The organism is Achromobacter sp. HNDS-1, from assembly GCF_040084795.1.
GTDB lineage: Bacteria > Pseudomonadota > Gammaproteobacteria > Burkholderiales > Burkholderiaceae_B > Achromobacter > Achromobacter ruhlandii.
Map to the genome: position 1 here is coordinate 2,033,285 of NZ_CP157584.1, position 451,748 is coordinate 2,485,032.

Genomic DNA, 451,748 nt, shown 5'->3' on the forward strand with positions numbered 1-451,748 from the left:
TGTCCGGCGCTGACCTCGCCGCCGTAGGTGCCAGCCAGATCGCGCACGATATCCAGCCCCAGGCCCGAACCCGGGCGCTGCTCGTCCATGCGCACGCCGCGCTCGAAGATGCGTTCGCGCTCGTCCTCGGAAATGCCCGGGCCGTCGTCGTCGATCACGATGCGCAGGCGGTCGGGCGCGTCTGCCTGGGCGCCGATCCGCACGCGCCGCGCGGCCCATTTACAGGCGTTGTCGAGCAGGTTGCCAACCATCTCCTGCAGGTCCTGCTCCTCGCCACGGAACTCAAGCCGGTCGGAGAATTCGTCCATCTCCAGCGCCAGCCCGCGCGCCGCGTACAGGCGCTGCATGACGCGCAACAGCGCCTGCAGCGGCGCCCGCAGCGGCGTGCGTCCGCCCGCCGTGCCGGAAGCGGCCGCGGCCCGCGCGCGCGCCAGATGGTGGTCGATCTGGCGCTGCGCCATGGCGACCTGTTCCCGCACCAGCCGGGCGAACGCGCCCTCTTCGCGCGCCGCCGCGTTGCCCAGGATGGTCAGCGGCGTCTTGACCGCGTGCGCCAGGTTGCCGGCCTGGGTGCGCGCCCGTTGCACGATATCGGCGTTGACCGCCAGGACGCGGTTGAAATCGTCGACCAGCGGCTGGATCTCGCTGGGAAAACGGCCCTCGATCCGCACGCTGTTGCGGCCCTGCTGCGCGGCGAGCTGGCGCCGCAGCCGTCCCAGCGGCCGCAGCCCCACCGCCACCTGCACCACCGCCGCCACCACCATTCCGGCCGCGAGCGCGCCGAGCGACCACAGCAGCATGTGGTCGAAGCGTTCGATCGGTTCGGCCAGCACCGCGCGGTCGGCGGCCACCACCAGGCGCAGCGAACCGGCGTCGCTGTCCTCGGGCTTGAGCAGGCGCGTCAGCGCGCTCAGGCGGTGATTCTCGGGCCCGGCGATGTCGTAAAGACCGTCGGCGTCGTCTACCGCGGGCAGCGTCAACACCTGGTCCCACAGCGAGCGCGAGCGCGCCACGCCGGCGGCCACCACGCGGCCGCTGTCATCGAGGCGGTCGATCTGCCAATACAGGCCCGACAGCGGCTGCTCCAGGCGCGGGTCGCTCAGCGGCGAGGCCACCGTCGGGCGGCCGTCCGGCGCCACGCTGACCGCCGCCGTCAGCTGGTTCATGTGCAGCGCCAGTTCGGTCCGCAGTTGTTCGGTGATGTGCTGGCGGAACAGGTTGCCCAGCCCCCATCCGGCCAGCACGACGATCGCCGCGATCCAGGCGAGCGTGCCGGCCAGCATGCGCCAGCGCAGCGACCCCGGCGCGCGCGGCGACGTCATGAGGGACAGGCGAGCCGGTAGCCGAGCCCGCGCACGGTCTCGATGGTGTCGGCCGGCAGCTTCTTGCGCAGGCGGCCGATGAACACGTCGATGGTGTTGGAATCGCGATCGTGATCCTGCGCGTAGATGTGTTCGATCAGTTCGCCGCGCGAGACCACCTCGCCGGCGCGCTGCATCAGCACCGCCAGCACCTTGAATTCATGGCTGGTGAGGTTCAGCGGCAGGCCATCGACCGTGGCGCGGGCCAGCCGCGTGTCGAGCATCAGCGGGCCGCAGCGCCATTGCGCGCTGGCGTGGTGGCTGTGGCGGCGCAACAGCGCCCGCACGCGCGCCAGCAGTTCTTCCATGTGGAAAGGCTTGGTCAGGTAGTCGTCGGCGCCGGCGTCGATGCCGGCGACCTTTTCGTGCCAGTTGGAACGCGCCGTCAGGATCAGCACCGGCATGCCGCGCCCGGCCGCGCGCCACTGCTTGAGCACCGTCAGGCCGTCCATCACCGGCAGCCCCAGGTCCAGCACCACCACGTCGTAGGTCTCGACCTCGCCCATGTAGTGGGCGGAGCCGCCGTCGGCCGCCGTGTCGACGGTGTAGCCGCCGTGGCGCAGCGCCTCGGCCAGTTGCGACGCCAGGGTCGGTTCGTCTTCGACGACAAGTATGCGCATCAGTGTCGGTTCCGGAATTGGATGTCGCGCCCCTTCATGCCCAGCACGGCGCCGTCGCGCGCATCGATCTTCAGCTTGACCAGATTGCCGCCGGGCTGCAGCAGGCGGATCTCGTACAGGAAGAGGCCGTCATCCTCTTCGAATTCCACCTTGACCACCTGGCCGGGATAGTCGCGTTCGACGATATCGAGCACGGACCGCAACGGCAGCACCTTGCCGGCCTGCAAGGCCTGGCGCGCCTGTTCGTGGTCGCTTTCGTCGGCGCGGCCGGCGCCGGGCCCGACGGCCAGCGCCAGGGCCAGCGCAAGGCCGGTCAGCCAGATTCCGATACGAAGGCGTGCGGTCATGGGGATTCCGTCGGGCGGTCGCGTCCAGGGTAACCCGGCGCGCGGGGGAAAAACAGGGGAATGCAAGCGTCTCATTTATAGCGTGTCGAACATGAACGGCGGGTGAATGACGGCTTCAGAACGGGTTCATGCGCCCCCCCGAATAATGACGTCATGGCCGATCCACGGCCCCACTTCGACCCTCAGGAGAAAACCGCATGAACCCGATCCGCAAAACCCTGACCGCCCTGGCCATCGGCGCCGCCACCCTCACCGGCGCCGCCGCGCTGGCGCAGACCGCGCCGCAACCTGCCCCGGCCGCGCCGGCGCCCGCCGCGACCGCCCAGGCCGCGCCCGCCGCGCAGATCCTGACCGTGCGCCAGATCTACGACGTGCTGACCGCCGCCGGCTATCGCAACATCACCGAGATCGAACTGGAGCATCACCGCGGCTACGACGTCAAGGCCGACAACCCGCAAGGCCAGCGCGTGAAGCTGCGCGTCGATGCGCAGACCGGCGCGGTGCTGCGCAGCCGCATCAAGGACTGAGGCAAATGCCATGAAAACCCGTACCGCCCTGGGACTGTTCCTGCTCGCGCTGACCGGCGCCTGGGCCGTCGACGCCCTCCTGCTGCAACCGGCGGCCTCGGCCGCCTGGCCCTGGGTGCTGCGCCAGCAGGCGCTGTACCTGACAGGTGTCTGGTCCATCGGCCTGATGTCGCTGATCATGCTGCTGGCCTTGCGTCCAGCCTGGCTGGAGGGGCCGCTGGGCGGCATGGACAAAGTCTACCGGCTGCACAAATGGGCCGGCATCCTGGCCATCGGCGCCGGCGCCGCGCATTGGCTGGTCAAGCTGGCCAGCACGCCGCTGAAGGCGCTGGTCGGCGCCGAGGGCCGGCCGGCGCGCGACGCGGTGCTGGCCATGCTGGCGGATTCGCGCGGATTGGCCAAGGACCTGGGCGAATGGACGATCTACGCGCTGCTGGCCATGCTGGTCATCACGCTGTGGCGCCGCTTTCCGTACCATGCCTGGCGCATCATCCACCGCGCCATGCCGCTGGCCTACCTGATACTGGTGTTCCATACCCTGGCGTTGGCGCCGGCCTATTACTGGACCGGGCCGACCGGCGTGCTGCTGCTGCCGTTGATGGCCGGCGGCGCCTGGGCCGCCGTGCTGTCGCTGGCCGGCCGCATCGGCCAGGGCCGGCGCGCCGCCGGCCGCGTGACGGCGCTGGCGCAACGCCCGGGGGGCATTCTCGAAGTCACCTGTGAACTCGATGCGCGCTGGCCCGGCCACGCCGCCGGCCAGTTCGCCTTCGTCACCTTCGACCGGCGCGAGGGCGCGCATCCGTTCACCATCGCCAGCGCGCCGCACCCCGGGCGCCGCGACGTGACGTTCGAGATCAAGGCGCTGGGCGATTACACCAGCCGGCTGGCCGCGACGTTGCGCGAAGGCGCGCCCGTCACGGTGGAAGGCCCTTACGGCCGCTTCGCGCGCCCCGCCGCCGGCCCGCAGGTGTGGGTGGCGGGCGGCATCGGCGTCACGCCCTTCCTGGCTTGGCTGGAGGCGGCCCGCGAGGAGCCTGGCCGCATGCCGCCCGTCTGGCTGCACTACTGCGTGCGCGATGGCCAGGCCGACCCGTTCGTTGAGGTGCTGCGGCAACGCTGCGCCGCGCTGGACAACGTCACGCTCCAGGTGCACAGCGCCGCCGCCGGCCAGCGACTGGATGCCGCCGCGCTGGCGCAGGGCGAAGTGGCCGCCGGCCGTGTCGCCAATGTCTGGTACTGCGGGCCCGCCGGGCTGGCGACCGCGCTGCGCAAGGGCCTGCGCCGGCTGGGACGCGGCGACGTCCGCTGGCACCAGGAAGCGTTCGACATGCGCTGACCCGCCACCACGGCGCCGGCGCCTGCTCCGGGACGGATGCGCGGACGGCGCGGCGCGAAAGTCCGCGCCGCGCCGTCGTATGATGGAAGCCTGCCAATCCGCGCCGGGAGCCGCGCCATGCGAATTCGATATCTGTTGCCGGCGCTCGTCGCGGTCGCCAGCCTGGTGGCCGCCTGCGGCGAAGTCGCGCGCCTGCCGGTCGAGGCCGGCATGGGGCCGCGGCCCGAACTGCCCGCGCCCAATACCACCCTCATTCCCACCGTCAACACGGCCAAGGCGGTAGGCTGGAGCGAGACCGGCCTGCCGACCCCGGCCAGCGGCCTGGCGGTCACCGCCTACGCGCGCGGCCTGGACCACCCGCGCTGGCTGTACGTGCTGCCCAACGGCGACGTGCTGGTGGCCGAGACCAATGCGCCGCCCAAGCCGCCAGAAGCCTCCGGCGGCATCAAGGACTGGGCCGCCGGCATCGTCATGAAGCGCGCCGGCGCGCGCACGCCCAGCGCCAACCGCATCACCCTGCTGCGCGGCCTGACGCCCGATGGCGCGGCGCAGACGCGCAGCGTATTCCTTGAAGGCCTGAATTCGCCCTTCGGCATGGCGCTCGTCGGCGACCAGCTGTATATCGCCAATGCCGATGCGGTGCTGCGGTTTCCGTACCAGACCGGCCAGACCCGCATCGACGCGCCCGGCGTCAAGGTGACCGACCTGCCCTCGGGCCGCAACCATCACTGGACCAAGAACCTGATCGCCAGCGCCGACGGCGCCAAGCTCTATGCGACGGTTGGCTCGAATAGCAACGTGGCGGAGAACGGCATGGCGGAAGAGGAGGGCCGCGCCGCCATCTGGGAAATCGACGTCGCCAGCGGCGCCAAACGGCTCTACGCCAGCGGCCTGCGCAATCCGGTGGGCATGGCCTGGGGGCCGGACGGCACCACGCTGTGGACTGCCGTGAACGAACGCGACGAACTGGGCAGCGACCTGGTGCCCGACTACATGACCTCGGTGCGCGACGGCGGCTTCTATGGCTGGCCGTACAGCTACTTCGGCCAGCACGTCGACACCCGGGTCAAGCCGCCGCGCCCCGACCTGGTGGCGCAGGCGATCGTGCCCGACTACGCGCTGGGGCCGCACACCGCCTCGCTGGGGCTGGCCTGGTCCGGCGGCGCCAGGTTGCCGGCGCCGTTCATCCACGGCATGTTCGTGGGCCAGCACGGCTCGTGGAACCGCGACCCGCGCAGCGGCTACAAAGTCATCTTCGTGCCGTTCACCGGCACGCGCGCGGACGGCCAGGCGCAAGACGTGCTGACGGGATTCCTGGACGACGCGGGCCAGGCGCGCGGCCGGCCCGTGGGCGTGGCGCTGGACCGCCAGGGCGCGCTGCTGGTGGCCGATGATGTCGGCAATGCGATCTGGCGCGTCAGCGCCGCGGACGCCGCCCGCTGAACCGCGGCATCGTGGGAAAACGCGGAAAAACGGCGCAAGCGAGTCCATGCCACGCAATTCGGTAACGCCCGCTTGCGTTGCGTCAAACCCCTTGCGGGCCCGCCCGCGCCACGAGGAGTAGACTGGGGCGAGAATAGCGCAACGGCCGCGCGGCTCGCGTCCCGCGAAGCGCGCGGCTCCACTTCCCTCGATCCCTGGAGGCATGAACATGCTGTTGAAGAATCTCTGCGCCGCGACCATCCTGGCCCTGGCCTCGGCCCCCGTGCTGGCGGCCGAATGCTCGGTCGATATCGCCGGCACCGATCAGATGCAGTTCGACAAGAAGGAAATCACGGTCAGCAAGAGCTGCAAGCAGTTCACCGTGAACCTCAAGCACCCGGGCACGCTGGCCAAGAACGTCATGGGCCACAACTGGGTGCTGACCAAGCAGGCCGACATGCAGGGCGCCGTCAACGACGGCATGGCCGCCGGCCTGGACAACAACTACGTCAAGAAGGACGACGCCCGCGTCATCGCCCACACCAAGGTGATCGGCGGCGGCGAGACCGATTCGGTCACCTTCGACGTCAGCAAGCTGGCCGCCGGCCAGGACTACGCCTACTTCTGCTCGTTCCCCGGCCACTTCGCGCTGATGAAGGGCGTGCTCAAGCTGGTCGACTGATCGCCCCTGCCGGCCTCGCGGGATCTTCGCGGGGCCGCCGCGCCCGCCCCTACAATGGCCGTTTTCCGACACCCTGGGGAACGACGCATGAGCACGGATAAAGTGGCAATCATCACCGCCGGCGGCAGCGGCATGGGCGCGGCGGCGGCGCGCAAACTGGCGGCCGACGGCTACCGCGTGGCGATCCTGTCCTCGTCCGGCAAGGGCGAGGCGCTGGCCGCCGAACTGGGCGGCCTGGGCGTGACCGGTTCGAACCGCTCGCCCGAGGACCTGGCGCGGCTGGTGGACGCGACCCTGCAGAAGTGGGGCCGCGTCGACGCCGTGGTCAACAGCGCCGGCCACGGTCCCAAGGGCCCGCTGCTGGAAATCAGCGACGACGACTGGCACCTGGGCATGGAGTTCTACCTGCTCAACGTGGTGCGCATCGCGCGCCTGGTGGCGCCGGTCATGAAGCAGCAGAAAACCGGCGCCATCGTCAACATCTCGACCTACGCCACCTTCGAGCCGGAGGCGCTGTTCCCCACGTCCGGCGTGTTCCGCGCCGGCCTGGCCGCATTCACCAAGGTGTTCGCGGACGAATACGCCGAACACAACGTGCGCATGAACAATGTGCTGCCCGGCTTCATCGACAGCCTGCCGGAAAAGGAAGACCGGCGCGCGCGCATCCCGATGGGCCGCTACGGCACCGCCGAGGAAGTGGCCGACCTGATCGCCTTCCTGGCCTCCGACGCTTCCTCGTACATCACCGGGCAGAACATCCGCATCGACGGCGGCATCACCCGTTCGGTGTAATCCGCGTGGCCTGACCGGCCCCCGCGCGGGCCGGCGCGCCGCTCGCGCGCGCCTCGTGCAAAAGTATTAGTCTCTCGTCCGAATGGCGGTCTTGAAGCCCCCCTGGCGCTTCGCTACCGTAGGCTTTCGCATTCGACCCCGGGGCTGCCTGCATGTCCGCGTCGCCGTCCGGAGCGGCGCCGCCCGCTTCCGCTGAAACCCGCCCGCCCACGCCCGGCCAGGCCTCGCGCTTTTTGGCGCAGGCCACCTTCGGCCCGACGCCGGCGCTGATCGACGCGGTGGTGCGCGACGGCTACGCCGGATGGCTCGACGCGCAGCTGGCGCTGGCGCCCTCGCAAAGCCATTTCGACTGGCTGCTGCAGCAAGGCAAGGACACCGAGGCCTACAAGGGCAACGGCATCAACGCGCCGCTGGAATCGACGCTGTGGCGCAAGTTCATCAGCGCGGAAGATCAAGTGCGCACCCGGGTGGCGTTCGCGCTGTCGGAGATCTTCGTGGTCGGGGTGGCGTCGATCACCGCCAACTGGCCGCTGTTCGGCGCCGCCGGCTTCATGGACCTGCTGGCCGAGCATGCCTTGGGCAACTACCGGGACCTGCTCACCGCCGTCACCCGCAACCTGTCGATGGGCTGCATGCTGACCTATCGCGGCAACCGCAAGGAAGATCCGCGCACCGGCCGCCATCCCGACGAGAACTATGCGCGCGAGGTGATGCAGCTGTTCAGCATCGGCCTGATCGAACTGAACCGCGACGGCACGCCGCGGCTGGTGAACGGCGCCCCCGTGGAGACCTACGACAATGCCGACGTGCAAGGCCTGGCCAAGGTCTTCACCGGCTGGGACCTGGACGGGCCGGAGACCGACGTGCAGTTCCACCGCCGGCCGATGGCGCTCAATCCGGCGCTGCATTCGCTAGCGGAAAAGCGCTTCCTGGGCGCGGTGATTCCGCCCGGCACCGACGGCCATCTGTCGCTCAAGCGCGCGATGGAAGTGATCAGCGCGCATCCCAACGTAGGGCCGTTCATCGGCACGCAGCTGATCCAGCGGCTGGTCACCAGCAATCCGAGTCCGGCCTATGTCGGGCGCGTGGCGGCCGTGTTCGACGACGACGGCCACGGCGCGCGCGGCAACCTCAAGGCGGTGGTGCGCGCCATCCTGCTGGACGACGAGGCCCGCCATCCCGATCTTTCGTCGCCCGACTGGGGCAAGGTGCGCGAGCCCATCCTGCGCTTTTCCGGCTGGGCGCGGGCGTTCGGCGCCACCTCCACCAACGGCGCCTGGGCCATGCCCGACACCACCGACAACACCATCCGGCTGGCGCAGAGCCCGATGCGCTCGGCCAGCGTGTTCAACTTCTTCCGGCCGCGCTATACGCCGCCCGTCACCGAACTGGCGCGGCGCGGCCTGGTGGCGCCGGAACTGCAGATCACCGATGAAACCAGCATCGCCGGCTACCTGAACTTCGTGGCCATCTACGTCGATCGCGGCTGGGAAGACCTGCAGACGCCGTACACCGCCGAGATCGCGCTGGCCGCCGACGCCGACGCGCTGGTGGCGCGCATCGTGCTGCTGCTGGCGGGCGACGCCTTCAGCGAGGCCACGGCGCAGGCCATCGCGCAGGCGGTCGACACCTTGCCGCGCGAACGGCCGCGCGACCGCGTGCGCGCCGCCATCACGCTGGTGGCGGCCAGCCCCGAATACCTGGTGCAGAAATGAAAGCCGATCGCCGCGATTTCCTGCTGCGCGCCTGCGCCCTGGGCGCCACGCACGCGGCGGCGCCGCTGGCACTGAACCTGGTGGCGCTGGGCGCGGCGGCGGCGCAATCCGCGCCGCCCGGCGACTACAAGGCGCTGGTGTGCGTGTTCCTGTACGGCGGCAACGATCCGTTCAACACGTTGGTGCCGTTCGACCCGGGCGCTTATCGCGCCTACGCCGCGGCGCGCACCGACATCGCCTTGCCGCGCGAGGCGCTGCAGGCCACGGCGCTGCGCGGCGCAACGCCCGCCACCGGCGGCGCGCAGTTCGCGCTGGCCCCATCGCTGGCGCCGCTGGCGCCGCTGTTCGAGCGCGGCGAGATGGCGGCGGTGCTGAACGTCGGCCCGCTGGTGGTGCCCACCAGCAAGGCGGACTATATCGGCGCGCGCGTGCCGCTACCGCCCAAGCTGTTCTCGCACAATGACCAGCAGTCGTACTGGCAGGCGCTGGCGCCGGAAGGCGCTTCCTCCGGCTGGGCCGGGCGGCTGACGGACCTGTACGCCGACATCAACGCGCAGCGCAGCTTCACCGGCATCACCGCCGGCGGCAGCACCGTGCTGCTGGCGGGCCGCCACGTCGCGGGTTACCGGGTCGGCGTGAACGGCTCGACCCGCATCGAACTGCTGACGCGCGACATGTATGGCTCCAGCGCCTGCACCGCGCTGTTGCGCCAGCTGATCACGCAACCGCGCGAGCACCTGATGGAACGGGAAATGTCGCGCATCGCGGCGCAGTCGATCGACGCCGACACGCGGCTGCGGACGGCATTGTCTGGCGTGGCCGTGCCGGGCGATTTCGCCTCGCCGCTGGCGCAGCAGTTGAAGATCGTGGCCCGCATCATCGCGGCGCGCCAGACCCTCGGGGCGCGGCGCCAGGTGTTCTTCGTGTCGCAAAACGGCTACGACAACCACACCGGCCTGAACGATACCCACCCCGCCTTGCTCAAGGAGCTGGGCCAGGCGCTGGCCGCCTTCCAGACGGCGCTGGCGGGCCTGGGCGTGGCGCGCCAGGTCACCACCTTCACCGCTTCGGAATTCGGCCGGACGCTGGGATCGAACGGCAACGGCTCGGACCACGGCTGGGGCGCGCATCATTTCGTGCTGGGCGGCGCCGTCAACGGCGGACGCTACCACGGCACCCATCCGGAAATCGCGCCGGACGGACCCGGGTTCGTGGACAACGGCCGGCTGCTGCCGACGCTGGCGGTGGAGCAGCTGGGCGCGGCGCTGGGCGGCTGGTTCGGCGCCAGCCCGGACGACCTGCGGCTGGTGTTTCCGAACCTGCGCCACTTCGACGCCGCGCCCTTGGCGCTATTTACAGCGCCGCGTGAATCGTCGACGCCAGCTTCTTCCACTTGACGGCTTCTTCGCGCACGAACGCCGCCAGCTCGGCCGGTGTGCTGATGCGCACCTCGGCGCCCTGGTCGTCGATCTTGGCGGCCACGGCCGGATCGTTGAGCGCGCCATTGAGCGCGGTGTTCAACTTGGCGACCACCTGCGGATCGGCGTTGGCGGGCGCGAACACGGCGTACCACTGCGCCACGTCCACGCCCGGCACGCCAAGCTCGGCTAGCGTCGGCATGTCGGGCAGCACCTTGGCGCGGCGCGTGCCGGCCACGCCCAGCGCGCGGATCTTGCCCGACTTCAGGTGCGGATAGGCGCTGAACAGGCTGGGAAACATCACCTGGGTAACGCCGGCCAACGTGTCCGTCATGGCGGGGGCCGAGCCCTTGTAGGGAATCTCCAGCATGGCCGCGCCGGTGGCGCGGTTGAACAGCTCGCCCGCCACCGCCGGCGCCGTGCCCGGGCCGGCCGAGGCGTAGCTCAGGCCGTCGGGGTGGGCCTGGCCATACTTGAGCAAGCCCGGCACGTCCTGCACGCCGATGCTGCTGGACACCACCATGAGCGTGGGCGAGTCGGCCACCATGCCGATGGCGGTGAAGTCGCGCACCGGGTCGTAGTTGAGCTTCTGCAGCGCGGGGTTGATGCCGTGCGTGCCGATGTAGCCCAGCATCAGGGTGTAGCCGTCGGCCGGCTGGCGCGCCACGTAATCGGCGGCGATGGCGCCCTGCGCGCCGGGCTTGTTGACCACGATGACGGTCTGGCCCAGCAGTTCGCCCATCTTCTGCCCGATCACGCGGGCCAGGGTGTCATTGCCGCCGCCGGCGGCGGTGGGCACCACCATGGTGATGGCGCGTTCGGGGAATTCGGCGTGAACGGCCGGGCTGGCCAGGGCCAGGCAGAGCGCGGCGGCACCCAGCGTGCCGCGAGTGGGGAAAACCATGTCATGTCTCCTGATGGTTCTGTTGGCGGTCTCTGCGGACCGCTGCGTCTCGAGTCTTTTTTATGCCGCCACCGGCTGGCGCGAGGCCAGCCGGGCGCGGGCGTCCTGCTCCTGCCGAGCCGCGCCGTAGCGCCCCGGCACGTACAGCAGGCCCTTCATGATCTTGCGCGCGGTGCGCACCAGGCCGGCGGCCTGTACCTCGCCGCTGGCGTCATCCAGCTTCACGTCGATGTCCATGCCTCCCGACGGGTGTTCGATGCGCACGCCGCGGTAGCCCGGCCGTGGCGCCGGGCCGCCGCAATCATGCGCCACCGTGCCAGGCATGAGGAAGGCGGCCGCCACGCCCACCGCGCCGGTGGCGGCGTGGGCGCGATGGCAGGCATGCGGCGTGAAGTAGCGCGAGCGCAGCGACAGGGCGGCGGCATCGCTGCCCGGCGCCAGCAGCACCGGCTTGGGGATGACGCTGTCCGACACGTCGCCCAGGCCCATGCGGGCGCCGGCTTCGCGGCGAATGCGTTCCAGGCGCGTCAGCAGCGCGGTGTTGGCGTCCAGCTCGGCGGGCGATTCGTCGCCACGCAGGCCGAAGTCGGCGGCGCGCAGCAACACCATCGGCATGGCGGCGTCGATCAGCGTGGCGGCCACGCCGTCCACCTTCTCCTGACGCTGTCCCGTCGGGAACAGGCGGCCGGTGACCGCCCCCCAGGCGTCGAGGAAATTCAGGCGCACGGGCGCGGCGGCGCCCGGCACGCCGTCGATGCGCGCCTCGCCTTCATAGGTCAGGCGGCCGCCCGGCGTCTGCACCACGGCCTCGATCACGGCGCCCGTGTTGACGTTGTGCACCCGCACCGAGGTTTCGCCGTCGGCCGCGGCGATCAGGCCCTCGTCGATGGCGAAGGGCGCGGCGCCCGACAGCATGTTGCCGCAGTTGGGACGGGTGTCGACGCTGGCGCGGTCCACCGAGACCTGTGCGAACAGATAGTCGATATCGCAGTCGGGCCGGGTCGAGCGCGACACGATCGCGACCTTGCTGGTCAGCGAATTGCCGCCGCCCAGGCCGTCGACCTGCAGCGCGTGGGGCGAACCCATGGCCTGCAACAGCAGCCGGTCGCGGTCGGCGGGATCGGCCGGCAGCCAGTCGCCAAGAAAAAAGGGGCCGCGGGAGGTGCCGCCACGCATCAGTACGCAAGGGATGATCGTTTCCATGCCGTGCATTCTGCGACGACGCGGCTATTATTTGAATTGCAACTTACGGATGGATTAATGCATGGCACGCATCAATTTCGATTTACAGGAATTGCAGGCTTTCGTGGCCGTGGCCGAGCGCGCCAGTTTTCGCGCCGCCGCCGAAGACCTGAACCTGTCGCAGCCCGCGCTCAGCCGCCGCATCGACAAGCTGGAGGACCTGCTGGGCGCGCGCCTGCTGGAACGCACCACGCGCCGCGTGGCGCTGACGCACGTCGGCCGCATCTTCCTGGAACGGGCGCGCGGCGCCATCGACGAACTGGAACGCGCGGTGCTCAGCATCGGCGACCTGGCGGCGCAGCGCGGCGGGCTGGTGACCGTGGCCTGCGTGCCGTCGGTGGCCTACTACTTCCTGCCCGCCATCATCCATGACTACGCCCAGCGCTTTCCTCGGATACGGGTCCGCATCATCGACGAGACCGCCCACACCGTGCTCAACAGCGTGGTGACCGGTCGCGCCGACTTCGGCATCAGTTTTTTCGGCACCCAGGAGCCCGACGTGGATTTCAAGGCGGTGCTGCGCGAGGACTTCGTGCTGGCGGTGCGGCGGGACCATCCGCTGGCCGCGCGCCGCAGCGTGTCGTGGGAAGAACTGTCGCAGGAACGCTTCATGACCGTGGCCAAGGAAAGCGGCAACCGCCTGCTGATCGACGACGCGCTGGCCAAGAGCGGCAAGCGCACCGTCAGCGCCTTCGAGGTCAGCCACGTCATGACGCTGCTGGGGCTGGTTGAGGCGGGCCTGGGCGTGGCGGCGGTGCCGCAGTTGGCGATGCCCCCGGCCGGCCACGCCACCCTGGCGGGCGTCAAGCTCGAACATCCCCGCGTCACCCGCAGCCTGGGCCTGATCTCGCGCCGGGGCCGCCCCCTGGCGCCGGCGGCGCAACAGCTCTATAACCTTATCCACCAGGCCGGCAAAAGCGCCAAGCGTGGCCCCTCCAAGCAACCCTGAAGCCGCACCATGAGCCCCCATTCCCTGGCGCTGCAAGCCGCCACCGAAGACGACCTGCCATTCCTGCTGTCGCTGCGCAAGGCGACCATGACCGAACACCTGGCGCGCGCCGGCGCGCCGCAGGACGACGCGCATCACCTGGCGCGCATCCGCTACCACTTCGACGACGCCCAGATCGTCTGGCTGCACGGCCGCCCGGCCGGCCTGTTCAAGACCTTCCGCGATCCGGCCGGCTGGCGCGTCGTGCAGATCCAGATCGACCCGGCCTTCCAGGGCCAGGGGCTGGGCCGGCGCCTGCTGGCGGGCCTGCTGCGGCAGGCGGACGACGAAGGCGCCCCGGTCACCCTGTCCGTCCTGAAGGGCAACCCCGCCCGCCGGCTCTACGAGTCGCTGGGCTTCATTCCCGTGGAGGAAACCGCCCTGGAAATAGAAATGCGCTACGAACCCGCCCCGCCCGCCGGCGGCCACGCCTGACAGCGGCCGCCGCGAAGGGCCCGCGCGAGGCTCGGTTGGATCGTCATCCCCGGCCCTCCCCATTTTTTTGTCCGGTGGCGGAATATTCCGGTTCCGTCCGGCGTCTGTAGAGGGCAGTCCCCCCACTTTCCCATCTACGAGGCACGACATGCGTACTCAAATCGCCGCAGCCCTGGTTCTCTCCTCCGCCGCCCTGTTCTCGGCCGGCGCCCACGCCCAGGCCGTCAAGGCCCAGGACGGCGTCCTGGTCAACAGCGCCGGCATGACCCTCTACACCTTCGACAAGGACGCCGGCGGCAAGAGCGCCTGCAACGACCAGTGCGCCAAGATCTGGCCCCCGGTCACCGCCGCCGCCGACGCCAAGGCCTCGGGCGACCTGAGCATCATCACCCGCGACGACGGCTCCAAGCAGTGGGCCTACAAGGGCAAGCCGGTCTACCTGTACGCCAAGGACGCCAAGCCGGGCGACAAGACCGGCGACAACTTCAAGGACGTCTGGCACGCCGCCAAACCCTGACCGCGCTTTCGCCGCCCATCCACGCCCGACCATGCGCGCCGACGACGAAGCCGCGATCCTGGCCTGCATCCCCAGCCTGCGGCGCTACGCGCGCGGGCTGACGGGCGACCCGCACCGGGCCGATGACCTGGTGCAGGACACGCTCGAACGCGCCTGGAGCCGCTACTCGCGCTGGCAGCGCCGCGGCGAACTGAGGGCGTGGATGTTCGGCATCATGCATAACCATTTCATCGACGGCGTGCGCGCCAGCCACCGGCAGGCCGAGGAGGCCCGCGCGGGCGACCTGCCCGACCTGCCGGTGCGCGCCACGCAGACCGACCACCTGGAGGTGCGCGACCTGGACCGCTGCCTGCAAGGCCTGCCGGCCGAGCAGCGCGAAGTATTGCTGCTGGTGTGCGTGGAAGACCTGTCGTACCAGGAAACCGCGCAGGTGCTGGGCGTGCCGCCGGGCACGGTCATGTCGCGCCTGTCGCGCGCCCGCGAACGGCTGGGCGCCCTGATGCAAGGCCAGGAACCCGCCAGCCGGCTCCATCGCGTGAAATGACATGAACGACAAACGCCTCCACGCCGTCCCGACCGCCGGCAACCCGATCACCGAAGCCGACCTGCACGCCTACGCCGACGGCCAGTTGCCGCCCGGCCGCCACGCCGAGGTCGACGCCTTCCTCGCCGCCCACCCGCAGGACCTAGCCCGCGTCCAGGCCTGGCAAGCCCAGCGCCACGCCCTGCACGCCCTGCTGGACCCGGTGCTGGACGAACCCCTGCCCCTGCGCCTGCCGCTCTCGCCCCCCGCGCGCCGCCTGCCGTGGCGCGCCGTGGCCGCCGGCATCGCCATCGCCGCCATCAGCGCCAGCACCGCCTGGCTGGCGCGCGGCGCCCTGGACGCCCGCCACCTGCAAACCGTATTGGCCACCGCCACGCCCGACCGCGCCGCCGGCGGCTACGCCCAGCGCGCCGCCATCGCCCACGCCGTCTACGCCCCCGACATGGGCCGCCCCGTCGAAGTCAGCGGCGACAACGAAAAGGCCCTGGTCACCTGGCTCACCAAGCGCCTCGGCGCCCCCGTGCGCGCCCCCTCCCTGACCCACGCCGGCTACGACCTCGTCGGCGGCCGCCTGCTGCCCGGCGGCAGCGGCCCCGTCGCCCTCTTCATGTACGGCGCCCCCGACGGCCAACGCCTGACCCTCTACGTCACCCGCGAAGCCGCCGGCGGCCAGACCGCCTTCCAATTCACCCAGGAAGGCCCCGTCCGCGTCTTCTACTGGGTCGAAGGCCAATTCGGCTACGCCCTCTCCGGCGCCGTCAGCCGCGACGAACTGCAGCGCGTCTCCGAAGAAGTCTACAAACAACTGCAAGGCTGACCCGGGCGCGGGCGCGCCCGGCGAGTGCCAATCTGCCCGCGGGCTTCAACAAAGCCCCTGCTCAGACACCCTCGTTCGAGAATCAGTTGCCCTCCCACAAGCGCGCCGCAAAGCGCGCCCCCCATCGCCGCCACTTCGCGCAGCGACCACACCCCCGACGCCCCACCCGATGTATGCCAAAAACGGCTGCCCGCGCAGCCGTTTTTGGCGGGCCCCGCAAACTCCTCCGCCCCCCAAACAACGCTGAGCAGAACACCAAGCAAGCCATTCTCCCCGCCATCCGCCGCATGGAGATGCACGAGCGGCGGGGGGAGGGTGCCGGGCGGGTGCGGGGCGTGTAGATGCGCCCGAGGGAATCCGAAGGAGTCGCCGAAGGCGAGGACGAGGATGACGAAGGGGTAGTCCGGAGCGAACGCTCCGGACCGCAATCGTAGCCCCGCGCCCGCCCGGCACCCTCCCCCCGCCGCGCCTTAAGAACCCTCCCGAGCCACATGCAACATATGCAGCGTAATCTTCCTCACCTCAGCCTTGCTCATCTCAATATGCCCCCGCAACATCCTCCCCGCCGCCTCCCCCCGCCGAGCCAGCACCGCCCGCAAAATCGCCCCATGCTCCTCATACGTCGCATCCACCCGGAACTCCTTGGTGAAATCCAGCCGCCGCACGATCCGGATCTTCTCCGTCACCTCCCGGTGGATCAGCGCCATCTCCGCATTCCCGGCAGCCGCCACCAGTGAGCAGTGAAAGGCCTCGTCCAGCTCCGCCACCATCCGCCCATCCAGGATCCGCTGTGCCGGCGGCACCAGCCACACATCCGTCAACGCCCCCAGCAGGCCGCTATCGTCCATGTGCTCGCGCGCGCACAACCGCTCGACCGCCGCCAGCTCCAGCACCACGCGCACGTCGTACAGCGCCTCGAAGCGCTCGAAATCGAACGGCCGCACCTGCCAGCCGCTGCGCGGACTGGGCAGCACGAAGCCCTCGCGCTCCAGCCGCGCCAGTCCCAGCCGCACCGGCGTGCGGCTCACCCCCAGCCGCAACGCCAGCTCCGCCTCAGTAAAGCGATCGCCCGGCAGCAGCCGGAAGTCGAACAGCTCGTCCTTGATGCGCTGGTAGACCTGGTCCGCCAGCGACCCAGCCAGCACCGGCGCCTGCCGCAGCGCCGGGCTGATGCTGACGGGGTCGCGCATGCCGCTCAGGTCACGGGGCACGTCGCGTCCTCGGCCAGCACCAGCAGCGCGTCGCCGGCATTCACCGGCTTGCCCGGCACGCAGCGGATGGCCGTGACCGTGCCCGACACCGGCGCGATCACCGAGAGTTCCATCTTCATGGCCTCGACCACCACCAGCGTGTCGCCCGCCGCCACGCTCTGGCCCACCTGCACCGGAATCTTCCAGATGTTGCCGCACATGTCGGCGCTGACCAGCCGTTCGCCTTCGCGCAGCGGGGTCTGCGTCTCGGGCGCGGCCTCGGCCGGCGCCACCGCCACGTCCTCGTGCTTCCACAGCGCCACCTCGGCGTCGAACGCCGTCTTCTGGCGCGCCTGGAACGCGCCGATGCTGTCGGCCTGCTCGGCCAGGAAGCGCTGGTGCGCGGCGAAGTCGAACACCTCCTCCTCGATCCGCACCGTGGCGCGGCCCTCGCGGAAGTCCTCGCGCAGCGTATCGAGTTCGGCCTCGCTCACCGGATAAAAACGCACCTGGTCGAAAAAGCGCAGCAGCCACGGCTTGCCGTCCTGGAACACCGGGTTCTTCAGGAACTTGTTCCAGATCGGCAGCGTGCGGCCCACCAGCTGGTAGCCGCCGGGCGAATCCATGCCGTAGATGCACATGTAGACGCCGCCGATGCCCACCGTGCCCTCGGCCGTGAAGGTGCGCGCCGGGTTGTACTTGGACGTCAGCAGCCGATGGCGCGGATCGATCGGCACCGCGCACGGCGCGCCCAGGTAGACGTCGCCCAGGCCCATGATGAGGTAGCTGGCGTCGAACACGATGCGACGCACGTCCTCGCGACTGGCCAGGCCGTTGATGCGCTGGATGAAGTCGACATTGTTCGGCAGCCACGGCGCGCTGGCGCGCACGGTTTCCTGGTAGCGCTGCACCGCGCCCAGCGTGGCCGAATCCTCGAACGCCATCGGCAGGTAGACCACGCGGGTCGGCACCTTCAGCGTCGCCACGTCGGCCAACTGTGTTTCGATCTCCAGCAGCCGCGCGATCAGCGCCTGCTGCAGGATCACGCGGCTGTCGTAGCGGATCTGCAGCGAGCGCACGCCCGGCGACAGCTCGCGCACGCCATCGATCGGCCGCGCCGCCAGCGCCTCCATCAGCAGGTGGATGCGCATGCGCAGCGCCAGGTCGAGCACGTTGTCGCCATACTCCAGCAGCAGGTAGCCGTCGCCCGCCTGGCGGTACGACACCGACGGCCGGCTGCCCGTCGCCGGCAGCGCCGCGATGATGGTCTCCGAGGCCGTGGCGGGCAGCGCCGAGGGCGTGGTGGCCTGCGGCGCCACGGCGCGCAACTGCTCCACGCTGCGGTCCTGCGCGGCCTCGCGCGCCACCGCCTCGGCGTAGTCGATGCGCACGAAGCGGATGCGGTCGCCCGGCTTGACCTGCCCCACCTTCCACAGTTCGGCGCGCGCGATCGTCACCGGGCAGACGAAACCGCCCAGGCTGGGACCGTCGCGCGTCAGGATCACCGGGCTGTCGCCGGTGAAGTTGATGCTGCCGATGGCGTATTCGCAGTCATGGATGTTGGACGGATGCAGGCCGGCCTCGCCGCCGTTCTCGCGCGCCCAGGTGGGCTTGGGGCCGGTCAGGCGCACCCCCAGGCGGTTGGAGTTGTAGTGCACCTCCCAATCGGCGGCGAAGAAGGCCTCGATGGCCTCGGGGCGGAAGAAGTCCGGCGCGCCATGCGGGCCGTACAGCACGCCGATCTCCCAGGTGTTGCCATAGGCGGGAATCAGTTCGGCCGGCGCGGCCTGCGGCGCGCTCACGGGCGCCTGGGCGCTCGCGGCCGGCAGCTCGGGACGCACCAGCGGCAGCATGTCGCCGACCCGCAGCGTGCGGCCGGCGTGGCCGCCGAACTGGCCCAGCGCGAAGGTCGAGCGGCTGCCCAGGTAGACCGGCACGTCCAGCCCGTTGCGCACCGCCAGGTAAGTGCGGCAGCCGGACAGCGCGCGACCCGTGGCCAGCACCTGGCCCGCGCGCACCGTGACCGGCTGCCACATCGGCACCGGCGCGCCATCGAGCGTGGCGGCGCATTCGGCGCCGGTGAGCGCGACGATGGCGTCGCCATGAAAGCGCAGCGTCGGCCCGACCAGCGTGGCCTCGATGCCGGCGGCGTCGGGCGCGTTGCCGACGATGCGGTTGGCCAGGCGGAAAGCGTAGTCGTCCATCGGCCCCGACGGCGGCACGCCGATGTCCCAATAGCCGGTGCGGCCCGGGTAATCCTGCACGCTGGTGTAGGTGCCGGCTTCCAGCACCTCGATGGCCGCGGGCCGGTAGGTGAAGCCTTCCAGGAAGCGCGTCGACAGCTGGCCGGCGCGGAAGCGCGCGTCGGCCACGATCTGGCGCAGGTAGTCCAGGTTGGTGGCGATGCCGTGCAGGCGGGTGTGCGCCAGCGCGTCGGCCAGCTTGTCGAGCGCGGCCTCGCGGGTGTCGGCGTGCACGATGAGCTTGGCCAGCATCGGGTCGTAGAACGGCGGCACCTCGGTGCCCGTCGCGACCCAGCCGTCCAGGCGCACGCCTTCAGGAAAATGCACCTCCGTCAGCACGCCGGGCGACGGCTGGAACTGGCGCAGCGGGTCTTCGGCGTACAGCCGCACCTCGATCGACGCGCCTTGCGGCGCGCGCGACATCGCGGCCAGGTCGAGCGGCTCGCCCGCCGCCACGCGCAGCATGCATTCGATCAGGTCCAGCCCGGTCACCGCCTCGGTCACCGGGTGCTCCACCTGCAGGCGGGTGTTGACCTCCAGGAAATAGAAGCTGTCGCGCGCCGGATCGTAGATGAATTCGACCGTGCCGGCCGAGCGGTAGGCCACTGACTCGCCCAGCTTGACCGCCGCCGCCAGCAGCGCCGCGCGGGTCGCGGCCGGCAGGTGCGGCGCGGGAGTTTCCTCGATCACCTTCTGGTTGCGCCGCTGCACCGAGCAATCGCGCTCGCCCAGCGCCAGCACGCGGCCCGCGCCGTCGCCGAAGATCTGCACCTCGACGTGGCGGGCGTTGTCCACATAACGCTCGATGAAGGCGCCGCCGTCGCGGAAGAAGTGCTCGCCCATGCGCTGCACGCTGTCGAACGCCACCGTCAGTTCGGCCTCGTTGTCGCACCGCGACAGGCCGATGCCGCCGCCGCCCGCGGTGCTCTTGAGCATCACCGGATAGCCGATGCGCTCGGCCTGCGTCAGCGCCTCGCCCAGGCTGGCCAGCAGGCCCGTGCCCGGGGTCATCGGCACGCCGGCTTCGGCCGCCAGTTCACGCGAGCGGTGCTTCAGGCCGAACTCGCGGATCTGCAGCGGCGTGGGGCCGACGAAGGCAATGCCCGCGGCCTCGCAGGCTTCCGCGAACTCGGCGCTCTCCGACAGGAAGCCGTAGCCGGGGTAGATGGCCTGTGCGCCGTGCTCGCGCGCGGCCGCCAGCAGCAGGTCGGTGCGCAGATAGCTGTCGACGGCCTTCTCGCCGCCCAGGGCCACGGCCACGTCGGCCTCGCGCACATGGGCCGCATTGCGGTCGGGATCGGAATACACGGCAACGCTGCGGATGCCCAGGCGTTTCAGGGTACGGATGGCGCGGACGGCGATTTCGCCACGGTTGGCGATGAGGACGGTATCGAACACGGTTCGGCTCCCAGGGGCGATTGGCATTAGCGGGGGGTGGCGTTCAGGCTGGCGAGGTAGGCGCGCCAGCCGCCGAAGGCGGTGATGTCGCGCGCGCCCTCCAGGCCGCGCGGCTCGCAGATGAAGCCCTTGACCTGGCGGCCGTCATGCAGCGTCAGCGTGCCGATGCCCAGCGGCGCGGGGATCTCGGCCACGAAGGCGCCGAACGCCGCCAGCGGGATGTCCCACAGCTCCACCTCGATCGGCGCGCCGCTGTCGGACTTCACCAACCCCGGCTTGGGCGGCGTGGTGTTGGCCAGCGCATAGAGCCGGTAGTCGGCGGCGGTGCGGGTCTTTTCCACCAGCACCGCGCGGCGCGAGGTCAGTTGGTGGTTCAGGGGCATGCCGGTCAGGTGCGCGCCCACCACGGCCACGCGCAGCAGTTCCGGGTCGGCGGCGGGCGGCCCCATCGGCGGCAACGGCTGGCCCGTGGCGCCCAGCGGCAGGCCGCGCAACGCCTGCCATTGGCGGCCGAAGCGCGCCAGCGCGCGGTCCTGCCAGGCCATGCCGATCAGCGTGATGCCGGCCGGCAGGCCGTCGCCGCGCATGCCCGCCGGCAGCGCGAGCGCGGACAGGTCTGCCAGGTTGGCGAAGTTGGTGTAGATGCCCAACTGCGAATTGAGACGCACCGGGTCGGCCTGCAACTGCGCGATGGTGTAGATCGACGGCGAGGTCGGCACCACCAGCGCGTCGAAGCCTTGCAGCGACTGGTGGATGCGGCGCGTCAGCTCGGCGCGGCGGTACTCGGCCTTGAAGGCGTCGAGCGCGTCGTAGTTGGCCGCGCCTTCGACGATGCCGCGCACCACCGGATGGATGGCCTCGGGCTTGTCGCGCCACAGCGACTCGACGGCGGCGAAACGCTCGGCCACCCAGGGCCCTTGATACAGCAGCGCCGCCAGCTCGGCGAAAGGCGAGAAATCAATCGGCTCGATCACCGCGCCCGCGGCCTTGAGCGCCTGCACCGCCGCCTCAAACGCGGCGCCGGCCTGCGCGTCGCCGAAGAACTCCAGGCGATCCGGCACGGCCAGCCGCGGCGTGGCGGGCCAGGGCGCGGCGGCGCCGGCCGGCTGCGCGCGCGAATACGGATCGCGCTCGTCATAGCCCCCGGCGATGCCGGCCACGCGTTCGGCATCGTCCACCGTCAGCGCGAAGATCGACACGCAGTCCTGCGTGCGGCAGGCCGGCACCACGCCGGCGGTGCTGAGCCAGCCCTTGGTCGGCTTCAGGCCGACGATATTGTTGAAGCCCGCCGGCACGCGGCCCGAGCCCGCGGTGTCGGTGCCCAGCGAAAACGCCACCAGCCCGCGCGCCACCACCGAGGCGGAGCCGGAACTGGAGCCGCCACTGATGTATTCGGGGTTGAAGCTGTTGGCCACCGCGCCATGCGGCGAGCGGGTGCCGACCAGGCCCGTGGCGAACTGGTCGAGGTTGGTCTTGCCGATCAGGATGGCGCCGGCCGCGCGCAGGCGCCGCACGACGGTGGCGTCTTCGTCCGGCGTGTAGGCGAACTCGGGGCAGGCCGCCGTGGTCGGCCAGCCGGCCGCGTCGATGTTGTCCTTGATGGCGAACGGCACGCCGTACAGCGGCAGGCGGGCGCGGTCGCCGCCGGCGGCGGCCAGCAGCAGGCGCAGGTCGTCGAGCTGGCGCGCCAGCACCGGCGCGCTGACCCGCGAGATCCACGCGTTATCGGCGGCGGCGTCCGGCGCGGGCAACAGGGACGGCAACAACGTATCCGGGGTCACCCCGTCGTTTTCATAGGCCGACAGCCATTGCGCGATCGTCCAACCGATGGGGCCCTGCTGCGTTGCTACGGCATTCATGCTGGAATCCTCTCTTGTATACAAGTACGGATTCCCAAGCAATACGCGTGCCATGTCGGCCGCGCCCCGCGCCGCCACTGCGCGCGCCGGGTGGCGGCGCCACGCCGGGCGCCTCACGCGCTTGGCCGCCGCACCCGGAGCGGGCAAGGTCCGCACCGATTTTGTGCACGCGGCACCAGATTGAACCGTGCCGTCGTCGTCCCGCCGCCACCGCCGGCATGCCCCTTTCCCTATCGCTCCATACAGCGCATCGCGCCCCCGATGCGCCTGGCACGCCTTTTGCTTTTGAGTCCTGGTCACGCCCTTGCTTCGGCAGGGCCGCGCGCAGAGGTAGTTGGATGCAGTCCCAGGCTTTGAGACCGTTATCGCCGGCGCCGCCGGCTTCTTCCCATCCAGGAGTCACCATGAAACGCAGACTAGCCCTCAAGCAATTGACCGCCGCCAGCCTATTGGCCATGTCCGGCTGGATGCCGCAACTGTTCGCCGCCGAAGACACCATCAAGGTCGGCATCCTGCATTCGCTGTCGGGCACCATGGCCATCTCGGAGACGTCGCTCAAGGACGTGGCCCTGATGACCATCGACGAGATCAACGCCAACGGCGGCGTGATGGGCAAGAAGCTCGAAGCGGTGGTGGTCGACCCGGCCTCGAACTGGCCGCTGTTCGCCGAGAAGTCGCGCCAGCTGCTGTCGCAGGACAAGGTGGCGGTGGTGTTCGGCTGCTGGACCTCGGTGTCGCGCAAGTCGGTGCTGCCGGTGTTCAAGGAACTGAACGGCCTGCTGTTCTACCCGGTGCAATACGAAGGCGAGGAACTGGAGAAGAACGTGTTCTACACCGGCGCCGCGCCCAACCAGCAGGCGATTCCGGCCGTGGAATACCTGATGAGCGAAGACGGCGGCGGCGCCAAGCGCTTCGTGCTGCTGGGCACCGACTATGTGTACCCGCGCACCACCAACAAGATCCTGCGCGCCTTCCTGCACTCCAAGGGCGTCAAGGACAGCGACATCGACGAGGTCTACACCCCGTTCGGCCATTCCGACTACCAGACCATCGTCGCTAACATCAAGAAGTTCGCCGCCGGCGGCAAGACCGCCGTCATCTCCACCATCAACGGCGACTCCAACGTGCCGTTCTACAAGGAACTGGGCAACGCCGGCCTGAAGGCCACCGACGTGCCGGTGGTGGCGTTCTCGGTGGGCGAGGAAGAACTGCGCGGCGTCGACACCAAGCCGCTGGTGGGCCACCTGGCCGCCTGGAACTACTTCGAGTCGATCAAGAACCCGGTCAACGAGGAATTCATCAAGAAGTGGAAGGCCTACGCCAAGGCCAAGAACCTGCCCAACGCCAACACCGTGGTCACCAACGACCCGATGGAAGCCACCTACATCGGCATCCACATGTGGAAGCAGGCGGTCGAACAGGCCAAGACCACCGACGTCGACAAGGTGATCGCGGCCATGGGCGGCCAGAAGTTCAATTCGCCGAGCGGCTTCTCGATCGAGATGGACAAGACCAACCACCACCTGCACAAGCCGGTCTACATCGGCGAGATCAAGGCGGACGGCCAGTTCAACGTGGTCTGGAAGAGCAAGGGCCCGATCCGCGCGCAACCGTGGAGCCCGTACATCCCAGGCAACGAAAGCAAGCAAGGCCTTTAAACCGGAACCGGAAGCGCAGCCATGCTGAATGCGGTCATCGCGAAATTCCTGCGTCACCTCCTGCTTGCATGGCTGCTGGCCGCGCCGGCGCTGGCCGCCCACGCGGCCGCGCCGGGCGTGGACCCGGCGCTGCTGGCGCCGCTGGCGGGCGACGATACCGACGCCCGGCTGCAGGCCATCGCCGCCCTGGGCCAGCAGCCCGGCCCGGGCGCGGCCGCCGTGTTGCAGGCGCTGGGCAATGACCAGCTGTATGCGCTGCCGGACGGCCGCGTGCTGATCGGCGACGGCAAGGGCCAGGCCACCGATCCGGCCACCGGCGCTTCCCTGGCGCTGCCGCCCGAGGCCGCCGCCATCGGCATCAACAACCGCTTGCGGCGCGCGATCGAAGCGGCGCTGGCCGGTTCGCGCCTGTTCTCCGACAACCCGCAGGAACGGCTGGCCGCCGCCCGCCGCCTGCAACAGACCGGCGATCCCGCCCGCCTGCCGCTGCTGGAGAAGGCGCTGGCCGCCGAAAAAGACCCGGCCGTGCGCACCGCGCTGGAAATCGCGCAGGCCAATCTCGAACTCAAGAGCGCCGACCCCGCGGTGCGGCGCCACGCGGTCGATCTGCTCGGCCGCACCGACAACGCCGCTTTCCGGCCGACGCTGGCGGCGCTGACGCAACAGCAGGACGGCGTCTACGCCGAACCGGACGCCGGCGTGCGCGAGGCGGCCGCCAACGCGCTCAAGCGCATCGACCGCCACCTGGCCACCATCGAGTGGGCGGGCAACCTGTTCTACGGTCTCAGCCTGGGCAGCGTGCTGCTGCTGGCGGCGCTGGGGCTGGCCATCACCTTCGGCCTGATGGGCGTCATCAACATGGCGCACGGCGAGCTGCTGATGATCGGCGCCTACGTCACCTACCTGGTGCAGACGGCGTTCCGCGCCTGGCTGCCGGGCTGGCTCGACTGGTACGTGGCGGCGGCGCTGCCGCTGGCCTTCGTGGTCACCGCGCTGGTCGGCATGGCGCTGGAGCGCACCGTGATCCGCTGGCTCTACGGCCGGCCGCTGGAAACGCTGCTGGCCACCTGGGGCATCAGCCTGATGCTGATGCAGGGCGTGCGCACGCTGTTCGGCGCGCAGAACGTGGAAGTGGGCAACCCCAGCTGGATGTCCGGCGGCTTCACCGTGCTGGGCGGCCTGGTGCTGACCTACAACCGGCTGGTCATCATCGGCTTCGCATTGTTCGTGGTGTTCCTGGTGTGGGCGCTGCTGAACCACACGCGGCTGGGCCTGTTCGTGCGCGCCATTACCCAGAACCGGCGCATGGCCGATTGCGTCGGCGTGCCCACCGGCCGCGTCGACATGCTGGCGTTCGGGCTGGGCTCTGGCATCGCCGGGCTGGCCGGCGTGGCGCTGTCGCAGCTGGGCAACGTGGGCCCGGACCTGGGCCGCGGCTACATCGTCGATTCCTTCATGGTGGTGGTGCTGGGCGGCGTCGGCCAACTGGCCGGCACCGTCATCGCCGCGCTCGGCCTGGGCGGCGTCAACAAATTCCTGGAGCCTTACGCGGGAGCGGTCATGGCCAAGATCACCATCCTGGTGCTCATCGTGCTTTTCGTGCAGAAGCGGCCGCAAGGCCTGTTCGCCCCGCGCGGCCGGAGCGTCGAATGAAGCAGACCGCGCTGACCGATTTCAACCTGCTGGCGCGCCGGCCCCTGTTCAATGGCCGCGCCTGGGCCGCGCTGGGCGCGGGCGTGCTGCTGCTGGCGCTGGTGCCGCTGCTGAACCTGGCGTTTCCCGCCGGCCATCCGCTGCACATCTCGGCCTACGCCGTGGCGCTGCTGGGCAAGTTCATGTGCTACGCCCTGGCGGCGCTGGCGCTGGACCTGGTGTGGGGCTACGCCGGCATCCTGTCGCTGGGTCATGGCCTGTTCTTCGCGCTGGGAGGCTACGCCCACGGCATGTACCTGATGCGCGCCATCGGCCAGGACGGCGTCTACCAGAGCCGCCTGCCCGACTTCATGGTGTTCCTGGACTGGAAGGATTACCCCTGGTACTGGGCCTTCACCGACCACTTCGCCTATGCCATGCTGCTGGTGGTGCTGGTGCCGGGCGTGCTGGCCTTCGTGTTCGGCTACTTCGCCTTCCGCTCGCGCATCAAGGGCGTGTATTTCTCCATCATCACGCAGGCGCTGACCTTCGCCGCCATGCTGCTGTTCTTCCGCAACGACACCGGCTTTGGCGGCAACAACGGCTTCACTGACTTCAAGCGCATCCTGGGCTTCGACATCACCGCGCCCGGCACCCGCGCCGCGCTGTACTGGATCACGCTGGCCGCGCTGGCCGGCGCGCTGGTGCTGGCGCGCGCCGTCACGCAGTCCAAGCTGGGCCGGGTGCTGACGGCGGTGCGCGACGCCGAGAGCCGGCTGCGCTTCATCGGCTACGACCCGCTCGGCTTCAAGCTGTTCGTGTGGACGCTGTCGGCGGTGCTGTGCGGCATCGCCGGGGCGCTGTACGTGCCGCAGGTCGGCATCATCAACCCCAGCGAAATGTCCACCGAGAACTCCATCGAGATGGTGATCTGGGTCGCCACCGGCGGCCGCGGCACGCTGATCGGCCCCATCATCGGCGCCGGCGCCGTGAACGGCCTGAAGACCTGGTTCACCAGCGTGCTGCCCGAATTCTGGCTGTACGCGCTGGGCCTGATCTTCGTGCTGGTGACCCTCTTCCTGCCCACCGGCATCGTCGGCCTGGCCCGGCGCCTGGCCGCCCGTTACCAGGAGCGACGCGCATGACCAGCACCCATATCGAAAGCGCCATGCTCGATGGCGGCCCCAGCGGCGACGCCGGCTACGGCCGCGTCAGCCCCAAGGGCCTGGACACCAGCCACGGCGCCATCCTGTACCTGGAAGGCATCACCGTCAGCTTCGACGGCTTCAAGGCGCTCAACGACCTGACGCTGGACATCGGCGTGGGCGAACTGCGCTGCATCATCGGCCCCAACGGCGCCGGCAAGACCACCATGATGGACGTCATCACCGGCAAGACGCGGCCCACCGCCGGCACCGCGTTCTTCGGCCAGAGCATCGACCTGACCACGCTGAGCGAGGCGCAGATCGCGCACGCCGGCATCGGCCGCAAGTTCCAGCGCCCCACCGTGTTCGAGCAGCACACGGTGTTCGAGAACCTGGAGCTGGCGATGAAGACCGACAAGCGCGTGCGGCCCACGCTGTTCGCGCGCCTGACCGGCGAGCAGGCCGACCGCATCGGCGAGACGCTCGACCTGATCCGGCTGCGGCCCGAGGCCTTCCGCCCCGCCGGCCTGCTATCGCACGGCCAGAAGCAATGGCTGGAGATCGGCATGCTGCTGATGCAGGAACCGCAGTTGCTGCTGCTGGACGAGCCGGTGGCCGGCATGACCGACGCCGAGACCGAGCGCACCGGCGAACTGCTCAACGAACTGCGCGGCCGCCATTCGCTGATGGTGGTCGAGCACGACATGGATTTCGTCAACCAGATCGCCGGCGACGGCAAGGTGACCGTGCTGCACGAGGGCTCGGTGCTGGCCGAGGGGCCGATGGCCAAGGTGCAGGCCGACCCGCGCGTGATCGAAGTCTACCTGGGGCGCTGACATGCTGAACGTGAACACCATCGACCAGTACTACGGCGGCAGCCATACCCTGCGCGGCGTGTCGCTGGCCGTGAACCAGGGCGAATGCCTGGCGCTGCTGGGCCGCAATGGCGTCGGCAAGACCACCCTGCTCAAGTGCGTGATGGGCGTGCTGCCGGTGGCGCGCGGCGCCATCGGTTTCGACGGCGCCGACGTCACCCGCCTGGCGCCGCACCAGCGCGCCGCGCGCGGCATGGCCTACGTGCCGCAGGGCCGCGACATCTTCGCCCGGCTCACGGTGGAAGAGAACATCCTGATGGGCATGGCGACCAAGCCGGCGGCGCGCGCGCGCCGCATCAAGGAGGAAGTGTTCGAGCTGTTCCCGGTGCTCAAGAGCATGCTGGCGCGGCGCGGCGGCGACCTGTCCGGCGGCCAGCAGCAACAGCTTGCGATCGCCCGCGCGCTGGTGGCCGAGCCCAAGCTGATCATCCTGGATGAGCCGACCGAGGGCATCCAGCCCTCGATCATCAAGGACATCGGCCGCGTCATCCACATGCTGCGCCAGCGCGGCGACATCGCCATCCTGCTGTGCGAGCAGTACTTCGATTTCGCCCGCGAGCTGGCCGACCGCTTCGTGGTGCTGTCGCGCGGCGAGGTGGTGGCCAGCGGCGACCGCGCCGCCATCGACGGCGAGGACGTGCGGCGCCATCTTTCCGTCTGAAAGGGCTTGGATATAATGCGCCGTCATGCACCTCGCCCACTTCCTGAACCGCGGCTACGCCTGGATCGCGCTGATCGCGATCCTGTGGGCGTCGCTGGTTCCGTCGCTGGCGCATGGCAATCACCTGCCCAATGCCAGCCGCCAGGTCAGCGTGGACTACTGCGCCCCCGAGGGCCGCTCGTCCCTGACCATCGAGGTGCAGGGCGATGACCCGGCCGGCGACCACGCCGCCCATCATGGCGACAGCAACCACTGCCCGTTCTGCCGCAACCCCCAGGCCGACCTCGGCCTCCCTCCCGCTCCCCTGACCGTGCTGCCGGCGCCCGCCAGCGGCGGCGTCACCTACCCGGCGCTGTTCTACCGCGCCGCGCACCCGCTCCACGCCTGGCACGCGGCCCAGCCGCGCGCCCCGCCCGCGGCCTGAGCGCGCGCACGCCGTTCCCCGAGGACGGCCGCCGCGCCGCCCGCGCCCGAGCCCGCGCCGCCCGTTTCCGGCGGCGACGCCCTGGAGACCCCGCGCCCGCGCCTTTTGCCGCCACTGAGCGCGGCGCCCGCGCGAGCGCGCATGCCGGCCCCCGCCGGCCTGGATCATGAAAAAACACTATGCAGCATCCCTGCTGGCCGGCGCCTGCGCGGCCAACCCGGCCTTCGCGCTGACCGCCGAACCCGCCATCGAGACCCTGCCCGCCACCCTGGTCGAAGGCGAGCGCGCCGACGACGCGCCCAACGGCCCGATCAACCTGGAACGCATCGACGGCACCGGCAGCCGCCTCGGCCTGCGCATCAAGGACACGCCGGCCTCCGTCACCGTCATCTCGCGCCAGCAGATCGAGGCGCGCGGCGCGCTCAACACCCAGGACATCGCGCGCGGCATCCCGGGCGTGAACAACGCCGCGCCCCCCGGCATGGCCGGCGCCGTCAGCTACCGCGGTTTCAGCGGCGGCCAGGTGTCGCAGCTGTTCAACGGCATATCGGTGCAGTACGACTCGGTGGCCGCGCGGCCGATCGACAGCTGGATCTACGACCGGGTCGAGGCCATCGGCGGCCCGTCGACCTTCCTGTTCGGCGCTGGCGCGGTCGGCGGCGCCATCAATTACGTCACCAAGCTGGCCGAGCGCGACACGTTCTATGAGGGCCAGCTGCGCCTGGGATCGTTCGACACGCGCCAGGCATCGGTCGGCATCAACCAGCAGCTGGCCGGCTCGCCCGGCGGACGCGGCCATTACCTGCGCATCGACGCCAACACCACCGCCAGCCACGGCTGGGTCGACGGCGAGCGCTCGAATGCCGCCCAGGTGGCGGCCTCGCTGCTGTCCGACCTGGGCGACGACATCACGCAGACCTGGGCCTTCGAGTACCAGCGCGAACGCGTCGACCGCCCCTACTGGGGCACGCCGCTGACGGTGGGCGCGAACGGCAAGGTGAGCGGCGAAGGCCACATCCGCGGCGGCACGCGTTTCAAGAACTACAACGTCGAGGACGGCCTCTACGAGCAGTCGGTGCTGTGGGCCCGTTCGCTGACGGAATGGCGCGCGGCGCCGGGCGTCACGTTCAAGAACACGCTGTACTACTACCGCGCCGAACGCGACTTCCGCAACCTGGAGACCTACCGCTACAACGCCGCCAACAGCCGCGTGCTGCGCTCGGGCGCGCTGCTGCAGCGCCACGAACAGAGCCTGGTCGGCAACCGCGTCGAAGGCCTGGTCGAATCGACGCTGGCCGGCCTGCCCACCAGTTGGTCGTTCGGCGCCGACCTGAGCGTGAACAAGCAGACCCGCTATCCCACCAGCCTGCCGGCCACGGTGGACGCGGTCGATCCGTACGATTTCCAGCCGGGCTATTTCTACGACATCCCCGGCATGACGCGCGGCCACAACCCGGACCGCGACAACCGCATCCGCACCCTCGCCTTCACGCTGGAAAACCGCACGGAAGTGCTGCCCGGCGTGGCCATCGTGTCGGCCCTGCGCAAGGACTTCATCGACCTGGACCTGACCAACCGCCGCGCGGTCACGGCCAGCGCGCCGGCCTCGGCCTCGCGCAGCTATTCGCCCACCACCGGCCGGCTGGCGCTGAACTGGGCCGTCACGCCGCAGGCCTCGCTCTACGCGCAATACGCCACGGCCGCCGATCCCCCGTCCGGCATCATGGCCACCGCCTCGTTCGCCGACGTGCTCAACAACGACAAGCTGACCACCGGCACGCAGAAGGAAGTGGGCGGCAAGTTCGAGTTCTGGGACGGCCGCGGCTCGGCCACCATCGCGGCCTACGAGATCACGCGCAAGCACATCTCGGCGCCCGACGCCAACAACCCGGCGGTCAGCATCCCGGTGGGCCAGCAGTCGGCGCGCGGGCTGGAACTGGCCGGCGGACTGCGCCTGACGCGCACCCTGTCGCTGCAGGCTAACGTCGCCTTCGTCGACCCCAAGTACGACGACTTCTCGGAAACGGTCGGCGGCGTGCGCGTCTCGCGCAACGGCAATGTGCCGACCAACACGCCGCGGCGCGTGGCCAACGCCTGGATCGACTATGCCTTCCTGCCGGACTGGAACGCCAGCCTGGCCGCGCGCTACGTCGGCCGCGCCTACGCCGATGCCGCCAACACCGTCTGGGCGCCGTCGTACACCGTGTTCGACGCGGCGCTGTCGCACCGCATCGACCGCCACTTCACCGTCACCGGCAGGGTCCGCAACCTGACCGACAAGGTGTACGCCGCCAACGTCACCGGCACGCCGATGTTCTACCTGGGCGCGCCGCGCTCGTTCGAGCTGACGCTCCAGGCGCGGTTCTGAGGACAGCCATGGACGCCATCCCCTCCCCCCGCCGCCGGCCCGCGTCCGTGCCGTGGTCCACCCGCGCCAAGCGCTGGCTGTACCTGACGCACCGCTGGGCCGGCATCGTGCTGTGCCTGTTCTTCGCCATGTGGTTCATCTCGGGCGTGGTGATGATGTACGTGGGCTACCCCAAGCTCACGCCGCAGGAACGCATGACGCACCTGGCGCCGCTCGACCCGGCCCGCGTCGCCGCCACGCCGGCCCAGGCGCTGGCCGCCGCCGGCGCCAGCGACATGGCGGGCCTGAGCCTGGCCGCGCTGCGCGGCGGCGCGCCGGTCTACCTGGTGCCGATGGGCCGCGGCCGCGCGCCCAAGGTGGTGGATGCCGCCAGCGGCGCGCTGCTGCCGCGCGCCGACGCCGCGGTCGCCACCGCCAGCGCCGCGGCCTGGTTCGACGGCCAGTACGCCGCGCGCTACCAGGGCGTGGTGGAGGAGGACGTCTACACCCACTCCGGCGCGCTCGACATCCACCGGCCGCTGCATCGCATCGACCTGGACGACCCCGCGCGCACCCGGCTGTACGTCTCGTCCGCCACCGGCGAAGTGGTGCTGGACGCCACCCGCCGCGAACGGCTATGGAACTACGTCGGCGCCTGGATTCACTGGCTGTACCCGTTTCGCGGCAATGTCTTCGATCCGTGGTGGCACGACATCGTGGTCTGGCTGTCGGTGGCCGGCGTGGCCGTGGCGCTGACCGGCACGGTGGTCGGCATCCTGCGCTGGCGCTTCTCGCGCCCCTACGCCAGCGGCAGCCGCTCGCCGTATCGCGAGAACATGATGCGCTGGCACCACCTGGCCGGCCTGATGTTCGCCGGCATCACGCTCACCTGGATCTTCAGCGGGCTGATGTCGATGAACCCGTGGAAGGTGTTCAGCAGCGGCGCGGCGCCATTGGCGCAGCAGGCCTACGCCGGCGGCGCCTACGACGCGGCCGCGCCGCAGGCGCCGCCCGCCGCGCTGATCGCCGCCCTGCCCGCCGCGCCGCGCGAACTGCGCTGGACCCGCGTAGACGGCCGCGACCTGGTACAAGCCCGTAGCAACCCGGGCGCGCCGCGGCTGCTCGCGGCCGCCGACGCGCAGCCCGTCACGCTCGACCCCGTGGCCCTGCGCGCGGCCGCCGCGCGCCTGGTGCCCGGCGCCACGCTGACGGACCTGCAGGTGCTGGACCGCTACGACTTCTACTACTACGGCCGCGACGAGCACGCCATGCTCGGCCATATCGAGAAGCCGCTGCCGGTGTGGCGCCTGGTGTTCGACGACCCGCAGGCCAGCTGGGTCTACCTGGACCCGCGCACCGGCCAGGTGCTGAGCCGGCAGGACCGCGGCAACCGCGCCAGCCGCTGGCTGTTCGCCTTCCTGCACAGTTGGGACTGGACCGGCCTGCTGGCGCGGCGGCCGCTGTGGGACATCCTGCTGGTGTTCCTCAGCCTGGGCGGCGTGGCCCTGAGCCTGACCGGCGTGGTGATCGGCTGGCGCCGGCTGGGCCGCAAGCTGCGCGCCTGAAACCGCGCGGCGGCGAGGACCGGGCGGGAATGCACTATGCTCCTGCCTTGTCCCCGCACCATCGCAAGGAAAGCGCCATGTCCGACGTCACCATCTACCACAACCCCAAGTGCGGCACCTCGCGCAACACGCTGGCCATGATCCGCAATGCCGGCATCGAGCCGACCGTGGTGCTGTACCTGGAAACGCCGCCCTCGCGCGCCGACCTGAAGGCGCTGTTCAAGCGCGCCGGCATCACCGTGCGCGACGCGCTGCGCGAAAAAGGCACGCCCTACGCCGAACTCGGCCTGGATGACACCTCCCTGAGCGACGACGCCCTGCTGGACGCCATCGAGGCCCACCCGATCCTGCTGAACCGCCCCTTCGTCAGCACCCCGCTGGGCGCGCGCCTGTGCCGCCCGTCCGAACTGGTGCTGGACATCCTGCCCGCGCCGCAGCAAGGCGCCTTCACCAAGGAAGACGGCGAAGCGGTGATCGACGCGCAGGGCAAGCGCATCGCCAAGTGAGGCCGCCGGGCGGAGGAAATCGCATCCAGAAGTAAATCCCTGGATTCCGCCGCATTTTGCAAGGGATTTGACGGCAAACCTGTCTACCATCGCGCCTGACCAAATCATTTCAGTCAGATGACGATTCATGGAATTCCTGGAACCCCTCAATCAGTCCCTTTTTCTTTTGATCAACGCCGATCCCGCCAGCCCCGGCTGGCGCATCCAGGCCGGCCTGATCGTCGCCAACCGACTGATCCAATTGCTGCCCATCACCCTCGCCGCGCTCTGGTTGTGGGGCGGACAGGCGCAGCGCGAGCTGGCGCTCAAGGCGCTGGCCGGCATCGGCGCGGCGCTGTTCATCAGCTACCTGTGCGGCGCGCTGTGGCCCCATCCGCGGCCGTTCACCCTTGGCCTGGGCCACGCCTTCTTCGCGCATAAGGCCACCGCGTCGTTCCCGAGCAACCACACCATCATCATCGCGACACTGGCGTTCACGCTGATATTCGACCGGCGCTGGGCCGGCTGGGGCTATGCCACGATGCTGCTGGCTGCCGTGGTCGGCCTGTCGCGGGTCTACCTGGGCGTGCACTTCCCCCTGGACATCGCCGGCGGCCTGCTGCTGGCGCCGGTGGCGGCCGGGCTGGTCATGCCGGTCTGGCGCCGCGTCGGCGCGCCGCTGACCCTGCTGCTGCAGGCCCTGTACCGCAAGCTGCTGGCCCTGCCCATCGCGCGCGGCTGGATCCGCGCCTGAGCGTTTCTCACGCGGCGCGCGCAACCGGCGCGCCCCTGGCCGCCCGCCAGCGGCCTTCGTGATCCAGCAGCCAGCGCTTGCGATGCAGGCCGCCGCCGTAGCCGGTCAGCGACGCATCGGCGCCGATGACCCGGTGGCACGGCACCACGATCCCCACCGGGTTGGCCCCATTGGCCATGCCAACGGCGCGCACCGCCGAAGCCCGGCCAATGCGCCCGGCCAGCACGCCATAGCTGATCGTATCGCCCGGCTCGATATCCCGCAGCGCCCGCCACACCTGACGCTGGAAATCGGTGCCGCCCAGGGCCACTTCCAGCCTGTCGATCGCCTCGACCTCGCCGTCGAAATAGGCCTGCAACCGGCGGCTCGCGGCCGAGACCCGCGTGGCGTCCTCGATCCGCACGGCGTCCTTGCCGTACTGGCGCCGCAGCAAGGCATGCATGCGGGGCTCGTAATCCTGCCAATCGACCGCGCGCAGACACTCCCGCGCATCGGTCAGCACGAGCATCTGCCCGATGGGCGTGGCAACGCGTTCCAGGGTGAAGGTTTGAATCGGCATGACGGGCTCCGGATACGGTAGGAATGCACCCAATATAGGCCGGCCGCCGACCTCGCGCTGGCGGATTCCGGACATGGCAGTGAGCGTGACAACAGTGTCCGAAAACCGCTAGATCACGTCCGCGTCCGGCGTTAGCATGGCCTCATGAACCTCGACCACGACGCCTGCTACAGCGCCATCCGCGTGCGCGACGCCCGTTACGACGGCCGCTTCTTCACCGCGGTCAAGACCACGCGCATCTACTGCCGCCCGGTCTGCCCGGCGCGCACGCCGCTGTCGCGCAATGTCGTCTTCTACCCCACGGCAGCGGCCGCGCAGGAAGCGGGCTTCCACCCCTGCCTGCGCTGCCGCCCGGAAACCGCGCCCGCCGCCGGTCGCGCCCGCGATTTGCCCGACAGCGTCGCGCGCGCGCTCGGCCTGATCGAACTCGGCGCGCTCGACGAAGCCGGCGTCGACGCCCTGGCCGCGCGCCTGGGCGTGGGCGAACGCCAGTTGCGGCGGCAGTTCCGCCAGCACCTGGGCGCGTCGCCCGTGGCCGTGGCGCAGACCCGGCGCGTGCTGCTGGCCAAGCAACTGATCCACGAAACCCGCCTGCCCATGGCCGAGATCGCATTCGCGGCCGGCTTCGGCAGCATCCGCCGCTTCAACGAGAGCTTCCTGGCCCTGTTCGGCCGCGCGCCGGGCGAACTGCGCCGCTCCGGCAAGCCCGTCATCTCGGCCGGCCCGCAGGGCGAAATCAAACTGCTGCTGCGCTACCGCCCGCCCTACGACTGGACTGCCATGCTCGACTTCCTGCGCGTGCGCGCCATCCCCGGCATCGAACGGGTCACGGCCGACAGCTACACGCGCACCATCGAGCTGGACGGCGCCCAGGGCACCGTGCGGGTCGAACCCGGCACGGGCAACGCACTGCAGGCCACCGTCCGTTTTCCCCAACTGCATGCCCTGCCCACCATCATCGCCAGGCTGCGCCGCGTTTTCGACCTGGCCAGCGACCCCGCCGCGCTCGCGGCCCAGCTTGCCCACGATCCCGTCATGGCCGCCCTCACCGCCGCCCGCCCGGGCCTGCGCGTGCCCGGCGCCTGGGACGGCTTCGAACTGGCGCTGCGCGCCGTCCTCGGCCAGCAGATCACCGTCGGCGCCGCCATCAAACTCGCCGGCAAGCTCGTCGCCGCCCACGGGCAACCCCTGGAGCAACCCGACGGCGACCTGACCCATCTGTTCCCCACCCCGGCCGCCGTCGCCCCCGTCGACCTCGCCCCGCTCGGCATGCCCCGCAGCCGCGCCGCCACCTTGTCCGCCGTCGCCGCCGCCGCCCTGGCTGACCCGCGGCTGTTCGACACCAGCAACAGCCTCGACACCGCCGTCGCCCGCCTGCGCGAAATCCGCGGCGTCGGCGAATGGACCGCCCAATACATCGCCCTGCGCCAACTGCGCGAACCCGACGCCTTTCCCGCCTCCGACATCGGCCTGATCCGCGCCCTGGAAAAACTCGAATCCCGCGAATACACCCCCGCCCAACTCCTCGCCCGCGCCGAAGCCTGGCGCCCCTGGCGCGCCTACGCGGCCCAGCATCTGTGGGCGGAATACTGAAGAGATTGAAGAGGAATAACGGGCCGCGCCGCCATGCAAGCGCGAGTCACCCCAATGGGCCAGCCCAACAAGACCAAAACCCAGCATCTCCGGAAAAGCCTCTAGCCCCCCCGCGAGCGCGCCGCGCACACCGTCTCGACGCAGCACGCCGCGTATGCAAAAAAAGGCCGCGCAGGGCGGCCTTTTTTCTGCGGGCAACGCAAACCTCCCCGCACCCCCACTGACCTGACAGCGCCGCAAACCTCGACGCCGGTAGCCCGTTGCGCGGGGCGCCTGGGGGGTGGGCAACCTCGATGCGCCCGACGGAAACCGAAGGAGTCGCCGCAGGCGAGGACGAGGTTGAGGAAGGGGGGGGCCGCCTAGGCAAGTCCGGAGCGAACGCTCCGGACCGCAATCGCGGGCGCCCACCCCCCAGGCGCCCCGCGCAACGGGCGGCCTACGAACGCGCCCGCCGCATCAAACCAGTCAGTCCCGAAAATTCTCAAACTGCAACGGCAAATCCACATCCGTCTTCTTCAACAACGCAATCGCCGTCTGCAGATCATCCCGCTTCTTCCCGCTGATCCGCAGCTTGTCGCCGTTGATCTGGCTCTCGACCTTGAGCTTGGCGTTCTTGATCGCCGCGATCAGCTTCTTGGCCACCGGCTGCTCGATCCCCTGCTTCACCGTGATCTTCTGCCGCGCCCCGCCCAGATTCTCCAGCGGATCCGCCACATCCAGGCAGCGCACGTCGATCCCGCGCGCCGACAGCCGGCCGCGCAGGATGTCCAGCATCTGCTTGAGCTGGAACGCGCTCGACGCCACCTGCGTCACCACGAAACCATCCAGTTCGAATTTCGCATCCGTGCCCTTGAAATCGAAACGGGTGGCGAGCTCACGGTTGGCCTGGTCGATGGCGTTGGTGAGTTCGTGTTTGTCGACTTCGGAAACGACGTCGAAAGTAGGCATGACACTAAGTCCTGTCGGTAGATGAGGAAAAGGCGGCCGCGGCCGCCGCGATGCCCCATTTTAGCGGGGCTGGCGCCCATCAAGCCATCAGCACCAGCAACCGGTCCGCCTGCAACGGATGCGGCATCACCTGCGCCTGGATGCCGTACGCCAGGAACAGGTTGGCCGGCGTCAGCACCTCGGCCGGCGTGCCCTGCGCCACCGCCTGGCCGCCGCTCAGCAGCAGCAGGCGGTCGCACCAGCGCGCCGCCAGGTTCATGTCGTGCATGATCACCAGCACGCCCGTGTTGCCCTCGTGCGCCAGCTGCGCCGCCCGCCGCATCAGGTCGGCCTGGTGCTTGGGATCGAGGCTGGCGGTCGGTTCGTCCAGCAGCAGGTAGCGGGCTTCGCCCTGGGCGCGCGCCGCGCGGCATTGCACCAGCACGCGGGCGAACTGCACCCGCTGCTGCTCGCCGCCCGACAGCTGCGGATAGCGGCGTCCATCCAGGTGGCTGACGTCGGCCCATTCCAGCGCCTGCCGCGCCAGTTCGTCGACCTCGGCCGGCGACAGTTCCGGAAACGGATAGGCGCCCATTGCCACCACTTCGCGCACGCCCAGGTCGAAGGTCAGCCCGGGCTTTTGCGGCAGCACCGCGCGCTTGCGCGCCTGCTCGCGCGGCGGCATCCCGCCCAGCGCCCGCCCATCCAGCGTCAGGCTGCCGCCATCCGCGCCCAGCTCGGCCGACAGCGCGCCCAGCAGGGTCGATTTGCCGGCGCCATTGCTGCCCAGCAGGCCCACCACTTCGCCGGGATGGATCGCCAGCGACACGCGGTCCAGGATGCGCTTGCCGTCGCGCGCCAGGCTCAGGTTCTCGGCGGCCAGCATCAACCGTGCCTCCGGCCGCGCGCCAGCAACCACAGGAAGAAGGGGCCGCCCACCAGCCCGGTCACCAGGCCGATCGGCAGTTCGGCCGGCACCACCACGACGCGCGCCAGCCAGTCCGCCAGCGTCATCACCAGCCCGCCGCCCAGCAGGCAGGCGGGCAGCAGCAGGCGATGGTTGGCGCCCAGCGTCATGCGCACCAGGTGCGGCACCACCAGCCCGACGAACACGATGGTGCCGCTGGCGGCCACCAGCGGCCCGACGATCAGGGTGCAGGCCAGCACCAGCCGCGCCCGCGCCTGCTTGAGCGAATAACCCAGGTGCTGGGCCTCGCGCTCGCCCAGCAGCAGCGCGTTCATCACGCGCCACTGACGCGTCAGCCAGAGCGACAGCAGCAGTACCCACGGCCCCAGGAAGGCCAGCAGCTTCCAGCTGGCGCCGGCCAGGCTGCCCATGTTCCAGAAAGTCAGGTCGCGCAGTTGCGCGTCGGACGCCATGAAGGTGAACAGCCCGATCAGGCTGAAGGCGATGGCGGTGATCGCCACGCCCGCCAACAGCAGCCCCGCCACGCCCGGCACGCGCCGTCCCACCAGATAGGCCGACAGGGTCGCGACCAGGCTGCCGATGAAGGCGCCCGGCGCGGTGTACCAGAAGCCGCCCGGCGTCATCACGATGGCGCTGACCGCGCCCAGCGAAGCGCCAGCGGAAATGCCGATCAGCCCCGGTTCGGCCAGCGGATTGCGGAACAGCGCCTGCAGCGCCGCCCCCGAGATCGCCAGGCCCGCGCCCATCACCACCGCCAGCAGCACCCGCGGCAGGCGGATGTCGATCAGCACGTTGCGCCACAGCGCCTGCTCCGGCGTGGGCGTGCCCCACAACAGCGCCGGCAGCTCGCGCAACGGAATCGAGACCGCGCCGCTGGCGCTGGCCGCCAGCACCGCCGCCACCACCGCCACAGCCAGCAACACCAGCGCCAGCGGCGGGCTAGCGCGCCATGGCATGCGCGGCCTCCTGCTTGAGCTGGATCAGCGCCTGCGGCAAGCGCGGCCCCAGCCCCAGGATCAGCAGGTCGTCCATGACGATGATGCGCCGCTTCGCCGCGGCCTGTGTCACCGCGATGCCGGGCAGGCGCGCAAAGCCATCGAGGCCGCCGCTGGCCTGCAGCGATTCGCGCGTGATGATGATCAGGTCGGGCGCCAGCGCGCCGATGGCCTCGGGCGACAGCGGCTTGTAGCCCTGCTGGCCGTCCAGCACGTTGGCCAGCCCGGCCAGGTGCATGACTTCGGCCGCCGCGGTGCCGCGCCCCGCGCCTTGCGGCGCGCCGTTGCGGTTGATCAGCAGCAGCGCCCGCGCGCGCGTGGCCGGCATGGCCTCGGCCTTGGCCAGCTCGCGCGTCACGTCCCGCACCATCTGCTCGCCGGCCGGCGCCACGTCCAGCGCGCCGGCCACGGCGCGGATGCGCGCCTTGAGCGAATCGACCGACGGCGCGTCCGGCACGCTCACCAGCCGCACCCCGACTTCGCCCAGGCGCTTGAGCGCCTCGGGCGGCCCGGCCTGCTCCGAGGCCAGCACCAGGTCGGGCTTGAGCGCAAGCACGCCTTCGACCGGCACCGCGCGGTAATAGCCAACGCGCGGCAACCGGGTCGCGGCCTCCGGGTACAGGCTGGACTGGTCGTCGCCGACCAGCCGGCCGCCCTGCCCCAGGCCGTAAACGATCTCGGTCACGCTGCCGCCCAGCGTCACCACGCGTTCAGGCGGCGCCGCCTGCGCGCCCGCCACCAGCATCCAAGCCGCCACCGCCAGCCATTTCTTCATTGCATCATCCTCAAGCGGCCAACGGCACGCGGCACAGGCCCGACATCAATTCACGCCACCCCGCCAGCTCCGGCTTGCCCGGCTTGCGCTCGCCGAAGAACTGCGCGATCAGATCGCCGCTGGACGAATACAGTTCCAGCGACGTCACCCAGCCATCGCTGGTGGGTTTGTTCACCACCCAGGCCGACGCGATGGCGGTGGTGTCCAGGTGCAGGTTGAAGGTCGGATCCAGCACGTTGAACCACGGGCCGGTGCGGCGCAACTGCCGAACCGGGCCGGTGTGGATCTGGATCATGCCGCGGTTGCCCACGAAGCACATGATCGACAGGCCGCTGGCCGCCGCCGACTCCAGCATGCGCTCGACCGACTCCGCCGGCACCGTCTGCGCCAGGTCTTCGCCGGCCGCGGCCAGCGCCGCCAGCCGCGACACCTTGAACTTGCGCAGCAGCGGAAAGAACTCGTGCGTGTCCTGCATGCCCAGCCAGGCCTGGCGCCACCGGGCGCTGTCCTCGACGCTCGGCGCGTCGGCCGCGGGCGCATAGGGCGCGGTCTCGGGCCAGCGCGAAGCGCCGGCGAACCTGGCCACCAGCGCGTCATACGCGGCGACGTCGGTGGCTTCGGTGCGGTAGACCTTGTGCACCGCCACGCCCGCGCCGTCGAAGAACTGCAGGCTGTGGCGGCCGTCCTGCTCGACCGCCCAGGCCGACTTCCAGCACGAGAAGAATACGCGCAGGTCGATGTCCGGCCCCAGCACCAGGCCGACCGGTCCGTCGGCCTGGATGTCCAGGTAGGCGCCGTGGCGCTCATGCACGCACCAGTCATTGCGCGTCAGGGCCATCACCGGGCCCAACGTGCCCAGTTCGCGGAAGATCTCCTGCGGCTGGCCGTGCAGTTCGGTGGCCTTGACGCCGCCACAGCCGGCCGCGACCCATTCGGCCTCGGACACGCCGAGTTCCTGGGCTAGGTTGCGGGCGCGCAGGCCGGGCCTGGACGCCGCCAGCGCGTCGTTGCGGGCGCGCAGCTCGGCGGCGCGGGTCGCGAAATCAGGATGCTTCACTTCTTGGTTCATTGCGGTCTCTCCGGCCGGAATGGAAAATCAGGACTGCCGCCGCTGTCGCGCAGCGGCGGCAGCGCGGGTCAGTATTGATAAGTCAGCGAGACGCGCAGGCTGCGCCCCGGCTCCGTGTACCAGTCCACCGGCCGCGGCAGGGCCGTGGCGCCGGCGGTCGGCACGTTGATCGCTTCCCAGTACTTCTTGTCGAACAGGTTGAACACGCCAGCCTGCACCTGCAGCCCCTTGACCGCCGTCGGCCGCCAGTAGCCCATGAGGTCCACCACGCCGTAGCCGGGCGCCTGGAAGTCGCGGTTGGGCGTCGAGGCGCCGGCCTCCGGGTATTCGACCTTGTTGCGGCGCAGGGCGGTCGTCAGCAGCGCGTCCACGCCCCACACGTCGCGGCCATAGCCCACGCCCAGCACCGCCTTCAGCGGCGCCACCGAGTTCAGGTACTGGCCGGTGCCTTCGTCCTTGCCCACGGCCCACGCCAGCGAACCCCACGTGCGCCAGCCCGGCGAGAACTTCCAGTGCGCGCTGGCCTCGGCGCCGTAGATGCGCACCTTGGCGCGGTTGACGTTGCCGGTGATGCCCAACGGGTACTGCCCGGCCCAGCCCGGCTGCCATTGCGGCGAGTTGGCATCCAGCGGCACGTTGCTGTCGATGAAATTCTGGTAGCGGTTGTCGAAGAACGATACCGCGCCGCCGAGCGAATCGGAACCCAGCTTGGCGCCCAGTTCCCAGCCCTTGCTGGTTTCCGGCTTCAGGTAGGGATTGCCGACCCGCAGGTAGGTGCCGGGGCCGCCGTAGTTGGTGTAGAGCTGCGTCGCGCTGGGCGCCTTGAAACCATAGGCGTACTGCGCGTACAGACTCAGTTCGTCGGCCGCCTTCCAGGTGGTCAGCAGCTTGGGCGAGAAGCGCCCGCCGCTGTTCTCGGGCGGCAACACGCCGCCGTTGCGGTTGCTGGCGTAGCTTTCGGTGGACCTGGGCTTCTGCTCGTAGTGGTCGTAGCGCAGCGCCGGCATGACGGTGTAGCGGCCATCGCCGAAGCTGAATTCGTCTGACATCCACAGCGCCCACTGGCTGCCCTTGGACAGCGGCACGTCGGCCTGGTTGGTGTGCAGCATGTCGCAGGTGCGCGGGCCGAACGGCGCCGGCGTGCCGGCCCGCACGGTGGGGCAGTTGTCGTAACCGCTGGAGTTCTGCTCGGTCTTGTTGCCATACCACTCGCCGCCCACGGTCCACAACTGCGACACCATGTTGCCCGCCAGCCGCTTGGTCAGTTCGCCATTGGCGCCGAACATGGTCTGGCGGATGGAGTTGTTGCGGCCGTAGGCGTCACTGGGGAAGCCATAGCTGAACGGATCGCCGGGAATGATGTTGGCGCGCGCATCGCGGCTGCGCTCGCCATCCAGCGCGCTGTCGAGCTGCATGCGCTGCCAATACACCACCGCCGTGGCGCTGTCGATCCAGCCCCCCTCGCCCGGCGCCTTGTAGGCATAATCGAACGACACCCGCTCGCGCTCGGTTTCCTTTCTGGTGGCGTTCTCGCCGATCAGGTAGCTGGTGCCGGGGCCCTGCTCGAACATGCTGTCCTGGGTGGCCTTGCGCTTGAAGTATTCGCCGGTCAGGCCAAAGCGATGGCCACCCTCCACGCGCTGTTGCAGCTTGAGCAGGAAACTGCGCTGGTCATAGTCTTCGGGCGTCGGTTCGCTGCGGCGCGGGCCGTAGCCGCCGACGTCGCCGCGATTGTCCAGCGCATGGCCGTTGCGCACGCCCGCCTGCACCAGCCAGAAGGTATTGCGGTGGATCTGCCCGGCCAGCGCGGCGTTGGCGCCCCAGCTGCTGTCGGCGGTGTCGTAGTCGGTCTTGGCCAGCGCGCCGAAGGTCTTGCCGTCGCTCAGCAGGTCCGAGGGATCGAGCGTGTACAGGTCGGCCATGCCGGAGATGGCGCCCGACCCACCCGCGCTGGCGTCGACGCCGCGCACGATGTCCAGGCGTGACAGGGAATTGAAGTCCACCGCCTCCAGCCCGCCCTTGACGCCGCGCGCGCCGTCATCGAGCCACGGCAGGCGGATGCCATCCACCCGCGTCAGCACGCGATCCTGGTCAAGCCCGCGAATGTTGATGCTGTTGTTCTGGCGGTTGAAGTTCACGCCCGGTTCCAGGCGCTTGCCCAGGTCGCTCCAACCGCGCACCTGCGCGTCGTCCAGGCGCTTGCGGTCGCTGCGGGTCTCCCACGCCGGCGTGACCGCCGCGCCCTCGCCCTCGACCGTGACCGGTGTCAGCTGCGTCACGCCGCGGGACGGCAACGCCTGCAGCACGAACACGCCCGGGCTGCGCTCGCGCGCGGCCAGGCCGCTGCCGGCCAGCAGGCGGGCGAAGCCGTCAGCCACGGCGTAATCCCCGTTCAGGCCGGCGCCACGCCGCTGGCCCACCAGCGCCGCGTCGAACAGCACCGTGACGCCGGCGTTGTCGGCGAAGCGCGACAGGTTCTCCGCCAGCGGGCCGGCCGGAATGCGGTAGGTGCGCGCCTGCTCGGTCGGCGCGATCTGCGCCAGCGCGGCGGCGGCCGGCCACAGCGCAACGGCTGGGGCAGCCAGCGCGGTGGCGATGCGCAGCGCCAGGGCCAGGCGGGTCAGTCGGCATGGAACCTCTCGGTTGAGTGAATAGCCGCGCGCGCGGCTGGCGGGGAAATGAGCCATGGTCGTCCTTTCGATCCAACGGGTATCGGCATTCGTCTGCCTCTACTGACCATGACCCGGGAAAAATGCGAACCGGACAACTCCCTCTCGGTTTTTTTGTAACGGCGACGATTCAAGCCTGGCCGACGCGCGGCAGGATCGTCACCCAATACGCGCTGCGATAGCGCACCTGCACCGGCAGCGTGGACGGCAGGGCCGCCAGCACCGCGTCGGTGTCATGCAATTGGAATGCGCCGGAAATCCGCAGCCCGGCCACGGCCGGATCGCAACGCAGCACGCCCGGCCGATAACGGCTCAATTCGGCCGCGAACGCATCCAGGCGCCAGGCGCTGGCGTGCAGCACGCCACGCATCCAGTCGGTGGCGTGCGGATCGGCCGGTTCGGGCCGCGGCACCTCATCGGCGCGCAGCCAGGCCTGCTCGCCCGCCGCCAGCGCCACCCAGGCGCCGGCGCGGCCCAGCATGACGCGGCCCTCCTGGACGCTGACGCGGCACGCCGCGCCCGCGTCCTGCACGCAGAATCGCGCCGCCCGCGCCTGGACATCGCCCAGCCGCGTGCGGACCACGAACGGCCGGGGATGGGGGTCGGCCTCGGCCACCGCGTGGACCGCGATCTCGCCGGCTCGCAGGCGCACCAGCCGCAGGTCGCCGTCGTACAGCACGTCGACGGCGCTGGCCGTGTTCAGGCGCAGGGACGACCCATCGCCCAGCGCCACCTGGCGCTGCTCGCCGGCCGCGCTGCGGTAGTCGGCGCTCCATTCGAACGGACTGGCGCGCCAGGCGGCCCAGCCCGCCGGGCCGGCCACGACCAACGCCGCCAGCGTCTTGACGGCCGCGCGCCGGCCGGCCGATTCGGGCCGGTTCAGCGCCGCCATGCCCAGCGCCGCCGGGACCAGCCCGAGGCGCTGATTGACCCGCTGCGCGCGCTGCCAGGCGTTCTCGTGTTCGGCCTTGCTGGCGCGCCATTGGGCGCAGGCGCGGACGTCGGCGTCGGTGGCCCGCTCGGAGCTCAGGCGCATCAACCAGCGCGCCGCTTCGCGCGCGACCTTGCGGTCGACGGCGGGCAGCGCCGCGGCCGCCCACGACAGGCTCACATCACCGCCAGGATGCATTGTTCGTATCCCTTGGCAATGTAGCGATGCACCGAGCGCGTCGACACATTCAACCGCGCGGCGATCTCGGTGTGGCTGAGGCCTTCGATCTGCGCCATCAGGAACGCCTGCCGCGCCGGCCGCGCCAGGCCGGCCAGCATCTCGTCGATTTCCTGCAATGTTTCGAGGATGAGCAGGCGTTGCTCGGGCGACGGCGCCTGCGCCTCGGGCAAGGCGGCCAGCGCCTCCAGGTAGGCGAGTTCAAGCGAACGGCGCCGATGGTGGTTCAGCAGCAGGCGCTTGGCGATGGTGGTCAGGTAGGCGCGCGGTTCGCGCAGCGCGTCGAGTTCCTGGCGATGGCGCAGCACGCGCAGGAAGGTGTCCTGGGCCAGATCGGCGGCGTCGCAGGAATTGCCCAGCTTGCCCCGCAACCAGTTGTGCAGCCATCCGTGGTGCGCGCGGTAAAGCAGATGGACGGCGTCGCCGGAGGCTAGCGCAAGGTTGGACACAGTGGGCTCCCGAACTTTCTTGATCACAAATAAAAATCAATCTCATTCTAAATGGAAACCCCTGATGCGCGTCAAGACGCCCGCCGGCACCCCTGCGGGATATATGATGGGGACAGATTCGGCCGGGATCTCCCCGGCGGCCACCGCCCACAGCCAGCCCTTGCCGTCGACATTGCGACGACGCGGGCCATTCCCGAAGCCCGACACCATGCTCTACAGCGCGCTCAAACTCATCCACCTGCTGGCCGTGATCCTGTGGGTCGGCGGCATGCTGTTCGCCCACTGTTTCCTGCGGCCGGCGGCCGCACGACTTGAGCCGCCGCAACGGCTGCGCCTGATGGACGCGGTGCTCGGCCCCTTCCTGAACGCGGTGGGGGCCGCCATCGTGCTGATCCTGGCGACCGGCGCGCTCATGATCGGCCAGGAGGCGGCCCAGGCCGCGCGCAGCGGCGGCGCCTTCTTCATGCCGCGCGCCTGGACCGTGATGGCCGCGGGCGGGCTGGTGATGACGGCCATCTATGGCTACATCCGCGCCGCGCTCTATCCGCGCCTGCGCGCGGCGGTGGCCGCGTCGGAATGGCCGCGCGGCGGCCAGGCCATGGCGGGCATCCGCCGCTGGGTCGGCGTCAACCTGGCGCTGGGGCTGCTGATCGTGGCGGCCGTCTTCCTGCTATAGCCGGGCGCAGCTATCGGCCCGGCTTGGCCGCCTATCGGATTTCTTTGGACTGGTGCAATACGCCGTACATCCGGCGTGGCCACACTGGACCGGACTCTCGCGGGTCTTGAACATACAAGGAAAATCCATGATCAAACGCGTCTTGCCCCTGGCCGCCCTGGGCCTGTCCCTGGCCACCCTCTCGGCCGCCTTCGCCGCTCCCATCGACAACAGCGCGCTGGAGCAGCCCGCCTTCCGTGAACACAAGACCACCTATGGCGTGGTGTACCGCCTGCCCAAGGAAGTGAACGCCGTGCTGGACGCCAAGGTCAACGGCACGCTCAAGCAGGACCTGCTGGCGCTGGGCCTGAAGACCGAGGCCGCAACGCCCAATATCCCGCACGTGACCGTGGTCCACATCCACAGCGCCGACAGCGCCACGCCGCAGCGCATGCTGCGCGCGCTGCCCAAGCCGCCGGCGCCGCTGCAGGTGACGCTCAAGGACTTCTATCCGACCGAAGCCGCCAAGGGCGCGGGCCACCCGTGGTGGCTGGACCTGGGCGTGGTCAAGAGCGGCGCGGGCTTCGAGGCCATGATGGCCTACAACACCGTGACCACCGCCGCCCTGGCGCCGCTGCGCGACGGCCCGCTGCCGCGCGTGACCGGCCCGGTCTACGCCAAGATGGCCGACGCCGGCCGCGAGCTGGTCAAGACCATGGGCGTAAGCGGCGTCAACGTGATGAAGGACGGCAAGGAAGTGCGCGCCCACAACCCGCACACCACGCTGGTCTACAGCATGACGCCGTACGACGCGCGCCTGGCCGACGCCATGAAGCAGGAGTCCGCCAAGTTCAACGCCGCGCTGCCCGACGGCATCCAGGCCACCTTCAAGGACGTGTCCATCGTCGAGATCGGCTTTGCCGGCAACGTGCTGCGCGAGATCTACCGCGTCAGCCTGGAAGACGGCTCGGCCATCGACGTGGCCACCGGCAAGCCGGTCGCCCGCTAAGCCGGGACGTCGGCGGCCAGGCGCTCGCGCAGCACGTCGCGCACCTGGCCGCGCAGCCACGCCTGCAACGGCGAGGCGTGCTGGCGGCGCGCCCACACCATCGCCAGTTCCATGCGCCGCAGGCGCGCTGGCATCTCCAGCATCGCCAGCGGGAAATGGCGGCAGTGCGCCCGCGCCACGCTGGCCGGCATGGTGGTGGCGTAGTCGGTCTCCACCAGCACATAGGGCGCCACGCCGAAGCCCGACAGATAGGCCGAGAATGCCATGCGGCCGGCGCCCGGCTTGAGCAGCCGGTCGAAGGTCGTCTCGCGGCCGTACATCTGCTCGAACGCGAACCACTTGATGGCGCCCAGGTCGGCCAGCGTCAGGGCGCCGCGCCTGGCCCAGGGATGCCGCGCCGACAGCACGCAGACGCGGCGGTCGGTGTGCAGCGCATCGCGGTGAAAGCGCGCCGGCACCTTGCCGAACAGGCCGATGGCGATATGCAGCCGTTCGGCCTCCAGGTCGTCGGGCGCGAAATCGCCGTGCAGCGACTGGAAGCGCAGCGTCACGCCGGGCGCGGCGCGGTGCAGCCGCTCGATCAGCGGCGCGGCCAGCAGGATTTCGCTGTGCGCGCCGGTGCCGATGTTGACCACGCCTTCGGCGCGCGCCGGATCGAAGGCCTCGGGCGGGCGCAGCGCGGCCTCGATCTGCGCCAGCGCGTCATGCACCGACGCGTGCAGCTCCAGCGCCCGCTCGGTCGGAACGAAACGTCCCTTCACCACCACCAGCAGCGGGTCCTCCAGCCGCAGGCGCAGGCGCGCCAGGTCGCGGCTGATGGCCGGCTGGGTCTTGTGCAGCAGGCGCGAGCTGGCGGTGGCACTGCGCGTGCGCATCAGCACGTCGAAGGTCAGCAGCAGGTTCATGTCGAGCCTGCGCAGCGAGGGCAAGGAGTGGGGGTCGCTCATGGCGCCATGCTATGCCGTAACTGAATGACTGAAAAGAACCATACCGGATTCGATATGGTGGTCTTGCGCCGCCGGCATTGGGCAGGCGCGGCCGGCTTGGCTACAGTCCGCCACGGACCGGGCGTTTCGACCCGGCCGCCCGCTACGGAGACAACCATGGGCCCCACCCGCCACCTTCCCGCGCCCCGGCGCATCCGCCCCGTGCTGGCCCGCTGGGCCGGCCGCGCCCTGCTGGCGCTGGCCGCCTGCCTGCCGCTGGCGGCCCATGCCACCGATTTCCCCAGCCGCCCGATCACGCTGGTAGTGCCCTTCCCCGCCGGCGGCACGCCCGACATCCTGGCGCGCCTGCTCAGCGACAACCTTTCCAAGCGCCTCGGCCAGCCGCTGATCGTCGAGAACCGCGCCGGCGCCGGCGGCAACATCGGCGCGCAGGCGGTGGCGCGCGCCGCGCCCGACGGCCAGACGCTGCTGATGTGCGCGTTCGGTTGCACCGTGGCGCCGTCGCTCTACCAGCCGGCGCCCTACGACATCGTCAAGGACTTCGCGCCCGTCGCCATGATCGGCACGGTGCCGAGCGTGCTGGTGATCAATCCCAAAGTGCCGGCCGACACGCTGCCGGCGCTGCTGGCGTATGCCCGCGCCAACCCCGGCAAGCTCAATTCGGCCTCCTCCGGCATCGGCGGCTCGGCCCACCTGGCGACCGAGCTGCTCAAGCAGCGCGCCGGCATCGACCTGGCCCACATCCCGTACAAGGGCGCCGGCCAGGTGGCGGCCGACCTGCTCGGCGGCCAGGTCGACATGTACTTCGACAACCTGCCGGCCTCGCTGGCCAACATCCGCGCCGGCAAGCTGCGCGCCCTGGCCGTGGCCAGCGCCGCGCGCGCCCCGGCGATTCCGGACGTGCCGACCTTCGCCGAGGCCGGCGTGCCCGACTTCCTGATCACGCCCTGGTTCGGCGTGATGGCGCCGGCCGGCACCCCGGCCCCGGTGCTGAACACGCTGCACGACGCCTTCGCCCAGGCGCTGCAGGCGCCCGAGGTGGCGGCCAAGATGCGCGAATTGGGCGTCGAGACCGCCGCCGGCTCGCGCGCCGACCTGGGCCGCTTCGTCACCACCGAAACGGCCAAGTGGAAACAGGTCATCGAGACCAACCACATCAAGGCCGAATGATGGCCGCGCCCCTGGACGACGGCGCGGCGCTGGCGCCGATCCGCCTGCGCGACATGGGCGCCTTCCATGTCGGCGGCCGCGACCTGGCGCTCAGCGGCCTGCCGCGACGCGAGCTGATCATGGCCGAAGGCGGCCAGCCGGTGGCGCTGGATCCCAACGGCACCTACCGCGTCGAACAGATGTATGCGCAGTACTTCCTGTCGGAGCCGGCCAGCGGCCGGCCGCCGCTGGCGTTCTGGCATGGCGGCGGCATGACCGGCGCGGCCTGGGAGACCACGCCGGACGGCCGCCAGGGCTGGCTGCACTATTTCCTGCGGCGCGGCTGGGACGCCTACCTGTGTGACGCGGTGGAACGCGGCCGCGCCGGCGCCGCGCCGCACGTCTGGCCCGACGCGCCGGTGGTGCAGGCGCGCGAGGACTGCTACACGCGCTTTCGCATCGGCCGCCCGGGCACCCGGCCCGGCCCCGGCAGCGCCTACCCGGACACGCAATTCCCGCTGGAGGCGTTCGACGAGCTGGCCGCGCAGATGGTGCCGCGCTGGGTCCACACCGATGCCGCCATCCTGCGCGCCTACCAGGCCTTCCTGGAGCGGATCGGCGCGGCCATCGTGGTCTGCCATTCGCAGGCCGGCGTGTTCGGCATCCGCGCCGCCCACGCTCTGCCCGAGCGGGTGCGCGCGCTGGTGGCGCTGGAGCCGGCCAGCATCCCGGACCTCGGGCCCGGTGCCCGCTACGACACTCCCACGCTGGTCGTGATGGGCGACCACATGGACACCGATCCGCGCTGGCCGCGGATGCGCGCACGGGTGCGGGAATTCGCGGCGCGCCATGCCAGCGTCACGGTGCTGTCGTTGCCCGACCTGGGCATCCGCGGCAACTCGCACATGCTGATGATGGACCGCAACAGCCTGGAGTTGGCCGGGCGGGTGCACGACTGGCTGGCGGCGCTGCCGGGTTGAGGACGGCCGGATCAAGAACGGCGGGCCGCGGCTTCCCGCTGCTGCCATTCCATGGCAGCATTACGCCGTCCCGCCCTCCCCCGCTCCCATGTCCCGCACCGAACGCCTCCTGGACCTGCTGCAGACCCTGCGCTGCCACCGCCTGCCCGTCAGCGGCCACCGCCTGGCCGCCGACCTGGGCGTCAGCCTGCGCACGCTGTACCGCGACATCGCCACGCTGCAGGCGCAGGGCGCCGAGATCGAGGGCGAGCCTGGCATCGGCTACGTGCTGCGGCCCGGCTTCATGCTGCCGCCGCTGATGTTCAGCACCGAGGAGATCGAGGCCCTGGTGCTGGGCACCCGCTGGGTGGCCGGCCGTTCCGATCCGCGCCTGGGCCAGGCCGCCGCCAACGCGCTGGCCAAGATCAGCGCGGTGCTGCCGCGCGAACTGCGCGACGAACTGGACGCCATTCCGCTGCTGGTCGGCCCCAGCAGCTGGGCGGTGGTCGACCGGGTCGACCTGTCGCTGATCCGCCAGGCCATTCGCGGCGAGCAGAAGATCGCCATCACCTATCGCGACGACAAGGGCGCCGATTCCGAACGCGTCATCTGGCCGTTCGCCCTGGGATTTTTCGACAGCGTGCGCATCGTCATGGCCTGGTGCGAACTGCGCCAGGATTTCCGCCATTTCCGCACCGACCGCATCGCCACGCTCGAAGCCGGGCAACGCTATCCACGCCGCCGCCAGGCCTTGCTCAAGGAGTGGCGCGCCATCAATACGGCCAAGGGCGACCCCTGCTGATCCCTGGCGTGCGCCGCGCGCCGGCGGGTGCGACATCGGCATGAAGACTGCTGACAAAATCTGACAGCATGGCTCTCTAAGATGAGCGCTCATTCAACCAGGAGCGCATCATGTCCGCCAAGAACTTCGTCATTTTCTACGTCGACAAGCCCGAGGCCAGCGCGGCGTTCTACAGCGCGCTGCTGAACCGCCCGCCCGTCGAAAGCTCGCCCACCTTCGCCCTGTTCGCGCTCGACTCCGGCCTGATGCTGGGCCTGTGGTCGCGCCACACCGTGGAACCGGCCGCCGCCGGCCGCGGCGGCTGCACCGAACTGGCCTTCACCGTGCCCGACGCCGACGCGCTCAACCAGCGCCACCTCGACTGGAGCCTCCGGGGCCTGCCGATCCTGCAGGCCCCCACCAACATGGACTTCGGCCGCACCTTCGTCGCGCTCGACCCCGACGGCCACCGCCTGCGGGTGTTCGCCCCGGCGCCAGAACCCGCCCCCGCCGCCGTCGAAGACGAACTGATCACGATCCCAGCATTCCCAGGAGCCTGAACCACAGGTAGTCCAGCGGCACCAGCGCCACGAAGGACACCAGCGCGGTCAGCAGGCTCAACGCCAGGCCGCTGCGCGCCGGCACCTGGCCCATGCCCATCGCCACCACGATGGGCGAGGCCTGGTACGGCATGATGACGGTGGCGTAGCCGGCCACCTGCGCCATCAGCACCGTCATCAGCGAGAAGCCCGAGGCCTGCGCCAGCGTCTCGGCCAGCGGCGTATACAGGGCCGGCACGCCGTTGGCCGTGACCACGAAGTTCAGCGCCGCCGACAGTCCCACCAGCGAAAAGAAGCTCTGCATCGGCGCCTCGGGCGACAACGGCAGCCAGTCCAGCAGGGCGCGGCCGATGATGCCGCCCAGGCCGCTGTCGGCCACCATCGCCGCCAGTCCCAGAATGCCCGCCACGTAGATCGCGGTGCGGAAATTCACTTCCTTGCCGAACTGCTCGCCGCTGACGAAACCCACCTTGGGCAACAGACACACACAGGCCGACGCCAGCCCGATCCAGGCCGGCGACACGCCGTGCCATCCGTCCGTCACCCAGCCCAGCAACGTCAATCCCAGCAGCACGGCCAGGCGCTTTTCCGCCGCCGACAGGGGCTGGGCGGCGGGCGCCGGCGGCGCCGCCTCGGGGGTGTCGCGGAACAGCCAGGCAATACAGGCCACCAGCACCGCGCCTTTCAGGATGCCCAGCACCGGCGCATGCAGCCACAGATACGGCAGATAACCCAGCTGCAGGCCATAGCTCGATTCGATGCTGCCGGCCATCACCAGATTCGGCACGTTGGCCGGCAGGATGGAGGTGGACAGCTGGAAGGTGCCGAAGCCCACCGCCAGCGCCAGCCCAATGCGTCCACGACGGCCCGCCACCAGCCCGATCTGGTCGGCATAGGCGAGCACGATCGGCATCAGCAGCGCGATGCGGCCCATGTTCGACGGCATCACGAAGGCCAGCAGGTAGGTCAGCGCCACCACGCCGGCCACCACCTTCGGATACGAACCCGACAGGCGCCGCGACAGCGCGCCCGCCATGCGGTCGGCCAGGCCGGTGTACTTCAGCGCCAGCCCCAGCACATAGCCGCTCAGCACCAGCCAGAACGCCGCCGACGAAAACCCGGAGAACACCACCTCGCGCGGCGCGGCCGCGAAGATCATGGCCGCGCTGAAGAACAGCAGCGCCGTCAGGTACTCAGGCAGCCGCGAAAAGGCCCACAACGCGATCGTGATCGCGGTGATCAGCGCGGGTAGAATCGGAAAACCGGAGGCGACAAGATGCATGAAAAAACCACCACAAGAACACGGATCGGCGCAGTGTACGGACCCTGTCCCGCGCTGAAAATGCGCGATTCGCAGAGGCTGCCTGCGCGCCTCGCGTAGGCTCGCCGCCATGCGTTTCGACCTGACCGACCTGGCGCTGTTCCTGCACGTGGTGCAGGCCGGCAGCATCACCCACGGCGCCGCCCGCGCCAACCTGGCGTTGGCCGCCGCCAGCGCCCGCATCCGCAACCTCGAAGCCTCGCTCGGCGCGCCGCTGCTGGAGCGCCGCCGCCAGGGCGTCATTCCCACCCCGGCCGGCCTGAAGCTGGCCGCCCATGCCCGCGTCATGCTGGCCCAGGCCGACCGCCTGCGCGACGACCTGGCCGATTTCTCCGGCGAATTCGGCGGCTCGGTGCGCCTGCTGTCCAATACCAACGCGCTGACCGCCTTCCTGCCCGAAGCGCTCAGCGGCTTCCTGGCGGCGCATCCGCGCATCAACGTCGAATTGCAGGAAATGCTGAGCGACGAGATCGTCGAGTGCATCGCCGACGGCTCGGCCGATATCGGCATCGTCGCCGGCACGGTCGACACCGGCGCCCTGCAGACCCACGCCTACCGCGCCGACCGCTTCGTGCTGATCGTGCCGGCCGGCCACGCGCTGGCGGACCGGGCCGAGGTCGCGTTCCGCGACGTGCTGGACGAGGACTTCGTCGGGCTCGACCGCAGCAGCGCGCTGCAACGCTTCCTGGCGCGGCAGGCGCTGGTGGTCGGCAAGCCCATCAAGCTGCGGGTGCAGTTGCGCAGCTTCGACGCCATGTGCCGGCTGGTCGAGGCCGGCGTGGGCGTGGGCATCGTGCCCGAAACCACGGCCAACAGCATGCGCCAGCTGCTCAGGGTGACGCCGGTGGCGCTGTCCGACGCCTGGGCCGCGCGCGAGCTGCTGCTGTGCGTGCCTTCGCGCGATACCCTCAGCGCCCGCGCCCGCCGCCTGCTCGACCATCTACTGGCGGACGCGGCGGCGGTCACGCCGCCGCGTACAGATCCGTCATGAACTGCGTGGCCTTGATGCCGGTGCCGGTCAGCAGTACCACCGTGCGCTCGGCATCGCGGATGGCGCCGCGCGCCCGCAGCCTGTCCAGCGCCGCCGCGGCGCTGGCGCTGGTGGGCTCGGCATAGAGCCCCATCGCCGCCAGCTTGCGCACCGCGGCGATGATCTCCGCCTCCGGCACGGCCACCGTCTGGCCGCCGCTGGCGCGGATCGCCTGCAGCACTTCGCGCAGGCGCACCGGCTGCCTGATCGCGGTGCCCTCGGCCACGGTCGGCAGCACGTCGCGCGCCACCGGCGTGTCGACGCCGGCCTGGAAGCTGGCGTCCAGCGGCGAGCAGTTCAGCGGCTGGGCCACGAACAGGCGCGGCAGGCGCTTGATCTGCCCGGCCGCCAGCAGCTCGGCAAAGCCAATGGCGCAGCCCAGCACGTTGCTGCCCGCGCCCGCCGGAATCACCACGTTGTCCGGCGCCTGGAAACCGAAGTCCTCCCACATCTCGTAGGCGATGGACTTGGTGCCCTGCAGGAAAAACGGCTGCCAATTGTGGCTGGCATAGAAGATCCGCGCGGCGGCCTCGATCGCGGCGGTTTCGGCGTTCTCGCGCGGCCCCTGCACCAGTTGCACGTTGGCGCCGAACGCGCGGATCTGCGCCACCTTGGCGCTGGACGTGTAGGCCGGCGCGAAGATCGTGACGCCCATGCCCGCCGCCGCGCCGTACGCCGCGATGGCGGCGCCGCCATTGCCCGAACTGTCCTCGGCGATGGCGCCGATGCCGATCTGGCGCAGCCACGACAGCATCACCGCGGCGCCACGGTCCTTGAAGCTGCAGGTGGGGTTGAACCATTCCAGCTTGAAATGCGGCCGCAGCCAGCCCCAGGCGCGCTCCACCATCGGCGTGCAACCCTCGCCCATCGATACCGGGCGCGTCACGGCGCCGGGCAGCGCGGCCCGGTAGCGCCACAGCGAGCGTTCGCGGCGGTCGATGTCGTCGGGCGAGATGCCCGGCAGCGGCGAGATCATCAGCGGCGTGCGCGCATCGGAACACCAGCGGGCCTCGTCCAGCGCATGGCGCGCGCCGGTGAGGGGGTCGAAATAGTGGGGGTCGTGCATGGCGGTCAACCTGGCGAAGAGTCGGGAAGGGCCGCAGTCTAGGTCCGCCCAGGCGGTCCTCGTTGCAATATCATGTTGCGATAATTGCAATGGAGAATCGCCATGGAACGTGGCGCCCTATGGGAATACCAGGTGTTCTGCGCCGTCGCGGAACGCCAGAGCTTCGTGCTGGCGGCGCGCGCGCTGGGCGCCTCGCCCAGCGCCGTCACGCGCGCGGTGCAGGCCCTGGAGCGCCAGGTCGGCGCGCAGCTGCTGTTGCGCAGCAAGAGCAGCGTGGCGCTGACGCCGCAAGGCGAAAGCTACTTCGAATACGCGCGCGAGCTGCTGCGCCTGGAAAGCCAGGCGCGCGAGGCCTTGCACGACGCCCAGCAAGGCGACCAGGGCCGCCTGCGCTTCTCCGCGCCCGACCTGCTGGGCGTGACCCTGCTGCCGGCCGTGCTGCGCCGCTACGCGGCCCAGCATCCGGGCGTCACGGTGGACATCCACTACACCGACAAGGCAATCGACCCGATCGCCGAGGGCCTGGATTTCGCCATCCGCGGCGGCTTCCCGGCGTCCAGCGACCTGCTGGGCGCGCGCCTGTGGCCCTACGAGCGGCTGTTGTGCGCCAGCCCGGACTACGTGGCGTGCATGGGCCTGCCGCGCGAACCCGAGGAACTGGCGCGGCACCGGCTCATCATGCATACCGGTCCGCGCGTATTGAAGGATTGGCACCTGCGGCGCGACAAGCGCATCGTGCGCATGCACGCCGAGCCGGCGGTGCGGGTCAGCACCAGCAGCGGCCTGATGGCGCTGGCGTTGCAGGGCGTGGGCATCGCGCGGCTGGCCGACTGGGCGGCCGCGCCGGAAATCGCCCGCGGCACGCTGGTGCGGGTCTGCCCCGGCTACACCGCTACCTCGGCGCGCGGCGTGGCCCCGCAGATGCATGCGGTGTATGGATCGCGCTCGTTGCCGGCGCGCGCCCGCGCCATGCTGGCGGCGATCCGCCAGGGCGCGGGCGCCGGCTGAAACGCGGCCCGCCCTATCGGAAGCACGCCGTCGGGCCACGGCGTGGTGACCGCTGTCGGCCATCCGCCTGCCACCACGCCACGCGCATCCGATGGGCGCGGCCGCTAGGACCGCTGCTGCCGCGCCTGCAACACCACCGCCTCGGCGGACTTGCGGAACAGCAGCAGATACAGCGCCGCCAGCACCAGCAGGAACGGCACGCCGAACACCAGCGTCATCTTGAACACGCCGGTGAAGTAGGTCGTGACCAGGATCGCCAGCATGGCGCCCGCGCCCAGCAACGTCAGCAGCGGAAAGCCCGGCATGCGGAACGACAGCGCCGCGCCGCCCTCGCGCGCCCAGCGGCGGCGGAAGAAGTAGTGCGTGACGAAGATCATCATCCACGTGAACAGCGCGCCGAACATCGAGATCGCCATCATCAGCGTGAACGAGGTCTCCGGATACAGCACGTTCAGCACGGTGGCGATGGCGATGCCGCTGGTCGACAGCAGCAGCGCGTTCAGCGGCGTGCCGCTGCGCGTCAGCCTGCCCAGCGCCGCCGGCGCATGGCCGGCGCGCGACAGGCTGAACATCATGCGGGTGGTGATGTACAGCTGGCTGTTCATGGCCGACAACGCCGCCACCAGCACGATGAAATTGATGACGCCGGCCGCGTACGGCACCTTCACCGCCTCCATCACCGTCACGAACGGGCTGCCGCCCTTGCCGGCCTGGTCCCACGGCACGATGGCCAGGATCAACGCCAGCGTCAGCAGGTAGAACACCACCAGCCGCACGATGGTGGCGCGGAACGCCTTCTTCACCGCGCGCTCGGGGTCCTCGGCCTCGCCCGCCGCCACCGCGATCATCTCCACGCTCAGGTAGCTGAAGATCGAGATGACCACCGCGATCCACATGCCCCACGCGCCGTTGGGGAAGAAGCCGCCGTGCGCCGTGTACTGTGCCGCGCCGTATTGCGGACTGCCCCAGACCACGTAGGCGCCCAGGATGATGAACGCCACGATGGCGCTGATCTTGATGGTCGAGAACCAGTACTCGATGGTGCCGAACGCCTTCACGCTCATGGCGTTGATGAAGATCAGCGCCGCCGAGAACAGGCAGACCCATTGCCAGCCGGGCACCGACGGGAACCAGAACTTCATGTACTCGGCCACCGCGGTGACCTCGGTGCCCACCGCCAGCACCACGCACGACCAGTATGCGTAGCGCACCAGGAAGCCGGCCAGCGGGCCGATGTAGTGCTCGGCGTAGGCGCCGAACGAGCCCGAGGTGGAATGCGCCACCGTCATCTCGGCCAGGCAGCCCATCAGCAGCAGCGTGATCAGCCCGCCGATGGCGTAGCTGATGATGACGCTGGGGCCGGCGAAACCGATCGCGAACTTGCTGCCCAGGAACAGGCCGGTGCCGATGGCCCCGCCGATCGCGATCATGCTCATCTGGCCGGACGTCAGGCGGCGCTTGAGCCCCTGCTCGCGTTCGGCGATCCTGCCGAATCCTTGTTGTTGTGTCATTGTCTCCTCCGGTACTGCGCTCTCTTGCTGGATGTCGCTCGGGCCGGTGCGCCGGCCGTTCAGGTCACGGCCGAACGCTGCTTGAACTCGGGCTTGTCCCAGGCCTTGCTGTCGAGCACGTCTTTCAGGATCTCGACCGCGTCCCAGACGTCGGCGTAGCCGAAGTACAGCGGCGTCAGGCCGAAGCGCAGCACCTCGGGCTCGCGGTAGTCGCCGATCAGGCCGCGCGCGATCAGCGCCTGCATGACCTCGTAGCCGTTCGGGTGGCGCAGGCTCACGTGGCTGCCGCGCTGGGCATGGTCGCGCGGCGTCACCAGCGTCAGCGGATGGCCGGCGCAGCGTTCCTCGACCAGGGCGATGAACAGGTCGCCCAGCGCCAGCGACTTCCTGCGCACCTCGGCCATGTCGGCCTCGCGCGCCACGTCCAGGCCGCATTCGACCATGGCCAGCGACACGATCGGCTGGGTGCCGCACAGGTAGCGGCGGATGCCGCCGGCCGGCTCGTAGGCGACCGTCATGTCGAACGGACGCTGGTGACCCCACCAGCCCGACAGCGGCTGCCAGAAATCGGGAATGTGGCGCGGCGCCACCCAGATGAAGGCCGGCGAGCCCGGGCCGCCGTTCAGGTATTTATAGGTGCAGCCCACGGCGTAGTCGGCGTCGGCGCCATTCAGGTCCACCGGCACCGCGCCGGCGGCGTGCGCCAGGTCCCAGATGACCAGCGCGCCGCGCTCGTGCGCCTGGCGCGTGACCGCGGCCATGTCGTGCATCTGCCCGCTGCGGTAGTTGACGTGCGACAGCAGCACCACCGCCACGTCCTCGTCCAGCGCCCGGTCCAGCGGCAGCTCGTCGTCGATCAGGCGCATCTCGTAGCCCTGCTGCAGCAGGTCGATCATGCCCTGGATCATGTACAGGTCGGTGGGAAAGTTGTCGCGTTCGGACAGGATCACGCGGCGCTTGGGCTGGCGCTTCTGCTGGATGCGCAGGCTGGCCGCCAGGGCCTTGAAGATGTTCAGCGAGGTGGTGTCGGTGATGACCAGTTCGCCCGCTTTCGCGCCGAGCAGGCCGGCCAGCTTGTCGCCCAGCCGCGACGGCAGTTCGAACCAGCCGGCGGTGTTCCAGCTGCGGATCAGGCCGGTGCCCCATTCCTGGGTGATGACCTCGGCGGCGCGCGCGGCGGCGGCGCGCGGCATCACGCCCAGCGAGTTGCCATCCATATAGAGCACGCCGGGCGGCAGGTCGAAACGCGCCTTCAGCGGCGCAAGGGGGTCCTGCCGGTCGGCGGCGACGCAGGCTTCGCGGGTGTTCATTCACAGCTCCTTCGGGCAATATGCTGGCTACATACTATCAGCGCGACCAAGCCGAATACTTGCAAAACGAGGCGTGGCTTACCCTAGGATTTTGCATTAAATTGCGCTGTAGACCATTTTTTCGAATTGGATTGCACCATGCAATTGGACGCCATCGACCACCGCATTCTCTACCGCCTGCAGGAGAACAGCCAGCTCAGCAACCAGGATTTGGCCGAGCAGGTGGCCCTGTCGCCCTCGGCCTGCCTGCGGCGGGTGCGGGCGCTGGAGGAAGGCGGCTTCGTGCGCGGCTACCGCGCCGTGCTCGACGCCGAGCGGCTGGGGTTCGAGCTGGAAGCCATCGTGCACGTGTCCCTGGATCAGTCGCGGCCCGGCTGGCACGAGGAATTCCTGGCCGGCATCGCCCTGTATGACGAGATCACCGAGGCCAGCATCGTCACCGGCGCCTCCAACTACATCCTGACGGTGCGCACCCGCAACCTGGCGGCCTTCTCGCAGTTCGTGGAAGACAAGCTCAGCAAGATCGCGGGCGTGCGCGACCTGTGTTCGCATATCGTCATGCGGAAAGTGAAGAACCGCGGCGGCATGCTGCCGCTGGCGGCGTGGCGCTGACGGCCCCGCGTCAGGCGTGGCGCAGGAAGCCGAACACCGTGACGAAGTGGCAGGCCGATCCGCCCATGACGAACAGATGCCAGATGCCGTGGGCATGGCGCCAGCGCTTGTCGTTGGCGTAGAACACCGTGCCCACCGTGTAGAGCGCGGCCCCGGCCAGCAGCCAGGCCAGCCCGGCGCCCGACAGCGCGCCGGCGATGGGCGCCGCGCACATCACGCCCAGCCAGCCCATCGCCAGATAGAGCGGCAAGGCTGGCGCGGCCCCGCGCGCCCACCACAGTTCGCGGCCGATGCCGTACAGCGCCAGCAGCCAGATCGCCACCGCCATGGCGGCGCCCCAGCCCAGTTCGGGCGGCACGAACGCCAGCGGCGTGTAGGTGCCGGCGATCAGCAGGTAGATGGCGCAGTGGTCGGCCTTGGCCCACAGCGCCTTGCGGCGTCCGCGCGAGCAGTGATACAGCACCGAGGAGGCATAGACGGCGATCATGGATGCCGCGAACACGGCGCAGGCCACGGTCTGGCGCCACTCGACTTTCAATTCAGCGGCCCGCGCGATCAGGGCCCCGGATGCAGCCACCGCCAAGGCCAGGCCGGCCAGGTGCGTGGCTCCGTTGAAGCGCTCTCCTTCGTACATGCCATCCCTCCCGCGCAGGCGGTGCGCCGACGCTTTCCATCATGCCGGCGCGATATGACAGCTTGGGGTCAGCACGAACACGGGGTGGCAGCAAATGGCGTTCCTGCCCGCAGGCGCGCCATTACCCGGAAGAAAGCGCCGCTCAGGCGATGAAATCCACCGCCGCCGGATAGCCTTCCAGCGCACGCGCCGCCAGGATGGCGCGCTGCACCGCGATCGCCATCGCCTCGGCCGCCATCACGCCCAGCAGCATCATGTTGGCGGGCTTGTTGGAGACGCCCGTGCCCAGCGCGAACACGGTGTCGCCGTCGAGCATGGTGTGGATCGGGTTGATGGTGCGGGCCAGGCCGTCGTGCGCGGTCTGCGCCATCTTCTGCGCCTGCGCCTTGGTCAGCTTGACGTCGGTCGCCACCAGGCCGATGGTGGTGGCCGCGCCCTCGCGCATCGAGGTCGGCAGGTCGCCGGCCAGGATCGCCGCGCGCGTGTCCAGCAGCATCTTGCCGTCGGCGGTGCGGGCGCCGGCCAGCACGTGGCCGGTGGCCGGATCGACCACATCGCCCACCGCGTTGACCGCGACGATCGCGCCCACCGTGACGCCCGCCACGGTCAGCGAGGCGCTGCCCAGGCCGCCCTTCATGGCGCGCTTGGCGCCGTACAGCTTGCCGACCGTCGCCCCGGCGCCGGCGCCGACGTTGCCCTCCTGCGGCGGCTTGGCGCTGGCCGCCTTGCAGGCCTGGTAGCCGGCCGCGGCATCGGGCCGGATCGAGGCGTCGCCCACGCCCAGGTCGAACAGGATGGCGGCCGGCACGATCGGCACGTGCGCCACGCCCACGTCGAAGCCGATCTTGCGTTCTTCCAGGTAGCGCATGACGCCGGTGGCCGCCTCCAGGCCGAAGGCGCTGCCGCCGGCCAGCATCACCGCATGCACTTTTTCCACCATGTTGACGGGATTGAGCAGGTCCGTCTCGCGCGTGCCCGGCGCCGCGCCGCGCACGTCCACGCCGCCGGTGGCGCCCGCTTCGGCGATGATGACCGTGCAGCCGGTCGGCCGCCGCGTGTCGGTGTAGTGCCCGACCTTGAGGCCGGCCACGTCGGTGATGCTGCCGCCGCCGGGCACCCGGCGCAGGCCGTTGGCGCCGTGCGCCGGCATGACACTTGCGGACGCCGCGACACCCGCCGCCGCCATCATGAAAGCCCGCCTGTTCCACTGTTGTTGCACGCCTGTCTCCATCTGGATACCGCCTGGATGAACCCCGGGCCGGGCGGCCCGGGGCGCGAATACCGCATATGACTTGCCGCTATATTTTTACTATTCCTTATGCTTTGTGGAAAAATAGACGCGTTGTTAGAGTGCGGCTACACCGGAAGGCGGCGCGATCCGCGCGGGCCTTTCGCAGTGATCCCTCATCCGTGGAGCATTGCCATGAAACTCTTGCGCTCGTTGTTCATCGCCGGCCTGGTCCAGGTCGCCGCCCTGTCCACCGCCCACGCCCAGTCGGGGCTGGACCAGATCAAGTCCGCCGGCGTGTTCAAGATCGGCACCGAAGGCACCTACGCTCCCTTCACCTTCCACGACGCCTCCGGCCAGCTTACCGGTTTTGACGTCGACATTGGGCGCGCCATTGCCCAGCGCCTGGGCGTCAAGGCCGAATTCGTCGAAGGCAAGTGGGACGGCCTGATCGCCGGGCTCGACGCCAAGCGCTACGACGCCGTCATCAACCAGGTCGGCATCACCGACGCGCGCCGCGCCAAGTACGACTTCTCCGATCCCTACATCTCGTCGGCCGCGGTGCTGATCGTGCGCGACGACAACACCACCATCAAGTCGTTCGCCGACCTGAAGGGCAAAAAGTCCGCCAACACGCTCACCAGCAACTTCGGCAAGCTGGCGCAGAGCCATGGCGCGGAAGTGGTCGCGGTGCAGGGCTTCAACGAAGCCATCGACCTGCTGACCTCGGGCCGCGTCGAGGCCACCGTCAACGACAACCTGTCGTTCCTGGACTTCAAGAAGCAGAAGCCCAACGCCAAGGTCAAGATCGCCGCCACCGACAAGGCCGCCGAATTCAGCAACTCCGGCGTGCTGCTGCGCAAGAACAATCCCGAACTGGTGGCCGCCATCAACAAGGCGCTGGCCGATATCAAGGCCGACGGCACCTACAAGACCATCTCGGTCAAGTACTTCGGCACGGACCTGTCGGCGCAGCAATAAGCGGCCCGCTCCATGACGCTCCCCGCCTGGCTGCACAACGTCCTGCCCGACTGGGTTCTGTCCCAGGTCGACACCCTGGCGGTGCCGGCCTGGGTGCAGTTGATGGCCGACTCGTTCTGGCCCTTGCTGCACGCCGGGCTGGTGTTCACCGTCCCGCTGACTTTGATGTCGTTCGCCCTGGGGCTGGCGCTGGCCTTCGTGGTGGCGCTGATCCGGCTGTTCGGGCCGGCGCCGCTGGTGGCGGTGGTGCGCTTCTACGTCTGGCTGATCCGCGGCACGCCGCTGCTGGTGCAGCTGTTCGTGATCTTCTACGGCCTGCCCAGCGTCGGCGTGGTGCTCGACCCGCTGCCGGCCGCGCTGATCGGCTTCACCCTGAACGTCGGCGCCTACAACTCCGAAGTGATCCGCGGCGCCATCGAGTCGATCTCCAAGGGCCAGTGGGAAGCGGCCTATTCGCTGAGCATGACGCGCGCCCAGGCGCTGCGCCGCACCGTGCTGCCGCAAGCCGCGCGGGTGGCCGTGCCGCCGCTGTCGAACTCCTTCATCGCGCTGGTCAAGGACACCTCGCTGGCCGCCGTGCTGACGGTGCCCGAGATCTTCCAGGCGGCCCAGCGCATCGCCGCCGTCACCTACGAACCGCTGATCCTGTACACCGAGGCCGCGCTGATCTACCTGGTGTTCAGCTCGGTGCTGTCCGCCGCCCAGGTGCGCCTGGAACGGCGCTTCGGCCAGCACGCGGTGTTTTCCGAGAAAAACCGATGATCCGCCTGGAAAAGATCGAAAAGTCCTTTGGCGGCAACCTGGTGCTCAAGCAGGTCGACGTGGCCATCGCCGAAGGCAGCGTCACCGCCCTGATCGGCCCGTCCGGCAGCGGCAAGAGCACCCTGCTGCGCTGCGTCAACCTGCTGGAAGTGCCCGACCGCGGCACGCTTGAGATCGGCCCCGAGCGGATCGAGTTCGAGCCCGGCGAAAAGCTTTCGCGCGACCAGGTGCAGCGGGTGCGCATGCAGACCGGCATGGTGTTCCAGAACTTCCAGCTGTTTCCGCACCAGACCGTCATCGGCAACGTGATGGAGGGATTGGTGACGGTGCAGAAATGGCCGGCCGACCGCGCCCGCGCCCGCGCCGAGGAGCTGCTGCGCAAGGTCAACATGCTGGACAAGGCCGAGGCCTGGCCGGCCAATCTGTCGGGCGGCCAGCAGCAGCGCGTGGCGATCGCCCGCGCCCTGGCGCCCGCTCCCCGCGTGCTGCTGTGCGACGAGCCGACCTCGGCGCTCGACCCCGGCCTGGCGGCCGAGGTGGTGGACGTGCTGCGCCAGCTGGCCGCCGAAGGTATGACCATGCTCATGGCCACGCACGACCTGCGCCTGGCCGCCAGCGTCTCGCGTGAAGCGGTGTTCCTGCTCGATGGCAACGTGGTCGAAGCCGGCGCCTCGCGCGACCTCTTCACCCGCCCGCGCGACCCGCGCACCGCGACATTCATCTCGACGCTGACGCAGGACGCCGGCCAGATCGGCTGAGGCGGCGCCCGGCGAAGCCCTGGCAGTCCTCCCATGGAGGCGCCAAGCCCCCATCGAGCACGCCCGCCCTTTACAACACCGCCACAAAAAAAAGCCGCCCGGCCGCCCAGCCGCCCGAAGCCCGGGCAGCCCCCTCGGAGACGCCAAGCCCGATCGCGCGTGCCCGCCCCCTTACAACACCGCCACAAAAAAATAGCCGCCCGGCCGCCGGAAGCCCGGGCAGCCCCCTCGGAGGCGCCAAGCCCGCTCGCGCGTGCCCGCCCCTTTACAACACCGCCACAAAAAAATAGCCGCCCGGCCGCCCGAAGGCCGGGCAGCCCCCTCGGGGGGCAGCAAGCGCGCAAAGCGCGCGCCGCGTGGGGGCTCCCCTACTTCCCGGGCAACGACCCGGCCGGGTCGACCGCCTGGCCGTCGTAGCGCAATTCGAAGTACAGTCCCACCTGCTTGCTGTCGCTATTGCCCATTTCGGCGATTTTCTGCCCCTGGCTCACGCGCTGGCCTTCCTTGACCAGCAGCTTGCTGTTGTGGGCATAGATGCTGAGGAAGCTGGCGTTATGCTTGACGATCACCAGATGCCCATAGCCGCGCAGGCCGCTGCCGGAATAGGCAACGGTGCCCGCCGCCGCCGCCACCACCGGCGTGCCTGTGGCATTGGAAATGACGATGCCGTTCGACCCCGAACCGTCGTAGCCGCGGGTCACCTTGCCCTGCGCCGGCCACACCAGGGAAATCGCCCCCGGCGGCGCGGTGCGGCGCTTGCCCATGCTGGCGGCGGGCGCGCGCGAGCCGCCCGAGGCCTTGGGCCGCGAGGTGGCAGGCGCGGAAGTGCTGGCCTGGCCGGCTGGCGGCGCCACCCGCAACATCTGGCCCACCTCGATCGCATTGGTGTTCGACAGGTTGTTCCAGCGCGCCAGGTTGGATACGCTGGTGCCTTGCTTGCGCGCGATCTGCGTCAGCGTGTCGCCCGACTGCACCCGGTAATAGCCGGGCTGGACCTTGGTCGTGCCGCACGCCGCCAGCAACGCCAGCAACGCGGCCAGCAGCGCCAGCCGGACCGACCGGATGACGCCACGGGCAGGCAGGCGAGCCCGGGCGAACCCGGCAACGGCAATGGAATCGGGGGCTGGCAGGGTCTGGGCGGGCAAGGAGAGCACTGAATCCTGGAACGGAGTGAGACACGACTGCGTCCAAGGGTACCAAGATTTTCGAACGGCGGTATGCCTGCCGGCAACTTTCGCGGACGCTGCCGGGCCGTGTTGTATAACCCCGCGGATCGCCGCGAGCCGCGCTCGCCATGGATTACCGCGTCTGCAAGGAACGATATGGGAACACCCCAAGCGCCCCGAAGAAACCTGTACTGCCTGCTGTGGGCCATCCCCTACCTGCTGTGCGGCGTCTTCTCGCGCCTGCTCAACGATCCGGTCAGCCACGCCGTGTTCGTCTGGCTGCCGCCCGGCGTGGCGGTGGGCGCCTACCTGCTGACCCAGCGCCGCAACTGGCCGCTGCTGCTGGCCGCCTTCTTCTGCGCGCAACTGGTGCTGACCAGCTTCACGCGCGGCCAGCCCGCCACCGCCCTGGTGTTCGCCATCACCGCCAGCGTGTCCAGCCTGCTGGCGGCCTGGACGGTGCAGCGCCTGGCGCCGCGCGAGGGCGGACTCGGCCTGGTCGCGGCGCTGCTGGCCGGCGCGGTGGCGGGCGCCGGCCTGTCGGCGCTGCTGGGCGGCGGCTGGCTATGGCTGACCCAGGAAGCGCATGCCTGGGTACGGTTGCGCACCTGGGTCGCGGCCTACCTGGCCGGCATCCTGATCGTGGCGCCGGCCCTGACGGTATGGGCCCATTTCCGCCCGCGCCGCTCGGGCGGCCCGCGCAAGCGCGACCTGGTGCTGGGGGTCATCGCCTACGCCGCGCTGATCGTGTCGACCTTCATGACTTTCGACGGCGACATGATCAAGAACCTGCCGTACGTCGTCACCTTCGAACTGACCTATCTGCCGCTGGTGTTCGCGGTGCTGACCGCGCTGGTATGGGGCGCGCCGGGCGGCACCCTGGCCGTCATCACGCTGGCCCTGATGGCGCTGTACCAGAGCGCGCAGGGCGAAGGGCCGTTCGTCGAAGCCAACGACCATTGGCACGTGCTGCTGGCCACCCAGGTCTACCTGGTGGTCACCGCGCTGCTGATCCTGCTGGTCAATACGCTGCGCGCCGCCCGCGCGCAGGAACTCGAAAACGCCGAGCAGTGGCGCGGCCGCTTCGACCTGGCGCTGGCCGGCAGCCACCAGCTGATGTACCGCTACAACCCGTTCGACGGATCGCTCGAACTGGCCGGCGACCTGCAAGGCGCCCTGGGCGTGCAGGCAAGTGCCATCGCCAGCCTGGACGCCCTGCTGGCCCTGGCCCACCCGGACGACCGCGCGCGCCTGACGCTGCACTGGGCCGCGCGCCGCGCTGGCGCCCAAGACCGCACGCCGCTGCTGTTCCGTGTCGCGCACGCCGGCGGCGGCTGGCGCGTGATCAGCGACCGCGGTTCGCCGCTGGAGGATTTCGACGGCAGCGTCGCCGTCGTCGCCGGCATGTGGCGCCTGGGCGAAATCGAGCAGGCAGATGTCCACTAGCACCGGCGCCCTGCTCATCCACGGCTTGGGCGGGACCCAGTACGACCTGGGATCGCTGCACAAGATCCTCAAGCGCGCCGGCATCGAGACGCACACGCTGACGCTGCCCGGCCACGGCACCACGCCCGAGGACCTGCTGCCGGTGCGCGCCGAGGACTGGATCGATGCCGTCACCGCCAAGTACCGTGAAGTGGCCGCACGCCACGACACGCTGCATGTGGTCGGCATGTGCCTGGGCGCGCTGCTGGCGGTGGAGTTGTGCAAGCGCGTCGAGCACCGCAAGGGCAAGCTGGTGAGCCTGGCCGCGCCCGTCTTCATCGACGGCTGGAGCACGCCCTGGTATCGCGGCCTGCGCAACCTGGTCTATCGCATCCCCGGCCTGGCCGCGCGCATGCGGGTCGAGGAGGAAGAGCCCTACGGCATCAAGAACGAACTGGTCCGTTCGATCGTCAAGGCCAAGTTCGAGCGCGGCGAGAATTTCCACTACCGCTGGGTGCCGCTGGCCTGCATCCGCGAGGTGGACCGCCTGCGCCGCTTCGTGCAGCGCGGGCTCAGCGCCATCACCTGCCCCAGCCTGATCATCCACGCGCACGAGGACGAACTGACCTCGGTGCGCTCGGCCCATTTCCTGAACGACGCCATTGCCGACAGCCGCCTGGTGCTGCTGGACAACAGCTACCACATGATCTGCGTGGACAACGACCGCGACCGGGTCGCCGCCGACATCCTGCGGTTCATGGACAAGTCTCCCGACACCACCCGTCCGGGCCGCGCCGCCGCGATGAGCGGCGACGAAATCGAGCGCATCCTCGGCCACTACCGCGAGGCGCTGCTGTCGGGCCAGTACGAGGCGCTGTTCCCATTGTTCTCCGAAGACGTGGTCTGGCAGGAAGACGGCGACAACCCCCTGAGCGGCACCTACCAGGGCCGGGGCGGCCTGATCGACCTGTTCTCGCGCGTGATGGACTATTCGCGCAATACCTTCACGGTCGACAGCGTCGGCCAGCCGGCGCTGGCTGGCCGTGCCATCGCCGTGCCGCTGACCTTCCAGGTGCGCGACGGCGCCACGATTCACCGCGGCGCCTCCACCCATACGCTGCGCCTGCGCAACAACAGCATCGTCAAGGTCACCTCGCAGGCCGCCGACCCGGCCGCCGAAGACGCGCTGTGGCGGCGGCTGGCCGTGGCCAGCGGCCTGGAGCCCGAAGGCGACGCCATGGATCCGGCCACGCTGGCCATCCCTGCCGCGGAACTGGAGGACGCGTTCGAGGCGGCGGTGATCGAACTGCGGGCCTTGCCGCAGGCGCCCTCCACCAGCGTCGCCATCCGCCTGCACGCCTACGAGCGGCAGGCGCGGCAGGGCGACGCCCCCGCCCAGCCCCCCGCCGCGGCCACGGTGCGCGAGCAGATCGAATACACCACCTGGCGCCTGCTGGCCGGCCTGCCGGCTGACCAGGCCCGGCGCCGCTACATCGCCCTGATCCGGCGCCTGGACCCCGACACCTGAACCGCGCTGGCCACAGGGCCTACAATCGCCCCATGTCCGCCTTGATCCGACCTCCACGCCCCCGTGACGCCGTGCGCGTCCGCGGCGTGCTGTGGCTGGCGTTCCTGGCGCTGCTGCTGCGCGCGGTGGTGCCGGCGGGCTACATGCCCGACACGCGCGCGCTGCACGATGGCCGCATCGAGGTCACTTTCTGCTCGGCCGCCGGCGACCTGTCCACGCTGCGGCTGGCGCTCTCGCCCGCCGGCAAGGGCGACGCGGGTGCCGGCGCCCACTCCAATGCCGATACCGGCGCGCAATGTCCGTTCGGCCTGCTGGCGCACGTCACGCCCGCGCCCGCCTCGCCCACCACACCGCTGGCGCTGGCCAGCGGCCGGCCCGCCCCGGCCGCGCCGGCCCCGCTCGCGCTGCCCGTGCAACCGGCCCAAGGGCCGCCGCTGGGCTCGCGCGCCCCGCCTCGCCTGGCCTGACTCCGCCTTCACGCGCGGCCCCGCCGCGCCCACGCGAACGTCAAGCCACGAGGTTTTCATGCATTCCCTTCCCCCGCGCGCGCCCCTGGGCGCGCCGTCGGCGCCCAACCGTGACCGGCGCCGGCTGCTGTCGGCCCTGGCCTTGCTGCCCCTGGCCGGCTGCGGGCCCGACGCCCCCAAGATCAACGGCATGGATCTGTCCAGCATGCCCACCGGCGACTTCCAGCTACAAGACACCGAAGGCCGGCAACGCCAGCTGGCCGACTATCGCGGCAAGACCGTGATGCTGTTCTTCGGCTTCACCCAATGCCCGGACGTCTGCCCCACCGCGCTGACCCGCGCGCTGGAGATCAAGAACCTGCTGGGCGCCGACGCCGCCAAGCTGCAGGTGCTGTTCATCACCGTGGACCCGGAGCGCGACACGCCCGAGATCCTGCAGGCCTACATGCAGGCCTTCGACCCGGCGTTCGTCGGCCTGCGCGGCGACGCCGAGCAGACCCGCGCCGCCGCCCAATCGTTCAAGGTGTTCTACCAGAAGGTGCCGACCGGCTCGTCCTACACCATGGACCACACCGCCCTGACCTACGTCATCGACGCCGAAGGCAAGCTGCGCGTGGCCCTGCGCCACCAGCAAAGCGCCGAGGAATGCGCGGCCGACCTGCGCACCGTGCTGTGACCCCACGCCAAGACAAAAGGAATTTCCGATGAAAACGACTCGCTTCAAATCCCTCGCCGCCGCCTTCGCCCTGGGCGCCCTGGCGCTTGCCGGCGCGCCCGCCGTGGCCCAGGACGCCTCGCTCAAGGTGGAAGACGCCTGGGTCCGCGCCACCGTGCCCAGCCAACACGCCACCGGCGTCTTCATGCGCCTGACCTCGCCGACCGCCGCCCGCCTGGTTGGCGTCGAATCGGACGCCGCCAGGCACGTCGAGGTGCACGAGATGGCGATGCAGGACAACGTCATGAAGATGCGCCAGGTGTCCGCCATCGACCTGCCCGCCGGCAAGCCGGTGGAACTCAAGCCGGGCGGCTACCACGTCATGCTGATCGACCTGGCCCGGCAGATCTCCGCGGGCGACCCGGTGGCGCTGACGCTGCTGGTGCAGGACGCCGATGGCAAGCAACGGCGCGTGCCGGTGAAGGCCGAGGCCCGCCCGCTGTCGGCGGCGGCCGCGCCGGCCGGAGAACACAAGCACTGAAGCCTTGCGGTGAAATACAGGGGCCACATCCCCGCAAGCAGATTGACACCTGTATTTCAAGCTTGAAATGGCTGTTTGCAAGACGACCCACGTTTCCTGCAACGCCTTGGCCCGCGCCCGGTCGAATTGAAAAAGCCGGGAGCGCGGCCGCGCCACGCTCCGGCGCGCATCGCCCGCATCCCAGGAAATCGCCCCCAAGCCGCAGCGGGGACGACGGCGCGGCCTGCCTTCAGGCCGTTTGCTTTGATTGCCAGGAGCGTTTCATGAAGACATTGACAGCCACCTTGTTGCTCTGCGCCGGCCTGACCGCCGCCGCAACCGTGCAAGCCCAGCAGGCCCAGGCCCCGGCCGCCCAGTACAAGCGCGATCTGTACGGCGACTGGCGTGTCAGCTACCCCGCCCCGACGGCCAAGACCGCCGATCAGGTCGCGGCGGAACTGGCGCGGTCCAAGGCCGATGGCCAATACACCTTCGGCCAGGAAGACTACCCGCCCGCCATCGCCGCCACCGGCCCGGGGGAAAGCCGCGCCCAGGTCGAACAGGAACTCCAGACCGCCGAAATGCAAGGGCAGATGGCGTCCGACCAGGAAAGCTATCCGCCGATGCCCATGGCCCACAGCGGCAGGTCCGACATTCAATAATAAGGGACATACCGCAACCTGCGGTCCGTCCTGATTCCTCATACAATGCCAACACACATCCGCCGCCGGCGGCCTCGCGGGGCCCGGCGGCAGCGCGGCGCCCCACGCCGCCCCGGATGCCAGCGTTCCGCGCAGCCGGGCGCCTGATCCGCCGGCGATAGACCGGCAACCCTGTGTCTGGATATGCCCGGTAGTTCCGCCTTTTCCTTCCTGCGTACCCTCTGCAGCCTGCGCTGGCTCGCCATCGCGGGCCAGGCCGCCACCATCCTGGTGGCCAGCGCCGTGCTCGGCCTGGCCCTGCCGCTGGAGCCGCTGTGGATCGGCGTGGGCGTGCTGATCGGCTTCAACGTCTACGCCAGCCTGCGGCTGCGCCACAGCCGCGACCTGTCCCACGCCACCGCTTTCGGCCACTTGCTGGTGGACATGGCGGTGCTGGCCTGGATGGTGGGCTGGAGCGGCGGCCTGAGCAATCCGTTCGGCATGATGTTCCTGATCCTCACCGCCCTGGCGGCGCTGGCGCTGCCGCGCAACTGGGCGCTGGCGGCGGCGCTGGCGGGCATCTCCGGTTATTTCGCCGCCGCCATCTTCGGCCAGCCGCTGCGCGGCGACCTCAACACCCACACCCTGCTGCTATGGGGCCTGGCCGCCAACTTCCTGATTTCCGTGGTGGTGGTGCTGGTGTTCACCACCCGCCTGGCGGCCGACCTGCGGGCGCGCGAGCGCGAACTGGCGCGGCTGCGCGAGCGCTTCACCCGCAACGAGGGCATCGTCGCCCTGGCCACCCACGCCGCCGCCATGGCGCACGAACTGAACACCCCGCTGGCCACCATGACCCTGCTGGCCGACGAGATCGCCGCCGAGGTCAAGGAGCCCGACCTCAAGCAGGACGTCGCCACGCTCAGCCAGCTGCTGGCCCTGTGCCGGGAACGGATTCGCAATCTGGCGGTCCCAACCGCCGTGGACCTGGTGCGCGTGGTGGGGCAATGGCGCCTGATCCGGCCGACCATCGACCTGCGCCGGTCGGGCACGCTGCCCGCCAGCCTGCGGGTCGATCCGGCCATCGCCCACCTGCTGCAGGCCCTGCTGAACAACGCGGCCGATGCCGGCGAAGCCGCCAACGAGCCGCGCGTGGACCTGCACCTGGAATACGGTTATGGCGCCCTGCGCGGCGAAGTGCGCGACTATGGCGGCGGCTTCGACCCCGACCACACGCTGCTGCCGGCCACCAGCCTGTTCAACAGTGGCAAGCCGGGCGGCCTGGGCGTCGGCCTGGCCCTGTCGCACGCCACCGTCGAGCAGCTGGGCGGCGAAATGACCATGACCGCGGCCGATGGCGGCGGCACCCGCATCCGTTTTTATTTGCCTCTCGGCACTCCCGGGACCTGATATGTTGAATCCCACCGATCTTGGCCTGCTGATCGACGACGACGAGCTCTACGTGCGCACCCTGCAGCGCAGCCTGTCGCGCCGCGGCCTCGAAACCCGAACCGCCACCGGCATCGCCGAGGCGCTGCGCGTGGCCGAAGAGATCCGCCCCGCCTTCGCGCTGGTCGACCTGCGCCTGGGCGAGGATTCGGGCCTCACCCTGATCCGTCCCCTTCGAGCCCTGCGCGCCGACATGCGCATCCTGCTGGTCACCGGCTACGCCAGCGTGGCCACCGCGGTCGAGGCCATCAAGCGCGGCGCCGACGACTACCTGCCCAAGCCCGCCACCGCGCCGATGATCCTGCGCACCCTGGGCCTGGTGAAGCCGGAAACCGTTACCATCGAAAGCACCATGACGCCGTTGCACCGCCTAGAATGGGAACACATTCACCAGGCCCTGCACGAGACCGGCGGCAACGTCTCGGCCGCCGCCCGCCTGCTGGGCATGCACCGGCGCTCCCTGCAGCGCAAATTGGCCAAGAAACCGGGGCCGGAACGCGAGGTGCTGGTCGACTGATTGGCGCGGATACGACACATCGCAACAATCCTGCTTTGTGCGGATGCGACATATCGTCGCACCCCCACCTTCCCCGCGGAGCCCTCTCCCGCCTGGGAAAACCCTTAACCAGGGGCCTTGGGGGCAAAAGCCGGCTGGGCAATGCGACCATTCGTCGCACGCTTGACCCAGGTCAAACCGATAGGATGGACGTTGCTGCCTAGCAGCATTCCAGTCTGCTGCTCCGCAGCATTTCCCACCTTCCATCCAAGGCTGTACGTGAAACACCCCCTCCTTGCGACCCTTACGCGCATTTTTGGCGTCGGCGCGGTCATGCTGCTTGGCGGCTGCAACATGGAAATCCTCTCCCCCAAGGGAGACATTGGCGCTCAGGAAAAGACCCTGCTGTTCACGGCAACCGGTCTGATGCTCCTGGTGGTGATCCCGGTCATCATCATGATCCTGACGTTTGCCTGGAAATACCGCGCATCCAATACCAAAGCCGACTACCAGCCCAAGTGGGCCCACTCCACGGCGATCGAAGTCGTGGTCTGGACCGTGCCATGTATCATCGTGGCGATCCTCGCCGTGATCACCTGGCGCTCCACGCACGCGCTCGATCCCTACAAGCCGCTCGTCTCCGAGCACAAGCCGGTCACCATCGAGGTGGTGTCGCTGGATTGGAAGTGGCTGTTCATCTACCCCGAGTACGACATCGCCACGGTCAACGAGATCGCCTTCCCGGTCGACGTCCCGGTCAATTTCCGGATCACCTCGGCCTCGGTCATGAACTCGTTCTTCATCCCCCAGCTGGGCAGCCAGATCTACTCGATGGCCAGCATGGAGACCAAGCTGCACCTGAACGCGCGCGAACCCGGCACCTACGCCGGCATCTCGGCCAACTACAGCGGCGCCGGCTTCTCCGGCATGCGCTTCAAGGCCATCGCCACGTCGCAGGAAGGTTTCGACAACTGGGTCAAGGAAGCCAAGGCTTCCGGCACCGCGCTGACCCCGGCGGTGTACCAGGAACTGACCAAGCGCAGCGAACACAACCCGGTCGCCAAGTACGCCTCGGTGCCGCCGTCCATGTTCGACTACATCCTGGGCAGCACCATGTCCAAGATGGCCGGCGTCGACGACGCCACGTGCACCCCCACGTCGAATAATCTTGTCGCAGGATTGACTCAATAATGCTCGGGAAACTCACCCTCGAGGCCATTCCGTACCATGAACCCATCGTCATGGTCACGCTGGCCGCCGTGTGCCTGGGAGGCCTAGCGGTCTTCGGCGCCATCACCTACTTCCGCAAGTGGAAGTACCTCTGGACGGAATGGCTCACCTCCGTCGACCACAAGCGCATCGGCGTGATGTACATCATCGTCGCGCTGATCATGCTGCTGCGCGGCTTCGCCGACGCCATCATGATGCGCACCCAGTTGGCCGTCGCCTCGGCCGACTCCGCCGGCTTCCTGCCGCCGCACCACTACGACCAGATCTTCACCGCCCACGGCGTCATCATGATTTTCTTCATGGCGATGCCCTTCATCACCGGGCTGATGAACATCGTGGTGCCGCTGCAGATCGGCGCCCGCGACGTGGCCTACCCGTTCCTGAACTCGCTGAGCTTCTGGCTGTTCGGCGCCGGCGTCGCGCTGATGATGATCTCGCTGTTCGTCGGTGAATTCGCCGCGACCGGCTGGCTCGCCTATCCGCCGCTGTCCGGGCTCGACTACAGCCCAAGTGTCGGGGTGGATTACTACATCTGGGCGCTGCAGATCTCCGGGCTGGGAACAACACTCAGCGGCATCAACTTCATCGTCACCATCCTGCGCATGCGCGCGCCGGGCATGACCCTGATGAAGATGCCGATCTTCACCTGGACCTCGCTGGTCACCAACGTCCTGATCGTGGCCGCCTTCCCGGTGCTGGCCGCCACGCTGGCGCTGCTGACGATGGACCGCTACCTGGGCACGCACTTCTTCACGAACGACATGGGCGGCAACGTCATGATGTACGTGAACCTGATCTGGATCTGGGGCCACCCCGAGGTCTACATCCTGGTGCTGCCGGCCTTCGGCGTGTACTCCGAAGTGGTCGCCACGTTCGCCCGCAAGACCCTGTTCGGCTACAAGTCCATGGTCTACGCCACGGCCGCCATCGGCGTGCTGTCGTTCCTGGTCTGGCTGCACCACTTCTTCACCATGGGCGCGGGGGCCAACGTCAACGCGTTCTTCGGCATCGCCACGATGATCATCTCGATCCCGACGGGCGCGAAGATCTTCAACTGGCTGTTCACCATCTACCGCGGCCGCCTGCGCATCACCACGCCGGTGCTGTGGACGCTGGGCTTCATGCTGGTGTTCGTCATCGGTGGCATGACCGGCGTGATGCTGGCCATCCCCGGCGTGTCGTTCGTGCTGCACAACAGCCTGTTCCTGATCGCCCACTTCCACAACACCATCATCGGTGGCGTGGTGTTCGGTTGTATCGCCGGCATGACCTACTGGTTCCCCAAGGCTTTCGGCTTCAAGCTGAACGAACGCCTGGGCCGCTACTCGTTCTACTGCTGGTTCGTCGGCTTCTTCCTGGCCTTCATGCCCCTGTACATCCTGGGCTTCAAGGGTATGACGCGTCGCCTGAACCACTACGACAACCCCGAATGGCAGCCGTACCTGCTGGTCGCCCTGGCCGGCGCCGCGCTGATCATGCTGGGCATCTGGTTCCTGCTGCAGCAAGTGTTCGTGTCCGTGCGCCAGCGCAAGCAGAACCAGGACATCACCGGCGATCCCTGGGATGGCCGCACCCTGGAATGGTCGATCTCGTCGCCCGCGCCTTTCTACAACTTCGCCCACGTTCCTCACGTCGATGAACTGGACCAGTTCTGGGAAGACAAGCAGAACGGCAAGGCCTACAAGCGCCCGGCCAAGTACGAAGACATCCACATGCCGAAGAACACCGCCGCCGGCGTCTTCATCGGCGCGTTCGGCCTGGTCATGTGCTTTGCCCTGATCTGGCACATCTGGTGGCTGTCGATCGTCGGTTTCGTCGGCATGATCGGTTCGTTCATCGTCCGCGCCTATGACCGCGACGTCGACTACTGGGTCCCGGCCGCGGAAGTCGAACGCATCGAAAACGCCCACTTTGAAAAAATGCAGAAGGCCGCCTGAGCCATGATTCAAGCCGTAGCCACTCACCCCCACGCGGGTCACGACGATCACGCGCACCATGACGATGGATCCAAGACCGTTTTCGGTTTCTGGGTCTACCTCATGAGCGACTTGCTGATCTTTTCGGTGCTGTTCGCGACGTTCGCGGTGCTGGCAAACGCCACCGCGGGCGGCCCCACCGGCAAGGAACTGTTCGACCTGAAGTTCGTCCTGGTCGAAACCCTGCTGCTGCTGTTCTCGAGCTTCACCTTCGGCATGGCCAACCTGAACGTCCACGCCAACAACAAGAGCCGCGCAATCGGCTGGTTGATGGTCACGTTCCTGTTCGGCGCGGGCTTCATCGCGATGGAAGTCTATGAATTCCATCACCTGATCACCGAAGGCGCGGGCCCCGGCCGCAGCGCCTACCTGTCGGCGTTCTTCACGCTGATCGGCACGCACGGCCTGCACGTGACGTTCGGCCTGATCTGGATCGTCGTCATGATCGACATGATCCGCCGCCATGGCCTGGACTCGATCAACAAGCGTCGTCTGGCGTGCCTGAGCCTGTTCTGGCACTTCCTGGACATCGTCTGGATCTGCGTCTTCACCTTCGTCTATCTTCTGGGAGCCCTCTGATGTCGCACTCCGCTGCGGCCGCACACGGCCACGACGATCACGCCGCCGACCACGGCAGCCTGAAGTCCTACATCATCGGTTTCGTGCTCTCGCTCCTGCTCACCTTCGGCTCGTTCGGCCTGGTGATGAGCGGCGCGCTGTCCCACACCATCACCATCATCGGCGTGGTGGCGCTCTGCGTGCTCCAGCTGCTGGTGCAGCTGGTGTACTTCCTGCACATGGGCGCTTCGAAATCGGCCCGCGACAACCTGGCCACGTTCGTCTTCACCGTGATGATCATCGCCATCATCGTCGGGGGTTCGGCCTGGGTGCTGTACAACATGAACGTCAACATGGGCCACGCCATGTAAGACCCGTCATCCAATGACGACACACAGGCGCCGCGAGGCGCCTGTTTTTTTGGAAGGCCGTCACGCTATCGGGACGGCTTTTTTTGCGCCCTGCCGTGGCCGCGGCCTGACGAAGCGCGGCGCTGCTTTCTTTGGCATACTCGCGCCATCGCAGAATCGCCCCCCGGGAATCCGCATGCAAGCCATCGCCGCCGCCATCACGGCCATCGTCTTCGTGGTGCTCGGACTGTGGCACGCCTACTGGGCAGCCGGCGGGCGGCTGGCGCACCGGGCGGCGCTGCCGATCCAGGATGGCCAACCGCTGTTCCGGCCGTCGCCACTGGGCACGCTGGCCGTGGCCGCGGCGCTGATCGGCTGCGCCTGGATCACGGCCGCCAATGGCGGCCTGGTGACCGCGCCGCCCCTGCGCTGGCTGCCGTGGCTGGGCATGGCCGTGGCGCTGGGCCTGCTGGCGCGCGCCATCGGCGATTTTCGCTACGTCGGTTTCTTCAAGCGCAAGGGCGAAGACCCTTTCGCCCGCCTGGATACCCGCTTCTATTCGCCGCTGTGCCTGCTGTTGGCGGCGGGCGTGGCAGTGGCGAGCTGGCCCGGGCTGGCCTGACGCCGCCCGGACGCATCCCACTTTCCGCGCACGGCCGCGCCCTTGATCCCGGCAGGTTTGACGCGGCGCAGACGCCTCTCCTCCCCATTCGTTATATATTTCGGCTCATAACGAATTTTTCACCTTAGCACCGCGAGCCGCCCATGGATGCCATCCTGATCGCCGCCCCCACCTCCCGGGATATCGATGCCCTGGCCTGTGCGCTGTTGGCGCATGCGTCGCCCGATCAGCCCGATGCGCGCTTTTTCGCCACGGTGATCGGCAAGAGCCTGGCGCACGGCGACCTGGCCCGCACCGGCCTGGCTCCCGCCGAATTGGCCGGGGTGCTCGCCAGCCTGTTTCCCGACGCGCAGGCGGGCTCAAGCGCGACGCTTGCCGCCCTGCGGGCGCAATTGCTCGCCTACGGGGCGCGCGGCCTGGCCAGCCCGCGGCCGGATTTCACGCGCCTGCTGCGCGTGCTGCTCGACGCCTGCAGCGGACCGGCCGCGACCACGGCCTGGGTCACCAGCGTGCTGGCGCACGCCTGCCTGCGCCCGGACCACCTGTGGCGCGACCTGGGGCTGGGCGGCCGCGAGGACATCACCGCGCTGCTGACCCGCCACTACCCCGGCCTGGTGGCGCGCAATACGCAAAACCTGCGGTGGAAGAAATTCCTGGCCTATGCCGCGTTTGAGCATGCCGACCTGCCCGTGGCCGCCGCGCCCGGCTGCGCGGACTGCGAGGATCATGGGCGCTGCTATGACACGGGCACCACGTCCTGAGCCGAACCTCGCCGCGTCAGGCAATCTTCGCGCGCGACCGATCAGAACCAGGTCACCTTGACCAGCACCTGGGTGCTGAACTTGCCGGTTTTCAAATCGGCGGTGGTTCGCTCCAGGTGCGCGGTATACGTCTGCGTCTGCGACAACGTGGCGCCATGCAGGAGCCCCCCTAGATTGCCGTTGTAGCGGGAGGGGAATGTGCCGTGGTCATCGGCAGGAAGCGCGCCAAGCGTAACCGTCTGATTGGCCTGATTGGTGATGGTCAGCTTCAGGCCGTTTTCCTGGCCGTCGGCATTCTTCAGATAGATCGTCTGATCCAGAAGATCGGTACGCTCACCGCTTTGTGGCAAGAACGCCACCGCCGTGCGTAGATACAACTCGTCCAGGGGGTTGCTGGTGGACGGCGGGCAGGTCAACCCCTCCAGTCCCGGGCAGGCGGGACTATTCATGCGGGTCGTCACATTGAACGGCTTGGCCTGCGGCAACTTGCCGTTGTAGTTGACCGTGGTCAGGACGGTGTCGAAGGTGACCGTGTTGTCGACGTTGACCGCGCCTACGCAAGAGGGGATGAACTGGAAGCGCGAGGCAGTGGAATTGAGAAAGATGCCCGGATCGCCCCCGGCGGTTTCGTCAGCGATCAATTTGAACGCGAACGAGGGCGGCAGGAATACGCGCAAGGGGCGGGTCACGGATTTTTCGGCATACAGGAGCAGGAAGATGCGCCCAAGGCGCTCCCCTGAGTCGCCCTCATAGGGGGTATCGACGCTGAAATAAGGCGCATAGGTTGGCACCGCGGGATCCGGACTCCACTGCCCCTTTTCGATATTGTCATAGACGATCGTCAGCCTCAACGACGCATTTCGCAAGGCCTGCAGGACCGGGCCGAAATCGCCCAGGATCGAGATGGCCGCCCGCCTCGTTAAATTGGGACTGTTGGTGCAACGGTACCTGAATTCATAGGGACTGCTGATGTAAATGGGAAAGCCTGGAATGAACTGGTGATCGAGCGCGAAACTGATCGAGGGCGGCAGGCTGAACGTTACGATGCCGCCGCCATCGAGCAACCTGCATCCACGCCCCGTAGCTTGCGTGTGACCTGCCCCAGGCAGGAGTAGAAAGGCGGTGAGTACGCCTACAAGCCAGGCGGATCCGCCTATTTTTTGCCGCCACGATGAATGCTCCCGGCTGATCCAAAAGAAACGGTTCTATCGAGCAACGCCCGATAGTTGCCCCGGCAAACCGTCCGACATTTTTGACATTGAGCGCGTGTCGCGACGTCTGACGACGAATTCCAGCCTCAATGGCGATAGATCACCCCAACTCCCAGCCCCACGGCCCGCCCGGGCGCCGGCTCGTAGTAGCGGCCATTGCTCTCGTTGACGATGACCGACCCGGCATAGCGCCGGTCGAACAGGTTGTCGATCCGCGCGTAGGCGCTCAATGCCCACGGCCCCACCTGCTTCACGTAGCCCGTGGACAGCGCCGCCACCACATAGCCCGGCGCGGCCGCGTCGTTGGCGTCGTCGGCATACAGGCGGCTCAGGTAGCGGGCCTCGATGCCGGCCTGCCAGCCCTGCGGCGGCGTCCAGGCCAGCGAGGCATAGGCCGACTGCCCGGCAATGCCGGGAATCCGGTTGCCGGCGCGGATGGCGCCGCCGCCATCGTCGCGATAGCGGGCATCGAGCCAGGTGTAGGCCAGTTGCGCCCGCCAGTGGCCGGCAAAGCGGTTGGACCAGCCCAGTTCCACGCCGTCGCGGCGCGTGCGTCCGGCGTTGCGGAAGGTGGCGCGGCCGCCCGTGCTGCCGGCCGCGACGATTTCATCATCGGTGGACACGCGGAACACGGCCGCGGTCAGTTGGCCGCCCGCCAGATCGGTCTTGGCGCCGGCCTCGACGTGGGTGCCGAGCGCTGGCGCCAGCGCGAAATTCAGGCCCGGCTGGCCGCCGGGCCGGTACGACAGCTCATTGAGCGTCGGGGTCTCGAAGCCGCGCCCATACGAGGCGTACAGCGAGGTCCGCGGATCGGCCTGGTAGCGCACCGCGGCCACCGGCAGCGCGCGGCGATAGCGCGCGCTGCCGCTGTCATCGCCATTGCCCGGCGCGAGGTAATGATCGCGCGAGCGGAACGCCACCGTGCTGTAGCGCACGCCGGCATCCAGCGTCCAGCGCGGCGCCGCGCGCCAGGACGCCTGCAGGTAGGGATCGGCGTTATAGACGGTGTTGGTTTCGTCGCGCCGCAATACCCCCCGCACGCCAAGCTGGCGGCTGTCGCCGTCGCCCACGTAGTTCTGGTAGCCCTGGCGGTTCTCGCGCAGGGTGTCATACGAGAAGCCGCCGACCAGCGTCAAGGGCCGCGCCGCCGGCCCCAGTTCCGAGGTCCAGCGCAGGTCGGCCCCGCCATAGCGGCGGCGCAGGTCGATCACCCCGCCCGCCTGCGTCGGCGCCGCCTGCGCCGCGGGCGGGATGGCCTGGAACTGCGTGGTGTCGCGCTGGCCGTAGTACAGCATCAGGCGCAGCGTGTTGGCGCCGTCGACGTGGCGTTCGTAGACCAGCCCGCCCTGGGTCTGGCGCACGGTCTTGCGGGTGTCGTACTGGGCCGCCAGCTCGGCGCTACGCGGCGCGTCCTGGAACTGCGCGTACGTCAGGCCGAGCGGATCCTGGGCCGTCAGGTCGACGCTGTTGGCCACGATCGTCAGGCGGCTGGCGTCGTCCAGTTGCACGCCCAGCTTGGCGTTGCCCAGGTTCTTGCGCGCGGCGCTGTGGTCGCGGTAGCCGTCGGTGGTCATGCGCGACAGGTCGAGCACGTAGTCCATGTCGCCGGACGTGCCGGAGGCCTTGGCGCCATAGCGCCAGGTGCGATCGCCGCCGGCCCAGGCCGAGACGCCGATTTCGGGCGGCACGGCGCCGTCTTCGGTGTAGGCCAGGATCACCCCGCCCGAAGAATTTCCGTACAGCGCCGAGAACGGTCCGCGCAGCACCTCCACCCGGTCGAGCGAGCCGATGTCGATGTTCGAGGTCTGGCCCTGCCCGTCCGGCATGGTTGCCGGGATGCCGTCCACGTACAGGCGCACCCCGCGCACGCCGAAGGTGGAACGCGCGCCAAAGCCGCGGCTGGATATCTGCAGGTCCTGCGCGTAGTTCTGGCGGTTCTGGATCTGCAGGCCCGGCACGCCCGCCAGGCCTTCGGACAAGTTGATGCCCGGCTGGCCGCGCCGCATCGCCGCGCCCTCCACGATGTCGACCGAAGCCGGGGTTTCCAGCGGCGGCGTGCCGATCCGCGTGCCGGATACCGCAACCGGCGCCAGCTGCTGCGGCGTCTGCGATTGGGCGAGCGCCGTCACGGCAGGCGCCATGCCGAGCAGGCCATGCAGGAAGGAGCTGGCCAGGCCGCCGGGCCGGCGTCGTTGCTTCGCCAATCGAAAACCTCGCGCAATGAGCAAGCCCCGAGCCTCGCACAGGATGTGGACAATGTCGATACAGCCGGGGCGCGGCGGGCCGGCGCGGGGAATGGGTTCTAATAGCGCCATGGAAAATCCGCAAGACATCGAACGCCGGCTGCTGGACCTGGAAGTCAAGGCCAGTTTCGCAGACGACCTGCTGGAACAGCTGAACCAGATCATCGTGCGCCAGCAGCAGCAGATCGACCGCCTGCAACGCGAAGTGGCCGACCTGCGCCAGCAGGCGCCCGAGGGCGCGGCGCCGTTCCGCAGCCTGCGCGACGAACTGCCGCCGCACTACTGACCCCGGCCGCTCCAGGGCGCCCGGTCGCTCCCGTCTGCCCCCCACCACCCGCCACAGCTGGCCCGGCCTGCCCGGATCGCCTGCCGCCTGTTGCCGGCTGCGTGGCATCGCCACGACGGCCGTGCCATTTCCTCTGCTCCACGCCGCTCCCCAGCAAGGCGCTGCGCCGGCTATCGCTGCCATTAATGGCGATTAATTGCTCGAAATTACTTATTCCTTCCATTTATGGAAAAATCTTTTACAGATATACGGGTTTATCCCTAGTGATATCCGGCGCACTATGGAGCCATCGGGAAACAACAACGAACCACGACGGATGGGCCGCCGGATTCGCTCCCAGGCTTCTGAAATCGGAGATTCACCATGAAAAAGACCCTTGCCTCTGCCCTGCTGCTGTCCCTGGCCGCCCTGAGCGCCGGCGCCTACGCCGGACAGAACATCGAACCGAACAACGTGCCTTTCCAAGGCGTTTACGGCACCCCGTATGAAGGCCCGAGCCGCGCCCAGGTACAAGCCGAGCTGGCCGCCGCCAAGGCCGCCGGCCAGGTCTCGAATGTCGAGCCCAACGACATGCCGTTCCAGGGTGTGTATGGCGCCCCCCAATCCGGCGTGACGCGCGCGCAAGTGCAGGCCGAACTGGCCACCGCCAAGGCCGCCGGCCAGGTCTCGAACGTCGAACCCAACGACCTGCCGTTCTCGGGCGCCTACCACCGCGTCAACTGAGCACGGCCTGACGATTTACCCCTCCCCTTGTTGTACCTTGGCCGCCCCTGCCGGGCGGCTTTTTTTGCGTCCGCGCAAGCCGACCGGCGCGGGGCGGAAACGGTCCGAGACAAGACGCGGGCGCTTCGCGTACCATCGCATCTAGCCATCAATAGGTTGCCCACGCAGCCTTGACAACAACGAGGGAGCCCGCAATGAAAACCATCCGTCTCATCGCTTTCGCACTCGCCGCCGGCGTCACGTCCGGACCGGTCCTGGCGGCGCCCGCCGTCATGCTGAACAATGCCCTCATCACCCAGATTTCCAAGGCGGACAAGCCGGCCTTCCACCAAGCGGTGGCCGAAGCGCTGAACAACGCCGCCGACGGCCAGAGCGTCAACTGGTCCAGCACGCCCAAGCGCAAGGCCGCGCCGATCACGGCCAAGATCACGCCGCTGCAGACCAGCACGTCGGGCGACCGTACCTGCCGCCTGCTGGAAGGCGATTTCGCGCGCACCAGCACCACCGAAACCTGGAAGTTCTGGTTCTGCAAGCAACCCGACGGCACCTGGAAGGCCAGCGCCAACTAAGTCCGGGGCCGGCTTTGCCGGCGCCAAGAGCCCTTTCATCGCGCAGCGCCTTCGGCTGGGGCGGCCCATCCAGGGGCCCCGTCATCCCGACGCGGTCCGCCAATAAAAAAACGCCCGCGTCATCATGCGATGACGCGGGCGTTTTACCTTGCGGCCGGGCGCGAGCGCGTGGCGATCAGCCTTCGACGCGGTTGGCGTCCAGCACCGTCAGGGCCGTCATGTTGATGATGCGGCGCACGGTCGAGCTGGAGGTCAGGATGTGCACCGGCGCGTTGGCGCCCAGCAGGATCGGGCCGACCGCCACGTTGCCGCCGGCCGCCGTCTTGAGCAGGTTGTAGGCGATGTTGCCGGCGTCCACGTTCGGGCACACCAGCAGGTTGGCCTCGCCCTTGAGCGTCGAGGACGGCAGGATCCGCAGGCGCAGGGCTTCATCCAGCGCGCAGTCGCCATGCATCTCGCCGTCGATCTCCAGTTCCGGCGCGGCTTCGCGCACCAGTTCCAGCGCGCGGCGCATCTTGGCGCCCGAGGCCGAGCTGCCCGAACCGAAATTCGAGCGCGACAGCAGCGCCACCTTGGGCGCCAGGAACATGCGGCCCACTTCGCGGGCGGCGGCGATGGTGAACTCGGCGATCTGCTCGGCCGTCGGCTCATCGTTGACGTGCGTGTCCACCAGCACCACCGTGCGCTCGTTGAGCAGCAGGATGTTCATGGCGGCGTAGACGTTGGCGCCCGGGCGGCGACCGATCACTTCGTCGATGAAGCGCAGGTGATCGTGATAGGCGCCGACCGTGCCGCAGACCATGCCGTCGGCATCGCCCAGGTGCACCATCATCGCGCCGATCAGGGTCAGGCGGCGGCGCATTTCCACGCGCGCCATTTCCTTGGTGATGCCGCGGCGGCACATCAGTTCCCAGTAGGTGGTCCAGTACTGGTGGAAGCGCTCGTCGTATTCCGGGTTGGTGACTTCGACATCCTCGCCCAGGCGCAGGCGCAGGCCGAACTTCTCGATGCGCGACAGCAGCACGGCGGGACGGCCCACCAGGATCGGGCGCGCCACGCCTTCGTCGACGATGACCTGCACCGCGCGCAGCACGCGTTCGTCCTCGCCCTCGGTGAAGACGATGCGCGACTTGCCGCCGTTGCGCACGATACGCTTGGCCGCCGAGAACAGCGGCTTCATGAACGCGCCGGAGTGGTAGACGAACTGCTGCAGCTGCTCTTCGTAGGCTTCCAGGTCGGCCAGCGGGCGCGTGGCCACGCCGCCTTCCATGGCGGCCTTGGCCACCGCCGGGGCGATGCGCACGATCAGGCGCGGATCGAACGGCTTGGGAATCAGGTACTCGGGGCCGAACGAAATGTCGTAGGTGCCGTAGGCGGCGGCCACCACTTCGTTCTGCTCTTCCTCGGCCAGTTCGGCGATGGCGTAGACCGCCGCCTTTTCCATTTCACGCGTGATGGTGGTGGCGCCCACATCCAGCGCGCCGCGGAAGATGTACGGGAAGCACAGCACGTTGTTGACCTGGTTCGGGTAGTCCGAACGGCCGGTTGCCATGACGACGTCGTCGCGCACGCCGTGCGCCACTTCCGGCAGGATTTCCGGGGTGGGGTTGGCCAGCGCCAGGATCAGCGGGCGCGGGCCCATCTTGGCCACCATCTCGGGCTTGAGCACGCCGCCGGCCGACAGGCCCAGGAACACGTCCGCGCCCTCGATCACTTCGGCCAGCTTGCGGGCGTCGGTCTTCTGCGTGAAGCGTGCCTTGTCCGGATCCATCAGCACGGTGCGGCCCTCGTACACCACGCCCTCGATGTCGGTGACCCAGATGTTTTCCAGCGGCAGGCCCAGGTCCACCATCAGGTCCAGACAAGCCAGCGCGGCGGCGCCGGCGCCGGACGTGACGACCTTGACCTTGTCGATCTGCTTGCCCACGACCTTCAGGCCGTTGATGAAGGCGGCGGAAACGGTGATGGCGGTGCCGTGCTGGTCGTCATGGAAGACGGGGATCTTCATGCGCTCGCGCAGCTTGCGCTCGACCGTGAAGCACTCGGGCGCCTTGATGTCTTCGAGGTTGATGCCGCCGAAGGTCGGCTCCAGGCCGGCGATGATCTCGACCAGCTTGTCCGGATCGGTTTCGTTGATCTCGATGTCGAATACGTCCAGGCCGGCGAACTTCTTGAACAGCACCGCCTTGCCTTCCATCACCGGCTTGGAGGCCAGCGCGCCGATGTTGCCCAGGCCCAGCACCGCGGTGCCGTTGGAGATCACGCCCACCAGATTGCCGCGGCCGGTGTAGCGGAACACATTGGCCGGATCCGTCACGATTTCTTCGCAGGCCGCCGCCACGCCGGGCGAGTACGCCAGGGCCAGGTCACGCTGGTTGGTGAGCGGCTTGGACGCCACGACGGAGATCTTTCCCGGGGTGGGAAACTCGTGGTAATCCAGAGCGGCCTGGCGGTCTGCTTGCGAATTCATGGGGCGGCGCCTCCTAGTCTTGAACAGGAAAAATTCTAGGGCGGCAGGCATAAGGTGTTCATTCGGATTTAATATTGTCACATCACCTTTTTCTTATGCCTTGTCTATGACACCGTTTTCGCCGGACGAGGTGCTCCGGAAACTGACCTCGCGGCTCAAGATGCGGCATCTGATGCTGCTGCTGCAGATCGAGCAGCACGGCTCCCTGACCCGGGTGGCCGAGCACATGGCCACCAGCCAGCCAGCCGTGACCAATGCGCTGGCCGAACTGGAAAGCATGTTCGACGTGCCGCTGTTCGAACGCTCCGTGCGCGGCATGACCCCCACCCCCCTGGGCGCCGTGGTGCTGGCGCGGGCCCGCGCGCTGGTGCACGACCTGGGCCACCTGGTGCAGGAAATGGAGGCCGTGGCCGCCGGCCAGGCCGCCCACCTGCACATCGGCGTGATCCCGTTCGTCTCGGGCCAATTGCTGTCGGCCGCCATCGCCCGCACCATGCCCCAAGGACGCGGCATCACCGCCACCATCCATGAGGGCCAGGGGCCGGCCCTGCTGCGCCAGTTGCGCGACCACACGCTGGACGTGGTGGTGGGCTGGGCCACGCCGTCGGTGGACCTGGGCCAGATCGACTTCGAAGTGCTGTATCACCAGCCGCCGCGCCTGATCGCCAGCCGCCGCCTGGCGGCGCGGCTGGGCCGCGCGCGGCTGGAGTGGAACATGCTGGCCGACCTGGACTGGATCCTGGGCACGCCGGACAGCCCGATCCGCGAGCAGGTGGCCGACATCTTCCTGCGCGCCGGCCTGGCGCCGCCGACGCCCTCGGTGCAGAGCGATTCATCCAAACTGATCGGCGAGATGATCGTGGCCAGCGACCGCGCCGTGTCGATCCTGCCGGCCGACATCGCCGACGAGCTGGTGCGTATCGCCGGCGCGGCGATCGTGCCGTATTCTTTCGACTGGACCTTGCCGCCGATTTCGCTGTTCACCCGCGCCGACGGCTTGCGGCGCAATGTCGACGCCCTGTTCGCGGCGGCCTTGCGCGACGTATTCAGCCGCCACGGCCGGGCCTGAGGCCGCCCGCGCCCGTTTCGGCACACCACGGAGCCCGCCCATGCGCGCCAACCCGTTCGTCATGCATCGCAGCGCCCTGCCCGGGGTGCAGGCGGTGGCCGCGCGCAGCGCGCGGACGTTTGCGCGTCACACGCACGAACAGTTCGGCATCGGCGTGATGCGCCAGGGCGGGCAACTGTCGCACAGCGGCCGCGGCCAGGTCGAGGCGGGGCCGGGCCAGGTGATCACCGTCAATCCCGGCGAAGTGCATGACGGCGCCCCGGTCGGCGGCGAGCGCGCCTGGCAGATGCTGTACCTGGATGCGGCGGTGGTGGCCGACAGTGCCGAGGCGCTGCCGGGCGGCGCCAGCTTCGAGTTCGAACATCCGGTGATGGACGCGCCCGTGCTGGCGGCCGACCTGCTGTCGCTGTACGCGCTGGCGATTGCCGGCGGCGAACCGCTGGCGCGCGACACGCTGTTGCTGCGGGTATTGGCGCGCGCCCGCCGCCAGGCGGCGCCCCCGCCTCGGCCCGGCGTGCCCGCCGGCATCCGCCACGCGCTCGGCCTGATCGACGACGCGCCCGCCGCCGCGCTGTCGCTGGCCGATCTGGCCGGGGCCAGCGGCCTGAGCCGTTTCCAGGTGCTGCGCGCCTTCAGCCGCGCCACCGGCATGACGCCGCATGCGTACCAGATGCAGCGCCGCCTGCTGCTGGCGCGCCGCCTGCTGCGCCAGGGCATGGCGCTGGCCGACGCCGCCGCGGCCGCCGGCTTTGCCGACCAGAGCCACATGACGCGGCTGTTCTCGCGCGCCTATGGCGTGTCGCCCGGCCGCTACGCCCAGGCCGCCACGCGCTGACGGCACGATCGGCTGATCCGCCGCAATTTCGTTCAAGACGCCGGGCGCCGCCCGCGCCTACGCTGCGGCCTTGTCCTGATTCCGGCCGTTTTCCATGAACCGAACCCAAGGGTATGCCTGCCTGGCCGCCGCCATGGCGCTGGTGGGCAGCACCGTCGTCGCCAGCAAGATCATCGCGGCGGGGCTGCCGCCCTTTACCGCCACCGCGCTGCGTTTCGCGCTGGCGCTACCCTGCTTCGCGCTGCTGGGGTGGCTGACCGGCACGCGCTTGCCGCGCCTGGACGGTCGCGACTGGCTGCTGCTGGCGGCGCAGGCCATCGCCGGCAGCGTGGGCTACACCACGCTGCTGATCGCCGGACTTGGGCGGACCTCGGCGGTGGATGGCGGCGTGATCCTGGGCACCCTGCCGCTGGTGTCGGCCGCCATCGCCATCGCGCTGCTGGGCGAGCGGCCGGGCAAGGCCACGCTGCTGGCCATCGCCACGGCGGCGGCGGGCGTATGGCTGATGACGCCCGGCCCCGCGGCGCCGGGCGCCGGCTCGTGGATCGGCAATGCGCTGGTGCTGGGCGCGGTGGTGTGCGAGGGATTGTTCATCCTGCTGCAGAAGCGGCTGCGCGTGCCGCTGCCGCCCCTGGCGCTATCGACGGCGATGTGCGCGCTGGGCCTGGCCGTGTGCCTGCCGGCCAGCCTGATGGAGGCGCCGTGGACGCTGGCGCTTTCCACCGAGGCGCTGCTGGCGGTAGCCTATTACGCGCTGGTGCCGACCGTGGCCGGCTTCGTGCTGTGGTACGCCGGCGCGCAGCGTGTTGCCGGCACGGAAGCCGCCCTGTTCACCGCCATCGCGCCGGTCTCGGCCGTGCTGCTGGCGGCCCTGCTGCTGGATGAATCGCTGTCGCGCCACCAACTGGCGGGCATGGCCTGCGTGCTGGGCGCCGTCCTGATCCTGGGCCGGACCCGCAAACCGGCCTCCATTACGAGGTAAGCCATGCTGTTTCGTCACGCGAGCGCCATCTGGCGCGATTATCCCCAGCTGGCCGTCGGGGCCCTGCATGTGCGCGGTATTCATCGGCAGGCGCGGGTCGACGCCCAGGCCGAGCCGTTCCTGCGGCAGGCGCGCCTGCGCCTGGACAACGCCAGCGAATCCGACCTGCCGGAGATCCAGGCCTGGCGCCGCGCGTTCGCCAGCATGGGCGTCAAGCCCACGCAATACCGCTGCGCTTCGGAGGCCCTGCTGCGTCGTTTGCGCAAGGAGGGGGCGATGCCGCCGCTGCATCCGCTGGTCGAACTGTGCAATGCGGCCTCCATGGCCTACGCGATTCCCGTCGCGGCGCTGGACGCGCAGCGCCTGGGATCGGCGCTGGAAGTGCGCCACGCCGACGGCACCGAGCGCTATCTCACGTTCGGCGGCGATACCGAGCATCCCGAGCCGGGGGAAGTCATCTATGCCGATCCCGAGGGCCGCGCGCACGCGCGCCGCTGGACCAATCGCCAGAGCGGCCTGTCGGCGGTGCACGACGGCACGCGCGAGGTGCTGATCGTGGCCGAGGCCTTGCATGCCGACGCCGCGCGCGACATCGCGCGGCTGACCGAGGCGCTGCGCGCGGCCCTGGCCGAAGTGTGGCAGGCCCCGGCGCGGCACGCGCTGCTGACGGCGCGGGCGCCGGACTTCGAGGTGGCCAGGGATTGAGCCCAGGGCGTCGCGGGCGGAACGCGGACGCCCCCGGGGCGCCGGCGCTCAACCGCGGCTGAACGCCAGCGCGAAATCGTCGGAGAAGATATCCGCCAGCGACTGCCGCAAGGCGGCGGCGCGCTCGGCGCCATAGGCCGCCTCGAAGCGGCGCTGTGCGTCTTTCCACAGGCGCTTGGACTCGGCCAGCTTGGCGCGGCCGGCATCGGTCAGGGCCACGCGGCGGCTGCGGCCATCGCGCTCATCGCGCGCCATGCGCACGTAGCCGTCGCGCTCGAGCGGCTTGAGGTTGTGCGCCAGGGCGGAACGGTCCAGCACCATGGCGCGCGCCAGGTCGGTCATGGACGGCGTGCCGGCGCGCGCGATGTGCACCAGGATCGAATGCTGCGACACCTTCAGCCCGCAGGGCGCGAGCACGGTGTCGTAGAGCTGCGAGACGCGCCGGGTGGCCTTGCGCAAGGCAGCGCCGTTGCAGATCAGCGGGTCCGGGGGGATGGCGGAGGAATCGGCGTCGGACATGATGGGTTCAGGGAGCACGGCAAGTTCATAACGCTACTGCCGCGCCAGAGCGGAGTCTAGCGCATTCTTGACATTTATTGGCATATGCACGTAAATTTTCCGCACCCTTCCCTCTGGCTTCCCCGACCATGTCAGCCACCCGCGCCGCCGCCACGCCCCGCCCCGCCAACGCGCGCCTGCAGGCGATGCTGCACGCGCCGATCGCGCCCACGCTGGCGCGGCTGGCGTGGCCCAATATCCTGATGATGCTGGCGCAGTCCGCCACCGGCCTGATCGAAACCTGGTTCCTGGCGCGCCTGGGCACGCCGGTGCTGGCCGGGGTGGCGCTGGTGGTGCCGGTGCTGATGCTGATGCAGAACATGTCACAGGGCGCGATGGGCGGCGGCATCTCGGCGGCGGTGGCGCGCGCGCTGGGCGCGGGACGGCAGCAGGAGGCCGACCAGCTGGTGCTGCACGCGGTGGTCCTGAACGCCGCGCTGGGCCTGGCGTTCTGCGTGCTGCTGCTGGCCTGCGGTCCACGGCTGTATCGCGCCCTGGGCGCCGACGGCGCGACGCTGGACGCGGCGCTGGCCTATTCCAATGTCATCTTCGGCGGCATCGTGCTGATGTGGCTGATGAACGCCTTCGCCAGCGTCATCCGCGGCACCGGCAACATGCTGGTGCCGGGCGCGGTGATCTGCGGCGGCGCGCTATTGCTGGTGCCGCTGTCGCCCTGCCTGATCTTCGGCTGGGGCCCGTTCCCGGCGCTGGGCGTGGCGGGCGGCGGCTGGGCGCTGGTCTGTTACTACGCGGCAGGCACGCTGCTGCTGGGCGGCTATTGCCTGAGCGGACGCAATGCCGCGCGCCTGACCCGCAGCCGTCTGCACCTGAGCCTGATGCGCAGCATCCTGCGGGTCGGCGCGCTGGCCACGCTCAATCCCTTGCTGACCAACGGCCTGGTGGCGTTGACGGTGGCGCTGGTGGGCGCCTACGCCGGCACCGCCGCGGTGGCCGGCTACGGCATCGCGGTGCGGCTGGAATACCTGATGATCCCGCTGGCGTTCGGGCTCGGCGCGCCGATGGTGGCGATGGTCGGCGCCAACATCGGCGCCGGCCAGCCCGAACGGGCGCTGCGCATCGCGCTGACCGGCGGCGCCATGGCGTTCGCGCTGGCCGAGGTCATCGGCCTGGCGGCCGCGCTGTTTCCCGAAGCCTGGCTGCGCCTGTTCGGCGCCGAGGATCACATGCTGGAAGCGGGCGCCGCCTATCTGCGCATCGTCGGGCCGGTGTACGGCTTTTTCGCGCTGGGCTTCTCGATGTACTTCGCCTCGCAGGGCGCGGGGCGCTTGAAATGGCCGCTGTGGGCCGGCGTCCTGCGCCTGGCCACCGCCATCGGCGCGGGCGGCGCGGTGCTGCGCCTGACCGGTTCGCTGGCCTGGTTCTTCGCGGTCGCCGCGCTGGCCATGGTCCTGTACGGCCTGGTGATCCTGGCCGCCGTGGCGTCGGGGTCCTGGTTCGAACGCGGCCACTTGCGCGAGTCGCGCCTGGCGGGGCGTTGAGCCGCGCCAGCTAGCCCCTGTCCTTACCGGGAACGGGCTCGGCCCGCCCTCGGGCGCGGGGCGCATCGCGCAACGCGTAGGCCACCAGTTGCTGGGCATAGGCCGGCAGCTCGCCGCGCACGCACAGCACCAGGTCGCGCACCGCCCAGTCATCCACCAGCGCCACCCGCCGCACGCCGGCGGCGCGGCCATGGCGCACGGCGGCGACCCGCGGCATGATGGCGATGCCCACCCCCTGTCCCACCAGGCGGCAGACCGCGTCGAAGCTGCGCAGGCGCACGCGGTACGACAGCACCTTGCCACTGCGGCGCGCATGATGCGCGATGTGCTCCTGCAGTGCGCTGCCTTCCACCAGGCCGACGAATTCCTCGTCCGCCACGTCGGCCAGCAGCGCGGTCTGGCGCCCCGCCAGGGGATGGTCCGGCGGCACCACCAGCGCCAGCGGATCATGGCGAAAACGCCGCACGTGCAGGCCATGCAGGTCGGTCGAATCGGCCAGCACGCCGATGTCGCAGGTGCCGGCGCGCAGGGCATCGGCGATTTCGTAGCTGAGACGTTCTTCGAGGTCGACCGACACGCGCGGGTGATCCTTGAGGAAGTCGCCCAGCACCGCCGGCAGGTATTCGCTTAGCGCGGTGGTGTTGCACAGCACGCGCACGTGGCCCCTGAGCCCCTGGCCGTAATGATCCAGTTCGCCGCGCATGCGGTCCATCTGCGCCAGGACCAGGCGCGCGTGATGCGCCAGCGTGCGGCCCGCCGGCGTGGCCTGCACGCCCCGGTGTTCGCGCAGCAGCAGCGGCACGCCCAGCGTTTCCTCCATGCCGCGGATGCGCTCGCTGGCCGACGCCAGCGTCATGTGCGTACGCCGCGCGCCGGCGGTGATGGAGCCGGTCTCCTGCACATTGAGGAAAAGCCGCAGATCGGTCAGGTCGAAGCGCATGACGAAAAGCGTAGCACGCCAGCCTCAGGCTGCTCCATAGGCCGCCTATGCCAGATCCCGATAGGGACAGGCGCCGCCCCGGGCGCAGAATGCCCGCATCCACCCATCGAAAGCGGGGTATTCCCATGAAAAATTCCCTTGGCGGCCGCCGGGCCGCGGCCTGGTGCGCGGCGTTAGTGGCGGCGCTGGCGCTGCATTCCTCAGGCCTTGCCGAAGCCAACGGCGTCCTGTCGGCCTACGCCACGCCGGTACAGCAATACGCGCTGGCGCTGGAGGCCCAGACCCAGGGCGATTATCCCGCCATGCTGGCCTGGCTGCGGGCGGCGGCGCGCGCAGGCCATGCGCCGGCGCAACGCATGCTCGGCATCGCGCTGCTCGGCGGCCCGGCCCTGTATGGGGCCGGCCAGTCCGCCGATCTTTGCGAAGGCCGCCTGTGGTTGCTGCGCGCGGCCGCCCAGGGCGCGGGCGACGACGTCGCCTATGCCCTGTTCGGCCGGCCACGCGACGCGCTCACCGCGCACTGCGAGGCCGCATGAGCGCCAACGACCTGCTGGGCGCGGGCACGCCCGCGCTGCTGGCCGCGACCGCCGCGGTCTTCGTGCTGGCGGGCGTGGTGAAGGGCGTGGTGGGGTTGGGCCTGCCCACCATTTCCATGGCCATGCTGGCCTTGGTCATGGCGCCGGCGCAGGCCGCCGCGCTGCTGATCGTGCCGTCGCTCATCACCAATCTGTGGCAGGCGCGGCCATGGCCGACGCTGATGCGGGTGTTGCGCCGCATCGCCACGCTGCAGGCGGGCGTGTGCGTGGGCACCCTGGCCGGCGCGGCGTGGTTCGGCGCGCCCGCCGGCCATTGGGCCAGTGTCTGCCTGGGCATCGCGCTGGTGGCCTATGCGGGCTGGGGCCTGTTCGGCATGCCGCCGGCGGTGCCGGCGCGCCACGAGGGCGCGCTGGGCGCGTTGATGGGCATGGCGACCGGCCTCATCACCGCGGCGACGGGGGTTTTCGTGATTCCCGCCGTGCCATACCTGCAGGCCCTGAACCTCGGCAAGGACGGCCTGATCCAGGCGATGGGCATCTCGTTCACGGTGTCCAACGTGGCCCTGGCGGCGGGGCTATGGCTGAACGGCAGCTATTCCCCGGGCGCGGCCGGCGCCTCGGCGCTGATGCTGCCGCCGGCGCTGGCCGGGATGGCACTGGGGCAATGGTTGCGCGGCCGGCTGTCGGCGCGCGCGTTCAAGCAATGCTTCATGGTCAGCCTGGCGCTGCTGGGCGCCTACCAGGTGGCGCAAGGCCTGGCCGGGTAGGCGCCCGCGCGGGGTCAGGCCGCCAGGCGCCGTTCGTCGACGAAGCCGATCGACACCGACATCTCGCGCCAGCGCGCCAGTTCCTGCTGCACCGACTGGATCTTGGCGCGCGCCTGGTCGAAGGCGTCGCGGCCCAGGAACAGATGCAGCGGCGCGTATTGCGCGTCCGCCGCCTGGATCAGCGCGCGCGCCGCCTTGGCCGGGTCTCCGGACGCGGCGTGGCCCGCGCCCGCCTCGGGGCGCGCGCCGTCCGCCGGCGCGCGCATCGCGCCGGGATAGACCAGCGACACGCGCACGCCATGCGGCGCGGCCTCCAGGGCCAAGGTTTCGCTCAGCCCGCTGACCGCGAACTTGGCGCCGCTGTAGGCGCCCCAGCCGGCGCTGCCGCCATCGAAACCCAGGATCGACGAGATGTTGAACACGTGGCCGGCGCGCTGCGCGCGCAGGCGCGGCATCACCGCGCGCACCACATTCAGCACGCCGAAGACGTTGATGTCGAAGCTGTCGCGCAGCTCGGCGTCCGACAGCGTTTCCAGCGCGCCCGCCAGGCCATGCCCGGCGTTGTTGACGACCACGTCGATGCGACCGAACGCCGCCACGGTGGTGTCGATCGCGCGGCGCACGCTGCCTTCGTCGGCCAGATTCACTTCCAGGGGCAGGAAGCGGCCTTCGAGCTTGGCGCCCACCGCGTCCAGCAATGCATCGACATCGCGCGACGTGGCCGCGACCTTGTGACCCTGGTCGAGCAGCATCCTGACCAGCGCCAGGCCCAGGCCGCCGGCGGCGCCTGTCACAAACCAGATTTTTTCGGTGCTCATGCGATCTCCCTCTGCTTGCGGCGGCCGGCAACACGCCGGCGGCCCGCTGGCGCCCACGGATTCACGCGGAACACATCGACCCCAAGCGTGAGAGGGATATTAAGCATCGCGCATCGACGCGCACAGGCTCGTTCTTGCGTGAAACCTGCCTATTTCTACGGGTTTGCCGTTGTCCGAAGGCCGGGGGGGACGGGGGCAGCCGCGGCGCCCCGCCCCGGGGCGGCCTGCGGCGGGATCAGCCCAGCGCGCTGCGGTAGTGCTCGCTGTCGAAGCTCGGCGCGCTGCCGGCGGGCTCGGCATCCGCCACCGGTTGCGTGACCGGCGCGGCGGCGTCGACGCCGAAGAGAGAGAGTTCGGCGGTGACCAATGCAAGGAGAAGATTCGCCATGATGATTCCTTTGAGTCGAATGCCCAGACCGGCGGCGGCTGCGTCGGTCTTATATAAGACATGGGGCTCATATTGCGGGGCACGGCGGCGGGCGTCCATTTGGTTTACTCAATCAAGGCGATTGAGGCAACGCAAGGCCTTGGCTCAACGCGCGAAACGGCGTCGCTGGCCCGTCTGCCGCACCGTCGCCACCAGCGCCCGCACGGCGGCTTCGGCCGAGCGCGCGAAGGCATAGAAGCGCGCATTCGGCAGCGCCGGCAAGCCGTCCTCGCGCGACAGCGCCCGCAGCCCCGGGCGCAGCTGGCTGCGCGCCACCGGCGCCACCGCGAACCCCGCCTGCGCGGCCGCCAGGCAGCCGGCCATGCTGCCGCTTTCGAACGCTGGCGACCACGCGCGCCGCGCCTTGCCCAGCGCCGTAATGGCGGCTTCGCGGTAGACGCAGGGCTCGGGAAACACCGCCAGCGGCACGCGCTCGCCCGGCATCCAGGCCTTGTCTTCGCCCCAGGCCCACACCAGCTCTTCTTCCCAAAGCAGTTCGCCTTCATCCCGCACCAGCGAGCACTGCTTGCCGAACACCACGTCGAGCTTGCCGCGCGCCTGCTGGCGCAGCAGGTCCCCCGTCACACCCACTTTCAGCTCGATGGACGCTCCCGGGTGCGCGCGATGGAATGCCTGCAACACCTCGGCCAGCCAGGCGCCGGCGAAGTCTTCCGATGCGCCGACGCGCAAACGTCCCTTCAGGCCTGCCCCGCTCAGGCGGGCGCGGGCCTCGCGTTCGAGTTCGACGATATTGCGCGCATAGGCGTAGAGCGTCTCGCCGGCGGCGGTCAGTTCGAAGCTGCGCGTGGTGCGTTCGAGCAGGACGACGCCAGCGACCGATTCGAGGCGCTTGATGTGGCCGCTGACCGCGGACGGCGTCAGCGCCAGCGCGTCCGCCGCCAGCGCGAAACCGCCGTGGTCCACGACTTCGAGAAAGGTGCGCAGCAGGGTCAGGTCCAGCACGGCGCCAGCGGGGGACGCGGGGGTATCCATGGGGTCGGCCTCAATACACGATTCTTTGATAATAAACGCACATTATTCACTAATCATGATTTCTCGCGCCGCTATCGTGGGCCTTCCGCTATCGGCAGGACAAGCCACCATGACCCCTTACCGCACGATCCGCACCCCCAGGCTGGAAATCGCCTATCTCGAATGGAATCCCGGCGCCGCCCGCAGCGCCGTGCTGCTGCATGGCTGGCCCGACAGCCCGGCCGGCTGGCGCCCGGTGGCGCAGCGGCTGGCCGCCGAAGGCTATCGCGTGTTGTGTCCGGCGCTGCGCGGCTTCGGCCCGACCCGTTTTCTGGACCGGGCCACGCCACGCAGCGGCGAACTGGCGGCGCTGGGCCGCGACCTGCTGGATTTCATCGATGCCCTCGGCCTCGAACAACCGCTGCTGGCGGGCCATGACTGGGGCGCGCGCGCCGCCGCCAACGCCTGCGGCCTGGCCACCGGCGCGGCCGCGCAACTGGTGCTGCTGTCGATCGGCTACGGCACCAACGATCCCGCGCAGGTTCTGCCGCTGCCGCAGGCGCGCAACTACTGGTACCACTGGTTCATGGCCACGCCGCGCGGCGCCGCTGCCGTGCGCGAGGATGCGCGCGGCTTCACCCGCTATCTGTGGGACACCTGGTCGCCGGCCGGCTGGTATACCGAGGAGGAATTCGCCGAGGCCGCGCAGGCCTTCGACAACCCCGACTGGGCCGCCGTGGTGTTGCATTCCTATCGCCACCGCTGGGGCTTCGAGCCGGGCGATCCCGCGTACGCGCAGGATGGCGCGCGGCTGACGCCGGCGCCAAGGCTGGCGGTGCCGACCCTGGTGCTGCACGGCGGCGCCGACACCTGCAACCAGCCCGCCACATCCGAAGGCAAGTCGCACTATTTCAGCGGCGGCTACGAACGCCGGGTGCTCGATGGCGTGGGCCATTTCCCGCAGCGCGAGGCGCCGCAGGCGGTGGCCGCAGCCATCCTGAATTTCGTCGCCAATCCACCGGCGCGAGGCTGACACGGCCCGACGCCGCCGGGCAGGAAAACGGGGAATGGCGGATAATCCGGCTATTTCCCGCCTTTCGGGCGGCGGTTTCCCGCCGGCGCCGGCGCGGGGCAGCATTCGGAGTCAGCTATGTATCGCGGCATTGAGGCGATCGAACAATTCATGATGTCCATCGGCCTGGCCTGGCAGCCCGGCCGCACCGAAAGCGCCGAACTGCGCGCCAGCTACCGCATCGGCAACACCCGGCCGCTGGGCATCGACCGCACGCTGGTGGAATTCCACTGCGACGCCAAGCGGCCCAAGGTATGGGTGCCGGAGTTCTCGCGCACCAGCTTTCACCAGTGGTTCGAAGTGCCGTTCCAGGAATTCGAATTCACGCCGGGCGGTTCGATGCTGAAGATCAAAGCCGCCGCGCGCGGCAATGCCCCGCCCTACAGCGTGGGCCTCAAGCCGCTGGCCTGAGCGGCCCTTTGCGCCCGGCGCCCGCCGGGCGTTCTACAGCGGTTTGTACATGATGGTGGTGCCGTCCAGCCGCGACGGATCGCGCGCATCGCGGGCGAATCCCGGGATCACGCCCACCGTGTGATACCCCAGCGAGGTGTACAGCGGCTCGGCGTTGTCGCCAGTGCGCGTGTCCAGCGTGATCAGGCTGCGGCCGGCCTCGACGGCGGCGGCCTCCGCCGCCTGCATCAGCGCGCGGGCGATGCCGCGGCGGCGGAAATCCGGATGCACCAGCAACTTGCGGATCTCGGCGCGGTGCGGTTGATTGGGCGGCGTATCGCAGTCCAGCTGCACCGAGCCGGCCACGCGCCCCGCCTCCATCGCCACCAGCAGCACCAATCCACCGCTTTCGAGCGGCGGCAGCACCTTGTCAAGCCAGAATGCCCGCGCCGCCTCGGGGCCGAAGGGCAGCACGAAACTGACGCTGGCGCCATCCTGCACGCAGGCATGCAGCAGTTCGCCCAGGCCGGGCAGCAACGCGTGGGCTTCATCCGCGGTAACGCGGTTCAATGCAAGGGTATCGGTGGACATGATGGACTCAGACGATGAACAACAGGTAACGGGCGCCGCTGTGCGGCGGGGTGTCGAAGGCGCTGGCGCCGTAGAGCTGGTAGCGCAGGCAGTCGCCGGGCGCGAGGGTGTGGGATTGGCCGTCGACGCGGATCGACAGTTCGCCTTCCAGCATGACCAGGTGGTGTTCCAGGCCGGCCCGCGGTGACTGCGGATAGTCGATGTGGGTGGCGGGAGGCAACTCGCAGGCCAGGACCTCGCCGGCCAGCTTCTGCGACGGCGGCGATACCGAGCGGCGCCGGAAGCCGGTGGCGCCATCGACCCACAGCGCCTGCGCCGCGCTCGGCACCAACGGGTTGAAGTCGTCTTCGACCATGCGCATCAGGCGCGACATGGTCATGCCATAGGCGCCGCAGAGTTTTCCCAGCGCGCTGGCGGTGGGACTGACCTCGGCGTTTTCCAGGCGCGACAAGGTGGCGCGGCTGACGCCGGCACGGCCGGCCAGTTCATCCAGCGACCAGCCGCGCTCGAGGCGCAGGGTCTTGAGGCGGCCGGCCAGGCGCTGGTCCAGGTCGGCATCGGGAGCGGTTGCGTTTTCCATATTCGGGAATTTATCCCATATCTGAAACTTCATCAATGGCGGGCTTGCCCCGCGTCCGGCGCCGCCTCCCGGGCACGGCGACAATTCGGCACAATACGGCGTATGCACACAGCCCGATTCGTCTCCATGACCGTCCTCTGCCTGGGCATCCTGACGGGCTGCAGCCTGCCGCCCCTGGAATCACGCAGCGCCTCGCAGGCGCTGGCGCCCGACGCCGCCCGCGACACCGCGCTGGGCCGCGCCATCGCGCCGCTGGCCGCGCAACACCCGGGTAAATCCGGCATCCATCCGCTGGCCGACGCCCACGACGCCTTCGCCGCGCGCATGATGCTGGCGCGCGCCGCGCAGCGCAGCCTGGACGTGCAGTACTACATCTGGCACGACGACCTGACCGGCACGCTGCTGCTGGAAGCGCTGCACGCGGCCGCCGATCGTGGCGTGCGGGTGCGGCTGCTGCTGGACGACAACGGCACCGCCGGGCTGGACAAGGTGCTCGCGGCGCTGGATGCGCACCCGAACATCGAGGTGCGCCTGTACAACCCATTCGTGGTGCGCTGGCCCAAGTTCATCGGCTACCTGACCGACTTCCGCCGCCTGAACCGGCGCATGCACAACAAGTCGTTCACCGCCGACAACCAGGCCACCATCGTCGGCGGGCGCAATATCGGCGACGAATACTTCGGCGCCACCGACGGCGTGCTGTTCACCGACCTCGACGTGCTGGCCGTGGGCGACGCGGTGCAGGACGTGTCGAACGACTTCGACCGCTATTGGGCCAGCGAATCGGCCTATCCGGTGGACCGGCTGCTCAAGCCGGCCGGCCCCGACGAACTGGCGGCGCTGGCGCGCACGGCCACCACGCTGGAACGCTCGCCCGAGGCCGCCGCCTACGCCGAGGCCATGCGCCAGCTGCCCTTCATCCAGCAGTTGCTGCGCGGCGAGCTGGCGCTGGAATGGGCGCCGACCCGCATGGTCAGCGACGATCCGCGCAAGACCCTTGGCACCGCCCCGCCCGAAGCCATGCTGTCGCACCAGCTGCAAGACATCATCGGCACGCCCACCACCGACGTCGAACTGGTCTCGCCCTACTTCGTGCCCACCGCCAGCGGCACCGAGGCCTTCGCGGCCATGGCGCAACGCGGGGTCAAGGTGCGGGTGCTGACCAACGCGCTGGAGGCCACCGACGTGGCCGTGGTGCATTCCGGCTACGCCTCGCGCCGCCGCGACCTGCTGGCCGCCGGCGTCGAGCTGTTCGAGATGAAGCGGCAGCCGGGCGAGGTCGAGCGCAACAAGAGCCTGGGACCGTTCGGCAGCTCGGGATCGAGCCTGCATGCCAAGACCTTCGCGGTGGACGGACGCAGCGTGTTCGTCGGTTCGTTCAATTTCGATCCGCGTTCGGCGCGCCTGAATACCGAACTGGGCTTTGTCATCGACAGCCCGACGCTGGCGCGCCACATCGCCAAGGCCTTCGACGAGGACATTGCGCGCACCGCCTACCGCGTCTGCCTGGACGACAAGGGCGCGCTGTACTGGCTGGAGCAGCGCGATGGCCAGAGCATCCGCCACGACACCGAACCGGGCACCACCGCCTGGCAGCGCTTTTCGGTCTGGTTCGTGTCGCTGCTGCCAATCGAATCGCTGCTGTAGCGTGACCGCAAGCAACGGAGTTCGCGCCGGACAGGGACGGCGGTAGACTGGATGTCCGCCGACTTCCGTTGCCCCGCCGTTCCCATGAGCAAGCTCGACACCCTGGACTGGACCCGCATCGCCGCCGACCTGGACGCGCGCGGCCACGCCGTGGCCGCCGGCCTGCTCACGCCCGCGCAGTGCCAGGCGCTGGCGGCCGGCTACGCGGACGAGCATCGCTACCGCAGCCGCATCGTCATGAGCCGCCATGGCTTCGGCCGCGGCGAATACAAATACTTCGCCTATCCGCTGCCGCGCCTGCTGCACAACCTGCGCACCGCGCTGTACCCGCGGCTGGCGCCGATCGCCAACCGCTGGAACCGGCAGATGGGCATCGCGGTCGAGTATCCGGCCGGGCACGCCGCCTTCCTGGCGCGCTGCCACCAGGCCGGCCAGCGCCGGCCGACGCCGCTGATCCTGCAATACGGGCCCGGCGACTACAACTGCCTGCACCAGGACCTGTACGGCGAGCACGTCTTCCCGTTGCAGGTGGCGGTGCTGCTGTCGCGTCCGGGCGAGGACTTCACCGGCGGCGAATTCGTCATGACCGAAACCGATAGCGCCGGCCAGCGGGCCGAGGTGTTGCCGCTGAGCCAGGGCGACGCGCTGATCTTCACCGTCAACCAACGCCCGGTGGCCGGCGCGCGCGGCTGGCGCCGCGTGGCCATGCGCCACGGCGTCAGCGCGCTGCGCGACGGGCGGCGCCACACGCTTGGCGTGATCTTCCACGACGCGGCCTGACATGGGAACCAGCCTGAACCTGTTCGACGATGAAGAGATCGCGCAGACCGGCCGCGAAAGCATCGGCGCGCAATCGGTGGTGCTGCGCGGCTATGCGCTGCCGGCGGCACAGGCGCTGCTGGCCGGGGTCGACACGGTGCGCCGGCAGGCGCCGTTTCGCCACATGGTCACGCCCGGCGGCCTGCCGATGTCGGTGGCGCTGACCAACTGCGGCCGCCATGGCTGGACCAGCGATGAACAGGGGTATCGCTACACGCGCGAGGATCCGCTATCCGGCTTGCCATGGCCGGACATGCCCGAGGCCTTCGATACTCTGGCGCGCGCGGCCGCGCGCGAGGCGGGCTTTCCCGGCTTCGCGCCGGACGCCTGCCTGGTCAACCGCTACCAGCCCGGTTCACGGCTGTCGCTGCACCAGGACAAGGACGAGCGCGACTACGGCGCGCCCATCGTCTCGGTGTCGCTCGGCATGCCGGCGGTGTTCCTGTTCGGCGGCCACGCGCGCGGCGACCGGGCCGTGCACGTGCCACTGTTCCATGGCGATGTGGTGGTGTGGGGCGGCGTCGATCGGCTGCGCTATCACGGCGTGCTACCGCTCAAGGACCGCCCCCATCCCACGCTGGGCAGCGTGCGGATCAACTTCACCATCCGCCAGGCCGGCTGAAACGGCGCGCCGCGCCAGCCGCTCTCCGATCCGGCCCTCATCCAGGCCGGCCAGGCGCAAGGCGCGGCCATGCGGGTTCACCAGAACTGGCGGCGGCCAGCGCGCCGGCCTACTATCAGGCACCTTTTCCGCCCTTGGGAATTCCATGCGCCTGAGCCTCGCCCTTGCCCTGCTGTGCCCGTTGCTCGGCCCGCCCGCCGGCGCCGCCGAACCGCCGGCCCGCACCGAGAATTCGCTGGGCATGCCATTCGTCATGGTGCCGGCCGGCAGCTTTCTCATGGGCAGCGACGAACCGCCCGAGGCGCTGGCGCGCGACTATCCCCAATACCCGCGCGAGCGCTTCACGCAATTGTTCGACGAGGCGCCGGTGCACACCGTGCGCATCACCCGGCCCTTCCTGCTGATGCCCACCGAAGTCACCGTGGGCCAGTTCCGCCGCTTCCTGGAGGCCTCGGGCTACGTGCCGGAATCCGAGGCCGACGGCACGGGCGGCTACGGCTACAACGCCGCCTATGATCCCGAGGCGTCCGAACGCGGCGACGCCTTCGAAGGCCGCGACCGCCGCTACTCCTGGCGCAACCCCGGCTTTGCCCAGGACGACACGCATCCGGTGGTCAATGTCAGCTGGAACGACGCCACCGCCATGGCGCGCTGGCTGAGCCAGCGCGAAGGCCAGGTCTACCGGCTGCCGACCGAAGCCGAATGGGAATACGCCGCCCGGGCCGGCGGCCAGGGCCGCTACCAGCACGGCGACGACCCGGCCGCCCTGCCGGACGTGGCCAACACCTTCGACGCGGACGCGGCGCCGCTCTGGCCAAAATGGCGGACCTACGCGGCGGCGCGCAGCGACGGCCACCGCTTCACCGCCCCCGTCGCCAGCCACGCGCCCAACGCCTTCGGCCTGTACGACATGCATGGCAACGCCTGGGAATGGGTGGCCGATTGGTACGGCGAGGACTACTACGCGCACTCGCCCCAGGACGACCCGCAGGGCCCGGCCAGCGGCAACGTGCGGGTGCGCCGCGGCGGCTCGTGGCATACCTGGGCGCTGTACACGCGTTCGGCGTACCGCAACTGGAATACCCCCGAAACACGCTATCCACTGGTCGGATTCCGCCTGCTGCGCGAAGTCGCGCCATGAAGACCGGTTAGCATAGCCGCAAGCCTAACTTTCAAAAGAGTTCCGACATGCATTCGCTGGGCCGCCTCGTCCTGCTGGTCAACGATTACGACACCGCCATCGCCTTCTACCAGGACAAGCTGGGCATGCAGGTGTTCGTCGACATGGCCGTGGGCCCGCAGCGCTATGTGCATCTGCGGCTGCCGGAACAGCCGTCGGTGGGCGTGTGGCTGCTGCAGGCGCAGACCCAGGCCCAGCGCGACCGCGTCGGCGACCAGACCGGCGGCCAGCCGGTGGGCGTGTTCTACACCGACGACGTGGCGCGCGACCATGCACGCTTCGCCGCGCGCGGCGTGCGCTTCACCCGGGAGCCGGTGGACGACACCGCCGCCATCTATGCGCACTTCATCGACCTGTACGGCAATGAGTTCGTGCTGGTGCAGCTGAAATAGCCATGGCCGCTCGTCCCGCCTCCCGCGACTGGATCGTGCGCCAAGCGCCGGCGGACCGGTTCGAGCGCATCGAAGCCTACTTCGGCGGCCTCGGCTACGGGCTGCACCGGCATGACACCTACGCCATCGGCTGCACGCTGGCCGGCGTGCAGAGCTTTCACTACCGCCGCGACCTGCGGCACAGCCTGCCGGGCGGCGTGCTGGTGCTGCACCCCGACGAGGCGCACGATGGCCAGGCCGGCACCGACGCCGGCTTCCACTACCGCATGGCCTATGTGCAGCCGGCGCTCATCCAGCGCATCCTGGGCGGCCGTCCGCTGCCCTTCGTGCGCGACGGCGTCTCCAACGATGCGCGGCTGCGCGCGGCCTGCGTCGCGCTGTTGCAAGCCCCCGACGCCACCGATCCGCTGCGCGAGGACGACGCGCTATACGACCTGACGCTGGCGCTGTGCGCCGCCGCGGGCCAGGCCCCCGCCCGGTCGCGGCCCGACTATGCCGCCGGCGAGCGGGCGCGCCAGTACATCCACGACGCGCGCGGCCAGGCGGTGTCGCTGGACGACCTGGAGCGCGCCGCCGGCATCGACCGCTGGCGCCTTTCGCGCGACTTCCGCGCGCTGTACGGCACCAGCCCGTACCGCTACGCCTTGCTGCGCCGCCTTGACCTGGCGCGGCGCCTGATTGCCGCGGGCGAGCCGCTGGCGCAGGCCGCGCTGGCCGCCAGCTTCACCGACCAGAGCCACCTGACGCGCCGCCACGCCGAGGCCTTCGGCATGACGCCCGCGCACTGGCGCGGCACCCTGCGCCGCTGATGCGCGGCGTTTCGCACAAACGTACAAGACCGCGCGCACGCCGGCCCCTAAGCTGCGGTTTTCATTGCCGCACAAGGAAGCCGCCATGCCCGCCATCACCGCCATCAACCTGGCCCACAAGCTGTCGCTGATCCAGGAACCCTGGATGCCCAAGGTCATCGCCGAGATGAACGACTACCAGTTCAAGCTGGTCAAGCTGCACGGCGAATTCGTGTGGCACGCCCATGCCGATACCGACGAGACCTTTATCGTGCTGGCGGGCCAACTGCGCATCGACCTGCGCGACGGCCATATCGACCTGGGACCGGGAGAAATGGCCGTCATCCCCAAAGGCGTGGAGCACAAGCCGTGTGCGCCGCAAACGGTGCAGGCCATGCTGATCGAGCCGCGCGGCGTGCGCAACACCGGCGACCAGGGCGGCGAGCGCAGCGCCCCCAACGACGTCTGGATCTGACGGCGGCTCAGGGCCGGTCGCTTTCGATCAGCCGTTTGTCGTCCTTGGCCGCGATGCGCGCCTCGACCCGCCGCAGCACCGCCAGCACGAACAGCGCCATCAGCGTGCTGGCCACGGCGGTGGCCTCGCGCCCCATGCCGGCGGCCACGCCAATGGCGGCGGTCATCCAGATGCTGGCCGAGGTGGTCAGGCCACGGATCTCGCGCTCGTCGCTGAGCTTGATGATGGCGCCCGCGCCCAGGAAACCGATGCCGGCGATCACGCCCTGCAGCACCCGGCTCAGGTCGCCGACCTGCATGCCGTTCTGCAGCGGCACCAGCACGAAGATCGCGGCGCCCAGCGCCACCAGCATATGGGTGCGCAGGCCGGCGGCCTTGCCGCTGCGCTCGCGTTCATAGCCGAGCAGGCCGCCCAGCAATACCGCCATGCCCAGGCGCAGCACGATGCGGGTGGCCTCGCCGACATCGGGGATGTCGGCGAATTCACTGCGCAAGGTGGTCCAGACTTCCAGCCAGATATCCGCCATCGTTGTCTCCCGCGGCAGGTGGATGCAGCCAGCATAGCAGGGCCGCGCTGGCGCGGCGGCGCCCATCTGGTTTACAACGTCAGGCAGGTCCGCATCGAGACGGACACGACGAGGAGCGACGGATGGATTTGCAGCTGGATGGCAAGCGCGTACTGATCACGGGCGCGTCCAAGGGAATCGGCCTGGCCTGCGCCATGGCCTTTGCGCGGGAAGGCGCCGAACCGATCCTGGCGGCGCGCGACGACGCGGCGCTGCGGGCCGCCGCGCAGGCGATCCAGGCGCAGACCGGGCGCGCGGCGAGCACCCTGGCGGTCGACCTGGCGCAGCCCGGCGCGGCGGCGCGGGTGCTGCAACAGACCGGGGCGATCGACATCCTGGTCAACAACGCCGGCGCGGTGCCCGGCGGCGCCCTGGACCAGGTGCAGGACGAACGCTGGCGCGCCGGCTGGGACCTGAAAGTGCATGGCTACATCGACCTGGCGCGCCACTACTATCCGCTGATGCGCGCGGCGGGCGCCGGCGTCATCGCCAACATCATCGGCATGGCCGGCTCGGCGCCGCGCGCCGACTACATCTGCGGCGCCGCCGCCAATGCCTCATTGATCGCCTTCACCCGCGCCCTGGGCGGCGACGGGCCGCGCCACGGCGTGCGCGTGTTCGGCGTGAACCCGTCACGCACCCGCACCGACCGGGTGCTGACCCTGGCCAGGCAGCGCGCGCAGGCCCGCTGGGGCGATGCATCGCGCTGGCAGGAAACCCTGAACGACCTGCCCTTCGGCCGCCTGATGGAGCCCGAGGAAGTCGCCGACATGGTGGTGTTCGGCGCGTCGCCGCGGGCGGGCTATCTCAGTGGCACGGTGATCGACCTGGACGGCGGCGAGCAATACGCCGGCCGTTGACGCGTCCGGCGCCTCAGCGCGCCGCGGCCCAGCCGGCCAGCAGGCCCGGCAATTGCGCCATGTCGGTGAACACGTGGGCCACGCCGACCTCGCGCAGCGCCTCGGCGCTGCTGTGGCCGTTGGCGCTCGGGCTGTAGCCGAACACCGTGGCGCCCGCCGCCACGCCGGCGGTGGCGCCGGTGACGGTATCCTCGACCACGGCGCAGCGCCGCGGATCCACGCCCAGCGCGCTGGCGGCGGCCAGATAGACGTCGGGATGCGGCTTGCTGCGCGGCATTTCGTGGCCGCTGAAGACCCGTTCACCGAAGCACTCGGCGATGCCGACCTTGGCCAGTTGCAGCTCGACCTTGCGGCGGTCGGCGCCCGACGCCACCGCGATGCGGCCCGACAGCGTCTGGTGCAGGCTGCGCACCGCGTCCGGCGCGCCGGGAATTTCGCGCAGCTCGCGATCGAGCGCGCCATTGCGGCGTTCGCGGAACTGCGCGAACCATTCGGGCGCCAGCGCCACGCCGGTGCGCGCCTGGATCAGGGGCAGCTCGTCGCGCACCGCCTTGCCGGTGAAGATGCGCGTGGCCTCTTCGAAGGTGATGGCCCAGCCCAGTTCGTTCAGCATCTCGGTCAGGACGCGGGCGGTGATCGGCTCGGAATCGACCAGGACGCCGTCACAGTCGAACAACACGGCGTCAAAGGGAAAATCAGTCATTGCGGATGGCGGAAAGGAGGGATCGGGGAAGCCCTAGAGCATACTGCACCGCGCCAACCCGCCCGCGCGGCGGAGCGCAAGCAACGGAGTGTGCGCGGCCGCGCGGTTCGCTATGCTGTATCGCGGCCAGGCCTCCCCTGAGCCGCCCTCCGTTCATTGCACAGCCTTCCATGACGCCACCGACCTCCCCCGCGAAATCCACACCGCCGACAGTCCGCGCGACAACCGCCGCCGTCGATGATGTTCCCGCCCTGTACGCGCGCGCCGCCCGGCACCTGGCGGCGCTGGATGCCGACTGGGCTGGCCATGTGGCCGCCATCGGCCCGTGCCGCCACGCCTCGCGGCCGGCGCGCGATCCGTACGAGGCGCTGGTGCGCGCCATCGCCTACCAGCAGCTGCACGCGCGCGCCGGCGACGCCATTCTCGGCCGCCTGCTGGCGCTGTATCCCGGGCAGGCCTTTCCCGCGCCGCGCGCGCTGCTGGACACCGATCCCGACGCCCAGCGCGCCTGCGGCTTTTCGGCGTCCAAGCTGGCCACCATCCGCGGCATCGCGCAGGCCGCCCTGGACGGCCTGATCCCCTCGCGCGAGGAAGCGCTGGCCATGCGCGACGAAGACCTGATCGAACGGCTGGTGACGCTGCGCGGCGTAGGCCGCTGGACCGTGGAAATGTTGCTGATCTACACGCTGGAGCGCATGGACATCCTGCCAGTGGACGACTTCGGCGTGCGCGAGGGCTACCGGCGCCTGAAGCGGCTGGACCAGGCCCCGTCGCCGGCGCGGATGCGCGCCATCGGCGAGGCTTTCCGCCCGTACCGCACGATCGCCGCCTGGTATCTGTGGCGCATGCCCGCCGCCTCGGCCCCGGCGGCGCCATGACCGCGGCCGACCTCCTGCCGCTGGACCGCTACGACTGGGCCCGCATTCTCGAACAGCTCGATACCGAGGGCTGGGCGCCGCTGCCCGCGCTGTTCAGCCCCGCCCAGGCCAGTGCGCTGGCGGGCGCCTTCGACGATCCTCACGCCGTCCCGGGCGGCGCGGAGGGCGGCGCCTGCCGGTCACTGCCCCCGCCGCTGCCGCATGGCCTGGACACCCTGCAGGACGCCCTGCAGGCACGGCTGGCGCCCCTGGCGCGGAACTGGGCGCGGCGGTTGGGACACGCCGCCCCCGCTGCCACGGCGGCGGGCCCGGCCAGCCTGAGCAGGCTGGGCCGGGACGATTGCCAGCCCCTGCGCCACGCGCCGGACGAGGCAGGGTTCCCGTTCTATCTGGTTGCGTTGCTGTCCGCCCCTGGAGGCGACTTCAGCGGCGGCGAATTCGTCATGACCGAGCAGCGGCCCCGCCAGCAATCGCGCCCGATGGTCCTGCCGCTGACACGCGGCGACGCCGCCCTGATCGCGGCCCTGCACCGGCCCGTGCGGGGCGCCAACGGCGACTACCGCGCCACGCTGCGCCACGCCATCAGCCGGGTGCGCGGCGGTGTACGCGTGGGGCTGTCGCTGCCGCTGTCCGGTCCGTCCTGACGGCCCGGACAGCCGGCCGCCCCCCGCAGCGCGGCGCATGCGGCCGAAAGTTATATTGCATTTTAACAATGCAATATGCAAAACTAGCCGCTATGGACACCCCCGACGACACCCCGCCCCGCCGCACCGGCTTCACGCTGGACGGCGTCGCCTACACCCACATCGACATGGCCGGCCAGTACGGCGCGGACTTCCAGCGCCTGCCGGTGGTGCTGCGGCTGCTGCTGGAAAACGCCTTGCGCAACATGCGCGGCGCCGAGCGGGACGACGCCGTGGCGGCGCTGTTCGCGTGGCTGGCGCATGGCACCAGCGAAGCGGAGATCGCCTTCCAGCCAGGCCGCGTGCTGATGCACGACACCACCAGCACGCCCGCGCTGGTGGATATCGCCGCCATGCGCGACGCGCTGGACGAGGCCGGCATGGACCCGCGCGCGCTGAACCCGGTGCTGCCGGTGGACGTGTCGGTGGATCATTCGCTGGCGGTGCAGGCCTATGCGCGGCCGGATGCGGCCGCCAGCAACCTGGCGCTGGAATTGCGCCGCAACGCCGAGCGCTACCGTTTCCTGCGCTGGGCCTCGAAAGCGCTGTCCAACGTGCGCATCCATCCGCCCGGCACCGGCATCATGCACACCCTCAACCTGGAACAGTTGGCGACCGTGGTGTGCGAACACGACGGCGCGCTGCATCCGGACATGATGATCGGCACCGACAGCCATACGCCGATGATCAACGGCATCGGCGTGCTGGGCTGGGGCGTGGGCGGGCTGGAGGCGCAGACGGTGATGTTCGGCATGCCCACCCTGCTGCGCATTCCCGACGTGATCGGCGTGCGCCTGAGCGGCGCGCTGGCGGCCGGCGTCACCGCGACCGACCTGGCGCTGACCGTGACCCAGCGCCTGCGCGCCATCGGCGTGTCGGGCGAGTTCGTGGAATTCTTCGGTCCCGGCGTCGCCACCCTGTCGGCCGGCAGCCGCTGCGTGGTGGCCAACATGGCGCCGGAGTACGGCGCCACCACCGGCTATTTTCCCATCGACGCGGCCACGCTCGATTACCTGCGCCAGACCGGTCGCGATCCGGCCCACGTGGCGCGGGTGGCCGCCTATGCCGCCAGCGCCGGCCTGGCGCTGGATCCGGCGGCCACGCCGCGCTACACGCGCGTGGTCGAGATCGCGCTGGACCAGGTGGGCACGCGGGTGGCCGGGCCCACCCGGCCGCAGGACCTGCATCCCTATGAACAGACCCGCGCCCTCCTGGCGGGCCTCGGGTTCGCGCCGCGGGCGGCTTCGCCGCTGCCGCGCCATGCCATCGCCATCGCCGCCATCACCAGCTGTACCAACACCTCCGATCCGCGCCTGCTGGTCGCGGCCGGGCTGCTGGCGCGCAAGGCGCGCCGCGCCGGGCTCAAGGCGCCCGCCTGGGTCAAGACCTCGCTCGGCCCCGGCTCGCCCGCCGCCGCCGACTACCTGGCCCGCGCCGGCCTGCTCGCCGACCTGGAGGCGGTGGGCTTCGGCATCGTCGGCTATGGCTGCACCACCTGTATCGGCAATTCCGGCCCCTTGCCCCCGATGGTGCGCGACGCCATGGCGGCCGGCGCCGTCCGGCCGGTGGCGGTGCTGTCCGGCAACCGCAATTTCACCGGCCGCATCCACCCCGACCTGGACCTGGGCTTCCTGATGTCGCCGCCGCTGGTCATCGCCTTCGCGCTGGCCGGCGACGCCGAGCGCGACCTGGCGCGCGAACCGGTGCAGGTCGGAGCCGACGGCCGCCCCGTGTTCCTGCGCGACCTCTGGCCAGACGACGGCGAGATCGACGCGGCGCTGGCGCGCGGCCTGCGCGCCGACGACTTCCAGCGGGCCTTCCAGGCGGCCAGCGCCAATCCGGGCTGGCAGGCCTTGCAGTCGCCCGCCACGCCGCGCTTTCCGTGGGATCCGGCCTCGACCGCGCTGCGCCGCCCGCCGTTCGCGGCGGCCGATCCGGCGAGCCAATTGGGCCGCTATGCCGCGCATCCGCTGCTGGTGTTGGGCGACGACGTCACCACCGACCACCTTTCACCCGCCAGCGCCATTCCGCCCGACAGCCTGATCGCCGACTTCCTGGTGGCGCAAGGCGACGACCGCGATGACCTGAACGTGTTCGCGTCGCGGCGCGGCAATTGGCAGGTGATGATGCGGGCCGCCTTCTACAGCAAGAGCCTGGCCAACCTGCTGTGCCCGGATGCCCCGGTCGGCCACACCGTGCATGCGCCCAGCGGCGCCATCGAACCGATCTGGGAAGCCGCCGAGCGCTACCGCCGCGACGGCGACGCGGTGGTGCTGCTGGCCGGCGAACGCTTCGGCACCGGCTCCTCGCGCGACTGGGCCGCCAAGGGCCAGCGGCTGCTGGGCATCCGCGCGGTGCTGGCAGTCAGCTTCGAGCGCATCCACCGCTCGAACCTGATCGGCATGGGCATCCTGCCGCTGCGCCTGCCGGCGGGCGTCACGCCGCACCGCCTGGCGATTCAGCCGGGCGACCGCTTCGAGGTCGATTGTCCGCCGCAGCGCCTGGCGCCGCGCCAGCCGGTCGCGGTGCGGCTGTTGCGCGCCGACGGCCGCGAGCAGGCCCTGCAGGCCACCGCCGCGGTCGAAACCCAACTGGAGCTGCATCTGCTGCGGATGGGCGGCGTGATTCCGGCTATCCTCGCGGATACGCTTGGCGCCGCGACCTCGGCGCCGTCCGAGACGGCCCCGCCGGGCTGAGTCCCACTTTGCATTCCCCATGAGCGCGCAGACCCACACCGCCAGCAAGATCCTGGAGCTGATCCGGCAGGACCGCCTGACCGGCGGCGCGCACCTGAGCGCGCAGAAACTGGCCGACCGCCTGCGCCTGTCGCGCTCGCCGGTCAATGACGCGCTTGGCCTGCTGGAGCGGCACGGCATCGTGGCGCGCAAGCCCAACCGCGGCTACTTCCTGCAGCTGGACCACGAGGTCCTGGCGCGCACCTGCGCGGACCTGGCCCCGCCCGCCGCCGACGACGTCGTCACGCAAAGCTATTTCCGGCTGGCCGACGAACTGCTGCGCGGCGCGCTGCCGATGCAGTGCAGCGAAGCGCTGCTGCGCGCCCGCTACGCCCTGACGCAGGCGCAGACCCAGGCGCTGCTGGCGCGCGTGGCGCAAGAAGGCTGGGCGCAGCGGCGCCCCGGCTACGGCTGGGAATTCTCGTCGATGATGACCACGCCCGACAGCCTGCTGCAGTCGTATCGCCTGCGCCTGGCGCTGGAACCGGCCGCGCTGCTCGAACCCACCTACCGCATCGACAAGGCCGTGCTGGCGCGCTGCCGCGCCGCCGAACGCCACCTGCTCGACGGCGGCATCGACAGCGACAGCGCCGACCAGTTGCACGAACGCGGCGTGCGCTTCCACGAGTCGCTGGTGGAGGCCTCGGGCAACCCGTTCTTCATCGACACCATCAAGCGCGTCAACCGCGTGCGGCGGCTGCTGTCGTACCGCTCGATGCAGGACCGCAGCCGCTATCGCCAGCATTGCGAGCAGCACCTGGAAATCCTCGACCTGCTGGAGCGCGAGCGCAACGAAGAGGCCTCGCAGGCGCTGGCCCGGCACCTGCGCAGCACGCTCGACAACCTGGCGCGCATCCGCGGCATCCTCACAACCTAGGCCGCCGGCGGATCAAGCCGCTACGCGCGGGCCGCCTGGCGGCCCGCCGCGGGCCCCTCAGAAGTCCATCGACGCCGACAGCATCAGCGTGCGCGGCACGCCTTGCGAGATGGTGCCGTAGGACGCCACGCCCGACCAATAGGCGCGGTTGAACACGTTGACGACATTGGCGCGCAGGGTCACTTCCTTGCCGTCGATGCGCGTGACGTAGCGCGCGCCCAGGTCGAACGTGGTCCACGAGGGCACCGACTGCGTGTTGGCCTGATTGACGTATTCCTTGCCGGTGTGGATCACGCCGCCGGTCAGGGTCAGCCCGGCGACCCAGGGCGTATCCCATTCCGCGCCCAGGTTGGCGGTGAAGCGCGGCACGCCCACGGGCTGGTTGCCGCGCGTGGCGGGGTTGCTGGTGCGCGTCAGCTCGGCGTCCAGGAAGGTCACGCCGCCCAGCAGGCGCAGGCCGCGCAGCGGCTCGCCCGACAGGTTCAGTTCCACGCCGCGGTTGCGTTGCTCGCTGTCCGCCGCATACACGCCCCCCGTCAGCTGGCCGCTGGGCTTGGTGATCTCGAAGGCGCTCAGGGTCAGCATGGCGCTGTCGAAATCGACCTTCACGCCCACTTCCTTTTGCTTGGACTTGTACGGCTTGAACACCTGGCCGGCGTTGGTGGCGGTGGCCGGCGCCACGTCGCCCTTGCTCAGGCCCTCGATGTAGTTGCCGTAGAACGAGACGTTCCGCCACGGCTTGAGCACCAGGCCGGCCAGCGGCGTGATCGCGCTTTCGTCGTAGCTGAGGGTGCGCGCGCCCGTGACGCCATTGAAGTTGCGTGACTCGACCCGCTGCTGGCGCGCGCCCAGCGTCAACTGGACCCGCTCGTCCAGCACGCTCAGCGTGTCGGCCAGCGCGAAGCCGCTCAGGTCCGAAGACGACACCTTGGGCACGCTGGCGGGCGCGGCGATGTCCTGCCGGGGCCGCGTCACCGGGTGATAGATGTTGGACGACAGCGCCGTGCCGTTCACGCTGGCCTGGGCGTTGCGGTCGCTGTACAGCGTGCCCATGAAGGTGATGGCATGGCGCACCGGGCCGGTGTCCAGCTTGGCGCGCAGGCCGGCGTTGTAGGTGCTGCGATCGACCTGGAACTTGAAATGGTTGGGGGTCACCCGCGTATCGCCGGCGGCGTTGACGAGGGTCGGCGTCTGGTCGGACAGGCGGTTGATGGTGGTGCTCGAGCCGCCCGCGTCGGCGAACACCGTCAGGCGGTCGCTGATGTCGTACTCGACGCGCAGCAGCGCGGATTCGCCTTCGGACTTCCACCAGCTCCACGGCTGCGTCGCATTGCGGCGGCCGTCCGGCGCGTCCGGCACGCGCAGGCCCGCCGCCACCAGGAACGGACGCGTGGGCGCGTCGATCTTCTCGTTCTGGATCAGCAGGTCGAGCGAGGCGCGCAGCTTCTCGCCCTGGTAGTCCAGCGACAGCGCGCCGATGTCGGTGCGCGAATGCAGGTTGTCCAGCGGCGTGTCGCCCTGGCGGTGCAGGCCGTTGACGCGCACGCCCCAGGCGCCGTCGTCACCGAAGCGCCGGCTCAGGTCGACACGGCCGCCGAACTGCGACGCCCCCGCGTAATCGGCCGACACCCGCGTCAGGTCCTGCGGCAGCGAGCGCTTGGGCACCATGTTGATGACGCCGCCCACCCCGCTGTTGGGCGACATGCCGTACAGCAGCGCCGCCGGCCCCTTCAGCACCTCGACCCGCTCGATGTAGTCGGTGAACACGTGGTAGTTCGGCGCCACGCCATAGACGCCGTCGAAGGCGATCTCGCCCAGGTTGCCTTCGCCTATCGGAAAGCCGCGGATGTAGAACGAGTCGGTCACGCCGCCGATCTGGCCGGTGAAGCGCACCGAGGAATCGACGTTCAGCGCGTCGGCCAGCGTCACCGCCTGGCGGTTGGCCAGCAGGTCCGAGGTGTAGTTGGCGACGCTGAACGGCGTATCCATCACATCGCGGTTGCCCAGCAGGCCGAGCCGGCCGCCGCGCGCCACCTGGCCGCCCATGTACGCGACCGGCAGCGCCGAAGGATGCGCGTCCGCGCCCGTCACCACGACGCTCGGCAGCAGCGTGGTCTCGCCCTGCGGCGGCAGCTTGCGCAGCGAATAGGCACCGCCGCCCTGCTCCGCCAGCGCGTAGCCGGAGCCCGACAGCAGCCGCGCGAAGCCCTCGCGCACCGTGTAGACGCCGTTCAGGCCGTCACTGTGCTGGCCCGCCAGCAGGGCCGGATCGAAGGACAGCGGCACGCCGGCGGCGGCGGCGAAGCGGGCCAGCGTGTCGCCCAGCGGGCCGGCGGGAATCGCATAGGGCTTGCCGCTCGCCGCGCTGACGGCATCGGCGGCGCGCGCCGGCTGCGAGGCCGCCGACGCCAGCGCCAGCGCCACGCCCAGGCCAAGGGCGCGCACCGCGGCCCGCGTGGACGACGATGAGGTCCGCGCGCGGCGGACGGACAGGGAACGGGAGTAACGGCTTGCCATGAGGGATCCTTCGTGGGCGGGGCATCGCGGTCGCGCCGCGACGATTCACCCGGTACACCGGACGAAGGCCGAAAAAGTGTCAGGGACTCGGCGATTAATTTGTAACGGCCGCGCCCTCAGCGCGCCGCCACGGTGACCCAGTACGGCGTCATGCGCTGGATCCGCACCGGCAGCGTCTTCTCCAGCAGGCGCAGGCCGGCGTCGATGTCGTTCAGGGGAAAGGCGCCCGACACGCGCAACTCGGCCACCGCCGGATCGCAACGCAGGAAACCGCGGCGGTAGCGCGCCAGTTCCGCCACCAGGTCGGCCAGGCGCCAGTTGCGCGCGGCCAGCATGCCGTCCTCCCAGGACGCCAGCGCGGCGTCGGCGGCCGACTCGGGGCCGATCCGCTGCGCGTCGAACACGGTCTGCTGTCCCGCCTGCAACACGCGCTGCGCGTCGCTGGCGGCCGGCCGGATCGCCACCGCGCCGTCGAACACCGCGACGCGGATGCCGTCGCGCTCGTCCCGCACCATGAAGCGCGTGCCCAGCGCCTGCACCGAGCCCTGCGCGGTGCGCACGATGAACGGCCGATGGACCGGCGCCGGGTCCTTGCCGGTGGTCAGCAGGATCTCGCCCGCGCGCAGCCAGATCACGCGCTGCTCGGCGGTGTACTGGATATCGACGGCGGTGGCGGTGTTCAGCAGCAGGCGGGTGCCGTCCGCCAGTTGCATGCGGCGCTGCTCGCCGGTGGCGGTGCGCGCATCGGCGCTCCATTCGTGCCACGGCAATGCGCGCCAGGCCAGCCAGGCCGCCGGCCCCAGCAGCAGCAGGCCCGCCACGCTGCGCAGCGCCTGGCGCCGGCCGGGCCGCTCCAGCTGCCGCAGCGTGCGCGCGCCCAGATCGGGCGGCACCTGTCCGAAGCTGCGCAGCATGTCTTCCACCCGGGCCCAGGCGGCGGCATGCGCCGCGCTGCGGCCGCGCCAGCGCTCGAAGGCGGCGCGGTCCGCGGCCGACAGGGTCTCCGACTGGAAGCGCACCAGCCAGCCGGCGGCCTCTTCCAGGACCGCCGTATCCGGGGTGGCGCTCACGCGGCGCCCCCCTGGTAGGCGATGAGGCAGGCCGTCAGCGCTTTTTGCATGTGGCGCTTGACCGTGGCCAGCGACACGCGCTGCGCGCGGGCGATATCGGCATAGGTCATGCCGTCGAATTGCGAGGCCAGGAAGATGGCGCGGGTCTTGGCGGGCAGCGTGCGCAAGGTGGCGTCGATGGCGTACAGCGTTTCCAGGATCAGCGCCCGCACTTCCGGCGACGGCACCTCGCGCGGCGGCAGCTGCGCGGCCGCGCATTGGTAGGCGTCTTCCAGCGCGCGGCGGCGCCAGTGGTCCACCACCAGGCCCTTGGCGATATGGGTGAGCAATGCGCGCGGCTCGTCGCCGCCGCCGGCGCGCACCCGCGCCGCCATCAGGCGCACGAAAGTGTCGTGCGCCAGGTCGGCGGCATCGAACGAGTTGCCGAGCTTCTTGCGCAGCCAGACGGACAGCCAGCCGTGATGCTCTTGGTAGATCCGCGTAACGGCGTCGGTGGGCAGGGATTCGGTCGAGGACACGGCGCGGCTCGCGGTGGAATCTAAATGGGAATTATTAATATTTTATCCCATTCCGGATTCCCGATTCCCCGCTCGCCACGGAGACGCGAATGCCGCGCAGGCACGGCATTCACCCCCGAAACCGCTAGAACGTCGCCTTGAGGTTGAGGAACACATTGCGCGGTTCGCCGTAATACACCTGATTGGCCACGCCGCCCAGGTAGTACTTCTTGTCAAACAGGTTGTTCACGTTCAATTGCGCCGACAGGCGGGAATTGAAGTCGTAGCGCGCCATCAGGTTGAACAGCGCGTAGGCCTTCTGCTTGGCGGTGACGCTGCCTTCGTCCAGCTCCACGTTGGTGTAGGTGCTGATCTGCCAATTGACGCCGCCACCCAGGGTCAGCTTGCTCCACGCGCCCGGCAGGCGATAGGTCGTGAACAGCATCGCCGTGGCGCGCGGGCGTTCGGTGTTGACCGACACGCCATGCACGTCGCGGCTGGTGTAGTACGTGCCGCCCAGCGTGGTGTTCCAGCCCGGCGCCATCTGGCCGGTCACTTCCATCTCGATGCCGCGCGTGGTCACGCCGTCGGCGGTCTTGTAGGCGCTGTCGGTCGATCCCGGCACGATGTAGCCGGCGTCCGGCACGCCCGTCTTGCTTTCCTTGACCTTGAACAGCGCCAGCGATGCGTTGAGCCTGCCGTCCAGGTACTCGCCCTTGACGCCCACTTCGTAGTTCTGCCCTTCCACCGGATCCAGGTAATTGCCGTTGCGGTCGCGATAGTCCTGGGGCTGGAAGATGTCGGTGTAGCTGACGTAGGCCGAGTAGGTGCTGTTGATGTCGTACACCAGGCCGGCGTAGGGAATCAGGCGCGAGTCCTTCTGGTCGCGCGTCGGGGAGCGCGATTGCCAGGTCGCGTAGCGGCCGCCGGTGATGAGGGTCAAGCTGTCGTTCAGCGACCAGCGCGCCGCGGCATAGGCGCCGCGCTGATGCGTCACGGTGTCGCGCAGCGTCGAGGTGGTCCAGTCGGGCTGCGGATACTTGCCATCCCAATCGTAGAACGAGCCCGTGTCCGGCATGGCGCCGGCGCGGCCATAGCTGTAGAAATCCTCGCTGTAACGGCTGCGCATCGCGCCCAGCACCAGCTCATGGCGACGCCCCAGCAACTGGAACGGCCCCTTGACCTGCAGGTTCAGCGCGGTCTGCTGCGCGTAGGAATTCCAGTAGCCGGGCAGCGCGCCCAGGCCGGCGCCGGTTTCCCGGTCGGGCTGGCCGTACAGATACAGCAGCTTGGCGTCGTACTTGCTCTTGCGCAACGACCAGTCGGCCTTCGCCTCCCAGTCGTTGTCGAACCGGTGCGTGAGCGAGGCAAACGTGGTGCGCTGCGTGGTGTGCCAATAGGTCCAGTCCGCCGCGGTGGTCTTGGAGCGGCGCCAGTCTGTGGGCGTGCCGTCGCTGAACACCACCGGCAGGCTGCCCCAGGTGGTGCCGCGCGGCCGTTTGTCCTGCGAGTCCATGCCGACGCTGAGCGTGGTCGACGGCGTCAGGTCGGCATCGATCACGCCGTAGAACACCTTCTTGTCGGCGTGATACAGATCGATGTAGGAGTCCTTTTTCTGGTACAGCGCCACCATGCGCGCGCGCACCGTGCCCGCCTGGTTCAGCGGCGTGCTCAGGTCGAGCGAACTGCGGAACTGGTTCCACGAGCCGGCGCCGACGTTGACGGAACCGGTGAATTCGCGGCTGTTGGCATGCTTGCGCACCAGGTTGATCGAGGCCGACGGATTGCCCGCGCCGGTCATCAGGCCGGTGGCGCCGCGCACCACCTCGATGCGGTCGTAGATGATGGAATCATTGTCCGACTCGCCATACATCGACAGGCCGATCGTGGTGGGAACGCCATCGTATTGCAGGCTGTCGATGTAGAAGCCGCGCGACCAGAAGTCGGTGCGGTCGCTGTCCTCGGCCACCACCTGCACGCCCACCACGTTGCCCATCACCTCGTCCAGCGAACGCAGGTTCTGGTCCTCGATGCGCTGGCGCGTCACCACCGTGACGGACTGCGGCGTTTCGCGCAGCGACAGCGCCAGCGCGGTGGCCGCCGACGTGGCCGGCGTGGTGTAGGAACCCGATCCCTCTGTCACCGCGGGATCGCCGGTGCCCAGCACCTTCACGGGCGACAGGCTGGCCACCTCCTCGCCCTCGCGCGTCAGCACGATGCTGTCGCCCTGCCAGCGATACGACACGCCGGTCCCCTGCAACACGCGGGCCAGCGATTGCTCCGGACTGCCGCTCATGCGCAGGCCCGGCGAGCGCAGACCAGCCACCAGCTCGGGCGCGTAGAACACACGCTGACGAGTCTGCGCGGCCCATTGCAACAACGCGTCGCCCAGCGGCATCGGAGCGATGTCGACGGCGACCGCGGGCGTCTGTGGCTGGGCCTGGGCCGCGCCGCAGGCGCCGGTCGCCATGGCCAGCGACAGCGTCAGGGAGGAAAGGGTAAAGCGGGGCGTGGCGCACGGGCGGCGCCTGGAAGGAGCATTCACGATCAGCAGCGGTTTCGGTTCGACAGGAAAGTCCCTTCGGGGGGACGCGGCGCGACGCGCCTTCCTGGGTAGAACGATGCCGCCGCGAAAAAACCTGAATGCCGGGCCCGATTATTTTGTAACGGCGCAAGCGTCTAGCGCGCCGAGATGTCGATGGCGCCGTCCGCCGCCGGCGCCAGCTTCACCGGCGCCACCGCCGGCAGCGCTTCCAGCAGGGCCTCGGGGCGATCCAGGCTGAACGAGGCCGAGACGCGCAAGCGCCCGGTCTTGCTATCGGCCAGGCGCAACGGCGTAGCCAGGTAGCGGTTCATTTCGCTAACCACCTCGGCCAGCGGCGCATTCTTGAACACCACCCGGCCCGACTGCCAGGCCAATGCCGTATCGACATCGGCGGGCGCCGGCACGCCGATGGCGCCGCTGCCGGGCACGCGGATGCCGTGTCCGTCGCGCAGCACCGCCAGGCCGAGATTCCACCAATGGCCGCCGGTGACTTCCACCGTGCCGGATCGCACCAGCACGGTCACCACGTCCTCGTCGCGCCGCACGTCGAACACGGTGCCGGTCACACGCACGTCGCCGCTGCCGGCGCGCACGATGAAGGGACGTTCGGCCTCCGGGCTGACGCTGAAGAGGATTTCGCCGCCTTGCAGCTCGATCTCGCGGCGGCCCGCGTAAAACTTGACCTCGGCCAGCGTATTGCCGTTGATGTCGAGCACGGAGCCATCGGGCAGCGTGACCTGCTTGCGCTCGCCCCGATCGGCGCCCACCACCATGGTGTAGGTAGGCGCCTCGCCCGGCAGGCTCCACCAGGTGACCAGCGCCACCAACGCCAGCGCCGCGCAGGCGAAGGCCATGCGCAGGGGCGCCGTGATGCGGCGGCGGGAGGGACGGGCCGGCACCGCGCCGCCCAGCAGATCGCGCACCCGTTCGCGCGGCAGTTGCCCGGCGACCTGCCCCAGTTGCTGCATGCGGTCGAACTCGCGCGCCGCGTCCGGCTGCTCGCGGCGCCAGCGCGCAAACGCGCGCCGCTCGCGCCGCGTCATGTCGCCCGAATGCCAGCGGGCAAACCACCAGGCGGCGGTGGCGGGCTGGCGCGGATCGTCGGCATCGCGGGAAAAGGACTCGGTCATCGTCGGCTGTCGCCCGCGTCGTGGCGCGGAACTGGAGTGAAGGAAGACTGCGTCACGGATTGTGTTCGCGCAGGCGTTCCCGCACGTGTTCGATCGCTCGCATGACGTAGCGTTCAATCATATTCTTGGACAGGCCCATGTAGGTGGCCACCTCGGCCTGGGTCCAGCCCTCGATGCGGTTCAGCACGAAGGCCTGGCGGCACTTGGAGGGCAGCTCGGCCAGCACCCGGGCCAGGTCATCGGCCAGGCGCGCCGCGCGCACCGGCGCTTCGGGGTCGGCCTGCACGGGTTCGTCGTGCTCGCCCAGCTCATCCAGCGGCACATGCTGCTCGCGCCGCTGGCGCCGCCAGCGGTCGATCAGCCGATGGCCGGCAACCTGGAACAGATAGCCGCGCGCCTTGGCCGCCACGCTGCCGTCGGCCCGGAGCAGGTGTTCGATCGCATCGTGCGCGGCATCCTCGGCGTCATGCCGGTTGCCCGAACGGCGGCTCCAGGCGCCGATCAGCTCGTCATAGCAGGCAAGCCATCCGGGGCGGGGCGAAGCGGGGCGGGACATGGAGCGATCCGGTGGCGTAGGGTGGCGACGCTGCGGATTTTACAAACAATTCTCATTACCGCAAGCCCGCCGGGCCGGCCCGCCCGTGTCCGCGCCTCAATAATCCATCGGCACGTGGCTCTGCGCCGCGCGCAACTCCTGGATGTGCCGCTCGGCCTCTTCGCGCTCGACCGCCGGCGGCAACGCGCGCCAGCTCACCATGTTGCCGGGCGCCTTGGCCGGCATCCAGCCCAGTACGCTGTACAGCGTGATCGCGGTGCCGCCCGTATCGAACCGCGTTTCGTAGTAACCCTGCCGTTCCGGCGTCGTGTCGCCGGACACCCATTCCAACTGCGACATCCTGTCTCCCTCTTGATCCAGCCTGTATTGAAGCCGCGGGCCCGCGAGGTCCGCGTTCGATCGTATAGCGTTGCCTGTCTCCTGATAAGCGCACGATGCGCCCGCTTTTCAATTCTTGACAGAGGGGAAACCCCAGGATTTTTCCGAAACGCGATTGCTAAATCGGGAACTCAGGCGCTAGGATGCAGCAAAGGATTCTTACAAACCGGGGCGGGCGACACGGCCGCGCCCCGGCAGACCCCTCTCGGTAACGGGCTTTTTAGGGCAGACCGGTATGCCGACATCCCGCTTCATGCGCTATCCGAAAGATCGGCTGGCGGCACTGGCCAGCGCCAACGCGCTACGGGCCATCCGCGAAGGCCTGCTCTGGACGATGCCATGCCTGCTGGTGGCCGCGCTGTTCCTGGTGCTGTCGGTGCTGGCCCGCCAGTTGGGGATGCCGGCGCCGGTGGCCGAGATCCTGGCCGCCGTGCATACCCGGCTCAACGCCGTCATGCCGATCCTGGTCAGCACCTCGGTCGGCTACATGATGTCGATCCGCTATCGCGTGCCCAACCTGCCGGCGGCATTCCTGTGCCTGTCGTATGTCGTGATCGCCGAGGGACTGCTGGCGCCCTACCCGCACGCCGCCGCCACCCTTATCCTGTGCATCGCCATCCTGCTGCCGCTGGGCAGCGTGCCCCTGCTGGCCTGGCTGCACCGGCGCCACTGGACCCGGCTGGCGCCGGACGGCCTGATCGGCGAGAACGTGCGCGGCACCCTCAACATGGTGATACCGGGGGTGCTGACGGCGGGCGTGGTGGCGCTGGCGGTCAGCGCCCTGCTGCGGATTCCGGGCGTGGCGCAGTTCGACATCCCGCTGGACCTGGCCTCGCTCGAAAGCCCCTTTACCACCGGGCCGGTGACGGCGGCGTTGAACTCCATCTTCTGGTTCTTCGGCATCCATGGCTACCATGCGATGTCACCGGTCATCGATGTGCTGGACCAGGCCACGGCGCTGAACGCAGCCAGCGCCGCCGCCGGCTACGAGGGCATGTATGCCCTGAACGGCACGCTGCTGGGCGCCTTCGTCTTCATCGGCGGGGCCGGCGCGACGCTATCGCTGGTGGCCGCCATCCTGTTGTTCTCGCGCAGCGAGTCGCTGCGTCTGCTGGCCCTGGCCAGCATTCCGGTGTCGCTGCTGAACGTCAACGAGATCCTGCTGTTCGGCCTGCCGCTGATCCTCAATCCGCGCCTGCTGCTGCCGTTCATCCTGGCGCCGGTCTGCAATGTGCTGATCGCGCTGGCCGCGGTGCAGGCCGGCTGGATGGCGCCGGCCAGCGTCACCCTGCCGCTGACCTCGCCGGTGCTGCTCAACGCCTATCTCGGCGCCGGCGGCCACGTCGGCGGCGTGGTGCTGCAGGTGTTCCTGATCGCGCTCGGCACCTGCATCTACGCGCCGTTCGTGGTGGCGCTGGAGCGCCAGCGCAAGGCGGACGCCACCGTCTACTTCAAGTCGCTAGACACCACCTTCCCGCGATTGCAGGAAGAATCGCTGCTGTTCGCGCACGACCCGGTGGTGTCCACCTATGCCAACCGCGCGCGCCGCAGCGCCGAGATTTCGCGCATCCGCGCCATCAGCGAATACGACTTCTATCTCGAATACCAGCCGCAGGTGTCGCTGCGCAGCGGCCGCTGCACCGGCTGCGAGGCGCTGCTGCGCGCCACCGGCCCGGAAGGCACGCAACAGGCGCCGCTGGAATTCCTGCGCTGGCTGGCGCAGGCCGACCTGATGCGCGAAGTGGATCTGTGGGTCGCCAAGCAGGCCGTGCTGCAATGCCATGCGTGGCGCAAGGCCGGATTCACCCTGCCGCTGACCGTCAATGTGACCAGCGGCACGCTGACCTCGGAGTCGTACCTGGACAAGCTCGTCAAGGTGCTGGAGCAGGCCCGCGGCCAGGTGTCGGTAGAACTGACCGAGGACGCGCTGGTGGAAGACGCCCAGGCCCTGCACACCGCCTTCGACCGGCTGCACGCGATCGGCTGCAAGGTCTACATCGACGACTTCGGCACCGGCTATTCGGCGTTGAGCTACCTGCACCAGTTCGAGATCGACGCGGTCAAGATCGACCGCAGCTTCGTGCTGGCGCAGGCCAGCGAGCGCGGGGCGCAGGTCATGAGCGGTCTGCTGCGCTTTTGCGAGGCGCTGGACCTGCGGATCATCGTGGAGGGGGTGGAAACGCCGGCGCAACTGGCGGCGCTGGAATCAAGCGCCGAGATCATCGTGCAGGGATGGGTCTACAGCAAGGCGCTGTCCGGCGACGCCATGATGGCGTTCGCGCGGAGCCGGCAGCCGGCCCCCGCGCAACGCGACAACGCCGCGGCTATTTGATGCCGATGAACGGCAGCGCCGCGCCCGGCACCTGGGTCGACGGCAGCACGCCGTCCCATTTCTCGACCGCGTTCAGGCTGACCAGATTGGTGTTGGCGGCCAGCGCCTCGGCCTTGGCGCGGATCGACGCGGCCTCGGCTTCGCCGCGCATGCGGATGCCGTCGGCCTCGGCGGTGAACTGCTGGCGGCGCGCGTCGGCTTCCGCCTTGGCCTTGACCACCTGGATCTCGGCGTTGATCATCGCCGTTTCCTTCTGCTGGCGGGTGGTCTCGATCTGCACCTGCGCCAGCATGCGCTGTTCGATCGAGTGCTCGTAGGCCTGCGAGAAACCGACTTCCTCGATCTGCACGCCCACCACCTGCACCGGCGCGCCTTCCATGGTCTTGAGCACGGCGTTGTTCACGTCCAGGCCCAGCTTCTGGCGTTCCTGGATGGCGCGCACCGCGGTGTACTGGCCGAACACGTTCTTGACCGCGTCGGGCGTCTTGCGTTCGAGCACGCGCATCTGCAGGTTGCTGATGGTGCCGTACTCGGAATACAGCTCGGCCACGTGCTCGGGCGGCACGCGGTAGGTGACCGACACGCGCAGCGTGGCCGGTTGCTGGTCATAGCTGTAGGCTTCGAGCTTCTCGAACACGAAAGTGTGGTCGCGCACCGATACCGTCATCACGTTGTCGATGAAGGGCGTCTTGAAATCCAGGCCCGGCTCGGACACGCGCACCAGCTTGCCGTTGCGCAGCACCACGCCGCGTTCGCCCTGGTCCACCTGGAACCACGAACCGAACGCCAGGCACAGGATCAGCACGAACAGCACGCCCGTGATGATGGCCACCTTGAGGCTGCGCGGTTTGACGGACTTGACGATCTGGAGGTCGGTCGGCTTCACTTTCAGTCCCTTTCTGATTTGTTGCGTTTACGATCCGAGAGCACGGCGGCGATGCCGCGCGCAAGTAAATAGGCGACCACGGCCGCCCCCACCAAGATCAGGAAATATCGCATCTGGCATTCCCCCCCGGAATAGAAGCGAGCGATTCTAGCCCGAGTCAGCGGCGTGAAAGGTTACGGTTGTTGCAATAGGAAAAACCGCTTGCCAATGGAGATGGTGCGCGTTCCAGCATTGCGGTACGCTGCATGGGCCTTAACTCCGGGTGCCCATCATGCGCCGCTCGATCGCCATTTTCGTGACCGCCTTGGCCTGTACCACCCTCCTCGCCCCCGCCTGGTCGGCGCCGCCTGAAAACCGCGGCAAGCCCGATCACGCCGGCAACGGCAACGGCAATGGCAACAACAAGGGCAATGGCAACAGCGGCGGCAAGAACAAGGGCAACGGCAAGGATGCCGACACCAACGTCAGCGTCACCCTGAGCACCGCGGGCATCAGCATCTCGACCGCGCGCGGCTACGCGGTGCAGGCTGGCGCCACCGGCTATGGCTCCCTGCCGCCCGGCATCCGCAAGAACCTGGCGCGCGGCAAACCGCTGCCCCCGGGCATCGCCAAGAAGATGGTGCCCGGCCCGATGTTGGCCCGGCTGCCGGTGCATCCCGGTTACGAGTGGCGCGTGGCCGGCAATGACCTCATCCTGATCGCCATCGCCACCGGCATCGTCGCCGACGTGCTGGCGGGCGTGTTCGACTGAAGCGTATCGACTGGCCGCCTGGCTAGTCGTAGTAGGCCAGGCCCAGCCGCGCCAGGTCGTCCGGATAGTCGAAGTAGGCTTCGTCCAGCGCATGCAGGCGCGCCTGCTCGGCCTCGGTCATGGCGCCGTAGATATCGTTCAGTTCGATCACTTCGGGCGCGGCCTCGAAACGATCGACCAGGCCGCGCATGTCCGCCAGGATGGCGCGCGTGCGCGCCGCGCCGATCTTGCCCAGCGCCAGCAGCGCCAGCTGGCAGGTCGGATCGCCCCAGTTGCACAGGAACTGCATGAAACCGCCGTTGTTGATGTCGGCTTCCATGCGCCACAGCGCAACCAGCTCCTGCTCACGCTGCGGCAGGCTTTCCAGCTTCCACTCCACCGCCCGCAGCGCCGCCAGCGCGCCCTCGTAATGCGCGTCCCACAACAGGTCGCGCACGTTCAGCATGCCCGCGGCCGAAGGCGCCAGCAGCGCGGGCCACACCACGCCATGGTCGTCGTCCACCAGTTGCCACTGTTCGCGCTCGGCCGGGCTGGCCTTTTCCAGCCGGATATGCCGCCGGATCGGCTCGCGCAACGTGCGGCCGTCGGCCAGCGTCAGCAGGATGTGGGTCTCGGTCAGCGCGAGATGGCGGATGCGGTAGTCGGCGGACATGCGATGTCTCGAAGCGTAAGCGAAAGGAGGCGGGACGCGCTGAAAGATAGCGGATCGCGCCACGGCCGTCGAGCCGCGGGGCGCCCGTTTATCGTTCCTAGCATCAGGCCGCACACTGTTACGCCCGCGCATGGCCTATCTGCTACCGTAAAGCCTGCCACGGGCCCGGCCCGCGCGCCGTGTCCGCCATGTCTTCACAGGGAGATCGACAATGCCGCGCCCCTCCGCGTCCACGCCCCTGATCGGCGTGATTCCGCCCTATGTCCTGGACCGTCTGGCGCAGCACGCCGATGCGCGTGTCAGCATGCCGGCCGTCAAGACACTCATCATCGACCAGCAGCAGCGCGGATTGCGTGAAATGGCGGCGCGGCCGTCGCGGGCCCAGGTGGCGGCGCCGCGCGCGTCGGCTGCCGTCGGCACGCCGCAACGCGCGGTGCACGACGCGGCCAACACCACCGCCCTGCCCGGCAAGCTGGTGCGCGCCGAAGGCGCGAAGGCCAGCGGCGACGCGGCGGTGGATGAAGCCTACGATCACCTGGGCGCCACCTACAAGCTGTTCCACGATGTCTATCAGCGCGACTCGATCGATGGCGCGGGCCTGCCCCTGGTGGGCAGCGTGCATTACGGCGAAGACTACGACAACGCCTTCTGGAATGGCTCGCAGATGGTGTTCGGCGACGGCGATGGCGAAGTGTTCAACCGCTTCACCGTGGCGGTCGACATCATCGGCCATGAACTGACGCACGGCGTCATCGACAGCGAAGCGGCGCTGGCCTACCAGGGCCAGTCGGGCGCGCTCAACGAATCGCTCTGCGACGTGTTCGGCGCGCTGGTCAAGCAATACGCCCTGGGCCAGGACGCGCGCGAAGCCGACTGGCTGGTGGGCCAGGGCCTGTTCCTGCCGAAAGTGCAGGCGCGCGCCCTGCGTTCAATGGCCGAGCCCGGCAGCGCCTACGACGACCCGGTGCTGGGCAAGGATCCGCAGCCGGCGCACATGAGCGGCTACGTCGATACGCCGCACGACAATGGCGGCGTGCACATCAACTCCGGCATTCCGAACCGCGCCTTCTATCTGGCCGCGACCGCCCTGAAGGGGCCGGCCTGGGAAGTGGCCGGCCGCATCTGGTACGACACGCTGCGCGACAAGCGGCTGCGCCACGATGCCGACTTTGCCGCGTTCGCGCGCCTGACGCTGGACGTGGCCCGTGGCGCGCACGGCGAGGCCGCGCACAAGGCCGTCGCCGGCGCCTGGGCGGCGGTGGGCGTCCAGCCATGATCGACCTGCCTCCGCTCGAACTCGCGTTGCGCGTCAGCCTGACGCGCGAAGGCGGCCTGGCCTACCTGCCCGGGCTGGCGCGCACCCGCAGCATCGACCTGACCTCCTGCCCGTCCGACTTGCGGCAGGAGGTCGGCGAGGCATTGCGGCGCACCGCACCGCTGGCCTCGCCGGATTGCGCCGCCCAGGGTGGCGACCAGCGCTACTTCCATGTGGAACTGGCATTCCGCGATCCGGCCAGCGGCGATACGGCCAGCCTCGCCTTCGACGTGCCGGAAGCGCAGGCGCCCGACATCCTGGTGCGCCTGTGGCGCGCCCAGGCCGGCGGCTAGAAAGCGCCGCTTGCGGCGTGCGCCGGCGTCACTGCGCCGTGCGTCGCGGCGCCTGGGCCGGATGCGCGCGGAACGCGCCGATCTGGATCGCGCGGCCCGCCAGCAGGCCGCAGCCCGCCATCGCCAGGCACAATGCGGCGCACAGCCCGAGCGCCGCCGACCAGCCCCCCAGCCGGTCGTGCAGGGCGCCAACCAGCGCCGGTCCGCTGGCCGCGAACAGGTAGCCGACGCACTGCGCCATGCCCGACAGCGCCGCCGCCTGCTGCGCATGGCTGGCGCGCAGGCCCACGAACATCAGGCCCAGGATGATGCCGCCGCCCGTACCCAGGCCGAGCAACACGATCCACAGCGTGGCCCAGCCCGGCGCCACGATCAAGCCGACGAACGCCACCAGCGAGGACAGCGCCGAGCAGAACGCGGCCGCGCGCTGGTCCTTCATGCGCCGCACCACCGGCGCCAGGAACAGCGCCGGCCCGGCCGACATCAGCTGCAGCAATCCGTGCAAAGAGCCGGCGCGCTCGGCCGAGTAGCCCGCATCGCGCAGGATCGCCGGCAGCCAGCTCACGCCCACGTAGAACACGAAGGAATTGATGCCCAGGTAAAGCGTCACCTGCCAGGCCAGCGCGGAATGCCACAGCCGGCCGCCATGCGGCGCGTGCGCGGTGGACGCGGCTGGCGGCGTATGGTTGGCCAGTTGCGGCAGCCACAGCAGCACCCCGGCCACGGGAATCACCAGCAGGCACAACGCCGAAAAGCGCCAGCTGCCGCCCGCCAGGCTGGCCAGCGGCACCGCCAGGGCCGACGCGGCGCCGGCCGCGATGCTCATGGTCAACACATAAGCCGAGGTCAGGCCCGCCACGCGCTGCGGGAAGTCGCGCTTGAGCAGACTGGGCAGCAGCACGTTGCCGACGGCGATGCCCGAGCCGATGACCGCCGTGCCGGCATACAGCGCCCAGGCCTGGCCCTGGCTGCGCAGCACGATGCCGCCGCCGATCAGCAGCAGCGCGGCGAACAGCGTGCGCTCCAGGCCATGGCGACGCGCCATGCCGGCCGACACCAGCGAAACGATGGCGAACGCCAGCAGCGGCAACGTGATCAGCATGCCGGCGGCGGTATTCGACAGGCCGAGCTGTTCACGGATCAGGCCGACCAGCGGCGGCATGCCCGTGACCGGCGCGCGCAGCGCCATGGCGATGAAGAGGATGCCCACGATCAGCAGAACGGGGCGTTGGGAAGCGGGGGAGGAAGCGGAAGGAATCATGCCGTCAGCTTAGGCAAAGCCGTCTCTGCTGAATTTCGAGATAATGACAAGATATCCCTAAATTCAGCCAAGGCAGCGCCGCGCCATGTATCCGCCGCACGCCCACAGCCCCTATTTCGATCCCGATACGCCCACGCAATGGACCTACGCCATGCGCGTGGAGGCGGCCCGCAACGAACACGAATCGCCCACCCATCGCCACCGCATGGGCCAGTTGGTGCTGTCGCTGCAGGGCGGGGTGACCAGCTTCGTGCCGCAGGGCCTGTGGATGGTGCCGCCGCGCTGCGGCGTGTGGATCCCCGGCGGCGTGCCGCACAGCAACCGCGTCACCGACAACGGCCGGGTCTGCTTCCTGTTCGTGCCGGCGGACACGCCCGGCTTGCCGACGCAATGCTGCACGCTGGCGATCACGCCGCTGGTGCGGGAAATGGTGGCGCACCTGGCCGACCTGGCGCCGGCCGACACCGCCCTGCCCGCCAACCGCCGCCTGGCCGCCGTGCTGATCGAGCAGTTGACGCGGATGCCGACCGAGCAGTTGCACCTGCCGCTGTCCGACCATCCGCGCCTGCGCGAGATTGCCGCGTCGCTGCGGGCCAATCCCGCCGACCGCAGCACCGCGGCCGAATGGGGCCGGCGCCTGGCCATGAGCGAACGCACGCTGGCGCGCCTGGTGCGCCAGGAGGTCGGCATGAGCTTCGGCCGCTGGCGCCAGCAGATGCATATCGTCATGGCGCTGCAGCGGTTGTCGTCGGGCGTGTCGGTGCAGCGCACCGCCGAAGACCTGGGCTACGAGTCGGTCAGCGCCTTCATCACCATGTTCCGCAAGACGCTGGGGCAGACGCCGGCGCGCTACTTCGCCGACAAGGCCTAGGGCCACGGTTGCCCTGGAAAGACGCGGCGCCACGCGGCGGCGCGGCGGACCGGGCGCGCCGCTTCAGTCCTTGGGACCCGCCACCAGGAACAGCCGCGGGAACGGCAGCAGCACGGTGCCATCGGCCAACGCGGGATAGGCGCGCGCAATCTCGTCCCGATAGCGCGCCAGGAACGCCGCCTGTTCATCAGCGTCCAGCTTGTTCAGATAGGGCCGCAGCGCCGTGCCCTTGAACCATTCCACCACCGCCTGCGCGCCGGCCAGCGGGTGCATGTAGGTCGTGCGCCACACGTCCAGGCGGCCGCAATGCGGCTTGAGCAGCTCGTAGTACCAGGCGGCGCTGTGGCGCGGCGGGTGCTTGACGCCGCCGATCCTGGCGGCCCAGGGGCCGTCGGCGGCGACCTGGCGCGCCAGCTTGTGGGCCGGCTCTTCCAGGTTGTCCGGCGTCTGCACCGCCAGGCTGCCGCCCGGCGCCAGCTTGCCCACCAGGCGCGGATACAGGGTCGCATGGTCGGGCACCCACTGCAGCGCGGCGTTGGCCAGGATCACGTCGTACTGGCGCGGCGGATTCCAGGTTTCGATGTCGGCCAGTTCGAACGCGATTGACGGCAGGCGCTTGCGCGCCGCCTGCACCATGTCGTCGGAGCTGTCCATGCCGGTCACGTTGGCCTGCGGGTAGCGGGCGGCCAGCACCTCGGTGGAGTTGCCGGGGCCGCAGCCCAGATCCACCGCGTGGCCGACCTGTTCGTTCGGCAGAGCGGCAACCAGGTCGCGCACCGGGCGGGTGCGTTCGTTTTCAAAGGCGGAATACTGTTTGGCGGACCAGGTCATAGCGGCTCCTTGCGTGGGTCTGGGTACGTTTCGCACTCTACGCCGCGTTATTCCATATGACAAATATATATAGGGCTACATATTCATATTTACAGGATATGTCGACACCCTGTCAGAATGCGGCTATTCCCCCCATCCGGAACCTGATGAATGCCCCCGCAGCTGGTCCTGTTGCCCGGCATGGACGGCACCGGCGATCTGTTTGATCCGCTGCTGTCCGCGCTGCCCCCCGCGCCACCGCCCGTGGTGCTGCGCTATCCCGCACGCGAGCCGCTCGGTTACCCCGCGCTCGAACAGCGCGTGCGCCAGGCCCTGCCCGCGCAGGCGCCCTTCGTGCTGCTGGCCGAATCCTTCTCGGGACCGCTGGGCGCCGCCATCGCCGCCGCGCCGCCGCCAAACCTGCGCGGCCTGATCCTGTGCGCCTCGTTCGTGCGCGCGCCGCATCCCCGGCTTGGCCTGGCGCGGCCGCTGGCCAACTGGCTGCCGGTCACGCTGCTGCCGCGCGCGGTCCTGCATCACCTGTTGCTGGGCGCCCATGGCACGCCGGCGCTGCGCGCCGCGCTGGACCGGGCCGTCGCGCAGGTGGCGCCCGCCGTCATGCGGGCCCGCCTCCAGGCGGTGATGGCCGCCGACCAACGCGCGGCATTTGCCGGCGTGCGCCTGCCGCTGCTGTACCTGCGGGCGCGCCACGACCGCGTGGTGCCGCCCGCCGCCGCCGCGCTGGTCAGGCAATTGGCGCCGCAGACCCTCCTGGTCGACATCGACGCGCCGCACTGCCTGTTGCAGTCCGCGCCCGAGGCCGCCGCCGCGGCCATCATCGGCTTCATGCGCACGCTTGATCCGGCCCCCGCCGCCGACGTGTGAGCAAGGCCCCCCACGCCGCGCCTTCGGCTTGCTGCCCCCCGAGGGGGCTTTTTCATCTTGAGGCGGCTCGGCGATGAAAAAGGGCCCGCCATGGGCGGGCCCCTCACACGCGCCGTACGCGCTTACTCCGTCTTCAGCTCGGGTTGCGACGCCCCCGAGCGGGTCTTCCACAGCGAGAACAGCACGCCGCCGCCGATCAGGCCGAAGGTCACCGACAGCGACACCACGGCGGGAATCTTGCCGATGAAGCCGACCAGGAAGATCTTCGTGCCGATGAACACCAGTACCAGCGACAGCGCGTACTTCAGGTAGTGGAAGCGATGGATCATCGCCGCCAGCGCGAAGTACAGCGCGCGCAGGCCCAGGATCGCGAAGATGTTGCTGGTGTACACGATGAACGGGTCGGTGGTGATGGCGAAGATCGCCGGCACCGAGTCCACCGCGAACAACAGGTCCACGAACTCGATCAATACCAGGGCCAGGAACAGCGGCGTGGCCCAGCGCACCGTCTTGCCGGTGGCCGCATCCGGCTCGCGCACCCAGAAGGCGTTGCCGCGCAGGCCATCGGTCACGCGCATGCGGCGCTTGAGGAACTTCAGGATCGGGTTGGTGGCGATGTCCGGCTCCTGGTCGGCGATCATCCACATCTTGATGCCGGTGAACACCAGGAACGCGCCGAACAGATACATCAACCAGCCGAAGTTGCTGACCAGCGCGGCGCCCAGGCCGATCATGATGGCGCGCAGCACGATCACTCCCAGGATGCCCCAGAACAGCACGCGGTGCTGGAACTGGCGCGGGATGGCGAAGAAACTGAAGATCAGCGCGATCACGAACACATTGTCCAGCGACAGCGATTTCTCGATCAGGAAGCCCGTGTAGTAGGCCATGCCGCTGGCCGGGCCCATCTGCCACCAGACCCAGCCGCCGAACAGCAACGCGGCCGAGATGTAACCCGCCGACAACAGCAGGCTTTCGCGCACGCCGATCTCGCGGTCTTCCTTGTGCAGCACGCCCAGGTCGAAGACCAGCAGGGAGATGACGATGCCGATGAACAGCAGCCAGCTCCAGGCCGGCGTGCCGGCGAAGTCGGCTTGTAGAAATGAGAGCAAGGCTTCCATGATGTTCCCGCTTGTGTGTGAAGGCCCTCATGATCCGGATCCCGGGCCGATGGAGAAATCAGCCTGAAAGTGAGTTATGGTTCGAAAAAACCGAAGTGAACATCGCCATGCTCAATTACCGCCACCTGTATTACTTCTGGATGGTCGCCAAGGAAGGCGGCTTCTCGCGCGCCGCCGAGCGCCTCGACATGGCCATCCAGACCATCAGCGCCCAGGTGCGCGAACTGGAAAAGAACCTGGGCCACCAACTGCTACGCCCGGCGGGCCGCGGCGTGGCCCTGACCGACGCCGGCCAGGCCGCTTTCGCCCGCGCCGAGGAGATCTTCCAGATCGGCCAGGAACTGCCGCAGGAAGTCCGCGCCGCCGCCACCAAGCCGGTGATCCGCCTGTCGGTGGGCCTGTCGGACGGCATCTCCAAGCTGGCCGCGCACGCGCTGCTGGGGCCGGTGCTGGACACCCCGGACCTGCGCCTGACCTGCCACGAGGGCGAGGTCGAGGAACTGCTGGGCGAACTGGCGCGCCACCACCTGGACCTGGTGCTGGCCGGCCAGGGCGCGCCCGCCAACCCCAACCTGCGCCTGACCAGCGATCGGCTGGTGTCCTCGCCGGTCGATTGGTACGGCCCGGCGCGGCTGGTGCGCAAGGCCGACACGCAGGACTTCCCCCGCTGCCTGGAGCGCCTGCCGGTGTTGCTGCCGACCGGCCATTCGGTGCTGCGCCAGACGCTGGACCGGTGGTTCAATGAACAGGACCTGCGGCCCAACGTGGTCGGCGAGTTCGAGGACAGCGCGTTGATGTCGGTGTTCGCCGCGCGCGGCCTGGGCGTGTTCCCGCTCAGCCGCCTGGGCGGTGACGACGTCGGCCTGCTGCGCGGCCTGCGGCCGCTGGCGCGCTGCGACAGCGTGCACGAGGAAATCCACGGCATCCGCAACCGGCGCGGGCAGCACCACCCGCTGGTGCAGCAGATACTGGCGCATGCCAAGACTTCGGTTTTTTCTTAATGATTGTCACAAAGACGCTGGTTTTTCAGAATCCGTTTCCGCTCTATCGTGGCGTTTCTTTCCTGAATCACCGGAGTACCGCAACAATGAAGAAAATCATCTGGATCGCTTTCGCCGTACTGGCCGCGTTATGGACGGGCCTGGTAGCGCTGACGCTGCAGCTGGCGGACTGGGTGCTGGCGACCATCGCCTCGACCCAGGTGCCGGGCGCCGCCGCGATCGGCTCGGCGCAGTGGCAGGCGCCCGCGTGGGCGGCCCCCTGGGTCGACGCCGGCCTGATCCAGTCGCTGCAGTCGGGGCTGGTGTGGCTGGTGGACCTGCTGAACCAGGTCCTGCCCGCGGCCGGCAGCCTGGGCACCTGGATCGCGGTGCTGGGCTGGCTGTTCTGGGGCTTCATCATGGCCGCCCTGCTGATCCTGGCGCTGATCCTGCACTGGCTGGCCGGCAAGCGCCCGCAGGGCGACGACCCCGGCCGCCAAGTGGTGTAATAAGGCAGGCAACGCGGCGTCCCGGCGCGCTGCCTCCTGACAGGAGCGTACCGTGCCGTCCCGACTATTCCGCGCCGCCATCCTGCCCGCCGCCGTCCTGGCGGCGGCGTCCGCGCAAGCAAGCACACCGCCCTATGGCGTCGAGGTGTGCACGCTGACCGGCACGTCCGGGCAGTACAGCGTGCGGGTCCGCAACACCGGCTCGGCGCCGCTGGCGCGCGCCGAGGTCACCGGCGTGCGGCTGGATGCGGGCGGCCAGGCGCGCGACAACATCACGGTCAGCCTCGGCGCCATCCCGCCCGGCCGCTACGAAACGGCGATCCTGGCCCGCCATGGCGAATCGGCGGCGCTCGTCAGCATCGCCACCTACCAATCCGTCAATGGCGCCGAGACCCGGCAAGAGGAGTTGTTCGCCGGCAAGGTCGCGCACGTCTCGCCTGGCTCGGCGCTGCAATACACGCTCGCGCCGCTGGCGGTGCGCGGTTGGACGGTGGCCTATGGCGGCCCCAACGCGCCCACTCTGGCTCCCGGCAGCGCCGTGCTGCTGGCCTACCCCGCACGCAGCGGCAAGAAGCTGGACACCCGGCCTGAAGCGGGCCGCGCGCCGGCCATGGTCACCCCGCTCAAGCCCTGCCCGGTGCCGCGCGGGCACTGAACGGCGCCCGCCGCGATAGCCCCCCCGCCGGGCGGCGACCGCCGGCAAGGGCGCGGGCATCCGCGCGGCGCCATGGCGTCATGAGGTGGACGATGCGCCGGCGTGGCGGGGGCACAGCCCCCTTAAGTGCCGTGCAGCAGGTCGCGCTCGTTCAGCAGCGCATAGACGATCTCGGGCCGGTTGTCGAAGCCGCGGCGGATGGCGGCGGGAATCGAGGTGCGCGTCTTGCGGCACAGGCCGGGCTGGTCGTCGAGCTGGATGGCGATGCCGCGCGAGGTGCGCACCTCGTTGTCGCTGGGAACGATGCGCACCACGATGCCCAACTGCGCCTGCATGCGGCCCTGCATGGCGCGCAGGTCTTCCAGGCTGGCGATGTTCTCCAGCCGCGCCACCAGGCGCTTTTCCTCTTCCTTGGTGAGCCGCAGGATGCGCACGTCCGCCGCCGGATCGGCCAGCAGCCGTTCGCGGTCGCACATACAGGCGCCCGGCGGGCATTCTTGTCGGATGGGGAACGGAAGGTTCATGGCACGCGCATCGCAAGCTATCCGATGATTCTACCCAGGAACTTCCGGCCGCCGCGACCTTCTGCCCGGCCCGCGCGCGGCGCCGCCGCTCGGGCATAATGCGCCGAGAAGAAATCCGGGAGGCGCTTCCTTGAAAATGTTCCTGCTCGCGGCGGTGCTGGCCGGCTTCAGCGCCGGCGCGCTGGCCCGTGACCATGCCTACGACATCAAGCCGGGCCTGCGGGCGGTGGTGAACATCGACGGCGCCGCGGAGCAACGCGTCAGCGCGCGCGTCGGCAAGGGCGCCCCGCAAGCGCTTGCCCGCCTGGACGACGAGACGGTCGACGTGTTCGAGACGCCCGACATCGACCACGACGGCTATCGCGACCTGGTCATCGGGCAAAGCGGCGGCGCGGGCCAGGTCCATGCCCGGCTGTTCCTGTACCGTCCCCAGGAGCGCCGGTTCCAGGAAATCGTCCACCCGGCGCCCGACGCCAGCCCGTGCCACCGCTTCGTCAATCCGGTATTCGACGCCAGGCGGGCGGCGTTCACGACGGGCTGCCGCTATGGCGCCGATCGCAACGGCACCGAAGACTACGCGCTGCGCGCCGACGGCACGGCGCGGCCGCTGCGGTGGACCGCCCAGGCCCTGTTCGACCTGGAGGACACGGCCTTCGACCTGACCTACGGCTTCCATGAAGACGGCACGGTGGCGGACATCGCGATCGACGGCGACGGCTGGCCGCTGGACGGCAACGGCACGGTGCCCTTCGACCGGCTCGACCTGTACGACGCGCCCGACGTGCAGGCGCTGTCGGCGCGGGCCGCCAAGGCGGGCGACCGGCTCGACATCATCGCGCTGCGGCCGCACTGGCTGCAGGTCCGCCTCGCCGGCGCGGACGCGGATGCGCCGGCCAAGTGGGTCCGCTACGCCGACCTGCTGATCGACAAGCACCGCTATGCGCCGCCGCAACGCCCGCCCGCCAGCGGCCTGGCGCTGTCGGTGTTCGGCCACCTCGGCACCACGCTGTACGAAGCCGCCGGACGCTTCACGCTGCACGTGAGCAATCTCGGCCCCGGTTCGGTGCGCCTGCAATCGCCGCGCGTCTGGCTGCTGTTCATCGACTCACAGGACCGCCGCACGCTGCAACCCCTGTACCAGCGTCCCCCGGTGACGCTGGCGGCGCCCGCCGAAAAGGACGCCGCCGCGCCGCCCCGGCCCGCGTACGGCGACAGCGCGGCGCGGCCCGCCCCGCCCGCGACGGCGCCCCATGTCGCCCAATGGGCCGACGACCCGGTGCTGTGGCGCCAGGATGACCGTGGCGACTTCGGCTACCGCGTCAGCGCCGGCAACGGCCAATACGTGCCGTTCTTCCCCGACCTGGCGCCGGGCCGCTACCGCCTGGTGGTGGTGCTGACCGACCCAGCCGCCGCGACCGGGCCGGTCTACTCGAACGCCGTCGAGGTCGACCTGCCCTTCCCCAAACGGCAATGATCCCGGTCCCGCGCCGCCGCCCGCAGGCATGACCGCCCCCGCCTCCCATTGGCGCCGCCGCGCCCGCGCCATCGGCGCGGGCCTGTGCGCGGCCGTCCTGCTGGCCGCCTGCGCCCTGATCGCCGCCGGCTTGCTGGCGGACGGTCCCGAGGCCGACGTCGCGGTGGTGTTGGGCAACACCGTGGCGCCCGATGGCCGCCCGTCGCCGCGCCTGGCCGCCCGGCTCGACCGCGCCTACGATTGCTACGCCGCCGCGCGCTGCCGCGTGCTGTTCGTCAGCGGCGGCGTCGATCCGTCCGGCCACGACGAAGCGGCGGTGATGCGCGACTATCTGATCGCGCGCGGCGTACCGGCCGGCCAGGTGGTGGCCGACAGTCTCGGCAACGACACCTGGGCCACCGCCACCCACGCCAGCGCCTATATGCGCGAACATGGCTACGCCAGCGCCATGGCCATCACGCAGTACTTCCATGTGCCGCGCACCATGCTGGCGCTCAAGCGCCATGGCGTGCAACAGGTCGGCGGCGCCTCGCCCCGCTACGCCGAGGCGCGCGACCTGTATTCGATCCTGCGCGAGCTGCCGGCCATCGCCTGGTACGCGCTGCGGCCGCTATAGTTTCCCTTCCTCTTTTTCCACAGACGCTACCGTGCATATCTTCCACAATCCCGTCCACGGCAAACACGATGGCCGCCAGGAAATGTTCCGCGGCAAGCTGGTGCCCTGTCACGAGACCCCGGCCCGGCTCGAATACGTGCTGGACGCCCTGCGCCAGCGCGGCATCGGCACGCTGCGGGCGCCGGCCGCGCCCGACCTGGACCTGATCCGCCGCGTGCACAGCGCGCGCTACGTCGACTTCCTGCAACGCGCCTGGGCCGACTGGATCGCGCTGGACCCGGCCAACGCCGAGCTCGACATCCTGCCGTCGGTATGGCCGGTGCGCGGCTTCCGCCACGACATCGCGCCCAGCAACTTCGCCGCGCGCGTCGGCCTGTTCTCGTTCGACAGCGGCAGCCCGCTGACGTCGGGCACCTGGGAAGCCGCGGCCGCCGGCGCGGCCTGCGCCATCGACGCCGCGCGCGCGGTCGCGGGCGGTCACGGTCCGCGCGCCGCCATGGCGCTGACGCGCCCGCCCGGCCATCACGCCGGCGCCGACTTCTTCGGCGGCTACTGCTTCCTGAACAACGCCGCCCTGGCGGCGCAGGCGCTGCGCGAGGCCGGCGCCGAGCGCGTCGCGGTGCTGGACATCGACTACCACCACGGCAACGGCACGCAGAGCATCTTCTACGAGCGCGGCGACGTGCTGACCGTGTCGGTGCATGGCGACCCGACCACCGAATATCCCTTCTTCCTGGGCTATGCCGACGAACCCGGCCAGGGCGCCGGCCTGGGCGCCAACCTGAACCTGCCGCTGGCGGCGGGCACCGACTTTGCCGTCTGGACCGAGGCGCTGGAACAGGGCCTGGCCGCCATCGGCCGCTTCAAGCCGGACGCGCTGGTGATCGCGCTGGGCGTGGACACCTACGAAGGCGATCCGATCTCGAAATTCAAGCTGCGCAGCGCCGACTATCTGCAGGTGGGCGCGCGACTGGCCCGGCTGGGCCTGCCAACGGTGTTCACCATGGAAGGCGGCTACGCGGTGGCCGAGGTCGGCACCAACGTCGCCAATGTGCTGGAAGGCTACGCCGGCTGAGTGGACGCGGCCAGATGGCAGGGTCGCCGGCCTTGACCGGCGCGACGCGGGCGGACAGCCCGGACCAGCGGTTCCGCGCCACGCCTGCCGCGCCCTCGGGCGCGGCGGTCTTTTCCAGGATCAGGCGCCGCGCGGCCCGCGCCGCCACCACAGCGCCTCGCACAGCCACAGCAAGGGCCTGGCGAGCAACAGTCCGACCAGCAAGGTCGGCAGCCACGGCGCGGCCGCGGGCGGCGTGCCGCCTTGCAGCCAGGCCGGGCTGTAGAGCAGGAAACCGGAGACGAAGCCGCGCGACCAGATATCGCGAAAGCCCGCGCCACGGCCCAGCGCCGCGGCCAGCATGCATACGATGACGAAGAACGCGTCGCCCGCGGCGCGATACCAGCCCGGAATGACCTGCGGATCCAGCGGCCGATACATGGCGATGGCGATCAGCAACGCGCCCAGCACCAGGGCACGCGCCCAATTGAACGAAGTCCCCGTGTCGCTGCCGCGTACTGGCGTCCTCTTCCCATCAGTCACGCGTTTCCAGCGCCTTGTTGATGCGCAGCGCCAGCAGCGTGCAGGCGGTGCCCGACAGCAGGTAGATGCTGACCGCCACCAGGCCGAAGCGTGCCGACAACCCCAACGCCACCAGCGGCGCGAAGGCCGCGCCGACCAGCCAGGCCATGTCGGTGGTCAATGCGGCGCCGGTATAGCGAAAGCGCTTGGTGAAGTTGGCCGTGACGGTGCCCGACGCCTGCCCGTACGACAGCCCCAGCAGCGCGAAGCCGATCAGGATGAACGCGTCCTGCGCCTTGGGGCTGCCGCCCAGCAGCCACGGCGTGAACAGCGCGAACACGCCGATCAGCGCGGCCAGCAGGCCCAGCGTGGTGCGCCGGCCGATGCGGTCGGCGATCCAGCCCGAGGCGATGGTGCCCAGGATGCCCACGCCCGCGCCGATGATCTGCACGATCAGCACATCGGAGATCTGCTGCGTGGCGCTGACCGCGATCCACGACAGCGGGAACACCGTCACCAGGTGGAACAGCGCATAACTGGCCAGCGCCGCGAACGCGCCCAGGAACAGGTTGTAACCCTGCTCGCGCACCATCTGCGTGATGCTGATGGGTTCCAGTTCGCCTTCTTCGAGCAGTTGCGTGTATTCCTCGGTCAGCACCAGCCGCAGCCGCGCGAACAGCGCCACCACGTTGATGGCGAAGGCGACGAAGAACGGATAGCGCCAGCCCCAGTCGAGAAAGTCGGCCTCGGTCAGCGTCAGGTGCAGGAACAGGAACAGCGCGCTGGCGATCATGAAGCCGATGGGCGCGCCCAGTTGGCCCAGCATCGCGTACCAGCCGCGGCGCTGGGGCGGCGCGTTCAGGGCCAGCAAGGACGGCAGCCCATCCCAGGAGCCGCCGAAGGCCAGCCCCTGCAGGCAGCGGAACACCGCCAGCAGCACGATGGCATGCGAGCCGATGACGTTGTAGCCCGGCAGGAAAGCCATGCCGACCGTGGCGGTGCCCAGCAGGAACAGCGCGATGGTGAGCTTGGTGCCGCGCCCCCAGCGCCGCTGGATCGCCATCGACACCGCAGTGCCGATGGGACGCGCGATGAACGCGAACGAGAAGATGACAAAGGCCCACAGCGTGCCTTCGAGCTGCGGTTCGAACGGGAAAAACACCCGTGGAAACACCAGCACGCAGGCGATGCCGAAGACGAAGAAGTCGAAGTATTCGGAGGCGCGTCCGATAACGACCCCCACGGCGATTTCGCCCGGCGCCACCTTGGCGTGGCTGGCCGCGCCCCCTGTCGCGCCCGGACCGGGCAAGGGGGAGGCATGACCGGGATACTGCGTGGTGGTCGCCATGTGAGTGCTCGCTGAAAGGAGGTTTTGAAAAACGCCTTGTCTACGCTTTTTGCAACACACTCGTACACACATGCGCCAAGGCCCCGTGGACCGCGGCGCGATCTCGCCCGGCCCTGCCCCGCACGCCTTTCCGTGCATACTTTTGCTCTTTTTACCCTAGATTTTTCGCGGCTTCCAGCGTAGTGTTGCGTTTAACTCCCACGGTTACGTTTCGGGGTATGGCCATGCCGTCTTTCCCAAGGCTCCGCGGATTGTTGCTGTTAGCCGCCCTGCCGTTGCTCTCCGGATGCAATGCGGTATTGCTCTCGCCATCAGGCGACATCGCGGTGCAGCAGCGCAACCTGATCATCATCTCCACCGGCCTGATGCTGCTGATCATCGTGCCGGTGATCTTCCTGACTTTCCTGTTCGCGTGGCGCTATCGCGCCAGCAACCGCGACGCGCACTACGACCCCGACTGGAACCACTCCACCATGCTGGAGCTGCTGATCTGGGCGGCGCCGCTGCTGATCATCATCGCGCTCGGCGCGCTCACCTGGGTCAGCACCCACCAGCTCGATCCCTACCGTCCGCTGGCGCGCCTGTCCGAAGGCCGCGAGGTGCCGGCCGGCACCAAGCCGCTGGTGGTCGAAGTGGTCGCGCTGGACTGGAAGTGGCTGTTTCTCTACCCCGAACAGGGCGTGGCCGCGGTCAATGAAATGGCCGCGCCGGTCGACCGCCCGATCGAGTTCAAGATCACCTCGTCCACGGTGATGAACTCCTTCTTCATCCCGGCGCTGGCCGGTCAGATCTACGCCATGCCGGGCATGCAGACCACGCTGCACGCGGTCATCAACCATCCCGGCGAATACGAGGGCCTGTCGGCCAACTACAGCGGCGCGGGCTTTTCCGGCATGCGCTTCCGCTTCCACGGCCTGGACCAGCAGGGCTTCGACAAGTGGATCGCCGACGCCCGCGCCTCCGGCGCCGCGCTTGGCCGCGACACCTACCTGAAACTGGAGCAGCCCAGCGAACGCAACCCGGTGCAGCGCTACGCCAGCGTCGCGCCCGGCCTGTTCGACGCCATCGTCAACCGCTGCGTGGAACCGAACCGCATGTGCATGAAGGACGCCATGGCGATCGACGCCGGCGGCGGCATGGGCATTCCCGGCGCGCGCAACATCGCCAGCCTGGACGAGGCCACGCGCGAGCGCCTGGGCCTGGCCGATACGCCGCCGCGCAAGTATGTCGGCGCCATGTGCACCTCGGCGGCGGAGTTGGCGCTGTAGCCCACACGGCCGCGCCGGCGCAGCGTCGCATCGCGTGAAATCAAGGTCTTCCCCCTGGAAACCGAGCCCTGGAAACCGAGATGACTGATCAACCAGACCTCACCAAGCTGATCTTCGGTCGCCTGACCTGGGACGCCATCCCCTTCCACGAGCCGATCCTGCTGGCCACCTTCGCCATGGTGGCGATCGGCGGCATCGTGGTGCTGGGCGGCATCACCTACTACCGCAAGTGGGGCTACCTGTGGCGCGAGTGGTTCACCAGCATCGACCACAAGAAGATCGGCATCATGTACATGATCCTGGGCCTGGTGATGCTGCTGCGCGGCTTCGCCGACGCCATCATGATGCGGCTGCAGCAGGCCGTGGCTTTCGGCGATTCCACCGGCTACCTGCCGCCGCACCACTACGACCAGATCTTCACGGCACACGGCGTCATCATGATCTTCTTCGTGGCCATGCCGCTGGTCACGGGGTTGATGAACTACGTGGTGCCGCTGCAGATCGGCGCGCGCGACGTGGCCTTTCCGTTCCTCAACAACTTCAGCTTCTGGATGACCACCGGCGGCGTGGTGCTGGTGATGATGTCGCTGTTCGTGGGCGAGTTCGCCCGCACCGGCTGGCTGGCGTATCCGCCTTTGTCGGGCATCGCGCAGAGTCCGGACGTGGGGGTCGACTACTACATATGGGCCTTGCAGATCGCGGGGGTCGGCACATTGCTGTCCGGGGTGAACCTGCTGGTCACCATCGTCAAGATGCGCGCGCCCGGCATGTCGCTGATGCGCATGCCGATCTTCACCTGGACCGCGCTGTGCACCAACGTGCTGATCGTGGCGGCGTTCCCGGTGCTGACGGCGGTGCTGGCGCTGCTGTCGATGGACCGCTACGTCGGCACCAACTTCTTCACGGCCGACTTTGGCGGCAACGCCATGATGTACGTGAACCTGATCTGGATCTGGGGCCACCCCGAGGTCTACATTTTGATCCTGCCGGCCTTCGGCATCTTCTCGGAGGTGGTCGCCACCTTCTGCCGCAAGCGCCTGTTCGGCTACGCATCGATGGTGTACGCCACGGTCGTGATCACGGTGCTGTCGTATCTGGTTTGGCTGCACCACTTCTTCACCATGGGATCCGGGGCCAGCGTGAACTCATTCTTCGGGATCACCACCATGATCATCTCGATCCCGACCGGCGCCAAGATCTTCAACTGGCTGTTCACCATGTACCGCGGCCGCATCCGCTTCGAGGTGCCGATGCTGTGGACGCTGGGCTTCATGGTCACCTTCGTGATCGGCGGCATGACGGGCGTGCTGCTGGCGGTGCCGCCGGCCGACTTCGCGCTGCACAACAGCCTGTTCCTGATCGCCCACTTCCACAACGTCATCATCGGCGGCGTGCTGTTCGGGCTGATGGCCGGCATTACCTACTGGTTCCCCAAGGCCTTCGGCTACAAGCTCGATCCGTTCTGGGGCAAGTGCTCGTTCTGGTTCTGGCTGGTGGGCTTCTACTTCGCCTTCATGCCGCTGTACGTGCTGGGCCTGATGGGCGTGACGCGCCGCGTCAACCATTTCGAGGACATGTCGCTGCAGATCTGGTTCCAGGTGGCCGCGTTCGGCGCCTTCCTGATCGCCATCGGCATCGCCTGCTTCCTGATCCAGCTGGTGGTGAGCTACCGCCGCCGCGAATCGCTGCGCGACTTCACTGGCGACCCGTGGGACGGCCGCACGCTGGAATGGTCCACCTCCTCGCCGCCGCCCAATTACAACTTCGCCTTCACGCCGCGCGTGCATGACCAGGATGCCTGGTGGCAGATGAAGCAGCACGGCTACCAGCGCCCGCAGGCCGGCTTCATCCCCATCCACATGCCCAAGAACACCTGGGCCGGCATCGTGCTGGCGGCCATCAGCGTGGTGATGGGCTTCGCGCTGATCTGGCACATGTGGCCGCTGGCGGTGCTGTCGTTCGCCGCGCTGATCGTCGTGTCCATCGTCCATACCTTCAACTACAAGCGCGAGTACTACGTGCCGGCCGACGAGGTCGTGCGCACGGAGGACGCCCGCACCCACCTGTTGGCGAAACATGTCTGATACCCTGGCTCCCACCCTGCACGGCGGCGCCGCGCCGCCCGCCGAGCCCGTGTTCCACGTGGCCGGCGAACACCACCCGAAGAACGGCACGCTGCTGGGCTTCTGGGTGTACCTGATGAGCGACTGCCTCATCTTCGCCTGCCTGTTCGCCACCTACGGCGTGCTGGGGCGCAACTACGCCGCCGGCCCGTCCGGCGCCGACCTGTTCGACCTGCCGCTGGTGGCGGTCAATACCTCGCTGCTGCTGCTGTCGTCCATCACCTACGGCTTCGCCATGCTGGAGATGCGGCGCAACCGGGTCGGCGCCACGCAGGGCTGGCTGGCGGTCACCGGCCTGCTGGGGCTGGGCTTCCTGTCGCTGGAACTGTATGAGTTCGCGCACCTGATTCACATCGGCGCCGGGCCGCAGCGCAGCGCCTTCCTGTCGTCGTTCTTCACCCTGGTGGGCACGCACGGGCTGCACGTCACGTTCGGCATCGTCTGGCTGGTGACGATGATGGTGCAGGTGCGCATGCACGGCCTGATCCCCGAGAACCGCCGCCGGCTGATGTGCCTGTCGATGTTCTGGCACTTCCTGGACCTGATCTGGGTCGGCGTGTTCACCTTTGTCTACCTGATGGGAGTGCTGCCATGAACGCCCATGCCGACCACGCCGGCCACGGCCACGATCACGGCCATCACGACGATGACGACGGCGCCGCCCATGGCACCCTGAAAAGCTACGTCACCGGCTTCATCCTGGCGGCCATCCTGACCGCGATCCCGTTCTGGCTGGTGATGGACCGGGTGTTCGAAAGCTCGCGCACTACGGCGCTGATCATCCTGGCGTTCGCGGCGGTGCAGATCGTGGTGCACATCATCTATTTCCTGCACATGGATGCCAAGTCCGAAAGCGGCTGGAACATGTTGGCGTTAATATTCACGCTGGTGCTGGTCGTGATCACGCTCAGCGGATCCATCTGGATCATGTACCACTTGAACTCCAACATGATGCCCATGTCGATCCACGACATGCGGAATATGCCCTGACGTGATGGCGGCAACAAAAGACTCTACGCATTCCGGCGACACCCCCCGCAATCCCCGCAGCGCAACCACCCTGGCCGTCCTGGGCGTGGTTGCGGTCGCGCTGTTCGCGGGCCTGTGCGCCCTTGGCACCTGGCAGGTGCATCGCCTGGCCTGGAAGCAGAACCTGATCGCACAGGTGGAGCAGCGGGCGCACGCGCCCTCCACGCCCGCCCCCGCGCGCGCCGACTGGCCGGCCCTGACCTCCGACAACGCCGAATACCGCCGCGTGTCGGCCAGCGGCGCCTACCAGTACGACAAGCAGACGCTGGTGCAGGCCGCCACCGAATTGGGCAGCGGCTACTGGGTCATGACGCCGCTGCGACTGGCCGATGGCGGCGGCACGGTGCTGGTCAACCGCGGCTTCGTGCTGCCCGAGTGGCGCAAGCGCCAGGCGGCCGGCGGCCAGGCCGAGGCCGACGCCGGCCCGGTCAAGGTCGACGGCCTGCTGCGCATGGGCGAGCCGGGCAACGGCTTCCTGCGCAACAACGATCCGGCCGCCAACCTCTGGTATTCGCGCGACCTGCCCGCCATCGCCCAGGCGCGCGGGCTGGGCGAGATGGCGCCCTACTTCATCGACGCCGACGCCGCCCCCGGCGCCGGCCGCGATCCGACGCAGGCGCCGGTCGGCGGCCTGACGACCCTGACCTTCCCCAACAACCACCTGGTCTACGCCATCACCTGGTACGCCCTGGCCGCGATGATCATCGTCGGCGCCGGCATCGTGGTGCGCGAAGAACGGCGGCTGCGCGCGCGCCGCTGACGCCCCCCCCCGGTCCGTCACTCGCCCGGATCGCCTTCCCCCTTCCTCCCGGACTTCCCGGCTCGCCCTGACCAGGCGCCGGCGAGGTCCCGCGCCTCGTTCCAGCAGCCGCGCGCGCCACCGTGGCGAACCTGTCTCAGATCCGTCCTAGAAGAAAGCAGGATAGCCAGTCATTCACCGAACTTACCGGAGAATGGCCCGGTGCAATCGACACGGGCAACCGGAACCCGTCGGACTCCCGGCTCACGGGTCCGTTCTTCCGCCCTTTACCTCTCTAGGAGTTCTTCCGATGAAAAAGACGCTGCTCGCAGCCGCCATCCTGACCACTTTCGCCGGCGTCGCCCAGGCGGAAACCTCGGTCACGCTCTACGGCGTGATCGACACCGGCATCGGCTACAACAAGGTGTCCGGCGACTTCCCCTCCCGGGACGAGACCGGCAGCATCACCATGCAAGACGTGACCGGCAGCCGGCTCGGCATGATCAACGGCGTCCAGGCCGGCTCGCGCTGGGGCCTGCGTGGCAGCGAAGACCTGGGCGACGGCCTGCGCGCCATGTTCACGGTCGAGAGCGGCTTCGACTCGGGTAACGGCCAGTCGCAGCAGAACCGCCTGTTCAACCGCCAGGCCACCATCGGCCTGGCCAACGACAGCTGGGGCTCGCTCGAATTCGGCCGTCAGACCACCGTCGGCGGCACCTTCCTGGCGGAAATCGACCCCTTCTACACCAGCTTCACCCAGGCCAACATCGGCACGAGCTTCAGCGCGGCCAACACCATGCGCTGGGACAACATGATCATGTACCGCAGCCCCTGGACCGACGGCTTCCAGTTCGCGCTGGGCTACTCCTTCAATGTCGACGCCACCGACGGCAACCAGAGCGGCTTCCGCACCAGCGACAACGCCCGCGGCATCACGGCCGGCCTGCGCTACGTCACCGGCCCCTTGAACGTGTCGCTGACCTACGACCAGATCAACAGCTCGAATCAGGCCCGTGTACTCGACGCCGATGGCGAGCAACTGATCATCGGGGGCAGGCCGGTCGAATTCGACCACGACACCACGCCGCGACAATACACCGTGGCGGCCTCGTACGACCTGGAAGTCGTGAAGCTGGCCGCCGCCTACGGCCGCACCACCGACGGCTGGTTCGTCAGCCAGGACCTGCCGAACGTCAAGCTGGGCAGCTACCACTACGCCAGCGGCTTCAAGGCCAATTCCTACATGCTGGGCGCCACCATTCCCCTGGGCGGCGCCAGCAACCTGTTCGGCTCGTGGCAGCACGTTTCGCCGTCCAACGCCCTGCTGAGCGGCGACGATGCCAACATGAACGTCTGGAGCGTGGGCTACACCTACGACCTGTCCAAGCGCACCAGCGTCTACGCCTATGGCTCGTACGGCAAGAACTATGCGTTCATCGACGGCCTGAAGAGCACCGCGGGCGGCGTAGGGGTGCGTCACTTGTTCTAAGCCGCGACCGGGCCGCGTCGACACACTCGGCGCACGGCCTTCGAAGCGCCGCCGGGGCATCCCCCCGGCGGCGCTTTTTGCATGTCAACCGCCGCCGGATCGAGCTGGCCAAGCCGTGTCAGAGACCCGCGCCGCGACTTCCGGAAAGCCATCCAGCGCCGCCCACCGATCACCCAAAATAGCCAGAAATCCCCGCCTTTTGTCAGAAAATAGGACTTTTTGACCTACAATGCGTCTCGGGAACCGCAATCGGCATCATGCCTGACTGCTGTTCCCTTTGTTTTTTTTCCCACCTCACTACAGGAGTTCTACGGATGAAAAAGACGCTGCTCGCAGCCGCAATGTTGACCACTTTTGCAGGCGTCGCTCAGGCAGAAACGTCAGTCACTCTCTATGGTGTCATCGACACCGGCATTGGCTACAACAAGATCAAGGGCAATGGCTATGACGGCAGCAAGCTCGGCATGATCAACGGCATCCAGGCCGGCTCCCGCTGGGGCCTGCGCGGATCCGAAGACCTGGGCGATGGCCTGCGCGCCGTGTTCACGCTGGAAAGCGGTTTCGATTCGGGCAACGGCACCCGCGGCCAGAGCGGTCGCCTGTTTGGTCGCCAGGCCACCCTCGGGCTGGCCAACGACGCCTGGGGCACGATCGAATTCGGCCGCCAGGCCACGGTCGGCTCGAACTACCTGGCCGACATCGACCCCTTCTACACCAGCTATACCCAATCGAACCTGGGCCTGGGTTTCAGCGCGGCCAACACCATGCGCTGGGACAACATGGTGATGTACCGCAGCCCCTCGATGAGCGGCTTCCAGTTCGCCGCGGGTTACTCCTTCAACGTCGACGATACCAACAGCGACGAAACCCGTTTCCGCACCGCCGACAACTCGCGCGGCATCACCGCCGGCCTGCGCTACGTGGAAGGCCCGGTCAATGTCACGTTGACCTACGACCAGCTCAATGGCTCGAACCGCGCGTCGATCGACCATGACGCCACGCCGCGCCAGTACGCCGTGGGCGTGTCGTACGACCTCGAAGTGGTGAAGCTGGCCGCCGCCTACGGCCGCACCACCGATGGCTGGTTTGTCGGCCAGGACCTGCCGGCCGGCACGCCGTTCAGCGACGAGTTCGGCACCAACCGCTACGTCGACGGCTTCAAGGCCAACGCCTACATGCTGGGCGCGACGATGCCCGTGGGCGGCGCCAGCAGCCTGTTCGCATCGTGGCAGCACGTGTCGCCGTCCAACGACCGCCTGACCGGCGGCGACGCCAACATGAACGTGTGGAGCGTGGGCTACACCTACGACCTGTCCAAGCGCACCAATCTGTACGCCTACGGTTCGTACGGCAAGGACTACGCGTTCATCGACGGCCTCAAGAGCACCGCGGCCGGCGTCGGCATCCGCCACGTGTTCTAAGGCAGGGAATCGCGCCGGCGCCGCCGGCGCCCTGGCGGCTCGCCGTAGGCGCGCCGGTACATGGCGATGAAGGCGCTGTCGCTGGCATAGCCCACGGCATGCGCCACCTCGGTCACAGAAGCGCCTTCGGCCAGCCGGGCCCGCGCCGTCAACAGGCGGCATTGCGCGCGCCAGCGGGTGAAGGGCAGGCCGGTTTCCGCCAGGAACATCCGCGCCAGCGTGCGGCCGCTGGCCCCCACCCGCCGGCCCCAATCGTCGATCGACAGCGGGCAGGCCGGATTCTCCAGCAATTCACGCGCAATGGGCGCCAGCCGCCGGTCGCGCGGCATGGGCAGATGCAGGGGCGCCGTCGGCGCCGCCGCCAGTTCATCGAGCAGCGCGCCCACCAAGCGCGCGCGCGGCGCGTCGAGGGCGCGATCCGACGGCCAGTGCGTGATGCGCACGATCATCTCGCGCAGCAGCGGATTGACGTCAAGGATGCGGGGCTCGCGCGGCAGGTCGGGATAGACGGAGACGTCGAAATACAGGCTGCGATAGGCAAACGTTCCGTGCATGGCGGTGCGATGCACGCAACCGGCCGGCAGCCAGGCCGCCTGCAGCGGCGCCAACTGCCCGACCCGGTCGGCCAGGTACAGCGTGACACCGCCTTCCACCTGGTACAGCAGCTGGGTGCGCCGATGCGCGTGCCAGTCCGACGCGTGCTCGCGCGTGTCGATCGCCATGCCCACGACGGGGCAAGCGACGGTATCCGGATCCTCGACGGCGGTGGGGGAATAGACAGGCATGTCCGATTGGCGATGTTTTGTGGCGCAATGACGTGATTTTGCGCGTCGCGGCGCGCCTACGCTAGCGTCTTTTCTGCGTGACGGCGACACCATGTCTTCCCCTTCCTTCTCATCATCGGCCCCCGGCGCCCTGCCGCCGGCGTGGCTCGTCATCGCGCTGCTGGCGCTGCCGCAGATCGCCGAAACCATCCTCGCCCCCGCCCTGCCCGACCTGGCGCGCCACTGGCGACTGGACGCCGCGGCCACGCAACCGGTCATGGGCATCTTCTTTGTCGGCTTCGCCGCCGGGGTGCTGCTGTGGGGCCATGTGGCCGACGTCCGGGGCCGGCGACCGGCGATGCTGGCGGGCCTGGCCCTGGGACTGGCGGGCACCCTGTGCGCGTTGGCCGCGCCGGCCTATCCCTGGTTGCTGGCCGGCCGTTTCCTGCAGGCGCTGGGACTGGCGGCCTGCTCGGTGGTGACGCAGACCGTGCTGCGCGATTGCCTGGACGGCGCGCGGCTGACCCGCTACTTCGTCACGCTGGGCGCGGTGCTGGCGTGGTCGCCCGCCGTCGGGCCGCTGGCGGGCCAGTTGCTGGCCGACCGGCAGGGCTATCCCGGCGTGTTGGCGGCGATCGCGGCGGCGGTGGCGGCGCTGCTGGGGTCGGTCGCCTGGCGCTGGGGCGAAACCCGGCCGGCCGTGACCGCTCCCGCGCCCCTGGCACGGCTGGCGCGCCAGATGCTGGCCGATGGCGCATTGCGTCTGGCGGTGCTGCGGGTGGCGGGATTGAACCTGCTGGTGTTTTCGTTTTATGCCGCCGGACCATTCATGACGGGCGCCCTGCCCGGCCTGGGCTTCGGCTGGGTGGGCCTGGGCGTGGCGCTGGCCGGCAGCCTGGGCGCGGCCTGCAATCGTCGGCTGCCCGCCACGGCGGACGCGGCGATGCGGGTGCGTTACGGCCTGCGTTGCGTCGCGCTGGGCGCGGCGGGGCAGGCGTTGGCCGTGGCCTGGCGGCCGGAACCCGGCTGGTGGTGGGCGGTCGCGGCCCTGCCGGTGTTCGTCGGCTATGGGCTGGCGATCCCCAATCTGCTGGGGCCGGCGCTGCGCCGCTATGGCCACTGCCTGGGCCGCGCCGGCGCCCTGTTCGGCCTGGGCTACTACAGCCTGCTGGGCCTGGGCCTGGCGGCCACATCGTGGCTGCCTTTCGACACGCCGCGACCGTTGAGCGCGGCCTGGCTGGCCGTGGCGCTGTCCCTGTTGGCCGCGCGTGAGCGCGGCTAGGGGCAACGCCGTGCCGCGCCGCAAGGATGCGCGAAAAGCGCGGTTTCGCGCGGGGGGCTGACGCGCCTCATGCGGACCGGCGGCGTCCGCACCGCCAGCCCCTGCGCGCATTCGTCGGCGGGCCGCCTCCCCGGGCGGCGTCATGCTGCCTGCGCCCAGGCGGCTCGCCCGCTGCGGGGCAGGTCCCCGCCATGTCCGTCGCGTGACGGTGCAATGAACGAGAAACACGATGCTGTCATCATTGGATACTTCCCGAATCCAGCCCCCCGCACTCATGACCCGCACGCCTTGCCCCGACCTGCCCCGACCGTTGACCACGCGCTGGCGCCCCGCCCTGAGGATCCTGGCCCTGGCCGCGCTGCCGCTGCTGCTGGCCGCCTGCAACGGCGGCGGCGATGACGACGACGCTCCCGGCGCCAGCCCTGTCACCAGCCCCGTGACCGAAACCCCGGCGCCGCCGGTCGACACGCGCAACCAGGCCTACCTCGCGGCGAAATCCGGCGACGTGCTCAAGGTGCGCATCGAAGAACTGCGTCCGACCCAGGCGGCGATCGGCTACGACCAGATCTACTACAAGCTGGGCCGCTGGCAAGGCGACTTCAACCGCCCGACCTGGGCCGCCGACCCGGTCAAGCAGCTGGACTACCTGAACCGCACGGTCGGCAAGAAGTTCAGCGACTACTGCGAAGACATGGGCGCCACCACGTCCCAGCCCTTTACCACCATCGCGCAGTTGCAGGCCGCGCGCCTGGACCAGCCCGCCACGTTCGGCTGCACCGCCGCCATGGGCGCCGACCCCGCCAGCCTGAAGACCGTGGTGGTCGGCTGGGATGGCAATCTGTACCTGACCGACGGCCATCACACCTTCTCGTCGTTGCGCGAGATCGCCGACGGCGGCCCCAAGCTGCCGGTGTGGGTCAAGGTCGACGCCAACTACAGCACCGTCGGCACCGCCGCCGCGTTCTGGCAGCGCATGGTCGATGAACGCAAGGCCTGGCTGCGCGATGGCCAGAACCAGCCCATCACGGTGGACCAACTGCCGACGCGCCTGGGCATCGCCAATGCGCAGGAAGCCGGCGGCATGCAGGAAGACCGCTACCGCTCGCTGGTGTACTTCACCCGCGACATCGCCTACAGCAACGGCAACCTGCCCGAGTTCGCTGAATTCCTGTGGGGCGACTGGCTGCGCCGCCAGGTGGCCGGCGGCCAGCTGGCGGGCCTGGATCAATACGCCATGGCGGCCCCGGCCACGCCGGCGCAGATCCTGACGGTGAGCACGTTGAGTTCGGCGCTGGCGCCCACCGGCGCCAACGACGGCTATGCCGCCGCGGTGCGCAACGCCGCATTGAAGATGAGTGCGCTGGCCGACACCGACATCGTGTTCCAGGACCGCACGGCCGCCAGCCTGGGCCGCATTGCGTTGGTGGCGGGCGCGCCCAGCGGTTCGCCCACCAAGACGGCGCGCGACACACTGGAAGAACTGCCGCGCAATGACGTCAAGTCCGATGGCAGCCCGCGCGGCGCCGGCAAGCTGTGGTTCGCGGTCAACTACCGCGCCTGCGGCAAGCCTGCCGCGGGCACCTGCTGGGGCTGGTAAGCGCGCCGCGCGCGGGCCGGCTTCAGCGGTCGATCTGCATGGCCGGCCGGGCCTGCACCTTGCCCAGCCAGGCCTGCACCTTGGGGTGCGCCGCCGCCGGCGCCCCCAGCATCGTGCTGTAGCCGATCACCGACCCCACCACCAGATCGGCCAGTGAATATTCGGCGCCCAGCATCCAGGGCTGGCGCGCCAGATGTCCGTCCAGCACCGCCAGCAGCGAATCCAGATCGGCCAGCGCCCGTTCGGCCTGGCCCGGGTCGCGCTGGCCGGCCTCGCCATGGCCCACATGGAACAGGCGCCACAGCACCGCGCCATACGACACATAGGCCCAGGCGCACCAGGACATGGCGGCCAAGCGCTGCGGCGTGCCGGCCGCCGGCCACAGGCCGCGTTCGACGCCCCATTGCTCGCCCAGCCACAGCTGGATCGCCAGGCCCTCGAACAAGGGCGCGCCGTCCACGGTCAGGGTCGGCACCTTGCCATTCGGATTGATCGCCAGGAATTCGGGCCGGCGCTGCTCGCCGGCGCGGATGTCCACCTTCACGCGTTCGTGCGGGACTTGCAGTTCCTCCAGGGCGGCGGCGATCGGGGAGGCGCTGGACTGGGGGTGCCAATAGAAGACGATAGACATGGAACAGACTCCGTTCGAGGGATTCCCGCCGCGGCCCCATGGCCGCTGGCGACGGGATGAACTGTAGAATCCATTGCGGACAGTTTCCGCCCTCGATGGGTTTTATCGTCGACGCCATGCTTACCTCCAGCAACCGCCTCCTGCGCCTGCTTGCGCTGCTGCAAACCCGCCGCCACTGGGCGGGCGGCGAACTGGCGCAGGCGCTCGAAGTCCACCCCCGCACCCTGCGGCGCGACATCGACCGGCTGCGCGAGCTGGGCTACCCGATCCAGGCCAGCAGCGGCGTGGCGGGCGGCTATGCGTTTCGCGCCGGGCATGCGCTGCCGCCCCTGCTGCTGGACGACGACGAAGCCTTGACGGTGGCGATCACCCTGCGCACCGCCGCCACCGGCACGGTCGCCGGCATCGAGGAAGCCGCGCTGCGGGCGCTGGTCAAGCTGGAACAGGTGATGCCCGCCCGCTTGCGCCACAAGATGGATGCGCTGCGCTCGGCGCTGGTGCCGCTGGCGCGCCACACGCCGCTGGTGGATGCCGGCCTGCTGGCCGCGCTGGCCGCCGCCTGCCGCGACCAGTTGCGCGTGTGCTTCGACTACACCGACGGCCGCGGCCAGGCCAGCACGCGCCAGGTCGAACCGCAGGGACTGGCGCACACGGGCTGGCGCTGGTACCTGGTGGCCTGGGACCCGGCGCGCGACGACTGGCGCACGTTCCGGCTCGACCGCATCGCCGGCGCGGTGACACCGGGCGCGCACTTTCGTCCCCGGCCGCCGCCCGATGGCGGCGACCTGCGCGGCTATGTGGCGCGCTCCGTGGGCCACGCGCCCAACGCCGAGGACGCCCGCGTCGTCCTGCACGCGCCGCGCGCGGCCATGGCGGCGCGCATTCCGCCGTGGGCCGGCGAACTGGAAGCGCTGGACGAGGACCGCTGCCTGTTGCGCTGCGCCGGGCAGTCGCCGGACGCGCTGGCGTATTGGCTGATGACGCTGGACGTGGAATTCGATGTGCTGGCGCCGACCGCGCTGGCGCAGCGCCTGCGGCAGGCGGGCGAACGGGTGGCACGCATGCTGGAACGCCATGCCGCGCGCGAATCCGACCCGGCCGCGCACGCCGGACGGCGGCCCCCGGCGCCTTGATGCGCAAGGCGCTCCCGGCCGAGCGCCGCGAGGTCAGACGGCGCGGCCGTCCCGCTCGGCCTGTTTGGCCTGTTCGGCTTCGGCCAGCTGGCGCAGGGCCAGCGCCACCTTGTCGGCGATCTTGAGCTTGTCCGCCGCCGACATGGCGTCGTAGTCCTTCTTGGAGATGCCGAGCGAGGCCAGCGCGGCGTAGAACATCTTGTCCTGCAAGGACATGGACGCGTAGTCCAGGAATTCCTGCTCGGACTCGGATGCGCCGGACGGCGCGGCGCCGGCCAGGCCGCCGGCCAGGGCCGAGGCGCCGCGCTGGCGCGCGTCGGCGAAGGCGGCGCGGAACGCGCCGGGGTCCGCCCCGGCGGCGGACTGGCGGGTGGCGGACGACCGGGTGGCGGACGAGGGATCGATGGCAATCATGAATGGCCTTTGCATGCAGGGTCTCGATTGTCCGCAAGTTACTGCAATCGCGGCCGGGCGAAGCCCGGGACAGGCGCCTGATCGCCGCGCTTATCAGCCGATTGCACCCGATGCGCGCCGGCCCGGCTTCAAGTATCTTGTGTCACCCTTACCTATTCCGGAGCATGCGCCGCCATGAGTCTCGACCCGACCCTCGACACCCCCAGATCCCCCGCCCCGCCCACGCCCCCGGCCGATGTCTTCCTGCAGTTCCTGGTGAACCTGGTGAACAACGGCGGACAGCTGGAAAGCATTGGCGTGACGCTGCAGATGGGTGGCATGCTGGTGTCCGGCTCGATCGTGTCGGGCGCGGAGTATTTCGACCGCTTCGCCGCGGCCTTCGCCGATTCGCTGTCCGACATGGAGCCGCCGGCGCGGCAAGCGGTGCGTACGTCGCTGGCCGAGCTGGGCGATGTGTTCCGCCTGCCGCAACCGGCCGAGCCGCTGCCCAACTACATCCACCTGGCCGACGCGCTGTTCTTCACCGCCGACGGCACCCCGATCGCGGGCCAACCCACGCTGTGGCGCGGACGCAGCAGCGCGGTGGATGGCTTCATCCTGGGGCGCCTGCAGGCCGGGTGAAACGGCTAGTTCCCGGGCGGCGGGCGGTCGGTCCAGCCAGGCCGCGCGATACAGGCGTTGAAGCTGCGCCAGGCATCGCCGTCGGCGCGCAGCCAGACCTCCAGGCATTGCGCGCTGAGCGGCGCGGACAATGCCGTGCCACGGAACAGCAGGCCGTCCTGGCGACGCAGCCAGACGAAGTCGTGCATGTCGTCGATGGCGTCCACCACCAGCGTCAGCCTGGCGCTGGCGGCGCACCCCATCAGGCAGAGAAAGCGGCGCTGCAGGGCGCGGTCGCTGCCCAGCCCACGCGGAATCCGCACCGTCAGCCCTTCGACGCGCAGGCTGCCGCCGGGCACGAACTTGCCGCCGCAACTGGCCGGCAACAGACGCGTGCGCAGGCTGGCGCGGAATTCGGTGTAGCCGGCCAGCGCGGTGGCGTGGGGCGACAGGCGCCGGATCAGGGGCAGGTCGAACACCAGCCGCTGGCCGGACAGGCGCGGCGCCGTGAGCGCGTCGGGCGCGCCGAAGCACAGGAAATCGCGTATCAGGCCGATATCCAGGTCGGCGCACAGACGCCGCGCCAGGTCGGTGTCGTCAGGCGCGGCCAGGGCGTGCTCGAAGGAAAAGTCGATGGGAATGGAAAACTGCGCGGCGAAGGCGGCGGTGGCCCGCAAGCGGGCGCGCTGGGACAACAGGCCCGGCCCGCCGCCGCGCGCCGGCATCAGGCTGCCGGCCACCGCGTATTCATGCACCCGGCCCTGCGCCGTGAACACCGGCTGGAACCGCAGGAACAGGGATTCCTCGCGCGGGGGCCACGGGGAAACGGCGTCACCCATGGTGAAGCCGGGCCACAGGCGCCGGCCAGACGCGGCGTGTGGAGGAAGACATCATGGAACCTCGTGTGGGCGCGGGAGCGCCGCAATGCCGGGCGCGGCCTGGCGCGCCGCGAGACGGAAGCGGATACGACGAGGATGGTGCCAAACGGCGCCAGACGATTGAACAAGAAAATTCTCAATCCGCCCGCTCGCTCGGACGAATCCGGCAAAAACCCCGGCGAGAACCCGCGGACTCCGTGGGTCCACGTTAGCGTCCCTGTTTTTGAGATTCTTCTTATGGCCGGGGCCGGCCGTGGACCATACGATTTCGTCTTACGCCCGGCCTCGCAACATTCTGGTTCAATGTCCGGATCCTGGTGCAGAATAATCCGTATGCCCAACCGGCCCACCTGACTGCACCCCGCATGCAAAGACTCCGCATCGTCATCGCCGACGACCACCCGCTGGTGCTGATGGCCATGACCGACCTGCTGCACAAAGACCTGAGCTTCGACGTCGTCGCCACGCTGGGTACGCCGACCGCGCTGGTCGAGCAACTGGCGCGCGATCAGCCCCACGTCGTCATCACCGACTATTCGATGCCGGGCGACGAGATCTACGGCGATGGCATCCGCCTGATCAAGTACCTGATCCGGCACTACGCCGACACCCGCATCGTGGTGCTGACCATGGTGTCCAACCCCATGATCATCTCGGCGCTGTACGACGCCGGCGTCGACGCGGTGGTGTTCAAGCACGACAACCTGGGCGAGATCGTCACTGCCCTGCATGCGCTGCAACTGGGCCGCAAGTATTACCCGCCGGGCTTCCAGCGCGACGGCACGCTGGCGGCCCGCAGCAAGTTCATCGGCGAGCGCATCAACAGCCTGTCGCCCAAGGAATTCGAGGTGCTGCGGCACTTCATCCGCGGCGAATCGATGATGCAGGTGGCCGACAGCCTCAAGCGCAGCGTCAAGACCGTCAGCGGCCAGAAGATCTCGGCCATGCGCAAGCTGAACGTGCAGACCGACCAGGAACTGGTCACCTTCTGCGTTGAAAGCGGCATGTTCCAGTAGAGTCTCGATCAAGCTGATCGAGCAGATGGGCAGGACGCCGCAATCCACGGACGTGGCCAGCGGCCAGGCGGTGGGCCGCCGGAGGGCTGGCCGCGCCGCCGCGCTCCCGTTACACTGCCGCCGTCAGGCCGGTCATCGGTACCGGTCCGCGACCAGGGAACCGCCATGCTCGAGACAGACAGCATCCAAGCGCGCAGGTCCTCCGGACAGAAGGCCCGGGAACTCGTCAAGCGTTCGTCGCACGCGGCGGTCGGCAATGTCGACCGCGATCCGGTCAGGCTGCTGCGCAGCAACAGCCTGGGCCGCGTCAAGGCCCTGATTCCCCTGCGCTACGGTCGCATGGCGGCTTCGCCCTTCACCTTCTTTCGCGGCGCCGCCATCCTGCAGGCGCACGATCTGGCCGGCACGCCTCATACCGGCATTTCGATTCCGCTGTGCGGCGACGCCCATCTGCTCAACTTCGGCGGGTTCGCCACGCCCGAGCGCCAGTTGCTGTTCGACCTGAACGATTTCGACGAAACCGCCCCGGGCCCCTGGGAATGGGACATCAAACGCCTGACGGCCAGCCTGGCCGTGGCGGCGACGCACATGGGCTACGGTCGCGGCGACAGCGCCGACATCGTCATGGCGGCGGCCACCGAGTACCAGTCGCGGATGAACGAGTACGCGCAGAACAGCACCCTGGACATCTGGTATGACGGTCTCACGTTCGAACGCATGCTGCAGGATGCCGAGACGCCCGAAGGCCGCCGGCTGATCGCCAAGGCGATGGAAAAGGCCGCCGGCCGCACCAACGAGAGCATGCTGCGCAAGATGGCGTATCAGGACGGCGGTCTGTGGCGCATCCGCGACGCTCCGCCGGCGATGTTCCATCCATCGGGCCCCGTCACCCTGCTGGGCAAGGACGAACACTGGCCCGACACCGCCACCTGGAAAAAGAAGATGGCCAAGTGCTTCGGCGGCTATCTCGATAGCCTGACGCCGGACCGGCGCGAGCTGCTCAAGCATTTCTCGGTGCAGGATGTGGTGTTCAAGGTGGTGGGCGTGGGCAGCGTCGGCACCGTGTGCCTGGTGGCGCTGCTGGTCGATAGCTGGGGCAATCCCCTGTTCCTGCAGGCCAAGGAGGCGCGCGAGTCCGTGATCGCGCGGTACGCCCGCGACAAGGCGCCGCCGCATGGCGGCTTCCGCGTGGTGACAGGGCAACGATTGCTGCAGGCGGCCAGCGACATCTTCCTGGGCTGGTCGACCGGCCCGCGCGGCAAGCACTATTACTTCCGCCAGTTGCGCGACATGAAGGTATCGGCGGATATCGAGAGCTTCAACCAGAAGATCCTGAAGGGATACGGCCGCATGTGCGGCCGGGCGCTGGCGCGCGCCCATGCCAAGGCCAGCGGGCATGCGGTGGAGCTGGCCGCCTACATGGGGCGCGCGGACGCCTTTCCGGAGGCGCTGCTGACCTACGCCCACGCCTACGCGCGGCAGAACGAAAAGGACTACCGCCAGTTCCTCGACGCGTGCCGCGCGGGCAGGCTGCCCATGCGCACCGACGAGGACATTGCGGCGGACTTCCGCGTCTGACCGCCCCCGTCCGTCAGGCGTCGGCCACGCCCATGGCCGGATCGCTGACCGTGTGCGCGCCGGTCTCGACGCGACCGGCGAAGCGGCGGTGGAACGTCGGGTCGCTGGAGCAAGTGACAGCGAAGTCGTACCACTGGCCGCTGGCCGCCAGGTTCCAATTGCGCGTGGCCTTGCCCCCGCCCGCGACCTCCAGCGCCAACGGCGCGTCCTGCCGGTAGGCCTGCGGCGTCACGGTGAAGGTGCAGGCGTTGGCGCCGGTGTTGAGGAACTCGGCGTAGACCTCGCCATTGGCAATGTCGTAGCAGACCCGGATCTCGGGCAGCGAACCGCTGTCGGCGATGCGGTGGATGTCGCCCTTGAAATGGCGGTGATAGCCGTTCGGGCCCAGCACCCAAAGGTCGTACCTGCCCAGGTTGTCCAGCAGCGCGTTCCAGGTGTCGGACAGCGTCTTGCCGGCCTCGACCGCGTAGCGGCGCGGCAGCCGGTCCAGGTGATAGCGGTCATAGACGTGGAACACCGCGCCCTGCGTGCCCGTGTTGGCGAACACCAGTTCCACCGTGCCGGCCGCGGCGCAGCGCGCGCTGGTGTGCAGTTCGTAGGGCAGCGCGCGCGACGGGCGCGTGCCGCTGGCCTGCAGCGGCAGCTGCATGTCGGTGGGCAGCGGCATCTGCGGCAGGGCTTCCTGCGCGCTGCGCAACTGATCGGCGGCCGCGCGCGTGGCGCGCCCGGCCAGCGTCGGCAGCGCCTCGGCGTTGGGCGTCTTGAAGTTGAAGGCGCTGGTCAGGTCGCCGCAGACCGCGCGGCGGAAGGGGCTGATGTTGGGCTCGGCCACGCCGAAGCGCGCCTCCAGGAAACGCAGCACCGAGGTGTGGTCGAACACCTGCGAGTTGACCCAGCCGCCTCGGCTCCAGGGCGAGATCACGAACATCGGCACGCGCGGGCCGGGGCCGTAGACGCGGCCGTCCTTGGTCGCCGGCTGGGTCGTGCTGCCGGCGGGCGAGGCGTGCGTGAAGTACTCGAACGCCATGTCGGCATCGGCCAGCGTGGTCTTGCCGGCGGGGTTGCCGCCGGCATCGCGCGACGGCGCGGACGGCGACGGCACGTGGTCGAAGTAGCCATCGTTCTCGTCGAAATTCACCAGCAGCACCGTCTTGCTCCAGACCTCGGGCACGGCGGTCAGCGCATCCAGCACTTCCTGCAGGAACCAGGCGCCCTGCACGGGACTGGACGGGCCCGGGTGTTCGCAATAGATGGACGGCGCGTTCATCCAGCTTACCTGTGGCAAGCGGCCTTCGCGGATGTCGCGCTTGAAGGCGTCCAGGTAGTTCTCGGGCGCGGCGCCCGGCAGCGTGTTGGCCACGCCCTTGTAGAGCGGGTTGGCGGCGTTGTCGGTGGCCGGATCGTAGGCCTTGTACGGCAGCGCCTGGCCGGTGTTGGCATAAGGCACGCCGGGCTCGCCGCCGCTGGACACCGGATAGCCGGAATTCACGTTGGCCTGGCGGAACGCGCGGAACGCGCCCAGCATGTTGTCGCCCCATTCATCGGGCATGTTCTGGTACGAGATCCAGCTGACGCCGGCCCGTTCCAGCCGCTCGGCATAGGTCGTCCAGGTGTAGCCCTTGTTGACGTTGGCCGGCAGGCCGTCGATCCAGTCCCATTCGTTGTTGACGAAGGCGGTGTTGGTGGGCACGGCGCCGTTGGTGCCGGTCAGGTGGAACGAGCGGTTGGCGTCGGTGCCGGTGTGCATCGAACAATGGTAGGCGTCGCACAGGGTGAAGGCGTTGGCGAGCGCGAACTGGAACGGGATCTCGCTTTCCTTGAAGTAGCCCATGGAGATATCGTTCTTGTGCGTGGGCCATTGCGCCATGCGGCCGCCGTCCCAGGCCTTCTGGCTGTCGTCCCAGCTGTGCGGCGTGCCGGCGGCGCGCTGCGCGTTGTGGCTGCTGCCGTCGATATGGAACGGCGTCAGCACGGCGCCGTTGGCGCGCTGCTGCTGCCAGACCCTGCGGCCGTTGGCCAGCGGAATGGGGAAGCGATCGCCGAAACCGCGCACGCCCTTGAGCGTGCCAAAGTAATGATCGAACGAGCGGTTCTCCTGCATCAGGATGATCACATGCTCGACATCCTTGATGGTGCCGGTGGCGTTGTTGGCGGGAATGGCGAGGGCGCGGCGGATGCTGGGCGGAAATGCGGCGAGCGCGGCGGCGGCAAAGCCCGCGCCGGCGGCGGTCTGGAGAAAGTTGCGGCGGGAGGTCATCGGGTGGACTCGGATTCGTGGAGGTCGGCGCAACCGCCGCTCATGGCGCGCAACGCAATTGCGGCGCGGGCTTGGGTTGTTCGGTGGTCGGCGGCGGGGCGGGATCATCCGGGGAATCGTCGTCGCCGCCACAGGCGACGAGCGTGGCGGCGGCGAACAGGACCGCGGCAAGGGTTCTTGCGAGACACGTGGAGGGCATGGGGGAGGTTCTTTGGAAAGAGGAGGACCAACCTTGCCGCGAAGCATCGGCAAGACCCCAGCGAGTCTAGGAATGCGAAGTGACAGCGCCGTGAAAGCGGACGCGTCGAAGCGGGCCGCGGCGCGTGCGCGCGGCCTCAGTGTGTGTCCAGATGCGTCAGCGCGAGGTCAGCGCGCCGGGCGGCTGAAGCGCTGTTCGACCACCACGCCGCCCCATTGCGTGCCCTCGGCTTCCTGGGTCAGCACGAAGCCGGCCGACTCATACAGGTGGCGCGCGGCGTCCAGGCCCTTGAAGGTCCACAGATACGTTTCGTCAATGTCGAGCGCGTCGACGAAGGCCATGGCGCGCGCCAGCAGGGCCCGCCCCACGCCCATGCCGCGCAGCGATTCATCGACAATGAACCAGCGCAGATGCGCCGTGCGCGCCGCGAGGTCACTGTCGATGGCGATGGAGGCCAGCGTGCGGTTGCCGTCGGTGTAGCGCCACAGGTTCTTGCCGGGCGCGGGCAGGCTCTCCGCGAAGGCCGCCAGCCCCGTCGCCACCAGGCGCTCGAACACCACGCCGAAGCCGGCGGCCTGGGCGTAGTAGCGCGCGTGCAGGCCGGCCACGTCGCCGATACAGCCGGGCGCGTAGCCTTCCTGGATCTGCGACTCGATCGCGTCGCTGGCCTGCGCGGCGCGGGTGTTGGGGTTTTCGCGCGACAAGGCGTCGGCATACAAGGACAGGTAGCGCACCAGGATTTCCTGGTCGGGCGGGGCCAGCTGCCGCAGCGCGCGCGAGACCTGCTCGGTGGCGAACTGGTCGATGCGGTTGCGCAGGTCCAGGCCGGCGGGCGTGAGCGACAGGCGCGAGGCGCGCGCGTCGCCGCTGTCGCTCTCGCGCGCCACCAGGCCGGCGGCTTCGAGCTTGGCGACCTGGCGGCTGGTATTGGACTTGTCCAGCCGCAGCACCAGGGCCAGGTCGCGCGCCTGGATACCAGGCTGCAGGCCGATCTCGATGATCGCGTGCACGGCCGACGGCGCCAGGTCGCTGCCGGCCAGGGACGGCCGCATGAAACCCAGTTCGCGCACCAGCTTGCGCGAGAATTCCCGCAGGTCGCGGATGGTCTGTTCCCGGGAACGGGTGGGAAAATCGATAAGATCCATGATGACGCGTCCTGAAGTTGCGGGTCGCAACCAATTTACTTGCGAATCGCAACCAAAACAAGCCCCCGGCCCATGAAAATTCAATTGCTGTCCGATCTGCACCTGGAATCCGATCCCGGCTTCGTCGCCCACCCCATCCCGGGCGCGGACCTGCTGGTGCTGGCCGGCGACATCGGCTCGTACCAGCCGCGCTCCAGGCTGACGACGGACGACTTCGGCCTGGGCCGCTATTCGCCGCGCCATGGCTGGCCGACGCCCGTGGTCTACGTGCCGGGCAATCATGAATACGACAACCTGGATTTCGACGAGACCCACGACCGGCTGCGCACGCTGTGCGAGGCGTTGGGGATCCATTGGCTCGAGCGCGAGACCCTGGTGCTCGACGGCGTGCGCCTGGTGGGCACCACGCTATGGACCGATTTCGACGCGCTGGCCGCGCCGGGCGACACCTTGACGCAGGTGCTGGCAAAGCGCGGCAAGGCGTTCCGGGCCGCCGATTTCTATCTGGAGAAAGCACAGATGCGGCGCCATGGCGCGCCGTTCATGGCCGAACAGATGCGCGAGCAGGGACTGCTCTGCCAGGCCTGGCTGGAACAGGCGCTGCGCACGCCGTTCGCCGGGCCGACCGTGGCCATCACGCACTTCGCGCCGAGCCTGGCCAGCGCCGATCCGCGCTATGGCGTCACGCCGGGCACCGCCGGCTTCTGCAACGCGCTGGACACCCTGCTGCCGCTGGCCGCCCTCTGGATGCACGGCCACCTGCACTGTCCGCTGGACTATGTGAAGGACGGTTGCCGCGTGGTCGCCAATCCGCTGGGCTACGCCAGGAAGGGCGAACAGGAAGGCTTCCTGCCCGACGCCTTGTGGCAGGTGCCAAACGCCTAGCCGGCCGCGGCGTCATCGGGAAGGCCGGCGCCGTCCAGCTCGGCCAGCACCTGCCGGGCCACGTCGTCGAGCGAGCGCCGCCGGTCCATCGCAACGCGCTGCAACTGATCGTGCGCGGCCTGCTCGCTCAGGCCATGGCGGCTGACCAGCAGCCACTTGGCGCGCTCGACCCGGCGCCGCTCTTCCAGCGCGCCGCGCGCCAGCGCCAGCGCGTCGTCGGACTGCCGCAGACGCTGGGCCTGCTCGCGCATCAGGTCGAGGATGGAGCGTTCCATGGCCTCGCCCACGCCATCCTGCGGCGGCACGTCGAGAATGCGGCCTTGCAGCTGGAACAGCATCGCCGGCGTGTCGTCGCCGGCGCGGTCGGCGAAACGGCTCAGCAGCAGCCGGTGGTTGTCCAGCTCGGCGCGCGTCTCGACGATGCGGCGGTGGCATTGCAGGGTGAGGGCCTCGGCCAGCAGGCTCTCGACTGCGCGCATCGCGTCGATGCGTTCGGTGCACAGGCCGAACCACAGTTCGGCCAGGCCAGCGTCGACGCGTTCGGCTGCGGAAGTCCGCAGCGCCATGTCGCGCATGCGCAGCGCCGGGCCCGCGCCCTGCTCCACCCGCTCCCAGACGGCCAGCGCGTCCGCGCCGGCGTATTGCGCGAAGGTGTCGAAGCAGCGCTTCTGCAGGTCCGCCAGTTCCAACAGGCGAGCCTTTTGCGCCTCGGTGAAGTAGCCGGCGGTGTAGCCCATGACGCCATAGGCGCGCTCCTGGCCGCACAGTTCCTTGCCCTGCATGAAATTCAGCAACGCCACCAGCAGCCGCGTGACGCCGGCGTCCAGCGACGAATCGGCGGCTTCGAACACCAGCGCGAACAGGCTGGCGATGAGCCGCGTGAAGACCGCGCCGGCCTCTTCGGCCGCCACGCGGCGGTCGCGGATGGCGCGGCGCGTGCGCGGCAGTTCGTCCAGCCGGTACAGGGCGTGCGCGATGCAGTTGAGCATGCGCGCCTTGCCGGCGCTGCGGGTGGCGTCGGGTTCCAGCCGGTCGAGGAAGCGGCGCACTTCTTCCTCGACCGCGCTGGCGTCGGAACTGAGGCCCGCCAGCGTCTGGCGCAGCGCGTCCTGGCCGCCGCACAGGTACAGGTTGGACGAACCGCGCTCCTTCTGCAGCACGTGCACCAGCTTGCTGACCAGGGTGGCCAGCTCGCAGGTGCTGGCCAGCGCCTCCAGCCCGTGCAGCTCGCTGCGGCGGGCGGCCAGGAGGAAGCGCAGGGTCGAGGGCATGGCGTGCCGCGGCATGGCGGTCGCCCTCAAGCCATGGCGGGCGGTTGGACTTCCACCGCGTCGCCATTGAAACGCACGGGCCAGGCCCGCAGCGATTGATCGGGATATTCGACACAGGCGCCGTCGCGCAGACGGAAGTGCTGCTTGTAGAGCGGCGAGGCCACCACCAGTTCGCCGGCCAGGTGGCCGATGATGCCGCGGCCGATGACGTTGGCGCCGGATTTCGGGTCGCGGTTGTCGAGGGCGTAGAGCGTTTCGCCGGCAACGGCGGGCAGATAGAACAGGGCTACCTGGCGGCCGTCCACCAGCGCCACCACGCCGGAATCGGCGACCAGATCGCGGCGGGTGCAGGCGGGGCGCCACGACGCGGCGTCGGGCGCGGCGTCACGTGCGGTCTCCGGGCGCAGGGCAATCACGGCATTCGAACGCATCAGGCAAGCTCCTCGGCGATGGGAATCACGCGCGCGGCCGGCGCGGGGCGCGGCTGGCCGCGCTCCTGCACGAAGCGGATGTCCGGGTCCGCCGCGGCGCTGTTGACGAAGGTGCGGAAACGCTTGAGCTTTTCCGGGTCGGACAGGGCATTGGCCCATTCGCATTCGTAGCGGTCCACCACCAACTGCATCTGCGCCTCCAGTTCGGCGCCCAGCCCCAGGCTGTCGTCGATGACCACGGCCTTCAGGTAATCCAGGCCGCCTTCCAGCGACTCGCGCCAGACCGAGGTGCGCTGCAGCTTGTCGGCCGTGCGGATGTAGAACATCAGCAGGCGGTCGATGTAGCGGATCAGCGTGGCGTCGTCCAGGTCCTGGGCGAATAGTTCGGCGTGGCGCGGCCGCATGCCGCCGTTGCCGCACACGTACAGGTTCCAGCCGTTCTCGGTGGCGATGACACCGATGTCCTTGCTTTGCGCCTCGGCGCATTCGCGGGTGCAGCCCGAGACCGCGAACTTGAGCTTGTGCGGCGCGCGCAGGCCCTTATAGCGGTCTTCGATGCGCAGCGCCATGGCGACGCTGTCCTGCACGCCGTAGCGGCACCAGGTGCTGCCGACGCAGGACTTCACGGTGCGGGTGGACTTGCCGTAGGCGTGGCCGGTCTCGAAGCCGGCGGCGATCAGTTCGGCCCAGATGTCGGGCAGCTCGTGCAACTGCGCGCCGAACAGGTCGATGCGCTGGCCGCCGGTGATCTTGGTGTAGAGCTTGTATTTCTTGGCCACCGCGCCGATCGCGATCAGGCCGTCGGGCGTGACCTCGCCGCCCGGAATGCGCGGCACCACCGAATAGGTGCCGTTCTTCTGCATGTTGGCCATGAAGGTGTCGTTGGTGTCCTGCAGCGGCACCAGGTGAGGATCCTGGATCGGGCGATTCCAGCACGAGGCCAGGATCGACGCCACGGTGGGCTTGCACAGGTCGCAGCCGACGTGACCGCGGCCATGGCGCGCCAGCAGTTCCTCGAACGATTCGATGCCCTGCACCCGCACGATCGCGTAGAGCTCCTGGCGGGTGTAGGCGAAGTGCTCGCACAGGCTCTTGTCCACGGCGACGCCGCGGCTCGCCAGTTCGTGTTCCACCACCTGCTTGAGCAGGGCCGCGCAGCCGCCGCAGCCGGTGGCGGCCTTGGTGCAGGCCTTGACGCCGGCGACGTCGGCGCAGCCGCCGTCCAGCGCGTCACAGATGGCGGCCTTGCTGACGTTGTGGCACGAACAGATGGTGGCGGTGGCCGGCAGCGCGGCCGCGCCCAGCATGGGCGCGGCCTGCCCGGCGGGCAGGATCAGGCTGGCCGGGTCGGCCGGCGGCGCGATGCCGTTCTGCGCGTATTGCAGCAGGGTGTCGTAGTAGCTGTTGTCGCCCACCAGCACCGCGCCCAATACGCGCTTGCCGTCGGCCGACACCACCAGGCGGCGGTACGAGGCGCCGGCCTCGTCGATGTAGCGATAGCTGCGCGCGCCCGGCGTGGCGCCGTGGGCATCGCCGATCGAGCCGACGTCCACGCCCAGCAGCTTGAGCTTGGTCGACATATCGGCGCCGGCGAACGGCGCGCTGTCGTCGTCACAGAGGTCGGCGGCGGCGACGCGCGCCATCTGGTAGCCGGGCGCCACCAGGCCGAAGATGGCGCCGTCGAACGCGGCGCATTCGCCGATGGCGTAGATCGACGCATCGCTGCTGCGGCAATAGCCGTCGACGGCAATGCCGCCGCGTTCGGCCACGGTCAGTCCCGCCTGGCGCGCCAGGCCGTCGCGCGGCCGGATGCCGGCCGAGAACACAATCAGGTCGGTTTCCAGCGGCGCGCCTTCGGCGAACCGCATGCGGTAGCGGTATTGCGTGCCCTCCTTGATTTCCTGCGTAGCGCGCGACAGGTGCACGCCCACGCCCAGCGCCTCGATGCGCGCCTTGAGCGCGGCGCCGCCGGCCTCGTCCAGCTGCACCGGCATCAGGCGCGGCGCGAACTCGACCACGTGCGCTTCCAGCCCAAGCGACTTGAGCGCGTTGGCGGCCTCCAGGCCCAGCAGGCCGCCGCCGACCACCACGCCGCGCCGGGCGCCATCGGCCGCCGCGCGGATCTGGTCCAGGTCATCGAGCGTGCGGTACACCAGGCGCGAGGCCCCGTCGGCGCCGGCGATCGGCGGCACGAAGGGATAGGAGCCGGTGGCCAGCACCAGCTTGTCGTAGCCATGGCTGCCCTCGGCCGTCACCACCTGCCGCGCGTGGCGATCGATGCGCAGCACCGGCGTGCCCAGCCGCAGCGACAGGCCCGGCCGTTCATAGAACGCGGCGTCGCTCATGGCCATCGATTCGGCGTCGCGCCCGCCGATGTATTCGGACAGGTGCACGCGATCGTAGGCGCGCCGGGTCTCTTCGCCGAACACCAGGATGCGGTAACGCGCCAGCGCGCCGCGCTCGATCAGTTGCTCGACGCAGTGATGGCCGACCATGCCGTTGCCGATGACGATCAGGGTCTGCATGGGGGTCGTTGAGGTCGCTGTGCTCATGGGGCTATCCAGGCTGGGCCGTTCGGGTTTCAAAAGACAAACGGCGCCCGGGACTGGTGGGTCCGGGCGCCGTTGCCTGCAATGCTCGCGTTGTCTGGCCGGACACGGGCCCGGTATGGCAAACAAAGCAATAAGCATGCCATCGCGCTGGCGCCCGCGCGGCGGCGCGCCGGCGCGTCCACCGCGCACCCAAACGGTTCGGCGGCGCACCAACGCGGTGCGGCCGCGCACCACCGCGCGCGCCGCCGGTCCGCGTGCGGCGCGGTCCGCCGGCGGCGGCCGACTGGCATGGAACTTGCATCGACAGCGTATCGACCCGGCCACGCCGGGAACTCACCAGGGCAATGGCGCCCTGCCCGCCCGGCCACTGGCCGCGCAGGCAGGGCGCCTTCTTTTTTGGAGCCGAGCATGAACGGCAACGCGCGCACCGTGGACACCGTCTGCCCCTACTGTGGCGTGGGCTGCGGCATGACCCTGCATGTGGAGCGCGAGCAGGTGGTGAAGATCACCGGCAACCGCGAGCATCCCAGCAACTTCGGCCGCCTCTGCACCAAGGGTTCCTCGGCCCACCTCGCCCTGCGCCAGTCCGGCCGGCTGGAACACGCCTATGCGCGCGACCGGCGCGGCCAGGACCTGGCGCCAAGGCCGATGGCGGACGCCCTGCGCGAGACCGCCCGCCGGCTGCGCGCCGTCATCGATGCGCACGGGCCGGACGCGGTGTCGCTGTACGTGTCCGGACAGATGTCGATCGAGGCCCAGTACCTGGCCAACAAGCTCGCCAAGGGCTTCATCGGCACCAACAACATCGAGTCGAATTCGCGCCTGTGCATGGCCAGCGCCGGCAGCGGCTACAAGCTGTCGCTGGGCGCCGACGCCCCGCCGGGCTCGTATCAGGACATCGACCGCGCCGACCTGTTCCTGGTGATCGGCGCCAACATGGCCGACTGCCATCCGATCCTGTACCTGCGCATGATGGACCGGGTCAAGGCCGGCGCCCGCCTGATCGTGGTCGATCCGCGCCGCACCACCACCGCCGAGAAGGCGCACCTGCACCTGGCGATCAAGCCGGGCACCGACCTGGCGCTGCTCAACGGCCTGCTGCATCTGCTGCATGAGGCCGGCAAGACCGACGCGGCCTTCATCGCCGCGCACACCGACGGCTGGGAGGCGATGCCGGACTTCCTGCGCGACTACGCGCCCGAGCGGGTCGAGGCGCTGACCGGCATCGCCGCCGCGCAACTGCGCCAGGCCGCCGACTGGATCGGCGCGGCGCCGGAATGGATGAGCTGCTGGACCATGGGGTTGAACCAGAGCACCCATGGCACCTGGAACACCAACGCGCTGTGCAATCTGCACCTGGCCACCGGCCGCATCTGCCGGCCGGGCAGCGGGCCGTTCTCGCTGACCGGCCAGCCCAATGCCATGGGCGGGCGCGAGATGGGCTACATGGGTCCCGGCCTGCCGGGCCAGCGCAGCGTGCTGTCGGCCGCCGACCGCGCCTTTGTCGAGGCGCGCTGGGGCGTGCCGGCCGGCACGCTGCATGCGCGACTGGGGCAAGGCACCATCGACCTGTTCCAGCGCATGGCGGCGGGCGAGATCAAGGCCTGCTGGATCATCTGCACCAATCCGGTGGCCAGCGTCGCCAACCGCGCCAACGTGCAGGCCGGGCTGCGCGCCGCGGAACTGGTGATCGCGCAGGACGCCTACCTGGACACCGAGACCAATCGCCATGCCGACATCCTCCTGCCCGGCGCGCTGTGGGCCGAGGCCGACGGCGTGATGATCAATTCCGAGCGCACCTTGACGCTGATGCCGCGCGCCGTGCCGCCGCCCGGCGACGCCTTGCCCGACTGGCGCATCATCGCCGCCGTGGCCGGCGAGATGGGCTACGGCCACGCGTTCCAGTACACCAGCGCGGCCGAGGTGTTCGACGAGATAGCCGGCTTTTCCAACCCCGCCACCGGCTACGACCTGCGCGGCGCCAGCCATGCGCGATTGCGCGAAACGCCGCTGCAATGGCCCTGTGCGCGCGCCGACGGTCCGGACCGCAATCCGATCCGCTATCTCAACGACGGCGTCAGCCAGCCGTGGCGCGAAGAGGAGAATGGCGCGCGGCCGCGCCTGGCGTTCGCCACCGCCAACGGCCGCGCGCAATTCCACGCGCGGCCGCATGTCGATCCGGCCGAGCTGCCCGACGCCGACTATCCCATGGTGCTCAACACCGGACGCCTGCAGCACCAATGGCATACGCTGACCAAGACCGGCAAGGTGCCGATGCTGAACAAGCTCAATCCCGCGCCGTTCGTGGAGATCCATCCCGACGACGCGACTGCGCTCGACATCGCCACCGGCGACAGCGTCGAGATCCGTTCGCGGCGTGGCCGCGCGGTGCTGCCCGCCGTCGTCACCGACCGTGTCCGGCCCGGCAACTGCTTCGCCCCCATGCACTGGAACGACGTGTATGGCGAGGCGTTGTGCATCAACGCGGTCACCAGCGACGCCATCGATCCATTGTCGCAGCAGCCTGAACTGAAGTTCTGCGCGGTGGCGCTGTGCCGCGTTTCAGCGCCTGCCGACAGGACGACGGCCGCCGAACCACCCGCCGTGTCGGCAGGCCGCGCCGCGCCGGCCGAGGCCATGGCCGCGCCGCTGGGGCTGGCCGCCGGCACCGGCGAAGCCGCCATCCGCATCATCGGACCGCGCCCGCGCGTGACGCTGCTGTGGGCCTCGCAGACCGGCAATGCCGAATCACTGGTGGAACGCAGCGCCACCGCGCTGGCCGCGACCGGTTTCGCGCTGCGCACCGCCTGCATGGCGGACTATGCGCTCGACGACCTGGCGCGCACCCCGTACCTGCTGCTGATCACCAGCACCTTCGGCGACGGAGACGCGCCGGACAATGGCCAGGAGCTGTGGCGCGCGCTGTCGGCCGCCGACGCGCCGCAACTGGCGTCGCTGCGCCACGCGGTGCTGGCCCTGGGCGACAGCAACTACGAGGCCTTTTGCGGCCACGGTCGCCGGCTCGACCGGCGGCTGGCGCAATTGGGCGCGCGGCCCTTGCTGGCGCGGGTCGATTGCGACACCGACTTTGAGGCGCCGGCCCAGGCCTGGCTGGAGAGCGCCATCGCCGCCATCCACGCCGCCGAGGCCGAACGGCAAGGACATCCAGCGGGCGGCCTGATGCCGGATGACATCGCCGGGGCGCTGGCGGCCGGGGCCTCGCCGGCGCGGGCGCCGCGCCTGGCGTCCGCCATTGTGCCGACCATCGCGCCGCCGACGCCTGCCGGCTCGCCGCCCGGCATGCGTCCCGCGCCGCCCTCCCGTAAGCGCCCGGCCCGCGCGCGCCTGGTCGGCAACCAGCGTCTGAACGCCCACGGCGACAAGGACACTCGCGCGCTGGCGCTGGACACGTCGGACTCGGGGCTGGCCTACGAGGCCGGCGACGCGCTGGGCGTGTGGCCGGTGAACTGTCCCGCGCTGGTGGAGGAGCTGCTGGCGCAGGCGGGCCTGTCCGGCGACGCCGTGGCCAGCGTGCCGGGCGTCGGTGACATGCCGCTGGCCCAAGCGCTATCCGCGCATTACGAAATCGCGCGCCCCGCCCCCGCCACGCTGGCGCTGATCGCCGAACACACCCGCGACCCGGGCCTGCGGCAATTGCTGGCCGAGGAGCGCCGGACCGACCTGCGCCAATGGTTGTGGGGCAAGCAGCTGGTCGACGTGCTGCACGCGTTTCCGGCTGCGCTGCCGGCGCAGGCGTGGCTGGGCGCGCTCAAGCGCCTGCAGCCGCGCCTGTACTCCATCGCCTCCAGCCCCAAGGCGCATCCCGGCGAGGTCCGCCTGACGGTGTCCGCCGTGCGCTACGACAACGGCCGGCGCCAGCGCAAGGGCGTCTCGTCGACCTTCCTGGCCGACCGCGCGGGTGACGCCGACGTGCCGGTCTTCGTGCAGGAGGCCAGCCACTTCCGGCCGCCACGGCAGGGGGACACGCCGATGATCATGGTCGGCCCCGGCACCGGCGTGGCGCCGTTCCGCGCCTTCCTGCAGGAGCGGCGGGCGCGCGGCGATGGCGGCCGCAACTGGCTGTTCTTCGGCGAGCGGCACGCGGCCAGCGATTTCTACTATCGCGACGAATTGCAGGCGCTGCGCGATGATGGCCTGCTGACACGGCTGGACCTGGCGTTCTCGCGCGACCAGGCGGCCAAGGTCTACGTGCAGGACCGCATGCGCGAGCACGGCGCGCAGCTCTGGGCGTGGCTGCAGGAGGGCGCGCATTTCTATGTCTGCGGCGATGCCGAACGCATGGCCAAGGACGTGGACGCCATGCTCCGGCAGGTGGTGGCGGAACATGGCGGCCTGGACGCCGACGCGGCGGCAGCCTATGTGGCGCGGATGACGGCCGACAAGCGCTACCTGCGTGACGTGTATTGAGAGACAGGGGCCGGGCCGTCCGGTTGGGCGGCCCGGGCCGCGCCTGCGCGCAGGCGCGGCGGGCGGGGATCAGGGCGCCGGGTTGGGATGGCGCACGTGGATCTGGTCGATGGCCTGCAGCAGCTCGGACGACAGTTCGACGTCGACGCTGTCGATGTTCTCCTTCAATTGCTGCAGGTTGGTGGCGCCGATCAGGTTGCTGGTGACGAAGGGGCGCTGATTGACCCAGGCCAGCGCCAGGTGCGTCGGCGAGATGCCGTGCTGGCGCGCCAGTTCGACGTACGCGCGGGTGGCGGCCTCGGCCTGCGGATTGCTGTAGCGCGTGAAGCGCGTATACAGCGTCAGGCGCGCATTGGCGGGACGGGCGCCGTCCAGGTACTTGCCGCAGAGCATGCCCATGGCCAGCGGCGAATAGGCCAGCAGGCCCACGCCTTCGTGGTGGCTGAATTCGGACAGGCCGATCTCGTAGACGCGGTTGAGCAGGCTGTAGGCATTCTGGATCGAGGCGATGCGCGGCAGGCCGAGATTGTCGGAGGCCTTCAGGAATTGCGACACGCCCCACGGCGTTTCGTTGGAAACGCCCACATGGCGCACCTTGCCGGCGCGCACGAAGTCCTGCAGCACCGACAGGGTTTCCTCGATCGGCACGGTGTGGTCGTCCTTGACCCACGGATACGACAGCTGGCCGAAGGTGGCGGTGGTGCGGTCGGGCCAATGCAGCTGGTACAGGTCCAGGTAGTCCGTCTGCAAACGCTTGAGGCTGGCGTCCAGCGCTTCGGTCAGGTTCTTGCGGTCCAGGAAGGTCTTGCCATCGCGGATGTGGCCGGGACGCTTGGGATCGCGCACCGGACCGGCCACCTTGCTGGCCAGCACGATGTCCTGGCGGCGCTTGCCGCGCGCCAGCCAGGTGCCGATGTAGGTTTCGGTCAGGCCCTGGGTTTCCGGCTTGGGCGGCACCGGGTACATTTCGGCCACGTCGACCAGGTTGACGCCGCGCTCCAGCGCGTAGTCGAGCTGCTGGTGGGCCTCGGCCTCGGTGTTCTGCTCGCCCCAGGTCATGGTGCCCAGGCCGATGAGGCTGACGTCCAGGTCGGTACGGCCGAGTTTGCGGTATTTCAAGTTCTGCTCCGTGCGGAATCTCTGAAGGGAGCGATTACCTTACCGCAACTCGGTTGGCGTTTTGCTGACGAAGCGGCGCGGTTGGCCCAGCCCGTGGACGCCGCCCCCGTCAGCCGACGGCGGCGCGCTTCAGTCCCAGGCGGCGGCCAGGCCTTCCGGGCTGACTTCGCGGCCGTTGCGTTCCAGCGCGGCGATCCGCGCCATGTCGGCGTCGGTCAGGCGCAGGTCGCGGGCCAGCAGGTTGCTCGCCAGGTTCTCGCGCCTGGTGGACGACGGGATCACGGCGAAGCCGCGCTGCAGCGCCCAGGCCAGCGCCACCTGCGCCGGCGTGGCGTTGTGACGCTGCGCGATCTGGCCGATCACCGGGTCCTTGAGCACCTTGCCGTAGGCCAGCGTCATGTACGACGTGACGTGGATACCCTGCTGATTCAGGAAGTCCACCAGCTTGCGGTTCTGCAGATACGGGCTGAGCTCGATCTGGTTGGTGGCGATGGCGTCCTTGCCGACGGCGGCGATGGCTTCGCGGGTCTCGGCGATGGGGAAGTTGGAGATGCCGATCTGGCGCGTCAGGCCCTGTTCGCGGGCGTCCATCAGCCCGGCCATCATCTCGGCGATGGCCACGCCGTTGCCGGGCGCGGGCCAGTGGATCAGCGTCAGGTCGACGTAGTCGGTGCGCAGCTTGGCCAGGCTGTCCTTCAGGCTGGGCACCAGCTTGGCGCGGCCATAGTTCGGCACCCAGATCTTGGTGGTCAGGAACAGGTCGGCGCGGGCGATGCCGCTGGCCTCGATGGCCTGGCCGACCTCGGCTTCGTTTTCATAGATCTGGGCGGTGTCGACGGCGCGGTAGCCGACGTCCAGCGCGTTGCGCACGGAATCGATGACGACCTGGCCCTGCAGGCGGAAGGTGCCGACGCCAAAAGACGGAATGCTCATGTAAAACTCCCGGGTAGGTGTTGGAATGCACCCAGTGTGCCCGCGCGATCCTTGCGGAATAAGCCCTGTATCGGCGAAAGACTTTTGATATAACGTCAAATATGAAAACGACCCTCGACGAAATGCAGGTCTTCATCGCCATCGTGGACTGCGGTTCCATCACCGCCGCCGCCGATGCGCTGCAGCAGACCATTTCCGCCACCAGCCGCACCATGACGCGGCTGGAGGAAAAGCTGCAGACCACGCTGATGCGCCGCACCACCCGGCGGCTGGAACTGACCGAGGAAGGCAGCGCCTACCTGGAGCAGGCCCGCAAGATCATCGCCGCGGTCGAAGAGACCGAGGAACAGATGCGCGCGCGCCGCAACCAGCCGGCCGGGCGGCTGCGGGTCGACGCCGCCTCGCCCTTCATGCTGCACGTCATCGTTCCGCTGGTGCCGGGCTACCGCAAGCGCTATCCCAAGGTCGAGCTGGAACTGAACAGCAACGAGGGCAACATCGACCTGCTGGAACGCCGCACCGACCTGGCGCTGCGCATCGGCAGCCTGAAGGATTCTTCGCTGCACGCGGTGCCGATCGGCCGCAGCCGCGTGCGCGTGCTGGCCAGCCCCGGCTACCTGGCGGCGCACGGCGCCCCCAAGCGGGTGGCCGATCTGCGCGAGCACACCCTGCTCGGCTTCTCGCAACTGGAATCGCTGAACGAATGGCCGCTGGAGGACGCCGACGGCCAACCGCTGCACATCCAACCGTCGATCCGCTCGTTCAGCGGCGAAACGCTGCGGCAACTGGCGCTGAACGACGCCGGCATCGTCTGCCTGTCGGACTTCATGACGCGCGCCGACCGCCAGTCCGGCGCCTTGCGCCAGCTGTTCCCGCGCCAGACGCTGGACGTGCGCCAGCCGGTCAACGCGGTGTACTACCGCAACACCGCGATCTCCTCGCGCATCAAGTCCTTCATCGACTACCTGGTGGAATCGCTGGGGCCGCGCGGCTTCGACGAGTGAGCGCCGCCCGCGCCGGGCTCGCGGCGGCGGCTCCGGCATAATGGCTGCCTGAACCGCAACCTCACGCATTACCCATGAAAAGCAGCTCCCCAGGCGGACTCGTCTACTCCACCGACGGCGGCCGGATGTGTCCGCAATGCCGCCGCCCGCTCGCCGATTGCCAGTGCAAGGCGGCGGCCCGGCCCGTGCCGGCGCCCGGCGGCGTGCGCGTCTCGCGCGAAACCAAGGGCCGCGGCGGCAAGGCCGTGACCGTGGTCAAGGGCCTGCCGCTGGACGACGACGCCCTGGCGGCGCTGGGCAAACAGCTGCGCACCGCCTGCGGCTCGGGCGGCACCGTCAAGGACGGCGTCATCGAGGTGCAGGGCGATCACTGCGACCGCATCCTGGCCGCGCTCGACAAACTCGGCCATCGCGCCAAGCGCGCCGGAGGTTGACCCTCATGATCCTGGACCCCGCCATCGTCGATAGCTGGCACGCCCACGTCTACTTCAACGCCGACAGCCGCGACGCGGCCTGGGCGCTGCGCGAACAGGCGCTGGACGCCTTCGGCGACAGCATCCAGATGGGCCGCTTCCACGAGCGCCCGGTCGGCCCGCACCCGCAATGGAGCTACCAGCTCGCCTTCGCGCCAGCCGCGTTGCCGCGCGTGCTCACCTGGCTGACGCTCAACCATGGCGCGCTGGACGTGTTCCTACATCCGAACACCGGCGAGTCGCTGCGCGACCACCGCGACTGCGCGGTGTGGATCGGCCACAGCCACACGCTGAACCTGGCGGCGCTCGGCGGCTGAACGCCGCGAACCGGCCATGCCCGGCGCGGATCAGGCGATGGCCGCGTCGCCCTCGCCCAGCGGCGCCCGCAGGTACCGCCCCGGCGTCATGCCGAAGGCGCGCTTGAACATGGCGATGAAATTGCCGGGCGTGGCATAGCCCAGCGCGTCGGCCACCTGCGCCACCGGCTGGCCGGCGCTCAGGCGCTCCAGCGCATGGATCAGGCGCAGTTGCTGGCGCCACTGCGCGAAGCCCAATCCCGTTTCCTCGCGGAACAGTCGCTGCGCGGTGCGCGGCGCCAGCCCGGCCTGCGCGGCCAGAACTTCCAGCGGCCGATTGTCGGCCGGGTTTTCCGCCAGGACTTGCGCCAGTCGGGCCAGCCGGCGGTCGCGCGGCCACGGCAGGTGCAGCCGCTCGCGCGGCGCCGCCTCGATCTCGTCGAGCAGCACGGCCGCGAAGCGCGCGCGCGCCGGGTCCAGCGCCAACTTGTCCGGCCAATCGGCCGCGCGCAGCACCATGGCGCGCAACACCCCGTCCACCCCCAGCACGCAGGGCGCCGCCGGCAACGCCGCGGCGGCCTGCGGATGCACCAGCGCCACCCAGCCGCTGGCCGCCCCGGCCACGCTGACCCGATGCCGCAGCCCTGGCGGGATCCAGCCCGCGCGCTGCGGCGGCAGCAGCCACGAGCCGGCCTCGGTGCGCACCCGCATCGCGCCGCTGTCCACCCCGAACAACTGCCCGCGGGCATGGGCATGCCAATCGTATTCGCGCGAGCCCAGGCGGAACTCGCTGCCGGGCGCGTCGGCGCCATGGAACACGCACACGGCCGGGCCGTCGAGCAATTCGCTGTAGTCGGGCGCGGGGGCTGCGGTCTGGCGGGTTCGCATCATTTGTTGGCGCGGCGGCATTACCGTCGCGGGCGCGCTTGCGCGCAAGCTGTGGAGGTGCCGGCAACGCCGGCTTGCTTCGAGGACATTATGCAGAATCTCCACGTTTCCATCATCGGCGCCGGCCTGGGCGGCCTGTGCCTGGCGCAGGGGCTGGCGCGCGCCGGCATCGACTTCGACGTCTACGAGCGCGACGCGCGCACCGACAGCCGGGTGCAGGGCTACCGCCTGCGCATCGACGCCACCGGCCAGGCGGCGCTGGCGCACTGCCTGCCGCCGGACCTGTATGCCCTGTTCCAGCAAAGCTGCTCGACCCACGACCACCCCGGCGCGATGCTCGACGCGCAACTGCGGCCGCTGCCGCAACGCGCCTCGGCCACCTGGCGCCTGGACGACGCCGACACCCCGCCCGACCGCTCGGCGCACCGGCAGACGCTGCGCGAGATCCTGCTGGCCGGCCTGGAAGGGCGCGTGCATTTCGGCCACGGCTGCGCGGGCATGGATGACAGCGGCCCGCGCCTGGAAGGCATCCGCGCGCGGCCCGGCACGCTGGTGGTGGCCGCCGACGGCGTGCACTCGGCGCTGCGGCGCCAGCACCTGCCGCTAGCCGTGCCCGAGGATAGCGGCACGGTGACGATCTTCGGCATGGCGCCGGCCGGCAGCCTCGCGTCCGGTGGCCTGCCGCCGGCCCTGCGCGATGGCGCCGGCGTGGTGTTCGGCGCCGGCTACGCGCTGGTGCTGGACGCCATGAAACTGGCGGCGCTGCCGGCGCTGGCGCGGCGCCTCGCGCCGGCTTGCACGCTGACGGCGGTGCCCGGCTACCAGTACTGGGCCATCATCGGCGAGCGCCGCGCGGTGCTGGGCGCGGACGACGCCGCGATCAGCGCGAGCCAGCGGGACGACACCGCGACGGGCGCGCGCTGGCAGCAGGCCGCGCAGCGCCTGCTGGCGCCGGTGCATCCCGCGCTGGCCGCCATGGCGGCCGCCAGCGATCCGCGCGGCATCGCGCTCAAGACCGTCTACCAGGCGCCGCCCCTGCCGCGATGGACGCAAGCCGGGCTGACGTTCCTGGGCGACGCGGTGCATGCGATGAGTCCGGCGGGTGGCCTGGGCGCCAACACCGCCCTGGCCGATGCGCAATCGCTGGCGACGCGGCTGACGCAGGTGTGCAAAGGCCTGCCGCTGGGGCAGGCCTTGCAAGACTATGAAGTGGATCTGCGCGCTCGCGGCGACCGGGCCGTCCAGCAATCGGCCGAGGCCGCCGCCCGCGTCACCGGCAGGGGCTAGGGCCTGCTCGCGCGAGAAGCAACGCCGCGCAGGCCCGCAACCCCGCCGCCTCAGGGCTCGGCCGGCGCCTGTTCCAGCGCGGGCGCCTTGCGCGCCTTGCGCAGGAACGACACCAGTTGCCACACCACGGCCGCGCCGATCAGCGCCAGCAGCGTGCCGCTGATGGGCCGCGTCAGGAAGATGCTGAACTCGCCCCGGCTGAGCAGCATGGCGCGGCGGAAGTTCTCTTCCAGCATCGGGCCGAGGATGAAGCCCAGCATCAGCGGCGCGGCTTCCATGCCCAGGCGCAGGAACAGGTAGCCGATCAGGCCGAAGATCGCCGTGATGTAGATGTCGTCCAGGTTGTTGTTGATGCTGAACGTGCCGATGCAGCAGAAGAACAGGATCGCCGGGAACAGCACCGTGTACGGAATCTTGAACACCGACAGCCAGTAGCGCACCAGCGGCACGTTCAGGATCAGCAGGAAGCAGTTGCCCACCCACATGCTGGCCACCAGGCCCCAGAACAGGTCGGGGTGGGTGCCGATCATGTTGGGGCCGGGCTGGATGCCCTTGACGATGAAGGCGGCCAGCATCAGCGCCATGACGGCGTTCTCGGGGATCCCGATGGCCATCAGCGGGATGAAGCTGGTGCGCGCCGCCGCTTCGTCGGCCGCCGCCTGGCCCGCCACGCCTTCGATGGCGCCGCTGCCGATCTCGTGGCGGTACTTGCTGAAGCGCTTGTCGGCCGCGTAGGCGGCGAACTGCGCGATGGTCGGGCCGCCGCCGGGCAGGATGCCCAGCACCGAACCGACCACGCTGCCGCGCAGCGCGCTGGGCAGGATGCGCTTGAACTCGGGCCACGTCGGGATCAGCTTGATCTTGCCGTTGAACGGCGTCAGCGTGTTGCGGTTATCCAGGTTCTTGACGATCTCGGCGATGCCGAAGCAGCCCAGCGCGATGCTGATCAGGCCCACGCCGTCCTGCAGGAAGGCCAGGTCCATGGTGTAGCGCGCCACGCCGCTGTTGACGTCGGTGCCGATCACGCCCAGCAGAATGCCGATCATCGCCATCGCCAGGCCATTGAGCAGGCTGCCGCTGCTGACGAAGCTGACGCAGAAAAAGCCCAGCAGCATCAGCGCGCAGTAGTCGGCCGGGCCAAACAGCAGACCGACTTCGCCCAGCGCCGGCGCCATGGTCGACAGCACCACGATCGCCACGGTGCCGCCGATGAAGCTCGACACGCCCGCGGTGAACAAGGCCAGGCCGGTCTTGCCCTTCAGGTTCATCTGATACCCGTCGATGCAGGCGACGATACTGCTCGCATGCGGGATCTTCATCGTGATCGCGCTGACGCTATCGCCGTACTGCGCGCCGTAGTAGATGCCGGCCAGCATGATCAACGCGCCGCCGGTGGGAATGGAATAGGTCAGCGGCAGCAGCAGGCTGATGGTCGACAGCGGGCCCAGGCCCGGCAGCAGGCCGACCAGCGTGCCGACCACGCAGCCGATGGCGCAGTACATCAGGTTCTGCAGCGTCAGCGCGTGCTCGAAACCGAACGCGAGGTTGTTGAACATCTCCATCATGGCGTCTCTCCCCTCAGAACAGCGGCAGGTTCAGGCCGAGCAGGTTGCGGAAGGCGAACGCCACCGCGATCAGGCCCAGCGAGATCTTGACGTTGCGCACCAGCGAATACGAGGTGCCCGCCAAGGTGGAGCAGAACACCAGGAAGACGATGCCGACGATCATGTTGATCAGGCCGGACACCACCGCGAAGCCGCACAGGCTCAGCATGATGATGGCGATGTTCTTGATGCTGTAGCTCAGCGGCACGGGCGGCACGAAGCGCGAACGCACCACCGAGATCACCCCGATCACGCCCAGCAGCGAGCTGACCATGAGCGGGAACAGGCCAGGCCCCGACCGGCTGAAAGTCCCCAATTGATACTTCAATGCCGCCAGCCCGAACAACAGGGCGAAGGCGATCATGAAGAGCCCCGCAACGAAGTTTCTATTGCTTAAGTACATACGACGCGCCCTCCCAGGCAATGCGCTTTCTCGCTTGTTTTTCTCCAGCCGATCCTTGCAATCGGCCTGGCTTTCCCGCCTGTCTTGCCGCTGAAAATTTCGGTGCTGCGGACGGGTCGGCAGATAGTAGAGAGCGACACTTCCAATCCGCTTTCGCTTTTTGTGGCGAAACGCGTCAAACACTTATCGCTTTCCCGTAGTGCTCGCGGCTTTCAGCTGACTGTTTCCTGAATTGATGTCAAACTGAAAGCGGCCGGCGGCAACACCCCGGGTTATCGCCAATCTCGGCACGGCGCGAAGGGCGAAAAAAAACCGACGCGGCACGAGGCGGGCGTCGGCATGGCGGCCGGCAGGCGCCGCGACATACGCGGCGTGGCGCGGCGGCATCCGGCGGCAGGCGCCGCCGGAAAGCGCAGGGCCTGCTCAGGCGGGCAGCGCGGCCATTCGGGGCGCGGCGGCTTGCGAGTCCTCCCGCAGTTTGAACAGGGCCACGGTGCCGGCCAGCGCGCCGGCCTGGTCGCTCAGCATGGCCGAGGCCGCGGCCGACTGCTCCACCAGCGCCGCGTTCTGCTGCGTGGCCTGGTCCATCTCGGACACGCTGCGGTCGATCTGGCTGATGCCCACGCTCTGCTCGGCCATGGCGCCGTGGATCTCACTGACAAGTTTCTGAACGCGCGACACGCCTTCGACGATCTCGTTCATGGTCGAGCCGGCGGCCTGCACCCGCTCGGTGCCGCTCTTGACGTTCTGCACCGAGGCCTGGATCAGCGCGCGGATTTCCTGCGCCGAGGCGGCGCTGCGCTGCGCCAGCGTGCGCACCTCGCCCGCCACCACGGCAAAGCCGCGGCCCTGCTCGCCGGCGCGCGCGGCTTCCACCGCCGCGTTCAGCGCCAGGATGTTGGTCTGGAAGGCAATACCGTCGATCACGCTGATGATCTCGGTGATGCGCTCGGACGATTGCGCGATCGCGCCCATGGTGGTGACGGCATCGGTCACCACCTGGCCGCCGCGCTCGGCCGCCAGGCTGGCCTCGGTCGCCAGGCGGGTGGCGTGCTCGGCGGCCTCTTCGGTCTGGCGCACGCTGGAGGTCAGCTCGGTCAGCGCCGACGACGTTTCCTGCAACGAGCCGGCCGACACTTCGGTGCGCTGCGACAGGTCGCGGTTGCCCATCTCGATCTCGCGCGTGGCCGAGGTCATGGAATGCACGCCGCTGCGCACATCCAGCATCACGTGGCTGATCTTGTCGACAAACGCATTGAACGACGACGAGATCTGCGCCACTTCGTCATGGCCCACCACCGCCAGCCGGTGCGTCATGTCGCCGTTGCCGGAGCCGATGGTGTCCATCGCGTCGCGCACCGCCGACAGACGCTTGAAGGCGCGCGAGGTCACCACGCTGGCCAGCAGCACCGCCACCAGCGTCAGCACCACCAGCGAGACCAGCGTGGCGTTGAACACCTGCGACAGGCCGGCGGTGGCCTCGGCCTCGTCCAGCGCGATCACCAGGAACCAGTCGGTGCCGGGGATGCGGCGGGCCTTGAGCAGCTTGGGAACGCCGCCCAGGCTCAGCGCCATCGGCGCGGCGCCGTCGCGCGCCATTTCGGCCAGCGCGGCCGGCGTGAGGCCGGCGGCCACGTCGGTCGAGGGTTTGAGCGCCAGCTTGTCATCGACGTGCGAGATCACCTGGCCGTCGCTGGCCAGCACGAACGCGGTGCTGGCGGGCGTGGGGCGGATGGCCTTGATGACGTCCTTGATGCCGTCCAGCGCCACCGCGCCGCTGATGGCGCCGGTGGTCTGGCCGTTGCGCACGATCGGCGCGGTGAACGCCACGTACGGCTTGCCGGTGCCCGAATCGCCATAGGGCTTGGTGACGGTCAGCTTGCCGGCGGCCACGGCGCTCTTGTACCAGGGGCGCGCCGTGGGGTCGTAGTCGGGCGGCGTCTGCGCGGTCGAAAAGTAACTCTTGTCGCTCCAGCCGATGCTGGTGATGGGAAAGCCGTTGGTCTCGCCCATGAGCCGGGTCAGGCCGCGCGGGTCGCCCTTCTCGACCACGGCGGCGGTGGCGGACACGGCCTGGGCCTTGTCCGCCGACCAGCGGTCGATGGCGCTGGCGTTGCCGGCGGCGATGGCGTCCAGGTCCGCGGAGATGGTGGCCATCATGTTGTCGCGCACGATGTGATAGATCGCGATGCCCGAAAGCGCCAGGGCGCCGATGACGGTGAAACAGGTGATCAACAGGATCCTGTTGCGCAACGAGGTGATTTTCATGCTTGTCTTCTTACTGCAACTGCCCGGGCCGGAGGGCACGGGTATCCAGGTACGCGATAAGCTCCGCGCCACCCAGGCTTACGGCAATGCCGCTAGGGACTTTAGGCCGGGCGACCGGCCCGGACACGCGCCCGCGCAAGACAGGCGTTGCCGCCATCCTGGCAAGGCATAATCGGGGTTGGGCCGGGCCGCGGCCCGGGCATGCGACGACGCGCCTGGACGCGCGGGAGCGGCATCGCCACAGTGATACGCAGGGAGCTTTCGTTGGACCCGATACTCGCCGAACTTTCGGCGTCGCTGCAGGCCGCCAAATCGGTCGAACAGTTGACGCGCCCCCTCCTGGACATGCTCGGGGCCGTGACCGGCCTGGAGTCCACCTACCTCACGTCGATCGACCTGGACGCCGCCCTGCAGCACGTGCGTTACGCGCGCAATGCCGGCACGCTGCAAATCGCCGAAGGCCTGTCGGTGCCGTGGGCGGACACCCTGTGCAAGCGCGCGCTGGCGGAGGGCCGCATGGCCACCAGCGACGTCGGCGCCTGCTGGCCCGACTCCGACGCGGCCCGCCAGCTCGGCATCCAGACCTACGTCAGCGCGCCGATCCGCACCGACGACGGCCTCTTGCTGGGCACCCTGTGCGGCGCCAGCGCCAGCCAGCGCGCGATCGCGCCCCAGGCCGAATCGATCCTGCGGCTGTTCTCCAGCGTGATCGCCAACTTCATCGAACGCGAACAACTTGTCGCGCAGTTGCGCGATGCCAACGCCAAGTTGATGGCCTTCGCCCTGACCGATCCGCTGACCGGCCTGCCCAACCGCCGCGCCTTGTACGAGGAACTGGACCGCCTGCGCGGCCGCGCCCTGCGCGAAGGCGGCAGCGTGCTGGTGGGCATGGTCGACCTGGACGGCTTCAAGGGCATCAACGATACCCATGGCCATCAGCAGGGCGATGTCTTCCTGCGGGAAATCGCGCGGCGCCTGGCGATGGCGCTGCGCGCCTCCGACATGGTGGGCCGACTGGGCGGGGACGAGTTCGTGCTGATCGGGCCCGGCCCCGCGCTGGCGCGCGGCGACGCGGCGCCGGGGCACGAGGCCGAACGCGGCGACGCCGAAGAGGCCGCCCGGTCGCTGGAGGACCGCGCCACCGCCGCCACCGTGGGCCGCTTCCAGCTCGGCGAGGCGGCCCTGGCGTATGAGGGCGCCAGCGTCGGCGTGGTGGCGCTGGACCCGCGCGGCCTGACGGCCGAGGAAGCGGTGCGCCTGGCCGACGCCCGCATGTACGAGGTCAAGCGCGCCCGCAAGGGGTCCCGCACCATCCACTGAGAGGGGCGGCGGCGCGCGCAAGCACTGCCCGGTCAGGGCTTGCACAACACATAAGCGTTTGCTAATGTGTTGCCATGATCGAAAACGACATCTTCAAGGCCCTGGCCGACCCCACCCGCCGCGCGCTGTTCGACAAGCTGGCGGCGGGCGCCATGAACGCCAGCGCGCTGCGCGAAGGCCTGGACATCAGCCAGCCGGCGGTTTCGCAGCACCTGGCGGTGCTGCGCCAGGCGCGGCTGGTGCGCGAGGAACGCCAGGGACGCTTCGTCAACTATCAGGTCGACCCGGACGGGCTGGCGCTGCTCGCCGGGTGGCTGTCCAAGTACCGCGCCTGGTGGCCGGCGCGCGTCGACGCCCTGAAGACACTGCTCAAGGACATGGACCAATGACCCCGACGGCCCCCGCCCCGCAGGACACCGCGCTGGTGCTCGATTACGACCTGGATGCGCCGCCCGAGAAAGTCTGGCGCGCGATCAGCGTTCCCGCCCTGCGCGAGCAATGGCTGCCGGACGGCGCGCTGGCCGACCCCGAGCCGCTGGCCGCCACCCCGGGCGTCGAAATCCGCTACCGCATGCGCGAGACGCTGCCGCCCTGCCTGGAAAGCGTGGTCACGTTCCAGCTCAGCCCCAACGCCGACGGCGGCACCCGCCTGACCATCGTCCACACGCCCGATGACGCGCGGCTGGCGCAACCGCTGCCGCGGGCGGCCAACGATTCCTGGTCCGGCTTCAAGCTCGCCGCCTGACCCCCGGTCCCTCTTTCACGCAAGACAGGAGTTCGCCCATGAGCGAAACGATGCAGCTCGTCCCGATGGTGGTGGAACAGTCCGGCCGCGGCGAACGTTCTTTCGACATCTATTCGCGGCTGCTGCGCGAACGCATCATCTTCCTGAGCGGCGAGGTCAACGACGCCGTGTCGGCCCTGGTGTGCGCGCAGCTGCTGTTCCTGGAAGCCGAGAACCCCGGCAAGCCGATCCACCTGTACATCAATTCGCCCGGCGGCGTCATCACCAGCGGCCTGGCCATGTACGACACCATGCAGTTCATCAAGTCGCCGGTGCATACGCTGTGCATGGGCACGGCGCGTTCGATGGGCTCGTTCCTGCTGATGGCGGGCGAACCCGGCAAGCGCGCCGCGCTGGCCAACGCCAGCCTGCACGTGCACCAGCCGCTGGGCGGCTTCCAGGGGCAGGCCTCGGACATGCTGATCCATGCCGAGGAAATGCAGCGCACCAAGCAACGCATCATCCGCCTGTACGCCGAACACTGCGGCCGCAGCTACGAGGACGTCGAGCGCAGCCTGGACCGTGACCGCTACATGAGCGCCGAGGAAGCGGTCGAATGGGGCTTGATCGACCACGTCATGGATGCGCGCTCGGCCGGCTTCTGAGGCGGCCATGCGCGGCCCGCGCCGTCGCGCCATCGGCGTGACGGCCGCGCACTAGGCCTCGGCCAGCGCGCGCTGGTGGCGCGCCCGCAGCACGCCGTTGGCCAGCGCCCCCAGCGCCAGCAGCACCGCGGTGCCCAGGAATACCGCCGGCATGCCGAAATGGCCGCCGATGAAGCCGCCCAGCAGCGGCCCGGCCACCTGGCCGGCATACTGCGCCGAGATCGACATGCCCAGCACGTTGCCGCCCACGCCGTCGGGCACATTGTGGCGAATCACGCTGGTCACGCATGGCAGCAGCCCGCCCAGCGCCAGTCCCATCAGGAAGCGCAGCGCCACCAGTTGCCAGCCGGCGGTGACGAAGGCCTGCGGCACCAGCAGCAGCGCGGCCACCGCCAGCGCGCCGATGATCACCGTCCAGTGGCCGACCCGGTCGGCCAGCCGGCCCAATCGCGACGCCGACAGGATGGCGCCCAGCGCCGCCGCCGACATCACCACGCCCGACACCAGGGTGACACGGGCCGGGTCGTCCACCAGCTGACCCACGTAGACCGTGATGATCGGTTCGATCGACATGGTGGCGAACATCAGCAGCATGCCGGTCGCCAGCATCGCGGCCACCGGCCGCTTGTCGGGAATCTGCGCCCAGCCGCCGCGCCGCTTGCCATCCGATCGGGCGGGCTTGGCCGGACGCGGCATCTCCTTGATCAGGAACACGGTGGCCAGGAAGGCCAGGAAGATCACGCCGCCGGCCAGCAGGAAGGTGGCGCGGATGCCGATCAGCGGCGGCAGCCCGCCCCCGATCAGCGGGCCCACCAGGTTGCCCGCCATGATGCCGGCCGACAGCACGCCCAGCGCCCAACCCGAACGCGCCTTGGGCGCCTGCATCGCCACCAGGATGGTCGAGCCCGAGGCATAGCCGCCGGCCAGGCCCACCAGCAAGCGCAGCAGCACCAGCTGCCACACGTTCTGCACCATGCCGGTCAGCGACATGCAGATCGCCATGCCGAACGAAGCGCGCACCAGCATCAGCTTGCGCCCGTAGCGGTCGCCCAGCCGGCCCCACAGCGGCGCCACCAGCGCCGCGGCGAAGAAGGTGGCGCCATAGGCCACGCCGGACCATTGCACGATGGCGGCATGGCCCTGCACGCCCAGCTCTTCCACATACAGCGGCAGGAACGGCAGCAGCAGCGTCATTGCCACGATGGTGCTGAACGAACCGGCGAAACAGACGGCCAGATTGCGCCGCCAGTGGATGTTCTCGGCGGGCGCGGCCGCGTCGGCGGGTTCCGGGGATGTGGGCGATGTCATGGCAGCGGGCCTTGTGGCGTTCGGGCGTGAATGGTGAAAGCGCGATTGTTGCCAGCCTCGCCGCGCGCAGCAAGGCCAGCCGCGATACCGGTATTGCCGCTACCCCCCACCGGGCGCGGCTATCGCGCGGCGCCGCGCAGCCAGGCCTTGGGGGTGGCGCCGCGATGCGCCTTGAAGGCCTTGATGAAATGGCTGAGGCTGGAAAAGCCGATGCTGTAGGCGGTTTCGGTAACCGAGCAGCCGCGCCGCAACAGGCCGGCGGCGGCCTCCATCCGCGCTTGCAGCAGGCAGCCGTGCACTGATTGCCCGTAGAGCGACATGAAGCCGGCCTGCAGCCGCTTTTCGCTCAGGCCCACGGCGTGCGCCAGCTGCCGCACGCCGCGGCAATCGGCGTATTCGTGCTGGATGCGGCGGTGGGCCTCGGCCAGCCGCTTGCGGTCGGCCGGCGGCGGCAAGTCGGCCGCGGCGCGGCCGGCCAGGTGCGCCAGGGTCAGGGCCAGGGCCTCCTGGGCCTTGCCTTGCAGATACAGCGCGGCGATCTCGCCACGGTCCTGGTTCCAGGCCAGGATCTCGCCGGCCACGCGCGCCAGTCCCGGCCACAGCGGCAGCGTCGCCAACTGCGCGTCACGCGCCGGCACGCTGCCGTCGGCCGCGAACGCGGCGGGCGGCACCTGCCGCCAGGTGCGCCGCCACAGGGCGCGCACGGTGTCGCTGAAAAAACGGATGTCGACGGCGCGGATATTGTGGCGGCCCTTGAATTCGTCCCATCCCGGCACCGGCTCGGCCGTGCCGTGCAGGATGACGCTGCCCGGCTGGATGCGCAGAGCCGCGCCGCCCTCGAAGCCCACCCCGAACTGCCCTTCCAGCACGATCGCCACGCCGACGCTGGATTCGGCGGCGCCGCTGGCGGCCCAGTCGGACTCGGGTCGGCCGTCGAGGCAGCCGATCGAGATGCCGCCCGGCAGCTCGTGCTGGGTGCGGATCCTGAGCCAATCCGGCGGCAGCAGGCGCAGCAGGTCCTGCGCCGTAAGGGGTGCGCGGCGGTCCGGGGCAGGACGGGGCTGAGAGGCCATTTTGTTCCAATTCCGCAATTTCCGGCGCGGATTCGCTAGCGCGGCCGCCGCCTGGCCTGGATGATAACAATTTTCATCCGCATCAAATTTTCCATGCCGCCTTTGCCAGACACCGCCCGCCGCCCGAACGAGGCCGCCGCCCTGTTCGTCTTCAACACCTTGTGCCTGACCGCAATCATGGCCTTCATGCCCGTGATCGGCCCGGTGGTGCGCGGCCTGCGGCTGGCCGAATGGCATGGCGGCCTGGTGGTCACCGTGGCCGGCGTGCTGTGGATGCTGATGGCGCGCTACTGGGGCGGCCGCAGCGACCGCATCGGCCGCCGCGGCGTGCTGCTGCGCGCCGCCGCCGGCTACATCGCCAGTTACCTGCTGCTGGCCATCGGCCTGGACCTGATGCTGCGCGAGCCGCCGCCGGTCTGGCTGGCGCTGCTGGCGCTGATGGCGTTGCGCGCCCTGATCGGCGCCTTCTACGCCGCCATGCCCACCGTCAGCGCGGCTCGCATCGCCGACATCACCGCGCCGGAGCAACGCGGCGCCATGATGGCCAAGCTGGGCGCGGCCAACGGCCTGGGCATGGTGCTGGGGCCGGCCATCGGCGGCCTGCTGGTCAAGGACAGCCTGACGCTGCCGCTGTACATCGCCGCCGCGCTGCCGCTGCTGGGCACGCTGTGGCTGGCCGCGAAGCTGCCGTCCGACGCCGCGCACGAGCCGCGCGCCACGCCGCCGCTCAAGCTGAGCGACCGCCGGCTGCGCCTGCCGCTGGCCGCGATGCTGCTGGCCATGAGCGCGGTCATCACCGCGCAGATGATCGTCGGCTTCTACGCCATGGACGCGCTGCGCCAGGCGCCCGGCCCGGCCGCGCGAACGGCGGGCTGGGCCATGACCACCGTCGGCGTCATGCTGATCCTGGTGCAGGTGGAGCTGGCCAAGGCGCGCCGGATGAACGCGGCGCGCTGCCTGGCGGGCGGCGCGCTGCTGTCGGGCATCGGCTTCCTGCTGGTGCCGGCGCTGGGCGGCACCGCGGGGCTGGTGGCGTGCTACGCCGTCATGGCGGCCGGCATGGGCCTGGTGTTCCCCTCGATCCAGACCTTGGCGGCCAATGCCGTGACCGCCGACGAGCAAGGCATCGCCGCCGGCTCGGTGATCGCGGTGCAGGGCATGGCGATGGTGGTGGCGCCGCTGGTATGCACGCTGCTGTATGGCGTGCGCCCCTGGATGCCTTATGTGGTGGCCGCCAGCCTGTTGCTGCTGGTGGCGCTGGCCGCGACGCTCAAGCCGCGCGTGGCCGCGCCATGACGCCACGGCCCCCCGCGGCGGGGGGCCTGGTCAATGGGTTCGCATCATTCGGTAATGTGGATGTTGGCCTGGTCGATGATGACCTGGTAGCGCTTCATCTCGGCGTCGATGAACCTGGCGAAGGCCGCCGAGTTCTTGACCGACGGTTCAAAGCCCAGGCCATTGAGCTGGTCGACGATCCTGGGGTTGGCCATCACCTTGGCCGAGGCCGCCTCCAGCTTGCGCAGTACCGGCTCCGGCAGCTTGGCCGGCCCCCACACGCCATACCAGGAATAGAACTCGAAGTTCTTCTGGCCCTGCTCCTTCATGGTGGCAAGATCGGGCAGCAGCGGACTGCGCGCGGCGCCGGTCACGGCCAGCGCCTTGAGCTTGCCAGCCCGCACCATCGGCAGCGACGACAGCATCGGATCGATCAGGCCCTGCACCTGGCCGCCGACCAGATCGGACAGCGCCGGACCGCCGCCGCGATAGAGGACGATGGGGATCTGGTCCAGGCCGTTGTCATGCAGGAACGAGGCCGCGGCCAGGTGCCCGGCCGAGCCGAAGCCGGAAGTGGCGAAGGAGTACTTCTGCGGTTCGGCCTTGAGCAGTTTGACCAGGTCGCCCACGTTCTCGGCCGGCACCTTGGGATAGACGCTGAAGATCAGCGCGCCCTGCGCCAGCTCGCTGATCGGCGTGAAATCCTTGACCGAATCAAACTTGATGGTCTTCTTGTACAGCAGCGGATTGATGGCGTGGATGGACGCGTTCAGGTACAGCGTGTAGCCGTCCGGCGCGGCCCGCGCGACGTAGGCCGCCCCGATCATGCCCGAGGCGCCGGCGCGGTTTTCCACCACGATCGACTGGCCCAGCTCCTTGCCCAGCTGTTCGGCATACAGGCGCGCCACGCCGTCGACGGAGCCGCCGGGCGGGTGCGGCACCACCAGGGTGATCGGGCGCTGCGGATAGTTGTCGTCGGCCAGCGCGGCGGCGCCTGACACGACGCCCACCGCCAGCAGGGCGGCGCTGAGCAGCCGCTTGAGCGGCGCGGGGCGGGACGGGGAACGGAACATGATGGGTCTCTCTAGGCGATGGCGCGTCCATTCCGGACGCGCAGGGGCCGACCACGCCACCGGCCGCGACGCTCGCGGCCGCCATGTCGTGGATCGTCAATATGCATCCGGCGGCTATTGCCGCCGGAACAGGGGAATCAGGCCGCCTTGAGCTGGGCGGAACTGAAGCCGTACTTGGCGTCCAGCCCCAGCTCGCGCACGATGCGCAGGCCCTTGGCCAGTGCGTCGCCCTCCAGGCCGCGCAGCGGTCGGCGCAGGTCTCCGACCGGCAGGCCCACCGCCTTCATCAGCGACTTGATGGCGACCGGGTTGATGGCCGAGTACGAGTAGTGCAGCATCGGCAGCAGGCCCAGGTAGCCTTCGCGGAAGCTGACCGACACGTCCGGCGTGTCCCACGGGCGCGAGATGTCGGCCATCTCCGCGGGCGCGATGTTGCCGGTCATGTTGGCGGTGCCGTGGCCGCCCAGGCTCATGGTGGGGACGACCAGGCCCAGGTTGGGCGAGTCGCAGCACATCACCGACACGTCGGGACGGCCGCGCAGCACCTGCGCCACCTGGCCGACGCGGGTGGTCGATTCCTTGTGCACCACGTAGTTGGGGTGCTTGAAGATGCGCAGCAGCTGGTCCCAGTGCAGGTCGCTCTTGACCCGCGGCGGGTTGTTGTAGATGCCCAGGGGCAGGTCGGTGGCGTCGGCCACTTCAAGGAAATAGGCTTCGGTGTCGGCCTCGGACGCGCAGATGTAGGCGGGCGCGGCCAGGATCGCGCCGTCAGCGCCATTGGCGTGCGCGAACTTCAGGTAGTCGATGGTGGAGTCGGTGTTGTTGCCGGTGCAGCCGTAGAACAGCTTCATCTTGCCGGTCTTCATCTTGGCCGTCTCGACGATCACCTGGCGCCGCTCTTCGGGCGACAGCATCGAGACCTCACCCGTGGAGCCCATGATCAGCACGGCGGCGGTGCCGTTGTCTTCCTGGAACTTCAACAGACTGCGGAAGGCGCTGAAATCGACGCTGCCGTCGCGATTGAACGGCGTGACGATGGCGACGAAGGACCCCTGGATTTTCATTTTGCTCATGACCTGCTCCACATGCGGATGGACTGCTCAATCAAATAAGGCCAGGCTGGCGCGCGATGGTTGGCGCCCGCGCCTGGCCATTCCCCTTGCTGCTTTTGCAGTATAGGAAGAGCGGCCCCGAAAATTTTTCTATTTTCCACACTTTCGAGGGGCCCGAAAGACAAAGAATTTCTAAGGCAATGCGTTTAAGTTATGAGGATTTCCATGACAATACGCTTTTCACGGCGCCGCCCGCATGTCCGAAGCGATCTCCCGTTATCCGTCCCTGTCCCACTGGGGCGCGTACACCGCGCTGGTGCGCGACGGCCGTGTCGTGGGCTGCGAGCCGTTCGTCCATGACCAGGCCCCGTCCCCGCTTATCCATGCGATGCCCGACATGGTGCATTCGCCGCTGCGCATCGCCCGCCCCGCCGTGCGCGCCAGCTGGCTCAAGCATCGCGGCGCGCCCGAGCTGCGCGGCGTGGACGGTTACGTGGAGGTCGACTGGGACACCGCGCTGGGGCTGGTGCACGATGAACTACAACGGGTGCGCGCCCGGCATGGGCCGACCGCTATCTTCGGCGGCTCGTATGGCTGGTCTTCCGCCGGCCGCCTGCACCACGCCCGCACGCTGACACACCGCTTCCTGTACGCCGGCGGCGGCTGCGTCGACCAGTCGGGCAACTACAGCTGGGGCGCGGCGCAATTCCTGCTGCCGCACATCATCGGCACCTATGCCCCCGTGACCGGCCGCATCACGGACTGGAACAGCGTGGTCGGGCACACCCGGCTGCTGATCGCCTTTGGCGGCATCCCGCTGCGCAACACCCAGATCGCCTCGGGCGGCGCGGGCGACCACAGCGCCCCCGGCTGGCTGGCGCGGGCGCGCCAGGCCGGCATGCGCACCGTCGTGGTCAGCCCCACGCGCGGCGACGCGCCGGTGGCGCTGGCGGCCGAATGGATCCCCATCCGTCCCAACACCGACGCCGCGATGATGCTGGGCATGGCCCACACCCTGCTGGCCGAGGGCCGCCACGACCGCGACTTCCTGGCGCGCTGCTGCAATGGCTTCGAGCAGTACGCCGACTACCTGCTGGGCCGCGCCGACGGCCAACCCAAGGACGCTGCCTGGGCCGCGCGCATCTGCGGCGTGCCGGCCGATACCATCCGCGCGCTGGCGCGGGACGCGGCCGGCACCCGCACGCTACTGTCGTGTTCGTGGTCGCTGCAACGCGGCCATCGCGGCGAACAGCCTTACTGGGGCAGCGTGGCGCTGGCCGCCCTGCTGGGCCAGATCGGCCTGCCCGGCGGCGGCTTCGCCTTCGGCCATGGTTCGATGAACGGGGCCGGCAATCCGCGTCCCGACCTGCCCGCGCCGGAGATGCGCGCCGGCCGCAATCCGGCTGGCGCCTCGATCCCGGTGGCACGCCTGACCGACATGCTGCTGCGGCCGGGCGAGCCCTACGAGTTCAACGGCAGGACCGGCATCTATCCGGACATCCGCCTGGTCTACTGGGCCGGCGGCAATCCGTTCCATCACCACCAGGACCTGAACCGGCTGATGCGGGCCTGGGCCCGGCCCGAGACCATCATCGTGCACGAGCCCTGGTGGACGCCGACCGCGCGCCGCGCCGACATCGTGCTGCCCGCCACCACCACGCTGGAACGCAACGACATCGGCGGCTCGTCGCGCGACCGTTACCTGCTGGCGATGCGGCAGGCGCTGGCGCCGGTGGGCCACAGCCGCAACGACTTCGACATCTACCGCGAGCTGGCCGCGCGCGGCGGCTTCGAGCACGCCTTCACCGAAGGCCGCGACGAAATGACCTGGATCCGCCACATCTACGAACAGATGCGGCCGGCCTGGGAAGCGGCGCAACTGACGCTGCCGGCCTTCGACGAATTCTGGGAACGCGGCCACGTCGCGCTGCCGCCGCCGGCGCGCGACTTCGTGCTGTTCGAGCAGTTCCGTGAAAACCCCGCCGCGCATCCGCTCAAGACCCGCTCCGGCCGGCTCGAACTGCACAGCGCGGCCATCGCCGAATTCGGCTACGACGACTGTCCGCCGCATCCGGCCTGGCTGCCGCCGGTGGAATGGCTGGGCGCCGAGCGCGCCGCGCGCTGGCCGCTGCACCTGGTCACCTGCCAGCCCGCCGACCGGCTGCACTCGCAGCTCGACCCGGCGCCGGCCACCCGCGCCAACAAGGTCGCCGGGCGCGAGGCGGTGCTGCTGCATCCCGACGACGCCGCCGAGCGCGGCATCGCGCAGGGGGATGTGGTGCGCCTTTTCAATGATCGCGGCGCCTGCCTCGGCGGCGCGCAACTCAGCGCCGACCTGCTGCGCGGCGTGGTGGTGATGCCGACCGGCGCCTGGTTCGATCCGCAGGACGACGCGCTGGAGCGTCATGGCAACCCCAACGTGCTGACGGTGGACGTGGGCACGTCGCGGCTGGCGCAGGGCCCGAGCGCGCTATCGGCGCTGGTGCAGGTGGAACGCTGGCACGGTGAGGCGCCCGCGATGCGGGCCTTCGAGCCGCCAGCGCTGCAACCGGAGACCTCGGGCGCGCCACGCTGACGGCGCAATCGCGCTCCCATTGCCGCGCGACCGCACCGGCCTGGCGCCCGATTGCCGGCGTGTGCGAGGCGCCTTGTCGTGTGAACAGGCCCTAGGCCGCCCGCAGGAACGCCAGCACCGCGTCGTTCTGCCCGCGGATGAAATGGCGTTCGCGCGGCAACAGCGTCACCTGCGCGCGCGGCGCCAGGCGGCGCAACCGTTCGCAGGTCTCTTGCGAATCGAGCATCACATCGCGCCCGCCCACCGCCACGAACAGCGGCTGCGCCAGCTGACGCAGCGCCTCGTCGCCGAAAACCGGAATGGCGCCGAAGCGCGAGCGGAAGCCGCGGTCGATGGCGTGCATCAACGCGAACTGGGCACGGTCGGCGGGCGCCGGATCGGCCGGCAGCGGCCCGATGATGCGGCGACGCACCAGCGCGCGGCCGGCGGGCCCCAGCAGCAACAATGGCAGGACCCACGGCAGGATGTTCTTCTGGCGGCCGATGCCGGACGGGCACAACAGCGCCAGCCGCTCGACCCGCGCCGGCCGCCGCACGGCGAAGTCCAGCGCCAGCCACGCGCCCAGCGAAATGCCGAAGCACGCCGCGCGCGCCACGCCCAGGCCGTCGAGCACGGCCTCCAGCCAGGCCGCGTGCGCATCGCTCGCCAGCGGCAGCCGCGCCGGCGCGCTCGGGCCGGCCTCGCCGATCAGGTCGATTGCGTAAATGCGGAAATGCGGCGCCCAGGCCGCGGCCTGCCGCTGCCAACTGGCGGCCGTGCTCTGCGCGCCATGCAGCAGCACCAGCGGCGGCGCGTCCTCGCGGCCGCACACCAGCACATGGGTGTCGCCAGCCGGCGTCGGCACCATCACCCGCCGCACATCGGCCGGCCAATGGGCCAGCGCGGCGGCATAGGCCTGGCGCACGGCTTCGGCGTGGCGCTCGGACTTGAAGACCGGGCTCATGCCGGCGCGTCGCCGCGATGACGCAGATGGATCAGCGGATAGGCCCGTCCCTGGCCATCGCGCTCGGAACGCCCGGTGCGCTCGAAGCCCAGCCGTTCATAGAAGCCGATCGCCTGCGCGTTCTGCTCGTTGACGTCGGTGCTCAGGCCGGGATGGCGCCGCAGCGCGTCCTCGACCAGCGCGCGCCCGACGCCCGTGCCGCGCGCTGCGGGGTCGACGAACAGCGCTTCCATGTGGCCGCCGTCGAGCAGCATGAACGCCAGCGCGCGGTCGTTCGCATCCACGGCCAGATCGAGCGTGGCGGCGGGCAGGAAGCCCACCACCTCGGCCTCGATGTCATGGCGGTCCTGCGGCGACAGGAAGTCGTGGGTGGCATCGACGGCGCGGCGCCAGATGTCGACGACGCGTTCGCCGTCCGCGGGGGTGGAGGTTCTCAGGGTAATCATGGGTGCTACGGAAAAAAAAGAAGAAAGGTTGGCGGCTGTCAGCCCGCGTCGGTGCGCCGTTCGATGGCGCGGATCACCGCCACCATGTCGGACGCGCCCAGGCCCTGGGCCTCGGTCTCGCCGTACAGCGCATGGCTGGCGTCCAGCAGCGGCGAAGCGATGCCGGCGCCGCGCGCGGCCTCGGCCACCAGCCGGCTGTTCTTGAGCACGTCGGTGATCGCCGCCTGTACGGAAAAGTCCTGCGTCACCAGCTTGCCCAGCTTGACGCGCGACACGTCGCTGGCCATCGGTCCGGCGTTCAGCACCTCGGCGAACAGGGCCAGGTCAATGCCGTGACGCTCGGCGAAATGCACCGACTCGGTCAGGCCCGTGACCATGGTGATCAGGAACAGATTGACCGACAGCTTCATGACCAGCGCGGACGGCACCGCGCCACAGACGAAACTGTCGCGGCACAGCGGCCGCACCAGTTCGCGCACGGCGGCGACGTCGTCGTCGTGGCCGGCCAGCATCACCACCAGTTGCCCGGCTTCGGCCGGCTTGCGCGAGCCCGACACCGGCGCCTCGACGTAGCGCCCGCCGGCCGCCTCGATGTCCGCGCCCAGTTGGCGCGAAAAGTCGGCAGATGTGGTGCCCATATTGACGATCACGTGGTCGCGCACGCGCGCGGCGAAGTCGTCCGTGCCGCGCGCCAGCACCGTGTCGATGGCCGCGTCGTTGGCGAGCATCAGGATGACGGTGCGGCATTGCGCGTAGACCTGGCCGGCACTGTCGGCCACGCGCGCGCCCGCGGCGCGCAGCGCGTCGTAGCCGCCGGGGGAACGGCTCCAGACCACCAGCGGCGTGCCGGCCCGGGCCAGATTGAGCGCCATCGGCGTGCCCATGACGCCCAGGCCGATGAATCCGATATCCATATGAGTCTCCGATATACGTTCAGGGGCGAGTCAGCGTCGCCTTGATTTCCGCTCCGATGATAAGACATGCCCGGCACGCCCGCCTCTGCCTCGCCCCGCCGCGCTCAACCGCGCCGATGTTTTTTGCAGCGTTTTACACAATTGGAGACGCTCCGCCGGGGATTTCGGGCCACAATGCGCCGGCATCCGTCCGCCGTCTCACCAGGAACCCCGATGAACAAAGCCCTAGCCCTGCTGCTCTGCGCTGCCCTGCCCACCCTGGCCACCGCCGCCCAGCCCGATGTCGAGGCACTGAAGCTCGATCCGCGCAACAAGCTGTACTGCAACGAACAGGCCGACTGGTGCGTCGGCATCAAGGTCGATGGCAGCTTCGAGGAAAACGGCCCGTTCGCCACCAGCCGCACGCTGCGCGCCGACTACCGCATCTGGGACCTGCCCGACATCCCGAACTTCTCGCGCTTCACGGTCTGGCCGCACCTGATCCGGCTGAGCGAGGAACGCGCCCTGGTGGGCGTGATCGGTCCCAACGAGCCCGACTACAAGGAGGAAATCCAGTTCCCCGGCGGCAGCTTCTCGCGCCGCGACCTGTACCTGTTCGTGGTCGACCTGGGAGACAAGTCGTCGAGCCTGGTGCAATTGTTGCCGTACAGCGCCAAGGCCGGCATCCGCGCCTGCGCCAACGAGGCGGACGAGAAACGCCGCGAAGGCAACTGCATGGACTATTACCGCTATGACGCCACGGTGAAGGCCCTGCCCAGCCAGCAGCCGTACCCGGACCTGCAGGTCACCACCCAGGCCACGCGCAGCCCGGCCGACGCCAGCCGCTACGCCGATTCGAGCAAGCGGCCCGCGCCGACGGCCGCGCAACTGCAACCGCAGGCCGACAAGCAGTGCAGCTACACGGTGACCTACAAGTGGAAGGCAGACGGCTCGGTCTACCAGCCGGCCACGCCGGTGCCGGACTGCGCCGAGTTCCTGGAACCGCGGCCCGAGAAGAAATAAGGCGCGGGCCTTGGCCACCCTGGCCGCGCCCGCCCCGCCGCACCGGCGGGACGCGGCGGACCGCTGGGGTCGTCAGTCGGCGTAGCCCGGATTGCGCCGGTCCAGCCGGCGCAGCAGCCCCGGCCAGGCCAGCGCGGCCTTGTGGGCGCGGTCGGCCGGGGATTCCACCGCAGCGCGGGCCAGCACCTCGGGCGGGATGAAGGTCAGTTCTCCGCCGCCGGCCTGCGCCCGCACCTGCACCATGCAGGCCGCTTCCAGCCGGTGCATGGCCTGGAACGCTTCGGCCATGCTCTGCCCCACCGTCAACAGGCCATGGTTGCGCAGGATCAGGTAGTTGTTGCTGCCCAGGTCGCGCACCAGCCGCGGCTGCTCTTCGGGATTGAGCGCCAGGCCCTCGTAGTCGTGATAGCCGAGCGAACGCAGCACGATGAACGCGAACTGCGACAGCGGCAGCAGGCCTTCCTTCTGCGCCGACACCGCCACGCCGTTGATGGAGTGCGTGTGCAGCACGCACATGGCGTCCTTGCGGGCCGCATGGATACAGCTGTGGATGGTGAAGCCGGCCGGATTGATGTCGTATTCCGAGTCCATCACCTTGCGTCCGTGCAGGTCGATCTTGACCAGGCTGGAGGCCGTGATCTCGTCGAACATCATGCCGTAGGGGTTGATGAGGAAATGCTCGGTGCCCGGCACCTTGGCGGTGATGTGCGTGAAGATCAGGTCGTCCCAGCCGAACAGCGCCACCAGCCGGTACAACGCCGCCAGGTCTTTGCGCACCTGCCATTCCGTGGCGCTGACGCGCTCGCGCACACCGCCGCCCACTTTGCCTGCCGTATCCATCTCGTCTCCCTTGCCTGATGTTCTCCCGTCACCGGCGCGGCGCGGGAGCTTGTTGCACAATGTGTTCGGTAATGTATTCGGTTTACGCGCCCGCGGCGGCGCCGGCCAGGCAAGCGTCCGCACTGTGCAACAGGGGCGCGCGGCGGTCCTGAATGTCGCGCCCGGCTCCCGCGGGGCGGTCCGGGCGCGACGTGCCTGGCCGGGGGCCGCTAAGTGCCCGTCAAGCGCCCGAGCGGGCTGCGCGGGCCGCGCGGCGAGCGGCTGTCAGTCCGCGTCGGTCCACTGGCCGCTGTCCGGCCGCACGCATTGGCGCGCGTCGCCACGGCGCACCTGTTCCGCGTCCAGCCGCGCCGCGCCGGCGGCATCGACGTCGAAGTCGATGCCCAGCGCGCCCGCCACGCGGGCGTCCTCGATCGGCAGTTCCCATGTCAGGAATACCTGCGACAGATCGCGGCCGTCCGCGAAGTCGGCGGCGTCGAAAACGCTGGCGCCGCGCGGCACCACGCCATGCGGCTGGCAGGTATCGAACAACACGGCGGTGCCGCGCGTCAGGGCGATGCGCCGGCCGGTCTGGGCGAAAACCAGATCCAGGCCCTTGTCCTCGCTCAGGAACAGGTTGCAGAAGGCGGCGCCGCCGTACTGGTTGCCGTCATGATGGTAGCGGGCGCCGCGGCAAGCCATCAGGGCGATGTCGCCCGTGTCCAGCGCATCGCCCAGGCCGAGCGCCGCGGTCCAGTCGCGCATGGCCCGCACGCAGGCGCCATAGTCGGGCCAGCGCACGATGGCGCGCGCCAACGGCATCTGCTCGACATCGCCCGGCTCCAGTTGCAGGCGGGTATCGATCTCGCGCGTCCAGTCGGCCAGCAGGCGCGCGGGCGGCGCGGGCAGGGCCAGGGTGGCGGTCGGCGTGGCGACGCCGACGCCGCGGCTGCGCAAGGCATCGCCGCTGGCGAAATACGAGATGAGGGGAACGCGGGACATGCCGCTATTAAAGCCCAAAGCCGCCGCGCGACGCCGCCGGAACCCGGCCCGCCCGCCAGACCGGCCGCCCCGCCCGGCAGGGGCCGGATTCAGCCGCCGACCGCGCCGGCCCAGAGCCGCTGTATCCAGGAGCGGCGCGGCGCTCGCGGCCGGTTGCCGGTGTAGTCCTTCTGCGAGGCCTTGACCACCTCGCCGAACGGCATGCTGCCGCGGTAGTCGTCGGGCCTGTGGCCAGCGGCCAGCGCTTCCTGGTAGTAGCGGTCGAACAGTTCGGCCAGGTCGGTGCGCGCATGCGCCACCACCTCGCCGTCGAACCAGTGGCGCCTGCCTTCGTCGCGCAGGCGCGGCATGGCGTAGCGGTGCGAGAACTGCGTGCCCATGTCGGAATAATGCAGGATGCCGATCTCGTCGGGCGCCAGGCCTTCGCCGTCGATGCTGTTGTAGCGCGCGTCCAGGTGCCGCACCAATTGCGGCCGCGCGGCGAAATAGTGCTTCATTTCGCGGTTGGCGTGACGCTTGGCGCGCAACGCATCAAGCGCCGGCAGGTGGTCGCGGGCGCGGGCGCAATCCCACAGCGCCACGCACGACCGCCAGCCATCGCCGTCGCGGCGGCCGGCGACGATGGCCTCGCCTTCGAAGGGCAGGTCCCAGATCTCGGCCAGGTCGCACAGCACCAGCATGTCGGCGTCCATGTACAGGGCGCGGCCCTCGAAGCCGGCGGCGGCCGGCACCGCCCAGCGGAAGGCGGAGAACGGCGTCGACCATTTCTCGGTACGCCAGCCGCGACCGCGTTCGGGATCGCAATACCAGGGGCTGGCCGGGTCGCGCGACAGACGCATCCAGGTGATCTCGACCGGCCGCGAGGCATGCTTGCGGGCGCTGTAGTCCAGCACCATCATCTGTTCGAGGTCGCAATCGTTCGGGTCGCAGCCCACGAAAATCCTGATGGCGTCGCGCATCTGTGTCGTCATCCCTGGCAATGGGGTCGGGGCCTCGGGCCGCCCAACCTGAATAATTGCTGAATTGTAATCGGACTTTACCCCGGGCGCGATGCTTTCCGCATCGGGCCGCTCGGCTCGCGGCCGGCCCGCCCGCGCAGGGACGCGCAGGCCGCCGGCCGCCAGGACACGCCGGACGCGCGGGGCGCCGGCCCGTTGCTACCAGTAGATGTCCTGGTTGTAGTACTTGTGCAGCTCACGCGCCCAGGTCTCGTCGGCCATGCTCGGCCAGTTGTCCTTGTCGAACCCCGGCGCGTTCTTGAGCGTCTCCTTGTCGACGTTGAGCACGAAGCACTTGCGGTCCGTATCCAGCGTCAGCGCCGCCCAGGGAATGGCGAACAGCTTTTCGCCCATTCCCAGCACGCCGCCGCGCGCCAGCACCGCATAGGCCACGCGGCCGCGCGGCACGTCGATCATGATGGCCTTGATGTCCCCCAGGCTCTCGCCGGCGCCGTTGTAGACATCGTTGCCTTCCAGCGTATTGGCGGCCATGACCTCCGGGCCGGGGCCCAGTGCCTTGGACTTCGGACCGCCGACGATATTCGCTTGCTGTTCCATCGCGTTTCTCCTGCGGGACTGTTCCCGCTGTCTGTCGTTGAAGGATGAATCGTTGTGAATGACGAGTGAGGCCGCCCTCAGCGGCGCCGGGCTTCCGACATCAGGCACGCGCCCGCCAGCGCGCCCACCAGCACGGCGCCGGCGATGCTCTTCCAGGCGTTCTCGTGCACATACCCGTCGGTGGCCGCCGAGACTTCCCGGGCGCGCCGCCACGCGTGCTTCTCCCAACCGCGCGCCTCGGCGCGCGCGGCATCGAGTTGCTGCTTGAGGCGATCGCGCGCCGCTTCGATCTCCGCGCCACCGTAGCTGGCCGTGCTGCGCAGCAGGTTCTCGGTTCCCGAAATCAGGTCCCGCAACGTGCCGTTGCCGTTCTGTGTAGCCATGACACCTCCTTGAAAAAAACGTCCGCGCCAGCCGCGCTGCGAGCCCGGACCCAGTCCTTTCAGCAAGCCGCGTGCCACGGCCCCTGTCAGCCTGCCCACCACTGTTTGATGGTGGCGCGCAACGCGGCGCTGCCCGCGGCGCCGGTCTCCTTGCGCAAGGCCGCCATGTAGGCGCCGAATTGCTTCATCGACACGTGCGGCGGCAGCGGCGGCATTTCCGGGTCGGTTACCACTTCCAGCACCGCCGGCCGTCCGGCCGACAGGGCCCGGTCCCAGGCCGGTCCCACCTCGTCGGGCGAGGTCACGCGGATACCCTCCAGGCCCAGCAGGCGGGCGTAGTCCGCGTAAGAGAATTGCGGCAGCCACTGCGAGTCGGCAAAGCGCGGATCGCCGCCCATCACGCGCTGCTCCCATGTCACCAGGTTCAGGTCGCCGTTGTTCAACACCAGCACCACCAGGGTTGGATCGCTCCAGTCCTTCCAGCGGTGCGCGATGGTGATGAGTTCGTTGATGCCCAGCATCTGCATCGCGCCGTCGCCCACCAGCGCGATCACCGGACGCGCCGGATACGCAAGCTTGGCGGCCACCGCGTAAGGCACGCCGCAGCCCATGCTGGCAAGCCCCCCGGATACCGAGGCCATCATGCCTTCGTCCAGCTGAACGTCGCGCGCATACCAGTTGGCGGCCGAACCCGAGTCGCAGGTGACGATGCTGTGCGGCGGCAGGCGGCTGGACAGCTCCAGGAACGGGCGCTGCGGGTTGACCGGCGTGGCATCGACCAGGGCGCGGGCCCGCACCGTTTCGCGCCAGCGCCGCACTGACTTCTCGATCTGTTCGCGCCACGGGTTTTCCGCCTTCGGTTCAAGCAGGGGCAGCAACGCGTCGAGCGTCAGCCTGGCATCGCCCACCAGCCCGACCTCCACCGGATAGCGCAGGCTCAACTGGCGGCCGTCCACGTCGATCTGCACGGCGCGGGCCTGGCCTTCCCTGGGCAGGAATTCCGCGTACGGAAAGGACGTGCCCACCATCAACAAGGTGTCGCAATCGTTCATCATTTCCCAGCTTGGCTGGGTGCCCAGCAGCCCAATGGCGCCCGTGACGTAGGGCAGCGCGTCCGGCAGCACCGCCTTGCCCAGCAGCGCCTTGGCCACGCCGGCCCCCAGGCGCTCGGCCACCGCGCGCACTTCGTTGCCGGCGGACAGGGCGCCCGCGCCCACCAGCATCGCCACCCGCTCGCCGCGATTGAGGATGTCGGCGGCATTGGCCAGCGCGGCGACGGGCGGCACCGCCGCGTGCGAGGTGACGCCGATGCCGGTGCGCACGGTGCCGTGTTCGCGCGGCGGCACCGGCACCGCCTCCAGGTCCTGCACATCGTTCGGCACGATCAGGCAGGTGACGCTGCGCCGCTCCATGGCGATGCGCATGGCGCGGTCGACCATGTGGCGCGCCTGCACCGGCGAAGTCACCATGTGCACGAACTCATGCGCCACGTCCTTGAACAGATTCACCAGGTCCACTTCCTGCTGGTAGTCGCCGCCCAGCGCGCTGCGCGCCTGCTGGCCGACGATGGCCACCACCGGCTGGTGATCCAGCTTGGCGTCGTACAGCCCGTTGAGCAGGTGGATGGCGCCCGGGCCGGAGGTCGCCAGGCACACGCCCACCTGCCCGGTGAACTTTGCATGCGCGCAGGCCATGAAGGCGGCGCCTTCCTCGTGCCGCGTCTGCACGAATTCCAACGTGTCGTTGCGCCCGAAAGCGCCAATCAATCCATTGATGCCGTCGCCGGGATAGCCGAACACGCGTTGCACGCCCCATTGGCCGAGACGGTCCAGCATGAAGTCGGATACGGTTTGCATGGCGTTGCTCCTTCTGTCTGCACAGGTGGATTACGCCGTGCGCAACTGGCGTGCCCGGGCGGCCCGCCCGGCGCATGCCGCGCAGCCGCAGGCGGCATTTACAACGGGCGGCAACAACGACACGGGCGCCTTGCGGCGCCCGAAGTTCGAGGGACAGGAGCAATGGCCTGACCGCGTTGCGCGGGTCCGGCGACTGCAACGCATGCTCGGCGAAAGCGCCGCCACCGGACTCGTGGCGTTCCACCGCCTCGTACCAGGCGTATGGGCGGAACGTCTTCCTAACGGAAGCCGTGATGCGCTACCGCGGGTTCACTCATCAGCGCAATGAGCGCGATGGCGCGCCGCCGGAGCCGCGCCCCGGCTCAACCGCGCAAAGCCGCCTCGATTCCGGCCACGTCGATCTTGCCCATCCGCATCATGGCTTCGAAGGCGCGCCTGGCGGCGGCGCGGTCCGGCGCCACCAGCGCCTCGGTCAGCACGCGCGGCGTGATCTGCCAGGACAGGCCCCATTTGTCCTGGCACCAGCCACAGACATTTTCCGAGCCGCCGTTGCCGACGATCGCATTCCACAAGCGGTCGGTCTCGGCCTGGTCGTCGGTGGCGATCTGGAACGAGAAGGCCTGGTTGTGCTGGATGCCGGGGCCGCCGTTCAGGCCGAGACAGGGAATCCCGGCCACCGTGAATTCCACGGTCAGCACATCGCCTTCGCGCCCCGACGGATAGTCGGCGGGCGCATGCATCACGCGGCCCACGGTGCTCTCGGGAAAGGTCTGTGCGTAGAACCGCGCCGCGTCCAGCGCGTCACGGTCGTACCAGAGGCAAATCGTATTCTTGCTGATCATCATCGGTCTCCTGCGATGAGAAGCGAAACGCGAAACGAAGCAGGCAACGCGCGAACCCTATACGGCTATAGCGCTCGCCAGGTCCGCGCCCTGCTCAATGAAGAATGCTGCCCGGTCGAGCATAACGCCGGCCCCGGCGCACAGTCGTTACGAAGCGTTGGCGCATCTCAAGCGCCCCAACGGCGGCGATCCTCCCCCCGGGGTGACAGACCTTCGCCGCTCTGCGCATAATCCGGGGCATCCCGTCCTCCCCAGGAGTTCACCGGCATGTCTTCCCCCTCGCTGGCCCGACGCGGTGGACTGGAGCGTCTACGCCAGCCGCGCCGGCGAGCCCGGCGCGACCGTGTTGCAGCGCGACGCCGACGGCCGGCTGTGCCGCATCGACCACTACCGGCCGGTGCGTGGACGCCAGGTCGAGGATGGCGGCTACCGGCTCGCCTATGATGCCCAGGGCCGGCTGATGGCCTACGCCGAATTCACGTCGGCGCGCAGTGGCAAGAGCGCGCTGCAGCAGGCTTGCGTCAGCCGCGACGGCCAAGGCCGCGTCACGGCCGTGTTCCGCGCGGGTGCAGCGCTTGAACGCCGATGGCACGACCCGCGCGGTCTACCGCTCGCGTCCCGATCCCGACCGGGACGGCGCGATGATCGCGTAGGCCATGCCGACCGACACCGTCTAGGGCGATGGCCTGCCGTCGTGGGATTCCAAGGTACAGACCGTGCTGCTCAAAGGGCTCAGCAATGCCCAGGGCCGGGTCGTGCTGGACGCGGGGCAGATTGCGCCGTTCCACCGGGCACTGCGCGAGACGCCGGGGCGGGTATTCCTGTATGTGCACGACATGACCCGCTTCCTACCCGTCACGGCGCAGGATGCCAAGGCCTGGGGCCGCTGCGTCGATCCGGCCCTGCGCGACGCCGGCGCCTGCGACTGAGCGCGCGGGCCGTCTCGTTCAGGGACTGGCCTGCGTCTCGACCGTCAGGTGCGACAGGCCGGCGATATGCGCCAGCTTGGCCTTGTAGAACGCGCTGTCGCGCGGATGGCGCGTGACCAGCGACACGATGGCCGCGTAGTGGCCCGGCCCCACCTGCCACACATGCAGGTCGGCAATCTCGCCGTCGCCGGCATCCAGGGCCTGTTCGATGTCGCGCCGCATTTTCCCGCTCTGCGGCGTGGCGTCGAGCAGCACGGTGCCCGAGTCGCGGATCAGGCCCCACGACCAGCGCGCGATGACCAGCGCGCCGACCACGCCCATCGCCGGATCGGCCCATAGCCAGCCGTAGCTGCGGCCTAGCAGCAAGGCCGCGATGGCGAGCACCGAGGTCAGGGCATCGGCCAGCACATGGATGTAGGCGGAACGCAGGTTGTTGTCACGAACGCGCGCGGGGTGGCCATGACCGGCGGCTGGCGCGTGGCCGTGGTTGTGGTTGTGGTCGTGGTTGTGGTCGTGGTTGTGGTCGTGGTTGTGGCTGTGGTCGTGGTTATGGCCGTGGTCGTGGCCATGATGGCCTCGATCATGGGCGCCACGGACAAGACGGCCATGATCATGGTCATGCCCGTGCCCCGCGTGACCATGCCCATGGCCGCCATGGCCGTGCGCATGGCCATGGTCATCCTTCAGCAGCCAGGCCGATACCAGGTTGACCAGCAGCCCGGCGACCGCGATGGCGATGGCCTGGTCGAAACGAATGGGCACCGGATCGACCAGCCGCGCCAGGCTTTCCCAGCCGATGATCAGGGCGATCAGCGCCAGCACGATGGCGCTGGCGAATCCGGCCAGTTCGCCCAGCTTGCCGGTGCCGAACGTGAAGCGCGGATTGCGGGCCTGACGGCGCGCATAACCGTAGGCGAGCGCGGTGATCAGCATCGCGCCGGCGTGCGTCGACATGTGCCAGCCGTCGGCCACCAGCGCCATCGATCCGTAGATATTGCCGGCAACGATCTCGATGGCCATCATGCTGGCGGTCAGGGCAATGACCCACCACACCCGACGCTCGTTGCGCCGGTGGTCCTGGCCCAGAAAGACATGATCGTGGGATGGGGAATGATTCATGGGGTTGCTCCTGCTGCCCGCCAGGCCCGTGACCGACGGCCCGGCGCCGGCGGGCCGTTATTTCATGTAGGCCCGGATGACATCCATCATTTCCCGCGCCGCCTGGACCCGCTCGGATTCGGACGGCGCGTGCACCACGTGCTCGTCCAGATGCCCCTGCATCACCTCGGCGGTCAGGCCGCTGAGCGCGCCGCGCGCGGAAGCCAGTTGGCGCAATACCTCGCCGCAGGGCGTCTCGGCCTCCAGCGCGCGTTCCAGCCCATCGAGCTGGCCGCGGATGCGGCGCACGCGGGCGATGAGTTTTTCTTTCTGGCGGATGGTGTGGGCCATGGCGGATGAATGCCTGAATATAGTCTAGGGGACTATATTATAAATACCGCGACGCAAAAGGAATGCCCCTGCCACCGCCCCCGAAAAGCGGACGAAGGCAAGCCGTCCCGGCCCGAAAGCCCACGGATACCCCGGCGCCGCGTGGCGAGACGGCCGGCAGTGGAATGGTGCTTCTATCCGATTCAGGCTGAAATGACCCGATTCGGGTAGAAATAACAATAACAATCATTATCATCAATGAATTCGCGGCACGCCCCGCCGGTTTGCCGCGTACGCCCCGCGCCGCCATCTCGCGGCACGTCCGGCATCCGCCTGCTCACCCGTCCGGAGAATCTTCCCCGTGCCATCGCGCCGCGCCTGGGCCTTGCTGGCCAGCCTCTACAGCACCCAGTTCCTGGGGCTGATGTTCTTCGTCATCGCCATGGTGGCCATCCTGCGCGACGGCGGGGCCAGCCTGGACACCCTCGGCCTGGTCTACCTGATGGGCATGGCCTGGCCGCTCAAGGCGTTGTACGCGCCGTGGATCGACCGCCACGCCACCGGCCTGCGCGGCCACTACCGCGGCTGGCTGCTGGTGACACAAGCCGGGCTGGTGCTGTGCCTGGCCCTGATCGGCATGCTCGACCTGCGGACCGACTTCACGGCGATCTACCTGCTGTGCTGGGCCACCGCCTTGTTCTCGGGCGCCCAGGACGTGGCGCTCGACGGCCTGGCCTGCCGGCTGCTGACCCGTCCGGCCGATCGCGGCTTCGGCAACGGCCTGCAGATCGCCGGCGGCCTGATCGGCAACCTGGTCGGCGGCGGCATGATGCTGATGCTGTATCCAAGGCTGGGCTGGCGCGGCTGCTGCCTGTTGCTGGCCGCGCTCACGGCGGTGTCGTGGATCCAGCTGCTGGGTTACCGAGAACCACAGTGGCCGCGCAGCGCCGGGCCCGCCAGCCATGCGCGCCTGCTGGCCTTCTGGCGCGGCCCGCAACGCAAGCGCTGGCTGCTGTTGCTGGTGCTCTATCCGGCCTCCGCGTCGCTGGGGTATGCCGTCATCATGCCCTCGCTGATCGACACCGGCTGGTCGCTCGCCGACATCGGGCTGGTCCTCAACGTAGTCGGCGCCAGCGCCGGCCTGCTCGTGGCGCTGGCCTACGGCCGCCTGCTCAAGCGCTGGTCGCGGCGCGGCGCCACCCTGTCGGCGGCGCTGTTGCAGGTGGCGGGCATCGCCGGGCTGGCGCTGCCCGCCATGGCCTGGGGGTCGCATGCCACGGCGGGCGTGGCGGTGGTGCTGTACTACATGCTGTACACCCCGGCCGCCACGGTGCTGTGCACGCTGATCATGGATCAGGCGTCGCCGCAAAGCCCCGCCACCGACTACACCCTGCAGATGAGCGTGAGCCATTTCTTCGCGATGCTGCTGACCTCGGCCGGCACCATGCTGGCCGGCCGCATCGGCTATGGCGGCGTGGTCGGCGCGGCGATCGCGCTGGCGGTGCTCGGCCTGCTCGCCGCCATGCGCTGGGTTCCCCGGGAGGCGGCATGAACCAGCCCTGGGAAATCATGCGGCCGGTGCGCGGCCGGATCCGCCTGGCCATGGGCCTGGCGGTGGCCGGCGTGCTGTGCAGCCTGGCGAGCCTGGGCTGCCTGGCCCTGGCCATGCGCGACCTGCTGCGGGCGTCCGCCGCCTACCCCTGGCCCGCGTTCCTGGGCGCGCTGGCCTGCACCCTGCTGGCCTGCTTCCTGCGGCTGCAGGCCTTCAACCAGTCGCACTATGCCGCCTTCCGCCTGGAAGTGATCCTGCGCAACGACCTGGTCCGGCACTTGTCCCGGCTGTCGTTCGGCGAATTGCAGGCGCTGGGCAGCGGTCCGCTGGCCAAGGTGGTGCAGAACGACGTGCAGGCGCTGCACGTATTCGTGGCCGACAGCACACCGCTGTTCGCCCGCGCCTACGCCATGCCGGTATTCAGCGCGGCGCTGCTGTTCGCGCTGGACTGGCGCATGGCGCTGGCCGCCGTGGGCGTGCTGGCGGTGGGCGCGGGCGGGCTGTCGCTGGCGATGCGCGGGCGCGAAGTCATGACGCGGCGCTACCATCAAGCGCGCGAGCAGGTCAGCGCCGCGGTGATCGAGTACGTGCAGGCGATGCCTGTGGTGCGCACCTTCGATACCGGCCAGACCACCTTCGGCCGCTACCATCGCGCCCTGGAACGCTACCTGGTCGTGCTGACCGATTGGTATCGCGGCGCCAGCTTCAGCTCACGCTTCGCGATCGCCGTGCTGGGCCCGCTGCCGACGCTGGCGGCGCTGCTGTGGCTGGGCGCCTGGTGGACGGCGCAGGGCCAGCTCGATTTTCCCGTCTGGCTGGCCTTGCTGCTGTTCGGCATGGGCATGGCTGAGGCCATGTTCCCGATGATGTCGCTGGCGCACATGATCGACCAGGCCAAGCTGAGCGTGGCGCGCATCCAGCAGGTGCTGGCGATCGCGCCGCTGCCGCCAGCGCGCGCGCCGGAGCGTCGTCCTGCCGACGCCAGCGTGCGCTTCGAGGATGTGCGCTTCGGCTATGGCGGCGCCCCCGCGCTGGACGGCCTGAGCTTCACCGCGCGCGCCGGCCAGTTGACGGCGCTGGTGGGCCGCTCCGGCGCCGGCAAGAGCACCGTGGCGCGGCTGATCGCGCGCTTCTGGGACATCGACGCCGGGCGCCTGCTGGTGGGCGGCGTCGACGTGCGCGACCTGGAACGCGAGACCCTGTTCGAGCACGTCGCCTTCGTGTTCCAGGACAACTTCCTGTTCTCCGGCAGCGTGGCCGAGAACATCGCCATGGGCCGTCCCGACGCCAGCCCGGCCGAGATCGAGGCCGCCGCCCGGGCCGCGCAGGCGCACGACTTCATCCTGGCGCTGCCCGACGGCTACGCCACCGTGCTGCGCGAGGGCGGCAAGGACCTGTCCGGCGGCCAGCGCCAGCGCCTGACGATCGCCCGCGCCGTGCTGATGGACCGCCCGATCCTGGTGCTGGACGAAGCCACCTCCGCCACCGATCCCGAGAACGAACGCGCGGTCGGCGCCGCGCTGGCCGCGCTGATGCGCGGCCGCACCGTCATCATGGTCGCGCACCGGCTCTCCAGCATCCGCCACGCCGACCAGATCCTGGTGCTGGACCGAGGCCGGCTGGCCGAATGCGGCACGCACGACACCCTGGACGCGGCTGGCGGCCTCTATGCCCAGCTGTGGCACAACCATCAACGCGCCCGTCGCTGGACCCTGGGCGACCAAGCCTCATGACAACACCTCCCGCTCCCTGGCGCGACACCTATCGACGCCTTCTCCGCAGCGCCGGCAGCCAGGCCGGCCGCCTGCGCGCCAGCCTGTGCCTGCTGCTGCTGGCCGCCGTGTGCCAGGGCCTGTCGCTGGCCTGCATCGTGCCCCTGTTCGTCCACCTGACCCGCGGCGATCCCTGGCGCGCCGCGCTGGCCTGGCTGGCGGCCTTCACCCTGCTGGCGGCGGCCGCCATCGTCCTGCGCTGGCGGGCGCAGGGCTTCGACTATCGCGGCCACATGGCGCGCGCCACGCACGAGTTGCGCGTGCTGCTGGGCGAGCAGCTACGGCGCATGCCGCTGGAGGCGCTGCAGGCCCACCGCACCGGCGGCATCGCCGCCAAGCTGCTGGGCGGCGTCGACGAACAGATGAACTACGCGCTGACGGTGATCAACCTGATCCTGGGCGCCATCGTCACGCCGGCCGCGGCCGCCGTGGCGCTGCTGGCCTGGGACTGGCGGCTGGGCGTGGCGCTGATGCTGGTGTTCCCCGCCATCGTGCCGCTCTACCGCTGGCGCCGGCCGGCCCTGGACCGAGGCCACGCCGCCACGGGGCGCGCCAACGAGACCCTGAACGCCGAACTGCTCGAATACATGCAAGGGCTGCCCGTGTGCCTGGCGACGGGCCGCGCCGGCGCCGCCAACGAACGCCTGCGCGCCGGCTTCGAGCAGCTCGAACAATTGCAGCGCGAACACCACCGGCGCGGAGCCAAGCCATCGCTGATGGTGGCCGCCATCGTCGAATCCGGCATGCTGGCGATCCTGGGCTGCGGCATGCTCTGGGTCACCCAGGGCAGCCTGGCGCCCGCGGCGCTGGGCGCGGTGCTGGTGCTGGTGGCGCGCTTTGCCGAACCGCTGGCGACCTTTGTGAACTTCACCACGGTCCTGGCGCTGATCGAAGCCGCGCTGGCCCGCATCGAGGAGCTGCGCGCGGTGGCGCCGCTGCCGCAATGGCCCTCGCAGGGCGGCCTGGCCGGGCCGGCCGACATCCGCATCGAAAACCTGGAGTTCCGCTACGCCGGCGGCACTGCCGCGGCGCTGTGCGACATCGACCTGGACCTGCCGGCGCGCGGCCTGACCGCGCTGGTGGGGCCGTCCGGTTCCGGCAAGACCACGCTGACGCGCCTGCTGATGCGCCACGCCGACCCGCAGCGCGGCGCGATCCGGATCGGCGGCGTGGATATCCGCAGCCTGCCGCCCGCGGACCTGAACCGCCTGATCTCGACCGTGTTCCAGGACGTGCACCTGTTCGACGACAGCGTCATCGGCAACATCGGCATGGCGCGGCCCGAGGCCGGCGAGGCCGAGGTGCGGGCGGCGGCGCGCGCCGCCCATTGCCTGGACTTCATCGAGCGCCTGCCGCAAGGCTGGGAGACCCGCCTGGGCGAGGCGGGCGGCAAGCTGTCGGGCGGAGAGCGCCAGCGCCTGTCGATCGCGCGCGCCATCCTCAAGGACGCGCCGATCGTGATCCTGGACGAACCCACCGCCGCGCTCGACACCGAAAGCGAACTGGCGGTGCAGGCGGCCATCGACACGCTGGTGGCGGAACGCAGCGTCATCGTCATCGCCCATCGCCTGTCGACCATCGTCGCGGCCGATCGCATCCTGGTGTTCGAGGACGGCCGCATCACGCAGCGGGGCACGCACGCCGAACTGCTGGCGCAGCCGGGACGCTATCGGCGGATGTGGCAGGCGCAGCAGGGGTAGCGCGGGCCGCCCCCTTCGCGATTCCTCGCCCGGCGCCCTCACCGCGCGCGCGCGCCGACCTCGATCGCGACGCCTTCCACGCAGGCGACGACGCGCCCGTCAGCGCGATCGGCCGGATGGCCGCCGGTGAAGTCCGAAAACGCTGGCAGGATCGTGAGACCGGGGCGCAGCCAGAACGCCGGCCAGCTGCGCGGCACGCCGCGCACGGATGTCTTCGGATGCATGTGGCCGGCGATGACGTGCCGGCCGTCTGGGTCCGCCCGCGGGACATGGCTGAACAGGAACGGGCCGTCAATGTGCGTCTCGCCCAACTGCCGCACGCCGAACGCCGGGCCATCCAGGGCGCGGTCATGATTGCCCGCCAGCACCGCGACATCCAGCGCGGCATGGTCCCGCCGCCACGCCATCCAGGTATCGCGCCACCCCGCCTGCCCGGCGGGCCCGTGCAACAGGTCGCCCACGATCCACAGCTCGCGGGCGGCGGTGCGCGCGATCACATCCGCCAGGCGGTCCAGGTCGCCGCGCGTGGCGCCGCTGGGCACCGCGATGCCCGCGCGCCGGAACACATGGCTCTTGCCCAGGTGCAGGTCGGCGATGACCAGGCGCGAACGCGCCGGCCAGAACAGGGCACGGGTTCCCAACAGCCACAGGGGCTCGCCGCCCAGCAACGCCTGCAACGCGCCGTCAGGCAAGGCGCTCATAGCGCTTCTCCAGTTGCTGCGCGGCGCGCCTGACGCGCGCCTGCCAGGTCTCGGTGCTGAGTTGCCCGCGCATGCTTTCGGTCCACAGCGGGAACGACAGGGGCGTCAGCGCGCGCGGTTCGCACAGCGCCAGTTCGCGCCGCTGGCAGTCGTGCAACGCCGCCAGCAGGCGGGGCGCCTCCAGCTGCAATTCGAACACTTCGCGCTCGGCTTGCGCCAGCAGCAGGTGGTCCGGATCGTAGCGGCGCAGCACATCGTAGAGCAGCCCGCTGGAGGCCTGCACCTGCCGCAGCGAGCGCGCCGCCTGGCCGGGCAATGAGGGCGTCAACAGGCCCGCCACGCGCGCGATCTCGCGGAACTGGCGGCGCGCCATTTCGCCCAGGTTGACGCCGTCGCGCAGGTCTTCGGCCATGTGTTCGGGGCTGAGCAACTGGCGCAGCAGCGCCGCGTCCAGCGCGGCCGGCTCGGCCAGCGTCAGCATCAACCCGTAGTCGTTGACCGTATAGGAAATCGTGTTGGCCTGCCGCCGGCCCCAGCGCAGCGCGATCATTGCCGCGATGCCTTCGTGCACGGCGCGGCCGGCGAACGGAAACAGGAACAGGTGCATGCCGCGCCGTGTGCCGATGCGTTCTGCCACCAGCCGCCCCCGGTCCGGCAGCGCGCTGGCCTGCGCCTGGATCCGCAGCAGCGGCGCGACGGCGCGCATCTCCGGATGCGTGCCGGGATGCGAATACAGGCTTTCCACTTCGCTGGCCAGCTGCGTCGACAGGGGCATGCGCCCGCCCTGCCAGGTGGCGACCGGGCCATCGCCGCCCTTGGCGCGGCGCACATAGGCCACCATGCCTTCCAGCCGCACCAGTTCCAGCGTGCGGCCGGCGAACTGGAAGCGGTCGCCACGCCGCAGGCGCGCCAGGAAGCCCTCTTCCACCGAGCCCAGGCTGCCCCCGCGCAGGTATTTGACGGCCACGGCGCCGTCGGCGGTGATGGTGCCGATGGACAAACGATGGCGGAACGCGACGCGCCGGTCGTGCACGCGATAGCGGCCGTCGTCGTCGCGCACCACGCGTTGATAGTCCGGATACTTGGCCAGCGCGCGGCCGCCCTGCACGATGAAGTCCAGCACCGCCTGCCAGGTGGCGCGATCGAGCGCGGCATAGGCATGCGTGCCGCGCACTTCCTGGTACAGCGTGTCGGCGTCGAAGCCGCCGCCCAGCGCCAGCGTGACGGCATGCTGGGCCAGCACGTCCAGGCTGCCGACCGGCGGCGGCCGGGATTCGATCTCGCCGCGCGCGATGGCCTGCCGGGCGGCGGCGTACTCGATCAGTTCGAGCGCCTGCGCCGGCACGCACACCACGTTGCCGGACTCGCCCGGCCGGTGCCGGGCGCGGCCGGCGCGTTGCAGCAGGCGCGCCACGCCCTTGGGGCTGCCGATCTGCAACACCTGGTCCACCGCCGGGAAATCCACGCCCAGGTCCAGGCTGGAAGTGGCCACCACGCAGCGCATCGTGCCGTCGCGCAGGCCCTGCTCCACCGCCGCGCGCAGCTTGGGATCGAGCGAGCCGTGATGCAGCGCCAGGGTGCCCGGGGCCTCGGGCCAGATCGATTCCAGCGCGCGGTGCCAGAGCTCGGCCTGCGCGCGGGTGTTGGTGAACAGCAGGGTCGCGCGCACGTCGAACAGGCGCTTGAAGACCCGTTCCAGCTGCGACAGCCCCAGGTGCCCCGCCCACGGCAGGGCGCGGCTGCGTTCGGGCAACAGGGTCGATATCTGTATCTTGCGCGGCCGCGCGCCCGCCACCAGCGCGCTGTCGGGCGCATGCGGCAGCAGCACGGCGCGGGCCTGGTCCAGGTTGCCCAGCGTGGCCGACAGGCCCCAGGTGCGGGCGCCCGGCGACAGGCAGCGCAGGCGCGCCAGGCACAACTGCAGCAGCACGCCGCGCTTGTTGCCCAGCAGCTCGTGCCATTCGTCCACCACGATGCCGCGCAGGGCGCGAAAGCGCTGCGACGCATCGGCGTAGGACAGCAGCAGCGCCAGGGACTCGGGCGTGATGACCAGCACGTCCGCCTTGCCCTGCCGCGCCAGCCGCTTGTCGCGCGCGCTGGCATCGCCGGTGCGCAGCGCCACCGTCCAGGCCAGGCCCAGGTCGGCCGCCGTCTGCGCCAGGGCGCGCGTGGTGTCGGCGGCCAGCGCCCGCAGCGGCGTCACCCACAGCACGCGCGGCCCCTCGCCCGCCGCCGCGCGCGCCGGCGCCGGATCGGCCAGCGCCTCCAGCAGCGGGCCGCCGAATGCGGCCAGCGTCTTGCCGCTGCCGGTGGGCGTATGCAGCAGGCCGGATTCGCCGGCCAGATAGCGCCGCCAGGTTTCGCGCTGGAACGCGGCCGGTTTCCAGCCGCGCGCCGCGAACCAGGCCAGCAAGGGGCCGTCCCGCCGCGCGCCGCTCATCGCGCCAGGGCCTTCAGGGTATCGAGCCGATCGGCCTGGTCGGCGCGCTTGTCATGGCGCCAGCGCAGGATGCGCGGAAAGCGCACCGCCACGCCGGACTTGTGCCGTTTGGACAGGTTGACGCCCTCGAAGCCCAGCTCGAACACCTGCACCGGGTCGACCGAGCGCACCGGGCCGAAGCGCTCGCGCGTGTGTGCGCGCAGCCAGCGGTCCAGTTCCAGGATCTCCTTGTCGTCCAGGCCCGAGTAGGCCTTGGCGATGGGCACCAGCGCGTCGCCATCCCATACGCCGAAGGTGTAATCGGTGTAGAGCGTGCTGCGGCGGCCGTGGCCGGACTGCGCATACAGCAGCACCGCGTCGATGGTGAGCGGATCGATCTTCCACTTCCACCAGTCGCCGCGCCGCCGGCCGCTCTGGTAGGGCGCGCCGCGGCGCTTGAGCATGAAGCCCTCCACGCCGCGCTCGCGCGATTGCGCGCGCAGCACGTGGGCCTCGTCCCAGCTTGCCGGCGCCACCAGCGGCGACAGGCCCAGGCGCGGGTCGGCGCGCTCGCGCAGCAGCGCTTCCAGCCGCGCGCGGCGCGCGGCCTGCGGCTCGTCGCGCAGATCGGCGCCATCCAGCTCCAGCAGATCGTAGGCGAGCAAGCGCACCGGCGCCTCGGCCAGCCACTTGGGTCCGGGCTTGAGCCGCTGGATGCGTGTCTGCAGGGCCGAGAACGGCATGGGATCGACGCTGTCTTCCTGCCAGGCCAGCAGTTCGCCGTCGACGACGCAGTCCACCGCCAAGGCGGCCGCGGCCGCTTCGACTTCCGGAAAGCGGCCGTCCAGGCGCTCTTCGCCGCGCGACCACAGCGCCACCTCGCCGCGCCGCCGGATCAGTTGCGCGCGGATGCCGTCCCACTTCCACTCCAGCAGCCAGTCGTCGATCGGCCCCAGCAGCGCCGGGTCGCCCTCCAGCGGCGAGGCCAGGAAAAAGGGATAGGGCTGCTGGCGGTCGCCGGGCAGTTCGTCGGCGCTGAGCAGGTCGCGCAGGAACGCGGGGCTGGGCGACCATGCGCCCAGCATGCGCTGCGCGATGCGGGCGATAGGCACGCCCGACAACTCCGCCAGCGCCTGCTGCACCATGCGTTGCGACACGCCGACGCGCAGCGCGCCGGTCAGCAGCTTGTTGAAGACCAGGCGCTCGATGTAGGGCAGCCCCAGCCAGGCCGCGACGATGACTTCGCGGCGCTCGGCCTCGTCGCGGTTGGCGACCGGCACCAGGATCTCCTCGATCCAATCGGCCAGGCCGCGCTCGGGCGCGGCGGTGCGCGGGTCGGGCACCAGCAGCGCCAGCGTCTCGGCCAGGTCGCCGACCTGGTCGTAGCAGGCGTCCACCAGCCAGGGCGCGGTCTCGGACGCGGTCGCGGCCCAGGCGCGCAACTCGCCGACGGCGGCGATCTTGCGGCGCGCGCTGGTGATCTTGCCGCCCGCCAGCAGATACAAGGCCCAGGCCGCGTCGCGCGGCGGCGCATCGCGGAAGTACGCCACCAGCGCCGCGCGCTTGTCCAAGGTGGCGGTGCTGCGGTCCAGTTCCTGATACAACGCCGCGAATCGCTTCATGCCTGGATCCGTTCCCCTGTCGCTACGAAAATGGCGCGGCGCGCCGTGCTAGTCGTCTTCGCCATATTGCGTGGCCAGCGTCTCGGCGGCGATGCCGGATTCATTCAACGTGCGCACCAGCGCGTCGGTGTCGCCATGCGTGGCGATGACGCGGCGCGCGCCCGTCTGGCGGATCGTGCGCAGCAGGTCGGGCCAGTCGGCGTGGTCCGACACCACGAAGCCCCGGTCCATGTTGCGCCGGCGCCGGTTGCCGCGCAGCCGCATCCATCCGGACGCGAAGCCGTGCTGCGCCTTGCGGAAGCGCCGCAGCCACGCGCTGCCGGCCGCCGACGGCGGCGCCAGCACCAGCTCGCCAGCAAATCCCGTGCCCGCGGCCGCCGGCGCGCCGTCCGCCTCGATGACCAGGCGCGTGTCGGGCAGCGCGATGCCGGCCTCGCGGTAGACGTCCACACCCGCGGCAATCGCGCCATGCAGGTAGACGGGCCGGTCGACGAACGGCATCAGCTCGGCCAGCACCCGCTGCGCCTTGCCCAGCGCATAGCAGTAGAGAATGGCCGCCTCGCCGCGCGCGGCGCAATGGTCGCGCCACTGGACGATGTCGCGCGCCACTTCCGCGGTGTCCGGCCAGCGATAGATCGGCAGGCCGAAGGTGGCTTCGGTGATGAAGGTGTCGCACGGCACCACCTCGAACGGCGCGCAGGTGGGGTCGGGCTGCCGCTTGTAGTCGCCCGACACCACCCACACCTGGCCGTCGACCTCGATGCGCACTTGCGCGGAGCCCAGCACGTGGCCCGCGGAATGCAGCGAAACGCGAGCCCGGCCCAGCGTGAACGGCTCGCCATAGGCGTGGACGCGGTAGTCCTGCTCGCGCAAGCGCCATTGCAGGATGGGCAGGCCCTCGGCGCTGGTGTGGTAGCAACCCATGCCGGCGCGGGCGTGGTCGCCATGGCCATGCGTGAGGACGGCCACGTCCACGGGGCGCCAGGGGTCGATGTAGAAGCCGCCGGCGGCGCAATACAGACCTTCCGGACGCAATTGGACGATGTCGGCCATGGACTCTCCCGATCTGACAGGCGCGGCTTGCGCGGGCGCGCAAACCACGCGTCGGTGCTTCCGTTATACCCGAACGCGGCGACGCGCTTTTCAATTATTCAATAATCGTTGTACTATTGAACAATGAAAGAAGATCAAGTCGTTTCCGCCCTTGGCGCCCTGGCCCACCCCCAACGGCTGCGCACCTTCCGCGCGTTGGTCGTGGCCGGCCTTCCGGGCCTCACGCCCAGCGTCCTTGCCGACCAGCTCGGCATCGCCCGCAACGCGCTGTCGTTCCACCTCAAGGAGTTGGCGCACGCGGGCCTGGTGACGGTCGAACCGCAAGGCCGCAACCTGATCTACCGCGCCGACTTCACGCGCATGAACGGCCTGCTCGGCTATCTGACCGAACACTGCTGCCAGGGCGCGCCGTGCGAAGTCGCCCCGGGCGCTTGCGTCACCTGCTGACCGGATCAACGTCATGTCTACACCGCCCGCCGCCCTTCGCGCTCCCGCCGGCCTGAATGTTTTCGAACGCTACCTCACCTTCTGGGTATTCCTGTGCATCGTGCTGGGCGTGGCGCTCGGCCAGTTGCTGCCCGGCCTGTTCCACGCCATCGGCCAGTTGGAGGTCGCCCGGGTCAACCTGCCGGTGGGCCTGCTGATCTGGGTCATGATCATTCCCATGCTGCTCAAGGTGGATTTCGCCGCCATGGGCGAGGTGGGCCGGCACTGGCGCGGCATCGGCGTGACGCTGTTCATCAACTGGGCGGTCAAGCCGTTCTCCATGGCCTTGCTGGGCTGGCTGTTCATCCGCCACGTCTTCGCCGCCTGGCTGCCGGCCGACCAGCTCGACAGCTATATCGCCGGCCTGATCCTGCTGGCCGCGGCGCCCTGCACCGCCATGGTGTTCGTGTGGAGCCGGCTGACCGGCGGCGACCCCGTGTTCACGCTGTCGCAGGTGGCGCTCAACGACGCCATCATGGTGTTCGCCTTTGCCCCGCTGGTGGGACTGCTGCTGGGCCTGTCGTCCATCACGGTGCCGTGGGACACGCTGCTGGTGTCGGTCGGCCTGTACATCGTCATTCCGGTGATCCTGGCGCAGCTCTGGCGGCGCGCGCTGCTGCGGCGCGGCCAGGCGGCGTTCGAGGCGGCGCTGGCGCGCATCGGGCCGTTCTCGATGGCCGCGCTGCTGCTGACGCTGGTGCTGCTGTTCGCCTTCCAGGGCCAGGCCATCCTGCGCCAGCCGCTGGTGATCGCCATGCTGGCGGTGCCGATCCTGATCCAGGTGCTGTTCAACTCCGGGCTGGCGTACTGGCTCAACCGCCGCGTGGGCGAGCGCCACAGCATCGCCTGCCCGTCGGCATTGATCGGCGCGTCCAATTTCTTCGAACTCGCCGTGGCGGCCGCCATCAGCCTGTTCGGCTTCCAGTCCGGCGCGGCGCTGGCCACCGTGGTGGGGGTGCTGATCGAGGTGCCGGTGATGCTGCTGGTGGTGCGCATCGTCAACCGCAGCCGCGGCTGGTACGACGCCGGCCAGGCGCGCGGTTGAGCCCGCCAGCATCCGCCCCCCCTCCGGCCCCGCCAACACCGTCATCACGTGCAATCCATGAATCCCATCACCCTCTATCACAACCCTGCCTGCGGCACATCGCGCAATGTTCTGGCCCTGATCCGCAACAGCGGGGAAACGCCCACAATCATCGAGTACCTGAAAACGCCTCCCGACCGCGCCACGCTGGAGGCCTTGATCGGCGCCATGGGCATCGCGGCGCGCGACCTCCTGCGGCAGAAGGGCACGCCCTACGACGAACTGGGCCTGGCGGATCCCGCGTGGAGCGACGCGCAATTGATCGATTTCATGCTCGCCCATCCCATCCTCATCAACCGCCCCATCGTCGTCACGCCGCTGGGCACGCGCCTGTGCCGGCCGTCCGAGACCGTGCTCGACATCCTGCCCCGACCGCAACGCGGCCCCTTCAACAAGGAAGACGGCGAGCCGGTCATCGACGCGGAGGGCCGCCGTGTCTGACACCGCCGATCTCCTGCCCAACCTCGATGCCGCGCGGTTCGAACGGCCCGACACGACGGCGCTGTTCGCGCCTGCCCGCGCCGGTCACGCGCCGCGCTTCCTGTTGCTGTACGGCTCGCTGCGCGAACGCGCCTATAGCCGGCTGGCGGCGGAGGAAGCCGCGCGCCTGCTGCGCGCCCTGGGCGGCGACACCCGGATGTTCGACCCGACGGGGCTGCCGCTGGTCGACGCGCCCGGCAGCCAGGACCACCCCAAGGTGCGTGAGCTGCATGCGCTGGTGCAATGGGCCGAAGGCATGGTCTGGAGCTCGCCGGAACGCCACGGCGCCATGACCGGCCTGATGAAGACGCAGATCGACTGGATCCCGCTGTCGGTGGGCGCGGTGCGCCCGACCCAGGGCAAGACGCTCGCCGTCATGCAGGTATCCGGCGGCTCGCAGTCCTTCAACGCGGTCAACCAGATGCGCATCCTGGGCCGCTGGATGCGCATGCTGACCATTCCCAACCAGTCGTCGGTGGCCAAGGCCTACCAGGAATTCGACGAAGCCGGCCGCATGAGGCCGTCGCCGTACTACGACCGCATTGTCGACGTGGTCGAGGAACTGATGAAGTTCACCCTGCTCACGCGCGACGTGGCGCCGTACCTGACGGATCGCTACAGCGAACGCAAGGAAAGCGCGCAGGCGCTGGCGGCGCGGATGAAGCAGGCGGCGATCTGACGCGCGGGCAAGCCGGGGGTCCCCGGCGCTCGAGCGCGAGGCCTGGCCACGGCATATGCTGAGCGCCGCCCCCCCAGGCCTGCTGGAAGACATGCCGCCGGCGGGCGACTACTGAAGAGCGGCCACGAACGCGTCAGCGCGGCCCGAACAGCTTGTCCAGTTCGCCGGCTTGCGGCAGGCCGTTGTATTTCTTCAGGGCGCCGGTTTCGTCGCGCGCGACGATGCCGGGCGTGCCGCGAAAACCGAGCGACACCATCAATGCCTGGTTGTCGTCGAGCTTCCTGGCGATGCCGTCGGGCACGCTCTTGGCCGGCGTGATGCCGCCCTGGTTGAACTTGTGCTCGTTCTCCAGCAGCGCGGCGGAGGAATCGGCGGCGCCCAGGATGGCCGCGGCCTTGGCCGGGCTGTCCTGGCGGATGACGCCCACCATCACGTGCCGCAACTGCACCTTGCCGGCATCGACCCACGGCCGCGCGGCCTCCCAGAACTTGTGGCAATAGGGGCAGTTGGCGTCGCTGAAGGTGTAGATGATGCGCGGCGCATCCTTCTTGCCGTCAAGCACCCACGTCGATTTCTCGAGCTGGGCCCAGGCCTGGTCGCCCATCGGCTTGCTGACCAGGGCCTCGAGCTTGGCATCGTCCAGCGGCTTGCCCTGGGCATCCAGTCGCGCGCCGACGATGGCGTTGCCGTCGGGGGTGACATAGATCGCCACGGGCTGGTCGCCGGCCACGCCAGCGAAGGCGCGCAGGCCGCCGTCGATCTTGAACTCCTGCACCACGCGCAGGCCGCGCGCCTCCAGCGCCTTGAGCACGGCGGGCCGATCCTGGGCGGCCTGGGTGCCGGCGGCGGCCAGCAGGGCGGCCAGGGCGAAAACGATGCGGCGGGGCGCAAGTGAACGAATCATGGGTACTCCTGGGCTTTTCCGAACAGTGCCAAAGGCGTCAATGATACCGGCGGCGCTGTCATCCACGCGTACAGGGCTACGGGAGCAACCCGGCTTGCCGCAGGCGCCAGCGCGGGATCTCGTATTCGTACGAAGCGGTCGCCAGGGTGTCGTGCCGTTCGAACCAGGGCGCGACATGGCGCTCGATGTCCGCCGGCAGGGTGGCCAGCCATTCCGCCAGGTCGGCGGGAGAACTCAGGTCGATCACGGCCCCGCTGCCCAGCGTGGCCTCGTCGACCAATCCCTGGCCCGGCACCAGGCAGGCGCGGCGATACAACCGTCCCTTGTGCCAGACCTCGGGGGGCACGTAGACCGGCCATTCGCGTTCGCACGGAACCGACGCGTAGATCCCCAGCGACACCAGCTGACGATTTTCGAACGACGCCCGGTAGCGCAGCAGCTCCACGCCCTGCTCGACGCCGTCGGCCAGCGCCCGCCACAGGCAGCGCTTGCGGCGCGTCTTCCAGCCCGCGAAGGCCGCTTGCGCGCGCAAGGTCTGCATGAATTCCCGCTCGATCGGTTCGAAATCTATCGGCACGCCAAATTCCCCGGTTCCGGTGACGCCGCCTATTCCACCCCGTCATGCCAGTGTCGAGGCGGCAATTCATGACAAGTGAAACAGAATGAGCGCGCGGCGTGAAGCCTGCCGCCACGCTGGCCCGCGCGGGCACGACGGCGCGCCAGGCGGCAAGGGGCTGGGGCACTCAAACGGCCGGCGGGCGGCCAGCTAAAATCCCGCCTGCGGTCGACTCGGCCCCGCCGTTTCGACGTACTCCCCTTGCCCTGTCGCGCCGTGCGCGAGGGCTGCCGCCAGACTTAGAACGAGACATGAAAAATACATTGATGGCCACGCACCTGCGACTGGTCGGCATGGCGGCCCTGTGGGGCGCGTCATGGTCCTGGGGCAAGGTCGTGGCCCAATCGATGGCGCCGCTGGCCGCGGCCAGCCTTAGGTTCCTGTTCGCCAGCGTGGCGCTGGTGCTGTGGATGCACCGCGCCTCGGCGCTGCGCGGCCTGAAGTCGTTGACGCGCCACCAATGGCTCGGCCTGGCCGCCGCCGCGCTGGCCGGCGTGTTCGGCTACTCCAGTTTCTTCATGCTGAGCCTGCAGCTGGTGCCGGCCGGCAAGGCCGCGATCGTGGTGACGCTGAACCCCGGCGCGACCCTGCTGCTGGCGGCGATCCTGTTCCGCGAACATCTCAATGCCGCGATCCTGGCTGGCATGATCCTGTCCGCCATCGGCGCCTATATCGCCATCGGCGGCGGCGGCCCGCAGGCCGCCACCGGCGCCGGCGTGGGCCTGGGCGAACTGCTGCTGCTCGGCTGCGTGGCGTGCTGGGTGGCCTACACCCTGGTCGGGCGGCTGGTGCTCAAGGGCGTGGACGCCCTGACCACCACCACGGTCACCACCGTGATCGGGGCGCTGATGCTGTTGCTGACCAGCCTGATGGTGGAAGGCGTGCCCGCCTGGGAAAAGCTGGGACAGGCGCCCGCCAGCGCCTGGGGCAGCCTGCTGGCGTTGGCGTTCGGCGCAACCGCGATTGCCTATGCCTGGTACTTCGAGGGCGTGAAGGCGCTGGGTGCCGGCGCGGCCTCCGGCTACATCACGCTGGTGCCCGTCTTCGGCGTGCTGTTCTCCAGCCTCTGGCTGGGCGAGGCCACCCCGGCGAACCTGTTCATCGGCGCGGCCCTCGCGATCTCGGGCATGGCGCTCATGCATGTCGGCCGGCGCCGGGCCGAGGCGCGCGGCCGCTGACCACCCTGACGGAGCCCCATGCCCACGCCATACCGACGCTTCCTCGACCATCTCGCCGCGCGCGGCTGGACGGTGACGGCGCCCACCGCCGCCACGGCGCCGCCGGCGTTCGCCGGCGCCTATGCGCCTTTCTCGGCCATGTTCGATGCGCTGTCCAACGCCGCCGGCACGCGCTGGTTCTTGAGCGCGAGGGACTACGCCGGCGACGCCGGCGACGACTTCCCCTGGGACGCCTTGCGCCAGATCAGCCTGGACGCGGCGCTGGACGCGGTCGAACGCCAAGCGGTCCAGGCTTTCTGGACACGCCATGCGCCCATTTACCTGAGCGTCGACGGCGACTACGAATTCCTGGCCATCGACCGCGAGAGCGGACGGATCGTGCATGGCGTCGAGCCGGAATTCGAGGACACCACCCCTGTGGCGGCGAGCCTGGACGCGCTGTTCCTGGACATGATGGCCGGTGGCGCGACGGCGGCGCTACTGGGGCCACCGGCCGACCCGGGCGCGGCGCCGGCCGGCGTCGAGGAGATCGCGCTGCGGCCCTGCACGCACGACGCCGTGGCGGCGCGGGAGGGCTGGCTCGATTGCGCGCAGGCGGACGGCGGCCGGCTCAGGCTGGTGCTGCCGACCGAGGATGCGCGCGAGGCGGCGACATTGCTGGCGCGCGCCCGCGTCATCGCCCAATCGCTGGCCGCGCGCCGCGATGCGGCGCTGCGCTTTCTGTGGCAGGCCGGCCGCCAGGCCGGTGATCCCGAACAGGCGCCCGCCGCCTTCATGGAAGGCTTCGCGCCGTCCGATCTGGTGGTCGCGCCCGATGGCGGCTACGTACTGCACCTGGCGCCGCGCGACGCGACCTGGTTCATGGCGGGCTATTGGCCGTCGGTGCGCTTCACCGACGGCGACGCGCCAGCCGGCTGGACCTGCGAGGCCTAAAGCGGCCCGGCCCGGGCAGCATCACCGGTCGCAGCGCTGGGGCACCTTGCGCGGGCTTTCCGTGTAGCCCAGTGCCGTCACCCTGCGCAGCAGATCGGCATAGACCGCGTCGTCCAGGCACGGCACCCGCGCCATGATCCAGACGTAATCGCGCTTGGAACGGCCGATGATGGTGGTCTGGTAGCCCTCGTCCAGGTACGCGATGACGTATTCGGCCTTGATGGGCCAGATGAACTGCATGCCCCACACCGCGTTGCCGGTGCCGGGCCGCACGGTCGCCACCGGGTGCATGGTGTCGACGGGCGCATCGAAGCTGCCATCCCGATAGCGAAAGTCGGTCTGCACCCGGCCGTCGGGCAGCAGCCGGTAGCTCTCCACCGCGTCATAGGCATTGCGCTCGGGCCAGCTGGGAATGTGCGCGATGACATACCAGTCGCCCATGAAGCGGTCCAGGTCGACCGCGGCAACCGGCGGCATGGGCGCAGGCGCCGCGCAACCGGCCAGGATCGCGGTGATGCCCGCGCAGAATGATCGCCACATCGCGCTTCTCCTCAAGGCCGCTCGAAGCGGTAGTGCGCCACGCCCCATTGCTGGCCGTCTTCATAGCCGAAGAGTTCGGCGCACGCCATCCAGAACATGCGCCAGCGCTGGTGCCACAGGCCGGCCAGGGGCGCGCCGTAGGCCTGCGCCAGCACTGCCCGCGCCTGCCCGCTGCGGGCGTCCTGGTTGGCAAGCCAGTGGTTGGCGGTGCGGGCGTAATGCGTACCGTCAAGGAACCAGCGCTCCTGCAGCCGCAGGTCATGCTGGAAATGCAACAGGGTATGGGCCGACGGCATGATGCCGCCGGTGAAGAAATGCCGGCCCATCCAGTTGTCCGCCCCTTCGGTCTCGAACGGATAGGCGCGCTCGCGGTGCGCGAAGATGTGCACGAACAGCTTGCCGCCGGGCCGCAGCCACCCAGCGATGCGCGCCAGCAGGTCCTGGTAGTTGCGCATGTGCTCGAACATCTCCACGGAGACGCAGCGGTCGTAGGCGGCCGCGGGCAACGACAGGACGTTGACGTCGCTGGTGACCACGCGCACGTGCGACCAGCCGCGCTCGCGGCAGCGCGCCTCGATGTGCTGGCGCTGGGTGGCGGAGTTCGACACCGCGGTAATGCGCGCGTTGGGAAATTGTTCGGCCATCCATAGCGTCAATGACCCCCAGCCGCAACCCAGCTCCAGGATGTCCTGGCCATCGGCGAGCTCGGCGCGCTCGCCATACAGGCGCAGCATGGCGGCTTCGGCCTGGTCGAGGGTTTCGCCGCCGGTCGGGTAATAGCAGCTCGAATATTTCATGCGGGCGCCCAGGCAAAGCTGGAAGAACGCGGTCGGCAATTCGTAATGCTGGGCGTTGGCCGCATCGGTATGGATGGCAACCGCGCTGGCGCGCAGCGCCGCGATGAGCTGGCGATCGCGTTCGGTCCAGGCCTCGATGCCGCCGGCATATTCCTGCGCCAGGCGCTGAGCGCACAGGCGCCGCATGCCCAGGCGCAGCAGCGCGTCGGGCAGCAGGCCGCGCTCGGCCAGGCCGAGCAGGCCCGGCGCGGGACGGTCGGTGGCCAACGGGGTGTCGTGCAAAGTAGCGGTTGTCATGGCGAGCCTCGTCAGGATTTCGGAAACCACGGGAAGAAGGCGCTGGTGCGGCGTTGATAATCGCGGTAGTCATCTCCGCGCGTGCGCAGCGCCTGTTGCTCAGTGAATGGAATGCCGCTGATCCAGCGCAGGAACACATACATCAGCAGCGGCCCCAGCCAGGCTAGCCACGCCAGCGGCGAGCCCCATGCCAGCGCCACGTAGCCGAACCAGTGGCACCATTCGAAGAAGTAGTTGGGATGGCGCGAAAAACGCCACAAGCCCTGGCGGCAGGTCTTGCCACGGCGCGATGGATCGTCGCGGAAGCGATCCAGCTGCCGGTCGGCGATCACCTCCCCCGTCAGCGCCGCCAGCCAGATCAGCAGCCCCAGGGCGACCGGCGCGCCTTGCGCCGGGCTGGCCCCCACCGCCAGGAACGGCAGGCAGAACAGCATGACCAGGCCCGCCTGGAACATGAACAGGCCGAAGAATTTGCCCTGGTGGCCATGCCAGTGCTCGCGCAGGGCGCGATAGCGGCCGTCCTCGCCCGCGCGCACACGGCGCCACAGGTGCCACGCCAGCCGCAGCGACCAGACGCCGGCCATCAGCGCCAGGGCCAGCCGGGCAGCCAGACTGCCCGAGCCGGTGGCGGCGATCAGCCAGGCCGCCGCGCCCATGCCCAGCGACCACACCACGTCGACGATGCCGGCGTTGGCGCGGCGGCGCTGCCAGCGCCAGGCCAGCGCCATGGCGATGACCATGGCGACCGCGATGCAGGACCATTGTTGCCAGGCCGTCATGGCGCCTCCCGGGTCCAGCGCCGCGCGCCCGCCGTCAGCGCGGGCAATGCCAGCGCCCAGCCCGCCGCCAGGGCAACGGTGGCGCGCCAGGCCGGCGCTTCGAATTGCACCGGCTGCCAGCCGCGGGCGGCGCCCCAATAGGCCAGCGGCCCGCCCACCGCGCCGAACACGCAGGCCAGCCATGGCCGTGGCCGCAGGTAGGCCAGCGAGTGATTCAGTGTCAGCGCGAACGCGGCCCACAACGCCAGGATCCAGAGCGGCGCGGGCCACGCGTCGGCGGCATAGCGCGCCCAGCCCAGCGCGGACAGCGAGCCATCCAGCGCCACGCCGCACAACACGGCGCCGCCGGCCAGCCGCAGGTCGGCGCGCGCCGTCGCCGACGCCGCCAACTGCGCCGCGATGAACAACGTGGCGGCAACCACGCCCGGCCAGGCCAGGCCTTGGCCGGCGCCGATCACCGCGCTGAACCACACGATCTGGTAGCCGATCAGGTTGGCCCAGAAGCGCATCATGCGCCCTCCCGCACCCAGCGGGCGCCCGTGGCGCGCGCCTGGGGATGCGTCAACAGCAGGTGCGCGACGCCGATGGATCGTTCGCGAAAGCCGCCTTCGCAATACGCCAGATAGAACTCCCACAGACGGCAGAAACGCGCGTCGAAGCCTTGCGCCCGCGCCTCGGGCAGCCGCGCCAGGAAGCGCTCGCGCCAGGCCTGCAGCGTGCGCGCGTACGACAGGCCGAAGTCCTCCAGATGCACCAGCGCCAGGTCGCAGGCGCGCGTCTTGGCGCGCAGCATCGCCTCGATGGACGGGATGAAGCTGCCCGGAAAGATATGGCGCTTGATGAAATCCACCGAGGCCAGCGCCTGCCGGTAGCGGTGGTCTTCGATGGTGATGGCCTGGATCAGCGCGCGGCCGCCCGGTTCGAGCAGGCTGGCGACCTTGGCGAAATAGGTTTCCAGGAAGTTGGCGCCGACCGCCTCGATCATCTCGACCGACACCAGTTTGTCGTATTGGCCCTGCAGGTCGCGGTAGTCCCGCAGCACGACGCTGACGCGGTCCTGCAACCCGGCGGCGCGCACCCGCTCGATCGCCAGGTCATGCTGCTCGCGCGACAACGTCGCGGTGGTGACATGACAACCGTAGTGGCGCGCGGCGTGGATGGCGAAGCCGCCCCAGCCGCTGCCGATCTCCACCACGCGGTCCGCCGGCCGCAACTCCAGTTTGCGGCAGATCGTTTCCAGCTTGCGGTGGGACGCCGCTTCCAGCGTGTCGTCGCCATCGGCCCACAGCGCCGAGGAATACATCAGGTCGTCGGACAGGAACAGCGCGAAGAACGGGTTGCCCAGGTCGTAGTGGGCGGCGATGTTGCGCCGGCTACCCGCGCGCGTATTGCGATTGCCGGCATGCCAGCGCCGCAGCGCCCAGCCGGCCAACCGCGCCAGCCCCGACTCCATGGCGTCCAGCGTGTCGCGGTTGCGCACCAGCAGGCGCACCAGCCCGACCAGGTCATCGCAGCGCCACAGGCCGTCGCCATAGGCCTCGCCCGCGCCGACGCTGCCTTGCGCGGCCACCAGCCGGTAGAAGCCCAGGTCGCTGACGGTCAGGCGCACGCATGGCTCGCCGCGGCCCAGGGTAACGCTGCCCAGGCTGTCTTCGATCAACAACTGGCCGTGGTCCAGCGCCCCCAGGCTGGCGAACAGGCGCTGGCGCAGCAGGCGGTCGAGCGATCCGGCGCGGCGGCTGGCCGCGATCGAGGCGTGTTCCGAGGGCGTCATGGGTTTCATCGGGGTTCTCCGTTGGGGGTGCGGGGATGGTCGTAGACGGGATTGCGCTTGAGCCACAGGCGCAGCGCCTGCCAATGAATGGCGCCGATGACCTGCAGCGTCATCAGCGGATAGCGCCACAGCAGGCGCGCCAGCGCCGCGCCGTCGAGCTCGCGGCGCCGCAGATCCAGGCGCGCGTCGAACTGCGCCACGCCCTGGCGGCTGACGCGCATGTGCACGCGCAGGTCGTCGGCGGGCGCGGTCAAGCGCCAGTCATAGGCGCAGTCCATCGGCATGAAGGGCGATACGTGAAAGCGTTTGTCGAAGCGCCAGGCCAGCGCATCGCCCTCGCGTTCGGCGCTGGCGACCGGCAGCACCACGCAATGGCGCTGCTTCCACGGGGTATTGGTAATCTCCGCCACGATCGCGGCCAGCGTGCTGCCGTCGGCGTCGTAGCAGTAATAGAAGCTCACCGGGTTGAAGACGTAGCCGGCGTAGCGCGGGTGCGCCAGCAGGCGGATGGGTCCGGCCGGCACATCGCCCAGGTGGGCCCGCAGGCGCTGCCGCACCGCCTGCGCCAGCGGCAGTCCGCCGTCGGCATCCAGATAGTCGGCACGGCGCCACTGCGCCAGGTTGGGCCGCTCCACCGACCACAGCCAACGGTCCTGGAACACCCGGTCGATCTCGTCCAGGTCCAGGTAGAGCTGCGCCATGCGATAGCCGAAGCCATGCGCATGCGGGTGATGGCGCCGATGCGTCACCCGGCCCTCGTAGACGGCGCTCTGCAGGTTCATGCCGCCTCCCGCGCCCAGACCCGCGGCCGTCCCAGCATGGCGCGCACCACGTCCAATGCGCTGGCCACGCCGTCCTCATGAAAGCCCCAGCCCCAGTAGGCGCCCACGTACCAGGTGCGCCGCCGGCCCGAGATCTCGGCGCGGCGCGCCTGCGCGGCCACCGCTTCGTGGGTGTACACGGGGTGGTGGTAGCGCATGCGCGCCAGCACCTGCGCCGGGTCGATGGCATCGCCGCGGTTCAGTGTCACGATAAAGGGCCGGGGCGATGCGATCCCCTGCAGCAGATTCATGCAGTAGCTGACCGAACAGGGCGCCTGGGGATCGGCCGGCACGTAGGCGTTCCACGCGGCCCAGGCCTTGCGCTGGCGCGGCAACAGGCGAGCGTCGGTATGCAGCACCACGTCGTTGTCCTGGTAGGCGATGGCGCCGAGCACCTGGCGTTCCTGCGGCGTCGCATCGGCCAGCAGCGCCAGCGCCTGGTCGCTGTGGCAGGCGAAGATCACTTCGTCATGGTGTTCCTGGCCGTCGCGCGTGATCACCTGCACGCCGGCCGGCTGGCGCCTGACGGCGCGCACGGCACAGTTCAGCCGCTCGCGCACCGTCCAGCGCTGGCGCATGGCGTCGATATAGCGGCGCGATCCGCCCTGCACCACGCGCCACTGCGGCCGGCCGCTGATCCGCAGCATCTGGTGGTTGGCCATGAACTGCACCAGGTAGCGCGCCGGGAATTCCAGGATGCGCGAGGCCGGCGACGACCACAGCGCCGAGGCCATCGGAATCAGGTGGTCGCTGCGGAAAGCCTCGCCGTAGCGGTTTTGCGCCAGGTATTCGCCGAGCGCGGGGCCCGGCTCCGGCGCGCGCAACAGCGCGGGCGATTCCCGGTAGAAGCGCATGATGTCGCGCACCATGCCCAGAAAGCGCGGCGACAACAGGTTGCGCCGCTGGCAGAACAGCGCGTCCAGCGAGGTGGCGTTGTAGGCCAGCCCGTCGGCCTGCTTGTGCACCGAGAAACTCATGGTGGTGGGCTGCGAGGCCACGCCCAGTTCGTCCAGCAACGCCGTGAAATGGGGGTAGTTGAGCGGGTTGTGAACAATGAAACCGCTGTCCACGGCATAGGACCGGCCGTCCTGTTCGACCGTGTGCGTGTGGGTGTGCCCGCCCAGGTAGTCGTTGGCCTCGTACAGCGTGACGTCATGGTCGCGGCCCAGCTTCCAGGCGCAGACCAGCCCCGCGATGCCCGAACCGATGATGGCGATGCGCATGTTCACTCCTTGGCGGCGGCCAGCGCCCAGGCCGGCACGGGCTTGAGGTCCCAGATGAGGCCGGCGGCGGCCAGCAGGCGCAGGCCGTACCAGGTGATGTCGATCTCATGGGCGCGAAAGCCCTGCCGCGCCGACCCCGGATAGAAATGATGGTTGTTGTGCCAGCCCTCGCCGAACGTCAGCAGCGCCAGCCAGGCGTTATTGCGGCTGTCGTCGGCGGTGTCGTAGCGCCGATTGCCGTAGCGGTGCGCCAGCGAGTTGATGGTGACGGTGGCGTGAAACAGCGCCACCGTCGAAATGAAAAAGCCCCAGACCAGCATCTGCGGTCCGTTCGTGCCCAGGCCGGGCGCGACGCGCTCCAGCAGTGCGCCCAGTCCGTAGCAGCCCAAGGCCAGCGCCAGCGGCACCGCCGCGTCGAAGCGGTCGAGCCAGCGCAGTTCGGCGTAGCCGCGCAGGTCCGGCACGCGCGCCAGGTCGGTGGCGAAGGCGCGGCGCGTCAGGAACCAGCCCATGTGGCTCCACCAGAAGCCGTGGCGGCGCGGCGAATGCAGATCCTGCTCATCGTCGGCATGGCGGTGATGGTGGCGATGATGGGCCGCCCACCACAGCGGTCCGCGCTGCGCGCACGATGCGCCCAGCACGGCGAACAGGCACTGCATGGCGCGCGAGGTGCGGAAGGCGCGGTGCGAGAAGTAACGGTGGTAGAAGCCGGTCAGGGCGAACATGCGCACGGCGTACAACGCCCCCGCCAGCGCCAGCGCCACCGGCGACACGCCGGTCCACAGCGCGCCCAGGCAGCCGGCGTGCAACAGGGCGAAAGGCAAGGCGCGGGTCCAATCGATGCGATCGGGGTCGCCGCCGGGCGCATCCTGCGCCTGTGTGTCGACCCAGCGTCGTATCGAAGCGGTCCAGCCGGTAAGAACGGAACGCATCATGGTGTCCTGTTTGAAACGTGTCGAGATATACGGGCACGGCGAGGCGCCGGATGCATAAGTGAAAACCCTTACTCGCAACGCGACACCAGCGGCGTGGCCGCCGCCGCGTCCAGGTCGCGCGCCGAGGGCGGCGGCCGGATGGCATCGGCCGGGAATTCGATGCGCACGGTCTGCGTGCCGCCGTTGCCGTCGCGCAGGTTGCTGGGCCCCTCGAACCGCAGCAGGCGCTGGCTGGCACTGTCGTAGGTCACGCGCAAGGTGGGCGCGGCAAAGCCGTACCAGGCGTCCAGCCGCAGGCGGAAACTGCGCTCGCCCTGGCCGGCGGCGTCGCGCGCCTGCACCGCCAATGGCAACCAGTCCAGCCGGCTGGGCACCAGGAAGCGCGGCGAAGCTTCCGGCGGCTGCCAATGGGCGCGCAGCCAGGCGTCGAAACCGGCATCGACCACGGGGTCGTCCACTTCCGGCAGCTTGCGGCTCTGCATCTCGGCGCCGGCGCGCGGCTGAACGTAAACGGTGCGTCCCCCCTGGCGGGTGTCCACCCCTTCGCGGTAACCGTCGCGCTGGTCATACAGGGCGAAATCCGGCGCCGGGTCGTCGATCCCGCCGCGCACCCATTTGCGCGCGAACGCCGCGCCGCCCGGGCAGCGGTACAGCACCAGGCGCTCCTGCCGGGCGCCTTCGCGCACCACCCAGTGTTCTTCGCGATAGCGCTCGGCGCCGTCGCGGCTGTCATAGGCGTAGCCAAGGTAGTGCTGGTTGGCGGACCAGGCGCACAGGGGCGCCAGCAGCACAAGCGCAAGCAGCGGTCGCATGGTCATTCTCCTTGGCCGCCGGGACAGGGCCGGGCCACGAACTCGCCCAGGTCGTCGAGCACCGGCGCGCGCCAGCGCAGCGGCCGCGACAGCGCGCCCACCAGCAGCTTGTGGCCCAGGTCGGGGTACTGCACCAGCCGCGCGCACGCGCCCGCCTCCCGCAAGGCCTGCGCCAGGCCGACACTGTTGCGGCGCGGGTCGACCGTGGTGTCGGCGGCGCCGGTCAGCAGCAGACCGGGCGGCGCGTGCAGGCTGGCGTGATGAATGGGTTGGGAGTCGGCCGGCGTGGCGGGATAGCCGAACACCGGGCGCACGTCGCGCGCCACGATGGGCAGGAAGTCATAGGGGCCGGCCAGGCCGATCCAGCCGGCCAGGGTCGCCGGGCTGGAGCCGGCGCCGCCCAGCCAGCGGCCGTCCAGCGCCAGCATGGCCGCGATGTAGCCGCCGGCGCTGTGGCCGGCAACGAAGACCCGCGCCGGATCGCCGCCATAGGCGTCGATATGCTGCTGTGTCCAGGCCACCGCCATGGCGGCATCGCGCAGGAAGTCCGGGTAGCCGGCTTCGGGGTAGAGCCGGTAGTCGGCGACGACGGCCACGATGCCGCGCGCCGCCAGCGCGTCGCCCACGAACCGGTAGTCGGCGCGGTCGCCGCTGCGCCAGCTGCCCCCGTAGAAAAACACCACCACCGGCGCGCGTGTCACGGCGGGCGGCCGGTAGATGTCCAGCCGCTGACGCGGCAACGGGCCATAGGCAACGCCCGCCGTGACGCGGCTGGCGTCGTCGGGCACCGCGCCGTTCAGCAGCGTCAAGGGCGAACAGGCGGCCAGCAGGCCCAGGGCCAGCGTGGCCAGGGCCATGATGGCAAGCAGGCCTCGCGGGCCGGCGGCGATCCAGGAAGACATGGGGCACTCCGCAACGGAATACCCCCCTATACGCGGCCCGGCCCGCTTTGGATGCGGATCAGATCTTGAGCACGTCGCCGCTCATGATGACCGGCCCGGTGGGCTTGCCCGAAGGCGACCCGCCCGGCGGTTCCAGCGTGATGGCCAGGGTCTGCACCCCCTCCAGGCCCTGGGCGCGCGGCAGTGCCGTCAAGCCCTCGGGCGCCACCAGGCCGACCGACTGCGGCGCCTGTCCCGGCGGGATCACCCAGAGTTCCAGCGCCTTGCCGCCGGCGCGCGACGCCAGGTCCTGCAAGGCCTGGACGTGCAGGCCGCCGCGCTCGTCGGCGCGCACCACCAGCATCGCCTGGGCTTCCGGACTTTGCAGCACCGCCATCAACTGGGTGCGCGCGGCGCGGTCGACCTGCATGGGATAGACCACCACCCCGGCCACCAGCACCGCCGCGAGCGCGCCGCTGAGCACGCGCCAGAAGGCCAGCCCTTGCCAGCCGCGAGCGCCGCCGGGCTTGAGCCGCGATTCGATGGCGCGCCAGACGCGGCGCGGCGGCACCCGGGCGGGCAGCGACCACAGCAAGGGATAGATATCGTCTTCCCATTCGCGCACCTGGCGGCGCAGGTTGGCATCGGCGGCCATCAGGCCCTCGAAACGGCGGCGCGCGCCGCCGCGCATGGCGCCGGCCACGTAGTCCGCGGCAAGCCGCGCGCGCAGCTCGGGATCGCTGTAGTTCATGACAGGCACCTCTTGAGCCGGTCCATGCCGCGCCGCACCCAGCTCTTGATCGTGCCCAGCGGCGCCTGCAGGCGGCGGGCGATCTCGCTGTGGCTGAGGTCATCGAAGAAGGACAGGGCGATGGCGGTGCGTTGCGGCCCGTCGAGCTGTTTCAGGCAGTCGGCCAGGCGCTGTCCGTCCTGGTCGCGCTGCAACCGTTCGAACGGCCCGGGCGCGTCGTCGGCCCAGGCAAGTGTCAAGGCACCATCGGCATCGGGGCGCTCCAGGTCAGGCTTGCGCAACAGGTCGATGCAGCGGTTGCGCACGATGCGCGTCATCCAGGTCATGACTTGGCTCTGCTCCGAAGAATAGCGGGCGGCATTGCGCCAGATATTGATGAAGCTGTCCTGGAGGACTTCCTCCGCCCAGTCGCTTCGCCGCAATATACGTACGGCAAGCGCAAACAGATGCGGCGAGGTCTGTCGATAGAGTTCGGCCAGCGCGGATTCCTGGCCGCGGGCACAATCCTGTATCAAAGCCTGCAGACGAAGCGGGTCGGGCATGGCGGCTATCCGAGGTCACTGGCTATGCGATCGCGCGACGGGAAACGGCGCTCGGGGACGGATGTCTTGGAGCGCATGATACAGGCAAGTCCGCAGGCATGGTGCGGCCGGCGCGCCATCGCCGGCATGCCGCGAACCGCCAGCGCGCCCCCAGGCGCGCGCGGCCAGCCGGTCAGCGCAACGGCGTCGCTCGGCCCAGGCCCGCCTACGCGGCCAGGGCCGGCGCCGGATGCAGGCTGCGGATGGCGTGCAGCACGTCCTGCGGCTCGGCCGGCTTGCGCAGCAGCGTGGCGCGGCCGGCGCAGGCCGCTTCGAGTTCGGATTCGGGCCGACCGCTCAGCACCAGCACGGGGGTGTCGCTCAGGTAGGCGTTCTCGCGCATGGCGGTGAGCAGCGCGCCGCCGTCCATGCCGGGCATGGAAAAGTCGGTAATGACCACGTCAGGCCGCAGCTCCAGCATCTGCCGCAGCGCGGTCAGTCCGTCCGTGTGCGTCGCGACCTCGTAGCCTTCGCCGCTCAGGAACTCGCTCATCAGGGCGACCAGCGTGGGCTGGTCGTCGACCAAAAGGATTTTCGTCATGGTTGTTCAGGCCGGGGCCTTGGCGCAAGCCGAGGCGCGGGCGAATAGGCAAAGCGGGGGGAAGGCGCATGCTAGGACATGCCGGCCCTACAGAGGGGAAGCATTTGTATCCGTACGCAACAATTGGACAGACCCCTGTATAGTCGTCGTTCCTTTCGCACCCGAATACACCGTTCCCATGCCGCATTCGCCGCAACGCGCCGCCCGCCACGCCCTGCCCCGCACCTTGATGCTCGGCTTCGTGACGGCCGCCCTGGCCACGCTGGTCATCGCTTTTGTCAACGTGCGCTCGGCCGACACCCGCACCCAGGCGGTCAAGGCCATGGACCGCGCCACCGAGACGCTGCGCCAGCTCAGCCTGTTCAACTCGGCGCTCAAGGATGCCGAGATCGGCCAGCGCGGCTACCTGCTGACCGGGGATCCCACCTACCTGCAGCCCTATCTGCGCTCGGTCCCCCTCATCGAGCAGCGCCTGGCCGTGATCCAGGAGGCCGCCGCCGCCGACCCGGCCCAGCGCCGCATCGTCAACGACATCGCCGGAATCACCCAGCAAAAGCTGGCCGAACTGCGCGAAACCGTCGACATGCGCAAGGCCGGCGACGCCGCCGGCGCGTTGGCCGTGGTGCGCACCGATGCCGGCAAGGACGCGATGGACCGGCTGCGCGACCTGGTCGCCGACCTGTACACGCGGCAACTGTCGCTGGTCGAGGATCAACGCGAAACCTGGGCCTCGGCCTCGGCCACCTCCACCTATTACTCGTGGGGCGGTTCGCTGTTGCTGCTGGCGCTGATCCTGGCCTCGGCCGCGGTGACCATCCGCGAATACCGCGCCAAGGCGCGCCAGGCCTGGGTCACGGCCGGCCTGTCGGGCCTGGGCATGCGCCTGCGCGGCGATCACCGGCTGGACGAGATCGGCAAACGCGCCCTGGAGTACCTGGCCGAATACCTGCATGCCAGCGTGGGCGCCGGTTACGTGGTCAAGGGCGGCGACGACCTGGAACTCTTTGGCGGCTACGCCCTGCCCGCCGAGCGCCTGACGCAGAAGATCGCGAGCGCGCAAGGACTGGTGGGACAGGCCGCCAGCTCGCGCAAGCTGCTGCACCTGCGTGACGTGCCCCCCGGGCATTTCGAGGTCTCGTCGGCCACCGGGCGTTCCAATCCGGCCGAACTGGTGCTGGCGCCCGCCATGCAGAACGACCGGGTGTATGCGGTGATCGAGCTGGGCTTCAACCACCCGGTGGGCGAGAGCGAGCGCAGCCTGCTCGAAGGCGCCTCCGAGATGCTGGCCTCGGCGATCCGCGCCGGCCTGGACCGCACCCGCCTGGAATCGCTGCTGGCCGAAACCCAGCGCCAGTCGGAAGAACTGCAGACCCAGCAGGAAGAACTGCGGGTCAGCAATGAGGAACTGGAACAGCAAAGCCGTATCCTGCAGGAATCGCAGGCGCGCATGGAAGTGCAGCAGACCGAGCTCAAGCAGGCCAATGTCAGCCTCGAACAGCAGACCGAGCAGCTGCTGCGGGTGCAGGGCGCGCTGACCGACAAGGCGCGCCTGCTGACGCAGGCCAGCCAGTACAAGAGCGAGTTCCTGGCCAACATGAGCCACGAACTGCGCACGCCGCTCAACTCCACGCTGATCCTGGCCAAGCTGCTGTCGGACAACAAGCCCGGCAACCTGAGCCCGGAGCAGGTCAAGTACGCGCAGACCATCCACGCGGCGGGCAGCGATCTGCTGGCGCTGATCAACGACATTCTCGACCTGGCCAAGATCGAGGCGGGCCAGGCCACGGTGGAGGTCGAAGAGGTCGCCATCGCCCCGGCGCTGCAACGGCTGCTGGATCCGCTGCGGCCGATCGCGCAGGAAAAGCGCCTGGCGCTGGAACTGGACATCGCCGCCGACGTGCCGGCGTCGCTGCATACCGACCCGCAGCGTCTGGGCCAGGTGCTCAAGAACCTGCTGTCGAACGCGCTCAAATTCACCGACCAGGGCACGGTCGGGCTCAAGGTCGCGCGCGCGCCGCGCAACATGCTGTCGTTCGCCGTGCACGACACCGGGATTGGCGTGGCGGCCGACCAGCAGGAACTGATTTTCGAGGCTTTCCGCCAGGCAGACGGCAGCACCCATCGCAAGCATGGCGGCACCGGCCTGGGACTGTCGATCTCGCGCGACCTGGCCAAACTGCTGGGCGGCACCCTGTCGCTGGTCAGCACGCCGGGCCAGGGCAGCGTGTTCACGCTGCTGCTGCCGCTGCGCCTGGAAGCCGCGCCGGCCGCGCGCGAGACCGTCATCCCGAACATGGCCGCCCCCGCGCCGGCCGTGCCCGCGACGCCGCCGGCCATCGCCGCCGCGGCCATCGAACCCGAACCGGCGTTCCATCACGAGGCCGGCCAGGACGGCGCCCGCACCATCCTCGTCATCGAAGACGACGAGCGCTTTGCCTCGATCCTGGGCGACCTGGCGCGCGAGATGGGGTTTGCCTGCATGGCGGCGCACACCGCCACCGACGGGCTCGCCCTCGCCACCCGGCGGCGTCCCGACGCCATCGTGCTGGACATCAACCTGCCCGACTTCTCCGGGCTGGGCGTGCTGGACCAGCTCAAGCGCAACCCGCACACCCGCCACATCCCGGTGCACATCGTGTCCGTGGCCGACTACGCGCAGGAAGCCATGGGCCGCGGCGCGGTCGGCTACGCGCTCAAGCCGGTCAAGCGCGAGGAACTGGTCCATGCGTTGCAGCGCCTGGAGGCCAAGTTCACGCAGAACGTGCGGCGCGTGCTGGTGGTCGAGGACGACGAACGCCAGCGCGACAGCGTGCGCGAACTGCTGGCGCGCGATGACGTCGAGATCGTGCCCGCCGCCACCGCCAGCGCCGCGCTGGACCTGCTGCGCACCACCACCTTCGACTGCGTCGTGATGGACCTGAACCTGCCCGACATCAGCGGCCACGAACTGCTGCGCGAGATGGCCGAGCAGGACAGCGTGTCGTTCCCGCCCGTGATCGTGTACACAGGCCGGGCCCTGTCGCGCGACGAGGAACAGCGGCTGCGCCGCTTCTCCAAGTCCATCATCATCAAGGACGCGCGCTCGCCCGAGCGCCTGCTCGACGAAGTGACGCTGTTCCTGCACCAGGTCGAGGCCGACCTGCCGCCGCAGCAGCGCCAGATGCTGGAGCTGGCGCGCAGCCGCGACACCGCGCTGGAAGGCCGCACGGTGCTGGTGGTCGAGGACGACGTGCGCAACGTGTTCGCGCTGTCCAGCATCCTGGAGCCGACCGGCCTGCGGGTGGAAATCGCGCGCAACGGCCGCGAGGCGCTGGAGGCCCTGGACCGCGCCGGCAGCGATGGCCAGCGCGCCATCGACCTGGTGCTGATGGACATCATGATGCCCGAGATGGACGGCTATACCGCCATGCGCGAGATCCGCGCCCGGCCCGAATGGCGCCGCCTGCCCATCATCGCGCTGACCGCCAAGGCCATGAAGGACGACCAGGATAAATGCCTGGCCGCCGGCGCCAACGACTACATCGCCAAGCCGCTGGATGTCGAGCGCCTGCTGTCGCTGGTGCGCGTCTGGATGCGCAAGTGACGAGCCGCCGCCCGCCCCCTTCCAAGACCATGAACACGCCGCCGCCCGCCAAGGTGCCCACCGAGGACATCGAGCAGCGCCTGCTGCTCGACGCGATCTACCACCACTATCACTACGACTTCCGCGCCTACGCCCAGGCCTCGCTCAAGCGGCGCCTGCAAAGCGCCCTGTCCCACTTCGGCTGCAAGACGCTGTCCCAGCTGCAGGACCGCGTGCTGCACGAACCGCCAGTGTTCACGGAGCTGCTGCAATTCCTCACGGTGCAGGTCAGCGACATGTTCCGCGACCCCAGCTATTTCCTGGCGCTGCGCAACGAAGTGGTGCCGATCCTGCGCACCTATCCTTCGATCAAGGTGTGGGTGGCCGGGTGCAGCACGGGCGAGGAAGTCTATTCGCTCGCCATCCTGCTGCACGAGGAAGGCCTGCTGGATCGCGCGCTGATCTACGCGACCGACATCAATCCGCACGCCTTGCGCACCGCCGAACAGGGCGTGTACGACCTGGAGCGCGCCGCCACCTTTACCCGCAACCACGCGCAGGCCGGCGGCCGCAGCTCGCTGTCCGACTACTACACCGCGCGCTACGGCCGCGTCGTGTTCGACAAGGCGCTACGCGAACACATGGTGTTCTCGGATCACAGCCTGGCCACGGACAGCGTCTTCGCCGAAGTGCACCTGGTATCGTGCCGCAACGTGCTTATCTATTTCGAGCGCGAACTCCAGAACCGGGCGCTGCGCCTGTTCCACGACGCCCTGGTGCATCGCGGCTTCATGGGCCTGGGATCGCGGGAATCGGTGCGCTTTTCGGCCCAGGCAGACGGCTTCGACGATTTCGTGCTCGAAGACCGCATCTACCGCAAGAAGGCCGGTCTATGAGCCGTCGTTCGCCGGCCCCGCGCGAAGACGCAACGGCCTCGGCCGCCTGGGACGCCATCGTGATCGGCGGTTCGTCGGGCGCCATCGATGTCCTGAACCTGCTGCTGCCGGCGCTGCCGGCCGGCCTGCGGGCGGCCGTGATCGTCCTGCTGCACCTGCCGCGCGACCGCCGCAGCCTGCTGGCCGACATTTTCCGCGACCGCTGCGCCCTGCCGGTGCTGGAGGCCGAGGACCAGATGCCGATACAGCCGGGGCACCTGTACTTCGCCCCGCCCGACTACCACCTGCTGGTCGATCGCGGGCCGCGCCTGGCCCTGTCGATCGGGCCGCCGGTGCATTTCTCGCGGCCATCGATCGACGTCTTGTTCCAGTCCGCCGCGGACTGCTATCGCGAGCGCCTGCTGGGCGTGCTGCTGTCCGGCGCCAATGAGGACGGCGCCGACGGCCTGGCGGCGATCCGGGCCGCGGGCGGCCACGCGCTGGTCCAGGCGCCCGAGACCGCCGCCATGCGCGCCATGCCCGACGCCGCCCTGTCCCGGGTCCCATCATCGCAAGTCCTGCCTCCGGAAGCCATCGCCGCCCTGCTGGCGCGCCTGCCCTGACACCTCCTTCCCCGACACCATGCTACTGACACCTGCCAAATCATCGGACGACCGTATCAAGTGCCTGCTGGTCGATGACGTGCCCGAAAACCTGATCGCCCTGGAAGCGCTGCTGGCCAGCGAGCGTGTCCAGGTGCTCACCGCCCAGTCCGGCCCGCAGGCGCTGGAACTGCTGCTGAATCATCCGGACGTGGCGCTGGCGCTGCTCGACGTGCAGATGCCGGACATGAACGGCTTCGAACTGGCCGAGCTGATCCGCGGCAGCGAACGCACCCGCCACATCCCCCTGATCTTCATCACCGCCGGCTCGCGCGAGCAGAACTGGCAGTTCCGCGGCTACGAGAGCGGCGCGGTGGACTTCCTGTACAAGCCGGTCGACCCCTACATGCTGCGCAGCAAGGCCAACGTCTTTTTCGAGCTGCACGAACGCCGCCACGCGCTGGCGCGCGAACTGGAGGCGCGCACCGAGGCGCTGCGGGTCAACGACATGTTCATGGCCGTGCTCGGCCACGACCTGCGCACGCCGCTGCAGGCCGTCATCATGGGCGCGTCGCTGCTGCAACGCCAGAGCGAGGATGCGCGCGTGGTCAGCCTGGCGCAGCGCATCCTGCAAAGCGGCGAACGCATGAACCACCTGATCGCGGATCTGCTCGACGTCACGCGCATCCGCCAGGCCGGCGGCCTGGCGCTGGCGCCGACCCGCCTGGACATGGCAACGCTGGTAGACCGCACGCTGGACGAGATCCGCACCGGCGCCGGCGACCGCCGCATCGATACCGAATGCCATGGCGATACGGCTGGCGATTGGGACGGGGAGCGTATCGCGCAGGTGCTCGCCAATCTGCTGGGCAATGCCCTGCACCATGGCAGCCCCGAGGCGCCGGTGCGCGTCGAAGTCGATGGCGCGACGCCCGGCCAGGTCACCGTCACGGTCAGCAACGGCGGCACCATTCCTCCGGAACTGCTGCCGCAGCTGTTCAATCCGTTCCGCAGCGGCGCCCGTCCCGCCAGCGGCCACCGCGGCCTGGGCCTGGGCCTGTTCATCGCGCAGCAGATCGTGCTGGCGCATGGCGGCCGCATCGCCGCCGAATCGCGCGATGCCATCACGCGCTTTCGCGTGACGCTGCCGCGCCAGGTGCCGCCGGCCGCCGGCTGAGCGCGGCGCGTTCGTTCTGTCGCACCTGTAACCGTCGGCGATACCGGACGGCTGCTAAGATCGGCGCACGCAAAAGTTGGGGCGCCGCGCGCAAGCGCCGGCGCCGCATTCCGCCGAATGACAAGACTTCCATTTGCCTTTCTGGCCGGTCCTTTCTGGACGGCCGTGTTCCTTGGCCTGCAAGCGCGCCTGTTCTGGCGCGACGCGCCCGGCCTCGCCGGCCCCGGCGAACCGCCGGACTGGGTGCTCATGGCCACGTTGCTGGGCCTGCTGGCCGGCGCCATCGCCATGGCCGTGCTGGGCCTGCCGGCGCACCGCCTGCTGCGGCGTCGCCGCCGCACCGCGCTGGCGCCTTACGTGCTGGCCTTCACCGCCATCGGCCTGGTGGGCTGGTGCGCCGCGCTCCTCATCGCCTCCGCGTTCGGTCCCGCCGACCTGCGCCTCGCCTTGTACATGCTGGCCGACACCGTGGTGTCACGCCCGGCGGTCCCCCTGGCAGCCGCCGCGCTGGGCGCCCTGATCGGCGCCAGCTTCTGGGCCATCGCCCGACCCGACAGGACTGCCCCGCTCCCCGAATCATCCACTCCCCGACCTGGAGGCTCCGCATGATCCGCCACCGCCCGCTCGCCCTGACCGCCGCCGCCTTCGCGCTGTGCGCCGCATCCACCAGCTACGCACAGTCCGACCGCGAGGTCGTCGACACCACGGTGGCGCGCAGCGCCAACGTGTGCCCCGGGCACAGCAAGGAGCGCACCACGCCGACCGTCAAGCTGGTGCCCGTGGGCGCCCTGCGCGTGCTGCTGGACAAGGGTTTCGTGATGTGCCCCGACCGCCGCCTGGACGCCGACGCGCCCGTGGCCTGGTACGGCCAGTGGGGCGTGTACGCCTGGAATCCCGAGGTCGATGGCGCCGGCAAGCTGGCGGCCGCGCAGATCGACAAGATGACGCGCAGCGAGGACTTCCCGACCGACACCCGAGTATGGAGCCTCGCGGGCGAAGCGCTGAAGAACCGCACGGTGCCCGCGTTCGAACCGCGTCCCGGCGCGGCGGTGCGCGTGAAAGTCCAGTAACCCCCGTGGCCGCGCAAGGTGCCACGATGCGACGCGCCTTGGGCGCCCTGTTGCTGGCCGGCGCGGCCGTGCTGGCGTCCCCCGCCAGTGCCCTGTCGCGCCTGGAAATCGAGGCCACGCTCGCGGCCGCCATGACCCAGGTCGCGGACCAGTACGTCGATCCGGTCGGTTCACGCATGCTGGCGGTGCACGGCCTGCGCGCGCTGGCGGTCCTGCCCGGCGCCGACGCGCCCGCGCGCCGGGCCGCCATCGAGCAGGCCGTCCAGGCCGAACATCAGGCCGAAGGCCTTGCCCCGCAAACGCGCATCCTGGCCGATGAAATCCTGCGCTTTGGCGACGGCGCGGCGCGCGAGGCGGCGCTGTACGCGGCCCTGCGCGGCATGATGGCCAGCCTGGACCCCTATAGCCGCGTCGCCAGCCGTGCCGAACTGGCGCCCCCGCCCGCCTCGGTCGGCCTGGAACTCTCTCTGCGAAATGGCGCCCTGACCGTGGTGCGGCCCTTGCCCGGCGGCCCCGGCGAACGCGCCGGCATCCAGGCCGGCGACATCGTCGTCAGCGTCGACGGCCAGCCCACCGCGGGCCTGCCGCTCCCCGAGGCCGTCGCCTTGCTGCGCGGCGCGACCGGCACCCGGCCGGCGCTCGCGCTGCGTCGGCCCGGCACGGCCGGCACGATCATGGCGCAGCCCGTGCGCGGGCCGGTGCAGGCGCCGCCCACGGTGCAGTGGGAACGGGATGGCGCGGTCGCGCTGATCCGGGTGTCCGGCTTCGACAGCAGGACCGGCGCCCAGTTGCGGGAATCGCTCGACGCCGCCGCCCGCGCCGGCGCCCCGCTGGCGGGCCTGGTGCTGGATTTGCGCGGCAATGCCGGCGGACTGCTCGACGTGGCCGAACAGGTCGCCGGCATGGCGCTGCCCGAAGGCGCTACGATCGGCGGCCTGCGTGGCCGCACCCCGGCCAATGCCCACCCCCTGCGCGCCCGCGACGCCCTGCTGCCGCATGATGTGGCGGTGGTGGTGCTGGTCGATCACCGCACCGGCGCCGGCGCGGAGATCGTGGCCGCCGCCCTGCAGGACCACGGCCGCGCCCTGTTGATCGGCGCGCAGACCGCTGGCGCCGGCACGATCCAGACGGTACTGCCCCTGCCCGCCGAACAGGGCGCGCTGGTGGTGACCACCGCCCGCGTATACCGCGCCAATGGCGCGCGGCTGGATGCGGCCGGCGTGACGCCGGACATGCTGCTGGACGAAGCCACGCGGCGGATCACCGTGCGCGCCGATCTCGCGGCCGACTTCAACAGCGCCTTGGCGCAGCGCGTGCGCACGGCCGTGGCCAGGGCGCCCGCCGGCGCCGACACGGCCCGGCTGGCGGCGCTGACCGCGCTGGCGGACGCCGGCCGCGACTGATCCTGCCATCCGCGTCACCCGCGGCGCGTGCGCGCACGCGTGGCGGGATCCGTGGCAAGCGCATCATCGGTGGCGTTGCGCGGCGCGGTCGCCGCCGCCACCGGCGCCACCATGGCCTGCGCGGCGCTGGCGGCCACGACCAGCGCGGGCGGCAGCAGCGCAGGCTGGCCAGCCGCGATGCGATACGGCTGCAACGGCAACAGCGCAGGGATCGTGCCCAGGTCATTGGCCGCCCCGGCGCGCGCCTGCAATACCGTCTGCTCATCCCGAAGCGCCTGGTTGACCGCCGCGCCGCGCGCCTGCAGGCGCGCCTGTTCCTCGTGGAAAGCGCGGATCGCGTTGCGCACGCAGTGCGCGGTGTATTGGTCGCGCAGCGGATCGACGGACGCGCCGGCGCCTGCCCGTGCCAACCCGGTCACCCCGGGCGGCGTTGTCGCCCGCGGGCGCTCGGCTTGCGGGCGCGTGAACGATGGCGCCGGCGCGCCCCGCCCCGCCTGCATCTGGACGCGCAGGCGCTCGGCGCGGTAGGGATCGCGCACATCGCCCATCCGCGCCGCGTCAAGCGCATCGAGGCCGCAGTGGCTCATGACTGTACCCGGGCCACGCCGGCCGGCACATGACGGCGCCGCGCGCGGATCCACAACTGCTGCGCGGCCGCGCCCAGCACGAACAACGCCAGCCAGGTCGCCAGCGCGCCCCGCACCAGCGGCGACTGCGGACTCTCGGCGAACGGATGCGACGCCGGCAACCGCGTCAACGTTTCCGCGATGCCCGGGATCCACATGAGGAAGAAACTGAACGAAAGGCCCAGTTGGGCCAGATGCTGGCGAGCGCGGGGCAGCCACGGCATCCGCGCCACCAGCAGCGCCCCCGACACCGCCAGCAGCGCCAGGATGCCGAGCGCGTGCCCGGCATTGAAGCCGCCGGTGCTGGACAGCCCGAAGGACGTCAGCACGGCCACCAGCAAGCCGCCCAGATAGACCTTGCCGGCGGGCGTGGCGCTGTCGATGCCGCGGTAGCGGACGAAGCTGTACAGCCCGGTGAAGGCGGGCACCAGGCTGATGAGGGTGTGCGCCGCGCCCAGGGCGGAAATGGGATGTGGCATGAGGGGAACTCCTTGAAAGAGGGGCAAACAGACGGTGGGAAAAAGACGGCAGGTATGCGTCACGCTAAACAACCAACTAGTTGGTTGGTTTTGATGACAAAAAAAGCGCACCCGCCGGGGTGCGCCGCAAAACGGTCAGGCTGGCGCCGTCAGCCTGGCAATGGCCGCGCGCGCAATCGCGGCGAACGTGTCGGGATCGCCGAACGCCCGCGCCGTCAGCATCGCGCCGTGTACGGTGGACATGAAGGCTTGCGCCTCGGCCTGGGCGCCGCCGCGCAACTGGAACTGCCCGGTCGCGGCGCCATGTTCCAGCACCAGCGCCAGCCACGTGCTCAGTTCGCTGAAATAGGCCCGCACCGCGTCGGCGACCGCCTGCGGCAACAGGGGCAATTCGGCGGCCAGCATGGCGCAGATGCAAATGGGCGCGCTGCCGTCGCGGATACAGCCGGCCCAGTAGTCGGTATAGGCGGTCAGCCGCGCCAGCGGATCCTTGACGCGCTGGTCGAGCGCCGCCAGGCCGTCGCGGGCCTGCGCGCGATGCTGCGCCACCACGGTCAGCACCAGGTCGACCTTGGCCGGGAAATGGTGGTGGATGCTGGCCTTGCCGATGCGCACGCGCTCGGACACATCGGCATAGCTGAAGCCGTGATAGCCGCCGGCGGCAAGCAGCTGCTTGGTCTGCGCGACGATTTCCAGCGCCCTTGGGGACAGTTCCAGGTTTATCGGTATGGACATGATGATCAGCGAAAACGACGGATGCGGCCGGGCGCGGACAGTTTCGAGAAAACCAATCTACTAGTTGGTTGATTTTCTGTCAATCGACGATTTCCTCCCGCCCGCGATGCGCCCCGGGCACCTGCCCTGCCGGCCGCTCGCGCCCGGAATCGGGGTCAGCCCGTCCGCGACGCGACTTGCTAAGATGCCCGCAACCGGCAATTTCATATCCCTGCCTTCCGGAGCCACGCCTCTTGACGCGGATACTCACGACCCTGCTCTCCCTTGCCGCGCGGGCGCTGTTCTTCGCCTGCCTGGCCTCCCCCGCCCTCGCCGCGCCGCCCACGCTGGCGCAGTGCAACGGCATCAAGGACCTGGCCTTCGTTGCCCACCTGGACGACGACCTGCTGTTCATGAACCCGGACATCGCCTCCAACATCGCGGCCGGCGGCTGCGTGCGCGTGGTCTATCTGACGGCCAGCGACGCCGGTGAAGGCGACACTTACATGCTGGGCCGCGAGCGCGGTGTGCGCGCCGCCTACGCCTACATGGCGCGCCAGCCCGATCTCTGGAAAGAAAGCGCCGGCCGCGTCGGCCAGCGGCAGATCGCGCGCTTCACCCTGAGCGGCAATCCGCGCGTGCAACTGTGGCACCTGCGCCTGAAGGACCCGTGGCTGGGCAAGGGCTGGGGCAGCCTCACGCCGCTGAGCCGCACCGAATCCGAACCGGGGCAAATGGTGGACACGCTCGGCCCCTACCCCGAGGTCTACTCGCGCGAGCAACTGGTCGACACCCTGGCCGAACTGATCCGCCAGTATCAACCGACCACGGTGCGCCACCTGGACGACACCATCACGGTGCCTTACACGCAGTTGTGCTGGCGCTGCGCCGGACACGGGCATCCCGACCATATCGCCAGCGCGCGGCTGGTGCGCGCGGCCATGCTGCGCGCGCCCGGCAACTATGCCGAGACCGGCTACATCGACTACCCCAGCCAGGAACGCGCCAGCAACCTCGCCGAAAACGAAATCGCCACCAAATCGGAGATCTTCCAGCACTATGCCTGGAACGACTACCACTATTGCGCCGGCCCCACGGGCTGCAAGGAACCCGCCGGGCCGGCCGCCGCGTGGGTGCAGCGCGCCTACTACGTGTCGCGGCAGGACATGCCGCCGCAGATCTATCCGGATGGACGCGACGGCCTGGTGGTGTTCGCCGCCGGCGAAACCAATGCCGCCGTCAACCGCTGGGATTCGGGTCAGCGCCGCTGGCAGAGCCTGGGCGGGCGCACCAGCGGCCCGCTGGTCACGTTCGGCCACGCCGACGGCACCGCCGGCCTGATGGCGCGCGATCCCCTGGGCGGGGTGTGGGCCAACAAGCAGCGCCACGATGGCACCTGGCAGGGGTGGCAGGCACTGGCCGGCATCCGCGTCACGCAGATCCCGGCCGTGGCGCCACGCGGCGAGGCCGCCGCCGTGGCACTGGGCTACGACGGCCTGCTGCACTGGATCGCGCCTTCAGGCATCGACGGCAGCTGGAGCACCTGGCAAAGCCTGCCGCCGCTGGACGGCGCCACCGGCGCGCCCGCAGTCGTGCGTGGCAACGATGGCCGCTACATCGTGTTCGCATCGGCGGGCGGCGGCCAGCTGTTCTACACCCGCCAACGGCCCGCCGCCAAAGGCCAGCGCCCCGACTGGCAGCCCTGGCGCCGCATCCCCGCGCCCCAAGCGGCCGGCGGACTGGCCGCGATCCGCAACCATGAACACCGGGTCGAACTCTATTTCCGCCAACGCGCCAACAATCACCTGACCCGCCTGGAAGAAGCTGGCGACACCACGGACATGGACATGGACTGGAGCGCGCCCGCCGACCTGGGCGTGCCCTATATCGGCCGCCCCGCCATCGACGCCGATGCCCAGGGCAACGTGGTCCTGGCGATCCTGGAACGCGCCGATGGCCCGCTCTGGCTGGTCGAACGCGGCAAGCCGACGCGGCTGGAGGCCGAGGCCGCGTCACCGCCGGCGCTCCATCTCATCAATGGCACGTTGTATGTGGTGGCGCGCATGGCGGGCGGCCCCCAGCGTTACCAGGTGCTCTCGCGCCGCGATGGCCAGTGGGCCGCCAGCCTGACGCTGGACGGCATGCCGGCCACCGGCGGCGGCCCCTTCGCCAACCTGGCCGCGCGGCCCGCGGACCTGCCCAAGCTGGGCGCCAACGACAGCCACAACGCCGTGGTCATACGGCCATCCCCCTCCGAGCCGGGCACCTTGACGCAGGAACCCATGCCCACGCAGGCCTCGCGCGCCGCCACCCCGACCCATACGCAATGACAACCCCGACATCCAACATGCTCCGTTCCCTGTCCGCCCTGGCCGCCCCCCTGGCGCTGGCCGCCTTGCTCGCCCCCGGCGCCGCGCACGCCGCCCGTGACGCCTGCCCGCAGGCCGAGGCGATCGTGCGCGCGGCCTATCCCCAGGCGCCCGCCGCCGACAAGGAAGGCAACCTCCGTCTTGGCCGCGACAACATCGTCATCCGCATCGCCGACGCCGATTACGGCGAGCCTTTCGCCGTGATCTGCAAGACGTGGCCGGCCCACCCCGACCTGCTGCTGGCGGCGATTCCACTGGTGCAGGACACGCCCAACCAGGACGACGGCCACACGGGCGACCTGCGCATCCTGGTGCTGGACCGCGCCACCCTGAAGACGCGCCATGACATCCTGCTGCCCGGGGTGATGTCGGACGACGCCATACGCATCACCAACGTATCCTTCGACACCGCCCGTTATGACCTTGCCCCGGGCCGCCGCGCCTTCGGCCTGCGGATCTCCCACGTCGGCGCCTCGCGCGCCAATCCCTTCGACGAAACCAGCCTGCGCCTGTTCGATATCGGCCCCAAGGGGCTGGCGATGGTGCTGGACGGCCTGATCGCCAGCCGCTCGACCGGTGAATGGGACACCAACTGCGCCGGCAGATTCAACAGCCGCGTGGTCACCCTGTCCGTGGGCGACACGGCCACCCACGGCTACCGCGACCTGATCACGAGCGAGTCGTACGAGTCGAGCCGCGCGGCCTTGCAGAAAGGCGACTGCCAGGAAAAGGTCGTCGACAAGGGCAAGATCCCGCGCACGCTGAAGTTCGACGGCCAGCGCTATCAGATCCCGGAGAAGTTGCGGTCGCTGGACCGGGACAACGCGGGGTAGCCTGGCGCCGACGCTCGCGCGCAATCAGCGTTTGGGCCTCGGATACTCCAACTGCAATGCCACGAAATCGGCTGTCGCCTGGCCGTAGCGATCCTGCAGCAGATCCAGCATGCGGGCGAGCGCCGCGCGCGGCTCCCCCTCGGCCGCGGGCTTTTCCGCGAGCCACGGCAATGACGCCTCGCCGGCATCCGCCCCGTCGTCTGGCAGATAGACCAGGCCGCTCGCCAATGTGACCGGCCCCGCATCGCCGGTTCTTCCAACGATCGAGGTCCGGTAGCTGCGGGCGAACGCATCGGCGGCAAGCGCCAGATACAGATCATCGGCGCCGGGCGCCAGCCGCGCCACCAGAGTTTCATGGCGCCAGAACGCCACCGCATTGGCCGCCGCGGTGTATAGATGCCGCGGCCCGAGACGGAACCCCTCTCCGGAGTGCGGCCCGCCCCACTCGCCCTCCCCCAACTCCCGCGCCAGCGATTGCGCCCGCGACCGGCCCGCCAGCGCCTGCACCAGCGCCAGCGACACCGGAATCGAGGCGCTGACACCCGTGGTGGTCACGACATTCCCGTCGGCCACGTAGCGCCGATCCTGACGCCATCGCACGCCGGGAAAGCCGTCGGCAAGGGCGCCGCGGGAATACCAATGCGATACCGCCTCGCGGCCCTCCAGCAAGCCGGCCCGGGCCAGCACCCAGACCCCATCGCAGATTCCGATGACCACCGCGCCCTTGCGGGCCTGGCCCGCCACCCACACCAGCAATCGTGGATCGTCGTCATCGTGCACGGCCGGCACGATGACGTAGTCGGCGCCATCGGGATAGCGCTGGTCGAAAGCGGCGATATCGGCGTCGGGGCGCGCCCGCAATGCCGGGAAAAAGCGCACGGGTCCCGGCTCCAGCCCCAACGCCCACACATCGGCGCCGCCGGCGCGCTTCAATACGGCGTACGGCACCACGAAATCCGCCAACTCGGTGTTCGCGTTGTGCGCGATCACGGCAACCACCGGCCTGCGCGACGGATCCGCGGACAGGCGCGGGCCTGGCAGCGCCTGCCCCGCTTGCGGGCTGGACAGGGCAGCCGGCACACCGCCGGGATCGCGCCACACAAGCGTCGCAATGACGACCGGCACGCACGCCAGTGCGCACCACAAAACCGAACGACGCCCCTTGCCCGACATCGGTGTACCCCTGCATTCGACGAGGCCCGGCCTCAACCCGGCGAGACTAAGACATCCGCAAGGCTGGCAGCAATGACAAGATTCCGCCGTTTTCTGCCACTGGCCGTTACCATGGCGGCTGTTCCTCCCCTCCCGTCCCTCATGTCGCTCCCGCTCCCGCCAGCCGACAGGTCGCGCCTGATCGCGATCCTCGCCTTCCCCACCGCGCAGCATCTGGACATTGCGGGTCCCGCCGATGTCTTCGCGATGGCCAGCGCGCTGGGCGTGGATACCCCCTACCGCGTCGTCGTCCTGTCCGGCGCCGGCGGCCCCATCACGCTGTCGAACGGGTTGACCTTGCACACGGAAGCCGCCGCCAGCGTCGCCCCCGCCAGCGTCGACACGCTGATCATCGCGGGCGGCGAACGGGACGGGTTGATGCATGCCGGAGCGGATCAAGCGTTGCGAGCCTGGCTGGACCAGGCGTGCCCGCGTGTGCGCAGGCTGGCCTCGGTATGCACGGGCGCATTCCTGCTGGCCCACTGGGGCATGCTGGCCGGTCGGCGCGTGGCGACCCACTGGAGTTCCGCGCAGTTGCTGGCGGGGCATTTCACCGACCTGGATGTGGATCCCGACGCGTTGTATGTCCAGGACGGCAGGCTCTGGACCTCGGGCGGCGTGACCGCCGGCATCGACATGTGCCTGGCGATGGTCGAGCAGGATGCGGGCCGCTGGCTGGCCTCTCGCGTGGCGCGCCAATTGAACCTGGCGTTGCGGCGGCCCGGCAACCAGGCGCAGTATTCGCTTATTCTGGAGGGGCAGGCCGGCGCCTATGGCGAACTGGTCGATTGGCTGCGCCGCCACATGGCCGAGGCCATCAGCGTCGAACGCATGGCCCAGGCGGCGGGCCAGGCGCCCCGCACCTTCCATCGTGGATTCACACGCGCGACCGGGTTCACGCCGCGCGCCTTCCTGGAAGCGTTGCGGCTGGAAACGGTACGCGCGGGCCTGGATGCCAACCAGTCGCTCAAGGCATTGGCAAGGACCACCGGATTCCGTTCCGAGGGGCAACTGTCCAAGGCCTTCCAGCGGCGCTTCGGTCTCACGCCCTCTCAGTATCGCGGCCGCGCTCAGGCGACTTGAGCCTGCGCATGCCGCCCACCGCGGCGGAGCGTCTGGCGCGCCGCGGGCTCACGGACAGCATCTACCGCGGCCCCGCCTGCCTGAGCGTTTCCTGCACGTCTTCGAGTTTCTGTCGAAGCTCCAGCAACTCCGCCTCGACCAATCTGAACAACCCCGAGGCCACCTCCGCGTGCAGCGCGAACGCGGCTTTCACGCCGTCGAGATCATTCGCGGTGTCCATCAGCCTGGCTACGGTGACCAGACTCTGATTCAAGGCCGCCAATCTGACTGTCATGGGTGAGTGCTCCCATCGGATTTGATTGGAAATCCATCCCGCGGCGGATTCCGCCCCCTCAGCTACCCTGATGCCCGCCAGACCGTCGCGGCCATCGGACCGCCGGCACGCCGTTCAGCGCGGGCCGGGCGAACAGGTAACCCTGGAAACGCTCCACCCCCGCCGCCTGCAGCCAACGCCACTCTTGTACCCGTTCCACGCCCTCGGCGACGGGCGTGATTCCCAACGCCGCGCACACTTCGACAATCGCGCGCACAATCGCTTGCCGCGGGCCATCCGAATGGATGTTCTGAATGATCTTGCGATCGATCTTGAGCTTGTCCGGCTGAAAATCCGCCAGCAACGACAGGCCGGCGAAGCCCGCGCCAAAATCGTCAATGGCCACGCCAATGCCGGCGCGCCGCAACCGCTCGATGGCCGCGCCGAAGTCGCCCTGGTTCACGATGGCCTCCTCCTCGGTGATCTCCACGATCACCTGCCGGGGCGACAAGCCGCACCCCGCGATCTGCTCGACCAGGAAGTCCACCGCGGACGGATCGGCAACCAACGACATGGGCAACAGATTCACCGACAGCTTGATGTCGTCCAGATGCAGGCGGCTTGCCAGGCGAAACGCGGACGCCTTGGACTCCAGGTCGATCCGGTAGCGCTGGTCTGGCGGCACGGACGAGAACAGCTCCTGCGGCGATCCGCCGGACGGACCACGAATCAGGAATTCGAACGAACTGATCACCCGCCGCATCGGCTCGACGATCGGCTGCAGGGCGAACTGGTAGGCTTGTTCCGCGCCCAAGCCAGGCTCGGGCAAGGCGGCGTCCGCCTCGAATCGCCAGCCCGCCCCATCGTCGCCATCAGCGATGAGGCGGGTTTCCCGCGTGAGCGCGTACCAGGTCAGAATCCTGGCGACCCGGTCGTCGCTGGCAGCCAGCCTGGCCTGTTTTTTCATCTTGTCGAGGATGAGCGAGGGCACCCGCGCCGCCTCGAACTCACGCAGGTCGATCATTGCCATCTGATCGCCCTCGAAACGGCGAAACGGTCCCTGGTCGCGCAGGAGCCGCACAACGCTCCCATGCCGCGGGTCGCGTTGGATCGTGTCGAACAGCGCCTCCACCGCCTGCGGCGGCCCTTCCAGCAACTGGACAAAGTGACTGCCGTCGAAAAGCAGGATGCCGGTGACGTTCAACGACGCGTTGCGCACCCTGGCCTTCCGTATGAGAAGGTCGAAATCGTCAGCGCGCATGGCGCTACAGAGCCGGCTGCGGTATATCAAGGTGGATAACATGACGACGCCTTTGTCACCGGTGCCTGCATGGTCAATGGCAAGAGTTTACGTCGGCGGCCCGCCGAGCGTCACCGGTTCGCACGCCGCCGCGCGCCGTCCGGTGGGTTGCGACCAGCGCCAACGAGAGCGTGGCGACGCCGCTCAGCGCGATGAAGGCCGCGCCGTACCCATGGTGTTGCGCCACCCAGCCGCCCAGGGCCGGGCTGAGCGCCGCGCCCACGCCCTGGATGGCCATGACCGCCCCCAACCCCGCATTGACATGCCCGCTTCCGCGCAGGATCGATGCCACCAGCCCCGGCAGCGCCACGCCCATCAGGCCGGCGGCGACGCCATCCATCATCTGCACCGGCACCAGCGCGCAAGCGGCGGGCAAGGCCGCGGCCAGCAGTCCGCGCAGCGGCAGCACACAGCACGCCAACGCGAGCAGCCGCCAATAGCCATACTGCCGGGCGTGGCGTCCGGCCAGCAGCGCCACCGGAATCATGACCAGTTGCGCGACGATGATCGTCAGCGCCGTATAGGCGCTGGGATCGGCCTGGCCGCGCGCAACGGCGGACTGCCCCAGCAGAGGCAGCATGGCCGCATTGCCAAGGTGGAACAGCATCATGATCAATGCCACCCGGCGCAGCGCTTTCGAGCGCGACAGCACTTGCCAGATGCCAGGCGCCGGTTGCGGGCCCACCGGGGCCGAGGCCGCGGGCTCGGCCCCGCGAGCGACATCATGGTCGATCGCCGACGGTCGGATGCGCCCCAGGCAGACGAACGCCCCGCATGGCACCACCACCATCAACACGAAGACCGCCGAAAGGCCCCAGCGGTAGCCGGCCAGGCCCGCCAGCGCCGCGGCCGCGACGTTGCCCGCGTGGTTCCAGGCCTCGTTCAGCCCAAGCTGGCGCGGCAGGCCGCGCGGACCAACCAGCCCCAGCGTCAGGCCCATGATGGCCGGCGCGAACAGGGCGCCAATAATGGCCGCGAGGATCTGCGTGGCGGCCGCCACGCTGGCCACCGGCAGGGCCCACAGCGCCAGGTTGCAGGCGATCAGGGCCAGGGTGGCGCCGGCCAGCAGGCCGCGCTTGCGGCGCGAGGCATCCACCCACGCGCCCATCGGCGTGGTGGCCAGCATGCCCGCCAGGCCGGCGGCCGTCATCAGGTAGCCGATGGCGTCGGCGTGCCAGCCATGGCCCAACAGGAACACGCCCAGGAAGGGGCCCAGCCCGTCGCGCACGTCGGCCAGGAAGAAGTTGACACCCGCCAGCCAGCGCTGCGAGTCGGTGTCCGTTTGCGCGGTCGTCATGATCGTTTCCTAGGGCAAGGGGCCCTTGAAGACGAAGAACGCGCCCAATCCGATGCAGCCAAAACCGACCAGGTGATTGAGCGTCAAACGCTCGCCCAGGTAGAAGACCGAGAACACGGCGAACACCGTCAAGGTGATGACCTCTTGCATGGTCTTGAGTTCGGCGGCGCTGTAGACGGCATGGCCGATGCGGTTTGCCGGCACCGCGAAGCAATATTCGGCGAAGGCGATCAGCCAGCTGGCCAGGACAACGACATACAACGGACGTTCGCCGAACTTGAGGTGTCCATACCAGGCGAAGGTCATGAAGACATTGGAGACCAGCAGCAGGGCGACGGGCAGGAGCTTGGGAGACATCTTCGAAAATCCCGGGGGAATGAGGGGCAGGCCGCCGCGCGGCGGCCCGGTCAGGAAGAACGCGGCAGCGCTCAGGGCGTGCGGTCATACAGCGGCTGCAGCGCCGACAGGCTGGTCCCTACGCTGATCGCTTCCAGCGACGTGCCCAGGGCGTTGCGCGTTCCCAGGCCGTCGGCGGCGAACGGCGCGCCGGGCAGTACCGACAGTCGCAGGCTCTCCGGCGGGAAGCGGACGATGCTGCCGTCGGTCAGGATGACGCCGTTGGCCTCGCCGCGCGGGCCGGTCAGCACGGCATCGACCTGGCCTTCCACCCGTTGCGGCCGCAGCGCCTGGGCGCGCAGGTGCGGCGGCAGCGGCCGTCCCGCGTCCGGCGGCGGCGGTTGGTCGTAGACGGTCTGGCCGCTGGTGGCATTGACGATGGCGTCGGCCTTGACGCTGCCGCGCGACTGCGGGCGGCCGATGACGCGGACGGCGTCGCCAGGCTTGATCGCCGCGCTGAGCGCCTGGGACAGATGCGGCGGAAACCGCACCACGGTGCCGTCGGCCAGCCGCAGGCCGTCGACCTCGCCGTAGGGATTGATCAGCAGACGCTGGACCTGGCCCTGCGCCACGACCGGGGCGGCGGCGCCGGGCGCGGGCGGCGGCATCGCGGCAACCGGCGGCGGGGGCACCGCGCCGGCAGGGGTCGGGGGCTCCGCGGCGGCGGGCGGCGGCACGGCGCGGGCCGCGCCCGCGGCCAGGGCAAGCGCGATGGCAAGCACGGAAGACGTGTATCGGGACATGATGGACTCCTTGAGCCGTCGGTGAACACATCAGGCTTGGACGCAAACCGTGTGCCAACCAGGAGTTCCCGAAAAAACAAGGGCTTGCGCGGTCCGGCGGCGCACCGGTGTCCGATCCGGCGACACGCGGGCGTCACCGGATCGGACACCTCATTGCAGACCGTGCTCGGCCAGCTTGCGATACAGCTGTTGGCGCGACAGCCCAAGGCGGCGGGCGGCCTCGGCGCGGTTGCCGGCCGTGGCCGCCAACGCGCGACGGATCATGGCGCGTTCCAGCGCGGCCACCGCCTCGGCCAGCGGTCCGTCCAGCGTAATCCCGCCTCCGGCCGCGTGGGCGGCGTCGGTGGACCGCAGACCGACGTGCCCCGGCTCGATGGTCATGCCATGGCAAAGCACCGCCGCGCGCTCCATGGCATTGCGCAGCTCGCGCACGTTGCCGGGCCAGTCGTGCGCCAGCAACTGCTGCGCGGCCGCAGGGGAAAGGCGCTTGGGCGCGCCGCCGCCGATGCGCCGCAGGAAATGCTCGGCCAGCAGCACCACATCGCCCAACCGCTCGCGCAGGGGCGGCAATACGATCGGCACCACCTGCAGGCGATACCACAGGTCTTCGCGGAACCTGCCCGCCGCCACCGCCGCCGGCAGGTCGCGATGCGTCGCCGCGACGATACGCACGTTCACCGGCACCACGCGGCCGGCGCCCACCGGCGTGATTTCCCGTTCCTGCAGCGCGCGCAGGATCTTGGCCTGCGTCGCCAGCGGCATATCGCCGATCTCGTCCAGGAACAGGGTTCCGCCCTCGGCCTCGCGCCAGCGCCCGGCGCGGTCGCTGGTGGCGCCGGTAAACGCGCCCTTGACGTGGCCGAACAGTTCACTTTCCATCAACTCGGCGGGAATCGCGGCGCAATTGACCGCGACGAAGGGCCGCGCCGCGCGCGCGCTGCTGCGATGCAGGGCGCGGGCCACCAGTTCCTTGCCGGTGCCGGTTTCGCCCAGGATCAACACCGTGGCATCGCCGCGCGCCGCCATGCCGATGCGCTTGAAGACATCGCGCATGGCCTCGCTGGCGCTGACCAGTTCGAAATCGTCGACCGGCCCGGCGTCGGGACTGGCGGCGGCGTCGCCCCCCGCCATGACGCTGCTCAGCGCCCGCTCCAGCGTCTCCACCAGGGCGGCGCGCGCCACCGGCTTGGTCAGATGATCGAAGGCCCCCAGGCGCATGGCGTCGATGGTGTTGCCGCCGCTCGCATAGGCGGTCAGCATGATGCACGGAACGGCGGACACTTCGGCCGCCTTGCGCAGGAACACCAGGCCATCGTCGCCCGGCATGCGCAGATCGACGATGGCCAGGTCCACCGGCTCGGTGCGCAGGCGGTTCAGGCCCGCGCTGGTCGAGGCGGCCTGCAACACGGCATGGCCCAGGTCCTGCAGCGTTTCCGTCAGGCTGTCACGAAATGCCGCGTCGTCGTCGACGATCAGGATGCGGGCCATGGCAGCTCCATTTCGATGCGGGCGCCGCGCGCGGTGGGCGCCAGCCTGACCTGCCCGGCGTGCGCCTGGATGATTTCCCGCACCAGGGCGAGCCCCAGTCCGGACCCGCCTGTGCGCGCTGTCGCGAACGGTTCGAACAGGGTGTCGCGCAATCCGTCCGGCACGCCGGCGCCATCGTCAGCGACCCATAGCAGCAAGGCGCCACGGGGGCCACGGGCCGCGCCCAGTTCCACCGCGCCGCCATTGCCGGTATGCGCCAGCGCGTTCAATAGCAGGTTGTCGAACACCCGCGCCATCTGTGCCGGATCGAACCATGCACGCGCACCCGCCATGTCGGGCGCGGTCACCGTCAGCCGGACTCCCGCCTTTTGCGCGGCGGCCGCGTGCGCCTGCACCCGTTCCTCCAGGAAAGCGGGCAGATCGAGCGATTGGCGCTCGACGCGGAATGGCTGCGTCAGGGCCAGCAGGCTCGACACCAGGGATTCGAGCCGCTCGGTCTGCGCCAGGACGGCCTCCAGGGCGCCGGCCACCCGCGCCTGGCGCACGGGCTCGGGCGCGGCCAGCGCGTTCTCGACTTTCATGCGCATGGTGCCCAGGGGGTTGCGGATTTCATGGGCCAGGCCCGCGGACATGCGCCCCAGGGTCGCCAGCCGTTCGGCCTGTTGCAGCTGCCGCTGCATGTCTTCCGATTGCCGGCGCCAACGGGTGAAAGTGCGGCCAAGCCAGAGGCCGGAAACCACCACCATGGCCAGCAGCAGGCTGATCGCCAGGATCAGCGCATTGATCACGTCGCCGCCGATGAGCGGCACGCGCGTCAGGGTCCAGGCCGCGAGCGGGCGGTTCCCGATCTCGGCGGGACACGCGGCGAATACCACGGCTTCGCGCAGGCCCGGCCGCATGTCGGTGACCAGCCCGGCCCCGTCCAGGGCGCGCTGGGCGGTGGCGCCAATGCGCTCCAGCTCCGCGCTGGGCGGGTCGCGCTTGATGCCGGTGCCGTCATAGGTGGGAAAGGCATAGGCCACCACGCCCGCGCCCGGCTGCCAGAACCCGCCTTCCATGCCGACGCGATCGCGCAAGACAAGATCGAGAATCGCCTGGGCGCCGGGCAGTTCGGCGGCTGGCGGGCCGGGCGGGGCGACCCGGGGCAGGCGCGCCGCCCCGGCGCGCAAGGCCTCGCAACTGACCGCCGCCAGGTCACGCGCGCGGGCCACCTGGGCCCCGGCGCCTTGCCGGCTGAGCGCGACCAGCAGCCCGGCCAGCACCAGCGCGACGATGGCGATCCAGAACCAGAGGATCGCCAGGTCTCGACGAATCGATTTCTGCGGTGACAGGATCGCGCTCCTTCGCGGGTACACGCCGGCAGAATACCCGATCGCGCCGCGCGATCGATAGTGTTAAAACCGGATGCTCACCGTAGCGTCGGAGACACCGCATGTTCGATCACATTGGCTTTGGCGTCAGCGACATCGACCTCAGCCGCGAGTTCTTTCTCAAGGCGCTCGCGCCCCTGGGCGTGAGCCTGGCCATGCAAGGCCCGGCCAGTATCGGCCTGGGCCGGCAGGGGAAACCTTCGCTGTGGCTCTATCCACAGGCCCGTGTCGCCGGGCCCTTGCACATCGCCATCGCGGCGGACACCCACGCCCAAGTGGACGCGTTCCACGCCGCCGCGCTCGCCGCCGGCGGCAAGGACAATGGCCCGCCCGGCCTGCGCCCCCACTACCATCCCCACTACTACGCCGCATTCGTCATCGGCCCCGATGGCCACAACGTGGAAGCGGTGTGCCATCGGCCGCAGGCGTAGTGGCCTGTCCCGCGCGGCGGCGGCCCCGCCCTGGCGGCACGGCTGCATCACCCGTTCCGGGCGGGCCCCAAGGACGCATCGGCCGTCCGCGTCAGGCCCAGCGATTGCCTCAGGCCGCGGTTCAACGGCGTGGAATACGCCCGCGACACCAGCGCGCCCAGCAGGCACGCGCCAACGACACTGGCCAGCAGCAAACCGAGCCTGGCGTCGCCCACGTATTGCGCGGGCGGCAGCCAGGTGCGCAACAGGCCCAGCACCAGCAGGTGCAGCAGGTAGATCTCGTAGCAGTCGCGGCCGCAGCGTCCGAGCAGGCGCCGCGCCAGGCCGGGTGAAGACGGGACGGTGGCGGGCCGGCCAAGCAGCAGCAGCGCCGCGCCCAGCGCCATTGCACTGACGCCCAGCACATTGCTCTGGCTGATCGGCCATGCCAGGTAAAGCGCGGCCATGCCAAGGCCCGCAAGCCTGCGCACGCCGGGCCGCCGTGCCGCCGGCCACGCCTGGCGCCTCGCCAGCACCGCGGCGCAGCAGCCGATGGCGATCGCGTCGAAACAGGCGAGATAGCCGTACAGCCAGGCCTCGCCATCGCCCTGGTTCGCCAGCCGGTAGAGCGGCCCCGCAACGATCAGCAGCGCGGCCAGCGCCCGCAGCCAGGCGCCACGGAGCAGCACGCAGGCCAGCGGAAACAGCAGGTAGAAGGCCATCTCGACCGACAGGGACCACATCACGCCCAGGGCATAGTTGATCCATCCCTCGCGGATGACCAGCACGTTCATCCAGGCGCCCAGCGCGGCGGCGTTGGCGGTCCAGAGCGACACCCCGCTGCCCGCGCGGTTGCCGAACAGCGGCAGGCCGGCCAGCGCCAGCGCGTCGACGGCCGCCAGTGTCAGCGCCAGCGTGGGCAGGATACGCGCCAGGCGCAGCAGCCAGAAAGGCGCCGGCCGGATGGCGTCCAGACGGCCCCAGCGCTCGAGCGCGTTGCGGGTGATCAGGAACCCCGAAATGACGAAGAAGATCGTCACGCCGTAGTTGCCATTGCGCGCGATGGCCTGCAGCAGCGGCCAGCCCAGCGCGCTGGCCAACGCCGTATCGCGCAGCGGGTAGGCGATGTTGAAATGATGCAGCAACACCAGCAGGATCGACAATCCGCGCAGCATGTCGATGCCGTCGTCGCGCGGCGGGGCGTTCATGGCCGGCGCGGGTCTATTTGCGGGGCGCCGCGACCATGGCGGCCCAGTCGCGCATCAGGCCGTCGCGGGCGCGCAGGCCGGCATTGGGCTGGGTCGCCCCCTCGTCCTGCAGCAGGCGGGCAAACACCAGTTGGCGGTCGTCCTTGCGCGCCCAGCCGACGAACCAGCCATAGGCGTTGGCCGGCGTGTAGACGCCGTGGCTGCCGGGCGAGCCGGTTCCGGTCTTGCCGTACAGGCGCCAGCCGTCGGCTTCGCCGACCTCGAACAGGTTCTCGGCCAGGTCATAGGCGGCCGCCTTGACGGGCAGTTGCCGGTTGACGAACTTGCGCAGGAAGTCCACCTGCTCAAACGGCGAAATGCGCAGCGAGGAGATGATCCACGCGCCATCGGTGCCGTTGTGCTTGCCGGGTTCACCCGAGACGTCCGCGTTGCCATAACCGAACGCGGAGGTGTAGCGCTGGAAGCGCTCCTGCCCCAGCGCCCTGGCGGTCAACTGCGAGTACCAGACCACCGAATACTTGATCCAGCGAGCCGGATCGGTGGGCTGGCGCCAGGCCTCGCCGCCCCAGTCGGGATAAGCGGGCTGGTAGTTCCAGACGGGCTGGTGCGGGCCCTGCAGGATGCCGGCATCCGCGCCCATCAGGGCGATGGGCAGCTTGAAGGTCGAGGCGGGGGTGTAGCGCTGCGTGCAGTCCTGCCGCGTGCCCTGCTGGAACAGGATGCGGCCGTCGGCGGCGTCGGCCACCAGGGTGCACAGGACGTCCGCCCGGGCGGGCAGGGTCAGGGCGGACGCAAAGAGGACTGCGCCCAGGGCGCGCGAAACGAGTCGAATTGTCATGGTCGATAGAACCGGATGGGGAAGAACGGGAAAGACTCAGGCATGGTCGGGACGGCCATCGAGCAGGACCAGCGTCAGGTCGCGATCCTCGACATGGATGCGCATGGCCAGGCAGCGGCCGGCCGCGGCCGAGTTGCCCGTCTTCGACAGGCGCACGTCCCAGCCTTGCGTCCCGACCAGGGGATTGGTGTTGCGAAAGCGCTGCCTGGTGCCGGCCGCATCGACCGTCTCGGCCAGCGTGGTGGTGTCGCGCACGATGCGCGGATACGCGGCGGCGGCGCTGACGATCCGGCCAATGTCCACGGCGCTGGCGCGATTGCCGTCCGACAGGCCGGTCGGCTCCTCCAGCGTGGTGTGCTCCAGGCGCAGCGCGGCGCTCTTGCGCCGCAGGGCCTGGGCGAATGCCGCTTCGCCGCCGGGATAGGCGCGGGCCAGGGCGTGCGCGGCGCGGTTGTCCGATGCCATCAACGCCAGCTTGAGCAGGGTGTCCAACGTGACGCTGGCGCCCACCGGCAGCGGCGAAGCGGCGCCAGCGGCGGTGGCGCGCGCATCGCGCTCATCGATGCGCACGGTGCGTGACAGGTCAGGCGCGGCATCCAGCACCACCATGGCGGTCATCAGCTTGGTCAGCGACGCGATCGGCACGGCGTCGTTCTCGGCGCGGCCCAGCAGCGTCGCGCCCGACCGGGTGTCCAGCACCAGCACATGAGAGGCGCCGCTGGCCTCGACCAGGGCACGGATCCCCGGCAGGCGCGCCATCAGGCGTTGCGCTTCCTGCGCCGACAGGGGCTGCGCCGGCCCCGCCGTCAGCGCCGACCAGGCGCCAAAGCCGGCCACCGCGCACGACATCGCCAGCACGGGCACGGCCACCGCGCGGCGGGCGGCGAGCGTGTCGGGACGCGCCAGGCGGCGGATGCGGTCGAGCAGGTCGCCGTCCCGCGCGGCGGGCGCCACCGGAGCCGGCGGCGCGGCGGCGGCGACACGCTCCAGGGCGTGCAACGCGCGCGCCAGCGGCATGGGGCCGCCGATCACGTCCGCGGCGATCTGGTCGGCGATGCGTTCGCGCTCGATCCTCATGCGGCGCGACAGCCACCAGATGGACGGATGAAAGAACAGCAGCACCTCGGCGGCGTGCTGCAGCAGGTTGAACAGGTAATCGTGGCGCCGCACGTGCGCCAGTTCATGCGCCAGGAGCGCCGCCAGCAGGTCCGCCGGCATGCCGGTGACGAGCGAGGCCGGCACCAGGATCACCGGCTTGAACCAGCCGGCGGTGACTGGCGTGGACAGGGTGCGCGCCAGGCGCAGGCCGACGGCGCGCGACAGCCGCAGGTGGCGGGCCATGTCCGCCACGCGCGCCTGCCAGGCGGGATCGTGCCACGGTTCGCTGGCGCGCAACGCGCGGCGCAGCCAGCCCAGCCCCAGCAACACCCGCAGCGCCGCGAGCGCGCTGCCGGCCAACCAGGCCAGCGCCAGCCACAGCGGCCAGGCCGTGGCGGCCGCCGCCGCTGGCGACACGGCCGCGGCGGGCAGGCCGCGCCAGGCGAACACCACCCCGGTCACCGCGATGGCCACGCCAGCGGCCAACGCCGCGCCCAGCAGCGCATAGCGCAGCCGGGCATCCTCGGGGCGCGTCAATGCCAGCAACGCCAGCGTGGCGGCGTGCAGGCACAGGATTTTCCAGGCCACCGCCGGCAGGCTGCCGCCGAGGGTCCAGGCCGTGGCGAGCAGGAAGTCGGTCACAGCTTGTCGTCGCGCAGCAGGGCTTCGATTTCAGCGCGTTCCTTCTTGCTGACGCGGCCTTCGCGCAGGGCGGCCAGCACCAGTGCCTTGCCGGACCCGGCGAAGGCCTTGCCTATCAGATCCCTGACCAGCCCGCCCTGCGTTGCCTTCTGGCTCTGGGCCGCGGCATAGACGTGCGAGCGCTGGCTTTCATCGCGCGTCAGCAGGCCCTTGCCGTGCATGATCTGCATCAGCCGCAGCACGTTGGCGTAGGTGAGGCTGTCGCGCCCGGCGGCCATGGCGGCGTGGACCTGCTTGACGGTGGCGGGGCCGGTTTCCCAGAGCGCCTGCAGCACGTCGAGTTCGGCGCTGGTCGGCTTGGCGATGGCGGAGGTGCGGGAAATCATGAAGCAAAGGGGTTGGCAAACGTTGAAACTAGAATAAACTTTCTAGAAAATTTTGTCTACTTACATCGAATCCAATACCCGCACGCGCGGGCCAGGGGCGGGGTCCAATCGGAAAGCCAGCGGGCCGAATCGATTTACTATTCCCGTTGCGGATTCCCGCCGCGCCGTGCGAATGGCGCCCTGCCCACCCTACGACTGCCTGCCCATGACCATGACGCCCCCACGGAAAGAACACCGCCCGTCCACGCGGCGCATCCTCGCGGAGGTCGCCCTCCTCGGCCATGATCAACGTTACGGGCGGATGGTGGCGCTCGGTCGTGAGTCCATCGCGGATGCGCAGCTTGCCGAAGACCTGAAGTCGCTGGCGCAATCGGAGATCCACTACGAGCGGCTGCTGGCGCTGATGTCGGCCAGCGGCTCGCGCGCGACGGCTCTGATCGTCACGCTGCTCGCCGACCCCTCGCCCATGCTGGTGTTGCGTGCCGCCCGACTGGCGGCGCGTGTGGTGCCAGACGAGATCCTGGTCCGCCTGATGCCCGACATGACAAAGCCGTGCCGCCGGGAGCTCGCCCGCCAGCTCTGGCGAGCCGGACGCGGGCAGGTCAACGATGCCGTCTATCCGACACTCGAAGGCGCGGCGCGCCGCCATCTGCTGCCTTGGACGACGGATGCATTCATCGGCGCCAGCCTGGATGCCGAACAGGTCGCATTGCTGGAGGCGCCGCAGTGGGCGGCGCTGGCACAGCGCCTGCCGGGGCTCGTGCGCGACAGGCTGGCGCACGAACTGGAGCAGTCCGGCAATCCCTCCTATGCATTGCGCGTTGCCATCAGGGCGGCGCTCTATCGCATGCTGCGCAGCGACCGGGCGGCCGGGCTGAGCCTGTTGCGCGTGGCGGTCGCCCGCGTTCCCGTCCAGGATTTGCCGCTGGCGCGCTATGCCTCTTTCTTCCCGGCGCAGATCGCCGCCATCGTCGAGGACCTGGGCGGCAGACAGCGCGTTCCCTTCACCCTGCAGACCCTGCGGCGCCTGGAGGCGTCCGCGCTCTGCAAACTGTTGTCGGTTGACGCGCTCCCCGACCTGCACGCGGTCTTCCAGCAACTGCATGCAAACCAGCGGGACGCGCTCTATCGCCAGGGCGGCGAAGCCTGGCGCGAGGACAGCGGGGCCTTGCCGTTCGAGTTCGTGCGGGAGCTATCCAGCGCTGCCCGGCAGGCCGAAGCGCGCCGCGCGTTCTCGTCGCCACGCCTCGCCGCCGAGCCGCTGGTCCGGCTGCCGTACCTGTCCTGCCTGCCATTCCAGGAAGCGCTGGCCCTGGCCCAGCCGTTCCTGTCGCAGCCCGATGGCGAGCTGCGCGCGCAGGCCGTTGCGGCGGTGGCAGGGACAGGACGATACGAGGCATCGAGCCTGGCCGCCATTCTGGATTTCTGCCGGGCCCGCGAGAACGAACAGGACCCTGTGCGACTTGCCATGCTGACGGCCCTGGCGGCACTGCCGCCTTCGCGCTGGGAAGCCGGGCACCTGCCCGGGTTCACCGCGCTCATCGATGCCGCATTGCGCGCCCGCGACTGCTCGCACCAGACCATGCTGGCGGCCATGCAATGGTTGATGTCCATCATCACCCCCCACACCGCATTTGTCGTGGCCGCGCTGCCCGGCCTTGTCGAGCGCATGGGCGGCATGGGCAACCTGCGCCAGGGGCACTGGGAATCCCGCATGAGCGATGGCGAACTGCGCCGGATCGCCCCGCACCTGATGGGGCTGCTCGAGACCTGGATCCGGCGCGATCGCGCCCAGGTGGCGCTGCAACTCGTCTTTGGCTTCGGATGCCGGGCGAAGGCCGTGGACCTGTTTGTCGACATGATCTCCGACCTGGCCCGCGACAAACGCGGCCATGTGGCGCGTTCCGGGCTGGACGCGCTGGTGCGGCTCGGACTGCGCAAGCGCGCGGCGGAATTGATTCCCCAACTGCTGGGGGCCGATCCGAGCTGGATCCAGGTGTCCGCGGTCTCCTCGCATCTGCATCGTCGCAGGCAAGACCTGCTGACGCCGTTTCTGACCGCCCGCGTCTACAAGGGGCGGTTTCCCAGCGGCAAGGCGGCATTTCTCCCCGCCTACGAAGACGGATTCTTCCGGTGGACGGCGGCCCAGCAGCAATGCTATGCCGCCGAACTGCTCGATATCCTCACCAGCACGCAGCGCAACGCCTGGGAACTCTACGGCTGCGTCCAGCGCTATGCGGCCATGCCATCCATCGACCTGGCGCCGCTGGTCGACCTGGCGCGCCTCGACACGCCCGACCAGGCGCTGCGTGACAAGGCGCTGGAAGCGCTCGGACGCGCCGATGCCGGACGCGGGGTGCCGGCGCTGATACAGGCACTGGATGACGGCCGGGCCCGGGTCGCCATCTATGCCTTGCGGCGATCCTTGATGAACCTGCGCCCCGCGCAGGTGCTGGAACTGCTGGACCGCGCGCCGCGAAGCAAGATCACCGTCGCCAAGGAGATCGTCCGCCTTGCCGGCGACCTGAGGACGGATGGCGCCTTCGCATTTCTCGCCCGGATCGAAGCCGAGCCCAAGCTGCATCAGGACGTGGCGATCGCCTTGGCGCGAGCGTACTGGAACTTCCTCGACCGTCCCGAGGTCTGGCCCAGATTGCACGCCGCCGCGCGCAGCGGGCCGCCGGCCCTGGCGCGCGCAACCATCCGCATTCCGCCGACGGGCCTTTCTCCAGATGGCCAGCGCGCCCTGAGCCAGCATCTCGCCTTGCTGCTCGGGCATTCCGACGCCCAGATCCGCAAGGAAACGCTGGAACGACTGATCGCGATGCCTCCAGGGCAAGGCGCACCCGCGTTGTACCAGGCGCTGGCCGCGCGGCTCGGAGATGTCGATGTGTCGCTGGTCGAACTCGCGGCAGGCGCGCTGCTGGGCATTTATGCGGGAAGCCTGCCGCGCGAACTGGCGGACAGTTTCGCGGACCTGACGCGGGCGCATGCATTGGCCGCGGTTGTCGCCGCGTACCAGCAGCAACGGCAGCGTGGCCAGCTGGAACTGGCCGCGTCGGCGGACATGCTGGCCGCGGCCCTGCTGGCCAGGCGCTGGCATCCGGGACTGGCGCTACGACTGGCGTTCTCGGTGTTGCGTCCAGAGGCGGCGCTGGCGCTCGCGCGGCAATCCGCGGCCTCGGATTTACTGCATCCCGGCGTCGTTGGCGACATCCTGGATGCGCTCGCGGATACGGTGGCTGGCGCGCGCCTGGATCAGCTCACCCAGGTCGAAGCGTGGTTGGGCGCCGAAGGCAATGCCGGCATGCGGCGCATCGGCCTGGGCTTGCTGTGCGCAATGTCGGCCCGGACCGGATGGACGCCAGAAATGCGCCAGCGGCTGGATTTGTATCGGCACGACAAGGATGGCTGGGTTTCCGACGCCGCCGACCTGGTCACGTATCCGGATACGTTTTCCCCGCGCGCCGGCGGATGACGCGCATGCCGGGCGGGCGGCATGCCGGCAACCGGATCCGCCCGCGCCCCGCTGCCCGCTATCCCGGCAGCTTGCCGAGTTTTCCCTTGGCGCGTTCGGCCAGCCGCAGCGCCATGTCCTGCTGACGCCGCATCAGGTCGGCGATCTGCTCGGCATAAAGATCGATGAGATCGCCGCCCAGCGGCTCCGGATCGGCCCAGTCGTCGATCGCCACGACGGCCCCCGCCTGGTCCACGCCCCATATCCGGCTGCCGTCGCCCACGATCTTCAGCACCGGCAGGATGCCAGGCAGACCGGCCTCGGCAAGCTGGCGCTGCTGCGCCGAAATGCTGGCCCATTCGGGCAACTCCGGCGCATCGATGCCCAACAGCACCACGCCGCGCCAGAAGGTCCAGGCGGGGCCGACGTCGAACTCCTTGGCGCGCGGCCAGACTTCCTCGCGCGCCATCACGCACAGGCCATTGGTGCGCTGGCAGAAGGCCGTGAACGCCGCCGGCAGCGGGAACCCGACAGCCGCCTCCAGGCTCGCGATCGCGGCCGCGTCGGGCGCGGGCGCGGCCACCACCTCGAAATACGCGGTGTCCACGGGGTCCAGGATCTCCCAGATGCGTTGGTGGAACTGTTCGGCGGTCATGGTCATGCAAGCTTCCTGAATCAAAAGACAAGTCCCGGCCCGCCGCCAGGACGGAAGGCCGGAACGACGCAACACTATAGCCGCGAGCCCGCCCGCATGGTCCGTGGCTCCGGTTCGACGATCGATGGCGGTTGGCTGCGCGGAGCGGTTCACGGCGGGTCGTTCAGAACATCCTCAAATATCGGCGACATCGCGCAGCCGCACACCAGAGAAGCTGGCCGCGCGCAATGCGTCAAACATCGCGCGGTCACAGATGGGAGGCGCTCCCAGGCGATCCTGGCGGAAGATATGGGCGCCTCCCACAACCTCGGGTTTGAACACCAAACTGGCGCCGCCGACGAGGCTATAACGCTTCTCGTCCTCGCCGGTCTGATAATTGTGGTCGAGCTTGATCCTCACGCGAGAAGAGGCTTCATCCAGGGCATCGAGTCTGCGCAGCACATTGCCCAGGTAGTACCGAGGACCGGGGCTGCCGTCGACAAGGCTGAAGTCGCATGCCACAAACGCAAACGCCTCGGCGTCCAACTGCTCAAACAACCACTTCAACGGCTCCGACACAATCCATATGCCAGCGAGTTCTTCCAGATCGCGGGGCATTGCGCCCTTTTGCGGAACATGGACCAGGTGGGGACGCGCCGGATACTGATCTGGCATTCCATTCGGGCGCGAGATGACGTTCATCCCCGGATCGATCAGCGTCTCTTCGTTGGCGATTTCCAAGCCGGGAACCCTGCCGTCTTCCAGGAAGCCGGCGTCGATCAGGAAAAACTTGCCCTTATGCGATGCGGCTTCGGCTGAAAGTGCAATGGCGGTCGGTTCGGTCACGGCGGCTTCCATCATGGATGCGGGGAGGCGGAATAGAACAGCGGTTCAACCGATGCTAGCCGGATTTGAGCGCAGCCAAAAGGCCCGCACCGCGCAAAGCCCTTGGTTGAGCGCCAGGATGGCGTCTACACGGTGAGAGCCGGACGTTTACCATCAACCGCCATAGCCTCGGGTCCTCCATCCTGCCGCTCAAGGTCACTTCCATCGGGTCTCCCCTCTTATGGTAAAGGCTTGCAAACGCTGATGTCCGGGCGGCGTGGCTGCGGTATAAACAAGGCCCTGTCGATTACACACAGAGGAACGACTTGTCGAACGCACGCGGAGCGCTTTCATTCTTCAACGCAACGGCTGGCGCCATCCGGCGCCATGGCCGCGCGATGCTGGCGGCCGCGCCGTGGTCGCTGGCGGTGTTCCTATTGTCGCTGCCGTTCGCCATTCTGGCCGCGTCGCTGTACTGGCTTAAGGGCGGCCTGTTCCTGCTGTTCGCGCTGGTCAACCTGATTGCATTCTCGCGCATGACGTACGCCTGGCACCGGGTCATCGCGCGCGCGGACGATACGCGGATCGATGCCCCCGGCAGTACGGCGCAAGCCTGGCACCTGGTGATGCTGGGCCTGCTGGCGGTGGTCGTGACGACGCTGGCGCGCGCCACGGGCGACCTGCCCTACGTGTTGTTCGCGCTGATGAACGGCCCGGATTCGGGCCTGTTCTTCGCGGCGCTGGTGCCCGTGGCGCTGGTGCTCTGGCTGCCGATCCTGTACGGGTTGGCGCTGCTGGCGCCCGCCCTGCCGCGCGCCGCCGTGACCGGCGCAACCGGCTTGCGTGGCGTGCGCGCCGCCATGCCCTACCCGCGCTGGCCGCTGATGCTGGCCCTGGGCATCCTGGTGAGCGCGGGCGGCCTGGCCCACAGCGCGCTGTACGAGTACCTGGGCTACGCCGTGGACGGCGGGCCGTATTGGATCGTGGCCTATCTGACGCTCTTCATCGTGATGACGTTCGTCGTCGGCGCCATGGTCTCGGTGGCCTACCGGGACGGCGCGCCGGCGCGTCCCGCGTCCGACAGCGACAGCGACAGCGACAGCGACAGCGACAGCGACAGCGACAGCGACAGCGACAGCATCAAGGATGCAGCGACAGCCCCTTGACCGCCTTGTCCACCGCCTTTTTCGGACCGCGCAGGGCGATGCCGACCAGGTCCAGGTCGTCGGCCGGCTGGGCGCGGAACACCGCGCGGTTGGCCTCGTCGTGGCCGGTGGCGAACATGGCATGGACGAACGGCGCCAGCGTCAGCTCGCGGTCGCGCGCGATCCGGTGCGCCACCTGCTGGCCGACGCGGTCCCCTCGAACACCAGGATAAGAAGAAGTGATGGGGAGGCTGGCTGGGTGGGGTAAACGTCCGGCTCTCACCGCCCAAAGCCCTTGCCTGAGCGCCAAGATCTTCAAGAATTCGCAGCGGCGTTGCTTGTAGGCCGACCGCCGCTAGCGTGTTCTCGACCTGGTGCAGCAACCATCCTTCTGGCATCGACACTTGAAACGCGGGGAACAGTTCCCTGCTGCGCCATGACCGCTGGCTTGTAGGCATTCGCAGGGAGAACGGAAAGCTCATTATTCACGAGATCACTGTAGCAATTTACGTCCCACCGGGCCTTGGTGGGGGCCCCTCCTGAGTTGGCCGTAGCTGAGCTGGTCCGCAGCGTAGCAATCGCATGCCGCCTGCTCCAGGCCTGGCCTATTCAGGATCTCGATGTTTCCGCGGTGATACGCGATCAGCTTGCGGTGCTGCAAGGCCGAGGCCGCCACCGTCACGCCGACCCGCCGCACACCCAGCATATAGGCCAGGTATTCATGAGTGAGGTGAAAGCTGTCCGAGTGCGCGCGGTCTTGCGTCATCAGCAGCCAGCGCGCTAGCCTGCCCTCGAGCACATGGGAATGCATGCAGGCCGCGGTCTGGGCGAGCTGCTGCAGGATGACCACGGTATAACGGCTGATCAGGCCGCGCAGCGCGGCACTGGCGTCCAGTTCCCGCCGGAACAGATCCGCTTTCATGCGCAAGGCGGACCCTGCTCCCTGCACGACTGCGCGCAGTTGCGAGGTATCGGCGCCCAATGGGACGTCAACGCTCCACATCCCTTCATTGCCGACCAGGCCCACCTCCAGGGAAGCGCCGCGCTTCTGCGGCAGAATCAGGGAGATATAGCCCCCACCGGGGAAGTAGACGTCGTCGATGCGATCGCCGGGCTGAAGCAGGCATTGCCCGAAGACCAGGTCGACAGACTCGAAGCGATCCAGCAAACGAGGCCGTTCCCGGTTGGGCAACGCGTCGAGCAGGCGGTTGGGAACATCGGCGATCGTGGGGTGCGGCAAGTTCTGCTCCAGGTTCCATCTCAGGCGCGGACCGGGCCGCCAGTTTGACTCAACAGGCGCTGATATTCCTGCCGCACGACCATATAGCATTCGCAGACACGTGCCTCCAGCCCGACGCGGTCCACCACGGTGATATGGCCGCGGCGATACCGGATCAGACCGGCCTCCTGCAGGTGGCCGGCAGCCTCGGTGACTCCTTCGCGCCGCACGCCCAGCATGTTGGCGATCAGTTCCTGCGTCATGACGAGTTCGTCGGATTGCAGTCGGTCCAGGCTGAGCAGCAGCCAGCGGCAAAGCTGCTGGTCCAGCGAATGATGTCGGTTGCACACCGCTGTCTGGGCCATTTGCGTGAGCAGCGCCTGCGTGTATCGAAGCAGCAGGTGCTGCATGGCCCCACCCCGGTCGAACTCGTCTTTCAGCGCCTGACCCTTCAACTGATAGGCTGACCCCGCGCTTTGGACGATCGCGCGGCTTGGCGTGGTTTCTCCACCCATGAACAAGGAAATGCCAACGATGCCTTCGTTGCCGACCACGGCGATTTCGGTGGAGGCGCCATCTTCCATGACGCATAGCAGCGAGACAATGCAATCGATCGGGAAGCAGACATGCCGCATTCGGCCGCCCGGTTCGTACAAGGCTTTTCCCAACGGCAGGGAAACGCGCTCCAGCAGCGGAAACAATCGCTCCGTCTCCTGCGGGGGCAGCGCCGCCAATAGATAATTCCGGGTGGGATCGTGTAAATCAGGCATGATGAGTCCCTCCAACAAGCCCAGTTGCAACGGCCCGATCCAGGGCCGCAATCCGAAAATCCTCCGGCACACTTTGCCCACTCGGCAGGGGCAATCGCCACGCGTTATGTACGGTGGCGAACGGAGTCTTTCCCAGAGTAACGCACTATTGGTCGCTAGCCCCGCTAAGCGGGCGCTACTTGATCTGCATGCTGTTTTTCACGCTCGTCACGCCGCCGACGCCCCTGGCCATTTCGACCGCGCGGTTAGCGTCGGCCTGCGAGGTCACGAATCCGCTGAGCTGAACCACCCCTTTGAAGGCCTCGACATTGATCTCCGCCACCTTGAGGCCGGGTTCATTGAGAATCGCGGCCTTGACCTTGGTCGTGATGACGCTGTCGTCCACATATTCGCCCGTTCCCGCCGTCTTGGAGGTCGAAGCGCCCCCCGCCACTGGAAAGCGCGATGAACACCGCGCATGCATATTTTTTGAATGATTTCATGAGTGATAGATCCTTCCCTACTACGTGAACCTGGCCCGGTCGGGTCAGGATTCTTCCCTGCGATGACCCTGTCACGCTATGGGAAGCCCAGACTCAAGTCCGTTCGCTGGCGTGCATAGCGCCAGAGGCCTTGGCATCCAGGTATTTCTGCATCAGCGCGCGCGTGGAACTGTCCAGCCCTTGCGCGCCCCCCTCCCCGGCCCCGAGCGCTTGCGCGATATGAGCGGCCAGCGTCTTGCCCAGCTCCACGCCCCATTGATCGAAGGAATCGATGTCCCAGATCACACCCTGGGTGAACGCGCTGTGCTCATAGATCGCGACGAGCGCGCCCAATGTCCGGGGCGTCAGCTTTGCGGCCAGCAGCGTGTTGCTGGGGCGATTCCCCTGCACCTCCCGGTGCCCTTCTGGCTCCTGCGTATCGCCAGGCCCGCCCCCCTCGTCCCGGAGGCGTCCGAACGCCAGCGCCTGGGCCTGGGCGTACATGTTCGCCAGCAGTTCTTCATGGCCGCCCGCCGATGATGGCAGCGGCGACAGAAATCCGATGAAGTCGCAGGGCACGATCTGCGTGCCCTGGTGCAGCAACTGATGGAACGAATGCTGGCCATTGGTTCCGCAGCCCCCCCAGTAAACCGGGCTGGTTTGGGTGGCGACCGGGGCCCCGTCCTGGGCCACAGACTTGCCGTTGCTTTCCATCATCAATTGCTGCACATATGAGGGGAACCGTCGCAAATAGTGGTCATAAGGCAGAATCGCAACGGATCGCGACTCAAGAAAGTTGTTGTTCCATATCGCCATCAAACCGAGCAGAACGGGAAGATTCTGTTCCATCGGCGCAGACAGGAAATGCACGTCCATATCATGGAAGCCCGCTAACATCTCGCGGAAAGCGGCGGGCCCGATGGCGGTCAGCAGGGCCAGGCCCATGGCGGAACACAACGAATAGCGGCCGTTGACCCACTCCCAGACGTCGAAAACATGCTCCGGCGCGAAGCCGGCCTTGATGGCGGCGTCGCGATTGCCCGTAACAGCCACGAAATGCGCCCGCAGCGCGCCTTCGTCCTGGATGTCTTCCAGGCACCAGGCGCGCGCAGCGGCCGCGTTTCGCAAGGTTTCGGGCGTGTGGAAGGTTTTTGAGCAGACGATGAACAACGTTTCGCGTGGGTCCAGGTCGCGCGTGGCCTGAAAGAAGTCCGCCCCGTCCACGTTGGACACGAAGCGGAATTGCATGTCTGGCCGTGCATAGTGCTGCAACGCCGCCCAAGCCATGCCCGCACCGATCGCAGAGCCGCCTATTCCCAGGTTCACGACATTCCTGATCTTTTTCCCGGTTCCGCCAAGCCAGGATCCGCTGCGCACCTTGCCGGCGAAGTGTTCCATGCGGCGCAGCACCCGCTGGACGTCGGGCACGACGTCCCTGCCCTCCACTCGGACGCTGGAACCGGCAGGCATGCGCAGTGCGACATGCAGAGCCGCACGCCCTTCGCTGACGTTGACCGGATCGCCATTGAACATGGCGTCAATCCGCGCCGGCAGACGGCACGCGCGGGCCAGGCGCAGCAACAGCTCGACAGTCCTCGGGGTGATCCGGTTCTTGGAATAGTCCAGATACCAGCCCGGAGCCTCCACGCTGAAGCGCGGCCCCCTATCCGGGTCAAGCTGGAACAGATCGCGCAGATGCTGCGGCCGCACCTCTTCCACGTGCCCGGCCAGCGTTTGCCAAGCTGGGGGCAGCGACACGTTGCGCAAACCACCCGTTGCTTGTCTGTCCATTGCTATCATCTCCATGCCGCCCGACGAGAACTTCCCGAATTCCGGGCCTTTGGCCGGTTATGCCACAGGCGATGAAGGGCGTCCGTGCGGTAGCGTACAGAGCCTGCGGCCATGCTCGGTCAATCTATGGTCATGAAACCCATTGATTGGCCCTCGCTCGAAGCCGCGCCCGAGTGGATAGACCTGTTTACCCGAAGCAAGGCCACGCTGCACTCCGCCGAAAGCGAGCCGCCGTTGCGCGCGGAGTTGTTCAGCGCCCTGCAGATGGAGCAGCACGGCCAGGCCTTGGCGCACGCGCATCTGGTGGGCACATCGCGCCCGCCGGACACTTTGCTGCCGCGGTTGACTGAAAGCCAGACGTTGCTGGCCCAGGCCTGCGCGCTGCTGATGGAGTCCATGCGGCAGAACCGCCAGATCACGCCGGCCGACGAATGGCTGCTGGACAATTTCTACCTGATCGAAGAGCAGATCCGGCTGGCCAAGCGGCACTTGCCCAAAGGCTACAGCCGCAGTCTGCCAAAACTGGACACGGGCCCCTCCAAGGGGCTGCCGCGGGTTTACGACATTGCGCTGGAGATGATTTCCCATAGCGACGCGCGGATCGATGCCGCGGGGATCCAGGCATTCGTGGCCGCCTATCAATTGGTTGCGCCGCTGCAACTGGGGGAATTGTGGGCGGTTCCCATCATGATGCGCCTGGCCCTGATCGAGAACCTGCGCCGCGTCGCCATCCGCCTGGCGTACGCGAACATGAACCGCGGGCTGGCGGACACCTGGGCCGACACCATGCGCAAATCGGCCGAGGAGGATCCCACCGGCCTGATCCTTGTCATCGCCAACATGGCGCGGTCGAATCCCCCCATAGACGGTTCGTTCGTCGCGGAACTGGCCAGGCGGCTCCAAGGGCACGGCCCGGCGCTGGCGCTGCCCCTGACGTGGTTCGAACAGCGGCTTGCCCAGTCCAACCTGACCATTGAACAAATGGTCGTTGCCGAGAACCAGCAGCAGGCCGCCGACCAGGTGTCGATCAGCAACAGCATCGGCAGCCTGCGCACTTTGTCGACGACGAACTGGAATGATTTCGTGGAAGCCGTCAGCATCGTGGACCGGACCCTGTGCCAGGATCCCGCCGGCGTCTACCGCGGCATGGACTTTCCCACCCGAGACCACTACCGCCATCGGGTAGAACGGATGGCGCGCAATTCCGACCATGCCGAAACCGAAATCGCCGCCATGGCGATCAACCTGGCCGCTGCGGCGGCGGCCGACCCGGACCCTGGCGCCGATCCGCGGCGCGGGCACGTGGGCTTCTACCTGATCGACCAGGGCCAGGACGAGCTGGCGAAACAGGCCAAGGCCAAATCCAGCTTGGCGGAAAGGTTGGCCCGCATTTCCCCCCGCGCCGCGCTACGCCTGTATGCGGGCGCCATCATCCTGCTGACGGGCGCGGTCAGCGCGCTGCTGCTGGCGATGGCCCATGGAGCGGGAGCCGGCCTCTGGGCCATGGCGGGTTTCGCCTTGCTGTCCGTTCTGGCCGCCAGCCATCTCGCCGTGGCGACCGTCAACTGGTCCTTGACATGGCTGGTGCGCCCCCAGCGCCTGCCGCGCATGGATTACGCCAAGCGCATCCCCGACGATGCCCGCTGCCTGGTCGCCGTCCCAACGATGCTGATCGACCTGGATGACGCGGACACGCTCGCCGAAGCGCTGGAGATCCGCTTCTTGGCGAATCCCGGGGACAACCTAAGCTTCTGCCTGCTGACGGATTTCGCGGACGCCGCGTCGGAGCATCTGCCGTCCGACGCCCTGCTGCTGGAGCGCGCCAAGGCGCAGGTCCAGGCCCTGAACAAGAAGTATCGGAGGCTGGGACGCAGCCCGTTCTACCTTTGCCACCGCCCCCGCCGCTGGAACGAACAGGAACGCGTCTGGATGGCCTACGAAAGAAAAAGAGGAAAGCTGGCCGATCTGAACGGCCTGCTCCGCGGCCAGGGCACGGACGCGTTTTCCTGCGTGGTGGGCGACTTGGCGGCGCTCGCCGGCATCAGGTACGTCATCACGCTGGACACCGACACCGACTTGCCTCGGGAAACCGCCTGGAAGCTGGTCGGCGCGATGGCCCATCCGCTCAATCAGGCGCAGTTCGACCCGGCGACGCGCCGGGTAACCCGCGGCTACGGCATCCTGCAGCCCAGGGTGGCGGTGAGCCTGACCGACCTGACGGCGTCGCCGTATGCACGCCTCAATGGCGGCGATCCGGGCATCGATCCCTATACCAACACGGTCTCGGACGTTTACCAGGACATCTTCAAGGAGGGGTCCTTCATCGGCAAGGGTATCTACGACGTGGACGCCTTCGAAGCGGCATTGAAGGAGTGCTTCCCGGACAACCGGGTCCTGAGCCACGACCTGCTGGAAGGTTGCTACGCCCGCTCGGGCCTGCTAAGCGACGTCCAGCTATTCGAAGGGCAGCCCGCCCGCTACGCCGCGGACGTCAGCCGCCGGCACCGTTGGATACGGGGAGACTGGCAGTTGCTGGGCTGGCTGTTCGGCCGCGCGCCGGCGGCCCCGGGCGCGGAACGCGGACCGCCCCTGCCTGCGCTGGCGCGCGCGAAGATCCTGGACAATCTACGCCGCAGCCTGGTCCCGGCCAGTCTTGTGCTTTTGCTGGCGCTGGGCTGGATGCTGTTGCCGGCCCCGTACCTGTGGACGGTCGCCTGCGTGCTTATCCTGTTCCTGCCCGCCCTGTTCGCCTCCGCCTTGAGCGGGGTGAGGAAAGAAGAAGACGTCGTGCTGTCGCGGCATCTGGTCGGCTGGATGGCGCCCACGCTGCGGCAGTTCACGCAGGCGGCGTTTTCCTTGACCAGTCTGGCTCACGAAGCCTTGTACAGCCTGGACGCGGTCATCAGGACGCTGTACCGGCTGACGATCTCGCGCCGGCGGCTGCTGGAATGGAAGCCGTCAAGCATCACCAACCGGGACGGCGGGACGCGTTCCGGGCCGTTCCTGCTTTCCGTCCGGGGCTCGCCCGTGCTCGCCGCCGCCATCGGCACAGGCGTGATGCTGCTGAACCCATCGGCCTGGGTGGCCGCCTTGCCGGTTCTGGCACTTTGGGTGGCGATGCCTGCCATCGCCTGGCGCTTGAGCCGCCCGCCGGTGCTTGCCCGGATCGACTTGTCCCTCGACCAGAACCAGTTCCTGAGAGTGCTGGCGCGCAAGACCTGGTCATTCTTCGACGGCCACGGCGGCGCGGAAGACAACTGGCTAATACCCGACAACATCCAGGACCAGCCATCCCCGGCCATCGCCCACCGCACCTCGCCCACCAACCTGGGGCTGGCGCTGCTGGCCAACCTGGCCGCCTACGACTTCGGGTACCTGCAGGCGGGCCGCCTGCTGGAAAAGACGCAGGCGTCGCTGGGCACCATGGCGACGCTGGAGCGCTATCTGGGTCACTTCTACAACTGGTACGACACCGTCACGCTGAAGCCGCTGGCCCCGCTCTACATTTCGACCGTGGACAGCGGCAACCTTGCCGGCCACCTGCTCACGTTGCGCCCCGGCCTGCTGGAACTGGCGCAGGCGTCCATCCTGCATCCTCGGACATTCGAGGGTTGCGCCGACGCATTCGCGGTCTTGCGGGAAAGCGTCCCGGCCGACGATTCGCCCGAACTGGAGGCGCTGGCCGACGCACTGGCGTCCGCCACCCTGGCAGACCCCGCGAACTTGGGGCAAGTCAGGCAGCATCTCGACCGGCTATGCCGGCTGGCCGCCGACCTGACCGCACGCTACGCGGCGCCGGACTTCGCGCAGGCGCTGTGGCACGGCGAGGCATTGCTGCGCCAATGCGAGGCCGCGCGCGACGAGCTGGCTCTGCTGGCGCCCTGGCGAGGCTCGCCCCCAGGCGTCGCATGGCGGGACATGCCCGAATTGAACGCCATGCCGACCCTGCAGCAGGTCGCGGGCCAGGCCACGGGATTGCTGCCCGCCTTGCGCGAGCGGCTGTCGCTGCCGGAGGCATCCTCCGACGAGCGGGCCTGGCTGCTGGAGACCGAGCTTGCCGTGGTCGTGGCGGGCGAGCGGGCCCGCGAACGCCTAGCCTTGATTGCCCTGCTGGCCGACACGCTGGCCGAGATGGCGGTGGCCAATTACGGGTTCCTGTACGACAAGGGCAGCCGCCTGCTGGCCATCGGCTACAACTTGACCGAGCGCAGGCGCGACGAGGGCCTGTACGACCTGCTGGCCTCCGAGGCCCGCCTTTGCAGCTTCGTGGCTATCGCGCAAGGCCAGCTCCCGCAGGAAACGTGGTTTGCCCTGGGCAGGCAGCTCAGCGGCGCCGCGGGCGGCACGGTGCTGCTGTCGTGGAGCGGCTCGATGTTCGAATACCTGATGCCGCGGCTCGTCATGCCGTCCTACGCGCATACTCTGCTGGAGCAGACCTGCAAGTCGGCCGTGCGCGCCCAGATCGAGTATGGCGACAAGCTCGGCATTCCCTGGGGCATGTCCGAAAGCGCGTACAACCTGTTCGACATCGGCATGAATTACCAGTACCGGGCGTTCGGCGTGCCGGGCCTCGGTCTGAAGCGGGGGCTGGCCGATGACGTGGTGGTGGCTCCGTACGCGTCCATTCTGGCGCTGATGGTGTCGCCCGACGAGGCGTGCAGGAACCTGCAGCGCCTGGCCAAGGAGAACCTGCTGGGCCGCTACGGATTCTACGAGGCCATCGACTACACGCCGCGCCGCCTGCCGCCGGGCAAGACCGGCGCCATCATTTATGCCTACATGGCGCATCACCAGGGAATGGGGTTCCTATCGATCGCAAGCGTACTGCTGGGACGCACGATGCAGGCGCGCTTTGAAGCCGATCCGTCCTTCCAGGCCACCCTGCTCCTGCTGCAGGAGCGGATCCCGCGCGCCGCGGCGGCCTACACCAAGGCCGTGGAACTGTCGGTCATCCGCAGCACCGCGTCGGGACAGCCAGAGGCGTCGGTGCGCGTGTTGGATACCGCTGACAGCGCCATTCCCGAGGTGCAGCTCCTGTCCAACGGACGCTATCACGTCATGGTCACCAACAGCGGCGCGGGCTCGAGCCGTTGGAGAGACCTGGCCGTGACCCGCTGGCGCGAAGACGGTACCTGCGACAACTGGGGCACGTTCTGCTACCTGAAGGACAAGGACAGCGGCGCCATCTGGTCCACGTCGCACCAGCCTACCCTGACGCGGCCGGACCACTACGAAGTCATCTTCTCCGAGGGACGGGCCGAATTCCGCCGCACCGACTATCAGATCGACACGCACACCGAAATCGTCGTGTCGCCGGAAGACGATATCGAGCTGCGGCGCTGCCACCTGACGAACCGGAGCCTCGAACGGCGGACCATAGAAATCACCTGCTATGCCGAGGTCGTCATCGCGCCGCCCATGGCGGATGAACTGCATCCGGCGTTCAGCAATCTCTTTGTGCAGACCGAGATCGTTCCGTCCGAACGCGCCATCCTGTGCTCGCGCCGGGGCCGCAGCCCAGCGGACAATCCGCCGTGGATGTTCCAGCTTCTGGCGATCCATGGCGGCAATCCCGGCACGACGTCCTATGAAACCGACCGGTCTATCTTCCTGGGCCGAGGCCGCTCGGCAGCTGATCCCCAGGCGCTGGAGGGCGACGCGCCGTTGACGAACAGCCAGGGTTCGGTGCTGGACCCGGTCTCCGCGATTCGCTGCGAGATCACCCTGGAGGCGGAGGAATCCGCGGTCATCGATCTGGTGCAGGGCGTCGGTGACAGCCGCAGCGCCTGCATGAACCTGATCAGCAAATACCGGGATCGCCACCTGGCCGACCGGGCCCTGGAACTGGCGTGGACGCACGCGCAGGTAATCGTGCGCCAATTGAACGCCACCGAGGCGGACGCCCAGCTCTATGCGCGGCTTGCCAACGCCATCGTCTACCAGAACCCGGCCATGCGCGCGGAGGCGGCGACGCTGCTGAAGAATCGCCGCGGACAATCGGGTCTGTGGGGATACGCCATCTCGGGCGACCTGCCCATCGTGCTGCTCCGGATCAAGGATCCGGCAAACTTCGAGCTGGTTCGCCAACTGGTCCAGGCGCATGCCTACTGGCGGCAGAAGGGCGTGGCGGTGGATCTGGTGATCTGGAACGAGGACACGGGCAGCTACCGCCAGGCGCTTCAGGACCGCATGATGGGCCTGATCTCCGCGGGCGTGGAGGCGCACATCATCGACCGCCCGGGCGGTATCTTCGTGCGACCCGGCGACCAGATATCGGAAGAGGACCGCACGCTGCTGCTGGCGGTTTCGCGCATATCGCTCAGCGACGCGCTGGGTACGCTGGCGAACCAGGTGAACCGCCTGGGCCTGCCGGAGATCCGCACTCCGCCCCTGGTGATCTCGACGCCGCCCCTGCCGCCTGCCGCGCAAGCGGCCGCCGCGCAGGAGCCGTCCGCGCTACTGCATCACAACGGGCTGGGCGGTTTCACGCCCGACGGAGAGGAATACGTGATCACCACAAGCCGGCGCCAGCGCACGCCGGCGCCCTGGGTGAACGTCATCGCCAATGCCGGCTTCGGCACGGTCGTGTCCGAGAGCGGACAGGCCTATAGCTGGAGTGACAACGCCCACGAGTATCGGCTCACTCCCTGGCACAACGACGCGGTTAGCGACGCCTGCGGCGAAGCCTTCTACCTGCGCGACGAGATCAGCGGCCACTGCTGGTCCCCCGCGCCCTATCCGGCGGGCGGCGAGTCCGCCTACGTCACGCGCCACGGCTTTGGCTACACCGTGTTCGAACACTTGGAGAACGGCATCGAATCCGAACTGTGCGTCCATGTCGCCCAGGATGCGCCGGTGAAGTTCTACGCGTTGACGCTGCGCAACCGGTCGGGGCGGCGCCGTCGCCTGTCGGCAACCGGCTACGTGGAATGGGTGCTAGGCGACCTGCGCGCCAAGACCTCCATGCACATCACGACCGAGATCGATCCCGACACCGGCGCACTGCTGGCACGCAACAGCTTCAATACGGATTTTTCCAGGCACATCGCGTGGTTCGACGCCAGCAGCGCAAGCCGGACCATGACCGGCGACCGCAAGGAGTTCATCGGCAGAAACGGCACCCTGCGCCACCCGCAAGCGTTGCGCCGCAGCCGGCTTTCGGGCAGGACGGGCGCGGGACTTGATCCCTGCGCGGCCATCCAAGTCCCCGCCACGCTGGAGGACGGTCAGGACGTGCGAATCCTGTTCCACCTCGGCGCGTCGGCGCAGGGAATCGAACAAGTCAGGCAACTGGTGCGCCAATACAGCGAGCAGGGCGCGGCCGGCAGCGAACTCCAGGCGGTCAGGCAGTATTGGCGAGACACGCTGGGTGTCGTGCGCATCGACACCCCGGACGCGGCCGTGAATACGCTGGCCAATGGCTGGCTGCTCTACCAGACGTTGGCCTGCCGGCTGTGGGCACGCAGCGGCCACTACCAGTCGGGTGGTGCCTACGGCTTTCGCGATCAACTGCAGGACGTCATGGCGCTGGTGCTCGCCCGCCCCGCCCTGGCACGCGAGCACCTGCTGCGCTGCGCGGCCCAGCAGTTCGTGCAGGGGGACGTGCAGCATTGGTGGCACCCGCCCACGAACCGCGGCGTGCGTACGCGCTGCTCGGACGACTACCTGTGGCTGCCGTTCGCCACCTGCCACTATGTGAAGGTGACGGGGGACACAGGCGTGCTGGCGGAAGAAGCGGGCTTCATTGAGGGCCGCCTGCTTAACCCCGGCGAGTCTTCCAACTACGACCACCCCATTGCGTCCAGGGAGTCCGCAAGCCTGTACGCGCACTGCGCCCTTGCCTTGTCGCATGCCTTGAGCGCCCGCGGCGCGCATGGCTTGCCGCTGATCGGCTCCTGCGACTGGAACGACGGCATGGACAAAGTCGGCGAAGCCGGACGCGGCGAAAGCGTCTGGCTCGGCTTCTTCCTTTACGACACGCTGACGCGGTTCGCGCCAGTGGCCCGTGCGCAGGAAGACCTGGCGTTTGCCGCGCACTGCGCATCGGAAGCCGCCCGGCTGCGCCTGTGTCTTGAAGCGTCCGGCTGGGACGGCGGGTGGTACAGGCGAGCCTATTTCGATGACGGCAGCCCCTTGGGGACTGCCGAGAATCCGGAATGCCAGATCGACGCCATCTCGCAAAGCTGGGCCGTGCTGTCGGGCGCCGCCCTGGAAGACCGCGCCCGCCTGGCCATGCAGGCCGTGGACGACCGGCTGATCGACAACGAGCGCGGACTGATACGGCTGCTGGATCCGCCTTTTGATTCCTCCGCCCTGAATCCCGGCTACATCCGAGGCTATGTGCCTGGCGTGCGCGAGAACGGCGGCCAGTACACCCACGCCGCCATCTGGACCGCCATGGCATTCTGCGGCCTTGGCGACGATGCGCGCATCGGTGACCTGCTGACGATGCTAAACCCCATCAGCCATTCCGACTCCCCAGCAAAAGCCGCCGTCTACAAGGTGGAGCCCTATGTCATGGCCGCGGATATTTACACCACGCCCGGGCAGCGAGGCCGTGGCGGCTGGACCTGGTACACCGGCTCATCGGGCCTGATGTACCGCCTGGTCCTGGAATCGGTGCTGGGGATGCGCCGGCGCGGCGCATCCATGAGCTTTCACCCCTGCCTGCCCGCAGACTGGAACACCTTCAAGCTGCACTACCGGCACGGGGCTACGATGTACTCCGTGACCGCCCTGCGCGGACAGTCCGAGAATGGCGCGGGGTACGTGACGCTTGATGGCGTGCTGCAGAAATCGGGTGAAATCCCCTTGCTGGACGATGGAAGGGATCGCGAGGTCATGATCGTGTTACAGGCGTGATCTCTGCGCCGTTGGACCGTAGCGATGGTGCCTAGAAAACAGTGAAAGGTGGGACAACAAGGGACCTTCCTGAAGATGCCCGCCAACGATTACTAAACACCGAAATGGCTCAGGCGTCCTTCGACAAGGCCGTGCTGAAAGAACATATAGCCAAGCTGACGGGCGAGGCTAAGTCAAGGAAGGAACACCATGAAACATGACCTTAGCGATTCGGATATCGAACGTTGGCTTAACGAAGGCGGCGTTCACTTTCCCATAACGACGGAAGTATTGGACCCAGGCGTGCTGGATGAAGCGGAAAGACGAGTAATTGCTTGCTTGGGAGCCGCCGTTATTAGCACCTGGAGCCTTTTCCCCACGGAGACGAGGCGAACGATCCTGCAAGCCGCAATCAAATCATCGACGTATGACGCAACGATGTTGAAACAGAACGTGGCAGGCTTTCTGCGAGGCCGGCAAGGACCGCTCCGGTGAATGGCACTTAGCGGTCAGGCACTTGGGGAGGTCCGCTCCATTTCCGGCATTTCGCGCGCGCGCAACGACGGGCCGCTTAGGGCTCCAATCCCGCCACCGGCAACGCGAACAGCACGATCGCCGGATTCGCCACGACAAACCCCGTGCAAGCCAGGAAGATCACAGGCGACAGGGCGCACGCCATGTCCGCGCTACCGTGCGAGTCTTGCATACCCACCTGCTTCGCACCGACACGTCAAATCGTTATCCACGCCGAAAGAGGCGACGACACGCGTATCGTTTGATCAGGCGCCAACGTGGGTGAATCAAATCTCAAGTTCAATGAACTTCGACAGTGGCACATAAAAAGGGACGCACCACCTCACCTTAGGACGCCTCGTCCCGTCAGATGTAACAGCCCCTCCTCCCCCCTTGAACCCCACCACATCATCCCTATAATTAGCACTCGACTCCGGTGAGTGCTAACAATCCTCCCGGGCCCAACCGATCATTCACTTTCTTCTCTAGTAACAGGAGTTCCTCATGGCCTTGCGTCCCCTGGGCGATCGCGTGATCGTCAAACGCCTCGAAAACGAGCGCAAGACTGCGTCGGGCATCGTCATCCCCGACAGCGCCGCTGAAAAGCCCGACCAGGGTGAAGTCGTGGCCGTCGGCCCCGGCAAGAAGACCGAAGACGGCAAGATCCTGCCGGTCGACCTGAAGGCTGGCGACAAGGTTCTGTTCGGCAAGTACGCCGGCCAGTCGGTCAAGGTTGACGGCGAAGAGCTGCTCGTCATCCGCGAGGACGAAATCCTCGCCGTGGTCCAGTAAACCCTGCCTCAAAACGAATTTTCGAAGGAAGCTAACAAATGGCTGCCAAGCAAGTACTGTTCGGTGACGACGCCCGCGTGCGCATCGTCCGTGGCGTGAATGTCCTCGCCAACGCCGTCAAGACCACCCTGGGCCCCAAGGGTCGCAACGTCGTGCTGGAGCGCTCGTTCGGCGCCCCGACCGTGACCAAGGACGGCGTCTCCGTCGCCAAGGAAATCGAACTGAAGGACAAGTTCGAGAACATCGGCGCCCAGCTGGTCAAGGACGTCGCCTCCAAGACCTCCGACAACGCCGGTGACGGCACCACCACCGCCACCGTGCTGGCCCAGGCCATCGTTCAGGAAGGCCTGAAGTACGTTGCCGCCGGTTTCAACCCGATCGACCTGAAGCGCGGCATCGACAAGGCTGTCGCCGCCGCCGTCGCCGAACTGAAGAAGCAATCCAAGCCGGTCACGACCAGCAAGGAAATCGCCCAGGTCGGCTCGATCTCGGCCAACAGCGACTCCTCGATCGGCCAGATCATCGCTGACGCGATGGACAAGGTCGGCAAGGAAGGCGTCATCACCGTCGAAGACGGCAAGTCGCTGGAAAACGAGCTGGACGTCGTCGAAGGCATGCAATTCGACCGCGGCTACCTGTCGCCCTACTTCATCAACAGCCCGGAAAAGCAAGTCGCCGCGCTGGAAGACCCGTTCGTCCTGATCTTCGACAAGAAGATCAGCAACATCCGTGACCTGCTGCCGGTGCTGGAACAAGTCGCCAAGTCGAGCCGTCCGCTGCTGATCATCGCCGAAGACGTCGAGGGCGAAGCCCTGGCGACCCTGGTGGTCAACAACATCCGTGGCATCCTGAAGACCACCGCCGTCAAGGCGCCTGGCTTCGGCGACCGCCGCAAGGCCATGCTGGAAGACATCGCCATCCTGACGGGCGGCACGGTGATCTCCGAAGAAACCGGCATGTCGCTGGAAAAGGCCACCCTGGCTGAGCTGGGTCAAGCCAAGCGCATCGAAGTGGGCAAGGAAAACACCACGATCATCGACGGCGCTGGCGACAGCAAGTCGATCGAAGCGCGCGTCAAGCAGATCCGCATCCAGATCGAAGAAGCCACGTCCGACTACGACCGTGAAAAGCTGCAGGAACGCGTGGCCAAGCTGGCCGGCGGCGTTGCCGTGATTCGCGTTGGCGCTGCCACCGAAGTCGAAATGAAGGAAAAGAAGGCTCGCGTCGAAGACGCCCTGCACGCCACGCGCGCTGCGGTGGAAGAAGGCGTTGTGGCCGGCGGCGGCGTGGCCCTGCTGCGCGCCAAGCAAGCCATCACCGACCTGAAGGGCGACACGCCTGACCAGAACGCCGGCATCAAGCTGATCCTGCGCGCTGTCGAAGAGCCGCTGCGCACCATCGTCACCAACGCCGGCGAAGAAGCCAGCGTGGTGGTCAACACCGTGCTGCAAGGCAAGGGCAACTACGGCTACAACGCCGCGACCGGCGAGTACACCGACCTGGTCGAGCAAGGCGTGCTGGATCCCACCAAGGTGACCCGCACCGCCCTGCAAAACGCCGCCTCCGTCGCCAGCCTGCTGCTGACCGCCGAAGCCGCCGTTGTGGAACTGGCCGAAGACAAGCCCGCTGCCCCGGCCATGCCCGGCGGCATGGGCGGCATGGGCGGCATGGACTTCTAAGTCCCGCCTCCCTTGCATGGCCTCCCCGGCTTCGGCCGGGGAATGCAGTACCCCGAAAGACCCCCGGACCTTCGCCCCGGGGGTTTTTCTTTTGTGGGCCCTACAATGAAGGTTCCCCCAGCCAGAGCCCAGACCCATGCGCCTTCCCCAAAGCCTGCGTGCCCTGCGTCCGTCCGAGATCGGCGGCCTGTTGATGGATTCCGCCAACCAATGGTCCACCCACCGCGCCTCCAGCAAGGGCGCGGCGCTGGCGCTGTACATGGTGTTCTCGCTGGCGCCGATGCTGATCCTGGTGATCGCGGTGGCCGGCGCCTTCTTCGGCGAGGACGCGGTGCGGTCCGAGCTGTTCGCGTCGCTGCGCGACCTGACCGGCGAGCGCGGCGCCGAAGTGATCCAGACGGTGCTGGCCAGCGCCCATGAATCCGGCGGCGGCTGGATCGCGGCGCTGATTTCAATCTTCGTGCTGATCTTCAGCGCCACCACGGCCTTCGCCGAGCTCAAGGCCAGCCTGGACGAGTTGTGGGAAGTGTCCGGCAACCAGAAGGGCGGCATCCAGGGCATGGTGCGCAGCCGGATGCTGTCGTTCGGCCTGGTGCTGGTGCTGGCGCTGTTCCTGTTGGTCTCGCTGACCGTGAACGCGGCCCTGGGCGCCGCGCGCAAGTACTACGGCGACCTGTGGACCGCCTCGGCCTTCGCCACGGCGGCCGACTGGGCGTCGAGCCTGTTTTCGTTTTCGGTGGTGGTGGCGCTGTTCGCGGTGATCTTCAAACTGTTGCCGAGCGCGCGGATCTCCTGGCGCGACGTGATTCCCGGCGCCATCGTCACGGCGGCGCTGTTCCTGGTGGGCAAGTGGGGGATCGGCGTATACCTGAGCCGGGGCGCGGCGGTGTCGGCCTACGGCGCGGCCGGCTCGCTGATCGCGCTGCTGCTGTGGATCTATTACTCGGCGCAGATCTTCTTCTTCGGCGCAGTGTTCACGCGGCAGTTCGCGCTGCGGTTCGGGCGCGAGGCTCGGCCCAAGACGCCCGCGGCCTCCAAGGCTTCGGATGCGGATCCAGCGTCCGCCGTGCCGACATCGTCGGCGTCCGTGCCGGCATCGGCGCCGCCGGCATCACCGCCGTCGGACACGCCCTGAACCAGGCGCCGCGTCCGTCACTCGCTGCGCTGGGCGCGAGCCTTTCCCGCTCCTTTTCCTTCACGGCGCCTCGGGCGATTCCAGCCCCGTCATCAGGCGCAGGCAGCGCAGGAACACGGGCCGCAGTTCCTCAGGGATCGGCGCCAGCACCTGCGCCTCCACCTGCGCATCACGCGGCAGCACCCGCGCCAGCAGCGCCATGCCCTCGTCCGTGATCTCCAGCGCATAGGCGCGGCCGTCCTCGGCAGAGCGCGTGCGCCGCACGTACCCCTTGGCGCTCATGCGGGCGATCATTTCGGCGAAGGAATTGCGGTCTAGCGCGATCAGCTCGGCGACCCGGTTCTGGGTCGCGCCCGGATTCTGGTAGACCGTGATCAGCAGGGCCTTCTGGCGCGGCGTCAGGTCCTCGTCGGGAAACGCCTGCGCGAACAGCGCCTCGGCCCGGAAATGGGCGCGGCGCAGCAGGTGCGAGGCCACGTGGGTCAGGTCGAATTCGCGCAAGGCGCGGGGCGGGGCCGGACGTGAGGTCGAACGGGAAACGGTCATCGGGCGTTCCATGGAGAGGGCCTGGCGATTGTAGGCCGGGGCAGGCGTTGCCCCGCGGGTCCCGCGTGGCGGCCAGCCCGCGCCGCGGCAGGCCCCTGCCCACCCACGCCGGCCCTCCTGGGGCAAAACCCTGCATTGACTTCGCGCCGGGCGCTGCCTAATATCCTCATAATAGTACGTATACGTACATTATCGCCAGTCTCCCTCTCGGCCCTTCCCGGAATCCCGATCATGACGATCCGCCAGCTGCGCAACTACATCGACGGCCGCTTCGAAGACGGCGCGTCCACCTTCGACAAACACAGCCCGGTGGATGGCGCGCTGATCGCCCTGGCGCACGAAGCCAGCCGCGAGCAGGTCGATCGCGCCGTCGCCGCCGCCCACCGCGCACTGCCCGCCTGGGCCGCGCTGCCGGTGGCGCAGCGCACCGACCACCTGCTGGCGCTGGCCGACGGCATCAGCCGCCGCTTCGACGATTTCCTGCAGGCCGAGATCGGCGACACCGGCAAGCCGGTCTCCTGGGCCAGCCAGATCGACATTCCGCGCGGCGCCGCCAATTTCCGAACCTTCGCCGAGCTGGCGCGCACGCTGGACATGGAAAGCTACATGACCGACACGCCCGACGGCCGCCAGGCGCTGAACTACGCCTACCGCAAGCCGCTGGGCGTGGTCGGCGTGATCTCGCCGTGGAACCTGCCGCTGCTGCTGCTGACCTGGAAGGTGGCGCCGGCGCTGGCGTTCGGCAACACCGTCATCATGAAGCCGTCGGAGGTCACGCCCTCCACCGCCACGCTGCTGGCCGAGGTCGCGCGCGATACGGGGCTTCCGCCCGGCGTGCTGAACCTGACGCATGGCTTCGGGCCGGGCTCGGCGGGCGAGTTCATCACCACGCATCCGGACATCGACGGCATCACCTTCACCGGCGAATCGGCCACCGGCGCGGCCATCATGCGCGCCGTGGCGCCGGGCGTGAAGCCGGTGTCGTTCGAGCTGGGCGGCAAGAACGCGGCGCTGGTGTTCGCCGACGCCGACTTCGAGGCGGCGGTCGACGGCACCGCGCGCTCGGTGTTCGCCAACTGCGGCCAGGTCTGCCTGTGCACCGAACGCGTGTACGTGCAGCGCCCGATCTACGAACGCTTCGTCGCCGCGCTGGCCGAGCGCGCGCGGGCGCTGCGCATCGGCTGGCCCAACGACGCGGACACCGGCATGGGGCCGCTGGTGTCGCGCGAACACCGGGAAAAGGTGCTGTCGTATTTCGCCCTGGCGCGCGAGGAAGGCGCGACGGTCGTCACCGGCGGCGGCATCCCGGTGTTCGGCGATGCGCGCGACGCCGGCGCCTACGTGCAGCCGACCGTCTGGACCGGCCTGCCCGAGAGCGCGCGCTGCATCAAGGAAGAAGTGTTCGGCCCGGTCTGCCACGTGGCGCCGTTCGACACCGAGGAAGAGGCCATCCGCCTGGCCAACGACACCCGCTACGGCCTGGCCGCCGCCGTCTGGACACGGGACCTGACCCGCGGCCACCGCGTCGCGCAGGCCATGAAGGTGGGGCTGGCCTGGGTCAACTGCTGGTTCCTGCGCGACCTGCGCACGCCGTTCGGCGGCAGCGGCCTGTCCGGCATCGGCCGCGAGGGCGGCCGCCATTCGCTGCATTTCTATACCGAGCCCACTAACGTCTGCATCAAGCTGTGAGCCACAGCGCCTTCAAGGACTCCGCCATGACCTCATCTTCCACCCGCGCCACCGTCGTCGCCGGCAAGGCCACGCCGCGCGGCAAGTATCCCCACATCAAGCGCGCCGGCGACTTCCTGTTCGTCTCCGGCACCAGCTCGCGCCTGCCCGACAACCGCATCGCCGGCGCCGAGGTTGACGCCATGGGCACCACCACGCTCGACATCCGCGCGCAGACGCGCGCGGTGATCGAGAACATCCGCGACATCCTGGCCAGCGCCGGCGCGGGCCTGGCGGACGTGGTCGAGATCAGTACTTTCCTGGTCAACATGAACGACTTCGGTGGCTACAATCAGGTCTACGGCGAGTTCTTCGACGCCGATGGACCGGCACGCACCACCGTGGCGGTGCATCAGTTGCCGCACCCGCAATTGCTGATTGAGATCAAGGCGGTGGCCTACAAGCCGCAGGCGCGCTGAGCGGCGCGCGCGGCCATGGCGTCCGACCGCCTTGCGGCTTTGCCTTCGAAACAGGATCGCCGCCCCGCCGGGACGGCCGCGCGCATGTCGAACTTCCGCATCACGCCCAACGCGCTCAGCCACAAACTCAAGCTGCACCAGCTGCAGATCTTCGAGCGCGTGCTGGCGCGCCGCTCGCTGTCGCGCGCCGCCAGCGACATGCACCTGACCCAGCCCACCGTCACCAAGGCCATCCACGACCTGGAGGCCTTCTTCGGCGCGACGCTGTTCGAGCGCTCCAACCGTGGCGTCACGCCGACCGAGCTGGCGCTGGTGCTGGGCCGCCGCGTGCACGCCATGATGGCCGAGATCCGCTATATGGCCGACGACATCGACGCGGTGCTGGGCGGCGCCAGCGGCCACGTGGTGGTGGGCACGCTGATCGCGGCCTCGGCCAAGCTGCTGCCCGAGGCCATCGCGCGGCTGATGACGGAGCACCCCGGCATCCAGGTCACCGTGCGCGAGGGCCCATCGGCGCAGTTGCTGCCGGCGCTGGCCACCGGCGACGTCGACATCGTGGTGGGCCGCCTGCCGGGCGCCGACATGGCGTCGATCTCGGGCGTCGCCGTCGACCACCACAAGCTCTACCGCGAGGATCTGTGCCTGGTGGCCGGCGCGCGCCATCCGCTGGCGGGCGCGGCGCGCGTGACGCTGGCCGAGCTGGCCGACCACATCTGGATCCTGCCCGCGCCCACCTCGCCGCTGCGCGCCTCGATCGAGCGCAGCTTCTTCGATGCCGGCGTGCGGCTGCCCACGCGCCACGTCGAATCGCTGTCGCTGCTGACCAATATCGGCATCCTGATGCACAGCGACGCGCTGGCGCTGATGCCGTATGACGCCGCGGCCCAGTTCCTGGCCATGGGCGTGCTGACGCGCCTGCCCACCGATGCCTTCGGCGCGTTCGGCGACGTGGGCTATTCGATCCGCGCCGACCGGCCGTTGACGCCGGCCTGCCTGCGGCTGGTCGAGTACCTGAAGCAGATCGCGGCGCAGCGCCCCGCCAGCGCCTGAGCGCCGGCCACCGCATCCGGGATATCCCGTTCAGGGAAACCCCGCGATAGATACCCCGCATATCCAACCGCGCAATTTCTATTGTGCCGCGGCCCCTTCCCCCGCCTAGACTTGCCTTCAGCGAAGTCCGCAAGCGCCTCCCGGAGACCGTCATGCCCGCCTATGGCCCGCCCCTGAATTTCCAGCGTTGGATCCAGGACCATGCCCACCTGCTGCAACCGCCGGTGGGCAACCAGCAGATCTGGCAGGACGCCGATTTCATCGTCACCGTGGTCGGCGGCCCCAACCTGCGCACCGACTACCACGACGATCCGCTGGAAGAGTTCTTCTACCAGGTGCGCGGCAACGCCTGGCTGTCGCTGTGGATCGACGGCAAGCCCGAGCGCGTCGACCTGAAGGAAGGCGACATCTTCCTGTTGCCGCCGCATGTGCGCCATTCGCCGCAACGCCCCGAGACCGGCAGCGCCTGTCTGGTGATCGAGCGCCAGCGGCCGCAGGGACTGCTGGACGGCTTCGAATGGTATTGCCCGCATTGCGGCCACCTGGTGCACCGCGTCGAGGTGCAGCTCAAAAGCATCGTGACCGACCTGCCGCCGCTGTTCCAGGCCTTCTATGCCAGCGAGGAAAAGCGCACCTGCCCCGGCTGCGGCGCGATCCACCCCGGCAAGGCGCAGGCCCCCGCCGCGCAGCCGTCGCCCGCCTGACGCCCCCAACCTGTCATCCCCCCCCCCTTTATGACCCTGAAAATCGATATGCACGCGCACTTCTTCCCGCCCATCACGCGGCAGGAAGCGGCGGCGCTGGACCCGGTGGACGCGCCCTGGCTGCGGCGCGACGGCGACGGCTCGACCGGCCAGATCATGGCCGGCGACCGCCCCTTCCGCCCGGTCGACGCCACGTTGTGGGACCCGGCCCTGCGCATTGCACAGATGGACCGCCACGGCGTCGACCTGCAGATCCTGTGCGCCACGCCGGTGATGTTCGGCTACGCCTATCCCGCGCAGGCCGCGGCCGACTGGGCCGCGCGCATGAACGACCTGGCGCTGGAGCACTGCGCCTTCGCGCCAGGCCGCCTCAAGGCGCTGGCGCAGGTGCCGCTGCAGGACCTGGACCTGGCCTGCCGCGAGGCCTCGCGCGCCCGCGCCGCCGGCCACCTGGGCGTGCAGATCGGCAACCACGTCGGCCCGCGCGACCTGGACGACGACACGCTGGTGCAGTTCCTGGTGCATTGCGCCAACGAAGGCATCCCGGTGCTGGTGCACCCCTGGGACATGATGACCGACGGCCGCATGAAGCGCTGGATGCTGCCGTGGCTGGTCGCCATGCCCGCCGAAACCCAGCTGGGCATCCTGTCGCTGATCCTGTCCGGCGCGTTCGAGCGCATTCCGCGCAGCCTGAAGCTGTGCTTCGCCCACGGCGGCGGCAGCTTCGCCTTCCTGCTGGGGCGCGTGGACAACGCCTGGCGCCACCGCGACATCGTGCGCCAGGACTGTCCGCAGCCGCCCTCGTCGTACACCGACCGCTTCTACGTCGACAGCGCCGTGTTCGATCCGCGCTCGCTGCGGCTGTTGATCGACGTGATGGGCGAGGACCGCGTGCTGCTCGGTTCCGACTATCCGTATCCGCTGGGCGAGCAGGAGGTCGGCCGGCTGGTGTCGAATTCCGACCTGCTGCCCGCGGTGCGGCACAAGATCCTGTCGGCCAATACGCAGACGTTCTTCGGGCTGGATCGCTGAGCCGCCCGCCAACCATGACCGTGAGACACGGCAACGCAAGGGGATTCACCATGAAACGCATCCATCTGCTGGCCGCCGCCGCGGCCGTCGCCCTGGCGCCCGGCGCCGCCTGGGCCGATGTGAAGATCGGCCTGTTGACCACCCTGACCGGCCCCGGCTCGGTGCTGGGGCAGGACCAGCTCGACGGCTTCATGCTGGCCGTCGAACAGGGCGGCGGCAAGCTCGGCGGCGTGCCGGTGCAGGTCATCAAGGAAGACGACCAGTTCAAGCCCGAGGTCGGCGTGCAGGCCGCGCGCAAGCTGGTGCAGAGCGACAAGGTGCCGATCATCACCGGCGTGGTGTATTCCAACGTGATGCTGGCGGTAGCGCGGCCGGTCACCGGCGCCAGCGTGTTCCTGGTGGGCTCGAACGCCGGCCCCACCAACCTGGCCGGCAAGGACTGTTCGCCGTTCTTCTTCTCGACCTCGTGGAACAACACCCAGCGCCACGAAGGCAGCGGCGAGATGGCCAACCAGATGGGCTTCAAGAAGGTCTACCTGCTGGCGCCCAACTATCAGGCCGGCAAGGACGCCATGGCCGGCTTCAAGCGCTTCTTCAAGGGCGAGGTGGTCAACGAGGTCTTCACCCAGGTCAACCAGCCCGACTACTCGGTCGAGCTGGCCGCGCTGGCCGACGCCAGGCCCGATGCCGCCTATGTGTTCTTTCCCGGCGGCATGGGCGTGAACTTCATCAAGCAGTACCGCCAGGCCGGCCTGTTCGACAAGATCCCGCTGCTATCGGTCGACACCATCGACGGCGCCACCCTGCCCGCGCTGCAGAAGGACGCGCTCGGCGCGGTCACCAACGTGCCGTACTCGCCCGACCTGGACAACGCCGCCAACAAGGCCTTCGCCGCCGCCTTCCGCCAGAAGTACGGCCGCGAACCGTCCAGCTACGCGGCCCAGTCGTGGGACGCGGCGCAGCTGATCGGCTCGGCGCTCAAGCGCACCGGCGGCAAGACCGACGACAAGGAAGCCTTGCGCAAGGCGCTGGAGGCGGCCGATTTCCAGTCGGTGCGCGGCGAATTCCGCTACCAGCCGAACCACTTCCCGGCGGCCGGCTTCTTCCGCGCCGACGTGGCGGCGGGCGCGGACGGCAAGGTCGGCTTCGTCAACAAGGGCCCGATCTTCGCCGACCTGTCCAAGGTCTCGGACCAGTACGCCGCCCAGTGCGCCATGAAATGACGCCGGCCTGCCGGGCAAGAACGAGGTAAGGCGCCATGTCCGCGACATTGCTGCTGGTGCAGGCCCTGAACGGCCTGCAGCTGGGTATCCTGCTTTTCCTGCTGGCCGCCGGCCTGACGCTGGTGTTCGGCATCATGAACTTCATCAACCTGGCGCACGGCTCGCTGTACATGATGGGCGCCTTCATCGCGGCCACCGTGTTCCGCCACAGCGGCTCGTTCCTGCTGGCCGCGGCCGCCGTGGTGGCGGGCATGGCGCTGCTGGGCCTGTTGCTGGACCGCATCGCGCTGGCGCGGCTGTATCCGCGCGAGCACCTGGACCAGGTGCTCGCCACCTTCGGTTTCATCCTGTTCTTCAACGAGCTGACCCGCATCATCTGGGGCCCGGCGCCGATCAGCATGGGCCTGCCGTCGTGGCTGTCGGGCACCATCGATCTGCTCGGCGTCACCTACCCGCTGTACCGCTTTCTCATCATCGTGGCGGGGCTGGCGGTGGCGGCGGGCTGCTACGCGCTGATCCACCGCACGCGGCTGGGCATGCTGATCCGCGCCGGCTCCACCGACCGCATGATGGTGGGCGCGCTGGGCGTGAACATCGCGCGCCTGAACACCCTGCTGTTCGTGCTGGGCGCGGTGCTGGCCGGCGTGGCCGGGCTGATGGCCGGGCCGATCCTGTCGGCGCAGACCGGCATGGGCGAACCGATCCTGATCCTGACGCTGGTGGTGATCGTCATCGGCGGCATCGGCTCGGTGCGCGGCGCCTTCCTGGCGGCGCTGATGGTGGGGCTGGTCGACACGCTCGGCCGCGCGCTGCTGCCGGCCTTGCTGCGCGCCGCGCTGCCGCCGGCCGCCGCCAACGCGGCCGGCCCGGCGATCGCCTCGATGCTGATCTACATCGTCATGGCGCTGGTGCTGGCGCTGCGGCCGCAGGGCCTGTTTCCCGTGCGGCACGGCTAGCGCCCAAGGAGGCCCCGACATGCTTCGACTCTCTCCCCGCGCGCTCGCCGCCGGCGCGCTGTTGCTGCTCCTGGCGCTGGTGCCGCTGTATGCGCAATGGCAGGGCGAACCGTTCCTGCTGGCGCTGTTCGGCCGGGTGCTGGTGTACGGTATCGCCGCGCTGGCGCTGAACCTGCTGCTGGGCTACGGCGGCATGGTCAGCTTCGGCCACGCGCTGTACCTGGGCCTGGGCGCCTACGCGGTCGGCGTGCTGAACCACTACGGCATCGAGAACGGCTGGCTGCACCTGCTGGCCGCGCTGGGCGCCTGCGCCGTGGTCGGCCTGGTGAGCGGCTACGTGGTGATGCGCACGTCCGGCATCGCCTTCATCATGATCACGCTGGCGTTCGCGCAGATGTTCTATTTCCTGGCCACGGGGCTGGAGGGCTTCGGCGGCGATGACGGCATGTCGCTGTTCGCCGGCAGCGACTTCGGCCTGTTCCGGCTGGATACGCCGCTGGCGCTGTACTACACCGCGTTCGGCGTGCTGCTGCTGGCGCTGGCCGCGCTGCACCGGCTGGTGCACGCGCCGTTCGGCATGGTCCTGCGCGGCTGCCAGGCCAACGAGCGGCGCATGCGCGCGCTGGGCTTCGCGACGCTGCGCTATCGCCTGGCGGCCTACGTGCTGTCGGCCATGGTGTGCGGCGTGGCCGGCGTGCTGCTGGCCAACCTGACGCTGTATGTGTCGCCCTCGTACCTGGCCTGGACCACCTCCGGCGAGCTGATCGTGATGGTGGCGCTGGGCGGGCTGGGCACGGTTGTCGGCCCGGTTGCCGGGGCCCTGGCCTTCCTGTTGCTGGAGGAAGGCCTGAAGCTGCTGACCGACCATTGGATGCTGGTGATGGGCCTGCTGATCGTGGGCGTGGTGCTGGTGTCGCGCCGCGGCCTGTATGGCGGTCTGTCGGACAAGCCGTTGCGCCTGCGCGCCGCGCGCGCCCTGCCCCACCCCACCGGAGAACCGCGATGAGCGCGCTGCGCGTCGAACACCTGGTCAAGCGCTACGGCGGCCTGACCGTCACCGACGACCTGTCGCTGGACATCCGGCCGGGCGAACTGCATGCCGTGATCGGCCCCAACGGCGCCGGCAAGACCACGCTGATCGGCCAGTTGAGCGGCGAGCTGCGGCCCGACGGCGGCCGCGTGCTGCTCGATGGCGAGGACGTGACGCGCCTGCCGGTCGAGCGGCGCGTGCGCCGCGGGCTGGCGCGTTCGTACCAGATCACCTCGGTGTTCAAGCCGTTCACCGCGCTGGAGAACGTGGCCATGGCGGTGCAGGCGCGGCGCGGCCACGGCTTCCGCTTCTGGCGGCCGCTGCTGGCCACGCCGGCGCTGCGCGAGCCGGCGCGGGAGGCGCTGGCGCTGGCCGGCCTGGACGCGCGCGCCGACACCCCCGCCGCCGCGCTGGCGCATGGCGAGCTGCGGCAACTGGAGCTGGCCATGGTGCTGGCCTGCCAGCCGAGCCTGCTGCTGCTGGACGAACCCATGGCCGGCATGAGCCAGCACGAATCCGAGGCCATGACACGGCTGCTGCAACGGCTGCGCGGGCAATACACCATCCTGCTGGTGGAGCACGACATGCAGGCGGTGTTCGCGCTGTCCGACCGCATCACGGTGCTGGTGTATGGCCGCGCGCTGGCCTGCGGCGACGCCGACCAGATCCGCAACGATCCGCAGGTGCGCGAATGCTATCTGGGCAGCGAACGCGGCCACGCCGGCCGCCGCGCGCAGGGAGCGCCGGCATGAGCGCGCTGCTGTCGCTGCGCGGCGTGACCGCGCATTACGGCGCCAGCCAGGCGCTGTTCGGCATCGACCTGGATATCGGCCCGGGCGAGTTCGTGACGCTGCTGGGCCGCAACGGCATGGGCAAGTCGACCACGGTCAAGGCCATCATGGGCCTGAACCGCGCCAGCCGCGGCGCCATCACCTTCGACGGCGGCGACATCATCGCCCTGCCGGCCTATAAGGTGGCGCAGTGCGGCATCGGCCTGGTGCCCGAGGGCCGGCACGTGTTCCCGAACCTGTCGGTGCGCGAGAATCTGGTGGCCACCGCGCACAACCGCCAGGGGTTGGCGCAGCCCTGGACCCTGGAACGCGTCTACGCGCTGTTCCCGCGCCTGGCCGAGCGCGCGCGCCACCTGGGCAGCCACCTGTCGGGCGGCGAGCAGCAGATGCTGGCCATCGGCCGCGCGCTGCTGACCAACCCGCGCCTGCTGATCCTGGACGAAGCCACCGAAGGGTTGGCGCCGGTGGTGCGCGAGGAAATCTGGCAGGCGCTGGAAAGCCTCAAGCGCACCGGACTGGCAGTGCTGTGCATCGACAAGAACCTGGAGCCCCTGCTGGCCACCGCCGACCGCCACGCCATCATCGAAAAGGGCCGGGTGGCCTGGAGCGGCACCTCGCAGGCCTTCATCGACGACGAAGCGCGCCTGCTGCACTACCTGGGCGTGTAGGGGCAGCGTCGTGGCCGGCGCGGGCTCACATACCCAGGCCGGCCGCTTCCCGTGAAGGCGGCGCGGCCGCGGCGGCCGTCGCTTCAGCGGCCTCCGCCACGCCCTCGCTGTCGGCCGGAACAATAGGCTCAGGGTCACGCGCCACGGCTTGCAGCGCATGCAGGACGCCATGTTCGCGCAGGGTCTCCAACTGCGCCGCCAGCGCCGCGACGAACACCGGTTTCTCGCCCAGGTCGCCGAACACGGGGCGATAGCCGGCCAGCACCAGGGCGCGGCGATGGGCCGCCTGCTTGGGCGCCGCCGCCCGCGCCGCCACATCGGCACGCGCCAACAGTCTGGCCAGGGGCGCGGCCAGCGGATCCTCGATCGGATAGCGCGCGCCGTTTTCGTCTTCGCCCCGCAGATAGTGCAGCCAAGCCGCCACCGCCAGCGCCAGGCGACGAATATCGTCGCCGCCGCGCAGGCGGTCGCGGATGGTGGCCAGCAGGCGCGGGGGCAGCTTGTACGAACTGTCCGTCGCCACCTGCCACGTCGGATGCGGCAGCGCCGCGTTGTCGACGCGCGCCAGGAAGCGCTGGCGGTAGCCTTCCAGGCCGGCATCCGGAATGCCCTTGAGCGTGGGCGCGATCTCGTGGCGCATCAGGTCGTCCACGAAGCCGCGCAACGCCGGCACCGCGGCCGCCTCATGCATGGTGGCCGCGCCCAGCAACGTCCCCAGGCAGGCCAGCGCCGAATGCGGGCCGTTGACCATGCGCAGCTTCAGCCGCTCATAGGGCGCGGCGTTGGCCACGAAGGTCACGCCCGCGGCTTCCCAGGCGGGGCGTCCGGCCGCGAACTTGTCTTCGATGACCCAGTTCAGGTAGGGCTCGGCCACCACCGGCCAGGCGTCTTCCACGCCCAGGCGCTGCGTGATGCGCGCGCGGTCTTCGTCGCGGGTGGCCGGCACGGTGCGGTCGACCATGGAATTGGGAAAGGTGCAGTGCGCGTCGATCCAGCCGGTCAACCCCACGTCCAGCCGCAGCGCAAAGGCCAGCACCAGGCTGCGCAGCGTGTCGCCATTGGCCTGCAGGTTGTCGCAGGACAGCAGTGTCAAGGGCGGCAGGCCGCGCTCGCGGCGCAGCGCCAGGCCATGCACCAGCATGCCAATGGCGCTGCGCGGGCGCACCGGGTTCTCCAGATCGTGCAGGATGTCCGGGTCGTCCCAGCGCAGATGGCCAGTGGCCGGTTCGTGGCAGTAGCCCTTCTCGGTGATGGTCAGGCTGACGATGCGCGTCTGCGGATAGGCGATGCGCTCGAGCACCGCTTGCGGATCCTCCTGGGCCACCATCACGCGTAGCACCGACCCGACCACGCGCAGGGCTTCCCGCGCGCCGCCTGCCTCGTCGCCGTCGCGCAGCGACAGGGTGTAGAGGCCATCCTGGGGCGTCAGCGCATCGCGCGTGGCCGGACTGCGCAGCGACACCCCCAGGATGCCCCAGGTCAGATCCTGGCTGGCGGCCATGGCCAGGTCGGTGGCCAACGCCTGGTGCGCGCGATGGAAGGCGCCCAGCCCCAGATGCACGATACCCGGCGTCAATCGGCCGCGGTCATAGGCGGGTTTCTCCACGTCTGCGGGCAGGCGCGACAAGGACTCCGTATTCAAGCGTTCGAGCATGGATTGCTGTGTCTCAGAGCGCCGTGATGCATCCGCCCCGAGACGGGCGCAGAGGCGCGTTGGTAGGGAATTGCACACGGCGGGCGTGGGCGAAAGCCAACGCCGCGAAGCCGCGCGCCGCCAGGGTATCGCATGGCCGCGGCGAAGGCAAAAAGTAACTTAGTATTACCGGCAGAACCTGGCGCATGCTTGACCTGCCTCATGTCGCATCACGCCGGCAATCCATATCTGTTAAAAAGCCGCCACACCCGGCCTTATTACGCTTCCCATGTCGACCAATCCGCACCACTCGCCCTACAAAAGCACCGGCGGCCTGCGCCGCATCCTGAACGCGCTGCGCTATTCGCTGCAGGGCCTGCAGGCCGCCATCAAGTATGAGGCCGCCTTCCGCCAGGAACTGGCGCTGGCCGTGCTGCTGATCCCGGCCGCGTTCTTCCTGGGGCGCACCACGGTCGAGGTGTTTTTCCTGATCGGCACCGTGGTGCTGGTGCTGGCGGTGGAACTGCTGAATTCGGCGGTCGAGGCGCTGGCCGACGCGCTGTCGGTCGACACCCATCCGCTGCTGGGCCGGGCCAAAGACCTGGGCAGCGCCGCCGTCATGCTGCTGCTGCTGTTCACCGTGGCGGTCTGGGTGGGCGTGGCGGTCAGTCGCTTCGTGATGCACTGAATCCCGGCGCGAGGCTTGCCCGTCCAGGGGCCCGCGCCTCTATACTGGGAGCCATGATGCCCAATTCGACGCCAGCCACCTCGGAACGTATCGTCATCGTCGGCGGGGGTGCCGGCGGCCTTGAACTGGCCGCCAAGCTCGGCCGCATCCACGGCCGCCAGCACGTCACCCTGGTCGACAGCCGGCCGTTCCACATCTGGAAGCCGTCGCTGCATGAAGCGGCGGCGGGCACGTTGGACATCCACCAGGAAGGCCTGTCCTACCTGATGCTGGCCCACCTGAACGGGTTTTCCTTCGCGCAGGGCCAACTGGTCGGCGTCGACCGCGAGCGCCGCCAAGTCACCGTGGACGCCGTGGCCGACGCGCAAGGCCAGGAAGTCCTGCCGCGCCGCGAACTGGCCTACGACACGCTGGTGCTGGCGCTGGGCAGCACCTCCAACTTCTTCAATACCCCGGGCGCGGCCGAGCACGCCGTCACGCTCGACACCACCGAAAACGCCGAGCAGTTCCGCCTGACCATGCTCAAGGCCATGGCGCTGGTCGACCAGGCCAAGGTGCGCGATCCATCGGCGCGGCTGGACCTGGTGATCGTCGGCGGCGGCGCCACCGGCGTCGAGCTGGCGGTGGAACTAGTCGAGGCCAGCCACGTGGTCAGCGCCTACGGCCTGCCGAATTTCCGCGCCGAGCGCGACCTGGCGATCACGCTGGTCGAGGGCGCGCCGCGCATCCTGTCGGCCCTGCCCGAAAAAATCTCCACCGCCGCCACCGCACGCCTGACCGAACTCGGCATCCGCGTCGAAACCGCCTGCCGGGTCTCGGAAGTCACGGCCGATTCGGTCAAGACCGCCGACGGCCGCGAATTCCCCGCGCGGCTGTGCATGTGGGCCGCCGGCATCAAGGGCCCGGCCCTGCTGGCCGAGCTGGATCTGCCGCTGAACAAGCTGGGCCAGGTCGAGGTCAACGAACGGCTCGAAACCACCGATCCGCACATCCTGGCCCTGGGCGACTGCTGCGCCGCGCCCTGGCGCGACGGCCGCACCGTGCCGGCGCGCGCCCAGGCCGCGCACCAGCAGGCCGACTACCTGTGCAAGAAACTCACCGCGCGCCTGCGCCGCGCGGCCGAGCCCGCCGCCCCCTATGTCTACGAAGACCACGGCTCGCTGGTCTCGCTGGGCCAGGACGCCGGCGTGGGCAGCCTGATGGGCAAGCTGGCCGGACGCGGACTGTTCGTAAGCGGTACACTGGCGCGCCTGATGTACATGAGCCTGCACCTGATGCACCACAAAGCGGTGCTGGGCATCTCACGCACCGCCTCCCTGGCCCTGGCCCGCCTGCTCATGCGGCGCACGCGCCCCCGGGTCAAACTGCACTGAACTCCCCCATGAATTTCCTCCAAAGACTCGAACACGCCTGGACCACCAGCAACTCGCTCCTGCAAGTCGGGCTCGACCCCGACCCGCAGCGCTTTCCGCGCGAACTGCAGGGCAAGCCGGATGCGATCTTCCAGTTCTGCCGCGACATCGTCGACGCCACCGCGCCCTACGCCTGCAGCTTCAAGCCGCAGATCGCCTACTTCGCCGCGCACCGCGCCGAAGACCAGCTCGAAGCGCTGTGCCAGCACATCCGCGACAAGCACCCCGACCTGCCCATCGTGCTGGACGCCAAGCGCGGCGACATCGGCTCCACCGCCGAAAACTACGCCCGCGAAGCCTACGAGCGCTACCAGGCGCACGCGCTGACGGTCAGCCCGTACATGGGCCTGGACTCGGTCGAGCCCTACCTGGCCTGGCGCGACCGCGGCGTGATCGTGCTGTGCCGCACCTCCAACCCCGGCGGGTCGGACCTGCAGTTCCTCAAAATGGATAACGGCGAGCCCCTGTACCTGCACGTGGCGGGGCTGGTGGCCGACAAATGGAATGCCAACGGCCAGTGCGGCCTGGTGGTGGGCGCGACCTTCCCGAACGAGCTGGCCGCGGTGCGCCAGCGCATCGGCGACGCGGTGCCGCTGCTGGTGCCGGGCATCGGCGCCCAGGGCGGCGACATCACCGCCACCGTCAATGCCGGCGCCAACGCCGCGCGCAGCGGCATGATGATCAACTCGTCGCGCGCCATCATCTACGCCAGCGGCGGCGATGACTGGCGCCAGGCCGCCGGCGACGCCGCGCGCGGCCTGCGCGACGCGATCAACGCGGTGCGCTGAGCGGCGCTCGCGGGGGCCAGGCGGCTCCCGCGGTATCCCTGGAACGCGCCATTGCGCGCGCGCTCTTCCTCAACGCCGGTTGACCGGCGCCCCCAGCAGTTCCAGCACCCCGCGCAGCGCGAATTCGACCGCCTGCTGGCGCACCTGGGCACGGTCGCCGCTGAAGACATGGGTGACGGCGCGGCTGCTGATGCCGTCGCCGACCCGCTGCGCGAAGCCGAAACACACCATGCCCACCGGCTTGCCCGGCGTGGCGCCGCCCGGACCGGCGATGCCGGTGGTGGACACCGCCACCTGCGCCGCTGGCGATGCCAGCAGCACGCCGTTAGCCATTTCCAGCGCCACCGGCTCGCTGACCGCGCCGAAGTGATGCAAGGCGTCCGGCGACACATCCAGTTCGCTGACCTTGGCGTCGTTGCTGTAGGTGACGAAGCCGCGGTCGAACCACTCGCTGGATCCGGCCACCGCCGTCACGGCGCCCGCCAGCAGCCCGCCGGTGCAGGATTCGGCGGTGCCCAGCACCAACCCCAGGCGCCGCAGCGTATCGCCCAGCCTCTCGGCCAGCCCGTATACGGTGGCCTGCGCCAGTTGTTCAGCCGACAGATTGGACCGCGGGTTTTCGTGTTGCTGGTTCATCCCAAGACTCCTGTGCGCACGGCCAGCGCCATGATCAGCAAGGCGTATCCGGCCGCGACGATATCGTCCCACATTACCCCGAAACCGCCCTTCAGGCGGGCATCGAAGAACTTGATGGGCGGCGGCTTGACGATGTCGAACGTGCGGAACAGCACGAACGCCAGCGCCTGCGACAACCAGCCGGCCGGCGTCAGCCACAGCACCAGCCAGAACGCCACCATCTCGTCCCACACCATTCCGACATGATCGGGCTGCTGGAGTTCGCGGCCAACACGGTCGCAGGCCCAGCAGCCGTACAGGAAGGCCAGCGCCAGGAAGATGCCGATGGCCAGGTCCGACGCGGCCGGCGCGGCGGCGACCCAGATGAGCCAGGCCAGCAGCGTGCCCCAGGTGCCCGAGGCGGGGCGGATCAGGCCGCTGCCGAAACCGAAGGCGATCAGGCGGCCCGGATCGCGGCACACCCAGGACAGCGCGGGATAGACCGCGCGCGAGCGTTCGCGCATGGACGGGGAATGAGGGGAAGAGGACGACATGGATAAGGGCCCGGGAGTGGCGGGGATAAGGCCGATGGGAAGGATGGCGTTCAGGAAACAACCGTGGCAGCGATTGTGACAGGGTTTGCCTGCGTCCGGCGCAAGGCCGGCGCTCTCAGACCGAGGGAAAGTGATCGAAGCCGGCGGGCAATCGTGTCAACGGCTGCCCGGCGGCGTCCCGCAGCACCAATCCCGGCTCGGCCACGATATTGCCCACTTGCGTCACGCGGACGCCGGCCGCCTGCGCGGCCGCCCGCACGGCGTCGCGGCGGGCGGGGGGCGCGGTGAAGCAGAGTTGGTACACGTCGCCGCCGCCCAGCACCGCTTGGCGCACGACGTCAGCGGGCATGCCGGCCAGCGCGGCGGCCACGGGCATGCGGTCTTCATGCAGCAACGCCCCCACCCGGCTGGCCGCCAGGATGTGGCCGAGGTCCTGCAGCAAGCCGTCGGAAATATCGATGGCGGCATGCGCGATGCCGCGCAACGCCAGGCCCAGCGCCACTTGCGGCTCGGGCCACTCCAGCGCGCCGCGGGTCGCGGCCAGCCGCGCCGCGTCGGCCGGATACTGCCCGTCGAGCAGGCGGTAGGCCACGTCGGCCGCGCCCAGTTCGCCGGACACCCAGATATCGTCATCCGCCCGCGCGCCGTCGCGGCGCAGCGCGGCGTCCGCCGGCACGGCGCCGAACACGGTCACGCTGATGGCCAGGTCATGGACGCTGCGGGTGGTGTCGCCGCCGATCAACGGGCAGCCATGGACCTGCGCCAGCGCATGAAACCCCTCGGCAAACGCCGCCAGCCACGCCTCGTCCAGCCGCGGCAGCGCCAGCCCCAGCACGCAACCGATGGGCCGCGCGCCCATGGCGGCCAGGTCCGACAGGTTCACCGCCAGGGCCTTGTGCCCCAGCGCCTTCGGATCGACATCGGGAAAGAAATGCCGGCCTTCCAGCAGCAGATCCGTGCTGGTGGCCACCTGTTCGCCGGCCGGCACCGGAAACAACGCGCAGTCATCCCCCACGCCCAACAGCCCCGCCGGCGCGGCGCGCGTGAAATAGCGCGCGATCAGATCGAATTCGGACGCCACGACAACTCCGCAGTCCGGCGCAATGCGCCGGTATTGCCCCCCCGGCAGGAGCGACGCTCCAAGGGAAGATTCGCGCCAAAGAGAGGCCCGCACCAAAGGAACGGAAAGGTAGCTCCGAAAGAAAGGAGACCGATCCAAAAAAAAGTGCCTCCCCAGACCCGGGCCGCGCGGATCCGGCTCCGCCGGTCCGCAGCGGCGCCCCCCTGGGGGGGAAGCGCGCAGCGCTTCGGGGGGGTATCTACTTCTTCATTTCATGCGAGCGCACGTCCGCCGCCAGCTTGTCGAGCACGCCGTTGACGAACTTGAAGCCGTCGGTGCCGCCGAACGACTTGGCCAGTTCCACGGCTTCGTTGATGGCGACCTTGTACGGCACTTCGACGTGATGGATCAGTTCGAAGCTGCCGATCAGCAGGATGCCATGCTCGACCGGCGACAGCTCGGCCAGCGGACGGTCGACGTAAGGCGTGAAACGCTCGCGCAGCGCGGGCGCTTCGCGCAGAACGCCATGCAGCAAGGTCTTGAACCACTGCGCGTCAGCCTCGGAGAAGTCCTCGGTGTCGCGCAGATGGGCGTCGATCTCGCCGGCGTCCTGCGTGCCTTCGCCGCCGCGCAGCAGCCACGCGTACACGCCCTGCAGCGCGAATTCGCGCGCACGGCGGCGCGCGCTGCGGGCGTTGGCGCGGGCTTGCGCCGCGCTATCAGCGCTGGTCGTCGTCTTCTTCGTCGTCAAAATCTTCGTCCTCGTCTTCGTCGTCTTCGTCTTCTTCCTCGGGCTCCAGGGCCGCCACCAGATTGGCCATTTCGACGGCCACCTGGGCGCAGTCGCGGCCCTTGCCGGCGGCGCGGGCTTGCGCCTGCTCGTCGGTGTCCACGGTCAGCACGCCGTTGGCGACCGGGATGCCGGTCTCGAGGGAGATGCGGGTGATAGCAGTGGCCATTTCATTGCTGACCACTTCAAAGTGATAGGTCTCGCCGCGGATGACCGCGCCCAGCGCGATCAGGGCGTCGAACTCGAACGTCTCGGCCATGTGCGACAGGGCCACGCCCAGTTCCAGGGCGCCGGGCACGGTGGCGACCATCACGTCGCGCTCGTCCACGCCGAGTTCGGCCAGTTCCTTCAGGCACGCTTCGAGTTCGGCCTGGCCGATCTCTTCGTTGAAGCGGGCGCGTACGATGCCGATGTGCAGCCCTTCGCCGTTCAGGTCGGGGGTGAGGATGTAAGGGTTCATGTGTCGGCCTTCAGTGTGTTGCGGGAGTGTTCGGAGGGTCGCAATCGTAACCCGTAATGGTGAGCGAGAAGCCCGCCATGCTGGGCATCTTGCGCGGCCGGGCCAGCAGCTTCATCTGGCCCACGTTCAGGTCGCGCAGGATCTGGGCGCCGATGCCATAGGTGCGCAGGCCGAAACGGTCGGCGTTGGCGGGGTTGGCATTGGCCTTGGGGTCGCTCCAGCCGGCGATCTGCGCGAACAGGTGTTCGGTGGACGACTGGCAGTTCATCAGCACCAGCACGCCGGCCGGCGCCTGCGAAATGGCCTGCAGGGCCTGCGCCACGCCCCAGCTGTGCGGGCTGGCGCCGGTATCCAGCACGTCCAGCACCGAGGCCGGCTCGTGCACGCGCACCAGGGTCTCGACGTCTGGCGCCACGGTACCATGCACCAGCGCCAGGTGGGCCGAGCCGGTGGCGGCGTCTTCATAGGCCACGGCCTCGAAGGTGCCCCAGGCGGTCTGCATGCTGCGCTTGCCGACGCGCTTGACGATGGATTCGTGCTCGCTGCGGTATTGGATCAGGTCGGCGATGGTGCCGATCTTCAGGCCGTGCTCGCGGGCGAACTGCACCAGGTCGGGCAGGCGCGCCATGGTGCCGTCCGGCTTGAGGATTTCGCAGATCACCGCGGCCGGGGTCAGGCCGGCCATGGCGGTCAGGTCACAGCCGGCCTCGGTGTGGCCGGCGCGCACCAGCACGCCGCCGGGCACGGCCCGCACCGGGAAGATGTGGCCGGGCTGGACCAGGTCGGACGGCTTGGCGTCGCGCGCCACCGCCACCTGGATGGTGCGGGCGCGGTCGGCGGCCGAAATGCCGGTCTCGACGCCTTCGGCGGCCTCGATCGACTGGGTGAAATTGGTGCCGTATCGCGTGCCATTGCGGGCCGCCATCAGCGGCAGGTCCAGCTGGCGGCAGCGTTCTTCGGTCAGGGTCAGGCACACCAGGCCGCGGCCGTGGGTCACCATGAAGTTGATGGCCTCTGGCGTGACGAACTCGGCGGCCATGACGAGGTCGCCTTCATTTTCGCGGTCTTCTTCGTCAACCAGGATGACGATGCGGCCGGCGCGCAGCTCGGCGATGATCTCGGCGACCGAGGCAATATCGAAGGATTCCGGCTCGGAGCCGGGCAACGGGGACAACTGGACGGACATGGCGGGCACGCAAACCAGGCGGGAAAGCCCGGATTTTACCGCCCCCGGCGCCATATCCCCTACCGGCCCGCGCCGCCCCCGCCCAAACAGGGCCATCCGGTTAAACTTTCGGCCGGAGAACACCCCATAAAACCAAGGAAAACGCCATGCAAGCCCTTGCGGCCATGCCTTTGACCGTCGCGGCGGGGATCCGCGTCGTGCTCACCGACATCGACGACACCCTGACCACCGAAGGCCGGCTGCCCGCCGACGCCTACGCCGCCCTGGAACGCCTGGAACAGGCCGGCATCCAGGTGGTGCCGATCACCGGCCGCCCGGCCGGCTGGTGCGACCACATCGCCCGCATGTGGCCGGTGCGCGCGGTGGTCGGCGAGAACGGCGCGTTCTACTACGCCTACGACCGCCAGGCGCGCCGCATGGTCACGCACTACTGGACCGACGCGGCCTCGCGCCAGGCCAGCCGCAAAAAGCTCGACGCGATCCGCGACCGGGTGCTGGCCGAGGTGCCCGGCGCCGCCGTGGCCAGCGACCAGGACTACCGCGTGGCCGACCTGGCCATCGACTTCTGCGAGGACGTGCCGCCCCTGCCCGAGGCCGACATCGGCCGCATCGTGCGCATCTTCGAAGACGCCGGCGCCCAGGCCAAGGTCAGCTCGATCCACGTCAACGGCTGGTTCGGCGACTACGACAAGCTGACCATGACGCGCACCCTGTTCCAGCGCGAATTCGGCATCGACGTGGCCAGCGCGCTCGACAGCACCCTGTTCATCGGCGACTCGCCCAACGACGAACCGATGTTCGCCTACTTCCCCGTCTCGGTCGGCGTGGCCAACATCCAGTCGCAACTGCACCGCCTGACGCACCGCCCCGCCTACGTGGCCGCGTTCCACGGCGGCGCCGGCTTCACCGAGATGGCCGACCGCCTGCTGGCCGCCCGCGCCGTCACCGCCTGAGGCTCCCACCGTGGCCACCCCCAAACCCGCCGCCCCCGCCGCCAATGACGGCCGCCGCAGCATCCAGTCCATCGAAGTGGGCGTGCCGCTGCTGGCCGCCCTGGTCGATGCCGCCAAGCCGCTGACCCTGCGCGACCTGGCCGCCGGCGCCGGCATGACCTCGGCCAAGGCCCACCCCTACCTGGTGAGCTTCATCCGCGTCGGCCTGGTGCAGCAGGACAGCATCACCGGCCAGTACGAACTGGGGCCGTTCGCGCTGCAGATGGGCCTGGTCAGCCTGCAGCGGCTGGATCCGGTGCGCATCGCCATGCCCGAGATCGCCAAACTGCAATCCGAGATCGGCCACACGCTGGGCATCGCGGTGCTGGGCTCGCACGGCCCCACCATGATCCACATGACCGAGGCCAGCTACCCGGTGCACGTGAACATGCGCAAGGGCACCGTGATGTCGATGCTGCACACCGCCACCGGCCTGGTGTTCGCGGCCTGGCTGCCGCCCAAGGTCAGCGAGCACTACATCGCCCGCGAGGAAGGCGACACCGCCGTCATCGCCAGCGTGCCGCCGCCGCGCAAGGCCAGCCGCGCCAACATCGAAGCGCAACTGGCGGACATCCGCGTGCACGGCATGGCCCGCGCCCTGGGCAACCCGCTGCCGGGCGTCGACGCCCTGTCGGTGCCGGTGTTCGACAACACCGGCAACATCGTGCTGGCGCTGACCAGCCTGGGCCCCACTGGCCTGTTCGACGTGTCCTGGGACGGCGCCATCGCCCGTCCGTTGCTGGCCTGCGCGCACGAGATCTCGCGCAAGCTGGGCTACCGCGCCTGACCTTCCCTCCTCCCGCCTGACCCGCAAGCCGCGCGACGGATCCCCCGATCCGCTCGCGTGCCCGCCGCGCCGTTCGCGCAAAAGCGAACTCAAAGCGAACAAAACGAACAAAACCCGAAAAGAAACACAGGGACTTTCCCGAGTGTGCCCCTGGCGCTTGTATGTTTGAATTCAGTTACTAGTCATATTCAGACCTATAAGAGGAGACATACGATGCGCGCATTGCGTCACCTGCAAGCGGCCTCGCTGGCCGCGCTCGTGTTCGGAACGTTCGGGGCGTCCACCGCCCACGCCGCAGACACCTGCCCCAACCGGGGCGACCTGGACCAGAACTACTGCGACGCCAACAAGGACCTGGTGGCCGACACGCCCACCGATCCGGCCAAGCTCAAGACGCCGTCGACCCTGGTGTTCACCTACACCCCGGTGGAAGACCCGGCGGTGTATGAAGACATCTTCAAGCCGTTCACCAAGCACCTGTCCGAATGCACCGGCAAGCGCGTGGTGTTCTACCAGGTGCAGAGCAACGCCGCCGAAATCGAGGCCATGCGCTCGGGCCGCCTGCACGTGGGCGGCTTCTCCACCGGCCCCACCGCCTTCGCCGTGAACATCGCCGGCGCGGTGCCGTTCGCCGTCAAGGGCTACGCCGACGGCTTCCAGGGCTACAACCTGATCGTCATCGTCAAGAAAGACAGCCCGTACCAGAAGCTCACCGACCTCAAGGGCAAGAAGCTGGCGCACACCGCGCCGTCGTCGAACTCCGGCCACATGGCGCCCGTGGCGCTGTTTCCCAAGGAAGGCCTGACGCCCGACAAGGACTACAAGGTGGTGTTCTCGGGCAAGCACGACCAGTCCGTCATGGGCGTGAACTCGGGCGACTACGACGCCGCCGCCGTGGCCTCGGACGTGTTCAAGCGCATGATCGAGCGCGGCCAGGTCAAGGAAGCCGACTTCCGCGTCATCTACAAGAGCGAGAAATTCCCCACCTCGTCGTTTGCCTACGCGCACGACCTGGAGCCGAAGTTCCGCGACCAGATGCTCAAGTGCTTCTACGACTACCGCTTCCCGGCCGAGATGTCCAAGGCCTTCGACGGCGCCGACCGCTTCTACCCGGTGACCTACCAGAAGGACTGGGCCATCGTGCGCCAGGTCGCCGAATCCGGCGGCGAAAGCTTCAACCGCGCCGCCTACGACCGCGAATCCGCCAAGAGCAAGAAGTAATCAGCATGACGACGTCGCTACGCATTTCCGGCCTGGTCAAGGAATACCGGGCCGGCCGGCCGGTACTGAACGGCATCGACCTGCAGATCGCGGGACGCGGCCTGACCGCCATCATCGGCCCCTCCGGCACGGGCAAGAGCACGCTCCTGCGCTGCATCAACCGGCTGATCGAACCGACCCGCGGCGAGATCGTGCTGGAGTCCGGCGATGGCGCGGTCGACCTGGCCCGGGTGCGTGGCGCGTCGCTGCGGCGCGCGCGCCGGCGCATCGGCATGGTGTTCCAGGAATACAACCTGGTCGAACGCCTGACCGTGATGGAAAACCTGCTGACCGGACGGCTGGGCTACACCGGCGCCTTCAAGGCCTGGACCCGCCGCTTCGAGGCCGAGGACATCGAGCACGCCTACCAACTGCTCGATACCGTGGGCCTGGCGGGCTTTGCCGACCAGCGCGCCGACGCCCTGTCGGGCGGCCAGCGCCAGCGCGTGGGCATCGCCCGCGCCCTGATGCAGCGCCCGCAGTTGCTGCTGGCCGATGAGCCGACCTCGTCGCTCGACCCCAAGACCTCGGTCGAAATCATGGAGCTGCTGGCGGCGCAGGGCGACGCCAGCGGCATCCCCGTGATCGTCAACATCCATGACGTCGAACTGGCGCGGCGCTACGCCGGCCGCATCGTTGGCATGTCCGGCGGCCACGTGGTCTATGACGGCAACGGCCAAGGCCTGGACGCCGCCATGCTCAAGACCATCTACGGAGGCGAGTCTTGGCTGGCGTAATGACTCCGCGTTCGTCCCACCCGCGTCCCTTCGCGCTGTCCGGCCGCGCCAAGGCCGGCGTGCTGCTACTGGTGCTGTACACCATCTACGCGGCCGCGCAGCTGGACTTCAGCTGGGCCCGCTTCGAAAGCGGCATGGGCCACGCCTCGACCTTCCTGGCGCGCATGTTCCCGCCCAATTTCGAGAAGCCCGCCACGCTGTGGAAGGGCATCGCCGAAAGCCTGGAGATCGCCGTGCTGGCCTCAGTGCTGGGCATCCTGTTCGCGCTGCCCGTGGGCCTGCTGGGCGCGCGCAACCTGATGCCGGCCTGGGTCTCGTGGCCGGCGCGCTCGATCGTGGCGCTGTGCCGCGCGCTGCATCCGGTGATCGTCGCCATCCTGTTCGTCAAGGCCGTGGGCTTTGGCGCGCTGGCCGGCATCCTGGCGCTGACGGTGGCCTCGATCGGCTTCATCGGCAAGCTGTTCACCGAGGCCATCGAGGAAATCTCGCTCAAGCAGGTCGAAGCGGTGCGCGCCACCGGCGCCTCGTTCGCCAACGTGCTCGCCTTCGGCGTGCTGCCACAGGTGTTCGCGCGCTTCATCGGCTTTGCCACCTACCAGTTCGACTCGAACCTGCGCAACTCCACCATGGTCGGCATCGTCGGCGCCGGCGGCGTGGGCGGCACGCTGTTCTCGGCCTTCCAGCGCTTTGACTACGACTTCGTCAGCGCCATCCTGCTGACGCTCATCGCCATCATCATGCTGGGCGAGATCCTGGCGGGCTTCGTGCGCGCCGTGTTCCTGGACAACCTGGGCTTCGACCGCATCCTGCGGGGCCGCTTCGCCGGCGCGCGCGGCATCGGTTCGAGCGCCTCGAAGGCAGCCTACCAGGCCGCGCGCAAGGCGGAGGCGGATCAATGAACACACACGCCCCCACCCTGCCCGCCGCCAACGCGCCGCGCGTCTGGCACCGCTACAGCCTGGGCCAGCGGCTGCTGCGCTTCGCCCTCTACCTGCTGCTGGTGGCCGCCATCGTGCAGGCCATCCGCGGCGTCGAGATCATCCCGGAGTTCCTGTACGACGCGCCGGAACAGATGGCCGACCTGTTCCAGCGCATGTGGCCGGTGGACTGGGCCCACTATCGCGGCGGCGTGCACGACGCGCTGATCGAGACCCTGCACATCGCCACGCTCGGCACCATCCTGTCGGTCGTCATGGCGGTGCCCGTGGGCCTCTTGGCGGCCAACAACCTCACGCCCAGCAAGACCATCAACATGCTCGCGCGCCTGGTCCTGGTGTCGAGCCGCTCGGTCAACTCGCTGGTCTGGGCGCTGCTGTTCATCGCCATCTTCGGCCCCGGCGCGCTGGCCGGCACGCTGGCCATCGCGTTCCGTTCCATCGGCTTCGTCGGCAAGCTGGTGGGCGAAGCGATCGAGGAAGCGCAGCGTGGCCCGATCGAGGCCGTCACCGCCACCGGCGCCAGCAAGGCCTCGGTGATCTGGTACGCCTACTGGCCGCAGATCCGCCCGGCGTTCTGGTCCATCGTGCTGCTGCGCTGGGACATCAACGTGCGCGAATCGGCCGTGCTCGGCCTGGTGGGCGCCGGCGGCATCGGCATGGCGCTGGACACCGCCCTCAACCTGTTCCAGTGGGACCGCGTCGCGCTGGTGCTGGCCGCCATCTTCGTGGTGGTGGTGCTGGCCGAGATCCTCATCACCCAGGCGCGCAAGCGCATCCTCTGACGCGCCCGCAACCGACGTTCCTTTGCGCCGCCCGGCAACGGGCGGTTTTTTTTGGCCGTCTCGCGCGGGGCAGCCTGCCGCCTCGCGCGCGTCCGGCCCGCCGAGGCACGCCCCACCCGGGAATTTACAATTTGAAAGCCCGCCCCGGTCGCGTCTCTGCCTGCCCGGGTCATTGAGCGGACGCAATCAAAGCGGAAAATGTGCGGCGCCTGACGCGAGGATGATTGTTGATGCACCGCAACCGCGTCTATGCTCCGTGTGAGCGTTTGTGAAATAAATATGACCGGTCATCAAACCGCCCGCCCCGTTTGATTAAGATCTCGGCTTTTGCCGTTGGACACCCGCCGCCATGTCGGAACAGGAACTGAAACTGCACGTGCCCACGGCTTCGCGCCAGGCCGTGCTGCGAGAGATCAAGCAACGCGAGGCGACGCGCATCCGCCTGCATGCGATGTATTTCGACACGCCCGAGCGTGAACTGGCCCGCGCGCGCATCGCCATCCGCCTGCGCCAGGAAGGCCGCGACTGGGTGCAGACGCTGAAGATGCCCGGCATCAACGCCATCACCCGCATCGAACTGAACCACCCGCGCCCGGGCCCCGTGCTCGACCTGTCGGTCTACGCCGGCACCGAGGTCGAGGCCGCGCTGGCCGCCATCAAGGGCGAACTCGGCCTGCGCTATGAAACCGACGTGCAGCGCATGCTGCGCAAGGTGCGCACGCGCTACGGCACCGTCGAACTGGCCTACGACACCGGCATCCTGCGCGCCGGCGCGCTGGAACTGCCGATCTCCGAACTTGAATTCGAACTGGTCTCGGGCCGCCCCGCCGCCATCTTCGCGGTCGCGCGCGGCTGGCAGCAGCGCCACAACCTGGTGCTGGACCCGCGCAGCAAGTCCGAGCGCGGCGACGCGCTGGCGCAATTGGCGCAGCGCCTGGCCGACGTCGACGCCGTCCCGGGCGACGACCTCGACAGCCGCCGCGCCCAGGCCATCGCGCTGTTCTGGGCGCCGCGCGGCGCCGCGTCCGTCAAGCTGCGCGAGGACATGACGGCGGCGCAGGCCATGGGCCGCATCGCCGCCGAATGCCTCGACCAGATCGCCCGCAACGCGGCCGTGCTGGCCGAAGTCGACACCGAAGGCGTGTACCGCGCCGGCAATTCCGAGCACGTGCACCAGTTGCGCGTCGGCATCCGCCGCCTGCGCTCGGCCTGGAAGCTGTTCGACGGCTGGATCGGGCCGATCCCCGAGGCCATCATGCAAGGCGTGCGCGCCCACTTCGCCGCCTTCGGCGCCAACCGCGACCAGGACGTGCTGAACGAAACCGTGGCGCCCGCGCTGATGCGCGCCGGCATGCCGGTCATCCCGATGGAGGCCGCGCCGCCCGAACAGGACGCCCGCGCCATCGCCGGCGGCAAGGCCTTCCAGGCCTGGCTGCTGGAACTGCTGGAATGGAGCCTGGACGTGCCGCCCGCGCTGCCCGCCAGCGACGGCCTGCCCGTCGCCAACGGCATGCCCAGCGACGCGGCGCCCGAACCCGCCATCCGCCTGGAAGGCGGCATCGCCGGCCCCAGCGTCAAGCCCACCATCATCCCCATGCTGGCGCCCGAGCCCGATCCGCAGCAACTGCACAAGCAGTTGGCGCGGCGCCTGCACCGCTGGCACAGCAAGGTGGCCGACCAGGGCACCCAGTTCGCCACGCTCGACATCCCCACGCGCCACGAGCTGCGCAAGCGCGGCAAGCGCCTGCGCTATAGCCTGGCCTTCGCCGAATCGCTGCTGCCCCCGAGCAAGCTGCGCGGCTACCGCAAGCTGCTGTCGCGGGTGCAGGACATCCTGGGCGAAATCAACGACCTGGCCGTGGCCAAGGACTACTACGAGTCGTGTACGGCCACGCATCCACAGGCCTGGTTCGCGCTGGGCTGGATCAGCGCGCGCCTGGAAGAATTGGCGGTGGATGCGCAACGCGCCTTCGACGACCTGGCAAGCAGCAAGCCATTCTGGAAGTAAGGCGGCGCGGTCCCTAGCGGACCGCGTTTGCGACCGCCGCAAACACCGCGCCCCACGCCTGCGATGCAGCAGACGTGGGGCGCGGTGTTTTCAGCGCCGGGCGCGAGGCCCGTGCCGGTATCAGCGGGACGGATCAGTCGGCCAGCAAGGCTCCGGCGAATTCGTCGGCCACGAACGGCTGCAGGTCTTCCAGGCTCTCGCCCACGCCGATCCAGTACACCGGGATCGGCCGCACGCCCTGGCTACCCGCCGCCACCGCCGCCAGCGTGCCGCCCTTGGCGGTGCCGTCCAGCTTGGTCACGACCAGGCCCGTCAGGTTGATGGCCGCGTCGAACGCGCGGATCTGCGCCAGCGCGTTCTGGCCGGTGTTGCCGTCCACCACCAGCAGCACCTCGTGCGGCGCGGCCGGATCGGCCTTGGCGATGACGCGGCGGATCTTCTTCAGTTCTTCCATCAGGTGCAACTGGGTCGGCAGGCGGCCGGCCGTGTCCACCATCACCACGCCCATGCCACGCGCGCGGCCGGCATTAACCGAGTCGAACGCCACCGCCGCCGGGTCGCCGCCATCCTGCGAGATCACGGTGACGTTGTTGCGGCTGCCCCATTCGATCAGTTGCTCGCGCGCGGCGGCGCGGAAGGTGTCGCCCGCGGCCAACAGCACGCTGGCGCCCTGGCGCTGGAAGGTGTGCGCCAGTTTGCCGATGGACGTGGTCTTGCCGGCGCCGTTGACGCCCGCGATCATCACCACCAGCGGCTGCGCGCGCTTCAGGTCGAAGGCGCGCTCCAGCGGACGCAGGTGATCGGCCAGCAGCTGGCGCAGCGCGGCCTTGACCTTGGCGGGGTCCTCGATGCGCTCTTTCTTGACCCGCGCGCGCAGCGCGGTCAGCAGCTTCTCGGTGGCTTCCAGGCCGGCATCGGCCATAATGAGCGCCGATTCGAGTTCCTCGAACAGGTTCTCGTCGACCTTGACGCCGACGAAGATGCCGCCAATGCTCTGGCCGGTGCGCGACAGGCCCTGCTTGAGCCGCGACAGCCAGGACGCCTTCTTGGGCGCCGCTTCCGGCTCGGGCGCTGCGGGCGCCGGCGCGATGGCGGCGGGGGCAGCGGCGACCGGCGCCGGAGGCGTGCCGGCGGGCGGCGATGCCACCGGCGCGGGTGCAACCGGCGGCGGGGCAACGGCCGGCGCGGCGGCTACGGGCGCGGAAGCGGGTGCGGCGGCAGCAGGTGTGGAAGCGGGCGTGGCGGCAGGCGCGACCACGGGCGCCGAGGCCTGCGGCTGCGGCACCACGGCCGGCGACGGTTGCGGCACGCTGGCCGACGCCGGCGCGGGCACCTCGGCGGAGGGCACCGGCAGGGTCACCTCGGGCGTCGCGACGGGCGCGAATTCGCGCGCCGGAACGGCGGGTTCGACGGGCTGGGCGGGGACCTCGGCCTCGGCTTGCGGCGCGATCCCGGCGTCCACCTGCTCCGGCGGCGGCGCGGGCTGGGCCGGCGCGGCGGGCGGAGGGGATTTTTTCTTGAAGAAGCGGCTAAACATGGGTAACAAGTATATTCGTATCGTCGGGGGCCAATACCGGCGCACCCCTATCGTCGTGCCCGACGTGGAGACGCTCCGCCCGACGCCCGACCGGGTGCGGGAAACGCTGTTCAACTGGCTCAATCACCTGTGGGGCGGCGAATTCGCCGACAAGCAGGTGCTGGATCTGTTCGCCGGCAGCGGCGCCCTGGGGTTCGAAGCGGCCTCGCGCGGCGTGGCGCATGTGCAGATGGTGGAACGCGACAAGACTGCCGCGTCCGCGCTGCGGACACTGCGCGACAAGCTCAAAGCCGACATGATACGCATCCATGTGGGCGATGCGATGCAGGTCGTCGAAAGAATGGATGCGTCCCGCTTTGACCTCATCCTGTTGGATCCGCCCTTCGGCCAGGGCTGGCTGCCGCGCCTGTGGCCGATCCTGCCCGGCATCCTGGCCGAGGGCGGATTGGTCTACGTCGAGGCCGAAAGCCCCATCGAACCGCCCGACGGCTTCGAGATCCTGCGCCAGGACAAGGCAGGCGCGGTCCACTACCATCTGCTGGAATTTGCTGCATTGCGCAAATAGATCAATAATCCGAGCTTCGGAGGATGGTGTACACCACTAATAACGGTACGGAGCTCGCATGATCATCGCTGTTTACCCCGGCACTTTCGACCCGCTGACCAGAGGCCACGAAGACCTGGTCCGCCGCGCCGCCACGCTTTTCGACAAAGTCGTCGTCGGCATCGCGCACAGCCGCAACAAGAAGCCCTTCTTCAGCATCGACGAGCGCGTGGACATCGCGCGCGAAGTGCTGGGGCACTATCCCAACGTGGAAGTGCAGAGCTTCGGCGGCCTGCTCAAGGACTTCGTGCGCGACCAGGGCGGGCGCGTCATCGTGCGCGGCCTGCGCGCCGTGTCCGACTTCGAATACGAATTCCAGATGGCCGGCATGAACCGCCACCTGCTGCCCGACGTCGAAACGCTATTCATGACGCCGTCGGATCAATACCAGTTCATCTCCGGCACCATCGTGCGCGAAATCGCCCAGTTGGGCGGCGACGTCAGCAAGTTCGTGTTCCCCTCGGTGGAACGCTGGCTGCAGGAAAAGGCCAAGGAACGCCGCGAGCAATCCTGGCCGGGCTGAGCGCCCCGGCTCCCCGCCTCACCGAACCCTCCCGGAGGGCGCCTTGCGCGCCCTCCCTGCGTTTTGGCGCCCGCGATCGCCAGGATGGGCAGGTCGACGCCAGGGGCATGCCGGGCGCCCGTCGGGCCCGGCAGTACAATTGCATTATCCCTGCCGGATTCCGTAGCCTCCCCATCATGGCCCTGACCATCACCGAAGAATGCATCAATTGCGACGTTTGCGAGCCCCAGTGCCCGAACGACGCGATTTCCATGGGCGAGGAATACTACGTCATCGACCCTGACCGCTGCACGGAATGCGTCGGCCATCACGACGAGCCGCAATGCAAGGTGGTCTGCCCGGTGGAGTGCATCGAGCTGCACCCGCAATGGAATGAAGGCCAGGAACAGCTGATGGCCAAGTACCGCCGCCTGACCGGTGCCGCATGAGCGACACCGCGCAACCCGTCTTCGATCCCCCCGCCACCCGCCCCAACGCCCGCCGCGACCTGTCCGCCTCCGCGATCGCGGCCGGCCTGGTCGCCGTGCTGGTCAGCTTCGGCGGCACCGCCGTGCTGATGGTGCAGGCCGGCCATGCCGCCGGCCTGGACGCCGCCCGCATCGGCTCCTGGATCGGTTCGCTCAGCCTGGTGCTGGGCCTGGGCGGCGCGGCCTACAGCCTGCGCACCGGCCTGCCTATCGTCATGGCCTGGTCCACGCCCGGCGCGGCCCTGCTGGTCACCGCGCTGGCTGGCGTGCCGTTCCCCGAAGCCATCGGCGCCTTTGTGCTGGCCGCCGCGCTGACGCTGGCCTGCGGCCTGTTCGGCTGGATCGATCCCATCCTGCGCCGCATTCCCGGCGAAGTCGCCGCCGCCATGCTGGCCGGCGTGCTGCTCAACTTCGGCATGGGCATCTTCACCAATGTCGGCAAGCAGCCGGCGCTGGTGCTGGCCATGTGCGCCGCCTACCTGGTGTGCCGGCGCTGGGCGCCGCGCTACGCGGTGCTGGTGGTGATGGCCGTGGCGGTCGCCATGGCGGCCGGCCTGGGCCTGATGCGGGTCGACCAGCTCGACTGGCACCTGACCGAGTTCGTCTGGACCACGCCCGTCTTCAGCATGCAGGCCGCGATCAGCCTGGGCGTGCCGCTGTTCGTGGTGGCGATGGCCTCGCAGAACCTGCCCGGCCTGGCCATCCTGCAGGCCGCCGGCTACCGTCCGCCGGCCTCGCGGCTGGTCGCCGCCACCGGCTTGCTCGGCCTGCTGGCCGCCCCGTTCGGCGCCCACAGCGTCACGTTGGGCGCGATCAGTGCGGCCATCTGCACCGGCCCCGAAGCGCACGCCGAACCGTCCAAGCGCTACATCGCCGCGGCCACCTACGGCGTCAGCTATTTCGCGCTGAGCATCGTCGCCGGCGCGGTGGCGGTGTTCTTCCAGGCGCTGCCGGCCGCGCTGCTGGCGGCGCTGGCGGGCCTCGCACTGCTGGGCACCATCATGGGCGGCATGGCCGCCGCCATGGCCAACCCACAGCGGCGCGAAGCCGCGCTCATCACGCTGCTGGCGACGGCGTCGGGCTTCAGTTTCTGGGGGATCGGTTCGGCCTTCTGGGGCCTGGTGGCGGGCCTGCTGGCCCACACCGTGTTCGAATACAAACGCAGGCCGGCGGCCTGAAGCAGCCGCTTCATGCGTTGCCGGTGACAAGCGCGTCCCGCAGCGGCGCGCCCCTGGATTTCCCGCGCCAGGCTCAGTCCGGCCAGACGGACACAGGCGTGTCCGGATGCACCTTCAGGATGCGGCACGGCACCTGCACGAAATTCGAGATCCAGGCGGCGGCCAGCTCGCCTTCGTCGACCACGTCGATGACCTGCTCGCCGACCTTCATGCTGTAGCGCACGCTGTCGTCGTCCTCGATCACGTCCAGCGGAATATCCATGCGCAGCATGCCCGGCGCGCGCAGCACCAGGTAGCCAAGGCGCAGTTCCACCGCCACGTCGGCCAGCCGCGGGCACAGCTCGCGGTTGAGCCATTGGCCCGAATCGTTGGCCACCAGCCATTGGCGGTGATACGGCGCGGCCTCGGCCTGCGCCGTCACGCCGCACTGGGCGATGGGCTGGAAGCCGGCGCTCATTTGCCCAGCAAGCCCTTCAGGGCCTTGTCCACCGCCGCGCCGCCCTTGCCCTTGCCGGTCACGGCTTCACGCAGCTTGTTTTCCAGGCTGCGCTTGAGGATGCCGGCGACGGCGTCCTTCCACAGCAGCGTGTAGGAAGGCTTGTCGAACGGCCCCTTGACGTGCACCGGGATGGTCACGTCCTTCAGGTCGATCAGTTCCTTGCCTTCGGGATCGGCCGCCGGGTTGACCACGCGGGCGCGCGCCACCAGGTCCAGCTCGCTCCTGACGAAGTCGATGGTGGCCGGCTCGCCCTGCGTCACGCGCAGCAACGGCGACACCACGTTCAGCCGCTTCACGCTGGCCACGCCCTTGGTGAAGGCCAGGTCGGCATCCATTTCCGAGAACGCGGTCTGCTTGCTGGTGTCGGCCGCCACCGTCTCGTCCTGCGACTCCGGCTTGAGCGCGGCCTTCAGTTCGCGCAGCGTCTGCGTCAGGTTGATGCCCTTGACGGCGCCGTCGCGCAACCGCACCTGCAGCGTGCCGCCCAGGCCGCTCTTCATGGCGTAGGAATTGGCGCCGGCGGTCTTCAGGTCCAGCGCCAGGCTGCCGGTGCCGCTCAGCACGTCGCGCTGCGCCAGGTCCATCAGCAGCGGCTCGATGGCGATGCCGGCCAGCGACATCTTGGTGGCCAGCTGGTTGCCCTGCGCCGCGTCCAGCGACAGTGCGCCGGCCAGCTTGCCGCCGTACAGGCCGGCGGTCAGGCTGGAGATGTCGAGCTTGCCGCGATCGAGCTTGAGGGCGGCGGCGACGTCATCGGCCTTCAGGCCGCGCACCACCAGCTTGCCGACCTTGAGCGTGCCGTTCACGCTGGGCCCGACCAGCGCCGACAGGTTGATCGTATCGTCCACCGGCGCGGCCGGAGCGGGCTGCGCCGGCTTGTTCTCGTCCTTCTTGCCGTCGGCGGGCGGTTTGGCGGGCGCGGCGGCGGCCGCCGGCGGCACCAGCTTGTCCAGATCCAGCGTGTCCACGGCCAGCGCGAAATTCACCTGCGGCGCATCGCTCAGCTTGGCGATGTCGGCGGTCAGGTCGAACTTGCCGCCTTCGAGCACGGCGTTGATCTTGCTGCTGGCCGTGTCCTTGAGCAGGTCGACGTTGAGGCTGCCGATCACGGGAATCTGCAGGCTGCCCTTGGGCAGACCCGGATCGGTGATGTTGACATCGCCGCGCAGTCCCGCCAGGCCGCCGCGGCGCTGCAGCAGGTTCAGCGACAGCGGCGAGGCGAAGGTCAGCTTGACCACGCGCTCGCCCTTCTTGGAGGTGCTGTCGAGCTTGGCTTCCTTGATATCGAGTTCGGTGGCGTTGCCGCTGATGCCGTTCAGGCCGAAGCTGGCATCCAGCCCGCTGATGCGCACGCGGCCGGTCAGGGCCTCGCCCGTGGCCTGTGTCGGCGAAATGTTCAGCGCCGGCGCGTCCACGGCGAATTCGAACGGGCCGTCGGCCACGCCGCCCTTGGCGCGCACCGCCAGCTTTTCGATCTGCAACTGGCTCTTGTGCGGGTCGATCGACAGCTTGGGCATGGCCACGCTGGCGTCCACGTTGGTGGCGCGCGCGGCCGGGTCGGTCACGTCGCCCTGGAACACCACTTCCAGGCCAGCCACGTCCAGCGCCGACTTCTGGCCGTTGAACGCCAGGTTGCCGCGCATCGCCAGGCTCTTGGCCTCGGCGCCAGGCAGCTTGCCGTCCATGCGCAGGTCCAGCTTCTGCGCCGCGTAGCGCTTGGCGGAAGGGTCCAGCGTCAGCAGCGCCTGGCCGGTCAGGTTGGCGTCGATGCGCGGGTTGCCGCCTTCCAGGCGCGCCGTCAGGCGCACGTCGAACGGCTGGTTGAACGTGACGCGGCCGGTGTTGGCGTTGATCTTGGTCACGGCCACGGCCATGCCCGACATCTCGTCCTGCAGCAGCACCTCGCCATCCTTCAGGTCGAGGCCGGCGATGTCGATCTGCATGTTGTTGCGCGACGGCGGCAGCGTGCCGCTGGTCAGCGCCTGCGCGGCGGTCTGCGCCGCCCCCGCGAGGGCCTCGGCGGGATTGGCGGGCGTGGCCACCACGGGCGCGGTGCCGCCCACCAGATTGCTGAAGTTGAACTGGCCGTCCTTGCCCCGCACCACGCGCGCCTTGAAGCCGCTGATGGCGACGTGGTCCACCACGAAACTGTTGGACAGCAGCGGCCACACGGCCACCGCCAGGCGGGTGCTTTGGATGGAAGCGAAGGTCTCGGTGCTATTGACCTCGGACAGCGACACGCCCTGCACCGACAGGCCGATGCGCGGGAACAGCGACAGCTCGATCTCGCCGTCGATCGTGAGGGTGCGGTGATAGCGTTCCTGGACCAGCTCTTCGAGCTTGTACTTGTACGCGTTGGGGTCGAACGTCAGCAGAAAGATGGCCAGGCCAACGACGGCCACGACAACCAACACCACCAGGCCTATCAGAATGCGCTTGAACCACGTTTTCATTGCCGCCCCGTCGGTACCTCGACTGGTAATCCTTGAATGCCACCCCCCGCGTCCGGCGCGGGAATGGCGCTATGCCGTCGCGCCCGGCGCGAGGCTTCCTGATTTGTCCGTCTTCGATCGCGTGCCGCCGCGAGCGCCAGGCCGGGAGCCGGGACGCCAAGCGGAAAGGAACTGCCATGGAAAGACCTGCTGAAAGACGCCGGCAACACCAGCGTGCACATACCGCTATCGTAACAAATCGGGCCCACCTGCGCGCCGGGCCCGAAACTGACGGTTTTCTGTCTCGGGGATTGTAGGGCTAGAATGATTGATCCATCAATCATTGATCGATCCAACAATGTCCGCCCCCGCCCCCAGCACCCCTTATTCGCCCGGCCAGGTGCTTCCCTTCCGGCAGACCCTGCTCGCCATGCTGGGCATGTGCTTCGTCATGATGATGGTGGCCATCGACCAGACCGTGGTGGGCACCGCGCTGCCCACCATCGTGGCCGAACTCAAGGGCTTCGAGCTGTACGCGTGGGTGGCGACGTCCTACCTGCTGACCTCGGTCATCACCGTGCCGATCTTCGGCCGGCTGGGCGACTACTATGGCCGCAAGCCCTTCGTGGTGGCGGCGATCGTTCTGTTCACGCTGGCCTCGGTGCTGTGCGGCGCGGCCGACAGCATGTTCACGCTGGTGCTGGCGCGGGCCCTGCAGGGCGTGGGCGGCGGCATGCTGGTGGGCACCGCCTTCGCCTCCATCCCCGACCTGTTTCCGGACCCGCACGTGCGGCTGCGCTGGCAGGTCATGCTCAGTTCGGCCTTCGGCATCGCCAATGCGGTCGGCCCGACGCTGGGCGGCGCGCTGACCGAGCACTACGGCTGGCGCTCGGTGTTCTACGTCAACCTGCCCATCGGCATCCTCGGCCTCTGGTTCGTCGCGCGCTACCTGCCGCACCTGCGCAATCACACCACCGGCAAGGTGCGCCTGGACTGGCAGGGCGCGCTGCTGATCGCCGCCGCGCTGGGCGGCCTGCAACTGCTGGTGGAGCTGCTGCCCAAGGAAGGCCTGAGCGCCACCATCGTGCTGCTGGGCGCCGGCAGCGCCGCCGCCTTCGGCCTGCTGTACTGGTGGGAGCGGCGCTGCCCGCATCCGCTGCTGCCGTTCGACATGTTCCGCAACCGCGGCCTGGCGATGCTGTTCATACTGGCGCTGCTGGTGGGCGTGACCATGTATTCGCTGCTGTTCTATGCACCGCTGCTGCTGCAGGGCGGCTTCGGCCTGTCGCCGCAGGACGCCGGGCTGCTGATCACGCCGATGGTGGTCTTCATCACCGTGGGCAGCATCATCAACGGCCGCATCATCACCCGCATCCGCAACCCCAACCGCATGCTGTACGCGGGCTTCATCCTGATGGCGCTGTCCTGTCTGGGCATCGTCACCACCCACAACTACACCGCGCACGGCCTGATCGCCGCCTATATGCTGATGGCCGGCCTCGGCATGGGCTTCATCATGCCCAACCTGACCGTGTTCGCGCAGCAGACCGCGGGCCGCAGCCACCTGGGCATCGCCACCGCGCTGCTGCAATCGCTGCGCATGATCGGCGGCATGCTCGGCACCGCCGTGGTCGGCACCATGGTCAACCACAGCTATTTCAGCGGCGTCGAATCGACGCTGCGCGGGGCCTCGGCGCGCTGGCTGCCGCAGCTGGACGACCCGCAGATGCTGGTCAACCCCCAGGCCCAGACGCAGTTCCTGGCACAATTGGCGCATCAAGGCCAGGATGGAACGTCGCTGATCGAGATCGCGCGGGTGGCGCTGGTCGGCGCCATCCACGAGGGGCAGCTCATCGCCCTGGCGGTCGCGGTGCTGGCGCTGTGGTGCGTGCGGCGCGTCCCCCTGGTGCAATTGGCGCGCGTCTCCAAGCCGGAGCCCGCCAGCGTCGGAGAGTAGCTTTTGCCCAAACAACAACAGGGCCTGCAGGTCATCCAGCACATGGGCCAGACCTACCGCGTCATGCAGAGCGCCTTCAGCGGCCGGGTCGGCCACGCGCTGCCGCGCTGGCGCATCCTGCTGGCGCTGCATGAATGCGGCCAGTGCTCGCAGAAGCACCTGGCCGAGCGCTGCCGCCTCGATCCCGCCTCGCTCACCCGCCAACTGCAGGCCATGCAGAAGCTCGGCTGGATCGCGCGCGCCGTGGATCCGAACGACAACCGCCTGACCAACGCCCGCCTCACGCCGGCCGGCCAGGCCGTGGTCGACGAGGCCCTGCCCAAGCGGGCGGCCTTCTTCGACGAATCGCTCAAGGGCCTGTCGGCCGCCGACATCGACACGCTGAACCGCGTGCTGAACGTGCTGGAAGAAAACTTCCTGCGCGCGGCGGGTGGCGGCAAGGGCGAATAACGGCGCCGGGGGCCGCCCGTGGCGGCGCTGCAAGCCCACAGGCAAAGGCCTTCCCACCGCCGCCGCTTCGCGTGGGCAATATGCCCATCATCGGTCCGTGACGTTGACACTCGAAAATGTTATTGAATAACATTCAATCAATCCATTGATTGTTATTTCGCTTGCCGGAACCCGCATGCTTCCTGGGCTATTCCTTCGCGCCGTGCTGATCGGCGTCGGCGCCACCCTCGTCATGGACCTGTGGGCCCTGCTGCTCAAGCGCCTGTTCGGCGTGCCATCGCTGGATTACGCCATGGTGGGCCGCTGGCTCGGCCATCTACCACAGGGACGGCTGACCCATCCCGGCATCGCGCGCTCGGCCCCCGTGGCGGGCGAACGCGCCATCGGCTGGATCGCCCACTACGCCATCGGCATCCTGTTCGCGCTCCTGCTGCTGGCGATCTGGGGGCCGGCCTGGGCCGCGCGGCCCACGCTGCCTCCGGCGCTGATCGTCGGCATCGCCACCGTCGCCGCGCCATTCCTGATCCTGCAACCGGGCATGGGCGCCGGCCTCGCGGCGCGCAAGACCCCGAAGCCCGCCGTGGCGCGGCTGCGCAGCCTGATGGCGCATGCGTCGTTCGGCGTGGGCTTGTACTTGGCGGGATGGGCCGTGGCGCTGGCTCTGGAGGCCTGAAACGGCGCACGCCCCCGTCAGCCCGGGCAGCCTTGCCTCGCGCGAATTTTGCCAATTCCGCCGAGGGCTTTTACAGTATCGGCCTGGATCACAGTCATCGAGGTATTCGTCCCATGCGCCATTGATGCCGCCGTCGCAATGACGGCCAGTCTCCACCCGCCCCCGTTCGCAGGGGGAGTTCCTGGCATCCCTGGAAGCATCACGCATGACGACTCCTTATCTCACGCTGGAAGGCGTGTCGTATCTGCTGCCCGACGGCAGCCCCCTCTTTTCCGGACTCGACGAAACCTTCGATACCCGCCCCACCGGCCTGGTCGGGCGCAACGGCGCCGGCAAGAGCGTGCTCGCGCGCATCCTGGCGGGGCAATTGTCGCCGTCGAGCGGACGCTGCCTGCGCTCGGGCAGCGTCTTCTACCTGGCCCAGCAGGTCTCTCCGCCGCCCGGCGCCACCGTCGCCAGCCTGGCCGGCGTGCAAGCCACGCTGGAGGCGCTGACGCGCATCGAGGCCGGCAGCAGCGCGCCGGAAGACTTCGAATGCGTCGGCGACCGTTGGGACATCCGCCAACGCCTGCATCACGCGCTGGAACGCGACGGCCTGGGCCATCTCGACGCCGCGACGCCCGCCAGCAGCCTCAGCGGCGGCGAAGCCATGCGCGTCGCGCTGGCCAGCGCCATGCTTTCCGAAGCCGACTTCCTCATCCTGGACGAACCCACCAACCACCTGGACCGCCGCAACCGCGACGCGCTGATCGAACAACTGCGCCATTGGCCGCGCGGCCTGCTGGTCGTCAGCCATGACCGGCAACTGCTCGACACCCTGGCGCGCATCGTGGAGTTGTCATCGCTGGGCCTGCGCGGCTACGGCGGCAACTACAGCGTCTATGCCGCCAGCAAGGCGCAGGAACGCGCCAATGCGCTGGAGCAGCTGGAACACCGCAAGCTCGAACGCCGGCGCGAAGCACAGGCGATGCAGGCCCAGCGCGAACGGCAGGAGCGCCGGCAGGCGCGCGGCCAGCGGCACGGCAAGCAGGCCAACCAGGCCAGGATCCTGCTCGACCGGCAAAAGGGCCGCAGCGAGGATTCGGCCGGCAGACTGAAGCAGCAACACGCAGCCGCGCACGAACGCTTGGCGCAGTCCGTGCGCGAGGCCGCGGCGCAAGTCGAAAAGGACGCCGCGATCTCGCTGCACGCCCTGCCCGTCGCGCAGGCGGCGCAGCGGCGCGTGGCGCAACTGCACGACGTCACGCTGCCGTTCATCGCGGCGCCCACCCGTCATGTCAGCCTGCTGCTGGGCGGCCTGCAACGCGTGGCGGTCACCGGCCCGAATGGCTGCGGCAAATCGACCTTGCTGAAGGTGCTGGCGGGCCAGCTTGCGCCCCTGTCGGGCGAGAGGACGGCGGCGCCCGAAAGCGTCTATCTCGACCAGCGGCTGGCCGGCCTGGCCTCGGAGCGGCCCGTGCTCGAACAACTGCGAGCCGCCAATCCCGACCTGGACGAAGGCGAACTGCGCACACGCCTGGCCCACCTCGGCCTGGATGCGCGCAAGATCCAGGCGCCCAGCGGCTCGCTCAGCGGCGGCGAACGCCTGAAGGCAGCGCTGGCGTGCGCGCTCTACGCCGATCCGCCGCCGCGCCTGTTGCTGCTGGACGAACCGGGCAATCACCTCGACCTGCCCTCCCTGCTCGCCCTGGAAAGCCTGCTGCGCGGCTATGCGGGCGCGCTGGTCGTGGTGTCGCACGACGAGGCGTTCCTGGACAACCTGGCGCTCACGGACAGGCTTCGGGCCACGCAACAGGGCTGGCTGCTGGAACCCTGGCAGGCATTCACACGCCATGCCGATGCGCCGGCATGGCGATGAAGCCCCGCGCGCCGCGCAATCGCACAGCCGGATCCCGTTAACACGGGTTCGCCCCCCCTTAAACAAGTCTTCTTTTGCCGGCCCATTGCGCATTGCGTGGGCCAACCCGGCCGACTTCCGGCATATTCCCTGGCAGCCATTTAGATAAATAAAAATGCAAATCAATGGCGCTTCTTTTCAAATATGAACAGGGATGGATTGTCATGCACCACCACTCGTCGGGCTCGTCCGTACTGCTTGGCCTGATCACGCTTGCCCTGGCCTCCGCGTCCGCCCCCCTCCAGGCGCGACAGCCGGATGGCGCCGACACCGCATCGCCCGGACCCGCCACGCTGCCGGCCATTGAAGTGAGCGGCCAGGCAGACGAACCCACCGAGGCGACACGCGCCTATACCGTGCCCGCGACCCGCGCCTCCACCGGCCTGACGCTCAGCCCCAGGGAAACGCCCCAGTCCGTGTCGGTGGTGACCCGCCAGCAGATGGACGACCAGGGCATGCAGTCCATCGGCGACGTGCTGGGCAGCACCACGGGCATCACTTTCGTCGAAATGGACAACGGCGGGCGCACCACCTACCGCGCACGCGGATTCAACATCACCAACTACAAGGTCGATGGCCTGTCGGTCATCGGCGGGTCCTCGTTCAACAGCGGCGGCAGCGGCGCGATCAACATGGATCTCTACGACCGCGTCAGCATCGTGCGGGGCGCAAACGGATTGTTGGGCGGCACCGGCGACCCCTCCGCCACCGTCGACCTGGTGCGCAAACGTCCCGGCCGCGAGCTCGGCGCGAGCCTGACCCTGCGCACCGGAAGCTGGAACAAGAAGAATGCCGTCGGCGACATCAACATCCCGCTGGCGGCGGACGGCCGCGTGCGCTCGCGCCTGGTATTCAGCGGCGAGAACTCCGACGTGTTCCGCGACCACTCCAGCATCGAACGGCAGGGGTTCCTGGCCAGCATCGCCATGGATGTGACAGCCCGCACGCAGGTGGGCCTGGGCTTCCAGTACGAACACAGCATCTTCCACGGCGCCTCCTGGGGCGCCAACGTGCCCGCCTGGTTCGCGGACGGATCGCCGACCCATTTCCGCCGCAACGTCAACCTGGCGGCGGACTGGAGCAAGACCGACATGGAAGCGAAGACGCTGTTCGCCTCGCTCGACCATCGCTTCGACAACGACTGGAAGCTGCGCGCCGACTATGCCCACACCTCGCGCGCGGACCTGAACAACAAGGGCGCGGTCAAGGTCAACAACGGCAGGGTCCGCTGGCCCCATTGGAATCAGGACGGCAGCGGCGCCTACCTCAATGCCATCCATTCGGAGACGGAAGGCGAAACCGACGCGTTCTCGCTGGATCTCTCGGGCCCCCTGGAACTGTTCGGACGCCGGCATGAACTGCTCGTCGGCCTGAACGGCTCGCGCATGGACGAACCGTCCTGGACCTTCAACAGCAGCAACTGCAGCATCGACGGCATCGCCGGCTTCCGGGGCCGCTGCCAATACCGCACCGAGTTGCCCGTCGCGGATTGGCGCGCCTGGCGCGGCGACGAATACGGCAACATCCGCGCGTTCCGCACCGATGCCCGCCGCGTCACCCGGACAACACTCTATGGCGGCTACGTCGCGGGACGCTTCGAGCTCGCCGACGACCTGACCCTCATCACCGGGCTGCGCCGCAGCGTCTACCAGATCCACAGCGACAACTACAACGCGGCGGGCGTCCGCGGCGCGCGCACCGGCGAAAACGCCGCTCACGCCTGGACGCCCTACTACGGCCTGGTCTATGGATTGACACCGACCTACTCGGTCTACGCCAGCTACACCGATGTCTTCACGCCGCAGACCAACAAGAACGAAAGCGGCGACACCCTCAAGCCCATCACGGGCGCCAGCTACGAGGCCGGCATCAAGGGCGAATGGTTCAACGGCGCGCTCAATGCCGCCGTGTCGGCATTCCGCAGCCAGCAGAAGAACGTCGCCCTGAAAGACGGCGACAGGTTGACGCCCGATGGCGACCAGGCCTACCAGCCCGGCACCGGCGTCACCGTCAAGGGCCTCGACGCCGAGATCGCCGGCGCCGTGACGGCCGCATGGAACGTCTACCTCGGCTACACCTACCTGGACGTCGGCAACAAGGACACCGCCGAGCGTCCCGACCCGCGCCATCTGCTGCGGCTGAACACCACCTACCGGCTGCAGGGAATGCTGCGGGGGCTGACCATCGGCGGCGGCCTGACCTGGCAAGGCAAGACGGTGTCCGAGCCCTACCCCGGCCGGCCGGACGGCCGCGGCGGCTTCGACGACTCGCCGATTCCCCTGAAAGGCTATGCGCTGTTCAACGCGATGGCGCGCTACGACATCAACCGCCATCTGTCGGCCATGCTGAACGTCAGCAATCTGTTCGACAAGACGTACTACCGGCAGTATGGGTTCTACAACGGCTTGATCTATGGCGAGCCGCGGCGGGTGACGTTGAGCTTGCAGGCGAAGTTTTGAACACCGCGCTACCCGTGTCGGAGCAATACATACTCCACCATCCGCTCGCGCCGGTCCCATACCGGCGCAGGCGGATTTGCGCACTCGTCTGACTCATATATTTCTAATGCCCGCAGGCATCGACGCCTCGCTCGGCTTGGAAAGACGCGTCTGCCGATGCCTACAAAAGGTCGAGCCTTTCCAGCTATTCGGCGGTGTGCTTATTCATGCTCGCCTCCCAGCTCTCGCTCGATCTGTTCGATGCTAGGCAGGCTGGTTTGCAGCTCTTCAGGCAGGGATTCCAACAGTTTGTACTCGGCAATACCCATGGGTTGTGTTTTGTCACCCAAGGCGTATTCGGCCACCACCTTGTTTTTACTCTTGCACAGCAGCAGGCCAATGGTGGGGTTGTCCTGTTCGTGCTTGACCTGACGATCTACGGTGGTGAGGTAAAAACCCAGTTGCCCCAGATGCTCTGGCCTGAAGGCGCCTCCCTTGAGTTCGATGACGACGTAACAGCGTAGCTTCAGGTGGTAGAACAGCAGGTCGATGAAGAACTCCTCACCCCCCACGTTGAGCAACACTTGCCGCCCAACAAAGGCAAAACCCGCGCCCAGCTCCAGCAGAAACTCGGTAACGTGTTTGACCAGTGCGTTTTCGATTGCCCGTTCCTGCGCTTCCTCGGTCAGGCCGAGAAAGTCAAAACGGTAGGGATCTTTCAACGACTCGCGTGCAAGGTCGGATTGTGGTGCAGGCAAGCGCGTGTCGAAATTGGTGACGGCCTGACCATTGCGTTCCAGCAGCTTGGTTTCAATCTGCATAACCAGCACATTGCGCGACCAACCGTGTTCGATGGCCCGAGCAGCATACCAACGGCGGGCTTCAGGACTGGACAGCTTGTCCAGCAACGCCAGTTGGTGGTACCAGGGCAATTGTGCAAGCACCTCTTGCACAAATGAAGCATCCGGCCAGGCTTGGGCAAAGGCACGCATGTACTTGAGGTTGCGCGGGGAAAACCCTTTCATGTCAGGGAAAGCGGTGCGCAGGTCATGGGCCAGCCGCTCGATCACCTTGGCCCCCCAGCCTTGTTCGGTCTGCCGTTGCAAGATGTCCTGACCGATCTGCCAGTAAAGCAGCACCAACTCGCGATTGACCGCACGCGCCGCCTGCTGTTGAGCCGTGGAAATGCGGACTTTCAGCTCTCCCAGCCAGTGGTCATAGCCTTCGGGCACGGACATCAAGGAGGCGGGCTTGTCGTTCATGCTGCGTCTCCGCTGGTGGCATTGAGCGCGGTCAGTAGTTCTGGTTTCAGCGCCCGTTGTGCCTCGTCGAGTTGTTGGGTGATCAGCTGGTATTCGGCCATGAGTTCATCCAGACCACCATACTCGACAGCTACTTCATGCGCGTTCTCGCAGGAATAACTCTTGTAAGCTGCCGGATATTCCTCGCATAGCTCGGAAAGATACGAGCCGTTTGCCTGCCGGGGGATAACAAGAGAGCACTGCATTATTGTGATCCGATGATATCTTGACATGAGAATGCATCATTTCAAGACGAACACAATCGGAAGGCAACACCCGTTCGGCAAGTGTCATCTCACCACGCTCAAATGAGGTAATTCTCCGACTCGTTACCCTCATTGGCGGAATCAGTACCTCTATTCGACGGACATCGAATAGGAGGCGGAATTGGGCTATTCACGCCCGCCAGCCCCCCCCAGAACGCCACGCAGTCAAAGCAGCGCGACGACAGACCATCAACCCTTAACTTCAACGCAATCGTCCAGAGTCAGACGAGCGATTGGAACTCGGCAGCCCCCAAGGGTGGGTTGGAAGACCTTTCGCAACCACCACGGGCCGCCGAGCACTCAGGCAATTAACTAAGAATGGCCCGCCCTGATCAGACGTTGAACAAGAAGTTCATCACATCGCCATCCTGCACGATGTATTCCTTGCCTTCCGCCCGCATCTTTCCCGCTTCCTTCGCCCCCTGCTCGCCCTTGTAGGCAATGTAGTCTTCATACGCGATGGTCTGCGCGCGGATGAAGCCGCGTTCGAAGTCGGTGTGGATGACGCCCGCGGCCTGGGGCGCGGTGGCGCCGATCGGCACGGTCCAGGCGCGCACTTCCTTGACGCCGGCGGTGAAGTAGGTCTGCAGGCCCAGCAGCTTGAAGGCGGCGCGAATCAAGCGGTTCAGGCCCGGTTCTTCCATGCCCATGTCCGACAGGAAAGCCTGGCGGTCGGCGTCGTCCAGGTCGACGATTTCCGATTCGATGGCGGCGCAGATGGCGACCACCGGCGCGTTGCGGGCGGCGGCGAATTCGGTCAGGCGGTCCAGCAGCGGGTTGTTGGTGAAGCCGTCGTCGGCCACGTTGCCCACGTACATCGCGCGCTTGGCGGTGATGAAGCAGAGCTGGGCGATGTCGGCCTTTTCCTCGGTGGTCAGGTCGAGCGCGCGGATCGGCTTGGCTTCGTTCAGTTGCGCCACGCACTTTTCCAGCACGGCGACGATGCGCTGCGATTCCTTGTCGCCGGAACGGGCGGTCTTCTGGTGGCGCTGCAGGGCCTTTTCGGCGGTCTGCAGGTCGGCCAGCGCCAGTTCGGTTTCGATGACCTCGATGTCGGCGATCGGGTCGACCTTGCCGGCCACGTGGATCACGTTGGGATCCTCGAAGCAGCGCACCACGTTGACGATGGCGTCGGTTTCGCGGATGTGCGAGAGGAACTGGTTGCCCAGGCCTTCGCCCTTGCTGGCGCCCGCCACCAGGCCGGCGATGTCGACGAATTCGACCGTGGCCGACAGGATGCGCTCGGGCTTGACGATCTCGGCCAGCTTCTGCAGACGCGGATCCGGCACCTCGACCACGCCGACGTTCGGCTCGATGGTGCAGAACGGATAGTTCTCGGCGGCGATGCCGGCGCGGGTCAGAGCGTTGAAGAGTGTCGATTTGCCAACGTTGGGCAGGCCGACGATGCCGCATTGCAGAGCCATGGGAATCCTGTGTAAGTACGGTATTGATCGTTAACGTTCTAGTTTACCCCGCCGGGCGGCGCGCCATGATGACCGCGCCCGGGGGGACGGACGGCTCAACTGGCCGCCGTGGGGGCCCAGCGCATCACGGCCCAGATCAGCAAAATGGGGCCGGCGTTGAACATGGCGTGCAGCGCGATCGCCGCGCCGATGCCACGGCGGATGCGGATCCAGCCCAGCACCAGCCCGGTCAGCCACTGCGGCAGCACCAGCAGCGGCAGCAGCCAGTACGGCGTGTGGTTGAAGACGAAGTTGGTCAGATGCACGGCGGCGAAGGTCAGCGCCACCAGGTGGAAGACCCAGCCGAAGTGCTTCAGGTAATGGCGCCGCCAGGCGGTGTTCCAGCCCTTGAGCGGCTCGGGGCGCGGCCGCAACGACCAGCAGGCCAGCAGCACGAAGGCGGCCAGCAGCAGGCCGGTCCAGATGCGCGGCCCGTACAGCACCACCGGCAGCAGCGCCGGGCACAGCCACAGCGCCTGCTTGGGCCGGCGCAGGCCGTAGCGGAACAGCATTTCCTCGACCAGCGGGGCCCAGATCACCGCCGTCAGCCAGGGGATGTTGGCCGGGTCCAGCCGATGCGTGACGCCGCCGACGCCGGCGGCGGCGACCGCCACCGGGCCCAGGGCGAACAGGTTGATCAGCCACAGCACCGCGGCCCACGCCAGCAGGCGCCCGGGGCCCACGCCCGGCCACCAGTCGGACACCCAGCCGATCGCCGGCGTGCGGCCGGGCAGACGCCGCAGCGGACGCGGCCGGCGCACGAAGCGCCAGAAATCCGCCAGCTCGCTGCGGAAGCGCAGCTTGCGCGGTTCGGCGGAAGCCGGAGCGCCGTCCATCAGGCGTCGTTGCCGCTGTGCAGCTGGCGGGTGGCCAGCGCGAAGTCGCCGGCCAGCATGGCGGGAACCACGGCGCGGCAGCGGTCGATGACCGCCTCGATCTCCTTCTGTTCCTCGCGGCGCGGCGGGTGCAGCACGAAGTCCGCCACCTGCTGCGCCAGGCCGAGCGTGCGCGGATGGCCGATGCCGATGCGCAGGCGCCAGAAGTTCGGGCTGCCCAGCGCGGCCTGGATGTCCTTCAGGCCGTTGTGGCCGGCGTGGCCGCCTCCCTGCTTGAGTTTCACCTGGCCCGGCATCAGGTCGAGTTCGTCGTGCAGCACCAGCACCTGCTCCGGCGTCAGCTTGTAGAAGCGCGCCAGCGCCCCGACCGCCTGGCCGGAACGGTTCATGTAGGTGTTGGGCTTGAGCAGCAGCACGTTGTCGGCCCCCAGGCGGGATTTGGCCACCATGCCGAAGAACGACTTCTCCAGCGCGAACGAGGCGCGCAGGTCGTCCGCCAGGTGGTCGGCCAGCCAGAAGCCCGCGTTGTGGCGGGTGGTTTCGTAGTCGGGACCGGGGTTACCCAATCCCACGATGAGGCGTATGGGAATAGACATGATGGGGGGTGTTTAAACCAAAAAACCCTGCGCATGCAAATGCACACGCAGGGTTTCGGGCGCAAGCCGCCGGAAAGCCGAGGCTTTCCGACAGGACTTAGGCGGCGGGAGCGGCCGGAGCGGCGTCGGCGTCGTCGGCGGCAGCGCCACCCTTGACGACAGCGGCGGCCAGCAGCGGGTTCTCTTCACCACCGTGCGGGACGTAGGTCACGCCCATCGGCAGCTTGATGTCGGCCAGGTGGATCGAAGCGCCGGCCAGGATGTCGGCCAGGTTGACTTCGATGAACTGGGGCAGCGCCGACGGCAGGCACGTGATTTCCAGTTCGGTGGCGACGTGGCTGATGATCGCGCCGCTCAGCTTGACGGCCGGCGAGACTTCAGCGTTCACGAAGTGCAGCGGCACCTTGGTGCGCAGCGCCTGGTTGGCGTCGACGCGCTGGAAGTCCACGTGCAGGACTTGCGGCTTGTAGGCGTGCCATTGAACCGAACGCAGCAGGACCTGTTCGTCCTTGGCGCCTTCGAGCTGCATTTGCAGGATCGAAGCGTGGAACTCTTCCTTGCGCAGGGCGTGGTAGATCTCGTTGTGGTCGAGTTCGATGTTCAGCGGGGCAGCCGAACCACCATAGACGATGGCGGGAACGCGGCCCGCGCGGCGCAGGCGGCGGCTCGCACTCGAACCCTGGACGCTACGCGCAGTGGCAGTGAATTTCATGGAAAACTCCAAAAACAAAAAATGGCGAAGCGGACTTCACCGGTTAAAGACACGGCGCACAACAGGTGCGCCGTGTTGCTTGTGTCCTGCCGCGACCAGCAGGACACAAAAAACGGTGGGGGGCTGGCGTCAGTCGACGAACAGCGAGCTGACCGATTCCGCGTTCGAGATACGCAGGATGGTCTCGCCCAGCAGCGCGGCGCACGACAGCTGGCGGATCTTGCCGCTGGCCTGGCCTTGCTCGGAGAGCGGAATGGTGTCGGTGACGACCAGTTCGTCCAGTTCCGACGCCTCGATGCGGTCGATGGCGCCGCCCGACAGCACGGGGTGCGTGCAATAGGCGTAGACGGCGCCGGCGCCGCGGTCCTTCAGGGCCTGGGCCGCCTTGCACAGCGTGCCGGCGGTGTCGACCATGTCGTCCATGATGATGCAGGTGCGGCCGTCGACTTCACCGATGATGTTCATCACTTCCGACACATTGGCGCGCGGACGACGCTTGTCGATGATGGCCAGGTCGGCTTCGAGCTGCTTGGCCAGCGCGCGGGCGCGCACCACGCCGCCGATGTCCGGGGACACGACGACCAGGTTCGAGAAATTGCGGCGCCAGATGTCGCCCAGCAAAATCGGACCGGCGTAGATGTTGTCCACGGGAATGTCGAAGAAGCCCTGGATCTGGTCGGCGTGCAGGTCCATCGTCAGGACGCGGTCGACGCCAGCCACTTGCAGCATGTTGGCCACAACCTTGGCCGAGATCGCGACGCGCGCCGAGCGCGGGCGGCGGTCCTGGCGGGCGTAGCCGAAATACGGAATGGCGGCGGTGATGCGGCCGGCCGAGGCGCGGCGCAGGGCATCGACCATCACCATGATTTCCATCAGGTTGTCATTGGTAGGCGCACAGGTGGGCTGCAGGACGAAGACGTCCTTGCCGCGCACGTTCTCGTTGATCTCGACCATCACCTCGCCGTCCGAGAAGCGACCGACGGTCATCTTGCCCAGGGACATATCGAGGTGGTTGACTACGTCCACGGCCAGCCGAGTGTTGGCCGTGCCCGTGAAGATCATGAAGCTATCGTTTGCCATGATGGATGATGCGATGGTCGTTTCGAGACACTAACGAGGTGATGCGAGAACCTGCTGGAACCGGAAAATAAAAAAGCTGCTGAACCCGGGCCAGTGTCTTACAGGCGTGTTCAACAGCTTTGTTATGTATTCGGTTGGCTGGGGAGGAAGGATTCGAACCTTCGCATGCCGGAATCAAAATCCGGTGCCTTAACCAGCTTGGCGACTCCCCAACTATCTTGCAATCCAATTCCGCAACGGATGTTCAGTCAACCCAGGACATGCCTGCACTAACCGGAACCGTGGATGCGTTGTGCTGTCTGTGTCATCTGCGTTTTTGCAGTTTGCTTCAACAGCGCCGCGCATTGTAGCGGTAATTTCCGTTTTCGCCAAAACGGCCTCCGACAGCTCGGAAAACTCGGCGTACAAACACGCGCCAGATCCCGACATGCGAACTTGGGTTCCCGTGTTTTTCAACACACCCTGCTCTGCAAGCCACCGCGATGCCCTGAGAACCTCAGGATAAAGTCGGTAGACCACCGGCTCCAAATCATTTTTCCCGAAGGAAAATGTAGGCGAAGCAAGAAAGTCCGCTATTGTGATGTAAGAAGAATCTCTTGTCAAATCGGGCGCGGAAAAAATTCCAACGGTCGGCACGCTCGCGTCCGGTTGCGCCACCAGATAGGCGCGCGCCGGCAGGTCCAGCGCCGTCAGTTTTTCGCCCACGCCCTCGGCAAAGGCGGACTGGCCGAACACGAACACCGGCACATCCGCGCCCAGCGGCAACGCCAGTTCCATCAGCTCGCGCCGCGACAGCCCGGTGCCCCACAGGCGGTTCAAGGCGATCAGCACGGTGGCCGCGTCGCTCGAACCGCCACCCAGGCCGCCGCCCTGCGGAATGCGCTTTTCCAGCGCGATCTGCGCGCCCTGGCGCGTGCCGGTGGCCTGTTGCAGCGCGCGGGCGGCGCGCAGGGTGAGATCGTCCGCTTCGGACACGCCGGGCAGTTCCGCGGCGCGGCTGATGACGCCATCGGCGCGCGCCTCGAAATGCAGCGTGTCGCACAGATCGATGAAGCGGAAGGCGGTCTGCAGCAGGTGGTAGCCGTCGGCACGGCGGCCCACCACGTGCAGGAACAGGTTGACCTTGGCGGGTGCGGGTACGTCGTAGAGGGTCACGGCGGATCGGGAAAAAAGACAGACGGGTCGATTTTAGCGATCACCCGGCCCCGCGAGCGCCCGATGCCATGCGGGGCTCCGGCCCCTGGGGACTGGCGACAGGGCGGAGAATCGCCCTGTCGCCAGCCGGGAACGACATCATGCATCTCGCAGACGGGCCTCGGCCCGCCGACGCCGCCCCCGGCCACGGGTCAGGCGATCTGCGGCGCGACGCGGCCAGCCAGCCGTTCGGCCGGGGCCTCGATCACCTGCCCTTCCGGCAGCTTGAACACTGCCACCGCGCCCGCCAGCTGGCGCGCCTGCTCTTCGAGCGCGCCGGCCGCGGCGGCGGCCTGCTCCACCAGCGCGGCGTTCTGCTGGGTCACGCCATCCATCTGCGTGACGGCGCGGTTGACCTGGTCGATGCCGGTGGCCTGCTCTTCCGACGCGGCGGATATCTCGCCCATCAGGCTGGTCACGCGCTGCACCGAATCGACGATCTCGCGCATGGTGGCGCCGGCGGTTTCGACCTGCTCGGAACCGACGCCGACCTTCTGCGCCGAGTCCTCGATGAGCTGCTTGATTTCCTTGGCGGCGGCGGCGCTGCGCTGGGCCAATGTGCGCACTTCGCTGGCGACCACGGCAAAGCCCTTGCCCTGCTCGCCGGCGCGCGCGGCCTCCACCGCGGCGTTCAGCGCCAGGATGTTGGTCTGGAAAGCGATGCCGTCGATCACGCCGACGATGTCGGAAATGCGCGACGAGCTGCCCTGGATGGCGCGCATGGTCTCGACCACGCTGGAGACGGCCTCGCCGCCGCGCTGCGCCACGGCGGCCGAAGCGGCGACCATGCGGTTGGCTTCGCGCGCGGTGTCGGCGTTCTGCTTCACGGTGGTGGCCAGTTCTTCCATGCTGGCGGCGGTTTCCTCCAGCGAGGCGGCCTGCTCTTCGGTGCGGCTGGACAGGTCGGCATTGCCGGACGAGATTTCGCGCGCGCCGACGTTGATCTCATCGACGCCGCGGCGCACCGTGGACACCGTGCGCACCAGGCTGTCCTGCATCGCGCGCAAGGCGTTGAGCAACGCGCCGATCTCGTTGCGGCCGCGATCGGCCACGCGGCGCGTCAGGTCGCCCTCGGCGATGCGGCGGAAGATCTCGCCGGCTTCCAGCAGCGGCCGCACGATCATGCGGCGGATCAGCACATGCGCGCCCACCGCCATCAACAGGCCCAGCACCAGGATGCCGGCCAGCAGGTACGAGAAGATCATGTGGAACAGCGAGATCTCGTCCATCACCTCCTGGCCGGAGGCCTCGGCGCGCTTCATGAAGGCGTCACGCTCGGACACCAGCAGCTCCTGCACCTGTTGCGTGCCCTGCTTGAAGTAGGCGTCCATGTCGCCGGCCTCCAGCACCTTGCCGACGTTCTGCAGGTTGTTGCTGAGGTTGGTGTAGGCCTCGATCAGGTCCTTGGACACGACCTTCTCGTCGGCCGACAGGCCGCCGGCGAAGCCCTGGAAGGCGCGGTCACCCGCGGCGATGCGCTGGCGCGCCAGGCGCAGCGCGGTGGTGTCGCTGGCATTGCCCTGCGCCACCCGGGTGGCGTAGCGGCTCAGGTCGGTGCGCGCCGCCACCAGCGACAACGCGGCCGTGTTCACGGCACTGACCTGTTGCGAGGAAAGGCGATAGAGCTGGCCGACGTCCTGGCTGGTCTGCCGCAGGGCGACGACCCCCATGCCGCCCACCAGCAGCTGGAAAGTGAAAAACAGCGCGATGATCCCCAAGAGCATCGTCGCGATTCGCGTATTCCTGAACATTGGCATTCTCCGTAAAAAAGCGGCGGCGCGATCCGCGGCCACCGACCTTGCATGCCGCGCGCAGGGGTCTTGCACGCGGGGATCGGAGGATTATTCAGGCTAAACAGAATCTATCAATCAGTAACAGCGTCGATTTTGCAACGCTGATTTGCTGATTGAGGCGGAAGGGACGTGCTACCGCCAGACGACACAACGGCCCCGCGGGGCCGTCGTGGATGTCACAAAGCGGTAGCAATCAGGGCTGGTTGACGACCAGGCGCACCATGATGCGGCGGCCCGGCTCCTGGCGCTCCAGCACCAGCATCTGCGGGCCGAGCGTGTCGTAGCGCGACAGCCGCGCGCGCCAGCCGCCCTGCTCGAAGGCCACGGGGCGGCCCAGGTCGTCGTTGGACACGTCGGTGGCCTCGGGCTGGCCCGGCAGCTTGCCGCGCAGCCAGTCGCGCATGCCGGATACCGGCATGCTGCTGCCCAGGGCGTCTTCGGCCAGGGCATCGGGGTTGTCGGCCACCAGGCGGGTGCCGTCGGCCTTGGTCAGGCTGGCCGCGCCGGGCTGGCCTTCGACCCGCGCCTCGGTCGAACCGAGCGGATTGGTCAGGTCGAGCACGTAGCGGCGGCCGTCGTCCGACCAGGAGAATCCGCCTTGCACGGCGCTCTGCTTGCCGTTTTCCTCGTTGACCGTGATGGCGAAGCGCCCGATGCGCGAGAAGGCGTCCGGCGACGTGCCTTCAATCGGCTTGGGCGTGGTGGTGCAGGCCGCCAGCACGAACGCCAGCATGGCCAGCAGCGCCCAGCGCATCCGACCCAGACTGCCGCGCAACGCTGCCGTCACAGGCTGACCCCCAGGCGCTTGATGACGTCGAGCACGGTCTTGTTCTTGGGATCCTTCTGCACCGCGGCGCGCAGCAGCTCGACCGCCTGGTCGCGCTTGCCCTGGGTCCAGAGCACCTCGGCCAGATGGGCGGCGATGTCGGCCTCGGGCCGCACGCCATAGGCGCGGCGCAGGTAATCGACCGCGGCGACCTGGTCGCCCATGCGGAATTTGACCCAGCCCATGCTGTCCAGGATGAACGGGTCGTTGGGCGACAGTTCCAGCGCCTGGGTGATCAGGTCCAGCGCTTCGGGCAGGCGCTGGTTGTGGTCGGCCAGCGTGTAGCCGAGCGCGTTGTAGGCGTGGGCGTGCTCGGGATCCAGCGCGATGACCTGGCGCAACATGCGTTCGAGGTCGGCCAGGCGGTCCTGGCGCTCGTACAGCATGGCCAGCTCGTACTTGATTTCGACGGTGTCGGGCAGCGCCTGGTCGGCCGCTTCCAGCACCGACACGGCCTGGCCGACGCGGTCGGCGTCGCGCAGGATCTGGGCCTTGGTCAGCACGCCCAGGGTGCGTTCTTCCTCGTCCTGGGGCGCGGCGGCGTCGACCATCTTGATGGCGTCGTCGATGCGGCCGGACTTGGCGCGCAGGGCGGCCTGGCGCATGCGCGCCGAGAAACGCAGCGACGGATCGTCGATGCGGCCCAGTTCCGCGATGGCTTCGTCGTACTGGCCCTGGTCCTCGGCGATGCGCGACAGCAGCACGTGGGCGTCGGCCGCGGCGGCGCCGGCGTCGGTGGCGCCCGGCACGATGGCGCGCTGGCGCTGGTTCTGCACGTCCAGGTACTGCTGCAGCAGCGCCTTGGCCTGCGGCAGCTGGCCGGCCTTGTAGGCCAGCTGGGCCTGCATGAAGAGCAGATCGAAGTCTTCCGGCGAGCGCCGCGACATGGCCTGCAGTTCGGCCAGGGCGCCGTTGTAGTCGCCGGCGTCGGCCATCTGGCCGGCCAGCATCAGGCGCACCTTGCGGGCGTTGGGATTGCGATTGATGTACGCGCGGGCATCGGCCTGCGCGCGCTGCGGGTCGACCTTGGCGCCATATTCCAGGACGCGCTGGGCGGCCGGCTCGGACTTGGGGTCGGCGGCCAGGGCGGCGCGGGCCTCCTGCGAAGCGCGCGGGTAGTCGCCGGCGGCCGAGGCCACGTCCGCCAGCGCCAGGTGGGCGGCAGGCAGCTTGCGCACGCTGTCGCTCAGCGCTTCGTCGAGGATGCGCAGCGCCAGGCGGCGATCATTCAGGCGGCTCAGCACGGCCAGGGCCTGGCCGATGGCGGCCGGCTTGTCGCGCGAGGCGTCGATGCGGTTGCGCAGCGCCTGCGACAGGCCCTTGGTCTGGCCGTTGGCGGCGGCCAGCGCCAGTTCGGTGGAGCTGGCTTCCAGGTCGTTGGGCGACAGGCGGGCCCAGACCCGGGCCGCGTCCAGGGCGCCCGGCAGGTTGCCGCCGGCCAGCTGGAATTCCAGGCCGCGGCGCGCCAGGCGGGGATCGCCGGTGTCGCGGGCCAGGCCGACCATGGTGTTGGCGGCGGTGCCGTACATGCCGCGCTGGGCGGCGATTTCCGACGCGAGGACGCGGTAGAAGATGTCGGCGGTCAGGGTCACGTAGGGCAATTGGCCCGGACGCAGACGGATCACCTCGGTTTCAGGCTGGCGGCTCTGCGGCGCCATGCGGGGGCCGGTCGCATCGCGCGTCCGGCTGTCGGCGGCCTGGGCTTGGGGAGCCAGGGCGGAGGCCAACGCAAGCGCCAGCGCGGCAATCCCGATATTCATTTGTTTGAAAGACGACTTCACGCGGCCCGTCCGGTTGGTGGCACAATCTTCGTACACGCAATTGATGATCTTACACTGGCTCATGCCGGAACTGCCTGAAGTTGAAACCACGCGTCGGGGAATCGACGCCGTCATCACCGGCCGCCCCCTCGCGCGGCTGGTCGTCCACGAGTCCCGGATGCGCTGGCCCATCCCGGCCGACCTGCCCGACCTGGTGGGCGGGCGGACCGTGCTGGAATGCGGCCGGCGCGGCAAATACCTGCTGCTGCGCTTTGACCACGGCACCCAGATCGTGCACCTGGGCATGTCCGGGTCGCTGCGCAGCGTGGCCCCGGGCGAATTCCTGCGCAAGCACGACCACGTCGAATGGATCTTCGACCAGGCCGTGCTGCGGCTGCATGACCCGCGCCGCTTCGGCGCCGTGCTGTGGCACCCCGATGCGGACGGACCGGTCGAAAACCACCCCCTGCTGGCCAAGCTCGGCATCGAGCCGTTCGACCCGCGCTTTGACGGCGCCTGGCTGCACCACCACTTCAAGAACCACGGCGCCGCGATCAAGCAGGTGCTGCTGGCCGGCATGGCGGTGGTCGGCGTGGGCAATATCTACGCCTCCGAAAGCCTGTTCCGCGCCCGCATCAATCCCAAGACCCCGGCCAACAAACTGTCGCGCGCCCGCTGCGACCGCCTGGCGGACATGGTGCGCGCCACCCTGGCCGACGCCCTGACCTCCGGCGGCAGCACCCTGCGCGACTACGTCGGCGCCACCGGCGAACCGGGCGCGTATTTCGAGATCCACGCGGCGGTCTACGAGCGCGCCGGCCAGCCCTGCCGGGTCTGCGGCACGCCCATCAAGCGCATCGTCCAGGGCCAGCGGGCCACCTACTACTGCCCGAAGTGCCAGAAGACCTGAGCGCGCGCGCCAGCACACCCAACCCCCTGGGGCCGCCCGCGGCCTGAAAGGTTCCCCTCCGGGCCGCACTGCGCGGCCCGGAGGCATTTGGACACCCCGGAAACCCAAGGGAAATCCCTGCCAAAAAGGGTCTATTCGTTTATAGCAAACGTATTGCACAACCACTAACGCCACGCTATAGTCCCTCCACACACCCTATTCCTATAAAAGTGGAAGGAGCCTCCATGAGCAAGCAATTCGCTTCGCACGCCGACCTGGCCGACAAGGTCGTGTCGTTCGAAAAGCTGTCCGACAACGCCTATGCCTATACCGCCGAAGGCGACCCCAACACGGGCGTGATCATCGGCGACGAGGCCGTCATGGTGGTCGATACCCAGGCCACGCCGGTGATGGCGCAGGACGTCATCCGCCGCATCCGCGAAGTCACCGACAAGCCGATCAAGTACATCCTGCTGTCGCACTACCACGCGGTGCGCGTGTTCGGCGCCTCGGCCTACAACGCGCAGGAGATCCTGGCCAGCCGCGACACCTACGACCTGATCGCCGAGCGCGGCGAGCAGGACAAGGCCAGCGAGATCGGCCGCTTCCCGCGCCTGTTCCGCAACGCCGAATCGATTCCCCCCGGCCTGGTCTGGCCCACCATGACTTTCAAGGGCGAGATGACCGTCAACCTGGGCAACCTGGAAGTCAAGCTGCTGCAGGTCGGCCGCGGCCACACCAAGGGCGACACCATCGCCTGGCTGCCCGAGCAGAAGATCCTGTTCGCCGGCGACCTGGTCGAATACCAGTCCACCCCCTACTGCGGCGACGCCTACTTCCGCGACTGGCCCAGCACGCTGGATGCGCTGTCGGGCTTCGAGGCCGAAAAGATGGTGCCCGGCCGCGGCCCCGCGCTCAAGAACGCCACCGAAGTGCGCCAGGGCCTGGCCGGCACGCGCGCCTTCCTGACCGACCTGTACGGCGCGGTCAACCGCGGCGTGGCCGAGGGCAAAGACCTAAAGACGATCTACCGCGAGGTCTACGACTTCATGAAGCCGCGCTACAGCGACTGGGTCATCTTCGACCACTGCATGCCGTTCGACGTATCGCGCGCCTACGACGAGGCCACCGGCCACGTCCATCCGCGCATCTGGACCGACAAGCGCGACCTGGAAATGTGGGCCCAGCTGGAGGGCTGATCCCGCGCGGCCGGTTCGCCGGCCGCGGTTCCACCGATTGAAACGGCGCCGCGCGACCCGCCGGCCAGCGGCCGCGGGCAGCGCGCGGCGCCGCGCATAAAAACAAAATGACCCACACAGGAGACAACCGTGGGAGACATCGACTTTCAGGCGATGGAGTTCGCCTATGAAAAACACGCCGACCAGGCCGCCGCGACGCAGGCGCGCCACCCGGTGGTGGTGGTGGGCGCCGGCCCGGTCGGCCTGACCACGGCGCTGGACCTGGCGCGCCAGGGCGTCAGGGTGGTGGTGCTGGATGACGACTACCGCCTGTCCACCGGCTCGCGCGCCATCTGCTTTTCCAAGCGCACCCTGGAAATCTGGGACCGCCTCGGCGTCGGCCAGCGCATGGTCGACAAGGGCGTGTCGTGGAACGTGGGCAAGGTGTTCTTCCGCGACCAGGAAGTGTGGCGCTTCGACCTGCTGCCCGAGCCCGGCCACCGCCGCCCCGCCTTCATCAACCTGCAGCAGTACTACGCCGAAGGCTATCTATACGAGCAGGCGCGCCAGGAACCGAACATCGACCTGCGCTGGAAGAACAAGGTGGTGGGGCTGGAGCAGGCCGGCGACGGCGTGGTGCTGTCGATCGACACCCCCGAGGGCGGCTACGCGCTGCGCGCCGATTGGCTGGTGGCCTGTGACGGCGCCCGCTCGCCGGTGCGCAAGCTGATCGGCCAGGAAAGCCATGGCCGCATCTTCCGCGACCGCTTCCTGATCGCCGACGTCAAGATGAAGGCCGACTTCCCGGCCGAGCGCTGGTTCTGGTTCGACCCGCCCTTCCACCCGAATCAATCAGTGCTGCTGCACATGCAGCCCGACAACGTCTGGCGCATCGACTTCCAGCTGGGCTGGAACGCCGACCCGGTCGAGGCCGTCAAGCCCGAGAACGTGCTGCCGCGCATCCGCGCCCTGCTCGGCCCGGACGCGCAGTTCGACCTGGAATGGGTCAGCGTCTACACCTTCGCCTGCGAGCGCATGGACAAGTTCCGCCACGGCCGCGTGGTGTTCGCCGGCGACTCGGCGCACCGCGTCTCGCCGTTCGGCGCGCGCGGCGCCAATAGCGGCGTGCAGGACGCCGAGAACCTGGCCTGGAAACTGCGCCTGGTGCTGGCCGGCCAGGCGCCCGAATCGCTGATCGACAGCTACGCCGCCGAGCGCGAGCACGCGGCCGACGAGAACATCCTGAATTCGTCGCGCGCCACCGACTTCATCACGCCCAAGAGCGACATCAGCCGCAGTTTCCGCAACGCGGTGCTGAACCTGGCCCGCACCCATGCATTCGCGCGTTCGCTGGTCAACAGCGGCCGGCTGTCGCTGCCCGCCACGTACATCGATTCGCCGCTGAACAGCCCCGACAGCGACACCTTCGCCGGCCGCATGCGGCCCGGCGCGGTGGCGCTGGACGCGCCGGTGCGCGGGTCTGGCGACTCGCCCTGGTGGCTGTCGCAGCTGGGAACGGGCTTCACGCTGGCGCTGTTCTGCGGCGACGCCCCGCCCGACGCGCAGACCCTGCAGGCCCTGCGCGCGCTGCGCCTGGCGGCCGTGCCGGTCTCACCCGTGCTGGTGGCCAGCCCGGGTTGCGAGGCCGCCGGCTGGCCGGATGACCTGGCGCGGGTCATCGACGTCGAAGGGCTGCTGGCCCAGCGCTATGACGCGCTGTCCGGCACCGCCTACCTGATCCGCCCCGACCAGCACATCGCCGCGCGCTGGCGCGCCTTCCAGCCCGACGCGGTGGCGTCGGCCGTCAACCGCGCCATTGGCCGCGCCTGAATACGGAGGCCCTTTCCATGCTGATTACCGAAACCAACCTGGCCGCGCCGGACGACTTCTACGAAGCGCTGATCGACGCCCATCGCGACCTGAGCAACGAGCAGAGCCAGGAAATGAACGCGGCGCTGATCCTGCTGCTGGCCAACCACCTGGGCGACATGGCTGTGCTGCGCGAGGCGCTGGCGCAGGCCCGCGCGTCGGTCACGCCGGCGGCGAACCCACCGCAAACGCATTGACGATCAGGGCGCGCAACCACTGGTTGCCGCCATCGCGATCGTAGCGGCGCTGCCAGTACATATTGGTCTGCAGCGCCGGCACCTTCACCGGCGGCGTCATGTAGCGCAGGCCGAATGGCTGCGCGGCGCTCGCCGCCAGTTTTTCGGGCACGGTCGCCAGCAGGTCGGTGGCGCTGACGATGTACGGCACGGCCGAGAAATGCGGCACGCTGAAGTGCTCGGCCAGCATCACGCCGGCCCGCTCCATCGACTGGTTGACCTGCCCATAGGGCGCGGCCCGCGACACGATGAGATGACGCTCGGCGCGAAACGCCTTCAACCCCATGCCGGGGTGGGCCGTGGGATGCGCCTGGCGAAAGAGCGTGGCGTACCCCTGCCGGAACAACATGCGCTGCAAGGTGCCCGCCCCCATCTCGTCGAAGGCGCCGATGGCCAGGTCGACCCGGCCCGCCTCCATCTCGCGCGGCAGGTCCGGCCCCTGCACCCGCACCGAATCGATGCGCACCTGCGGCGCGACCTGTACGCAGACTTCCATCAGGCGCGGCATGAAATGGATCTCGCCAACATCGGTCATGGCCACGCGGAAACGCCGCGTGCTGGTGGCGGCATCGAACGCCGCCTGGTCCTGCAAGGCCTGCGACAGCAGGGCCAACGCCTCGCTGACCGGGCCGGCCAGCCGCTGCGCGCGCGGCGTCGGCAACATACCCTGCGCGGTGCGCACGAACAGCTCGTCGCCGAACGCCAGCCGCAGCCGGCGCAGGGCGTTGCTCACCGCTGGCTGCGACAGGTCCAGCCGCCGCGCCACGGCGGACAGGTTGCGGTCCTCCAGCAAATGCTGGAACAGGATCAGCAGGTTCAGGTCGACGTCGCGCAAGTCCGCCATCAGGCACCCCTACTATTCACGAAATTTATAGTTGGTATTTTTGCATTCCCGTAGCCATAGTGGGGGATTTTTCCGACAATGGCGTATCGGCGCCGGACCATTTCATCCGGCGCGCCACGACCAAGACCGCGCGGCCACGCATCGCGCGCCACCCCAGGAGGATTCCATGGAACTGCACTACCAGACCGGCTTCGGCAACGACTGTGCCACCGAAGCCCTGCCCGGCGCGCTGCCGCTGGGCCGCAATTCGCCCCAGCAATGTCCCTATGGCCTGTACGCCGAGCAGTTGTCCGGCACCGCCTTCACCGCGCCGCGCAGCGAGAACCGCCGCTCCTGGCTCTACCGCATCCGCCCGGGCGCGCAGCACAAGCCGTTCGAGCCGTTTGGCGGCGTCAAGGGCTGGGAAAGCGCGTTCGGTCACGGCCCGGTCACGCCGAATCAGCTGCGCTGGAGCCCCTTGCCCATTCCCACCGCGCCCACCGATTTCATCGAAGGCGTGAAGACCTGGGGCGGCAACGGCGGCCCCGATGAGCAAAGCGGCGTCGGCATCCACCTGTATGCCGCCAACCGCTCGATGCAGGGCCGCTATTTCTACAACGCCGACGGCGAGCTGCTGCTGGTGCCGCAGCAGGGCCGCCTGCGCCTGGCCACCGAGCTGGGCCTGATCGACCTGGAGCCGCTGGAGATCGCCGTGATCCCGCGCGGTGTGCGCTTCCGCGTGCAACTGCTGGACGACAGCGCGCGCGGCTATATGCTGGAGAACTTCGGCGCCGCGCTGCGCCTGCCGGAACTGGGCCCGATCGGCTCGAACTGCCTGGCCAACGCCCGCGACTTCAAGACGCCGGTGGCCTGGTACGAAGACCTGGAAGGCGACTTCGAACTGATCGCCAAGTTCACCGGCGGCTTCTGGCGCGCCGCGATCGGCCATTCGCCGCTGGACGTGGTGGCCTGGCACGGCACGCACGCGCCGTACAAGTACGACCTGCGCCACTTCAACACCATTGGCTCGATCAGCTACGACCATCCGGACCCGTCGATCTTCACGGTGCTGACCGCGCCGTCCGACACCCCGGGCACGGCCAACATGGACTTCGCCATCTTCCCGCCGCGCATCCTGGCGATGGAGAACACCTTCCGTCCGCCCTGGTTCCACCGCAACGTCGCCAGCGAATTCATGGGCCTGATCCAGGGCGTGTACGACGCCAAGGCCGACGGCTTCGCCCCCGGCGGCGCGAGCCTGCACAACTGCATGAGCGGCCACGGCCCCGACGCCGAGACCTTCGAGAAGGCCTCGCGCGCCGACACCAGCACCGCGCACTACATCCGCGACACCATGGCTTTCATGTTCGAGACGCGGCGCGTGATCCGCCCGACGGCGCAAGCCTTGGCCTCGGTAGAATTGCAGGGCGACTATTACCGGTGCTGGCAGGGCCTGCAGAAGCATTTCGATCCCGCCAAGGCGTGACCGTTTTCTCTCCCGTCACGCCCGCCCACGGCGATGCGCGCAAGCGCATCGCCGTTTGGCTTTGGATTTTTCCGGCGCCCGCCGCGCCCTTATAAACACATTGAACGAGACATTCCTCATGACCACCGCCATCAACGAAACCCACGACCCGTCGCTCAAGAGCTGGGTCGCCAGCGCCAACACCGGCGCGTCGGACTTCCCGGTGCAGAACCTGCCCTACGCCGCGTTCCGCCGCAAGGGCTCGCAGGAGTCGTTCCGCCCCGGCGTGGCCATCGGCGACCAGATCGTCGACCTGGCGGCGCTGGCCGCCGCCAAGCCGTTCGAGGGCGCCGCCGCCGAGGCGCTGGCCGCTTGCCAGGGCGACAGCCTGAACGCGCTGATGGCCCTGGGCCAGGCCCACTGGAGCGCGCTGCGCCTGGCGCTGTCGCGCGCGCTGCGCGAAGGCGCCGCGCTGCGCGGCGCGGTCGAGCCGCTGCTGGTGGCCCAGGCCGACGCCGAATACACCACGCCCGCCCGCATCGGCGACTACACCGACTTCTACATCTCGGTGCACCACGCCACCGCCATCGGCAAGCAGTTCCGCCCCGACAATCCCCTGCTGCCGAACTACAAGTGGGTGCCGATCGGCTACCACGGCCGCGCCTCCAGCATTGGCGTGGACCAAAAGTTCCCCCGTCCGGTCGGCCAGACCCGCCCCGCCAACGAAGGCGAGGCGCCGCAATTCGGCCCTTGCGCGCGGCTGGACTACGAACTGGAACTGGGCATCTTCGTCGGCACCGGCAACGCCCAGGGCGACCGCATCAAGCTGGCGGACGCCGATGCGCACGTCTTCGGCCTGTGCATCCTGAACGACTGGTCGGCGCGCGACATCCAGGGCTGGGAATACCAGCCACTGGGCCCGTTCCTGTCGAAGAACTTCGCCTCGACCATCTCGCCGTGGATCGTCACGCTGGAAGCGCTGGAGCCGTTCCGCACGCAATGGAACCGCGGCCCGTCCGAGCCGCAGCCGCTGCCGTACCTGGCCTCCGATGCCAACCGCGCCAAGGGCGCCTACGACGTGCAGATGGAAGTGTTGCTCACGACCGAACAGTCGCGCGCCGCCAAGCAGGCGCCGGCGCGGCTGTCGCGCAGCAACTTCCGCGATGCGTACTGGAACGTGGCGCAGTTGATCACGCACCACACGGTGAACGGCTGCAACCTGCAGCCGGGCGACATGCTCGGCACCGGCACGCTGTCCGGCCCGCAGCCCTCGGAAGCCGGTTCGATGCTGGAACTGAACCACGGCGGCAAGCAGCCGATCGAGCTGCCCTGGGGCGAAAAGCGCACCTTCCTGCAGGATGGCGACCAGGTCATCATGCGCGCCGAGTGCGTCAAGGCCGGCTACCCGCGCATCGGCTTCGGCGAATGCTCGGGCACCGTGCTGCCGGCGCGGGTGTAAGCGCGGTCCGTCAGGATCGGGGCGTGGCGGCCGCATCGGCCATCAACGCCTCGATCTCGGCGTCCTTGGCCTGCCACTGCTGGCCCAGCCAGTGGTGGAATTCGGTGCGGAAGGCCTTGTCGCGGCTGTAGTCGGCTTCGCAGAAGGCCGGCGGCACCGGCACCTGGTGCATGCGCACCCGCACCGTGCCCATGCGGCCGCAGGCCATGTCCCAGAAGCTGGGCACGCCCGCCGGATAGGCGATGGTGACATCGATCATCGAGCGAAAGCGCGTGCCCATCGCGTTCAACGACACCGCCAGCCCGCCCGCCTTGGGCTTGAGCAAGTGACGGTACGGCGAGCCCTGCGCATCGCGCTTGGCCGGGGTGAAGCGCGTGCCCTCGGCGAACACCATCACGCTGGTCGGCACCAGCGAGAACTTCTGGCAGGCGCGCCGCGCGGTTTCCTGGTCCTGGCGCCCCAGGGCGGGATTGCGGCGCAGGTCGGCCTTGCCATGGCGCTTCATGAACGGAAAATCCAGCGCCCACCAGGCCAGCCCGATCACCGGCACGTAGATGAGCTGCTGCTTCAGAAAGAACTTCAGCAACGGGATGCGGCGGTTCAGCGCGCCTTGCAGCACGAAGATATCGACCCAGGACTGGTGATTGCAGTTGACCAGGTACCAATCGGCGTAGCGCAGGCCGGCATGGCCGCGCACGTCCCAGGGCGCGCGCTGGATGCGCGAAAACCAGGCGGTGTTAACGCTGATCCAGGCCGTGGCGATGCCATTGAGGACGGGATCGATGCGGCGCCGCGCCGCGGCAAACGGAAGCGCCAGTTTCAGCAGCGCCAGGGGGAACAGCAGCAGGCACCAGAACAGCGTGCTGACGCCGATCATCACTATGCTGAACACGCCGGTCAGCCAGGCCAGTCGGCCGCGCGGCACCGGCCAGCCGCGCCAGCGCGAGGCCGGCACGGATACGGGCGCGTCGCCTTCATTGGCGGCGGGGGGGCGGCTCGGGCCGGCGAGCGGATCGGGAAAAGTCATGAGCGCGAGTGTGCGAGGACTGGCCGAGAGCCGGTTTGCGCGGGATCAAACCGGCCCCCGGGCCAGACGGGGCGAAGTCAAGGCAGGCGGTATTTTTCTTCGCGGTAGACCCAGCTGGCCCACAAGGCATGCGCCAGCGCTTCCTTGCTCAAAGCCTCGTCCGCCGGTTCGACCGGCTCGTAGGTTTCGTCCTGCCCGACCGGCGCGGCGCGATAACGGAATTCGCGTGGCGCCTTGGACGGTTCCAGCACCAGCAGCTTGTCGCCCTGCAGATAGCCGAAGTTGTCGGCGTACTGCATCAGCGCGCGGTTGGGATCGCGCTGCGTCAGGTCCGCGCCCAGCATCGGGTTGACGTTATCCAGCCCGATCAGCGACAGCAGCGTGGGCGCCATGTCGATCTGGCTGACGATGCGTTCGTCCTGGCGCGGCGCGATGCCCGCGCCCAGGATCAGGGCCGGGATCTGGAAGTGCCGCACCGGCACCGGGATCGAGCCGTAGACGCGGGAATCATGATCGGCGATCACCAGGAACACCGTGTTGTTCCAATACGGCGCCTTGCGCGCCTTGTCGAAGAACTGGCCCAGCGCCCAGTCGGCGTAGCGCACCGTGTTGTCGACGCTGGCCGGATCGCCCACCGGCTGGATGCGGCCCGCCGGATACTCCCACGGCGAATGGTTGCTGACCGAAAACGCCAGCGTGAACACCGGCTTGTCGCCGTCGGCGCGCAGCAGGCGGTCGACCTGGGTGAACATGTCTTCGTCGGACGCGCCCCACGAGCCTTCGAACACCGGGTTCTCGAACTTCGGGCGATCGACCACCTCGTTGAAGCCGTTGCCCAGGAAGAAGGCACGCATGTTGTCGAAGTGCGACTCGCCGCCATAGACGAAGCGCGAATGGTAGCCATGCTTGCCCAGCACCTGCGCCAGCGTGAAGAAGCCGGTCTGCGAGCGCGGCAGCTTCACCACCGCATCGGCCACGCTGGGCAGGAAGCCTGCGGTGACCGCCTCGATGCCGCGCACCGAGCGCGTGCCGGTGGCGTAGGCGCGGTGGAACATCCAGCCTTCCTTGCCAAGGCGGTCGATATTCGGTGTGAGGTCCTTGCCGCCCAGGCTGCCGACGTACTGCGCGCCCAGGCTTTCCTGCAGGATGATCACCAGATTGAGCGGCTTGTCGCGCCGCACCGTGGCCTTCTGCTCGTGCAGGCTGGGGTAGCGCGGATCCAGCGGCGCGCCCGTCAGGCCCGCCTTGTCGCGCACGATGGCGTTCATTTCGTCCACCGGCATCTTCGGATACATCGCGGCCGAGGAGCGTTCGTCGCGCATGCGGTAGGCGGCATCGAACACGCTATAGAGCGAGTTCAGGGCCAGCGAATTGACCATGGCATCCGAGCTGAACGCGACCTTGGCCGGGTTGATGGGGCGATGCTCCAGCGTGCCGCGCGCGCCCAGCACCACCAGCGCCAAAATCACCAGCGACGCCAGCGGCCGCTTCCACCACGCCAGGAACGGATCGCGCACCCGCGTCGGGAACAACTTGACCGCCAGCCACGCGGCCACCAGCAGCACCACCAGGGCGGCCAGCAGCACGCCCTTGTAGCCCTGCCACAGCATCGAACCGACTTCCTTCGGGTTGAGCAGGTAGATGAAATACAGGCGGTTCGGGCGCGTGTCGTATTCGGCGATGAACTGCGGCGTGGAGACTTCCAGCAGCACGTACAGCATCCACCAGACGCGGAACCACCAGGCGGTGACGCGCGCGGCCCACGGCCGATGTCCCAGCCACGGCGAGAACACGGCCGGCAGCGCGATCACCATGGACAGCAGGCAGACGTCGATGCGCAGGCCGCCGAACAGCACCGGCCACAGCCCGCCGGCCGCCTCGACCCGGTCCCACATCCACAACGACAGGCCCAGCCGGCTCAGCGTCAGCAGAACCAGCACGGACACGATGAAACGGAGCGTCAGGCGGCGCATGCGGCAGCCCTCCCCGCACGAATGAAATCCGTTGATGCGCCGCGCTTACCCTGCCCGCGATTACTCAGCCCGAGATTACCCAGCCAAACCATGCCTGCCGTCCGGTGATTGAAAACGGCCAAGGTTAACGCGGATTGACGCGCCGCCGCGCCGCCGGCGGCGCGGCGCGAGGCCCCTATCAGGCAGATGACAACCTTGTCATGTTGTATGACATCCGATTTCGACGCCAAAGCGCAACGCGAGGCGCCCGGCTACCGCCGCGCGCGCTCGCGAATCGGCGTCATTGCGCGCGGCGCAGGCGTTCGCGGCTGTTGCTCAGGTGGGTGCGCATCGCGGCGCGCGCGCCTTCGGCATCCTGGCGCATGATCGCGCTGTAGATGTCCTCGTGCTCCAGGTTGACGCGGGCCAGGTAGGCGGCGCGGTCTTCGTGGGCGAACTTGGCGGAATTGATGCGGGTGCGGGGAATGATGGCCGAGCCCAGGTGCGACATCAGATCGGCGAAATACCGGTTGTCGGTGGACTGCGACACCAGCAGGTGAAACTGGAAATCGGGCGTGATGGTGTCGCCGCCGCTGTCCAGCGCGCTCTTGAAGGCATCCAGCGCCCGGCGCATCTCGGCCAATTGGGTCTCGCTGCGGCGCACGGCGGCCAGGCCGGCGGCCTCGCTTTCCAGGCAGATGCGCAGTTCCAGCAGCACCAGCACGTCGCGCACCGTGGCGATGTCGGCGGGGTCGACGCGGAAATCGCCGCCGCCGCTGGGTTCGAGCGCGTAGGTGCCGACGCCGTGATGGGTTTCGACCAGGCCCGAGGCCTGCAGCCGCGACAGCGCTTCGCGCACCACGGTGCGGCTGACGCCGAACTGCCGCATGATCTCGGATTCGGTGGGCAGCTTGTCGCCGGGGCGGATCTCGCCGCTACGGATGCGTTCGGAGATGTTCTCCACCAGGCCCTGGGCCAGGTTCCGTGGACGACGCTGCGGCAGGACGGGGGTATCGACAGGAGCGTTCATCAGGGATTGTCCCAAAGCGGTTGCGTGGCGCTTGACTGCAAAAATTCGTGATCATTATACTTTGGACTAGTTGTACGATAACGTACCAGGCGAGTCCACCCCACCGAGCGTTGCGCCATGAGCCTAGCTGTCGACCGCATGCCTGTCTCCCCCCGCTGCCATCGTTTGTTATTGACCGGCGCCGCCGGCAACCTGGGCCAGGTACTGCGGCCGCGCCTGAAAGCCTTTGCCGACGTCCTGCGGGTGTCGGACGTCGCGGCCATGGCCCCCGCCGCCGACGGCGAGGAAGTCGTGCCCTGCAACCTGGCCGACCCCGCCGCCGTTTCCGAACTGGTGCGCGGCGTCGACGCCATTGTGCACCTGGGCGGCGTTTCCGTGGAACGTTCCTTCGAAGAGATCCTGCCGGCCAACATCCAGGGGGTCTACCACGTGTATGAAGCCGCGCGCGTCCACGGCGTGCGGCGGGTGGTATTCGCCAGCTCCAACCACGTCATTGGCTTCTACGAGCAGGGCGCGCGCCTGGACGCCGATGTGCCGCTGCGGCCCGACGGCTACTACGGCCTGAGCAAGGCCTATGGCGAAAACCTGTCGCGCTTCTACTACGATCGCTACGGCATCGAGACGGTCTGCCTGCGCATCGGGTCGTCGTTCCCCGAGCCGAAGGACCGCCGCATGATGGTGACCTGGCTCAGCTACGACGACCTGACCGACCTGGTGGTGCGTTCGCTGTTCACGCCCAATGTCGGCCACCTGATCGCCTACGGCGCCTCGGCCAACCGCGACAGCTGGTGGGACAACCATGGCGCCGCCGCGCTCGGCTTTGCGCCCAAGGACTCTTCCGAGATATTCCGCGCGCAGGTCGAGGCGCAGCCGCCGCTGCCGGCCGACGACCCCGCCGCGCGTTACCAGGGCGGCGCCTTCGTCAAGGCCGGACCCTTCCCCTTTCCGCCGCGCTGACACCGGCCCCTTCCCACCATGGCGACCTCTGCCGAACGCATCGGGACCGTGCTCTGCGGCGTGGGCGAGAGCCCCGTGTGGCGCGCCGCCGACCAGGCCTTCCACTGGACTGACATTCCCGGCCGCGCGCTGTGGCGCTGGACGCCCGCCAGCGACCGGCTCGATCACTGGACGCTGCCGCGGATGGCCGGCTGCCTCGCCCCGCGCGGCGACGGCTGGCTGCTGGCGATGGAGGACGGCCTGTACGCCTGCGGGCCGCTCGTGGCTGGCCAACCCTGCCGGCCCGCGCCGCTGGCGCCGGTGCGCCACGGCGCGCCCGGCATGCGCTTCAATGACGGCCGCTGCGATCGCCAGGGCCGCTTCCTGGCTGGCACCATGGTCATGGACATGGGCCTGGCCCGCAACGCCGGCAAACTGTACCGCTACGCCCCCGGCCAGCCGCTGGAAGCGATCGTCGACGACCTGATCGTGCCCAATGGCCTGGCCTTCAGCCCAGATGGCCGCACCATGTACCTGTCCGATTCCCATCCGACGCGACAGGTGGTCTGGGCCTTCGACTACGACATCGACGACGGTCTGCCGCACAACCGCCGCGTCTTCATCCCGAAACTGCCGGCCGGCCGGCCCGACGGCGCCGCGGTCGACGCCGATGGCGGCTACTGGATCTGCGGCAACGAGGCCGGCCGCGTCTACCGCTACACCCCGGACGGCCGCCTCGACCGCAGCCTGGAGGTGCCGGCCGCCCGTGTCGCCATGTGCGCGTTCGGCGGCCCCGGGCTGGACCAGTTGCTGGTGACGTCGATCCGCCCCGCCGATGCCGCGCCCGATTCCATCGCCGGCGCCGTCTTCATCCTGCGCCCCGGCGCGCGGGGCCTGGAGGAAACCGCAAGCGCCGGTTAGCACCCGACCGCGGCGCCCCAGGCGCCCACGCACAAGTAGTGAGCAGGTCCGTACACATCAAAGAGCTTCGGGGCCGCAATGGCCCTCAACGAAACGCCGTACTCCCAACCGGAGGTAGACATGTTGCGCCCGACCCTGACCCGCGCCATCCTGGCCGCGGCCGCTTTGCTGACGCTGGTTCCCGCCACCCATGCCGCCGAGCTGCGCTCCGCGGACATCCATCCCGACGATTACCCCACCGTGCAGGCCGTGCGCCAGTTCGGCGAACTGGTCAAGCAGCGCACCAACGGCCGCATCACCGTCAAGGTGTACGCCGGCGGCGCGCTCGGCAATGAAGACGACTCGATCGAGCAGGTGAAGATGGGCGCGCTGGCCATGGCGCGCGTGTCCAGCGCGGCCATGCACAACATCTGCCAGACCACGCGCGTGCCGTCGCTGCCGTTCCTGTTCCGTTCCAAGGAGCATCTGCACAAGGTGCTCGACAGCGAGATCGGCGAACAGATCCTGAAGTCCTGCGAAGCGGCGGGCTTTGTCGGCCTGGCCTGGTACGACAGCGGCTCGCGCTCGATGTACACGCGCAACAAGCCGATCAAGACGCTGGCCGACGCCAAGGGCCTGAAGATCCGCGTGCAGCAGTCGGATCTGTCGGTGGCGATGGTGGAAGCCATGGGCGGCAACGCCACGCCGATGCCGATGGGCGAGGTCTATACCTCGCTCAAGACCGGGCTGGTGGACGCAGCGGAGAACAACTACCCAAGCTACGAAAGCGCGCACCACTACGAGGTCGCCAAATACTATGCGCTGACCGAGCACACCATGACGCCGGAAATGCTGATCTTCTCCAAGCGCCAATGGGACAAACTGTCGGCCGACGACCAGAAGATCCTGCGCGAAGCCGCGCGCGAGTCGGTGCCCTACATGCGCAAGCTGTGGGACGAGCGCGAGCAGAAGTCGCGCGCGGTGGTCGAGAAGGCCGGTTCGCAGATCGTCGAGGTCGACAAGGCCTCGTTCCAGGCGGCGATGAAGCCGGTCTACGACCGCTTCGTCACCACGCCCGACATGAAAGACCTGGTCGCCAAGATCCAGGCCGTCCAGTAAGGAATCCGCATGTTGGCTACCTCTACCAATGACCCGGATGTCGCGGCGGGGGGCCGGGCGCATGCCCCGGCTGCCCCGCTGGACGCCTTTTCCCGCGGCTGCGCCCGGCTGGCGCGCCTGTGCATGTGGACCAGTGTGTTCGGGCTGGTCTGCCTGATCGTCGCGGTCACCCTGCAGATCGTCGGCCGCCACGTGCTGAACAGCACGCCCACCTGGGCCGAGAGCCTGGCGCTGCTGCTGGTGCTGTACGTCACCATGCTGGGCGCGGCCGTCGGCGTGCGCGACGCCGGCCACATCGGCTTCGAGTCGCTGGTCGACGCATTGCCGCCGGCCGGCCAGCGGCGCCTGAAGGTCTTCATCCACCTGCTGGTGCTGCTGTTCGGCGCGCTGATGGCGTGGAACTGCGCCCTGCTGGCCGAATCCGTGTGGGCCTACAAGATTCCCAACCTGGGCATCTCCAATGGCTGGAAGTACGTGCCCGCGGCCCTCTCCGGCGTCCTGATCGCGCTGTTCTCGGTCGAGCACGTCATCGCCCTGATGCGCAACCAAAAGGTGGTACCGGCATGGCGCTGACCCTACTCTCCTTCACCTTCATGGGCTTCCTGGTGATCGGCGTGCCGGTGGCGTTCGCCATCGGGCTGTCGTCCATCACCGCGATCATGTACGAGGACCTGCCGCTGGCGGTGGCTTTCCAGCAGATGACCTCGGGCATGAATGCGTTTTCGTTCCTGGCCATCCCGTTCTTCATCTTCACCGGCGAGCTGATGCTGTACGGCGGCATCGCCGACCGCATCGTGGCCTTCGCCAAGTCGCTGGTGGGCCACGTGCGCGGCGGCCTGGGCATGTCCAACGTGGTGGCCTGCACGCTGTTCGGCGGCGTGTCGGGTTCGCCGGTGGCGGATGTGTCGGCGATGGGCTCGGTGATGATCCCGATGATGAAGCGCGAGGGCTATCACGCCGACTACGCGGTCAACGTCACCACCCACGCGGCGCTGGTGGGCGCGCTGATGCCGACCAGCCACAACATCATCATCTACACGCTGGCGGCGGGCGGCAAGGTGTCGATCGCGGCGCTGATCGCGGCCGGCGTGGTGCCGGCGCTGATCCTGACGCTGTGCAACCTGGCGGCGGCCTACTTCGTGGCGCGCAGCCGCGGCTATCCCGCCGGCACCTTCCCCGGCTGGCGCATCGTGGCCCGCTCGCTGGTGGCCGCGACGCCGGGGCTGTTCGTGGTGGTGCTGATCATCGTGGGCATCCTGAGCGGGGTCTTCACCGCCACGGAATCGGCCGCGGTGGCCGTGCTGTACGCGCTGGCGCTGACGATCTTCGTGTATCGCTCGCTGACCTGGGACCAGTTCGTGCGCGCCGCCAGCAAGGCGGTCAAGACGACCGGCGTGGTGCTGCTGCTGATCGGCATCTCGGCCACCTTCGGCTACCTGATCAGCTTCTACGGCGTGGCGGAGAAGACCGGCGAGCTGATGGCGTCGGTGTCCACCAGTCCGTGGGCGATCTTCCTGATGGTCAACGTGATCCTGTTCGTGCTGGGCACGTTCCTGGACATGGCCGCGACCATCCTGATCTGCACCCCGATCTTCCTGCCGATCTGCATGCAGTACGGCATGGGGCCGGTGCAGTTCGGCATGGTGATGCTGCTGAATTGCGCGCTGGGGCTGAACACGCCGCCGGTGGGCACCACGCAGTTCGTGGGCTGCGCCATCGGCGGGGTGTCGGTCGGCACGGTGATGCGGACCATCTGGCCGTTCTACGGCGCGCTGCTGGCGGCGCTGGCCCTGGTCACCTATGTGCCGGCGTTCTCGCTGTGGCTGCCGGGGGTGCTGCTGAATTGAAAGGACGCGGCGGGCGAGGCGCTCGGTGTTTGCGTCCGCCCCCGCGCCAACACCGGCCAGAAGAACAGCGCGGCCAGCAGCCACATGAGCGCGGCGGACCACAGCGTCTGGCTCAGGAAGTGCGCGCCCTGCAGGATGCGCACCACGGAAAACCCGACGCCCGCGGCGATGCCGAGCGCCAATCCCGGCCAACGCCAGTCGGCTCGCCCGGCCGCCCAGCCGGCGAAATACAGGGTCAACATCGAATAGCCGGCGCCGGCATGGCCGCTGGGCAGCGCGCCACCCGCCTTGCCGCGATCCCAGGTCCACCAGCTGAGCGGATACGGGGTGTATCCGCCCAGCGTGTCCAGGTCGTAGGGCCGCGGCAGCGTGGTGTGATGCTTGAGCTGGGTGATGGCCAGTTGTCCCACGATACAGGTCAGCGCCACCGCCAGCGCCGCCGCGCGCAAGGGGCGCCAGGCGGGGATGCGGTAGCTGGCGGCCGCCACGGCGACGGCGCCCAGGCCGATGCCGATGGGCAGCGCCAGCACCATGCGATGGCCGACCAGCTCCAGCCAGCGGTTGGTATGCAGCGGGAAATCGTCCAGCGCGGGGTTGAACAGGGCCCGCGCGATGGCGAGGTCCAGCCCGGACGCATTGGCCCACCAGGCCAGGCAGGCCAGGATCAGGGTCACCCCCAGCACATGGGTACACAGGTACGAGACGGGCGTCGGGCGCGCGAGCGCGGACGGTAGGGGCGACGACATGGAGGAGCGGAAGGGACGATGGCGACCGGCCGAAGCGGAAAGCTTAGGTTGCCGATAGTCGAAAATTCGTCAAATCCGGCGGCCGGGGCGGTTACCCCCAGGATGGCCGGCAGGCTGGCGTGGCGGCCAGCCCACACGCGGCGCGGCGTGCCGCCCCGGCGCCCCTGCCATCAGGCCGTCGTTGCGCTGGACTCCAGGCGCAGGGTGAAGCGGGTGCCGCGCCGCGGCCCCTCGCGGGAAGAATCGACCGTCAGCGTCCAGCCCTGCATGTCGCAGACCCGCTTGGCGATGGCCAGTCCCAGGCCACGGGCGGTCTCGTCGCGGCCCGCCGTCCCCGCGTCCCGCAGGCGGCCGCTGTAATAGCGGCGGAACAGGAATGGCAGATCGTCGGCCGCGATGCCCTTGCCGTCGTCGCTCAACTGCAGCGCGCCATCCGTCCCCAGCGAAGCCGTGAGGGTGGCCGGCGCGGCATGCTCGACGGCGTTGCGCACCAGGTTGCGCAGTACGGTCAGCAAGGCGTAGCGATCCAGAACGCGGATGTGATCGGGCGGGATGTGGTTGTCGAAACGCAGTTCGGCCAGGCCGGCCTGCGTCTCGTAGCCGCGCCAGGCATCCAGCATGCACTCGGCCAGGTCGACCGGCTCGGGCGGACGCATCTGGTCGCGGGCCATGGCGCGGGCGCTTTCGAGGCAGACGATGACGTCATCGACGTTATCCATCACCCGCGTCAGCCGTTGGCGCTGGTCGGCCGTCAGGTCTTGCGTCAGCAGCATCAATTCGCTGTCGGAGCGGATCGCGGCCAGCGGCGTGCGCACCTCGTGGCTGAGGTTGCCGGCGAATTCGCGTTCGCGCGCAATGGAGCGATCGACCTGGTTCTGTACCCGGTTGAAGGCTTCGATCAGGCGGCCGGCCTCGTCGTCCCGGGTTACCGCCAGGTCGGGCGCCCCCGGCGCCCAGGTCGACAGGCGGTCGGTCAGTTCCAGCAGCGGCCCCACCGCCACCGCCGCCACCCGCCGCGAAAGGGCGTACGCGCCCACCACGCAGATTGCGCCCACGCCCAGCACGATCAGGCCGAAGTCATGTACCCGCTCTTCGTTGTCGGTGGCGTCGTAGAGCAGATAGACCTTGCCGTTGCCGGTGTCGGCCACCATCACGTGCCAGGTATAGGCGCCCGGCTCGACCAGGTGCAGGCCGTTGTCCAACCCGCGGATCTCTTCCGGCATGCCGATCGGCGCCTGGCCGTCGACGCTGAGCCAGGCGCGCATGGAGCCGCCCAGTTCGCGCGCGCCGCGGCGCGGCAGGAACTGGTCGCTGGTGCGCGCGTGCTGCACCAGGCGATCCATTTCGGTATTGAGGATGTCGTTGACCAGATCGTCTTCCATCTGGTCGAACGTCAGGTAGGCAAGCAGCGCCAGCGCCGTCACGAACAGCGCCACGGTGCCGGTCAGCGCCCACACCACCCGCTGGGTCAGGGTGCCGGCTCCGGCGATGCGGCTCATGCGGCGCCTCCGGTCTGCACCAGGCGCCAGCCCGTTCCGTGCATGGTCTCGATTCCGTCAAAGCCAGCGTCCGCCAGGGCGCGGCGCAGCAGGTGGACCTGGCTGCGCAAGGCGTCGGACGACGGCGGTTCACTCCCCCACAGCAGCGCTTCCAGTTCCTCGCGCGATACCACCCGCCCCGGATCGCGCAGCAGCGCTTCCAGGATGAGCGTGGCCTTGCGCGTCAAGTGCACCGGCTTGCCGCCGATCGAGACGCCGCGGCTGCGGGTGTCGTAGCTCAGGTCGCCGAAGACCCGCACGGTGTCCACGATCGCTCCCTTGGCGCGCTGGATCAGCGCCAGCAGGCGGGCCTCGACCTCCAGCAGCGCGAACGGCTTGGTCAGGTAGTCGTCGGCGCCGTGCGAGAAACCGGCCAGCTTGTCGTCCAGGCTGTCACGGGCGGTCAGGACCAGCACCGGCAGCGGCAGGCGCCGCTCGTTGCGCAGCGCGTGCAGCACGGCGTTGCCATCCATGCCGGGCAGGCCGATATCCAGGATCATGGCATCGAAACGCTGTTCCCCGAGCCGCTGGAGCGCCGCGGGACCGCTGTACGCCACGTCCGGCAGGAAGCCTCGCGTTTCCAGGAAGGTATACAGGTTGCCGGCAATGATGTGATCGTCCTCGACGATCAGGATCCGGTGATTCGCACCCGCCGCGGGACTGGCCGCCATTGCATCGTTCCTCATGGAAAGAAAGGTTTCGGGGGATCCCGCTCAGGCCTGCAGCACCTTGCCCGGGTTCATCAGGCCTTGCGGGTCGAGTGCGCGCTTGATGCGCCGCATCAGGGCCAGCTCGACCGGACTCTTGTAGCGCGGCAGCTCGTCACGCTTGAGCTGGCCGACGCCGTGCTCGGCGCTGATGGAACCGGCATGCGCGTGCACGCTGTCATGGACCACGCCGTAGATATCGCTTTGCAGGGCCAGCAGTTCGGCTTCGCTCTGGCCAGGCGCATTGGCCACGTTGTAGTGCAGGTTGCCGTCGCCCAGGTGGCCGAAGATCACATGGCGCACGCCGGGAAAGCGCGCCTGCAGCAACGCGTTGGTCTGGTGGACGAAACCGGCGATGGCGGAGATCGGGATCGAGACGTCGTGCTTGACCGACTTGCCCAGCTCGGCCTCGGCCAGCGGAATGCTCTCGCGCAGATGCCACAGCGCCTTGCTCTGCGCCACGCTGGCCGCGATGGCCGCATCGTTCACCAGGCCCGCCTCGATGGCCTCGCCCAGCACCGTTTCGAACCGTTCGCGCGCATGCGCCTCGCTTTCGCTGTCGGACAGCTCCAGCAGCGCGAACCAAGGCGACGCCGCCGAGGCCCCCTCGAACGGCAGGCGTTGCTGCGGGAACAACCGCACCACCGCCTGCAGGCAATCGCCGCTCATCAGTTCGAAGCCGGTCAGCGCGGCGCCGAAACCGGCGCGGGCGCGCGACAGCAGCTCGACCGCGTTGTCGATGCTGTCCAGCGTCAACAGCGCCGTGCAGGAGGCCACCGGCCGCGGAAACAGCTTGAGCGTGGCGGCGGTGATGATGCCAAGCGTGCCTTCGCTGCCGATGTAGAGATCGCGCAGGTCATAGCCGGTGTTGTCCTTGCGCAGGCCGCGCAGGCCGTTCCAGATCTCGCCCTCGGCGGTGACCACCTCCAACCCAAGAGCCAGGTCGCGCGTGTTGCCGTAGCGCAGCACCTGGGTACCGCCGGCGTTGGTGGCGAGGTTGCCGCCGATGGTGCAACTGCCCTCGGCCGCCAGGCTCAGCGGAAACAGCCGGCCGGCATCGGCGGCGGCCTGTTGCACCGCCTGCAGGATGCAGCCGGCCTCGACCGTGATGGTGTCGTTGTCGGTGTCCAGCGCCCGCACGCGGTTCAGGCGCGCGGTCGACAACACCACGGCGCTGCCCGAACTGTCGGGCGTGGCGCCGCCGCACAAGCCGGTATTGCCGCCCTGCGGCACCACCGGCACGCCATGGCGCACGCACAGTTTGATGGCGTCGGCCACTTCCTGCGTCGAGCCGGGCCGGATCACCGCCAGCGCCACGCCACGATAACGGCGCCGCCAATCCAGCGCGAAAGGCTCGGCGTCGGCGCCGGCCAGCACATGGGGCTCGCCCAGGAGGGACTGCAATTCGCTCAGCAAAGTCATAGACGCCGCACGGAGAGGATCGCGCCGGGCCGCGCCCGGACGCTGTTCAGGGATGGTGCGGACTATTGTAGAGGCAGGACGGGCGCTCAGCCGACGGCCTGGTCCAGACGGGTGCCGGTCAAGCCCGTGCAATAGGCGCGCGAGGCGATGCGGTTCATCAGGAAAGCCCGGTCGACGCCCGCGGGGCCCGGCATTTCGGACAGGGCGCGATAGGCGCGCCGCAGCGCTTCGCCACGGGTGGCGCCGCACACCAGCAGGTGCGTGCACGGCATGTGGCGGTCGGCGCAACCGTCGATGCGCACTTCCAGCGCATGCGCCGCGACCGGCTCGAAATCGGCCACCGCGGCGCCCGAGCGGGGCTGCGAGTCGGCGCGGATCACGCGGAACACGCCGCTGCGGTCATCGAGCGAAAAGGCGACCGTGCCCATGCCCTGCCAGGCGCGATCCCGCGCCACGCTGGCGGCGATGGCGCGCAGGGCGCTTTCGACCGAGGCGGGCAGGTGCGGCGCCGGGCACTCGGCGATCAGCACGCGGGCGTCGCGCCAGACGCAGCGCTCCCAGGCGCGGCCCGTCGCCAACTCGCCCTGGGGCGAGATGAAAACATGGATGTCGAGCCGGCGTTCCCGCCCGGCCGCCGGCCCGGCGAAGTCCGTGGGCGGCCCGCGCCTGCGCCGGGCGCCGCCTGATGACGTGACTGTGGATACTTTGGCTCCCATTGGGCCCCTCCGGTCTTTCTGCTTGCATGACAAGCGTATCACCTTCGGATGACGAGCAAGTTCCATGCCATTGGCCGCCGTCCCCGAACAGGCCGGCTGGCTGGCCCGCCGGCGCACCGGAACGAGGCATTCCCGCCCGGCGCCAGGCACCAGGCCGGGGCGGCGGGCACGTCCCGGGCACCGCCGTCGCGGGCGCGCCCATACGGCGCCCCTCATTGGAGGATAATTCGAGTTCGTGCCCCGGTTTGCCGGCCTGGATCGGCCTAGGGGTTTACCAGAACTATCCATAGAACAAGGAACCGTCGTGGCCGACAACGCGCAATTTCCCGCCTCCGTCTTCAAGGCCTATGACATCCGCGGCACCGTCCCGGACCTGATCGACGCGCGCTTTGCCCGCTCGCTGGGCGCGGCGCTGGCGGCGGTCGCGCGCGAGCAGGGCGTGCAGACGCTGGTGGTGGGCCGCGACGGGCGGCTGAGCAGCGAAATGCTGTCCCAGGCGCTGCAGGAAGGCATGCTGGAGGGCGGCGTCGACACCCTGGATATCGGCCAGGTGCCCACGCCGCTGGTGTATTTCGCCGCCCACACCATGCAGACCGGCTCCGGCGTCGCCATCACCGGCAGCCACAATCCGCCCAAGTACAACGGCTTCAAGATGATGATGGGCGGCCGCGCGCTCTATGGCGACGACGTGCAGGCGCTGGCCCGGCGCATGAACGGCCCCACCGATGCGCCCGCCGCGCGCACCGGCGTGCGCCGCGAGCTGGACCTGGTGGCGGCCTACATCGCCCGTGTCGCTTCGGGCGTCAAACTGGCCCGGCCCATGAAGATCGCGATCGATTGCGGCAACGGCGTGGCCGGCGCCATCGCGCCGCGGCTGTTCCGCGCCCTGGGTTGCGAGGTCACCGAGCTGTTCTGCGAGGTCGACGGCACCTTCCCCAATCACCATCCCGATCCGGCCGAACCCAAGAACCTGCAGGACCTGATCCATTGCCTGGCCACCACCGACTGCGAGCTTGGCCTGGCCTTCGACGGCGACGGCGATCGCCTCGGCGTGGTGACCAAGTCCGGCCAGATCATCTGGCCCGACCGCCAGCTGGTGCTGTTCGCCCGCGACGTGCTCGAGCGCAATCCTGGCGCCACCATCATCTATGACGTCAAGTGCAGCCGGCACGTGGGCCTGTCGGTCGAGGCCGCGGGCGGCGAAGCGCTGATGTGGAAGACCGGGCATTCGCTGGTCAAGGCCAAGCTGGCCGAAACCGGCGCGCCGCTGGCCGGCGAAATGAGCGGCCACATCTTCTTCAAGGAGCGCTGGTACGGCTTTGACGACGGGCTCTATACCGGCGCCCGCCTGCTGGAGATCGTGTCACGCTACAGCGACGCCGGGGCGCCCCTGGAGGCCCTGCCGCAAGACGTCTCCACGCCCGAGCTGAAGCTGGAAATGGAAGAAGGCCAGCCGTTCTCGCTGGTCCAGGCGCTGCAGGAACAGGGCCAGTTCCCGGGCGCCACTCGGGTCATCACCATCGACGGCGTGCGCGCCGAATACCCGGACGGCTTCGGCCTGGCCCGCCCGTCGAACACCACCCCGGTGGTGGTCCTGCGCTTCGAGGCACAGACCGCTGACGCCCTGGCCCGCATCCAGGGCGACTTCCGGCGCGAACTGGCTAAACTGGCCCCTCACGCTATCCTGCCTTTCTAGATTGCCCATGTCTCTACCCAATAGTCCAGCCTGGCGAGCCTTCGCCGCCGCAGCCGCCTCGGCTCCCCTGCACGGCGAACAACTGCGCCTGGTCAATGCTCCTGGACTACGTCTGGATCTGAGCGCGCAGGCCTATTCCCCGGCGCTGCAAGACGCCGGCGCCGCGCTGCTGGCGCAGCAGGACTTCGCTGCCGCGCGCGCCCGGCTGTTCGACGGCGGCGATGCCAACTGGACCGAGCGACGCCCGGCCTGGCACACCGCGCTGCGCGCGGCCCAGCCGCCCGCCATGGTCGCCGCCGCCGTGCTGGCTGAACGCGAACGCGTACGCCAGTTCGTGCGCCAGGCCGATGCCGCCAACCGCTACAGCTGCGTCCTGCACCTGGGCATAGGCGGCAGCGACTGGGGCCCCCGGCTGGTCACGCGCGCCTTGCGCCATGGCGGCTCGCGCCGGGAGGTACGCTTCGCCTCGAACGTCGATTCGCATTCGGTTGCCGACGCCATGAGCCGGCTGGATCCGCACAACACCCTGGTCATCGTCGCCTCCAAGTCCTTCACCACCACCGAGCCGCTGGCGAACGCCGAAGTCGCCATGAACTGGCTGCGCGAAGCCGGCGTGGCCGACCCGATCAAGCAGGTGGTGGCGATCACCGCCAACGTCGAAGCCGCGCTCAACCTGGGCATTTCGCCCGATCACATCTTCCAGATCTGGGACTGGGTCGGCGGCCGCTATTCGCTCTGGTCGGCCATCGGCCTGCCGGTCGCGCTGGCGCTGGGCAATGACACCTTCGACCAGCTGCTGGCCGGCGCCGCCGCCATGGACGAACATTTCCGCCAGGCGCCGCTGGCCGAGAACGCGCCGCTGCAGCTGGCGCTGGCCGGCGTCGTCAACCGCAGCGTGCTGGGCTTCGACTCGCTGGTCATCTCGCCCTACGATTCGCGCCTTTATCACGTGGTGCCGTGGGCCCAGCAGCTCGAAATGGAATCGCTGGGCAAGGTGGCCACCGCCGACGGCAGCCCGGCGGGCGTGCCGACCGGGCCGGCCGTGTGGGGCATGTCGGGCACCGACTGCCAGCACACCTTCTTCCAGTGGCTGCACCAGGACGCCGCGGGCGCGCCCGTCGACTTCATCCTGTGCGAACAGCCCGACCATGCCTATGCGCGCCACCATGAACTGCTGATCGCCAATTGCCTGGCCCAGCGCGCCGCGCTGCTGCGCGGCAAGTCGTTCGACGAGGCGCTGGCCGAGACGTCGCAGGTCGAATCCGATCCGGCGCGCGCCCGCCTGCTGGCGCAGCACAAGGTCCACCCGGGTGGGCGGCCGTCTTCGCTGATCGTGCTGCCGCGCCTGGAGGCCTACACACTCGGCGCGCTGCTGGCGCTTTACGAGCACAAGGTGTTCACGCAGGGCGTGATCTGGGGCATCAATCCGTTCGACCAATGGGGCGTGGAGTTCGGCAAGGCGCTGGCCAAGAACATCATCCGCGAGCTGGACGCGCCCGCCCAGCAGGCGGCGCCGCAGGATCCCTCCACGCGTTTCTGGATCGACGCCATCGCGCGACGCGACTGAGCGCCCCACGGGGCTGCTATGGACAGGACGCCATGACGGGCGAATAATGGCCCGTCGTCCTTTCCCGGAGCGCCCCATGCCTACGCCAGTTCGCAGCACCGCACGGATCCTGGCCGCCTTGGCGCTATGCGCGGCAACCGTCGCGCAGGCGCAGTCCTCCCCCTCCCCCGGCATGGTCGCCGCGGCCAATCCGTTGGCCGCGGCCGCGGGACTCGACGCGCTCAAGCGCGGCGGCAGCGTGGTCGACGCCGCCATCGCCGTGCAGATGGTGCTGACCGTGGTCGAGCCGCAATCGTCCGGGTTGGGCGGCGGCACGCTGATGCTGGTGTGGGACCAGGCCAGCGGCACCCTGTCCGCGCTGGACGGCCTGGCGGCGGCGCCCGCGCGCACCACCGCCAGCCTGCGCACCGACATCGACGGCGCCACGCTGCCGCTCAAGGACGTGGCCCGGCTGGGCCGCCCGGTCGGCGTACCCGGCACCGTGCGCGTGATGGCGCTGGCGCACCAGCGCCAGGGCAAGCTGCCGTGGGCCAGCTTGTTCCAGGCCGGCATCCGCAGCGCCGAAGAAGGCTTCCCGATGTCGCCCTACCTGCACGACAGCCTGCAACGGCTGCCGCAGCTGGCCGAGAACCCCGCGATCCGCCAGGTGTTCTACGACGCGCAGGGCCAGTTGCTGCCGGTGGGCGCCACGGTGCGCAACCCGTCGCTGGCCGACGCCTTGCGCAAGGTCGCGGCCGATCCCGACGCCATCAACCACGGCGCGCTCAGTGCCGACATCCTCGCCGTGATCGGCGCCGGCAAGCATCCCAGCCTGATCCAGGCACAGGACCTGGCCGCCTACCGCCCGGTCGAGCGCACGCCGATCTGTGGCCCGTTCCTGTCCTGGAAGGTCTGCACCTTTCCGCCCCCCAGCTTCGGCGGCGTCTCGGTGCTGCAGCAGTTGGGCATGCTGGCCGCGCGCCGCATCGACACGCTGGCGCCGGGCTCCGCCCAGGCCGATCACCTGTTGATCGACAGCGCCCGCCTCGCCCGCGCCGACCGCCTGGCCTATATCGGCGATCCCGACCAGGTCAAGGCGCCGGTCCGGCAACTCATCGCGCCCGACTACGTGCGCCAGCGCGCCACCCTGCTGTCCGGCAAGGCGGTGACGCAGCCGCGTCCCGGCGTGTTCGCAGGCGTGGCGGCGCCCGGCGGCGCCGAGGCCCCGGGCACCACCGAAACCAGCCAGGTCGCCATCGTCGATGCGCACGGCAACGCCCTGTCCATGACCACCACCATCAACCTGAACTTCGGTTCGTGGCTGATGCCGCACGGCTTCTTCCTGAACAACGCCCTGACCAACTTCTCATCGGCGCACGGCAAGGGTGCGCCCAACGCCATGGCGCCCAACAAGCGGCCGGTCACCTCGATGGCGCCGACCATGGTGTTCGATGGCGATGGCAAGCTGGCGCTGGTCACCGGCTCGGCCGGCGGCGGCTATATCGTCGACTACATCGCCCAGGCCGTGGTGGGCACGCTGGCCTGGGGGCTGCGCCCGGCCGATGCGCTGGCGCTGCCGCACGTCGCCGGCAATACCGGCCGCAGCCAGGTCGAAAAGGGCCGGGTGCCGCCGCAGGCGGCGGCGCAACTGGCCGCGCAGGGCCACACGGTCGAGCAGGTCGAAATGAAAAGCGGCGCCGCCGCGATCCGCGTGACGCCGCAAGGACTGGACGGCGCCGCCGATCCGCGCCGCGATGGCGCCGCGCTGGGCGGCTGAGGCCTCAGGCGCTGAGCGTGTCGTACAGCTCGACGTGGATGCGGGCGACGCGCTCGATGTTGAATTCGCGTTCGGCCAGGGCGCGGCCGGCCGCGCCCATGGCCTGGCGCAAGGCGCTGTCGCCGGCCAGCCGGGCGATGGCGTCCGCCAGCGCCTGCGGGTCGCGCACCGGCACCAGCAGTCCGGTCTTGTCCGGATCGATCGCATCGCGGCATCCCGGCACGTCGGTGGTGACCACGGCGCGCGCGCAGGCGGCGGCCTCGATCAAGGACTTGGGCAGCCCTTCGCGATAGGACGGCAGCACGGCGATGTGCGAAGCGGCGTACAGCCGCGGCACATCGTTGCGCTCGCCCAATGCCTCGACGCAGCCCTCCGCCTGCCAGGCCTGGACCTCGGCCGGCGTGGCCGAGGCCGGATTGCCGGCATCCACGCCGCCCACCAGCCGCATCGTCACCGGCACGCCGCGTTCGCGCAGCAAGCGCGCGGCCTGCACGAATTCCTGCACCCCCTTGTCGCGCAGCAGGCGCGCCACCATGGTCACCACCACCGGCGGCGCCGGCGGCTCGGGCTGTGCGCGGTATTGGTCCAGATCGACCCCGGCGCCGCGGATCAGCACCACCTGTTCGTCGCGCACCGCGCCAAGCGACTGCAGCAGGTCGCGGTCGCTGCGGTTCTGGAAAATGACGCGGCTGTTCCGATGGCCCAATGCGAGCCGGTACAGCCGCGCCACCACCGCCCGCACCAACCGCATCTTCAGCGAATTGGACAGGAACACGAAGCCCAGCCCGGATATCGCCGCCACCATGCCCGGCACCCGGGCCAGCCGCGCGGCAATGCCGCCGTACAGGACCGGCTTGATGGTCACCAGGTGCACCACCTGTGGCCGCAGGCGCCGGAACAGCCGCCACAGCGCCACCAGCGTGCCCAGCTCCTGTAACGGGTGCTTGCCGCTGCGCGTCATCGGAATGACGTGGTGGGTCATGCCCAGCGCCTGGATCTCGGCCACCGCGGGGCCGTCCATCGTCGCCACGTGCACGTCATAGCCGGCGCGCTGCGCGGCCAGCGCCACCGGCACCCGGTGCGACATGAAGAAGGCCGGGTTGTTGACCACGAACAGCAGACGACGGGCGGCGCTCATGCCGATGCTCCGGAAAGGCGGCGCCACACCGCGATGTAGTCCCGCACCATGCGGGCCAGGTCGAAATTGGCCAGCACCCGGGCGCGGCCGGCCTCGCCCGCACGCCCCTGCCCGCGCGAGGCCACGTCGCGCAGCGCGGTCTCGATACCGCGCGCCAGCGCCTCGGGCTGCTCTGGCGGCACCACCACGCCGGTATCGCCGACGATATAGGCGGCGTCGCCCACATCCGTCACCACGCAATAGACGCCGCAGGCCATGGCCTCCGCCACCACATTGGGAAAGCCTTCCGCGCAGCTGGACAGCACATGCAGGTCCAGGCCGTTCATCACGGCCGGCACGTCGTCGCTGGGCCCGGCCAGCACCAGGCGTTCGCGCAGGCCGAGCTTGTCGACCAGCGCCATCAGTTCGGGGTTGTCGATCGTCATGCCGCGCCCCACCAGCACGCAGCGCAAGCCGGCGTCGCGTCCGTCGCGCACCAGCGCCGCGACTGCGCGCAGCAGATTGGCGTGGTCTTTCAAGGGATCCCAACGCGCCACGCAGCCGATCACCGGCACATCGCCGTCCAGGCCCCACTGGGCGCGCACCCGCGCGCGGGCGGCCGCATCCGGCGCGTAGCGCGACAGGTCATAGCCATTGGAGATCACCACCATGCGATCGCGGCGATAGCCCTTGGCGGCGTGGCGCTCGGCCGCGTCCTGTGCGGCGCACACGATCGCGCCCGGCAGCACGCCCGACAGCAGCGCGCAGGCGCGCAGCACCATGCGGGCCGAGCGGCTGCTGCGCTCCAGGTGGGCGCCGGAATTGCGGATGCCCCAGGCCACGGCGCGCACACCCGCCAGGCGGGCCGCCAGGCCCCCGATCAGGTCGGCGTGATACATCCAGGTCTGCACGGCATCGGGCCGGGCGCCGGCGATCAGGCGGCGCAGCGCCATGAAACCACCCAGCGTGATACGGCCCCGCGGCATGCCCAGCGCGTGCACCGTGACGCCGGCGGCGCGCAGCCGTTCGCCATAGATGCCGTCATCGGTCAGCGACACGACGATGTGCTCGACCTCCTGCCCGGGGAACGTGGCCAGCCGCCACAGCACCGATTCCGCGCCGCCCTGGCCCAGGCCGGTGATCACGTGCACGACGCGCAATGCGGCGGCGCTCATCGCCCTTCCCTCACGGCCTCGAACAACTCGTCCCATTCGGTCAGCACGCTGGCCAGCGCATAGCGCTGGCGCACCGCGTCGGCGCCGCGCTCTCCCAGTTGCCGGCGCAATCCCACATCGCCCAGCAGGCGGCGCAGGGCCTCGCGCAGGGCATCGCGGTTGCCAGCGGGCACCAGCAGGGCGTCCTGGCCGTCGCGCGTCATTTCGCGCGGACCGCTGGGGCAGTCGAAGGCGGCGCAGGGCAGGCCCAGCGCCATCGCTTCCAACAGCACATTGGGAAAACCTTCCACCAGCGAGCTGAGCACGAAGGCCTGGCCCCGCGCCAGTTCGTCCCAGGGCGTCTCGGTGCGGCCCGGCAGGCTGACGCGCCCGTCCAGGCCGAGGTTCGCGACCTGGCGCTCCAGCGCGCCGCGCTCGGGGCCCTCGCCCCAGATGCGCAGGTTCCAATCGGGGAATTCAGGCGCCAGCTGCGCGAATACGTCGATCAGCAGGTCGAACTGCTTGTCGGTCACCAGCCGCCCCATCGCCAGCAACGTGCGGGGCGCGTCATCCTCCCGCTGGACGACCCGCGGCGCGTCCAGCAAGGGCGCCGGCAGCGGGTTGGGAATCACGGCCAGGCGCTTGATGCCCGGCACCTGGCGCGAGAACGGGCCGGCTGTGTCGGCCGCCTGCACCGTCACCATGTCGGCGCGCGGATACAGCAGGCGGCGCAGCCGGCGCCAGACCGTGCCGGTGGTGGTTTCGGCGACCGGATTGGTGCGCTCGCAGACGATCAGCGGCACGCGCAGGCCGCGGGTGGCCAGGATGGCGGCCACGTTGACGTTGGTCAGGAACGACACCACCACGTCCGGCGCCGTGTCGCGGATGTGGCGGCGCAGCGCCAGCAGGCGCCTGAACGCGGCCATCGGGCCGGAGACGCGCGTGCCGGCCAGATCCGCCAGCCAGGCCAGCTTGACCTTGTCCGACAGCGGGTAGAAGCAGGTGCCCTTGGACGAATAGGTCGGCGTCAGGGTGACGTCGTCGCCGCGTTCGGCCCACGCGTTGACCAGCGTGGCGGCCACGCGCTCGGCGCCCCCGGCATGCATGGAACTGACCAGCATCAGTATCTTCATTCGTCAGCGACTCCCAACCGATCCTCCCTGTTCGCCACCGGCGCGGTAGCGGTCCAGCCAGGCCTGCATCATCAGCACGCCCCACAGATGGCTATCCCAATTGCGATGTCCGGACACGTGTTCGCGCCACTTGCGCAGGATGGGTTCGGACTCGAACCAGCCTTCCTGGCGCAGGCGCGCCGGATCCAGCAGCGCCTCGGCCCAGTCGCGCAGGGGGCCGCGCAGCCAGGCCGCCAGCGGCACGGCAAAGCCGCGCTTGGGCCGATCCACCAGCGCCTGCGGCACGTGGCGGTACAGCACCTGGCGCAACAGCCACTTGCCGGTGGCGCCGCGCACCTTGTACTGGTGCGGCAGGCTCCAGGCGAATTCATAGACGCGGTGATCGATCAGCGGCACGCGGGTCTCCAGGCTCACCGCCATGGCGGCGCGGTCCACCTTCACCAGGATGTCGTCCGGCAGATAGGTCACGGTATCGAGCTTCATCATGGATTCGAAGGTCGAGCCGCGCATCGCCTGCGCGAATTCGGACACCGGCTCCACGCCGCCCTTGACCACGCGCGCCGGGTCCGACCAGTACGACACGAACAGGCGGTAGAAATCGCCGCGCGAATCGGCGCGCAGCAGTTCGCCCAGCTTGCCGACCTTGCCGCGCCAGGCGCCGCGCCCCGGCAGGTGGGTCGAGGCGCTGAGCAGCGCGCCGGCCGGCGTGCGCAGCAGCGACGGAATGCGCTCGCACTTCTGCCACCAGTTGTTGACGCGGAAATAGCGCGAGTACCCGCCGAACAGTTCGTCGCCGCCGTCGCCGGACAGCGCCACCGTGACGTGCTGGCGCGCCATGCGCGTCACCAGCGAGGTCGGGATCTGCGACGAATCGGCGAACGGTTCGTCGTACATGTCGGCCAGGTTCGGCACCACCGCCAGCGCATCGTCGGCGGTGACGTACAGCTCGGTGTGGTCGGTGCCCAGGTGCATGGCCACCGCCTTGGCGTGCTGCGCCTCGTCGTAGCCCTTCTCATGGAAACCGATGGCGAAGGTGCGCACCGGCTGCGAGCTCTGCGCCTGCATCAGCGAGACGATGGTGGACGAGTCGATGCCGCCCGACAGGAACGCGCCCAGGCTGACATCGGACAGCATCTGGCCGCCCACGGCCTTGGACAGCACGCCTTCGAGCGCGTCGGTGGCCTGCGCGTCGGAATCGAACGACAGCAGCGATTGCGCCGCGGTATCCGCGGCGTCGCGCGCCGACCAGTACACGCGCGGTTCGGGCATGCGGCGGCTGCGGGTGTCGTCGGCGGTGAATTCGATCCAGGTGCCCGGGGGCAGCTTGGCGATGCCTTCGTAGATGGATTGCGGCGCCGGAATGTAGTTGTGCCGCATGAACGACGCCAACGCATTGCGGTTCAGGTTGCGGCCGAACCCGGGGATCGGCATCAGGCCCTTGAGTTCCGAGGCGAACACCAGCTCGGCGCCCGAGTAACCGTAGTACAGCGGCTTTTCGCCCATGCGGTCGCGCGCCAGCACCAGCTTGCGCGAGGCGCGGTCCCACAGCGCGATGGCGAACATGCCGACCGAGGCCTGCAGCGTCGCCTCGATGCCCAGCGCGGTGAAGCCCGCCAGCAGCGTCTCGGTATCGGAATGGCCGCGCCAGGACGGCGCCAGGCCCGATGCCTCGAGCTGCTGGCGCATGTCCATGTGGTTGTAGATCTCGCCGTTGAACACCATCACGTAGCGGCCGCAGGCGGACACCATCGGCTGATGCCCGGCTTCGGTCAGGTCCTGGATCGCCAGGCGCACGTGCGCCAGCGCCAGCTCGGCGCCGGTGTCTTCCCAGAAGCCGTTGCTGTCCGGCCCGCGGTGGCGGATGCGCCGGCAGCTTTCCGCCAGCACTTGCGCCTTGTCACCCAGGGGGCCCCAAATTCCGACAATTCCACACATGATTTTCAGGTTCTCGTGGTCACCGCAGCAACGGCATGGCGCGCGGCCTAGCGGCCCGATCCGCGCACACCGTCAAAAAGTTCTTCCCATAGGCCCAGCACCCGCTCGGCGGAAAAGCGCTCGCGCACCGCCGTGGCCGCTTGCGCCATGCGCCGGCGAGCCGCCTCATCGCCCATCACCGCATCCAGCTCGCGGCACAGCGCATCGACGTCGCCATTGGGCCGCACCAGCACGCCATCAACGCCTTCGCGCACGATTTCGCGCGGTCCGGTATCGCAGTCAAACGCCACCGCGGCCAGGCCACTGGCCATCGATTCCAGCAAGGTATTGGACAGCCCCTCGAAGCGCGACGTCAGCACGTACAGGTCGGCGCTTTGGTACCAATCGCCCACGTTGCCCGCGCGTCCCGGCAGGCTGACCCGCTCCTGCAAACCGGCCTCGCGCACCTGCGTTTCCAGGGCGCGGCGCTCGTCGCCCTCGCCCAGGATAACCAGATCCCAGTCCGGATGCGACGGGGCCAGCCGGGCATAGGCGCGCAGCAGCAGGTCAAAGCCCTTGTCGGCGTGCAGCCGCCCCACCGCCAGCAGGCGCTTGCGGCCGTCGCCCGAAGGCGGCGCCAGCGCCGGCTCGCCCTTGGGCAATGGCCAATGCACCGGATTGGGGATCACCGCCAGGCGCGAGCCCGGCACATGCTGTTCGAGCCATTGGGCGGTGCCGCGGGTCAGGGCCACCACCCGCGCGGCGCGCGGATAGGTCAGGCGCCGCAGGCGCTGCCAGAAACCCGACAGGGTCTGCGACGGCGGATGGGTATGTTCGGTGGCGATGACGCGGCACGACAGCCCGGCGCAGGCCAACACCGACAACACCGATGCCGTGGTCATCATGCCCAGCACGATGTCGGGCCGGAACGCCTTGATCACGCGCCGCAGCGCCCGCACGCGCTGCACGTTGCTCCAGATGCCGCGCAGGCCCCCGCCCTCGCCCGCCGTATGCAGCACCTCGCGCCGCACCTTCGGGTGCAGCGTGTAGACGTCGCCCTCGGCGCCAGCCTGGGTCACCACCATGACCTCGCGGCCCATGCCGGCCCAATGCGCGCTCAGGTCGGCGGCGACCCGTTCGGCGCCGCCGCCGTGCAGCGAATGGATGAACAGCAGCACGCGTTGCGGGCGGCCGGAAGCGGAAGCGACGGGCATTCAGTCGGCCTCTTTGGGTTCGGCGCGGCGCAGGGCCACTACCAGGTAGCAGGCATAGGACAGCACATACATCAGGCTGGTCGCCAGCATGATGCCCGCGGCCCCCATCTTCGGTGCCAGCACGGTGTTGAGCGCCGCTTTCAACGCGAAATTGCCGACCGCGATGGCGGCCATGATGCGATAACGGTTCTGGCTGGCCAACAGCTGCACCAGGATCAGCACGCCGAAATAGAACGGCAGTTGCAGCAGGCCCCAACGCAATACATGCGCCACGGCCTCGGTATTCTCGGCGGTGAAGGCGCCGCGCTGGAACAGCACCGCCACGCCCCAGGGCGCAAGCACCCAGCCGATCGCCACGGCGACGCCGCCGGCCGCCACCATCAGCACCGACCATTTCAGCGCCATGCCGCGCGCGCGCGCCGTGTCGCCACGCGCCTGCACGTCGGCCAACACCGGCAGCGCCGCGCGCCCGACCGACACCGCGCCGATGCCCAGCAGCAGCGACAGCAGCCGGCTGGCGTAGCCCAGCGTGGCGTTGGCGTTGGCGCCCAGGTTGGCGGCGGCGTACTGGTCCAGCGGGCCGACGAAACTCATTGCCACCTGGCCGATCAGCATCACGCCGGCCGCGCCCATCAGTTCGGGCCAGTGCGGCGAACGCAGGGTCAACGTCGGCGCGCCCCAGAAGCCGCCGTCGGCGCGCGCGGCCAGCCACGCCAGCCAGGCGGTCTGGATCGCGTAGCCCACCAGCGTGCCCCACAGCAGCGGGCCGACGCTGTCGGCACTGGCCGCCAGCATCACCCACGCCAACGTCGCCACCGCCGGCACGCTGTCCAGCAGGGTGTTGACGTGACGTTCGTGCGCGCGCAGGCGCGCCGCGCTGATGCCCGCGACCAGCAGCAACGCCGCGACCGGCGCGAAGCCCAGCAGCAGCTCGCCCGTCATGTCGCGCACCCGGGCCGACAGGCCCTGGCCCAGCATGCCAACCACTTGCGGCCAGGCAAACCAGGTCAGCGCGGCCAGCGCGATCCCGGCCGCGGCCACCCAGCCCTGCAGTTCACGGATGAATTGTTCGCGTTCGGCGGCCTCGGCGCGGCGCAGCCGCACCAGCACCGGGATCAGCACCACCGACAGCACGCCCACGATGGTGACCGGCAGCCAGGTGGCCATGGTCATCGTGAACTGGTAGGCGTCGACGGCGTCGCTGACGCCGTAGCGGTACGCCAGCGCCATCTCCTTGACGGCGCCGGCGGCCTTGCCCAGCAGCAGGAACACCGCCACCCGGAACGCGCCTTTGAAGATGCGCTGGTGGTCCGGGTGGATGTTGCCGAGTTTGCGGATGAGTGCTTTCAAATCAACGCAGGAATTGCGTGTACCAGGGCATCGCCACTTCCAGGCCCTGCAGCACCGTGTGCGTGGGTTGGTAGCCCAGCAGGCGGCCAGCCTTGCTGACGTCGGCCTGCGAATGGCGCACATCGCCCGCGCGGAAATCGCCGTAGACCGGCTGTTTGCCGTAGGCCACGTTCTGGTTGCCCAGCGCCCGCACCAGGAAACCGAACAGGTCGTTCAGGGTGCTGCGGCCGCTGACGGCCACGTTGTAGACCTGGTTGCGGGCTTCGGGCGGCGCCATCGCGGCCAGGATGTTCGCCTGGACCGCGTTCTCGACGAAGCAGAAATCGCGGCTGGTCTCGCCATCGCCGTTGATGGTGACGTCTTCGCCCTTGATCATCGCGGCGGTCCACTTCGGGATCACCGCCGCATAGGCGCCGTCCGGATCCTGGCGCTTGCCGAACACGTTGAAATAGCGCAGGCCGACCGTCTCGAAACCATAGGAACGCGCGAAGACGCTCGCATACAGCTCGTTGACGTACTTGGTGACGGCATACGGCGACAGCGGATTGCCGATGTTCTCCTCGACCTTGGGCAAGGCCGGGTGATCGCCGTAGGTCGAGCTGGAAGCCGCATAGACGAACGACTTGACCTCGGCGTCGCGCGCGGCCACCAGCATGTTCAGGAAGCCACCGATATTCACCTCGTTGGTGGTGATCGGGTCCTTGAGCGAACGCGGCACCGAGCCCAGCGCCGCCTGGTGCAGCACGAAGTCCACGCCCTGCGTGGCGCGGCGGCAGGCTTCCAGGTCGCGGATATCGCCTTCGATGAACGAGAAGCGGGCCCACTGCTCGGCCGTGACCGAGCCGCGCACCTCATCCAGATTGCGTTGATAGCCAGTGGCGAAGTTGTCCAGGCCGACGACGGTCTGGTCCAGCTTCAGCAGCGTTTCCAGCAGGTTGGAACCGATGAAGCCGGCGCAGCCGGTCACCAGCCACTTGCTCGGCGCGGCGGAAAGTTCCCGGGTGACAGTCTCGAAACGTGTGGTCATGCGACGTCCTCCTTACAGGCGCAGATCGGATTCGGCGGGCGACAACACGTACTTCAGGTCATAAAGGATGTGTTCCGGCTTGCCCAGCTTGCGGATGCCCTCGGCGCCCAGGTCCTTGAACTGGTGGTGCGCCACCGCCAGGATCACGGCGTCGTACTTGCCCGCTTCCGGCTTGGCCACCGGTGTGATGCCGTATTCATGCACCGCCTCTTCGGGCTCCACCCACGGGTCGTACACGTCCACGTCGACGTTGTAGTCGCCCAGTTCCTTGACGATGTCGACGATGCGGGTGTTGCGCAGGTCGGGGCAGTTTTCCTTGAAGGTCAGGCCCATCACCAGCACGCGCGCGCCCTGCACGTGGATGCGGCGCTTGGTCATGGCCTTGACCAGCTGCGACACCACGTAGCTGCCCATCGAGTCGTTCAGGCGGCGGCCGGCCAGGATGATCTCGGGGTGGTAGCCGATCGACTGCGCCTTGTGCGTCAGGTAGTACGGGTCCACGCCGATGCAGTGGCCGCCCACCAGGCCCGGACGGAACGGCAGGAAGTTCCACTTGGTGCCGGCGGCCTGCAGCACGGCTTCGGTGTCGATGCCCATCTTGTTGAAGATCAGGGCCAGCTCGTTGATCAGCGCGATGTTGACGTCGCGCTGGGTGTTCTCGATCACCTTTGCGGCCTCGGCCACGCGGATGCTGGCGGCCTTGTGGGTGCCGGCGCTGATGATCTGCTTGTAGAGCTGGTCCACCAGCTCGGCCACTTCCGGCGTCGAACCCGAGGTGACCTTCTTGATGGTGTTGACGCGGTGTTCCTTGTCGCCCGGGTTGATGCGCTCGGGGCTGTAGCCGGCGTAGAAATCGACGTTGAATTTCAGGCCCGACACGCGCTCCAGCACCGGCACGCAGTCTTCCTCGGTGGCGCCGGGGTAGACGGTGGATTCGTAGATGACGATGTCGCCGCGCTTGAGCACCGAGCCGATGGTTTCACTGGCCTTGACCAGCGGGGTCAGGTCGGGCTGCTTGTACTCGTCGATCGGCGTGGGCACGGTGACGATGAAGACGTTGGCCTGGCCCAGTTCGGCGCGGTCGGCGGTGTAGGTCAGCTGCTTGGCTTCGGCCAGTTCGGCGTCGCTGACTTCAAGCGTGTGGTCGTGACCAGCCTTCAGGGCATCGATCCGGCGCGTATTGATATCGAAGCCGATGACCGAGCGCTTCTTGCCGAATTCCACCGCCAGCGGCAGGCCGACATAGCCCAGGCCGACGACCGCGAGTTTCACATCCTGAATACGCAACATAACTCTCCCTTCACCGTAAAACGATTACGGCATTTTAAATATGGTCGGGGTGATGAATGAATGAACGGGCCCCCGGCGGAGATCGCCGGGGCGCCCAACACTTAATCGGCTCGCAAGACGGATGGCAACAGCAGCCATCCGGGACGGCGCCAGGACACCAGTCGTGCATACAGCCAGATATAGACGCCGGCGAACACCAGCAGGCTGGCGCTGAGCGCCCAGGCGTTGTCCCACCAGATGGTGGCGGGCACCAGCCCAATCAGCGCCAGCACCCACATGTAGGGTGACGCCAGGGCGTTGCACAGCGCCGGCACCGCGTGGCGGCGGCCCCGGCTGAAGGTCACGCGCACCAGGCGGCGGAAGACCAGTTGATGCAGGTGCAGCGCATCCGGCTGGTCCACCGGCACGCCGCGCTTGAAGCGCCGGCGCCAGATCGAGAAACCGGTTTCGAAGACGGGGTAGAACAGCACCGCCAGCGCATAGAACGGCGACACCGACGGATTGCGCACCACCAGCAGCACGGCCAGTTCGGCCAGCATGAAACCCAGGAAGTACGCGCCGCCATCGCCCAGGAAAACCCGGCCGAACGGGAAGTTCCAGACCAGGAAGCCAAGCGTGGCGGACGCCAGCGCCGCGGCCACCAGGAAGATCGGCACGTCGCCCACCTGCAGCGCGACCAGGCTGATGGACACCGCCATCAGCGTCGCGACCATGCCGGCCAGGCCGTTCATGCCGTCGACGATGTTCAGGGCATGGGTACAGCCGCCTACCGCGAACATGGTGAAAATCAGGGAAACGGGCCAATAGGACAGGACGTAATCCACCGGCGCCATGCCGACGCGGCTGACTCCGCCCAGCAGCCACCAGGCGATCGCAGCGGATGCGAAAGCCGCCAGCAGGCGCTTGCTGGCGCCGATGTCCTTGGTGATGTCTTCGAGCAGACCCGCCACGAACACCGGCAGCGCCGAGACGAACAGCGCCGGCCAGAGCCAGGTCAGGGTCATGTTGTCGGGCCCGAGCACCAGCAGGCCCATGAGCGTGCCCGCCAGCACGGCCAGTCCGCCCACGCGGGGCGTGGCGCGCGAATGGTTCGCTTGCGGTTTGTTGAGATCGCTGTCGCCGGTGAAGGCGCCATGCCAGCGCTCCGACGCCACGATGAGTCCCCCCACCATGAACGCGACCACGCATATGTACAGCCAGGTCACAGGGTCACCTCTGGTTGGTCTATCGAGACAGGCCGGCCATTATCAATGGCAGGTGTAACGCCCATATATGGGAGGGATAAGGAAGTGCAAATCACCGGGACAGAACGTAACGCCCGCGGTCCGGATGGGCGCCTGTGCTGGCGTCCCCGGCTGGCCGGGCAGGCTGCAACGTGGACACCGACCCGCGGAAATACGAATTTCATGGATTGATTGTAGAACTTTCCGCCCCCGCGCACGTGAAATATCCAAGGGAAAACGCGAAGCCCTCGCCCGGACAGGCATGCCCTTGCGGACCCGGATCGGCGTGGATTTCTTCATAAAAAAGGGACAGATTGTTTTTGCTTAAAAAAAAGCCCGAGATCGTGAGATCTCGGGCTAAATCCACCAAAGGAGGAGGGTGGAGGAGACAACCGTGGCATGTTGGGAGCGGCTTTCGCTCGCTGCGCTGTCGGGGTTTGGCACCGCGCCGACTGCGTTTCAACATCCGATGAGATGCATAGTATCGGGTTTTTTTGTGCGATGCAAGATTTTTTTTGCCCCCTGCCCTTCAGTCGTTTTGGCGTTGCATTTTTGCCGCAACGGCGCGCGCCATCGCCCGGAAAGCCGCGCCCAGCAATGACCTTCGGAAACGGAGGGTTATTGCCGAACGGGTTAACCCCTTGCGGACTTACCCTAGCCTTTGCCGGGTAATCCCGCCCTATGATTTGCACCAGAAAGGTGCATGTGGCACCAATTTGCGGCAATTTTTGCGCATTGCAACATTTCGCTGCCCCACCTTGTGGCGTGCCCGCGGTTCAGACCCAGTACGCCGTGGTCGTCATGACCTTGGACATGGCGCGCATGGCGGCCTTGACAGGCGCGGGCAGCGGCACGCCGCCCGCCGCCTCGGCGCTGGCGCGGTGCTGCGCCTCGTCGTCCTTCATTTTCTGCACGATCTGGCGCGAACGCGCGTCCTGCTCGGGCAGCGTGCGCAGATGCCCTTCCAGGTGCGCCTCGACCTGTTTCTCGGTCTCGGCCATGAAACCCAGGTTGCGCGGCGCGCCCGCGTAGCCGGCCAGCAGGCCGAGCGCGAAGGAACCGGCGTACCAGACCGGATTCAGCAGGCTGGGCCGGCTGCCCAGTTCCGACAGGCGCTGGTTGCACCACACCAGGTGGTCGACCTCTTCGCCGGCGGCCTCCAGCAACAGGGCGCGCGGGCCCGGCTCGCGACACACGGCCGCCTGGCCGCGGTACAGCGCCTGGGCGCAGACCTCGCCCACGTGGTTGACCCGCATCAGCCCGGCGGCGTGGCGCTTTTCCTGGGCCGACAGGGTGTCGGGCGCCTCCTCGGCGGTGGCCGGATTGGGCCGGCCGGCGCTGGCGCTGCCGGACAGCACGCGCAGGGCGCGGTCGGCCTCGGCCAGCAGCGCGTCCAGGGGATTCGAACGGCGCAGGAAAGCGGTGGGCGCGGAGGGGGACAGGGTGGGGGACATGGACAACTCCTGGATTGGGGCGCACACCCCTGACGCGGGGCGGGGCTCTCATGCCTGGAATTGTACGCAACGGGTATCATCAGCCATTGACTGCGCTCAAGCACAAAGGACCTGACAAATGGAATGCACGATCGACTGGGGCGGCCCCAATGGCATGCTGTTCACCGCCAGCACCGGCAGCGGCCACGTGGCCGTGATGGACGGCGCGGTGGACGGCGGCGGCCACAACCTGGCGCCCCGCCCCATGGAAATGCTGCTGGCCGGCACAGGCGGCTGCACCGCTTATGACGTCGTGCTGATCCTCAAGCGCGGCCGCCACGCCGTGACCGGCTGCAGCGTCAAGCTGCAGGCAGACCGCGCCGATGTCGACCCCAAGGTGTTCACGCGCATCCACTTCGCCTTCACCGTCACCGGCCGCAACCTGCCGCGCGCGGCGGTCGAGCGCGCCGTGCAGCTGTCGCACGAGAAATACTGCTCGGCTTCCGCCATGCTCGAAAAGACCGCCGAACTGACCTTCTCGGTGGACATCGTCGATACCCAGGAAGCCCCCGCGGCCGCCTGACACGAGCCCGTTGCCGGCGCCACTTCAGCCTTTTCTGATTCTGTACCCATGAAACAATACCTGGACCTCGTTCAATCCATCCTGGACACCGGCGCGTGGCAGGAAAACCGGACGGGCATACGCACGCTGAGCATGCCGGGCGCCTCGCTGCGCTTCGACCTGCAGCAGGGCTTTCCGGCCGTGACCACCAAGAAGCTGGCCTTCAAGTCCGCCATCGGCGAAATGGTCGGCTTCCTGCGCGGCGTGCGCAGCGCCGCCGAGTTCCGGGAGCTGGGTTGCAAGGTCTGGGACCAGAACGCCAACGAAAACGCCCAGTGGCTCGCCAACCCGTACCGCGAAGGGCCGGACGACCTCGGCCCGGTCTATGGCGTGCAATGGCGCCAGTGGCCGGCCTACAAGCTGCTGGACGCCGGCCGCGACGGCCAGATCGCCGACGCCCTGGCGCGCGGCTACGCCAAGGTGGCCGATGTGCAGGAAGGCGGCGCGCCCAAGGTGCTGCTGTACAAGGCGGTCGACCAGCTGCGCCAGTGCCTGGACACCATCCACGAGCGTCCGGGCGACCGCCGCATCCTGTTCCATGGCTGGAACTGGGCGCAGATCGAGGAAATGGCGCTGCCGCCCTGCCACCTGCTGTACCAGTTCCTGCCGAACGCGACGACGCGCGAGATTTCGCTGTGCCTGTACATCCGCTCGAACGATGTCGGCCTGGGCACGCCGTTCAACCTGACCGAAGGGGCGGCGCTGCTGCACCTGGTCGGCCGGCTGACCGGCTACACGCCGCGCTGGTTCACGTACTTCATCGGCGATGCCCACATCTATGAGAACCACCTGCCGATGCTGCGTGAGCAACTGACCCGCACGCCGCACGAGGCGCCCCGGCTGGTGCTGTCCGACCGCATCCCCGATTTCGCCCAGACCGGCCGCTACGAGCCCGAATGGCTGGAAAAGGTGGAACCCGGCGATTTCTCGCTGGCCGGCTACACCCATCACGCCCCCCTCACCGCCCCCATGGCCGTCTAGGGCCACTTCCGATACGCCCGGCGCCCGCCGGGCAACGGGCGCGCCTCCGCCTGGCGCTGGTGAAGATTGGTGAGCATCTGGAAGCGCGTTTTCGGTATAACCCATCCCTTAGCCTCGGACGCGCGTCCTGCAAGCCCTGCGCGCCGTCGCTGCTGAACGGCCCTTGCCGCGCCGTGCCTGCCACTCGCCGCGCGACCGGACAATCCCGCCGGTCCCGCCGACCGCCTGCAGGGCGGCGTCGCCTCCCCCATCCAGACAAGAGAGTATGTGAATCGCCAGCGTCGACAGCAGGATTCCCTTGCGGCCTAGTTGCAACCGTTGACTACTAATTGATTTGAATTGAGGCCGGCGCGGCGGCTGTATGCGCTCAGGACAGGACCCCAAAAATGCTCGTTGGAACATATAACCCTTCGCTCGTCCTCGTATCCCTAGGGGTGGCCATCCTGGCGTCGTACACGGCGCTGGGCATGGCCAACCGCGTGCGGGCGGCGAGCGGACTGCCGGCGGCGCGTTATTGGCTGGGCGGCGGCGCGCTGGCGATGGGCATCGGCATCTGGTCCATGCATTTCGTCGGCATGCTGGCGTTCAACCTGCCGATCCCGATGGGCTACGACCTGCCGCTGACGGTGCTGTCGCTGGCCATCGCCATCGGCTGCTCGGCGTTTGCGCTGTGGATCGTCTGCAAGGACGATCTGCCCTGGCCCCGGCTGCTCAGCGGCGCCCTGCTGATGGGCGCCGGCATCGCCGCCATGCACTATATCGGCATGGCCGCCATGCGCATGATGCCGGGCATCGTCTACGACCCGGCCTGGTTCGCCCTGTCCATCGCGATCGCGGTGGCGGCCTCGGGCGCGGCGCTGTGGATCACCTACCGCCTGCGCCACGACGGACCGCGGGTGGCGCTGTCGCGGCCGCTGGCGGCCGTGGTCATGGGGCTGGCGATCGTCGGCATGCACTACACCGGCATGGAAGCCGCCGGCTTCCCCGCCGGCAGCATCTGCATGGCGGCCGACGCCGGCATCTCGGCCGGCTGGCTCGCCATCGCCGTGACGGCCGTCACGCTCAGCGTGCTCGCCATCGCCCTGGTGGTGGCCGTGCTGGACAACCGCCTCGAAGCCCGCACCTCGGCGCTGGCGTCATCGCTGGCCGAGGCCAACGAAGAACTGGTGCAACTGGCCCTGCACGATACGCTGACCAAGCTGCCCAACCGCATCCTGCTGGAAGACCGGCTGGAGCAGGCCATCGAAAGCGCCAGCCGCCGCAAGGGCTATTTCGCGGTGCTGTTCTTCGACCTGGACGGTTTCAAGGCGGTCAACGACGCCTATGGCCACCACACCGGCGACGCCCTGCTGATCGACCTGGCCCAGCGCATCCGCCAGACCCTGCGCACCCAGGACACCGTGGCGCGCCTGGGCGGCGATGAATTCATCGTGCTCAGCGAGGTGGTGGAACCGACCGACGCCGCCAATGTGGCGGACCGGCTGATCGAGGCGATCGCCCGCCCCGTCATGGTGTATGGCCACGAAGTGCTGGTGACCTCCAGCGTCGGCATCGCGATCTACCCCAACGACGGCGAGGACACCCACGCCCTGCTGACCAACGCCGACGCCGCGATGTACCACGCCAAACGCCTGGGCGGCACCGGCTACAGCTTCTTCGAGCCGTCGATGAATGCCGACGCGCACGAACAGATCGAGTTGCTGCACGACCTGCGCCTGGCGCAGGAGCGCAACCAGTTCGTGCTGCATTACCAGCCCAAGTACGAGGCGCCCGCCGGTCCCATCATCGGCGCGGAGGCGCTGCTGCGCTGGAACCACCCGACCCGCGGCCTGGTGGGGCCGGACCAGTTCATCCCCACGGCGGAAAAGACCGGCCTGATCCTGTCGATCGGCGAATGGGTCATCAACGAGGCCTGCCGCCAGATGCGCGAATGGATCAACGCCGGACAGGGCCACTGGACCATCGCCGTCAACATCTCGGCGCTGCAGTTCGCCCATTCCGGCCTGGTCGAGACCGTGCGCGGCGCGCTGGCGCGCCACGACGTGCCGCCGACATGCCTGACGCTGGAAGTGACGGAATCGACCGCGATGCGTGACGCCGAGGCCAGCCTGACCGTGCTCAAGCGCCTGTCCGGCCTGGGCGTGACCATCTCGATCGACGATTTCGGCACCGGCTACTCCAGCCTGCTGTACCTGAAGCGCCTGCCCGCCACCGAACTGAAGATCGACCGCGGCTTCGTCAACCAGCTGGACAACGACAACGAGGACGCCGCCATCGTCTCGGCCATCGTCGCGCTGGCGCAGCAGCTGAATCTGCGCATCGTGGCCGAGGGCGTGGAGACCACGGCGCAGCAGAAATTCCTGACGGGACTGGGGTGCGATTCGCTGCAGGGCTTCCTGTTGGGCAAGCCCATGCCGGCCGACGAATTCCTGGAGCACGCCGCCGGTTGATCCCGCGCGCGGCGCATCCGCGCCTGCCGCCTGTCCGCGCCGCTCGACGGCGGCGCCGTCGCGATCCGCCGGCCCGCCAAATTTGATACGCTTGCCAGACTGTGCCGGCGCCGTCGGCCTCCTTTGCCGACCAAACCGCCCGCATGTCCGCCCGCCTGACCCTGATCGTCGCCTATTCCACCAACCGCGCCATCGGCCGTGACAACGCCCTGCCCTGGAAGCTGCCGGGCGACCTGGCGCACTTCAAGCGCAGCACGCTGGGCCATCCCATCATCATGGGCCGCAAGACCTGGGATTCGCTCGGTCGTCCCCTGCCCGGCCGCGCCAACATCGTCATCAGCCGCAACCCCGCCCTGGAGGCTGCCGGCGCCACCGTGGTGCCGACGCTGGAAGCCGCCGTCGCCGCCTGCGGCGACAGCCCCGAAGCCTTCGTCATCGGCGGCGCGCAGATCTACACGCAGGCCCTGGCGCTGGCCAGCCGCGTCCTGGCCACCGAAGTCCATGCCGAGGTCGAAGGCGACGCCTTCTTCCCGCTGCTGCCCGGCTTCCAATGGCGCGAAACGGCGCGCGAGGCGCAGCCGGAGGAAAACGGCTACCGCTACGACTTCGTGACGTACGAACGCGCCTGAACCCACTCGCGCATGCGGCGCCGCGCCCCTTGCCAGGATGCCGCGGGCGCCGCGCCCGGCCGCGGCGACAGGCCCTAGGCCGCGCCCTCGTTGCGCATGAAGCGCCACAGCGCCGGCGCTTCCGAATACGCCACGTTGAAGCGCACCCACGGCGTATCGGCCTCGTCGGCCTCGAAATACGACCCCGGCGCCAGCCAGATGCCGTCCTTCAGCGCCAGCCCCGCCAGGCCGTTGGCGCCGCGCTCACGCCATTGCCCGGCCACCTTGGCCCACAGAAACAGGCCCGCCTGGGGCCGCGCGTAGATCTCGAAACCATGCTGCGCCATCAACCCGGCCACGGTTGCATGCGCCTGGGCCAACCGTTCGCGGGTGCGCTCGATGTGCGCCCGGTAGCGGCCCTCGCGGATGACCTGGTGCACGATGCGCTCCATGATCTCCGGCGAGGTCAGCCCCACCGCCATCTTGGTGCGCGCGATGTCGCGCGCCAGGTCGCGGTGCGCCACCACGTAACCGACGCGCACCGACGGGCTGATGACCTTGGAATAGCCGCCCAGGTAGACCACCCGGCGGCCGCCATCGAGCGCCGCCAGCATGGGCGTGACGCCGGGCGCCAGTTCGCGGGAAATGTCGTCCTCGACCACCCACAGCCCGTGGCGCTCGGCCAGTTGCAGGATGCGAAAGGCGTTGGCCATGCTGATGCTGGCGCCGGACGGGTTCTGCAGGGCGGTGTTGACGAACAGCGCGCGCGGCCGGTGCTGCGACGCGGCCTGCTCCAGCGCCTCGCAATCCAGGCCATCCAGCGTGCGCGCCACCGGCACCACCCGCAGCCCGGCCAACCGCAGCATCTGCAACAGGTTGGCGTAGGCCGGCTGCTCGACCAGCACGGTGTCGCCCGGACGCAGCAGCGTGCGGATCACCATGTCCAACCCGTGCGTCACGCCCTGGGTCAGCAGCACCTGCGACACTTCCACTTCCATGCCCTGTGCGCTGAGCGTGGCGGCGATGGTCTCGCGCAGCGGCGCGTAGCCATAGGGATGGCCGTAGTTGGCGATGCGCATGGCCGGCACCCGGCCCATGTGGCGCAGCGCCATGTGCAGCCCCTCTTCATTGAGCCACTCGCCCGGCAGCCAGCCGCAGCCCGACTTGATGGGAATGGAGTGGTCCGCGAAGATGTCCGACAGCAGCCAGGCCGCGTTCAGCCGCGGCGGCTCCCAGGACTGCGGCTCGCCCCGGCGCGGCGGCGCGTCGGGCGAGGCCACGCGATAGCCGGCGCCGGGGCGCGCCGCCAGCCAGCCCAGTGATACCAGGCGGTTATAGGCGCTGGCCACGGTGAAGGTGCTGACCTGGTACTGGCGCGCGAAGTCGCGCACCGAGGGTAGGGACATACCCGGACGCAGCTCCTGCGCCTCGATGGCGCGCAGCACGGCCGCCACCAGCTGGTCCACCAGGGTTGGCGCCTGCCCCCGGGCACGCACGGGCTGGAAGTCGATCACGGCGCTACGCTATCTGTACAGTTGTCATGCTTGCAACTATACAGTTAGCCCGGTTTGCGCGGATTGTATATTTTCATTCCTCGCCGGACGTACCAGAATCAATCGCATCCCGCCGGCCGCCCGCCCGACACGCGCGCAGGCTCCGGCGCTTGTCCTTCCCCTGGAGCCGCCATGAACGCCCCCGCCGAGTTGCCCGACCTGTCCCATCTGTGGATGCCCTTCACCGCCAACAAGCAGTTCAAGGCGCATCCGCGCATGCTGGCGGCGGCCAAGGGCATGTACTACACCTCGGCCGATGGCCGCCAGGTGCTGGATGGCACCGCCGGCCTGTGGTGCGTGAACGCCGGCCACGGCCGCCAGGAGATCGTCGAGGCGATCTCGCGCCAGGCCGGCATCATGGACTACGCCCCGGGCTTCCAGCTCGGCCACCCGCTGGCCTTCGAGGCCGCCACGGCCGTCGCCAGCTTCATGCCGCAGGGCCTGGACCGCGTGTTCTTCACCAACTCCGGTTCCGAATCGGTCGACACAGCCCTGAAGATCGCCCTGGCCTACCACCGCGCCCGCGGCGAAGGCCAGCGCACCCGCCTGATCGGCCGCGAGCGCGGCTACCACGGCGTGGGCTTCGGCGGCATTTCGGTCGGCGGCATTTCACCCAACCGCAAGACCTTCTCCGGCGCGCTGCTGCCCGCCGTGGACCACCTGCCCCACACCCACAACCTGGAGCAGAACGCCTATTCCAAGGGCCAGCCGGCCTGGGGCGCGCACCTGGCCGAGGACCTGGAGCGCATCATCGCGCTGCACGACGCCTCGACCATTGCCGCGGTCATCGTCGAACCCATGGCCGGCTCCACCGGCGTGCTGATCCCGCCCAAGGGCTACCTGGAAAAGCTGCGCGAGATCACGTCCAAGCACGGCATCCTGCTGATCTTCGACGAAGTCATCACCGCCTACGGCCGCCTCGGCGCGGCCACCGCGTCGGAATTCTTCGGCGTGACGCCGGACCTGATCGCGATGGCCAAGGGCGTCAGCAACGCCGCCGTGCCGGCAGGCGCGGTCGCGGTGCGCCGCGAGGTGCATGACGCCATCGTCAACGGCCCGGCCGGCGGCATCGAGTTCTTCCACGGCTACACCTATTCGGCCCACCCGCTGGCGGCCGCCGCCATCCTGGCGACGCTGGACATCTACCGCCGCGAGGACCTGTTCGCCCGCGCCCGCAAGCTGTCCGGCGCCTTCGAGCAGGCCGCCCACAGCCTGAAGGGCGCGCCGCACGTCATCGACGTGCGCAACCTGGGCCTGGTGGCCGGCGTCGAGCTGGCGCCGCGCGCCGGCGCGCCGGGCGCGCGCGCCGCCGAGGTGTTCCAGAAGTGCTTCGACAGCGGGCTGATGGTGCGTTACACCGGCGACATCATCGCCGTTTCGCCCCCGCTGATCATCGACGAGGCCCAGATCGGCCAGATCTTCGAGCAGATCGGCAAGGTGCTCAAGGAAGTCGCGTAGTCCCCGGCGCGGCGCAGGCGCCGCGCATCGCACACAATGGCGGGCGGCCCCGGGCCGCCCTCCGGCGTTTTCAAAGAACCCCGCTCCGAGCTTTCCCATGAAGAAGAACCTCTCCCACTACATCAACGGCCAGCCCTACGATGGCCGCAGCAACCGCTACGCCGACGGTTTCAACCCGGCCACGGGCGAGATCATCACGTCCGTGCCGCTGGCCTCCACCGACGAAGTGGCGCTGGCCGTGGCCGCCGCCAAGGCCGCCTTTCCGGCCTGGTCGGAAACCCCCGCGCTCAAGCGCGCCCGGGTGCTGTTCAACTTCAAGGCGCTGCTGGACAAGCACCAGGACGAACTGGCCGAACTGATCACGCGCGAGCACGGCAAGGTGTTCTCGGACGCCAAGGGCGAAGTGATGCGCGGCATCGAAGTGGTCGAATTCGCCTGCGGCATTCCGCAGTTGTTCAAGGGCCAGTATTCCGACCAGATCGGCGGCGGCATCGACAACTGGAGCATGCGCCAGGCGCTGGGCGTGGTGGCCGGCATCACGCCGTTCAACTTCCCGATGATGGTGCCGTGCTGGATGTTCCCGGTGGCCATCGCCTGCGGCAACACCTTCGTGCTCAAGCCGTCCGAACGCGATCCCTCGGCCTCGCTGCGCCTGGCCGAGCTGCTGACCGAAGCCGGCCTGCCGCCCGGCGTGTTCAACGTGGTGCACGGCGACAAGCAGGCCGTGGACGCGCTGATCGCGCACCCCGACGTCGAGGCCCTGTCCTTCGTCGGCTCGACCCCCATCGCCGAATACATCTACGCCGAAGGCACGCGCCGCGGCAAGCGCGTGCAGGCCCTGGGCGGCGCCAAGAACCACCTGGTGGTGATGCCGGACGCCGATCTCGATCAGGTCACGGATGCGCTGATGGGCGCGGCCTACGGCTCGGCCGGCGAGCGCTGCATGGCGATCTCGGTGGCCGTGGCGGTGGGCGACGTGGCCGACAAAGTCATCGAACGCCTGATCCCGCGCGTCAAGGCGCTGGTGGTCAAGGATGGCATGCAGGGCGACGCCGAAATGGGCCCGCTGGTCACGGCGCAGCACCGTAACAAGGTCATCGGCTACATCGAGGACGGCGTCGCCGCCGGCGCCGAGCTGGTGGTCGACGGCCGCGGCCTGAAGGTGCCGGGCGCCGAAAAGGGCTTCTTCCTGGGCGGCACGCTGTTCGACAAGGTCAAGCCCGCGATGAACATCTACCGCGAAGAGATCTTCGGGCCGGTGCTGTGCGTGGTGCGCGTGCCCGACTTCGCCGCCGCGGTCGAGCTGATCAACGCCCATGAATTCGGCAACGGCGTGGCCTGCTTCACGTCCGACGGCGGCGTGGCGCGCGCCTTCGCCCGCCAGATCAAGGTGGGCATGGTCGGCATCAACGTGCCGATCCCGGTGCCGATGGCCTGGCACTCGTTCGGCGGCTGGAAGCGCTCGCTGTTCGGCGACCACCACGCCTACGGCGAGGAAGGCATCCGCTTCTACTCGCGCTACAAGAGCGTGATGCAGCGCTGGCCGGACAGCATCGCCAAGGGCGCGGAATTCACCATGCCCGTGGCCAAGTAATCCTGCCCACACCGCCCCGGCCCGCCAAGAGGCCGGGGTTTTGCCGAAAGACACACAACAAGGGGAATCCTGATGCGCATCGGGATAGGCGGCTTTCAGCATGAAACCAATACGTTCGCGCCCTCGCGCGCGGCGTGGGAAGACTTTGCCGACAAGGGCGGCGGCTGGCCGAAGCTGGTCAGCGGTCCGGCGATGTTCCAGGCCGTGGCCGGCGCCAACATTCCCGTGGCCGGCTTCATCGAGGCCATGCAACAGCACACGCTGCTGCCGGCCACGTGGGCCGCGGCCAGCCCGTCCGGCCCGGTCACCGAGGATGCCTTCGAACGCATCAGCGCCCTGATCCTGCAGGGCCTGCAAGCGGCCATGCCGCTGGATGGCGTGTACCTGGACCTGCACGGCGCGATGGTCACCGAGCACCTGGACGACGGCGAGGGCGAACTGCTCAAGCGCGTGCGCGCGCTGGTTGGCCCTGACGTGCCGGTGGTCGCCAGCCTCGATCTGCACGCCAACATGACAGCGGCAATGGTGCGTTACGCCGACGCGCTGGTCTGCTACCGCACCTATCCGCACATCGACATGGCCGAGACCGGCCAGCGCGCCGCCGCGCTGCTGGCGCGGCGCCTGGCCGGCGCGCCCCGTCCCTGCGTGGCGCTGCGACAGTTGCCCTACCTGATTCCGCTGTGCTGGCAATCGACCGACATCGAGCCGGCGCGCAGCCTGTACCAGATGGTGGGCGACATCGAGGCGCGCGGCGCCCAGAGCGCGTCGCTGGCCACCGGCTTTCCCGCCGCGGACTTTCCCGACTGCCTGCCGGCGGCATGGGCCTACGGCGCCACCCAGGCCGAGGCCGACGCGGCCGCCGACACGCTGGCGCGCGCGGTGCTCGATGCCGAACGGGATTTTGGCGGCACCCTGTATTCACCCGATGACGCCGTCACGACCGCCCTGCGCCTGGCGCGCGAGGCCAACGCGCCGGTGGTGATCGCCGACGCGCAGGACAACCCCGGCGCCGGCGGCAGTTCCGACACCACCGGCCTGCTGCGCGCGCTGATCCGCCACCAGGCGCGCGATGCCGCCATCGGACTGATCGTCGATCCGGAAGCGGCGCTGGCCGCGCACCGCGCTGGCGTGGGTAAATCGGTCCGCATTGCATTGGGTGGACACTCGGGTATTCCCGACGACGAACCGCTGGACGCGGAGTTCATCGTGGAGAAAACTTCGGATGGGCGCTTCGATACGCATGGCGCGTTCTACCGCGGCTTCCACATGGACCTGGGCCCCAGCGCCTGTCTGCGCATCGGCGGCGTGCGCATCGTGGTGGCCTCCAACAAGGTGCAGATGGCCGACCAGGAGATGTTCCGCTTCGCCGGCATCGAGCCGCGCCGCGCGGCCATCCTCGCGGTGAAAAGCTCGGCGCATTTCCGCGCCGACTTCACCCCGATCGCCCACACGATCCTGGTTTGCGCCGCGCCGGGTTCCATGCTGATGGATGCGGCAAAACAACCATGGACACGGTTGCGTCCCGGTATCAGAATGGCGCCTTGCGGCCCGGTCTTTGCCGGCGCCGCAACCGACTGACCCTCGCACGCCGCGCCCGGGGCGCGGCGCGTCAACGACGTAGCGGCAATCCGCGCCGCTCACTACGCATAAAAGGGGAATTTCATGCTCAAGTTCGTCCGCGCGGCCGCGTTCGCCGGCGCAACCCTGCTGATGGCCCACGGCGCCTACGCCGACACCGTCATCAAGGCGGTGATGCACTCGCCGCTGCGCCTGACCGATCCGCACGCCACCACCGCGTACATCACGACGTGGCACGGCTACATGATCTACGACACCCTGCTGGCCACCGACGCCGACAACAAGATCCAGCCGCAGATGCTGGAAAAGTGGGATGTCTCGGCCGACGGCAAGACCTACACCATGACGCTGCGCCCGGGCCAGAAATGGCATGACGGCAAGCCCGTCACGGCCGAGGACTGCGTCGCGTCGATCAAGCGCTGGGCCGCGGGCGACGGCATGGGCCGCACGCTGCTGAAATTCACCGACAAGATCGAAGTCATCGACGACAACAGTTTCCGCATCGTCATGAAGGAACCCACGGACCTGGCGCTGCGCGCCCTGTCCAAGCCGACCGGCACCGCGCCGTTCATGATGCCCAAGCGCATCGCCGAACAGGCCATTGGCCAGCCGATCACCGACATGACCGGCTCGGGCCCCTTCAAGGTGGCCGAATTCAAGCCGGGCGTGAAGACCGTCTACGTCAAGAACACCGACTACGTGCCGCGCAAGGAGCCCGCCAGCGGCCTGGCCGGCGGCAAGGTGGTGAACGTGGACAAGGTCGAGTGGGACGTGATGCCCGACGCCCTGACCACCGCCAACGCGCTGCTGGGCGGCGAAATCGACTTCGTCGAGCAGTTCCCGTACGACCTGCTGCCGATGGTCGAGGGCAACAAGGACCTGAAGGAAGAGTCGCTCAGCCCGGTCGGCTACTTCACGATGTACCGTTTCAACTTCAAGTACCCGCCCTTCAACAACAAGAAGATCCGCCAGGCCGCGATGTACGCCATCGGCCAGGAAGACGTGATGAAGGCGCTGGTCGGCAATCCCAAGTACTGGAAGACCTGCGCCTCGTTGTGGGGCTGCGGCACGCCGCTGGAATCGGACATCGGCAAGGACGTGGTGGTGCCCTCGAACATCGAGAAGGCCAAGGCCCTGCTGAAGGAAGCCGGCTATGACAACACCCCGATCCTGGTGATGCACGCCACCGACGTCGGCACGCTGTCGGCGCAGCCGGTGGTGATGGCCCAGGCGCTGCGCAAGGCCGGCTTCAACGTCAACCTGGCGGCGATGGACTGGCAGAGCGTGGCCACCCGCCGCGCCTCGAAGGCGGCGCCGGCCGAAGGCGGCTGGAACATCCACAACACCAACTGGTACGCCACCGACGTGATGGACCCGGTGCGCTCGGCCCCGGCCGCGGCCAACGGCGACAACGCCTGGTTCGGCTGGCCCGACTTCCCCCAGGTCGAGGAACTGCGCACCAAGTTCGCGCTGACCTCCGATCCGGCCGAGCAGAAGAAGATCGCCGATGAATTGCAGCGCATCGGCATCGACGAAGGCCTGTACGTGCCGCTGGGCCAGATGTCCGTGCCCACCGTGTACACCACCAAGCTCTCGGGCCTGGTGCATGCGCCGGTGTTCGCGTTCTGGAATGTGAAAAAAGCCCCTTGACGGGCAAGTAGTTCAGGGGGAAATACATGCTGGCATTCGTCTCACGCCGGCTCCTCGCGACCATCCCCGTTCTGGTGATGGTCGCGGTGGTGGTCTTTGCGATATTGCGTCTGAGCCCGGGCGATCCGGCCATCATCATGGCGGGCGACGGCGCCACGCCCGAACGGATCGAGCAGATCCGCCAGACGATGGGCCTGGACCAGCCGGTCGCCAAGCAGTTCTTCATCTGGGGCGGCAAGTTGCTGCAGGGAGACCTCGGCACCTCGCTGATGTCCGGCGTGCCGGTCACCCAGCTCATCGGCCAGCGCCTCGAACCATCGTTGAGCCTGGCGTTGCTGACGCTGGTCTTCACGCTGGTCGTGGCGATTCCGCTGGGCGTGCTGGCGGCCTGGCGCCAGGGCCGGCTGCTGGACCGGGCGGTGATGGGCTTTTCGGTGCTGGGCTTTTCGGTGCCGGTGTTCGTCACCGGCTACCTGCTGATCTGGGCCTTCGCCATCAAGCTGGGCTGGTTCAACGTGCAAGGCTACACGCCGCTGGCCAATGGCTTCTGGCTGTTCCTGCACCGGCTGATCCTGCCGTCGCTGGCCTTGTCCACGGTGTATATCGCCCTGATCGCGCGCATCACGCGCACCAGCGTCATCGAGGTGATGGGCGAGGACTTCATCCGCACCGCGCGCTCCAAGGGCCTGACCGAGACCGGCGTGCTGCTGGGCCACGCGCTGCGCAATGCCGCCGTGCCCATCGCCACGGTGGTGGGCCTGGGCATCGCGCTGCTGATCAGCGGCGTGGTGGTGACCGAATCGGTGTTCAACATCCCCGGCCTGGGCCGGCTGGTGGTCGAAGCCGTGCTGGCGCGCGATTACCCCGTGATCCAGGGCCTGACGCTGTTCTTCGCCTTCGTCTACGTGTTCATCAATCTGGTTGTCGATTGCGCCTACACGGTGTTCGACCCCCGTATCCGATACTGAGGCCACGCCATGCAAACGCCAACCGACGCCGCCGCGCAAGCGGCCGCCGATCTTCCCGGCGGCGGCACGCCCCACGTCACCGCCTGGCGCCAGATCCGCCAGGGCCTCAAGAGCTGGCCGGTGATGCTGGCCCTGGTGGTGCTGCTCATCATTGTCGCCATCGCCCTGTTCGCCCCGCTGCTGGGCACGGTCGACCCGACATTCATCAATCCCGGGGCACGCCTGAAGCAGCCGTTCACCGACTACCTGTTCGGCACCGACGCCTTCGGCCGCGACGTCTGGTCGCGCGTGGCCTACGGCGCGCGCGTCTCGCTGATCGCGGGCCTGGGCGCCGCGGTCGTCAGCGTCGCCATCGGGCTGGTGGTCGGCGTCATCGCCGGCTGGTTCCGCTCGCTCGATGGCATCATCATGCGCACCATGGACGCCATCATGGCGATCCCCGGCATCCTGCTGGCGATCGCGCTGGTGTCGGTCACCGGCGCCAGCCTGACCACGGTGCTGGTGGCCATCACCATTCCCGAGATCCCGCGGGTGGTGCGGCTGGTGCGCGGCCAGATCCTGACCGTGCGCGGCGAGCCCTACGTCGAGGCCGCGCTGGCGCTGGGCACGCCGCTGCCGCTGCTGCTGTGGCGCCACATGGTGCCCAGCACCATCGCGCCGCTGACCGTGCAGGGCACCTATGTGTTCGCTTCGGCCATGCTGACCGAGGCCATCCTCAGCTTCCTGGGCGCGGGCATCCCGCCCGAGATCGCCTCCTGGGGCAACATCATGTCCGAGGGCCGCATGTACTTCCGCATGCTGCCCGGCCTGATCCTGTTCCCGGGGCTGTTCCTGTCGCTGACCGTGCTCAGCGTGAACATCCTGGGCGACGCGCTGCGCGACGCCCTCGATCCGAAAATGGTGCGCAGGATCTGATGCCGATGACCTACTCCCCCACTCCCCCCGCGGGCGATACCTCGTCCGCCGTGCTGGCGATCCGCAACCTGTCGGTGGAGGTCGGCGGCGCCGGCAACCGCGTGGTGCGCAACCTGAGCCTGGACGTGCACGCCGGCGAAACCGTGTGCGTGGTCGGCGAATCCGGCTCGGGCAAGTCGGTCACCTCGCTGGCCGTCATGGGCCTGCTGCCGCCGGGCGTGCTGCGCATCAGCGCGGGTTCGATCCGGGTCGAAGGCGAGGACGTGGCCAGCGCCACGCCGCGCCGCCTGCGCGAGCTGCGCGCCACCCGCATGGCCATGGTGTTCCAGGAACCCATGACGGCGCTGAACCCGGTGCACACCGTCGGCAAGCAGGTCGATGAAGTGCTGCGGCTGCATCGCCGCATGTCGGCCGCCGAACGCCGCGCCAAGGTGCTGGACATGTTCCGCTCGGTGCACCTGCCCGACGTCGAGCGCATCTACGATGCCTATCCGCACCAGCTCTCGGGCGGCCAGCGCCAGCGCATCGTGATCGCCATGGCGCTGATCCTGGAGCCCAAGCTGCTGATCGCCGACGAGCCGACCACGGCGCTGGACGTCACCACGCAGAAGCAGATCCTGCTGCTGATCAAGGAACTGCAGGTCAAGCACCGCACCGCCGTGCTGTTCATCACGCACGACTTCGGCGTGGTGGCCGAGATCGCCGATCGCATCGTGGTGATGAACCGCGGCGACCTGATCGAAAGCGGCACGCGCAACGAAATCCTGGCCGAACCCAAGCAGTCGTACACGCGCCGCCTAGTGTCGTCGGTGCCCAGTCTGGTGCCCTCGCACCGCGAAGCGCCCGCCGGCCAGCCGGTGCTGCACGTCAAGGGCCTGGGCCGCACCTACGGCGGCAAGGGCTCGCTGTTCTCGCGCCGCGCGCCGCAGAACGTCATCGCCGCGGCCGACGTCAACCTGACGCTGCGCAAGGGCGAGATCCTGGGCATCGTGGGCGAATCCGGTTCGGGCAAATCGACGGTGGCGCGCTGCATCGTGCGCCTGATCGAGCCCACCGCCGGCCACATGATGATGGGCGGCGAAGACCTCAGCACCCTGTCCGGCGCGGCGCTGCGCCCGGTGCGCCGCCGCATCCAGATCGTGTTCCAGGACCCGTACCGTTCGCTCAACCCGCGCCGCACCGTGGGCGAATCCATCATCGAAGGCCTGCTCAATTTCGGCGTGCCTCGCGAACAGGCGCTGCAACGCGCCGGCGAAACGCTGTCGGTGGTCGGGCTCAGCCCCGACGCCATGCGGCGCTATCCGCACCAGTTTTCCGGCGGCCAGCGCCAGCGCATCTGCATCGCCCGCGCGCTGGTGATGGACCCCGAGATCCTGGTGGCCGACGAAGCCGTGTCGGCGCTGGACGTGTCGGTGCAGGCGCAGGTGCTGGAACTGCTCGAGCAGGTGCGCGAGCGCACCGGCGTGGGCGTGCTGTTCATCACGCATGACCTGCGCGTGGCCGCGCAGATCTGCGACACCATCATGGTCATGCAACGCGGCAAGGTCGTCGAGACCGGCGCCGCCCAGGCCGTGCTGACCGACCCCCGCCACGAGTACACCCGCGCCCTGATCGACGCGGCGCCCGGGCGCGACTGGGACTTCCGCAACTTCCGGCCCGTGGCGGCCGGGCTGGCGGCCCCCGCCGCCTGAGGCGTCCCAATCAACCCAGGCATCCCACGCAATCGGAACCCGCCATGTCGCAACCGCATGAACTCTCGGCCCAGGAACTGCTGGCCGCCTATCGCAACAAGACCCTGTCGCCGGTCGAGGCGACCCGCTCGGTGCTCGACCACATCGCGCGCTGGGAACCGCACATCCACGCCACCTATGCGCTCGATCCCGACCAGGCGCTGGCGCAGGCGCGCGCTTCCGAGGCGCGCTGGATGAAGGGCGAGCCGCAGGCTTGCGGCGGCTACTCGCTGGACGGCGTGCCCGCCACCATCAAGGAAAACATCGCCACCCGCGGCGTGCCGGTGCCGCTGGGCACGGCCGCCACCGACCTGACGCCGGCCGCGGCCGACGCCCCGCCGGCGGCGCGCATGCGCGAGGCTGGCGCGGTGGTGCTGGGCAAGACCACCATGCCCGACTACGGCATGCTGTCCTCGGGACTGTCGAGTTTCCATGCGCTGACGCGCAACCCCTGGGACCTGAGCAAAAACCCGGGCGGCTCCAGCGCCGGCGCCGGGGCGGCGGCGGCGGCGGGCTACGGCCCGCTGCACATCGGCACCGACATCGGCGGCTCGGTGCGTCTGCCGGCCGCCTGGTGCGGCATCGCCACGCTCAAGCCCAGCCTGGGCCGCATTCCCATCGACCCGCCCTTCATGGGCCGCTGCGCCGGCCCCATGACGCGCGACATCGCTGACGCCGCGCTGATGATGGGCGTGCTGTCGCAACCCGACGCGCGCGACCACATGAGCCTGCCGTTCCAGGACTTCGACTGGCTCAACCTGGAGCTGGACGTGCGCGGCCTGCGCATCGGCCTGCAACTGGAGGCCGGCTGCGGCCTGCCGCTGGACCCGGAGATCCGCGCCGCCGTCGAAGCCGCGGCCCGACTGTTCGAGTCGGCCGGCGCCATCGTCACGCCGCTCAAGCCGTGGATGACGCCGGAGATGCTGGACGGCGTCGACCGTTTCTGGCGCACCCGCTCGGCCATTGACCTGGGGGCCCTGCCGCAAGCGCGCCGCGACAAGATCCTGCCCTTCATCCGCGCCTGGGCCGAAAGCGGCGGCGGCCAATCCGGCGAGGCCGTGTTCCGCAGCTACTACGAAACCCTCAACGTGCGCGCCAGGACCGTTGCCGCCACCGCCCCCTACGACTACGTGCTGTCGCCGGTGGCGCCGGTGGTGGCCTACAACGCCGAGTGGGCCGCGCCCACCAACGAAGTCGCCACGACCATGCACCACATCGGCTACACCCTGCCCTACAACATGAGCGAGCAGCCGGCCGCCTCGGTCAATTGCGGCTATACCAAGTCGGGCCTGCCGATCGGCCTGCAGATCGCCGGCGCGCGCTTCGACGATCTGGGCGTGCTGCGCGTGGCCCGCGCCTGGGAACGCATGCGCCCGGCCCAGCAGCCCTGGCCGCAACCGCCCCGGGCCTGACGCCGTCCCGCTCCCCTTCCCCTTTGGCAACCCACAGGAATTTCCATGCGTTGGCTTCTGGCAATGATCAAGCACGAGACGAACACCTTCTCGCCCGTGCCGACCCCGCTCGCGCGCTTTTTCCGCGGCAATCCTGAAATCCTGGCCGGCGACCGCGCCATCCGCGCCTACGAGAACACCGACAGCGGCCTGGGCGGCTACATCGAGGTGGCGCGCCGCGTCGGCGCCGAGATCGTGGTGCCGGTGGCCGCCGAGTCCTGGCCCAGCGGCCCGGCCAGCGCCGAGACCCACGAGCTGCTGTGCAAGCGGGTGCTGGACGAGGTCCGCAAGGGCGGCTACGACGCCATCCTGCTGGACCTGCACGGCGCCATGGTCGCCGAAGGCGTGGAAGACGCCGAGGGCGACCTGCTGCGCCGCCTGCGCGAGATCGATCCCGAGACACCGGTGGCGGTGACGCTGGACATGCACGCCAACATCTACGCCGACATCGTCGACAACGCCACCGTCATCAGCGGCTTTCATACCTATCCGCACGTCGACATCCGCGAGGCCGGCGTGCGCGCGGCCAACGTCATCGTGCGCACGCTCAAGGGCGAGATCAAACCCGTGATGACCTGGGGCGGCAAGCCCATGCTGCCGCACGTCATGTGCCAGGGCACCCACGCCGATCCCAACAAGTCGCTGCAGGAACGCTGCCGCCAGCTGGAGGCCGACGGCGTGCTGGCGGCCTCGGTGTTCGTGGGTTTCCCCCACGCCGACATCCGCGAGGCCGGCCTGAGCGCCGTGGTCTGTACGGACGCCAACCTGGCCCAGGCGGAGCAATACCGCGACGAGCTGCTGGACCGCGCCTGGAACGACCGCGCGAAATGGGTGTTCCATTCCGAGCCGCTGGCGCCCACCATTGCCCGGGCCAAGGCCATCGAGCAGGGACCGGTGGTGCTGCTGGACCACTACGACAACACCGGCTCCGGGGGCACCATGGACACCACCGCGGTGCTGGCCGAGGTGCTGCGCCAGGAACTGGACAACGTGGTGTTCTATGCCATCTGTGATCCCCAGGCGGCGCGCGAGGCGGCCACGGCGGGCGTGGGCAGCACCGTCACGCTGCCGCTGGGGGGCAAGGTCGACATGCCCGCCATCAATCGCCGCGGCGAACCGCTGACCGTGACGGGCCGCGTCAAGCTGGTGTTCGACGGCGTCTACCTGAACCGCGGCCCCATGTACCGTGGCGTGCGCAACGACACCGGCCTGACGGTGGTGATCGATACCGGACGGGTCGAAATCGTGGTGGTATCGCGGCACCAGGAACCCTTCGACATCAATTGCCTGCTGTCGGCCGGCATCGATCCGCTGCAAAAGCGCTATGTGGTGCTCAAGAGCCGGGTCCACTGGCGCGCCGGCTTCTCCGAAATGGCCACCGAGATCATCGAGTGCACCGGCGTGGGCGTCACCACCTCCGACTACGGCCAGCTTGACTTCAAGCACGTGCGCCGGCCGATCTACCCGCTCGACCCGCTGTAAATCGCGGTTTGTCGACAATATGGCCGGCGCCCGAGGGCGCCGGCTTTCATTTTGAAATCTTCGGTAACCGGGCGCGCGGCAAGAGGCCACCCCGCCTCGGTATACTCGCCGCGGGTCCTGACAGGCCGATGAACGCGTCCTGCCGCCCGCGCCCAGCAATGGCATCGCGCCGCTGGGACGAGACTCGACAATCAACGACAAAGCAAAACGATGAAAAAGAGCGTAGCGATCACCCTCGCGGTGGTCATAGTGGGAGCGGGAAGCTGGGTCGGTGCCACGTGGTACACCGGCAAGCGCATCGAGGAAGGCGCCCAGCGTCGCCTGGCCGAGGCCAACGAGAAGCTGGCCAAGATCACGCCTTTGTTCGGCCTGCGCATCGACCAGATCAAATACGAGCGTGGCCTGTTCTCGACGCAGGCGCGCTACGGCGTGTCGTTCGTCAAGAGCGACAAGAGTCTGAGCGACATGCCGGACGGCATGCTGGAATTCGACGCCCGCATCGAACACGGCCCGTTCCCCAAGAGCGCGCTGGCGCGCGGCGCCATCGCGCCCAAGCTGGCTTTCGTCCACACCGAAATGGCCAAGACGGACAACGTCAAGCCGGTGTTCGAGCTGACCAAGGACGTCTCGCCCCTGGTCACCGATGCCATGGTCAGCTTTGGCGGCAGCACGGCATCGACCGCCCGCATCGCGCCGGTGAAGGTGACGCATGAAGGCAATTCGGTCGATTTCAGCGGCATGGAAATCACCGGCACGTTCGACCGCGGCCTGGCCGCCATCACCGCCAATGCCAAGACCGACACCCTGGCGGTGGACGGCACCAAGGGCAGCGATCCGATCAAGATGGCGATGTCCGGCCTGACCATGGACGTCGACAGCCGCATGGGCAAGTTCGGCCTGTCGGTCGGCGACTCGGGCATCAAGATCAAGCGCATCGAAGTCATCAAGCCGGACGCCGACGCCAAGGTGATCCTCGACAACTTCAGCTACACCGTCAAGCTGGCCGAGGACGACAAGAACATCAACATCCAGGCCGCCTACCAGACCGGCGACATCAACGTCAACGACGTGCCGCTGGGCAACGGCCAGGCCGTCATCAAGCTGGCCCGGCTGGACGGCGCCGCGGTCAAGCAGCTGTCCGATACCTACAACCAGCTGATGCGCCAATACATGGCCGATGCCCACGACGAGGGCCTGAACGACGAACAGTTCCAGGTGCTGCTGGATAACGCCGGCAAGCTGCTGGCCGGCAACCCTTCGTTCAGCATCGACCCGATCAGCTGGAAGACCGCCAAGGGCGAAAGCAAGCTGAACGTCACGCTGGACCTGGCCAATCCTCCCAACGTCAAGGACCTGACGCCGCAGGAAATCGTGGTCAAGGCCATCAAGCAGATCGACGCCACGCTGGTGATCTCCAAGCCGATGGTGCAGGACCTGATGGTGCAGTACGCCATCAAGAAGGACGGCATGCCCGCCGACAAGGCCGAAGCCGAGGCCGCCGACAACATCCGCAGCATGTCCGGCATGGCCGAGATGTTCAACGTCGGCAAGAACGACGGCGACAACATCGTCGGCAAGTTCCACTTCGCCGACGGCATGGGCGACCTGAACGGCAAGAAGATTCCCGCCGACGAACTGTTCTCGGGCCTGCTGGGCGCGACCGGCATGAACAGCGCAATGGACGATGACGAGGAAGAAGCCGAACCGGCCGCCGGCGCCACCGCCATGGACGACGAGATGGCCGCGACCAGCAACGCCGACGTGGTCAATGAGTTCGACGTCGACATGGTCGTCCATATGCTGGAAGACATGGGCTACACCACCCGCAAGACCGACGGCGACGACGGCCCGGTGCTGATCCTGGACGCCAGCAATTCCGGCGCCACCGACCTGCGCCTGGAATTCCTGTGCAATGACTTCTCCGAGAAGTGCTACGACCTGGTCGCCACCGCCACCTACGCCAGCAAGAAGCCGGCCACGCTCAAGGCCATCAACGCCTGGAACCAGGAATACCGCTGGACCCGCGCCTACCTGGACGACAAGAACCAGGCCGTGCTGCAGATGGACATGAACGCCGAAGGCGGCATCGGCAAGAAGAACCTGCAGATCCTGCTGAACACCTACTTCAGCATCACCGAGGAATTCGCCACCGCGATGTCGGCGGCGCCGGCCAGGAAGTAAGACGGCCGCGCAAAAGCAAAACCCCCATCGTGCGATGGGGGTTTTTTTTGCCTGTCGCCAGGCAAGCCTCGATGACCCGCCCCAAGGGGCGGGCCGTCACGCGGCATCAGGCGTAGGCTTCGACCGGCAGGCAGGCGCAAACCAGGTTGCGATCGCCATAGGCGTTGTCCACGCGCGCCACCGGCGGCCAGTACTTGGCCTCGCGCAGCGAAGCCACCGGGTAGGCGGCCTGCTGGCGCGGGTAGTCGTGCAGCCATTCCTCGGCCAGCAGCATCTGCGCGGTGTGCGGCGCGTTCTTCAGGACGTTGTCCTCGCGATCGCGTTCGCCACGCTCGACCTGGGCGATTTCCTCGCGGATCGAGATCATCGCCTCGATGAAGCGGTCCAGCTCGGCCACGCCTTCGGATTCGGTCGGCTCAACCATCAGCGTGCCGGCCACCGGGAAGCTCATGGTGGGGGCATGGAAGCCGTAGTCCATCAGGCGCTTGGCGATGTCCTCGGCGCTGATGCCGCTGGTTTCCTTGAGCGGACGCACGTCCAGGATGCACTCGTGCGCCACGCGGCCGTTGCGGCCCGCGTACAGCACCGGGTAGTGGCCGCGCAGGCGGGTGGCGATGTAGTTGGCGTTCAGGATCGCCACTTCGGTGGCGCGGCGCAGGCCGTCGGCGCCCATCAGCGCGATGTACACGAACGGGATCGGCAGGATGCCGGCCGAACCGAACGGCGCGGCCGAGACCGGGCCAACCTTGGCTTCGCCGGGCAGCTTGCCCTGCTCGTTCACCACGCCCGGCAGGTACGGCGCCAGGTGCGCGCGCACCGCCACCGGACCGACGCCCGGGCCGCCGCCGCCGTGCGGAATGCAGAAGGTCTTGTGCAGGTTCAGGTGCGACACGTCCGAGCCGAACTTGCCCGGCTTGGCCACGCCGACCATGGCGTTCATGTTGGCGCCGTCCAGGTACACCTGGCCGCCGGCCTGGTGCACCAGGTCGCAGATCTCGGTCACGGCCTCCTCGAACACGCCGTGCGTGGACGGGTAGGTGATCATCAGCGCGGCCAGCTTGTCGCCGACCTGTTCGATCTTGGCGCGCAGGTCGCCCAGGTCGACGTTGCCGTTGGCGTCGGAGGCCACCACCACCACGTCCATGCCGGCCAGTTGCGCCGACGCGGGGTTGGTGCCGTGGGCCGACGACGGAATCAGGCAGACGTTGCGCTGGTGCTGGCCGTTGGCCTGGTGGTAGCCGCGGATCGCCAGCAGGCCGGCGTATTCGCCCTGCGCGCCCGAGTTGGGCTGCAGGCTGATGTTGTCGTAGCCGGTGATTTCGCACAGCGCGGCCGACAGGCGCGTGATCAGCTCGTCGTAGCCCTTGCTCTGCGAGGCGGGCGCGAACGGGTGCACCAGCGCGAACTCGGGCCAGGTGATGGGGATCATCTCGGCCGTGGCGTTCAGCTTCATGGTGCAGGAGCCCAGCGGAATCATGGTGCGGTCCAGCGCCAGGTCCTTGTCGGCCAGCTTGCGCAGGTAGCGCAGCATGTCGGTTTCCGACTGCACGCTGGAGAACACCGGATGCTTGAGGATGGCGCTTTCACGCGCCACCGCGGCGGGGATGCCGCCGGCCGCCTTGGCGTCCAGCGCGTCGATGTCCAGTTCGACGTCGTCGCGTTCCAGGCCGGCGGCGAACACGTTCACCAGCGCCTGCAGGTCGGCGGCGGTGACGGTCTCGTCCAGCGACACGGCCAGGCGCGCGCCGTCGACACGGCGCAGGTTGATGTGCTCGCACTCGGCGGCGGTGATGATGGCGGGCGTGGCCGGGCCGGTTTCCAGCAGCAGCGTGTCGAAGAAGGTGTCGTTGGCGACCTTGATGCCCAGCTTGCCGAGTTCGGCGCGCAGGATGGCGGTGTAGCGCTGCACGCGCTCGGCGATGCGGCGGATGCCGGCCGGGCCGTGCCAGACCGCGTACATGCCGGCCATCACGGCCAGCAGCACCTGCGCGGTGCAGATGTTCGAGGTGGCCTTCTCGCGGCGGATGTGCTGTTCGCGCGTCTGCAGCGCCAGGCGCATCGCCGGGTTGCCCTGGGCGTCCTTGGACACGCCGACCAGGCGGCCGGCCATGTTGCGCTTGAAGGCGTCCTTGCAGGCCATGAAGCCGGCGTGCGGGCCGCCGAAACCGAACGGCACGCCGAAGCGCTGGGCCGAACCGATGGCGATGTCCGCGCCCCATTCGCCAGGCGCGGCCAGCAGCGCCAGCGCCAGCAGGTCGGTGGCCACGGCCACCACCGCGCCCTGCGCGTGGGCGGCCTCGGCCAGCTTGCGGTAGTCGGCCACCGAGCCGGTGCTGTGCGGGTACTGCAGCAGCACGCCGAAGCACTCCGGCAGGCCGTCGGCCTCGTCGCCGACGGCGATCTCGATGTCCAGGCCCTCGGCGCGGGTGCGCACGACCTCGATGGTCTGCGGATGCACGTGGCGCGAGATGAAGAACACCGGGCTCTGCGACTTGGCGCCGCGGCGCGCCAGCGTCATGGCTTCGGCGGCGGCGGTGCTTTCATCGAGCAGCGAGGCGTTGGAGATGTCCAGCCCGGTCAGGTCGGCAACCATGGTCTGGTAGTTCAGCAGGGCCTCCAGGCGGCCCTGCGAGATCTCGGGCTGGTACGGCGTGTAGGCCGTGTACCAGGCGGGATTCTCGAGAATGTTGCGCAACACCACGTTGGGCGTCTGCGTGCCGTAGTACCCCTGGCCGATGTAGTTGCGGTAGACCTTGTTGCGGCCGGCGATCTGCTTCAGTTCGGCCAGCACGTCGGCTTCGCTGCGCGACGGCGGCAGCGCCAGCGGCGCCTGGCTGCGGATCTTGGGCGGCACGACTTCTTCGATCAGGGCGTCCAGGCTGGGGCTGCCGATGGCGGCGAGCATGGCGGCCTGGTCGGCGTCGGAGGGGCCGATGTGGCGGGGGATGAAGTCGGTGTGGGTGTCTAGGGCGCGCGACATGGGGGGATCTCGGGATGGCGGTGTCGTCGGGAGGGACGGACGGTGATGCATATGGACGGGCGGCGGCGCCAGCGCCGCGCCCGCCCTGACGGGCTTAGCCGTTGGCGACGGCTTCGTAGCCGGCGGCGTCCAGCAGCTTGTCGGCATCGGCGGCGTTGACCGGCTTGATCTTGAAGATCCAGGCGGTGAAGGCCGATTCGTTGATCAGGTTGGGGTTGCTTTCCAGCTCGTCGTTGAACGCGACGATTTCGCCGGCCACGGGCGCGTAGATGTCGGAGGCGGCCTTGACCGACTCGACCACGCCGGCGGTCTCGCCCGCGTTCAGCTTGGCGCCGACCTTGACGTCGCCGACGAAGACCAGGTCACCCAGCTGGTCCTGGGCGGTATCGGTGATGCCGACGACGAACACGTCGCCTTCGGCTTTGACCCATTCATGGGACTCGGTGTACTTGCGATCGGTGGGCAGACTCATGGGAACTCCTGGGGGATTCAGATAGGGAAACGGTGTTGCGCGCCTCGCGCCGGCGGCCTGCCCCGAGGGCCCGGCCAGCGGCGCGAAGCTTCGAGTTTACGAGTGTTCGACGGCTTTGCCGTTACGGACAAACGGCAGCTTGCAGACCAGGGCAGGCACCCACTTGCCGCGGATGTCGACCTCGACCGTGTCGCCCGCGACCACGCCTTGCGGCAGGCGGGCAAAACCGATCGACACGCCCAGCGTCGGCGACATGGTGCCGCTGGTGAGTTCGCCCGTGCCGTTCTTGGTGCGCACCGCCATGTGGGCGCGCATCACGCCGCGTTCCTGCAGCTTCAGGCCGACGAAGGCGGCGGGCGTGGCGAACTGCTCCAGCGCGTCGCGGCCGATGAAGCGGCGCTCGGGGTTCTTCAGGGACACCGTCCAGGTCAGCGCGGCTTCGCCGGGCTGGGTCAGTTCGTCCATGTCCTGGCCGTAGAGGTTCATGCCGGCTTCCAGGCGCAGCGTGTCGCGCGCGCCCAGGCCGGCCGGGCGCACGCCCTGGGCCGCCAGGTCGCGCCACAGTTGCACCGCCTCGGCGGCGGGCAGCACGATCTCGAAGCCGTCTTCGCCGGTGTAGCCGGTGCGCGCCACCAGCGTGTCGTCGCCGACGCGGGCGGCCACGAACGGGGTCAGCGGCTCGCTGGCGGCCTGCCAGGCGGGGCGCGCGGCCCAGACCTTGGCGCGGGCGTTGGGCCCCTGCACGGCGATCATGGCCAGGTCGCGGCGCGGCGTGATGGTGACGTCGAACTTGCCGGCCTGCCTGACGCGCTGCATCCAGGCCATGTCCTTGTCGGCGGTCCCGGCGTTGACCACCACGCGCCATTCGTCGGCGGCGAAGAAATACACGATCAGGTCGTCGATGACGCCGCCCTGCGGGTTCAGCATGCAGGTGTAGAGCGCCTTGCCGGGCACGGTCAGCTTGGCCACGTCGTTGGCCACCAGGCGCTGCAGGAAGGCGTAGGCGTCGGGGCCGGTGATGTCGGCGTTGAGCATGTGCGAGACGTCGAACATGCCGGCGTCCTGGCGCACCGCGTGGTGCTCTTCCAGTTGCGAGCCGTAGGCCAGGGGCATGTCCCAGCCGCCGAAATCGACCATGCGGGCGCCAGAGGCGATATGTTCGTCGGCCAGCGGGGTGCGTTTGAGGGGTGCGGACATGCGCGGGTACTCCGGAGCGGCAGCGTTGCCAGGGTTACGGAATGCCGCCGGCGGACGGGATGCGCCCACGCAACGGCTGAATCTTCCGCCCCTCTGTCCTTTTGCCTGAGAGTTGCCCCGCGTGGCGGGTTTGCACCTTCGGCGCCTGGGCTGCTCGCTATGTCCCTGATTGGGCAGCGGCGCCAGGTCTCTCCAGAGTGCTGCTTTGCCGCGTCCGCGCGGTGAAAACCGGGACAGGGCAAGCATGCGCGGTATGGGATACCTGAGCGATTCCGGGCGAATTGCGCCTTCGGCGGCAGCCGCGAACGGCCGCTCTCTCCCGCAACATGCGTGACAGCGCCGAAAGCATACCGCGAAACGCGATTGCGTTGTTGATCCGTGAACGCTGGCCGGTCGCCGCGCCGCGCCCGTGTCAGCCCAGCGCGGTGTCCAGCAGCATCATCAGCACGAAGCCCAGCATCAGGCCGCAGGTGGCGTAGACCTCGTGCCCCTTGCGGTGCGACTCGGGGATGATCTCGTGGCTGATCACGAACAGCATGGCGCCGGCGGCAAAGCCCAGGCCCCACGGCAGCAATGCCGTCGACCAGCCCACCACCACCGCGCCCAGCACCGCGCCGACCGGCTCGACCAGGCCCGACAGCATGCCCAGCGCCACCGCGAACGCGCGCTTGTAGCCGGCGGCGATCAGCGCCACCGCCACCACCAATCCTTCGGGGATGTCCTGGATGGCGATACCGGTGGCCAGCGCGGTGCCCCGCAGCGGATCGTTGCCGGCGTAGCCGACGCCGATGGCCAGGCCTTCGGGCAGGTTGTGCAGCGTAATGGCGAAGACGAACAGCCAGGCGCGGCGCAGGCGGTGCGCCTCGATGCCCTCGCGGCCCTTGATGAAATGCTCGTGCGGCAACAGCCGGTCCATCAGCAGCAGCGCCGCCGCGCCCAGCAGGATGGCGGCGCCCACCGTCAGGCCCGCGCCCCAGGGGCCGGCGCCCTGCGACTCGGCCGCCGCGATGCCCGGCGCCACCAGCGAGAACGCGCTGGCCGCCAGCATCACGCCGGCGCCGAAGCCGAACATGCTGTCCTGCATCTTCTGGGGGATGGTGCGCGCGAACAGGATCGGCAGCGTGCCCGCCGCGGTGGCGCCGGCGGCGACCATGCCGCCCAGCAGCGCGTCGGCCACGTGCGGCGCATTGGCATCGAAATAGACCCAGGCCTGGTGCAGGCCCAGGCAGGCGACCAGCACCGCCAGCGTCCAGACGCTGACGCTGGTGGCCGCGGGCCGGATGCGATGACGGCTGAAGGTGTTCATGGTCCACTGCCCCCGCGCGATGCCGGCTCAGCCCACGGCGACGGCGTAGCGGCGCGCCACCTCGGACCAATCGATCACATTGTAGAAGGCGCCGATGTATTCCGGACGGCGGTTCTGGTACTTGAGGTAGTAGGCGTGCTCCCACACGTCCAGCCCCAGGATCGGCGTGTTGCCCTGCATCAGCGGGCTATCCTGGTTGGCGCTGCTTTCCACTGCCAGCTTGCCGTCCGGCGTCACGCTGAGCCAGGCCCAGCCGCTGCCGAAGCGCGTCAGCGCGGCCTTGGTGAAGGCATCGCGGAAGGCTGCCTGGCCGCCCAGCTCGGCATCGATGGCGCGGGCCAGCGCGCCGTCGGGCTCGCCGCCGCCGCGCGGCGACATGACCGCCCAGAACAGGCTGTGATTGGCATGCCCGCCGCCGTTGTTGCGCACCGCGCCGCGGATCGCCTCGGGCAACTGGTCGATGCGCGCCACCAGGGCGTCGACCGGCTCGTCGGTGGCGATGCCGGCGCCTTCCAGCGCGGCGTTCAGGTTGTTGACGTAGGTCTGGTGATGCTTGCCGTGGTGGATCTCCATCGTCAGCGCATCGATGTGCGGTTCAAGCGCGTCGTAGGCGTAAGGCAGGGGCGGCAGGGTGTAGGCCAAGGCGATCTCCGTCGGGCAACGCCGCCGACGAGGGCAAGCGTCTTATTTTTGAAAATACAAATGATAGGTATTTTTATTTGATACGACAACGATAACGTTGCAATGCCTGTCATGCAGGCAGGCTATGGGCCGGACAGCCCTTGGCGAGCAGCACGAAGCGTGCCCGCGCCGGCGGCGCGAAAAGCGTTGGACAAAGCGGGCGTCGCGCCCAGAAGGAATGTGGCCGGAGCGCGGGGCACGCGGGCAGCGCCCGGAACCGCTAGAGCGCCTTGCCGCAGGCCACGCCGGAGGCCCAGGCCCACTGGAAGTTGTAGCCGCCCAGCCAGCCGGTGACGTCCACGGTTTCGCCGATGAAGTACAGGCCGGGCATGGCGCGGGCCTGCATCGATTTCTGGTCCAGCCCGCGCGTATCGACCCCGCCGCGCATGACCTCGGCCTTCTTGTAGCCGGCGGTGCCGCTGGGCACCAGGGTCCATTGGTGGATGTCCTGCGCCAGCGCGCGCAGGGTCTTGTCCGGCGCATCGGCCAGGCGCAGCGCCGCCAGGCCCGGCTTGCCGCCCTGCTCGGCCAGTTGCAGCCAGCGGTCGGCCAGGCGCTTGGGCCACAGGCCGGCCAGCACCGTGTGCAACTGCTGCCGGTTGCCGGACTTGGCCGCCAGCAGTTCGGCCGCCAGGTCGCGCCCCGGCGCCAGGTCGATGACGATGGGCTCGCCCGGCTTCCAGTAGCTGGAGATCTGCAGGATCGCCGGGCCCGACAGGCCCCGATGGGTGAACAGCAGGTCTTCGAGAAACTCGCCGCGCGCCTTGCCCTGCCCCGTCGCCAGGTTGACCTCCAGCGCCACGCCGGACAGCTCGGCCAGCGGCTGCCAGTGCGCGGCGTCGAAGGTCAGCGGCACCAGCGCCGGGCGCGGCTCGACCACCTTCAGGCCGAACTGGCGCGCCAGCTTCAGGCCAAAATCGGTGGCGCCCAACTGCGGGATCGCCATGCCGCCGGTGGCCACCACCAGCTTGGCCGCGCGGATCACGCCCTGGCTGGTGCGCAGTTCGAAGCCGGCCTCGCCATGGGCCACCTCGGCCACCTGGCAGCCCATGCGCCACTGCACGCCGCCGGCATCGCATTCGGCGCGCAGCATCTCGATGATGGATTCGCTGGAATCGTCGCAGAACAGCTGGCCGCGATGCTTCTCGTGCCAGGCGATGCGGTGGCGCCTGAGCAGCGCCAGGAAGTCCTGCGGGGTGTAGCCCGACAACGCCGACCGGCAGAAATGCGGGTTGTCGGAGAGGAAATTGGCGGGCCCCGCGCCGATGTTGGTGAAGTTGCAGCGGCCGCCGCCCGAGATACGGATCTTCTCGGCCAGCCGTTCGGCGTGATCCACCAGCACCACGCGCAGGCCGCGCTGACCGGCGACCGCGGCACACATCATGCCAGCGGCGCCGGCGCCGAGAACGGCGACATCGAACATCAGGACTCCGGACCCGATCAGTCTTCGATCAGGCAATCAACGTAATAACGCTTCTCGCCGTCCGGCCCCACTTCGTCGGCCAGGCCGTGGATGTAGGTCTCGAAGCCCGGGAAACGCTCGTTGAACTCGCGCGCGAACTGCAGATACTGGACGATGGTGCGGTTGAAGCGCTCCCCCGGGATCAGCAGCGGGATGCCCGGAGGATACGGCGTCAGCAGCACGCCGGTGACGCGGCCTTCCAGCTTGTCGATATCCACGCGCTCGACCTCGCGGTGCGCCATGCGGGCGAAGGCGTCGGACGGCTTGAGCGCCGGCACCATGTCGCTCAGGTACATCTCGGTGGTCAGGCGGGCCACGTCGCGTTCGCGGTAGGCCTCGTGGATCTGCTGGCACAGGTCGCGCAGGCCCATGCGCTCGTAGCGGCGATGGCCGCGGCAGAAGTCCGGCAGGATGCGCCACAGCGGCTGGTTGCGGTCGTAGTCGTCCTTGAACTGCTGCAACGCGGTCAGCAGCGTGTTCCAGCGGCCCTTGGTGATGCCGATGGTGAACAGGATGAAGAACGAATACAGGCCGGTCTTCTCGACCACCACCCCGTGCTCGGTCAGGTACTTGGAGACCAGCGCGGCCGGGATCCCGGTTTCGCCGAAGCTGCCGGACATGTCCAGCCCCGGCGTGATGACCGTGGCCTTGATCGGGTCCAGCATGTTGAAGCCTTCGGCCAGGTCGCCGAAGCCGTGCCAGTGGTCGTTCGACTCCAGGATCCACTCATCGCGGTTGCCGATGCCTTCGGACACCAGGCGGTTCGGGCCCCAGACCTTGAACCACCAGTCGTTCTTGCCGAACTCCGATTCCACCTTGCGCATGGCGCGGCGGAAGTCCATGGCTTCGCGGATGCTCTCCTCGACCAGCGCGGTGCCGCCCGGCGGCTCCATCATGGCGGCGGCCACATCGCACGACGCGATGATCGCGTACTGCGGCGAGGTCGACGTGTGCATCAGGTAGGCTTCGTTGAAGACGTTGCGGTCCAGCTTGCGGGTCTCGGATTCCTGCACGATGATCTGCGAGGCCTGCGAGATGCCGGCCAGCAGCTTGTGCGTGGAGTGCGTGGCGAACACCATCGCGTCCTTGCTGCGCGGACGGTCCTGGCCGATCGCGTGCATGTCCTGGTAGAACTCGTGGAACGAGGCGTGCGGCAGCCAGGCTTCGTCAAAGTGCAGCGTGTCGACGTAGCTGCCCAGTTCCTTCTTGATCATCTCGACGTTGTAGATCACGCCGTCGTAGGTGCTCTGCGTCAGCGTCAGGATGCGCGGGTTCTTGTTCACCGCTTCGCGCGCGAACGGGTTGGCCTCGATCTTCTTGCGGATGCTGTCCGGGTGGAACTCTTCCAGCGGGATCGGGCCGATGATGCCCAGGTGGTTGCGCGTCGGGCGCAGGAACACCGGGATCGCGCCCGTCATGGTGATGGCGTGCAGGATCGACTTGTGGCAGTTGCGGTCCACCACCACCACGTCGCCGGCGGCGACGTTGGCGTGCCACACCACCTTGTTCGAGGTCGAGGTGCCGTTGGTCACGAAGTAGCAGTGGTCGGCGTGGAAGATGCGCGCCGCGTTCAGTTCGGACTCGGCCACCGGGCCGGTGTGGTCCAGCAGTTGGCCCAGTTCGTCGACGGCGTTGCAGACGTCGGCGCGCAGCATGTTCTCGCCGAAGAACTGGTGGAACATCTGGCCCACCGGGCTCTTCAGGAACGCCACGCCGCCCGAGTGGCCGGGGCAGTGCCAGGAATAGGAGCCATCCTGCGCGTACTTGACCAGCTCGCGGAAAAACGGCGGCGGCAGGCTGTCCACATAGCTGCGCGCTTCGCGGATGATGTGGCGCGCCACGAATTCGGGGGTGTCCTCGAACATGTGGATGAAGCCGTGCAGTTCGCGCAGGATGTCGTTCGGAATGTGTTCCGAGGTGCGCGTCTCGCCGTACAGGTAGATGGGGATGTCGGCGTTGCGGAAGCGCAGTTCGCCGATGAAGGTGCGCAGGTTCTTGATCGCGCTGGCCACGTCCTCGGGCGAATCCACGTCGAACTCTTCGTCGTCGATCGACAGGATGAAGGCGCTGGCCCGGCTCTGCTGCTGGGCGAACGAACTCAGGTCGCCGTAACTGGTCACCCCGATCACCTCGACGCCCTCGGCCTCGATCGCCGCGGACAGGGCGCGGATACCCAGACCGGACGCGTTCTCGGAACGGTAGTCCTCGTCGATGATGAAGATGGGGAAGCGGAATTTCATGCAGGCGCTCCTGGGGGCAAGGCGAATCGGACCGGGTTGGCGGACGCGAGTGTACTTCTAGTGAAAAACCGTCTGATGACAGGCGGGCGCGAGGTTCCCGCCGGCGGCGGGAATGGCGGAATTGTAGGGCCGTTTTTCTCCAGGCCCTATGGTTTTCCCGAGGGCGGCCGCCAGCGGGCCGCGCGAGGCGCGGACCCGGGTGGCGGACGAGGGGCCTGCCGCGCCCCCGGTCCGCCCCATGAAGCGGCCCGCGCCGGGCGGCCGACCCTAACGGATGGTGACGTCCTGGCCCGCCGCCAGCGCCGCCAGGAAGCGGTCGAAGTACGGCGGGATGGCCTCGGCGGCGCCGTAGCGGATGCGCCGTTCGACCTTGGCGATGGCGCCGAAGCAGATTTCGGCGTCGGGCCCGCCGCAGACCAGCACCACCGGGTCCTCGTCGTCGCAGACCTCGTACAGGCCGCCATGGGCGCGCCGGGCCACTTCGTAGAGGTAGGCGGCCGCGCCAACGGTCTGCATGGGGGTCAGGGGCAGCGTGCCCAGGTGCGCGGCTTCGAGCGCGTCGTCTAGCGCGTGGACGCTCGACGGGGAGTAGTCGAGCCCGGTGCCGGCCGATCCGGCTGCCTGGACGAAATCCTGCGCGGCGGTGGCCACGCGCGCCACGAACTCTTCCTGGACTTCGTCGCGCTTGGCGTCCTGGTTTATCTTGAGGAAACCGAACATCAGTGGCTCCTTTGTGAAAACCGCAAGCGGCGTTGACCCCATTATAGGCGGCCCCTGCCCCTATACTGGCCAGACCGTTCCCTATTCCCAACACTCGCCCCGTCCCGTGAATTCCGCTCCCGCCCCGCTGGTCCGACGTCTTGCCCCCGAGGATGCCCCGGCGCTACGCCAGCTGCGCCTGGACGCCCTGCGCGAGACGCCGGAAGCATTCGGATCGAGTTACGAAGAGGAACACACGCTGACACTGGAAGACATCCGCGGCTGGATCGCCCCCGCGGACGACAGCGCGATGTTCGGCGTGTTCGCCGGAGACGCGCTGGCCGGCATCATCGGCGTGGCCCGGCAGCGCAAACTGAAGATGCGGCACAAGGCGCATGTCTGGAGCGTCTACGTGGCGCCGCCCTGGCGCGGCTGCGGCCTGGCCCGGCTGCTGATGCGGGCGGCCATCGACCATGCCGCCGCCATGCGCGGCGTGCGCACGGTGCAATTGAGCGTCACCGCCAACAATGCCGCCGCCTGTCAGTTGTACGCCAGCCTCGGCTTCGAGCAGTACGGCCACGAGCAGGAAGCGCTGTGCGTCAACGGCACGCTGTACGACGAATTGCTGATGGCGCTGCCGCTGCCCGGCCGTTGACGCCCCCCGGGTTCGGCGCACCCGCGTCAGGCGGCGCCCGCGCGCCGCCGCGCGCCATAGGCGCAGACCTGGTTGCGGCCGCCATCCTTGGCCTTGTACAGCGCCTGGTCGGCGGCCTTGATGACCGCATCCGGCGCACGCAGCGTCTCGCCGCGCTCGGCCACGCCGATGCTGACCGTCACGCGCAGCGGACGCGCATTGCGGCCGGCGCGCGCGCCGCGCCGGCGCAGCCCGAGCTGATCGGCCTTGGGCCGCGCCGGCTTGTCACGCAGGCGCATCTGGTAGGCCTCGATCGCGCGCCGCACGGTTTCCAGGTGCGGAATGGCCTCGACCGCGGTCTTGCCCGGAAACACCAACGTGAATTCCTCGCCGCCGTAGCGATAGGCATAGCCGCCGCCAGACACCCGGCGCAGTTGCGCCGCCACCATGCGCAGCACCTGGTCGCCGACGTCGTGGCCGTGGGTGTCGTTGAATGCCTTGAAGTGGTCCACGTCGGCCATGGCCAGCGTATAGACGCGGCCCATGCGCTGCAGGCGCTCGTTGAGCGCACGCCGCCCGGGCAGACCGGTGAGTTCGTCGCGGAAGGCCATGTGATAGCCCTCGTGCGCCAGCGAAATGGACAGCGAGGTCAACGCGGCGGCGGCCATCACGGCCAGTTCGATGCCGTGCTGGGCGCCGCGCGGCAGCGCCCAGGCCATGCAGACGAAACCCAGCCATTGGCCGGCCTGCTGCGGACGGCCATAACGCAACAGCAACAGGGTCAGGGTCAGGCCGGTGAGCAACAGCGCCGCCAGCGCCTCGAACGGCACGCCCAGCCGCGCCAGCACGCCTTGCACCGCCAGCGCGCCGAACAATTGCGCCACCCCTTCCTTGCCCGCCAACGCGATGACGGCGGCGCCCGCGGCCATCAGCCCCAGGCGCGCGGCCAGGTCGCGCAGCATGCCGGCGCGCTCGGGCCACAGCGCATTGATGGTGTAGGCCAGCGACCACCACACCAGCGCCGGCCCCAGCGCCCAGGGCGCCTGGCTGGCCAGCATCGGCCACGCGGCCACGGCGGCCAGCACCGCCAGCATCAATGCCAGTGTCTGCGAGCGCTGGTACATCAGGCAGATGGCCGCGCCGACCAGCGCCATGACCCACGGCACGAACGGCACGATCTGGGTCAGCGCCGGAGGCCACTGGCGCCACAGCAACAGCCCGACCGCCGCCATCACCGGCAGCGCAGGGTAGAACAACAGGGGCAGCCAGGGGATATGGGGGTAACGCACGGATAGGGCCTTGCTCACGCTTGCTGAGATGACGTCGCCAAATCGGCAAACACATATGCCATTTTACGGTCGCGGTCGCGGGTTCTTTAGCGAGTTAGCGACGCTTGCGCGGCGGGCGCGCCGTGCTATGTTCAGCGCTCGCCCCCCTGGAAAAACCTCATGCGCATCCTGGTCAATATCGACGTTCCCGATCTTGAGGCGGCCATCGATTTCTATGGCCGCGCCTTCGGGCTGACGCTGCACCGCCGGCTGGGACCGGGGGCCGCCGAAATGCTGGGCGCGTCGGCGCCCATCTACCTGCTGCAAAAGGCCGCCGGCACGCCGGCCGCGGGCGCCGTGCGCCAGCCGCGCGACTACGCCCGCCACTGGACGCCGGTGCACCTGGACGTGGTGGTCGATGACGTCGACGACGCGGTCGCCCGGGCGGTGGCCGCGGGCGCGCGGCTGGAGGACCCGGCGGCGTCGCATGACTGGGGCCGCATCGCCCACCTGAGCGATCCATTCGGCCATGGCATCTGCATCATGCAGTTCCTGGGCCGGGGCTACGACGCGCTGGCGGCGGGCGCGCTACGCGACGCGCCGGTGACCGAGGCCGACTTCGACACCCTGCTGGCGATCCGTATCGAAGCCATGCGCGACAGCCTGGAACGCCTGGGCCGGTTCGACCCGGAACGGGCGCGGGCGCGGCTGCGCGCCACGTTCCGGCCCGACCACACCTGGTTCATCGAGCGCGACGGCGCGCGCATCGGCTTCTATGCCGTGCGCCCGGACGGCGACGGCCTGCGGCTGGATCATCTGTATGTGGTGCCCGCGGCGCAGGGGCTGGGGGTGGGCGGCCAGGTGCTGGGCCGCTTGCTGCAGGATGCCGACCGACGCGGCCTGCCGGTCAGTGTGGGCGCGCTGCGCGGCAGCGACTCGAACCGCTTCTACCGCCGCCACGGTTTCGCGCAGGTGTCGGAAAGCGAATGGGACATCGAATACCTGCGCCTGGCGCCGGGACGCGCCTGACGGGCGTGCAGGCAAGGCGGGCGCGCCGGGCGGCGCCCCCGCCGCTGGGCCGTCAGGTGCGCGGCAACGTGACGCCGCGCTGGCCCTGGTATTTGCCGCCCCGGTCGGCGTACGAGGTCTCGCAGACCTCGTCGCTTTCCAGGAACAGCATCTGCGCGCAGCCTTCGCCAGCGTAGATCTTGGCGGGCAGCGGCGTGGTGTTCGAGAATTCCAGCGTGACGTGGCCTTCCCATTCGGGTTCCAGCGGCGTCACGTTGACGATGATGCCGCAGCGCGCGTAGGTGCTCTTGCCCAGGCAGATCGTCAGCACGCTGCGCGGGATGCGGAAGTATTCGACCGTGCGGGCCAGCGCGAACGAATTGGGCGGGATGATGCAGACATCGCCCTTGAAATCCACGAACGAGCCTTCGTCGAAATTCTTGGGATCGACGATGGTGGAATTGATGTTGGTGAAGATCTTGAATTCGTCGGCGCAGCGCACGTCGTAGCCGTAGCTGCTGGTGCCGTAGCTGACGATGCGCCCGCCATTGGCCGTGCGGACCTGACCCGCTTCGAAGGGTTCGATCATGCCGGCTTCGGCCTGGCGGCGGATCCAGCGGTCGCTTTTGATGCTCATGATGGCAGAGGTGCTTGGGGGAATGGAATGGGCGACATTTTATCCCGAGCGCCGCCCCGCCCCCGAATGGGGACGGAACGGCATCGGATATCAATCGCCGAAGAAGGTACGGTACACCAGCGCGATGCCGTTGACCGAACCGCCCTTCAGGTCCAGCGACAGGCCCCGCGCCAGCCGGTAGCTGGCCCGGCCCACGGTGTCGCTGCCGGCCAGCGCCTGCTCGACGCTGAGCGTGATGCCATTGGCGAACGACTTGCTGGCCACCAGGAATTGCGTCGCCAGCTGGCTATCGCTGTCGCGGTTGACGTCGCCGGCCACGGTGCGGTCCGGCAGAATGCTGCCCGAGCTGCCCAGGTTGCCGGTGCGCACGCTGAGGTCGTCCAGCCCGAATTGCTTGTAGAACGGCTCGCCGCCGCCCAGCAGGGCCGTGCCCACCGACAGCAGCAGCGCGGCGTCGCTGCCGCTTTCGTCGGGGCCGCGCCCCAGCAGCAACCACGACAGCTTCTCGACGTCGCTGACGTCCGGATACGACACCAGGTCGATACGCGGACGCTGCGCGGTGCCCACCACCTTGACACCGGCCTCGACCTGCTCGCCCGTGCGCAGGGCCTCGATGTCCAGCAGCGGGTTGTCCAGGCGGCCCTGGAAGGTCAGCGTCCCGCGCCGCAGCCGCAGTTTCTGGCCATAGGCCTCGATGCCGCCGCCCCGCGTGCGCAGCGCGCCCACGCCGGTCAGGCGGCCGTCGTTCAGCAGGATCTGGATCGACCCCAGCAGGCCGGCGTCCAGCCCCATGCCGGTGATGTAGAAGCGCGGCCCCATGTCGAACTTCAGGTTCATGCTGGTCTGCAGCGGCGTCGACACGGTGCCGGGGTCGTCGCCCGCGCGCCGCACCTTGACGTCGTCGTCCAGCGACGGCACGCCCTGCAGGATCTCCAGGCTGAACCAGCCGGCGTCCGCCTTCAGGTCGCCGACGATGTCGATGCGCGGCATCGCGGCGTTCAGGTCGATGGTGCCGGAGACCATGGCATAGCGGTCGGAGCGCTGCAGCGCCGGAAAGCGGTACAGCGTCAGGCGCACGTTGCCGCCGCCGTCGATCAGGTTCCATTGCCCCTTGGCTTCGGCATAGCCGCCCTTGGCCTCGGGGTTGGTGGTGATCCATTCCTTGGTGCGCCATTCGGCCGGCATCACGCGCAGCGAGGCCGGGAAACGCAGACTGTCGAGCACCAGCTTGTCGCCGTCCAGCCGCGCGGCCAGCGTGCCGTCGATCAGGCGCACGCCGTCGTCGATGCGCACCACGCGCAGCTTGTCGCCGCGGATCGCGCCGCTCGCGCTCCACTTGCCGCTGAGCGTGCCCTGGGCTTCGAGGTTGGCCTTGACCTGGCCGCCGACCTCCATGGAGTCGCCGACGAACAGGCCGACCCAGGCCAGATCGGTGATATCCGCATCCAGCCTGGCGCGGATCGGCTGGCGCGGATCGAGCGCCATGCCGCCCTTGGCGTCCACCGCCAGCACCGCCGTGCCATTGCCGGCGATCTTGCCCATCTTGTCGGTGGCCAGGTCCAGCTTGGCGTCCAGCCGGCTGGCGTTGGCCGAGGTCGGCGTGGCGGTCAGGTCCAGCACCAGCGCCTTCACCCCCAGCGGCACCGGCGGGTCGCCCGGGATCAGCAGATCGCCGTCGCGCCGCGCGATGCGGGCGCGGCCGGCCAGGCGGCCGTCGAATTTCAGGTCCCAGGACGCGTCCAGCGCGATGCGGCGCTGGCTTTCCGCCACCGTAGCATTGACGCGCTTCGGTCCTTTGTTCATCTTGGCCGCGGCCTCCGGGTCGACGGCGGCGATCACCTGCCGCGCCATCGCGGCGGTGATGACCAGGTTGTCGGCCTGCCCGGCGGTTTCCCAGCGCTTGGCGTCGCCGCGCGACCCCTTGTGCGCGATCGCCAGTTTTTCCTTGCCCGGCAGGGCCACCCCCAGCACGGTCTGGCCCACTTGCCACTGCCATTGCGGCGCCACCGCCGCCGGCAGGTAAGACAGCGTCACGGGCCGGTCGACCGAAACGGTAAAGCCGGCGCTGTCGGCCGTCAGGCGCGAAACCGTGCCGCGCCAACCGGTCAGGGCGGCGTCGGCCGCCCCCGCCGCGCCTTTGCCCCAACCGCCAGCGAAGGCGAGCGTGGCCTGGGCCCGCGATTCGCCCAACACACCGGGGCGCGGCTTGGGCGGGTTGTAGCCGGCGGTGATCTCGGCCTTATGGGCGGCGATGGTGCCGCCGAGCTTGCCCTTGAGGTCGGCGCCGCCCGGAATGCCGGGCCAGAAGGCATCCAGCTGCGGCGCCTGCGCGTCCAGCGTCAGCGCGCCGTCGGCCCCGCCGATCTCGCCCTGCGCCCGGATCCGGTTGGCGCCCAGCTTGAGATCGACGTCCAGGCCGTGGATGCGCAGTCCGGCCAGCAGATCGGCGGCGGGTGTACCGGCGGCGGGCGTGCCAGCGGCGGGCTTGGCGGCGGCATCGGGCGCATCGGCGGCGGGCCTGACCGCGGCATCGGGGGCTCCCGGCGCGGCATCTGGGCCCGACGCCACGGCGCTGGCGCTGACCTGCGGGCCGGCGGCGGGCGCGGCGATATCCACCTGGGCCTTGACCGCGCCCGCCAGCGCCTGCTTGTTCCAGCGCGCGCCGTCTTCGAAGCGCAGGTCGATCGCGGCCTGGCGCAACTGGCTGAGGTTCTCGAACTCGGCGCTCAACTGCGCGCTGGCGCTGACGATGGCCGGCGGAATCGCGTCACCCAGCCAGGGCGACAGGTCCAGGCGCCGCGCCCCAACGGTGCCGACGATGCGGTCGCGGCCCGGCTGGCCGTCCACCGCCCGCAGGTCCAGGCGCGCCGACAGCGTCGACTGGTCCGGCAACCGCGCCTCGGCGCGCGCGCTGCGCAGCACCAGCGGCGTGCGCGGCGCCAGATCGGCCATCACCTCCAACGCCAGACCGGCGCCGGTGCCATCCAGCTTGGCCTGGATGCCGTCCAGCGAGCCCGCCGCATCGGCCTGCAACATCACCTGGCAGGCCGGCGCCGGCGGGCCGACGAACGCATCCGTGGTCTTGGCCTGGGCGCCCTCGGTCGGCGTGGCGGAGGACGGCCTGGCGCCGGCGGCGGCCTTGGCGGATTCACCCTTGGCCTTGCCGGCCCGGGGCTTGGCCGCCTCGGGCGCCTTGGGCCTTTCCTCTTGCGGTTTCGCGGGCGGCGCGAACTTGCCGCTCAACTGATCGGCCTGGCACAGCGGCGAGGCCGGGCCCGATCCGCGCGCCATCACGTCCAGCCGCGCGGCGAACGGCCAGGGATCGGCCAGGCCCTGCAATTCGGCTTGCCCGCTCAGTTGCGCCTGGCCGACCTCGTGGCCCACGCGCAGATTGGCGATGCGCAGCTGCGCGCCCTGCTTGCCGGCGGCGAAAGTGGCATTCAGGTCGCCCAGTTCGACCGGTAGCGGCTGGCCGTCCTGCAGCAAATGGAATTCACCCAGCGCCAGCCGGTCCACGGCGATATCCACCGGCAGCGACGGCAAGGTGAAGGGTTCGTCTTCGCCCTTGGCGGTGGCTTCGTCGCTGGCGGTCAGGGCGACTTCGACGTTGCCCGCCGAGATCTCGCGCACGTGCAGCAAGCGATTGCCCAGCGCGCGCCAATGCACGCTCAGGCGCAGGTCGCTGATGCCGATGCGGGTGCCGCTGATGTTCAAGTCCAGCCGCCCGACGTCCAGCCCGCGCAGCACCGAGCCGCGCACGTCCAGCGCCTGGCCGTCCAGTTGCTGGGCGGCGGTGGTCAGCAGCAGCCGGGTGCCGGTCTGCGAGGCCAGCAGCCAGAACACGAAGCTGCACGCCAGCACCGCCAGCATCGCCAGCCCCGGCAGCCACCACACCAACAGGCGCCGCAGGAATCCGCGCAGCGCCGTCAAAACGCGATCCCCAGCGAGAAGTGCAGGCGCAGGTCGCGCTCGCGCTGGCCGTAGGCCACGTCCAGGAACAGCGGGCCGGCCGGCGTGCGCACCCGCGCGCCCACGCCGTAACCGACCGCCAGCGACATGTCGCCGAACGACTGCGCCGCGTCGCCGGCATCGACGAACACGCCCATGCCCCAGCGTTCATTGAAGTAATGGTCGTACTCGATGCTGCCAACCACCAACGTGGGCGCCCCCACGATGGCCTTGTCGCGCTTGAGGCCGATGCTCTGGTACTTGTAGCCCCGGATCGAGCGCGCGCCGCCGGTACGGAAACCGAAATCGTCCGGCACCTGCACGTTGCCATTGGACCAGACCCGCCCGACCTCGCCGCGCACGGTCAGCACGTCCAGCTTGCCGATCGGCCACCATTTCTGGGCCCGGAAACGGGCGCGGGTGTAGGGCTCGCCGGTATCCAGCGTCACGCCCACGCCGCCGCCCAGCGCGATCAGGTTGCCCTCGCGTGGGTCGTACTTGTTGTCCACGTCGCGCCGCAGCCACTCGCCGGTGGCGGTCAGCGTGGGCAGAGAATATTCGTCGCCGCCGTCGATCTTGACGTCGTCGTGCGCCAGCAGCAGGCCCCAGCGGGTTTCGTAGGTGACCCGGCTGTCGCCGGCGCCCTTGCGCTCCTGGCTGCGGGTGGCGCCCAGGGCGTAGCGGGTCACCGCCAGGCCCTGGATGTCGGAATGCTGCGCCAGCACGCCGATGGAGTCCTTGTAGCCGCGCTCGGTCGGCGGCAGCAGGAAATCGGTATAGACGCGCTGCTGCAGGCGGTCGACGCTGAAGCCCGATTCCATGGTCAGCGGCTGGCCGAACACCACATTCTGGCGATAGAGCGATTCCAGCCGCACGCCGGCCTCGTCGTCGACGCCCAACGAGGCCGAAAAGCGCTTGGGCGGCGCTTCCACCACCCGCACCTGCACCGGCAGCGTCACTTCGCCGTCCGAGTCGTACTTGGGCGGCGGCGGCGGCACGGCGCCAGACACCACCGGATCGCCGGCCGGCGCCGACTCGGCGGCGTTGGCGGCGCCCGGCGCGCGAGCGCGGTCCGACGCCGGTTCGGCAAGCTGCTGGTCGCTGCCGGGCTGGCGCAGCGCGACGAAGGCGCCGCGGAAGAATGCGGTGGACTGCAGGTCCTGCTGCCATTCATCCAGCCGGTTCTGATCGTAGGCCGCCCCCGGCGAATAGCGCACGTAACGGGTGATCAGCTTGGGCGGCACCCGCTCCAGGCCCTCGGTGCTGAGTTCGCCCATGCGCACCTGCGGTCCGCTGTCGATGGTGACGCGCAGGGCCGCCGACGCGCTGTCGGCCTGCACCTCGGCTTCGGACGCCGTCATGCGCGCCAGCATGAAGTCGCGCACCGAGACCTCGTCCAGCAGCGACGACTTGGCCTTGTTCCAATCGGCGTTGATGAAGGGCTGGCCCGGTTTGAGCAGCCAGTCGTCGCGCAGCTTCTGCACCCGCTGCGCGTATTCCGGCCGCGTGATGCGGCCGGTGAAGGTCAGGTCGACCGAGGACACCGTGGTTCGCTTGCCCGGCACGATGCCGATATCCCAGGTTTCGCCGCCGATGTCGGTGCCGGCCTCGAGCGTGACGGTGGGCGAGAAATACCCCTGCGTGGCCAGCGCGGCCAGCGTGGCGTCGCGGGCGCGGCGCCGCAGGCGGTTGATTTCGCCGCCGTCCTGGTCTTCAGCCAGGCGCGCGATGGCGCCCACCGCCTCGGTGATCGCCTGCAGCGCGGCGGGCGGCACGCCGCCCGGGTCCACGATGATCTCCGGGCGCTTGGCCGCAGCCTCGCCCGCCACGACGCAAAGTCCAGCCAAGAAGGCCCGGGCCGCCCACCGCATGCGTTACGACGGCTGCTGCACGACGATGGACGGGAATTTCCCGGCCATGTCACGGGGCAGCGCCGCAACGCCGGCCGCGAGTTTACGGGCGATGGCGCGGTACAGGCCCGCCGCTTCGCTGCCAGGATCGGCCACCACGGTGGGGGTGCCGGCGTCGGTCTGTTCGCGGATCGCCAGTGTCAGCGGCAGGCTGCCCAGCCAGGGCGTGCCGTACTGCTCGGCCATGCGCTGGCCGCCGCCTTCGCCGAAGATGTGCTCGGCATGGCCGCACTGCGAGCAGATATGGATGGCCATGTTCTCGACCACGCCCAGGATCGGCACCTCGACTTTCTGGAACATGCGCAGACCCTTGCGCGCGTCCAGCAGCGCGACGTCCTGCGGCGTGGTGACGATGACCGCGCCCACCACCGGCACCTTCTGCGCCAGCGTCAGCGCCACGTCGCCGGTGCCCGGTGGCATGTCGACGATCAGGTAGTCCAGGTCGCGCCAGTTGGTCTGGCGCAGCAATTGTTCGAGCGCCTGGGTCACCATCGGGCCGCGCCAGATGGCGGGCGAGTCGGCATCGATCAGGAAACCGATGGAGTTGGCCTGCAGGCCGTGACCGGTCAGGGGCTCCATGCTTTTGTTGTCCAGGCTCTCGGGACGGCCCGAGACGCCCAGCATGGTCGGCACGCTGGGGCCGTAGATGTCGGCGTCCAGCAGGCCGACCTTGGCGCCCTCGGCCGCCAGCGCCAGGGCCAGGTTCACGGCCGTGGTGCTCTTGCCCACGCCGCCCTTGCCGGAGGCGACCGCAATAATGTTGCGGACGTTGGGCAGCGGCTTGAGGCCCTTCTGCACCGCATGCGCGGCCACCTTCCAGGAAACGTTCACCTGGGCGCCCGGCGCGCCGGCGCCGGCCAGCGCGGCCACGGCGATGTCACGCACCTGTTCGCGCACGGCGTCGGCCGGATAGCCCAGTTCCAGCGCCACGGTGACGCGGCCGCCCTCGATTTGAATGTCACGATCTTTTACAGAAACGCCCAGATCCAGGCCGGTATTGGGGTCTTGCGCGCCGCGCAGCGCGGCGCGGAGGTGTTCTATCGTTATACTCATGTCACTATGGTTCCGTAGGCAGCGCGGCGTCTGCGGGCCGCCATCCCCTAAAGGATAGCGGATACACGGGAACCTTTCGCTGCGTTTTGCATCCGACCTACATGACCAATACTCTCATCCGCTTCTTTCGTGCCGTGTTGTTCGCCGCCCTGGCCTTGATTGGCATGGCGATGGCGCTGGTCTTCATGCTGTCCACGGCGATCGCCGTGGCGATCCTGTACGTGGTCGCCAAGGTGCGCGGCAAGCCTTTCGGCGTGCGCGCCTACTGGAGCCAGCGCCAGGGCGCCCGTCCCAGCCCCTTCCAGTCCGCCAACGCCCCGTTCGCCACGCAACCGCGCGGCGACGTGATCGACGTCGAGGCCCGCGAGGTCCGCTGAGCGCGGCATCGCCGGCGCCCGCCGCCTCCCGCGGCGGCCCGCGCCGCGCACTCGTGGCCGAACGACCGGCTCGCTGTTCCCCAACCCGCCTGGCGCCCGCGTGCGCGACCGGCGGGTTGTGTCGTTTCAAGGGTCCGCCCCCCTTCCCCGCGGGCGCATCGCCGCCATTGCCCTAAAATGGCCGGCCAACCCATTTTTCCCCTCAACCTCGACCGACAACCATGTCTCGCACCCTCTTTGTCACCACTGCGCTGCCCTACGCCAACGGATCCTTCCACATCGGCCACATCATGGAGTACATCCAGGCCGACATCTGGGTTCGTTCGATGCGAATGGCGGGCCACACGGTGCACTTCGTGGGTGCCGACGACGCGCACGGCGCGCCGATCATGCTGAAGGCCGAGAAAGAAGGCATCACGCCGCAGGCGCTGGTGGCGCGCTACGCCGCCGAGCGGCCGCAGTACCTGAACGGCTTCCACATCCGCTTCGACCACTGGCACACCACCGATTCGCCCGAGAACGTCGCGCTGTCGCAGGACATCTACCGCGCGCTCAAGGCCCAGGACCTGATCGAGACCCGCTCCATCGAGCAGTTCTACGACCCGGTCAAGGGCATGTTCCTGGCCGATCGCTACATCAAGGGCGAATGTCCCAAGTGCCACGCCAAGGACCAGTACGGCGATTCCTGCGAGGTCTGCGGCGCGGTCTACGCGCCCACCGAGCTGATCAATCCGTACTCGGCCCTGACCGGCGCCACGCCGGTGCTGAAGTCGTCGGATCACTTCTTCTTCAAACTGTCGGATCCGCGCTGCGTCGAATTCCTGCAGCAATGGACCACCGGCAGCAACGCCAACGGCGGCAAACACCTGCAGCCCGAAATGCTGGCCAAGACCCGCGAGTGGCTGGGCGCCGAGGACGGCGAGGCCAAGCTGGGCGACTGGGACATCTCGCGCGACGCGCCCTATTTCGGCATCGAGATCCCGGACGCGCCGGGCAAGTACTTCTACGTCTGGCTGGACGCGCCGGTGGGCTACCTGGCCTCGCTGAAGTCGTACTGCGCGGTCAAGGGCCTGGACTTCGACGCCCTGCTCGACCCCGCCGGCAGCACCGAGCAGGTCCACTTCATCGGCAAGGACATCGTCTATTTCCACGCCCTGTTCTGGCCCGCGATGCTGAAGTTCGCCGGCCGCAAGACGCCGGACGCGGTCAATGTGCACGGCTTCATCACCGTCAGCGGTGAAAAGATGTCCAAGAGCCGCGGCACCGGCATCTCGCCGCTGCGCTACCTGGAACTCGGCATGAACGCCGAGTGGATGCGCTACTACATCGCCGCCAAGCTGAACGCCCGGGTCGAAGACATGGACTTCAACCCCGAAGACTTCATCGCCCGCGTCAACAGCGACCTGGTCGGCAAGTACGTCAACATCGCCAGCCGCGCCGCCAGCTTCATCACCAAGCATTTCGACGGCGCCCTGGCCTATTCGGGCGACACCGCCGCGCTGTCGGCCGAATACGCCGCGCAGGCCGAGTCGATCCGCGCCGCCTTCGAGGCGCGCGAGTACAACCGCGCCATCCGCGAGATCATGGCCTACGCCGACCGCATCAACCAGGCGTTCGACACGGCCCAGCCGTGGGTGCTGGCCAAGGGCATCGCCACTGCCGACGAGGCGCAGAAGGCCGCGCTGCAGGACATCTGCTCGCGTTCGCTGGCCGGCTTCAAGGCCCTGTCGGTGATGCTGGCGCCGGTGTTGCCGGCCCTGGCCGAGCGCGTCGCGCGCGAGCTGTTCGCCGCCGATGCCGACTTCACCTGGGCCGACGCCGCCGTGCTGCCGCAGCGCGTGGCGCCGTTCAAGCACCTGATGCAGCGCGTCGAGCCGCAGATGCTGGAAGACCTGTTCGAGCCGCCCGCCGCCCCCGCCGTGATCCCCGGCGGCGAGCCGCTGGCCGAGACCATTTCGATCGACGACTTCGCCCGCGTCGACCTGCGCATCGCGCAGATCGTCAACTGCGAGCACGTCGAAGGCTCGACCAAGCTGCTGCGCCTGACGCTGGACGTGGGCGAGGGCCGCCACCGCAACGTCTTCTCCGGCATCAAGTCGGCCTACCAGCCCGAAGACCTGATCGGCAAGCTGACCGTCATGGTCGCCAACCTGGCGCCGCGCAAGATGAAGTTCGGCGTCTCCGAAGGCATGGTGCTGGCCGCCAGCCATGCCGACGAGGCGGTGGACGCCGGCATCTACGTGCTGGAGCCGTTCCCCGGCGCCAAGCCCGGCATGCGCGTGCGCTGAGCGCCGGGCCCGCGCGCCGGCCCCATGAAAAAGCCCGCCAATGCGGGCTTTTTTTATCGCCGAGCCGCTCGGCGCGATGGATGCGCCGGACGCTGCGTCAGTCCTGGCTGTGTCGGTCCTTGCTCGGCGCCAGCGCGGGATCGAGCGAAATACGTTCGTCGAACACGAAGCACTTGCCGTCGAACCCCGGGCCGCCGGTTTCCTCGAAATACTTGAGAATGCCGCCGTCGAGCTGGTAGACGTTCTCGATGCCCGCCTCGTTCATGTAGATCGCGGCCTTCTCGCAGCGGATGCCGCCTGTGCAGAAGCTGACCACGGTCTTGCCTTCCAGCTCGGCGCGATGCGCCTGCACCGCCGCCGGGAACTGCGTAAAGCGGTCGATGCGCCAGTCGATGGCGTCGCGAAAGGTGCCCTCGTCGACTTCAAAGGCATTGCGCGTGTCCAGCATGACCACCGGGCGTCCGCTGTCGTCGGTCCCCTGCTCCAGCCAGCGCGCCAGCGTCCTGGCGTCCACGCCCGGGGCGCGGCCGGCCTCGGGCCGGATCGTCGGGTGGTTCATGCGGATGATTTCGCGCTTGATCTTCACCAGCAGCTTGCGGAACGGCACTTGGGCACTGTGGCTGAACTTCACTTCCAGGTCGGCGAACCGGGGATCGCCGCGCAAGCCGCGCAGGAAGGTGTCGATGCCATCGGCGGCGCCCGCCAGGAACAGGTTGATGCCTTCCTCCGCCAGCAGGATGGTTCCCTTCAGGCCCGCCGCCCCGGCCTCGGCCAGCAGCCGGGCGCGCAGTTCGGGCAGCGCGTCCAGCGAGACGAATTTGTAGGCAGCGATATTGACGACGGAAGACATGGCAAAGCGGGACGAAAGCGGCGAAGGCCGTAATAGTAATCGCTGCCCCGCGCGGCCCGCTTGTCGCGGGTCAAGCGCGGCCCCCGCCTCCCCGGCTCAGCGCCGCACGATTTCCTGTTCCACCACCGTATCCAGCACCCAGCGCAGGCCCGAGGCGTCGGCCGGCGGATTCGGGTCCCTGACCTCGACCACGCGCAGGCGATAACGGATGCCGGGCTGGAAATTGAAGCCGGTGATGTCGCCGTACCAGAGCTGCCACGGCTGCGTCGGCGTGTCGCGCACCTGGTAGCACATGGCCCGGCCGGCGCCGGCGTTGCACGGCACGCGTTCGGCGTTGACGTAGACCAGCTTGGTCGCGCCCACCTGGCCGCCGGCGACCGGATCGAGACGGCGGCCAAAATCCAGCGTATCGCCGTTGCTCAAGGCCCAGGTCATGCGCTGCGGATTGCTGGTGTTGTCGAACGAGGTGGCGGTGATGCGCGTCAGGCCGGCCAGGAATTCCTGTTCCAGCTTCATGTTGACCGGCGCGCAGGCCTTCATCGTCGCCACCGGGTTGGACTGGATGATCAACTGGCCGTTGGCGACGGTGTAGGGCGCGCTGTAGGTATTGCAGCCGGCGAAACCGGTGGCGCGCGTGGCGCCCTGGTCATGGATGAAGCCGATGGTCAGCGGCACCGAATTGGAGGACGGATGCGGGATTTCGCGCAGCGCGCCGCCGGGGCGGGTCCAGCGCGCCAGGTCCCAGTTGGTCTGCGCCAGCACGTCCGAGGCGGCGGCCGGCTGGAAGCGCGGGTCGCGTCCGTCGGCGGTGCGTGGCGGCGCCGCGCAGGCCGCCAGGGTCAGGCCAAGCGCGCAAGGCGCGATCCAGCGCCAGGAAGTGGACAAGGACATGCAAATCTCTCCCGCAAGAAACCAGGGGTGCGCGCCGCGGCGCGCCAGCCGGACAGCCGGCAGCGCCAATTGTAGGCGCGGCACGGACGCCGGCCCGGCGCCGCAAAACATACTGAAACACCTGCCCCATTCCCTTCAGGCCATGGGGGGGTGGGCGGGGCCACCCGGGGGGTTCTTCACGCCATGGACCGGCGTCCCGCCCACGGGAACCGGCGTCAGGGCGTCGGCGGGTCCTGGCGCCGCTCGAATTCCAGCACGTCGCCGCCACGCAGGTTGAAGGTCAGGTGGCGCGGCGCGCCGCCGCTGTCCAGCGTGAACGTGTCGATCGCGCCCAGGGCGCGCAGGTAGTCGTTTTCGAGCGCGGCGCGGGCCGCCGGCACGCAGGCCATGCGCGTGGCGGCGGGCGCGTCGATCGCCAGCTTGCCGCTTTGCAGCTTGTAGCTGCCCATGTAGCGATTGCAGCCCGAGAAGCCTTCGACCCGGTATTGCTTGCCCTGCGCCAGGAAGGTCAGGCGGATCGGCTCGCCGTTGTCGCCGTGCGGAATCTCGCGCAGGGCGCCGCCGGACTGCGTCCAGCGCACCAGTTCCCAGCTGGTCTGGGCCAGTGAATCCGCGCTGCTGGCCGCGTTGGCGGCGGCGGCGCCCTCGGCGCGCGCGCCTCCGGTGGATCCGGCGCAACCGGCCAGCGCCACGGCCAGCATTCCGGCGCCGACCAGCCGGCAAGGCGTAGACAGGAAGGTAAACATGGACAGCACTCCTGAAAAGACACAGCCTCGACTGTAACCGCATGGGCTCAGCACGTCCCGTGCCCTCCTCCCGACAGCCGAATCCCAAAGCTGCACGCGGGGCGGGGCGCGTTACGCCGCGCGCCGGAAGGGGTGCATCGTATGCCGCATGGCGGCGGGCCGCCGTGGCGCGCAGAATCGGCTGACGCCTCGCGCATGGCCGGCAACGGCCCGGCCGACGACCAAGACAATTTCCGGAGACACGGCGATGGGCATGCTGAGAACCTTGCTGGCGCTGTCCGTCGTGCTCGACCACCTGGGCGGCGGCACCACCGACTGGCTGGTGGGAGGACGCCTGGCGGTGCAGCTGTTCTACGTGATTTCGGGCTTCCTGATTTCCTATGTGCTGACGGCCACCGACCACTACCGCGGCGCGCCCGGCCGTTTTTACGCCAATCGCGCGCTGCGCCTGTACCCGGTCTACCTGGCGGTGGCGGCGCTGACCCTGCTGGCCTATGCGGGCAACGGCGGCGCCGCATTCTGGCGCGTCTACGAGGGCCTGCCCCTGGCCGCCACCTTGTTCCTGGCGCTGTCGAACCTGGTGATACTGGGGCAGGACTGGCTGATGTTCTTTGGCATCGAGCACGGGGCGCTGGCCTTCACCGGCAGCTTTGCGCACAGCGACGTGCCGCTGTACCAAGGCCTGCTGGTGCCGCAGGCCTGGACCCTGGGAGTGGAACTGAGCTTCTACCTGATCGCGCCGTTCGTGCTGCATTCGCCCCGGCGCCTGCTGGCCTTGCTGGTCGCGTCGCTGGCGCTGCGCGTGGCGCTGGTGGCCAGCGGCATCGGCGTGAGCGATCCGTGGACCTACCGATTCTTCCCGACCGAACTGGCGCTGTTCCTGGCCGGTTCGCTGTCGCACCAGGTGCTGCTGCCGCGCTGGCAGGCGTGGATGGCGCGCGCGCCGCGCCTGCCCGAAGTGGGCACGGGACTGCTGCTGCTGTATGTGCTGGCGCATTTTTCCATCGGCCTGCCGCATACGGTGCGCGACGGCCTGGCGGTGCTGCTGTTTGCCGCGCTGTTGCCGCTAGCCTTCCTGTTCCAGTCGCGCCACCGCCTGGACAAGGTGATCGGGGAACTGAGCTACCCGATCTATATCTGCCACGCGTTGGTCATCCTGTTCTTCGACTGGCTGCTTGACGGCACGCAGGTGCGCCAGCCGGCGATGTTCACGGCGCTGGTGGTGGCCGGCTGTATCGGCTTCGCGGCGCTGTTGAATACGTTGATTGCCGATCCGGTGGAGCGGCTGCGCCGGCGCCTGCGCCGCGCGCCGCCGGCCAACGTCACGCCGGAGGAACCGGCGCCCGTGGCGGGCGCGACACGCGCCGGCGCGCCGCGGCCCCAGGCGCGCGCGGCCGGCGCGGCCGCGGGAACGATGCCTCGCGCGCCTTCGACTATTCGCCGCGCGCCTTGATGTAGGCCGCCAGTACCTGTTCGATCTGGCGCTTCTCCTGCAGGCTCAGGCGCGCATAAGTGGCGTACGACACCGTTTCGAAAGGCCAGGGCGGCGCTTCGGCGCGGCCGTCGGCGCTGGCGACGGTTTCGGCATGACCGGCGTCGAGCATCGGCCCCTCGCCGGTGCTGAGCCACATGGGATTGACCCTCAGCGCGCGGGTCAGCTTGATGAGCGCATCGCTGGAGGGTTGCAGGCGCTGGCCGCTTTCATAGTTGCCGATGGCGCTTTGCGACAGGTTGCTCGCGACTGCCAAGTCCTTCTGTGTCCATCCCTGAAGCATTCTTGCATTGCGCAGACGATGGCTAAACGTGTCCAATCGATCAACCTGAGACATTAATATGAATTTATTTATTTGATTAAAACATCTCAATACTGCCGTCAAATAAACGGATTACACCCCAATTCCGTGGCTAATCCGTAAATCGCGGCAAGCCCCGCGGCCCACGCCCGTCCCCACCGCCGCGCCATCGCGACCCGCTTCGCGGCACCGCAAAAAAAACCATTGCTATCATCGGCTTGCGTCCATGCCCGCGATGCGCGCCCGAGCTCTCCTCGCGCGCCCGATGGCCGCACGGCGGGGATAAATCCGGGCGAGTTTATGTGCTTTCCGGGATTGAAAATAGAAAATAATGTATCGGTAATACTTAATATCTTATTGTCGCAGCGGCACAAACGAACAGCGTTTCAAGCGCTTCGCGGCAATACGCTCCACCGTTACTGTTACCAGCAGAAACTACAGAAACTTATCTTCACAAAAAAACACGCCCGTGTTTAAATGAAACACGGGCGTGACTTCCATGCGGAATCGGATCCTCGGCGGCCAGGGCGCAACGCGCCCGAGCCAAGCGCCGCCCAGACCCCGACCGCCGCCGCGGCCCAGACGCGGATCAACACAGTTCAGACCTTCGCCCGCCACCAGACAACACCGCCAGATGCCGCCACATCATGGCGCAGCACAGGGAGAGGGGCATGACACGCAGGAATCACGCGGTCGCAGGCGCAGGCTGGCATCCATGAACAACACCCTCGATGTCATCTTTCTCGGCCGCGACGGCGCCCACCACATCGGGCTGGTCGAGGCCCTGTCGCATCTGGGCTTCAGCGTGCGGCGCTGCCACGACCTGGCCGACGTCTACGACCGCTATTCGCGCCGCCCCAGTCCGCTGGTCATCCTGGAAGCGCCCCTGCCGGACATCCACAACGCCGCCGTGCGGCTGCGCGCCATCGACCGCAGCCTGGGCATCGTCGCCATCGCGCCGTTCGGTTCCCAGGAAAACCGCATCCGCACCCTGCTGTGCGGCGCCGATGCCTGCCTGCCGCCGGAGGTGACGGGACTGGAGCTGGCGGCGGTGCTGCAGGCGCTGGTGCGGCGCGCCGTCGGCCTGGACCTGTCCGACCCGGTGGTCGAGCCGGCGCACGACGAACCGCAACAGGAAACCTGGCGGTTGGCCAACAAGGGCTGGACCCTGATCAGCCCCGTCGGCCGCAGCCTGGGGCTGACCACGGGCGAACGGGATTTCCTGACACGGCTGGTCAAGGCGCCCGACCGCAAGGTCAGCCGCGATGCCTTCTATCCAGACGGGGCCGAGGATGCCGACGGCGTCATCACGCGGCGCCGCTTCGTCGATGTGATGATCAGCCGCCTGCGGCGCAAGGCGACCGCCCACCACATGACGCTGCCGATCCGCGCCGTGCATGGCTGGGGCTACATGTTCGCGGCGGATATCGCGCTGGAACTGGATCCGCGGGAGGCTGGGGAGGAAGGTCGTCCGGAAGGACAGGAGGATTGGCGCCGCGACACGGTGGATGCGAACGCGCCATCTTATTGATACGCTATGGGGCGGCTGGCGCGAGGCGAAAAAAACGCGGCGCTGCCCCGAAGGTAAGACGCCGCGCTAAAACAACACGTGAGCCTGGAGTCATCAGCCGGCACTGATGCCTTCTACCTAGATCACGCGATTCCAACATTCGTGCCTCATACTACTCACGCACGGACTGGCCGTGAGCCCGGCCGGGGTCTCTAGTCCCCACCCAAGCTGCAGCGTGATAACGCCCGGGGATTTGTCCGCCCTGGCTGCTGGCGGGCTTATCGCCCGTATCAGCGGCGTTCCTTTCGGATAGCCGCGTGATGAAAGAAGTTTAGGACGTCGGGCCCGATTCAAGTAATTCTTTGTTGATAGCCTTCTATACATATTGGATATAGCAAGCTCCACGCGGGCGCCTATAGAATGCAGGCAAAGGATGCCCCCGCCATGTTCAATCCCCTGACCGGTCTCGCGCGCCGCGTGCGCCGTGTGTTCTCCCTGGTTCCGCCCAACTGGTGCCTTGCCATCCTGGTGGCTCTGGACGGGTATGCCTTCATGCATCCGGTGCTGCGCGAAGTGCGCGCGCGCGAATATTCCTTCTGGCTGGCGCTGGACAACTGGCATGACGTGATGCAGGTGGTGGGCCTGCTGGAGATCCCGCGACTGGTGCTGGGCGTGGGCCTGCAGATCATCGCCATCGGGCTGATCCTGAAGGCGCGCATCGCGTGGGCCTTCTCGCTGGTGCTGCTGATCGGCATCGGCACCTTCGCCATCCTGGGCGAGGGCGGACGGGCCGGGCTGGGCATCTATACCTTGGTGCTGGTGGTCGCGCTGGTCGCCTACTGGCGCCGCTTCGACCGCGCCAGCGTGACCGCGGGTTCGCTCTTCGCCCTGGTCAGCATCGTGTCGCTGCTGATCTACGCGGTGTTCGGCACGCTGTACCTGGGCGAGGAATTCAACCCGCCCATCAAGGACGCGGCGACCGCGTTGTATTTCTCCATCGTCTCGATGTCGACGGTGGGCTATGGCGACATCACGCCGCACAGCAACGCGGCGCGGCTGTTCACCGCGTCGATTATCATTCTTGGCATCACCGTCTTCGCCACCTCCGTCAGCGCGATCGCCGGCCCGGTGATCGGCGGCAACCTGAAGCGGCTGGTCAAGGGCCGGTTTTCCAACGCCATGAGAAAAAACCACATCATCATTGCCGGCGCCACGCCACTGGCCCTGAGCGTCTACGACGGCCTGCGCCGCCGCGGCGACGAGGTCACGGTCATCGTGCCCGCCGGCGCGCCGCAGGAATACCCGGCGGCCACGGACCTGATCGAAGGCGATCCGTCCAGCGTCGAGGTGCTGCGCAGCGCGGGCGTGGCCCGCGCGCGCTATGTGCTGGCGCTGCGCGAGGACGACGCCGAAAACGCCTTCATCGTGCTGGCCGCCAAGGAGGCCACCGGCGAACAGGGCGCCAAGACCGTGGCCCTGGTCAACACCAGCAAGCACCTCGAAAAAATCCGCCGGGTGCAGCCCGACCTGGTGTTCTCGGTGCAATTGCTGGGCGCTGAATTGCTGACGCGCACCATCAACGGCGAACCCCTGGACAGCCAGTCCATCACTGACCTGTTCTTCGCCAAGGCCGCGCCGCAGGCCAAGGCCGGCTGATCCGGCCGGCGCGGCGCGCCGTTCCCCACGGCGTCAACCACAGCGGTAGACGTTGCCCGACAGCGTGACGTTGGTCTGCTCCAGGTGGTCCTTGCCGCCGGTCTGGCCGGCACGCTGCGTCAACAGATACACCACGTTGCCACCCATCGCCGCGGCGCGGTTCTTCAAGTCGTTGCGCGCGCCCGTCTCAAGATCGGCGTTGGAGGTGATCGCCCCCGCCAGGAAATTGCCCTGGCTGCCGGTGACGTCGCCCAGGAATACGCACTCCTTGCCGGGCTCGTTGTGGGTGATGCGCACGCTGGCGGCGGCGCCTGGCGCCAGCGCGGTTGGCGCGCAGGCCGCCAGCGTGGCGACGCAGGCCAGGAGGGAAGCGAGGCGCAACGTATCGCGGGACAGCGCGGACAGAGTTTGCATGACAGCAGGCATCCATCAAAAGGACGTGGAAAGCCGGCGCCTGGCCGCAAACCGGGCGCTGGAACGGAAAGCCACAAAAGGGGAATGACGTCAGTCGGGCTCTGCATCGCCCGGCGCCGGGCCGGGTTGGTATTCGAGCAGGTCGCCGGGTTGGCATTGCAGCACTTCGCAGATGCGCTCCAGCGTATCGAAACGCATGCCCTTGACCTTGCCCGACTTGAGCAGCGACAGGTTCGGCTCGGTAATACCGATCTCCTGGGCCAGCTGGCGCGCTTTCATCTTGCGCTGCGCCAGCATCACGTCCAGCCGTACGATGATCGCCATCAGATGAAACCCCGATTCTCTTCCGCGACCCGGGCCGCCTCTTCCATGGCCCAGGCCAGCGAGAACAACAGGCCGCCGAGCAGGGCCAGCAGGATGTCGCTGACATCGATGTCGATGAGCATGTGGCGTCCGCCCGGCCCGTTGGCCAGCGTCAGGGCCAGCACCAGCACCGTCTTGAGCACCGGCACGGCCGCGCTGAACACGGTGACCAACACGGCGATGCCGCGCAGGCGGCGCGCGCTGGCGACGGTCAGCACGTCGCCGCGACCGAAGTCGGCGAACATGGCATAGGCATGGGCGATGCCGCGCAAGGCCAGCCCCGCCAGCACGCCGAACAGCGCGAAACCCAGCACCCGGTAGCCCGGCCCCAACTGCAGGCGCGGCACGCTGGCCGGCGAGGCCAGCCCGATGTGCACGCCCTCGGACGCCGGCACCGCCGCCGTGACACCGAGGAAAGAATAGATGCCCCGGGCCAGCACCGCCTCGGAGGTGAAGAACCACATGGCGACCAGAGCGGTCACCAGCAGCACCGCGGCCGCGATCAGCAGGCCGCGCATCCAACGCGACAGGCGGCGGATGCGGTCGAGCCGTGCGCCGCCCTCGGCGGCAATGGCGGATTCATGGGTCGGCGAGGAAGTCAGCGCTGCGGCCAAGGGAGGCTCCGGAACACGTTGCTCGGATGATTAGGTTGCTGTAGTGTAGCAATAAATTATCGTTTTACAATAATTTTTTATCACGACAGATAAATCATGAAACTCACTCTCGCGGCGCTGGCGCTGCTCGCCGCGCTACTGCTGTTGGGGGTGGCGGTGGCTTGCGCCTGTGGCAATGGCGATGATGCGCGCGAGCACGCGTGCCGGTGCGACGCCCAGGCCGACGCGCCGCGCGCGGCCGGCCCGTGGTCGTTCAGCAATCGCTTCTCGCTGCTGACCCTGCCGCGCCTGACGGTGCCGTTCGTCCACGATGGCGCGGACTGCGCCTGCTGGCGCTAGCGCCTCAACCGGGCGGCGCGCCGCGCATGCGCGGCGCGCCCGCATTCTCGGCATACCAGCGCACGAAATCGGCCGACCGCATGGGTCGCGCGAACAGGTAGCCCTGGATGAAGGCCACACCGCGGCTGGTCAGGTAATCGAACTGCTGCGGCGTTTCCACCCCTTCGGCCACCACCGCCAAGCCCAGCCGGTGCGACAGCATGATGATCACGTCCAGCACCGGCGCCTCTTCGCCATCGGCCTGGATGGCCTGCACGAAGCCTTTGTCGATCTTGAGATAGTCGACCGGAAATTTCTGCAGGTACGACAGGGAGCAATGGCCCGTGCCGAAATCGTCGATGGCCACGAATACGCCCTGTCCGCGCAGCGCGTCGATGTTGGCGCGGGCCTGGCCGTTGTCGGTGATCAGGCTGCGCTCGGTGATTTCCAGCACCATCAACGACGGCCGGATGGCGGCGCGAAAGGCCTGCACGTCCGCCACCAGCGTCGGGCAGGACAGGTGCTCGGGCGCCACGTTCACGGCGATATGGAAGTCCGGCGGCGTCGCCCAGCCTTGCATGTCGCGCTGGATCAGCTTGAGCAGATGCTGCGTCAGCGGCACGATCATGTCCTCGGCCTCCGCCGCCGCGATGAAGATGTCGGGCCGCACCGCCCCCACGCCGGGCCGGTCCCAGCGCATCAGGGCCTCGGCGCCCTCGCAGCGGCCGGTGGCCTGGCCATACACCGGCTGGTACTCGACATGGAACTCGTCGGCCAGCATGGCGCGGCGCAGCTGTTCCTTGAACGATTGCCGGTTCACCTGCAGCCGGTAGGCGCCGAAGGCCAGCAATGCGCCGCACAGCATGGCGACGGGCAGATACGTGAGCAGCAGCTGCTGCCAGGCGCGCACCACGGTTTCGGCTGGCGCCATCACCCTGACGACCAGGTCGCCGTGGCCGGCCACCGGCTCGGCCGACTCGAACAAGCGCTCGACGGCGGCCGCTCCCCATGCGTCGTTGCGGATGGGCGCGCCGCCGCCCAACGAGACCTCCAGCTGGTAAGCCCCCAGCGACGACACTGCGTTGAGCAGGTCTTGGACGTAGCGTCCGTCGACCACCACCACGCCGCCCCGGCCGTCCTCGCCGGCCATGCCCAGCAGCAGGGCCGACCGCTCCGGCGCCAGCGGTGTGCCGGCCACGCTGACGAACCATTGCGTCGGCGGCGTGCCGACAGGCCAGCGGTGGAACGCGCCGGTCTCGTAGTCCACCTCGCCCAGGGCCGACGAGCAATAGATGTGTTCTTGCTTGACCAGCAACAGCGAACGGAAATACGGATTGAGCGTGCCCCAGCGATACAGGTCGGCGCGCGCGGTCTGGCAGGGCTGCGCCGACAGGGCAGTGACGCGCGGCAGGATATCGAGGGCGCGGGCCAGGATCTGCTCGGTCTGCACCCGCACGATCCGCCCCGCCGTGGCAGCCTCGGCGCGTTCGGTGCTCAACGCGTGCAGCCAGGTCCAGCCGATGCAGCCGAGCACGGGCAGCACCAGGGCCAGCGCCACCGGAAAATAGCGCCAGGACGGCACGCGGACCGTCATTCCTGAAGTGGGCACATCGTCCTCGCAGCGTCAGTCGTGGGGGTGACGCAAGGATACAGGGAGGCCGCACCCCGCGCATCATGACGGCGCCGTCGCTCGGCGGCCATGCCGGGCGGATTTCCGTGCGTGTCGCTACAGTAGATCGCAGATCAGCGCCACGTGCGCCTCGCGCCGCTGCGGCAGGTTGAGGCGTTCATCCGGTCCCAGCAGGATCGCCATGAAGATGGCGTGGACCACCGGCGACAACAGCAGCCACGGGTGCCGCAACGCGGCGCCATCACCGCACAGGCCGCGCGCGCGGGCCAGTTCCAGCAATTGCGCGATGTCGGCCTGGTGGGCGTCGGCGGTCTGTTCGCGCCAGCGGCGCGCCAGGTGCGGCACGCGCAGGCTTTCGGCCAGCAGCAGGCGCATGGCGGCGATCATGGCGGGGTTGGCGAGGCTGGCATAGAGATGATTGACGAGCCGCTCGGCCAGGTGGCGGGGGCTGGAGGAGCCTTCGACCAGGGCGCGGGCATCGAGACGGGGCGGACAGAGGTAGCGCGCCAGCAGAGCCTCGAAGACCTCTTCCTTGCTGGCGAAGTGCGCGTACAGGCCTCCCTTGGACAACCCCGCGCGCAAGGCGATGTCGTCCATGCGGGCGCCGGCATAGCCGGCGGCCGAGAACTCCTGCAGCGCGGCGTCGAGGATCTGCCCGACGCGCACGGTCGGAGGGAGACGCAGACGTTGCGTGCTCATCACCACTGCTCCCTGTGCGAATTGGCGCGCGGACGCACCGCCGGCCAACCGCTCCATTAAAAACCGACCGGTCAGTCGTTAGCTTGATCCTGATCAAGGATTGATCAGGCCAGCGGCGGCACAATGGTTTCGAAGTCGGATTTGTCCGACGCCAGGCCACAAGCCCGGTTGCGCGACGATCCGTCCCCACGCGAGGCAATCCCGCCCCCGTGCGCCCCGGAGCCCTCATGCCGATCACGCCCCCGCCAGCCCCCCAGCAGAATGCGGCGCACGCAGGCCGGTTCGATGACGACGCCTGGCGGCAGTGGCCCTTTGCGCTGTGGTGCCAGGGCTTCATGCAGGCCGAGCAGGGCTGGGACACGTTTGCCCGCGCCCTGCCCCTGGCCGACCCGCACCAGCGCGCGCTGGCGGCCTTCGCCGCGCGCCAGTGGCTGGAACCGCTGGCGCCCGACAACAATCCCTATACCAATCCCCTGGTGTGGCGCCGGACGCTGGAAGAAAGCGGCGCCAACCTGCTGCGCGGCGCCTGCCACGCCTGGGAGGACGGCCTGCGCCAGTGGGCCGGGCTGCCGCCCGCCGGCGCCGAACAGTTCCGCCCTGGCCACGAGGTTGCCGCCACCCCCGGCAAGGTAATTCTGCGCAATCACCTGGCCGAGCTGATCCAGTACCGGCCCGCGACCGGCCGGGTGCGGCCCGAGCCGATCCTCATCGTGCCGGCCTGGATCATGAAGTACTACGTGCTCGATCTGTCGCCCCACAACTCGCTGATCCGCTATCTGGTCGGCCAGGGCTACACGGTGTTCTGCGTGTCATGGAAGAACCCCACGGCGGCCGATCGCGATCTGGGCCTGGAGGATTACCTGCGCCTGGGCGTGCGCGAGCCGCTGGCGGCGATCGAGGCCATCGTGCCCGGCGCCAGGGTACATGCGACGGGCTACTGCCTGGGCGGCACCCTGCTCGCCATGGCCGCCAGCGCCATGGCGCGCGACGGCGACCGCCGCCTGGCCAGCCTGAGCCTGCTGGCGGCGCAGACCGACTTCAGCGAACCCGGCGAGCTGGGCCTGTTCATCGATGCCTTCCAGGTTGCGCTGATGGAGGCCGAAATGACGGCGCTGGGCTATTTCCCGGCGCGCCAGATGAGCGGCGCGTTCCAACTGTTGCGCGCACGCCAGTTGGTGTGGTCGCGCATGACCAGCGAATACCTGCTGGGCCAGCGCCGCCCCATGACCGACCTGCAGGCCTGGAACGCCGACGCCACCCGCATGCCCGCGCGCATGCACGGCCAGTACCTGCGCCACCTGTACCTGGACAACGACCTGGCCGCCGGCCGCTTCGCCGTGGATGGCCGACCGGTGCGACTGGCGGACCTGAGCCTGCCGATCTTCTGCGTCGGCACCGAGACGGACCATGTGGCGCCGTGGCGTTCGGTCTACAAGCTGCACGGCCTGTCGCCGGCCGCGCTGACGTTCGTGCTGACCAGCGGCGGCCACAACGCCGGCATCGTCAGCGAACCGGGCCATCCGCGGCGGCGCTTTCGCAGCCTGCTGCGCGCGGCGGGACAGCCCGCGCTGACCCCGGAGGCCTGGCTGGCGGCGGCCACGCCACATGAAGGCTCGTGGTGGCCGCACTGGCGCGGCTGGCTCGACGCGCTGTCCGGCCAGCCGGTCCGCCCCCCCGCCCTGGGCGCCGCGCGCAGAGGCTATCCCGCGCTGGACGACGCGCCCGGCGCTTATGTGATGGAGAAATGAGCATGACCCGCCGCCCCCTTTCGCGATGGCGCGCCGCCCGGCTGGCGCCGGTGGCCCTGGCCGTGCTGCTGGCGCAGGGCTGCGTGTCGATGGCGCCGCAATACGCGCGGCCCGCGGCGCCGGTGGCCGCCACCTACCCCGACCAGGCCGCCACGCCCGGCGGCGCGGCGCTGAGTGCGGCCCGGATCGACTGGCGCGGCTACTTCACCGATCCCGTGCTGCAAGGGCTGATCGGCGACGCCCTGGCGCACAACCGCGACCTGCGCGTGGCCCTGCTGCGCGTCGAGGAGGCGCGCGCGCTCTATGGCATTCAACGCGCCGACCAGTTCCCCACCATCGGCCTGCGCGCGGACGGCACCCGCGCCCGCACCCCGGGCGACCTGAACGTCACCGGCCAGCCGCAAGTGGCCAGCCAATACCAGGCCGGCGTCGGCATGGCGGCATGGGAGCTGGACTTCTGGGGCCGCGTGCGCAGCCTCAAGGACGCCGCGCTGGAGAACTACCTGGCGTCCGACGCCGCCGCCGAAGCCGCCACGCTGACCCTGATCGCGCAGGTTGCCGACAGCTATCTGTCGCTGCGCGAACTGGATGAGCGACTGGCGCTGACGCGCGCGACGATCGCCTCGCGCGAGGAGTCGCTGCGCATATTCCGCCGGCGCTACGAAGTCGGCTCGATCTCGAAGCTGGACCTGACGCAGGTCGAGACGCTGTGGCAGCAGGCCCGGGCGCTGAGCGCCGATCTGGAACAGGCCCGCGCCACCCAGGCCCATGCGCTGGAGCTGCTGACCGGCCAGCCCCTGACGCTGCCGCTGCCGCGCGCCGGCCTGGACGACGACAGCGTCATGCGCGACCTGCCGGCGGGGCTGCCGTCGGACCTGCTGACCAACCGGCCCGACATCGTCGCCGCCGAACACCAGCTGCGCGCGGCCAACGCCAACATCGGCGCGGCCCGCGCCGCCTTCTTTCCGCGCATCACGCTGACCGGCGCATTCGGCACCGCCAGCGCCGAGCTGGATGGCCTGTTCGGCAGCGGCAGCCGCGCCTGGAATTTCGCGCCCAGCATTGACCTGCCGATCTTCGACGCCGGACGCCGCGGCGCCAATCTCGACCTGGCCGAAGTCCGGCGCGATCAGGCCGTGGCCAGCTACGAGCGCGCCATCCAGGGCGCCTTCAAGGACGTTGCCGACGCCTTATCGGCGCGCCGGTGGCTGGCCGAACAGGTCCAGGTATTGCGCGCCACCGTGGACGCGCAGGCCGACCGCGCGCGCCTGGCCAAGCTGCGCTACGACCACGGCGCCTCGCCCTATCTGGAGGTCCTGGACGCGCAGCGCGACCTGCTGGCCGCGCAGCAGACGCTGGTGCAGACCCGCCGCGCGCTGCTGTCTGCCCGCGTCGGCCTGTATGCCGCGCTGGGCGGCGGCACGCAGGCGCGCGCCGCCGCCCAGCCCGCGCCCCCGCCTGGCCCCCTGCCGCTCAACACAGGATCCGCATCATGAAGTTGCCCACCCGAAAACTGATTCCCCTGCTCGCGATCGTGGCCGTGGCGGCCGCCGGCTACTACGGCTGGCGCCTGCTGTCCGACACCGGCCCCGGCGCGGGCTTCGTCAGCGGCAATGGCCGCATAGAGGCCACCGAGGTCGACGTCGCCACCAAGCTGGCCGGACGGGTCCAGGACGTGCTGGTGGCCGAGGGCGATTTCGTCAGCGCCGGCCAGCCGCTGGCCCGCATGCAGATCGACACGCTGCAGGCCCAGCGCGAGGAAGCGCGCGCGCAGCACCAGCAGGCCATCAACAACGCCGCCAGCGCCAGCGCCCAGATCGCGCAGCGCGAGAGCGACAAGCTGGCGGCCGAGGCCGTAGTGGCGCAGCGCGAAAGCGAGCTGGACGCCGCGCGCCGGCGCCTGGCGCGCTCCGAGACCCTGTCCAGGGAGGGCGCCTCGTCGATCCAGGAACTGGATGACGACCGCGCCCGCATGCGCAGCGCGCAGGCCGCCGTCAACGCCGCGCGCGCCCAGGTCAAGGCGGCGCAGGCGGCCATCGACGCCGCCAAGGCGGCGCAGGTGGGCGCCCAGTCGGCGGTCAACGCGGCGCTGGCCACCATCGCCCGCATCGAGGCCGACATCGCCGACAGCGAGCTGCGCGCCCCGCGCGACGGCCGGGTGCAGTATCGCGTGGCGCAGGCCGGCGAAGTGCTGGGCGCGGGCGGCAAGGTGCTGAACATGGTCGACCTGGCCGATGTCTACATGACCTTCTTCCTGCCGGAACAGGCGGCCGGCCGCGTCGCGCTGGGCCAGGACGTGCGCATCGTGCTGGACGCGGCGCCGCAGTACGTGATTCCCGCCAAGGTGTCGTTCGTGGCCAGCACCGCGCAGTTCACCCCCAAGACCGTCGAGACCGCCACCGAGCGCCAGAAGCTGATGTTCCGCGTCAAGGCGCAGATCGATCCCGAACTGCTGCGCCAGCACCTGCAACAGGTCAAGACCGGCCTGCCCGGCGTGGCCTGGCTGAAACTGGATGCCGACGCGCAGTGGCCCGCCAACCTTGAAGTCAAGGTGCCGTGATGGCCGCGACCACGACGGCCTCCCCCGCTCCGGTGGTCAAGCTGTCGGGGGTATCGCTGCGCTACGGCAAGACGCTGGCGCTGGACGCCATTTCGCTGGACATCCCCGCCGGCCGCATGGTCGGCCTGATCGGCCCGGACGGCGTGGGCAAGTCGAGCCTGCTGGCGCTGATCGCGGGATCGCGCGCGGTGCAGGAAGGCGCCGTCGAGGTGCTGGGCGGCGACATGGCCGACAAGCGCCACCGCGATGACGTCTGCCCGCGCATCGCCTACATGCCGCAAGGCCTGGGCAAGAATCTCTACCCCACCCTGTCGGTGGAAGAGAACCTGCAATTCTTCGGCCGCCTGTTCGGCCATGGGGAGGCCGAGCGCCGCCGCCGCATCGACAGCCTGACGCGCAGCACCGGCATGGCCGCGTTCCTGTCGCGCCCGGCGGGCAAGCTGTCCGGCGGCATGAAGCAGAAGCTGGGCCTGTGCTGCGCGCTGATCCACGACCCCGACCTGTTGATCCTGGACGAACCCACCACCGGCGTCGACCCGCTGGCGCGGGCCCAGTTCTGGGACCTGATCAATCAGATCCGGCGCGAACGCCCTGGCATGAGCGTGATTGTCGCCACCGCCTACATGGACGAGGCGCAGCGCTTCGACTGGCTCATCGCCATGGACGACGGCCGGGTGCTGGCCACCGGCACGCCCGACGAACTGCGCCAGCGGACCGGGGCCGACTCGCTGGAGGCCGCCTTCATCGCGCTGCTGCCCGAAGAGAAGCGGCGCGGGCACAAGCCCGTCGAGATCACGCCGCTGGCGCTGGGCGATGACGCGCCCATCGCCATCGAGGCGCGCGACCTGACCATGCGCTTCGGTGATTTCGTCGCCGTGGACCATGTCAACTTCCGCATCCGCAAGGGCGAGATCTTCGGCTTTCTGGGCTCCAACGGCTGCGGCAAGTCCACCACCATGAAGATGCTGACCGGCCTGTTGCCGGCCAGCGAAGGCCAGGCCTGGCTGTTCGGCGCCGAGGTCGATCCGCGCAACCTCGACACGCGCCGCCGGGTCGGCTACATGTCGCAGGCGTTTTCGCTGTACGGCGAGCTGACCGTGCGCCAGAACCTGGTGCTGCACGCGCGCCTGTTCCACGTGCCCGAAGCGGACATCCCCGGCCGCGTGGACGAAATGGTGGCGCGCTTCGAGCTGGGCGAAGCGCTGGACGATCTGCCCGAGAAGCTGCCGATGGGCGTGCGCCAGCGCCTGTCGCTGGCGGTGGCCATGGTGCACAAGCCCGAGCTGCTGATCCTGGACGAGCCGACCTCGGGCGTGGACCCGGTGGCGCGCGACAACTTCTGGCGCCTGCTGATCGCGCTGGCGCGGCAGGACCAGGTCACCATCTTCATCTCGACCCATTTCATGAACGAGGCGCAGCGCTGCGACCGCATGTCGCTGATGCACGCCGGCAAGGTGCTGGTGAGTGCCGCTCCCGACGAAATCACCCGGATGCGCGGCGCGAAGACGCTGGAGGAAGCCTTCATCGCCTACCTGATCGACGCGGGCGCGGGCACGGCGCGCGACGCTTCGCCGGCAATCGAACCGGCGCCCGGCGCGCCAGTACCGGAACCGGTGCACGCGCCGCGCGGCTTCAGCCTGCAGCGCATGTTCAGCTACATGTGGCGCGAGGCGCTGGAACTGCGCCGCGATCCGGTGCGCGCCACGCTGGCGCTGGCCGGCTCGCTACTGCTGATGTTCGTGATCGGCTTTGGCATCAGCCTGGACGTGGAAGACCTGCGCTACGCGGTGATGGACCGCGACCAGACCGCGCTGAGCCAGAACTACAGCCTGAATCTGGCCGGCTCGCGCTACTTCATCGAGCAGCCGCCGATCACCAGCTACCAGGACATGGATGCGCGCATGCGCAGCGGCGAACTGTCGCTGGCGATCGAGATTCCGCAGGGTTTCGCGCGCGACGCCGCGCGCGGCCGCGATGCCCAGATCGGCGTCTGGATCGACGGCGCCATGCCGCAGCGCGCCGAGACCATCCGCGGCTACGTGCTGGGCATGCACCAGGGCTGGCTGCAACAGCAGGCGCGCGAACGGCTGGGGGCCGGCGCCACGCAGCAGGTCGGCATCGAGACGCGCTTTCGCTACAACCCCGACGTGCGCAGCCTGCCGGCCATGGTGCCGGCCGTGATCCCGCTGCTGTTGCTGATGATGCCGGCCATGCTGACCGCGCTGGCGGTAGTGCGCGAAAAGGAGCTGGGTTCGATCATCAACCTGTACGTCACGCCGGTGACGCGGCTGGAATTCCTGCTGGGCAAGCAGGCGCCCTACGTGGCGCTGGCGATGCTGAACTTCCTGCTGATGACGCTGCTGGCGGTGACGCTGTTCGGCGTGCCGATCACCGGCAGCTTCCTCACGCTGCTGGCGGCCGCGCTGATCTACAACGTGGTGGCCACCGCCATCGGGCTGCTGGCCTCCACCTTCACCCGCAGCCAGATCGCGGCGCTGTTCTTCACCATGATCGGCACGCTGGTGCCGGCGGTGCAGTTCGCCGGCCTGCTCAACCCGGTGTCGTCGCTGGAAGGCGGCGGCAAGCTGATCGGCCAGGTCTACCCCGCCACCCACATGCTCACCATCAGCCGCGGCGTGTTCAGCAAGGCGCTGGATTTCTCCAACCTGCAGGGGTCGTTCTGGCCTCTGATCGTCGCGATCCCCGTGATCCTGGGCGCGTCGGTGCTGCTTCTGAGAAAGCAGGAGACCTGAACCATGCCGCGACATGCCGCCAATATTTTCCGCCTGGGCGTCAAGGAACTGTGGAGCCTGGCGCGCGATCCCATGATGCTGGCGCTGATCTTCGTGTCGTTCACGCTGATGATCTACACGGCCGCCACCGCCGTGCCCGAGTCGCTGCACAACGCGGCCATCGCGGTCGTGGACGAGGACGTCTCGCCGCTGTCCGCACGCATCACCTCGGCGTTCTACCCGCCGCACTTCACGCGACCGGCGATGGTCACCTCGGCAGAGGCCGACGCCGGCATGGACGCCGGGCGCTACACCTTCGTGGTCAACGTGCCGCCGAACTTCCAGCGCGACGTGCTGGCCGGCAGGCCGGCCGAGATCCAGCTGAACGTGGACGCCACCCGCATGAGCCAGGCGTTCACCGGCAGCAGTTACATCCAGCAGATCATCACCGACGAGATCAGCGAATTCGTCAAGCGCTACCGCAAGCCGACCGAGCTGCCGGTGGACCTGGCGGTGCGCATGCGCTTCAACCCCAACCTGACGCAAGCCTGGTTCGGCAGCCTGATGGAGATCATCAACAACGTCACGATGCTGTCCATCATCCTGACCGGCGCGGCGCTGATCCGCGAGCGCGAGCATGGCACCATCGAGCACCTGCTGGTCATGCCGGTTACACCGACCGAGATCATGCTGGCGAAAGTCTGGTCCATGGGGCTGGTCGTCCTGGTGTCGGCTGCGCTATCGTTGACATTCGTCGTGCGTGGCCTGCTACAGGTGCCGGTCGAGGGATCGGTGGCGCTGTTCCTGGCCGGGGTGGCGCTGCACCTGTTCGCGACCACCTCCATGGGCATCTTCATGGCCACCCTCGCGCGCAGCATGCCGCAATTCGGCATGCTGCTGGTGCTGGTGCTGCTGCCGCTGCAGATGCTGTCCGGCGGCACCACGCCGCGCGAGAGCATGCCGGACTTCGTGCAGAACATCATGCTGGCCGCGCCCACCACCCATTTCGTGGAACTCGGCCAGGCAATTCTCTTTCGTGGCGCCGGCCTTGGCGTCGTATGGCAACCGTTCCTGGCGCTGGCGCTGATCGGCAGCGTCCTGTTCGCCTTCTCGTTGACCCGTTTCCGCAAGACCCTCAGCCAGATGGCGTGAGGCCTGTGCATTCGTTGCCCCTTACCACTCTTTTAAAAGGACGCATCATGAAGAAGACAAACGCCCCCACGCCCCCGGACCTCGCTGGCGCCAATGCCGCCTACTGCCAGCGCCTGGGCGAACTGGCGCGCGAGAGCCAGCAGCGCTGGCTGCAGCTGGGCCAGCGCCTGGCCAGCGACGGCACCGGCCAGTACCTGTCGACCCTGGCGCCGCTCAAGCTTGACGGCAACTGGCAGAACATCGCGCCCGCGCTGGGCGAGGTCACGCGCAAGCAATGGCAGTGTCAACTCGAGGCCAGCCAGGCCATCACCCACGCCGCGCTGGAAGACCAGGCGGCGCTGGCCGCGGGCGTCAGCGAGGCGGTGAGCGGCTGGCTGCGCAACGCCTCGGCCGCGGCCAGCGGCGGCCTGGCGGAGTCGCCGCTGACGCGCATGTGGTCGTCGTATTGCGACCAGATGACCTCGGCCTGCTCGGCCATGCGGGAAGCCAGCCAGTTCGGAGCGCGCCATGGCGAATAAACGCACCGCGCTCGTGACTGGCGGCACCGGCTGCCTGGGACGCGCCATCGCCCGGGCCCTGCTCGACGCCGGCCATGACGTCATCGTTACCTGCCACTCCAACGAGGCGGCCACGCGCGAATGGCTCGACGAGGAGGCGGCCGCCGGCCGCCGCTACGACATGGCCAAGGTCGACGTGGCCGACTACGACTCGTGCCAGGCGTTGGCCCAGCGCCTGGCGGACGAGGGCCGCCAGATCGACATCCTGGTCAACAACGCCGGCATCACCCGCGACGCCAGCCTGCGCAAGATGAGCTACGCGGACTGGAACGACGTGCTGCGCAGCAATCTCGATTCGATGTTCAACATGACGCAGCCGCTGTGCGGGCCGATGGCCGACCGCGGCTGGGGACGCATCGTCAACATCTCCTCGGTGAACGGATCCAAGGGCGCCTTCGGGCAGACCAACTACGCCGCCTCGAAGGCCGGCATCCACGGCTTCACCAAGTCATTGGCGCTGGAACTGGCCAGGAAAGGCGTCACGGTCAACACCGTGTCGCCGGGCTACCTGGCCACGCGCATGGTCGAGGCGGTGCCGCAGGAGGTGCTCAAGGAGAAGATCCTGCCGCAGATTCCGCTGGGCCGGCTGGGCCAGCCCGACGAGATCGCCGCGCTGGTGGCGTTCATCTGCAGCGACGCGGCCGCGTTCATGACCGGCAGCAATGTCGCCATGAACGGCGGCCAGCACATGTACTGACTGGGCGGCGCAACGCAGGCCGGCGCCGCGGATTGCGCGAGCCGCGCGCGGCGGTACACGAATGCCCTTTGCCCTGCCCCGGCGGCAGGATCAGGCAGCACAGCGGTCCCGCTGTGCTGTTTTTTTTGTAACGGCGGGATCTGGCCCTTTTCATGAAAACGGCTGGTCTTCCCTATGGCGGCGCGCCATTTCCACGTCGACGCCCGCCAAACTGATCCGCTTTTTTCGCCGCCTTCTGAATCTGTACTGCTCAGCAGGGCCGGCCTATCTTGACGCTACAGGCATCAGCCTGTCCGCGCGCGCCGCCCGGTGGCGGCAGGAACGCGCGGGCCTTGAAGTCAGGAATCACCCGCCATGGATAGCGACGCGCTACTGCTTGCCCGAATACAGTTCGGATTCACCATTTCCTTCCACATCATCTTTCCGGCCATCACCATCGGCCTGGCCAGCTACCTGGCCGTGCTCGAAGGCTGCTGGCTGCGCACCCGCAACACCGTCTACCGCGATCTCTACCACTTCTGGACCAAGATCTTCGCCGTCAATTTCGGCATGGGCGTGGTGTCCGGACTGGTGATGGCGTACCAGTTCGGCACCAACTGGAGCTTCTTTTCCGATTTTGCCGGCAGCGTCACCGGGCCCCTGCTGGCCTACGAGGTGCTGACGGCCTTCTTCCTGGAAGCCGGCTTTCTCGGCGTGATGCTGTTCGGCTGGTCGCGCGTCGGCCCGGGGCTGCACTTCTTCTCGACCATCATGGTGGCGCTGGGCACGCTGGTGTCGGCCACCTGGATCCTGGCGTCCAACAGCTGGATGCAGACCCCCGCGGGCTATGAGATCCTGGATGGCCGCGTGGTGCCGACCGACTGGCTGGCGGTGATCTTCAATCCCTCGTTCCCCTACCGGCTGGCGCACATGGGCATCGCGGCGTTCCTGGCCACCGCGCTGATGGTGGGCGCGTCCGGCGCCTGGCACCTGCTGCGCGGCGACCGCAGCCCGGCGGTGAAAAAGATGTTCGCGATGGCGATGGCCATGCTGGCGATCTCGGCGCCGCTGCAGGCGGTGGTGGGCGACTTCCATGGCCTGAACACGCTCAAGCACCAGCCCGCCAAGATCGCCGCGATCGAAGGCCATTGGGAAAACGAGCCGGGCGCGGGCGTGCCGCTGACGCTGTTCGGCATTCCCGACATGGAGCGCGAAGAGACCCGCTACGCGCTCAACGTGCCGCGCCTGGGCAGCCTGATCCTCACGCATAGCTGGGACGGCCAGTTCCCCGGCCTGAAGTCGTATCCGCCCGAAGACCGCCCCAACGCCACCGTGGTGTTCTGGTCGTTCCGCGTGATGGCGGGGCTGGGCATGCTGATGATCCTGCTGGCCGGCTGGGCGCTGTGGGCGCGCTGGCGCGGACGGCTGTACCAGTCGCGCGCGCTGCAGCGTTTCGCGCTGTGGATGGGGCCGTCGGGGCTGGTGGCGATCCTGGCCGGCTGGTACGTGACCGAGATCGGCCGCCAGCCCTGGGTCGTCTACGGCGTGATGCGCACCGCCGACGCCGCCACCCGCCACGGCCTGGGCGAATTGACGCTGACGCTGGCGCTGTTCGTGGCGGTGTACCTGTTCGTGTTCGGCGCCGGCGTGTCGTACATGCTGCGCCTGATCCGCATGGGCCCGACCCCGGCGCCCGGCCACGCGCCGCTGTCCGGCGGCCCGGGCGAACCGCGCCAGCCGTCGCGGCCGCTGTCGGCCGCCTCCACCTCGGCGGACGCCCCGTCCGCGCAACCTGGATTCAAAGGAGCCTGAGGCCATGGGCATCGACCTTGCATTGATATGGGCCGTCATCATCCTGTTCGGCGTGATGATGTACGTGGTGATGGACGGCTTCGACCTGGGCATCGGCATCCTCTTTCCGCTGATCGGCGACGCCGAGGAACGCGACGCCATGGTCAACACCGTCGCCCCCGTGTGGGACGGCAACGAGACCTGGCTGGTGCTGGGCGGCGCGGGACTGCTGGCCGCGTTTCCGCTGGCGTATTCGGTGATCCTGAGCGCGCTGCACCTGCCGCTGGTGTTCATGCTGCTGGGCCTGATCTTCCGCGGCGTGGCGTTCGAGTTCCGCTTCAAGGCCGACCCGCGCCACCGCGCGCTGTGGGACCGCGCTTTCGTGCTCGGCTCGCTCTGCGCCACCTTCTTCCAGGGCGTGACGCTGGGCGCCTACATCGAAGGCATCCCGGTGGTCGACCGCGTCTACCAGGGCGGGCCGTGGGACTGGATCAGCCCGTTCTCGCTGTTCACCGGCGCGGGCCTGGTGGTGGCGTATGCGCTGCTGGGCTGCACCTGGCTCATCATGAAGACCGAGGGCCGCCTGCATCGCCACATGTGCGCGCTGGCGCGGCCGCTGACGCTGGCGCTGCTGGCGGTGATCGCCGCGCTCAGCGTGTGGACGCCGCTGGCGCAGCCGCATATCGCCCAGCGCTGGTTCAGCCTGCCCAACATGTTCTGGTTCCTGCCGGTGCCGCTGCTGGTGGCGGCCGCCGGCATCGACCTGATGCGCCGCGTGCGCGGCGCGCCTGCCGCGGGGCCGTTCGTGCTGGCGCTGTGCCTGGTGTTCCTGGGCTACAGCGGCCTGGGCATCAGCATCTGGCCGGCCGTGATCCCGCCGGACGTGTCGATCTGGACCGCGGCCGCGCCGCCGCAGAGCCTGGGCTTCGCCCTGGTCGGCGCGCTCGCCATCATTCCGATTATCCTGATGTACACCGCCTGGTCCTATTACGTGTTCCGCGGCAAGGTGCGCACCGGCGAGGCGTTTCACTGATGGCCGCGCCGACCTCCCTGCCCTCCTGGCGCAGCCGGCTGCTGTGGCTGCTGTTGATCTGGGCCGGCGGCGTGGCGTCGCTGGGCCTGGCCGCCGGCGCGCTGCGGCTGGTGATGCGCGCCATCGGCATGTCGACCTGAACCGCCGTCTTCCACGGATCCCCCATGAAGCGCTATGAACGGCTGACCGAAGAAATCACCGCCTCGATCCTGTCGGGCCTGCTGCAGGCGGGCGACCGGCTGCCCTCGGTGCGCCAGACCAGCGCCAGCCGTGGCGTCAGCCCGTCGACGGTGTTCAAGGCCTATTACCTGCTGGAAGCGCGCGGCCTGATCCGCGCGCGCGACCGCTCGGGCTACTACGTGCTGCGCGCCTCGCAGGCGGCGCTGCCCGAGCCCGACGGCCTGTCCAGCGCCGCCGCCGGCCGCCATCCGGTCGATGTCAGCGACAACGTGCTGCAAGTGCTCAACGCCACCCTGCGGCGCGACATGCTGCCGTTCGGCTCGGCCTTTCCCAGCCCGTCGCTGCTGCCCTACGGCCGGCTGGCGCGCTACATGGCGACCACGGTGCAGCAACTGGACCCGTGGGGGTCGATCGACGATCTCAGCCCCGGCGACCCCGCGCTGCGCCGCGCCATCGCGCTGCGTTACCTGGCCGACGGACTGACGGTGCCGGTGGACGACATCATCATCACCAACGGCGCGCTCGACGCGCTCAACCTTTGCCTGAGCGCGGTCACGCGGCCCGGCGACGCGGTGATCGTCGAATCGCCGACGTTCTACGCTGCCCTGCAGTCGCTCGAACGCAACCAGTTGCACGCCATCGAGGTGGCCACGCATCCTCGCGAAGGCATCGACCTGCAGGCGCTGGAGCGGGCCATCGTGCAGCACCAGCCGCGCGCCTGCTGGCTGATGACAACCTTCCAGAATCCGCTGGGCAGCCTGATGCCCGAGGCCAAGAAGGAAGCGCTGGTCCGGCTGCTGGCGCGCCACGGCGTGGCGCTGATCGAGGACGACGTCTATGGCGAACTGTACTTCGGCGCCACGCGGCCGCGTCCCGCCAAGGCCTTCGACACCGAGGGCATGGTGATGCACTGCTCGTCGTTCTCCAAGACGCTGGCGCCGGGCTATCGCGTCGGGTGGGTCGCGGCCGGGCGCTACACCCGCGCCATCATGCGCAACAAGCTCACCACCAGCCTGGCCACCGCCGCGCCGACGCAGGCGGCGATTGCCGCCTATCTGGCGCAGGGCGGCTACGACCGCCACCTGCGCCAGTTCCGCCAGACGCTGGCCTTGCAGCAGGGCGAGATGCTGCAGGCGGTGGCGCGCTACTTCCCAAAGGGCACGCGCGCCACGCGGCCGCTGGGCGGCTACTTCACCTGGGTCGAGCTTCCGGCGCGCGTCGACACCCTGCGCTTGCACCGCGCCGCGCTCGACCATGGCATCAGCATCGCGCCGGGACCGTTGTTCTCCAGCTCAGGCGCGTTCGGCAACTTCCTGCGGCTGAACTGCGGCCATCCCTGGAACGAGGCGATGGAGCAAGGCATGGCGACGCTGGGCAAGCTGATGGCGACATGAAATACGCGATATTGATACAGATGGAAACCCCGGCCCGCCGGACATCGCCTTAGAGTGCCAAGCCTTCAAAGTTCAGGACGGTGCCGCGTCGCGGCCCGCTGCTCGCATGACGGCTTCCTTTCCTCGCATCCTGCCGCGCTACGCGCTGGGCTGCTACCTCGGCGCGGCTGCGCTGCTCTACCTGTTCGCCGCGCAACTGCTGGCCACCGTCGACATCTGGCTGCTGCCGCGCCGGCTGCTGGTCGAGATGCTGCGTTATCGCGCCATGTGGCTGATCTTCTTCCTGACCCTGCCGACCGTGGGCTACCTGTTGTGGCGCGGCTCGGACCTGGTCGCCTGGTGGCGCGCGCCCGCCACGCTGACGCTGGATGAGCGGGCGCTGCATCTGGGCGCGCTCACGGTGCCCTACGCCGACATCGTTTCGATGCGCCATCGGCACAACCGTGATCACCTGCTGCTGACGCTGGGCAATGGCCGGCGTGTGCGGCTGCGGCTGGCCATCTGGGACCATGCCGACGCATTGCTCGACCTGCTGGACGCGCGCGTGGGCAGCCATCTCGAAGCCGACGTCCGGCGCCGCATCGATGCCGGCGCCACGGTCTCCTTCGGCGCGCTGGGCATGAACGCGGCCGGCCTGGTCCACAAGGGCCGGCCGATTCCGTGGGCCAGCATCGACACCATCCGCACGCAATCGGACAGCGAAGGCATGGAGACCGACGAGACGCTGATCATCGTCGCGCGCGGCAAGACCCACAAGGTCGACCGCTCCGGCATCGACAACGAGCCGGTGCTGCTGGCCTGCCTGCGGCATTACCTGCCCGCCTGATTCCAACGCCCGCCCGCATGGCGGCCATTCACCCTTAGCCCTTCAACCCAGACATGGAAATCTACAGCTCCGCCTCGCACCAAGCCCAGACCCTGGCCGATCGCCCGGTCTACCACTCGCGCAACCGCCTCATCGCCGGCGCCGTCATCTGGACAGTGGCCGCGGTGGCATTCGGCGCGCTGGCCGCGCGCGCCCGCGGCAATCTGGGCGGCATGGCGTTCTTCGCCGCCATCGCGGCCATCGGCGTGTGGCTGGTGATCCGCTGCCTGATGCGCGCCTTCGGCGCCCCCAAGCCCGTCATCACCTTCACCCGCGAAGGCCTGCGCGTGACGGACGGCACGCTCATCCCGTGGCGCGCCATCAACGAGAACACCTACGTCAACCAGACCTACGTCGGCATTCCGATCGGCCGCCAGATCCAGCTTAAGACCTCGCTGCCGGATCGCAAGCGCGTGCTGATCCCGGCCATGGCGCTGGCGATCAGCGGCGACGAATACCTGGCCCTGTGCGACGCCTACCAGGCGGGTTGAAGCCTCACCGCCGAGGCGGGGCGCCGCCGCGCAACGCGCTCAGTTCGCGGTGGCGCCGGAATCCTTCACGGCCTGCGCCCAGGCCGCGATCTCCCGCTCGATGAACGCGCCGAATGCGGCCGTATGCAGGGTCGATGCCTGCGCCCCCTCTTCCATCAGGCGCTGCCGGACCGTCGGCGCGGCCAAGGCCCCGCCCAAGGCTTCGTTCAAGCGCGCCACCACCGCGTCCGGCGTGCCCGCCGGCGCCACCACGCCGTGCCACGACAGCGCCTGGAACCCCGCCAGGCCCGACTCCGCCATGGTCGGAATCTCGGGCAATGCCGGCGAGCGCTGCGGCGAGGTCACCGCCAGCGCGCGCAGCGTGCCCGCCTTGACGTGCGGCAGCACGCCCGGAATAGTGGTGAACATGAAGTCGATCTGACCGCCGATCAGGTCGGTGATGGCCGGACTGCCGCCCTTGTACGGCACATGCGTGAACTGCAGGCCGGCGGCCCGTTTGAACATCTCGCCGGCCAGGTGGCCCGGCGTTCCCGCCCCGGCAGAACCCATGTTGCTGCGATCGCCCTGCGCCTTGACGTAGGCGATCAGCTCGGACACGGTCGCGGCCTTCACGTTGGGACCGACCACCAGCACGTTGGGCACGGTGGCCAGCAGCGTGACCGGCGCGAAGTCCTTGACCGCGTCATACGAGATGCGCGAATACAGCGACGGGTTGATGCCGTGCGTGCTGGCGGTCGCCAGCAGCAGCGTATAGCCGTCGGGCGCGGCCGATGCCACCTGCTTGGCCGCGATGGTGCCGTTGGCGCCGCCCTTGTTGTCGATCACGATGGTCTGCCCCAGCGTCTTCGCCGCCTCGGCCGCCACCGTGCGGGCCAGGATGTCGGAGGTGCCGCCGGCCGAATGCGGCACGACCAGCGTGATGGGCTTGGCGGGAAAGGTCTGCGCGCGCGCGGCCGGCAGCGCCGGCAGCAGACAGGCGGCGGCGAATGCCGCGCGGGCAAGGCGATGAGGGATCATGCAAGTCTCCTGGGGAATATTGGGATCGCGGCGTCTTCGAGGACGCCGTCATGCGCGGAGCGGCCGGCGGACGGCCGCTCCACGGCTCAATCGGCGCCTAACTGCAGCCTGTCGGGCTGCCGCTTCTCGATCGACCACTTCAACAGCGCGGCCGAGCGATAGATGCCATGGGCGAACTTGCCGTAGGGCAGGGTCAGGAACAGCGCCATCACCACGCCCAGGTGCACTGCCAGCAGCAGGGCCATGGCGCCGGTATCGCGGCCGGCCAGCAGCGCCAGGCCGGTGGCGCTGGTTAGCAGCAGCAACGCGATGAAACCCCGGTCCATCGGCTTCTGCGCCGCGTCGCCCTGCAGCGGATGGCGCTTCAGGTTCAGCCACAGCAGCCCCGCCGGCCCGATCAACAGGCCGATGCCGCCCGCCGTGCCCAGCAGCACCGGCGCGCTCCAGAACGGATACGGCGCCTGCTGCCCCAGCAGGTAGTGATACAGCGTGGCCACGCAGGTCGCGGCAAAGCACAGCATGAAGCCGTAGAACGTGAAATGGTGGAAGCGCCGGCGCCACAGGGTGAAGGCATCATCGGCGTTGTTGCAGCCCTTGCCATGGCCGCCGTCCAGGTAGCGCAGGCGCAGCGCATCGTGCGCGGCCTCGGCCACCGCCGCGCCGCTGGCCGCGCCCGGGCTGACGTCGCGCCAGAAGCGCGCCGCGCCGATGACCAGCGCCAGCATGGCGAAGCCGAACACCGCGCCGAACATCAGCGCCAGCGTGTTGTGCGGGAACACCGCGTAGAAATTGCCCGCCAGCGGCGCGTGGAACAGGCCGCCCGTCAGCATCACCGTCAAGGCCAGAAACAATGCCAGTCCCGCCGCCGTGGCCAGCGACAGCGCCAGCCCGTTGCGCCGGTACAGTTTGCCCAGCACGGCCGGAAACGCGTACTCGGTGTAGGTCTGCAGCCGCACCTTGGCCATGGCCCGCGGCACGTTCACCGCGAACTCGTGCGGCGGCGCGTACTGACAGGCGTGCAGACAGGCGCCGCAGTTGTGGCACAGGTTGGCCAGGTAGTTCAGGTCGGCCTTGCCGAATTCCAGCCGCCGGGTCATGGCCGGGAAGACGGCGCAAAAGCCTTCGCAATAGCGGCAGGCATTGCAGATCTGCATGACGCGCGCCACTTCGGCTTCGTCGGTGCTGAGCGCGGCGCCACGGCCATGCCAGCGCACCGGCTGTTCGACCATTGCCGGCGCGGCCTGCGGGAACGATTGGGCCTCGCGGGCCAGGGTTTCAAGCTGCCGCATGCTGTGCTCCTGCGTGATGCGATTGGCGCGCGGCGGCCGCGGCGCGCGTGCCGGCAATCCGGCCGAACGCGGTGCCGATGGACATGCCGACGCCCGCCGTGTAACCCTTGCCCAGCACGTTGCCCGCCATCATCTCGCCGGCCACGAACAGGTTGTCGCTGGGCACGCCGTTGAAACGGACCGCGGCGGTCTCGTCCACCTTCAGGCCCAGATAGGTGAAGGTGATGCCGGGCCGCAGCGCGTAGCCGTAGAACGGCGCGGTGTCGATGGGCCGGGCCCAGTGGGTCTTGGCGGGCGCCAGGCCCTCGGTGCGGCAGTCGTCCAGCGTTGTGTGGTCGAAGGTGCCGGTTCTACAGGCCTGGTTGTATGCGCGGATGGTGTGCTCGAACGCCACCGGGTCCAGTCCCAGCCGCCGCCCCAGCTCCGGCACGGAATCGGCGGTGACGCCGGGAAACACCGGCGGCATGAAGCGGCCGACGGCCTTGGCGTCGATGATCGAGTAGGCGATCTGCCCCGGCTGCATGGCCGTCAGGCGGCCCCAGATGGCGTAGCGCTTGGGCCAGAAATCCTCGCCCTCGTCGTAGAAGCGTTGCGCGTCGCGGTTGACCACCACGCCCAGCGAGACGCAGTCGATGCGGGTGCAGATGCCGCCGTCGTACAGCGGCGCGCGCGCGTCGATCGCCACGCAGTGCGACTGCGACGGATCGCCGATGCGGTCGGCGCCGGCGTCCAGCATGAACTTGAGCAGCACGCCCTGGTTGTAGCGGGTGCCGCGGATGAGGAAATTGTCGGCCGGCCATTCGCCGCGCTCGTTGCGGCCCCAGGCCTCGCGCAGCCAGTCGCGGTTGGACTCGAAACCGCCCGCCGCCAGCACGCAGGCGCGCGCCTCGATGCGCTCGGCGCCGATACGGGCGGCCTTGAAGCGGCCGTCTCGCAGTTCCAGCGCGTCCACCGGCGCGTCGTAGCGGATGCGCACGCCCAGGGCCTCGGCGCTGCGGTAATAGGCATTGACCAGCGCCTTGCCGCCGCCCATGAAGAAGGCATTGGTGCGGGCCACGTGCAGCGCGCCCGACAGCGGCGGCTGGAAATTGACGCCATGGCGCCGCATCCAGTCGCGACAGGTGGCGGATTCGCGGATCACCAGCCGCGCCAGTTTCTCGTCGGTCTGGCCGCCGGTGACCTTGAGCAGGTCCTGCCAGTATTCCTCTTCCGGATAGGCGTCCACCAGCACGTCCTGCGGCGCGTCGTGCATGCAGCGCAGGTTGCGCGTGTGCTGCGAGTTGCCGCCGCGCCATTCGCGCGGCGCGGCTTCCAGCAGCAACACGCTGGCGCCCGCCTCGCGCGCCATCAGGGCCGCGCACAGCGCCGCGTTGCCTCCGCCTATCACCAATACATCGACCATGTCATCGTTCCCGGATCAAGGAACGGACTGTAGGCCGACGCCGCGCGCCGCGATATCAGCGCGCCGTCAACGGGTCTTCATGATTCGTGAAGGGCGGTATTGCGCCGGTGCGTGGCATCGCGCATGGGCGGAAAGCGCCGCCCGCTCACGACGCATGCAGCGCGGTCACCGCCCATTTGCCGTCGCGCGCCAGGGTGCGCGAGACGTCGGCCAGCACCAACCTCGCGGCCAGCGCCGCCGGCGACAATTCGTCGTCCGACAGGCTGGCCAGCAGGTTGGGCCGGAACAGATCGGCGTCGTCGATCCGTGCCATGGCCAACTGCCCCGGCGCGATGCGGGCGGTGGCGGAACTGGGCTGGATGGTGGCGGCGTAGCCCAGTTGCACCACCTCCATCAACAACGCCAGGCCATCGACTTCGGCCACCACGCGGGGCGTCAACCCGCGCTGCTGGAATCCCCGGCTGACCAGGGCGCGCAGCCCGTGGCGGCCGCTGGGCAGCACCAGCGGCAGGCCCGCGATCTCCTCCAGGCGGGTGGCGGGGCCGGCGGGCAGGCCCGTCATGCCGCGCCCGGCGCACAGGTACAGGGGCTCGTCCAGCAACGGCGTCACGCTCCAGCGGCGCGCCGCTTCGGCATGGAACACGATGGCCAGGTCGAGCTGGCGGCCGTTGAGCATGTCGGCCAGGTGGCCCGACAACGCCTCGACCAAGTGCAGGCGGATGTCCGGATAGCGCGCGTTCATGGCCTGCACGAACGGCGCCCCCAGGATGGAGGCGGTCGTGGACGACAGGCCGACGCTGACGTGGCCGGCCAGGCGCGCCTGCTGCGCGGCGTGGACGGCGTCGTCGGCATGGCGCAACGCCAGCTGGGCCTGGCGGAAAAACGCCAGCCCGGCATCGGTGGGCACCACGCCGCTGGCGCTGCGTTGCAGCAGTCGGGTGGCCAGCTCGCCTTCGAGCCGGCTGATCTGCTGGCTGAGCGCCGACGTCACCATGCCCAGCGACATGGCCGCGCGGCCGATGCTGCCGGCTTCGACGACGCGAACGAAATAACGAAGCTGGCGCAGTTCCATGGCGGGCCCGGGACGATCACGAGGGAAGACTCGCCGATTGTAGGGCGTGGAGCGCGCCATCACCCGGCCCGGATCCGGGCCGCCCCGGACGGGGCAGGCCCGCGCGTCCGGCTCGGTTGCTCAATAGCGCGCGTCCTTGGGCTTCTTGCCGTCCGGCCAGTCCTTGTCCTTGGGCGGGAAGTCCGGCCGCGGCATGTGGGTGAAGTACTCGGCCACGTCGACCGCGTCCTGGTCCGACAGCACCTTGCCCTCGCCCCAGTTGCCATGAGTGTTCACGCCCATCGGCATGCTGTTGCGGATGAAGGCCGCCGCCTTGTAGGTGCGGGCCAGTCCGGCGCCGATGTTGAACGATTCCTCGCCCCACAGCGGCGGGAACACGATATTGCCGGCGCCGTCGCGCTTGCCTTCGCCATTGGCGCCGTGGCAGGCGGCGCACTGCGCCGCGTACAGGGTCTTGCCGCGCGCCGCGTCGGGCACCAGCTTGGTGTCGATGGGCCAG

Annotated in this window: 407 protein-coding genes, 1 tRNA gene, 3 pseudogenes and 2 riboswitches (2 of these 413 running past the window's edge); of the genes and pseudogenes, 216 read left to right on the plus strand and 195 right to left on the minus strand. The window is 69.1% G+C overall.

Going from position 1 to position 451,748, the window contains the following annotated elements; genetic code table 11:
* The 3 genes in view from ABFG95_RS09390 to ABFG95_RS09400 are tightly spaced (each overlapping or abutting the next) and all read right to left on the minus strand, a layout consistent with a single transcriptional unit that may run on beyond the window.
* Positions 1 to 1,322, minus strand: the 5' portion of a protein-coding gene (locus ABFG95_RS09390) for a sensor histidine kinase (protein WP_054417096.1). Its footprint begins 61 nt before the window's first position; the window shows 1,322 of its 1,383 coding nt (coding positions 1-1,322); the start codon lies at positions 1,320 to 1,322; the stop codon falls past the left edge of the window.
* Positions 1,319 to 1,981 carry a response regulator transcription factor gene (locus ABFG95_RS09395; RefSeq protein WP_278992822.1) on the minus strand — a complete coding sequence of 221 codons (663 nt, stop codon included), beginning with the start codon at positions 1,979 to 1,981 and terminating at the stop codon, positions 1,319 to 1,321. Before ABFG95_RS09395 ends, ABFG95_RS09390 begins: the two co-directional genes overlap by 4 nt.
* Positions 1,981 to 2,328, minus strand: a complete 348-nt coding sequence (locus ABFG95_RS09400) for a PepSY domain-containing protein (RefSeq protein WP_100503429.1) — start codon at positions 2,326 to 2,328, stop codon at positions 1,981 to 1,983. The genes ABFG95_RS09395 and ABFG95_RS09400 overlap by 1 nt, the downstream gene beginning before the upstream one ends.
* Before the next feature lie 197 nt (positions 2,329 to 2,525).
* On the opposite strand from ABFG95_RS09400, the gene ABFG95_RS09405 reads away from it, so the two are divergent.
* The 7 genes from ABFG95_RS09405 (at position 2,526) to ABFG95_RS09435 (ending at position 10,199) form a co-directional block, all read left to right on the plus strand.
* On the plus strand, positions 2,526 to 2,855 hold the full coding sequence (locus ABFG95_RS09405) for a PepSY domain-containing protein (RefSeq protein WP_278992823.1): 330 nt from the start codon (positions 2,526 to 2,528) through the stop codon (positions 2,853 to 2,855).
* Positions 2,856 to 2,865: 10 nt separating this feature from the next.
* Positions 2,866 to 4,191, plus strand: a complete 1,326-nt coding sequence (locus ABFG95_RS09410) for a ferric reductase-like transmembrane domain-containing protein (protein ID WP_049075681.1) — start codon at positions 2,866 to 2,868, stop codon at positions 4,189 to 4,191.
* 117 nt (positions 4,192 to 4,308) lie between these two features.
* Positions 4,309 to 5,634, plus strand: a complete 1,326-nt coding sequence (locus ABFG95_RS09415; protein WP_068953552.1) for a sorbosone dehydrogenase family protein — start codon at positions 4,309 to 4,311, stop codon at positions 5,632 to 5,634.
* 208 nt (positions 5,635 to 5,842) lie between these two features.
* Complete coding sequence (azu, locus tag ABFG95_RS09420) at positions 5,843 to 6,295, plus strand: azurin (protein WP_175204659.1); 453 nt, start codon at positions 5,843 to 5,845, stop codon at positions 6,293 to 6,295.
* Between the two features lie 87 nt (positions 6,296 to 6,382).
* Positions 6,383 to 7,087 carry an SDR family oxidoreductase gene (locus ABFG95_RS09425; protein ID WP_049075685.1) on the plus strand — a complete coding sequence of 235 codons (705 nt, stop codon included), beginning with the start codon at positions 6,383 to 6,385 and terminating at the stop codon, positions 7,085 to 7,087.
* 152 nt (positions 7,088 to 7,239) lie between these two features.
* The gene (locus ABFG95_RS09430) at positions 7,240 to 8,802 is read left to right on the plus strand and encodes a DUF1800 domain-containing protein (protein ID WP_278992825.1); all 1,563 of its coding nucleotides are present in this window, start codon (positions 7,240 to 7,242) and stop codon (positions 8,800 to 8,802) included.
* Positions 8,799 to 10,199, plus strand: coding sequence for a DUF1501 domain-containing protein (locus tag ABFG95_RS09435; protein WP_278992826.1), 1,401 nt, complete (start codon positions 8,799 to 8,801; stop codon positions 10,197 to 10,199). Before ABFG95_RS09430 ends, ABFG95_RS09435 begins: the two co-directional genes overlap by 4 nt.
* Here the strand turns inward: ABFG95_RS09435 and ABFG95_RS09440 are convergent.
* Both ABFG95_RS09440 and ABFG95_RS09445 read right to left on the minus strand, forming a co-directional pair.
* A complete protein-coding gene (locus ABFG95_RS09440) occupies positions 10,156 to 11,124 on the minus strand; it encodes a tripartite tricarboxylate transporter substrate binding protein (RefSeq protein WP_278992827.1) in 969 nt (322 codons plus the stop codon). The two genes, ABFG95_RS09435 and ABFG95_RS09440, sit on opposite strands and share 44 nt — an antisense overlap.
* Before the next feature lie 60 nt (positions 11,125 to 11,184).
* Entirely contained in the window at positions 11,185 to 12,327 is a 1,143-nt protein-coding gene (locus tag ABFG95_RS09445) for a 4-oxalomesaconate tautomerase (protein WP_278992828.1), read from the minus strand.
* A gap of 61 nt (positions 12,328 to 12,388) precedes the next feature.
* Here ABFG95_RS09445 and ABFG95_RS09450 point away from each other — a divergent pair, with 61 nt between their 5' ends.
* The 5 genes from ABFG95_RS09450 (at position 12,389) to ABFG95_RS09470 (ending at position 15,667) form a co-directional block, all read left to right on the plus strand.
* Positions 12,389 to 13,315, plus strand: a complete 927-nt coding sequence (locus ABFG95_RS09450; RefSeq protein ID WP_049075692.1) for a LysR family transcriptional regulator — start codon at positions 12,389 to 12,391, stop codon at positions 13,313 to 13,315.
* Between the two features lie 9 nt (positions 13,316 to 13,324).
* On the plus strand, positions 13,325 to 13,789 hold the full coding sequence (locus ABFG95_RS09455; RefSeq protein ID WP_049075693.1) for a GNAT family N-acetyltransferase: 465 nt from the start codon (positions 13,325 to 13,327) through the stop codon (positions 13,787 to 13,789).
* Between the two features lie 148 nt (positions 13,790 to 13,937).
* Positions 13,938 to 14,306 (plus strand): hypothetical protein, encoded by a 369-nt coding sequence (locus tag ABFG95_RS09460; protein WP_054447289.1) that lies wholly within the window; start codon positions 13,938 to 13,940, stop codon positions 14,304 to 14,306.
* 31 nt (positions 14,307 to 14,337) lie between these two features.
* Positions 14,338 to 14,850, plus strand: coding sequence for an RNA polymerase sigma factor (locus ABFG95_RS09465; RefSeq protein ID WP_063580123.1), 513 nt, complete (start codon positions 14,338 to 14,340; stop codon positions 14,848 to 14,850).
* A gap of 1 nt (position 14,851) precedes the next feature.
* On the plus strand, positions 14,852 to 15,667 hold the full coding sequence (locus ABFG95_RS09470; protein ID WP_278992829.1) for an anti-sigma factor: 816 nt from the start codon (positions 14,852 to 14,854) through the stop codon (positions 15,665 to 15,667).
* 470 nt (positions 15,668 to 16,137) lie between these two features.
* Here the strand turns inward: ABFG95_RS09470 and ABFG95_RS09475 are convergent, their stop codons facing one another.
* The 3 genes from ABFG95_RS09475 to atzF are packed head-to-tail and all read right to left on the minus strand — an operon-like array spanning position 16,138 to position 22,357.
* The gene (locus ABFG95_RS09475) at positions 16,138 to 16,857 is read right to left on the minus strand and encodes a GntR family transcriptional regulator (RefSeq protein WP_100507403.1); all 720 of its coding nucleotides are present in this window, start codon (positions 16,855 to 16,857) and stop codon (positions 16,138 to 16,140) included.
* Positions 16,858 to 16,862: 5 nt separating this feature from the next.
* Positions 16,863 to 20,498 carry an urea carboxylase gene (uca, locus tag ABFG95_RS09480; protein WP_348995786.1) on the minus strand — a complete coding sequence of 1,212 codons (3,636 nt, stop codon included), beginning with the start codon at positions 20,496 to 20,498 and terminating at the stop codon, positions 16,863 to 16,865.
* Positions 20,499 to 20,524: 26 nt separating this feature from the next.
* Positions 20,525 to 22,357 (minus strand): allophanate hydrolase, encoded by a 1,833-nt coding sequence (gene atzF / locus ABFG95_RS09485; protein WP_175145264.1) that lies wholly within the window; start codon positions 22,355 to 22,357, stop codon positions 20,525 to 20,527.
* A 404-nt stretch (positions 22,358 to 22,761) separates the two neighbouring features.
* On the opposite strand from atzF, the gene urtA reads away from it, so the two are divergent.
* The 10 genes from urtA to ABFG95_RS09535 all read left to right on the plus strand — a co-directional run bounded on the left by urtA (position 22,762) and on the right by ABFG95_RS09535 (position 33,903).
* The gene (urtA, locus tag ABFG95_RS09490) at positions 22,762 to 24,015 is read left to right on the plus strand and encodes an urea ABC transporter substrate-binding protein (RefSeq protein WP_047993316.1); all 1,254 of its coding nucleotides are present in this window, start codon (positions 22,762 to 22,764) and stop codon (positions 24,013 to 24,015) included.
* 21 nt (positions 24,016 to 24,036) lie between these two features.
* Positions 24,037 to 25,668: an urea ABC transporter permease subunit UrtB gene (gene urtB, locus ABFG95_RS09495; protein ID WP_278993363.1), complete on the plus strand. Its 1,632-nt coding sequence runs from the start codon at positions 24,037 to 24,039 to the stop codon at positions 25,666 to 25,668.
* Positions 25,665 to 26,792, plus strand: a complete 1,128-nt coding sequence (gene urtC / locus ABFG95_RS09500; protein WP_020926616.1) for an urea ABC transporter permease subunit UrtC — start codon at positions 25,665 to 25,667, stop codon at positions 26,790 to 26,792. Before urtB ends, urtC begins: the two co-directional genes overlap by 4 nt.
* Entirely contained in the window at positions 26,789 to 27,628 is an 840-nt protein-coding gene (urtD, locus tag ABFG95_RS09505; RefSeq protein WP_278993365.1) for an urea ABC transporter ATP-binding protein UrtD, read from the plus strand. Before urtC ends, urtD begins: the two co-directional genes overlap by 4 nt.
* Before the next feature lies 1 nt (position 27,629).
* Positions 27,630 to 28,328 (plus strand): urea ABC transporter ATP-binding subunit UrtE, encoded by a 699-nt coding sequence (urtE, locus tag ABFG95_RS09510; RefSeq protein ID WP_020926614.1) that lies wholly within the window; start codon positions 27,630 to 27,632, stop codon positions 28,326 to 28,328.
* 25 nt (positions 28,329 to 28,353) lie between these two features.
* Positions 28,354 to 28,752, plus strand: coding sequence for a DUF2946 domain-containing protein (locus ABFG95_RS09515; RefSeq protein WP_059272431.1), 399 nt, complete (start codon positions 28,354 to 28,356; stop codon positions 28,750 to 28,752).
* Positions 28,753 to 28,918: 166 nt separating this feature from the next.
* A complete protein-coding gene (locus ABFG95_RS09520; RefSeq protein WP_278993369.1) occupies positions 28,919 to 31,120 on the plus strand; it encodes a TonB-dependent receptor in 2,202 nt (733 codons plus the stop codon).
* 8 nt (positions 31,121 to 31,128) lie between these two features.
* A complete protein-coding gene (locus ABFG95_RS09525; RefSeq protein WP_348995787.1) occupies positions 31,129 to 32,664 on the plus strand; it encodes a PepSY domain-containing protein in 1,536 nt (511 codons plus the stop codon).
* 77 nt (positions 32,665 to 32,741) lie between these two features.
* Positions 32,742 to 33,170, plus strand: a complete 429-nt coding sequence (gene arsC, locus ABFG95_RS09530) for an arsenate reductase (glutaredoxin) (RefSeq protein WP_049075714.1) — start codon at positions 32,742 to 32,744, stop codon at positions 33,168 to 33,170.
* Positions 33,171 to 33,297: 127 nt separating this feature from the next.
* Positions 33,298 to 33,903 carry a phosphatase PAP2 family protein gene (locus ABFG95_RS09535; protein WP_278993374.1) on the plus strand — a complete coding sequence of 202 codons (606 nt, stop codon included), beginning with the start codon at positions 33,298 to 33,300 and terminating at the stop codon, positions 33,901 to 33,903.
* Positions 33,904 to 33,910: 7 nt separating this feature from the next.
* On the opposite strand, the gene ABFG95_RS09540 is transcribed toward ABFG95_RS09535, so the two are convergent.
* On the minus strand, positions 33,911 to 34,462 hold the full coding sequence (locus ABFG95_RS09540; RefSeq protein ID WP_278993375.1) for a methylated-DNA--[protein]-cysteine S-methyltransferase: 552 nt from the start codon (positions 34,460 to 34,462) through the stop codon (positions 33,911 to 33,913).
* Positions 34,463 to 34,606: 144 nt separating this feature from the next.
* Between ABFG95_RS09540 and ABFG95_RS09545 the strand changes: the two genes are divergently transcribed.
* On the plus strand, positions 34,607 to 36,055 hold the full coding sequence (locus ABFG95_RS09545) for an AlkA N-terminal domain-containing protein (protein WP_278993377.1): 1,449 nt from the start codon (positions 34,607 to 34,609) through the stop codon (positions 36,053 to 36,055).
* 465 nt (positions 36,056 to 36,520) lie between these two features.
* Here ABFG95_RS09545 and ABFG95_RS09550 read toward each other — a convergent pair whose 3' ends face one another.
* The 8 genes from ABFG95_RS09550 to ABFG95_RS09585 form a co-directional block, all read right to left on the minus strand.
* Positions 36,521 to 37,003: a YajQ family cyclic di-GMP-binding protein gene (locus ABFG95_RS09550; RefSeq protein ID WP_049075718.1), complete on the minus strand. Its 483-nt coding sequence runs from the start codon at positions 37,001 to 37,003 to the stop codon at positions 36,521 to 36,523.
* 79 nt (positions 37,004 to 37,082) lie between these two features.
* On the minus strand, positions 37,083 to 37,871 hold the full coding sequence (locus ABFG95_RS09555; RefSeq protein ID WP_278990577.1) for a heme ABC transporter ATP-binding protein: 789 nt from the start codon (positions 37,869 to 37,871) through the stop codon (positions 37,083 to 37,085).
* Complete coding sequence (locus ABFG95_RS09560; RefSeq protein WP_278990576.1) at positions 37,868 to 38,866, minus strand: iron ABC transporter permease; 999 nt, start codon at positions 38,864 to 38,866, stop codon at positions 37,868 to 37,870. Before ABFG95_RS09560 ends, ABFG95_RS09555 begins: the two co-directional genes overlap by 4 nt.
* A complete protein-coding gene (locus ABFG95_RS09565; RefSeq protein ID WP_059272435.1) occupies positions 38,850 to 39,680 on the minus strand; it encodes an ABC transporter substrate-binding protein in 831 nt (276 codons plus the stop codon). The genes ABFG95_RS09560 and ABFG95_RS09565 overlap by 17 nt, the downstream gene beginning before the upstream one ends.
* Before the next feature lie 10 nt (positions 39,681 to 39,690).
* Complete coding sequence (locus ABFG95_RS09570) at positions 39,691 to 40,737, minus strand: ChuX/HutX family heme-like substrate-binding protein (protein WP_139122210.1); 1,047 nt, start codon at positions 40,735 to 40,737, stop codon at positions 39,691 to 39,693.
* Positions 40,738 to 40,817: 80 nt separating this feature from the next.
* Positions 40,818 to 43,436 (minus strand): TonB-dependent receptor, encoded by a 2,619-nt coding sequence (locus ABFG95_RS09575; protein WP_348995788.1) that lies wholly within the window; start codon positions 43,434 to 43,436, stop codon positions 40,818 to 40,820.
* Between the two features lie 112 nt (positions 43,437 to 43,548).
* Positions 43,549 to 44,547 (minus strand): FecR domain-containing protein, encoded by a 999-nt coding sequence (locus tag ABFG95_RS09580; protein WP_278990574.1) that lies wholly within the window; start codon positions 44,545 to 44,547, stop codon positions 43,549 to 43,551.
* Positions 44,526 to 45,035, minus strand: a complete 510-nt coding sequence (locus ABFG95_RS09585; RefSeq protein ID WP_049078043.1) for a sigma-70 family RNA polymerase sigma factor — start codon at positions 45,033 to 45,035, stop codon at positions 44,526 to 44,528. Before ABFG95_RS09585 ends, ABFG95_RS09580 begins: the two co-directional genes overlap by 22 nt.
* Before the next feature lie 208 nt (positions 45,036 to 45,243).
* Here ABFG95_RS09585 and ABFG95_RS09590 point away from each other — a divergent pair, with 208 nt between their 5' ends.
* A complete protein-coding gene (locus ABFG95_RS09590; protein ID WP_278990573.1) occupies positions 45,244 to 45,711 on the plus strand; it encodes a CopD family protein in 468 nt (155 codons plus the stop codon).
* Between the two features lie 127 nt (positions 45,712 to 45,838).
* A complete protein-coding gene (locus ABFG95_RS09595; protein ID WP_049075734.1) occupies positions 45,839 to 46,699 on the plus strand; it encodes a hypothetical protein in 861 nt (286 codons plus the stop codon).
* Here ABFG95_RS09595 and ABFG95_RS09600 read toward each other — a convergent pair.
* Positions 46,696 to 47,646, minus strand: a complete 951-nt coding sequence (locus ABFG95_RS09600; RefSeq protein ID WP_348995789.1) for a LysR substrate-binding domain-containing protein — start codon at positions 47,644 to 47,646, stop codon at positions 46,696 to 46,698. The two genes, ABFG95_RS09595 and ABFG95_RS09600, sit on opposite strands and share 4 nt — an antisense overlap.
* A 156-nt stretch (positions 47,647 to 47,802) precedes the next feature.
* Between ABFG95_RS09600 and ABFG95_RS09605 the strand changes: the two genes are divergently transcribed.
* The 4 genes from ABFG95_RS09605 to ABFG95_RS09620 all read left to right on the plus strand — a co-directional run bounded on the left by ABFG95_RS09605 (position 47,803) and on the right by ABFG95_RS09620 (position 51,095).
* Positions 47,803 to 48,816: a tripartite tricarboxylate transporter substrate binding protein gene (locus ABFG95_RS09605; protein ID WP_175145062.1), complete on the plus strand. Its 1,014-nt coding sequence runs from the start codon at positions 47,803 to 47,805 to the stop codon at positions 48,814 to 48,816.
* Positions 48,813 to 49,775, plus strand: coding sequence for a hypothetical protein (locus tag ABFG95_RS09610; RefSeq protein ID WP_175145060.1), 963 nt, complete (start codon positions 48,813 to 48,815; stop codon positions 49,773 to 49,775). Before ABFG95_RS09605 ends, ABFG95_RS09610 begins: the two co-directional genes overlap by 4 nt.
* A gap of 88 nt (positions 49,776 to 49,863) precedes the next feature.
* Positions 49,864 to 50,556 carry a YafY family protein gene (locus ABFG95_RS09615; RefSeq protein WP_059272440.1) on the plus strand — a complete coding sequence of 231 codons (693 nt, stop codon included), beginning with the start codon at positions 49,864 to 49,866 and terminating at the stop codon, positions 50,554 to 50,556.
* Between the two features lie 110 nt (positions 50,557 to 50,666).
* A complete protein-coding gene (locus ABFG95_RS09620; protein ID WP_054415388.1) occupies positions 50,667 to 51,095 on the plus strand; it encodes a VOC family protein in 429 nt (142 codons plus the stop codon).
* On the opposite strand, the gene ABFG95_RS09625 is transcribed toward ABFG95_RS09620, so the two are convergent.
* Positions 51,067 to 52,377 carry an SLC13 family permease gene (locus ABFG95_RS09625; protein ID WP_263900439.1) on the minus strand — a complete coding sequence of 437 codons (1,311 nt, stop codon included), beginning with the start codon at positions 52,375 to 52,377 and terminating at the stop codon, positions 51,067 to 51,069. The genes ABFG95_RS09620 and ABFG95_RS09625 overlap by 29 nt on opposite strands.
* Before the next feature lie 109 nt (positions 52,378 to 52,486).
* Between ABFG95_RS09625 and ABFG95_RS09630 the strand changes: the two genes are divergently transcribed.
* Positions 52,487 to 53,407 carry a LysR substrate-binding domain-containing protein gene (locus tag ABFG95_RS09630; protein ID WP_049075744.1) on the plus strand — a complete coding sequence of 307 codons (921 nt, stop codon included), beginning with the start codon at positions 52,487 to 52,489 and terminating at the stop codon, positions 53,405 to 53,407.
* On the opposite strand, the gene ABFG95_RS09635 is transcribed toward ABFG95_RS09630, so the two are convergent.
* Positions 53,379 to 54,512, minus strand: a complete 1,134-nt coding sequence (locus ABFG95_RS09635) for a pyridoxal-phosphate dependent enzyme (RefSeq protein ID WP_348995790.1) — start codon at positions 54,510 to 54,512, stop codon at positions 53,379 to 53,381. The genes ABFG95_RS09630 and ABFG95_RS09635 overlap by 29 nt on opposite strands.
* A gap of 102 nt (positions 54,513 to 54,614) precedes the next feature.
* Here ABFG95_RS09635 and ABFG95_RS09640 point away from each other — a divergent pair, with 102 nt between their 5' ends.
* Positions 54,615 to 55,520, plus strand: coding sequence for a LysR family transcriptional regulator (locus ABFG95_RS09640; RefSeq protein ID WP_054415383.1), 906 nt, complete (start codon positions 54,615 to 54,617; stop codon positions 55,518 to 55,520).
* Positions 55,521 to 55,624: 104 nt separating this feature from the next.
* Here ABFG95_RS09640 and ABFG95_RS09645 read toward each other — a convergent pair whose 3' ends face one another.
* Both ABFG95_RS09645 and kynU read right to left on the minus strand, forming a co-directional pair.
* Complete coding sequence (locus ABFG95_RS09645) at positions 55,625 to 57,031, minus strand: amino acid permease (RefSeq protein ID WP_059272444.1); 1,407 nt, start codon at positions 57,029 to 57,031, stop codon at positions 55,625 to 55,627.
* 59 nt (positions 57,032 to 57,090) lie between these two features.
* The gene (kynU, locus tag ABFG95_RS09650; RefSeq protein WP_006386707.1) at positions 57,091 to 58,341 is read right to left on the minus strand and encodes a kynureninase; all 1,251 of its coding nucleotides are present in this window, start codon (positions 58,339 to 58,341) and stop codon (positions 57,091 to 57,093) included.
* 138 nt (positions 58,342 to 58,479) lie between these two features.
* Here kynU and ABFG95_RS09655 point away from each other — a divergent pair, with 138 nt between their 5' ends.
* A complete protein-coding gene (locus ABFG95_RS09655) occupies positions 58,480 to 58,953 on the plus strand; it encodes an Lrp/AsnC family transcriptional regulator (RefSeq protein WP_006386706.1) in 474 nt (157 codons plus the stop codon).
* A gap of 10 nt (positions 58,954 to 58,963) precedes the next feature.
* On the opposite strand, the gene ABFG95_RS09660 is transcribed toward ABFG95_RS09655, so the two are convergent.
* Positions 58,964 to 59,587 carry a hemolysin III family protein gene (locus ABFG95_RS09660; RefSeq protein ID WP_054500917.1) on the minus strand — a complete coding sequence of 208 codons (624 nt, stop codon included), beginning with the start codon at positions 59,585 to 59,587 and terminating at the stop codon, positions 58,964 to 58,966.
* Positions 59,588 to 59,729: 142 nt separating this feature from the next.
* The gene (locus ABFG95_RS09665) at positions 59,730 to 60,818 is read right to left on the minus strand and encodes a P1 family peptidase (RefSeq protein WP_169536678.1); all 1,089 of its coding nucleotides are present in this window, start codon (positions 60,816 to 60,818) and stop codon (positions 59,730 to 59,732) included.
* Between the two features lie 192 nt (positions 60,819 to 61,010).
* Here ABFG95_RS09665 and ABFG95_RS09670 point away from each other — a divergent pair, with 192 nt between their 5' ends.
* From ABFG95_RS09670 to ABFG95_RS09680, 3 genes are all read left to right on the plus strand, one after another.
* Positions 61,011 to 61,796 (plus strand): amino acid ABC transporter substrate-binding protein, encoded by a 786-nt coding sequence (locus tag ABFG95_RS09670; protein ID WP_175145049.1) that lies wholly within the window; start codon positions 61,011 to 61,013, stop codon positions 61,794 to 61,796.
* Positions 61,797 to 61,877: 81 nt separating this feature from the next.
* Positions 61,878 to 62,558 (plus strand): amino acid ABC transporter permease, encoded by a 681-nt coding sequence (locus ABFG95_RS09675; RefSeq protein ID WP_238907948.1) that lies wholly within the window; start codon positions 61,878 to 61,880, stop codon positions 62,556 to 62,558.
* Positions 62,555 to 63,316, plus strand: coding sequence for an amino acid ABC transporter ATP-binding protein (locus ABFG95_RS09680; RefSeq protein ID WP_063569129.1), 762 nt, complete (start codon positions 62,555 to 62,557; stop codon positions 63,314 to 63,316). Before ABFG95_RS09675 ends, ABFG95_RS09680 begins: the two co-directional genes overlap by 4 nt.
* A 368-nt stretch (positions 63,317 to 63,684) precedes the next feature.
* Here the strand turns inward: ABFG95_RS09680 and ABFG95_RS09685 are convergent, their stop codons facing one another.
* Positions 63,685 to 64,398 carry a peptidoglycan DD-metalloendopeptidase family protein gene (locus tag ABFG95_RS09685; RefSeq protein ID WP_049078050.1) on the minus strand — a complete coding sequence of 238 codons (714 nt, stop codon included), beginning with the start codon at positions 64,396 to 64,398 and terminating at the stop codon, positions 63,685 to 63,687.
* 240 nt (positions 64,399 to 64,638) lie between these two features.
* Here ABFG95_RS09685 and ABFG95_RS09690 point away from each other — a divergent pair, with 240 nt between their 5' ends.
* The 14 genes from ABFG95_RS09690 (at position 64,639) to ABFG95_RS09755 (ending at position 77,157) form a co-directional block, all read left to right on the plus strand.
* Positions 64,639 to 65,928 (plus strand): MASE1 domain-containing protein, encoded by a 1,290-nt coding sequence (locus ABFG95_RS09690; protein ID WP_175204502.1) that lies wholly within the window; start codon positions 64,639 to 64,641, stop codon positions 65,926 to 65,928.
* Positions 65,918 to 67,435 (plus strand): acyl-CoA-binding protein, encoded by a 1,518-nt coding sequence (locus tag ABFG95_RS09695; RefSeq protein ID WP_054415377.1) that lies wholly within the window; start codon positions 65,918 to 65,920, stop codon positions 67,433 to 67,435. Before ABFG95_RS09690 ends, ABFG95_RS09695 begins: the two co-directional genes overlap by 11 nt.
* 32 nt (positions 67,436 to 67,467) lie before the next feature.
* A complete protein-coding gene (locus ABFG95_RS09700) occupies positions 67,468 to 67,902 on the plus strand; it encodes a DUF2946 family protein (RefSeq protein ID WP_049075756.1) in 435 nt (144 codons plus the stop codon).
* A 58-nt stretch (positions 67,903 to 67,960) separates the two neighbouring features.
* Positions 67,961 to 68,578, plus strand: a complete 618-nt coding sequence (locus tag ABFG95_RS09705; RefSeq protein WP_049075758.1) for an SCO family protein — start codon at positions 67,961 to 67,963, stop codon at positions 68,576 to 68,578.
* A gap of 28 nt (positions 68,579 to 68,606) precedes the next feature.
* On the plus strand, positions 68,607 to 69,098 hold the full coding sequence (locus ABFG95_RS09710) for a copper chaperone PCu(A)C (RefSeq protein WP_348995791.1): 492 nt from the start codon (positions 68,607 to 68,609) through the stop codon (positions 69,096 to 69,098).
* A gap of 263 nt (positions 69,099 to 69,361) precedes the next feature.
* Positions 69,362 to 69,739, plus strand: coding sequence for a DUF4148 domain-containing protein (locus ABFG95_RS09715; RefSeq protein WP_049075760.1), 378 nt, complete (start codon positions 69,362 to 69,364; stop codon positions 69,737 to 69,739).
* Between the two features lie 183 nt (positions 69,740 to 69,922).
* Positions 69,923 to 71,125, plus strand: a complete 1,203-nt coding sequence (locus tag ABFG95_RS09720) for an ATP-binding protein (RefSeq protein ID WP_049075761.1) — start codon at positions 69,923 to 69,925, stop codon at positions 71,123 to 71,125.
* A gap of 4 nt (positions 71,126 to 71,129) precedes the next feature.
* The gene (locus ABFG95_RS09725) at positions 71,130 to 71,681 is read left to right on the plus strand and encodes a response regulator transcription factor (protein WP_026384599.1); all 552 of its coding nucleotides are present in this window, start codon (positions 71,130 to 71,132) and stop codon (positions 71,679 to 71,681) included.
* A 258-nt stretch (positions 71,682 to 71,939) separates the two neighbouring features.
* Positions 71,940 to 72,851, plus strand: a complete 912-nt coding sequence (cyoA, locus tag ABFG95_RS09730) for a ubiquinol oxidase subunit II (protein WP_348995792.1) — start codon at positions 71,940 to 71,942, stop codon at positions 72,849 to 72,851.
* Positions 72,851 to 74,827, plus strand: a complete 1,977-nt coding sequence (gene cyoB / locus ABFG95_RS09735) for a cytochrome o ubiquinol oxidase subunit I (protein ID WP_020926575.1) — start codon at positions 72,851 to 72,853, stop codon at positions 74,825 to 74,827. Before cyoA (ABFG95_RS09730) ends, cyoB (ABFG95_RS09735) begins: the two co-directional genes overlap by 1 nt.
* A gap of 3 nt (positions 74,828 to 74,830) precedes the next feature.
* Positions 74,831 to 75,445 (plus strand): cytochrome o ubiquinol oxidase subunit III, encoded by a 615-nt coding sequence (gene cyoC / locus ABFG95_RS09740; protein ID WP_006387443.1) that lies wholly within the window; start codon positions 74,831 to 74,833, stop codon positions 75,443 to 75,445.
* Positions 75,445 to 75,795 carry a cytochrome o ubiquinol oxidase subunit IV gene (gene cyoD / locus ABFG95_RS09745; RefSeq protein WP_006387442.1) on the plus strand — a complete coding sequence of 117 codons (351 nt, stop codon included), beginning with the start codon at positions 75,445 to 75,447 and terminating at the stop codon, positions 75,793 to 75,795. The genes cyoC (ABFG95_RS09740) and cyoD (ABFG95_RS09745) overlap by 1 nt, the downstream gene beginning before the upstream one ends.
* 175 nt (positions 75,796 to 75,970) lie before the next feature.
* Positions 75,971 to 76,396, plus strand: coding sequence for a DUF3995 domain-containing protein (locus tag ABFG95_RS09750; protein WP_278990565.1), 426 nt, complete (start codon positions 75,971 to 75,973; stop codon positions 76,394 to 76,396).
* Positions 76,397 to 76,539: 143 nt separating this feature from the next.
* Positions 76,540 to 77,157, plus strand: a complete 618-nt coding sequence (locus tag ABFG95_RS09755; RefSeq protein WP_278990564.1) for a nitrogen fixation protein NifQ — start codon at positions 76,540 to 76,542, stop codon at positions 77,155 to 77,157.
* A 41-nt stretch (positions 77,158 to 77,198) separates the two neighbouring features.
* Here ABFG95_RS09755 and ABFG95_RS09760 read toward each other — a convergent pair whose 3' ends face one another.
* Both ABFG95_RS09760 and ABFG95_RS09765 read right to left on the minus strand, forming a co-directional pair.
* Entirely contained in the window at positions 77,199 to 78,221 is a 1,023-nt protein-coding gene (locus ABFG95_RS09760; RefSeq protein ID WP_278990563.1) for a hypothetical protein, read from the minus strand.
* Positions 78,222 to 78,454: 233 nt separating this feature from the next.
* A pseudogene (locus tag ABFG95_RS09765) lies at positions 78,455 to 80,446 on the minus strand (TonB-dependent receptor); the annotation flags it as partial.
* Positions 80,447 to 80,681: 235 nt separating this feature from the next.
* Here ABFG95_RS09765 and ABFG95_RS09770 point away from each other — a divergent pair.
* The 3 genes from ABFG95_RS09770 (at position 80,682) to ABFG95_RS09780 (ending at position 82,189) form a co-directional block, all read left to right on the plus strand.
* A complete protein-coding gene (locus ABFG95_RS09770) occupies positions 80,682 to 80,897 on the plus strand; it encodes a SlyX family protein (RefSeq protein WP_049075772.1) in 216 nt (71 codons plus the stop codon).
* Positions 80,898 to 81,260: 363 nt separating this feature from the next.
* Positions 81,261 to 81,620 carry a DUF4148 domain-containing protein gene (locus ABFG95_RS09775; protein WP_175145039.1) on the plus strand — a complete coding sequence of 120 codons (360 nt, stop codon included), beginning with the start codon at positions 81,261 to 81,263 and terminating at the stop codon, positions 81,618 to 81,620.
* 194 nt (positions 81,621 to 81,814) lie between these two features.
* Positions 81,815 to 82,189: a hypothetical protein gene (locus ABFG95_RS09780; protein ID WP_175145037.1), complete on the plus strand. Its 375-nt coding sequence runs from the start codon at positions 81,815 to 81,817 to the stop codon at positions 82,187 to 82,189.
* Positions 82,190 to 82,364: 175 nt separating this feature from the next.
* On the opposite strand, the gene ABFG95_RS09785 is transcribed toward ABFG95_RS09780, so the two are convergent.
* Positions 82,365 to 84,659 (minus strand): NADP-dependent malic enzyme, encoded by a 2,295-nt coding sequence (locus ABFG95_RS09785; protein ID WP_054415356.1) that lies wholly within the window; start codon positions 84,657 to 84,659, stop codon positions 82,365 to 82,367.
* 106 nt (positions 84,660 to 84,765) lie between these two features.
* On the opposite strand from ABFG95_RS09785, the gene ABFG95_RS09790 reads away from it, so the two are divergent.
* The 4 genes from ABFG95_RS09790 (at position 84,766) to ABFG95_RS09805 (ending at position 88,250) form a co-directional block, all read left to right on the plus strand.
* Entirely contained in the window at positions 84,766 to 85,728 is a 963-nt protein-coding gene (locus ABFG95_RS09790) for a LysR substrate-binding domain-containing protein (protein ID WP_054415354.1), read from the plus strand.
* A gap of 40 nt (positions 85,729 to 85,768) precedes the next feature.
* Positions 85,769 to 86,563, plus strand: a complete 795-nt coding sequence (locus ABFG95_RS09795; protein ID WP_348995793.1) for a helix-turn-helix domain-containing protein — start codon at positions 85,769 to 85,771, stop codon at positions 86,561 to 86,563.
* A 94-nt stretch (positions 86,564 to 86,657) separates the two neighbouring features.
* Entirely contained in the window at positions 86,658 to 87,545 is an 888-nt protein-coding gene (locus tag ABFG95_RS09800; protein ID WP_348995794.1) for a DMT family transporter, read from the plus strand.
* Between the two features lie 3 nt (positions 87,546 to 87,548).
* A complete protein-coding gene (locus ABFG95_RS09805) occupies positions 87,549 to 88,250 on the plus strand; it encodes a phenylalanine--tRNA ligase beta subunit-related protein (RefSeq protein ID WP_278990561.1) in 702 nt (233 codons plus the stop codon).
* A 48-nt stretch (positions 88,251 to 88,298) separates the two neighbouring features.
* Here the strand turns inward: ABFG95_RS09805 and ABFG95_RS09810 are convergent, their stop codons facing one another.
* Positions 88,299 to 88,769 carry a MarR family transcriptional regulator gene (locus tag ABFG95_RS09810; protein WP_049075790.1) on the minus strand — a complete coding sequence of 157 codons (471 nt, stop codon included), beginning with the start codon at positions 88,767 to 88,769 and terminating at the stop codon, positions 88,299 to 88,301.
* 185 nt (positions 88,770 to 88,954) lie between these two features.
* On the opposite strand from ABFG95_RS09810, the gene ABFG95_RS09815 reads away from it, so the two are divergent.
* Positions 88,955 to 90,307 (plus strand): MATE family efflux transporter, encoded by a 1,353-nt coding sequence (locus ABFG95_RS09815; protein WP_054415493.1) that lies wholly within the window; start codon positions 88,955 to 88,957, stop codon positions 90,305 to 90,307.
* A gap of 10 nt (positions 90,308 to 90,317) precedes the next feature.
* Here ABFG95_RS09815 and ABFG95_RS09820 read toward each other — a convergent pair whose 3' ends face one another.
* Positions 90,318 to 91,247: a LysR family transcriptional regulator gene (locus ABFG95_RS09820; RefSeq protein ID WP_278990560.1), complete on the minus strand. Its 930-nt coding sequence runs from the start codon at positions 91,245 to 91,247 to the stop codon at positions 90,318 to 90,320.
* A gap of 125 nt (positions 91,248 to 91,372) precedes the next feature.
* Here ABFG95_RS09820 and ABFG95_RS09825 point away from each other — a divergent pair, with 125 nt between their 5' ends.
* Both ABFG95_RS09825 and ABFG95_RS09830 read left to right on the plus strand, forming a co-directional pair.
* On the plus strand, positions 91,373 to 91,783 hold the full coding sequence (locus ABFG95_RS09825; RefSeq protein ID WP_082707216.1) for a hypothetical protein: 411 nt from the start codon (positions 91,373 to 91,375) through the stop codon (positions 91,781 to 91,783).
* A complete protein-coding gene (locus ABFG95_RS09830; RefSeq protein ID WP_348995795.1) occupies positions 91,780 to 92,550 on the plus strand; it encodes a sulfite exporter TauE/SafE family protein in 771 nt (256 codons plus the stop codon). The genes ABFG95_RS09825 and ABFG95_RS09830 overlap by 4 nt, the downstream gene beginning before the upstream one ends.
* 14 nt (positions 92,551 to 92,564) lie before the next feature.
* Here ABFG95_RS09830 and ABFG95_RS09835 read toward each other — a convergent pair whose 3' ends face one another.
* The 3 genes from ABFG95_RS09835 to ABFG95_RS09845 form a co-directional block, all read right to left on the minus strand.
* Positions 92,565 to 93,368, minus strand: coding sequence for an SDR family NAD(P)-dependent oxidoreductase (locus tag ABFG95_RS09835; protein ID WP_054415342.1), 804 nt, complete (start codon positions 93,366 to 93,368; stop codon positions 92,565 to 92,567).
* Between the two features lie 235 nt (positions 93,369 to 93,603).
* Positions 93,604 to 93,756, minus strand: coding sequence for a hypothetical protein (locus ABFG95_RS09840; RefSeq protein ID WP_167352798.1), 153 nt, complete (start codon positions 93,754 to 93,756; stop codon positions 93,604 to 93,606).
* Positions 93,757 to 93,900: 144 nt separating this feature from the next.
* Complete coding sequence (locus tag ABFG95_RS09845) at positions 93,901 to 94,788, minus strand: LysR substrate-binding domain-containing protein (RefSeq protein WP_049075797.1); 888 nt, start codon at positions 94,786 to 94,788, stop codon at positions 93,901 to 93,903.
* A gap of 109 nt (positions 94,789 to 94,897) precedes the next feature.
* On the opposite strand from ABFG95_RS09845, the gene ABFG95_RS09850 reads away from it, so the two are divergent.
* Together ABFG95_RS09850 and ABFG95_RS09855 are read left to right on the plus strand one after the other, a co-directional pair.
* Positions 94,898 to 95,800, plus strand: coding sequence for an alpha/beta hydrolase (locus ABFG95_RS09850; protein WP_175145026.1), 903 nt, complete (start codon positions 94,898 to 94,900; stop codon positions 95,798 to 95,800).
* A 117-nt stretch (positions 95,801 to 95,917) separates the two neighbouring features.
* Positions 95,918 to 96,250 (plus strand): hypothetical protein, encoded by a 333-nt coding sequence (locus tag ABFG95_RS09855; RefSeq protein ID WP_049075799.1) that lies wholly within the window; start codon positions 95,918 to 95,920, stop codon positions 96,248 to 96,250.
* Between the two features lie 33 nt (positions 96,251 to 96,283).
* Here the strand turns inward: ABFG95_RS09855 and ABFG95_RS09860 are convergent, their stop codons facing one another.
* Both ABFG95_RS09860 and ABFG95_RS09865 read right to left on the minus strand, forming a co-directional pair.
* Entirely contained in the window at positions 96,284 to 96,820 is a 537-nt protein-coding gene (locus ABFG95_RS09860; protein ID WP_049075800.1) for a GNAT family N-acetyltransferase, read from the minus strand.
* A gap of 7 nt (positions 96,821 to 96,827) precedes the next feature.
* Positions 96,828 to 97,400, minus strand: a complete 573-nt coding sequence (locus ABFG95_RS09865; RefSeq protein ID WP_063569141.1) for an XRE family transcriptional regulator — start codon at positions 97,398 to 97,400, stop codon at positions 96,828 to 96,830.
* 102 nt (positions 97,401 to 97,502) lie between these two features.
* Here ABFG95_RS09865 and ABFG95_RS09870 point away from each other — a divergent pair, with 102 nt between their 5' ends.
* From ABFG95_RS09870 to ABFG95_RS09900, 7 genes are all read left to right on the plus strand, one after another.
* Positions 97,503 to 99,047 carry a phospholipase D family protein gene (locus ABFG95_RS09870; protein ID WP_139122131.1) on the plus strand — a complete coding sequence of 515 codons (1,545 nt, stop codon included), beginning with the start codon at positions 97,503 to 97,505 and terminating at the stop codon, positions 99,045 to 99,047.
* Positions 99,048 to 99,131: 84 nt separating this feature from the next.
* Entirely contained in the window at positions 99,132 to 99,827 is a 696-nt protein-coding gene (locus ABFG95_RS09875) for a 2OG-Fe(II) oxygenase (RefSeq protein WP_049075805.1), read from the plus strand.
* Between the two features lies 1 nt (position 99,828).
* Positions 99,829 to 100,488: a DNA oxidative demethylase AlkB gene (gene alkB / locus ABFG95_RS09880; RefSeq protein ID WP_059272465.1), complete on the plus strand. Its 660-nt coding sequence runs from the start codon at positions 99,829 to 99,831 to the stop codon at positions 100,486 to 100,488.
* Between the two features lie 145 nt (positions 100,489 to 100,633).
* On the plus strand, positions 100,634 to 101,629 hold the full coding sequence (locus tag ABFG95_RS09885; RefSeq protein WP_054415330.1) for a formylglycine-generating enzyme family protein: 996 nt from the start codon (positions 100,634 to 100,636) through the stop codon (positions 101,627 to 101,629).
* A 47-nt stretch (positions 101,630 to 101,676) separates the two neighbouring features.
* On the plus strand, positions 101,677 to 102,060 hold the full coding sequence (locus tag ABFG95_RS09890; RefSeq protein ID WP_049075812.1) for a VOC family protein: 384 nt from the start codon (positions 101,677 to 101,679) through the stop codon (positions 102,058 to 102,060).
* Positions 102,061 to 102,062: 2 nt separating this feature from the next.
* Positions 102,063 to 102,869 carry an AraC family transcriptional regulator gene (locus ABFG95_RS09895; protein WP_348995796.1) on the plus strand — a complete coding sequence of 269 codons (807 nt, stop codon included), beginning with the start codon at positions 102,063 to 102,065 and terminating at the stop codon, positions 102,867 to 102,869.
* An 85-nt stretch (positions 102,870 to 102,954) separates the two neighbouring features.
* Complete coding sequence (locus ABFG95_RS09900; protein ID WP_049075815.1) at positions 102,955 to 103,323, plus strand: cupin domain-containing protein; 369 nt, start codon at positions 102,955 to 102,957, stop codon at positions 103,321 to 103,323.
* A gap of 7 nt (positions 103,324 to 103,330) precedes the next feature.
* Here the strand turns inward: ABFG95_RS09900 and ABFG95_RS09905 are convergent, their stop codons facing one another.
* Positions 103,331 to 103,849 carry an MgtC/SapB family protein gene (locus ABFG95_RS09905; RefSeq protein WP_049075817.1) on the minus strand — a complete coding sequence of 173 codons (519 nt, stop codon included), beginning with the start codon at positions 103,847 to 103,849 and terminating at the stop codon, positions 103,331 to 103,333.
* A gap of 122 nt (positions 103,850 to 103,971) precedes the next feature.
* Between ABFG95_RS09905 and ABFG95_RS09910 the strand changes: the two genes are divergently transcribed.
* A complete protein-coding gene (locus ABFG95_RS09910; RefSeq protein ID WP_059272469.1) occupies positions 103,972 to 104,748 on the plus strand; it encodes a short-chain dehydrogenase/reductase in 777 nt (258 codons plus the stop codon).
* A 13-nt stretch (positions 104,749 to 104,761) separates the two neighbouring features.
* Here the strand turns inward: ABFG95_RS09910 and ABFG95_RS09915 are convergent, their stop codons facing one another.
* Complete coding sequence (locus ABFG95_RS09915; RefSeq protein ID WP_049075821.1) at positions 104,762 to 105,451, minus strand: HAD family phosphatase; 690 nt, start codon at positions 105,449 to 105,451, stop codon at positions 104,762 to 104,764.
* A gap of 170 nt (positions 105,452 to 105,621) precedes the next feature.
* On the opposite strand from ABFG95_RS09915, the gene ABFG95_RS09920 reads away from it, so the two are divergent.
* From ABFG95_RS09920 to ABFG95_RS09935, 4 genes are all read left to right on the plus strand, one after another.
* Positions 105,622 to 106,329 (plus strand): DNA-3-methyladenine glycosylase 2 family protein, encoded by a 708-nt coding sequence (locus tag ABFG95_RS09920; RefSeq protein WP_336730822.1) that lies wholly within the window; start codon positions 105,622 to 105,624, stop codon positions 106,327 to 106,329.
* Positions 106,326 to 106,973, plus strand: coding sequence for a 2OG-Fe(II) oxygenase (locus ABFG95_RS09925; protein ID WP_336730824.1), 648 nt, complete (start codon positions 106,326 to 106,328; stop codon positions 106,971 to 106,973). The genes ABFG95_RS09920 and ABFG95_RS09925 overlap by 4 nt, the downstream gene beginning before the upstream one ends.
* Positions 106,974 to 107,065: 92 nt before the next feature.
* Entirely contained in the window at positions 107,066 to 109,708 is a 2,643-nt protein-coding gene (acnA, locus tag ABFG95_RS09930; RefSeq protein ID WP_348995797.1) for an aconitate hydratase AcnA, read from the plus strand.
* A gap of 19 nt (positions 109,709 to 109,727) precedes the next feature.
* A complete protein-coding gene (locus ABFG95_RS09935) occupies positions 109,728 to 110,624 on the plus strand; it encodes a GntR family transcriptional regulator (protein ID WP_175145011.1) in 897 nt (298 codons plus the stop codon).
* Between the two features lie 57 nt (positions 110,625 to 110,681).
* Here ABFG95_RS09935 and ABFG95_RS09940 read toward each other — a convergent pair whose 3' ends face one another.
* The 7 genes from ABFG95_RS09940 to ABFG95_RS09970 all read right to left on the minus strand — a co-directional run bounded on the left by ABFG95_RS09940 (position 110,682) and on the right by ABFG95_RS09970 (position 119,278).
* Positions 110,682 to 113,141 (minus strand): TonB-dependent receptor, encoded by a 2,460-nt coding sequence (locus ABFG95_RS09940; RefSeq protein WP_348995798.1) that lies wholly within the window; start codon positions 113,139 to 113,141, stop codon positions 110,682 to 110,684.
* A gap of 116 nt (positions 113,142 to 113,257) precedes the next feature.
* The gene (locus ABFG95_RS09945; RefSeq protein WP_068950734.1) at positions 113,258 to 114,211 is read right to left on the minus strand and encodes a FecR domain-containing protein; all 954 of its coding nucleotides are present in this window, start codon (positions 114,209 to 114,211) and stop codon (positions 113,258 to 113,260) included.
* A complete protein-coding gene (locus tag ABFG95_RS09950; RefSeq protein WP_278990551.1) occupies positions 114,208 to 114,729 on the minus strand; it encodes a sigma-70 family RNA polymerase sigma factor in 522 nt (173 codons plus the stop codon). Before ABFG95_RS09950 ends, ABFG95_RS09945 begins: the two co-directional genes overlap by 4 nt.
* A 124-nt stretch (positions 114,730 to 114,853) precedes the next feature.
* The gene (gene fhuE, locus ABFG95_RS09955; protein WP_348995799.1) at positions 114,854 to 117,253 is read right to left on the minus strand and encodes a ferric-rhodotorulic acid/ferric-coprogen receptor FhuE; all 2,400 of its coding nucleotides are present in this window, start codon (positions 117,251 to 117,253) and stop codon (positions 114,854 to 114,856) included.
* A gap of 134 nt (positions 117,254 to 117,387) precedes the next feature.
* The gene (locus tag ABFG95_RS09960; RefSeq protein WP_348995800.1) at positions 117,388 to 118,383 is read right to left on the minus strand and encodes a FecR domain-containing protein; all 996 of its coding nucleotides are present in this window, start codon (positions 118,381 to 118,383) and stop codon (positions 117,388 to 117,390) included.
* Between the two features lie 52 nt (positions 118,384 to 118,435).
* Positions 118,436 to 118,939, minus strand: coding sequence for an RNA polymerase sigma factor (locus ABFG95_RS09965; RefSeq protein ID WP_049075830.1), 504 nt, complete (start codon positions 118,937 to 118,939; stop codon positions 118,436 to 118,438).
* Between the two features lie 96 nt (positions 118,940 to 119,035).
* Positions 119,036 to 119,278 (minus strand): hypothetical protein, encoded by a 243-nt coding sequence (locus ABFG95_RS09970; RefSeq protein ID WP_049075832.1) that lies wholly within the window; start codon positions 119,276 to 119,278, stop codon positions 119,036 to 119,038.
* 274 nt (positions 119,279 to 119,552) lie between these two features.
* Between ABFG95_RS09970 and ABFG95_RS09975 the strand changes: the two genes are divergently transcribed.
* Positions 119,553 to 121,649 carry an EAL domain-containing protein gene (locus ABFG95_RS09975; RefSeq protein WP_348995801.1) on the plus strand — a complete coding sequence of 699 codons (2,097 nt, stop codon included), beginning with the start codon at positions 119,553 to 119,555 and terminating at the stop codon, positions 121,647 to 121,649.
* Here ABFG95_RS09975 and ABFG95_RS09980 read toward each other — a convergent pair.
* Positions 121,642 to 122,535, minus strand: a complete 894-nt coding sequence (locus ABFG95_RS09980; protein ID WP_049075835.1) for a prohibitin family protein — start codon at positions 122,533 to 122,535, stop codon at positions 121,642 to 121,644. The two genes, ABFG95_RS09975 and ABFG95_RS09980, sit on opposite strands and share 8 nt — an antisense overlap.
* A 271-nt stretch (positions 122,536 to 122,806) precedes the next feature.
* Here ABFG95_RS09980 and ABFG95_RS09985 point away from each other — a divergent pair, with 271 nt between their 5' ends.
* Complete coding sequence (locus tag ABFG95_RS09985) at positions 122,807 to 123,286, plus strand: anti-virulence regulator CigR family protein (RefSeq protein WP_054500871.1); 480 nt, start codon at positions 122,807 to 122,809, stop codon at positions 123,284 to 123,286.
* A 22-nt stretch (positions 123,287 to 123,308) separates the two neighbouring features.
* On the opposite strand, the gene ABFG95_RS09990 is transcribed toward ABFG95_RS09985, so the two are convergent.
* Positions 123,309 to 123,938, minus strand: coding sequence for a DUF4375 domain-containing protein (locus tag ABFG95_RS09990; RefSeq protein WP_049075839.1), 630 nt, complete (start codon positions 123,936 to 123,938; stop codon positions 123,309 to 123,311).
* Between the two features lie 211 nt (positions 123,939 to 124,149).
* Here ABFG95_RS09990 and ABFG95_RS09995 point away from each other — a divergent pair, with 211 nt between their 5' ends.
* Positions 124,150 to 125,214 carry a M4 family metallopeptidase gene (locus ABFG95_RS09995; protein ID WP_054415304.1) on the plus strand — a complete coding sequence of 355 codons (1,065 nt, stop codon included), beginning with the start codon at positions 124,150 to 124,152 and terminating at the stop codon, positions 125,212 to 125,214.
* Entirely contained in the window at positions 125,211 to 125,546 is a 336-nt protein-coding gene (locus ABFG95_RS10000; RefSeq protein WP_059272478.1) for a protealysin inhibitor emfourin, read from the plus strand. Before ABFG95_RS09995 ends, ABFG95_RS10000 begins: the two co-directional genes overlap by 4 nt.
* Before the next feature lie 28 nt (positions 125,547 to 125,574).
* Here the strand turns inward: ABFG95_RS10000 and ABFG95_RS10005 are convergent, their stop codons facing one another.
* On the minus strand, positions 125,575 to 126,807 hold the full coding sequence (locus tag ABFG95_RS10005) for an MFS transporter (RefSeq protein WP_269800438.1): 1,233 nt from the start codon (positions 126,805 to 126,807) through the stop codon (positions 125,575 to 125,577).
* An 85-nt stretch (positions 126,808 to 126,892) separates the two neighbouring features.
* Here ABFG95_RS10005 and ABFG95_RS10010 point away from each other — a divergent pair, with 85 nt between their 5' ends.
* Positions 126,893 to 127,678 (plus strand): helix-turn-helix transcriptional regulator, encoded by a 786-nt coding sequence (locus ABFG95_RS10010; RefSeq protein WP_054415299.1) that lies wholly within the window; start codon positions 126,893 to 126,895, stop codon positions 127,676 to 127,678.
* Between the two features lie 63 nt (positions 127,679 to 127,741).
* Here the strand turns inward: ABFG95_RS10010 and tam are convergent, their stop codons facing one another.
* Positions 127,742 to 128,509, minus strand: a complete 768-nt coding sequence (gene tam, locus ABFG95_RS10015) for a trans-aconitate 2-methyltransferase (protein ID WP_175145001.1) — start codon at positions 128,507 to 128,509, stop codon at positions 127,742 to 127,744.
* 150 nt (positions 128,510 to 128,659) lie between these two features.
* Here tam and ABFG95_RS10020 point away from each other — a divergent pair, with 150 nt between their 5' ends.
* Positions 128,660 to 129,373, plus strand: a complete 714-nt coding sequence (locus ABFG95_RS10020; RefSeq protein ID WP_175144999.1) for an alpha/beta fold hydrolase — start codon at positions 128,660 to 128,662, stop codon at positions 129,371 to 129,373.
* A gap of 122 nt (positions 129,374 to 129,495) precedes the next feature.
* On the opposite strand, the gene ABFG95_RS10025 is transcribed toward ABFG95_RS10020, so the two are convergent.
* Positions 129,496 to 130,494, minus strand: a complete 999-nt coding sequence (locus tag ABFG95_RS10025; protein WP_006387384.1) for a TerC family protein — start codon at positions 130,492 to 130,494, stop codon at positions 129,496 to 129,498.
* 107 nt (positions 130,495 to 130,601) lie between these two features.
* Here ABFG95_RS10025 and ABFG95_RS10030 point away from each other — a divergent pair, with 107 nt between their 5' ends.
* The 3 genes from ABFG95_RS10030 to ABFG95_RS10040 all read left to right on the plus strand — a co-directional run bounded on the left by ABFG95_RS10030 (position 130,602) and on the right by ABFG95_RS10040 (position 132,638).
* On the plus strand, positions 130,602 to 131,495 hold the full coding sequence (locus tag ABFG95_RS10030) for a LysR family transcriptional regulator (protein WP_049078061.1): 894 nt from the start codon (positions 130,602 to 130,604) through the stop codon (positions 131,493 to 131,495).
* Positions 131,496 to 131,581: 86 nt separating this feature from the next.
* A complete protein-coding gene (locus ABFG95_RS10035) occupies positions 131,582 to 131,983 on the plus strand; it encodes a hypothetical protein (RefSeq protein ID WP_175144997.1) in 402 nt (133 codons plus the stop codon).
* 52 nt (positions 131,984 to 132,035) lie between these two features.
* Positions 132,036 to 132,638 (plus strand): hypothetical protein, encoded by a 603-nt coding sequence (locus ABFG95_RS10040; protein WP_054415294.1) that lies wholly within the window; start codon positions 132,036 to 132,038, stop codon positions 132,636 to 132,638.
* 122 nt (positions 132,639 to 132,760) lie between these two features.
* On the opposite strand, the gene ABFG95_RS10045 is transcribed toward ABFG95_RS10040, so the two are convergent.
* Positions 132,761 to 133,162 (minus strand): hypothetical protein, encoded by a 402-nt coding sequence (locus ABFG95_RS10045; RefSeq protein WP_049075855.1) that lies wholly within the window; start codon positions 133,160 to 133,162, stop codon positions 132,761 to 132,763.
* 136 nt (positions 133,163 to 133,298) lie between these two features.
* On the opposite strand from ABFG95_RS10045, the gene ABFG95_RS10050 reads away from it, so the two are divergent.
* The 3 genes from ABFG95_RS10050 to ABFG95_RS10060 are packed head-to-tail and all read left to right on the plus strand — an operon-like array spanning position 133,299 to position 136,327.
* On the plus strand, positions 133,299 to 134,636 hold the full coding sequence (locus ABFG95_RS10050) for a hypothetical protein (RefSeq protein ID WP_348996041.1): 1,338 nt from the start codon (positions 133,299 to 133,301) through the stop codon (positions 134,634 to 134,636).
* 28 nt (positions 134,637 to 134,664) lie between these two features.
* Entirely contained in the window at positions 134,665 to 135,252 is a 588-nt protein-coding gene (locus tag ABFG95_RS10055) for a YdcF family protein (RefSeq protein WP_100503343.1), read from the plus strand.
* A gap of 31 nt (positions 135,253 to 135,283) precedes the next feature.
* Complete coding sequence (locus ABFG95_RS10060; RefSeq protein WP_348995802.1) at positions 135,284 to 136,327, plus strand: histone deacetylase family protein; 1,044 nt, start codon at positions 135,284 to 135,286, stop codon at positions 136,325 to 136,327.
* A gap of 120 nt (positions 136,328 to 136,447) precedes the next feature.
* Here ABFG95_RS10060 and ABFG95_RS10065 read toward each other — a convergent pair whose 3' ends face one another.
* Together ABFG95_RS10065 and ABFG95_RS10070 are read right to left on the minus strand one after the other, a co-directional pair.
* Complete coding sequence (locus ABFG95_RS10065; RefSeq protein ID WP_348995803.1) at positions 136,448 to 136,849, minus strand: hypothetical protein; 402 nt, start codon at positions 136,847 to 136,849, stop codon at positions 136,448 to 136,450.
* Positions 136,842 to 138,176: an MFS transporter gene (locus ABFG95_RS10070; protein WP_348995804.1), complete on the minus strand. Its 1,335-nt coding sequence runs from the start codon at positions 138,174 to 138,176 to the stop codon at positions 136,842 to 136,844. The genes ABFG95_RS10065 and ABFG95_RS10070 overlap by 8 nt, the downstream gene beginning before the upstream one ends.
* Positions 138,177 to 138,400: 224 nt before the next feature.
* On the opposite strand from ABFG95_RS10070, the gene cyoA (ABFG95_RS10075) reads away from it, so the two are divergent.
* The 7 genes from cyoA (ABFG95_RS10075) (at position 138,401) to ABFG95_RS10105 (ending at position 146,245) form a co-directional block, all read left to right on the plus strand.
* Complete coding sequence (gene cyoA / locus ABFG95_RS10075; protein WP_336728178.1) at positions 138,401 to 139,444, plus strand: ubiquinol oxidase subunit II; 1,044 nt, start codon at positions 138,401 to 138,403, stop codon at positions 139,442 to 139,444.
* 80 nt (positions 139,445 to 139,524) lie between these two features.
* A complete protein-coding gene (gene cyoB / locus ABFG95_RS10080; protein ID WP_054415286.1) occupies positions 139,525 to 141,528 on the plus strand; it encodes a cytochrome o ubiquinol oxidase subunit I in 2,004 nt (667 codons plus the stop codon).
* Positions 141,521 to 142,162: a cytochrome o ubiquinol oxidase subunit III gene (cyoC, locus tag ABFG95_RS10085; protein ID WP_054415284.1), complete on the plus strand. Its 642-nt coding sequence runs from the start codon at positions 141,521 to 141,523 to the stop codon at positions 142,160 to 142,162. Before cyoB (ABFG95_RS10080) ends, cyoC (ABFG95_RS10085) begins: the two co-directional genes overlap by 8 nt.
* Positions 142,159 to 142,557 carry a cytochrome o ubiquinol oxidase subunit IV gene (cyoD, locus tag ABFG95_RS10090; RefSeq protein ID WP_054415283.1) on the plus strand — a complete coding sequence of 133 codons (399 nt, stop codon included), beginning with the start codon at positions 142,159 to 142,161 and terminating at the stop codon, positions 142,555 to 142,557. Before cyoC (ABFG95_RS10085) ends, cyoD (ABFG95_RS10090) begins: the two co-directional genes overlap by 4 nt.
* Positions 142,558 to 142,561: 4 nt before the next feature.
* On the plus strand, positions 142,562 to 143,356 hold the full coding sequence (locus ABFG95_RS10095; protein ID WP_348995805.1) for an SURF1 family protein: 795 nt from the start codon (positions 142,562 to 142,564) through the stop codon (positions 143,354 to 143,356).
* 289 nt (positions 143,357 to 143,645) lie between these two features.
* Positions 143,646 to 144,824, plus strand: coding sequence for a porin (locus ABFG95_RS10100; protein WP_175144989.1), 1,179 nt, complete (start codon positions 143,646 to 143,648; stop codon positions 144,822 to 144,824).
* 314 nt (positions 144,825 to 145,138) lie between these two features.
* Positions 145,139 to 146,245 carry a porin gene (locus tag ABFG95_RS10105; RefSeq protein ID WP_175144987.1) on the plus strand — a complete coding sequence of 369 codons (1,107 nt, stop codon included), beginning with the start codon at positions 145,139 to 145,141 and terminating at the stop codon, positions 146,243 to 146,245.
* Here ABFG95_RS10105 and ABFG95_RS10110 read toward each other — a convergent pair.
* Positions 146,242 to 147,030 carry a helix-turn-helix transcriptional regulator gene (locus ABFG95_RS10110; protein ID WP_054415277.1) on the minus strand — a complete coding sequence of 263 codons (789 nt, stop codon included), beginning with the start codon at positions 147,028 to 147,030 and terminating at the stop codon, positions 146,242 to 146,244. The genes ABFG95_RS10105 and ABFG95_RS10110 overlap by 4 nt on opposite strands.
* Before the next feature lie 91 nt (positions 147,031 to 147,121).
* Between ABFG95_RS10110 and ABFG95_RS10115 the strand changes: the two genes are divergently transcribed.
* Positions 147,122 to 148,291, plus strand: a complete 1,170-nt coding sequence (locus tag ABFG95_RS10115) for an MFS transporter (protein WP_175144986.1) — start codon at positions 147,122 to 147,124, stop codon at positions 148,289 to 148,291.
* Positions 148,292 to 148,565: 274 nt separating this feature from the next.
* A complete protein-coding gene (locus tag ABFG95_RS10120; protein ID WP_054415274.1) occupies positions 148,566 to 149,888 on the plus strand; it encodes a ParB/Srx family N-terminal domain-containing protein in 1,323 nt (440 codons plus the stop codon).
* A gap of 22 nt (positions 149,889 to 149,910) precedes the next feature.
* Here ABFG95_RS10120 and ABFG95_RS10125 read toward each other — a convergent pair whose 3' ends face one another.
* The gene (locus tag ABFG95_RS10125) at positions 149,911 to 150,519 is read right to left on the minus strand and encodes a glutathione S-transferase family protein (RefSeq protein WP_049075884.1); all 609 of its coding nucleotides are present in this window, start codon (positions 150,517 to 150,519) and stop codon (positions 149,911 to 149,913) included.
* 116 nt (positions 150,520 to 150,635) lie between these two features.
* Here ABFG95_RS10125 and ABFG95_RS10130 point away from each other — a divergent pair, with 116 nt between their 5' ends.
* The gene (locus tag ABFG95_RS10130) at positions 150,636 to 151,652 is read left to right on the plus strand and encodes a YafY family protein (RefSeq protein ID WP_054415483.1); all 1,017 of its coding nucleotides are present in this window, start codon (positions 150,636 to 150,638) and stop codon (positions 151,650 to 151,652) included.
* A gap of 33 nt (positions 151,653 to 151,685) precedes the next feature.
* Here ABFG95_RS10130 and ABFG95_RS10135 read toward each other — a convergent pair whose 3' ends face one another.
* Entirely contained in the window at positions 151,686 to 152,066 is a 381-nt protein-coding gene (locus ABFG95_RS10135; protein WP_049075886.1) for a hypothetical protein, read from the minus strand.
* Between the two features lie 174 nt (positions 152,067 to 152,240).
* Here ABFG95_RS10135 and ABFG95_RS10140 point away from each other — a divergent pair, with 174 nt between their 5' ends.
* Positions 152,241 to 152,687, plus strand: coding sequence for a gas vesicle protein (locus ABFG95_RS10140; protein ID WP_174539047.1), 447 nt, complete (start codon positions 152,241 to 152,243; stop codon positions 152,685 to 152,687).
* A gap of 5 nt (positions 152,688 to 152,692) precedes the next feature.
* Here the strand turns inward: ABFG95_RS10140 and ABFG95_RS10145 are convergent, their stop codons facing one another.
* Entirely contained in the window at positions 152,693 to 153,505 is an 813-nt protein-coding gene (locus tag ABFG95_RS10145; RefSeq protein WP_263898654.1) for a hypothetical protein, read from the minus strand.
* A gap of 404 nt (positions 153,506 to 153,909) precedes the next feature.
* Between ABFG95_RS10145 and ABFG95_RS10150 the strand changes: the two genes are divergently transcribed.
* Entirely contained in the window at positions 153,910 to 154,560 is a 651-nt protein-coding gene (locus tag ABFG95_RS10150) for a response regulator (RefSeq protein WP_049075889.1), read from the plus strand.
* Between the two features lie 165 nt (positions 154,561 to 154,725).
* A complete protein-coding gene (locus ABFG95_RS10155; RefSeq protein ID WP_059272490.1) occupies positions 154,726 to 156,138 on the plus strand; it encodes a DUF2252 domain-containing protein in 1,413 nt (470 codons plus the stop codon).
* A gap of 13 nt (positions 156,139 to 156,151) precedes the next feature.
* On the opposite strand, the gene ABFG95_RS10160 is transcribed toward ABFG95_RS10155, so the two are convergent.
* Together ABFG95_RS10160 and ABFG95_RS10165 are read right to left on the minus strand one after the other, a co-directional pair.
* Positions 156,152 to 158,395 carry a phospholipase C, phosphocholine-specific gene (locus ABFG95_RS10160; RefSeq protein WP_348995806.1) on the minus strand — a complete coding sequence of 748 codons (2,244 nt, stop codon included), beginning with the start codon at positions 158,393 to 158,395 and terminating at the stop codon, positions 156,152 to 156,154.
* Positions 158,396 to 158,761: 366 nt separating this feature from the next.
* Entirely contained in the window at positions 158,762 to 159,739 is a 978-nt protein-coding gene (locus ABFG95_RS10165; RefSeq protein ID WP_049075894.1) for a GNAT family N-acetyltransferase, read from the minus strand.
* 72 nt (positions 159,740 to 159,811) lie between these two features.
* Here ABFG95_RS10165 and ABFG95_RS10170 point away from each other — a divergent pair, with 72 nt between their 5' ends.
* Positions 159,812 to 160,624 carry a metallophosphoesterase gene (locus ABFG95_RS10170; protein WP_175144980.1) on the plus strand — a complete coding sequence of 271 codons (813 nt, stop codon included), beginning with the start codon at positions 159,812 to 159,814 and terminating at the stop codon, positions 160,622 to 160,624.
* Here ABFG95_RS10170 and ABFG95_RS10175 read toward each other — a convergent pair.
* Genes ABFG95_RS10175 through nirB form a run of 3 tightly spaced genes read right to left on the minus strand, consistent with a single transcriptional unit; the run spans position 160,621 to position 164,878 of the window.
* Positions 160,621 to 161,910 carry a nitrate- and nitrite sensing domain-containing protein gene (locus ABFG95_RS10175; protein ID WP_348995807.1) on the minus strand — a complete coding sequence of 430 codons (1,290 nt, stop codon included), beginning with the start codon at positions 161,908 to 161,910 and terminating at the stop codon, positions 160,621 to 160,623. The genes ABFG95_RS10170 and ABFG95_RS10175 overlap by 4 nt on opposite strands.
* A gap of 11 nt (positions 161,911 to 161,921) precedes the next feature.
* The gene (nirD, locus tag ABFG95_RS10180; protein WP_081330307.1) at positions 161,922 to 162,326 is read right to left on the minus strand and encodes a nitrite reductase small subunit NirD; all 405 of its coding nucleotides are present in this window, start codon (positions 162,324 to 162,326) and stop codon (positions 161,922 to 161,924) included.
* Positions 162,326 to 164,878, minus strand: coding sequence for a nitrite reductase large subunit NirB (gene nirB, locus ABFG95_RS10185; RefSeq protein WP_348995808.1), 2,553 nt, complete (start codon positions 164,876 to 164,878; stop codon positions 162,326 to 162,328). Before nirB ends, nirD begins: the two co-directional genes overlap by 1 nt.
* A 408-nt stretch (positions 164,879 to 165,286) precedes the next feature.
* Between nirB and ABFG95_RS10190 the strand changes: the two genes are divergently transcribed.
* Positions 165,287 to 169,306, plus strand: coding sequence for a bifunctional nitrate reductase/sulfite reductase flavoprotein subunit alpha (locus ABFG95_RS10190; RefSeq protein ID WP_348995809.1), 4,020 nt, complete (start codon positions 165,287 to 165,289; stop codon positions 169,304 to 169,306).
* Positions 169,307 to 169,375: 69 nt separating this feature from the next.
* Here the strand turns inward: ABFG95_RS10190 and ABFG95_RS10195 are convergent, their stop codons facing one another.
* Complete coding sequence (locus ABFG95_RS10195) at positions 169,376 to 170,425, minus strand: NADP(H)-dependent aldo-keto reductase (RefSeq protein ID WP_068980869.1); 1,050 nt, start codon at positions 170,423 to 170,425, stop codon at positions 169,376 to 169,378.
* A gap of 129 nt (positions 170,426 to 170,554) precedes the next feature.
* The gene (gene dkgB, locus ABFG95_RS10200) at positions 170,555 to 171,358 is read right to left on the minus strand and encodes a 2,5-didehydrogluconate reductase DkgB (RefSeq protein ID WP_348995810.1); all 804 of its coding nucleotides are present in this window, start codon (positions 171,356 to 171,358) and stop codon (positions 170,555 to 170,557) included.
* Positions 171,359 to 171,459: 101 nt separating this feature from the next.
* On the opposite strand from dkgB, the gene ABFG95_RS10205 reads away from it, so the two are divergent.
* The 3 genes from ABFG95_RS10205 to ABFG95_RS10215 all read left to right on the plus strand — a co-directional run bounded on the left by ABFG95_RS10205 (position 171,460) and on the right by ABFG95_RS10215 (position 173,152).
* A complete protein-coding gene (locus ABFG95_RS10205; RefSeq protein WP_049075909.1) occupies positions 171,460 to 172,362 on the plus strand; it encodes a LysR family transcriptional regulator in 903 nt (300 codons plus the stop codon).
* A 74-nt stretch (positions 172,363 to 172,436) separates the two neighbouring features.
* Positions 172,437 to 172,796, plus strand: coding sequence for a translation initiation factor Sui1 (locus tag ABFG95_RS10210; protein ID WP_054428740.1), 360 nt, complete (start codon positions 172,437 to 172,439; stop codon positions 172,794 to 172,796).
* Positions 172,797 to 172,801: 5 nt separating this feature from the next.
* Positions 172,802 to 173,152: a DOPA 4,5-dioxygenase family protein gene (locus tag ABFG95_RS10215; RefSeq protein ID WP_059272499.1), complete on the plus strand. Its 351-nt coding sequence runs from the start codon at positions 172,802 to 172,804 to the stop codon at positions 173,150 to 173,152.
* Positions 173,153 to 173,182: 30 nt separating this feature from the next.
* On the opposite strand, the gene ABFG95_RS10220 is transcribed toward ABFG95_RS10215, so the two are convergent.
* Entirely contained in the window at positions 173,183 to 174,019 is an 837-nt protein-coding gene (locus ABFG95_RS10220) for a helix-turn-helix transcriptional regulator (protein WP_348996042.1), read from the minus strand.
* 90 nt (positions 174,020 to 174,109) lie between these two features.
* On the opposite strand from ABFG95_RS10220, the gene ABFG95_RS10225 reads away from it, so the two are divergent.
* Positions 174,110 to 175,306, plus strand: coding sequence for an FAD-dependent monooxygenase (locus ABFG95_RS10225; RefSeq protein ID WP_348995811.1), 1,197 nt, complete (start codon positions 174,110 to 174,112; stop codon positions 175,304 to 175,306).
* Positions 175,307 to 175,356: 50 nt separating this feature from the next.
* Here ABFG95_RS10225 and ABFG95_RS10230 read toward each other — a convergent pair whose 3' ends face one another.
* From ABFG95_RS10230 to ABFG95_RS10240, 3 genes are all read right to left on the minus strand, one after another.
* Positions 175,357 to 176,868 (minus strand): tripartite tricarboxylate transporter permease, encoded by a 1,512-nt coding sequence (locus tag ABFG95_RS10230; RefSeq protein ID WP_054415478.1) that lies wholly within the window; start codon positions 176,866 to 176,868, stop codon positions 175,357 to 175,359.
* Between the two features lie 16 nt (positions 176,869 to 176,884).
* Entirely contained in the window at positions 176,885 to 177,313 is a 429-nt protein-coding gene (locus ABFG95_RS10235) for a tripartite tricarboxylate transporter TctB family protein (RefSeq protein WP_049075918.1), read from the minus strand.
* A gap of 423 nt (positions 177,314 to 177,736) precedes the next feature.
* Positions 177,737 to 179,581: a methyl-accepting chemotaxis protein gene (locus tag ABFG95_RS10240; RefSeq protein ID WP_100507458.1), complete on the minus strand. Its 1,845-nt coding sequence runs from the start codon at positions 179,579 to 179,581 to the stop codon at positions 177,737 to 177,739.
* A 264-nt stretch (positions 179,582 to 179,845) separates the two neighbouring features.
* On the opposite strand from ABFG95_RS10240, the gene ABFG95_RS10245 reads away from it, so the two are divergent.
* From ABFG95_RS10245 to ABFG95_RS10260, 4 genes are all read left to right on the plus strand, one after another.
* Positions 179,846 to 180,901 carry a diguanylate cyclase gene (locus ABFG95_RS10245; protein WP_348995812.1) on the plus strand — a complete coding sequence of 352 codons (1,056 nt, stop codon included), beginning with the start codon at positions 179,846 to 179,848 and terminating at the stop codon, positions 180,899 to 180,901.
* Positions 180,902 to 180,975: 74 nt separating this feature from the next.
* Positions 180,976 to 181,290 (plus strand): metalloregulator ArsR/SmtB family transcription factor, encoded by a 315-nt coding sequence (locus tag ABFG95_RS10250; RefSeq protein WP_049075922.1) that lies wholly within the window; start codon positions 180,976 to 180,978, stop codon positions 181,288 to 181,290.
* Positions 181,287 to 181,646: an SRPBCC domain-containing protein gene (locus ABFG95_RS10255; RefSeq protein WP_348995813.1), complete on the plus strand. Its 360-nt coding sequence runs from the start codon at positions 181,287 to 181,289 to the stop codon at positions 181,644 to 181,646. The genes ABFG95_RS10250 and ABFG95_RS10255 overlap by 4 nt, the downstream gene beginning before the upstream one ends.
* Before the next feature lie 38 nt (positions 181,647 to 181,684).
* A complete protein-coding gene (locus ABFG95_RS10260) occupies positions 181,685 to 182,290 on the plus strand; it encodes an ATP-dependent Clp protease proteolytic subunit (RefSeq protein WP_049075926.1) in 606 nt (201 codons plus the stop codon).
* Between the two features lie 51 nt (positions 182,291 to 182,341).
* Here ABFG95_RS10260 and ABFG95_RS10265 read toward each other — a convergent pair whose 3' ends face one another.
* Positions 182,342 to 183,598 carry an MFS transporter gene (locus ABFG95_RS10265; RefSeq protein ID WP_059272503.1) on the minus strand — a complete coding sequence of 419 codons (1,257 nt, stop codon included), beginning with the start codon at positions 183,596 to 183,598 and terminating at the stop codon, positions 182,342 to 182,344.
* A gap of 119 nt (positions 183,599 to 183,717) precedes the next feature.
* The gene (locus ABFG95_RS10270) at positions 183,718 to 184,671 is read right to left on the minus strand and encodes an AraC family transcriptional regulator (protein WP_348995814.1); all 954 of its coding nucleotides are present in this window, start codon (positions 184,669 to 184,671) and stop codon (positions 183,718 to 183,720) included.
* Positions 184,672 to 184,764: 93 nt separating this feature from the next.
* Here ABFG95_RS10270 and ABFG95_RS10275 point away from each other — a divergent pair, with 93 nt between their 5' ends.
* A complete protein-coding gene (locus ABFG95_RS10275; RefSeq protein ID WP_348995815.1) occupies positions 184,765 to 185,967 on the plus strand; it encodes an MFS transporter in 1,203 nt (400 codons plus the stop codon).
* 44 nt (positions 185,968 to 186,011) lie between these two features.
* Here the strand turns inward: ABFG95_RS10275 and ABFG95_RS10280 are convergent, their stop codons facing one another.
* On the minus strand, positions 186,012 to 187,019 hold the full coding sequence (locus tag ABFG95_RS10280; RefSeq protein ID WP_054415233.1) for a tripartite tricarboxylate transporter substrate binding protein: 1,008 nt from the start codon (positions 187,017 to 187,019) through the stop codon (positions 186,012 to 186,014).
* 137 nt (positions 187,020 to 187,156) lie between these two features.
* A complete protein-coding gene (locus ABFG95_RS10285) occupies positions 187,157 to 188,092 on the minus strand; it encodes a 4-hydroxy-tetrahydrodipicolinate synthase (protein WP_054415230.1) in 936 nt (311 codons plus the stop codon).
* Between the two features lie 235 nt (positions 188,093 to 188,327).
* Here ABFG95_RS10285 and ABFG95_RS10290 point away from each other — a divergent pair, with 235 nt between their 5' ends.
* Complete coding sequence (locus ABFG95_RS10290) at positions 188,328 to 190,646, plus strand: molybdopterin-dependent oxidoreductase (protein ID WP_348995816.1); 2,319 nt, start codon at positions 188,328 to 188,330, stop codon at positions 190,644 to 190,646.
* Positions 190,647 to 190,737: 91 nt separating this feature from the next.
* Here ABFG95_RS10290 and ABFG95_RS10295 read toward each other — a convergent pair whose 3' ends face one another.
* From ABFG95_RS10295 to ABFG95_RS10305, 3 genes are read right to left on the minus strand one after another with little or no spacing between them, the layout of a single operon-like run.
* Positions 190,738 to 191,589, minus strand: coding sequence for an alpha/beta hydrolase (locus ABFG95_RS10295; protein ID WP_175144960.1), 852 nt, complete (start codon positions 191,587 to 191,589; stop codon positions 190,738 to 190,740).
* On the minus strand, positions 191,586 to 192,035 hold the full coding sequence (locus tag ABFG95_RS10300) for an acetyltransferase (RefSeq protein WP_054415224.1): 450 nt from the start codon (positions 192,033 to 192,035) through the stop codon (positions 191,586 to 191,588). The genes ABFG95_RS10295 and ABFG95_RS10300 overlap by 4 nt, the downstream gene beginning before the upstream one ends.
* A gap of 38 nt (positions 192,036 to 192,073) precedes the next feature.
* On the minus strand, positions 192,074 to 192,949 hold the full coding sequence (locus ABFG95_RS10305) for an NAD(P)-dependent oxidoreductase (RefSeq protein WP_054500818.1): 876 nt from the start codon (positions 192,947 to 192,949) through the stop codon (positions 192,074 to 192,076).
* A gap of 213 nt (positions 192,950 to 193,162) precedes the next feature.
* Between ABFG95_RS10305 and ABFG95_RS10310 the strand changes: the two genes are divergently transcribed.
* On the plus strand, positions 193,163 to 193,951 hold the full coding sequence (locus tag ABFG95_RS10310; RefSeq protein ID WP_348995817.1) for a hypothetical protein: 789 nt from the start codon (positions 193,163 to 193,165) through the stop codon (positions 193,949 to 193,951).
* A gap of 72 nt (positions 193,952 to 194,023) precedes the next feature.
* Here ABFG95_RS10310 and ABFG95_RS10315 read toward each other — a convergent pair whose 3' ends face one another.
* From ABFG95_RS10315 to ABFG95_RS10345, 7 genes are all read right to left on the minus strand, one after another.
* The gene (locus tag ABFG95_RS10315) at positions 194,024 to 194,791 is read right to left on the minus strand and encodes a class II aldolase/adducin family protein (RefSeq protein ID WP_348995818.1); all 768 of its coding nucleotides are present in this window, start codon (positions 194,789 to 194,791) and stop codon (positions 194,024 to 194,026) included.
* Positions 194,792 to 195,055: 264 nt separating this feature from the next.
* A complete protein-coding gene (locus tag ABFG95_RS10320) occupies positions 195,056 to 195,772 on the minus strand; it encodes a hypothetical protein (protein WP_175144954.1) in 717 nt (238 codons plus the stop codon).
* Between the two features lie 89 nt (positions 195,773 to 195,861).
* Positions 195,862 to 196,743, minus strand: a complete 882-nt coding sequence (locus tag ABFG95_RS10325) for a glycosyl transferase (RefSeq protein ID WP_232734785.1) — start codon at positions 196,741 to 196,743, stop codon at positions 195,862 to 195,864.
* Between the two features lie 186 nt (positions 196,744 to 196,929).
* Positions 196,930 to 197,328: a PRC-barrel domain-containing protein gene (locus tag ABFG95_RS10330; protein ID WP_049075947.1), complete on the minus strand. Its 399-nt coding sequence runs from the start codon at positions 197,326 to 197,328 to the stop codon at positions 196,930 to 196,932.
* A 77-nt stretch (positions 197,329 to 197,405) separates the two neighbouring features.
* Positions 197,406 to 197,711, minus strand: coding sequence for a DUF883 family protein (locus ABFG95_RS10335; protein WP_049075949.1), 306 nt, complete (start codon positions 197,709 to 197,711; stop codon positions 197,406 to 197,408).
* A gap of 86 nt (positions 197,712 to 197,797) precedes the next feature.
* Positions 197,798 to 199,567, minus strand: coding sequence for a thiamine pyrophosphate-requiring protein (locus ABFG95_RS10340; protein ID WP_068980855.1), 1,770 nt, complete (start codon positions 199,565 to 199,567; stop codon positions 197,798 to 197,800).
* Between the two features lie 362 nt (positions 199,568 to 199,929).
* Entirely contained in the window at positions 199,930 to 200,409 is a 480-nt protein-coding gene (locus tag ABFG95_RS10345) for a VOC family protein (protein ID WP_348995819.1), read from the minus strand.
* Positions 200,410 to 201,125: 716 nt separating this feature from the next.
* Between ABFG95_RS10345 and ABFG95_RS10350 the strand changes: the two genes are divergently transcribed.
* On the plus strand, positions 201,126 to 201,338 hold the full coding sequence (locus tag ABFG95_RS10350; RefSeq protein ID WP_348995820.1) for a hypothetical protein: 213 nt from the start codon (positions 201,126 to 201,128) through the stop codon (positions 201,336 to 201,338).
* Positions 201,339 to 201,356: 18 nt separating this feature from the next.
* Here ABFG95_RS10350 and dmeF read toward each other — a convergent pair whose 3' ends face one another.
* Positions 201,357 to 202,457: a CDF family Co(II)/Ni(II) efflux transporter DmeF gene (gene dmeF, locus ABFG95_RS10355; RefSeq protein ID WP_348995821.1), complete on the minus strand. Its 1,101-nt coding sequence runs from the start codon at positions 202,455 to 202,457 to the stop codon at positions 201,357 to 201,359.
* A 57-nt stretch (positions 202,458 to 202,514) separates the two neighbouring features.
* The gene (locus ABFG95_RS10360; RefSeq protein WP_054415202.1) at positions 202,515 to 202,787 is read right to left on the minus strand and encodes a metal/formaldehyde-sensitive transcriptional repressor; all 273 of its coding nucleotides are present in this window, start codon (positions 202,785 to 202,787) and stop codon (positions 202,515 to 202,517) included.
* Between the two features lie 340 nt (positions 202,788 to 203,127).
* Between ABFG95_RS10360 and ABFG95_RS10365 the strand changes: the two genes are divergently transcribed.
* The 3 genes from ABFG95_RS10365 to ABFG95_RS10375 are packed head-to-tail and all read left to right on the plus strand — an operon-like array spanning position 203,128 to position 207,790.
* Entirely contained in the window at positions 203,128 to 204,318 is a 1,191-nt protein-coding gene (locus ABFG95_RS10365) for an MFS transporter (protein WP_348995822.1), read from the plus strand.
* Between the two features lie 17 nt (positions 204,319 to 204,335).
* On the plus strand, positions 204,336 to 206,051 hold the full coding sequence (locus tag ABFG95_RS10370; RefSeq protein ID WP_348996043.1) for an ABC transporter ATP-binding protein: 1,716 nt from the start codon (positions 204,336 to 204,338) through the stop codon (positions 206,049 to 206,051).
* Positions 206,048 to 207,790 carry an ABC transporter ATP-binding protein gene (locus ABFG95_RS10375; protein ID WP_348995823.1) on the plus strand — a complete coding sequence of 581 codons (1,743 nt, stop codon included), beginning with the start codon at positions 206,048 to 206,050 and terminating at the stop codon, positions 207,788 to 207,790. Before ABFG95_RS10370 ends, ABFG95_RS10375 begins: the two co-directional genes overlap by 4 nt.
* A 38-nt stretch (positions 207,791 to 207,828) precedes the next feature.
* Here the strand turns inward: ABFG95_RS10375 and pdeM are convergent, their stop codons facing one another.
* Genes pdeM through ABFG95_RS10395 form a run of 4 tightly spaced genes read right to left on the minus strand, consistent with a single transcriptional unit; the run spans position 207,829 to position 213,585 of the window.
* Positions 207,829 to 208,491, minus strand: a complete 663-nt coding sequence (gene pdeM, locus ABFG95_RS10380; RefSeq protein WP_049075966.1) for a ligase-associated DNA damage response endonuclease PdeM — start codon at positions 208,489 to 208,491, stop codon at positions 207,829 to 207,831.
* Positions 208,475 to 210,904 carry a ligase-associated DNA damage response DEXH box helicase gene (locus ABFG95_RS10385; protein ID WP_263898676.1) on the minus strand — a complete coding sequence of 810 codons (2,430 nt, stop codon included), beginning with the start codon at positions 210,902 to 210,904 and terminating at the stop codon, positions 208,475 to 208,477. The genes pdeM and ABFG95_RS10385 overlap by 17 nt, the downstream gene beginning before the upstream one ends.
* Positions 210,905 to 210,927: 23 nt before the next feature.
* Positions 210,928 to 212,532: an ATP-dependent DNA ligase gene (locus ABFG95_RS10390; protein ID WP_049075969.1), complete on the minus strand. Its 1,605-nt coding sequence runs from the start codon at positions 212,530 to 212,532 to the stop codon at positions 210,928 to 210,930.
* 48 nt (positions 212,533 to 212,580) lie between these two features.
* Complete coding sequence (locus tag ABFG95_RS10395; RefSeq protein WP_049075971.1) at positions 212,581 to 213,585, minus strand: ligase-associated DNA damage response exonuclease; 1,005 nt, start codon at positions 213,583 to 213,585, stop codon at positions 212,581 to 212,583.
* 123 nt (positions 213,586 to 213,708) lie between these two features.
* On the opposite strand from ABFG95_RS10395, the gene ABFG95_RS10400 reads away from it, so the two are divergent.
* From ABFG95_RS10400 to arsH, 4 genes are read left to right on the plus strand one after another with little or no spacing between them, the layout of a single operon-like run.
* Positions 213,709 to 214,032, plus strand: coding sequence for a helix-turn-helix transcriptional regulator (locus ABFG95_RS10400; protein ID WP_054415188.1), 324 nt, complete (start codon positions 213,709 to 213,711; stop codon positions 214,030 to 214,032).
* Positions 214,033 to 214,045: 13 nt separating this feature from the next.
* Positions 214,046 to 215,116, plus strand: coding sequence for an ACR3 family arsenite efflux transporter (arsB, locus tag ABFG95_RS10405; protein WP_054415186.1), 1,071 nt, complete (start codon positions 214,046 to 214,048; stop codon positions 215,114 to 215,116).
* A 57-nt stretch (positions 215,117 to 215,173) separates the two neighbouring features.
* On the plus strand, positions 215,174 to 215,596 hold the full coding sequence (gene arsC, locus ABFG95_RS10410) for an arsenate reductase (glutaredoxin) (RefSeq protein WP_054415184.1): 423 nt from the start codon (positions 215,174 to 215,176) through the stop codon (positions 215,594 to 215,596).
* A complete protein-coding gene (gene arsH, locus ABFG95_RS10415) occupies positions 215,589 to 216,314 on the plus strand; it encodes an arsenical resistance protein ArsH (protein ID WP_175144942.1) in 726 nt (241 codons plus the stop codon). Before arsC (ABFG95_RS10410) ends, arsH begins: the two co-directional genes overlap by 8 nt.
* Before the next feature lie 133 nt (positions 216,315 to 216,447).
* Here arsH and dsbG read toward each other — a convergent pair whose 3' ends face one another.
* Positions 216,448 to 217,218: a thiol:disulfide interchange protein DsbG gene (dsbG, locus tag ABFG95_RS10420; protein WP_059272521.1), complete on the minus strand. Its 771-nt coding sequence runs from the start codon at positions 217,216 to 217,218 to the stop codon at positions 216,448 to 216,450.
* Between the two features lie 76 nt (positions 217,219 to 217,294).
* Positions 217,295 to 217,795: a hypothetical protein gene (locus ABFG95_RS10425; RefSeq protein ID WP_232734788.1), complete on the minus strand. Its 501-nt coding sequence runs from the start codon at positions 217,793 to 217,795 to the stop codon at positions 217,295 to 217,297.
* A 290-nt stretch (positions 217,796 to 218,085) separates the two neighbouring features.
* On the opposite strand from ABFG95_RS10425, the gene ABFG95_RS10430 reads away from it, so the two are divergent.
* Together ABFG95_RS10430 and ABFG95_RS10435 are read left to right on the plus strand one after the other, a co-directional pair.
* Positions 218,086 to 219,012 (plus strand): DMT family transporter, encoded by a 927-nt coding sequence (locus ABFG95_RS10430; RefSeq protein ID WP_059272522.1) that lies wholly within the window; start codon positions 218,086 to 218,088, stop codon positions 219,010 to 219,012.
* Between the two features lie 18 nt (positions 219,013 to 219,030).
* Complete coding sequence (locus tag ABFG95_RS10435) at positions 219,031 to 219,945, plus strand: hypothetical protein (protein ID WP_348995824.1); 915 nt, start codon at positions 219,031 to 219,033, stop codon at positions 219,943 to 219,945.
* A 21-nt stretch (positions 219,946 to 219,966) separates the two neighbouring features.
* Here the strand turns inward: ABFG95_RS10435 and ABFG95_RS10440 are convergent, their stop codons facing one another.
* The 13 genes from ABFG95_RS10440 to ABFG95_RS10500 form a co-directional block, all read right to left on the minus strand.
* On the minus strand, positions 219,967 to 220,485 hold the full coding sequence (locus ABFG95_RS10440) for a lipocalin family protein (protein ID WP_054415177.1): 519 nt from the start codon (positions 220,483 to 220,485) through the stop codon (positions 219,967 to 219,969).
* An 11-nt stretch (positions 220,486 to 220,496) separates the two neighbouring features.
* Positions 220,497 to 221,579 (minus strand): cyclopropane-fatty-acyl-phospholipid synthase family protein, encoded by a 1,083-nt coding sequence (locus tag ABFG95_RS10445; RefSeq protein ID WP_049075985.1) that lies wholly within the window; start codon positions 221,577 to 221,579, stop codon positions 220,497 to 220,499.
* An 11-nt stretch (positions 221,580 to 221,590) separates the two neighbouring features.
* Positions 221,591 to 222,358, minus strand: a complete 768-nt coding sequence (locus tag ABFG95_RS10450; RefSeq protein ID WP_049075987.1) for a DUF1295 domain-containing protein — start codon at positions 222,356 to 222,358, stop codon at positions 221,591 to 221,593.
* Positions 222,355 to 222,870 (minus strand): DUF2878 domain-containing protein, encoded by a 516-nt coding sequence (locus ABFG95_RS10455; protein WP_348995825.1) that lies wholly within the window; start codon positions 222,868 to 222,870, stop codon positions 222,355 to 222,357. The genes ABFG95_RS10450 and ABFG95_RS10455 overlap by 4 nt, the downstream gene beginning before the upstream one ends.
* Complete coding sequence (locus tag ABFG95_RS10460; protein ID WP_049075989.1) at positions 222,867 to 224,141, minus strand: cyclopropane-fatty-acyl-phospholipid synthase family protein; 1,275 nt, start codon at positions 224,139 to 224,141, stop codon at positions 222,867 to 222,869. Before ABFG95_RS10460 ends, ABFG95_RS10455 begins: the two co-directional genes overlap by 4 nt.
* A complete protein-coding gene (locus tag ABFG95_RS10465) occupies positions 224,138 to 224,914 on the minus strand; it encodes a DUF1365 domain-containing protein (protein ID WP_054415171.1) in 777 nt (258 codons plus the stop codon). The genes ABFG95_RS10460 and ABFG95_RS10465 overlap by 4 nt, the downstream gene beginning before the upstream one ends.
* Complete coding sequence (locus ABFG95_RS10470; protein ID WP_175144939.1) at positions 224,911 to 226,176, minus strand: FAD-dependent oxidoreductase; 1,266 nt, start codon at positions 226,174 to 226,176, stop codon at positions 224,911 to 224,913. Before ABFG95_RS10470 ends, ABFG95_RS10465 begins: the two co-directional genes overlap by 4 nt.
* Positions 226,177 to 226,178: 2 nt before the next feature.
* Positions 226,179 to 227,108 (minus strand): acyl-CoA desaturase, encoded by a 930-nt coding sequence (locus ABFG95_RS10475; protein WP_348995826.1) that lies wholly within the window; start codon positions 227,106 to 227,108, stop codon positions 226,179 to 226,181.
* A 71-nt stretch (positions 227,109 to 227,179) separates the two neighbouring features.
* A complete protein-coding gene (locus ABFG95_RS10480; protein ID WP_059272528.1) occupies positions 227,180 to 227,923 on the minus strand; it encodes a hypothetical protein in 744 nt (247 codons plus the stop codon).
* 2 nt (positions 227,924 to 227,925) lie between these two features.
* On the minus strand, positions 227,926 to 228,825 hold the full coding sequence (locus ABFG95_RS10485; protein WP_348995827.1) for an alpha/beta hydrolase: 900 nt from the start codon (positions 228,823 to 228,825) through the stop codon (positions 227,926 to 227,928).
* Positions 228,826 to 228,883: 58 nt separating this feature from the next.
* Positions 228,884 to 229,555 (minus strand): anti-sigma factor, encoded by a 672-nt coding sequence (locus tag ABFG95_RS10490; RefSeq protein WP_238907846.1) that lies wholly within the window; start codon positions 229,553 to 229,555, stop codon positions 228,884 to 228,886.
* On the minus strand, positions 229,552 to 230,097 hold the full coding sequence (locus ABFG95_RS10495; RefSeq protein ID WP_049075999.1) for a sigma-70 family RNA polymerase sigma factor: 546 nt from the start codon (positions 230,095 to 230,097) through the stop codon (positions 229,552 to 229,554). The genes ABFG95_RS10490 and ABFG95_RS10495 overlap by 4 nt, the downstream gene beginning before the upstream one ends.
* A 205-nt stretch (positions 230,098 to 230,302) precedes the next feature.
* Positions 230,303 to 230,677, minus strand: coding sequence for a response regulator (locus ABFG95_RS10500; RefSeq protein WP_235432695.1), 375 nt, complete (start codon positions 230,675 to 230,677; stop codon positions 230,303 to 230,305).
* A 178-nt stretch (positions 230,678 to 230,855) separates the two neighbouring features.
* Here ABFG95_RS10500 and ABFG95_RS10505 point away from each other — a divergent pair, with 178 nt between their 5' ends.
* From ABFG95_RS10505 to ABFG95_RS10535, 7 genes are all read left to right on the plus strand, one after another.
* Complete coding sequence (locus tag ABFG95_RS10505) at positions 230,856 to 234,260, plus strand: response regulator (protein WP_348995828.1); 3,405 nt, start codon at positions 230,856 to 230,858, stop codon at positions 234,258 to 234,260.
* Positions 234,261 to 234,289: 29 nt separating this feature from the next.
* A complete protein-coding gene (locus ABFG95_RS10510) occupies positions 234,290 to 235,135 on the plus strand; it encodes a protein-glutamate O-methyltransferase CheR (protein WP_049076006.1) in 846 nt (281 codons plus the stop codon).
* Positions 235,132 to 235,737 (plus strand): chemotaxis protein CheB, encoded by a 606-nt coding sequence (locus ABFG95_RS10515; protein ID WP_059272531.1) that lies wholly within the window; start codon positions 235,132 to 235,134, stop codon positions 235,735 to 235,737. The genes ABFG95_RS10510 and ABFG95_RS10515 overlap by 4 nt, the downstream gene beginning before the upstream one ends.
* Before the next feature lie 19 nt (positions 235,738 to 235,756).
* Entirely contained in the window at positions 235,757 to 236,893 is a 1,137-nt protein-coding gene (locus ABFG95_RS10520; protein WP_348995829.1) for a hybrid sensor histidine kinase/response regulator, read from the plus strand.
* A 117-nt stretch (positions 236,894 to 237,010) separates the two neighbouring features.
* The gene (locus tag ABFG95_RS10525; RefSeq protein ID WP_238907842.1) at positions 237,011 to 237,502 is read left to right on the plus strand and encodes a hypothetical protein; all 492 of its coding nucleotides are present in this window, start codon (positions 237,011 to 237,013) and stop codon (positions 237,500 to 237,502) included.
* Positions 237,499 to 237,963, plus strand: a complete 465-nt coding sequence (locus tag ABFG95_RS10530; protein ID WP_063585387.1) for a hypothetical protein — start codon at positions 237,499 to 237,501, stop codon at positions 237,961 to 237,963. The genes ABFG95_RS10525 and ABFG95_RS10530 overlap by 4 nt, the downstream gene beginning before the upstream one ends.
* 26 nt (positions 237,964 to 237,989) lie before the next feature.
* Positions 237,990 to 239,366, plus strand: a complete 1,377-nt coding sequence (locus ABFG95_RS10535; protein ID WP_348995830.1) for a S41 family peptidase — start codon at positions 237,990 to 237,992, stop codon at positions 239,364 to 239,366.
* Between the two features lie 14 nt (positions 239,367 to 239,380).
* Here the strand turns inward: ABFG95_RS10535 and ABFG95_RS10540 are convergent, their stop codons facing one another.
* From ABFG95_RS10540 to ABFG95_RS10550, 3 genes are all read right to left on the minus strand, one after another.
* Complete coding sequence (locus ABFG95_RS10540) at positions 239,381 to 239,953, minus strand: hypothetical protein (RefSeq protein WP_348995831.1); 573 nt, start codon at positions 239,951 to 239,953, stop codon at positions 239,381 to 239,383.
* Positions 239,950 to 240,471: a hypothetical protein gene (locus ABFG95_RS10545; RefSeq protein WP_348995832.1), complete on the minus strand. Its 522-nt coding sequence runs from the start codon at positions 240,469 to 240,471 to the stop codon at positions 239,950 to 239,952. The genes ABFG95_RS10540 and ABFG95_RS10545 overlap by 4 nt, the downstream gene beginning before the upstream one ends.
* A 135-nt stretch (positions 240,472 to 240,606) precedes the next feature.
* Positions 240,607 to 241,206, minus strand: coding sequence for a TetR/AcrR family transcriptional regulator (locus ABFG95_RS10550; RefSeq protein ID WP_049076022.1), 600 nt, complete (start codon positions 241,204 to 241,206; stop codon positions 240,607 to 240,609).
* A 233-nt stretch (positions 241,207 to 241,439) separates the two neighbouring features.
* Between ABFG95_RS10550 and ABFG95_RS10555 the strand changes: the two genes are divergently transcribed.
* Positions 241,440 to 243,515 (plus strand): PIG-L family deacetylase, encoded by a 2,076-nt coding sequence (locus tag ABFG95_RS10555; protein ID WP_348995833.1) that lies wholly within the window; start codon positions 241,440 to 241,442, stop codon positions 243,513 to 243,515.
* Positions 243,516 to 243,532: 17 nt separating this feature from the next.
* Positions 243,533 to 244,387, plus strand: a complete 855-nt coding sequence (locus tag ABFG95_RS10560) for a hypothetical protein (RefSeq protein WP_063589077.1) — start codon at positions 243,533 to 243,535, stop codon at positions 244,385 to 244,387.
* A gap of 24 nt (positions 244,388 to 244,411) precedes the next feature.
* Here ABFG95_RS10560 and ABFG95_RS10565 read toward each other — a convergent pair whose 3' ends face one another.
* On the minus strand, positions 244,412 to 245,560 hold the full coding sequence (locus tag ABFG95_RS10565) for a DJ-1/PfpI family protein (protein WP_348995834.1): 1,149 nt from the start codon (positions 245,558 to 245,560) through the stop codon (positions 244,412 to 244,414).
* A gap of 141 nt (positions 245,561 to 245,701) precedes the next feature.
* Here ABFG95_RS10565 and ABFG95_RS10570 point away from each other — a divergent pair, with 141 nt between their 5' ends.
* Positions 245,702 to 246,682 carry a DJ-1/PfpI family protein gene (locus ABFG95_RS10570; protein ID WP_348995835.1) on the plus strand — a complete coding sequence of 327 codons (981 nt, stop codon included), beginning with the start codon at positions 245,702 to 245,704 and terminating at the stop codon, positions 246,680 to 246,682.
* A gap of 61 nt (positions 246,683 to 246,743) precedes the next feature.
* Here ABFG95_RS10570 and ABFG95_RS10575 read toward each other — a convergent pair whose 3' ends face one another.
* The 7 genes from ABFG95_RS10575 to ABFG95_RS10605 all read right to left on the minus strand — a co-directional run bounded on the left by ABFG95_RS10575 (position 246,744) and on the right by ABFG95_RS10605 (position 253,514).
* Positions 246,744 to 246,956 carry a hypothetical protein gene (locus tag ABFG95_RS10575; RefSeq protein ID WP_054415139.1) on the minus strand — a complete coding sequence of 71 codons (213 nt, stop codon included), beginning with the start codon at positions 246,954 to 246,956 and terminating at the stop codon, positions 246,744 to 246,746.
* Between the two features lie 58 nt (positions 246,957 to 247,014).
* On the minus strand, positions 247,015 to 248,238 hold the full coding sequence (locus tag ABFG95_RS10580; RefSeq protein WP_068980839.1) for a diguanylate phosphodiesterase: 1,224 nt from the start codon (positions 248,236 to 248,238) through the stop codon (positions 247,015 to 247,017).
* A gap of 31 nt (positions 248,239 to 248,269) precedes the next feature.
* Positions 248,270 to 249,532 carry an MFS transporter gene (locus ABFG95_RS10585; RefSeq protein ID WP_059272542.1) on the minus strand — a complete coding sequence of 421 codons (1,263 nt, stop codon included), beginning with the start codon at positions 249,530 to 249,532 and terminating at the stop codon, positions 248,270 to 248,272.
* Positions 249,533 to 249,541: 9 nt separating this feature from the next.
* Complete coding sequence (locus ABFG95_RS10590) at positions 249,542 to 249,889, minus strand: DMT family protein (protein ID WP_049076038.1); 348 nt, start codon at positions 249,887 to 249,889, stop codon at positions 249,542 to 249,544.
* Positions 249,890 to 249,960: 71 nt separating this feature from the next.
* Positions 249,961 to 250,671 (minus strand): hypothetical protein, encoded by a 711-nt coding sequence (locus ABFG95_RS10595; RefSeq protein ID WP_348995836.1) that lies wholly within the window; start codon positions 250,669 to 250,671, stop codon positions 249,961 to 249,963.
* A gap of 150 nt (positions 250,672 to 250,821) precedes the next feature.
* Positions 250,822 to 252,159, minus strand: coding sequence for a sigma-54 dependent transcriptional regulator (locus ABFG95_RS10600; RefSeq protein ID WP_175146836.1), 1,338 nt, complete (start codon positions 252,157 to 252,159; stop codon positions 250,822 to 250,824).
* The gene (locus ABFG95_RS10605) at positions 252,144 to 253,514 is read right to left on the minus strand and encodes an ATP-binding protein (protein ID WP_348995837.1); all 1,371 of its coding nucleotides are present in this window, start codon (positions 253,512 to 253,514) and stop codon (positions 252,144 to 252,146) included. Before ABFG95_RS10605 ends, ABFG95_RS10600 begins: the two co-directional genes overlap by 16 nt.
* Before the next feature lie 77 nt (positions 253,515 to 253,591).
* Between ABFG95_RS10605 and ABFG95_RS10610 the strand changes: the two genes are divergently transcribed.
* Positions 253,592 to 253,960, plus strand: a complete 369-nt coding sequence (locus tag ABFG95_RS10610) for a VOC family protein (RefSeq protein WP_049076044.1) — start codon at positions 253,592 to 253,594, stop codon at positions 253,958 to 253,960.
* Between the two features lie 47 nt (positions 253,961 to 254,007).
* Here ABFG95_RS10610 and ABFG95_RS10615 read toward each other — a convergent pair whose 3' ends face one another.
* The 4 genes from ABFG95_RS10615 to ABFG95_RS10630 are packed head-to-tail and all read right to left on the minus strand — an operon-like array spanning position 254,008 to position 258,111.
* Positions 254,008 to 255,147: an acyltransferase gene (locus tag ABFG95_RS10615; RefSeq protein ID WP_336728317.1), complete on the minus strand. Its 1,140-nt coding sequence runs from the start codon at positions 255,145 to 255,147 to the stop codon at positions 254,008 to 254,010.
* Positions 255,148 to 255,160: 13 nt separating this feature from the next.
* On the minus strand, positions 255,161 to 255,985 hold the full coding sequence (gene blaOXA, locus ABFG95_RS10620; RefSeq protein WP_059272547.1) for an OXA-258 family class D beta-lactamase: 825 nt from the start codon (positions 255,983 to 255,985) through the stop codon (positions 255,161 to 255,163).
* A 36-nt stretch (positions 255,986 to 256,021) separates the two neighbouring features.
* On the minus strand, positions 256,022 to 257,725 hold the full coding sequence (locus ABFG95_RS10625; RefSeq protein ID WP_348995838.1) for a M56 family metallopeptidase: 1,704 nt from the start codon (positions 257,723 to 257,725) through the stop codon (positions 256,022 to 256,024).
* Entirely contained in the window at positions 257,722 to 258,111 is a 390-nt protein-coding gene (locus ABFG95_RS10630) for a BlaI/MecI/CopY family transcriptional regulator (RefSeq protein WP_054415121.1), read from the minus strand. Before ABFG95_RS10630 ends, ABFG95_RS10625 begins: the two co-directional genes overlap by 4 nt.
* Before the next feature lie 205 nt (positions 258,112 to 258,316).
* On the opposite strand from ABFG95_RS10630, the gene ABFG95_RS10635 reads away from it, so the two are divergent.
* On the plus strand, positions 258,317 to 261,589 hold the full coding sequence (locus tag ABFG95_RS10635; protein WP_348995839.1) for a hypothetical protein: 3,273 nt from the start codon (positions 258,317 to 258,319) through the stop codon (positions 261,587 to 261,589).
* A gap of 58 nt (positions 261,590 to 261,647) precedes the next feature.
* Here the strand turns inward: ABFG95_RS10635 and ABFG95_RS10640 are convergent, their stop codons facing one another.
* Entirely contained in the window at positions 261,648 to 262,229 is a 582-nt protein-coding gene (locus ABFG95_RS10640; RefSeq protein ID WP_238907807.1) for an SMI1/KNR4 family protein, read from the minus strand.
* A 168-nt stretch (positions 262,230 to 262,397) separates the two neighbouring features.
* On the minus strand, positions 262,398 to 263,063 hold the full coding sequence (locus tag ABFG95_RS10645; protein WP_348995840.1) for a DUF1629 domain-containing protein: 666 nt from the start codon (positions 263,061 to 263,063) through the stop codon (positions 262,398 to 262,400).
* Positions 263,064 to 263,353: 290 nt separating this feature from the next.
* On the opposite strand from ABFG95_RS10645, the gene ABFG95_RS10650 reads away from it, so the two are divergent.
* Positions 263,354 to 264,193, plus strand: a complete 840-nt coding sequence (locus tag ABFG95_RS10650; RefSeq protein WP_348995841.1) for a hypothetical protein — start codon at positions 263,354 to 263,356, stop codon at positions 264,191 to 264,193.
* Here the strand turns inward: ABFG95_RS10650 and ABFG95_RS10655 are convergent.
* The 5 genes and pseudogenes from ABFG95_RS10655 to pgi (ABFG95_RS10675) form a co-directional block, all read right to left on the minus strand.
* Positions 264,168 to 264,377, minus strand: a pseudogene (locus tag ABFG95_RS10655) (DUF2000 domain-containing protein); the annotation flags it as partial. The gene ABFG95_RS10650 and the pseudogene ABFG95_RS10655 sit on opposite strands and share 26 nt — an antisense overlap.
* Before the next feature lie 288 nt (positions 264,378 to 264,665).
* On the minus strand, positions 264,666 to 265,412 hold the full coding sequence (locus ABFG95_RS10660) for a Crp/Fnr family transcriptional regulator (protein ID WP_254601270.1): 747 nt from the start codon (positions 265,410 to 265,412) through the stop codon (positions 264,666 to 264,668).
* 20 nt (positions 265,413 to 265,432) lie between these two features.
* Positions 265,433 to 266,161 (minus strand): Crp/Fnr family transcriptional regulator, encoded by a 729-nt coding sequence (locus tag ABFG95_RS10665; protein ID WP_278990614.1) that lies wholly within the window; start codon positions 266,159 to 266,161, stop codon positions 265,433 to 265,435.
* Positions 266,162 to 266,336: 175 nt separating this feature from the next.
* Positions 266,337 to 266,643 (minus strand): annotated as a pseudogene (locus ABFG95_RS10670) (BON domain-containing protein).
* Positions 266,644 to 266,736: 93 nt separating this feature from the next.
* Entirely contained in the window at positions 266,737 to 268,413 is a 1,677-nt protein-coding gene (gene pgi / locus ABFG95_RS10675; protein ID WP_278990613.1) for a glucose-6-phosphate isomerase, read from the minus strand.
* A 132-nt stretch (positions 268,414 to 268,545) separates the two neighbouring features.
* On the opposite strand from pgi (ABFG95_RS10675), the gene ABFG95_RS10680 reads away from it, so the two are divergent.
* Positions 268,546 to 277,275 carry a glucoamylase family protein gene (locus ABFG95_RS10680; protein ID WP_278990612.1) on the plus strand — a complete coding sequence of 2,910 codons (8,730 nt, stop codon included), beginning with the start codon at positions 268,546 to 268,548 and terminating at the stop codon, positions 277,273 to 277,275.
* A 550-nt stretch (positions 277,276 to 277,825) separates the two neighbouring features.
* On the opposite strand, the gene ABFG95_RS10685 is transcribed toward ABFG95_RS10680, so the two are convergent.
* Complete coding sequence (locus ABFG95_RS10685; protein ID WP_278990611.1) at positions 277,826 to 277,960, minus strand: hypothetical protein; 135 nt, start codon at positions 277,958 to 277,960, stop codon at positions 277,826 to 277,828.
* Positions 277,961 to 278,271: 311 nt separating this feature from the next.
* Here ABFG95_RS10685 and groES point away from each other — a divergent pair, with 311 nt between their 5' ends.
* From groES to ABFG95_RS10700, 3 genes are all read left to right on the plus strand, one after another.
* Positions 278,272 to 278,559, plus strand: coding sequence for a co-chaperone GroES (gene groES, locus ABFG95_RS10690; protein ID WP_006221616.1), 288 nt, complete (start codon positions 278,272 to 278,274; stop codon positions 278,557 to 278,559).
* Positions 278,560 to 278,597: 38 nt separating this feature from the next.
* Positions 278,598 to 280,238, plus strand: a complete 1,641-nt coding sequence (gene groL / locus ABFG95_RS10695) for a chaperonin GroEL (RefSeq protein ID WP_006385976.1) — start codon at positions 278,598 to 278,600, stop codon at positions 280,236 to 280,238.
* A 136-nt stretch (positions 280,239 to 280,374) separates the two neighbouring features.
* Positions 280,375 to 281,373, plus strand: coding sequence for a YihY/virulence factor BrkB family protein (locus ABFG95_RS10700; RefSeq protein WP_049076086.1), 999 nt, complete (start codon positions 280,375 to 280,377; stop codon positions 281,371 to 281,373).
* 60 nt (positions 281,374 to 281,433) lie between these two features.
* Here ABFG95_RS10700 and ABFG95_RS10705 read toward each other — a convergent pair whose 3' ends face one another.
* Positions 281,434 to 281,919, minus strand: coding sequence for a MarR family transcriptional regulator (locus ABFG95_RS10705; protein WP_232732838.1), 486 nt, complete (start codon positions 281,917 to 281,919; stop codon positions 281,434 to 281,436).
* A gap of 231 nt (positions 281,920 to 282,150) precedes the next feature.
* Here ABFG95_RS10705 and ABFG95_RS10710 point away from each other — a divergent pair, with 231 nt between their 5' ends.
* From ABFG95_RS10710 to ABFG95_RS10755, 10 genes are all read left to right on the plus strand, one after another.
* A complete protein-coding gene (locus ABFG95_RS10710) occupies positions 282,151 to 283,608 on the plus strand; it encodes a 2-hydroxymuconic semialdehyde dehydrogenase (protein WP_348995842.1) in 1,458 nt (485 codons plus the stop codon).
* A 26-nt stretch (positions 283,609 to 283,634) separates the two neighbouring features.
* The gene (locus ABFG95_RS10715) at positions 283,635 to 284,066 is read left to right on the plus strand and encodes a RidA family protein (protein WP_059273102.1); all 432 of its coding nucleotides are present in this window, start codon (positions 283,635 to 283,637) and stop codon (positions 284,064 to 284,066) included.
* An 84-nt stretch (positions 284,067 to 284,150) separates the two neighbouring features.
* Positions 284,151 to 285,116: a LysR substrate-binding domain-containing protein gene (locus tag ABFG95_RS10720; protein WP_054415108.1), complete on the plus strand. Its 966-nt coding sequence runs from the start codon at positions 284,151 to 284,153 to the stop codon at positions 285,114 to 285,116.
* A 152-nt stretch (positions 285,117 to 285,268) separates the two neighbouring features.
* On the plus strand, positions 285,269 to 285,820 hold the full coding sequence (locus ABFG95_RS10725; RefSeq protein ID WP_054428910.1) for a 3-hydroxyanthranilate 3,4-dioxygenase: 552 nt from the start codon (positions 285,269 to 285,271) through the stop codon (positions 285,818 to 285,820).
* A gap of 30 nt (positions 285,821 to 285,850) precedes the next feature.
* Positions 285,851 to 286,852 (plus strand): amidohydrolase family protein, encoded by a 1,002-nt coding sequence (locus ABFG95_RS10730; protein ID WP_348995843.1) that lies wholly within the window; start codon positions 285,851 to 285,853, stop codon positions 286,850 to 286,852.
* A 50-nt stretch (positions 286,853 to 286,902) separates the two neighbouring features.
* A complete protein-coding gene (locus ABFG95_RS10735) occupies positions 286,903 to 288,075 on the plus strand; it encodes an ABC transporter substrate-binding protein (protein ID WP_348995844.1) in 1,173 nt (390 codons plus the stop codon).
* Positions 288,076 to 288,110: 35 nt separating this feature from the next.
* Positions 288,111 to 289,031, plus strand: a complete 921-nt coding sequence (locus ABFG95_RS10740; protein WP_049076096.1) for a branched-chain amino acid ABC transporter permease — start codon at positions 288,111 to 288,113, stop codon at positions 289,029 to 289,031.
* Between the two features lie 19 nt (positions 289,032 to 289,050).
* The gene (locus tag ABFG95_RS10745) at positions 289,051 to 290,037 is read left to right on the plus strand and encodes a branched-chain amino acid ABC transporter permease (RefSeq protein ID WP_348995845.1); all 987 of its coding nucleotides are present in this window, start codon (positions 289,051 to 289,053) and stop codon (positions 290,035 to 290,037) included.
* Positions 290,034 to 290,813 (plus strand): ABC transporter ATP-binding protein, encoded by a 780-nt coding sequence (locus ABFG95_RS10750; protein ID WP_175146851.1) that lies wholly within the window; start codon positions 290,034 to 290,036, stop codon positions 290,811 to 290,813. The genes ABFG95_RS10745 and ABFG95_RS10750 overlap by 4 nt, the downstream gene beginning before the upstream one ends.
* Positions 290,810 to 291,520 (plus strand): ABC transporter ATP-binding protein, encoded by a 711-nt coding sequence (locus ABFG95_RS10755; protein ID WP_175146852.1) that lies wholly within the window; start codon positions 290,810 to 290,812, stop codon positions 291,518 to 291,520. The genes ABFG95_RS10750 and ABFG95_RS10755 overlap by 4 nt, the downstream gene beginning before the upstream one ends.
* Positions 291,521 to 291,545: 25 nt before the next feature.
* On the opposite strand, the gene ABFG95_RS10760 is transcribed toward ABFG95_RS10755, so the two are convergent.
* Complete coding sequence (locus ABFG95_RS10760) at positions 291,546 to 293,174, minus strand: mannitol dehydrogenase family protein (RefSeq protein ID WP_348995846.1); 1,629 nt, start codon at positions 293,172 to 293,174, stop codon at positions 291,546 to 291,548.
* Positions 293,175 to 293,442: 268 nt separating this feature from the next.
* On the opposite strand from ABFG95_RS10760, the gene ABFG95_RS10765 reads away from it, so the two are divergent.
* From ABFG95_RS10765 to pyrF, 3 genes are read left to right on the plus strand one after another with little or no spacing between them, the layout of a single operon-like run.
* Positions 293,443 to 293,841 carry a diacylglycerol kinase gene (locus ABFG95_RS10765; protein ID WP_006385962.1) on the plus strand — a complete coding sequence of 133 codons (399 nt, stop codon included), beginning with the start codon at positions 293,443 to 293,445 and terminating at the stop codon, positions 293,839 to 293,841.
* Between the two features lie 53 nt (positions 293,842 to 293,894).
* Entirely contained in the window at positions 293,895 to 295,214 is a 1,320-nt protein-coding gene (locus tag ABFG95_RS10770) for an FAD-dependent oxidoreductase (protein ID WP_348995847.1), read from the plus strand.
* A gap of 8 nt (positions 295,215 to 295,222) precedes the next feature.
* The gene (gene pyrF, locus ABFG95_RS10775) at positions 295,223 to 296,041 is read left to right on the plus strand and encodes an orotidine-5'-phosphate decarboxylase (protein WP_054500716.1); all 819 of its coding nucleotides are present in this window, start codon (positions 295,223 to 295,225) and stop codon (positions 296,039 to 296,041) included.
* A 69-nt stretch (positions 296,042 to 296,110) separates the two neighbouring features.
* Here pyrF and ABFG95_RS10780 read toward each other — a convergent pair whose 3' ends face one another.
* From ABFG95_RS10780 to ribBA, 6 genes are all read right to left on the minus strand, one after another.
* Positions 296,111 to 296,677: a CinA family protein gene (locus tag ABFG95_RS10780; RefSeq protein ID WP_059272562.1), complete on the minus strand. Its 567-nt coding sequence runs from the start codon at positions 296,675 to 296,677 to the stop codon at positions 296,111 to 296,113.
* On the minus strand, positions 296,674 to 297,180 hold the full coding sequence (locus tag ABFG95_RS10785; RefSeq protein ID WP_049076110.1) for a phosphatidylglycerophosphatase A: 507 nt from the start codon (positions 297,178 to 297,180) through the stop codon (positions 296,674 to 296,676). Before ABFG95_RS10785 ends, ABFG95_RS10780 begins: the two co-directional genes overlap by 4 nt.
* Before the next feature lie 145 nt (positions 297,181 to 297,325).
* Positions 297,326 to 298,291: a thiamine-phosphate kinase gene (gene thiL, locus ABFG95_RS10790; RefSeq protein WP_348995848.1), complete on the minus strand. Its 966-nt coding sequence runs from the start codon at positions 298,289 to 298,291 to the stop codon at positions 297,326 to 297,328.
* A 238-nt stretch (positions 298,292 to 298,529) separates the two neighbouring features.
* Entirely contained in the window at positions 298,530 to 299,021 is a 492-nt protein-coding gene (gene nusB / locus ABFG95_RS10795) for a transcription antitermination factor NusB (protein WP_049076116.1), read from the minus strand.
* Positions 298,990 to 299,520, minus strand: coding sequence for a 6,7-dimethyl-8-ribityllumazine synthase (gene ribH / locus ABFG95_RS10800; RefSeq protein ID WP_006391339.1), 531 nt, complete (start codon positions 299,518 to 299,520; stop codon positions 298,990 to 298,992). The genes nusB and ribH overlap by 32 nt, the downstream gene beginning before the upstream one ends.
* A gap of 10 nt (positions 299,521 to 299,530) precedes the next feature.
* Entirely contained in the window at positions 299,531 to 300,706 is a 1,176-nt protein-coding gene (gene ribBA, locus ABFG95_RS10805; protein ID WP_049076118.1) for a bifunctional 3,4-dihydroxy-2-butanone-4-phosphate synthase/GTP cyclohydrolase II, read from the minus strand.
* 146 nt (positions 300,707 to 300,852) lie between these two features.
* On the opposite strand from ribBA, the gene ABFG95_RS10810 reads away from it, so the two are divergent.
* From ABFG95_RS10810 to ABFG95_RS10840, 7 genes are all read left to right on the plus strand, one after another.
* Positions 300,853 to 301,659: an HAD-IIB family hydrolase gene (locus ABFG95_RS10810; RefSeq protein ID WP_049076120.1), complete on the plus strand. Its 807-nt coding sequence runs from the start codon at positions 300,853 to 300,855 to the stop codon at positions 301,657 to 301,659.
* Positions 301,660 to 301,669: 10 nt separating this feature from the next.
* A complete protein-coding gene (locus ABFG95_RS10815; protein WP_049076122.1) occupies positions 301,670 to 302,485 on the plus strand; it encodes an IclR family transcriptional regulator in 816 nt (271 codons plus the stop codon).
* 213 nt (positions 302,486 to 302,698) lie between these two features.
* Positions 302,699 to 303,706: a phosphate/phosphite/phosphonate ABC transporter substrate-binding protein gene (phnD, locus tag ABFG95_RS10820; protein ID WP_049076124.1), complete on the plus strand. Its 1,008-nt coding sequence runs from the start codon at positions 302,699 to 302,701 to the stop codon at positions 303,704 to 303,706.
* Between the two features lie 5 nt (positions 303,707 to 303,711).
* Entirely contained in the window at positions 303,712 to 304,482 is a 771-nt protein-coding gene (gene phnC, locus ABFG95_RS10825; protein WP_049076126.1) for a phosphonate ABC transporter ATP-binding protein, read from the plus strand.
* Positions 304,482 to 305,381, plus strand: a complete 900-nt coding sequence (phnE, locus tag ABFG95_RS10830; RefSeq protein ID WP_348995849.1) for a phosphonate ABC transporter, permease protein PhnE — start codon at positions 304,482 to 304,484, stop codon at positions 305,379 to 305,381. Before phnC ends, phnE (ABFG95_RS10830) begins: the two co-directional genes overlap by 1 nt.
* Positions 305,378 to 306,202 (plus strand): phosphonate ABC transporter, permease protein PhnE, encoded by an 825-nt coding sequence (phnE, locus tag ABFG95_RS10835; RefSeq protein ID WP_049076129.1) that lies wholly within the window; start codon positions 305,378 to 305,380, stop codon positions 306,200 to 306,202. Before phnE (ABFG95_RS10830) ends, phnE (ABFG95_RS10835) begins: the two co-directional genes overlap by 4 nt.
* Positions 306,203 to 306,551: 349 nt before the next feature.
* Entirely contained in the window at positions 306,552 to 308,210 is a 1,659-nt protein-coding gene (locus ABFG95_RS10840; RefSeq protein WP_063584984.1) for a CYTH and CHAD domain-containing protein, read from the plus strand.
* 133 nt (positions 308,211 to 308,343) lie between these two features.
* Here ABFG95_RS10840 and ftsY read toward each other — a convergent pair whose 3' ends face one another.
* Complete coding sequence (gene ftsY, locus ABFG95_RS10845; RefSeq protein WP_348996044.1) at positions 308,344 to 309,357, minus strand: signal recognition particle-docking protein FtsY; 1,014 nt, start codon at positions 309,355 to 309,357, stop codon at positions 308,344 to 308,346.
* Positions 309,358 to 309,745: 388 nt separating this feature from the next.
* On the opposite strand from ftsY, the gene rsmD reads away from it, so the two are divergent.
* The 4 genes from rsmD (at position 309,746) to ABFG95_RS10865 (ending at position 312,519) form a co-directional block, all read left to right on the plus strand.
* Complete coding sequence (rsmD, locus tag ABFG95_RS10850; protein WP_049076134.1) at positions 309,746 to 310,312, plus strand: 16S rRNA (guanine(966)-N(2))-methyltransferase RsmD; 567 nt, start codon at positions 309,746 to 309,748, stop codon at positions 310,310 to 310,312.
* A 58-nt stretch (positions 310,313 to 310,370) separates the two neighbouring features.
* A complete protein-coding gene (gene coaD, locus ABFG95_RS10855) occupies positions 310,371 to 310,874 on the plus strand; it encodes a pantetheine-phosphate adenylyltransferase (protein WP_006385942.1) in 504 nt (167 codons plus the stop codon).
* Between the two features lie 176 nt (positions 310,875 to 311,050).
* Positions 311,051 to 311,302: a YfhL family 4Fe-4S dicluster ferredoxin gene (locus ABFG95_RS10860; RefSeq protein ID WP_049076136.1), complete on the plus strand. Its 252-nt coding sequence runs from the start codon at positions 311,051 to 311,053 to the stop codon at positions 311,300 to 311,302.
* Positions 311,299 to 312,519: a benzoate/H(+) symporter BenE family transporter gene (locus ABFG95_RS10865; protein WP_049076138.1), complete on the plus strand. Its 1,221-nt coding sequence runs from the start codon at positions 311,299 to 311,301 to the stop codon at positions 312,517 to 312,519. Before ABFG95_RS10860 ends, ABFG95_RS10865 begins: the two co-directional genes overlap by 4 nt.
* Positions 312,520 to 312,592: 73 nt before the next feature.
* Here the strand turns inward: ABFG95_RS10865 and ABFG95_RS10870 are convergent, their stop codons facing one another.
* Both ABFG95_RS10870 and ABFG95_RS10875 read right to left on the minus strand, forming a co-directional pair.
* Entirely contained in the window at positions 312,593 to 312,976 is a 384-nt protein-coding gene (locus tag ABFG95_RS10870) for an MOSC N-terminal beta barrel domain-containing protein (RefSeq protein ID WP_348995850.1), read from the minus strand.
* On the minus strand, positions 312,973 to 315,471 hold the full coding sequence (locus ABFG95_RS10875; protein ID WP_049076143.1) for an AsmA family protein: 2,499 nt from the start codon (positions 315,469 to 315,471) through the stop codon (positions 312,973 to 312,975). Before ABFG95_RS10875 ends, ABFG95_RS10870 begins: the two co-directional genes overlap by 4 nt.
* A 337-nt stretch (positions 315,472 to 315,808) precedes the next feature.
* Between ABFG95_RS10875 and ABFG95_RS10880 the strand changes: the two genes are divergently transcribed.
* From ABFG95_RS10880 to ABFG95_RS10900, 5 genes are all read left to right on the plus strand, one after another.
* Positions 315,809 to 317,407: an MDR family MFS transporter gene (locus tag ABFG95_RS10880; protein ID WP_063582069.1), complete on the plus strand. Its 1,599-nt coding sequence runs from the start codon at positions 315,809 to 315,811 to the stop codon at positions 317,405 to 317,407.
* 3 nt (positions 317,408 to 317,410) lie between these two features.
* On the plus strand, positions 317,411 to 317,857 hold the full coding sequence (locus tag ABFG95_RS10885; RefSeq protein WP_054500705.1) for a MarR family transcriptional regulator: 447 nt from the start codon (positions 317,411 to 317,413) through the stop codon (positions 317,855 to 317,857).
* A gap of 175 nt (positions 317,858 to 318,032) precedes the next feature.
* A complete protein-coding gene (locus ABFG95_RS10890; RefSeq protein ID WP_068950007.1) occupies positions 318,033 to 318,530 on the plus strand; it encodes a DUF2938 domain-containing protein in 498 nt (165 codons plus the stop codon).
* Between the two features lie 205 nt (positions 318,531 to 318,735).
* Complete coding sequence (locus tag ABFG95_RS10895; protein WP_348995851.1) at positions 318,736 to 320,388, plus strand: ABC-F family ATP-binding cassette domain-containing protein; 1,653 nt, start codon at positions 318,736 to 318,738, stop codon at positions 320,386 to 320,388.
* Positions 320,389 to 320,591: 203 nt separating this feature from the next.
* Complete coding sequence (locus ABFG95_RS10900; RefSeq protein ID WP_348995852.1) at positions 320,592 to 322,886, plus strand: TonB-dependent siderophore receptor; 2,295 nt, start codon at positions 320,592 to 320,594, stop codon at positions 322,884 to 322,886.
* Between the two features lie 200 nt (positions 322,887 to 323,086).
* On the opposite strand, the gene ABFG95_RS10905 is transcribed toward ABFG95_RS10900, so the two are convergent.
* The 12 genes from ABFG95_RS10905 to ABFG95_RS10960 all read right to left on the minus strand — a co-directional run bounded on the left by ABFG95_RS10905 (position 323,087) and on the right by ABFG95_RS10960 (position 334,776).
* On the minus strand, positions 323,087 to 324,127 hold the full coding sequence (locus tag ABFG95_RS10905; RefSeq protein WP_063569887.1) for a PDDEXK nuclease domain-containing protein: 1,041 nt from the start codon (positions 324,125 to 324,127) through the stop codon (positions 323,087 to 323,089).
* On the minus strand, positions 324,124 to 324,372 hold the full coding sequence (locus ABFG95_RS10910) for a hypothetical protein (protein ID WP_156524677.1): 249 nt from the start codon (positions 324,370 to 324,372) through the stop codon (positions 324,124 to 324,126). The genes ABFG95_RS10905 and ABFG95_RS10910 overlap by 4 nt, the downstream gene beginning before the upstream one ends.
* Before the next feature lie 392 nt (positions 324,373 to 324,764).
* Positions 324,765 to 325,856 carry a redox-regulated ATPase YchF gene (ychF, locus tag ABFG95_RS10915; RefSeq protein WP_175146227.1) on the minus strand — a complete coding sequence of 364 codons (1,092 nt, stop codon included), beginning with the start codon at positions 325,854 to 325,856 and terminating at the stop codon, positions 324,765 to 324,767.
* 95 nt (positions 325,857 to 325,951) lie between these two features.
* Positions 325,952 to 326,731: a CPBP family glutamic-type intramembrane protease gene (locus ABFG95_RS10920; RefSeq protein ID WP_063569886.1), complete on the minus strand. Its 780-nt coding sequence runs from the start codon at positions 326,729 to 326,731 to the stop codon at positions 325,952 to 325,954.
* Positions 326,731 to 327,327 carry an aminoacyl-tRNA hydrolase gene (gene pth, locus ABFG95_RS10925; protein WP_026384832.1) on the minus strand — a complete coding sequence of 199 codons (597 nt, stop codon included), beginning with the start codon at positions 327,325 to 327,327 and terminating at the stop codon, positions 326,731 to 326,733. Before pth ends, ABFG95_RS10920 begins: the two co-directional genes overlap by 1 nt.
* A gap of 97 nt (positions 327,328 to 327,424) precedes the next feature.
* Positions 327,425 to 328,039, minus strand: coding sequence for a 50S ribosomal protein L25/general stress protein Ctc (locus ABFG95_RS10930; protein ID WP_006385925.1), 615 nt, complete (start codon positions 328,037 to 328,039; stop codon positions 327,425 to 327,427).
* Positions 328,040 to 328,168: 129 nt separating this feature from the next.
* Positions 328,169 to 329,119: a ribose-phosphate pyrophosphokinase gene (locus ABFG95_RS10935; protein WP_006227587.1), complete on the minus strand. Its 951-nt coding sequence runs from the start codon at positions 329,117 to 329,119 to the stop codon at positions 328,169 to 328,171.
* A 135-nt stretch (positions 329,120 to 329,254) separates the two neighbouring features.
* Positions 329,255 to 329,331 (minus strand) — tRNA-Gln (locus ABFG95_RS10940).
* 1 nt (position 329,332) lies between these two features.
* Complete coding sequence (ispE, locus tag ABFG95_RS10945; protein ID WP_049076162.1) at positions 329,333 to 330,274, minus strand: 4-(cytidine 5'-diphospho)-2-C-methyl-D-erythritol kinase; 942 nt, start codon at positions 330,272 to 330,274, stop codon at positions 329,333 to 329,335.
* Positions 330,275 to 330,465: 191 nt separating this feature from the next.
* On the minus strand, positions 330,466 to 332,070 hold the full coding sequence (locus tag ABFG95_RS10950) for a methyl-accepting chemotaxis protein (protein ID WP_336728433.1): 1,605 nt from the start codon (positions 332,068 to 332,070) through the stop codon (positions 330,466 to 330,468).
* A 229-nt stretch (positions 332,071 to 332,299) separates the two neighbouring features.
* Positions 332,300 to 332,860 carry a lipoprotein insertase outer membrane protein LolB gene (lolB, locus tag ABFG95_RS10955; RefSeq protein WP_054415461.1) on the minus strand — a complete coding sequence of 187 codons (561 nt, stop codon included), beginning with the start codon at positions 332,858 to 332,860 and terminating at the stop codon, positions 332,300 to 332,302.
* A 29-nt stretch (positions 332,861 to 332,889) separates the two neighbouring features.
* Positions 332,890 to 334,776, minus strand: a complete 1,887-nt coding sequence (locus ABFG95_RS10960; RefSeq protein ID WP_049076167.1) for a tetratricopeptide repeat protein — start codon at positions 334,774 to 334,776, stop codon at positions 332,890 to 332,892.
* On the opposite strand from ABFG95_RS10960, the gene mutM reads away from it, so the two are divergent.
* The 4 genes from mutM to ABFG95_RS10980 all read left to right on the plus strand — a co-directional run bounded on the left by mutM (position 334,775) and on the right by ABFG95_RS10980 (position 338,825).
* A complete protein-coding gene (gene mutM, locus ABFG95_RS10965; protein ID WP_049076170.1) occupies positions 334,775 to 335,602 on the plus strand; it encodes a bifunctional DNA-formamidopyrimidine glycosylase/DNA-(apurinic or apyrimidinic site) lyase in 828 nt (275 codons plus the stop codon). The genes ABFG95_RS10960 and mutM overlap by 2 nt on opposite strands.
* Before the next feature lie 224 nt (positions 335,603 to 335,826).
* On the plus strand, positions 335,827 to 336,780 hold the full coding sequence (locus ABFG95_RS10970; RefSeq protein WP_049076171.1) for an MBL fold metallo-hydrolase: 954 nt from the start codon (positions 335,827 to 335,829) through the stop codon (positions 336,778 to 336,780).
* Positions 336,781 to 336,909: 129 nt separating this feature from the next.
* Positions 336,910 to 338,589 carry an FAD-dependent oxidoreductase gene (locus ABFG95_RS10975; protein WP_063582077.1) on the plus strand — a complete coding sequence of 560 codons (1,680 nt, stop codon included), beginning with the start codon at positions 336,910 to 336,912 and terminating at the stop codon, positions 338,587 to 338,589.
* 17 nt (positions 338,590 to 338,606) lie between these two features.
* Positions 338,607 to 338,825 carry a DUF2783 domain-containing protein gene (locus ABFG95_RS10980; protein ID WP_049076175.1) on the plus strand — a complete coding sequence of 73 codons (219 nt, stop codon included), beginning with the start codon at positions 338,607 to 338,609 and terminating at the stop codon, positions 338,823 to 338,825.
* On the opposite strand, the gene ABFG95_RS10985 is transcribed toward ABFG95_RS10980, so the two are convergent.
* Positions 338,791 to 339,708 carry a LysR family transcriptional regulator gene (locus ABFG95_RS10985; protein WP_144655543.1) on the minus strand — a complete coding sequence of 306 codons (918 nt, stop codon included), beginning with the start codon at positions 339,706 to 339,708 and terminating at the stop codon, positions 338,791 to 338,793. The genes ABFG95_RS10980 and ABFG95_RS10985 overlap by 35 nt on opposite strands.
* Positions 339,709 to 339,874: 166 nt before the next feature.
* Here ABFG95_RS10985 and hmgA point away from each other — a divergent pair, with 166 nt between their 5' ends.
* Complete coding sequence (hmgA, locus tag ABFG95_RS10990; protein ID WP_175146232.1) at positions 339,875 to 341,173, plus strand: homogentisate 1,2-dioxygenase; 1,299 nt, start codon at positions 339,875 to 339,877, stop codon at positions 341,171 to 341,173.
* Positions 341,174 to 341,291: 118 nt separating this feature from the next.
* Entirely contained in the window at positions 341,292 to 342,611 is a 1,320-nt protein-coding gene (gene fahA / locus ABFG95_RS10995) for a fumarylacetoacetase (protein WP_059272574.1), read from the plus strand.
* 10 nt (positions 342,612 to 342,621) lie between these two features.
* Here the strand turns inward: fahA and ABFG95_RS11000 are convergent, their stop codons facing one another.
* From ABFG95_RS11000 to ABFG95_RS11010, 3 genes are all read right to left on the minus strand, one after another.
* Positions 342,622 to 343,536, minus strand: a complete 915-nt coding sequence (locus tag ABFG95_RS11000) for an acyltransferase (protein ID WP_049078106.1) — start codon at positions 343,534 to 343,536, stop codon at positions 342,622 to 342,624.
* Positions 343,537 to 343,715: 179 nt separating this feature from the next.
* Positions 343,716 to 345,611, minus strand: a complete 1,896-nt coding sequence (locus tag ABFG95_RS11005) for an LTA synthase family protein (protein WP_100507542.1) — start codon at positions 345,609 to 345,611, stop codon at positions 343,716 to 343,718.
* Between the two features lie 280 nt (positions 345,612 to 345,891).
* Positions 345,892 to 346,620, minus strand: a complete 729-nt coding sequence (locus ABFG95_RS11010; protein WP_049076182.1) for a FadR/GntR family transcriptional regulator — start codon at positions 346,618 to 346,620, stop codon at positions 345,892 to 345,894.
* Between the two features lie 117 nt (positions 346,621 to 346,737).
* On the opposite strand from ABFG95_RS11010, the gene ABFG95_RS11015 reads away from it, so the two are divergent.
* The 5 genes from ABFG95_RS11015 (at position 346,738) to ABFG95_RS11035 (ending at position 351,422) form a co-directional block, all read left to right on the plus strand.
* Entirely contained in the window at positions 346,738 to 347,577 is an 840-nt protein-coding gene (locus tag ABFG95_RS11015; RefSeq protein ID WP_081330257.1) for an NAD(P)-dependent oxidoreductase, read from the plus strand.
* Between the two features lie 18 nt (positions 347,578 to 347,595).
* Positions 347,596 to 348,477: an SMP-30/gluconolactonase/LRE family protein gene (locus tag ABFG95_RS11020; RefSeq protein ID WP_278992576.1), complete on the plus strand. Its 882-nt coding sequence runs from the start codon at positions 347,596 to 347,598 to the stop codon at positions 348,475 to 348,477.
* Between the two features lie 120 nt (positions 348,478 to 348,597).
* On the plus strand, positions 348,598 to 349,575 hold the full coding sequence (locus ABFG95_RS11025; protein ID WP_049076185.1) for a TRAP transporter substrate-binding protein: 978 nt from the start codon (positions 348,598 to 348,600) through the stop codon (positions 349,573 to 349,575).
* Between the two features lie 9 nt (positions 349,576 to 349,584).
* Positions 349,585 to 350,148, plus strand: coding sequence for a TRAP transporter small permease (locus ABFG95_RS11030; RefSeq protein WP_082381515.1), 564 nt, complete (start codon positions 349,585 to 349,587; stop codon positions 350,146 to 350,148).
* Positions 350,139 to 351,422, plus strand: coding sequence for a TRAP transporter large permease (locus tag ABFG95_RS11035; RefSeq protein WP_049076186.1), 1,284 nt, complete (start codon positions 350,139 to 350,141; stop codon positions 351,420 to 351,422). The genes ABFG95_RS11030 and ABFG95_RS11035 overlap by 10 nt, the downstream gene beginning before the upstream one ends.
* Here the strand turns inward: ABFG95_RS11035 and ABFG95_RS11040 are convergent.
* The 5 genes from ABFG95_RS11040 to ABFG95_RS11060 form a co-directional block, all read right to left on the minus strand.
* A complete protein-coding gene (locus ABFG95_RS11040) occupies positions 351,374 to 352,168 on the minus strand; it encodes a phosphatase PAP2 family protein (protein WP_175146236.1) in 795 nt (264 codons plus the stop codon). The two genes, ABFG95_RS11035 and ABFG95_RS11040, sit on opposite strands and share 49 nt — an antisense overlap.
* Positions 352,169 to 352,338: 170 nt before the next feature.
* Positions 352,339 to 353,667 (minus strand): HAMP domain-containing sensor histidine kinase, encoded by a 1,329-nt coding sequence (locus tag ABFG95_RS11045; protein ID WP_059272577.1) that lies wholly within the window; start codon positions 353,665 to 353,667, stop codon positions 352,339 to 352,341.
* Positions 353,664 to 354,377, minus strand: coding sequence for a response regulator transcription factor (locus ABFG95_RS11050; protein ID WP_049076193.1), 714 nt, complete (start codon positions 354,375 to 354,377; stop codon positions 353,664 to 353,666). The genes ABFG95_RS11045 and ABFG95_RS11050 overlap by 4 nt, the downstream gene beginning before the upstream one ends.
* Positions 354,378 to 354,419: 42 nt before the next feature.
* Positions 354,420 to 355,835 (minus strand): FAD-binding oxidoreductase, encoded by a 1,416-nt coding sequence (locus ABFG95_RS11055; RefSeq protein ID WP_054415012.1) that lies wholly within the window; start codon positions 355,833 to 355,835, stop codon positions 354,420 to 354,422.
* Positions 355,836 to 355,921: 86 nt separating this feature from the next.
* Positions 355,922 to 356,551: a hypothetical protein gene (locus ABFG95_RS11060; protein WP_059272579.1), complete on the minus strand. Its 630-nt coding sequence runs from the start codon at positions 356,549 to 356,551 to the stop codon at positions 355,922 to 355,924.
* A gap of 304 nt (positions 356,552 to 356,855) precedes the next feature.
* Between ABFG95_RS11060 and ABFG95_RS11065 the strand changes: the two genes are divergently transcribed.
* From ABFG95_RS11065 to ABFG95_RS11075, 3 genes are all read left to right on the plus strand, one after another.
* The gene (locus tag ABFG95_RS11065; RefSeq protein ID WP_278989968.1) at positions 356,856 to 358,247 is read left to right on the plus strand and encodes a phosphomannomutase/phosphoglucomutase; all 1,392 of its coding nucleotides are present in this window, start codon (positions 356,856 to 356,858) and stop codon (positions 358,245 to 358,247) included.
* A gap of 1 nt (position 358,248) precedes the next feature.
* Positions 358,249 to 359,814, plus strand: coding sequence for a glucose-6-phosphate isomerase (gene pgi / locus ABFG95_RS11070; protein ID WP_175146238.1), 1,566 nt, complete (start codon positions 358,249 to 358,251; stop codon positions 359,812 to 359,814).
* 76 nt (positions 359,815 to 359,890) lie between these two features.
* Positions 359,891 to 361,570, plus strand: a complete 1,680-nt coding sequence (locus ABFG95_RS11075; protein ID WP_278989970.1) for a gamma-glutamyltransferase family protein — start codon at positions 359,891 to 359,893, stop codon at positions 361,568 to 361,570.
* Positions 361,571 to 361,574: 4 nt separating this feature from the next.
* Here ABFG95_RS11075 and ABFG95_RS11080 read toward each other — a convergent pair whose 3' ends face one another.
* The 10 genes from ABFG95_RS11080 to coq7 all read right to left on the minus strand — a co-directional run bounded on the left by ABFG95_RS11080 (position 361,575) and on the right by coq7 (position 374,446).
* Entirely contained in the window at positions 361,575 to 362,708 is a 1,134-nt protein-coding gene (locus ABFG95_RS11080) for a glycosyltransferase family 4 protein (RefSeq protein ID WP_054415004.1), read from the minus strand.
* Positions 362,705 to 363,862, minus strand: a complete 1,158-nt coding sequence (locus ABFG95_RS11085) for a glycosyltransferase (protein ID WP_049076201.1) — start codon at positions 363,860 to 363,862, stop codon at positions 362,705 to 362,707. Before ABFG95_RS11085 ends, ABFG95_RS11080 begins: the two co-directional genes overlap by 4 nt.
* Positions 363,859 to 364,974, minus strand: a complete 1,116-nt coding sequence (locus tag ABFG95_RS11090) for a glycosyltransferase family 4 protein (RefSeq protein ID WP_278989972.1) — start codon at positions 364,972 to 364,974, stop codon at positions 363,859 to 363,861. Before ABFG95_RS11090 ends, ABFG95_RS11085 begins: the two co-directional genes overlap by 4 nt.
* A 3-nt stretch (positions 364,975 to 364,977) precedes the next feature.
* A complete protein-coding gene (gene asnB, locus ABFG95_RS11095) occupies positions 364,978 to 366,909 on the minus strand; it encodes an asparagine synthase (glutamine-hydrolyzing) (RefSeq protein ID WP_278989974.1) in 1,932 nt (643 codons plus the stop codon).
* 47 nt (positions 366,910 to 366,956) lie between these two features.
* Entirely contained in the window at positions 366,957 to 368,102 is a 1,146-nt protein-coding gene (locus tag ABFG95_RS11100; RefSeq protein WP_059272585.1) for a glycosyltransferase family 4 protein, read from the minus strand.
* Positions 368,103 to 369,452: a lipid II flippase MurJ gene (locus tag ABFG95_RS11105; protein ID WP_348995853.1), complete on the minus strand. Its 1,350-nt coding sequence runs from the start codon at positions 369,450 to 369,452 to the stop codon at positions 368,103 to 368,105.
* A 1-nt stretch (position 369,453) separates the two neighbouring features.
* The gene (locus ABFG95_RS11110; protein ID WP_348995854.1) at positions 369,454 to 370,479 is read right to left on the minus strand and encodes an SDR family oxidoreductase; all 1,026 of its coding nucleotides are present in this window, start codon (positions 370,477 to 370,479) and stop codon (positions 369,454 to 369,456) included.
* Between the two features lie 12 nt (positions 370,480 to 370,491).
* The gene (gene tviB / locus ABFG95_RS11115) at positions 370,492 to 371,769 is read right to left on the minus strand and encodes a Vi polysaccharide biosynthesis UDP-N-acetylglucosamine C-6 dehydrogenase TviB (RefSeq protein WP_348995855.1); all 1,278 of its coding nucleotides are present in this window, start codon (positions 371,767 to 371,769) and stop codon (positions 370,492 to 370,494) included.
* A 101-nt stretch (positions 371,770 to 371,870) separates the two neighbouring features.
* Positions 371,871 to 372,974, minus strand: a complete 1,104-nt coding sequence (locus tag ABFG95_RS11120) for a glycosyltransferase (protein WP_049076208.1) — start codon at positions 372,972 to 372,974, stop codon at positions 371,871 to 371,873.
* A gap of 794 nt (positions 372,975 to 373,768) precedes the next feature.
* Positions 373,769 to 374,446, minus strand: coding sequence for a 2-polyprenyl-3-methyl-6-methoxy-1,4-benzoquinone monooxygenase (gene coq7, locus ABFG95_RS11125; protein WP_049076209.1), 678 nt, complete (start codon positions 374,444 to 374,446; stop codon positions 373,769 to 373,771).
* A 118-nt stretch (positions 374,447 to 374,564) separates the two neighbouring features.
* On the opposite strand from coq7, the gene ABFG95_RS11130 reads away from it, so the two are divergent.
* The 4 genes from ABFG95_RS11130 to ABFG95_RS11145 all read left to right on the plus strand — a co-directional run bounded on the left by ABFG95_RS11130 (position 374,565) and on the right by ABFG95_RS11145 (position 379,107).
* Positions 374,565 to 375,008 (plus strand): OsmC family protein, encoded by a 444-nt coding sequence (locus ABFG95_RS11130; RefSeq protein WP_006391405.1) that lies wholly within the window; start codon positions 374,565 to 374,567, stop codon positions 375,006 to 375,008.
* Between the two features lie 48 nt (positions 375,009 to 375,056).
* Complete coding sequence (locus ABFG95_RS11135) at positions 375,057 to 376,028, plus strand: thymidylate synthase (RefSeq protein ID WP_054414990.1); 972 nt, start codon at positions 375,057 to 375,059, stop codon at positions 376,026 to 376,028.
* A gap of 386 nt (positions 376,029 to 376,414) precedes the next feature.
* The gene (locus ABFG95_RS11140) at positions 376,415 to 378,478 is read left to right on the plus strand and encodes a bifunctional diguanylate cyclase/phosphodiesterase (RefSeq protein ID WP_049076216.1); all 2,064 of its coding nucleotides are present in this window, start codon (positions 376,415 to 376,417) and stop codon (positions 378,476 to 378,478) included.
* 143 nt (positions 378,479 to 378,621) lie between these two features.
* The gene (locus tag ABFG95_RS11145; protein WP_054415457.1) at positions 378,622 to 379,107 is read left to right on the plus strand and encodes a dihydrofolate reductase; all 486 of its coding nucleotides are present in this window, start codon (positions 378,622 to 378,624) and stop codon (positions 379,105 to 379,107) included.
* Between the two features lie 74 nt (positions 379,108 to 379,181).
* On the opposite strand, the gene ABFG95_RS11150 is transcribed toward ABFG95_RS11145, so the two are convergent.
* Entirely contained in the window at positions 379,182 to 380,600 is a 1,419-nt protein-coding gene (locus ABFG95_RS11150) for a PLP-dependent aminotransferase family protein (RefSeq protein WP_049076217.1), read from the minus strand.
* A 171-nt stretch (positions 380,601 to 380,771) separates the two neighbouring features.
* Between ABFG95_RS11150 and ABFG95_RS11155 the strand changes: the two genes are divergently transcribed.
* The 10 genes from ABFG95_RS11155 (at position 380,772) to ABFG95_RS11200 (ending at position 395,646) form a co-directional block, all read left to right on the plus strand.
* Positions 380,772 to 382,097 (plus strand): aspartate aminotransferase family protein, encoded by a 1,326-nt coding sequence (locus ABFG95_RS11155; protein ID WP_049076219.1) that lies wholly within the window; start codon positions 380,772 to 380,774, stop codon positions 382,095 to 382,097.
* Between the two features lie 97 nt (positions 382,098 to 382,194).
* Positions 382,195 to 383,691: a CoA-acylating methylmalonate-semialdehyde dehydrogenase gene (locus ABFG95_RS11160; RefSeq protein ID WP_049076221.1), complete on the plus strand. Its 1,497-nt coding sequence runs from the start codon at positions 382,195 to 382,197 to the stop codon at positions 383,689 to 383,691.
* A 72-nt stretch (positions 383,692 to 383,763) separates the two neighbouring features.
* Positions 383,764 to 385,269 (plus strand): M81 family metallopeptidase, encoded by a 1,506-nt coding sequence (locus ABFG95_RS11165; protein WP_348995856.1) that lies wholly within the window; start codon positions 383,764 to 383,766, stop codon positions 385,267 to 385,269.
* An 84-nt stretch (positions 385,270 to 385,353) separates the two neighbouring features.
* Positions 385,354 to 386,919, plus strand: coding sequence for an ABC transporter substrate-binding protein (locus ABFG95_RS11170; RefSeq protein ID WP_049076225.1), 1,566 nt, complete (start codon positions 385,354 to 385,356; stop codon positions 386,917 to 386,919).
* Positions 386,920 to 386,945: 26 nt separating this feature from the next.
* Positions 386,946 to 387,887 carry an ABC transporter permease gene (locus tag ABFG95_RS11175; protein WP_049076226.1) on the plus strand — a complete coding sequence of 314 codons (942 nt, stop codon included), beginning with the start codon at positions 386,946 to 386,948 and terminating at the stop codon, positions 387,885 to 387,887.
* Positions 387,888 to 387,896: 9 nt separating this feature from the next.
* Positions 387,897 to 388,802, plus strand: a complete 906-nt coding sequence (locus ABFG95_RS11180; protein WP_049076228.1) for an ABC transporter permease — start codon at positions 387,897 to 387,899, stop codon at positions 388,800 to 388,802.
* Positions 388,803 to 388,807: 5 nt separating this feature from the next.
* A complete protein-coding gene (locus ABFG95_RS11185) occupies positions 388,808 to 390,493 on the plus strand; it encodes an ABC transporter ATP-binding protein (RefSeq protein WP_063569874.1) in 1,686 nt (561 codons plus the stop codon).
* A 44-nt stretch (positions 390,494 to 390,537) separates the two neighbouring features.
* A complete protein-coding gene (locus ABFG95_RS11190) occupies positions 390,538 to 391,944 on the plus strand; it encodes an amidase (protein ID WP_175167059.1) in 1,407 nt (468 codons plus the stop codon).
* Positions 391,945 to 391,989: 45 nt separating this feature from the next.
* Positions 391,990 to 393,465, plus strand: coding sequence for a M81 family metallopeptidase (locus ABFG95_RS11195; RefSeq protein WP_348995857.1), 1,476 nt, complete (start codon positions 391,990 to 391,992; stop codon positions 393,463 to 393,465).
* A gap of 210 nt (positions 393,466 to 393,675) precedes the next feature.
* On the plus strand, positions 393,676 to 395,646 hold the full coding sequence (locus ABFG95_RS11200; RefSeq protein ID WP_348995858.1) for a DUF945 family protein: 1,971 nt from the start codon (positions 393,676 to 393,678) through the stop codon (positions 395,644 to 395,646).
* Positions 395,647 to 395,752: 106 nt separating this feature from the next.
* Here the strand turns inward: ABFG95_RS11200 and gcvP are convergent, their stop codons facing one another.
* The 8 genes from gcvP to ABFG95_RS11240 form a co-directional block, all read right to left on the minus strand.
* The gene (gene gcvP, locus ABFG95_RS11205; protein WP_238907738.1) at positions 395,753 to 398,626 is read right to left on the minus strand and encodes an aminomethyl-transferring glycine dehydrogenase; all 2,874 of its coding nucleotides are present in this window, start codon (positions 398,624 to 398,626) and stop codon (positions 395,753 to 395,755) included.
* 94 nt (positions 398,627 to 398,720) lie between these two features.
* The gene (gene gcvH, locus ABFG95_RS11210) at positions 398,721 to 399,098 is read right to left on the minus strand and encodes a glycine cleavage system protein GcvH (RefSeq protein WP_006385867.1); all 378 of its coding nucleotides are present in this window, start codon (positions 399,096 to 399,098) and stop codon (positions 398,721 to 398,723) included.
* A gap of 96 nt (positions 399,099 to 399,194) precedes the next feature.
* Entirely contained in the window at positions 399,195 to 400,295 is a 1,101-nt protein-coding gene (gene gcvT, locus ABFG95_RS11215) for a glycine cleavage system aminomethyltransferase GcvT (RefSeq protein WP_054500649.1), read from the minus strand.
* Between the two features lie 83 nt (positions 400,296 to 400,378).
* Positions 400,379 to 400,501, minus strand: a riboswitch (glycine riboswitch).
* A 33-nt stretch (positions 400,502 to 400,534) separates the two neighbouring features.
* Positions 400,535 to 400,627, minus strand: a riboswitch (glycine riboswitch).
* 80 nt (positions 400,628 to 400,707) lie between these two features.
* Positions 400,708 to 401,601 (minus strand): ZIP family metal transporter, encoded by an 894-nt coding sequence (locus tag ABFG95_RS11220; RefSeq protein ID WP_054500648.1) that lies wholly within the window; start codon positions 401,599 to 401,601, stop codon positions 400,708 to 400,710.
* A 27-nt stretch (positions 401,602 to 401,628) separates the two neighbouring features.
* A complete protein-coding gene (locus ABFG95_RS11225) occupies positions 401,629 to 402,243 on the minus strand; it encodes a superoxide dismutase (RefSeq protein WP_175146248.1) in 615 nt (204 codons plus the stop codon).
* A gap of 259 nt (positions 402,244 to 402,502) precedes the next feature.
* The gene (locus ABFG95_RS11230; protein WP_068949986.1) at positions 402,503 to 403,705 is read right to left on the minus strand and encodes an NAD(P)/FAD-dependent oxidoreductase; all 1,203 of its coding nucleotides are present in this window, start codon (positions 403,703 to 403,705) and stop codon (positions 402,503 to 402,505) included.
* 17 nt (positions 403,706 to 403,722) lie between these two features.
* Positions 403,723 to 405,984, minus strand: a complete 2,262-nt coding sequence (locus tag ABFG95_RS11235; RefSeq protein ID WP_049076248.1) for an arginine/lysine/ornithine decarboxylase — start codon at positions 405,982 to 405,984, stop codon at positions 403,723 to 403,725.
* Positions 405,985 to 406,251: 267 nt separating this feature from the next.
* A complete protein-coding gene (locus tag ABFG95_RS11240; protein ID WP_049076250.1) occupies positions 406,252 to 406,704 on the minus strand; it encodes a hypothetical protein in 453 nt (150 codons plus the stop codon).
* A 106-nt stretch (positions 406,705 to 406,810) separates the two neighbouring features.
* Between ABFG95_RS11240 and ABFG95_RS11245 the strand changes: the two genes are divergently transcribed.
* Positions 406,811 to 407,338, plus strand: coding sequence for a GNAT family N-acetyltransferase (locus tag ABFG95_RS11245; RefSeq protein ID WP_348995860.1), 528 nt, complete (start codon positions 406,811 to 406,813; stop codon positions 407,336 to 407,338).
* A gap of 26 nt (positions 407,339 to 407,364) precedes the next feature.
* Here the strand turns inward: ABFG95_RS11245 and ABFG95_RS11250 are convergent, their stop codons facing one another.
* Positions 407,365 to 408,606 carry a GGDEF domain-containing protein gene (locus tag ABFG95_RS11250; protein WP_049078112.1) on the minus strand — a complete coding sequence of 414 codons (1,242 nt, stop codon included), beginning with the start codon at positions 408,604 to 408,606 and terminating at the stop codon, positions 407,365 to 407,367.
* Positions 408,607 to 408,765: 159 nt separating this feature from the next.
* On the opposite strand from ABFG95_RS11250, the gene ABFG95_RS11255 reads away from it, so the two are divergent.
* Positions 408,766 to 409,614 carry a VOC family protein gene (locus ABFG95_RS11255; RefSeq protein ID WP_054414963.1) on the plus strand — a complete coding sequence of 283 codons (849 nt, stop codon included), beginning with the start codon at positions 408,766 to 408,768 and terminating at the stop codon, positions 409,612 to 409,614.
* 52 nt (positions 409,615 to 409,666) lie between these two features.
* Here the strand turns inward: ABFG95_RS11255 and dcd are convergent, their stop codons facing one another.
* From dcd to apbC, 4 genes are all read right to left on the minus strand, one after another.
* Positions 409,667 to 410,230 carry a dCTP deaminase gene (dcd, locus tag ABFG95_RS11260; RefSeq protein WP_006226186.1) on the minus strand — a complete coding sequence of 188 codons (564 nt, stop codon included), beginning with the start codon at positions 410,228 to 410,230 and terminating at the stop codon, positions 409,667 to 409,669.
* Positions 410,231 to 410,320: 90 nt separating this feature from the next.
* A complete protein-coding gene (locus ABFG95_RS11265) occupies positions 410,321 to 414,160 on the minus strand; it encodes a translocation/assembly module TamB domain-containing protein (RefSeq protein WP_348995861.1) in 3,840 nt (1,279 codons plus the stop codon).
* On the minus strand, positions 414,157 to 416,049 hold the full coding sequence (locus ABFG95_RS11270) for a BamA/TamA family outer membrane protein (RefSeq protein ID WP_049076257.1): 1,893 nt from the start codon (positions 416,047 to 416,049) through the stop codon (positions 414,157 to 414,159). Before ABFG95_RS11270 ends, ABFG95_RS11265 begins: the two co-directional genes overlap by 4 nt.
* Positions 416,050 to 416,052: 3 nt before the next feature.
* A complete protein-coding gene (gene apbC / locus ABFG95_RS11275; RefSeq protein ID WP_054414959.1) occupies positions 416,053 to 417,141 on the minus strand; it encodes an iron-sulfur cluster carrier protein ApbC in 1,089 nt (362 codons plus the stop codon).
* A 101-nt stretch (positions 417,142 to 417,242) separates the two neighbouring features.
* Here apbC and ABFG95_RS11280 point away from each other — a divergent pair, with 101 nt between their 5' ends.
* Both ABFG95_RS11280 and metG read left to right on the plus strand, forming a co-directional pair.
* A complete protein-coding gene (locus ABFG95_RS11280; RefSeq protein WP_006385850.1) occupies positions 417,243 to 417,518 on the plus strand; it encodes a hypothetical protein in 276 nt (91 codons plus the stop codon).
* A gap of 221 nt (positions 417,519 to 417,739) precedes the next feature.
* Positions 417,740 to 419,806 carry a methionine--tRNA ligase gene (metG, locus tag ABFG95_RS11285; RefSeq protein WP_068949984.1) on the plus strand — a complete coding sequence of 689 codons (2,067 nt, stop codon included), beginning with the start codon at positions 417,740 to 417,742 and terminating at the stop codon, positions 419,804 to 419,806.
* A gap of 97 nt (positions 419,807 to 419,903) precedes the next feature.
* Here the strand turns inward: metG and ABFG95_RS11290 are convergent, their stop codons facing one another.
* The 3 genes from ABFG95_RS11290 to ABFG95_RS11300 form a co-directional block, all read right to left on the minus strand.
* Positions 419,904 to 420,656 carry a sulfurtransferase gene (locus tag ABFG95_RS11290; protein WP_312477079.1) on the minus strand — a complete coding sequence of 251 codons (753 nt, stop codon included), beginning with the start codon at positions 420,654 to 420,656 and terminating at the stop codon, positions 419,904 to 419,906.
* A 96-nt stretch (positions 420,657 to 420,752) separates the two neighbouring features.
* Positions 420,753 to 421,547, minus strand: coding sequence for an META and DUF4377 domain-containing protein (locus tag ABFG95_RS11295; RefSeq protein WP_059272601.1), 795 nt, complete (start codon positions 421,545 to 421,547; stop codon positions 420,753 to 420,755).
* Between the two features lie 215 nt (positions 421,548 to 421,762).
* Complete coding sequence (locus ABFG95_RS11300; protein ID WP_049076264.1) at positions 421,763 to 422,293, minus strand: META domain-containing protein; 531 nt, start codon at positions 422,291 to 422,293, stop codon at positions 421,763 to 421,765.
* Between the two features lie 253 nt (positions 422,294 to 422,546).
* Between ABFG95_RS11300 and ABFG95_RS11305 the strand changes: the two genes are divergently transcribed.
* Positions 422,547 to 423,746: an acyltransferase gene (locus ABFG95_RS11305; RefSeq protein ID WP_332909646.1), complete on the plus strand. Its 1,200-nt coding sequence runs from the start codon at positions 422,547 to 422,549 to the stop codon at positions 423,744 to 423,746.
* Here ABFG95_RS11305 and ABFG95_RS11310 read toward each other — a convergent pair.
* A complete protein-coding gene (locus ABFG95_RS11310) occupies positions 423,727 to 424,122 on the minus strand; it encodes a helix-turn-helix transcriptional regulator (RefSeq protein WP_081330259.1) in 396 nt (131 codons plus the stop codon). The two genes, ABFG95_RS11305 and ABFG95_RS11310, sit on opposite strands and share 20 nt — an antisense overlap.
* A 679-nt stretch (positions 424,123 to 424,801) precedes the next feature.
* Between ABFG95_RS11310 and ABFG95_RS11315 the strand changes: the two genes are divergently transcribed.
* Positions 424,802 to 425,617 (plus strand): winged helix-turn-helix domain-containing protein, encoded by an 816-nt coding sequence (locus ABFG95_RS11315; RefSeq protein ID WP_049076269.1) that lies wholly within the window; start codon positions 424,802 to 424,804, stop codon positions 425,615 to 425,617.
* A gap of 423 nt (positions 425,618 to 426,040) precedes the next feature.
* Positions 426,041 to 427,252: a voltage-gated potassium channel protein gene (gene kch, locus ABFG95_RS11320; protein WP_049078117.1), complete on the plus strand. Its 1,212-nt coding sequence runs from the start codon at positions 426,041 to 426,043 to the stop codon at positions 427,250 to 427,252.
* 33 nt (positions 427,253 to 427,285) lie between these two features.
* Here the strand turns inward: kch and ABFG95_RS11325 are convergent, their stop codons facing one another.
* The 3 genes from ABFG95_RS11325 to ABFG95_RS11335 form a co-directional block, all read right to left on the minus strand.
* Positions 427,286 to 427,666 (minus strand): DUF4156 domain-containing protein, encoded by a 381-nt coding sequence (locus ABFG95_RS11325; protein ID WP_049076271.1) that lies wholly within the window; start codon positions 427,664 to 427,666, stop codon positions 427,286 to 427,288.
* A 90-nt stretch (positions 427,667 to 427,756) separates the two neighbouring features.
* Positions 427,757 to 427,990: a helix-turn-helix transcriptional regulator gene (locus ABFG95_RS11330; RefSeq protein ID WP_054414955.1), complete on the minus strand. Its 234-nt coding sequence runs from the start codon at positions 427,988 to 427,990 to the stop codon at positions 427,757 to 427,759.
* Positions 427,990 to 428,643: a hypothetical protein gene (locus ABFG95_RS11335; RefSeq protein WP_175144805.1), complete on the minus strand. Its 654-nt coding sequence runs from the start codon at positions 428,641 to 428,643 to the stop codon at positions 427,990 to 427,992. The genes ABFG95_RS11330 and ABFG95_RS11335 overlap by 1 nt, the downstream gene beginning before the upstream one ends.
* Before the next feature lie 96 nt (positions 428,644 to 428,739).
* On the opposite strand from ABFG95_RS11335, the gene ABFG95_RS11340 reads away from it, so the two are divergent.
* The gene (locus ABFG95_RS11340; RefSeq protein ID WP_049076277.1) at positions 428,740 to 428,982 is read left to right on the plus strand and encodes a hypothetical protein; all 243 of its coding nucleotides are present in this window, start codon (positions 428,740 to 428,742) and stop codon (positions 428,980 to 428,982) included.
* A gap of 4 nt (positions 428,983 to 428,986) precedes the next feature.
* On the opposite strand, the gene ABFG95_RS11345 is transcribed toward ABFG95_RS11340, so the two are convergent.
* Complete coding sequence (locus ABFG95_RS11345) at positions 428,987 to 430,570, minus strand: EAL domain-containing protein (protein WP_332849323.1); 1,584 nt, start codon at positions 430,568 to 430,570, stop codon at positions 428,987 to 428,989.
* A 117-nt stretch (positions 430,571 to 430,687) separates the two neighbouring features.
* Positions 430,688 to 431,290: a TetR/AcrR family transcriptional regulator gene (locus ABFG95_RS11350; protein WP_049076280.1), complete on the minus strand. Its 603-nt coding sequence runs from the start codon at positions 431,288 to 431,290 to the stop codon at positions 430,688 to 430,690.
* A 227-nt stretch (positions 431,291 to 431,517) separates the two neighbouring features.
* Between ABFG95_RS11350 and ABFG95_RS11355 the strand changes: the two genes are divergently transcribed.
* The 13 genes from ABFG95_RS11355 (at position 431,518) to ABFG95_RS11415 (ending at position 446,469) form a co-directional block, all read left to right on the plus strand.
* Complete coding sequence (locus tag ABFG95_RS11355; RefSeq protein WP_348995862.1) at positions 431,518 to 433,038, plus strand: alpha/beta fold hydrolase; 1,521 nt, start codon at positions 431,518 to 431,520, stop codon at positions 433,036 to 433,038.
* Positions 433,039 to 433,040: 2 nt separating this feature from the next.
* On the plus strand, positions 433,041 to 434,534 hold the full coding sequence (locus ABFG95_RS11360; protein ID WP_348995863.1) for an efflux transporter outer membrane subunit: 1,494 nt from the start codon (positions 433,041 to 433,043) through the stop codon (positions 434,532 to 434,534).
* Positions 434,531 to 435,598: an HlyD family efflux transporter periplasmic adaptor subunit gene (locus ABFG95_RS11365; RefSeq protein WP_063582118.1), complete on the plus strand. Its 1,068-nt coding sequence runs from the start codon at positions 434,531 to 434,533 to the stop codon at positions 435,596 to 435,598. The genes ABFG95_RS11360 and ABFG95_RS11365 overlap by 4 nt, the downstream gene beginning before the upstream one ends.
* Complete coding sequence (gene rbbA, locus ABFG95_RS11370; RefSeq protein ID WP_348995864.1) at positions 435,598 to 438,351, plus strand: ribosome-associated ATPase/putative transporter RbbA; 2,754 nt, start codon at positions 435,598 to 435,600, stop codon at positions 438,349 to 438,351. Before ABFG95_RS11365 ends, rbbA begins: the two co-directional genes overlap by 1 nt.
* A gap of 3 nt (positions 438,352 to 438,354) precedes the next feature.
* Positions 438,355 to 439,482: an ABC transporter permease gene (locus ABFG95_RS11375; RefSeq protein WP_049076288.1), complete on the plus strand. Its 1,128-nt coding sequence runs from the start codon at positions 438,355 to 438,357 to the stop codon at positions 439,480 to 439,482.
* A gap of 47 nt (positions 439,483 to 439,529) precedes the next feature.
* The gene (locus ABFG95_RS11380) at positions 439,530 to 440,000 is read left to right on the plus strand and encodes a hypothetical protein (RefSeq protein WP_336728510.1); all 471 of its coding nucleotides are present in this window, start codon (positions 439,530 to 439,532) and stop codon (positions 439,998 to 440,000) included.
* The gene (gene phbB / locus ABFG95_RS11385; protein WP_054414939.1) at positions 439,990 to 440,736 is read left to right on the plus strand and encodes an acetoacetyl-CoA reductase; all 747 of its coding nucleotides are present in this window, start codon (positions 439,990 to 439,992) and stop codon (positions 440,734 to 440,736) included. Before ABFG95_RS11380 ends, phbB begins: the two co-directional genes overlap by 11 nt.
* Positions 440,737 to 441,090: 354 nt before the next feature.
* A complete protein-coding gene (locus ABFG95_RS11390) occupies positions 441,091 to 442,527 on the plus strand; it encodes a cytochrome ubiquinol oxidase subunit I (RefSeq protein ID WP_054414937.1) in 1,437 nt (478 codons plus the stop codon).
* 4 nt (positions 442,528 to 442,531) lie between these two features.
* The gene (gene cydB / locus ABFG95_RS11395) at positions 442,532 to 443,539 is read left to right on the plus strand and encodes a cytochrome d ubiquinol oxidase subunit II (protein ID WP_049076295.1); all 1,008 of its coding nucleotides are present in this window, start codon (positions 442,532 to 442,534) and stop codon (positions 443,537 to 443,539) included.
* Complete coding sequence (locus tag ABFG95_RS11400; protein ID WP_080977493.1) at positions 443,539 to 443,679, plus strand: DUF2474 family protein; 141 nt, start codon at positions 443,539 to 443,541, stop codon at positions 443,677 to 443,679. The genes cydB and ABFG95_RS11400 overlap by 1 nt, the downstream gene beginning before the upstream one ends.
* Positions 443,680 to 443,703: 24 nt before the next feature.
* A complete protein-coding gene (locus tag ABFG95_RS11405; RefSeq protein WP_063582122.1) occupies positions 443,704 to 445,113 on the plus strand; it encodes a PLP-dependent aminotransferase family protein in 1,410 nt (469 codons plus the stop codon).
* A gap of 106 nt (positions 445,114 to 445,219) precedes the next feature.
* Positions 445,220 to 445,939, plus strand: coding sequence for a hypothetical protein (locus tag ABFG95_RS11410; RefSeq protein ID WP_348995865.1), 720 nt, complete (start codon positions 445,220 to 445,222; stop codon positions 445,937 to 445,939).
* A gap of 53 nt (positions 445,940 to 445,992) precedes the next feature.
* The gene (locus tag ABFG95_RS11415) at positions 445,993 to 446,469 is read left to right on the plus strand and encodes a hypothetical protein (RefSeq protein ID WP_049076298.1); all 477 of its coding nucleotides are present in this window, start codon (positions 445,993 to 445,995) and stop codon (positions 446,467 to 446,469) included.
* 39 nt (positions 446,470 to 446,508) lie between these two features.
* Here ABFG95_RS11415 and ABFG95_RS11420 read toward each other — a convergent pair whose 3' ends face one another.
* The 5 genes from ABFG95_RS11420 to ABFG95_RS11440 all read right to left on the minus strand — a co-directional run.
* The gene (locus ABFG95_RS11420; protein WP_348995866.1) at positions 446,509 to 447,486 is read right to left on the minus strand and encodes a tripartite tricarboxylate transporter substrate binding protein; all 978 of its coding nucleotides are present in this window, start codon (positions 447,484 to 447,486) and stop codon (positions 446,509 to 446,511) included.
* A gap of 86 nt (positions 447,487 to 447,572) precedes the next feature.
* Positions 447,573 to 448,775 (minus strand): tricarballylate utilization 4Fe-4S protein TcuB, encoded by a 1,203-nt coding sequence (tcuB, locus tag ABFG95_RS11425; protein WP_348995867.1) that lies wholly within the window; start codon positions 448,773 to 448,775, stop codon positions 447,573 to 447,575.
* The gene (gene tcuA / locus ABFG95_RS11430) at positions 448,762 to 450,177 is read right to left on the minus strand and encodes an FAD-dependent tricarballylate dehydrogenase TcuA (protein WP_068952004.1); all 1,416 of its coding nucleotides are present in this window, start codon (positions 450,175 to 450,177) and stop codon (positions 448,762 to 448,764) included. Before tcuA ends, tcuB begins: the two co-directional genes overlap by 14 nt.
* A 145-nt stretch (positions 450,178 to 450,322) precedes the next feature.
* On the minus strand, positions 450,323 to 451,249 hold the full coding sequence (locus tag ABFG95_RS11435; protein WP_049076303.1) for a LysR family transcriptional regulator: 927 nt from the start codon (positions 451,247 to 451,249) through the stop codon (positions 450,323 to 450,325).
* Between the two features lie 120 nt (positions 451,250 to 451,369).
* Positions 451,370 to 451,748, minus strand: partial view of a c-type cytochrome gene (locus tag ABFG95_RS11440; RefSeq protein WP_336728530.1) — the 3' end only. Its footprint extends 521 nt past the window's final position; 379 of the gene's 900 nt are visible here — the last part of the coding sequence; its start codon lies off the right edge, out of view — the gene reads right to left on this strand; its stop codon occupies positions 451,370 to 451,372.

Coding starts and splice junctions, on each gene's coding strand:
- ABFG95_RS09395 (WP_278992822.1), bottom strand. CDS start 1,981: ATGCGCATACTTGTCGTCGAAGACGAACCGACCCTGGCGTCGCAACTG.
- ABFG95_RS09400 (WP_100503429.1), bottom strand. CDS start 2,328: ATGACCGCACGCCTTCGTATCGGAATCTGGCTGACCGGCCTTGCGCTG.
- ABFG95_RS09405 (WP_278992823.1), top strand. CDS start 2,526: ATGAACCCGATCCGCAAAACCCTGACCGCCCTGGCCATCGGCGCCGCC.
- ABFG95_RS09410 (WP_049075681.1), top strand. CDS start 2,866: ATGAAAACCCGTACCGCCCTGGGACTGTTCCTGCTCGCGCTGACCGGC.
- ABFG95_RS09415 (WP_068953552.1), top strand. CDS start 4,309: ATGCGAATTCGATATCTGTTGCCGGCGCTCGTCGCGGTCGCCAGCCTG.
- azu (WP_175204659.1), top strand. CDS start 5,843: ATGCTGTTGAAGAATCTCTGCGCCGCGACCATCCTGGCCCTGGCCTCG.
- ABFG95_RS09425 (WP_049075685.1), top strand. CDS start 6,383: ATGAGCACGGATAAAGTGGCAATCATCACCGCCGGCGGCAGCGGCATG.
- ABFG95_RS09430 (WP_278992825.1), top strand. CDS start 7,240: ATGTCCGCGTCGCCGTCCGGAGCGGCGCCGCCCGCTTCCGCTGAAACC.
- ABFG95_RS09435 (WP_278992826.1), top strand. CDS start 8,799: ATGAAAGCCGATCGCCGCGATTTCCTGCTGCGCGCCTGCGCCCTGGGC.
- ABFG95_RS09440 (WP_278992827.1), bottom strand. CDS start 11,124: ATGGTTTTCCCCACTCGCGGCACGCTGGGTGCCGCCGCGCTCTGCCTG.
- ABFG95_RS09445 (WP_278992828.1), bottom strand. CDS start 12,327: ATGGAAACGATCATCCCTTGCGTACTGATGCGTGGCGGCACCTCCCGC.
- ABFG95_RS09450 (WP_049075692.1), top strand. CDS start 12,389: ATGGCACGCATCAATTTCGATTTACAGGAATTGCAGGCTTTCGTGGCC.
- ABFG95_RS09455 (WP_049075693.1), top strand. CDS start 13,325: ATGAGCCCCCATTCCCTGGCGCTGCAAGCCGCCACCGAAGACGACCTG.
- ABFG95_RS09460 (WP_054447289.1), top strand. CDS start 13,938: ATGCGTACTCAAATCGCCGCAGCCCTGGTTCTCTCCTCCGCCGCCCTG.
- ABFG95_RS09465 (WP_063580123.1), top strand. CDS start 14,338: ATGCGCGCCGACGACGAAGCCGCGATCCTGGCCTGCATCCCCAGCCTG.
- ABFG95_RS09470 (WP_278992829.1), top strand. CDS start 14,852: ATGAACGACAAACGCCTCCACGCCGTCCCGACCGCCGGCAACCCGATC.
- ABFG95_RS09475 (WP_100507403.1), bottom strand. CDS start 16,857: ATGCGCGACCCCGTCAGCATCAGCCCGGCGCTGCGGCAGGCGCCGGTG.
- atzF (WP_175145264.1), bottom strand. CDS start 22,357: ATGAATGCCGTAGCAACGCAGCAGGGCCCCATCGGTTGGACGATCGCG.
- urtA (WP_047993316.1), top strand. CDS start 22,762: ATGAAACGCAGACTAGCCCTCAAGCAATTGACCGCCGCCAGCCTATTG.
- urtB (WP_278993363.1), top strand. CDS start 24,037: ATGCTGAATGCGGTCATCGCGAAATTCCTGCGTCACCTCCTGCTTGCA.
- urtC (WP_020926616.1), top strand. CDS start 25,665: ATGAAGCAGACCGCGCTGACCGATTTCAACCTGCTGGCGCGCCGGCCC.
- urtD (WP_278993365.1), top strand. CDS start 26,789: ATGACCAGCACCCATATCGAAAGCGCCATGCTCGATGGCGGCCCCAGC.
- urtE (WP_020926614.1), top strand. CDS start 27,630: ATGCTGAACGTGAACACCATCGACCAGTACTACGGCGGCAGCCATACC.
- ABFG95_RS09515 (WP_059272431.1), top strand. CDS start 28,354: ATGCACCTCGCCCACTTCCTGAACCGCGGCTACGCCTGGATCGCGCTG.
- ABFG95_RS09520 (WP_278993369.1), top strand. CDS start 28,919: ATGAAAAAACACTATGCAGCATCCCTGCTGGCCGGCGCCTGCGCGGCC.
- ABFG95_RS09525 (WP_348995787.1), top strand. CDS start 31,129: ATGGACGCCATCCCCTCCCCCCGCCGCCGGCCCGCGTCCGTGCCGTGG.
- arsC (WP_049075714.1), top strand. CDS start 32,742: ATGTCCGACGTCACCATCTACCACAACCCCAAGTGCGGCACCTCGCGC.
- ABFG95_RS09535 (WP_278993374.1), top strand. CDS start 33,298: ATGGAATTCCTGGAACCCCTCAATCAGTCCCTTTTTCTTTTGATCAAC.
- ABFG95_RS09540 (WP_278993375.1), bottom strand. CDS start 34,462: ATGCCGATTCAAACCTTCACCCTGGAACGCGTTGCCACGCCCATCGGG.
- ABFG95_RS09545 (WP_278993377.1), top strand. CDS start 34,607: ATGAACCTCGACCACGACGCCTGCTACAGCGCCATCCGCGTGCGCGAC.
- ABFG95_RS09550 (WP_049075718.1), bottom strand. CDS start 37,003: ATGCCTACTTTCGACGTCGTTTCCGAAGTCGACAAACACGAACTCACC.
- ABFG95_RS09560 (WP_278990576.1), bottom strand. CDS start 38,866: ATGCCATGGCGCGCTAGCCCGCCGCTGGCGCTGGTGTTGCTGGCTGTG.
- ABFG95_RS09565 (WP_059272435.1), bottom strand. CDS start 39,680: ATGAAGAAATGGCTGGCGGTGGCGGCTTGGATGCTGGTGGCGGGCGCG.
- ABFG95_RS09575 (WP_348995788.1), bottom strand. CDS start 43,436: ATGGCTCATTTCCCCGCCAGCCGCGCGCGCGGCTATTCACTCAACCGA.
- ABFG95_RS09580 (WP_278990574.1), bottom strand. CDS start 44,547: ATGCATCCTGGCGGTGATGTGAGCCTGTCGTGGGCGGCCGCGGCGCTG.
- ABFG95_RS09590 (WP_278990573.1), top strand. CDS start 45,244: ATGCTCTACAGCGCGCTCAAACTCATCCACCTGCTGGCCGTGATCCTG.
- ABFG95_RS09595 (WP_049075734.1), top strand. CDS start 45,839: ATGATCAAACGCGTCTTGCCCCTGGCCGCCCTGGGCCTGTCCCTGGCC.
- ABFG95_RS09600 (WP_348995789.1), bottom strand. CDS start 47,646: ATGAGCGACCCCCACTCCTTGCCCTCGCTGCGCAGGCTCGACATGAAC.
- ABFG95_RS09605 (WP_175145062.1), top strand. CDS start 47,803: ATGGGCCCCACCCGCCACCTTCCCGCGCCCCGGCGCATCCGCCCCGTG.
- ABFG95_RS09610 (WP_175145060.1), top strand. CDS start 48,813: ATGATGGCCGCGCCCCTGGACGACGGCGCGGCGCTGGCGCCGATCCGC.
- ABFG95_RS09615 (WP_059272440.1), top strand. CDS start 49,864: ATGTCCCGCACCGAACGCCTCCTGGACCTGCTGCAGACCCTGCGCTGC.
- ABFG95_RS09620 (WP_054415388.1), top strand. CDS start 50,667: ATGTCCGCCAAGAACTTCGTCATTTTCTACGTCGACAAGCCCGAGGCC.
- ABFG95_RS09625 (WP_263900439.1), bottom strand. CDS start 52,377: ATGCATCTTGTCGCCTCCGGTTTTCCGATTCTACCCGCGCTGATCACC.
- ABFG95_RS09630 (WP_049075744.1), top strand. CDS start 52,487: ATGCGTTTCGACCTGACCGACCTGGCGCTGTTCCTGCACGTGGTGCAG.
- ABFG95_RS09635 (WP_348995790.1), bottom strand. CDS start 54,512: ATGCACGACCCCCACTATTTCGACCCCCTCACCGGCGCGCGCCATGCG.
- ABFG95_RS09640 (WP_054415383.1), top strand. CDS start 54,615: ATGGAACGTGGCGCCCTATGGGAATACCAGGTGTTCTGCGCCGTCGCG.
- ABFG95_RS09645 (WP_059272444.1), bottom strand. CDS start 57,031: ATGACACAACAACAAGGATTCGGCAGGATCGCCGAACGCGAGCAGGGG.
- kynU (WP_006386707.1), bottom strand. CDS start 58,341: ATGAACACCCGCGAAGCCTGCGTCGCCGCCGACCGGCAGGACCCCCTT.
- ABFG95_RS09655 (WP_006386706.1), top strand. CDS start 58,480: ATGCAATTGGACGCCATCGACCACCGCATTCTCTACCGCCTGCAGGAG.
- ABFG95_RS09660 (WP_054500917.1), bottom strand. CDS start 59,587: ATGTACGAAGGAGAGCGCTTCAACGGAGCCACGCACCTGGCCGGCCTG.
- ABFG95_RS09665 (WP_169536678.1), bottom strand. CDS start 60,818: ATGGAGACAGGCGTGCAACAACAGTGGAACAGGCGGGCTTTCATGATG.
- ABFG95_RS09670 (WP_175145049.1), top strand. CDS start 61,011: ATGAAACTCTTGCGCTCGTTGTTCATCGCCGGCCTGGTCCAGGTCGCC.
- ABFG95_RS09680 (WP_063569129.1), top strand. CDS start 62,555: ATGATCCGCCTGGAAAAGATCGAAAAGTCCTTTGGCGGCAACCTGGTG.
- ABFG95_RS09690 (WP_175204502.1), top strand. CDS start 64,639: ATGGGAACACCCCAAGCGCCCCGAAGAAACCTGTACTGCCTGCTGTGG.
- ABFG95_RS09695 (WP_054415377.1), top strand. CDS start 65,918: ATGTCCACTAGCACCGGCGCCCTGCTCATCCACGGCTTGGGCGGGACC.
- ABFG95_RS09700 (WP_049075756.1), top strand. CDS start 67,468: ATGTCCGCCTTGATCCGACCTCCACGCCCCCGTGACGCCGTGCGCGTC.
- ABFG95_RS09705 (WP_049075758.1), top strand. CDS start 67,961: ATGCATTCCCTTCCCCCGCGCGCGCCCCTGGGCGCGCCGTCGGCGCCC.
- ABFG95_RS09710 (WP_348995791.1), top strand. CDS start 68,607: ATGAAAACGACTCGCTTCAAATCCCTCGCCGCCGCCTTCGCCCTGGGC.
- ABFG95_RS09715 (WP_049075760.1), top strand. CDS start 69,362: ATGAAGACATTGACAGCCACCTTGTTGCTCTGCGCCGGCCTGACCGCC.
- ABFG95_RS09720 (WP_049075761.1), top strand. CDS start 69,923: ATGCCCGGTAGTTCCGCCTTTTCCTTCCTGCGTACCCTCTGCAGCCTG.
- cyoB (WP_020926575.1), top strand. CDS start 72,851: ATGCTCGGGAAACTCACCCTCGAGGCCATTCCGTACCATGAACCCATC.
- cyoC (WP_006387443.1), top strand. CDS start 74,831: ATGATTCAAGCCGTAGCCACTCACCCCCACGCGGGTCACGACGATCAC.
- cyoD (WP_006387442.1), top strand. CDS start 75,445: ATGTCGCACTCCGCTGCGGCCGCACACGGCCACGACGATCACGCCGCC.
- ABFG95_RS09750 (WP_278990565.1), top strand. CDS start 75,971: ATGCAAGCCATCGCCGCCGCCATCACGGCCATCGTCTTCGTGGTGCTC.
- ABFG95_RS09755 (WP_278990564.1), top strand. CDS start 76,540: ATGGATGCCATCCTGATCGCCGCCCCCACCTCCCGGGATATCGATGCC.
- ABFG95_RS09770 (WP_049075772.1), top strand. CDS start 80,682: ATGGAAAATCCGCAAGACATCGAACGCCGGCTGCTGGACCTGGAAGTC.
- ABFG95_RS09775 (WP_175145039.1), top strand. CDS start 81,261: ATGAAAAAGACCCTTGCCTCTGCCCTGCTGCTGTCCCTGGCCGCCCTG.
- ABFG95_RS09780 (WP_175145037.1), top strand. CDS start 81,815: ATGAAAACCATCCGTCTCATCGCTTTCGCACTCGCCGCCGGCGTCACG.
- ABFG95_RS09785 (WP_054415356.1), bottom strand. CDS start 84,659: ATGAATTCGCAAGCAGACCGCCAGGCCGCTCTGGATTACCACGAGTTT.
- ABFG95_RS09790 (WP_054415354.1), top strand. CDS start 84,766: ATGACACCGTTTTCGCCGGACGAGGTGCTCCGGAAACTGACCTCGCGG.
- ABFG95_RS09795 (WP_348995793.1), top strand. CDS start 85,769: ATGCGCGCCAACCCGTTCGTCATGCATCGCAGCGCCCTGCCCGGGGTG.
- ABFG95_RS09800 (WP_348995794.1), top strand. CDS start 86,658: ATGAACCGAACCCAAGGGTATGCCTGCCTGGCCGCCGCCATGGCGCTG.
- ABFG95_RS09805 (WP_278990561.1), top strand. CDS start 87,549: ATGCTGTTTCGTCACGCGAGCGCCATCTGGCGCGATTATCCCCAGCTG.
- ABFG95_RS09810 (WP_049075790.1), bottom strand. CDS start 88,769: ATGTCCGACGCCGATTCCTCCGCCATCCCCCCGGACCCGCTGATCTGC.
- ABFG95_RS09815 (WP_054415493.1), top strand. CDS start 88,955: ATGCTGCACGCGCCGATCGCGCCCACGCTGGCGCGGCTGGCGTGGCCC.
- ABFG95_RS09820 (WP_278990560.1), bottom strand. CDS start 91,247: ATGCGCTTCGACCTGACCGATCTGCGGCTTTTCCTCAATGTGCAGGAG.
- ABFG95_RS09825 (WP_082707216.1), top strand. CDS start 91,373: ATGAAAAATTCCCTTGGCGGCCGCCGGGCCGCGGCCTGGTGCGCGGCG.
- ABFG95_RS09830 (WP_348995795.1), top strand. CDS start 91,780: ATGAGCGCCAACGACCTGCTGGGCGCGGGCACGCCCGCGCTGCTGGCC.
- ABFG95_RS09835 (WP_054415342.1), bottom strand. CDS start 93,368: ATGAGCACCGAAAAAATCTGGTTTGTGACAGGCGCCGCCGGCGGCCTG.
- ABFG95_RS09840 (WP_167352798.1), bottom strand. CDS start 93,756: ATGGCGAATCTTCTCCTTGCATTGGTCACCGCCGAACTCTCTCTCTTC.
- ABFG95_RS09845 (WP_049075797.1), bottom strand. CDS start 94,788: ATGGATACCCCCGCGTCCCCCGCTGGCGCCGTGCTGGACCTGACCCTG.
- ABFG95_RS09850 (WP_175145026.1), top strand. CDS start 94,898: ATGACCCCTTACCGCACGATCCGCACCCCCAGGCTGGAAATCGCCTAT.
- ABFG95_RS09855 (WP_049075799.1), top strand. CDS start 95,918: ATGTATCGCGGCATTGAGGCGATCGAACAATTCATGATGTCCATCGGC.
- ABFG95_RS09860 (WP_049075800.1), bottom strand. CDS start 96,820: ATGTCCACCGATACCCTTGCATTGAACCGCGTTACCGCGGATGAAGCC.
- ABFG95_RS09865 (WP_063569141.1), bottom strand. CDS start 97,400: ATGGAAAACGCAACCGCTCCCGATGCCGACCTGGACCAGCGCCTGGCC.
- ABFG95_RS09870 (WP_139122131.1), top strand. CDS start 97,503: ATGCACACAGCCCGATTCGTCTCCATGACCGTCCTCTGCCTGGGCATC.
- ABFG95_RS09875 (WP_049075805.1), top strand. CDS start 99,132: ATGAGCAAGCTCGACACCCTGGACTGGACCCGCATCGCCGCCGACCTG.
- alkB (WP_059272465.1), top strand. CDS start 99,829: ATGGGAACCAGCCTGAACCTGTTCGACGATGAAGAGATCGCGCAGACC.
- ABFG95_RS09885 (WP_054415330.1), top strand. CDS start 100,634: ATGCGCCTGAGCCTCGCCCTTGCCCTGCTGTGCCCGTTGCTCGGCCCG.
- ABFG95_RS09890 (WP_049075812.1), top strand. CDS start 101,677: ATGCATTCGCTGGGCCGCCTCGTCCTGCTGGTCAACGATTACGACACC.
- ABFG95_RS09895 (WP_348995796.1), top strand. CDS start 102,063: ATGGCCGCTCGTCCCGCCTCCCGCGACTGGATCGTGCGCCAAGCGCCG.
- ABFG95_RS09900 (WP_049075815.1), top strand. CDS start 102,955: ATGCCCGCCATCACCGCCATCAACCTGGCCCACAAGCTGTCGCTGATC.
- ABFG95_RS09905 (WP_049075817.1), bottom strand. CDS start 103,849: ATGGCGGATATCTGGCTGGAAGTCTGGACCACCTTGCGCAGTGAATTC.
- ABFG95_RS09910 (WP_059272469.1), top strand. CDS start 103,972: ATGGATTTGCAGCTGGATGGCAAGCGCGTACTGATCACGGGCGCGTCC.
- ABFG95_RS09915 (WP_049075821.1), bottom strand. CDS start 105,451: ATGACTGATTTTCCCTTTGACGCCGTGTTGTTCGACTGTGACGGCGTC.
- ABFG95_RS09920 (WP_336730822.1), top strand. CDS start 105,622: ATGACGCCACCGACCTCCCCCGCGAAATCCACACCGCCGACAGTCCGC.
- ABFG95_RS09925 (WP_336730824.1), top strand. CDS start 106,326: ATGACCGCGGCCGACCTCCTGCCGCTGGACCGCTACGACTGGGCCCGC.
- acnA (WP_348995797.1), top strand. CDS start 107,066: ATGGACACCCCCGACGACACCCCGCCCCGCCGCACCGGCTTCACGCTG.
- ABFG95_RS09935 (WP_175145011.1), top strand. CDS start 109,728: ATGAGCGCGCAGACCCACACCGCCAGCAAGATCCTGGAGCTGATCCGG.
- ABFG95_RS09940 (WP_348995798.1), bottom strand. CDS start 113,141: ATGGCAAGCCGTTACTCCCGTTCCCTGTCCGTCCGCCGCGCGCGGACC.
- ABFG95_RS09960 (WP_348995800.1), bottom strand. CDS start 118,383: ATGACCGAGTCCTTTTCCCGCGATGCCGACGATCCGCGCCAGCCCGCC.
- ABFG95_RS09965 (WP_049075830.1), bottom strand. CDS start 118,939: ATGTCCCGCCCCGCTTCGCCCCGCCCCGGATGGCTTGCCTGCTATGAC.
- ABFG95_RS09970 (WP_049075832.1), bottom strand. CDS start 119,278: ATGTCGCAGTTGGAATGGGTGTCCGGCGACACGACGCCGGAACGGCAG.
- ABFG95_RS09975 (WP_348995801.1), top strand. CDS start 119,553: ATGCCGACATCCCGCTTCATGCGCTATCCGAAAGATCGGCTGGCGGCA.
- ABFG95_RS09985 (WP_054500871.1), top strand. CDS start 122,807: ATGCGCCGCTCGATCGCCATTTTCGTGACCGCCTTGGCCTGTACCACC.
- ABFG95_RS09990 (WP_049075839.1), bottom strand. CDS start 123,938: ATGTCCGCCGACTACCGCATCCGCCATCTCGCGCTGACCGAGACCCAC.
- ABFG95_RS09995 (WP_054415304.1), top strand. CDS start 124,150: ATGCCGCGCCCCTCCGCGTCCACGCCCCTGATCGGCGTGATTCCGCCC.
- ABFG95_RS10000 (WP_059272478.1), top strand. CDS start 125,211: ATGATCGACCTGCCTCCGCTCGAACTCGCGTTGCGCGTCAGCCTGACG.
- ABFG95_RS10005 (WP_269800438.1), bottom strand. CDS start 126,807: ATGATTCCTTCCGCTTCCTCCCCCGCTTCCCAACGCCCCGTTCTGCTG.
- ABFG95_RS10010 (WP_054415299.1), top strand. CDS start 126,893: ATGTATCCGCCGCACGCCCACAGCCCCTATTTCGATCCCGATACGCCC.
- tam (WP_175145001.1), bottom strand. CDS start 128,509: ATGACCTGGTCCGCCAAACAGTATTCCGCCTTTGAAAACGAACGCACC.
- ABFG95_RS10020 (WP_175144999.1), top strand. CDS start 128,660: ATGCCCCCGCAGCTGGTCCTGTTGCCCGGCATGGACGGCACCGGCGAT.
- ABFG95_RS10025 (WP_006387384.1), bottom strand. CDS start 130,494: ATGGAAGCCTTGCTCTCATTTCTACAAGCCGACTTCGCCGGCACGCCG.
- ABFG95_RS10030 (WP_049078061.1), top strand. CDS start 130,602: ATGCTCAATTACCGCCACCTGTATTACTTCTGGATGGTCGCCAAGGAA.
- ABFG95_RS10035 (WP_175144997.1), top strand. CDS start 131,582: ATGAAGAAAATCATCTGGATCGCTTTCGCCGTACTGGCCGCGTTATGG.
- ABFG95_RS10045 (WP_049075855.1), bottom strand. CDS start 133,162: ATGAACCTTCCGTTCCCCATCCGACAAGAATGCCCGCCGGGCGCCTGT.
- ABFG95_RS10050 (WP_348996041.1), top strand. CDS start 133,299: ATGTTCCTGCTCGCGGCGGTGCTGGCCGGCTTCAGCGCCGGCGCGCTG.
- ABFG95_RS10055 (WP_100503343.1), top strand. CDS start 134,665: ATGACCGCCCCCGCCTCCCATTGGCGCCGCCGCGCCCGCGCCATCGGC.
- ABFG95_RS10070 (WP_348995804.1), bottom strand. CDS start 138,176: ATGGCGACCACCACGCAGTATCCCGGTCATGCCTCCCCCTTGCCCGGT.
- cyoA (WP_336728178.1), top strand. CDS start 138,401: ATGCCGTCTTTCCCAAGGCTCCGCGGATTGTTGCTGTTAGCCGCCCTG.
- cyoB (WP_054415286.1), top strand. CDS start 139,525: ATGACTGATCAACCAGACCTCACCAAGCTGATCTTCGGTCGCCTGACC.
- cyoC (WP_054415284.1), top strand. CDS start 141,521: ATGTCTGATACCCTGGCTCCCACCCTGCACGGCGGCGCCGCGCCGCCC.
- cyoD (WP_054415283.1), top strand. CDS start 142,159: ATGAACGCCCATGCCGACCACGCCGGCCACGGCCACGATCACGGCCAT.
- ABFG95_RS10095 (WP_348995805.1), top strand. CDS start 142,562: ATGGCGGCAACAAAAGACTCTACGCATTCCGGCGACACCCCCCGCAAT.
- ABFG95_RS10100 (WP_175144989.1), top strand. CDS start 143,646: ATGAAAAAGACGCTGCTCGCAGCCGCCATCCTGACCACTTTCGCCGGC.
- ABFG95_RS10105 (WP_175144987.1), top strand. CDS start 145,139: ATGAAAAAGACGCTGCTCGCAGCCGCAATGTTGACCACTTTTGCAGGC.
- ABFG95_RS10110 (WP_054415277.1), bottom strand. CDS start 147,030: ATGCCTGTCTATTCCCCCACCGCCGTCGAGGATCCGGATACCGTCGCT.
- ABFG95_RS10115 (WP_175144986.1), top strand. CDS start 147,122: ATGTCTTCCCCTTCCTTCTCATCATCGGCCCCCGGCGCCCTGCCGCCG.
- ABFG95_RS10120 (WP_054415274.1), top strand. CDS start 148,566: ATGACCCGCACGCCTTGCCCCGACCTGCCCCGACCGTTGACCACGCGC.
- ABFG95_RS10125 (WP_049075884.1), bottom strand. CDS start 150,519: ATGTCTATCGTCTTCTATTGGCACCCCCAGTCCAGCGCCTCCCCGATC.
- ABFG95_RS10130 (WP_054415483.1), top strand. CDS start 150,636: ATGCTTACCTCCAGCAACCGCCTCCTGCGCCTGCTTGCGCTGCTGCAA.
- ABFG95_RS10135 (WP_049075886.1), bottom strand. CDS start 152,066: ATGATTGCCATCGATCCCTCGTCCGCCACCCGGTCGTCCGCCACCCGC.
- ABFG95_RS10140 (WP_174539047.1), top strand. CDS start 152,241: ATGAGTCTCGACCCGACCCTCGACACCCCCAGATCCCCCGCCCCGCCC.
- ABFG95_RS10145 (WP_263898654.1), bottom strand. CDS start 153,505: ATGGGTGACGCCGTTTCCCCGTGGCCCCCGCGCGAGGAATCCCTGTTC.
- ABFG95_RS10150 (WP_049075889.1), top strand. CDS start 153,910: ATGCAAAGACTCCGCATCGTCATCGCCGACGACCACCCGCTGGTGCTG.
- ABFG95_RS10155 (WP_059272490.1), top strand. CDS start 154,726: ATGCTCGAGACAGACAGCATCCAAGCGCGCAGGTCCTCCGGACAGAAG.
- ABFG95_RS10160 (WP_348995806.1), bottom strand. CDS start 158,395: ATGACCTCCCGCCGCAACTTTCTCCAGACCGCCGCCGGCGCGGGCTTT.
- ABFG95_RS10165 (WP_049075894.1), bottom strand. CDS start 159,739: ATGGATCTTATCGATTTTCCCACCCGTTCCCGGGAACAGACCATCCGC.
- ABFG95_RS10170 (WP_175144980.1), top strand. CDS start 159,812: ATGAAAATTCAATTGCTGTCCGATCTGCACCTGGAATCCGATCCCGGC.
- ABFG95_RS10175 (WP_348995807.1), bottom strand. CDS start 161,910: ATGCCGCGGCACGCCATGCCCTCGACCCTGCGCTTCCTCCTGGCCGCC.
- nirD (WP_081330307.1), bottom strand. CDS start 162,326: ATGCGTTCGAATGCCGTGATTGCCCTGCGCCCGGAGACCGCACGTGAC.
- nirB (WP_348995808.1), bottom strand. CDS start 164,878: ATGAGCACAGCGACCTCAACGACCCCCATGCAGACCCTGATCGTCATC.
- ABFG95_RS10190 (WP_348995809.1), top strand. CDS start 165,287: ATGAACGGCAACGCGCGCACCGTGGACACCGTCTGCCCCTACTGTGGC.
- dkgB (WP_348995810.1), bottom strand. CDS start 171,358: ATGAGCATTCCGTCTTTTGGCGTCGGCACCTTCCGCCTGCAGGGCCAG.
- ABFG95_RS10205 (WP_049075909.1), top strand. CDS start 171,460: ATGAAAACGACCCTCGACGAAATGCAGGTCTTCATCGCCATCGTGGAC.
- ABFG95_RS10210 (WP_054428740.1), top strand. CDS start 172,437: ATGAAAAGCAGCTCCCCAGGCGGACTCGTCTACTCCACCGACGGCGGC.
- ABFG95_RS10215 (WP_059272499.1), top strand. CDS start 172,802: ATGATCCTGGACCCCGCCATCGTCGATAGCTGGCACGCCCACGTCTAC.
- ABFG95_RS10220 (WP_348996042.1), bottom strand. CDS start 174,019: ATGCGAACCCGCCAGACCGCAGCCCCCGCGCCCGACTACAGCGAATTG.
- ABFG95_RS10225 (WP_348995811.1), top strand. CDS start 174,110: ATGCAGAATCTCCACGTTTCCATCATCGGCGCCGGCCTGGGCGGCCTG.
- ABFG95_RS10230 (WP_054415478.1), bottom strand. CDS start 176,868: ATGGAGATGTTCAACAACCTCGCGTTCGGTTTCGAGCACGCGCTGACG.
- ABFG95_RS10235 (WP_049075918.1), bottom strand. CDS start 177,313: ATGTACTTAAGCAATAGAAACTTCGTTGCGGGGCTCTTCATGATCGCC.
- ABFG95_RS10240 (WP_100507458.1), bottom strand. CDS start 179,581: ATGAAAATCACCTCGTTGCGCAACAGGATCCTGTTGATCACCTGTTTC.
- ABFG95_RS10250 (WP_049075922.1), top strand. CDS start 180,976: ATGATCGAAAACGACATCTTCAAGGCCCTGGCCGACCCCACCCGCCGC.
- ABFG95_RS10255 (WP_348995813.1), top strand. CDS start 181,287: ATGACCCCGACGGCCCCCGCCCCGCAGGACACCGCGCTGGTGCTCGAT.
- ABFG95_RS10260 (WP_049075926.1), top strand. CDS start 181,685: ATGAGCGAAACGATGCAGCTCGTCCCGATGGTGGTGGAACAGTCCGGC.
- ABFG95_RS10265 (WP_059272503.1), bottom strand. CDS start 183,598: ATGACATCGCCCACATCCCCGGAACCCGCCGACGCGGCCGCGCCCGCC.
- ABFG95_RS10270 (WP_348995814.1), bottom strand. CDS start 184,671: ATGGCCTCTCAGCCCCGTCCTGCCCCGGACCGCCGCGCACCCCTTACG.
- ABFG95_RS10275 (WP_348995815.1), top strand. CDS start 184,765: ATGCCGCCTTTGCCAGACACCGCCCGCCGCCCGAACGAGGCCGCCGCC.
- ABFG95_RS10280 (WP_054415233.1), bottom strand. CDS start 187,019: ATGTTCCGTTCCCCGTCCCGCCCCGCGCCGCTCAAGCGGCTGCTCAGC.
- ABFG95_RS10285 (WP_054415230.1), bottom strand. CDS start 188,092: ATGAGCAAAATGAAAATCCAGGGGTCCTTCGTCGCCATCGTCACGCCG.
- ABFG95_RS10290 (WP_348995816.1), top strand. CDS start 188,328: ATGTCCGAAGCGATCTCCCGTTATCCGTCCCTGTCCCACTGGGGCGCG.
- ABFG95_RS10295 (WP_175144960.1), bottom strand. CDS start 191,589: ATGAGCCCGGTCTTCAAGTCCGAGCGCCACGCCGAAGCCGTGCGCCAG.
- ABFG95_RS10300 (WP_054415224.1), bottom strand. CDS start 192,035: ATGATTACCCTGAGAACCTCCACCCCCGCGGACGGCGAACGCGTCGTC.
- ABFG95_RS10305 (WP_054500818.1), bottom strand. CDS start 192,949: ATGGATATCGGATTCATCGGCCTGGGCGTCATGGGCACGCCGATGGCG.
- ABFG95_RS10310 (WP_348995817.1), top strand. CDS start 193,163: ATGAACAAAGCCCTAGCCCTGCTGCTCTGCGCTGCCCTGCCCACCCTG.
- ABFG95_RS10315 (WP_348995818.1), bottom strand. CDS start 194,791: ATGGATACGGCAGGCAAAGTGGGCGGCGGTGTGCGCGAGCGCGTCAGC.
- ABFG95_RS10320 (WP_175144954.1), bottom strand. CDS start 195,772: ATGTCCCGCGTTCCCCTCATCTCGTATTTCGCCAGCGGCGATGCCTTG.
- ABFG95_RS10325 (WP_232734785.1), bottom strand. CDS start 196,743: ATGACGACACAGATGCGCGACGCCATCAGGATTTTCGTGGGCTGCGAC.
- ABFG95_RS10330 (WP_049075947.1), bottom strand. CDS start 197,328: ATGGAACAGCAAGCGAATATCGTCGGCGGTCCGAAGTCCAAGGCACTG.
- ABFG95_RS10335 (WP_049075949.1), bottom strand. CDS start 197,711: ATGGCTACACAGAACGGCAACGGCACGTTGCGGGACCTGATTTCGGGA.
- ABFG95_RS10340 (WP_068980855.1), bottom strand. CDS start 199,567: ATGCAAACCGTATCCGACTTCATGCTGGACCGTCTCGGCCAATGGGGC.
- ABFG95_RS10345 (WP_348995819.1), bottom strand. CDS start 200,409: ATGATCAGCAAGAATACGATTTGCCTCTGGTACGACCGTGACGCGCTG.
- dmeF (WP_348995821.1), bottom strand. CDS start 202,457: ATGAATCATTCCCCATCCCACGATCATGTCTTTCTGGGCCAGGACCAC.
- ABFG95_RS10360 (WP_054415202.1), bottom strand. CDS start 202,787: ATGGCCCACACCATCCGCCAGAAAGAAAAACTCATCGCCCGCGTGCGC.
- ABFG95_RS10370 (WP_348996043.1), top strand. CDS start 204,336: ATGCGGCCGGTGCGCGGCCGGATCCGCCTGGCCATGGGCCTGGCGGTG.
- ABFG95_RS10375 (WP_348995823.1), top strand. CDS start 206,048: ATGACAACACCTCCCGCTCCCTGGCGCGACACCTATCGACGCCTTCTC.
- pdeM (WP_049075966.1), bottom strand. CDS start 208,491: ATGAGCGCCTTGCCTGACGGCGCGTTGCAGGCGTTGCTGGGCGGCGAG.
- ABFG95_RS10390 (WP_049075969.1), bottom strand. CDS start 212,532: ATGAAGCGATTCGCGGCGTTGTATCAGGAACTGGACCGCAGCACCGCC.
- ABFG95_RS10395 (WP_049075971.1), bottom strand. CDS start 213,585: ATGGCCGACATCGTCCAATTGCGTCCGGAAGGTCTGTATTGCGCCGCC.
- ABFG95_RS10400 (WP_054415188.1), top strand. CDS start 213,709: ATGAAAGAAGATCAAGTCGTTTCCGCCCTTGGCGCCCTGGCCCACCCC.
- arsB (WP_054415186.1), top strand. CDS start 214,046: ATGTCTACACCGCCCGCCGCCCTTCGCGCTCCCGCCGGCCTGAATGTT.
- arsC (WP_054415184.1), top strand. CDS start 215,174: ATGAATCCCATCACCCTCTATCACAACCCTGCCTGCGGCACATCGCGC.
- dsbG (WP_059272521.1), bottom strand. CDS start 217,218: ATGATTCGTTCACTTGCGCCCCGCCGCATCGTTTTCGCCCTGGCCGCC.
- ABFG95_RS10430 (WP_059272522.1), top strand. CDS start 218,086: ATGAAAAATACATTGATGGCCACGCACCTGCGACTGGTCGGCATGGCG.
- ABFG95_RS10435 (WP_348995824.1), top strand. CDS start 219,031: ATGCCCACGCCATACCGACGCTTCCTCGACCATCTCGCCGCGCGCGGC.
- ABFG95_RS10440 (WP_054415177.1), bottom strand. CDS start 220,485: ATGTGGCGATCATTCTGCGCGGGCATCACCGCGATCCTGGCCGGTTGC.
- ABFG95_RS10445 (WP_049075985.1), bottom strand. CDS start 221,579: ATGACAACCGCTACTTTGCACGACACCCCGTTGGCCACCGACCGTCCC.
- ABFG95_RS10450 (WP_049075987.1), bottom strand. CDS start 222,358: ATGACGGCCTGGCAACAATGGTCCTGCATCGCGGTCGCCATGGTCATC.
- ABFG95_RS10455 (WP_348995825.1), bottom strand. CDS start 222,870: ATGATGCGCTTCTGGGCCAACCTGATCGGCTACCAGATCGTGTGGTTC.
- ABFG95_RS10460 (WP_049075989.1), bottom strand. CDS start 224,141: ATGAAACCCATGACGCCCTCGGAACACGCCTCGATCGCGGCCAGCCGC.
- ABFG95_RS10465 (WP_054415171.1), bottom strand. CDS start 224,914: ATGAACCTGCAGAGCGCCGTCTACGAGGGCCGGGTGACGCATCGGCGC.
- ABFG95_RS10470 (WP_175144939.1), bottom strand. CDS start 226,176: ATGCGCATCGCCATCATCGGTTCGGGCATCGCGGGGCTGGTCTGCGCC.
- ABFG95_RS10475 (WP_348995826.1), bottom strand. CDS start 227,108: ATGCGTTCCGTTCTTACCGGCTGGACCGCTTCGATACGACGCTGGGTC.
- ABFG95_RS10480 (WP_059272528.1), bottom strand. CDS start 227,923: ATGCGACCGCTGCTTGCGCTTGTGCTGCTGGCGCCCCTGTGCGCCTGG.
- ABFG95_RS10485 (WP_348995827.1), bottom strand. CDS start 228,825: ATGTCTTCCTGGATCGCCGCCGGCCCGCGAGGCCTGCTTGCCATCATG.
- ABFG95_RS10490 (WP_238907846.1), bottom strand. CDS start 229,555: ATGAACTACAGCGATCCCGAGCTGCGCGCGCGGCTTGCCGCGGACTAC.
- ABFG95_RS10495 (WP_049075999.1), bottom strand. CDS start 230,097: ATGCCCGACCCGCTTCGTCTGCAGGCTTTGATACAGGATTGTGCCCGC.
- ABFG95_RS10500 (WP_235432695.1), bottom strand. CDS start 230,677: ATGACGAAAATCCTTTTGGTCGACGACCAGCCCACGCTGGTCGCCCTG.
- ABFG95_RS10505 (WP_348995828.1), top strand. CDS start 230,856: ATGCCGCATTCGCCGCAACGCGCCGCCCGCCACGCCCTGCCCCGCACC.
- ABFG95_RS10510 (WP_049076006.1), top strand. CDS start 234,290: ATGAACACGCCGCCGCCCGCCAAGGTGCCCACCGAGGACATCGAGCAG.
- ABFG95_RS10515 (WP_059272531.1), top strand. CDS start 235,132: ATGAGCCGTCGTTCGCCGGCCCCGCGCGAAGACGCAACGGCCTCGGCC.
- ABFG95_RS10520 (WP_348995829.1), top strand. CDS start 235,757: ATGCTACTGACACCTGCCAAATCATCGGACGACCGTATCAAGTGCCTG.
- ABFG95_RS10525 (WP_238907842.1), top strand. CDS start 237,011: ATGACAAGACTTCCATTTGCCTTTCTGGCCGGTCCTTTCTGGACGGCC.
- ABFG95_RS10530 (WP_063585387.1), top strand. CDS start 237,499: ATGATCCGCCACCGCCCGCTCGCCCTGACCGCCGCCGCCTTCGCGCTG.
- ABFG95_RS10535 (WP_348995830.1), top strand. CDS start 237,990: ATGCGACGCGCCTTGGGCGCCCTGTTGCTGGCCGGCGCGGCCGTGCTG.
- ABFG95_RS10540 (WP_348995831.1), bottom strand. CDS start 239,953: ATGAGCCACTGCGGCCTCGATGCGCTTGACGCGGCGCGGATGGGCGAT.
- ABFG95_RS10545 (WP_348995832.1), bottom strand. CDS start 240,471: ATGCCACATCCCATTTCCGCCCTGGGCGCGGCGCACACCCTCATCAGC.
- ABFG95_RS10550 (WP_049076022.1), bottom strand. CDS start 241,206: ATGTCCATACCGATAAACCTGGAACTGTCCCCAAGGGCGCTGGAAATC.
- ABFG95_RS10560 (WP_063589077.1), top strand. CDS start 243,533: ATGCTCCGTTCCCTGTCCGCCCTGGCCGCCCCCCTGGCGCTGGCCGCC.
- ABFG95_RS10565 (WP_348995834.1), bottom strand. CDS start 245,560: ATGTCGGGCAAGGGGCGTCGTTCGGTTTTGTGGTGCGCACTGGCGTGC.
- ABFG95_RS10570 (WP_348995835.1), top strand. CDS start 245,702: ATGTCGCTCCCGCTCCCGCCAGCCGACAGGTCGCGCCTGATCGCGATC.
- ABFG95_RS10575 (WP_054415139.1), bottom strand. CDS start 246,956: ATGACAGTCAGATTGGCGGCCTTGAATCAGAGTCTGGTCACCGTAGCC.
- ABFG95_RS10580 (WP_068980839.1), bottom strand. CDS start 248,238: ATGTTATCCACCTTGATATACCGCAGCCGGCTCTGTAGCGCCATGCGC.
- ABFG95_RS10585 (WP_059272542.1), bottom strand. CDS start 249,532: ATGACGACCGCGCAAACGGACACCGACTCGCAGCGCTGGCTGGCGGGT.
- ABFG95_RS10590 (WP_049076038.1), bottom strand. CDS start 249,889: ATGTCTCCCAAGCTCCTGCCCGTCGCCCTGCTGCTGGTCTCCAATGTC.
- ABFG95_RS10595 (WP_348995836.1), bottom strand. CDS start 250,671: ATGTCCCGATACACGTCTTCCGTGCTTGCCATCGCGCTTGCCCTGGCC.
- ABFG95_RS10600 (WP_175146836.1), bottom strand. CDS start 252,159: ATGGCCCGCATCCTGATCGTCGACGACGACGCGGCATTTCGTGACAGC.
- ABFG95_RS10610 (WP_049076044.1), top strand. CDS start 253,592: ATGTTCGATCACATTGGCTTTGGCGTCAGCGACATCGACCTCAGCCGC.
- ABFG95_RS10615 (WP_336728317.1), bottom strand. CDS start 255,147: ATGAACGCCCCGCCGCGCGACGACGGCATCGACATGCTGCGCGGATTG.
- blaOXA (WP_059272547.1), bottom strand. CDS start 255,985: ATGACAATTCGACTCGTTTCGCGCGCCCTGGGCGCAGTCCTCTTTGCG.
- ABFG95_RS10630 (WP_054415121.1), bottom strand. CDS start 258,111: ATGATTTCCCGCACCTCCGCCATCGCCAAGCCGACCAGCGCCGAACTC.
- ABFG95_RS10635 (WP_348995839.1), top strand. CDS start 258,317: ATGACCATGACGCCCCCACGGAAAGAACACCGCCCGTCCACGCGGCGC.
- ABFG95_RS10640 (WP_238907807.1), bottom strand. CDS start 262,229: ATGACCATGACCGCCGAACAGTTCCACCAACGCATCTGGGAGATCCTG.
- ABFG95_RS10645 (WP_348995840.1), bottom strand. CDS start 263,063: ATGATGGAAGCCGCCGTGACCGAACCGACCGCCATTGCACTTTCAGCC.
- ABFG95_RS10665 (WP_278990614.1), bottom strand. CDS start 266,161: ATGCCTGATTTACACGATCCCACCCGGAATTATCTATTGGCGGCGCTG.
- pgi (WP_278990613.1), bottom strand. CDS start 268,413: ATGGACAGACAAGCAACGGGTGGTTTGCGCAACGTGTCGCTGCCCCCA.
- ABFG95_RS10680 (WP_278990612.1), top strand. CDS start 268,546: ATGAAACCCATTGATTGGCCCTCGCTCGAAGCCGCGCCCGAGTGGATA.
- ABFG95_RS10685 (WP_278990611.1), bottom strand. CDS start 277,960: ATGCAAGACTCGCACGGTAGCGCGGACATGGCGTGCGCCCTGTCGCCT.
- groES (WP_006221616.1), top strand. CDS start 278,272: ATGGCCTTGCGTCCCCTGGGCGATCGCGTGATCGTCAAACGCCTCGAA.
- groL (WP_006385976.1), top strand. CDS start 278,598: ATGGCTGCCAAGCAAGTACTGTTCGGTGACGACGCCCGCGTGCGCATC.
- ABFG95_RS10700 (WP_049076086.1), top strand. CDS start 280,375: ATGCGCCTTCCCCAAAGCCTGCGTGCCCTGCGTCCGTCCGAGATCGGC.
- ABFG95_RS10705 (WP_232732838.1), bottom strand. CDS start 281,919: ATGACCGTTTCCCGTTCGACCTCACGTCCGGCCCCGCCCCGCGCCTTG.
- ABFG95_RS10710 (WP_348995842.1), top strand. CDS start 282,151: ATGACGATCCGCCAGCTGCGCAACTACATCGACGGCCGCTTCGAAGAC.
- ABFG95_RS10715 (WP_059273102.1), top strand. CDS start 283,635: ATGACCTCATCTTCCACCCGCGCCACCGTCGTCGCCGGCAAGGCCACG.
- ABFG95_RS10720 (WP_054415108.1), top strand. CDS start 284,151: ATGTCGAACTTCCGCATCACGCCCAACGCGCTCAGCCACAAACTCAAG.
- ABFG95_RS10725 (WP_054428910.1), top strand. CDS start 285,269: ATGCCCGCCTATGGCCCGCCCCTGAATTTCCAGCGTTGGATCCAGGAC.
- ABFG95_RS10730 (WP_348995843.1), top strand. CDS start 285,851: ATGACCCTGAAAATCGATATGCACGCGCACTTCTTCCCGCCCATCACG.
- ABFG95_RS10735 (WP_348995844.1), top strand. CDS start 286,903: ATGAAACGCATCCATCTGCTGGCCGCCGCCGCGGCCGTCGCCCTGGCG.
- ABFG95_RS10740 (WP_049076096.1), top strand. CDS start 288,111: ATGTCCGCGACATTGCTGCTGGTGCAGGCCCTGAACGGCCTGCAGCTG.
- ABFG95_RS10745 (WP_348995845.1), top strand. CDS start 289,051: ATGCTTCGACTCTCTCCCCGCGCGCTCGCCGCCGGCGCGCTGTTGCTG.
- ABFG95_RS10750 (WP_175146851.1), top strand. CDS start 290,034: ATGAGCGCGCTGCGCGTCGAACACCTGGTCAAGCGCTACGGCGGCCTG.
- ABFG95_RS10755 (WP_175146852.1), top strand. CDS start 290,810: ATGAGCGCGCTGCTGTCGCTGCGCGGCGTGACCGCGCATTACGGCGCC.
- ABFG95_RS10760 (WP_348995846.1), bottom strand. CDS start 293,174: ATGCTCGAACGCTTGAATACGGAGTCCTTGTCGCGCCTGCCCGCAGAC.
- ABFG95_RS10765 (WP_006385962.1), top strand. CDS start 293,443: ATGTCGACCAATCCGCACCACTCGCCCTACAAAAGCACCGGCGGCCTG.
- ABFG95_RS10770 (WP_348995847.1), top strand. CDS start 293,895: ATGATGCCCAATTCGACGCCAGCCACCTCGGAACGTATCGTCATCGTC.
- pyrF (WP_054500716.1), top strand. CDS start 295,223: ATGAATTTCCTCCAAAGACTCGAACACGCCTGGACCACCAGCAACTCG.
- ABFG95_RS10780 (WP_059272562.1), bottom strand. CDS start 296,677: ATGAACCAGCAACACGAAAACCCGCGGTCCAATCTGTCGGCTGAACAA.
- ABFG95_RS10785 (WP_049076110.1), bottom strand. CDS start 297,180: ATGCGCGAACGCTCGCGCGCGGTCTATCCCGCGCTGTCCTGGGTGTGC.
- ribH (WP_006391339.1), bottom strand. CDS start 299,520: ATGAACCCTTACATCCTCACCCCCGACCTGAACGGCGAAGGGCTGCAC.
- ribBA (WP_049076118.1), bottom strand. CDS start 300,706: ATGTCCGTCCAGTTGTCCCCGTTGCCCGGCTCCGAGCCGGAATCCTTC.
- ABFG95_RS10810 (WP_049076120.1), top strand. CDS start 300,853: ATGCAAGCCCTTGCGGCCATGCCTTTGACCGTCGCGGCGGGGATCCGC.
- phnD (WP_049076124.1), top strand. CDS start 302,699: ATGCGCGCATTGCGTCACCTGCAAGCGGCCTCGCTGGCCGCGCTCGTG.
- phnC (WP_049076126.1), top strand. CDS start 303,712: ATGACGACGTCGCTACGCATTTCCGGCCTGGTCAAGGAATACCGGGCC.
- phnE (WP_348995849.1), top strand. CDS start 304,482: ATGACTCCGCGTTCGTCCCACCCGCGTCCCTTCGCGCTGTCCGGCCGC.
- phnE (WP_049076129.1), top strand. CDS start 305,378: ATGAACACACACGCCCCCACCCTGCCCGCCGCCAACGCGCCGCGCGTC.
- ABFG95_RS10840 (WP_063584984.1), top strand. CDS start 306,552: ATGTCGGAACAGGAACTGAAACTGCACGTGCCCACGGCTTCGCGCCAG.
- rsmD (WP_049076134.1), top strand. CDS start 309,746: ATGGGTAACAAGTATATTCGTATCGTCGGGGGCCAATACCGGCGCACC.
- coaD (WP_006385942.1), top strand. CDS start 310,371: ATGATCATCGCTGTTTACCCCGGCACTTTCGACCCGCTGACCAGAGGC.
- ABFG95_RS10860 (WP_049076136.1), top strand. CDS start 311,051: ATGGCCCTGACCATCACCGAAGAATGCATCAATTGCGACGTTTGCGAG.
- ABFG95_RS10865 (WP_049076138.1), top strand. CDS start 311,299: ATGAGCGACACCGCGCAACCCGTCTTCGATCCCCCCGCCACCCGCCCC.
- ABFG95_RS10870 (WP_348995850.1), bottom strand. CDS start 312,976: ATGAGCGCCGGCTTCCAGCCCATCGCCCAGTGCGGCGTGACGGCGCAG.
- ABFG95_RS10875 (WP_049076143.1), bottom strand. CDS start 315,471: ATGAAAACGTGGTTCAAGCGCATTCTGATAGGCCTGGTGGTGTTGGTT.
- ABFG95_RS10880 (WP_063582069.1), top strand. CDS start 315,809: ATGTCCGCCCCCGCCCCCAGCACCCCTTATTCGCCCGGCCAGGTGCTT.
- ABFG95_RS10890 (WP_068950007.1), top strand. CDS start 318,033: ATGCTTCCTGGGCTATTCCTTCGCGCCGTGCTGATCGGCGTCGGCGCC.
- ABFG95_RS10895 (WP_348995851.1), top strand. CDS start 318,736: ATGACGACTCCTTATCTCACGCTGGAAGGCGTGTCGTATCTGCTGCCC.
- ABFG95_RS10900 (WP_348995852.1), top strand. CDS start 320,592: ATGCACCACCACTCGTCGGGCTCGTCCGTACTGCTTGGCCTGATCACG.
- ABFG95_RS10905 (WP_063569887.1), bottom strand. CDS start 324,127: ATGAACGACAAGCCCGCCTCCTTGATGTCCGTGCCCGAAGGCTATGAC.
- ABFG95_RS10910 (WP_156524677.1), bottom strand. CDS start 324,372: ATGCAGTGCTCTCTTGTTATCCCCCGGCAGGCAAACGGCTCGTATCTT.
- ychF (WP_175146227.1), bottom strand. CDS start 325,856: ATGGCTCTGCAATGCGGCATCGTCGGCCTGCCCAACGTTGGCAAATCG.
- ABFG95_RS10920 (WP_063569886.1), bottom strand. CDS start 326,731: ATGGACGGCGCTCCGGCTTCCGCCGAACCGCGCAAGCTGCGCTTCCGC.
- pth (WP_026384832.1), bottom strand. CDS start 327,327: ATGTCTATTCCCATACGCCTCATCGTGGGATTGGGTAACCCCGGTCCC.
- ABFG95_RS10930 (WP_006385925.1), bottom strand. CDS start 328,039: ATGAAATTCACTGCCACTGCGCGTAGCGTCCAGGGTTCGAGTGCGAGC.
- ABFG95_RS10935 (WP_006227587.1), bottom strand. CDS start 329,119: ATGGCAAACGATAGCTTCATGATCTTCACGGGCACGGCCAACACTCGG.
- ABFG95_RS10950 (WP_336728433.1), bottom strand. CDS start 332,070: ATGCCAATGTTCAGGAATACGCGAATCGCGACGATGCTCTTGGGGATC.
- lolB (WP_054415461.1), bottom strand. CDS start 332,860: ATGCGCTGGGCGCTGCTGGCCATGCTGGCGTTCGTGCTGGCGGCCTGC.
- mutM (WP_049076170.1), top strand. CDS start 334,775: ATGCCGGAACTGCCTGAAGTTGAAACCACGCGTCGGGGAATCGACGCC.
- ABFG95_RS10960 (WP_049076167.1), bottom strand. CDS start 334,776: ATGAGCCAGTGTAAGATCATCAATTGCGTGTACGAAGATTGTGCCACC.
- ABFG95_RS10970 (WP_049076171.1), top strand. CDS start 335,827: ATGAGCAAGCAATTCGCTTCGCACGCCGACCTGGCCGACAAGGTCGTG.
- ABFG95_RS10980 (WP_049076175.1), top strand. CDS start 338,607: ATGCTGATTACCGAAACCAACCTGGCCGCGCCGGACGACTTCTACGAA.
- ABFG95_RS10985 (WP_144655543.1), bottom strand. CDS start 339,708: ATGGCGGACTTGCGCGACGTCGACCTGAACCTGCTGATCCTGTTCCAG.
- hmgA (WP_175146232.1), top strand. CDS start 339,875: ATGGAACTGCACTACCAGACCGGCTTCGGCAACGACTGTGCCACCGAA.
- fahA (WP_059272574.1), top strand. CDS start 341,292: ATGACCACCGCCATCAACGAAACCCACGACCCGTCGCTCAAGAGCTGG.
- ABFG95_RS11005 (WP_100507542.1), bottom strand. CDS start 345,611: ATGCGCCGCCTGACGCTCCGTTTCATCGTGTCCGTGCTGGTTCTGCTG.
- ABFG95_RS11010 (WP_049076182.1), bottom strand. CDS start 346,620: ATGAACGCTCCTGTCGATACCCCCGTCCTGCCGCAGCGTCGTCCACGG.
- ABFG95_RS11015 (WP_081330257.1), top strand. CDS start 346,738: ATGAGCCTAGCTGTCGACCGCATGCCTGTCTCCCCCCGCTGCCATCGT.
- ABFG95_RS11020 (WP_278992576.1), top strand. CDS start 347,596: ATGGCGACCTCTGCCGAACGCATCGGGACCGTGCTCTGCGGCGTGGGC.
- ABFG95_RS11025 (WP_049076185.1), top strand. CDS start 348,598: ATGTTGCGCCCGACCCTGACCCGCGCCATCCTGGCCGCGGCCGCTTTG.
- ABFG95_RS11030 (WP_082381515.1), top strand. CDS start 349,585: ATGTTGGCTACCTCTACCAATGACCCGGATGTCGCGGCGGGGGGCCGG.
- ABFG95_RS11035 (WP_049076186.1), top strand. CDS start 350,139: ATGGCGCTGACCCTACTCTCCTTCACCTTCATGGGCTTCCTGGTGATC.
- ABFG95_RS11040 (WP_175146236.1), bottom strand. CDS start 352,168: ATGTCGTCGCCCCTACCGTCCGCGCTCGCGCGCCCGACGCCCGTCTCG.
- ABFG95_RS11045 (WP_059272577.1), bottom strand. CDS start 353,667: ATGAGCCGCATCGCCGGAGCCGGCACCCTGACCCAGCGGGTGGTGTGG.
- ABFG95_RS11050 (WP_049076193.1), bottom strand. CDS start 354,377: ATGGCGGCCAGTCCCGCGGCGGGTGCGAATCACCGGATCCTGATCGTC.
- ABFG95_RS11055 (WP_054415012.1), bottom strand. CDS start 355,835: ATGACTTTGCTGAGCGAATTGCAGTCCCTCCTGGGCGAGCCCCATGTG.
- ABFG95_RS11060 (WP_059272579.1), bottom strand. CDS start 356,551: ATGGGAGCCAAAGTATCCACAGTCACGTCATCAGGCGGCGCCCGGCGC.
- ABFG95_RS11075 (WP_278989970.1), top strand. CDS start 359,891: ATGCCTACGCCAGTTCGCAGCACCGCACGGATCCTGGCCGCCTTGGCG.
- ABFG95_RS11080 (WP_054415004.1), bottom strand. CDS start 362,708: ATGAGCGCCGCCCGTCGTCTGCTGTTCGTGGTCAACAACCCGGCCTTC.
- ABFG95_RS11085 (WP_049076201.1), bottom strand. CDS start 363,862: ATGAGCGCCGCCGCATTGCGCGTCGTGCACGTGATCACCGGCCTGGGC.
- ABFG95_RS11090 (WP_278989972.1), bottom strand. CDS start 364,974: ATGAAGATACTGATGCTGGTCAGTTCCATGCATGCCGGGGGCGCCGAG.
- asnB (WP_278989974.1), bottom strand. CDS start 366,909: ATGTGTGGAATTGTCGGAATTTGGGGCCCCCTGGGTGACAAGGCGCAA.
- ABFG95_RS11100 (WP_059272585.1), bottom strand. CDS start 368,102: ATGCCCGTCGCTTCCGCTTCCGGCCGCCCGCAACGCGTGCTGCTGTTC.
- ABFG95_RS11110 (WP_348995854.1), bottom strand. CDS start 370,479: ATGACCACACGTTTCGAGACTGTCACCCGGGAACTTTCCGCCGCGCCG.
- tviB (WP_348995855.1), bottom strand. CDS start 371,769: ATGTTGCGTATTCAGGATGTGAAACTCGCGGTCGTCGGCCTGGGCTAT.
- coq7 (WP_049076209.1), bottom strand. CDS start 374,446: ATGTCCCCCACCCTGTCCCCCTCCGCGCCCACCGCTTTCCTGCGCCGT.
- ABFG95_RS11130 (WP_006391405.1), top strand. CDS start 374,565: ATGGAATGCACGATCGACTGGGGCGGCCCCAATGGCATGCTGTTCACC.
- ABFG95_RS11135 (WP_054414990.1), top strand. CDS start 375,057: ATGAAACAATACCTGGACCTCGTTCAATCCATCCTGGACACCGGCGCG.
- ABFG95_RS11140 (WP_049076216.1), top strand. CDS start 376,415: ATGCTCGTTGGAACATATAACCCTTCGCTCGTCCTCGTATCCCTAGGG.
- ABFG95_RS11145 (WP_054415457.1), top strand. CDS start 378,622: ATGTCCGCCCGCCTGACCCTGATCGTCGCCTATTCCACCAACCGCGCC.
- ABFG95_RS11155 (WP_049076219.1), top strand. CDS start 380,772: ATGAACGCCCCCGCCGAGTTGCCCGACCTGTCCCATCTGTGGATGCCC.
- ABFG95_RS11160 (WP_049076221.1), top strand. CDS start 382,195: ATGAAGAAGAACCTCTCCCACTACATCAACGGCCAGCCCTACGATGGC.
- ABFG95_RS11165 (WP_348995856.1), top strand. CDS start 383,764: ATGCGCATCGGGATAGGCGGCTTTCAGCATGAAACCAATACGTTCGCG.
- ABFG95_RS11170 (WP_049076225.1), top strand. CDS start 385,354: ATGCTCAAGTTCGTCCGCGCGGCCGCGTTCGCCGGCGCAACCCTGCTG.
- ABFG95_RS11175 (WP_049076226.1), top strand. CDS start 386,946: ATGCTGGCATTCGTCTCACGCCGGCTCCTCGCGACCATCCCCGTTCTG.
- ABFG95_RS11180 (WP_049076228.1), top strand. CDS start 387,897: ATGCAAACGCCAACCGACGCCGCCGCGCAAGCGGCCGCCGATCTTCCC.
- ABFG95_RS11185 (WP_063569874.1), top strand. CDS start 388,808: ATGACCTACTCCCCCACTCCCCCCGCGGGCGATACCTCGTCCGCCGTG.
- ABFG95_RS11190 (WP_175167059.1), top strand. CDS start 390,538: ATGTCGCAACCGCATGAACTCTCGGCCCAGGAACTGCTGGCCGCCTAT.
- ABFG95_RS11195 (WP_348995857.1), top strand. CDS start 391,990: ATGCGTTGGCTTCTGGCAATGATCAAGCACGAGACGAACACCTTCTCG.
- ABFG95_RS11200 (WP_348995858.1), top strand. CDS start 393,676: ATGAAAAAGAGCGTAGCGATCACCCTCGCGGTGGTCATAGTGGGAGCG.
- gcvP (WP_238907738.1), bottom strand. CDS start 398,626: ATGTCGCGCGCCCTAGACACCCACACCGACTTCATCCCCCGCCACATC.
- gcvH (WP_006385867.1), bottom strand. CDS start 399,098: ATGAGTCTGCCCACCGATCGCAAGTACACCGAGTCCCATGAATGGGTC.
- gcvT (WP_054500649.1), bottom strand. CDS start 400,295: ATGTCCGCACCCCTCAAACGCACCCCGCTGGCCGACGAACATATCGCC.
- ABFG95_RS11220 (WP_054500648.1), bottom strand. CDS start 401,601: ATGAACACCTTCAGCCGTCATCGCATCCGGCCCGCGGCCACCAGCGTC.
- ABFG95_RS11230 (WP_068949986.1), bottom strand. CDS start 403,705: ATGTTCGATGTCGCCGTTCTCGGCGCCGGCGCCGCTGGCATGATGTGT.
- ABFG95_RS11235 (WP_049076248.1), bottom strand. CDS start 405,984: ATGAAATTCCGCTTCCCCATCTTCATCATCGACGAGGACTACCGTTCC.
- ABFG95_RS11240 (WP_049076250.1), bottom strand. CDS start 406,704: ATGTTCGGTTTCCTCAAGATAAACCAGGACGCCAAGCGCGACGAAGTC.
- ABFG95_RS11255 (WP_054414963.1), top strand. CDS start 408,766: ATGCGCATCCTGGTCAATATCGACGTTCCCGATCTTGAGGCGGCCATC.
- dcd (WP_006226186.1), bottom strand. CDS start 410,230: ATGAGCATCAAAAGCGACCGCTGGATCCGCCGCCAGGCCGAAGCCGGC.
- ABFG95_RS11270 (WP_049076257.1), bottom strand. CDS start 416,049: ATGCGGTGGGCGGCCCGGGCCTTCTTGGCTGGACTTTGCGTCGTGGCG.
- apbC (WP_054414959.1), bottom strand. CDS start 417,141: ATGAGTATAACGATAGAACACCTCCGCGCCGCGCTGCGCGGCGCGCAA.
- ABFG95_RS11280 (WP_006385850.1), top strand. CDS start 417,243: ATGACCAATACTCTCATCCGCTTCTTTCGTGCCGTGTTGTTCGCCGCC.
- metG (WP_068949984.1), top strand. CDS start 417,740: ATGTCTCGCACCCTCTTTGTCACCACTGCGCTGCCCTACGCCAACGGA.
- ABFG95_RS11290 (WP_312477079.1), bottom strand. CDS start 420,656: ATGTCTTCCGTCGTCAATATCGCTGCCTACAAATTCGTCTCGCTGGAC.
- ABFG95_RS11295 (WP_059272601.1), bottom strand. CDS start 421,547: ATGTCCTTGTCCACTTCCTGGCGCTGGATCGCGCCTTGCGCGCTTGGC.
- ABFG95_RS11300 (WP_049076264.1), bottom strand. CDS start 422,293: ATGTTTACCTTCCTGTCTACGCCTTGCCGGCTGGTCGGCGCCGGAATG.
- ABFG95_RS11305 (WP_332909646.1), top strand. CDS start 422,547: ATGCTGAGAACCTTGCTGGCGCTGTCCGTCGTGCTCGACCACCTGGGC.
- ABFG95_RS11310 (WP_081330259.1), bottom strand. CDS start 424,122: ATGTCTCAGGTTGATCGATTGGACACGTTTAGCCATCGTCTGCGCAAT.
- ABFG95_RS11315 (WP_049076269.1), top strand. CDS start 424,802: ATGAACAACACCCTCGATGTCATCTTTCTCGGCCGCGACGGCGCCCAC.
- kch (WP_049078117.1), top strand. CDS start 426,041: ATGTTCAATCCCCTGACCGGTCTCGCGCGCCGCGTGCGCCGTGTGTTC.
- ABFG95_RS11325 (WP_049076271.1), bottom strand. CDS start 427,666: ATGCAAACTCTGTCCGCGCTGTCCCGCGATACGTTGCGCCTCGCTTCC.
- ABFG95_RS11330 (WP_054414955.1), bottom strand. CDS start 427,990: ATGGCGATCATCGTACGGCTGGACGTGATGCTGGCGCAGCGCAAGATG.
- ABFG95_RS11340 (WP_049076277.1), top strand. CDS start 428,740: ATGAAACTCACTCTCGCGGCGCTGGCGCTGCTCGCCGCGCTACTGCTG.
- ABFG95_RS11350 (WP_049076280.1), bottom strand. CDS start 431,290: ATGAGCACGCAACGTCTGCGTCTCCCTCCGACCGTGCGCGTCGGGCAG.
- ABFG95_RS11355 (WP_348995862.1), top strand. CDS start 431,518: ATGCCGATCACGCCCCCGCCAGCCCCCCAGCAGAATGCGGCGCACGCA.
- ABFG95_RS11360 (WP_348995863.1), top strand. CDS start 433,041: ATGACCCGCCGCCCCCTTTCGCGATGGCGCGCCGCCCGGCTGGCGCCG.
- ABFG95_RS11365 (WP_063582118.1), top strand. CDS start 434,531: ATGAAGTTGCCCACCCGAAAACTGATTCCCCTGCTCGCGATCGTGGCC.
- rbbA (WP_348995864.1), top strand. CDS start 435,598: ATGGCCGCGACCACGACGGCCTCCCCCGCTCCGGTGGTCAAGCTGTCG.
- ABFG95_RS11375 (WP_049076288.1), top strand. CDS start 438,355: ATGCCGCGACATGCCGCCAATATTTTCCGCCTGGGCGTCAAGGAACTG.
- ABFG95_RS11380 (WP_336728510.1), top strand. CDS start 439,530: ATGAAGAAGACAAACGCCCCCACGCCCCCGGACCTCGCTGGCGCCAAT.
- phbB (WP_054414939.1), top strand. CDS start 439,990: ATGGCGAATAAACGCACCGCGCTCGTGACTGGCGGCACCGGCTGCCTG.
- ABFG95_RS11390 (WP_054414937.1), top strand. CDS start 441,091: ATGGATAGCGACGCGCTACTGCTTGCCCGAATACAGTTCGGATTCACC.
- cydB (WP_049076295.1), top strand. CDS start 442,532: ATGGGCATCGACCTTGCATTGATATGGGCCGTCATCATCCTGTTCGGC.
- ABFG95_RS11400 (WP_080977493.1), top strand. CDS start 443,539: ATGGCCGCGCCGACCTCCCTGCCCTCCTGGCGCAGCCGGCTGCTGTGG.
- ABFG95_RS11405 (WP_063582122.1), top strand. CDS start 443,704: ATGAAGCGCTATGAACGGCTGACCGAAGAAATCACCGCCTCGATCCTG.
- ABFG95_RS11410 (WP_348995865.1), top strand. CDS start 445,220: ATGACGGCTTCCTTTCCTCGCATCCTGCCGCGCTACGCGCTGGGCTGC.
- ABFG95_RS11415 (WP_049076298.1), top strand. CDS start 445,993: ATGGAAATCTACAGCTCCGCCTCGCACCAAGCCCAGACCCTGGCCGAT.
- ABFG95_RS11420 (WP_348995866.1), bottom strand. CDS start 447,486: ATGATCCCTCATCGCCTTGCCCGCGCGGCATTCGCCGCCGCCTGTCTG.
- tcuB (WP_348995867.1), bottom strand. CDS start 448,775: ATGCGGCAGCTTGAAACCCTGGCCCGCGAGGCCCAATCGTTCCCGCAG.
- tcuA (WP_068952004.1), bottom strand. CDS start 450,177: ATGGTCGATGTATTGGTGATAGGCGGAGGCAACGCGGCGCTGTGCGCG.
- ABFG95_RS11435 (WP_049076303.1), bottom strand. CDS start 451,249: ATGGAACTGCGCCAGCTTCGTTATTTCGTTCGCGTCGTCGAAGCCGGC.